The sequence below is a fragment of the Paenarthrobacter sp. YJN-D genome, assembly GCF_015040335.1.
GTDB lineage: Bacteria > Actinomycetota > Actinomycetes > Actinomycetales > Micrococcaceae > Arthrobacter > Arthrobacter nicotinovorans.
Genome location: NZ_CP053549.1, coordinates 2,228,178 through 2,689,550, shown reverse-complemented (window position 1 = coordinate 2,689,550; position 461,373 = coordinate 2,228,178). Strand labels below are relative to the sequence as shown.

The 461,373-nt window shown below is 63.8% G+C and carries 393 protein-coding genes, 7 tRNA genes, 3 pseudogenes and 1 riboswitch (2 of these 404 running past the window's edge); of the genes and pseudogenes, 174 read left to right on the top strand and 229 right to left on the bottom strand.

Going from position 1 to position 461,373, the window contains the following annotated elements; genetic code table 11:
• From atpB to HMI60_RS12450, 11 genes are all read left to right on the top strand, one after another.
• Positions 1 to 669, top strand: partial view of a F0F1 ATP synthase subunit A gene (gene atpB / locus HMI60_RS12500; RefSeq protein WP_026266929.1) — the 3' portion only. It extends 132 nt beyond the left edge of the window; the window shows 669 of its 801 coding nt (coding positions 133–801); the start codon falls outside the window, past its left edge; it ends in the stop codon at positions 667 to 669.
• An 80-nt stretch (positions 670 to 749) separates the two neighbouring features.
• A complete protein-coding gene (atpE, locus tag HMI60_RS12495; RefSeq protein WP_018776345.1) occupies positions 750 to 953 on the top strand; it encodes an ATP synthase F0 subunit C in 204 nt (67 codons plus the stop codon).
• A gap of 55 nt (positions 954 to 1,008) precedes the next feature.
• Entirely contained in the window at positions 1,009 to 1,563 is a 555-nt protein-coding gene (locus HMI60_RS12490) for a F0F1 ATP synthase subunit B (protein WP_018776344.1), read from the top strand.
• Positions 1,563 to 2,390, top strand: a complete 828-nt coding sequence (locus tag HMI60_RS12485) for a F0F1 ATP synthase subunit delta (protein WP_018776343.1) — start codon at positions 1,563 to 1,565, stop codon at positions 2,388 to 2,390. The genes HMI60_RS12490 and HMI60_RS12485 overlap by 1 nt, the downstream gene beginning before the upstream one ends.
• An 85-nt stretch (positions 2,391 to 2,475) precedes the next feature.
• Positions 2,476 to 4,113: a F0F1 ATP synthase subunit alpha gene (atpA, locus tag HMI60_RS12480; RefSeq protein ID WP_011775259.1), complete on the top strand. Its 1,638-nt coding sequence runs from the start codon at positions 2,476 to 2,478 to the stop codon at positions 4,111 to 4,113.
• A gap of 76 nt (positions 4,114 to 4,189) precedes the next feature.
• Positions 4,190 to 5,080, top strand: a complete 891-nt coding sequence (locus HMI60_RS12475) for a F0F1 ATP synthase subunit gamma (protein WP_018776342.1) — start codon at positions 4,190 to 4,192, stop codon at positions 5,078 to 5,080.
• An 83-nt stretch (positions 5,081 to 5,163) separates the two neighbouring features.
• Positions 5,164 to 6,615 carry a F0F1 ATP synthase subunit beta gene (gene atpD / locus HMI60_RS12470; protein ID WP_014922173.1) on the top strand — a complete coding sequence of 484 codons (1,452 nt, stop codon included), beginning with the start codon at positions 5,164 to 5,166 and terminating at the stop codon, positions 6,613 to 6,615.
• Position 6,616: 1 nt separating this feature from the next.
• Positions 6,617 to 6,901 (top strand): F0F1 ATP synthase subunit epsilon, encoded by a 285-nt coding sequence (locus tag HMI60_RS12465; RefSeq protein WP_018776341.1) that lies wholly within the window; start codon positions 6,617 to 6,619, stop codon positions 6,899 to 6,901.
• A gap of 10 nt (positions 6,902 to 6,911) precedes the next feature.
• A complete protein-coding gene (locus tag HMI60_RS12460) occupies positions 6,912 to 7,343 on the top strand; it encodes a DUF2550 domain-containing protein (RefSeq protein WP_018776340.1) in 432 nt (143 codons plus the stop codon).
• A 5-nt stretch (positions 7,344 to 7,348) separates the two neighbouring features.
• Positions 7,349 to 8,647: an alpha/beta hydrolase family protein gene (locus HMI60_RS12455; protein WP_193589743.1), complete on the top strand. Its 1,299-nt coding sequence runs from the start codon at positions 7,349 to 7,351 to the stop codon at positions 8,645 to 8,647.
• Positions 8,629 to 11,145 (top strand): DUF2156 domain-containing protein, encoded by a 2,517-nt coding sequence (locus HMI60_RS12450; protein ID WP_039242040.1) that lies wholly within the window; start codon positions 8,629 to 8,631, stop codon positions 11,143 to 11,145. Before HMI60_RS12455 ends, HMI60_RS12450 begins: the two co-directional genes overlap by 19 nt.
• A gap of 197 nt (positions 11,146 to 11,342) precedes the next feature.
• On the opposite strand, the gene HMI60_RS12445 is transcribed toward HMI60_RS12450, so the two are convergent.
• From HMI60_RS12445 to nucS, 3 genes are all read right to left on the bottom strand, one after another.
• Positions 11,343 to 11,546: a cold-shock protein gene (locus HMI60_RS12445; protein ID WP_018776337.1), complete on the bottom strand. Its 204-nt coding sequence runs from the start codon at positions 11,544 to 11,546 to the stop codon at positions 11,343 to 11,345.
• Between the two features lie 274 nt (positions 11,547 to 11,820).
• The gene (locus tag HMI60_RS12440; RefSeq protein ID WP_018776336.1) at positions 11,821 to 13,068 is read right to left on the bottom strand and encodes an N-acetylglucosamine-6-phosphate deacetylase; all 1,248 of its coding nucleotides are present in this window, start codon (positions 13,066 to 13,068) and stop codon (positions 11,821 to 11,823) included.
• A 44-nt stretch (positions 13,069 to 13,112) separates the two neighbouring features.
• Complete coding sequence (nucS, locus tag HMI60_RS12435; protein ID WP_018776335.1) at positions 13,113 to 13,808, bottom strand: endonuclease NucS; 696 nt, start codon at positions 13,806 to 13,808, stop codon at positions 13,113 to 13,115.
• A gap of 49 nt (positions 13,809 to 13,857) precedes the next feature.
• Here nucS and HMI60_RS12430 point away from each other — a divergent pair, with 49 nt between their 5' ends.
• Together HMI60_RS12430 and HMI60_RS12425 are read left to right on the top strand one after the other, a co-directional pair.
• The gene (locus tag HMI60_RS12430; RefSeq protein ID WP_018776334.1) at positions 13,858 to 14,202 is read left to right on the top strand and encodes a hypothetical protein; all 345 of its coding nucleotides are present in this window, start codon (positions 13,858 to 13,860) and stop codon (positions 14,200 to 14,202) included.
• A gap of 19 nt (positions 14,203 to 14,221) precedes the next feature.
• The gene (locus tag HMI60_RS12425; protein ID WP_039242038.1) at positions 14,222 to 15,016 is read left to right on the top strand and encodes an alpha/beta hydrolase; all 795 of its coding nucleotides are present in this window, start codon (positions 14,222 to 14,224) and stop codon (positions 15,014 to 15,016) included.
• A gap of 107 nt (positions 15,017 to 15,123) precedes the next feature.
• Here the strand turns inward: HMI60_RS12425 and HMI60_RS12420 are convergent, their stop codons facing one another.
• On the bottom strand, positions 15,124 to 16,416 hold the full coding sequence (locus HMI60_RS12420) for an AI-2E family transporter (RefSeq protein WP_026266926.1): 1,293 nt from the start codon (positions 16,414 to 16,416) through the stop codon (positions 15,124 to 15,126).
• Between the two features lie 202 nt (positions 16,417 to 16,618).
• Between HMI60_RS12420 and HMI60_RS12415 the strand changes: the two genes are divergently transcribed.
• The 8 genes from HMI60_RS12415 (at position 16,619) to HMI60_RS12380 (ending at position 26,085) form a co-directional block, all read left to right on the top strand.
• Positions 16,619 to 18,376 carry a hypothetical protein gene (locus tag HMI60_RS12415; protein WP_193589742.1) on the top strand — a complete coding sequence of 586 codons (1,758 nt, stop codon included), beginning with the start codon at positions 16,619 to 16,621 and terminating at the stop codon, positions 18,374 to 18,376.
• 37 nt (positions 18,377 to 18,413) lie between these two features.
• Complete coding sequence (locus tag HMI60_RS12410) at positions 18,414 to 19,391, top strand: tetratricopeptide repeat protein (RefSeq protein ID WP_193589741.1); 978 nt, start codon at positions 18,414 to 18,416, stop codon at positions 19,389 to 19,391.
• Positions 19,391 to 20,491 (top strand): NADH:flavin oxidoreductase/NADH oxidase, encoded by a 1,101-nt coding sequence (locus tag HMI60_RS12405; RefSeq protein WP_193589740.1) that lies wholly within the window; start codon positions 19,391 to 19,393, stop codon positions 20,489 to 20,491. The genes HMI60_RS12410 and HMI60_RS12405 overlap by 1 nt, the downstream gene beginning before the upstream one ends.
• A 40-nt stretch (positions 20,492 to 20,531) precedes the next feature.
• Positions 20,532 to 21,422 carry an ABC transporter ATP-binding protein gene (locus HMI60_RS12400; protein WP_110503957.1) on the top strand — a complete coding sequence of 297 codons (891 nt, stop codon included), beginning with the start codon at positions 20,532 to 20,534 and terminating at the stop codon, positions 21,420 to 21,422.
• The gene (locus HMI60_RS12395) at positions 21,404 to 22,975 is read left to right on the top strand and encodes a transporter (RefSeq protein WP_193589739.1); all 1,572 of its coding nucleotides are present in this window, start codon (positions 21,404 to 21,406) and stop codon (positions 22,973 to 22,975) included. Before HMI60_RS12400 ends, HMI60_RS12395 begins: the two co-directional genes overlap by 19 nt.
• Positions 22,976 to 23,067: 92 nt before the next feature.
• Positions 23,068 to 23,850 carry a glucosamine-6-phosphate deaminase gene (gene nagB / locus HMI60_RS12390; RefSeq protein WP_026266923.1) on the top strand — a complete coding sequence of 261 codons (783 nt, stop codon included), beginning with the start codon at positions 23,068 to 23,070 and terminating at the stop codon, positions 23,848 to 23,850.
• Positions 23,851 to 23,858: 8 nt separating this feature from the next.
• Complete coding sequence (locus HMI60_RS12385) at positions 23,859 to 24,197, top strand: DUF3039 domain-containing protein (protein ID WP_018776325.1); 339 nt, start codon at positions 23,859 to 23,861, stop codon at positions 24,195 to 24,197.
• Between the two features lie 112 nt (positions 24,198 to 24,309).
• Positions 24,310 to 26,085 carry a DEAD/DEAH box helicase gene (locus tag HMI60_RS12380; RefSeq protein WP_018776324.1) on the top strand — a complete coding sequence of 592 codons (1,776 nt, stop codon included), beginning with the start codon at positions 24,310 to 24,312 and terminating at the stop codon, positions 26,083 to 26,085.
• Positions 26,086 to 26,188: 103 nt separating this feature from the next.
• Here HMI60_RS12380 and HMI60_RS12375 read toward each other — a convergent pair whose 3' ends face one another.
• Together HMI60_RS12375 and HMI60_RS12370 are read right to left on the bottom strand one after the other, a co-directional pair.
• Positions 26,189 to 26,815, bottom strand: a complete 627-nt coding sequence (locus HMI60_RS12375) for an isochorismatase family protein (protein ID WP_018776323.1) — start codon at positions 26,813 to 26,815, stop codon at positions 26,189 to 26,191.
• A complete protein-coding gene (locus tag HMI60_RS12370; RefSeq protein WP_193589738.1) occupies positions 26,815 to 28,143 on the bottom strand; it encodes a nicotinate phosphoribosyltransferase in 1,329 nt (442 codons plus the stop codon). The genes HMI60_RS12375 and HMI60_RS12370 overlap by 1 nt, the downstream gene beginning before the upstream one ends.
• Positions 28,144 to 28,180: 37 nt before the next feature.
• Here HMI60_RS12370 and clpS point away from each other — a divergent pair, with 37 nt between their 5' ends.
• The 6 genes from clpS to rdgB all read left to right on the top strand — a co-directional run bounded on the left by clpS (position 28,181) and on the right by rdgB (position 32,530).
• A complete protein-coding gene (gene clpS, locus HMI60_RS12365; RefSeq protein WP_018776321.1) occupies positions 28,181 to 28,543 on the top strand; it encodes an ATP-dependent Clp protease adapter ClpS in 363 nt (120 codons plus the stop codon).
• Positions 28,536 to 29,102, top strand: a complete 567-nt coding sequence (locus HMI60_RS12360; protein ID WP_055972139.1) for a DUF2017 domain-containing protein — start codon at positions 28,536 to 28,538, stop codon at positions 29,100 to 29,102. The genes clpS and HMI60_RS12360 overlap by 8 nt, the downstream gene beginning before the upstream one ends.
• 103 nt (positions 29,103 to 29,205) lie before the next feature.
• Positions 29,206 to 30,225, top strand: a complete 1,020-nt coding sequence (gene murI / locus HMI60_RS12355; RefSeq protein ID WP_370584010.1) for a glutamate racemase — start codon at positions 29,206 to 29,208, stop codon at positions 30,223 to 30,225.
• Positions 30,222 to 31,019: an MBL fold metallo-hydrolase gene (locus tag HMI60_RS12350; RefSeq protein ID WP_039242026.1), complete on the top strand. Its 798-nt coding sequence runs from the start codon at positions 30,222 to 30,224 to the stop codon at positions 31,017 to 31,019. Before murI ends, HMI60_RS12350 begins: the two co-directional genes overlap by 4 nt.
• An 84-nt stretch (positions 31,020 to 31,103) precedes the next feature.
• The gene (gene rph, locus HMI60_RS12345) at positions 31,104 to 31,862 is read left to right on the top strand and encodes a ribonuclease PH (RefSeq protein WP_018776317.1); all 759 of its coding nucleotides are present in this window, start codon (positions 31,104 to 31,106) and stop codon (positions 31,860 to 31,862) included.
• Positions 31,859 to 32,530: an RdgB/HAM1 family non-canonical purine NTP pyrophosphatase gene (rdgB, locus tag HMI60_RS12340; protein WP_193589737.1), complete on the top strand. Its 672-nt coding sequence runs from the start codon at positions 31,859 to 31,861 to the stop codon at positions 32,528 to 32,530. Before rph ends, rdgB begins: the two co-directional genes overlap by 4 nt.
• A 100-nt stretch (positions 32,531 to 32,630) precedes the next feature.
• Here the strand turns inward: rdgB and HMI60_RS12335 are convergent, their stop codons facing one another.
• On the bottom strand, positions 32,631 to 33,395 hold the full coding sequence (locus HMI60_RS12335; RefSeq protein ID WP_018776315.1) for a DedA family protein: 765 nt from the start codon (positions 33,393 to 33,395) through the stop codon (positions 32,631 to 32,633).
• Positions 33,396 to 33,524: 129 nt separating this feature from the next.
• Between HMI60_RS12335 and HMI60_RS12330 the strand changes: the two genes are divergently transcribed.
• The 5 genes from HMI60_RS12330 (at position 33,525) to HMI60_RS12310 (ending at position 37,273) form a co-directional block, all read left to right on the top strand.
• Complete coding sequence (locus tag HMI60_RS12330) at positions 33,525 to 33,926, top strand: GntR family transcriptional regulator (RefSeq protein ID WP_179128283.1); 402 nt, start codon at positions 33,525 to 33,527, stop codon at positions 33,924 to 33,926.
• Positions 33,923 to 34,855, top strand: coding sequence for an ABC transporter ATP-binding protein (locus HMI60_RS12325; protein WP_055972142.1), 933 nt, complete (start codon positions 33,923 to 33,925; stop codon positions 34,853 to 34,855). Before HMI60_RS12330 ends, HMI60_RS12325 begins: the two co-directional genes overlap by 4 nt.
• Positions 34,852 to 35,538, top strand: a complete 687-nt coding sequence (locus HMI60_RS12320) for a hypothetical protein (protein WP_193589736.1) — start codon at positions 34,852 to 34,854, stop codon at positions 35,536 to 35,538. The genes HMI60_RS12325 and HMI60_RS12320 overlap by 4 nt, the downstream gene beginning before the upstream one ends.
• Before the next feature lie 108 nt (positions 35,539 to 35,646).
• The gene (locus HMI60_RS12315) at positions 35,647 to 36,657 is read left to right on the top strand and encodes an exonuclease domain-containing protein (protein WP_193589735.1); all 1,011 of its coding nucleotides are present in this window, start codon (positions 35,647 to 35,649) and stop codon (positions 36,655 to 36,657) included.
• A 67-nt stretch (positions 36,658 to 36,724) separates the two neighbouring features.
• On the top strand, positions 36,725 to 37,273 hold the full coding sequence (locus HMI60_RS12310; protein ID WP_193589734.1) for a DUF4395 domain-containing protein: 549 nt from the start codon (positions 36,725 to 36,727) through the stop codon (positions 37,271 to 37,273).
• Between the two features lie 6 nt (positions 37,274 to 37,279).
• Here the strand turns inward: HMI60_RS12310 and HMI60_RS12305 are convergent, their stop codons facing one another.
• Positions 37,280 to 38,350: an ADP-ribosylglycohydrolase family protein gene (locus tag HMI60_RS12305; protein WP_193589733.1), complete on the bottom strand. Its 1,071-nt coding sequence runs from the start codon at positions 38,348 to 38,350 to the stop codon at positions 37,280 to 37,282.
• 135 nt (positions 38,351 to 38,485) lie between these two features.
• Here HMI60_RS12305 and HMI60_RS12300 point away from each other — a divergent pair, with 135 nt between their 5' ends.
• From HMI60_RS12300 to HMI60_RS12275, 6 genes are all read left to right on the top strand, one after another.
• Positions 38,486 to 38,788: a YidH family protein gene (locus HMI60_RS12300; protein WP_018776308.1), complete on the top strand. Its 303-nt coding sequence runs from the start codon at positions 38,486 to 38,488 to the stop codon at positions 38,786 to 38,788.
• 13 nt (positions 38,789 to 38,801) lie between these two features.
• On the top strand, positions 38,802 to 39,164 hold the full coding sequence (locus HMI60_RS12295) for a DUF202 domain-containing protein (protein ID WP_018776307.1): 363 nt from the start codon (positions 38,802 to 38,804) through the stop codon (positions 39,162 to 39,164).
• Between the two features lie 170 nt (positions 39,165 to 39,334).
• The gene (locus tag HMI60_RS12290; RefSeq protein ID WP_193589732.1) at positions 39,335 to 40,246 is read left to right on the top strand and encodes an MIP/aquaporin family protein; all 912 of its coding nucleotides are present in this window, start codon (positions 39,335 to 39,337) and stop codon (positions 40,244 to 40,246) included.
• A gap of 71 nt (positions 40,247 to 40,317) precedes the next feature.
• Positions 40,318 to 41,493 carry an exonuclease SbcCD subunit D gene (locus tag HMI60_RS12285; protein ID WP_193589731.1) on the top strand — a complete coding sequence of 392 codons (1,176 nt, stop codon included), beginning with the start codon at positions 40,318 to 40,320 and terminating at the stop codon, positions 41,491 to 41,493.
• Positions 41,490 to 44,531, top strand: a complete 3,042-nt coding sequence (locus HMI60_RS12280; RefSeq protein WP_193589730.1) for an AAA family ATPase — start codon at positions 41,490 to 41,492, stop codon at positions 44,529 to 44,531. The genes HMI60_RS12285 and HMI60_RS12280 overlap by 4 nt, the downstream gene beginning before the upstream one ends.
• Positions 44,532 to 44,617: 86 nt before the next feature.
• Positions 44,618 to 45,979 (top strand): MFS transporter, encoded by a 1,362-nt coding sequence (locus tag HMI60_RS12275; protein ID WP_110503964.1) that lies wholly within the window; start codon positions 44,618 to 44,620, stop codon positions 45,977 to 45,979.
• On the opposite strand, the gene HMI60_RS12270 is transcribed toward HMI60_RS12275, so the two are convergent.
• Complete coding sequence (locus HMI60_RS12270) at positions 45,970 to 46,581, bottom strand: TetR/AcrR family transcriptional regulator (protein ID WP_018776302.1); 612 nt, start codon at positions 46,579 to 46,581, stop codon at positions 45,970 to 45,972. The two genes, HMI60_RS12275 and HMI60_RS12270, sit on opposite strands and share 10 nt — an antisense overlap.
• 233 nt (positions 46,582 to 46,814) lie before the next feature.
• Here HMI60_RS12270 and HMI60_RS12265 point away from each other — a divergent pair, with 233 nt between their 5' ends.
• The 6 genes from HMI60_RS12265 to HMI60_RS12240 are packed head-to-tail and all read left to right on the top strand — an operon-like array spanning position 46,815 to position 53,590.
• Complete coding sequence (locus tag HMI60_RS12265; protein ID WP_055972153.1) at positions 46,815 to 48,518, top strand: amidohydrolase; 1,704 nt, start codon at positions 46,815 to 46,817, stop codon at positions 48,516 to 48,518.
• 47 nt (positions 48,519 to 48,565) lie between these two features.
• Entirely contained in the window at positions 48,566 to 49,558 is a 993-nt protein-coding gene (locus HMI60_RS12260; RefSeq protein ID WP_055972156.1) for an ABC transporter substrate-binding protein, read from the top strand.
• A gap of 27 nt (positions 49,559 to 49,585) precedes the next feature.
• Positions 49,586 to 50,362 (top strand): ABC transporter permease, encoded by a 777-nt coding sequence (locus tag HMI60_RS12255; protein WP_064721752.1) that lies wholly within the window; start codon positions 49,586 to 49,588, stop codon positions 50,360 to 50,362.
• Positions 50,359 to 51,135 carry an ABC transporter permease gene (locus tag HMI60_RS12250; RefSeq protein WP_189075135.1) on the top strand — a complete coding sequence of 259 codons (777 nt, stop codon included), beginning with the start codon at positions 50,359 to 50,361 and terminating at the stop codon, positions 51,133 to 51,135. The genes HMI60_RS12255 and HMI60_RS12250 overlap by 4 nt, the downstream gene beginning before the upstream one ends.
• Positions 51,132 to 51,986 carry an ABC transporter ATP-binding protein gene (locus HMI60_RS12245; RefSeq protein ID WP_193589729.1) on the top strand — a complete coding sequence of 285 codons (855 nt, stop codon included), beginning with the start codon at positions 51,132 to 51,134 and terminating at the stop codon, positions 51,984 to 51,986. The genes HMI60_RS12250 and HMI60_RS12245 overlap by 4 nt, the downstream gene beginning before the upstream one ends.
• Positions 51,983 to 53,590, top strand: a complete 1,608-nt coding sequence (locus HMI60_RS12240) for a sulfatase (protein ID WP_193589728.1) — start codon at positions 51,983 to 51,985, stop codon at positions 53,588 to 53,590. Before HMI60_RS12245 ends, HMI60_RS12240 begins: the two co-directional genes overlap by 4 nt.
• Positions 53,591 to 53,647: 57 nt before the next feature.
• Here the strand turns inward: HMI60_RS12240 and HMI60_RS12235 are convergent, their stop codons facing one another.
• A complete protein-coding gene (locus HMI60_RS12235) occupies positions 53,648 to 54,607 on the bottom strand; it encodes a helix-turn-helix domain-containing protein (RefSeq protein WP_018776295.1) in 960 nt (319 codons plus the stop codon).
• A gap of 234 nt (positions 54,608 to 54,841) precedes the next feature.
• On the opposite strand from HMI60_RS12235, the gene HMI60_RS12230 reads away from it, so the two are divergent.
• Complete coding sequence (locus HMI60_RS12230; protein ID WP_064721756.1) at positions 54,842 to 56,317, top strand: APC family permease; 1,476 nt, start codon at positions 54,842 to 54,844, stop codon at positions 56,315 to 56,317.
• Positions 56,318 to 56,439: 122 nt separating this feature from the next.
• Here the strand turns inward: HMI60_RS12230 and HMI60_RS12225 are convergent, their stop codons facing one another.
• The gene (locus tag HMI60_RS12225) at positions 56,440 to 57,189 is read right to left on the bottom strand and encodes a MoaF C-terminal domain-containing protein (protein WP_227453524.1); all 750 of its coding nucleotides are present in this window, start codon (positions 57,187 to 57,189) and stop codon (positions 56,440 to 56,442) included.
• A 122-nt stretch (positions 57,190 to 57,311) separates the two neighbouring features.
• Positions 57,312 to 58,058, bottom strand: a complete 747-nt coding sequence (locus tag HMI60_RS12220; protein WP_035733076.1) for an IclR family transcriptional regulator — start codon at positions 58,056 to 58,058, stop codon at positions 57,312 to 57,314.
• Positions 58,059 to 58,184: 126 nt separating this feature from the next.
• On the opposite strand from HMI60_RS12220, the gene HMI60_RS12215 reads away from it, so the two are divergent.
• Positions 58,185 to 59,519: an MFS transporter gene (locus tag HMI60_RS12215; protein ID WP_018776291.1), complete on the top strand. Its 1,335-nt coding sequence runs from the start codon at positions 58,185 to 58,187 to the stop codon at positions 59,517 to 59,519.
• 94 nt (positions 59,520 to 59,613) lie between these two features.
• Here the strand turns inward: HMI60_RS12215 and HMI60_RS12210 are convergent, their stop codons facing one another.
• The gene (locus HMI60_RS12210) at positions 59,614 to 60,297 is read right to left on the bottom strand and encodes a phosphoribosyltransferase (protein WP_039241998.1); all 684 of its coding nucleotides are present in this window, start codon (positions 60,295 to 60,297) and stop codon (positions 59,614 to 59,616) included.
• A gap of 71 nt (positions 60,298 to 60,368) precedes the next feature.
• Here HMI60_RS12210 and HMI60_RS12205 point away from each other — a divergent pair, with 71 nt between their 5' ends.
• On the top strand, positions 60,369 to 60,782 hold the full coding sequence (locus tag HMI60_RS12205; protein ID WP_018776289.1) for a MarR family transcriptional regulator: 414 nt from the start codon (positions 60,369 to 60,371) through the stop codon (positions 60,780 to 60,782).
• A 24-nt stretch (positions 60,783 to 60,806) separates the two neighbouring features.
• Here the strand turns inward: HMI60_RS12205 and HMI60_RS12200 are convergent, their stop codons facing one another.
• The 5 genes from HMI60_RS12200 to HMI60_RS12180 form a co-directional block, all read right to left on the bottom strand.
• The gene (locus HMI60_RS12200; protein WP_018776288.1) at positions 60,807 to 61,637 is read right to left on the bottom strand and encodes an alpha/beta fold hydrolase; all 831 of its coding nucleotides are present in this window, start codon (positions 61,635 to 61,637) and stop codon (positions 60,807 to 60,809) included.
• A gap of 1 nt (position 61,638) precedes the next feature.
• Positions 61,639 to 61,968 carry a biotin/lipoyl-containing protein gene (locus HMI60_RS12195; protein WP_018776287.1) on the bottom strand — a complete coding sequence of 110 codons (330 nt, stop codon included), beginning with the start codon at positions 61,966 to 61,968 and terminating at the stop codon, positions 61,639 to 61,641.
• On the bottom strand, positions 61,961 to 63,040 hold the full coding sequence (locus HMI60_RS12190) for an alpha-ketoacid dehydrogenase subunit beta (RefSeq protein ID WP_193589727.1): 1,080 nt from the start codon (positions 63,038 to 63,040) through the stop codon (positions 61,961 to 61,963). Before HMI60_RS12190 ends, HMI60_RS12195 begins: the two co-directional genes overlap by 8 nt.
• Positions 63,033 to 64,082 (bottom strand): thiamine pyrophosphate-dependent enzyme, encoded by a 1,050-nt coding sequence (locus HMI60_RS12185; RefSeq protein ID WP_079580513.1) that lies wholly within the window; start codon positions 64,080 to 64,082, stop codon positions 63,033 to 63,035. Before HMI60_RS12185 ends, HMI60_RS12190 begins: the two co-directional genes overlap by 8 nt.
• A gap of 138 nt (positions 64,083 to 64,220) precedes the next feature.
• Positions 64,221 to 65,606 carry an amino acid permease gene (locus HMI60_RS12180; RefSeq protein WP_193589726.1) on the bottom strand — a complete coding sequence of 462 codons (1,386 nt, stop codon included), beginning with the start codon at positions 65,604 to 65,606 and terminating at the stop codon, positions 64,221 to 64,223.
• A gap of 176 nt (positions 65,607 to 65,782) precedes the next feature.
• Here HMI60_RS12180 and HMI60_RS12175 point away from each other — a divergent pair, with 176 nt between their 5' ends.
• The 6 genes from HMI60_RS12175 (at position 65,783) to HMI60_RS12150 (ending at position 72,209) form a co-directional block, all read left to right on the top strand.
• Positions 65,783 to 66,256, top strand: coding sequence for an Lrp/AsnC family transcriptional regulator (locus tag HMI60_RS12175; RefSeq protein ID WP_018776283.1), 474 nt, complete (start codon positions 65,783 to 65,785; stop codon positions 66,254 to 66,256).
• 103 nt (positions 66,257 to 66,359) lie between these two features.
• The gene (locus tag HMI60_RS12170; RefSeq protein WP_018776282.1) at positions 66,360 to 67,079 is read left to right on the top strand and encodes an NUDIX domain-containing protein; all 720 of its coding nucleotides are present in this window, start codon (positions 66,360 to 66,362) and stop codon (positions 67,077 to 67,079) included.
• Positions 67,076 to 68,383 carry a quinolinate synthase NadA gene (nadA, locus tag HMI60_RS12165; RefSeq protein ID WP_018776281.1) on the top strand — a complete coding sequence of 436 codons (1,308 nt, stop codon included), beginning with the start codon at positions 67,076 to 67,078 and terminating at the stop codon, positions 68,381 to 68,383. The genes HMI60_RS12170 and nadA overlap by 4 nt, the downstream gene beginning before the upstream one ends.
• A gap of 39 nt (positions 68,384 to 68,422) precedes the next feature.
• Positions 68,423 to 70,156, top strand: a complete 1,734-nt coding sequence (locus HMI60_RS12160) for an L-aspartate oxidase (RefSeq protein ID WP_193589725.1) — start codon at positions 68,423 to 68,425, stop codon at positions 70,154 to 70,156.
• On the top strand, positions 70,149 to 71,027 hold the full coding sequence (gene nadC, locus HMI60_RS12155) for a carboxylating nicotinate-nucleotide diphosphorylase (RefSeq protein ID WP_079580509.1): 879 nt from the start codon (positions 70,149 to 70,151) through the stop codon (positions 71,025 to 71,027). The genes HMI60_RS12160 and nadC overlap by 8 nt, the downstream gene beginning before the upstream one ends.
• A 15-nt stretch (positions 71,028 to 71,042) precedes the next feature.
• Positions 71,043 to 72,209 (top strand): cysteine desulfurase family protein, encoded by a 1,167-nt coding sequence (locus HMI60_RS12150; protein ID WP_193589724.1) that lies wholly within the window; start codon positions 71,043 to 71,045, stop codon positions 72,207 to 72,209.
• A gap of 84 nt (positions 72,210 to 72,293) precedes the next feature.
• Here the strand turns inward: HMI60_RS12150 and HMI60_RS12145 are convergent, their stop codons facing one another.
• Both HMI60_RS12145 and HMI60_RS12140 read right to left on the bottom strand, forming a co-directional pair.
• Positions 72,294 to 72,779 carry a GtrA family protein gene (locus HMI60_RS12145; protein ID WP_026266912.1) on the bottom strand — a complete coding sequence of 162 codons (486 nt, stop codon included), beginning with the start codon at positions 72,777 to 72,779 and terminating at the stop codon, positions 72,294 to 72,296.
• An 18-nt stretch (positions 72,780 to 72,797) separates the two neighbouring features.
• Positions 72,798 to 73,646 (bottom strand): fumarylacetoacetate hydrolase family protein, encoded by an 849-nt coding sequence (locus HMI60_RS12140; protein ID WP_193589723.1) that lies wholly within the window; start codon positions 73,644 to 73,646, stop codon positions 72,798 to 72,800.
• Between the two features lie 112 nt (positions 73,647 to 73,758).
• On the opposite strand from HMI60_RS12140, the gene HMI60_RS12135 reads away from it, so the two are divergent.
• A complete protein-coding gene (locus HMI60_RS12135; RefSeq protein ID WP_193589722.1) occupies positions 73,759 to 74,952 on the top strand; it encodes an SLC13 family permease in 1,194 nt (397 codons plus the stop codon).
• Here the strand turns inward: HMI60_RS12135 and HMI60_RS12130 are convergent.
• On the bottom strand, positions 74,949 to 75,617 hold the full coding sequence (locus HMI60_RS12130; RefSeq protein ID WP_193589721.1) for a DUF1684 domain-containing protein: 669 nt from the start codon (positions 75,615 to 75,617) through the stop codon (positions 74,949 to 74,951). The two genes, HMI60_RS12135 and HMI60_RS12130, sit on opposite strands and share 4 nt — an antisense overlap.
• A 54-nt stretch (positions 75,618 to 75,671) precedes the next feature.
• On the opposite strand from HMI60_RS12130, the gene HMI60_RS12125 reads away from it, so the two are divergent.
• Positions 75,672 to 76,538: a hypothetical protein gene (locus HMI60_RS12125; RefSeq protein ID WP_193589720.1), complete on the top strand. Its 867-nt coding sequence runs from the start codon at positions 75,672 to 75,674 to the stop codon at positions 76,536 to 76,538.
• Between the two features lie 70 nt (positions 76,539 to 76,608).
• Positions 76,609 to 77,415, top strand: a complete 807-nt coding sequence (locus tag HMI60_RS12120; protein ID WP_055972202.1) for a transglutaminase family protein — start codon at positions 76,609 to 76,611, stop codon at positions 77,413 to 77,415.
• Here HMI60_RS12120 and HMI60_RS12115 read toward each other — a convergent pair.
• The 7 genes from HMI60_RS12115 to bcp all read right to left on the bottom strand — a co-directional run bounded on the left by HMI60_RS12115 (position 77,412) and on the right by bcp (position 86,522).
• Positions 77,412 to 77,873 carry a MarR family winged helix-turn-helix transcriptional regulator gene (locus HMI60_RS12115; protein WP_018776271.1) on the bottom strand — a complete coding sequence of 154 codons (462 nt, stop codon included), beginning with the start codon at positions 77,871 to 77,873 and terminating at the stop codon, positions 77,412 to 77,414. The genes HMI60_RS12120 and HMI60_RS12115 overlap by 4 nt on opposite strands.
• Positions 77,873 to 78,997, bottom strand: a complete 1,125-nt coding sequence (locus tag HMI60_RS12110; RefSeq protein ID WP_018776270.1) for an LLM class flavin-dependent oxidoreductase — start codon at positions 78,995 to 78,997, stop codon at positions 77,873 to 77,875. Before HMI60_RS12110 ends, HMI60_RS12115 begins: the two co-directional genes overlap by 1 nt.
• 139 nt (positions 78,998 to 79,136) lie before the next feature.
• Positions 79,137 to 82,385 carry an efflux RND transporter permease subunit gene (locus tag HMI60_RS12105; protein ID WP_193589719.1) on the bottom strand — a complete coding sequence of 1,083 codons (3,249 nt, stop codon included), beginning with the start codon at positions 82,383 to 82,385 and terminating at the stop codon, positions 79,137 to 79,139.
• 68 nt (positions 82,386 to 82,453) lie between these two features.
• Positions 82,454 to 83,959 (bottom strand): malate:quinone oxidoreductase, encoded by a 1,506-nt coding sequence (locus HMI60_RS12100; protein ID WP_018776268.1) that lies wholly within the window; start codon positions 83,957 to 83,959, stop codon positions 82,454 to 82,456.
• A gap of 79 nt (positions 83,960 to 84,038) precedes the next feature.
• A complete protein-coding gene (locus tag HMI60_RS12095) occupies positions 84,039 to 85,715 on the bottom strand; it encodes an ABC transporter substrate-binding protein (RefSeq protein ID WP_370584007.1) in 1,677 nt (558 codons plus the stop codon).
• 191 nt (positions 85,716 to 85,906) lie between these two features.
• Positions 85,907 to 85,988: transfer RNA gene (locus tag HMI60_RS12090), tRNA-Leu, on the bottom strand.
• Between the two features lie 60 nt (positions 85,989 to 86,048).
• Positions 86,049 to 86,522, bottom strand: coding sequence for a thioredoxin-dependent thiol peroxidase (gene bcp / locus HMI60_RS12085; protein WP_110503980.1), 474 nt, complete (start codon positions 86,520 to 86,522; stop codon positions 86,049 to 86,051).
• An 85-nt stretch (positions 86,523 to 86,607) separates the two neighbouring features.
• Here bcp and HMI60_RS12080 point away from each other — a divergent pair, with 85 nt between their 5' ends.
• Positions 86,608 to 87,075: a MarR family winged helix-turn-helix transcriptional regulator gene (locus HMI60_RS12080; RefSeq protein ID WP_026266909.1), complete on the top strand. Its 468-nt coding sequence runs from the start codon at positions 86,608 to 86,610 to the stop codon at positions 87,073 to 87,075.
• Between the two features lie 95 nt (positions 87,076 to 87,170).
• On the opposite strand, the gene HMI60_RS12075 is transcribed toward HMI60_RS12080, so the two are convergent.
• The 4 genes from HMI60_RS12075 to HMI60_RS12060 form a co-directional block, all read right to left on the bottom strand.
• Positions 87,171 to 87,246: transfer RNA gene (locus HMI60_RS12075), tRNA-Lys, on the bottom strand.
• A gap of 182 nt (positions 87,247 to 87,428) precedes the next feature.
• Positions 87,429 to 87,504: transfer RNA gene (locus HMI60_RS12070), tRNA-Lys, on the bottom strand.
• 117 nt (positions 87,505 to 87,621) lie between these two features.
• Positions 87,622 to 88,764: a sorbosone dehydrogenase family protein gene (locus HMI60_RS12065; protein ID WP_193591172.1), complete on the bottom strand. Its 1,143-nt coding sequence runs from the start codon at positions 88,762 to 88,764 to the stop codon at positions 87,622 to 87,624.
• Positions 88,765 to 88,807: 43 nt separating this feature from the next.
• Positions 88,808 to 89,815 carry a hypothetical protein gene (locus tag HMI60_RS12060; protein WP_227453523.1) on the bottom strand — a complete coding sequence of 336 codons (1,008 nt, stop codon included), beginning with the start codon at positions 89,813 to 89,815 and terminating at the stop codon, positions 88,808 to 88,810.
• A 175-nt stretch (positions 89,816 to 89,990) separates the two neighbouring features.
• Here HMI60_RS12060 and HMI60_RS12055 point away from each other — a divergent pair, with 175 nt between their 5' ends.
• The 9 genes from HMI60_RS12055 to metG all read left to right on the top strand — a co-directional run bounded on the left by HMI60_RS12055 (position 89,991) and on the right by metG (position 103,841).
• Positions 89,991 to 90,911 carry a LysR family transcriptional regulator gene (locus HMI60_RS12055; protein WP_018776262.1) on the top strand — a complete coding sequence of 307 codons (921 nt, stop codon included), beginning with the start codon at positions 89,991 to 89,993 and terminating at the stop codon, positions 90,909 to 90,911.
• A 110-nt stretch (positions 90,912 to 91,021) separates the two neighbouring features.
• Positions 91,022 to 92,740, top strand: a complete 1,719-nt coding sequence (ilvD, locus tag HMI60_RS12050) for a dihydroxy-acid dehydratase (RefSeq protein WP_018776261.1) — start codon at positions 91,022 to 91,024, stop codon at positions 92,738 to 92,740.
• Positions 92,741 to 93,027: 287 nt separating this feature from the next.
• Positions 93,028 to 94,932, top strand: a complete 1,905-nt coding sequence (locus HMI60_RS12045; RefSeq protein ID WP_018776260.1) for an acetolactate synthase large subunit — start codon at positions 93,028 to 93,030, stop codon at positions 94,930 to 94,932.
• A 2-nt stretch (positions 94,933 to 94,934) separates the two neighbouring features.
• Positions 94,935 to 95,447 carry an acetolactate synthase small subunit gene (ilvN, locus tag HMI60_RS12040; RefSeq protein ID WP_011775174.1) on the top strand — a complete coding sequence of 171 codons (513 nt, stop codon included), beginning with the start codon at positions 94,935 to 94,937 and terminating at the stop codon, positions 95,445 to 95,447.
• A 113-nt stretch (positions 95,448 to 95,560) separates the two neighbouring features.
• A complete protein-coding gene (gene ilvC / locus HMI60_RS12035; RefSeq protein WP_018776259.1) occupies positions 95,561 to 96,586 on the top strand; it encodes a ketol-acid reductoisomerase in 1,026 nt (341 codons plus the stop codon).
• A 291-nt stretch (positions 96,587 to 96,877) separates the two neighbouring features.
• The gene (serA, locus tag HMI60_RS12030) at positions 96,878 to 98,473 is read left to right on the top strand and encodes a phosphoglycerate dehydrogenase (protein WP_018776258.1); all 1,596 of its coding nucleotides are present in this window, start codon (positions 96,878 to 96,880) and stop codon (positions 98,471 to 98,473) included.
• Between the two features lie 211 nt (positions 98,474 to 98,684).
• Entirely contained in the window at positions 98,685 to 101,495 is a 2,811-nt protein-coding gene (locus HMI60_RS12025) for an FtsX-like permease family protein (RefSeq protein WP_193589718.1), read from the top strand.
• Positions 101,492 to 102,247 carry an ABC transporter ATP-binding protein gene (locus HMI60_RS12020; protein WP_018776256.1) on the top strand — a complete coding sequence of 252 codons (756 nt, stop codon included), beginning with the start codon at positions 101,492 to 101,494 and terminating at the stop codon, positions 102,245 to 102,247. Before HMI60_RS12025 ends, HMI60_RS12020 begins: the two co-directional genes overlap by 4 nt.
• Before the next feature lie 34 nt (positions 102,248 to 102,281).
• Complete coding sequence (gene metG, locus HMI60_RS12015) at positions 102,282 to 103,841, top strand: methionine--tRNA ligase (RefSeq protein ID WP_055972232.1); 1,560 nt, start codon at positions 102,282 to 102,284, stop codon at positions 103,839 to 103,841.
• 110 nt (positions 103,842 to 103,951) lie between these two features.
• Here the strand turns inward: metG and HMI60_RS12010 are convergent, their stop codons facing one another.
• From HMI60_RS12010 to HMI60_RS11995, 4 genes are all read right to left on the bottom strand, one after another.
• Entirely contained in the window at positions 103,952 to 106,420 is a 2,469-nt protein-coding gene (locus HMI60_RS12010) for an ABC transporter permease (protein ID WP_193589717.1), read from the bottom strand.
• A gap of 3 nt (positions 106,421 to 106,423) precedes the next feature.
• Positions 106,424 to 107,218, bottom strand: a complete 795-nt coding sequence (locus HMI60_RS12005) for an ABC transporter ATP-binding protein (RefSeq protein ID WP_110503983.1) — start codon at positions 107,216 to 107,218, stop codon at positions 106,424 to 106,426.
• A gap of 86 nt (positions 107,219 to 107,304) precedes the next feature.
• Complete coding sequence (locus HMI60_RS12000) at positions 107,305 to 108,018, bottom strand: response regulator transcription factor (RefSeq protein ID WP_193589716.1); 714 nt, start codon at positions 108,016 to 108,018, stop codon at positions 107,305 to 107,307.
• Between the two features lie 3 nt (positions 108,019 to 108,021).
• Positions 108,022 to 109,206 (bottom strand): sensor histidine kinase, encoded by a 1,185-nt coding sequence (locus HMI60_RS11995; protein WP_018776251.1) that lies wholly within the window; start codon positions 109,204 to 109,206, stop codon positions 108,022 to 108,024.
• Positions 109,207 to 109,330: 124 nt separating this feature from the next.
• On the opposite strand from HMI60_RS11995, the gene HMI60_RS11990 reads away from it, so the two are divergent.
• Complete coding sequence (locus HMI60_RS11990) at positions 109,331 to 110,383, top strand: 3-isopropylmalate dehydrogenase (protein ID WP_193589715.1); 1,053 nt, start codon at positions 109,331 to 109,333, stop codon at positions 110,381 to 110,383.
• A gap of 118 nt (positions 110,384 to 110,501) precedes the next feature.
• Entirely contained in the window at positions 110,502 to 111,614 is a 1,113-nt protein-coding gene (locus HMI60_RS11985; protein ID WP_018776249.1) for a branched-chain amino acid aminotransferase, read from the top strand.
• 1,598 nt (positions 111,615 to 113,212) lie between these two features.
• On the opposite strand, the gene tyrS is transcribed toward HMI60_RS11985, so the two are convergent.
• The 3 genes from tyrS to HMI60_RS11970 all read right to left on the bottom strand — a co-directional run bounded on the left by tyrS (position 113,213) and on the right by HMI60_RS11970 (position 117,568).
• Positions 113,213 to 114,523 (bottom strand): tyrosine--tRNA ligase, encoded by a 1,311-nt coding sequence (tyrS, locus tag HMI60_RS11980; protein ID WP_189075773.1) that lies wholly within the window; start codon positions 114,521 to 114,523, stop codon positions 113,213 to 113,215.
• 37 nt (positions 114,524 to 114,560) lie between these two features.
• Positions 114,561 to 116,789, bottom strand: a complete 2,229-nt coding sequence (locus HMI60_RS11975; RefSeq protein ID WP_193589714.1) for an ATP-binding domain-containing protein — start codon at positions 116,787 to 116,789, stop codon at positions 114,561 to 114,563.
• Positions 116,790 to 116,911: 122 nt separating this feature from the next.
• Positions 116,912 to 117,568 (bottom strand): DNA-3-methyladenine glycosylase, encoded by a 657-nt coding sequence (locus tag HMI60_RS11970; protein WP_193591170.1) that lies wholly within the window; start codon positions 117,566 to 117,568, stop codon positions 116,912 to 116,914.
• Between the two features lie 95 nt (positions 117,569 to 117,663).
• Between HMI60_RS11970 and HMI60_RS11965 the strand changes: the two genes are divergently transcribed.
• Positions 117,664 to 119,190, top strand: a complete 1,527-nt coding sequence (locus HMI60_RS11965; RefSeq protein ID WP_193589713.1) for a DNA-3-methyladenine glycosylase 2 family protein — start codon at positions 117,664 to 117,666, stop codon at positions 119,188 to 119,190.
• 114 nt (positions 119,191 to 119,304) lie between these two features.
• On the opposite strand, the gene HMI60_RS11960 is transcribed toward HMI60_RS11965, so the two are convergent.
• The 9 genes from HMI60_RS11960 to argC form a co-directional block, all read right to left on the bottom strand.
• Positions 119,305 to 120,042: a maleylpyruvate isomerase family mycothiol-dependent enzyme gene (locus HMI60_RS11960; RefSeq protein WP_039240664.1), complete on the bottom strand. Its 738-nt coding sequence runs from the start codon at positions 120,040 to 120,042 to the stop codon at positions 119,305 to 119,307.
• Positions 120,043 to 120,119: 77 nt separating this feature from the next.
• Complete coding sequence (gene argH / locus HMI60_RS11955) at positions 120,120 to 121,598, bottom strand: argininosuccinate lyase (protein ID WP_039240662.1); 1,479 nt, start codon at positions 121,596 to 121,598, stop codon at positions 120,120 to 120,122.
• Positions 121,595 to 122,800, bottom strand: a complete 1,206-nt coding sequence (locus HMI60_RS11950) for an argininosuccinate synthase (RefSeq protein WP_193589712.1) — start codon at positions 122,798 to 122,800, stop codon at positions 121,595 to 121,597. Before HMI60_RS11950 ends, argH begins: the two co-directional genes overlap by 4 nt.
• Before the next feature lie 71 nt (positions 122,801 to 122,871).
• Positions 122,872 to 123,408, bottom strand: coding sequence for an arginine repressor (locus HMI60_RS11945; protein ID WP_039240660.1), 537 nt, complete (start codon positions 123,406 to 123,408; stop codon positions 122,872 to 122,874).
• On the bottom strand, positions 123,408 to 124,427 hold the full coding sequence (argF, locus tag HMI60_RS11940) for an ornithine carbamoyltransferase (RefSeq protein ID WP_193589711.1): 1,020 nt from the start codon (positions 124,425 to 124,427) through the stop codon (positions 123,408 to 123,410). Before argF ends, HMI60_RS11945 begins: the two co-directional genes overlap by 1 nt.
• Entirely contained in the window at positions 124,424 to 125,758 is a 1,335-nt protein-coding gene (locus HMI60_RS11935; protein WP_193589710.1) for an acetylornithine transaminase, read from the bottom strand. Before HMI60_RS11935 ends, argF begins: the two co-directional genes overlap by 4 nt.
• Complete coding sequence (gene argB / locus HMI60_RS11930; RefSeq protein ID WP_370584005.1) at positions 125,755 to 126,711, bottom strand: acetylglutamate kinase; 957 nt, start codon at positions 126,709 to 126,711, stop codon at positions 125,755 to 125,757. Before argB ends, HMI60_RS11935 begins: the two co-directional genes overlap by 4 nt.
• 11 nt (positions 126,712 to 126,722) lie before the next feature.
• Positions 126,723 to 127,889, bottom strand: a complete 1,167-nt coding sequence (gene argJ, locus HMI60_RS11925; RefSeq protein ID WP_039240658.1) for a bifunctional glutamate N-acetyltransferase/amino-acid acetyltransferase ArgJ — start codon at positions 127,887 to 127,889, stop codon at positions 126,723 to 126,725.
• Entirely contained in the window at positions 127,886 to 128,929 is a 1,044-nt protein-coding gene (gene argC, locus HMI60_RS11920; RefSeq protein WP_193589708.1) for an N-acetyl-gamma-glutamyl-phosphate reductase, read from the bottom strand. Before argC ends, argJ begins: the two co-directional genes overlap by 4 nt.
• Before the next feature lie 168 nt (positions 128,930 to 129,097).
• Here argC and HMI60_RS11915 point away from each other — a divergent pair, with 168 nt between their 5' ends.
• The 4 genes from HMI60_RS11915 to HMI60_RS11900 all read left to right on the top strand — a co-directional run bounded on the left by HMI60_RS11915 (position 129,098) and on the right by HMI60_RS11900 (position 136,717).
• The gene (locus HMI60_RS11915; RefSeq protein WP_018779111.1) at positions 129,098 to 130,186 is read left to right on the top strand and encodes an acyl-CoA desaturase; all 1,089 of its coding nucleotides are present in this window, start codon (positions 129,098 to 129,100) and stop codon (positions 130,184 to 130,186) included.
• An 85-nt stretch (positions 130,187 to 130,271) separates the two neighbouring features.
• The gene (locus HMI60_RS11910) at positions 130,272 to 131,237 is read left to right on the top strand and encodes a quinone oxidoreductase (protein WP_018779110.1); all 966 of its coding nucleotides are present in this window, start codon (positions 130,272 to 130,274) and stop codon (positions 131,235 to 131,237) included.
• A gap of 174 nt (positions 131,238 to 131,411) precedes the next feature.
• Positions 131,412 to 135,368: a Pls/PosA family non-ribosomal peptide synthetase gene (locus tag HMI60_RS11905; RefSeq protein ID WP_193589707.1), complete on the top strand. Its 3,957-nt coding sequence runs from the start codon at positions 131,412 to 131,414 to the stop codon at positions 135,366 to 135,368.
• 11 nt (positions 135,369 to 135,379) lie between these two features.
• Positions 135,380 to 136,717, top strand: a complete 1,338-nt coding sequence (locus tag HMI60_RS11900) for a M1 family metallopeptidase (protein WP_193589706.1) — start codon at positions 135,380 to 135,382, stop codon at positions 136,715 to 136,717.
• Here HMI60_RS11900 and HMI60_RS11895 read toward each other — a convergent pair.
• The 5 genes from HMI60_RS11895 to HMI60_RS11875 all read right to left on the bottom strand — a co-directional run bounded on the left by HMI60_RS11895 (position 136,714) and on the right by HMI60_RS11875 (position 143,272).
• The gene (locus HMI60_RS11895) at positions 136,714 to 137,349 is read right to left on the bottom strand and encodes a 4'-phosphopantetheinyl transferase superfamily protein (RefSeq protein WP_193589705.1); all 636 of its coding nucleotides are present in this window, start codon (positions 137,347 to 137,349) and stop codon (positions 136,714 to 136,716) included. The genes HMI60_RS11900 and HMI60_RS11895 overlap by 4 nt on opposite strands.
• A gap of 130 nt (positions 137,350 to 137,479) precedes the next feature.
• Positions 137,480 to 138,346 carry a serine protease gene (locus HMI60_RS11890; RefSeq protein ID WP_039240648.1) on the bottom strand — a complete coding sequence of 289 codons (867 nt, stop codon included), beginning with the start codon at positions 138,344 to 138,346 and terminating at the stop codon, positions 137,480 to 137,482.
• 176 nt (positions 138,347 to 138,522) lie between these two features.
• A complete protein-coding gene (pheT, locus tag HMI60_RS11885) occupies positions 138,523 to 141,066 on the bottom strand; it encodes a phenylalanine--tRNA ligase subunit beta (protein ID WP_193589704.1) in 2,544 nt (847 codons plus the stop codon).
• A gap of 2 nt (positions 141,067 to 141,068) precedes the next feature.
• The gene (pheS, locus tag HMI60_RS11880) at positions 141,069 to 142,130 is read right to left on the bottom strand and encodes a phenylalanine--tRNA ligase subunit alpha (protein ID WP_193589703.1); all 1,062 of its coding nucleotides are present in this window, start codon (positions 142,128 to 142,130) and stop codon (positions 141,069 to 141,071) included.
• A gap of 197 nt (positions 142,131 to 142,327) precedes the next feature.
• Positions 142,328 to 143,272, bottom strand: coding sequence for a hypothetical protein (locus tag HMI60_RS11875; RefSeq protein WP_227453522.1), 945 nt, complete (start codon positions 143,270 to 143,272; stop codon positions 142,328 to 142,330).
• A gap of 97 nt (positions 143,273 to 143,369) precedes the next feature.
• Between HMI60_RS11875 and HMI60_RS11870 the strand changes: the two genes are divergently transcribed.
• Together HMI60_RS11870 and HMI60_RS11865 are read left to right on the top strand one after the other, a co-directional pair.
• Complete coding sequence (locus HMI60_RS11870; protein WP_193589701.1) at positions 143,370 to 143,816, top strand: hypothetical protein; 447 nt, start codon at positions 143,370 to 143,372, stop codon at positions 143,814 to 143,816.
• 2 nt (positions 143,817 to 143,818) lie between these two features.
• A complete protein-coding gene (locus HMI60_RS11865; RefSeq protein WP_039240640.1) occupies positions 143,819 to 144,448 on the top strand; it encodes an SIMPL domain-containing protein in 630 nt (209 codons plus the stop codon).
• Between the two features lie 13 nt (positions 144,449 to 144,461).
• Here HMI60_RS11865 and pcp read toward each other — a convergent pair whose 3' ends face one another.
• Positions 144,462 to 145,103 (bottom strand): pyroglutamyl-peptidase I, encoded by a 642-nt coding sequence (pcp, locus tag HMI60_RS11860; protein ID WP_193589700.1) that lies wholly within the window; start codon positions 145,101 to 145,103, stop codon positions 144,462 to 144,464.
• Between the two features lie 90 nt (positions 145,104 to 145,193).
• Here pcp and HMI60_RS11855 point away from each other — a divergent pair, with 90 nt between their 5' ends.
• Complete coding sequence (locus tag HMI60_RS11855) at positions 145,194 to 146,288, top strand: Rv2578c family radical SAM protein (RefSeq protein WP_018779099.1); 1,095 nt, start codon at positions 145,194 to 145,196, stop codon at positions 146,286 to 146,288.
• Here HMI60_RS11855 and HMI60_RS11850 read toward each other — a convergent pair.
• On the bottom strand, positions 146,285 to 146,737 hold the full coding sequence (locus HMI60_RS11850; protein ID WP_193589699.1) for a (deoxy)nucleoside triphosphate pyrophosphohydrolase: 453 nt from the start codon (positions 146,735 to 146,737) through the stop codon (positions 146,285 to 146,287). The two genes, HMI60_RS11855 and HMI60_RS11850, sit on opposite strands and share 4 nt — an antisense overlap.
• A 211-nt stretch (positions 146,738 to 146,948) precedes the next feature.
• On the opposite strand from HMI60_RS11850, the gene HMI60_RS11845 reads away from it, so the two are divergent.
• Positions 146,949 to 148,157: an MFS transporter gene (locus HMI60_RS11845; RefSeq protein ID WP_079582219.1), complete on the top strand. Its 1,209-nt coding sequence runs from the start codon at positions 146,949 to 146,951 to the stop codon at positions 148,155 to 148,157.
• Positions 148,158 to 148,263: 106 nt separating this feature from the next.
• Here HMI60_RS11845 and HMI60_RS11840 read toward each other — a convergent pair whose 3' ends face one another.
• The 5 genes from HMI60_RS11840 to infC form a co-directional block, all read right to left on the bottom strand.
• A complete protein-coding gene (locus HMI60_RS11840; RefSeq protein WP_039240632.1) occupies positions 148,264 to 149,187 on the bottom strand; it encodes a cation diffusion facilitator family transporter in 924 nt (307 codons plus the stop codon).
• Between the two features lie 100 nt (positions 149,188 to 149,287).
• Complete coding sequence (locus HMI60_RS11835; RefSeq protein ID WP_018779095.1) at positions 149,288 to 150,199, bottom strand: RNA methyltransferase; 912 nt, start codon at positions 150,197 to 150,199, stop codon at positions 149,288 to 149,290.
• A 26-nt stretch (positions 150,200 to 150,225) separates the two neighbouring features.
• Positions 150,226 to 150,891, bottom strand: a complete 666-nt coding sequence (rplT, locus tag HMI60_RS11830; protein ID WP_018779094.1) for a 50S ribosomal protein L20 — start codon at positions 150,889 to 150,891, stop codon at positions 150,226 to 150,228.
• A 119-nt stretch (positions 150,892 to 151,010) separates the two neighbouring features.
• Positions 151,011 to 151,205, bottom strand: coding sequence for a 50S ribosomal protein L35 (rpmI, locus tag HMI60_RS11825; protein WP_011774324.1), 195 nt, complete (start codon positions 151,203 to 151,205; stop codon positions 151,011 to 151,013).
• Between the two features lie 117 nt (positions 151,206 to 151,322).
• A complete protein-coding gene (gene infC / locus HMI60_RS11820; RefSeq protein ID WP_370584002.1) occupies positions 151,323 to 152,309 on the bottom strand; it encodes a translation initiation factor IF-3 in 987 nt (328 codons plus the stop codon).
• Between the two features lie 423 nt (positions 152,310 to 152,732).
• Here infC and HMI60_RS11815 point away from each other — a divergent pair, with 423 nt between their 5' ends.
• Positions 152,733 to 153,128, top strand: coding sequence for a DUF1844 domain-containing protein (locus HMI60_RS11815; protein ID WP_026267346.1), 396 nt, complete (start codon positions 152,733 to 152,735; stop codon positions 153,126 to 153,128).
• Between the two features lie 79 nt (positions 153,129 to 153,207).
• On the opposite strand, the gene HMI60_RS11810 is transcribed toward HMI60_RS11815, so the two are convergent.
• The 8 genes from HMI60_RS11810 to HMI60_RS11775 form a co-directional block, all read right to left on the bottom strand.
• Positions 153,208 to 154,512: an MFS transporter gene (locus HMI60_RS11810; RefSeq protein ID WP_039240625.1), complete on the bottom strand. Its 1,305-nt coding sequence runs from the start codon at positions 154,510 to 154,512 to the stop codon at positions 153,208 to 153,210.
• 49 nt (positions 154,513 to 154,561) lie between these two features.
• A complete protein-coding gene (locus tag HMI60_RS11805) occupies positions 154,562 to 155,473 on the bottom strand; it encodes an SseB family protein (RefSeq protein WP_079582221.1) in 912 nt (303 codons plus the stop codon).
• Positions 155,473 to 156,216, bottom strand: coding sequence for a bifunctional 1-(5-phosphoribosyl)-5-((5-phosphoribosylamino)methylideneamino)imidazole-4-carboxamide isomerase/phosphoribosylanthranilate isomerase PriA (gene priA / locus HMI60_RS11800; protein WP_039240621.1), 744 nt, complete (start codon positions 156,214 to 156,216; stop codon positions 155,473 to 155,475). The genes HMI60_RS11805 and priA overlap by 1 nt, the downstream gene beginning before the upstream one ends.
• 44 nt (positions 156,217 to 156,260) lie before the next feature.
• Entirely contained in the window at positions 156,261 to 156,419 is a 159-nt protein-coding gene (locus tag HMI60_RS11795) for a hypothetical protein (protein ID WP_018779088.1), read from the bottom strand.
• Positions 156,420 to 157,163, bottom strand: a complete 744-nt coding sequence (gene hisH / locus HMI60_RS11790) for an imidazole glycerol phosphate synthase subunit HisH (RefSeq protein WP_018779087.1) — start codon at positions 157,161 to 157,163, stop codon at positions 156,420 to 156,422. It lies immediately after the preceding gene.
• On the bottom strand, positions 157,160 to 157,786 hold the full coding sequence (gene hisB, locus HMI60_RS11785) for an imidazoleglycerol-phosphate dehydratase HisB (protein ID WP_018779086.1): 627 nt from the start codon (positions 157,784 to 157,786) through the stop codon (positions 157,160 to 157,162). Before hisB ends, hisH begins: the two co-directional genes overlap by 4 nt.
• Positions 157,787 to 157,831: 45 nt before the next feature.
• Complete coding sequence (locus tag HMI60_RS11780) at positions 157,832 to 158,950, bottom strand: histidinol-phosphate transaminase (protein WP_079582222.1); 1,119 nt, start codon at positions 158,948 to 158,950, stop codon at positions 157,832 to 157,834.
• Between the two features lie 79 nt (positions 158,951 to 159,029).
• Positions 159,030 to 159,389 (bottom strand): LysM peptidoglycan-binding domain-containing protein, encoded by a 360-nt coding sequence (locus HMI60_RS11775; RefSeq protein ID WP_039240619.1) that lies wholly within the window; start codon positions 159,387 to 159,389, stop codon positions 159,030 to 159,032.
• A gap of 347 nt (positions 159,390 to 159,736) precedes the next feature.
• Between HMI60_RS11775 and lexA the strand changes: the two genes are divergently transcribed.
• Positions 159,737 to 160,480: a transcriptional repressor LexA gene (lexA, locus tag HMI60_RS11770; protein WP_018779083.1), complete on the top strand. Its 744-nt coding sequence runs from the start codon at positions 159,737 to 159,739 to the stop codon at positions 160,478 to 160,480.
• A 39-nt stretch (positions 160,481 to 160,519) separates the two neighbouring features.
• On the opposite strand, the gene HMI60_RS11765 is transcribed toward lexA, so the two are convergent.
• Both HMI60_RS11765 and hflX read right to left on the bottom strand, forming a co-directional pair.
• On the bottom strand, positions 160,520 to 162,580 hold the full coding sequence (locus tag HMI60_RS11765; protein ID WP_018779082.1) for an ATP-dependent DNA helicase: 2,061 nt from the start codon (positions 162,578 to 162,580) through the stop codon (positions 160,520 to 160,522).
• Positions 162,573 to 164,135 (bottom strand): GTPase HflX, encoded by a 1,563-nt coding sequence (hflX, locus tag HMI60_RS11760; protein ID WP_018779081.1) that lies wholly within the window; start codon positions 164,133 to 164,135, stop codon positions 162,573 to 162,575. Before hflX ends, HMI60_RS11765 begins: the two co-directional genes overlap by 8 nt.
• 526 nt (positions 164,136 to 164,661) lie before the next feature.
• Here hflX and HMI60_RS11755 point away from each other — a divergent pair.
• Positions 164,662 to 165,276, top strand: a complete 615-nt coding sequence (locus tag HMI60_RS11755; protein ID WP_018779080.1) for a class I SAM-dependent methyltransferase — start codon at positions 164,662 to 164,664, stop codon at positions 165,274 to 165,276.
• Here HMI60_RS11755 and dapF read toward each other — a convergent pair.
• From dapF to HMI60_RS11725, 6 genes are all read right to left on the bottom strand, one after another.
• Positions 165,257 to 166,225 (bottom strand): diaminopimelate epimerase, encoded by a 969-nt coding sequence (gene dapF, locus HMI60_RS11750; RefSeq protein WP_018779079.1) that lies wholly within the window; start codon positions 166,223 to 166,225, stop codon positions 165,257 to 165,259. The genes HMI60_RS11755 and dapF overlap by 20 nt on opposite strands.
• Positions 166,226 to 166,273: 48 nt before the next feature.
• Positions 166,274 to 167,191, bottom strand: coding sequence for a tRNA (adenosine(37)-N6)-dimethylallyltransferase MiaA (miaA, locus tag HMI60_RS11745; protein WP_079582225.1), 918 nt, complete (start codon positions 167,189 to 167,191; stop codon positions 166,274 to 166,276).
• Positions 167,192 to 167,207: 16 nt separating this feature from the next.
• Complete coding sequence (gene miaB, locus HMI60_RS11740) at positions 167,208 to 168,737, bottom strand: tRNA (N6-isopentenyl adenosine(37)-C2)-methylthiotransferase MiaB (protein ID WP_079582226.1); 1,530 nt, start codon at positions 168,735 to 168,737, stop codon at positions 167,208 to 167,210.
• The gene (locus tag HMI60_RS11735) at positions 168,737 to 169,279 is read right to left on the bottom strand and encodes a regulatory protein RecX (protein ID WP_018779076.1); all 543 of its coding nucleotides are present in this window, start codon (positions 169,277 to 169,279) and stop codon (positions 168,737 to 168,739) included. Before HMI60_RS11735 ends, miaB begins: the two co-directional genes overlap by 1 nt.
• Complete coding sequence (gene recA / locus HMI60_RS11730; protein ID WP_018779075.1) at positions 169,269 to 170,309, bottom strand: recombinase RecA; 1,041 nt, start codon at positions 170,307 to 170,309, stop codon at positions 169,269 to 169,271. Before recA ends, HMI60_RS11735 begins: the two co-directional genes overlap by 11 nt.
• 257 nt (positions 170,310 to 170,566) lie before the next feature.
• Positions 170,567 to 170,764, bottom strand: coding sequence for a DUF3046 domain-containing protein (locus HMI60_RS11725; protein WP_018779074.1), 198 nt, complete (start codon positions 170,762 to 170,764; stop codon positions 170,567 to 170,569).
• Between the two features lie 68 nt (positions 170,765 to 170,832).
• Between HMI60_RS11725 and HMI60_RS11720 the strand changes: the two genes are divergently transcribed.
• Entirely contained in the window at positions 170,833 to 171,381 is a 549-nt protein-coding gene (locus tag HMI60_RS11720) for a MarR family winged helix-turn-helix transcriptional regulator (protein ID WP_051088528.1), read from the top strand.
• Between the two features lie 75 nt (positions 171,382 to 171,456).
• Here the strand turns inward: HMI60_RS11720 and HMI60_RS11715 are convergent, their stop codons facing one another.
• From HMI60_RS11715 to HMI60_RS11685, 7 genes are all read right to left on the bottom strand, one after another.
• Positions 171,457 to 171,891 (bottom strand): helix-turn-helix domain-containing protein, encoded by a 435-nt coding sequence (locus HMI60_RS11715; RefSeq protein WP_018779072.1) that lies wholly within the window; start codon positions 171,889 to 171,891, stop codon positions 171,457 to 171,459.
• Positions 171,892 to 172,028: 137 nt separating this feature from the next.
• Positions 172,029 to 172,532 carry a CinA family protein gene (locus HMI60_RS11710; RefSeq protein ID WP_110505787.1) on the bottom strand — a complete coding sequence of 168 codons (504 nt, stop codon included), beginning with the start codon at positions 172,530 to 172,532 and terminating at the stop codon, positions 172,029 to 172,031.
• The gene (gene pgsA, locus HMI60_RS11705) at positions 172,529 to 173,131 is read right to left on the bottom strand and encodes a CDP-diacylglycerol--glycerol-3-phosphate 3-phosphatidyltransferase (protein WP_039240608.1); all 603 of its coding nucleotides are present in this window, start codon (positions 173,129 to 173,131) and stop codon (positions 172,529 to 172,531) included. The genes HMI60_RS11710 and pgsA overlap by 4 nt, the downstream gene beginning before the upstream one ends.
• A 39-nt stretch (positions 173,132 to 173,170) precedes the next feature.
• Positions 173,171 to 176,035: a DNA translocase FtsK gene (locus HMI60_RS11700; RefSeq protein ID WP_193589698.1), complete on the bottom strand. Its 2,865-nt coding sequence runs from the start codon at positions 176,033 to 176,035 to the stop codon at positions 173,171 to 173,173.
• 75 nt (positions 176,036 to 176,110) lie between these two features.
• A complete protein-coding gene (locus HMI60_RS11695; protein WP_018779068.1) occupies positions 176,111 to 177,802 on the bottom strand; it encodes a ribonuclease J in 1,692 nt (563 codons plus the stop codon).
• Positions 177,803 to 177,808: 6 nt separating this feature from the next.
• On the bottom strand, positions 177,809 to 178,741 hold the full coding sequence (gene dapA, locus HMI60_RS11690; protein ID WP_018779067.1) for a 4-hydroxy-tetrahydrodipicolinate synthase: 933 nt from the start codon (positions 178,739 to 178,741) through the stop codon (positions 177,809 to 177,811).
• Positions 178,742 to 178,820: 79 nt separating this feature from the next.
• Complete coding sequence (locus HMI60_RS11685; RefSeq protein WP_026267342.1) at positions 178,821 to 179,156, bottom strand: hypothetical protein; 336 nt, start codon at positions 179,154 to 179,156, stop codon at positions 178,821 to 178,823.
• Between the two features lie 107 nt (positions 179,157 to 179,263).
• Here HMI60_RS11685 and HMI60_RS11680 point away from each other — a divergent pair, with 107 nt between their 5' ends.
• Positions 179,264 to 180,499, top strand: a complete 1,236-nt coding sequence (locus tag HMI60_RS11680) for a heparan-alpha-glucosaminide N-acetyltransferase domain-containing protein (RefSeq protein WP_026267341.1) — start codon at positions 179,264 to 179,266, stop codon at positions 180,497 to 180,499.
• On the opposite strand, the gene HMI60_RS11675 is transcribed toward HMI60_RS11680, so the two are convergent.
• Genes HMI60_RS11675 through HMI60_RS11635 form a run of 9 tightly spaced genes read right to left on the bottom strand, consistent with a single transcriptional unit; the run spans position 180,475 to position 188,092 of the window.
• Entirely contained in the window at positions 180,475 to 180,963 is a 489-nt protein-coding gene (locus HMI60_RS11675; RefSeq protein ID WP_193589697.1) for a hypothetical protein, read from the bottom strand. The genes HMI60_RS11680 and HMI60_RS11675 overlap by 25 nt on opposite strands.
• A gap of 3 nt (positions 180,964 to 180,966) precedes the next feature.
• A complete protein-coding gene (gene dapB, locus HMI60_RS11670; protein WP_018779063.1) occupies positions 180,967 to 181,725 on the bottom strand; it encodes a 4-hydroxy-tetrahydrodipicolinate reductase in 759 nt (252 codons plus the stop codon).
• A 51-nt stretch (positions 181,726 to 181,776) separates the two neighbouring features.
• A complete protein-coding gene (locus HMI60_RS11665; RefSeq protein ID WP_018779062.1) occupies positions 181,777 to 182,232 on the bottom strand; it encodes a molybdenum cofactor biosynthesis protein MoaE in 456 nt (151 codons plus the stop codon).
• On the bottom strand, positions 182,222 to 182,725 hold the full coding sequence (locus HMI60_RS11660; RefSeq protein ID WP_018779061.1) for a MogA/MoaB family molybdenum cofactor biosynthesis protein: 504 nt from the start codon (positions 182,723 to 182,725) through the stop codon (positions 182,222 to 182,224). The genes HMI60_RS11665 and HMI60_RS11660 overlap by 11 nt, the downstream gene beginning before the upstream one ends.
• Complete coding sequence (gene moaC, locus HMI60_RS11655; RefSeq protein WP_018779060.1) at positions 182,722 to 183,258, bottom strand: cyclic pyranopterin monophosphate synthase MoaC; 537 nt, start codon at positions 183,256 to 183,258, stop codon at positions 182,722 to 182,724. Before moaC ends, HMI60_RS11660 begins: the two co-directional genes overlap by 4 nt.
• Positions 183,246 to 184,469, bottom strand: a complete 1,224-nt coding sequence (gene glp, locus HMI60_RS11650) for a gephyrin-like molybdotransferase Glp (protein WP_193591169.1) — start codon at positions 184,467 to 184,469, stop codon at positions 183,246 to 183,248. The genes moaC and glp overlap by 13 nt, the downstream gene beginning before the upstream one ends.
• A gap of 56 nt (positions 184,470 to 184,525) precedes the next feature.
• Positions 184,526 to 186,115: a molybdopterin-dependent oxidoreductase gene (locus tag HMI60_RS11645; protein ID WP_193589696.1), complete on the bottom strand. Its 1,590-nt coding sequence runs from the start codon at positions 186,113 to 186,115 to the stop codon at positions 184,526 to 184,528.
• Positions 186,112 to 187,356 carry a sensor histidine kinase KdpD gene (locus tag HMI60_RS11640; protein WP_039240595.1) on the bottom strand — a complete coding sequence of 415 codons (1,245 nt, stop codon included), beginning with the start codon at positions 187,354 to 187,356 and terminating at the stop codon, positions 186,112 to 186,114. Before HMI60_RS11640 ends, HMI60_RS11645 begins: the two co-directional genes overlap by 4 nt.
• Positions 187,346 to 188,092 carry a response regulator transcription factor gene (locus tag HMI60_RS11635; RefSeq protein ID WP_193589695.1) on the bottom strand — a complete coding sequence of 249 codons (747 nt, stop codon included), beginning with the start codon at positions 188,090 to 188,092 and terminating at the stop codon, positions 187,346 to 187,348. Before HMI60_RS11635 ends, HMI60_RS11640 begins: the two co-directional genes overlap by 11 nt.
• Before the next feature lie 133 nt (positions 188,093 to 188,225).
• On the opposite strand from HMI60_RS11635, the gene moaA reads away from it, so the two are divergent.
• Both moaA and HMI60_RS11625 read left to right on the top strand, forming a co-directional pair.
• On the top strand, positions 188,226 to 189,365 hold the full coding sequence (moaA, locus tag HMI60_RS11630; protein ID WP_370584000.1) for a GTP 3',8-cyclase MoaA: 1,140 nt from the start codon (positions 188,226 to 188,228) through the stop codon (positions 189,363 to 189,365).
• Positions 189,366 to 189,369: 4 nt separating this feature from the next.
• Positions 189,370 to 189,636: a MoaD/ThiS family protein gene (locus HMI60_RS11625; protein WP_018779054.1), complete on the top strand. Its 267-nt coding sequence runs from the start codon at positions 189,370 to 189,372 to the stop codon at positions 189,634 to 189,636.
• Here the strand turns inward: HMI60_RS11625 and HMI60_RS11620 are convergent.
• From HMI60_RS11620 to truB, 8 genes are all read right to left on the bottom strand, one after another.
• Positions 189,633 to 190,109, bottom strand: a complete 477-nt coding sequence (locus tag HMI60_RS11620; protein ID WP_039240591.1) for a DUF1579 family protein — start codon at positions 190,107 to 190,109, stop codon at positions 189,633 to 189,635. The two genes, HMI60_RS11625 and HMI60_RS11620, sit on opposite strands and share 4 nt — an antisense overlap.
• A gap of 101 nt (positions 190,110 to 190,210) precedes the next feature.
• Complete coding sequence (locus tag HMI60_RS11615) at positions 190,211 to 191,554, bottom strand: pitrilysin family protein (RefSeq protein ID WP_018779052.1); 1,344 nt, start codon at positions 191,552 to 191,554, stop codon at positions 190,211 to 190,213.
• Positions 191,555 to 191,635: 81 nt separating this feature from the next.
• Positions 191,636 to 193,888: a polyribonucleotide nucleotidyltransferase gene (locus HMI60_RS11610; protein ID WP_018779051.1), complete on the bottom strand. Its 2,253-nt coding sequence runs from the start codon at positions 193,886 to 193,888 to the stop codon at positions 191,636 to 191,638.
• A gap of 241 nt (positions 193,889 to 194,129) precedes the next feature.
• Positions 194,130 to 194,399 carry a 30S ribosomal protein S15 gene (gene rpsO / locus HMI60_RS11605; protein WP_039240590.1) on the bottom strand — a complete coding sequence of 90 codons (270 nt, stop codon included), beginning with the start codon at positions 194,397 to 194,399 and terminating at the stop codon, positions 194,130 to 194,132.
• 159 nt (positions 194,400 to 194,558) lie between these two features.
• Positions 194,559 to 195,542 carry a bifunctional riboflavin kinase/FAD synthetase gene (locus HMI60_RS11600; RefSeq protein WP_018779049.1) on the bottom strand — a complete coding sequence of 328 codons (984 nt, stop codon included), beginning with the start codon at positions 195,540 to 195,542 and terminating at the stop codon, positions 194,559 to 194,561.
• An 88-nt stretch (positions 195,543 to 195,630) separates the two neighbouring features.
• Entirely contained in the window at positions 195,631 to 196,065 is a 435-nt protein-coding gene (locus HMI60_RS11595) for a hypothetical protein (RefSeq protein WP_018779048.1), read from the bottom strand.
• A gap of 20 nt (positions 196,066 to 196,085) precedes the next feature.
• Positions 196,086 to 196,439: a hypothetical protein gene (locus tag HMI60_RS11590; protein ID WP_018779047.1), complete on the bottom strand. Its 354-nt coding sequence runs from the start codon at positions 196,437 to 196,439 to the stop codon at positions 196,086 to 196,088.
• Positions 196,440 to 196,441: 2 nt separating this feature from the next.
• Positions 196,442 to 197,383 (bottom strand): tRNA pseudouridine(55) synthase TruB, encoded by a 942-nt coding sequence (gene truB, locus HMI60_RS11585; RefSeq protein ID WP_020608543.1) that lies wholly within the window; start codon positions 197,381 to 197,383, stop codon positions 196,442 to 196,444.
• Positions 197,384 to 197,417: 34 nt separating this feature from the next.
• On the opposite strand from truB, the gene HMI60_RS11580 reads away from it, so the two are divergent.
• A complete protein-coding gene (locus HMI60_RS11580) occupies positions 197,418 to 198,572 on the top strand; it encodes a pyridoxal phosphate-dependent aminotransferase (protein WP_193589694.1) in 1,155 nt (384 codons plus the stop codon).
• A gap of 12 nt (positions 198,573 to 198,584) precedes the next feature.
• On the opposite strand, the gene HMI60_RS11575 is transcribed toward HMI60_RS11580, so the two are convergent.
• The 6 genes from HMI60_RS11575 to rimP all read right to left on the bottom strand — a co-directional run bounded on the left by HMI60_RS11575 (position 198,585) and on the right by rimP (position 204,869).
• Positions 198,585 to 199,067, bottom strand: coding sequence for a nucleoside deaminase (locus HMI60_RS11575; protein ID WP_193589693.1), 483 nt, complete (start codon positions 199,065 to 199,067; stop codon positions 198,585 to 198,587).
• An 83-nt stretch (positions 199,068 to 199,150) separates the two neighbouring features.
• The gene (gene rbfA / locus HMI60_RS11570; protein WP_193589692.1) at positions 199,151 to 199,654 is read right to left on the bottom strand and encodes a 30S ribosome-binding factor RbfA; all 504 of its coding nucleotides are present in this window, start codon (positions 199,652 to 199,654) and stop codon (positions 199,151 to 199,153) included.
• Between the two features lie 78 nt (positions 199,655 to 199,732).
• Positions 199,733 to 202,588, bottom strand: coding sequence for a translation initiation factor IF-2 (gene infB / locus HMI60_RS11565; protein ID WP_018779042.1), 2,856 nt, complete (start codon positions 202,586 to 202,588; stop codon positions 199,733 to 199,735).
• 152 nt (positions 202,589 to 202,740) lie between these two features.
• A complete protein-coding gene (locus HMI60_RS11560; protein WP_039240583.1) occupies positions 202,741 to 203,082 on the bottom strand; it encodes a YlxR family protein in 342 nt (113 codons plus the stop codon).
• Between the two features lie 195 nt (positions 203,083 to 203,277).
• Positions 203,278 to 204,258, bottom strand: a complete 981-nt coding sequence (gene nusA / locus HMI60_RS11555) for a transcription termination factor NusA (RefSeq protein ID WP_055977942.1) — start codon at positions 204,256 to 204,258, stop codon at positions 203,278 to 203,280.
• The gene (gene rimP / locus HMI60_RS11550; RefSeq protein ID WP_018779039.1) at positions 204,258 to 204,869 is read right to left on the bottom strand and encodes a ribosome maturation factor RimP; all 612 of its coding nucleotides are present in this window, start codon (positions 204,867 to 204,869) and stop codon (positions 204,258 to 204,260) included. The genes nusA and rimP overlap by 1 nt, the downstream gene beginning before the upstream one ends.
• 105 nt (positions 204,870 to 204,974) lie before the next feature.
• On the opposite strand from rimP, the gene HMI60_RS11545 reads away from it, so the two are divergent.
• From HMI60_RS11545 to HMI60_RS11535, 3 genes are all read left to right on the top strand, one after another.
• Positions 204,975 to 206,099, top strand: a complete 1,125-nt coding sequence (locus HMI60_RS11545; protein WP_227453520.1) for a DUF4439 domain-containing protein — start codon at positions 204,975 to 204,977, stop codon at positions 206,097 to 206,099.
• A 78-nt stretch (positions 206,100 to 206,177) separates the two neighbouring features.
• Positions 206,178 to 206,906 carry a VIT family protein gene (locus HMI60_RS11540; protein ID WP_193589690.1) on the top strand — a complete coding sequence of 243 codons (729 nt, stop codon included), beginning with the start codon at positions 206,178 to 206,180 and terminating at the stop codon, positions 206,904 to 206,906.
• 49 nt (positions 206,907 to 206,955) lie between these two features.
• Positions 206,956 to 207,963, top strand: coding sequence for an aminoglycoside phosphotransferase family protein (locus tag HMI60_RS11535; RefSeq protein ID WP_189076079.1), 1,008 nt, complete (start codon positions 206,956 to 206,958; stop codon positions 207,961 to 207,963).
• A gap of 43 nt (positions 207,964 to 208,006) precedes the next feature.
• Here the strand turns inward: HMI60_RS11535 and HMI60_RS11530 are convergent, their stop codons facing one another.
• The 3 genes from HMI60_RS11530 to HMI60_RS11520 form a co-directional block, all read right to left on the bottom strand.
• Complete coding sequence (locus HMI60_RS11530; RefSeq protein ID WP_018779035.1) at positions 208,007 to 208,801, bottom strand: TSUP family transporter; 795 nt, start codon at positions 208,799 to 208,801, stop codon at positions 208,007 to 208,009.
• A complete protein-coding gene (locus HMI60_RS11525) occupies positions 208,798 to 210,609 on the bottom strand; it encodes a proline--tRNA ligase (protein ID WP_055977951.1) in 1,812 nt (603 codons plus the stop codon). Before HMI60_RS11525 ends, HMI60_RS11530 begins: the two co-directional genes overlap by 4 nt.
• A gap of 217 nt (positions 210,610 to 210,826) precedes the next feature.
• Positions 210,827 to 211,051, bottom strand: coding sequence for a hypothetical protein (locus HMI60_RS11520; RefSeq protein WP_018779033.1), 225 nt, complete (start codon positions 211,049 to 211,051; stop codon positions 210,827 to 210,829).
• Positions 211,052 to 211,239: 188 nt separating this feature from the next.
• Between HMI60_RS11520 and HMI60_RS11515 the strand changes: the two genes are divergently transcribed.
• From HMI60_RS11515 to HMI60_RS11505, 3 genes are read left to right on the top strand one after another with little or no spacing between them, the layout of a single operon-like run.
• Positions 211,240 to 212,016: an ABC transporter ATP-binding protein gene (locus HMI60_RS11515; protein WP_193589689.1), complete on the top strand. Its 777-nt coding sequence runs from the start codon at positions 211,240 to 211,242 to the stop codon at positions 212,014 to 212,016.
• 8 nt (positions 212,017 to 212,024) lie between these two features.
• A complete protein-coding gene (locus HMI60_RS11510; protein ID WP_018779031.1) occupies positions 212,025 to 212,768 on the top strand; it encodes an ABC transporter permease in 744 nt (247 codons plus the stop codon).
• Positions 212,765 to 213,376: a TetR/AcrR family transcriptional regulator gene (locus HMI60_RS11505; RefSeq protein ID WP_039240581.1), complete on the top strand. Its 612-nt coding sequence runs from the start codon at positions 212,765 to 212,767 to the stop codon at positions 213,374 to 213,376. The genes HMI60_RS11510 and HMI60_RS11505 overlap by 4 nt, the downstream gene beginning before the upstream one ends.
• 60 nt (positions 213,377 to 213,436) lie before the next feature.
• Here HMI60_RS11505 and HMI60_RS11500 read toward each other — a convergent pair whose 3' ends face one another.
• The 6 genes from HMI60_RS11500 to dxr all read right to left on the bottom strand — a co-directional run bounded on the left by HMI60_RS11500 (position 213,437) and on the right by dxr (position 219,197).
• The gene (locus tag HMI60_RS11500; protein ID WP_018779028.1) at positions 213,437 to 214,174 is read right to left on the bottom strand and encodes a hypothetical protein; all 738 of its coding nucleotides are present in this window, start codon (positions 214,172 to 214,174) and stop codon (positions 213,437 to 213,439) included.
• Between the two features lie 75 nt (positions 214,175 to 214,249).
• Complete coding sequence (locus tag HMI60_RS11495) at positions 214,250 to 215,128, bottom strand: GNAT family N-acetyltransferase (protein WP_064723203.1); 879 nt, start codon at positions 215,126 to 215,128, stop codon at positions 214,250 to 214,252.
• Positions 215,091 to 216,257, bottom strand: coding sequence for a flavodoxin-dependent (E)-4-hydroxy-3-methylbut-2-enyl-diphosphate synthase (ispG, locus tag HMI60_RS11490; RefSeq protein WP_018779026.1), 1,167 nt, complete (start codon positions 216,255 to 216,257; stop codon positions 215,091 to 215,093). The genes HMI60_RS11495 and ispG overlap by 38 nt, the downstream gene beginning before the upstream one ends.
• Before the next feature lie 47 nt (positions 216,258 to 216,304).
• Positions 216,305 to 216,598: a YciI family protein gene (locus HMI60_RS11485; protein WP_018779025.1), complete on the bottom strand. Its 294-nt coding sequence runs from the start codon at positions 216,596 to 216,598 to the stop codon at positions 216,305 to 216,307.
• 43 nt (positions 216,599 to 216,641) lie between these two features.
• The gene (locus HMI60_RS11480; protein ID WP_039240578.1) at positions 216,642 to 217,973 is read right to left on the bottom strand and encodes an RIP metalloprotease; all 1,332 of its coding nucleotides are present in this window, start codon (positions 217,971 to 217,973) and stop codon (positions 216,642 to 216,644) included.
• A gap of 36 nt (positions 217,974 to 218,009) precedes the next feature.
• On the bottom strand, positions 218,010 to 219,197 hold the full coding sequence (gene dxr / locus HMI60_RS11475) for a 1-deoxy-D-xylulose-5-phosphate reductoisomerase (protein ID WP_039240576.1): 1,188 nt from the start codon (positions 219,195 to 219,197) through the stop codon (positions 218,010 to 218,012).
• Between the two features lie 101 nt (positions 219,198 to 219,298).
• On the opposite strand from dxr, the gene HMI60_RS11470 reads away from it, so the two are divergent.
• Positions 219,299 to 220,735: a lipase maturation factor family protein gene (locus HMI60_RS11470; protein ID WP_193589688.1), complete on the top strand. Its 1,437-nt coding sequence runs from the start codon at positions 219,299 to 219,301 to the stop codon at positions 220,733 to 220,735.
• Between the two features lie 9 nt (positions 220,736 to 220,744).
• Here the strand turns inward: HMI60_RS11470 and HMI60_RS11465 are convergent, their stop codons facing one another.
• Positions 220,745 to 221,815: a LacI family DNA-binding transcriptional regulator gene (locus HMI60_RS11465; RefSeq protein WP_193589687.1), complete on the bottom strand. Its 1,071-nt coding sequence runs from the start codon at positions 221,813 to 221,815 to the stop codon at positions 220,745 to 220,747.
• Between the two features lie 247 nt (positions 221,816 to 222,062).
• On the opposite strand from HMI60_RS11465, the gene HMI60_RS11460 reads away from it, so the two are divergent.
• The 7 genes from HMI60_RS11460 to HMI60_RS11430 are packed head-to-tail and all read left to right on the top strand — an operon-like array spanning position 222,063 to position 229,277.
• A complete protein-coding gene (locus tag HMI60_RS11460) occupies positions 222,063 to 223,388 on the top strand; it encodes an extracellular solute-binding protein (RefSeq protein WP_193589686.1) in 1,326 nt (441 codons plus the stop codon).
• Entirely contained in the window at positions 223,385 to 224,314 is a 930-nt protein-coding gene (locus HMI60_RS11455) for a carbohydrate ABC transporter permease (protein WP_064723189.1), read from the top strand. The genes HMI60_RS11460 and HMI60_RS11455 overlap by 4 nt, the downstream gene beginning before the upstream one ends.
• A 1-nt stretch (position 224,315) precedes the next feature.
• Positions 224,316 to 225,221, top strand: a complete 906-nt coding sequence (locus tag HMI60_RS11450; RefSeq protein WP_018779018.1) for a carbohydrate ABC transporter permease — start codon at positions 224,316 to 224,318, stop codon at positions 225,219 to 225,221.
• 13 nt (positions 225,222 to 225,234) lie between these two features.
• Positions 225,235 to 226,422, top strand: coding sequence for a Gfo/Idh/MocA family protein (locus tag HMI60_RS11445; protein ID WP_026267330.1), 1,188 nt, complete (start codon positions 225,235 to 225,237; stop codon positions 226,420 to 226,422).
• On the top strand, positions 226,419 to 227,423 hold the full coding sequence (locus tag HMI60_RS11440; RefSeq protein WP_193589685.1) for a sugar phosphate isomerase/epimerase: 1,005 nt from the start codon (positions 226,419 to 226,421) through the stop codon (positions 227,421 to 227,423). Before HMI60_RS11445 ends, HMI60_RS11440 begins: the two co-directional genes overlap by 4 nt.
• A 46-nt stretch (positions 227,424 to 227,469) precedes the next feature.
• Entirely contained in the window at positions 227,470 to 228,171 is a 702-nt protein-coding gene (locus HMI60_RS11435; protein WP_018779015.1) for a ThuA domain-containing protein, read from the top strand.
• A complete protein-coding gene (locus HMI60_RS11430; protein ID WP_055977972.1) occupies positions 228,156 to 229,277 on the top strand; it encodes a Gfo/Idh/MocA family protein in 1,122 nt (373 codons plus the stop codon). The genes HMI60_RS11435 and HMI60_RS11430 overlap by 16 nt, the downstream gene beginning before the upstream one ends.
• 86 nt (positions 229,278 to 229,363) lie before the next feature.
• On the opposite strand, the gene HMI60_RS11425 is transcribed toward HMI60_RS11430, so the two are convergent.
• Genes HMI60_RS11425 through HMI60_RS11395 form a run of 7 tightly spaced genes read right to left on the bottom strand, consistent with a single transcriptional unit; the run spans position 229,364 to position 237,278 of the window.
• Positions 229,364 to 230,191: a CoA ester lyase gene (locus HMI60_RS11425; protein WP_193589684.1), complete on the bottom strand. Its 828-nt coding sequence runs from the start codon at positions 230,189 to 230,191 to the stop codon at positions 229,364 to 229,366.
• Between the two features lie 39 nt (positions 230,192 to 230,230).
• Positions 230,231 to 230,725: a MaoC family dehydratase gene (locus tag HMI60_RS11420; RefSeq protein ID WP_018779012.1), complete on the bottom strand. Its 495-nt coding sequence runs from the start codon at positions 230,723 to 230,725 to the stop codon at positions 230,231 to 230,233.
• The gene (locus tag HMI60_RS11415) at positions 230,722 to 231,474 is read right to left on the bottom strand and encodes a CoA transferase subunit B (protein ID WP_193591167.1); all 753 of its coding nucleotides are present in this window, start codon (positions 231,472 to 231,474) and stop codon (positions 230,722 to 230,724) included. Before HMI60_RS11415 ends, HMI60_RS11420 begins: the two co-directional genes overlap by 4 nt.
• The gene (locus HMI60_RS11410) at positions 231,474 to 232,256 is read right to left on the bottom strand and encodes a CoA transferase subunit A (RefSeq protein ID WP_018779010.1); all 783 of its coding nucleotides are present in this window, start codon (positions 232,254 to 232,256) and stop codon (positions 231,474 to 231,476) included. Before HMI60_RS11410 ends, HMI60_RS11415 begins: the two co-directional genes overlap by 1 nt.
• A 38-nt stretch (positions 232,257 to 232,294) precedes the next feature.
• A complete protein-coding gene (locus HMI60_RS11405; RefSeq protein ID WP_193589683.1) occupies positions 232,295 to 233,458 on the bottom strand; it encodes an acyl-CoA dehydrogenase family protein in 1,164 nt (387 codons plus the stop codon).
• A complete protein-coding gene (locus HMI60_RS11400) occupies positions 233,455 to 235,665 on the bottom strand; it encodes a biotin carboxylase N-terminal domain-containing protein (protein ID WP_193589682.1) in 2,211 nt (736 codons plus the stop codon). The genes HMI60_RS11405 and HMI60_RS11400 overlap by 4 nt, the downstream gene beginning before the upstream one ends.
• Before the next feature lie 2 nt (positions 235,666 to 235,667).
• Positions 235,668 to 237,278, bottom strand: coding sequence for a carboxyl transferase domain-containing protein (locus tag HMI60_RS11395; protein WP_110505772.1), 1,611 nt, complete (start codon positions 237,276 to 237,278; stop codon positions 235,668 to 235,670).
• Positions 237,279 to 237,418: 140 nt separating this feature from the next.
• On the opposite strand from HMI60_RS11395, the gene HMI60_RS11390 reads away from it, so the two are divergent.
• The 3 genes from HMI60_RS11390 (at position 237,419) to HMI60_RS11380 (ending at position 241,144) form a co-directional block, all read left to right on the top strand.
• A complete protein-coding gene (locus tag HMI60_RS11390) occupies positions 237,419 to 238,051 on the top strand; it encodes a TetR/AcrR family transcriptional regulator (protein ID WP_110505771.1) in 633 nt (210 codons plus the stop codon).
• 78 nt (positions 238,052 to 238,129) lie between these two features.
• Positions 238,130 to 239,932: an HNH endonuclease signature motif containing protein gene (locus HMI60_RS11385; protein WP_193589681.1), complete on the top strand. Its 1,803-nt coding sequence runs from the start codon at positions 238,130 to 238,132 to the stop codon at positions 239,930 to 239,932.
• A gap of 339 nt (positions 239,933 to 240,271) precedes the next feature.
• A complete protein-coding gene (locus HMI60_RS11380) occupies positions 240,272 to 241,144 on the top strand; it encodes an NAD(P)-dependent oxidoreductase (RefSeq protein WP_018777504.1) in 873 nt (290 codons plus the stop codon).
• 111 nt (positions 241,145 to 241,255) lie between these two features.
• Here HMI60_RS11380 and HMI60_RS11375 read toward each other — a convergent pair whose 3' ends face one another.
• The 3 genes from HMI60_RS11375 to pdhA are packed head-to-tail and all read right to left on the bottom strand — an operon-like array spanning position 241,256 to position 244,835.
• Positions 241,256 to 242,659 (bottom strand): dihydrolipoamide acetyltransferase family protein, encoded by a 1,404-nt coding sequence (locus HMI60_RS11375; RefSeq protein ID WP_193589680.1) that lies wholly within the window; start codon positions 242,657 to 242,659, stop codon positions 241,256 to 241,258.
• Positions 242,656 to 243,666 carry an alpha-ketoacid dehydrogenase subunit beta gene (locus HMI60_RS11370; RefSeq protein WP_079581014.1) on the bottom strand — a complete coding sequence of 337 codons (1,011 nt, stop codon included), beginning with the start codon at positions 243,664 to 243,666 and terminating at the stop codon, positions 242,656 to 242,658. Before HMI60_RS11370 ends, HMI60_RS11375 begins: the two co-directional genes overlap by 4 nt.
• On the bottom strand, positions 243,666 to 244,835 hold the full coding sequence (pdhA, locus tag HMI60_RS11365; protein WP_193589679.1) for a pyruvate dehydrogenase (acetyl-transferring) E1 component subunit alpha: 1,170 nt from the start codon (positions 244,833 to 244,835) through the stop codon (positions 243,666 to 243,668). The genes HMI60_RS11370 and pdhA overlap by 1 nt, the downstream gene beginning before the upstream one ends.
• Positions 244,836 to 245,030: 195 nt before the next feature.
• Here pdhA and HMI60_RS11360 point away from each other — a divergent pair, with 195 nt between their 5' ends.
• The 5 genes from HMI60_RS11360 (at position 245,031) to HMI60_RS11340 (ending at position 248,628) form a co-directional block, all read left to right on the top strand.
• Entirely contained in the window at positions 245,031 to 245,501 is a 471-nt protein-coding gene (locus tag HMI60_RS11360) for an Lrp/AsnC family transcriptional regulator (protein ID WP_018777500.1), read from the top strand.
• 146 nt (positions 245,502 to 245,647) lie between these two features.
• Entirely contained in the window at positions 245,648 to 246,355 is a 708-nt protein-coding gene (locus HMI60_RS11355; protein ID WP_227453518.1) for a hypothetical protein, read from the top strand.
• A 129-nt stretch (positions 246,356 to 246,484) separates the two neighbouring features.
• Positions 246,485 to 246,892 carry a DUF4383 domain-containing protein gene (locus tag HMI60_RS11350; protein ID WP_018777498.1) on the top strand — a complete coding sequence of 136 codons (408 nt, stop codon included), beginning with the start codon at positions 246,485 to 246,487 and terminating at the stop codon, positions 246,890 to 246,892.
• Between the two features lie 34 nt (positions 246,893 to 246,926).
• Positions 246,927 to 247,532, top strand: a complete 606-nt coding sequence (locus tag HMI60_RS11345; RefSeq protein ID WP_039240485.1) for a hypothetical protein — start codon at positions 246,927 to 246,929, stop codon at positions 247,530 to 247,532.
• 76 nt (positions 247,533 to 247,608) lie between these two features.
• Complete coding sequence (locus HMI60_RS11340; protein ID WP_193589678.1) at positions 247,609 to 248,628, top strand: PHP domain-containing protein; 1,020 nt, start codon at positions 247,609 to 247,611, stop codon at positions 248,626 to 248,628.
• A 58-nt stretch (positions 248,629 to 248,686) separates the two neighbouring features.
• Here the strand turns inward: HMI60_RS11340 and HMI60_RS11335 are convergent, their stop codons facing one another.
• Both HMI60_RS11335 and HMI60_RS11330 read right to left on the bottom strand, forming a co-directional pair.
• Positions 248,687 to 250,306, bottom strand: a complete 1,620-nt coding sequence (locus HMI60_RS11335) for a cation acetate symporter (protein ID WP_018777495.1) — start codon at positions 250,304 to 250,306, stop codon at positions 248,687 to 248,689.
• Positions 250,303 to 250,683, bottom strand: a complete 381-nt coding sequence (locus tag HMI60_RS11330) for a DUF485 domain-containing protein (RefSeq protein ID WP_055975136.1) — start codon at positions 250,681 to 250,683, stop codon at positions 250,303 to 250,305. The genes HMI60_RS11335 and HMI60_RS11330 overlap by 4 nt, the downstream gene beginning before the upstream one ends.
• Positions 250,684 to 250,884: 201 nt before the next feature.
• Between HMI60_RS11330 and HMI60_RS11325 the strand changes: the two genes are divergently transcribed.
• From HMI60_RS11325 to HMI60_RS11305, 5 genes are read left to right on the top strand one after another with little or no spacing between them, the layout of a single operon-like run.
• Entirely contained in the window at positions 250,885 to 252,075 is a 1,191-nt protein-coding gene (locus tag HMI60_RS11325) for a sensor histidine kinase (protein WP_193589677.1), read from the top strand.
• Between the two features lie 21 nt (positions 252,076 to 252,096).
• Positions 252,097 to 252,816 (top strand): LytTR family DNA-binding domain-containing protein, encoded by a 720-nt coding sequence (locus HMI60_RS11320; protein ID WP_193589676.1) that lies wholly within the window; start codon positions 252,097 to 252,099, stop codon positions 252,814 to 252,816.
• A complete protein-coding gene (locus HMI60_RS11315) occupies positions 252,813 to 253,175 on the top strand; it encodes a hypothetical protein (protein WP_193589675.1) in 363 nt (120 codons plus the stop codon). Before HMI60_RS11320 ends, HMI60_RS11315 begins: the two co-directional genes overlap by 4 nt.
• Complete coding sequence (locus HMI60_RS11310; protein WP_018777490.1) at positions 253,172 to 254,638, top strand: cation acetate symporter; 1,467 nt, start codon at positions 253,172 to 253,174, stop codon at positions 254,636 to 254,638. Before HMI60_RS11315 ends, HMI60_RS11310 begins: the two co-directional genes overlap by 4 nt.
• Before the next feature lie 41 nt (positions 254,639 to 254,679).
• The gene (locus tag HMI60_RS11305; protein ID WP_193589674.1) at positions 254,680 to 255,384 is read left to right on the top strand and encodes a hypothetical protein; all 705 of its coding nucleotides are present in this window, start codon (positions 254,680 to 254,682) and stop codon (positions 255,382 to 255,384) included.
• A gap of 3 nt (positions 255,385 to 255,387) precedes the next feature.
• On the opposite strand, the gene HMI60_RS11300 is transcribed toward HMI60_RS11305, so the two are convergent.
• The 6 genes from HMI60_RS11300 to rpsB all read right to left on the bottom strand — a co-directional run bounded on the left by HMI60_RS11300 (position 255,388) and on the right by rpsB (position 260,273).
• Positions 255,388 to 255,972 (bottom strand): DivIVA domain-containing protein, encoded by a 585-nt coding sequence (locus HMI60_RS11300; RefSeq protein ID WP_193589673.1) that lies wholly within the window; start codon positions 255,970 to 255,972, stop codon positions 255,388 to 255,390.
• A 20-nt stretch (positions 255,973 to 255,992) separates the two neighbouring features.
• Complete coding sequence (locus tag HMI60_RS11295) at positions 255,993 to 256,928, bottom strand: phosphatidate cytidylyltransferase (RefSeq protein WP_079581017.1); 936 nt, start codon at positions 256,926 to 256,928, stop codon at positions 255,993 to 255,995.
• Positions 256,928 to 257,485, bottom strand: a complete 558-nt coding sequence (gene frr / locus HMI60_RS11290; protein ID WP_018777486.1) for a ribosome recycling factor — start codon at positions 257,483 to 257,485, stop codon at positions 256,928 to 256,930. Before frr ends, HMI60_RS11295 begins: the two co-directional genes overlap by 1 nt.
• A 101-nt stretch (positions 257,486 to 257,586) precedes the next feature.
• Entirely contained in the window at positions 257,587 to 258,324 is a 738-nt protein-coding gene (pyrH, locus tag HMI60_RS11285; RefSeq protein WP_018777485.1) for a UMP kinase, read from the bottom strand.
• A gap of 121 nt (positions 258,325 to 258,445) precedes the next feature.
• Positions 258,446 to 259,282: a translation elongation factor Ts gene (gene tsf, locus HMI60_RS11280; protein WP_018777484.1), complete on the bottom strand. Its 837-nt coding sequence runs from the start codon at positions 259,280 to 259,282 to the stop codon at positions 258,446 to 258,448.
• A 121-nt stretch (positions 259,283 to 259,403) separates the two neighbouring features.
• Positions 259,404 to 260,273 (bottom strand): 30S ribosomal protein S2, encoded by an 870-nt coding sequence (gene rpsB / locus HMI60_RS11275; RefSeq protein ID WP_193589672.1) that lies wholly within the window; start codon positions 260,271 to 260,273, stop codon positions 259,404 to 259,406.
• A gap of 407 nt (positions 260,274 to 260,680) precedes the next feature.
• Here rpsB and HMI60_RS11270 point away from each other — a divergent pair, with 407 nt between their 5' ends.
• Positions 260,681 to 261,187, top strand: a complete 507-nt coding sequence (locus tag HMI60_RS11270) for a M23 family metallopeptidase (RefSeq protein WP_193589671.1) — start codon at positions 260,681 to 260,683, stop codon at positions 261,185 to 261,187.
• A gap of 26 nt (positions 261,188 to 261,213) precedes the next feature.
• On the opposite strand, the gene HMI60_RS11265 is transcribed toward HMI60_RS11270, so the two are convergent.
• The 6 genes from HMI60_RS11265 to HMI60_RS11240 all read right to left on the bottom strand — a co-directional run bounded on the left by HMI60_RS11265 (position 261,214) and on the right by HMI60_RS11240 (position 266,516).
• Entirely contained in the window at positions 261,214 to 262,404 is a 1,191-nt protein-coding gene (locus tag HMI60_RS11265) for an acyl-CoA dehydrogenase family protein (protein ID WP_055975119.1), read from the bottom strand.
• A 229-nt stretch (positions 262,405 to 262,633) separates the two neighbouring features.
• Positions 262,634 to 262,707 (bottom strand) — tRNA-Ile (locus HMI60_RS11260).
• An 83-nt stretch (positions 262,708 to 262,790) separates the two neighbouring features.
• Positions 262,791 to 263,987, bottom strand: a complete 1,197-nt coding sequence (locus tag HMI60_RS11255) for a glycosyltransferase (protein ID WP_018777480.1) — start codon at positions 263,985 to 263,987, stop codon at positions 262,791 to 262,793.
• A gap of 107 nt (positions 263,988 to 264,094) precedes the next feature.
• Positions 264,095 to 265,000: a DMT family transporter gene (locus tag HMI60_RS11250; protein ID WP_055975115.1), complete on the bottom strand. Its 906-nt coding sequence runs from the start codon at positions 264,998 to 265,000 to the stop codon at positions 264,095 to 264,097.
• The gene (locus tag HMI60_RS11245) at positions 265,000 to 265,623 is read right to left on the bottom strand and encodes a CDP-alcohol phosphatidyltransferase family protein (protein ID WP_193589670.1); all 624 of its coding nucleotides are present in this window, start codon (positions 265,621 to 265,623) and stop codon (positions 265,000 to 265,002) included. The genes HMI60_RS11250 and HMI60_RS11245 overlap by 1 nt, the downstream gene beginning before the upstream one ends.
• A gap of 44 nt (positions 265,624 to 265,667) precedes the next feature.
• Positions 265,668 to 266,516 carry a phage holin family protein gene (locus HMI60_RS11240; RefSeq protein WP_055975109.1) on the bottom strand — a complete coding sequence of 283 codons (849 nt, stop codon included), beginning with the start codon at positions 266,514 to 266,516 and terminating at the stop codon, positions 265,668 to 265,670.
• Between the two features lie 171 nt (positions 266,517 to 266,687).
• On the opposite strand from HMI60_RS11240, the gene HMI60_RS11235 reads away from it, so the two are divergent.
• From HMI60_RS11235 to HMI60_RS11215, 5 genes are all read left to right on the top strand, one after another.
• On the top strand, positions 266,688 to 267,917 hold the full coding sequence (locus HMI60_RS11235; RefSeq protein ID WP_055975106.1) for a multidrug effflux MFS transporter: 1,230 nt from the start codon (positions 266,688 to 266,690) through the stop codon (positions 267,915 to 267,917).
• Between the two features lie 34 nt (positions 267,918 to 267,951).
• Positions 267,952 to 268,131, top strand: coding sequence for a glycine zipper domain-containing protein (locus HMI60_RS11230; protein ID WP_018777475.1), 180 nt, complete (start codon positions 267,952 to 267,954; stop codon positions 268,129 to 268,131).
• A 138-nt stretch (positions 268,132 to 268,269) separates the two neighbouring features.
• On the top strand, positions 268,270 to 270,768 hold the full coding sequence (locus HMI60_RS11225) for a bifunctional lysylphosphatidylglycerol flippase/synthetase MprF (RefSeq protein WP_193589669.1): 2,499 nt from the start codon (positions 268,270 to 268,272) through the stop codon (positions 270,766 to 270,768).
• Between the two features lie 22 nt (positions 270,769 to 270,790).
• The gene (locus tag HMI60_RS11220) at positions 270,791 to 272,074 is read left to right on the top strand and encodes an esterase family protein (RefSeq protein ID WP_193589668.1); all 1,284 of its coding nucleotides are present in this window, start codon (positions 270,791 to 270,793) and stop codon (positions 272,072 to 272,074) included.
• A gap of 41 nt (positions 272,075 to 272,115) precedes the next feature.
• The gene (locus tag HMI60_RS11215) at positions 272,116 to 272,523 is read left to right on the top strand and encodes a hypothetical protein (protein ID WP_039240465.1); all 408 of its coding nucleotides are present in this window, start codon (positions 272,116 to 272,118) and stop codon (positions 272,521 to 272,523) included.
• A 46-nt stretch (positions 272,524 to 272,569) separates the two neighbouring features.
• On the opposite strand, the gene HMI60_RS11210 is transcribed toward HMI60_RS11215, so the two are convergent.
• From HMI60_RS11210 to HMI60_RS11145, 14 genes are all read right to left on the bottom strand, one after another.
• Positions 272,570 to 272,642: transfer RNA gene (locus tag HMI60_RS11210), tRNA-Asn, on the bottom strand.
• Positions 272,643 to 272,757: 115 nt separating this feature from the next.
• Positions 272,758 to 272,830, bottom strand: a tRNA-Asn gene (locus tag HMI60_RS11205).
• 53 nt (positions 272,831 to 272,883) lie between these two features.
• Positions 272,884 to 274,767 carry a DNA primase gene (gene dnaG, locus HMI60_RS11200; protein ID WP_018777471.1) on the bottom strand — a complete coding sequence of 628 codons (1,884 nt, stop codon included), beginning with the start codon at positions 274,765 to 274,767 and terminating at the stop codon, positions 272,884 to 272,886.
• Between the two features lie 49 nt (positions 274,768 to 274,816).
• On the bottom strand, positions 274,817 to 276,133 hold the full coding sequence (locus tag HMI60_RS11195) for a deoxyguanosinetriphosphate triphosphohydrolase (protein ID WP_018777470.1): 1,317 nt from the start codon (positions 276,131 to 276,133) through the stop codon (positions 274,817 to 274,819).
• Positions 276,134 to 276,197: 64 nt separating this feature from the next.
• Entirely contained in the window at positions 276,198 to 277,379 is a 1,182-nt protein-coding gene (dusB, locus tag HMI60_RS11190) for a tRNA dihydrouridine synthase DusB (RefSeq protein ID WP_018777469.1), read from the bottom strand.
• Positions 277,380 to 277,422: 43 nt separating this feature from the next.
• A complete protein-coding gene (locus tag HMI60_RS11185; RefSeq protein ID WP_055975094.1) occupies positions 277,423 to 278,034 on the bottom strand; it encodes a response regulator in 612 nt (203 codons plus the stop codon).
• Complete coding sequence (locus HMI60_RS11180; protein WP_193589667.1) at positions 278,031 to 279,140, bottom strand: sensor histidine kinase; 1,110 nt, start codon at positions 279,138 to 279,140, stop codon at positions 278,031 to 278,033. Before HMI60_RS11180 ends, HMI60_RS11185 begins: the two co-directional genes overlap by 4 nt.
• Positions 279,141 to 279,169: 29 nt before the next feature.
• Positions 279,170 to 279,946: an ABC transporter permease gene (locus HMI60_RS11175; RefSeq protein ID WP_197493536.1), complete on the bottom strand. Its 777-nt coding sequence runs from the start codon at positions 279,944 to 279,946 to the stop codon at positions 279,170 to 279,172.
• Positions 279,943 to 280,935, bottom strand: coding sequence for an ABC transporter ATP-binding protein (locus tag HMI60_RS11170; protein ID WP_193589666.1), 993 nt, complete (start codon positions 280,933 to 280,935; stop codon positions 279,943 to 279,945). Before HMI60_RS11170 ends, HMI60_RS11175 begins: the two co-directional genes overlap by 4 nt.
• A 100-nt stretch (positions 280,936 to 281,035) precedes the next feature.
• Positions 281,036 to 282,508: a YibE/F family protein gene (locus tag HMI60_RS11165; protein WP_193589665.1), complete on the bottom strand. Its 1,473-nt coding sequence runs from the start codon at positions 282,506 to 282,508 to the stop codon at positions 281,036 to 281,038.
• Between the two features lie 54 nt (positions 282,509 to 282,562).
• Complete coding sequence (locus tag HMI60_RS11160; RefSeq protein ID WP_079581025.1) at positions 282,563 to 283,936, bottom strand: FAD-binding oxidoreductase; 1,374 nt, start codon at positions 283,934 to 283,936, stop codon at positions 282,563 to 282,565.
• 229 nt (positions 283,937 to 284,165) lie between these two features.
• On the bottom strand, positions 284,166 to 285,128 hold the full coding sequence (locus HMI60_RS11155) for a hypothetical protein (RefSeq protein ID WP_039240451.1): 963 nt from the start codon (positions 285,126 to 285,128) through the stop codon (positions 284,166 to 284,168).
• A gap of 2 nt (positions 285,129 to 285,130) precedes the next feature.
• A complete protein-coding gene (locus HMI60_RS11150) occupies positions 285,131 to 286,516 on the bottom strand; it encodes a glycine--tRNA ligase (protein WP_018777456.1) in 1,386 nt (461 codons plus the stop codon).
• 112 nt (positions 286,517 to 286,628) lie between these two features.
• Entirely contained in the window at positions 286,629 to 287,624 is a 996-nt protein-coding gene (locus tag HMI60_RS11145) for a DMT family transporter (RefSeq protein WP_193589664.1), read from the bottom strand.
• Between the two features lie 32 nt (positions 287,625 to 287,656).
• Between HMI60_RS11145 and HMI60_RS11140 the strand changes: the two genes are divergently transcribed.
• Complete coding sequence (locus HMI60_RS11140; protein WP_018777454.1) at positions 287,657 to 287,884, top strand: RNA-binding S4 domain-containing protein; 228 nt, start codon at positions 287,657 to 287,659, stop codon at positions 287,882 to 287,884.
• A gap of 11 nt (positions 287,885 to 287,895) precedes the next feature.
• On the opposite strand, the gene HMI60_RS11135 is transcribed toward HMI60_RS11140, so the two are convergent.
• Positions 287,896 to 288,546, bottom strand: coding sequence for an alpha/beta hydrolase (locus HMI60_RS11135; protein ID WP_018777453.1), 651 nt, complete (start codon positions 288,544 to 288,546; stop codon positions 287,896 to 287,898).
• A 70-nt stretch (positions 288,547 to 288,616) separates the two neighbouring features.
• Here HMI60_RS11135 and HMI60_RS11130 point away from each other — a divergent pair, with 70 nt between their 5' ends.
• The 3 genes from HMI60_RS11130 (at position 288,617) to HMI60_RS11120 (ending at position 291,136) form a co-directional block, all read left to right on the top strand.
• Complete coding sequence (locus HMI60_RS11130; RefSeq protein WP_051088483.1) at positions 288,617 to 289,459, top strand: SGNH/GDSL hydrolase family protein; 843 nt, start codon at positions 288,617 to 288,619, stop codon at positions 289,457 to 289,459.
• Between the two features lie 126 nt (positions 289,460 to 289,585).
• On the top strand, positions 289,586 to 290,641 hold the full coding sequence (locus HMI60_RS11125; protein ID WP_082924592.1) for a winged helix DNA-binding domain-containing protein: 1,056 nt from the start codon (positions 289,586 to 289,588) through the stop codon (positions 290,639 to 290,641).
• 45 nt (positions 290,642 to 290,686) lie between these two features.
• Positions 290,687 to 291,136, top strand: coding sequence for a hypothetical protein (locus HMI60_RS11120; RefSeq protein ID WP_193589663.1), 450 nt, complete (start codon positions 290,687 to 290,689; stop codon positions 291,134 to 291,136).
• Between the two features lie 43 nt (positions 291,137 to 291,179).
• On the opposite strand, the gene HMI60_RS11115 is transcribed toward HMI60_RS11120, so the two are convergent.
• Both HMI60_RS11115 and HMI60_RS11110 read right to left on the bottom strand, forming a co-directional pair.
• Entirely contained in the window at positions 291,180 to 292,301 is a 1,122-nt protein-coding gene (locus HMI60_RS11115; protein WP_039240446.1) for a homoserine O-acetyltransferase, read from the bottom strand.
• Between the two features lie 14 nt (positions 292,302 to 292,315).
• Positions 292,316 to 292,433, bottom strand: a riboswitch (SAM riboswitch).
• A 184-nt stretch (positions 292,434 to 292,617) separates the two neighbouring features.
• Positions 292,618 to 293,955: pseudogene (locus tag HMI60_RS11110) on the bottom strand (bifunctional o-acetylhomoserine/o-acetylserine sulfhydrylase); the annotation flags it as partial.
• A gap of 194 nt (positions 293,956 to 294,149) precedes the next feature.
• Between HMI60_RS11110 and HMI60_RS11105 the strand changes: the two are divergent.
• Positions 294,150 to 294,788 (top strand): VOC family protein, encoded by a 639-nt coding sequence (locus HMI60_RS11105; RefSeq protein WP_018777448.1) that lies wholly within the window; start codon positions 294,150 to 294,152, stop codon positions 294,786 to 294,788.
• 141 nt (positions 294,789 to 294,929) lie between these two features.
• Here the strand turns inward: HMI60_RS11105 and HMI60_RS11100 are convergent, their stop codons facing one another.
• Positions 294,930 to 295,700, bottom strand: a complete 771-nt coding sequence (locus tag HMI60_RS11100; RefSeq protein ID WP_018777447.1) for a CPBP family intramembrane glutamic endopeptidase — start codon at positions 295,698 to 295,700, stop codon at positions 294,930 to 294,932.
• Between the two features lie 86 nt (positions 295,701 to 295,786).
• On the opposite strand from HMI60_RS11100, the gene HMI60_RS11095 reads away from it, so the two are divergent.
• Positions 295,787 to 296,443, top strand: coding sequence for a histidine phosphatase family protein (locus tag HMI60_RS11095; protein WP_227453517.1), 657 nt, complete (start codon positions 295,787 to 295,789; stop codon positions 296,441 to 296,443).
• A 9-nt stretch (positions 296,444 to 296,452) separates the two neighbouring features.
• On the opposite strand, the gene HMI60_RS11090 is transcribed toward HMI60_RS11095, so the two are convergent.
• The 5 genes from HMI60_RS11090 to HMI60_RS11070 are packed head-to-tail and all read right to left on the bottom strand — an operon-like array spanning position 296,453 to position 300,931.
• A complete protein-coding gene (locus tag HMI60_RS11090; RefSeq protein WP_055975068.1) occupies positions 296,453 to 297,244 on the bottom strand; it encodes a DeoR/GlpR family DNA-binding transcription regulator in 792 nt (263 codons plus the stop codon).
• 23 nt (positions 297,245 to 297,267) lie between these two features.
• Positions 297,268 to 298,122: a class II fructose-bisphosphate aldolase gene (locus HMI60_RS11085; RefSeq protein ID WP_079581028.1), complete on the bottom strand. Its 855-nt coding sequence runs from the start codon at positions 298,120 to 298,122 to the stop codon at positions 297,268 to 297,270.
• On the bottom strand, positions 298,104 to 299,072 hold the full coding sequence (locus HMI60_RS11080) for a 1-phosphofructokinase family hexose kinase (protein ID WP_018777443.1): 969 nt from the start codon (positions 299,070 to 299,072) through the stop codon (positions 298,104 to 298,106). Before HMI60_RS11080 ends, HMI60_RS11085 begins: the two co-directional genes overlap by 19 nt.
• Complete coding sequence (locus HMI60_RS11075; protein WP_193589662.1) at positions 299,069 to 300,004, bottom strand: ROK family protein; 936 nt, start codon at positions 300,002 to 300,004, stop codon at positions 299,069 to 299,071. The genes HMI60_RS11080 and HMI60_RS11075 overlap by 4 nt, the downstream gene beginning before the upstream one ends.
• Positions 300,005 to 300,013: 9 nt before the next feature.
• Positions 300,014 to 300,931 (bottom strand): SIS domain-containing protein, encoded by a 918-nt coding sequence (locus HMI60_RS11070; protein WP_018777441.1) that lies wholly within the window; start codon positions 300,929 to 300,931, stop codon positions 300,014 to 300,016.
• 274 nt (positions 300,932 to 301,205) lie between these two features.
• Between HMI60_RS11070 and HMI60_RS11065 the strand changes: the two genes are divergently transcribed.
• A complete protein-coding gene (locus tag HMI60_RS11065) occupies positions 301,206 to 305,597 on the top strand; it encodes an endo-alpha-N-acetylgalactosaminidase family protein (protein WP_193589661.1) in 4,392 nt (1,463 codons plus the stop codon).
• A gap of 113 nt (positions 305,598 to 305,710) precedes the next feature.
• Here the strand turns inward: HMI60_RS11065 and hutI are convergent, their stop codons facing one another.
• From hutI to tdh, 4 genes are all read right to left on the bottom strand, one after another.
• On the bottom strand, positions 305,711 to 306,949 hold the full coding sequence (gene hutI / locus HMI60_RS11060; protein ID WP_193589660.1) for an imidazolonepropionase: 1,239 nt from the start codon (positions 306,947 to 306,949) through the stop codon (positions 305,711 to 305,713).
• 11 nt (positions 306,950 to 306,960) lie between these two features.
• Positions 306,961 to 308,058, bottom strand: coding sequence for an FAD-binding oxidoreductase (locus HMI60_RS11055; protein ID WP_193589659.1), 1,098 nt, complete (start codon positions 308,056 to 308,058; stop codon positions 306,961 to 306,963).
• A 557-nt stretch (positions 308,059 to 308,615) separates the two neighbouring features.
• Positions 308,616 to 309,809 carry a glycine C-acetyltransferase gene (locus HMI60_RS11050; protein WP_055975054.1) on the bottom strand — a complete coding sequence of 398 codons (1,194 nt, stop codon included), beginning with the start codon at positions 309,807 to 309,809 and terminating at the stop codon, positions 308,616 to 308,618.
• Between the two features lie 63 nt (positions 309,810 to 309,872).
• Positions 309,873 to 310,919, bottom strand: coding sequence for an L-threonine 3-dehydrogenase (tdh, locus tag HMI60_RS11045; RefSeq protein WP_193589658.1), 1,047 nt, complete (start codon positions 310,917 to 310,919; stop codon positions 309,873 to 309,875).
• A 107-nt stretch (positions 310,920 to 311,026) separates the two neighbouring features.
• On the opposite strand from tdh, the gene HMI60_RS11040 reads away from it, so the two are divergent.
• On the top strand, positions 311,027 to 311,944 hold the full coding sequence (locus HMI60_RS11040) for a LysR family transcriptional regulator (protein ID WP_018777435.1): 918 nt from the start codon (positions 311,027 to 311,029) through the stop codon (positions 311,942 to 311,944).
• Position 311,945: 1 nt separating this feature from the next.
• Here HMI60_RS11040 and HMI60_RS11035 read toward each other — a convergent pair whose 3' ends face one another.
• The 5 genes from HMI60_RS11035 to HMI60_RS11015 form a co-directional block, all read right to left on the bottom strand.
• A complete protein-coding gene (locus tag HMI60_RS11035) occupies positions 311,946 to 313,139 on the bottom strand; it encodes a Gfo/Idh/MocA family protein (RefSeq protein WP_193589657.1) in 1,194 nt (397 codons plus the stop codon).
• Between the two features lie 17 nt (positions 313,140 to 313,156).
• Positions 313,157 to 314,200 carry a LacI family DNA-binding transcriptional regulator gene (locus HMI60_RS11030; protein WP_189075840.1) on the bottom strand — a complete coding sequence of 348 codons (1,044 nt, stop codon included), beginning with the start codon at positions 314,198 to 314,200 and terminating at the stop codon, positions 313,157 to 313,159.
• A gap of 68 nt (positions 314,201 to 314,268) precedes the next feature.
• Positions 314,269 to 315,927 carry a hypothetical protein gene (locus HMI60_RS11025; RefSeq protein WP_055975045.1) on the bottom strand — a complete coding sequence of 553 codons (1,659 nt, stop codon included), beginning with the start codon at positions 315,925 to 315,927 and terminating at the stop codon, positions 314,269 to 314,271.
• Positions 315,928 to 315,996: 69 nt separating this feature from the next.
• Positions 315,997 to 316,920 carry a carbohydrate ABC transporter permease gene (locus tag HMI60_RS11020; RefSeq protein ID WP_018777431.1) on the bottom strand — a complete coding sequence of 308 codons (924 nt, stop codon included), beginning with the start codon at positions 316,918 to 316,920 and terminating at the stop codon, positions 315,997 to 315,999.
• Positions 316,921 to 316,962: 42 nt separating this feature from the next.
• On the bottom strand, positions 316,963 to 317,997 hold the full coding sequence (locus HMI60_RS11015; protein ID WP_039240427.1) for a sugar ABC transporter permease: 1,035 nt from the start codon (positions 317,995 to 317,997) through the stop codon (positions 316,963 to 316,965).
• A gap of 235 nt (positions 317,998 to 318,232) precedes the next feature.
• On the opposite strand from HMI60_RS11015, the gene HMI60_RS11010 reads away from it, so the two are divergent.
• A complete protein-coding gene (locus tag HMI60_RS11010; RefSeq protein WP_193589656.1) occupies positions 318,233 to 319,258 on the top strand; it encodes a formylglycine-generating enzyme family protein in 1,026 nt (341 codons plus the stop codon).
• Here the strand turns inward: HMI60_RS11010 and HMI60_RS11005 are convergent.
• The 5 genes from HMI60_RS11005 to HMI60_RS10985 form a co-directional block, all read right to left on the bottom strand.
• A complete protein-coding gene (locus HMI60_RS11005; RefSeq protein WP_193589655.1) occupies positions 319,239 to 319,883 on the bottom strand; it encodes a DUF5666 domain-containing protein in 645 nt (214 codons plus the stop codon). The genes HMI60_RS11010 and HMI60_RS11005 overlap by 20 nt on opposite strands.
• A gap of 74 nt (positions 319,884 to 319,957) precedes the next feature.
• The gene (gatB, locus tag HMI60_RS11000; protein ID WP_018777427.1) at positions 319,958 to 321,466 is read right to left on the bottom strand and encodes an Asp-tRNA(Asn)/Glu-tRNA(Gln) amidotransferase subunit GatB; all 1,509 of its coding nucleotides are present in this window, start codon (positions 321,464 to 321,466) and stop codon (positions 319,958 to 319,960) included.
• On the bottom strand, positions 321,466 to 323,034 hold the full coding sequence (gatA, locus tag HMI60_RS10995; RefSeq protein WP_110504519.1) for an Asp-tRNA(Asn)/Glu-tRNA(Gln) amidotransferase subunit GatA: 1,569 nt from the start codon (positions 323,032 to 323,034) through the stop codon (positions 321,466 to 321,468). The genes gatB and gatA overlap by 1 nt, the downstream gene beginning before the upstream one ends.
• Positions 323,035 to 323,039: 5 nt before the next feature.
• Positions 323,040 to 323,336: an Asp-tRNA(Asn)/Glu-tRNA(Gln) amidotransferase subunit GatC gene (gene gatC, locus HMI60_RS10990; RefSeq protein WP_018777425.1), complete on the bottom strand. Its 297-nt coding sequence runs from the start codon at positions 323,334 to 323,336 to the stop codon at positions 323,040 to 323,042.
• 61 nt (positions 323,337 to 323,397) lie between these two features.
• Complete coding sequence (locus tag HMI60_RS10985) at positions 323,398 to 324,276, bottom strand: cytochrome c oxidase assembly protein (RefSeq protein ID WP_079581036.1); 879 nt, start codon at positions 324,274 to 324,276, stop codon at positions 323,398 to 323,400.
• 105 nt (positions 324,277 to 324,381) lie between these two features.
• Here HMI60_RS10985 and HMI60_RS10980 point away from each other — a divergent pair, with 105 nt between their 5' ends.
• A complete protein-coding gene (locus HMI60_RS10980) occupies positions 324,382 to 325,896 on the top strand; it encodes an LCP family protein (RefSeq protein ID WP_193589654.1) in 1,515 nt (504 codons plus the stop codon).
• A gap of 66 nt (positions 325,897 to 325,962) precedes the next feature.
• Here the strand turns inward: HMI60_RS10980 and HMI60_RS10975 are convergent, their stop codons facing one another.
• On the bottom strand, positions 325,963 to 327,462 hold the full coding sequence (locus HMI60_RS10975; RefSeq protein ID WP_193589653.1) for a CitMHS family transporter: 1,500 nt from the start codon (positions 327,460 to 327,462) through the stop codon (positions 325,963 to 325,965).
• 198 nt (positions 327,463 to 327,660) lie between these two features.
• Between HMI60_RS10975 and HMI60_RS10970 the strand changes: the two genes are divergently transcribed.
• Together HMI60_RS10970 and HMI60_RS10965 are read left to right on the top strand one after the other, a co-directional pair.
• A complete protein-coding gene (locus tag HMI60_RS10970) occupies positions 327,661 to 329,361 on the top strand; it encodes an ATP-binding protein (RefSeq protein WP_193589652.1) in 1,701 nt (566 codons plus the stop codon).
• The gene (locus tag HMI60_RS10965; protein ID WP_193589651.1) at positions 329,354 to 330,013 is read left to right on the top strand and encodes a response regulator; all 660 of its coding nucleotides are present in this window, start codon (positions 329,354 to 329,356) and stop codon (positions 330,011 to 330,013) included. Before HMI60_RS10970 ends, HMI60_RS10965 begins: the two co-directional genes overlap by 8 nt.
• Positions 330,014 to 330,046: 33 nt before the next feature.
• On the opposite strand, the gene HMI60_RS10960 is transcribed toward HMI60_RS10965, so the two are convergent.
• Positions 330,047 to 330,439 (bottom strand): RidA family protein, encoded by a 393-nt coding sequence (locus HMI60_RS10960; RefSeq protein WP_018777419.1) that lies wholly within the window; start codon positions 330,437 to 330,439, stop codon positions 330,047 to 330,049.
• A 55-nt stretch (positions 330,440 to 330,494) separates the two neighbouring features.
• Entirely contained in the window at positions 330,495 to 331,007 is a 513-nt protein-coding gene (locus HMI60_RS10955) for a GNAT family N-acetyltransferase (RefSeq protein WP_018777418.1), read from the bottom strand.
• Positions 331,008 to 331,304: 297 nt separating this feature from the next.
• Here HMI60_RS10955 and HMI60_RS10950 point away from each other — a divergent pair, with 297 nt between their 5' ends.
• Positions 331,305 to 332,672 (top strand): LLM class flavin-dependent oxidoreductase, encoded by a 1,368-nt coding sequence (locus tag HMI60_RS10950; protein ID WP_193589650.1) that lies wholly within the window; start codon positions 331,305 to 331,307, stop codon positions 332,670 to 332,672.
• Positions 332,673 to 332,708: 36 nt separating this feature from the next.
• On the opposite strand, the gene HMI60_RS10945 is transcribed toward HMI60_RS10950, so the two are convergent.
• The 18 genes from HMI60_RS10945 to HMI60_RS10860 all read right to left on the bottom strand — a co-directional run bounded on the left by HMI60_RS10945 (position 332,709) and on the right by HMI60_RS10860 (position 369,756).
• The gene (locus tag HMI60_RS10945) at positions 332,709 to 333,917 is read right to left on the bottom strand and encodes an AAA family ATPase (RefSeq protein WP_193589649.1); all 1,209 of its coding nucleotides are present in this window, start codon (positions 333,915 to 333,917) and stop codon (positions 332,709 to 332,711) included.
• A 61-nt stretch (positions 333,918 to 333,978) separates the two neighbouring features.
• The gene (locus HMI60_RS10940) at positions 333,979 to 334,803 is read right to left on the bottom strand and encodes an inositol monophosphatase family protein (protein WP_193589648.1); all 825 of its coding nucleotides are present in this window, start codon (positions 334,801 to 334,803) and stop codon (positions 333,979 to 333,981) included.
• On the bottom strand, positions 334,800 to 337,094 hold the full coding sequence (ligA, locus tag HMI60_RS10935; RefSeq protein ID WP_193589647.1) for an NAD-dependent DNA ligase LigA: 2,295 nt from the start codon (positions 337,092 to 337,094) through the stop codon (positions 334,800 to 334,802). Before ligA ends, HMI60_RS10940 begins: the two co-directional genes overlap by 4 nt.
• Positions 337,095 to 337,140: 46 nt before the next feature.
• Positions 337,141 to 341,589: an FtsK/SpoIIIE domain-containing protein gene (locus tag HMI60_RS10930; RefSeq protein WP_193589646.1), complete on the bottom strand. Its 4,449-nt coding sequence runs from the start codon at positions 341,587 to 341,589 to the stop codon at positions 337,141 to 337,143.
• On the bottom strand, positions 341,586 to 342,290 hold the full coding sequence (locus HMI60_RS10925) for a hypothetical protein (protein ID WP_018777412.1): 705 nt from the start codon (positions 342,288 to 342,290) through the stop codon (positions 341,586 to 341,588). The genes HMI60_RS10930 and HMI60_RS10925 overlap by 4 nt, the downstream gene beginning before the upstream one ends.
• A gap of 45 nt (positions 342,291 to 342,335) precedes the next feature.
• Positions 342,336 to 344,069, bottom strand: a complete 1,734-nt coding sequence (locus HMI60_RS10920) for a serine/threonine-protein kinase (RefSeq protein ID WP_018777411.1) — start codon at positions 344,067 to 344,069, stop codon at positions 342,336 to 342,338.
• The gene (locus HMI60_RS10915; RefSeq protein ID WP_193589645.1) at positions 344,066 to 345,973 is read right to left on the bottom strand and encodes an FHA domain-containing protein; all 1,908 of its coding nucleotides are present in this window, start codon (positions 345,971 to 345,973) and stop codon (positions 344,066 to 344,068) included. Before HMI60_RS10915 ends, HMI60_RS10920 begins: the two co-directional genes overlap by 4 nt.
• A complete protein-coding gene (locus HMI60_RS10910; RefSeq protein WP_055975011.1) occupies positions 345,960 to 346,877 on the bottom strand; it encodes a PP2C family serine/threonine-protein phosphatase in 918 nt (305 codons plus the stop codon). Before HMI60_RS10910 ends, HMI60_RS10915 begins: the two co-directional genes overlap by 14 nt.
• Positions 346,874 to 348,430 (bottom strand): RDD family protein, encoded by a 1,557-nt coding sequence (locus HMI60_RS10905; protein ID WP_193589644.1) that lies wholly within the window; start codon positions 348,428 to 348,430, stop codon positions 346,874 to 346,876. Before HMI60_RS10905 ends, HMI60_RS10910 begins: the two co-directional genes overlap by 4 nt.
• Entirely contained in the window at positions 348,420 to 350,918 is a 2,499-nt protein-coding gene (locus HMI60_RS10900) for a transglutaminase family protein (protein WP_039240413.1), read from the bottom strand. The genes HMI60_RS10905 and HMI60_RS10900 overlap by 11 nt, the downstream gene beginning before the upstream one ends.
• Positions 350,915 to 352,318, bottom strand: a complete 1,404-nt coding sequence (locus tag HMI60_RS10895) for a DUF58 domain-containing protein (RefSeq protein WP_110504501.1) — start codon at positions 352,316 to 352,318, stop codon at positions 350,915 to 350,917. The genes HMI60_RS10900 and HMI60_RS10895 overlap by 4 nt, the downstream gene beginning before the upstream one ends.
• Positions 352,319 to 352,363: 45 nt before the next feature.
• Positions 352,364 to 353,335 carry a MoxR family ATPase gene (locus HMI60_RS10890; RefSeq protein WP_018777405.1) on the bottom strand — a complete coding sequence of 324 codons (972 nt, stop codon included), beginning with the start codon at positions 353,333 to 353,335 and terminating at the stop codon, positions 352,364 to 352,366.
• A 70-nt stretch (positions 353,336 to 353,405) separates the two neighbouring features.
• Positions 353,406 to 359,501, bottom strand: coding sequence for an Ig-like domain-containing protein (locus tag HMI60_RS10885; RefSeq protein WP_193589643.1), 6,096 nt, complete (start codon positions 359,499 to 359,501; stop codon positions 353,406 to 353,408).
• Between the two features lie 250 nt (positions 359,502 to 359,751).
• Positions 359,752 to 365,886, bottom strand: coding sequence for an Ig-like domain-containing protein (locus tag HMI60_RS10880; RefSeq protein WP_193589642.1), 6,135 nt, complete (start codon positions 365,884 to 365,886; stop codon positions 359,752 to 359,754).
• Positions 365,887 to 366,075: 189 nt separating this feature from the next.
• A complete protein-coding gene (locus HMI60_RS10875; protein ID WP_189075854.1) occupies positions 366,076 to 367,311 on the bottom strand; it encodes an adenylate/guanylate cyclase domain-containing protein in 1,236 nt (411 codons plus the stop codon).
• Position 367,312: 1 nt separating this feature from the next.
• Positions 367,313 to 367,894 (bottom strand): PH domain-containing protein, encoded by a 582-nt coding sequence (locus tag HMI60_RS10870; RefSeq protein WP_193589641.1) that lies wholly within the window; start codon positions 367,892 to 367,894, stop codon positions 367,313 to 367,315.
• Positions 367,887 to 368,810 (bottom strand): biotin--[acetyl-CoA-carboxylase] ligase, encoded by a 924-nt coding sequence (locus HMI60_RS10865; RefSeq protein WP_079581046.1) that lies wholly within the window; start codon positions 368,808 to 368,810, stop codon positions 367,887 to 367,889. Before HMI60_RS10865 ends, HMI60_RS10870 begins: the two co-directional genes overlap by 8 nt.
• Positions 368,811 to 368,877: 67 nt before the next feature.
• A complete protein-coding gene (locus HMI60_RS10860; RefSeq protein ID WP_193589640.1) occupies positions 368,878 to 369,756 on the bottom strand; it encodes an NAD(P)-dependent oxidoreductase in 879 nt (292 codons plus the stop codon).
• A gap of 216 nt (positions 369,757 to 369,972) precedes the next feature.
• On the opposite strand from HMI60_RS10860, the gene HMI60_RS10855 reads away from it, so the two are divergent.
• From HMI60_RS10855 to HMI60_RS10815, 9 genes are all read left to right on the top strand, one after another.
• Positions 369,973 to 371,556, top strand: coding sequence for an acyl-CoA carboxylase subunit beta (locus HMI60_RS10855; RefSeq protein WP_079581048.1), 1,584 nt, complete (start codon positions 369,973 to 369,975; stop codon positions 371,554 to 371,556).
• Positions 371,553 to 371,810, top strand: a complete 258-nt coding sequence (locus tag HMI60_RS10850) for an acyl-CoA carboxylase subunit epsilon (RefSeq protein WP_018777397.1) — start codon at positions 371,553 to 371,555, stop codon at positions 371,808 to 371,810. Before HMI60_RS10855 ends, HMI60_RS10850 begins: the two co-directional genes overlap by 4 nt.
• A 65-nt stretch (positions 371,811 to 371,875) precedes the next feature.
• On the top strand, positions 371,876 to 373,558 hold the full coding sequence (locus HMI60_RS10845) for a DUF885 domain-containing protein (protein ID WP_193589639.1): 1,683 nt from the start codon (positions 371,876 to 371,878) through the stop codon (positions 373,556 to 373,558).
• Between the two features lie 128 nt (positions 373,559 to 373,686).
• A complete protein-coding gene (locus HMI60_RS10840) occupies positions 373,687 to 375,120 on the top strand; it encodes a dicarboxylate/amino acid:cation symporter (protein ID WP_018777395.1) in 1,434 nt (477 codons plus the stop codon).
• A 104-nt stretch (positions 375,121 to 375,224) separates the two neighbouring features.
• A complete protein-coding gene (locus tag HMI60_RS10835) occupies positions 375,225 to 375,668 on the top strand; it encodes a YbjQ family protein (protein ID WP_064721867.1) in 444 nt (147 codons plus the stop codon).
• Between the two features lie 104 nt (positions 375,669 to 375,772).
• On the top strand, positions 375,773 to 376,492 hold the full coding sequence (locus tag HMI60_RS10830; protein ID WP_039240398.1) for a TetR family transcriptional regulator: 720 nt from the start codon (positions 375,773 to 375,775) through the stop codon (positions 376,490 to 376,492).
• Position 376,493: 1 nt separating this feature from the next.
• On the top strand, positions 376,494 to 379,019 hold the full coding sequence (locus HMI60_RS10825; RefSeq protein ID WP_193589638.1) for an MMPL family transporter: 2,526 nt from the start codon (positions 376,494 to 376,496) through the stop codon (positions 379,017 to 379,019).
• A 150-nt stretch (positions 379,020 to 379,169) separates the two neighbouring features.
• Positions 379,170 to 379,829, top strand: coding sequence for a nucleoside triphosphate pyrophosphatase (locus HMI60_RS10820; protein ID WP_026267118.1), 660 nt, complete (start codon positions 379,170 to 379,172; stop codon positions 379,827 to 379,829).
• A gap of 117 nt (positions 379,830 to 379,946) precedes the next feature.
• The gene (locus tag HMI60_RS10815; protein ID WP_018777390.1) at positions 379,947 to 381,761 is read left to right on the top strand and encodes a biotin carboxylase N-terminal domain-containing protein; all 1,815 of its coding nucleotides are present in this window, start codon (positions 379,947 to 379,949) and stop codon (positions 381,759 to 381,761) included.
• An 81-nt stretch (positions 381,762 to 381,842) separates the two neighbouring features.
• Here HMI60_RS10815 and HMI60_RS10810 read toward each other — a convergent pair whose 3' ends face one another.
• A complete protein-coding gene (locus HMI60_RS10810; protein ID WP_193589637.1) occupies positions 381,843 to 383,252 on the bottom strand; it encodes an MFS transporter in 1,410 nt (469 codons plus the stop codon).
• A 295-nt stretch (positions 383,253 to 383,547) separates the two neighbouring features.
• Between HMI60_RS10810 and HMI60_RS10805 the strand changes: the two genes are divergently transcribed.
• The 4 genes from HMI60_RS10805 (at position 383,548) to HMI60_RS10790 (ending at position 389,565) form a co-directional block, all read left to right on the top strand.
• Positions 383,548 to 384,960, top strand: a complete 1,413-nt coding sequence (locus tag HMI60_RS10805) for an MFS transporter (protein WP_055974983.1) — start codon at positions 383,548 to 383,550, stop codon at positions 384,958 to 384,960.
• Positions 384,961 to 387,165, top strand: a complete 2,205-nt coding sequence (locus HMI60_RS10800; RefSeq protein ID WP_193589636.1) for a molybdopterin oxidoreductase family protein — start codon at positions 384,961 to 384,963, stop codon at positions 387,163 to 387,165.
• Complete coding sequence (locus tag HMI60_RS10795; protein WP_193589635.1) at positions 387,162 to 388,724, top strand: FAD-dependent oxidoreductase; 1,563 nt, start codon at positions 387,162 to 387,164, stop codon at positions 388,722 to 388,724. Before HMI60_RS10800 ends, HMI60_RS10795 begins: the two co-directional genes overlap by 4 nt.
• A gap of 91 nt (positions 388,725 to 388,815) precedes the next feature.
• Positions 388,816 to 389,565 carry an MBL fold metallo-hydrolase gene (locus HMI60_RS10790; RefSeq protein WP_193589634.1) on the top strand — a complete coding sequence of 250 codons (750 nt, stop codon included), beginning with the start codon at positions 388,816 to 388,818 and terminating at the stop codon, positions 389,563 to 389,565.
• Between the two features lie 94 nt (positions 389,566 to 389,659).
• Here the strand turns inward: HMI60_RS10790 and HMI60_RS10785 are convergent, their stop codons facing one another.
• Complete coding sequence (locus HMI60_RS10785; protein ID WP_026267116.1) at positions 389,660 to 391,069, bottom strand: NAD(P)H-quinone dehydrogenase; 1,410 nt, start codon at positions 391,067 to 391,069, stop codon at positions 389,660 to 389,662.
• 116 nt (positions 391,070 to 391,185) lie between these two features.
• Here HMI60_RS10785 and HMI60_RS10780 point away from each other — a divergent pair, with 116 nt between their 5' ends.
• From HMI60_RS10780 to HMI60_RS10765, 4 genes are all read left to right on the top strand, one after another.
• Entirely contained in the window at positions 391,186 to 391,986 is an 801-nt protein-coding gene (locus HMI60_RS10780) for a purine-nucleoside phosphorylase (RefSeq protein WP_193589633.1), read from the top strand.
• A gap of 467 nt (positions 391,987 to 392,453) precedes the next feature.
• Positions 392,454 to 394,055 carry a glycoside hydrolase family 68 protein gene (locus tag HMI60_RS10775; RefSeq protein WP_064721873.1) on the top strand — a complete coding sequence of 534 codons (1,602 nt, stop codon included), beginning with the start codon at positions 392,454 to 392,456 and terminating at the stop codon, positions 394,053 to 394,055.
• 93 nt (positions 394,056 to 394,148) lie between these two features.
• Positions 394,149 to 395,771, top strand: a complete 1,623-nt coding sequence (locus tag HMI60_RS10770; protein ID WP_193589632.1) for a glycoside hydrolase family 32 protein — start codon at positions 394,149 to 394,151, stop codon at positions 395,769 to 395,771.
• Between the two features lie 101 nt (positions 395,772 to 395,872).
• Positions 395,873 to 397,618 carry a phospho-sugar mutase gene (locus HMI60_RS10765; RefSeq protein WP_193589631.1) on the top strand — a complete coding sequence of 582 codons (1,746 nt, stop codon included), beginning with the start codon at positions 395,873 to 395,875 and terminating at the stop codon, positions 397,616 to 397,618.
• 4 nt (positions 397,619 to 397,622) lie between these two features.
• On the opposite strand, the gene nirD is transcribed toward HMI60_RS10765, so the two are convergent.
• Positions 397,623 to 398,003 (bottom strand): nitrite reductase small subunit NirD, encoded by a 381-nt coding sequence (gene nirD, locus HMI60_RS10760; RefSeq protein WP_018777379.1) that lies wholly within the window; start codon positions 398,001 to 398,003, stop codon positions 397,623 to 397,625.
• Positions 398,004 to 398,284: 281 nt separating this feature from the next.
• Between nirD and nirB the strand changes: the two genes are divergently transcribed.
• The 3 genes from nirB to HMI60_RS10745 are packed head-to-tail and all read left to right on the top strand — an operon-like array spanning position 398,285 to position 403,114.
• The gene (nirB, locus tag HMI60_RS10755; protein ID WP_055974963.1) at positions 398,285 to 400,897 is read left to right on the top strand and encodes a nitrite reductase large subunit NirB; all 2,613 of its coding nucleotides are present in this window, start codon (positions 398,285 to 398,287) and stop codon (positions 400,895 to 400,897) included.
• A gap of 12 nt (positions 400,898 to 400,909) precedes the next feature.
• Entirely contained in the window at positions 400,910 to 401,944 is a 1,035-nt protein-coding gene (gene cobA, locus HMI60_RS10750; protein WP_039240383.1) for a uroporphyrinogen-III C-methyltransferase, read from the top strand.
• 12 nt (positions 401,945 to 401,956) lie between these two features.
• On the top strand, positions 401,957 to 403,114 hold the full coding sequence (locus HMI60_RS10745) for a uroporphyrinogen-III synthase (RefSeq protein ID WP_055974960.1): 1,158 nt from the start codon (positions 401,957 to 401,959) through the stop codon (positions 403,112 to 403,114).
• Positions 403,115 to 403,127: 13 nt separating this feature from the next.
• On the opposite strand, the pseudogene HMI60_RS10740 reads toward HMI60_RS10745, so the two are convergent.
• Positions 403,128 to 404,141, bottom strand: a pseudogene (locus HMI60_RS10740) (DUF4113 domain-containing protein); the annotation flags it as partial.
• A 381-nt stretch (positions 404,142 to 404,522) separates the two neighbouring features.
• Between HMI60_RS10740 and HMI60_RS10735 the strand changes: the two are divergent.
• A complete protein-coding gene (locus tag HMI60_RS10735; RefSeq protein WP_193589630.1) occupies positions 404,523 to 405,125 on the top strand; it encodes a GNAT family N-acetyltransferase in 603 nt (200 codons plus the stop codon).
• 57 nt (positions 405,126 to 405,182) lie between these two features.
• Complete coding sequence (locus HMI60_RS10730; RefSeq protein WP_193589629.1) at positions 405,183 to 405,662, top strand: N-acetyltransferase; 480 nt, start codon at positions 405,183 to 405,185, stop codon at positions 405,660 to 405,662.
• A gap of 145 nt (positions 405,663 to 405,807) precedes the next feature.
• Here HMI60_RS10730 and HMI60_RS10725 read toward each other — a convergent pair whose 3' ends face one another.
• The 6 genes and pseudogenes from HMI60_RS10725 to HMI60_RS10700 form a co-directional block, all read right to left on the bottom strand.
• Positions 405,808 to 407,079, bottom strand: coding sequence for a hypothetical protein (locus tag HMI60_RS10725; RefSeq protein ID WP_193589628.1), 1,272 nt, complete (start codon positions 407,077 to 407,079; stop codon positions 405,808 to 405,810).
• A 664-nt stretch (positions 407,080 to 407,743) separates the two neighbouring features.
• Positions 407,744 to 408,085, bottom strand: a complete 342-nt coding sequence (locus tag HMI60_RS10720; protein WP_193589627.1) for a helix-turn-helix transcriptional regulator — start codon at positions 408,083 to 408,085, stop codon at positions 407,744 to 407,746.
• A complete protein-coding gene (locus HMI60_RS10715; RefSeq protein ID WP_193589626.1) occupies positions 408,075 to 409,127 on the bottom strand; it encodes a tyrosine-type recombinase/integrase in 1,053 nt (350 codons plus the stop codon). Before HMI60_RS10715 ends, HMI60_RS10720 begins: the two co-directional genes overlap by 11 nt.
• Before the next feature lie 222 nt (positions 409,128 to 409,349).
• Positions 409,350 to 409,637: pseudogene (locus HMI60_RS10710) on the bottom strand (DNA polymerase V subunit UmuC); the annotation flags it as partial.
• A 158-nt stretch (positions 409,638 to 409,795) separates the two neighbouring features.
• Positions 409,796 to 410,515: a hypothetical protein gene (locus tag HMI60_RS10705; RefSeq protein ID WP_193589625.1), complete on the bottom strand. Its 720-nt coding sequence runs from the start codon at positions 410,513 to 410,515 to the stop codon at positions 409,796 to 409,798.
• A gap of 150 nt (positions 410,516 to 410,665) precedes the next feature.
• On the bottom strand, positions 410,666 to 412,132 hold the full coding sequence (locus HMI60_RS10700; protein ID WP_018777373.1) for a sugar porter family MFS transporter: 1,467 nt from the start codon (positions 412,130 to 412,132) through the stop codon (positions 410,666 to 410,668).
• A 137-nt stretch (positions 412,133 to 412,269) separates the two neighbouring features.
• Here HMI60_RS10700 and HMI60_RS10695 point away from each other — a divergent pair, with 137 nt between their 5' ends.
• Positions 412,270 to 413,286, top strand: a complete 1,017-nt coding sequence (locus HMI60_RS10695; RefSeq protein WP_193589624.1) for a LacI family DNA-binding transcriptional regulator — start codon at positions 412,270 to 412,272, stop codon at positions 413,284 to 413,286.
• On the opposite strand, the gene HMI60_RS10690 is transcribed toward HMI60_RS10695, so the two are convergent.
• A complete protein-coding gene (locus HMI60_RS10690; RefSeq protein ID WP_193589623.1) occupies positions 413,277 to 413,708 on the bottom strand; it encodes a LexA family transcriptional regulator in 432 nt (143 codons plus the stop codon). The genes HMI60_RS10695 and HMI60_RS10690 overlap by 10 nt on opposite strands.
• A gap of 87 nt (positions 413,709 to 413,795) precedes the next feature.
• Between HMI60_RS10690 and HMI60_RS10685 the strand changes: the two genes are divergently transcribed.
• Positions 413,796 to 414,236, top strand: coding sequence for a hypothetical protein (locus tag HMI60_RS10685; protein WP_039240372.1), 441 nt, complete (start codon positions 413,796 to 413,798; stop codon positions 414,234 to 414,236).
• A gap of 17 nt (positions 414,237 to 414,253) precedes the next feature.
• Here the strand turns inward: HMI60_RS10685 and HMI60_RS10680 are convergent, their stop codons facing one another.
• A complete protein-coding gene (locus tag HMI60_RS10680) occupies positions 414,254 to 414,847 on the bottom strand; it encodes a dihydrofolate reductase family protein (RefSeq protein ID WP_039240371.1) in 594 nt (197 codons plus the stop codon).
• 48 nt (positions 414,848 to 414,895) lie between these two features.
• Entirely contained in the window at positions 414,896 to 415,672 is a 777-nt protein-coding gene (locus HMI60_RS10675; protein WP_018777368.1) for an SDR family oxidoreductase, read from the bottom strand.
• An 85-nt stretch (positions 415,673 to 415,757) separates the two neighbouring features.
• Here HMI60_RS10675 and HMI60_RS10670 point away from each other — a divergent pair, with 85 nt between their 5' ends.
• From HMI60_RS10670 to HMI60_RS10630, 9 genes are all read left to right on the top strand, one after another.
• Positions 415,758 to 416,189, top strand: coding sequence for a hypothetical protein (locus HMI60_RS10670; protein WP_039240369.1), 432 nt, complete (start codon positions 415,758 to 415,760; stop codon positions 416,187 to 416,189).
• A 151-nt stretch (positions 416,190 to 416,340) separates the two neighbouring features.
• Entirely contained in the window at positions 416,341 to 419,016 is a 2,676-nt protein-coding gene (locus tag HMI60_RS10665) for a GMC oxidoreductase (protein ID WP_227453516.1), read from the top strand.
• Positions 419,013 to 420,956 (top strand): hypothetical protein, encoded by a 1,944-nt coding sequence (locus HMI60_RS10660; protein WP_193589622.1) that lies wholly within the window; start codon positions 419,013 to 419,015, stop codon positions 420,954 to 420,956. Before HMI60_RS10665 ends, HMI60_RS10660 begins: the two co-directional genes overlap by 4 nt.
• Positions 420,953 to 422,008, top strand: coding sequence for an alpha/beta fold hydrolase (locus HMI60_RS10655; RefSeq protein WP_193589621.1), 1,056 nt, complete (start codon positions 420,953 to 420,955; stop codon positions 422,006 to 422,008). The genes HMI60_RS10660 and HMI60_RS10655 overlap by 4 nt, the downstream gene beginning before the upstream one ends.
• On the top strand, positions 422,005 to 422,982 hold the full coding sequence (locus HMI60_RS10650) for an acetoacetate decarboxylase family protein (RefSeq protein ID WP_110504449.1): 978 nt from the start codon (positions 422,005 to 422,007) through the stop codon (positions 422,980 to 422,982). The genes HMI60_RS10655 and HMI60_RS10650 overlap by 4 nt, the downstream gene beginning before the upstream one ends.
• A complete protein-coding gene (locus HMI60_RS10645; RefSeq protein ID WP_018777362.1) occupies positions 422,979 to 423,461 on the top strand; it encodes a hypothetical protein in 483 nt (160 codons plus the stop codon). The genes HMI60_RS10650 and HMI60_RS10645 overlap by 4 nt, the downstream gene beginning before the upstream one ends.
• Positions 423,458 to 423,871 carry a hypothetical protein gene (locus HMI60_RS10640; protein WP_064721884.1) on the top strand — a complete coding sequence of 138 codons (414 nt, stop codon included), beginning with the start codon at positions 423,458 to 423,460 and terminating at the stop codon, positions 423,869 to 423,871. Before HMI60_RS10645 ends, HMI60_RS10640 begins: the two co-directional genes overlap by 4 nt.
• Positions 423,868 to 425,211, top strand: a complete 1,344-nt coding sequence (locus tag HMI60_RS10635; protein WP_193589620.1) for a patatin-like phospholipase family protein — start codon at positions 423,868 to 423,870, stop codon at positions 425,209 to 425,211. Before HMI60_RS10640 ends, HMI60_RS10635 begins: the two co-directional genes overlap by 4 nt.
• A 160-nt stretch (positions 425,212 to 425,371) precedes the next feature.
• Positions 425,372 to 426,244 carry an FAD-dependent oxidoreductase gene (locus HMI60_RS10630; protein ID WP_193589619.1) on the top strand — a complete coding sequence of 291 codons (873 nt, stop codon included), beginning with the start codon at positions 425,372 to 425,374 and terminating at the stop codon, positions 426,242 to 426,244.
• A gap of 144 nt (positions 426,245 to 426,388) precedes the next feature.
• Here the strand turns inward: HMI60_RS10630 and HMI60_RS10625 are convergent, their stop codons facing one another.
• Positions 426,389 to 427,942 carry an HNH endonuclease gene (locus HMI60_RS10625; RefSeq protein WP_193589618.1) on the bottom strand — a complete coding sequence of 518 codons (1,554 nt, stop codon included), beginning with the start codon at positions 427,940 to 427,942 and terminating at the stop codon, positions 426,389 to 426,391.
• 216 nt (positions 427,943 to 428,158) lie between these two features.
• Between HMI60_RS10625 and deoC the strand changes: the two genes are divergently transcribed.
• Positions 428,159 to 428,851, top strand: a complete 693-nt coding sequence (gene deoC, locus HMI60_RS10620; RefSeq protein ID WP_193589617.1) for a deoxyribose-phosphate aldolase — start codon at positions 428,159 to 428,161, stop codon at positions 428,849 to 428,851.
• 53 nt (positions 428,852 to 428,904) lie between these two features.
• Entirely contained in the window at positions 428,905 to 429,132 is a 228-nt protein-coding gene (locus tag HMI60_RS10615; protein WP_018777356.1) for a hypothetical protein, read from the top strand.
• 79 nt (positions 429,133 to 429,211) lie between these two features.
• Here the strand turns inward: HMI60_RS10615 and HMI60_RS10610 are convergent, their stop codons facing one another.
• Both HMI60_RS10610 and mfd read right to left on the bottom strand, forming a co-directional pair.
• Positions 429,212 to 430,006 (bottom strand): metal-dependent hydrolase, encoded by a 795-nt coding sequence (locus HMI60_RS10610; protein WP_079581068.1) that lies wholly within the window; start codon positions 430,004 to 430,006, stop codon positions 429,212 to 429,214.
• 4 nt (positions 430,007 to 430,010) lie between these two features.
• Positions 430,011 to 433,643, bottom strand: a complete 3,633-nt coding sequence (gene mfd, locus HMI60_RS10605; RefSeq protein WP_018777354.1) for a transcription-repair coupling factor — start codon at positions 433,641 to 433,643, stop codon at positions 430,011 to 430,013.
• Between the two features lie 109 nt (positions 433,644 to 433,752).
• On the opposite strand from mfd, the gene HMI60_RS10600 reads away from it, so the two are divergent.
• The 4 genes from HMI60_RS10600 (at position 433,753) to nhaA (ending at position 437,526) form a co-directional block, all read left to right on the top strand.
• The gene (locus tag HMI60_RS10600) at positions 433,753 to 435,282 is read left to right on the top strand and encodes an SDR family oxidoreductase (protein ID WP_018777353.1); all 1,530 of its coding nucleotides are present in this window, start codon (positions 433,753 to 433,755) and stop codon (positions 435,280 to 435,282) included.
• A 47-nt stretch (positions 435,283 to 435,329) separates the two neighbouring features.
• Positions 435,330 to 435,827, top strand: a complete 498-nt coding sequence (locus tag HMI60_RS10595; RefSeq protein ID WP_018777352.1) for a DUF2505 domain-containing protein — start codon at positions 435,330 to 435,332, stop codon at positions 435,825 to 435,827.
• Position 435,828: 1 nt separating this feature from the next.
• A complete protein-coding gene (locus HMI60_RS10590; protein WP_018777351.1) occupies positions 435,829 to 436,050 on the top strand; it encodes an SCO4848 family membrane protein in 222 nt (73 codons plus the stop codon).
• A gap of 162 nt (positions 436,051 to 436,212) precedes the next feature.
• Positions 436,213 to 437,526 carry a Na+/H+ antiporter NhaA gene (gene nhaA / locus HMI60_RS10585; protein ID WP_193589616.1) on the top strand — a complete coding sequence of 438 codons (1,314 nt, stop codon included), beginning with the start codon at positions 436,213 to 436,215 and terminating at the stop codon, positions 437,524 to 437,526.
• An 18-nt stretch (positions 437,527 to 437,544) separates the two neighbouring features.
• Here the strand turns inward: nhaA and sufU are convergent, their stop codons facing one another.
• From sufU to HMI60_RS10535, 10 genes are all read right to left on the bottom strand, one after another.
• On the bottom strand, positions 437,545 to 437,997 hold the full coding sequence (sufU, locus tag HMI60_RS10580; RefSeq protein ID WP_055974938.1) for a Fe-S cluster assembly sulfur transfer protein SufU: 453 nt from the start codon (positions 437,995 to 437,997) through the stop codon (positions 437,545 to 437,547).
• Positions 437,998 to 438,033: 36 nt separating this feature from the next.
• Entirely contained in the window at positions 438,034 to 439,359 is a 1,326-nt protein-coding gene (locus HMI60_RS10575) for a SufS family cysteine desulfurase (protein ID WP_193589615.1), read from the bottom strand.
• 79 nt (positions 439,360 to 439,438) lie between these two features.
• Positions 439,439 to 441,922 carry an ATP-binding protein gene (locus tag HMI60_RS10570; RefSeq protein ID WP_193589614.1) on the bottom strand — a complete coding sequence of 828 codons (2,484 nt, stop codon included), beginning with the start codon at positions 441,920 to 441,922 and terminating at the stop codon, positions 439,439 to 439,441.
• A gap of 468 nt (positions 441,923 to 442,390) precedes the next feature.
• The gene (locus HMI60_RS10565; RefSeq protein WP_193589613.1) at positions 442,391 to 445,048 is read right to left on the bottom strand and encodes an AAA family ATPase; all 2,658 of its coding nucleotides are present in this window, start codon (positions 445,046 to 445,048) and stop codon (positions 442,391 to 442,393) included.
• Between the two features lie 41 nt (positions 445,049 to 445,089).
• Positions 445,090 to 447,822, bottom strand: coding sequence for a LuxR C-terminal-related transcriptional regulator (locus HMI60_RS10560; RefSeq protein ID WP_227453515.1), 2,733 nt, complete (start codon positions 447,820 to 447,822; stop codon positions 445,090 to 445,092).
• A gap of 142 nt (positions 447,823 to 447,964) precedes the next feature.
• The gene (gene pth, locus HMI60_RS10555; protein WP_193589612.1) at positions 447,965 to 448,549 is read right to left on the bottom strand and encodes an aminoacyl-tRNA hydrolase; all 585 of its coding nucleotides are present in this window, start codon (positions 448,547 to 448,549) and stop codon (positions 447,965 to 447,967) included.
• Positions 448,550 to 448,672: 123 nt separating this feature from the next.
• Positions 448,673 to 449,248, bottom strand: coding sequence for a 50S ribosomal protein L25/general stress protein Ctc (locus tag HMI60_RS10550; protein ID WP_018777343.1), 576 nt, complete (start codon positions 449,246 to 449,248; stop codon positions 448,673 to 448,675).
• A 321-nt stretch (positions 449,249 to 449,569) separates the two neighbouring features.
• A complete protein-coding gene (locus tag HMI60_RS10545; RefSeq protein WP_011774071.1) occupies positions 449,570 to 450,550 on the bottom strand; it encodes a ribose-phosphate diphosphokinase in 981 nt (326 codons plus the stop codon).
• Entirely contained in the window at positions 450,547 to 452,043 is a 1,497-nt protein-coding gene (gene glmU / locus HMI60_RS10540) for a bifunctional UDP-N-acetylglucosamine diphosphorylase/glucosamine-1-phosphate N-acetyltransferase GlmU (RefSeq protein WP_193589611.1), read from the bottom strand. The genes HMI60_RS10545 and glmU overlap by 4 nt, the downstream gene beginning before the upstream one ends.
• Before the next feature lie 123 nt (positions 452,044 to 452,166).
• A tRNA-Gln gene (locus HMI60_RS10535) sits at positions 452,167 to 452,238 on the bottom strand.
• A gap of 276 nt (positions 452,239 to 452,514) precedes the next feature.
• Between HMI60_RS10535 and HMI60_RS10530 the strand changes: the two genes are divergently transcribed.
• Together HMI60_RS10530 and HMI60_RS10525 are read left to right on the top strand one after the other, a co-directional pair.
• Positions 452,515 to 453,114 carry a TetR/AcrR family transcriptional regulator gene (locus HMI60_RS10530; protein ID WP_026267111.1) on the top strand — a complete coding sequence of 200 codons (600 nt, stop codon included), beginning with the start codon at positions 452,515 to 452,517 and terminating at the stop codon, positions 453,112 to 453,114.
• A gap of 188 nt (positions 453,115 to 453,302) precedes the next feature.
• Positions 453,303 to 453,704 carry a VOC family protein gene (locus HMI60_RS10525; protein WP_039240347.1) on the top strand — a complete coding sequence of 134 codons (402 nt, stop codon included), beginning with the start codon at positions 453,303 to 453,305 and terminating at the stop codon, positions 453,702 to 453,704.
• 148 nt (positions 453,705 to 453,852) lie between these two features.
• Here the strand turns inward: HMI60_RS10525 and HMI60_RS10520 are convergent, their stop codons facing one another.
• From HMI60_RS10520 to HMI60_RS10500, 5 genes are all read right to left on the bottom strand, one after another.
• On the bottom strand, positions 453,853 to 455,685 hold the full coding sequence (locus HMI60_RS10520) for an ABC-F family ATP-binding cassette domain-containing protein (protein ID WP_193589610.1): 1,833 nt from the start codon (positions 455,683 to 455,685) through the stop codon (positions 453,853 to 453,855).
• A 38-nt stretch (positions 455,686 to 455,723) separates the two neighbouring features.
• Positions 455,724 to 456,716, bottom strand: coding sequence for a 4-(cytidine 5'-diphospho)-2-C-methyl-D-erythritol kinase (locus HMI60_RS10515; protein ID WP_018777338.1), 993 nt, complete (start codon positions 456,714 to 456,716; stop codon positions 455,724 to 455,726).
• Positions 456,713 to 457,594 carry a 16S rRNA (adenine(1518)-N(6)/adenine(1519)-N(6))-dimethyltransferase RsmA gene (rsmA, locus tag HMI60_RS10510; protein WP_193589609.1) on the bottom strand — a complete coding sequence of 294 codons (882 nt, stop codon included), beginning with the start codon at positions 457,592 to 457,594 and terminating at the stop codon, positions 456,713 to 456,715. Before rsmA ends, HMI60_RS10515 begins: the two co-directional genes overlap by 4 nt.
• A gap of 26 nt (positions 457,595 to 457,620) precedes the next feature.
• Complete coding sequence (locus HMI60_RS10505; RefSeq protein ID WP_193589608.1) at positions 457,621 to 458,784, bottom strand: resuscitation-promoting factor; 1,164 nt, start codon at positions 458,782 to 458,784, stop codon at positions 457,621 to 457,623.
• A 292-nt stretch (positions 458,785 to 459,076) separates the two neighbouring features.
• Entirely contained in the window at positions 459,077 to 459,973 is an 897-nt protein-coding gene (locus HMI60_RS10500) for a TatD family hydrolase (protein WP_055974914.1), read from the bottom strand.
• 163 nt (positions 459,974 to 460,136) lie between these two features.
• Here HMI60_RS10500 and HMI60_RS10495 point away from each other — a divergent pair, with 163 nt between their 5' ends.
• Positions 460,137 to 461,225: a MoxR family ATPase gene (locus tag HMI60_RS10495; protein ID WP_193591164.1), complete on the top strand. Its 1,089-nt coding sequence runs from the start codon at positions 460,137 to 460,139 to the stop codon at positions 461,223 to 461,225.
• Positions 461,226 to 461,237: 12 nt separating this feature from the next.
• Positions 461,238 to 461,373 carry the beginning of a DUF58 domain-containing protein gene (locus HMI60_RS10490; protein ID WP_193589607.1) on the top strand. It continues 1,358 nt past the right edge of the window, so 136 of the gene's 1,494 nt are visible here — the first part of the coding sequence; its start codon is at positions 461,238 to 461,240; its stop codon lies beyond the right edge, outside the window.

Genomic DNA, 461,373 nt, shown 5'->3' with positions numbered 1-461,373 from the left:
CTTTCGGTCGTCATCATTGCTACCTTCTTTGTGATAGCTGCACGTAAGCAGCAGCTGGTTCCTGGCAAGCTGCAGTTCGCAGGCGAGATGGCCTACGGCTTCGTGAGGAACAGCATCGCCAAGGACATCATCGGTGGCAGGGACTTCATGAAGTACGTCCCGCTGCTGTTCAGTTTGTTCTTCTTCATCCTGGTGAACAACATTTACGGAGCAATTCCGTACATTCAGCTTCCTACCTTCTCTCACGTAGGCGGTACCTATGTGATGGCAGCCATCGTCTACATCACGTGGATTGCCATTGGCATCAAGAAGAACGGTCTGCGCTACTTCAAGTTGGCCACGGTTCCTTCTGGAGTTCCGGCATACATCCTGCCGCTGATCATTCCGATCGAGATCATCTCCAACTTCCTCGTCCGCCCCGTTACGCACAGCCTTCGTCTGTTCGCAACCATGCTGGCAGGACACCTGATCGTCATGATCGCTGGCGCGGGTATCGAATTCCTGATCTCCCAGGAGAACATCCTGCTCCAGGGCACATCGGTGTTGATCCTTGTCGGCGCGATTGCCATGTACATGCTGGAGGCGCTGATTATGGTGCTGCAGGCATACGTTTTTACGCTGTTGACGGCTATCTACATTGAAGGCGCGCTTCACGCCGATAGCCACTAGGCACCCTCAACTTCCCCCGCAGCGGGGATGAAGCAACCCAAACAACCTGCCACAGAGCTGGCATCTTGAAAGGAAGAAAAATGGAAGGCACTCTCAACCTCGTAGGTTACGGTCTGTCCGCAATCGGCGGTGGTATCGGTGTTGGCCTCGTGTTCGCCGCATACATCAACGGTGTTGCACGCCAGCCGGAAGCTCAGCGCGTCCTGCAGCCCATCGCGTTCTTGGGCCTCGCCCTGACTGAAGCCCTCGCCATTCTCGGCCTGGTCTTCGCGCTCGTTCTCTAGCCAGACTTCATAACGAGCGAACATCCAGAACCGAGTAGAAAACGACGGGTGAAATATGAATCAGCTGATCATCTCAGCCGCCACAGAGGGCGAAGAGGTCAGCCCCCTCACTCCCAACCTTTGGGAAATGGGCGTTGTCCTAATCAGCTTTGCCGTTCTCATGTTCATCGTGGTCAAGTTTGTTGTCCCGATGTTCGAGAAGACGTTCGCAGAGCGGGCGGAAGCCATCGAAGGCGGTATCGCCAAGGCTGAGAAGGCCCAGGCTGAGGCATCTGCTGCACTTGAAGAATACAAGCAGCAGCTCACCGACGCCCGGGCCGAGGCCAACCGCATCCGCGAAGAAGCACGCGCCGAAGGCGCCCAGATCCTCGCGGACCTGAAGGCCAAGGCTGCAGCGGAGTCTGCACGCATCACCGAGCAGGCACACGCCGCCATCGAATCGGAGCGCCAGGCAGCTGTTGTCTCGCTTCGTTCCGAGGTCGGCACCCTGGCCACCACCCTGGCCGGCCGCATCGTTGGTGAAGCACTCACCGACGACGAGCGCGCCGCCCGCGTCGTGGACCGCTTCCTGGCAGATCTGGAGACCCAGAGCGCAGGTGCAGCTAAATAATGGCAGGTATATCGAGCGAATCGCTGACCACAGCGCTGGCGCAGTTGGAAGCCAAGCTTCCCTTCGCTTCGCTGCAGTTGGCTAAGGACCTCTTCGGAATCCTGGGAACGGTGGACAGCTCGGCTGGCTTGCGCCGCGCCCTGACTGACCCGTCCCGTTCAGGAGACGAAAAGTCGGCGCTGGTCAAGCAGCTGGTTGGCGGAAAAGTCTCCGCTGATGCTGCTGAGATTGCAGGTGGATTGGCCGGCTCACGCTGGGCATCGGCCCGCGATATCGGCGATGCACTCGAGACGCTTGCCGCCACGGTGGTCATTGCCGTAGCTGAAAACAAGTCGGCCGTTTCTGCCTCCGGTATCACGGGGCTGGAAGAGCTGGAAAACGATCTGTTTGCCTTCAACCAGGCCGTCGCCTCCAGCCACGAAGTACAACGTGCTCTGTCTGAGCCGCAGGCATCGCCCGCGGCGAAGATTGCATTGGCCGAGAAGCTTGTTCCTGGCAGCAGCGAGGAAGCCAAGGTTCTCATCAGCCAGGCAGTTACGCAGCCGCGCGGTGTCAAGCCGAGCAAGCTCGTCGAGTCATTCGCCAAGCTTGCAGCCAAGCGTCAGCAGCGCTGGATTGCAACTGTCAGCGTTACCCGTCCGTTGACGGAAACGCAGGCCAGCCGTCTGCAGACCGGACTTGACGCCCTGTACAGCCGCGAACTGAAGGTCAACGTAAATGTTGACCCCGCACTGATCGGTGGAATCCGTGTCCAGGTAGGTGACGAAGTGCTCGACGCTTCGGTAGTTGCCCGCCTCAGCGAACTCCGCCGTCAGCTCGCTGGCTAGCGAAGACAAAGCACAACTTAACTGATATAAAACCCGGTCATCGTGAGCAACGATGATCACGAAAACAGGAGAGCAGGGACTGCAGATGGCCGAATTGACCATCAACGCCGACGACGTCCGTAATGCGTTGAACGAGTTCGCGGCGTCCTACGAACCCGGTAACGCAGAGCGCGTAGAGGTTGGTCGTGTGACCACCGCAAGTGACGGCATCGCCCGTGTTGAGGGTCTTCCCTCGGTCATGGCGAACGAGCTGCTTCGCTTCGAAGATGGCACGCTGGGCCTGGCCCAGAACCTTGACGTCCGCGAGATCGGTGTCATTATCCTCGGTGACTTCACCGGTATTGAAGAAGGCCAGGAAGTTCACCGCACCGGTGAAATCCTGTCCGTTCCGGTTGGCGATGCCTTCCTGGGTCGCGTTGTCGACCCCTTGGGCCAGCCGATCGACGACCTCGGCGAGATCAAGGCCGAGGCCACCCGTGCACTGGAACTCCAGGCTCCGGGCGTCACCGAACGCAAGTCGGTTCACGAACCGATGCAGACCGGCCTCAAGGCTATCGACGCCATGATCCCGATCGGCCGTGGCCAGCGTCAGCTGATCATCGGTGACCGCCAGACCGGTAAGACGGCCATCGCCGTCGACACCATCATCAACCAGAAGGCCAACTGGGCTTCCGGAGATGTCACCAAGCAGGTTCGCTGTGTCTACGTCGGTGTTGGCCAGAAGGCTTCCACCATCGCAGCCGTCCGCCAGACCCTCGAGGACCACGGCGCGCTGGAGTACACCACCATCGTGGCGTCCCCGGCGTCCGACCCTGCTGGCTTCAAGTACCTGGCGCCGTATGCAGGTTCGGCCATCGGCCAGCACTGGATGTACGGCGGCAAGCACGTTCTGGTGATCTTCGATGACCTGTCCAAGCAGGCCGAAGCCTACCGCGCCGTGTCCCTTCTGCTGCGTCGTCCGCCGGGACGCGAAGCATACCCGGGTGACGTTTTCTACTTGCACTCCCGTCTGCTGGAGCGTTGTGCCAAGCTCTCCGACGAGCTCGGTGCAGGTTCGATGACCGGTCTTCCGATCGTCGAGACCAAGGCAAACGACGTCTCCGCTTACATCCCGACCAACGTGATCTCCATTACCGATGGTCAGATCTTCCTCCAGTCGGACCTCTTCAACGCCAACCAGCGCCCCGCTGTTGACGTTGGTGTGTCCGTCTCCCGCGTTGGTGGCGCTGCACAGGTCAAGTCCATGAAGAAGGTCTCCGGTACCTTGAAGCTGGACCTGGCCCAGTACCGCGACATGCAGGCATTCGCCATGTTCGCCTCGGACCTGGATGCTGCTTCCCGTCAGCAGCTGACCCGTGGTGCACGCCTCATGGAACTGCTGAAGCAGGGCCAGTACTCGCCGTTCCCTGTCGAGAATCAGGTTGTTTCCATCTGGGCCGGCACCAACGGCTACTTGGACGACGTTCCGGTTGAGGACATCAGCCGCTTCGAGTCCGAGTTCCTGGAGCACCTCACGCACAAGTCCTCCATCCTGACCACGCTGGCCCAGACCAACGTCCTGGATGACGACACCGCTGCAGCTTTGAAGGAAGCCATTGTGTCCTTCAAGAAGGGCTTCTTCGGCGAAGGCGACAACCACTTGGTTGGCGCTGGCCACGAAGAGCACGCAGCGATCTCCGGCGGCGACGTCGACCAGGAAAAGATCGTCAAGCAGAAGCGCTAGTTTCGATAACCTGCTCTGCCGGGGTCCGAAAGGGCCCCGGCAGGGCAGCACATCGGGAACTTAGGAAAGGATAAGTATGGGAGCCCAGATTCGGGTCTACCGTCAGAAGATCAGCTCGACGACGTCGATGCGCAAGATCTTCAAGGCGATGGAACTGATCGCTACCTCGCGCATCGGTAAGGCCCGCGCCCGCGTAGCAGCTTCACTGCCTTACGCGAACGCGATTACCCGCGCCGTTTCTGCTGTCGCAACTCAGAGCGAAATCGACCACCCGCTGACCACCGAACCGGAGCAGATCCGCCGCGCCGCAGTCCTGATCGTTACATCGGACCGTGGCCTTGCAGGATCCTACTCGGCGAGCGTGCTCAAGCAGGCTGAAGGTCTCTTCGAGCTTCTTCACGCAGAAGGCAAGGAAGTCAAGGCGTACTTGGTTGGCCGCAAGGCTCAGGCGTACTTCGATTTCCGCAATCGGTCCTACGCCCGCGTATGGACCGGTGGCACGGACGCACCGGAATTCGAAACCGCGCAGGAAGTCGGAGCTGCACTTCTCGAAGACTTCTCCACTGATTTCGAAGAGGGTGGCGTGGATGAAATCCACGTTGTCTACACCCGCTTCAAGTCCATGGTGACGCAGGAACCGACGGTTATCCGTCTGCTTCCGCTGGAGGTCGTCGAAGAGGAAGCAACCTCGGAGTCCGAGCTGTTGCCGTTGTACGAGTTTGAACCGGAAACAGAGCAGGTGCTTGACGCACTGCTTCCGCGTTACATCGAGTCCCGCATCTTCGCAGCCATGCTGCAGGCAGCAGCTTCCGAGCTCGCAGCCCGCCAGCGTGCAATGAAGTCGGCCGGTGACAACGCGACGGATCTGATCAAGAAGTACACGCGCCTTCGCAACACGGCCCGCCAGGCCGAGATTACGCAGGAGCTTTCCGAAATCGTGGCCGGCGCCGACGCTCTCGCGTCCTAGCCTGCAACGGATTCGGCTCGAAGCCGCACCTGCAACAAACAGATAAACTTAACCCACGCCATCTACTGAGTGAAGTGAGAGAGATGACTGCCACTGCTACCGAACACGTAGCAACGGCCGGTGCCACCGGCCGCATTGCCCGTGTTATTGGTCCGGTTGTCGACGTCGAATTCCCGGCTGACGCAATCCCCTCGATTTACAACGCTCTGACCACCGAGATTACTCTCAACGGTCAGACCAAGACCATCACGTTCGAGACTTCCCAGCACCTGGGTGACAACCTCGTCCGCGCCATCTCCCTGCAGGCTACCGACGGACTCGTCCGCGGCACCACCGTCCAGGACTCCGGCGCTCCGATCTCCGTGCCCGTTGGCGACGGCGTCAAGGGCCACATCTTCAACGTACTCGGCAAGCCGCTGGACGTTGAAGAGTCCGAGATCAAGGCCGACGCTTACTGGCCGATCCACCGCAAGGCTCCGAGCTTTGCTTCCCTCGAGGGCTCCACGGAGATGCTCGAGACCGGCATCAAGGTCATCGACCTTCTCACCCCGTACATCAAGGGTGGAAAGATCGGCCTCTTCGGCGGCGCCGGCGTGGGCAAGACCGTTCTGATCCAGGAAATGATCACCCGTGTTGCCCGCAACTTCGGTGGTACTTCCGTATTCGCCGGTGTCGGCGAGCGTACCCGTGAAGGTAACGACCTCTGGGTTGAAATGGAAGAGGCCGGCGTCCTCAAGGACACCGCCCTTGTCTTCGGCCAGATGGATGAGCCGCCGGGAACGCGTCTGCGCGTGGCCCTGTCCGCGCTCACAATGGCGGAATACTTCCGCGATGTCCAGAACCAGGACGTGCTGCTCTTCATCGACAACATCTTCCGCTTCACGCAGGCAGGTTCGGAAGTTTCCACGCTGCTCGGCCGTATGCCGTCCGCCGTGGGCTACCAGCCGAACCTTGCTGATGAGATGGGTCTGCTCCAGGAGCGCATCACCTCCACCAAGGGTCACTCCATCACGTCGATGCAGGCCATCTACGTGCCGGCTGATGACTACACCGACCCGGCTCCGGCCACGACCTTCGCACACCTCGACGCGACCACGGAACTTTCCCGTGAAATCGCCTCCCGTGGTCTGTACCCGGCCGTTGACCCGCTGACGTCGACCTCCCGTATCCTGGATCCCCAGTACATCGGCAAGGACCACTACAACACGGCTGTCCGTGTTAAGCAGATCCTGCAGAAGAACAAGGAACTCCAGGACATCATCGCCATCCTCGGTGTTGACGAACTGTCGGAAGAGGACAAGATCGTCGTGTCGCGTGCACGCCGTATCCAGCAGTTCCTCTCCCAGAACACCTACACCGCCAAGCAGTTCACCGGCGTCGAAGGCTCCACCGTGTCCATCAAGGACACCGTCGAAGGCTTCACCGCCATCTGCGACGGCGAGCTGGACCACATCGCAGAGCAGGCGTTCTTCAACGTCGGCGGCCTGGATGACGTCGAGCGCAACTGGGCCAAGATCCAGGAACAGACCAAGTAGTATGGCTGAGCTCGAGGTTGAGATTGTCGCGGCGGACCACTTCGTGTGGTCCGGAGCGGCCAAGATGGTGAAGGCCCGCACCAGCGATGGTGAAATCGGAATCCTGCCGGGCCACTCGCCCCTTTTGGCCATCATGGCCGAGGGCGAGCTGGCAATCCAGCCGGTTTCCGGTGACCGGATCGCTGTAGTTGTTGACGGTGGGTTCTTCTCCGTGGACAACGATCGCGTGGTCATTGTTGCTGACAACGCCAAACTGGGCGAAGCGGCTACAGCGGGGATCCGATAGCACGACCTTGATGGACGATTCCCTCATTCCGTTCATCGCCTTGGCAACAGCGTTCACGTTGCTGATCATTTCACTGTGCCTTTTGGGGGTGCGCCGCTTCAATCTGCGGCGCGCCCTCGGCACGATCGACGCCTCCATTTGCACGGCTGGAAACAGCTGGCAGATGGGGGTTTGTCGTTATCAGGACAATGATCTCGAGTGGTTCCGCCTGATGTCGCTGAGTGTGGTGCCCAAACATAAGTTCAAACGCAGTTCACTGGAGCTCCTCGGGCGCCGCCAACCGACTGAGGACGAGCTCGTCAAAGTCCAGCCCGGGGTCGTAGTGGTTGAACTGCAGTACGAAGGCAAGAAGTTCATGCTTGCGATGAACTTCGATGCCTATGCCGGGCTGTCCTCCTGGCTGGAGGCCGGGCCGGTTATCGGCGTCGGAACCTGGCGTTAGGCGTTATGGACTTCCTGTTGGACGTCAGCCTCGTCAGTGGCCCGTTTCTGTGGTTCAGCATCGTTTGCGGCGTGGCAGGGGCAGCCTACCTGCTGTGGCGGCGGAAGCGGTCCTGGTTTTTGCTTGTTCCCGCCTCCCTGTTGGCTTCCATCGGCCTGGTGACTTTGGTCCACTGGATCCTCGTGGACGTGCTGGCCGCGTTTTCAGAGAACCTCCCGTTCGAGACGGTGGCCTGGTCCGTCCCGGCAGTTGCGGCCGTCCTGCTCTGTGCCGCACGTTTTCCGCGTAATTCCTGGAAGGGTCGCGGGTTCAGTACCCTGGCGATGCTTGGGGTCATCTTGCTCAGCGCTGTCCAAGTCAATCTGTATTTCGGGTTGAACAATACGGTGGCCGACCTCCTGGGCACCGCTGTTGCACGCATCCAACCGCTGGAGCAGAGCCTCAAGCGTTCTCCCGGTTCCACGCCCGGTCCCTTGGCTTCGGCATGGAAGGCACCTGAGTCCATGCCGTCCAACGGCATTCTGCGTAAGGCCGCGATTCCCGGATCTGTGTCGGGCTTCAGTGCCCGCGAAGCGTATATCTACTTTCCGCCGGCATATCAGACCACCCCACGGCCTGTCCTTCCCGTCCTGGTCCTTTTTTCCGGTCAACCCGGTGGCCCTGCGGACTGGTTGACGGGCGGTCAGCTGCGGGCACAAATGGACCGGTTCGCTGAAGCCCATCAGGGCATTTCACCGGTAACCGTGGTGGTGGATCCCAACGGGTCCGGCAGCGCCAACACCATGTGCATGGACAGCCGGATAGCCCCTGCAGACACATACCTTTCGAAGGACGTTCCAGCCTGGATTTCCGAGAACCTTGACGTTTCCACGGACCACAAGCAGTGGGCTGTGGGCGGATTCTCCTTCGGCGGGACGTGTGCGCTGCAAATGGGCACGGCACACCCGGACATTTTTCCATCGGTACTGGCTTTCTCGGCGGAGCGTGAGCCTGCCCTCGCCAAGGACCGCAACAAGACCATTGCGGACTCGTTCGACGGCGACGTCGCGGCTTTTGAATCCCGGACGCCTTTGGCGTTGATGGGGGAGCGCACCTTTGCCGGCAGCGGTGTGTACTTCGCCGCCGGCGCAACGGACAACGAGTTCACCAATTACATGCACGAACTGGCCCAAAGTGCCGCAAGCGCCGGTTTCCAAACCGAAGAGCACACCATCCGGAACGCTGGTCATTCCTGGGACGCCGTAGTGCGCGGAATGCCGGGTGGCCTGGACTTCCTCGCCACGCGTTGGGGGCTGCGCAAGTGAGCCTTGCTGTCAGAGGGGTCATCTTGCCTGCATTGCGGCAGGCCGCGCAGCACGTCCGGCGCACCCCTTTCACCGTCGGCGTCCTGGCGCTGTTTGTGGCGCTATCCATCATCTCCGGCAGCTTCGTCACGGGGCCTCCGGACACCTGGCTGCGGGTGGCAGGCGTCAGCCTGGCTGGTCTCAAATCGGGTGAGTGGTGGTCGATTTGGACCTCGCTCTTCTTCACGACCAACCCCTTGGCTTACGTCACTGCTGTCCTGATGATCGTCTTCCTTCTAGGGCTTGCCGAACGGCGCTTCGGCTCGTTCAAGACCGCGGCTGTATTTTTCGGCAGCCAGTTTGCCAGTGTGTCGGCATTTCTGTTGGTCACGCAGGTCGCGCAAGCCTTCGACGACGATTGGCTGGCCCGGATGGCCGAAACCCGGCTGATCGGACCCTATGCAGCAGTCCTGTCCACGTGTTTGGCGGCCAGCGCGCTCCTTCCCATGCTGTGGCAACGACGCCTGCGGACAGTGGTGCTGTCAATTTCCTTGCTCCTTGTGTTGTACGTGGGCCACGCGGAAACGGTGGTGGGCTTCCTCGGAGCCTTGATCGGTTTGGCGGCGGGCTGGTGGACCCAAAGCAGCCAGGGGCATCTCCACCTGCACAGGTCCACAGGCAGGGAAGTCCGGAACCTGCTGTCCCTGACGATGGCAATTTTTGCGGTGGGTCCTATCGTGACCGCGGCTGCGAAAAGCCCTTCGGGTCCGTTGGCCTTGCTCCGGGATGTCATCCTCAATCCGATACCTACACTGGGCCAGCTTGAGAGCAACTGCGGGGGCAGCATCGATGTCTCCTGTTTGGAGCTGGGACGCCAAGGCTACACAGGTCCCTTCGGACTGGCGTTGGCCGTGGTGCCTGTGGTGCTCCTGCTGATCTGCGCTGACGGGATGAGGCGCGGACGCCGTCTCGCGCTGGGCATCGCGGTAGGCGTGCAGGTGCTCGTGGTTGTGCTTTCGGCCATCTACCTGGGACTTTTTGCCACCATCCCAAGGCCACAGGGCCGTCCGCATTCAGGGATGATGAGCTCGGCCGTAGTGCACCTCATCCCGCTGGTGCTGGTGCCCCTGATTCTCGCTGTGCTGTTGTTCGCCTATCGGGGACACTTCCGTGTTGTCTCCGCGCACCGTCTCCGGCGCAGGGTGTTCTGGTCTGTTGGCCTGACCGGCGCCGGGCTTGGTCTCGCCTATTGCATCGTGTGGTTTTCCTCCGGGGGCATGTCACGGGACGGTGGCCTCCTCGGCTTGGCTTCGGAGCTTGCCAGGCAATATCTTCCTGTTCCGCTTCCGGGGGCTTACCGGAAGGTCTTCGCCGAGCGTGACGTGCTGGAAGTGTTCCTGTTCTCCTATTCCGGCACTGTCTTCTGGCTGGTCGCGCTGGTTGGGGTATGGGTCCTTTTCATCCGAGGGAACCATACGGGAGGCCGTGACCACGAGGCGCGTTGGCAGGCCCGTCACCTAGTGAAGTCCGGGGGCGACTCATTGTCGTGGATGGCGCTGTGGGAGCCGAACAAGTACTGGTTCGCACCGGACGGGACCGGGGGAGTGGCCTACCAGCAACACGGGCACGTGGCCCTGACGATGGCCGGTCCTTTCGGGCCGGCCGGGAAGCATGTGGAAACAGCCGGCGGCTTCCTGGAGTACTGCTCGCAGCATGCTCTGATCCCCTGCCTTTATTCCTGCACCGATGAGCTGTGGCCCATGCTGGAGGCACGGGGCTTCCGCCGGGTGGCGGTCGCCCAGGAAACCCGGTTGCGGATCAGGGGCCTGGAATTCCGCGGCAAGGAATGGCAGAACGTCCGGACCTCCCTGAACCGAGCGGCGAAGTTGGGCATTTCGGCACGCTGGAGCAGGTTCTCTGAGCTGCCCAATGGCATACGCACGCAGATCAGTGAGGTGTCCGAGGAATGGGCGGCCCAAAAGAAGATCCCGGAAATGGGCTTCACATTGGGAGGCCTGGATGAGCTCGAGGACGATGAGGTCCTCTGCGGCGTAGCGGTGGATGACGCCGGCCATGTCCATGGCGTAACCAGTTGGCTGCCGGTTTTCGAAGACGGGAAGATCGTCAGCTGGACTCTGGACTTCATGCGACGGCGCGGCGATGCCTTCCCCGGGGTGATGGAATTCCTCATCGCCTCGGCTGTCCTCCACTTGCGCGATTCAGTGGAAGTCATCTCCCTGTCGGGCTCGCCGCTTGCCCGGGAAAAGGGTGAGATCGAACAGCAGGCCAAAGGCCTGGCGGGTCTGCTGGATGTCGTGGGTCAGGCATTGGAGCCCGTTTATGGGTTTCGGTCCCTTGCGTCCTTTAAGTCACGATTCCAACCTGAGTACCGGACGCTGTACATGTATTACCAGGACCCGCTGCACCTGCCGGCAATGGGACGGGCACTCAGCCGGGCATACCTTCCCGGGCTGTCGGTTCGACATTCCGCCAGGCTGCTCCGGACATTGGTTGGTTGAATTGTCAATCCTTTTATCGTTGCCCTTTCTTCGCTTTCTTCACGTTTAGTAACAGTCACTGTCGTAATGGGACCCCGCGGCGGGCTATTGAACTGCCTTATGCCGTTGAACCCGGATTTAAACAGGTTGGCCCCGGCTCGAAAGCCAGGGCCAACCTGTTTGTCGTTTCTGCGGGAAGCAGAAATCAACGGTTAAGACTAGACGACGGTAACGCCGGTGGCCTGGGGGCCCTTGGCGCCCTGGCCGATCTCGAACTGAACGCGCTGGTTCTCATCGAGGGTCTTGAAACCACCGGTCTGGATCTCGGAGTAGTGAACGAAAACGTCCCCATCCGAGTCGTCCGGGGTGATGAAGCCGAAGCCCTTTTCAGCGTTGAACCACTTTACGGTTCCCAGTGCCATGTATATCTCCTCATTATGGAACTTCAGTCCGATACACTTCGTACCGGCCTTGTTACTCCGCGAGAAGACCTGAATTCCTCCCAGGCGGACCTGGTCGGATTCGCAGGAGCTTCACGCTCGCAACTCGTCTTGCGAGCATGAAAACCACCTACACAAAGACTGCTACAACACTTTCATGTGCTCTGCCGGAGGTCAACGGTCTTTAGGCGTATTTGAGAAAAATTTAGGTAAAAAGAAGGTAACGCATGGTTGCCTGCAATTACCCCTGACTTCTCTAAGACAACCATTGCCCGTTGCGCATCACACGGGTCAGTTCAAGGTCCTCATTGGTGACAACAACATCGGCACGCAGTCCGCGCCGCAGCCCGCCAATTTCATCCGAAAGGCCCAGGACCGCGGCCGGCACTGCGGTGGCGGAACAGACGACATCAGGAAGGGCGACGCCGGCGGCCACCGTTTTGCGGACAACGTCCAGGAGCGTAGCGGTGCCCCCCGCGATCGAACCGGTGGCATCGAGCGTGGCTACGCCGCTGCTGACCGTGACCGGGGACGGGCCAAGCATGTAGCTGCCGTCGGAAAGGCCGGCCGCCGCCATGGAGTCGGTCACCAGGACAACGTTGGCCGCACCGACCAGCTGGAAGACGGTGGCCACCATGCTGGGGGCCAGATGCGTCCCATCGGCGATCAGTTCGACCACGGCTTTGCCCTCCTGCGCCATGCGAAGGCACGCAGCCACGGGTCCTGGCGCGCGGTGATGCATCGGAGGCATCCCATTGAAAAGGTGGGTGACGGTCGGGAGTGAACTCACGCCGTCGAAACCTGCCGACTCAAGCCCTTCGCGGGCGGCGGCCAACGACGCCGTGGCGGTGGCGTCGTCACAGTCCGTGTGCCCCAAGGAAGGCGTCACGCCATGGGAAGTCATGAGGTCCACCAGTGCGGCCGCGCCGGGGAGTTCCGGGGCGTATGTCATGGTGGCGAGCTTGCCGGCCGCAGCGGCCACCAACTCATCCATGAGTTCCAGGTCGGGCTCGAGCAGGTAGTCCGGGTTCTGGGCTCCGCAGCGAGCGTGGGAGAGGAACGGACCCTCGAGATGGATTCCGGCGACCAACCCTTCCTCTGCGAGCTTCACGAAAAGCTCGATGCCACGCAGGAGGTCCTCCCGTGGAGCGGTGACCATGCTGGCAAGGAACGTGGTGGTTCCCGAACGGTGCAGGAACTCGATTGCCTTGCGGGCCGCAACTTCCTCGCCGCTCGGAAAGTCGCCGCCGTTGCCGCCGTGGCAGTGGACGTCAACCAGTCCGGGGATGAGGTAGCTGCCGCTGGGAACTCCCAGGCGTATGGCCCCTTCGAAACCTTCGAAGGCTTCCTGGTCAAAGGCATCAGCAGGGCCGGCGTAGGCAATCCGGTCCCCGTCGATGGCCAGCAGGCCGTCTTCCACCACCTCGCCGTCGCTGACCAGCGTTCCTTTGATGATCTGGTGGCTTGGCGCGGACGATGTGGCAAAACGGGGTGCGGCAGTCATGTTCCGATTCTAGTGGCCCGGGGCACACTCAGCCCGAGGCGTCCTCAGAAGAGGCGGGACTCGCTGTCATCCACACCGCGCATGGCGTCATAATCGAGCGTCACGCAATCGATGCCGCGGTCATTGGCGAGGACTTTCGCCTGCGGCTTGATCTGCTGGGCGGCGAAAATGCCACGGACCGGTGCCAGCAAAGGATCCCGGTTGAGCAATTCCAGGTACCGGGTGAGCTGCTCAACGCCGTCGATGTCGCCGCGGCGTTTGAGTTCGACGGCGACTGTGGCGCCGGAGGCGTCGCGGGCAAGGATGTCCACGGGGCCGATCGCCGTGAAGTATTCGCGGCGGATCAGCGAGTAACCGGCACCGAGGGTCTCGATCTGTTCGGCCAGGAGGCGCTGCAGGTCCGCTTCGACTCCATCCTTGATCAGTCCCGGGTCGGTGCCTAGGTCATGAGAGGTGTCGTGGAGTTGTTCGTAGATATTGATGATGAGGCGGTCATCGGTCTTGGCTGACTGCACCGTCCATTGCTCCACTACTCCCTCTTCCACCTCGGTTTCCTCGGGGGTAGTCACCCGCAGTGTGGCAGGCGGGCTCATCCAGTTCAGCGGCTTGTAGGAGCCGCCGTCGGAGTGCACCAGCACCGAGCCGTCCGCCTTGACCAGCAACAGCCGGGTGGCGAGGGGGAGGTGGGCCTTCAGGCGGCCAACGTAATCAACAGAACAACGGGCTATGACGAGTCGCACCCGCCCCACATTACCGCGTATGCCCGGTTGCCTGGGGCAGAATGGAGGTATGCCCCGCTCCAACCGTCCCCGCCGCAACGCGTCCGGCCCACGTCCCGGCAGCGGTGGAGGCAAATGGGCGGAACCGGTGCCGGAGCTCGATCTTGAGCGGGCCAGAGCGGGGATCGCCCGGCGCGAAAGTGCTCCGGATGGTGACTGGATGGTGCGGACCATGACGGCCAGGAAGGCGGAAAAGCAGTACATCTGCCCGGGTTGTTCAACGGCGATCCTGCCGGGAATCGCCCACCTGGTGGTGTGGTCCGACAACCACCTCTTCGGCCAGGCCGCGGGGTTGGCTGAGCGCCGCCACTGGCACACCAATTGCTGGACTACCCGGACGTACCGCTACCGCTGATGCGCTTAGGCTTGGATGCATGACTTTCGATCCCGCCTCGTTCGTTTTCACCCCACAGGACGCGCCATCGGAGATCCGTGCTTCAACGGTTCTTCCCGCCAAACGCGAGAATGTGGCATTCACCACCGAGGACGGCAAGGTCCTGCTGGGCGAGCTCGCCCTGCCGGAATCAGGGGAGATCACGGCCACGCTGATAACGCTGCATCCGTTGCCGACGCACGGTGGCTTCATGGATTCCCACGTCTACCGCAAGGCTTCCTACAGGCTTCCTGCCTTGGCCGGCGTCGCGGTGCTTCGCTTCAACACCCGTGGCACATCATCTCCGCGCGGGACAAGTGAGGGACAGTTCGAAGAAGGCGTAGGTGAGCGGTACGACGTCGAGGCGGCCGTGCGTTTCGCCGTTGAACGCGGCCTGCCGAACCGCTGGCTGGTGGGGTGGTCTTTCGGGACGGAACTGGCGCTGATGTATGGAGCGGTAGAGCCGGTGGCAAGCCGGATCGAAGGCGCGGTCCTGTTGTCCCCGCCGCTGCATCGGGCCACGGATGTGCACCTCAAGGAATGGGCGGAGTCCGGCAAGCCGCTGACGGTCCTGGTGCCTGAGCATGATGACTACCTGCAGCCGGAAGAGGCTGCCGGCCGGTTCAGCCTGGTGCCGCAGGCCCGGGTTGTTGGCGTCGACGGAGCCAAGCACCTTTGGGTGGGCGAAAAGTACGCGGCGCGCGTCCTTGATGAGATCGTCGACGACGTCACGCCGGCGGGTGCCGGCGCACAGGGACTGCCGCGTGAGTGGGCGGGGTCGGTGGCCAATGCCTGATCCGGTGGCGAGTGCCTGATCCGGCTGGTTCGTGGCGAACATCCCGGACATGAAGAGGCCCCTGAACCAAACGGTTCAGGGGCTTCTTCATGGGCACATCAGGACCGTCAGTGCCGGTCCTGGCGGACAATGAAGACTTCCTTGATGAGCAGCATGATGGCGGCCGCGGTGGGAATGGCAATCAGTGCGCCCAGGACGCCCAGCAAACTGCCGCCGGCAATAACGGAGATGACGGCCACCGCGCCCGGCACTGCGACTGCGCGCTGCATGATGCGCGGCGAGATGAAGTAGGCCTCGAACTGGAGGTAGGCGAAATAGGCGATCGCGTAGACAACGGCCGTCTGCCACCCTGCGGTGAGGGCCACGAGGATTACAACGACGGCGGCGATCATGCCGCCCACGAGCGGGATAAAGGCGAGCAACGCCACGACGAATGCCAGCAGGACGCTGAAGGGAATCCCCAGGATGGTCATCACGATGAAGGCGAAGATGGCGTTCAAGAGGGCGACGCAAGCCTGGCCGATCACGTAGTTGCCCACGGAATCCGTGATGGCTTCGGACAACGCTTCCACGCGTGGGCGGCGGGAACGGGGTGCCAGCCGGTAAGCCCACTTCTTCATGGAGGGCAGGGCTGCCAGGAAGTACAGGCTCAGGACCAGGACAATGAGGGAACCGAAGAGGCCGTTGGCCACGGTTGAACCGAAACCAACAACACCGCCAAAGATGCCGCCCATGGCTTCGGGGTCCTTGACGAACTTGTCCAGTTCGGTGGTGATCCGGTCGCGAACGCCGAACTGGCTGTCCACGTTGCGGAAGAAGTCCGAGTCGAGGAAGCCGCGGATCCAATCCGGGGCCTGCCGCACGATTTCGGACACCTGCTCAACGATGGTGGGAATCAGGGTCGCAAAGAAACCGGCAACAGCAAGTACCAGGGCGGAGACAGAGATGAGGATGCCTGCCGGGCGCGGTACTTTGTGGGACTCCAGCCAGCGCACCACGGGGTCAAGGCCCAACGCAATGAAGAGGGCGGCCACGATCCACAGGATCAGCTGGGTGGTGTTGCTTGCGATATAGAACACCGCAAGGGCGACTCCCACGCCAGCCGTTCCCATGAAACCGACGTAAAGAGGGTGCTGCGACGACATCCGGGGGCCGGGCGCGCCAAAGCCGTGATCGTCTTCCGGGCGGAAGCCGTCCTGATCGCCCGTTCCGTCGTCTTCCGGCGGCATCTCGAAGCGGACACGGGTGCGCGCGCCGGGGATGGGCTGCCTGAGCCTGCGGCTGATGGCGGCGAGCCGCCCGGTCCGGACGGGAACCGAGGCTGACGGCGCGTCCGATGACGCGTTCACCGCGGCTGACCCGGGCTCATCGTCGGGACGGGACTCCATGTGGTCTTTCACGCGCTTGTACAGCCTTTTCGTTGGTGGTACAGGGTCAATTCAGGCAGTTATGGGCCCGGATATCATGATCATCGCCACACTATCAGGACCGCGGAATCGGGCCACAGCGGCGCCACGGCAGGCTTTTTCCGGTGTCGCCGGGATCACCCCGATCTGACTCCTTGATAACAAAACGGTTACCCTTGAAGTTCAACGACCGCTGATGATAGGTGATCCTGTGCGTTTGAAGACTGCAGCCTTGCTGGTGCTGCTGGGCCTGCTGACGATGTTGGCCGGCATTGGCCAGCTGACTTTCTGGGCCCCCGCTGAGACGGTGACGGCTTCGGTTCCCAGCGATACCAAAGCTGCCCCGCTGACCGTGATCGATCAAAAACTCATTGACCTGCATGAGGGGCCGGTGAAGATCAAGATCCAGGGTGAAGGCAACTACATGATTGCCACTGGCCGCCCCGACGACGTCAACGCCTGGGTAGGTAAGACCGCCCACACCACGCTGACCGGCGTCTCGGCAGACCAGAAGTCACTCGAAGCGACATCCGCCGATGGTGAGGCCACTGCGCCGTCCCCGGCAGGTTCCGATCTCTGGGTCAGCACTGAAGACGCGAGCGGCGATTACGAATACACGTGGAACCCGCCCGCTGACGGCGAGTGGTCCTTGCTGGTGGCTGCCGACGGAACCAAGCCTGCCCCGTCTGCCATCTCCATGACCTTCCCGAACAAGGAAACCACCCCCTGGGCTGTGCCCCTGATTGTTCTGGGCATCATCATCATCCTGGTTGGCGCGGCGCTGCCGTTCATTGCCAAGGCTCTGGGCAGTCGTCGTAAAGACGGCGAAGGAGACGGGCCGCAGGGTGGCGAAGCAACCACCACCCTGCCCGTACAGTCGCCCACCGGCGATGAGGCCCGCCGTCGTACTGGTGGAGTCGAAGGTCCGGCGTTGCGCGTCACTGCCGTCGCAGCCGCCTTGGCCGCCGTCATGGTCGGCGGGTCCGCTATGGCCGCCCAAGCCACCACCTCACCGAATGCCACCTCCACCGCGTCGGCTTCCTCACCAGCTGAGGGCGACGGCGGAACACCGGTGATGCTCGAATCGCAGCTCCAGCGCATCCTGGAGCAGGTAGCCAGCACTGTGGACGCAGCCGATGCCGCGAAGGATGCTGCCAAGCTGGCCCCGCGCGTCGACAAAATGGAACTCCAGATCCGCACCCAGAACTACAAGATCCGGTCCACCGTTTCGGCGTATGAACCGCGCATGCCTGTCCGGGCCACCAAGCTCGAGAGCAGCGTCATCAGCACCAAGAAGGACTGGCCCAGGACCGTATATGCCCTGACCCAGGGTGAAGGAAACGTCGTTCCGCAGGTCCTCACGCTCGTTCAGCTTTCTCCGCGTGAGAACTACAAGCTGTGGGGCACCGCGCCACTCCAGCCGGGCACCAACTTCCCGTCCTTCCCGGTGGCCCGCAAGGGCACTACGCCAGTGCCTGCCAGCGACAGCACCGGCCTGGCCTACAGCGGCAACCAGGCGTTGGAAATCCTGAGTGAGATGCTGACGAACCCGGATTCGCCAAACCGGAGCAAGCTCGCCGATGGCCAGTCGTCCCCGTATATCGCCGGGGCCCTTGCCTACCAGGCGGACACCGTGAAGAACGGCACCAGCGCCAACTTCAAGTTCACCCACACTCCGGTGCCAAACCAGACTGTGGTGCTGAAGACCGCTGACGGGGGAGCATTGGTAGTGGGACGCCTGGACTTCGCGTTCGAGGGAACTCCCAAGGCGGCGGGCGACAAGCTCCTGCTTGAGGACGACTCCGCCGTATTCGCCGGTGGCAAGGAAACCACCACCGGCATGGTCCTGAACTTCGCCGAGTCCGTGGCGGTGTACATCCCGCCTGCGGGATCATCCGATCCCATGAAGCTCGTGGCCGCTACCCGCGGTCTGGTTGGAGCCAGCTTCAAGTAGCCCGACCAGCAGGTAGGCAGCGGCTAGAGTGGACGGTATGAGTTCGCCCGGATACCGACCCACTCCAGCCGCTGCCAGCCAGCTCAACCTGCGCGGCGCCGTCGACCTCTCGTCGTTGCGCCGCCCGACCCCGCCACAGGGGCCTCCTGCCCCCGCGGACGGGGAGACACCCCAAGGGGGTGAGGCCGGCAAAGCCCCGCTCCGTGTGGACGCAACAGAAACAAACTTCCAGGACCTGGTGCAGTTGTCCGCCCAGATTCCCGTACTGTTCCTTCTCTGGTCCCGGTACGCCCCCGAATCGCCCGCTGTCCTGGACACTGCCCAGCAGGTCGTTGAAAGCTATGGCGGACGGCTGGTGCTTGCCGCCGCTGACGTAGATGCCTTCCCTCAACTGGCCCAGGCCTTCCAGGTAGAAGCCGTCCCGACCGCCGTCGCCGTGATCAAAGGCCAGCCTGTTCCGTTGTTCCAAGGCCCGGCGGATGACGCGCAAATCCGGAACCTCGTCGATGAACTGCTCAAGGTGGCGGCCGCGAATGGTGTCACCGGAAGCATCGGCGACGCCGAGCAGGCTGACGATGCCGAACCCGCACCCCTCCCGCCGCTGCACCAGGCCGCCGTCGATGCCATCGAAGCCGGTGACTACGACGCCGCTGTAGCGGCCTACAAGCAGGCGCTCCTTGAACAGCCGGCTGATGCTGAGGCAAAAGCGGGCCTGGCACAGGTTGAGTTGATGGCAAGGCTGGAGAAACTCACCGCCCCCGAGGCAGAAGCCCTCCGCGACCGTGCCGCCCAGGAGCCCGATGATGTCGAGGCGCAACTGGGCGTCGCTGACCTTGACATCTCAGGTGGCCACATCGAGGACGGCTTCAACCGGATCATCAGCTTCATCGGCAGGAACTTCGGTCCCGAGCGGGAGACTGCCCGTCTGCGGCTCTTGGAGCTCTTCGAGGTTGTGGGAATCAAGGACGACCGCGTGGCCAAGGCCCGGCAGGGATTGGCGAGGGTCCTCTTCTAGTGGGATCGGCGCTCTTTTCTCCGCTCACCTTGCGTTCGCTGACCATCCCGCACCGGGGTTGGGTCTCGCCGATGTGCCAGTACAGTTGCCATCCGGAGACTGGTGAGGGGGTTCCGAACGACTGGCACCTGATGCACTTGGGTTCCTTCGCCGCCGGAGGCGCTGCGCTGATCATGAGTGAGGCGGCGGCTGTCAACCCGGTGGGCAGGATCAGCCCGTTGGATGCCGGCCTCTATTCGGATGAACAGGCTGCCGCTTGGGAACGGATCGTGCAGTTCGTGCACAGGCACGGCGCCGTGGACTGCAGGATCGGTGCCCAGCTGGCGCACGCAGGGCGGAAGGCCTCCACTTACTGGCCGTTCGCGGAACGTTCGGGTTCGGTCCCGGCGGACGACGGCGGCTGGTCGACAGTCGGTCCAACGAGCCAGGCCTATGACGGCTATGCGGCGCCGGCGGCCATGAGCGAAGAGGACATCCAGGGTGTCGTGTCCGACTTTGCCGCAGCGGCCGCCCGGGCTGTGGCCGTTGGCTTCGACACTGTCGAAATCCACGGCGCCCATGGGTATCTTCTGCATCAGTTCCAGAGCCCGCTCATCAACACCCGTACGGACCGCTGGGGTGGAAACGAGGAGGGCCGGAACCGGCTCATGCTCACAGTGGTGGAGGCTGTCCGGGAAGTCATCCCCGATTCGATGCCTCTTCTCCTGCGCATCTCGGCCTCCGACTGGGCCGACGGCGGCGTGGAGGTGGGAGACTCGACCAGGCTGGCACGCGCTGCGGCAGAACGGGGCGTTGACCTGGTGGATGTCTCCAGCGGAGGGGCGGTTGCGCATCAGAAGATCCGCGCGGTACCCGGCTACCAGGCCGGGTTCGCCGAGCAGGTAAAGCGCGACGCCGGTGTGCCCACCGCCGCGGTGGGGCTGCTGACAAGTCCAACCCAAGTGGAGGACATCGTGGCCAACGGCAGGGCTGATGCCGTATTCATGGCGCGTGCGGCGCTCCGCGATCCGCATTGGTGGCTCCGGGCTGCCTACGGGCTTGGCTACGATCTGCCCTGGGTTCCGCAGTACCAGCGGGCCGTGCCCCGCCACGGCTTCTAGAACCCCGGCGCGCCTCTGCCCACGAGGTTAGGCTGGTCACATGACGGAACCACGCCATGAATCCATGCCCATATCCACGCCCGCCCAGGCATCCGAGTCCCCGCCCGCGGCTTCCACGCCCGACGCCGCTGCAACAACGCGGCCGGCACAACCGCCGCAGACACCAGGTGAACCGCCCTTGGCTGCCCTGTCCATCAGGGGGCTGGCCAAGAGATTCGGCGAGAAGATCGCCGTCGACGGAGTCAGTCTGGAAGTACCCGCGGGCTCGTTCTACGGAATGGTCGGACCCAATGGGGCCGGCAAGACCACCACGCTGTCCATGGCCACAGGCTTGCTGCGTCCTGACTTCGGCACCGCATTGGTCCACGGAGTCGATGTCTGGGCCCAACCACTGGCCGCCAAGAAGCTCATGGGCGTGCTGCCCGACGGCGTGCGCCTGTTCGACCGCCTGACCGGCGAACAATTGGTCACGTATTCCGGCCTCCTGCGGGGCATGGATCGTGACGTAGTGGGCACGAGGGTTTCGGAGCTGTTGGCGGCCCTTGACCTCGAAGCCGATGCCGGCTCCCTTGTGGTCGACTACTCGGCCGGCATGACCAAGAAGATTGCCTTGGCATCGGCGCTGATCCATGCGCCGCGGCTCCTGGTGCTGGACGAGCCGTTCGAGTCGGTGGATCCGGTGTCGGCGGCCAACATCCGGGGCATCCTGGAAAGCTATGTAGCGTCCGGGGGCACTGTCATCGTCTCGAGCCACGTGATGGATCTCGTGCAGCGCATGTGCAGCCACGTCGCGGTAGTTGCCGGTGGCCGGGTCCTGGCCGCAGGCTCTGTTGATGAGGTCCGCAACGGTTCAACCCTGGAGGAACGCTTCGTCCAGTTGGTCGGCGGCGGACACCGGACGGAGGGGCTGGAATGGTTGCGCACCTTCTAAGCCTGAAGTGGCGCCTGCTTCTTAACGGGTTCAAGCGGAGCCCATGGCAGTTGGTCGGTATGGCGTTGGGATTGCTCTACGCCTTGGGAATGCTGGTCCTCCTTGTTGGAGGCCTTATAGCGCTGCGGTGGGCCGATCCGGAGATCGCCCAAACCGTGGTGGTATTGGGTGGAGTGGCCACTGTCCTGGGCTGGGCGATCATCCCTCTGGTAGCGTCCGCAGCCGACATGACACTGGATCCCGCACGGTTCACCACGTTCGCGATCCCGTCCCGGCAGCTCCTGACCGGTTTGGCTCTTGCCGGATTCATTGGCATCCCCGGCCTGGCAACGTTGATTGCGGCCCTGGGAACGGTAGGGACCTGGTGGCGGAGCGCTCCGTCTGTGGTGGGCGCCTTGCTGGGTGCCGTCCTGGGAGCGCTGACCTGCATCGTGTTGTCAAAGGTGGTGACTACGGCTACCGCCGGCCTTTCGGCCTCACGGCGGTTCAAGGACATCAGCAGCATCATCGTTTTCATCCCCCTGGTCCTGCTGGGACCCATCATGATGGGAATCGTAGAGGGTGTCCGCAACACTTCGGATTACCTTCCCGGGCTCGCCCGTACCCTGTCGTGGACACCCCTCGGTGCAGCGTGGTCGCTCGGCGGGGACCTCGAAGCAGGGGAGTGGGCAGCCGCCGGACTGAAGGTTTTGATTGCGCTGGCCACCATCGGCGCACTGCTGCTGTGCTGGCACTTGCTTCTTCGGCGCGCGCTGGTGACTCCCACCTACTCGGGAGGCTCAGCCCGGAAGGGCGGGAAGCTTGGTCTCTTCGGCACGCTTCCCGGCACTCCGACGGGGGCGGTCATGGCGCGTGCCTTGGTCTATTGGATGAAGGATCCGAGGTATGCGGCATCGTTGGTCATCGTTCCGCTGTTCCCCGTCCTCTTCTTCTTCGGCAGTTCGCAGAGCGGCAGCTACGGGTTGTTCATGATTCTTGGACCGTTGACGGCTTTTACCATGGCCTGGTCCATCTGTGCAGATGTTTCCTACGACAACACCGCTTTCGCGTTGCACCTGGCCGCGGGTGTCCGGGGAATCGATGACCGGTTGGGCCGCGCCTTGGGATGCCTGGTCATCTCACTTCCCGTGGTGCTGGTCTTTACCGTGGGACCGTTGTTCCTCACCGGGGACTGGCAGTGGCTGCCCAACCTTTTGGGATTGTCGCTCGGAACGCTGCTCACGGGGCTGGGACTCTCCTCGGTGATCTCGGCCCGGTATAACATTGCCGTACCCTTGCCTGGCGACAGCCCATTCAAGAAGCCTCCAGGAAACGTTGCCCAGACATTGCTTGTCCAGGGAGCCGGGATGGCAGTCCTGGCTCTGCTCCTCATTCCGGAACTCGCCTTGGTGGCCGTCCAGGCCTTCAGCGGCGGTCCTGAAGCAGGTTGGATCAATCTCGCGGTTGGTCCTTTGCTGGGCCTGGCTCTTTTCGTGGTGGGCGTTCGCCTCGGGGGGAAGTGGCTCGACGCGCGCGGACCGGAGATGTTTGCCGAGCTCAGCGTTAACCGCTGATTCCGTAATAACCGTGATTGCCGTGGCCTATAGATGGGACATGGGATAACCTCTGTGACAGAAGATGATCCTCAGAAAGAAAGGCCATGACGATGGAAGTTGTCATTCTCCCGGGCACCAAGCAGATCGGTGCGCTTGCTGCCGATGCCATCGAGGCATTGGTGCGGCGAAAGCCGAATGCCGTGCTGGGGCTTGCCACGGGATCATCTCCTTTGCCCATCTATGACGAATTGGCCAGCCGCTACGAAGCCGGGGGCCTGGACTTCAGCCAGGCCCACGGCTTCGCCCTGGACGAATATGTTGGCCTTGAGGCCGGACATCCTGAGTCTTACCGGGAGGTAATCCGGCGTGAATTTACCAACAGGGTGAACATCAAACCGGAGAACGTCCACGGCCCCGATGGTGCCGCCGAAGACCTTGAAGCAGCATGCCAGGACTACGAGGACGCCATTAAGGCCGTTGGAGGCGTGGATCTCCAGATCCTGGGCGTGGGCACTGACGGGCATATCGGGTTCAATGAGCCTGGCTCATCCCTTGCCTCGAGGACACGGATCAAAACCCTGATTGAGCAGACGCGCAAAGACAACGCCCGCTTCTTCGACAGCATCGACGACGTCCCGCACCACGTGGTGACCCAGGGTCTGGGGACCATTATGGACGCCAAGCACGTGGTCCTGGTGGCCACGGGCGCCCAAAAAGCCCAGGCGGTCCGGGATTTCGTGGAAGGCCCGGTGGCTGCGATTTGCGCGGCATCGATCCTGCAGATGCATCCCCACGCCACCATCCTGGTGGATGAAGCGGCAGCTTCATCACTGAAACTGGCTGATTACTACCGGCACACCTACGACAACAAGCCGGAGTGGCAGGGCCTGTAGACGGTAAGATGTTTGGCATGACTACGCTTCCTCCGGATCCATTCGAAAACGACCCCATGCGCGAGCTTTCCGGAGCCGGAACGTCCACTTCCACCATTGAGCGTGAAGAAACACGCCAGGAAGTGGAGCCCGGCGACCGCGAGCGGTTCTCCCACTACGTCCGCAAGGAAAAGATCATGGAGTCGGCCCTGACCGGCGAGCCCGTGATTGCCTTGTGCGGCAAAGTCTGGACGCCGGGCCGCGATCCGCAGAAGTTCCCGGTCTGCCCGGAGTGCAAGGAGATTTACGAAGGCCTCCGTCCCGGCAATGACGGTGGAAACAACGGCGGCCCGGGCAACTCCAAGTAGTGGGTGGGAAGAAAACACAGTCCCCTTCTGAACGTCACCGCTTTCCGGTCCGCTTTTGCGTGCCCGAAAAGCCTGAGGCAACCGCAACTGCCGTGAGGCCGGGGGAGTCAGCATGACAGAAACACTTTTTGGTGGTCCTTCACTGCCTCCCGCGTATCCGGAGCGCGCAGCTTGGGGAACGGCTCCCAAGCTGCGCGCCTGGCAGCAGGAGGCACTTGACCTGTACATGACCCGCAACCCGAAGGACTTCCTGGCCGTGGCGACGCCCGGTGCAGGTAAGACCACCTTCGCCCTGCGGATTGCGACCACGCTGCTGGACAGCGGCGTGGTTAACCGCATCACCATCGTGGCGCCAACGGACCACCTCAAGAGGCAGTGGGCCGATGCTGCCGCCAAGGTGGGTATCGCCATCGATCCCAACTTCAAGAACTCCGACGGCCAGCACGGCAGGGGGTTCGTGGGCGTTGCCGTCACTTACGCACAGGTGGCCAGCAAACCAATGCTGCACCGTGCCAAGACTGAAGCCGCACGCACCCTGGTGATCCTTGATGAGATCCACCACGGTGGTGAAGCCCTGTCGTGGGGCGATGGCCTCCGTGAGGCTTTCGATCCCGCCGCCCGGCGCCTGTCCTTGACGGGTACGCCTTTCCGTTCCGACACCTCACCCATTCCTTTCGTCGAATACGCCGAGGACCGGGACGGGATCCGCAGATCCAAGGCCGATTACACGTACGGCTATGGCAACGCACTGCGGGACCACGTCGTGCGCCCCGTCCTGTTCATGGCCTACTCCGGCCAGATGCGGTGGCGAACCAGTGCCGGGGACGAAATGGCGGCTTCCTTGGGCGAGGCAGCAGTCACCAAGGACATCACCTCACAGGCTTGGCGCACAGCTCTGAATCCCACCGGGGAATGGATTCCCGCCGTCCTGGCAGCTGCGGACAAGCGCCTCAGCGAAGTCCGTCGAACAGTGCCTGACGCCGGTGGCCTGGTGATAGCCACGGACCACGATGACGCCCGCGCCTACGCCGGCCAGTTGAAGAAAATCACCGGCCAATCGCCCACAGTGATTCTCTCGGACGACTCCAAGGCATCGAGCAAGATCGAGGAGTTCTCCGCAGGGGACAAGCGCTGGATGGTCGCCGTGCGCATGGTGTCCGAAGGTGTTGACGTACCCCGCCTCTCCGTGGGCGTCTACGCCACCTCTACCTCGACCCCCTTGTTCTTTGCCCAGGCTGTCGGACGTTTTGTCCGTGCGCGCAAAAGGGGCGAAACGGCGTCGGTCTTCCTGCCGTCGGTACCGCCCTTGATGATTCTCGCCAACACCATGGAGGCCGAGCGCGACCATGCGCTGGACCGCCCTGAAAAGGACGAGGACGGACTTTTCAGTCCCGAAGAAAACCTGATGGCCGAGGCCAACCGCGAAGACAAAGCTTCCGACGAGCTCACCAAGGGCAAATTTGAGGCGTTGGACTCCCAAGCGTCCTTCGACCGTGTCCTGTTCGATGGTGGCGAGTTCGGTACCGGGGCGGACATCGGCTCCGACGAGGAACTGGACTTCCTCGGCATCCCAGGACTCCTTGATGCCGAGCAGGTGGGAACGTTGCTCCGGCAGCGCCAGCACGAGCAGCAGTCGCGCAAGAAGCGGCAGTCGCCACTGGCTGCTGCGGCTTCGCCGGCGATTCCGGACCACCGGATGCTCATGGACCTGCGCAATGAGCTGGCCAAGAACGTTGCCGCGTGGGCTGCCCGGACAGGGACGCCGCACGGGGTGGTCCACACCAAGCTGCGCGAGGTTTGCGGCGGTCCGGCTGTTGCCCAGGCCAACGAGGAGCAACTGCAGGCACGGCTTCGGAAGCTTCAGGACTGGTTCATTGGCCGGAAGTAACCAGTAACACGCCCACATGACAAAAGGGCGCCGCTACCAGCGGCGCCCTTTCGTCATCTCCGCGTGACTTCAGGGAACGGGGCCCTGGGGCAGATGCGATGGGTCAACTGTGATCGACGTCGACGCCGGCAGCTTCCATCTCGTCGAAGGTGTCACTGAGGTCCCCGGCGATTCCCGCGGTGAGGCCGGCGATAACAGTGGTGTTGTATCCGGCCTGGACAGCATCCAAAGCTGTGGCTTTGACGCAATAGTCGGTAGCCAGGCCAACAATCACCACGTCTTCAACGTCATGGCTCTGGAGCCAGTCATCGAGCCCGATCGCGTCCTCGTCGAGTACTTCCTCGACCGCTGCTCCCGCCTTCAGGTCCCCGGTAGGAACATCGTCTTCCGGGGCCAGGACGCCTTCGAAGCCCGAGTAAGCGGCTGTGTACTGTCCTTTGCGGAAGTACGCCTGGATGTACTCAGGGTCAAGGTCCTCATGGAGCTCGGCGCCCTTGCTTCGGGCCCGGCAGTGCGGCGGCCACGAGTCCACCATGTCGGGATCGTCCGAGAAATGGTCGCCCGGTTCGATGTGCCAGTCCTGCGTGGCGACGATGTGATCGAAGTGCTGCTGGTTGGCGTCCACATACTCCGTAATCGCGGCAGCGACATCCGCGCCGCCTTCGACCGCCAAAGTGCCACCCTCACAGAAGTCGTTCTGGACATCAACGATGATCAAGGCCCGGGACATCAGTTCTCCTCGTACATGGTGGGAATGGCGGCTTCGCCACGCTGCAGGCGGTTCACTACGGGTGGCAGTTCGGCCATGGTTGCCGCATGGCGCTCCTTGGCGCGGACAACACCTTCCGGCCCGGTCCATCCCGGCAGGACCTCGCCGTTCTTGACGAACTGATGAAGCAGCGGACGGTCGTTGCCGTCATCTTCCGGGCGGTGGCCGATGCCCACGACTTCGGCGGTGGCCCTTCCGCGCTCGTTGAGCTTGCGGAGGGCGTACTTGCGGCCACCGACGCTTGCCTTGTTCTTGGCAGCCTTGGCCACGGAGATGAACTCACCGGCGTCGTTGGTGCGGCTGACCAGCTTGTAGACCATGCTCGCCGTCGGAGCGCCTGAACCGGTGACCAGCGACGTCCCCACGCCATAGGAGTCCACTGGGGCAGATTGCAGCGCCGCGATGGCGAACTCGTCCAGGTCCGAGGTCACCACGATGCGCGTGTTGACGTTGCCGAGGTCATCGAGCAGTTGCCGGACCCATTGCGCCTGGGCAACGAGGTCGCCGGAGTCCAGACGTACTGCGCCGAGTTTGTCACCGGCGAGCTCGACGGCGGTCCGAACCGCAGTTTCGACGTCGTAGGTATCGACCAACAGGGAAGTCCCCGGACCGAAGGTGGCAATCTGGGCTTCGAAGGCCTCGCGCTCGGTGTCATGAAGAAGCGTGAAGGAGTGGGCTGCGGTACCAACGGTTTTGATGCCGTAGCGCCGGCCGGCTTCAAGGTTGGAGGTACTGGCGAAGCCGGCAATGACAGCGGCGCGTGCTGCCGCCGTCGCCGATTCCTCCTGTGTGCGCCGGGAGCCCATCTCGATACAGGGGCGGGTTCCGGCCGCCGAGGTCATCCGTGACGCGGCCGAGGCTATGGCGCTGTCGTGATTAAGGACCGAAAGGACGAACGTCTCAAGGATGCAGGCCTCGGCGAAAGTCGATTCGACGATGAGGATGGGGGAGTTGGGGAAATAGGCATCCCCTTCGGCGTATCCCCAGATGTCGCCGCTGAACTTGTAGTCGGCAAGGTAATCCAGGGTCTCCCTGTTTACTACCTTGTTCTGCTCCAGGAATGCGAGTTCAGCATCGCCGAACCTGAAGTCCGCAATGCCTTCCAGCAAGCGTCCCGTGCCACCCACCACGCCGTAGCGGCGGCCATCCGGCAACCGTCGGGCGAAGGCTTCAAACACAGAACGGCGATGCGCGGCACCTGAGTGCAGGGCGGCCTGCAGCATCGTCAGTTCGTAGTGGTCTGTGTACAAGGATGTTGCGGGGTGGTCCCACGACGCGGCTCTACTCACGAATTCACTCTAGTGCGAGCCGCCATAGAATGGACAGATGAGCCCTAGCGTTGCGTTTGGCACGGACATCGATGAGCGGACGGAAGCTGCAGAGCAAACGTCCACTGATGTCCTGACAGCCCCTGATGTCCCCTGGAACCTGGTGATCTGGAACGATCCCGTCAACCTGATGAGCTACGTGAGCTATGTTTTCCAGAGCTACTTCGGCTACTCCGAGTCGAAAGCACACAAGTTGATGATGGAGGTCCACAAGAAGGGCCGCTCCATCGTTGCGTTCGGAAGCAAGGAACAAGTGGAGCAGCATGCGGTGGCCATGCACGGTTTTGGCCTGTGGGCCACCGTGGAGAAGGCTGCCAGTGGCAATGAAACACCCGGAAAGGGCGGCCGCCAGCGTGGCTAAGGCATTCAAATACGGTCTTAAAGGCATCACCGGGTTCCTTGAACCGGCTGAACGTGATCTCCTCCGCGGATTGCTGGACGACGTCATCTCCATGCTGGACCCGGAAGTCCGGGAGAACGAAGACCCGCTGGCTGCCCTGATTGGCCTGGACATGGACGTTAAGCAGCCAACGGACAGGGCCCTGCTGCGGCTCCTGCCCAACGTTATGAAGGACGACGACGGCGGCTCGCTTGAGTTCCGGCAACTCACCGAACGCTCAGTCCGGGAAAACAAAATCGGCGCCCTGCGGGCAACGGCCATGGGTTTGGACAAGGAAGACCTGGTCCTGACGCCCGAGGAGGCTGCCCGGTGGTCAATGGCTCTCAACGACGTCAGGCTTGTTCTGGCCGAACGTCTGGACATCCGCGATGAGGCGGACGCCGAGCACATCCACACCATGCAGGACTGGAGCCAGGCTGAAGATGTGGAGAGCTACTTGGCCCTGGTCTACAACTTCACCACGTGGCTGCAGGAGTCCTTGGTGCAGGCCATGATCTCTGCCAGGCAGGCAAAATCCTGATCCCGGGGGCCTGGCGCCACCCACGCCTTGTGACACATAAGACACGAGGCGGAGGACACACCTGATGGCCGCACTCCACGGGAAGCCTTATTCTCGAATAATCATGACTTCAGCATCGGGTTCACAAAGCGGCGCTACGGGCAGTAGCGCCCCCGTCAGCACAGGGGAAATCGTGGGAACGCGCCCGATCGGTATTTTTGATTCCGGCGTGGGCGGATTGACGGTGGCACGATCCATCATCGACCAGCTGCCCAACGAATCCATACTCTACGTTGGCGATACTGCCAACGGACCGTACGGTCCGCTCCCGATTGCAGAGGTCCGCGCCAATGCCCTTGGCGTGATGGACGAACTCGTGGACTCCGGAGTGAAGCTCCTGACCATTGCCTGCAACTCGGCATCGGCGGCTGTGCTTCGCGATGCGCGGGAAAGATACACGGCCCGGTACGGTATCCCGGTGATTGAAGTGATTCAACCGGCTGTCCGCCGTGCGGTTTCAGCCACCCGGTCCGGAAAGATCGGCGTCATCGGAACATCTGCCACGGTGGGTTCGCGAGCATATGAGGACACCTTTGCCGCTGCTCCGGACCTCACCATCACCTCCGTGGCCTGCCCGGCCTTTGTGAGTTTCGTGGAGGCTGGCGTCACCACCGGACCTGAGCTCCTGGCGGCCGCCAACGAGTATCTCGCCCCGCTCAAGGATGCCGGCGTGGACACCGTCGTCCTCGGATGCACGCACTATCCCTTGCTGACCGGGGTCATCTCGTTCGTCATGGGTGAGGACGTCACGCTGGTTTCCAGTGCGGAAGAAACCGCCAAGGACGTCTACCGGGCCCTGGCCACCCACGGTATCCAGCGCACCGGGTCGAGTGCGCCGAGCCACGAGTTCATCGCCACCGGGGACGCTGCGCAGTTTGAGATACTGGCGCGCCGTTTCCTGGGACCCGAAGTCCTCTCCGTGAAGCATGTCGACCACGTGGCAGCGCAGTATCCCACCGGCAGCCTCGCCCGGATCACCCCCGAGATGCTGGAAGCAGCCAAGTCCGGTGCCGGCCTTGGGCGCCGCTCGTATTTCGTGAACCCCGGAGCGAGCGCGGACGCAGCCATGGGGCGTGGCCTGTGAAGCTGACCATTGTCGGGTGCACCGGATCCTTCCCCGGACCGGGATCGCCGGCGTCGTGCTACCTCGTCACCGCCCATGACGGCGAACGCGAGTGGAAAATCGTCATGGACCTTGGCAGCGGTGCCCTGGGTGCCATCCAGCGCTACACGGACCTTGAAGACATCGACGCGATCTTCCTCACGCACCTGCATCCTGACCACTGCATGGACCTGTGCGGCCTCCACGTCGCGGTGCGCTGGAAGCCGGGCGGCTGGGGACGGGACCGCCTTCCCGTGTGGGGCCCGGCTGCCACTGCCGACCGGATGGCTACGGCCTACGGTTTGGAGCTGGACCCGGGGATGCATGAGGAATTCGATTTCACCAACTGGACCGAGCTCAAGCCCGTTACTGTTGGTCCCTTCACCGTGACGCCGTTCGCCGTGAACCACCCGGTGGAGGAGGCCTACGCCTTGCGTGTCACGGCCACCGAACCGGGCAAGGACGGTGTCCCCGTGACCAAGATCCTGACGTATTCGGGCGACACCGATTCCTGTCAGGGACTTGAAGACGCCGCCAAGGGGTCGGACCTCTTCCTGTGCGAGGCGGCCTTTGAAGAGGGGCGGGACGACGACATCAAGGACGTCCACCTCACCGGCAAGCGTGCGGGCGAGGCTGCGACGAATGCAGGAGCCAAACGCCTTCTCCTCACTCACATCCCCGTGTGGACGTCGCAAACCAAAGTGTTGTCCGAGGCCAAGCCAGTGTTCGCCGGGGACGTCGCCGTCGCCGTCGCCGGAGTCCACTACACGATCTAGCAGCCACTACACGATCCGGCAGCCACTACACGATCCGGCAAGGCCCGGCGGTGGCAGTACCGTCATCGTCGCTAAGCTTGGAGCATGACTTCTGAAGCTACAGCCACACCCGTCGTCCGTGCCGATGGCCGGACCCCTGACCAACTGCGACCCATCAGTATCACCCGCGGCTGGTCCAAGCAGGCTGAGGGCTCTGCCCTGATCGAGTTCGGCAACACCCGGGTTCTGTGCACCGCTTCCCTGACCGAGGGCGTGCCACGCTGGCTCAAGGGCGAAGGCCGCGGCTGGGTGACGGCCGAATACGCCATGCTTCCCCGTGCCACGAACACCCGTTCGGACCGTGAGTCCGTCAAGGGCAAGATCGGCGGCCGCACCCACGAAATCTCCCGCCTGATCGGCCGCTCCCTGCGCTCCATCATCGATACCAAGGCACTCGGCGAGAACACGATCGTCCTTGACTGCGACGTCCTGCAGGCCGACGGCGGTACCCGCACCGCTGCCATCACCGGCGCCTACGTGGCGCTCGCCGAGGCCATCCGCTTTGCCCGGGAGAACAAGCTCATCTCCCGCAATGCCGAGCCCCTTGTGGACACCATTGCGGCGGTTTCCGTTGGCATCATCGACGGCGTCCCCATGCTGGACCTTCCCTACGTGGAAGACGTCCGCGCGGAGACCGACATGAACGTCGTGGTCACAGGCTCGGGCAAATTCGTCGAGGTCCAAGGCACCGCGGAAGGTGCTCCGTTCGACCGCGACGAACTCAATGCCCTTCTCGACCTTGCTCTGCTGGGCACAACCCAGCTCGCCGCCATCCAGCGCGAGACGCTGGCGGAAGCTCCGTGAGCGCCGCCTCGGCGGCCGGCGGTCCCCGTCTCGTTCTCGCCACCCACAACAAGGGCAAGCTGAAGGAACTCCGCGAACTGCTGCGGGGCCAAGTGCCGGGCCTCGACGTCGATACCCAAGTGGTGGATGCCGCCGCAGCGGGTGCCCCCGACGTGGCAGAAACCGGCGTCACCTTTGCCGAGAATTCGCTGCTCAAGGCCCGTGCCGTGGCCGAAGCGACCGGCTTGGTTGCCATCGCCGACGACTCCGGGCTGGCAGTGGATGTCCTGGGCGGCGCACCCGGGATCTTTTCTGCCCGCTGGTCGGGCCGGCACGGCGACGACACCGGCAACCTGAACCTGCTGTTGGCACAACTGTCCGATGTTCCGGATCAATTCCGTGGGGCAGCGTTCGTGTGTGCCGCGGCCCTGGCTGTCCCGGGGACGGATGGCATCGCCCACGAGACCGTGGAGTACGGCCAGCTGGAGGGGACGCTTCTTCGTGAGCCCCGCGGTGAAGGGGGCTTCGGTTACGATCCTGTGCTGCAACCTGCCGGCATGGACCGCAGCTGCGCCGAGCTGAGTTCCGAGGAAAAGAACGCCATCAGCCATCGTGGCCAAGCGTTCCGGGCTTTGCTGCCTGCGGTCATCGCTGCTCTTTCCGGGACCGGGACGCCGACGCAGCAGTAACGTCATCGGCTGACTGTGCAGCCGTCAAAGAAGAGGCACCCCGCGTTCGCGGGGTGCCTCTTCTTTGCTGTGAAGCTTTTGCTGTGGCGCTGCGGGAGCCTTAGTGCTCGCCGTGCTTCCCACCGTCATGTTCTTCGATGAATTCCTCCACCGGGTCCGTCCCTTCGGCTGCGGCTTTACGCTTCGCCACAAAGCCGCGGGTGACCTCGATGATGACCGGGATGACGGAGATCAGCACGATGACAATGAAGATGATGTCCAGGTTCTTGCTGACCCAGGGGATACGATCGCCCAGAACGTAGCCCAGGAACGTGACGCCGCCGCCCCACAGCACTGCGCCGATGACGTTGAAGATGAAGAACTTGCGCTTGTCCATCTGGGCAACGCCCACAATGACGGGGACGAACGTGCGGATGATGGGGACGAACCGCGCCAGGATCAACGCTTTCCCGCCGTGCTTCTCGAAGAAGGCGTGGGCGCTCTCAACGTTCTCTTTCTTGAAGAGCTTTGAGTCCGGACGGTTGAAAATCGCTGGACCGGCCTTGGAACCGATGAGGTAGCCCGTCTGGTTGCCGATGATCGCGGAGACGATGATCAGGCCGGCCAGGGCCCAGATGTTGAACTTGATGGTATCCGTGGCAACCAGTAGGCCCGCGGTAAACAGCATTGAGTCGCCGGGAAGGAAGAAGCCCACCAGCAGGCCCGTCTCCGCAAAGACGATGCCGCACACGAGGAGTACAACCCACGGTGCCAGGGCAGGATCGGCCAGGAAGATCTGGGGGTTGAGCCAGTCGGGCAGGAACGAAGCCATGGAGGGCTGCACCGGTCCTGCACCCCCGAAAGTGGATACGGCAAGGTCGCTCATCGCAGAAAAGATCACCCAACAAGCCTACTGGACGGCCGTCGTCGTCTTTTTCGGCGAAAGTCTTGACTCAATCTTCGGCGGTTGTATGGTTAGTTACATGAGTAATGAACCAATGAGGCGGTGTTGCTCATGATCGATGACAGCAAACCGATCTTCATGCAGATCGCCGAACTCATCGAGAACGGAATCGTGGACGGCAGCCTGGCGGAGGAATCCCAAGTGCCTTCCACCAATGAGTTCGCAGCTTTCCACCGTATTAATCCGGCAACGGCAGCCAAGGGCGTCAACGTGCTGGTGGATTCAGGAATTCTCTACAAACGCAGGGGGATAGGGATGTTCGTGGCGACAGGGGCGCGCGCCAACGTGATAGCGCGGCGCACCGAGGAATTCTTCGAACAATACGTCAAGCCGCTGGCACTGGAAGCCCGAAAGCTGGGGATCTCGAAGGAGCAGCTGAACACCATGATTGAACGCAGTTCCGGACTCGCACCTGACTCCGGAACGGACAAGGAAAGGAGCGCGGCCCTGTGAGCGATACCGTCGTCGAGGCCCGTAACCTGTTCAAGAAATACAAGGATCTCAACGCGCTGGACAACGTCAACCTGAGCCTCCCGGCCAACCGCATCTACGGCTTGCTCGGACGTAATGGCGCCGGCAAGACCACCTTGATGTCCGTCCTTACGGCCCAGGCCTTCGCGAGTTCGGGCGAAGCCCTCGTCTTCGGCTCCGGCGCTTACGAGGACGACTCTGTGCTGTCCCGTATCTGTTTCATCCGAGAGTCCCAAAAATACCCGGATGACTTCCAGCCCAGGCACGCCTTCCGCTCCGCCGCGCTGTTCTACAGGAACTGGGACCAGAAGTTCGCGGACCGGCTGGCTGAGGACTTCCAGCTCCCCGTCAAGAGACGAATCAAAAAGCTCTCCCGCGGCCAGCTGTCCGCCGTAGGAGTCATCATCGGCCTTGCCTCACGCGCAGAACTGACGTTCTTCGACGAGCCGTACTTGGGACTCGACGCCGTAGCCCGGCAATTGTTCTATGACCGGTTGGTGGAGGACTACGCGGAACATCCGCGAACCATCATCCTGTCCTCCCACCTGATCGATGAGGTAGCCAACCTTCTGGAACACGTAGTTGTTATCGATCGGGGCCGGATCATCATGAACGCGGACGCGGAGGACATCCGTGGTTCCGCCGTGACTGTTTCCGGTTCCGCGGACAAGGTGGACTCTTTCCTCTCCGGCCGGAAGATCCTTCATCGCGAAACCCTCGGTTCCCTGGCCTCGGTGACTGTGGACGAGACGCTCAACAGCCGCGAACGCGCGGAAGCGCAGGAGCTGGGGCTTGAACTCTCGCCCGTATCCCTGCAGCAGTTGGTGGTTCGCAAAACCATGGCCGGAGCCGGCACCAAGGGACAGGGTGCCCAGGAGTTCGCAGACGACGCGTTGGAGGCAAAGCGATGAGCAGAACACTAGCGGTTGCCCGGATGCAACTGATCAACAAGTGGACCTACATTGGATGGCCGCTGACCATCCTGGCCGCTTCGTTCCTGATGTCGCTGGCCATCTTTGCGCTTATTCCCGTCAACGAGGGCAAATACGGCGGTGGAAGCCAAGCCCCCTTGTGGTACTTCCTGGTGCTCGGAATCCAGAGCATGACCTTGGTGTTCCCGTTCTCCCAGGGACTGAGCATCAGTCGTCGGGCTTTCTACCTGGGTACTGTGGGGCTCTTCTCGCTCATCGCTCTTGGCATGACAGGCCTTTATCTCCTGGGTGGTGCCATTGAAGGGACAACGAACGGTTGGGGTGTCTATGGCTACTTCTTCAAGATTCCGTGGGTCACGGACGGGCCTTGGTACTCAACAGCGGCCTTCTTCTTCGTGGTGATGATGTTCATGTTCATCATCGGGTTCTGGTTCGCCACCATCTTCAAGCGCTGGGGGACAACCGGAACTCTGGTATCAACGCTGGGAACGGCGGTGGCCCTCATCGGCCTGGCTGCGCTGGCAACCCTGCTGGGATGGTGGGGCGCAGTGGGAAGCTGGACGGCCCAGCAGACCCCACTGAGCGTCAGCGGGTGGATGGCATTGTTGTGCGTGGCACTCGCAGCCGGCTCCTACGCCACTCTTCGCCGGGCCACACCTTAGGCAACACGGTAAGCAACACGATGTAGCGTTCCCCACATTAGCGGTGCAAGTGGCCGCCCCGCCGTCGAAATCGGCAGGGGCGGCCTTTTCCGGCTGTAATCTTGTCCAGTGGCATTGGACTTTACGGCGATCGACTTTGAAACAGCCAACGGCTTCAGGGGGTCGCCCTGTTCAGTGGGTCTCAGCAAGGTCCGCAACGGGGTTGTTGTGGAGGAAGCCTCCTGGCTGATGCGTCCCCCGGAGAACCACGATCATTTTGAGTTCCACAACACCCGCATCCACGGCATCCGTGCCGAGGACGTAGCGGGCCAGCCCAGGTTCGGTGAGCTGTTCCCCGAAATCGGCGCGTTCATCGGCGGCGACATCCTGGCCGCACACAACGCCGCCTTCGACCTTGGAGTCATCAGGTCCGGGTTGGAAGTCTCCGGTCTCGCCGGGCCGGCCTACGACTACGTCTGCACCGTGATGCTTTCGCGCCGGTGCTATTCACTCGTTTCGAACTCCCTGCCGTATGCGGCCGAAGAAGCCGGCGTACCACTCGTGAACCATCACGACGCCGCAGAGGATGCCCGCGCATGCGCCGGGATCCTGGTGGACATCGCACGGCGCAACGATGCCAACAGCATCGCCGAGCTCTACCTTTCCCTGGGACTCAGCCTGCCAAGCCAGCCCGCTTTCGACCCCGCCTTCGGCTTGTCCAAGGCGACGATGTCCGCGTTGGCCGCCAGGACCGGCAGCTCCTTCGAGCGAACACTGGACCGCACTCCGGGCATCGCCGGCGGCTGGTCTGCCTGGCCGGAGGAAGGACCCAATCCTCTGCCCAACCCCGCGGCAGAGCCCGGCCACCCCCTGTTCGGGCAAACAGTGGTCTTCACCGGAGACCTCGCGATCACCCGGCCGGAAGCCAAATCGCGGGCCGCGGAGATGGGCGCCCGGCCCGAAAGCCGCGTCACCGCCCGGACCACCATTCTCATTGTCGGCGACGGTTTCGTGGCCGGAGACCTTCGTGCCGGACGGCTCACGGGCAAAGCCAAACGGGTCCTGGAACTCCACGCCAAGGGCCAACAAATCGAGGTCGTCTCGGAGGGCGAGTTCCTGCAGATGGTCGGCGGCGCATAAGGCCCCCGCGGGTCATAGTGCGCAACAATGCTTCCTGTCCGGGGAGCGGGACTCCTAGCCTTGGCTAATGAGCAAGCCAAGCGTTCCCCTGGCCCCGGCGCGGCAAACTGCCAACGCGCCGGCGGGCGGGGTTGATTGGCGGAGAGTCTTCGCTTTCCCCAACCCGGTCAACGAATACGCCGCCCGGATAACTGCCGGCCTGGTGGTGATCCTTGCCGTTACGACGCTGCTGACCAGCTGGGGTGGGGGACTGGTAGCACTGGCGACCGGCTTCTGGCTGCGGGTCCTGTTTGGTCCCCGGATTTCCCCGTTGGCACTGCTGTCCGTCAAAGTCCTGGCGCCCAGGATCGGGCGTGCCAAGCTGGTGCCCGGTCCTCCCAAGCGCTTCGCCCAAGGCATCGGGGCAGCTTTGACGAGTGCCGCCGTCGTGTTGTTCTTCACCGGCTTCCGGCCGGCGGCATGGGTGCTGCTCGCGTTGTTGATCGTGGCAGCCTCACTGGAATCGCTGGCCGGCTTTTGCCTCGGTTGCGCCATCTTTGGCTTCCTCCAGCGCCGGAGCGTTGTCCCCGCCGACGTGTGCGAGGCGTGCGCCGACATCTCCGTTCGCAGATCGTAGGGTCCCTCAGCCGGTGGTCACGGCAAGCAGCCTGTCCGCCATGCCGCGAATGACCTCGGGGGCTTCCAGCGCTTCCAGCCAGTCCGCGGGAAGGCATTCTTCACCATAAAAGGCGCCCAGGATGTTTCCTGCGATGGAGCCTGTGGAGTCGCTGTCGCCGCTGTGGTTGACGGCAACCGCCACCGCATTGCGGAAGTGCTCGGCGGGGTCCCCGCCGCTGGTAGCCAGAACGGCGTAAAGCCCGACGGCGAGTGCCTCCTCGGCAACCCACCCCTCACCGAGCGCTGCGGTCAGCTCTTCCGGGCTCAATACTGTGTTCCGGGCGGATAACTGCAACGCGGCTTCAAGGCTCTCGGAGAGCTCCGGGGCCTTGGTGGGGACGTTGTTCACATATGCGAGGGCTTCCTTGGCTGCGTTCCGGACATCGCTGCCGGCAACAATGTGATGGATCAGCAGGCTGAAGGCGGCCGCGCTTAGCCGTGCTGAAGGGTGTCCGTGGGTCAACGAGGCTGCGTCGGAACTGAGTTTGTAGACGGCGTCCCGGGAGATGTGGGGGATCAGGCCGAACGGCGCCGAACGCATTACGGTGCCGCATCCTTTGGACTCAGGATTCACCGGCCGCGCCACCGTTCCCATCTCGCCCGAGGCCAGGCCACTGAGGCAGGCGTTGCCCGGAGCCCGCCGGTGCCGGAGCACAGCCTGGGCATCGATCCACCGGGGCTGCGGGACGGGCGCTGACGAGGAAACCGCAACGTCCTGCGTCGCAAGCCAGCGCAGGTAGGCAAGCCACAGGCAGGCGATCTCGTCTGCCGCCACTCCATCGTTCGCCCATTCGAGCGCCTCCACCAGGCCATCCACCGTGTACAGCGTCATCTGGGTGTCGTCCGAAAAGTGGCTGCCGCCGTCGAGCTGTTCAAACGAGGTCAGTCCCGCGGAGCCGTAGCGTGCCCGAATCGCCGCGATGGAGTCAAACTCGACGGCGTATCCCAGGGAATCGCCCAGGGCCCCGCCCAAAAGGGAGCCGTAGACACGGGACTTGAAGGACGGCGCGGCGGGGGAAGTAGCTTCAACACTCATGCCAGTAACTTACCGTGCCCGTGAGGCCCCGCTGATATGGTGGGGAAGCTGTCCGGCACTGCGAAAACTTGGAGAGATAACGTGCGTGAACCTGCTTGGCGACGAACAGGTAAAACACCTGACTACAGGTTTTCGATGGCGAATGAGCGTACTTTCCTGGCCTGGATCCGCACTTCGCTGGCTCTGCTTGCCGGCGCTGTGGCCGTAGATCAGTTGGCGCCGAATATCGCGCCGACGCCCGTCCGGCTGGTTTTGTGCGTCCTGCTGGCCCTCGTAGGGGCCGGCCTGGCGGCACTGTCCTACCGCCGGTGGGGCCAGATGGAAGCGGCGATGCGGCAGGACCAGGCACTGCCTTTCTCACGGGTGATGTTATTCATGACCATAGTGGTAGCCGTGGCAGCGTTCGCCTTCGCGGTGCTGATCCTGGTGGCCCGATGAGCAGGAAGACCCAGTGACCGGCACCGTTCCGGAAAGTACCCGGGATCCCGGCCTGCAGCCCGAGCGGACCACCCTTGCCTGGCGCAGGACGCTGATCTCCCTGGTGGTGGTGGACCTGTTCATTTGGCGGAGTTGGCTGACATCAGAGCCTTCCTCCGGCACCATCGTTACCGGCCTGCCTGGACTGGACTACCAAGGGATCTGTGCGCTGGCCGCCGCGGCGGCCACCGTTGTCCTCGCTTCCGTGGTGTGGGTGCGCTCACGGCAACTCCAGGCCGGCTTCCAGGCAGCCCCCACGCGGTTGATCCTGGCCAGCACCCTGGCCGTGATGGGCCTGGGCGCCGCCGCGATCGCGGCCATTTCCTTGGGCGGATAAGCTCAAGGGGCAGCTTTCATCGCCTCCAGCGTTAACCCAGCAACCGTCCAGATTCGGGTGGCAAGATACTCGAGGGCTCCTGGCGCGTTGAAAGGCGTGCCCTAGTGTTGCCCGCTGTGCTTCGGCACCAGCGCACCAACTTTCACACCGACCGTAAGGACCCGTTCCACATGACCTCTTCTGTGCAGGCCGCTACCGATCCCCAACCGGGACTCCTGGCCAGGCTGTCGGCTGAAGCCCTGGGATCGTTGTTCATTGTGCTCGTTGCAGTGGGTGTGTCGATACTCTCGAGCCCTGCAGCGGCGCCTTTGCCCTCAGCCTTGGCCGCCGGGCTGACCGTGACTGTGTGCATGTTGGCTTTCGGGCACGTTTCGGGTGGACACTTCAATCCCGCGATCACCTTGGGCAACCTCATTGCCGGACGCATCCGGGCGCTCGCCGCCGTCGCGTATGTCGCAGCACAGCTCATCGGAAGCGTGGTTGGTGCAGCACTTGTCTACGTTGTGGTGACTACCGTGCCCGTTCTCGCGGATGTGCGGGCCGCTTTTGGTTCCACAGCAGCCGGCTTCGGGGAGCACGCTCCCGCCCAAACCCAGCTGGCGGGCGTGCTGCTGGTGGAAGTTATCGGTTCTGCTTTGCTTGTTGCCGTCTTCCTCGGAGCGGCGGCCGGACGCCGTGCCCTTCCTTCCTTGGCACCGTTCGCAGTGGGCCTGGCGACGGCCGTATTGCTGCAATTCGGCCAGGTTCTTGGCAACCTCCCTTTCAACCCCGCACGCGCAAGCGCGCAAGCTTTCTTCAGCCCCTCCTGGGCCATTGAAGGACTGTGGCTTTTCTGGGTGGCACCTCTGATGGGCGCAGCACTTGCCGGACTCGCTTTCCGCGGTTTCCAGGGGTTGTCCGGGCCTGCCCGCGCCACTGCCGAACACCAGGGTGGGACAGACGCCATCAACGACCACTTCGACGCTGGAAACGGGATCGCTGAGGAGGCTGCGGACACCCGGGCCGAAACGACTCCGGAGCCGCTCCCTGCGAAGCCGGCGAACGATGACGCACGCGACTTTTTCGACGGCAAGAAAGGCTAGCAACCGGCCAGGATCGACGCCGGGCGGCTTGTCTGCGCTTTATTGTCGGTGACCCCGGTTAGCTTGGAATTATGCGGTTACTCCATACTTCGGATTGGCATCTGGGCCGGTCGTTCCACGGCGTTGGCATGCTTGAGGCCCAACGCGGCTTCGTGGACCAGCTGGTGACGTTCGTGGACGCCAACTCGGTGGACGTCGTGCTCATTGCAGGGGACGTTTATGATCGCGCCCTGCCGGGCCTGGACGTCGTCACACTGCTGGATGATGCTTTGGTGCGGCTCACCCGGGCCGGGGCCAGCGTTGTGCTCACCAGCGGCAATCACGATTCCGCCATCAGACTGGGTTTCGCTTCCCGGTTGCTGGAACGAGGGGGAGTGCACTTGCGCACGCGGGTGGAGGACCTGGACAGCCCCATTGTTTTCCCTTTTGGAGGCGAACGGGACGCCCCGGGCCAAGTGGCGGTCTACGGAATTCCCTTCCTTGAACCCCGCCTTGTGGCCGAGCGGCTGGGCGTGGACTCTGCCAACCACTTTGACGTCACACAGCAGGCAGTAGGGCTTATCAAGAAGGACGTTGAACGTCGCCGCGAATCCGGACCTGTCTACCCGGTGGTCCTGGCACACACATTTGCCAGCGGAGGCATCACGTCCGAAAGCGAGAGGGACCTCAGTATCGGGGGACTGGGAGCGGTGCCCTTGGACCTCTTCGAAGGATTCACTTACACGGCACTGGGGCACCTCCACGGACGGCAGCAATTGGCCGGCAATGTCCGCTACTCGGGTTCGCCGCTGGCGTACTCATTCTCCGAAGCCAAGCACAGCAAAGGTGCCTGGTTGGTGGACATCAACCCGTCAGGGGACATCGACGTCCAGGAAGTAGTGTGGGAAGCCCCCAAGACCCTGGCCGTACTGCGCGGGACTTTGGATGAGCTCCTGGAGTCCGGGGAGTATGCCTGGGCCGAAGAGGCCTACTGCCAGATCACCATTACTGACGCGCAGCGGCCAACCCAGGCCATGGAAAAACTGAGAGTCCGCTTTCCGGGCACGTTGGTCCTTTCCTTTGATCCCGAAGGCGCCGGGACCCGGACCACGACGAGCTACAGTGACCGACTCGCCAAGGCCCAGGACGATCTCGGAGTCTGCTGCGGCTTTCTGGAGCATGTCCGGGACCGCGGAGCCGGCGAGGCCGAAGAAGCTGCGCTCCGGGAAGCACTCGAAGCCGTCCGCTTGGAAGAGGCGGAACTGTGAGAATCCATCGCCTGGAAATAGAAGCCTTCGGCCCTTTTGCCACTGCCCAACACATCGACTTCGATCACTTGGGAGCGCAAGGACTCTTCCTCCTCAACGGTGCCACCGGGGCAGGCAAGACCAGCATCCTTGATGCCATCTGCTTTGCCTTGTACGGAGCCGTGCCCGGCGCACGCCAGGAAGGAAAACGCCTCCGCAGCGATCACGCGGCACCTTCAGCCGAACCACGCGTCGTCTGCGAATTCTCGGCACGCGGACGGCGCTTCGAAGTGACGCGCTCGCCCGCCTGGGAACGCCCCAGCGCACGGGGCAGGAACGGGTTCACCACGCAGCAGGCGAAGACCCTCCTTCGGGAACGGATCGCCGGGAGTTGGGAGGAGAAATCCTCAAGGAACGACGAAGTCGGTGCCGAGCTCGCGGACATTTTGGGGATGGACAGGGAACAGTTCACCCGCGTGGTGATGCTTCCCCAGGGTGATTTTGCGGCGTTCCTCAGGTCCAAGGCCAACGACCGCCTGGAGCTCCTGCAGAAACTCTTCGGTACGCAACGCTTTGAAGCCGTCGAACGCCGGATCGCACGGCAGGCGGCGGAAGCCGCACGGGCCGTGCAGGAAAATGCCTTGGAACTCAAGCTGTTGCTGGACCGGGCTGCAGCGGAGCGCCAGCAACTGGGACTCGACCAAGCCGCGACGGAAACTGCCGGGACTACAGTTGCTAATCCTGATGCCGGCGGAACAGCCGGGCAGGAACCGGAGGCCTGGCTGGCAGAGGTGGCAGCGGAGGTGAGTGCTGAATGGACGCGGAGGACAGACGAAGCAGACCAGGCAGAGTCGCTGTCCTCGCGCCTTGCCGAACAGTTCCGGCAAGCCCAGGAAAAGTCATTGCGGCATGCCCGGCTCGGAGCCGCAACGCAGAGGCGCGTCCTTCTTGAACTGGCCGCGCCGCGGGCACTGGAGAACAGGGACAAGCTCGCGAGGCACCGCCGGGCTTCCGTTCTGAGCGGCCAGCTTGACGCCGTTGACTCCTCCGCCCGCAAGTATCGCGCTGCCGTCGCAAAGGTTGAGCAGCTACGGGAACGGCTCGAAGCTGCAGGGCTGGAGGCAACAAACTCCAGCGCATCCCTTGAACGCCTCAAGGCCACCTATGCGGTTCTGGAAGCCCGCCTCCCTGACGAAACGCGACTGGAGGACATCGCCGGCCGGCTTGCCGCCAAGCGTCGCGAACAGGCAGACCATGAAGCAGCAGTCGACCGGGCCGTGGACGAACTGGAACGGCTGCGTGAAGAAGCGACAGCTGTGAGCGGCCTGATTGAACCACTGGAACCGGCGGCTGATGGACTCGCGGAGCTTGAGCGCGAAACAGCCAATGCTGCTGAGCTGGTGGAAATTGTGTCCCGCCATGCCGAGGCAGCCAACGAGTTGGCAGAGATCTCCGAGAAGCACCTTCGAGCCCGTGCCACGGCCCAGGATCACCGCCAGGAATGGCTTGACGTTCGCGAGCTCCGCCTGGCCAATGCGGCAGGGGAGCTGGCTGCCGCGTTGGAGAGCGGTCAGCCATGCGCTGTGTGCGGGAGCGAGGACCACCCGCATCCCGCAGCTGCGGTACGGTCGGCCCTGTCCCTGGCCCAGGAAGAGGAACACGCCAGGGAGCGGTTCGAGGCCAGCGAAAAAGCCCAGGGTGTCCTTGTCGAGCAAGTCTCCGCAGCCGCCCAGGTCCTTGCCGGACTGGCGGCCCAAGGCGGCACCGTGGATGCGGAGGAGGCACAGGCGCGTCTCCTGGCTGCCCGGACCTCGACTTCGGCGGCGACAAAGGCATCCCGGACCCTTGACCAGCTTCGGAGCAAGCAGGAGGGCATTACCAGGAAACTGGCTCAAGTGCAGGAGCAGCACGCAGAGGACGCCGGTGCAGCCTCCCGGGCGTCCTCGGCCGTCCTTCACCTGCAGGAACAGCACGACACTTTGAAGGCCGACCTCGCCGGTTTACGGGAAGATTTCCCGAGTCTTCGTGAACGGTTGGAAGCCCTGTCCGCCGAGCGCACGCTCCTTCAGTCGGCAGCTGATGCCGACCGGGAACTCCAGCAGGCAGGACAGGCCCAGGCCGACGCCGCCGTATCGCTCCAAAATGCCTTGCCGGACTCAGGGTTCGCCTCGGCAGAGGAAGCGCGTGGCGAACTGCTTCCGCCGGCCGATGTGGTCGGTCTGGAGAAAGACGTGGCTGATTTCGACACTGAAGCGGCCCGCCTGGACGAGTTGTTTGCCAGCGAGGACTTGGTTCTGGCGGCCAAGGAAGTCCGGATCGGCGAGCTTCCCTTGCCTGAGGCTGAACTCGCCGAGGTCAAGCTCCACGCCGCCGACGCGGCTGATCGGGCAAGGGCGGCAGCATTGTCGGCAGCCCTTGCCGCGAAATCGGTGGAGGCCATTGAACGGATCCGGGTCGAGTACAACACCTTGGCCGAGGCCGGCAGGGAACCCCGCAACCAGGCCCGCATCCTGGCTGAACTGGCCGACACTGTCCGGGGTGCCGGGGACAACAACTACCGTATGAGCCTGAACGCCTACGTCCTGGCGGCACGCCTTGAGCAAGTGGCACTCGCGGCCTCTGAAAGGCTCGTTGCCATGAGCGACGGCCGGTACACGCTGCAGCACACCGACGCCCGCGCGGCCCGGAACCAGAAATCCGGCCTCGGCCTTGAAGTGGTGGACGAATGGACCGGCCAGCGGCGCGACACCTCCACGCTGTCCGGCGGGGAATCCTTCATGGCCTCGCTTGCCCTGGCCCTCGGCCTGGCTGACGTGGTCCAGCAGGAGGCGGGCGGCGTGGACATCGAGACACTGTTTGTCGATGAAGGCTTCGGCAGCCTGGACGAACAAGCGCTGGAGCAAGTGATGGACGCTTTGGAAGGATTGCGCGACGGCGGCAGGGTAGTGGGCCTGGTCAGTCACGTTGCCGAAATGAAGCAACGCATCACCAACCAGCTCCAGGTGGTCAAGGGACGGCACGGCTCCAGCGTGCGGATTGCCGAAGCTGTTCCGGTCTGACAGGTATCCGATAGACTTAACCCGTTACACCGGGTCGCGCGCATCGGGAGGAGGGACGATGCGCAACCTTTAGCGAACCCGGATTAATGGAAAAAACTTCTGTGGCCTCCCAGCCCTTGTCTTCGACACCCGCGCGGACCTCGCGTCTGCCTGGCCGTTTCGCACGGCTTCCGGAACTTGCCGGACCTGGTTTCCTGCCGCTGGGCCTCTTCGCCCGGCTTCCCCTCGCCATGTTGACCGTTGGCACCCTGACCTTGGTGACCTCAGTCAGCCACTCGTATGCAATCGGCGGCATGGCTGCGGGAGCGGTCGGCATCGGCTCCGCCCTGGGCGCACCTGTCCTGGGCTCCCTGGCTGATCGTGCGGGGCAACGCATCGTCCTGCTCGTCGCCGCGGTCATCAATACCCTGGCTGTTGCCGGGCTTTTGGCCGCAGCCTATATCACTCCCGGCTACGGGGAGGTAGCCGATGCTGCGGGCGTCCTGATCGCGGCCTTCCTTGCCGGTGCGAGTTGCCCCCAGGTAGGCCCCATGGCCCGCGTGCGCTGGATGGCCCTGACCACCCGCAATCTTTCTCCCGGCGCAACCGGTGGGAAAAGAAGCGTGGCCGCCAGCCGGGCTGATCTTGACACGGCCCTATCTTACGAAGGCACCGCTGACGAGGTCACGTTCGTGCTCGGCCCGGCGCTGGTGGGTGTGCTGGCCAGCATGGTAGCCCCATGGCTGCCGCTCGCGCTTGCCGCCGTCATGACCATCACCCTGGTCCCTGCTTTCGCCGTCCACCCCAGCCAGCAGGCCGTGGTGCCGGCTCCGCGCAAGGTGAAGGCCGGCGTCGAGGGTTCAGGCGAAGAGGGCACTCAGGCGGCCGCGCCGCGACGCAAGCGGTGGGCCGGGGCGGTAGTGGCGGTGCCGGTGGTGGCGATGGTGTGCATGGGCACTTTCTTCGGTGCGACGCAGAACGCGTTGAGCGCCTTTTCAGCGCAATACGCCACTGCAGAGATTGCGGGCCTGTTGTACGCGGTGATGGGTCTGAGCTCGGCGGTTGCCGCGTTGTCTGTCGCGTTCTGGCCGCAGCGCTTCAGCTTGGCTTCGCGGTGGGTTGTGGCTGCCTTGGCGATGTCCGCTTTGTCCTTGCTGCTGCTTCTTCCTGCGGGTATCTGGCCCATGGTTTTCGTACTGCTGGTGCTCGGCATTCCGGTGGGTCCGGTCATGGTCACGGTCTTCAGCATCGGCGGCGTCGTTGCCCCGTCCGGCCGAATGGCGACTGTCATGACTGCCCTGGCCAGCGGGATTGTGGCCGGTACTGCGCTTGGCTCCTACCTGGCCGGACAGCTGGCCGAAACGCAGGGCCCGGGCGCGGCTTTCGTGGTTTCCATGGCCGCCGCCGCGGGCCTCCTGCTGCTGGGTGTTGTGACGTCCTTGGTGATGAAGCGCCAGCCTCAGGCGTAGTCGAGCGCACCGGACAGGGACCGGGCCATGAGCTCCACCAAACGCTTGGACCGCTCCTCGTCGGGGTCTGCCAGGTGCTGCATGCTGATGCCGTCGATCCCCGAGATGAACAAGCGGGTGATGTCCTCCAGATTGGCGGGGACGGGCTCGCCGGCGGCTTCAGCGGCTCCGCGGAACAACTCCAGCGTTGAGCCCACCCACCCGTCGTACATGGAGCGGTTCATGAGCAATGCCTGTGGCTGGTCGTCGGCTTCCACCCGGAAGCGTCGGAGCAGCAGTTCGAACGTGGTGACTTGTTCGTGGGGGTTTTCCAGCATGCGGCTCCAGATGCGCCGGGCGTGGGCGCCCACCATGTGGCGCAGGCCCATGCCGGGGTCGGGGACGGGGTCCAGTGCCTTGGCGTAGTCCCTGCTGAGGAAGTTATAGACCTCTTCGAGGAGTTCGTCCTTGCTGCGGAAACAGTAGTGCAATGCCGCGAGGGGGGCGTCGGCCTCGCTGGCGATGCGACGTGTCGTAGCCGATGCCAACCCATCCTGTGCGATCACCCTGGCTGCCGCCTCGACGAACTGCAGGCGCCTTTCTTCGGCGGGAACCCTTGCCATCCGTTACCTTCCTCATGCTTCTTTCCACCCGTGATCGGATCCACCAACCCAGCGGTCTCATCGATCGTAGGCGCTCTCCGCCGTGACGGCCTCGTGGCCGTGCCGTGGCGGCGGAAAAGTCCTCTGTAAGAAATTTTACGTCAAAACCTAGTCAAGTGACCCAGTCAAGCGACATACTTCTTTCAGGAACGTTGTCTGCATCACATCCGGATGCGGTGACCTGAGGAGAATCGATGCAGGATTTCGCTGATCTGGTGATCACGAATGCCTCTGTCCACACCATGGACCCGGCGCAACCACACCGCATGACTGATGCCATCGCCGTCAAGGACGGCTGCGTCGCAGGGCTCGGCCAAAACGATGTGAGCCGGCTGATTGGCCCGGAAACGCGGGTTGTTGACGCCGCAGGAGGGGCTGTTATTCCCGGCATCAATGATGCCCATTTGCACTTCGTCTCGGCGGCGATGGCCGCCTTCGGCTATGTGCGGCTGGACCCGGACATCGCCCCGGACTGGGCAGCCGTCGTCGATGTGCTGACGGCAGCACCGGTGGGCCCCGATGGCTGGATCCGCGCCCACGGCTGGGACGAGTCGATACTTGGACCGGCCAAGGGCCTGTTGGATTGCCGCCCTGACGCGCCCCTCGTGGCGTTCGACGCCACCGGCCACCAGCTCCTGGCCAACCGGGAAGCGCTCAAGCGTGCCCGCATCAGCGCCACGACCCCTGATATCCACGGCGGCGTGATCGTCAGGGGAGGGGACGGTGCCCCTTCCGGCCTGTTCCAGGACGGTGCCATGGAACTCATCTCCCGTGCCATGCCACCCGTTCCGGCCGCAACGCTCCGCCCGGCGCTGCTTCGCTTCCAGGAGTATCTGCACTCGCTGGGCATCACCTCCCTCACGGAGCCTGGATTGGGGCCGGCCAGCGCCGGGCTCATGGACGGAGCAGGTTCGACGGCGGCGCTCGGGTTGCTGGGCGACCTCGCCTTGTCAGGCGAACTGACGCTGCGGATCAATGTCCTCATGCTCTTCGCCGGAACCGGGGGAGCCAATGCCCGGGCCGTTGAGGAAGGCCTGCGAAGCGGGCTGGCAGAAAGCTGCAGGAACCGCGGCATCGATCCGGAGCAATTGAGGATAGCGGGCGTCAAAGTCTTCGCGGACGGGATCCCACGCAGCGGCACCGCCTGGATGAGCGAGCCCTATGGCACGGCCTGTACGCACGGCAGCCTGGTGATCCAGGGTGCCAGCGATGGCGAACGGGTGGCTGAACTCAACCGGATTCTGCAACTCATCAACGATGCCGGACTGCAGGCCGGTGTCCACGCCACGGGAGATGCGGCCACCGCCGCAGCTGTGCAGGCGATCATCGAAGCCACTTCTCCCGGCGGGAGTCCCGCGTCCGCCGGGAATCACCACAACCGCCACTACATCATCCACGGAGCCTTCAGCGACACAACCACCCTGCAGACCATGGCTTCCCGGGGCATCGGATACAGCACCAACCCCCTGATCCGCCAGGAAGCCGGGGACATCATGCGCCAGGTCCTCGGCGAGGACCGCTTCTCCCGCCACCAGCCCCTGCGTTCAGCAGTGGAGGCGGGCGTACGTTTCAATATTGCTTCCGACGCACCTGTGACCAGTCCGGATTGGCGGCGCACAGTGGTGGCCGCCGTCCGGCGTGCCACCCGCTCCACCCCTGGTGCACCGGGTGACCCCGAGCGGATCACCGGTCAGCAAGCGCTGGCTGCCATGACCCTCGAGGCTGCCTGGCAGGATCACGCGGAGCACTCCAAGGGCTCCCTGCTACCCGGCAGGACAGCAGATCTGTGCCTGTTATCCACCCCGTGGCCGGCCGATGAGGAGATCGAGAAACTCCTCGACACAGACATCCGGCTCACTATCAGCGGTGGCCGTGAAGTCCACCCGTCCACCAGCTAGAACCATTTTCTTCCGTTCCAAACCATTCGTCATTCAAGGAGCAACACATGCGACGCATTATTCCTTTGGCCATGGCCGCTGCACTGTCCATGGCACTTGCAGCCTGTGGCGGCGGCTCCGGCCCGGCTGCCGTCCCGGCCGCCGATGGGACCACCACCCTTAAAGTGGGAACCATCGGCATAGGGTCCGACGCCGGCATCCGCCTCGCGGCCGACAAGGGCTACTTCAAGGAACAGGGCCTCAACGTCGAGATCTCTGTCATCGCCAACCCTCCCGCGGGAATTGCAGCCGCCCAGAGCGGTCAGATCGACCTCAGCTATACGCCTTCCATTCCGCTCCTGAATGCCTTGAGCCAGAACGTGCCGCTCAAGATCGTTGCCGCAGCTGACGGATACAAGGACGGGGCAGGAAAATCCAGCGACCTCAACCGCGTGGACGATACCGGCCTCCTCGTCCGGAAGGATTCTTCCATCACTCGCCCGAAGGACCTCGAGGGAAAGAACGTCAGCGTTCCGGCAAGGAAAGCGCAGCTGGAGGTGACGGTCAGCAAACTGGTCAAGGATGACGGGGGAGATCCCGCCAAAGTGAACTGGATGGTCCTGGACCCGTCATCGGCTTTGCAGTCGTTGAATTCCGGACGCGTGGACGCGGCGTCCCTGGTCGCTCCGTTTACCTCCAAAGCGGTGTCAGAGGGGAACCGCCTGCTGGCGTCCCCCGGGGTCGAGTTCTTTGAGCAGGGAGCAATTGGCCTGTGGGTCTCCGGGGCTAACACGGTGAAGTCCAAGGAAAAGGCCTTGGCAGGGTTCAAAGCCGCCATCTACAAGGCGAACGCTTACGCCAACGGCCACATCGATGAAGCGCAGCAGCTCAGTGCGGAGATCACCAAGACCCCGCTTGACGTGGTCAAGTCCGGGGCCGTCAACTACTGGCCCGATGAGGTCCGTGTGGAAGACATTGAGCGGGCCAACAACAATCTCGCCGACCTCGGCTTCCTGAATGCGCCGGTGAAACTGCCGGCCGACCTCATCTTCGGCAAGTAGGCAGGAGAACGCCATGGGAGATTCATCATGAAAGCGTCCGTACGCCCCTACGCCTTCAGCATCGTGGGCGTCGCGGGGGCCCTGGTCATCTGGCAGCTTCTCGCAGAGGCCAAGGTTGCAGGAACTGCCCTGCCGCCGGCCACGACAGTGTTCGCGACCCTTGCGACCATCCTGGGAACAGGAACGTTCTGGTCCTCACTGGGGGCCACGATCGGCATCGCATTGCTCGCTCTGGCGCTGTCTGCCGTGGCCGGCGTAGCCATAGGGCTGCTCGTCGGCAGTTTCGAGTCCGTCAAGTACGCCACCTTGGCCGTCTTGGAGTTCCTCAAGCCGGTCCCGCCGATCGTCATCCTGCCCCTTGCCGTGCTGGTCCTCGGCCCAACAGCAGAGATGTCGCTGTTCCTCGTAGTATTCGGTTGTTTGCTTCCCATCGTCATGCAGACCGTGGATGGCGTTCAGGGCACCGACCCCGTGGCACGCGACACCGCCCGTTCCTATGGCATGGGAGAGGGCGAAATCCTGGCCCGTGTGGTGCTTCCCAGCGCCATGCCTTACATAGGAACAGCGATGCGCGTGGCAGCTCCCGCAGCCTTGGTAGTTACCGTGGTGGCCGGACTCCTCGGCGGCGGCCCGGGCCTCGGCCAAAACATCTACCAGGCCCAGGCCGCGGGTGACTACGCCGGACTCTATGGTTTGGTGATTGTCCTCGGAGTCCTGGGCCTCCTGTTCCAAGGTGCCACGCGCCTGGCTGAGCGCCGGGTCCTGCACTGGCACGAGTCCTACCGGGAAGTGGTGCCGCGATGAGAATCACAATGCGTAACTGGGTGATCGGCGTCGCCGCCCCTGTGCTTCTGTTGGTGGCGTGGTGGTTCCTTTCCGCGGACTCCACAGATCCTTTCTTCCCCCCGCTGCAAACCATCCTTGTCCGCTTCCAGGAATTGTGGCTCTTTGAACACTTCCAGTCCGACGTCCTGCTCAGCCTGGGAAACCTGTTTATCGGTTTCGTCATCGCTGCTGCGGCCGGGATCGCACTGGGGTTCATCACGGCTCTGGTTGCTCCTGTCCGGTGGATGCTTGACCCGTTGATCCACTTCCTCCGCGGAATACCCCCGGTAGCGCTGGTGCCGATCTTCATCTCGCTCATAGGCTTCGGCACCCAGATGCGCGTCACCAGCATCGCCCTGGCGGCGCTGTTTCCCACCATGATTGCCACGGTGGACGGCATCCGCAGCGTCAGCAACGACCTCTTGGACGTCTCCAGGGTCTACCGCCTGACCCGCAAGGAACGTGTGCTGAAAGTGCTCTTGCCGGCGGCGACCCCGCAGATCTTCTCCGGGCTGCAGGTGAGCCTGCAGGTGGCGTTCATCGTGATGATCGCCAGCGAGATGCTGGGCAGTTCCCAAGGGATCGGAGCCATGACTTTGCTGGCCCAACAGAGTTTCATGACGGCGGACATGTGGGCGGGAATCCTGCTCCTTGGCGTCATCGGCTTCCTGGTCAACATCCTGTTCAGCCTCCTTCGTCGCAGGGTCCTGTCCTGGTACATCGGATCCCGCCGCCTGGCGCGTGCATCATGAGCAACCGTCCGGCCCCGACTCTTCCCACCCAAAACAGAAAGTCCACCATGGCACAGCAACCAGAAACACGAGTAAGCGCCGCCACGCCCCGGTTGGACGTGGCGCACCTCGCCAAGACCTATGGCAGCGGAGGAAAAGCACGCACGGTCATCGAAGACCTGACCTTCACGGTGGATGCCGGCGAGGTTGTCTGCATCGTGGGTCCATCCGGCGTCGGCAAGACGACCCTCCTCAAATGCCTGGCCGGACTCCAGCCGGCGACCAGCGGAAGGGCCGCCATCGATGGGCGGACCATCAGCGGCCCGCCTCCGGAAATGGCCTTGGTCTTCCAGGACTACAACCGGTCGCTGATGCCATGGCTCACGGTCAGGAAGAACCTGGTCCTTCCCCTGCGGCATCTCAAGCTGTCCGCAGCGGAACTGAAGGAGCGCTGCGACAGTGCGCTCGCCGCCGTCGGCCTCTCCCACGCCGACAACCAGTATCCCTGGCAGCTGTCCGGCGGCATGCAGCAACGCGTCGCGATCGCCCGGGCGTTGGCCTACCGGCCCGAGATTCTGATCATGGACGAACCTTTCGCGTCAGTGGATGCGCAGACGCGGTTCGACCTGGAGGACCTGTGCCTGAAGATCCGGCGGGATTTCAACATGACCATCCTGGTGGTAACGCACGACATCGACGAAGCGGTCTACCTTGCGGACCGGGTGGTGGTCCTGGGGTCACGGCCCGCGCGCGTGCTCAAGGTGGTGGACGTGGACCTGCCCGCTCCCCGCGACCAGATCACCACGCGCTCGCTGCCGGAATTCGCCCGGCAGCGCACAGAGGTGCTCTCACTCATCAAGAGGCCTGCATGACGGGGCAAAGCGCCAGCGGCAACCGCCGGCCCAACGTCCTGTTCATCATCGCCGACCAGCTCCGGGCAGACCACCTGGGCTTCGGCGGCAACGGCACTGTCAAGACCCCACACCTGGATGCGCTCGCGGCCAGGAGCATCGTCTTCGGGAATGCGACAGTGGCCAATCCTACGTGCATGCCCAACCGTGCCAGCCTGATGACCGGGCGGTGGCCGTCGGCGCATGGAACCCGGTGCAACGGCATCACGTTGGATCCCCTGACGCAGACGGTTCCGGGATCCTTGGCTGCCGGCGGCTACCGCACGGTGGGAGTGGGAAAACTGCACCACCAGAACATGGGCTGGGAATTTGAACCCCACCAGGCCGAGGAAATCCGGGCCACCGACCCCATGCTTTTGGACGCGGCGGCCGGGGACGCCCGCCGTCATGCTTTCCCTGCCGGGTGGGACCTGTGGGAAAACCGCGAAGCGCACGATGAGCGGTTCATTGCGCTGCCGTCGGACTACTACGGCTACCAGCACGTAGACCTGGTCATTGGACACGGCGACCGGCCTGGTGGCCACTACGTGCATTGGGCCAGGGAACGGGGCGTCGACCCGGAGACTTTGGGTGGTCCCGGCAACTCGTCCAACAGATATGGCGGGTGGGACCAGGTGTACCAAACGGCCATTCCAGCGGAGGTGCACCCCACCAGCTACGTGAGCGAGAAAGCGATAGAGCACCTGAAGGATGCCGCGGGCCAGGATCAGCCGTTCTTCATGTTCGTGTCCTTTCCCGACCCCCACCACCCGTTCTCCCCGCCGGCCGGCTACTCCGGGCTCTATGATCCGGCGGCCATGCCACTGCCGCTCGGCTTTGACCAGGACCACGAAGCATCGCCGGCGCACGTGCGGGACATGATTGAACACCGAGGAGAGCCGAATCCGGACCCCACCATGACGTGGGCCGCAACGGAGGAGCAGTACAGGAACGCGGCAGCCGCCCAGTACGGCCTGATCACCATGATGGACGAGCACATTGGCCGGATACTCGATGAGCTGGACAGGCAGGGGCTGGCGGAGGACACCATCGTGGTGTTCACCAGCGACCACGGTGACCTGTTCGGCGACCACGGCCTGATGCTTAAGCACTTTGTCCACTACCGCGCCGTCACGAATGTCCCGTTGGTGCTGCACATCCCCGGAAGGCCGCCGGGCCGGACGGAAGCGCTGGTTTCCAGCGCGGATGTGGCACCCACGCTGCTGGAGCTCACTGGATCCCGGGGTTACCGCGGAATCCAGGGACGCTCGCTGGTGCCTTTGTTGGAAGGGGCTACTGAGCAGCACCGGGACGCGCTGTTGGTGGAGGAGGAGCAGCCGTTCGGTTTGCCGGGTTTGCCGGGACCGGTCCGCATGCGGACGGTCATCACGCCTGAGGGGAGGTTGACCAGGTACTTCGGCACTGACCTTGCCGAACTGTACGATCACCGCACCGATCCCGGTGAGTTGACCAACCGCGCCGGCGATCCCGCTTTCGCTGAGTTGGAGGACCGCCTGCTGCGAACCATGCTGGAGGAGATGGCCGCTTTGACGGATGAAGGGACAGCCCCGACGGCGGCAGCGTAGTCAACTGCCCGAAACACCGGCCCGACGGCGTCCCCCGGGTTCCGGTGCAGGGAACCGTTAGTGGCTGTTGCGGTAGCCAGTGGGGGAGTTCCCGAAAGCTGCCCGGAAGATCCGGCTGAAGTGGGCGGCGTCGGTGAACCCCCAGCGGGCCGCAATGGCGGTAACGGGCCGTTCGGCCAGCACCGGATCCCGCAGGTCACGCCGGCATCTCTCCAGCCGCCGTTGCCGGATGGAGGCAGCCACCGTGGTTCCGATTTCCTGGAAAAGATCGTGGAGGTGCCGGGTGGAGATGTAGTGGGCCGCCGCTATGGTTCCGGGGGAGAGCCCGGGATCTCCGAGGTTGGCTTCAATGTAGTCGTGGATACGCCCCAGGAGCAGCAGGTGCGGGTCCCGGCCGGTTTCGATCAGTTGATCGAGTTCGCCGTTGAACAAGGTGGTCACCAGATCCAGTGCGTTGTGGACCAGCCGGAGCCCGTTGGTGCCGGAGAGGGCATCGAGGTTGTCGGCCAGTTTCACCAGGAACGGGCTGATGAGTTCACCCAGGCCTTCGTCGCCGGGTATCCGCAACGCAGTGACGTGGCCCATGGCCTCGGCCGGCAAGTCCAGCAGGACATGCGGAAACATGAGCACCAAAGTGCGGAAGTCGTCGTCGAACGTTAGCTGATAGGGGCGGGAGGTGTCGTAGATGGAGAGGTCCCCCGGGCGCAAGACGGCTTCGCGATCGTCCTGAACCAGGCGACCCGATCCACTGAGCTGGATGCTGAGCTTGAAGAAGCGGCCCGTGGACTTGGCAATCAGCTCCGGGGTGCGCAGTACGGTGTGGGGTCCGGCGGTGATTTCCACCACCGAGATCTGTCCCAGGACGCGGGCGCGCATGGTTCCGTGGAATGTCGAATTGCGTGGCCCCTGGGCCAGCAGGGGTACGAAGGAAGCGGAGATTGCCCTGCTCCACTCCTGGAACGACTCCGCCACGATGGTTTCCACGGTTGCGGGGCCCGTATCAGCCGCGACGGTCATCAAGTTCCCTTTCAATGGCCCGTGGTGCCGCTGCCAGGAGGCAAGAACGCCGGTGGCGCGGATGTGAGCTTGCCCACGATTCTACACCGGCGCCCGGGCGCGAACGTGCTTGCGTGCAGCGACAAGCTCCTTGCCGTGTGAGACAAGTCACGCACCCGCCGTGCGGTGGAAGATTGCGGAATGACAGACATCGTGCCGCGCACATCTCCCGCGGCGCCGAGGCAGGAGCACACTATGAGCGTGGATAACCCCGTTATGGGCACGACCGCCCGAACGGTCGAAAGCAAGAGACGGCTTGGCGTACCGGCAGTGACCTTCATGATTATCGCGGCCTCTGCGCCGTTGACCGTCCTCGCAGGCGGAGTGACCACGACTTTCGCTGTGACCGGCGTGACGGGTGTTCCATTGTCCTTCCTGGTCCTGGGCGGAATCCTGGCGCTCTTCGCGGTGGGCTATGCGGCCATGAGCCGCTATGTCACCAACGCGGGCGCCTTCTACGCCTACATAGCACAAGGCATTTCGCGGCCTGCGGGCGTGGGCGCGTCACTGGTTGCCCTCATGGCCTACAACCTGATGCAGGTAGGCATCTACGGACTGTTCGGCTTCACGGTTTCTTCGCTGCTGTCCGCGCGACTGGGCATCAGTGTCCCATGGTGGATTCCGGTTCTGGTCTGCATCGCCATCGTCGGCTGGCTGGGTGTCAACAGGGTTGACCTCTCCGCCAAGGTACTCGGCGTCCTGGTGGCCCTCGAATTCCTGGTGGTCATCGTTTACGACGTCATCAGCCTCGCCGTGGCCCCGGAAGGTGTCAGCGCTGCCACCTTCAGCCCGGAGACGCTGTTTGTGCCCGGGATCGGAGCCGTCCTGTCTTTCGGCATTGCGGCGTTCATGGGCTTCGAATCCGCCGCCATCTACGGTGAGGAGTCAAAGGATCCCCAGCGTACTGTTGCGAGGGCAACGTTCGCAGCTGTGGGAATCATCGCCGTCTTCTACGCGGTATCGGCCTGGGCCATGACCATGGGGGCCGGCCCCTCCGCCGTCATTGCGACGGCCACAGAGAATGGTCCGGACATGATCTTTGCGTTCCTGGGTGCCAACGGAGGCGTGCTGCTCAGCGACATCGCCCAGCTCCTCTTCGTCACCAGCCTCTTCGCAGCACTTGTCAGCTTCCACAACGCCGTAGCGCGGTACTTCTTCTCCCTCGGCCGCGAGCGCGTCCTGCCTTCGGCGCTGGCCAAGGTCCGGGCCGGCAGCGGGGCGCCGTACGCCGGTTCGCTGGCGCAGACGGTGATCGCCGTCGTCGTGACCCTGGCGTTCGCCATCGCAGGATCCGGTTCCGAACTCGGCGAACTGTACCCCGTGCTGACCATGTTCACGTGGCTGACCAACAGCGGGGCCATGGGGCTGGTGCTGCTGATGACCGTGGTGTCGGTTGCCGTGATCGGCTTCTTCCGCCGGCAGCAGCACGGCGCGAGCCTGTGGGTCAGGGTCGTTGCGCCGGCACTGGGCTTCGTATTGCTCGCAGTGGTTTTCGTGCTCATCCTGGCCAACTTCAACGTCTTGCTGGGACAGACGGAGTCGACGGCTGCCACGTTCGTCCTGCCGCTGTTGGTCCTGCTTCCAGGAGTCGTGGGCGTGGTGTGGGGCCTGCGCCTGCGGCGCTCGCAGCCTGCGCTGTACGCCCGGATCGGGCATGGCTCGGAGGACTGATCCTCTGAGGCCCGCAAAGGAAGCCCCGGCACGTTCTCCGTGCCGGGGCTTCCTTTGTTCCACCCTGCCGTACTAGCCCGCTATGGCCGGATTCAGTTCCGGGGTGTGGTGGGTGATGCTGATCAAGCGGCCGTGTGCGCCGAACGTGAAATGTACGGGTTCCGTGCCTTCCTCGTTCCAGCGAAGAGGCTGCCGTGGGAGCGGATGGCCCGGGGATCGCGGTGGTCGGCCACTGTGACCGAGCCGCACGGGATGACTTTCTCCCGCCAGGTGAAGACGAAGATTCCGGGGCGGACCTGGAGAACAGTGTTGGAGTCTGTGTCTGCCAATCCGCGCTCCGGACCGGCGAGGCATTGCCAGGTGTACCAGGTGGGGCTGAGGTAGATGTGTTCGTAGGCGTGTGATTCGCTGTAGACCCATTCGACGCGCCGGCCGATGAGTGCCGTGCTTTCCGAGATGGCCTCGCCCGTGGCGGAATAACCGTCCAGTGTTCCGGAGCGGAAGTCGTGGTGCACGGCGACACTGGAGGCGGTGGCCCTGCCGAGCGCGGCGCCGATGTAGAGCGCCCGGCCCCGCGCAAGATCAAGGACCAGGGATACGGCGAGTTCCGGTTCCAGGACGCTCTGCCATTGGCAGTAATACAGCTCCTCGGCTACAACGAAGGCTTCGTAGGCGGCTGTTCCTGCGTGGCCGGCGGCAGCCCATTGCACTTCTTCGTCGTCGAAGCTGAAGGTCATGGGTCCGCCGTCGCCGCGGACGGAAAATTGTTGCCCGGCCAGGTCCTGTACGGCGGGGGCCTTATTGGCGTCGAAGCCGGGGGCCAGTCCGTCCAGCGGCAGCCAGTTGGAGGTGTCAAGAAGATTCAGGCTCATGGATTCCTTCTCGTGCTCGAAAGAAGGAGCGGACGGCGTGTCCGGTCCTTCTTCGAGTATTCGGTGCCCTGGCCCTGGAGTCTTGTGCTGTGGGGCACGTCGCTTGACCTGGAAGGAAAGGTTCAGGCCAGTTGGCTTTCGATGCGTGCAGCACTGGCTGCCAAGGCCTTTCCAACGGCGTCGGCGTCCTGGTCCAGGCGGATATAGACGACGGCGATCGCCGCCGGCCGTCCGCCCGGAACCTTGATGGGGGCAGCAATGGAAGACAGTCCGGCAACGACTTCGTCGTGGCTGGTGGCGTAGCCGACGCGGCGGGCTTCGTGGGCCTCGGGCCGGTAGGGGTTGCCCGCGCCTACCTGCTGCCAGCGTTCCTCGGTCATGGTGGATTGGATGGCAATACCGGGGGCACCTGTGCTGACGGGATGACGGCTGCCCGGGTGCTGGGCGAGCGCCGCGCCTGTGTGCCGTGGTTCGACGGTGACAAGGGTGACACATTCCTGGTGGTCCCAAACGGCGATGAAGGCCGTCATATGGAGGGTGTTTGCCAGTTGTGTGAGTTCGGGGAGGGCAGCGGTTTGCAGGTTCCGTGAGACGCCGCTGGCCAGGACCGAAAGGCCGGGGCCAGGCTGGACGCGTCCGGAGTCGTCGCGAACCAGCAGGGAATGGTCTTCCAGGGTCCTGAGTATCCGGTAGGCCACGGAGCGGTGCACGCCCAGTGCTTCTGTGAGTTCTCCAATGGTGAGCGGCCGATCGGCGGCGGCGAGGATCTCCAGTGCCCTGATTCCACGGGAGAGCGTTTGCGACGGCGGGACCTGTGTCCCGGCTTCCGGCTGGCCCTTGACGCCGCTGCTTGGATTCATGCGAACCATCCTATGTTGGCGGCGCGGCGTGGGGGCTGTGCTTTGGGTCACAGGCTGTAGTATTGTTTCCTAACTGACCGTTCTGTCGGTTAATGCACGTCTCGCATCGCTCTGTCACACATCCCTGGAGTTTCAATGACCGCAACTTCCACTGTCGACTCGCCGTCAGGCCCAAGCAGCAAGCGCGAAGAGCGCCGGGTCCTGGCCGGAACCCTGGTGGGCACCACCATCGAGTGGTACGACTTCTTCATCTTCGCCCAGCTCACTGCGACGCTGCTGGCGCCTTTGTTCCTCTCTCCCTTGGAGAAGTCCAACCCGGGAGTGGCCCAGCTTTTGTCCTTTGCCACCATCGGAATCAGCTTCCTGTTCCGTCCTCTCGGAGCCTTCGTCGCAGGGCACCTTGGCGACAAGATGGGTCGCAAGGCCGTACTCGTCATGACGCTGGTCATGATGGGAGCTGCCACCGCACTGATCGGTGTCCTGCCCACCTACGAAACGATCGGGCTTTGGGCACCTGTGCTGCTCATCTTCCTGCGGGTCGTCCAGGGCTTCTCCGCCGGCGGTGAATGGGGCGGTGCTGCCCTCATGGCCGTGGAGCACGCACCGATCAAGAAGCGTGGACTCTTTGGTGCCTACCCGCAGATCGGTGTGCCCATCGGAATGATCCTGGCTACCGGTTTGCTCTTCTTCCTGCAGTCAGGAATGTCCAAGGAGGCCTTCTCTGCCTGGGGCTGGCGCGTGCCCTTCCTGCTGTCCGTTGTTCTGATCGTGGTGGGTTACCTGATCCGCCGCGCGGTCGGCGAGAGCCCCGTCTTCAAGGAACTTGCCCAGCGAAAGGCTGAAAGCAAAGCTCCCCTGGGTGAACTCTTCCGCAGGAACAAGAAGGAAGTTGTCCTCGCTGCGCTGATCTTCATCGCCAACAACGCGGCAGGCTACCTGCTGATTGCGTTCTTCATCTCCTACGCCACCAAGGCCCTGAAGATGCCGCTGCCACAGGTTCTCCTGGCCACCACCATCGCTTCCTTCGGCTGGCTCATCTTCACCATGGTGGGCGGTTGGCTCTCGGACAAGATCGGCCGCGTGAAGACGTTCTTGATCGGCTATGGCCTGGTCTTTGCCTGGATGATTCCGATGTTCGCCCTCATCGACACCAAGGACATCCTGCTCTATGGGACTGCGCTGTTCGTACTGACGATCGGCCTGGGCCTGTCCTACGGTCCGATGTCGGCCATGTACGCAGAAATGTTCCCGGCCCAGGTGCGCTACTCGGGCATCTCCATCGGCTATGCCCTTGGTGCCATCCTCGGTGGAGCTTTCGCGCCGCTGATTGCCCAGGCGCTCCTGGATGCCACCAAGTGGTCCGGTTCGGTTGGCCTCTACATCATGGGCCTCTGCATCATCTCCGCCGTTGGCGTGATCCTCGCCAAGGAAACCCGGGGACGTCCGCTGGGGTACAGCGTCCACCACTGACATCGACACGACAAAAGCGGGTGCGGTCCACATGGACCGCACCCGCTTTTTGTCATTGCCGGGACCCTGTCTCCGCTACCGGGTCCGACGCCGGCTACGGACGCCCGGCGACGCCCGCGCCTTCCAGCTGGCGCACCACATCGGCGTCGGAAAGCTGTTCGAAGTGACCGTAGAAAGCGCCGACAGCATGGAATTTACCTGGCGTGTGCAGGGCAATGACAACATCGCAGACCCGGGCGAGCGATGCCGACGCTTCAAGCGATGCAACCGGGACGGCCACCACTACGGTGCCCGCTCCTGCCGACCGGACGGCTTCCACCGCGGCCCGCATGGTGGCGCCGGTGGCAAGTCCGTCGTCCACCAGGACAACGGTCTTCCCGCGCAGGTCGCGGTCCGTGCCCGGGTATTCCTTGGCCCGGCGCAGCAGCTCCGAACGTTCCCGGGCTTCGACGCTATCCAAGGCCGACTGGGAGATGCCGCGGGCAAGAATGAGATCCCTCAAGGGTTTGTTGACGATCCGGAGCACCTCGCCCTGTGACAACGCCAAAGCCCCGAACGCAGTTTCGTCCCGGCCGGGAATTCCCAGTTTTCGCACCAGAAGGGCGCCAAAGGGCAGGTAGAGTTCCCCAGCTGCTGCAGCGGCTACCGGAATACCACCCCGGGCGAGCCCGAGGATGATGGTGTCCGGTCGCTCCCTCAGCTGCGGGAGTCCTTCAGCCAGGCGTCGACCGGCTTCCGCGCGGTCCTTGAAACGCATGCCCATCTGCTCCACTTCCACGTCATTTGTTGCCCTTCCAAGCCTACCGTCCACACCTTGCCCGGCGCGGCCTCCACTGAAAGCATGGGCTTGTGAACAAGCCCATCGGATATTGGATCAAAAGGCTGGACGCTGCGCTGGAAGTCCAGTTGGACCGCACCTTGGCGCGGATCAAGCTCACGCGCCGCCAGTGGCAGACTCTTGCCACCCTGGCCGAGCACTCCATGCTTCCGGACCAGCTTGAGGAGGCACTGCAGCCACTGTGGGGCGGTGACATCCGGTTGCGCGAGCGGGAACTGGCAGCCTTGGTGGGCCGGGGAATGATCACGATGATCGATGACCGTTTGGCGCTGAGCGAGCGGGGACGGGAGAAGTACCACGAGGCGCAGCAGCTGGTGGAAGATGCGCGTCAGGATCTTTCGATGGGCATCGGCATCGATGAATACGCCATGGCATTGAGCGTCCTGGAGCGCATGAGCCTCAACGCGGAACGGCTGGCCCGCTAGACCAGCCGTACCGCGTCGGGAGGTTTAGACGCCCAGGAATTCGACGGCAGCGTCCTTGAAGGCCCGGCTTGTGATCACATTGGTGTGCGTGCGCCCGGGAATGACCAAGGTCTCCACCATGCCGCCATGCTTGCCCGCAATGGAGGCAAGCTCCGGCATGGTCGCAGCCCTTTCGTCCTTCTCGCCGGCCACCAGCAGCAGTGGCATGTGCGGGGCCGCCTCGGCAGGATCGAAAGGTTCGCCCTTGATGGCCTCGATGAGCGACAACATGGCAAACAAATTGTTGCTGGGCAGCATCTGGGCCATCTTCAAGAGCCCCGCGGTGGACTGGTCCTCTATGGGCGTGCCGTCAGCGAGGTGCTTTTGAGCAGCCACAAGGTCGAACGCTGCCAGCGGATCTGCTGAGCTTGGGCCGCCCAGGACGATCCTATGGACCAGATCGGGCTGCGTGGCACCAAACTCCCACGCCAGCCGTGATCCGAGCGAATAACCAATGACATCAAGTCCCGTGGAAGGGTCGCCGTCGCGCAAGGGGCGTGCACCGGCGTCGGTCACTATCTGCAGGAGATCCGCACGGATCCGGCTGGGGGTGTAGGAGTCCAGGTCCTCGGGGGAGTGGCTTCGGCCATGGCCGGGCAGGTCCACGGTGATGACCCGGCGCCCGGCGTCCTGGAGCGTGGTGATCCAGCCGCTGTCGGCCCAGTTCAGTTTGCTGGAGGAAGAGAAGCCATGGATCAGCAGGACGGGGCGCAGCCCGGCGTCGGAAGCCGGCTCATGAACCTCGACGAACAGCCCAGGGTCGGTACCTTCCACTGTGTGCCGCTGCTGTTCCACGGTGTGCCTGCCAGTCATCATGTCAGTCCTCATCGAGTACGGCGCTCAGGCGGACCCTGCGCTTGGGTGCTTCGTCCTTCGGAACAGTGCCCACGATTCCGGCGGTGTCGTCCGGAACCTCGAACACAATCAGCGGTGCGCCAACGTTGATGGTCTCACCGGGCGCCCCGTGAATACGCACCACTTTACCCGCCTGGGGGCTGGGTAATTCGAGCGCGGACTTGCTGGTTTCGAGTTCCACGATCGGCTGGTTGCGTTCCACTTGCTGGCCGGGTTCCACCAGCCAGTCGAGCACGGTTGCCTCGATGAGGCCCTCGCCGAGGTCCGGAAGCGGGAAGGAAATTTCAGCCACGGCGGTACTCCAGTACGCGTTGGATCCCAAAGAGGATGCGGTCGATGTTGGGGATGTATTCGTCCTCCAGGTCGCCGGAGGGGTACGGGACGTCGAAGCCGGTCACACGCTCCACCGGTGCCTTCAGCGTTGCGAAACAACTTTGCGTAATGAGTTGGGCGACTTCGGCGCCGAGGCCCGAGGTCAGCGGCGCTTCATGGACGACGACGGCGCGCCGCGTCTTCCCGACGGACCTCGCCAAGGCTTCGGCATCAATGGGCTTGAGCCAGCGCAGGTCAAGGACTTCAATGTCTATGCCGTCCTCGGCCGCGAGCTCGGCCACCTGGAGGCACCGGGCTACCATGGCACCCCACGCCACCAATGTGAGGTGGCGGCCTTCCCTGGCCACGCGGGCGCCGGTGAGGCTGCCGCCGTCGGGTGAGCTGCCGTCGTGCGCTGATGTGGCAGGGACGGCGGCAGTGGAGGTGACATCCACCGGGCCCTTCTGCCAGTAGCGGGACTTCGGCTCCATGAAGATGACCGGGTCCGGCCGCGTGGCAGCGTACTTGAGCAGATGGTAGGCGTCGTGCGGGTTTGAAGGGGAAACCACCTTGAGTCCCGGTACGTGCGCGAACAATGCCTCGAGGCTTTCGCCGTGGTGCTCGGGTGCGCGGATACCGCCGAAGCTGGGCACGCGCAGGGTGATGGGCATGGGCAACGTGCCGCGACTGCGGTAGTTCATCCGGGCGATCTGGCAGACGATCTGGTTGATGGCCGGATAGGCGAAGCCATCGAACTGGACCTCGGGAATCGGGTGGAAACCGGCCATGGCCAGGCCCACGGACATGCCTAGGATGCCGGACTCGGCCAAGGGCGTGTCGAACACGCGGTCCTCGCCGTGCTTGGCTTGGAGGCCGTCGGTGATGCGGAACACGCCACCGAGCCGGCCGCAGTCTTCGCCGAAGATGACAGCTTTGGGGTTTTCGGCCAGGACCTCATCGAGTGCGCGGTTGAGCGCCTGCTGCATGGACAGTTGTTCAATGCCGGCCGTTTCAGCGGCGGCGGAGGGCATTTCGGTGATCGTCTCAGACATGTTCTGACTCCTCGCGCCACGCGCTGGCTTGGGATTGAAGGGCCGGAGTTGGCTCCTGGAAGACGAGGCTGAACATTTCAGCGCCCGGGCGGGGACCCAGGTCCTGGATTCCGGTCCGGATGGCTTCTGCTTCTTCCTCTGCCCTGCGTTGGGCGTCGGCAAAGAAGGCTTCGTCTGCAACGCCGTCGGCCAGCAACCTTTGCTTGAACCGCTCCAGCGGGTCCTCTCCGGCATCGAGTCGCTCTTCTTCCAGGGTCCGGTAACGGCCGGGATCGTCGGCGGTGGAGTGCGGCCCGCGGCGATAGGTCATGGCTTCGATCACCACGGGTCCGTTGCCGCGGCGGCAGTGGGCGAAGGCGGAGCGGGTGGCTTCGAAGACGGCGACGACGTCGTTGCCATCGACCTGCAGTGCAGGTATGCCGTATCCGGCCGCCCTTGCTGCGACGGATCCGCCGGCCACCTGGCGTTCGGTGGGCACGGAGATTGCCCAGCCGTTGTTCTGGATGAAGAACACCACAGGTGCCTTCATGACAGCGGCGAAGTTCATGGCTTCGTGGACGTCGCCCTGGGATGAGGCGCCATCGCCGAAGTACGTCATGGCTACCCCGGTTTCGCCGTCAGCGGCGGCAAGGGTCTGGCCGTGGGCCCATCCAACGGCATGCAGGACCGAGCCCGCCACCACGGCCTGGATAGGTGCGAACCTGGATTCCAGGGGGTTGTACATTCCGCCGTGCCACGTGGCCTTGTGGGTGGACATGTAACCCACCATGTCCAGGCCCATGGCCCGGGCCACGCCCATCTCCCGGTAGGTGGGGAAGACGAAGTCCCGGTTCAGGTCCACAGCGTAACCGCTGCCCACCTGGGCTGCTTCCTGCCCAAGCTCAGGCGCGTACCCGGGGATGATGCCCTGGCGTTGCCAGGCTACGGCTGAAGTGTCCAGGTGGCGGACCGCTGCCATCAGCGTGTACAGCTCGCGGAGTTGATGGTTGGATAGCGGGGCGGCGTCGTCATCGACGGCCGCAAGCGCTGGTTGAGTCGTCATGGTTGTGACCCTAGTCACCGCATAAGCTCTTTCGCAATAAGCTCAGTGGTGACACAACACTTTGTACAAGTTGAATAAGCAAAGAAGCCCTGCGCAGTACAAACTGCACAGGGCTTCCGGAATCTTGCTAGCAGTAGATTACCTAGCCTGGTGGTCCGGCTTTCCTGCTTTTGCCTTGGCGTTGAGGAAGCAGCCGGCGGCAATGACCAGGATGAGGATGACGGTGCCGACCAGCTGGCCCGCGCTCTCAGGGTTGGCGAAACCCACCACGAAGATCAAGCCCAGCAGGACCAGGCCCAGGATGGTGAGGTAGGGGAAGCCCTTCATGCGAAGGGGCAATTCTGCGCCTTCGCGGTCTGCCCGGCGCCGCAGGATGAATTGGGACACCAGCGCGGTACCCCAGACAACCAGGCAGGTGGACCCTACGAGGTTCAGCAGGGCAGGCAGGATCTTTTCCGGAAAGAGCAGCTCCAGGATGGTGGCAATGAAGCCGAAGGCTACCGAGATTCCGACGGCGGCCACGGGCACCTTGGCGGTGCTCAGCTTCGACAGGAGGCGGGGCGCTTCGCCACGCTCGGACAAGGAGAAGATCATCCTGGATGCGCCGTAAAGGTTGGCGTTCAAGGCGGAGAGCAGCGCTACCACGGCAACCAGGGTGATGGCCGATCCCGCACCGGGAATTCCTGCGATGTCGAGTACTCCGGCGAAGGGGGACTTCAGGCCCTCCGAGCCCACAGGAAGAATGGCGGCAATGACGAAAACGGAGCCGATGTAGAAGACCAGGATGCGCCAGACCACCGTGCGGATGGCCTTGCCGACGCTGTGGGCGGGATTTTCTGTTTCAGCCGCGGCGACGCTGACGATCTCGGTGCCACCGAAGGCGAAGATCACCACGAACAAGGCCGCGGCGATGCCGCCGATGCCGTTCGGCGCAAAGTCGCCGAAGGCGGAGAGCCCTGGTGAGGTGGCGTTGGGCAGCCAGCCGAACAGCAGCGCGGCGCCGATGAGCAGGAAGATCACGATGGCCGCCACCTTCAGGATGGCGAACCAGAATTCGAACTCCCCGAAGTTCCGGACGCCCACCAGGTTGATGCCCGTGAACACCACCATGAACACCAGTGCCAGGACCCAGACCGGGATCACCGGCCAGACCGAGAAGAGCAGTCCGGCGGCACCCAGTGCTTCTGCCGCGATCACCACCACCAGCTGCAGCCACCACAGCCAGCCGATGGTTCCGCCGGCGGTCTTGCCCATGGCTTTTTCGGCGTAAACGGAGAAGGCGCCGCTGTTGGGGTTCGCCGCCGCCATCTCACCCAGGGCCCACATGACGAGGATGATCAGTGTTCCCGCTACGAGGTAGGAGATGAGGACGGCCGGGCCGGCGGCCTGCACGCCGGCGCCGGAGCCCAGGAAGAGGCCTGCGCCGATCGCGCTGCCCAAGCCCATCATGGTGAGCTGGCGGGGCTTGAGTGAATGGCCGAGGCCGGATGTTGGGGCAGGAGCCGCGATGGACTTCGTTGTCATACGTGTCTACCTTCTATGGATTTCATACGGGGTGTGGCGTGCCGGCCTCTTGGGCCGGGCAGGCGCGGCGTCGACGACGCAGCAAGAGCCGTGGAATAATTCTCGCAGTTTGTAAGATACATCACTTTTTGCTTAGGCGATGTGATGAGTAGAGAACCCCGGGGACAGGAACTTTGATGCTGGTCGATGCGCTTGATGCAAGAATTGTACGTTTCTTCACTGATTCACCGCGATCTTCCGTGCTGGAGGCCTCGCGGGTACTGAAGGTTGCCCGGGCGACGGTGCAGTCCCGGATTGACCGGATGATTGAAAACGGGGTCATTGGTTCCTGGGTCCCGCAGCCCGATCCTGCCAACTTCGGCTTCCCGGTGGTGGCGTTCTGTTCGGTCACCATCACCCAGGAGATCGGCCACGACGCCATCATTGAGAGCCTCAGCGCCATTCCCGAGATCATTGAGGTCCACACGGTTACGGGGAACTCCGACCTGATGGTGCGGATCGCCGCCCGGTCCAATCCGGACATGCAGCGCGTGCTCGATGCCATGATTGCCACCAAATCCGTGGTCCGCTGCTCCTCCGTGATAGTGCTCAACAGCCATATCCAAGGCCGCACCTTGCCGCTGATGGAGGCGGCGGCGAAGGCAGTGTGACGTAAAGCATTTTGCGGACCGGGCGCAGAGTCGTACCATTAGTTCTAGTCAACATGACTTTAACTAAAGCTCCGGTTCCTGGACCGGACGGCGACGAAGCGAGGTGAACGCCGTGAACCCCAGCTCAGCAAACGTCGCCGAGAGGCGGCTCGCACCGCCGTCGTTGGCTATTTCCACGGTGATTTTCGCCCTCCGTCCCAGCGAAACATCCGGCCGTCCTACGCTGTGGCTGCCGTTGGTCCGCAGGATCCGAGAGCCCTACAAGGACATGTGGGCACTCCCGGGCGGTCCCCTTGCCCATGACGAATCGCTGCAGGACGCGGCCTCACGGAACCTTCGCGAGACCACCGGCCTGACGCCGCATTACCTCGAGCAGCTCTATGCCTTCGGGGGACTTCACCGCTCGCCCACGCAACGTGTGGTGTCGATCGTCTACTGGGCATTGGTGCAACCCACCGAGGCTGCGCTGGCGGACGAATCCGAGAACGTCCGGTGGTTCCGCGCAGACCGGCTGGGCGAACTCGCCTTCGATCACAACGCAATCGTGGACTACGCGCTGTGGCGGCTGCGCAACAAGATGGCCTACGGGTCCATTGCCTACCACCTGCTGGGGGAGTACTTCACCCTGGCCCAGGTCCGCGAAGTCTACGAGGCCGTGCTGGACCGGCAACTCGATCCCGCGAACTTCCGCAGACACATCAAGGCCACGCCGGAAATCGAAGAAACCGGTGAATACCTCCAAGGCGGAAAACACCGCCCACCACGCCTCTACCGCTTCACCGGCACGCCCGGCCTCGGGCCAGATAACAGGAGTACACCATGAGCAGCGTCAACACTGCCGTCCAGCTGATCACCCGCGAAGAAGCCGAAAAGGGCCTCTCCCGCGCAGGGTCCACGTGCAGCCCGGCCCTGGCCAGGGGTCCCTGGGAATACGACCTTGCCGAAGCCCTCTCCGGCGAGCCCGCCTACGGCCCGGGCGCCTCCAGCAGCGACGTCGCACCCAAGGCGACGCCGCGACAAGGCCAGCTTCCGGAAGAGTACAAGAAGGCCACAGATGCCGAACTGGATGCCCGCATCCGCGCCGCCAAAGCGGCGCTCGGGGACCGGGCCGTCATCCTGGGGCACTTCTACCAGCGTGACGAAGTCATCCAGTACGCGGATTTTGTGGGCGACTCCTTCCAGCTGGCCAACGCGGCCCTCACCAAGCCCGACGCCGAGGCGATCATCTTCTGCGGCGTGCACTTCATGGCCGAAACCGCCGACATCCTTTCCACCCCCGAGCAAGCGGTGATCCTGCCCAATCTCGCTGCGGGCTGCTCCATGGCTGACATGGCGGACGAAGACTCCGTTGAGGAATGCTGGGAACAGCTCGAAGAGATTTTCGGCACCGGGGTGGACGAACAGGGCAGGGTTCCCGTCATCCCCGTTACCTACATGAACTCCTCAGCAGCGCTGAAGGCCTTCTGTGGTCGCAACGGCGGCATCGTCTGCACCTCCTCCAATGCCAAGGTGGTCCTGGAATGGGCCTTCGAGCGTGGCCAGCGTGTCCTGTTCTTCCCGGATCAGCACCTGGGCCGCAACACCGCCAAGGCACTGGGCGTCCCGCTGGAACAGATGCCGATGTGGAATCCACGCAAGGAACTGGGCGGCAATGACGAGCAGACGCTCCTGGACTCCCGGGTGATTCTCTGGCATGGCTTCTGCTCGGTGCACAAGCGCTTCAACGTGGGCCAGATTGAAAAAGCCCGCCAGGACTTCCCGGGCGTCAACGTCATCGTGCACCCCGAATGCCCCATGGAAGTTGTTGACGCCGCCGATTCTGCCGGTTCCACCGACTTCATCAAGAAGGCGATTGCCGCCGCCACCGAACCCACTACGTTCGCCATCGGTACAGAGATCAACATGGTGAACCGCTTGGCTGCGGAAAACCCGCAGCACACCATCTTCTGCCTGGACCCCGTGATCTGCCCGTGCTCCACCATGTACCGCATCCACCCCGGCTACCTGGCCTGGGTGCTTGAGGAACTTGTCGAGGGCCGCATCGTCAACCGCATCACTGTGGACGACGCCGTACAGGATAACGCGAAGATTGCCCTGGAACGCATGCTGGCCGCGAAGCCCGCATAGCCGACCCGGCACATCAGACCTAGCCGAATCGAGCCCCACATGACTACAGAGAGCCTGGCTGGAAAGACCGCACATGGGCGGTTGATCGTCGTCGGAAGCGGCATCGCCGGCCTGTACTCTGCCTTGCTTGCCGCAGAGGCCGGTGCGGAAGTGGTGCTGCTGACCAAAGGCGCGCTCGCGGACAGCAACACCTACTATGCGCAGGGAGGGATCTCTGCCGTGCTGGAGGAACCCGCTCCCGGTGACACCGTAGCTGCCCACATCGCCGACACCTTGCGGGCCGGCGCCGGTCATTGCAACGAAGAAGCCGTTCGGGTGCTTTGCACCGAAGCGCGGCGGGACATCGCAGGGCTCGGGCGGTTCGGTGTGCGGTTCGATCTTGACGACGACGGCGACCCTGCACTTGGACTCGAGGCAGCGCATTCGGCGCCACGGATCCTCCACGCGGGCGGCGACGCCACCGGTGCAGGAGTAGCCTCGGCCCTGATCAGGACCGTCCTGGACTTTCAGGCACAGGGCAGGATCCAGGTGATCGGGCATGCCCAGGTCACGGACCTGATCCACCAAGCAGGCCAGGTGGCAGGCGTCAACTTCCTCCACGAGGGACGTGGGCAGAGCCTCCGTGGCGACGCCGTTCTTCTTGCCACGGGAGGTGCCGGGCAGCTGTTCGCCCAAACCACCAACCCCTCCGTGGCCACAGCCGACGGCCTGGCACTCGCGTGGCGGGCAGGAGCTGCACTGGCTGACCTCGAGTTCTTCCAGTTCCACCCCACCTGCATGGTGCCCGGTGGAGCCCCCCAAGAAGCAGACGGCGATGCACACCCCCTGCTGATTTCCGAGGCAGTCCGCGGCGAAGGCGCCATTCTTCTTGACGCCAACGGCTATCGCTTCATGCCGGACTACCATTCGGACGCGGAGCTGGCGCCGCGCGATGTGGTCTCGCGCAGCATCGCCCTGCACCTTGACACGTTGGGCGACCCCAATGGGCACGTGTTCCTCGACGCCACCGTCATTGACGAGTCGCGCGGTGCAGGGTTCCTGGAAAAGCGCTTCCCAACCCTGAGTCGGCACACCCGCCAGGCCGGCCTCGACTGGACCAAGGACCTGGTTCCCGTGGCACCGGCGGCGCACTACTGGATGGGTGGGGTGGTAACGGACCTCCACGGCCGGACTTCGGTTCCCGGGCTGCTGGCTGCCGGTGAAGTCGCGTGCACCGGTGTGCAGGGGGCAAACCGGCTGGCCAGTAACTCCCTGCTTGAAGGACTGGTGTTCGGGCGCAGGGCTGTTGAAGGGTTCCTTGGGTCGAACGGTGAGTCGTCTGACGGAGCCCCTCTGCGTGCCGACTCGGCCGCGGGCGGCCTCGCTTTTATGCACGCTGCCGGGACCCCGGCAGGCGACAATCGCAGCGGAACCTTCAGCGAAACCGCCGCGCCAGCGGGAGCCAGCGGGTTCTCGCGGCAGGCCCTTCGGCGGCTGATGACCGCCAAGGCTGGCGTGCTCCGGAGCGGGGAGTTGTTGGCTGAGGCCGCAGAGGTCTTGGGGGAATGGGAAGAGGCTGCCGGTCCCTTGAGCGTTCCGGAGTCCCTGGATGTCCGCGTACACGAGGACGCTAACCTTCTGCTGGCCGCCCAGTTGCTCGTGAGGGCTGCCCGGGAACGGCGGGAGTCACTGGGGGCGCATTACCGCAGCGACAGCGTGAAGGCACCAGCCGCCGTCGACGATTTTGACAAGCGTTACACCATGAGCCGGAAAGTGAGCCTCGTCCATGACTAACCTGACCCTCCCCGCAGCCCCCGTGCGGGATATTTTGGAACGGGCCTTCGCGGAGGATGCGCCCAGCGGGGACATCACGTCCCAGCTGCTCATTCCGGCTGAGGCGCAGGCCGTGGCGGTCCTCAACGCCAGGGTCCCCGGCGTGTTCAGCGGCGGAACCGTGTTCCGCGACGCCATGAAGACAGTTGATCCGGCCACCGAAGTGGAGTTGCTCCTCGCCGATGGTGAAGCTTTCGACGCCGGAACCCACCTTGCACGCGTCAGCGGCAGTGCGCGCTCGGTCCTGCTGGCCGAGCGGGTGGGCCTGAACCTGGTGCAGCGCATGAGCGCGATCGCCACCAAAACCGCAGAGTTCGTCCGGCTGGTGGAAGGGACACGGGCCCGGATCACCGATACCCGCAAGACCACCCCCGGGCTGCGGGTGCTGGAGCGCTACGCCGTCCGCTGCGGCGGGGGAGCGAACCACCGTTACAGCCTCTCCGACGCCGTGCTCGCCAAGGACAACCACCTCGCCGTCATGACCGGCGGCGACGCCGGCAAACTGACTGAGCTGCTGATCGCTGCCAAAGCCCAGCTTGGCCACACCACCCACTTCGAAGTCGAAGTGGACAGCGCAGAGCAGATCGAACCAGTGCTGGCAGCGGGCGTGGACACCATCATGCTGGACAATTTCTCCCTGGAGGAGCTGCGTGCCGGCGTCAAGCAGGTTGATGGCCGGGCCATCGTGGAAGCCAGCGGCAACGTAAACCTGGACACCGTCACCGGCATCGCCGCAGCAGGAGTGGATGTCATCTCCATCGGCGGCCTGACCCACAGCGTGAACGCCCTGGACCTTGGCCTCGACATCGAACTCACCACGGGCCGGAACTGAAAGCCGGCTCCGGTCATGATCTTCCTCGACGCCGCTGCCACCACGCCGGTCCGTCGCGAAGTGCTGGAGGCCATGTGGCCCTATCTCAGCGGCGAGTTCGGCAATCCCTCAAGCCACCACACGCTTGGTGAATCGGCAGCGGCGGCGCTCGCGGCGGCACGGTCCGGCGTCGCGAAAGTGTTCAACTGCCGCCCCGGCGAGGTCACGTTCACCTCGGGTGGCACCGAAGCGGACAACCTTGCCGTCAAAGGCATCGCATTGGCGCGGCGGGAGGCTGACCCTGCATTGAAGCGGGTGGTGATCAGCGCCGTCGAACACCCGGCGGTGGAGGAATCGGCGCGCTACCTGGAACGGGTCCACGGTTTTGTGGTGGATGTCGTGCCGGTAGACTGCGACGGTGTTGTCACTGTGGACGCGCTGCGCAGCGTCCTTCAGCCGGGGACCGCCCTGGTGAGCATCATGTACGCGAACAATGAAATCGGAACCGTGCAACCTATCGCCGACCTGGCAGAGGTTGCCCACGATGCCGGTGTTCCCTTCCACACGGACGCCGTACAGGCTGCGGGGTGGTGTCCGCTGGATGTGAAGGAGCTCGGCGTTGATGCCATGAGCATTTCAGCGCACAAATTGGGGGCGCCGAAGGGTTCCGGAGCCTTGTTCGTCAAAGGCCGGCTGCGCCTGGAACCCCTCATGCACGGAGGCGGGCAGGAGCGGGGCAAACGTTCGGGAACGGAAAACGTGGCCGGAGCCGTCGCTTTGTCCACGGCCCTGGCGCTCTCCCATGCCGATCAGCGGGAACAGGCGGACCGCGTTGCGCTCTTGCGTGAGACCTTCATTCAGCGGGTTTTGGACACCGTTCCTGACGCCATGCTGACAGGACATCGGAGCCGGCGCTTGCCGTCGGTCGCGTCCTTCTGCTTCCCGGGAACCAGCGGCGAATCGGTCCTGCTGGAACTCGAACGCCTGGGAGTCGTGTGCTCCAGCGGTTCGGCGTGTGCTGCTGGATCAGATGCGCCGTCGCCGGTTTTGGTGGCCTTGGGCATCGCTCCGGAAACCGCCCAGACGGCGGTTCGCTTCAGCTTCACTTCCGCCATCACCGGCAAAGAACTGGAGACGGCCGCCGGGGCGGTGGAAACCGCCGTCGCGCGTGTCAGGAACCTCGCGGCCCCGCAAGCCGGCTGACACCGTGCGCTGCGCCGGGTGCTCGGCGCCGGGTGCTCGGCGCCGGGTGCTCGGTGCCGGACGCGCCGTGTTGGAGGTGCCGTGTTAGACGTGCCGCGCCCGGCGGAAAATCCAGTGACGCAGCAAGGTGAAACGGACGGCGGTGGCCACGAACCCGGACAAGGTAGTGGTCCAGAGTTCCTCGGCGACGCTGGCTTCCGGCTTGAAAAGATGCAGGACACCCAAGCTGCCACCTGTGATCAGCAACGCGATGCCTATCACGAGCACGCCGCTTAGGTGGTCCCGCGCACGCTTTTTACTGCCAGTGATCTTGAACGTCAGGCGGCGGTTGAGCGCCGTATTCATGAGTGAGGTCAGGATCAACGCCACGGCATTGGCCAGTTGCGGGTCGATGAGTGGACGCAGCAACGCGTAGATGGCCAGCGAGCTTCCCGTGCAGATAATCCCGACGCCGGTGAAGCGCAGCAGCTGCCTCACGACGGGGTATCTCAGTACGCCGCGATGCCTTTTCCGGGGTGGTTTGTGAGGGGGAGACGGCAGTAGCCCTGTGGCGTCCGCAGCTGTCTCCATGGGGTTAAGCCTGACACACTATGCCGGCAGTTCCTCCCAGGAGGCGCCCGCCACGGGGTTGCTGAGCTCTCCGATTCCTTCGATGCTGCACACCACGGTGTCGCCGGGGTGGATGCGCGCGCTCTCGGCCGGGAAGCCGGTGAGGACCAGATCGCCGGGCTGGAGAGTCATGAACGAGGTGAGGTAGACGAGGATCTCCTCGACGTTCCAGCCAAGATCGGCGGTGCTGGCCGGCTTCAAGGCGGTTCCGTTGTGAATGATCCCGATGCCCAGGCGCGGGTAGTCTACCGTGGTCACTATCCACGGGCCGGCCGGGGTGAAAGTGTCCTGGCTCTTGGCGCTGATCCACAGTTCATCGCTCTTTTGCAGGTCCCGGGCTGAAACATCGTTGCCGATGGTGAAGCCCAAAACTGCGGACCGGGCGGTTTCCAGGGTCAGGTTCCGCGCCGCGCGGCCGACCACAATGGTCAGCTCCGCTTCGGGATCCACATGGCCGACGGATGTGCTGAGCTGGATGGCTTCGCCCGGGCCAATCACGCTCGAGGCCGCCTTGTGGAAGGCCTGGGGAGGCAGGTCGCGGCCGGGTTGTCCGGTGTTGTGGGCCATGCCGAAGACGTTGACCGGAACGGACGGAGCAAGGAACGTGAAGGCGTCTTCAGTGACTTCCGAACCCTTTTCCCACCCCCCGCGCGAAGGGCTGGGCGCATTGGCCCGGGATGACGGAAACGGGGAGTCGATGACGGACCATATTTTCCCCTCCGCGGACGCGAAATCCGGGGCGTCGTTTGCTACAAAGAAGTGCTCGTCCGGTGAAGCCGGATCGAGGGGGCGGACGCGGGCGATTCGACGCGCGGGGGCTGAAGTCATGATGACATCCTACGTCCTCCGTCGGTGATGCCGCACTTGAGGCGCCCGACGCCGTCGTAATCTGCCGTGCCGTGGAGGGAACCCCACAGGCGCGGGGCTTAGAATCCCTCTCATGCGTCTGGCGATTATCGGGTTGATTCTGCTTGTAGCGGGCGGGGTAACCGTGGCCACGGGGGTCCTGCCGTGGCACGAGGTAGCGGTCCTCGTGGACCGGGTAGCTCCGATCCTGGCATTTGTCGTCGCCATGACCGTGGTAACCGAACTCGTCAGTGAAGCCGGCACCTTCCAATGGGTCGCCCGGCATTTGCGCAGATGGGGGAGGGGACGCAGCGTCCTGCTGTGGTTGCTGCTGGCGCTGTTCGCCACCTTGAGCACAATCTTCCTGTCCCTGGATACGACGGCGGTCCTCCTCACTCCCGTCGTGGTCACCGTAGCCCGGCAGGCAGGACTGCCTGTCCTGCCTTTCGCGCTGACAACTGTGTGGCTGGCCAACACAGCCAGCCTGCTGCTGCCCATCTCGAACCTCACCAACCTCCTGGCGCAGCACAACCTGGGTGGGATCACCCCGGCCCAATTCGCCCAGCTCATGTGGGCGCCCTCGCTTGCCGCCATCCTGGTGCCACTGGCCTTCATCGCCCTCGTTTTCCGGCGCGAACTGCGCAAGAGCTACGGCCTGGATGAATCCCGCCCGACGGTCGCTTCCACGGCCAAGGCCCCCGACCGCCTTCTGCTGGTGGGCAGCGCGGTGGTCCTGGTGCTGCTGCTGCCGGCCCTGGTGTCAGGAGCTGCCATCTGGATTCCGGCATCCCTCGCAGCGGCGGTCCTGGCAGTCCTGTTCGTTTTTCGGCGGCCCGCGGTCCTGAAGATCACGCTGATTCCCTGGTCGCTGCTCCTGTTCACCTGTGGCCTGTTCCTGGTTGTCGAGGCCACCCAGTACCTGGGCGCATCAGCAATACTCGGTGAAGTGGCGGGCCAGGGCAGTGGCTTCATCGAACTCCTACGGCTCGCCATGACCGGTGCCCTCGGCTCAAACGTCGTCAACAACCTGCCTGCTTACCTTCTGGCCGAACCGCTGGCGGGAACCCCGGAACGGATGGCGGCGTTGCTGGTGGGCGTCAACGCAGGTCCGTTGATTGCCCCCTGGGCGTCCTTGGCAACACTGCTGTGGCACGACAGGCTGATGCGGATGAACGTACACGTGAAATGGCAGGGCTACGCGGTGATGGGCCTGCTGGTGGCACCGCTGACCATAGTCGCCGCCATTGCGGCGCTCGCAGCCTTTGGACCAGGTGGGTTGTTCGGCTAGCCTGCGTACAGTTCGCCGACCGGCACCTCCGCAGGCAACCTGTTGGCCGGGCCTGCGAGCGGGCACGCCCAGGCCTCGTTGTAGGCGCATGAGGGGTTGTAGGCGAAGTTGAAATCGAGGGTGAACTCCTGCCCGGCGCCCGTTCCCCTTGTCCCGTGGAATGAACCTTTGATGGTGTCCAGAAGGTACCTGCCGGCACCGTAGCTGCCACCCTGTCTGCCGGCGGTCGCATCACGGAACGGAACGAAGATCCCGCCACCGTAGCTCCGGAGCCGCCAAACAGCCAAGGAACCAAGTCCGGGCAGTTCAAACGTGCCGATCCGGGTGAAAGGCACCACTCCGTCAGTCCCGGTCTCGACATTCATTTCCTGTCCCTGGCCTTCCGGCTGGAGCACGGCATGGAACCGGTAGGCGGGGTCGTACCCGGCGGTCTGCAATCCGGAAAACGATGCCTTCATCTCCGGCGTGAGGGCAGAGGCAGGATGCGTGGCAAACATCAGGTCCCGCTCCTGGCGCCAGTACACGTGTGCATCGAAGGGATTGGTCGCTGCGAGTTGCCGGACCTTGTCATAGAGGGCGAAGGTCTTCAGACGCCAGTCAGCTATGTCTACTGCGGACATCGTGGGGATAGTGTCCTCGGATTCATCGTGCTGAGTAGGGGCCATACCCTCAGCCTAGACCTGTGCGTGTCGCGGCACCCCCGCCGCTAGGCTGTGCTCATGACTGGCACGAGGAATCCGGGCGGCATTCCGCTCAAACTAGCCGCCGTGGCGCTTGCGGGTTCCATGGTGGTGGGCACAGCGGCATGCTCATCCGAAAACAAGGGCCCACAGGTCACCTCTACGGCGACATCGCGGCCCAACAGTTCCGAATCGGGGACCGGGGCGCCTGAAGGCTCGACGACGCCCCCCACCACTGAGGCCAGCCAAGCGACATCTCCGGCCGGCTCGAGCGGAACGGACGCTCCTTCCGGGTCACCGACCGCGGGTCCGGATCCGGCTCCCACGGCCCTGTCCTGGAAAACCTATACGGATGCCGCCAAGAGCGTCAGTTTCGAGCTTCCGAAGGACTGGATCGCGCAATCCGCAGAACCTGCCGCCGGCTCGTTGGCTGGCGCCGTCAAGGTGGAAGTCAAAGATGGCGCAGGGAAATACATAGCCACCCTCCAAACAGGGTTGCCTCCGTCCGCTCCGGCTGCCTGCCCTGCGGGGCAGGGGAAGCCCTACGTGGTGATCAGCAGCACGCCCGTTGACGTACCGCACTCCGACGGGCCGGACACCATTGATCCGCGGATGGTCTTCCGCGTCATCCAGGGGTATAGGTTCTTCGGTTCCTATGGGATTACCAACATGGTGGCCGGCGTTGACGGCCAGGCGTGCGAGCTCGTCAACCGCGTACAGGGACCGGCAGGAAAAGGCGACTTCTCGTTCGGGGATGTCCTTACCCTGCATGCCTTCGCTGCCGAGGAAAAAGTGGCGCCCGTGAAGTCTTTCGATACGCTGGACCTGGCCGCTAAATACGTGGCCCACGATTCTGAATTCGCCAACGTCCAGCGGATGCTACTGTCTCTGAAGGTCAATCCGTAGTCCTGGGGTTGGCTGATCCACACACTCGGCGGCGTTGGGGGCCGCGCGCCGCAACCCAGTCCGGAGATCAATGGAACGCAACGTTGCTGCCACGCTCGTTTTCAAGACCGCGGCCAACACCAAAGTGGCCATGGCCATTGCCGTGGCCAACAACCCAGGCTATGACCTGGTGACCGAGAACCTGTCGGTCACTGTTGCGGGCGAGGAACTTCCTGTAGCCGAACTCAGCGACCACCATGGTGGACGGTTCCACTATCTTGAGTTCGCCGAGCCCAGCGAAGTAACGGTGGACTACCGGGCAAGTGTCCACGGCTATGCCGTTCCCGATACGTCCACTCCCATGGAGCTCATCCGGTATGTCAGGCCAAGCCGTTACGCGGAGTCGGACAGGCTGCTGCCCACCTCCTATGCCGAGTTCGGCGGCCTGCAGGGTGCCGAACTGCTCCACGCAGTTCGTGACTGGGTCCACGGAGAGCTCCGCTACGTCAGTGGCTCGTCGCGGGGGACGGATGGAGCCGTGGAAACCCTGCTGCACCGCAAGGGTGTGTGCAGGGACTTTGCCCACCTCGCCATTGCCTTGTTGCGCTCCAAGGATGTGCCTGCGCGCCTTGCTGCCGTCTACGCCCCCGGCCTGAGCCCCATGGATTTCCATGCGGTGGCCGAAGCCTATGTTGACGGGTCCTGGCGGATCATTGATCCCACTGGCCTGGCGCCGCGTGAATCCATGCTCCGCATCACCGCCGGGCGTGACTCCTCGGACACTGCATTTCTTTCCACGGTGGGTGGAAGTCTCTCGCTGAAGACCCTGAAGGTCAGCGCTTCCATCAACGGAGAGCTCCCGGTGGAGAACCACCGGGAGCTCGTCAGCCTGCGCTAGTGTCCGGCCACTGAGGCTCGGAGCTTCTCGGTCAACCGCAAGAGTTCGCGCTGTTCATCGGCCGTGAGAGCGGGCGCCACCAGGGTTGCGATGTCGCGCACGTGTTCGCGCCCGATGGTTTTTTGAAGTTCCCGTCCCGCCTCGGTGAGGGCCAGCAGGACCCCGCGGCCGTCGTCGGGGGCGGTGGTCCGCTCCACGAGTCCGCGCTTCTCCAAGCGGTCCACCAAGCGGCTCAAGCTGGACTGGCTCAGCAGCACTTTGTCGTTGATCTCGTTCAGGCGCAGTTGGCCTGACGGGCAGCGCGAGAGCGTGAACAGGACGTCGTATTCCTTCACGGGCAGGGTCTTGAAGGCAGGTCCGGACTGCAGCTTCCGCATCACCGCCACCTGGGAGCGGAACAAGGACTCCCAGGTTTCGGCGGCGAGGCGGACGGCAGAGGACCCCGAGGGGGCGGGCATCAGGCGTCCTGGCCCGCTGCGCCGGCGGTAGCCGATTCGGTGACCTTGGCTTCCAGGGCGGCTGCCACGCGGGAGGCGTGGGTGGGCGCATCCGGCACGTGTGCGGGCTTCATGGCGGCGTACTCCTTGCGCAGGACCGGCAGGACTTCCTCACCAAAGAGGTCCAGTTGCTCCAAGACGGTCTTCAGTGGAAGGCCGGCGTGGTCGATCAGGAACAACTGGCGCTGGTAGTCGCCGAAGGCTTCACGGAAGGTCAGGGTCTTCTCGATGACTTCCTGCGGGCTGCCGACGGTCAGGGGCGTTTGCGACGTGAAGTCCTCCAGCGACGGGCCGTGTCCGTAAACCGGGGCGTTGTCGAAGTACGGACGGAATTCCTTGACGGCGTCCTGGGAGTTCTTCCTCATGAAGAACTGGCCGCCGAGGCCAACGATCGCCTGGTCTGCCTTGCCGTGGCCGTAGTGCTCGTAGCGCTCACGGTACAGGCCGATCAACTGCTGGTAGTGCTCCTTCGGCCAGAAGATGTTGTTGGCGAAGAAGCCATCGCCGTAGTAAGCAGCAACCTCCGCGATCTGGGGAGTTCGGATGGAGCCGTGCCAGACGAAGGGAGCGACGTCGTCGAGCGGCCGCGGCGTCGAAGTGAAGTTCTGCAGCGGGGTACGGAACTTGCCGGACCAGTTGACAGTGTCCTCATCCCAGAGCTTGCGGAGCAGGCTGTAGTTCTCGATCGCGAGTTCGATGCCGTCCTGGATGTTCTTGCCGAACCAGGGGTACACGGGCGCCGTATTGCCGCGACCGAGCACCAGGTCCACGCGCCCATCGGAGAGGTGCTGGAGCATGGCGAAGTCTTCTGCGATCTTCACGGGGTCGTTGGTGGTGATCAGTGTGGTCGCAGTGGACAGCGTGATGCGCTCTGTCTGGGCAGCGATGTAAGCCAAGGTGGTGGTGGGGGAGGAGGAGAAGAACGGGCGGTTGTGGTGCTCGCCCAGGGCGTAGACATCCATGCCGATTTCTTCGACCTTCTTGGCGATGGCAACGGACGCCTTGATGCGCTCGTTTTCGGTGGGCGTGCGGCCCGTTGTGGGGTCAGTCGTGATGTCGCTGACGCTGAATACGCCGATCTGCATGATGTGCCTTTCTCCCTGCCCGTGGTCCCGGGCTCTGTAAACAGTGTACCTCAAACTAGATGCATTTGCATGTATCAGTGCCTGTAACAGGACAGGGCCGGGAATTGTTCCCGGCCCTGCTTAGGTGATTGTTGAGGAGCTACTCCCCGGGATTGTGGGCCGCGCGGCGGCCCTTGACCCGGGGGATCATGCCCGTGGTCCAGTCCTGGAACTCGTCTGCACCACTGCCGCCCTGGCCGTTGCTTCCCTGGCTGTTGTTTCCGGGTGCTGGAGTTGGCTTCTCCTGCAGCTCACGCAGCAATTGCTTCTTCTCCCTGCGTCCTTCCACCAGTTTGTACAGGACAGGGACCAGCACCAGGGTCAGGGCCGTTGAAGAGACAAGACCGCCAATGACGACGATGGCCAAAGGTTGCGAGATAAAGCCTCCACCGCCTGTCAGGCCCAGCGCCATCGGAGTCAAAGCGAAAACAGTTGCCAGCGCCGTCATCAGGATGGGGCGGAGACGTTGCCGGGCACCATGGGTGATGGCGTCAGCGACGGTCATGCCGGGGCGGCCGTCATGCGGTTTCCGGTATTGATTGATGAGGTCGATCAGGACAATCGCGTTGGTCACCACGATGCCCACCAACATCAGCATGCCGATCAGTGACGGCAGGCCCAACGGCACACCTGTCAGCAACAGGAGGCCGATGGCGCCTGTGGCCGCGAACGGCACGGAGACCAGCAGGATCAGGGGCTGGATGAGTGACTTGAATGCCGCCACCATGATCACGTAGACAATGGCAATCGCCGCCAGAAGCGCCAGGCCCAGTTGGCGGAAAGACTCCGCCTGCTGGGTGGTGGCGCCGCCGATGGTGGCGGTGACTCCGGCGGGCAGATCTACCTTGGCGAGCCGCTCCTGCACGGCGGTGCTGACGCTGCCGAGGTTGGATCCCGACGGCGTGACGGTCACCCGCGCGGTCCGCTGGCCGTTGCTGCTGGTGATGGATACCGGCGTGTCCACTTGTTCGACGGCGGCGATGGTCTCGAGCGCGACGCCTCCGCGGGCCGTGGGGAGCTGGAGCGCCCGAACGGCGGCAAGGCTGGTGAACCGGGTCCCTTGGCCGATCTGGACCGGGTAGTCATCCGTGTCGATCCGGACTGTGCCGGCAGGGATGGGGCTGACCGTGGAGGCGAGGAACGCACCCACTTGTTCCTCGGTCAAACCCGCAGCTACTGCCTTGGCACGGTCAACCCGGACCTGGACCACGGACTGGGTGGATGCCAGGTTGGTTGAGACTTCCGTGCTGCCGGGAACACCCTCCATGGCCTTGACCATGGCATCACTGGCCGTCTTCAGGTCAGCGGAGTTGGCAGCCTTGATGGTGATATCCACTGTGGAGGACGTCCCGAAGCCGCCTTGCTGGGAGCCAACGGTGATCTTGCCTGCCGCCCCGGCCAGCTTGTTCCGGACTTCCTCCTGGAGCTTGCCCTGGTTGACTTTCTCGTCCGTGACGATCGTGAACGTCGAGTTCGATGAACCCGTCGATGTCAGGGCAGCGAAGCCGGTCTGGGCGTTGCCGGAGGTTACCTGCACATCCTTGATGCCCTCGATGCCCTTGAGGGCATCCTCAACCTTCGTGGCCTCTTCGCTGGTTGCCTGCAGGCTGGTGCCGGCCGGCAGGACCTGCCGGACCGTCATGCTGTTCTCCCCGGAGCGGCCCAGCAGGTCCGTGGCCAGCAACGGTGACACGGCAATGGTCGCCACCAGGATCAGGGCTGCGGCGGACAAGGTCATGACGGGGTGCTTCTGGGTCTTTGTCAGGATCGGAAGGTAGCCGCGCTGGAGCCGGCTCCGCTGCTCGGCTTCACGTGCTTTCTCCGCCGTTTCCTTACCGGAGCCTTCCGTATCGGAGTTAGCGGCCTCGGCGACCTTCCTGGGCGACGACAGGAACCAGTAAGCCAGTACGGGGACGATGGTCAGGGAAACCAGGAGCGAGGACAACAAAGCTATGGTCACGGTCAGCGCGAAGGGGCGGAATAACTCACCGGCGAGATCGCCCACGAACGCAATCGGAAGGAACACTGCAACCGTCGTCAGCGTCGACGCCGTAATGGCCCCCGCCACCTCGCGGATCGATGTCAGGATGGCCGTGAGCTTGTGTTCGCCGTAGCTCAAGTGCCGTTTGATGTTCTCGATCACCACGATTGAGTCATCCACCACACGCCCGATGGCAATGGTGAGGGCGCCCAGCGTGAGGATGTTCAGTGAGTACCCGGTGGCAGAGATGCCAATGAAAGTTATCAGCAGGGACAGCGGAATGGACACTGCCGTGACCAAGGTCGAGCGGACGGACATCAGGAACACCAGGATGACCGCCACGGCAAAGCCAAGGCCCAGGAGCCCTTCAGTGGTGAGGTCCTTGATGGATTTCTCAATGAACGGGGCCTGGTCAAAAACAGGAGTGAAGGTGGCGTTGTTCCCCAGTTCCTCTTCCATCGTCCCGATGGCGTCACGGACAGCATGGGAGATCGCCACAGTATCGCCCTCGGGCTTCTTCGTGACGGACAGGGCCAACGTCGGCTTGCCGTTGGTTCGCGTAATTGATGTGGCGGCGTCGTCTTCGATGCTGACGTCTGCTACGGCACCGATGGTGGTGGCTTTGCTGGTTCCTGCCAGCGGAAGTCCCTTGATAACGTCCAGGGAGTCCACAGGACTGCCGAGTTGGAGGGAGAGCGTTTTGCCCTGGTCCTCGATGGTGCCGACGGGAACCAGGGTCCCGTTGTTCTTCAGCGCGCTGCTGATGGATTGGACCGAGGCTCCCGTTGAGGCGAGATCGGCCTGGCGGGGCTGGATCAGGATGTGCTGGCTGGCGCCGCCAGTCACGTCGGCGCCCCGGACGCCGTCGATCTTCTGGAGGCGGGGCACGCTGAGCCTGAGCAGGTCCGCGTTGAGTTCACTCAGCGGTTTGTCGGACGAAACGGCCAGGTAGACGATCGGGAAGTCGCTGATGTTGCCCGCGATGGACTGGGGCTCCACGTTGGCGGGCAGCACTCGCTTGGCGTTGGAAATGGCCCGGTCGATCTGGTTGCGTGCGCGATCGAGATTAGAGCCATAGGTGAACACCATGGTGATCTGCGAGACGCCGTTGCGTGAGGTGGACGAGGTTGATTCAAGCCCTTCGACGCTGTTCAGCGCAGTTTCAAGGGGCTGGCTCAGCTGCTTGTCCACCACCTCCGGCGAAGCGCCTGGCATGGAGGTGACAACTGTAATCTGAGGGAACTCGATGGACGGGATGAGTTCCTGCTTCAGCGACCCCATGGTGATCACGCCGAACACCGCCGCAAAGACGGTGATCAGCGCGATCAGGGCCCGGTTGCCCAGGGAAAGCTTGGCCAGGCGGAACATTGCATCGACTCCTGTGGTCTACGAAACGATTCGTCTGACGGGAACCGGCCGCAGCCCCGGGGTGTGGCCTAGCCCTGGACGGCGTTGGCCACTTCCAATTGCAGGGACCTGGCTGTGCTGGCCTCCAGTTCGGCGGCAAGGTCCGGGTTCTCATTGAGCTTGACGCCGTAGCCCGGCATCATGTCCTTGAGCTTGGACTGCCATCCCTTGAAGTTCTTGGGGAAGGACTTCTGCAGCAGTTCGATCATGATCGGCACAGCCGTGGACGCTCCAGGCGATGCACCGAGGAGGGCGCCGATGGAGCCGTCGCGGGAGGCGATGACCTCGGTGCCGAACTGCAGGACACCACCCTTCTGGGGATGCTTCTTGATGATCTGTACACGCTGGCCGGCAGTGATCAGTTCCCAGTTGCTGCCGACGGCCTCGGGGTAGTACTCGCGCAGCGATTCCACCTTGGCTTCGTGCCGCTTGGCAACCTCCTTGATGAGGTAGGCCGTGAGATCCATGTTGTCCTTGGCCACTGCCAGCATGGGGATGATGTTCCCCGGGCGGATGGACAGGGGAAGGTCAAGGTAGCTGGAAGTCTTCAGGAAGTTGGTGGAGAAGCCGGCGTAAGGACCGAACAGGAGGGAACGCTTTCCGTCAACAAAGCGGGTGTCCAGGTGGGGTACGGACATCGGGGGAGCGCCGACCGAGGCCTGGCCGTAGACCTTGGCGCTGTGCTGGGAGGTGATGGCATCATCGGTGCAGCGGAAGAACTGTCCCGATACGGGGAATCCGCCGTAGCCCTTGCTTTCCGGGATGCCCGAGGCCTGCAGCAGGTGGAGCGCACCGCCGCCGGCGCCAACGAAGACAAAGTTGGCGTGGATACGGCCGTGCTCGCCGGACTTGGCATGCTTGATGGACAGATCCCAGCCGCCGCCTGCTGCGCGGTTGATGTTGGTGACGTCGTGGCCGTAGTTGACCTCGGCGCCGCTGCCCTGAAGGTAACCGGTCAGCTCGCGGGTCAGGGCGCCGAAATCGACGTCGGTGCCTTCCGCTGCGCGGGTGGCGGCGACACGCTGCTTGCGGTCACGGCCCTTGACGATCAGGGGTGCCCACTTGGCGATTTGGTCCTGGTCCTCGGTGTACTCCATGCTGCGGAACAGCGTGTTGGGCTTGAGGGCCTCGTAGCGGGTCTTGAGGAATTTCGCGTGGTCCTCGCCAATGACGAAGCTCATGTGCGGAACGGTGTTGATGAAGCCCTTGGGCGATCCGATCACCTTGCTGTCCACCAAGTGGGACCAGAACTGGCGTGAGAGCTGGAACTGCTCGTTGATGTGGAGGGCCTTGGAAGGATCCACGGAACCGTCCTTGGCTGCGGGTGAGTAGTTAAGCTCACACAGGGCAGCGTGTCCGGTGCCGGCGTTGTTCCACGGTCCAGAGCTCTCGAGCCCCGCTTCGTCGAGTCGTTCGAACAGGGAGATGGTCCAGGTGGGTTCAAGTTGCTTGATGAACGCACCGAGGGTGGCACTCATGATTCCGCCGCCAATAAGGACGACGTCGGCATGTTGAGTCTTGGAAATGAAGGTCACGATCAATCTCCGTTAGCGGCGGCACTGGCTGTCACAGAATATCCCCGTGCAGACCCAATACTGAAATTGTGGGGAATCGTCAAGGCTTTAAGCGGACGTTCGTGAAAACTTCGTTGAGGACCGGTGAAGCGGGGTAGCTTTCCACCTTGTTGGACAACGCCAGGGCCGAGATGGGGAAGGCGATCGGGACTGCCGGCACGGACGCGGCAATCTCGGCATTGATGGCCTGGTACTGGGCATTGCGGTCATCGCCCTCAGGCATGGCGCGTGCCCTTTCGATTTTGTGGAAGACCTCCGAGTCCGTGTAGCCGAACTCCGCGCGGCTTTCTCCGAAGAGGGGCCCCAGGAAGTTGTCGGCATCGGCGTACGAGCCGTTCCATCCGAGCAGGTGCAGCCCACGGTCCCCGGCGGACTGGACCTTTTGGAGGTAGCCGTTTTCCCAGTCAATGGGAACCGGTTTGATGTTGAGGCCAACGGCAACCAGCTGGCGGCTTATTTCGGCGTAGATCTTCTCGGGAGTGGGCATGTAGGCCCGCGTGGCATTCAACGGATAGTAGAACTTCAGTTCCTCACCCTTGTAGCCGGCCTTCTCGAGAAGCTGTTTGGCCTTCTCGGGGTTGTATCCCAGCGACGGGGCGTTGTTGTTGAAGCCGCTGAGCTTTGGCGGCACGAACTGGGACGCCTGAGCAGTGTTGTCGATGAAGAACTTGCGGATCAGGGATTCTTTGTCCACGGCCATTTCAATGGCTTGGCGGACCTCCAGCTTGTCCAGGGGTGCCACTGCCTGGTTGATGCCCAGGTACATCACGGAGAACGGGTCCCGTTGGATGATCTGGACACCCTTCTTGACGAGTTGGTCGAAGGTTGCCGGCGTCACGAGGTCGTAGGCGTCGATTTTGCCATCCAGAAGAGCCTGCTGCCGTGTCTCGGCGCGGTCGTAAGGGATGAAATTGATGGTGGCTATTTGGCCCCTGTTGCCCCAATAGCCTTTGTAGCTTTGGAGGGTGATCTTGTTTTCGTCCCAGGTTCCAAATTGGTAGGGACCGGTCCCCACGGGGTGGCTCGCGTAGGCAGAAACTGCCTGGCCGTTCCGGGTCTGGTCAAGAACGTTGGCGCGCTGCGCTTCAAGGGCGGCGGGGGAAGAAATGGCGAAGGCCGGAAGCGTCAGTGCCTGCAGGAACCCGGTGAAGGGCCTGGTCAGGTTGATTTGGACGTCGGTGGGTGAGACCACCTTGCAGTCCTTGAAGATGGAGAAGACGGGCTCGTCCGAATAGGCCTTGAAAACGCCCTGGAATGAGATTCCCGGTGCCTGCTTCCGGAGATCGGCAGGGAAGCTGAACCAGCGGCTGAAGTTGGCACACACTGCGGTTGCGTCGAAAGGTGTTCCGTCGTGGAAGGTGACTTTGGAGCGGAGGGTGAAGTCGTAGGTCAGACCGTTGTTGCTGTCTTTCCACTCCGTGGCCAGCAGGGGAGTGGTGTCTCCGGTTGATCCGTCAACACCAACCAGTCCCTCAAGGACCTGGCGCGTTACACGGTAGGACTCGGAATCGGCCGTCATGGCAGGGTCAAGGCCCAAGGGCATCGACGCCGTGCCGAAATTGAAGGTGGCCGTCGGCTCGGCCGGGGCTGAGCTTCCGGTAGACGACGACGGCGCGGGGCCAGGCGTTCCTGTACATGCCGCCAGCCCCAGTACTGCAAAAACAGAGCCCACCTTGAGCAACTGCACGGTCAGGCTCCGCATTTTGCTGCTTGCCACTCTTGTCCCCTCAAGCCGGTTGAAATGCCACGGCCGGCTTAGGCCAGACCACATTCCAGTCTAGTTGAACGTCCCGAACGCACTTCCCAGCGCTTATTCAGGTAGCTGTCCCCGCTGCTTGAGGAAAAACCCCCGGCTCTGCAACCGGGGGTGCTCCGTGTGCCCATGGCCACGGTCCTTCTTGACTCTTGTGCGCAAGGGGGGACTTGAACCCCCACGCCCGAAGGCACAGGAACCTAAATCCTGCGTGTCTGCCAATTTCACCACTCGCGCCGGCCGGCATTCAGGCCCCCTTGGGGCGCCCGATGCCATATACGGCCTCCAGTGTACCCGTTACCCGTCCAGCTTGAGGTCCCGGCGCAGCTTGGCTACGTGGCCCGTGGCGCGGACGTTGTACTGGGCCAGGGAAACCTTGCCATCGGGGTCAACCACGATGGTGGAGCGGATCAGCCCCTGGTAGGTCCTGCCGTAGTTTTTCTTTTCGCCCCATGCCCCGTAGGCGTCGGCGACGGTGTGCTCCTGGTCGGACAGCAGCGGGAAGGTGAGTTGCTCTTCCGCCGCAAATTTGGCGATGGCGTCCACGGAATCGGGGGAGACTCCAACAACTTCGTAGCCGGCCGCTTGCAGGGAGCCCAGAGTGTCTCTGAAGTCACAAGCCTCTTTGGTGCACCCGGGAGTTGAGGCGGCCGGGTAGAAGTAGACGATGGTTTTTCGGCCCCGGAAGTCGGACAAACTGATGTTTTCGCCCGAGGTGTCCTGCAGGGTGAAGTCCGGTGCAACGTCGCCGGGGATAAGTCGTTCAGCCAAAATATGCTCCTTGCTTTTGGTCGCGATTTCCCAGTTTAGACCGCAGAAGCCACGTCCCCGGCTCTTGCGCGCATATACTGTCGGCATGCCAGATATGGAGAGATGGCCCACTACCCGACTGCTTTCGACAGCTGCCCGCCTGGTGGAAATCTCGTGGAACGAAAAATTGAAGTCCATCGGCCTTACCCACGCCGGGGTCATTGCCATGCAAGTACTTGCAGCCAAGGGTGCAATTACCCAGGCGGCTTTGGCTGAAGTTGCGAGGGTTAAAGCCCAGACCATGGGGACCACCCTTGCCAGGCTTGAGCTGCACGGGCACGTTACACGCCAACGCAGCGACTCGGACCGCAGAAGCCACGTGGTCACCTTGACGGAGGCCGGTAGCGCAGCCCTTGCGGAAGCTGTGAAGCTGGAGCAGGAAGTGTTGTCGCCTGTCGCTGTGGATACTGCGAGGCTGCGTGAGGAACTCCGGATTGTTGTCCGGGGGCTTGCGGGCTTGCCCGCTCCCGAGCAGGAATCCCAGGAAGTCGAAAGCGACGTGCCGCAGGCCTGATTCAAAACCGGCAAGGGGCTTTCCCTGCCGGCAATTCCTGCCAGTCAAAAAAGTAAAGGCTCCGGATCGTGTGAACGATCCGGAGCCTTTTGTCTTGGTGCACCCCCCGGGACTCGAACCCGGAACCCATTGATTAAGAGTCAATTGCTCTGCCAGTTGAGCTAGAGGTGCAGCTATTGTTTCGGTCTTGGAGGGAATTCGCATTCCTTGCGGACCTCCGCAACGACAAATAACTCTACACCACAATTCGCGGATTCAAAACCACGCTCGAAGTGAAGCTGCGCACGGCGCGGGATGGCATTCCTGAGGAAAAACAAAAGACCCTGGAGTGAATTCACTCCAGGGTCTTTCAGTGGTGCACCCCCCGGGACTCGAACCCGGAACCCATTGATTAAGAGTCAATTGCTCTGCCAGTTGAGCTAGAGGTGCAGCTGTTGATTTCGATCATCCGTGGGGCGTTTCCTTCCCCGGCGATCTCCGCAACGACAAGTAACTCTACACGACTTGGTCCGAAGTGCGAAATCGAGCCGGGGCACTTGCCGCGCATCATGGTTGGCTCCGCAAAATCAGCGCGAAGTCAGGGTTTTTGTTGTTGCTGAGCACCCATAGATCGCCGTTCGGTGCGCGGGCAACGTCACGCAAGCGGCCGTACCCGCCTGTGAAATAAGCCACAGGGGTTCCTGCTGTTGGGCCATCGAGGGGAACGGCCCAGAGCCGCTGGCCGCGAAGGGCGCCGGTGTAAGCCACGCCGTTGATGATTTCCAGCCCGCTCGGCGACGCCTCGGACGTCGAGGGCCAGACGACCTTCGCGTCGGTCAGACCGCTTCGGCCCGGCGCCCCCGTCACCAGAGGCCAGCCGTAATTGCCGCCGGGGAGGATGAGATTCAGTTCGTCGTCCACGTCAGGGCCGAACTCGCTTGCCCACAGCCTACCTTCGGCATCCCAGGCCAGGCCTTGGACGTTCCGGTGCCCATAGCTGTACACAGGATTGTCACCGAAAGGATTACCCGGCGCGGGGCGCCCCTCCGGGGTCAGGCGGAGGATCTTGCCACCCAGGGCATCCGTGTCCTGCGGTTGCTCCCTCCGCTGGGAGTCCCCGGTGCCGACATAGAGCATTCCGTCCGGACCGAAACGAATACGTCCTCCGTTGTGGGTCGACGCCTTCGGGATTCCAGGGAAGATGACCTCCGGTGTGCCGAGCCCCGAGGGCCCGTCGGCATCCTCCTTGAGTTGCATCCGGACAATCCGGTTGTCAGTTGCCGACGTCAGATAGGCATAGAGCCACCGGTCGGAGGCAAAAGACGGCGACACGGCAAGTCCCAGCAATCCGCCTTCGCCGCCGGGAACGACGCCGGGTACCTCGGCTATCGGGGTCGCGCGGCCGTCTCTGATCCCCACGAGCCGCGCCGAATCCCGTTCGGACACTACGGCGGTGCCGTCCGGCAGGAAGACGACGGACCATGGCAGATGGAGCCCGACGTCGAGCTTTTGCAGGACCTCAGGCGCCGGCGGTGCGGCCTGCCCCGTCCGGCTCGATCCGGAGCCGGCCGGATTCGGGGTGGCCGCGGTGCCGGGCGAGGAGGTGCCGCCGGTGCAGGCTGAAAGTGCCGCTGCCAACACAAGTGCATGGCCGGCCGCCACAAGCCGTTGTCCTCCCGTGAAGCCTTTTCCTGCACCTTGGTGTCCCATGCCTGTGTGCTGCTCCTGACGCGACGGATTCCGGATGGCCGGATCAGTGCCTGCTGCGCCGGGGCGGACGGAATCCGGCTGCCTCAGCATGGGCTGCGGATTCGAACCAGACGTCCGCTTCGACGTCGTTGTAGTCGGCGGCGTCCTCATCGTGATACGTCATGGTCGCCGCCATTGCCTTGACAGGATGGCCTTCGCGCTGCGTGCTGGACGAGCCGGTTCCGTAGGGCTCCTCCGCGGCAAGGTGCCCGGACGGGCCGGTTTCCTCGATCGCAGAGCCTTCAGTCGTGGCTTCTTCGGCTGTGGTGTCTTCAACGGTGTCTTCGCCGGCTGCGGTCTCGGCACCGGGGAGTGTGGGGGAGTGCGGAGCAGTGTACTCCTGGTGATGGACCGGTGCGCCTGCAGCGTCAGTCCACGATGATTCCCACTCGGCTTTGTCGGCTGCGTCATCGGCCCTGGCGACGTCGTCAGCGGTGACCTCGACGGCGGGCGCCTCCTGCCAGTCGTCAACGTCGCCGGCGTCGGCAGTGTGCAACCTGGCGTCGGTATCCACTACCGGTTCGTCCACCACCGGCTCTTCGACAACCGGGGCTGCAATGACCGGTTCCTCGACCGTCAGGCCGGGTGTTGCGGCCTTCTGCACGTCGGTTTGCATGTCGGTTTGCCCGTCGGCGGATTCATCGGAGGCCCCGGGGCGAACGCCGGCCTCACCAACGGCAGGTTCACTTGTCTCGCCGTGGGGTTCAACTGCTGTTTCGTCGGGGCGTGGTTCTTCTGCGCGTTCTTCTTCTGCGCGTTCTTCTTCCCGGAGCGGCTCGTCAGCGGTTGGTCCGCTACCCTCGGCAGCTGCTTTGCCAAGGTTGGTTACGCCGGCCAGTCCGGCGACTCCCGCAGTCACCGCACCCGGATCCGGTACGGTTCCGGTATTGGTGGACTCCATTGCTGCGGGAGCCGGGCTAGCGGTGGTATTCGAGGTTTTGTTGCGGCTCATGAGCCACCAAAGAATCGCGACGACCAAAACAATGACAATGACCCAAATTAACCAATCCATGGCGGGTGCCCTTCTGCTCACAGGGGTGCAGTACGTGGTATTTCAGACGTTACGTGCCTGCTATTGGGCTGTCCAGCTTTTGGTCGGCCGGTCCCCGGAATTGATCAGATTACTGAGGAAGGTCGGGCGGCAAATTCTTTGGAAGGAATTCCTGCCCGTCGCCTAGTCTGGCTGCATGGACTTCAAAAGGCTGCAGATTCTGCGGGAGCTGGCTGATCGCCAAAGCGTGGGCGCCACCGCAGATGCCATGAATGTCACTGCTTCCGCCGTTTCCCAGCAGTTGAAGACCCTGCAGGCCGAATTGGGCGTGACCCTGGTGGAAAAGGCCGGCAGGGGAGTGCAGCTGACTGAGGCCGGACACGCCATGGCTGCTGCAGCCGCCGAAATAGCTACAGCCATGGCCCGCGCTGAGTCCACCGTCGACAGCTACCGGAAAGGCTGGCAGACCAATGTTTCAGCGGCATTCTTTCCAAGTGCGGCGGAAATGCTGCTGCCGGGAATGCTGCATCGTGTAGCCGCTGTGGAGGGACTGGGCTTCGATGCCCATTTCGAGGATCCGGGAACGGCACATTTTGCTCCTTTGGTGGCCGACTATGACATTGTGCTGGCGCACAGCGTGGATGGGCCCGAGGTCTTTGCCCGGCCGGGACTAGCGGTAGTCCCGCTGCTGGAGGAAGCACTCGACGTTGCCATGCCTGCCGGGCACCCGCTGGCGTCCAAAGCGCGGTTGACTCCGGAGGACGTGGTGGACCACCCCTGGATCGGCGTTCCTGAGGGATTCCCCTTTGACGCGGTCCTTCGGCAAATCGAAGTCCATGCAGGCAAGCACGCCACGCGCGGCCAGCGTTATCCGGACCTGAGGGTCCTTGAAGCGCTGGTGGGAGCAGGCCACGGAATCTGCCTCCTTCCCCGTTATACGGCCCGCGCCAGTGCACGGAGGGGATTGGTCCTCCGTCCGCTCACGGGAGTAAAGGCGAGCAGAAGCATCGTCGCCCTGTCACGGCAGGAAGTGGCCGCACGGGCCACGATTGCAGGCGTGCTGGAGATGCTCCAGGCTGAGGCTGCCGGGATCGCCCGCCAGTCGGGCGACACCTGAGCCGCCGGCGCAACTCCACATGTGCCGGGTTTCCGCAATAATTGCCGGTTCGGGCTTAACCCGGCGGGGAAGAAGCGCTGGCGCCACCAGGTGCACATAGACTTTGGACCATGACCGACACCAACATTGCTACAGACAACACGCCGGACATCAAACCCCGCAGCCGGGTCGTCACCGATGGCATTCATGCCGCTCCCGCCCGTGGCATGTTCCGCGCCGTCGGCATGGGCGATGACGACTTTGCCAAACCCCAGATTGGTGTCGCCAGCTCGTGGAACGAAATTACCCCCTGCAACCTCTCCCTTAACCGGCTCGCGCAGGGCGCCAAGGAAGGCGTCCATGCCGGCGGTGGCTTCCCGATGCAGTTCGGCACGATCTCCGTATCGGACGGCATTTCCATGGGCCATGAAGGCATGCACTTCTCGCTCGTCTCCCGCGAAGTCATTGCCGACTCCGTGGAGACCGTGATGCAGGCCGAGCGCATTGATGGTTCGGTCTTGCTGGCCGGTTGCGACAAGTCCCTCCCGGGGATGCTCATGGCGGCCGCCCGCCTGGACCTCGCTTCGGTGTTCCTCTACGCCGGTTCGATCATGCCGGGCTGGGTCAAGCTCGAAGACGGTTCGGAGAAGGAAGTCACCCTCATCGACGCTTTCGAAGCGGTGGGTGCCTGCGCCGCCGGGAAGATGAGTATGGAGGACCTCACCCGCATCGAAAAGGCCATCTGTCCCGGCGAGGGCGCCTGTGGCGGCATGTACACGGCCAACACCATGGCGTGCATCGGCGAAGCCCTTGGCATGTCCCTCCCGGGCTCGGCGGCACCGCCGTCGGCAGACCGCCGTCGTGATGACTTTGCGCGCAAGTCCGGCGAAGCGGTGGTCAACCTGCTGCGCCTGGGCATCACCGCGCGCGACATCATGACCAAGAAGGCCTTCGAAAATGCCATCGCCGTGACCATGGCGTTCGGCGGTTCCACCAACGCCGTGCTGCACTTGCTGGCGATCGCCCGTGAGGCAGAGGTCGAACTGACCCTGGATGACTTCAACCGCATCGGGGACAAGATTCCGCACCTCGGCGACTTGAAGCCCTTTGGGCGTTACGTCATGACCGACGTCGACAAGATCGGCGGCGTGCCGGTCATCATGAAGGCGCTGCTCGACGCCGGCCTGCTGCACGGCGACTGCCTCACCGTCACCGGCAAGACCCTCGCCGAGAACCTCGCCTCCATCAATCCGCCGGATCTGGATGGCAAGATCCTCCGCGCGCTGGACAACCCGATCCACAAGACCGGCGGCATCACCATCCTCCACGGATCCATGGCGCCGGAGGGCGCTGTGGTCAAGAGCGCCGGCTTCGATGCCGACGTCTTCGAGGGAACCGCCCGTGTGTTCGAGCGCGAGCAGGGCGCCCTGACGGCCTTGGATAATGGCGAGATCCACAAGGGCGACGTTGTGGTCATTCGCTACGAGGGCCCCAAGGGCGGCCCTGGCATGCGCGAAATGCTTGCCATTACCGGCGCCATCAAGGGCGCGGGGTTGGGCAAGGACGTGCTGCTGCTGACTGATGGCCGCTTCTCGGGCGGCACCACCGGCTTGTGCATCGGCCACGTTGCGCCGGAAGCCGTCGACGGCGGTCCGATCGCCTTTGTGCAGGACGGCGACCGCATCCGTGTCGACATCGCTGCCCGTTCGTTCGACCTCCTGGTTGATGACGCGGAGCTCGAAGCCCGCAAGGAGGGCTGGCAGCCGCTGCCCGCCAAGTTCACCAAGGGTGTGCTGGCAAAGTACGCAAAACTGGTCCACAGTGCTTCCACGGGAGCTTACTGCGGATAATTTCCTGTCTTGGACTCCGCTCCGGCAATGGGGCGGAGTCCGGCAGGCGGACATCGCTGTCCAAATAGTGAGATACGATAGTGGTCAATTGACACGTATCTCACTTTGAGGGAACACTGAACGCATGATCACATTCGTTACCGTCGGCGTCGTCGTCCTTACCAAGCGCGTGGCTTAGCCCGACTGGTAACGAACCGTCACGCGCAAACCCCTCGAAGAGCCGCAAGGCTGAGGGGTTTTTTTATTCCCAAGACCCACCCATTGAAGATCCACTAAGGAAGAGTCCGATGAGCAAAGGATCGCCGATCAGCCCCTCGCTGATGGCTGCAAAGTCCGCTGGAGCCCACAAAGCTCCGGAAAAGGTCGACCGATCGGCGGAGTCCGTCGTCGTCGATTCTGCTGCACCTCTCTCTCCTGTACTTGGGCCGAACACCGTTGTACCCCCGACGGTGATGACCGGCTCGCAAGCAATTGTCCGTTCGCTCGAAGAACTCGGCGTGGACGATATTTTTGGTTTGCCCGGTGGCGCGATCCTGCCCACCTATGACCCCTTGATGGCCTCCAGCATGAATCACATCCTGGTCCGTCACGAACAGGGAGCCGGCCACGCCGCGCAAGGCTACGCCATGGTTACCGGACGGGTTGGCGTTTGCATCGCCACCTCGGGACCCGGTGCCACCAACCTCGTTACCGCCATCATGGATGCCCACATGGACTCCGTGCCGATGGTGGCCATCACCGGCCAGGTTGCCAGCGGAGTCATCGGCACCGATGCCTTCCAGGAAGCGGACATCGTGGGAATCACGATGCCCATCACCAAGCACTCATTCCTGGTGACCGACCCCAACGACATTCCGCACGTCATGGCCGAAGCTTTCCACCTGGCATCCACCGGCCGGCCCGGTCCGGTCCTGGTGGACATCGCCAAGGATGCCCAGGTCGGCCAGATGACGTTCTCGTGGCCACCGAAAGTGGATCTGCCCGGGTACCGTCCCGTGGTCCGCGGGCACAACAAGCAGGTCCGCGAAGCGGCCAAGCTGATCGCAGCATCCAGCAAGCCTGTTCTCTACGTGGGCGGCGGCGTGGTCAAGGGCCACGCATCTGCAGAACTGATGGAACTCGCTCTGGCTACCGGCGCTCCCGTGGTCACCACCCTCATGGCCCGCGGAGCGTTCCCGGACTCCCACCCGCAACACGTCGGCATGCCCGGCATGCACGGTTCGGTCTCCGCGGTAACCGCCCTCCAGCAGGCAGATCTGCTGATCACCCTGGGTGCCCGCTTCGATGACCGCGTGACAGGTGTCCTGAAGACCTTCGCGCCCTTTGCAAAGGTCATTCACGCCGACATCGACCCCGCGGAAATCTCCAAGAACCGTACGGCCGATGTCCCGATCGTAGGTTCGGTCAAGGAAATCATTCCGGAACTCACGGAGGCCGTGAAGACCCAGTTCGAGCAGAGCGGTGCTCCGGACCTCGACGCATGGTGGGCCTTCCTGGGCAACCTGCGCGAGACCTACCCGCTGGGTTGGACGGAGCCCGAAGACGGACTGTCCGCCCCGCAGCGCGTCATCAAGCGCATTGGTGAACTCACGGGTCCGGAAGGCATTTACGTTGCAGGCGTTGGCCAGCACCAGATGTGGGCCGCCCAGTTCATCAAGTACGAGCGCCCGCATGCCTGGCTGAACTCCGGTGGTGCCGGCACCATGGGCTACTCGGTTCCCGCGGCGATGGGTGCCAAGGTCGGCGAGCCGGACCGCGTGGTCTGGGCCATTGATGGAGACGGCTGCTTCCAGATGACCAACCAGGAACTGGCTACCTGCGCCATCAACAACATCCCCATCAAGGTGGCCATCATCAACAACTCCTCGCTGGGTATGGTCCGCCAATGGCAGACCCTGTTCTACGAGGGCCGCTACTCGAACACCGATTTGAACACCGGCCACGACACCGTCCGGATTCCGGACTTCGTCAAGCTGGCGGATGCCTATGGCTGTGCAGCCTTGCGTTGTGAGCGTGACGAGGACATCGACGCCACCATCCAGAAGGCGCTTGAGATCAATGACCGCCCGGTGGTCATCGACTTCGTTGTGAGCCCCAACTCGATGGTGTGGCCGATGGTGCCTTCGGGCGTCAGCAATGACCAGATCCAGGTTGCCCGCAACATGACCCCGGAATGGGAAGAGGAGGACTAGACATGAGCCGTCACACATTGTCCGTTCTGGTCGAAGACAAGCCCGGCGTGCTGACCCGCGTGGCCAGCCTCTTCGCCCGGCGCGCGTTCAACATCAATTCACTTGCTGTGGGCCCCACCGAGGTTCCCGGGATGTCCCGCATGACGGTCGTCGTCGATGCCGACGGCGATCTCATCGAGCAAGTCACCAAGCAGCTCAACAAACTGGTCAACGTGATCAAGATTGTGGAGCTGACTTCCGAATCTTCCGTACAGCGTGACCACATCCTGGTCAAGGTACGTGCGGATGCCGCGACACGTCTGCAGGTTACCCAGGCTGCAGACCTGTTCCGTGCCGCTGTCGTCGACGTGTCCACAGACTCGTTGGTGATCGAGGCAACCGGTACCCCCGAGAAGCTCGCAGCGCTTTTGTCAGTGCTCGAGCCGTTCGGCATCCGTGAAATCGTGCAGTCCGGCACCTTGGCCGTTGGACGGGGATCCCGCTCCATGAGTGACAGGGCGCTACGCTCCGCGTAAAACCAGGCGCGATGGGTCAGCGGATTTCGTTGGCCCGTCCCGCCGAGCGTTGCGTCCAGAACCGCAGCACCACATCAATATCTACGAAAAACCACTCAAGAGGAGTTACGCAAGTGACTGAAATGTTCTACGACGACGACGCAGACCTGTCGATCATCCAGGGCCGCAAGGTAGCCATCGTTGGCTACGGCTCCCAGGGCCACGCCCACGCACTGAACCTGCGCGATTCCGGCGTCGAGGTTGTCATTGCACTCAAGGACGGCTCGAAGTCGACCGCCAAGGCCGAAGACGCAGGTTTCACGGTCAAGAACGTAGCCGACGCCGCCGAATGGGCCGACGTCATCATGATCCTGGCGCCGGACCAGCACCAGCGCGCAATCTACAACGACTCCATCAAGGACAAGCTGACCGAGGGCAAGGCACTTGCGTTCGCCCACGGCTTCAACATCCGCTTCGGCTACATCGAAGCACCGGCCGGCGTTGACGTCATCCTGATCGCCCCGAAGGCACCGGGGCACACTGTGCGCCGCGAATTCGAAGCCGGCCGTGGCATCCCGGACATCATCGCCGTCGAGCAGGACGCTTCCGGTTCCGCTTGGGACCTGGCCAAGTCCTACGCCAAGGCAATCGGCGGCACCCGCGCAGGCGTCATCAAGACCACCTTCACCGAAGAGACCGAAACCGATCTCTTCGGCGAGCAGGCTGTTCTCTGCGGTGGCGTTTCCCAGCTCGTCCAGTACGGCTTCGAAACCCTCACCGAAGCCGGCTACCAGCCGCAGATCGCCTACTTCGAGGTTCTCCACGAGCTCAAGCTCATTGTTGACCTCATGTGGGAGGGCGGCATCGCCAAGCAGCGTTGGAGCGTTTCCGACACCGCCGAGTACGGTGACTACGTCTCCGGTCCCCGCGTCATCACCCCCGAGGTGAAGGAAAACATGAAGGCTGTCCTCGCGGACATCCAGAACGGTGCTTTCGCAAAGCGCTTCATCGACGACCAGGACAACGGCGCAACCGAGTTCAAGGAACTCCGCGCCAAGGCCGAGAAGCACCCGATCGAAGAAGTTGGTCGCGAGCTGCGTTCACTGTTCTCCTGGCAGCAGCAGGACGCCGACTACGTCGAAGGTTCCGCAGCCCGCTGATTGCCCCTCGTGGCAGCAGCACTGCACCAGCATTAAGCAGCGACGCCCGTCCGGCGAGTTTCAGCCGGGCGGGCGCCGCCGTTTCCAGCACCGTTTCTCCACCGAATTGCACTCCCGGTGGTGCTGTGAACTTCTTCACATCGCTTCCGGTCCGGCCGTAACATCCCTCGCCGGCACCGGAAACACGGCCCGGATTCGATATTCTGGGCTGGTCCCGGCGCCGTGCCCCGGGCCACGCATCCGCTCCTTGTCCAGTTCTGTCCCAAGTTGTCCAAAGTAAGGTGCCACCCCGTGTCAGCCAGCAAACCCGTAGTCCTCCTCGCTGAGGAACTTTCGCCCGCAACAGTCGAGGCATTGGGCCCGGATTTTGAAATCCGCCAGACCGACGGTGCCGACCGTTCCCAGCTGCTGTCTGCCATCGCCGACGTCGATGCCATCCTGGTCCGCTCTGCCACCCAGGTGGACGCCGAGGCAATTGCCGCGGCGAAGAACCTCAAGGTCATCGCCCGTGCAGGAGTAGGACTGGACAACGTGGACATCAAGTCCGCGACGCAGGCCGGCGTCATGGTGGTCAATGCGCCGACGTCCAACATCGTCTCGGCCGCGGAGCTCACCGTGGGTCACATCCTCAGCCTTGCCCGCCACATTCCGCAGGCCAGCGCGGCGCTGAAGAACGGCGAATGGAAGCGTTCCAAGTACACCGGCATCGAACTCTTCGAGAAGAAGATCGGCATCATCGGCCTGGGCCGCATCGGCGCCTTGGTGGCAGCACGGCTCCAGGGCTTCGAAACCGAAATCCTTGCCTATGACCCCTACATCACCTCTGCCCGGGCGGCGCAGTTGGGCGTCAAGCTGGTCACGCTGGATGAACTTCTGGAGAACGCTGACTTCATCACCATCCACATGCCCAAGACACCGGAAACGGTAGGCATGCTCGGCGCCGACGCCTTCCGCAAGATGAAGGAATCCGCTTATGTCATCAACGTTGCCCGCGGCGGCCTGATTGACGAAGAAGCGCTTTACATCGCATTGAAGGAAGGCCAGATCGCAGGCGCCGGCGTGGACGTTTTCGTCAAGGAGCCCAGCACCGACCTGCCGTTCTTCGAACTCGACAACGTCGTAGTCACCCCGCACCTCGGCGCATCCACCGACGAAGCCCAGGAGAAGGCCGGCGTTTCAGTCGCCAAGTCTGTCCGCCTGGCCCTCGCCGGTGAGCTCGTGCCGGATGCCGTGAATGTTGCCGGTGGCGTTATTGCCTCCGATGTCCGTCCGGGCATCCCGCTGATCGAAAAGCTGGGCCGGATCTTCACTGCGCTCACCCACGCTTCGCTGACGCAGATCGACGTCGAAGTTGCCGGTGAGATCGCTGCCCTGGACGTCAAGGTTCTTGAGCTGGCAGCCCTGAAGGGTGTGTTCGCCGATGTTGTCACGGAGCAGGTTTCCTACGTCAACGCACCGGTCATCGCCGAGCAGCGCGGCATCAACACCCGGCTCATCACCACGCCGGAGGCTGAGGACTACCGCAACGTCCTGACCATCCGCGGTGCCCTCAGTGACGGTTCGCAGATCTCGGTGGCCGGCACCCTGACCGGTCCCAAGCAGGTCGAGAAGCTGGTAGGTGTCAACGGCTACGACGTCGAAATCCCCATCAGCGAGCACCTCGTGGTGGTGGCCTATGCCGACCGCCCCGGTGTCATCGGCACCATCGGCCACATCCTCGGCATGAACAACATCAACATCGGTGGCATGCAGGTTGCCCGCCAGACTGAAGGCGGCCAGGTTCTGGCCCTCCTGACCATCGACAGTTCAGTTCCGCAGCAGGTGCTCGAAGCCATCAAGGCCGGCATTGGCGCAGACATGGTACGCGAAGTGGACCTGGAGGACTAGGACTGATCCACATCAGCTGAAGTCCGCGTGCCGGCGACACACCTTTGGCACGCAGAAGTGGCCGGTCTGCTTACAATGGCTGGGTCCGGGATTCGGACCCGGCAGCAGGCCGGCCACAACTTTCAGCACACCCAGCCCGGTATTCCGCTGTGTTTTTTCAGGATTACCGGACAATGTGTGCGCGCCCGCAATCAAGGTCTCAGGGAGCCCAATGAACGCCGTCCAAAGGTTCATCAGAAGCCGTGTGCTGCTGCTGACCGCGGCCATTTTGATCGTCGCAATGTGCTTGTCCGTCCTCGTTCAGAGCCAGTCGCAGGCGGCTCTGAACCGGACAGTGGACGAGAACTCGCGGGGACTCTACGACATCCTGGTCCAGGCCAAGCCTGACCAGTCACAAAAGGACGACGGTGGTTCCCTGATCCAGCCGGAAATCGCCAACGGCCAGGGCGGAATCAGCTTCGACCAGTTGGAGAAAATCCGGGGCATGGGCCAGACCGCCGTGGCAGCCCCCATCAGCCTTGTCTCGCGGGTGTCCCAGAACCTTGAAGCTCCGCGCCTGAACGCGATGGACTACCTGGGGTACAACGCAGGACTCGCCGGAGCCGTGACGGCAGGGGACCCCTCTGCCATGGATGCCAGCAAGTGGCCCGCCGCGGAGTCCGTGTTTTCTGATTCTCCCAAGAAGTACCGCTTGACCGCGTCCGCCACGAGCTCTGACGGCGTCAAGGAGCAAACACTCTTCAAGACCAGCGCCGAGGGCACCTTGGGCAAGGGCCGCCTGGTGCAGGAGCAGGCAGCAGGCGGAAGCAACGTCCGGATCGCCGGCCCCGATGGCGAGACCGGCATCAAGTTCCCGGCACCCGCACTCGGCTCCGAGCACAACCTCTTCAATCTCTCGGTAGCGCTTCCCATGGCGCCCGAGGTGACCGAGTCCGTCGTCGCCGTCGATCCCGCCTCTGAAAGGGCACTGCTGGGTTCCGCAGGCGACTTCCTGGCACCGCTGGAGAAGGCACCGCCTGCAGACGCACGCGACGCCGGCGCCATCGGCCGCCACTTCGAAAGCCTTTTCACCACGGGCCTCACCATGGACCAGTTGGAAGAAGGACCCGACTTCCTCGGCGTGAAGCTCAAGTACTGGGCGCCGCTCATGACGCAGTACCAGCAGGCAAAGCGTGACGGACTCCTGACCGCTGATTCGAAGGCCATTCCGTTGATCGTGCGGACGGGCACGTCCCTGGACCTGAAGTACTCGGTGAAGATCGAGGAACTGGACGCCAGCGGGAAAGTGGTCAAGGACGTAGGAACTGTCACCGAGTCCTTGGACAAGGACTACCTGCCCTTCGTTTCGAAGTCCCCGTTCGCCCTCGAATGGCCCGGTTCCACTGACCACAGCCAGTTGCTGGGCAGCACCGCTGCCTTCAGCCAGGGACTCTACAACCCCGCTACCTGGAGCACTGCTTTCGCTGCCGCCCCGCAGTACAAGGACGGCGACGAAGCTGCCAATGGTGCCTCCGACAAGAGCGCGACGCCGGGGGACTGGGTAACCGTCAACCGCCTGCCCGAGAAGTCCTCCTTCGGCGCTGCCGTGGACCAGACCCAGCGTAAGCCCGTGGACGAGCGCTCTTACCGGGAAGACCTTGAGACAGGCAAGAAGCCTGCGGCACCCCTGCCCATGGTCTACGGCACCTTTGACCCCGCCGCGGTCCAGGCTGCGGCCGGCGATGTCAACAAGCTCCCCTTGGGCGGATACGACCCCACGCCCATGAGCCTGACCAAGGACGCAGAAGGCAAAGACGTCGAGGGCAAGGAACTCAAGCCCTCACTCAGCGCGACGGGCCTCGTCAGCCAGTCCGCGGGCGCCATCACCGATTACTACGGTCTTGCGGCTGCCCGCGGTTACGACTCCAACGCCAACGTCATTGACGCAGTGCGGGTCCGTGCATCCGCCACCGGCAACTGGAAGACCGCCCAGCCCGAGGTCGAGAAGCTGGCAGCACAAATCCGTGAACTCGGTCTGGAAGCCACCGTCGTGGCCGGCTCCGCCCGCGAAGACGCCAACATCTTCGTGCCCGGATACAGCAAGGACGACGCCGGCAAGGAGTCTCCGCTGGGCACCGTCCAGCAGTCATGGGTCCGGCAGAATGCGGCTGACGCCGTCTCCGGCTCCCTGACCGGAACCAACATCACGCTGCTGTTCCTGACGTTGCTCGGTGCCACGCTCCTCACAGGAGCGTCCACTGTCAGCTATATCCGCCAGCGCAGAAGCGAGGCAGGCATCCTGCGCGCCATGGGCTGGACCCAGAAGCGCATCCGCTCCTGGGTGCTGGAAGAGTTCGCTGTAGGCGCTGCGGCACTGGCTGCTGCAGGCGTCATCCTCAGTCTCCTGAGCTGGAACATTGCCACCGTCATTGTGTCGGTGACCATGCTGGTCATCTACAGTGCCGCTGCCCTCCTCGCAGCTCAGCAGCTGCGTCACCGTGTGGTGATAGACCAGGAACCCCAGCACGACGAGCGACTCGTCACCGTTGACTCACCCCTGACGTTCGCCAACAGGCAGCTGACCACAAACCGGTTCAACTCCATCTCCCTCGCTGTCGCCGTGGGCGTGTTTGGCGCCGCAGTGGGTGCACTGATCGCGCTGCTGATCGACATCCCCCGCGCGGCAGGTGCCAGCGCCCTCAGTGGCCTGGCCGCGGCCAGTATCGCTTTGCCAAGCGTGATCCTCGCTGTCTTCGGAGTCGTGGTCGGTCTCTTGCTGACCTTGGTCACCGGCAGGTTCGAGCTCCATGCCAAGCGGGAATACCTTGGTACCTTGCGGGCCATGGGCTGGAACCCGGACATGCTGGGCCAGGTCCGGTTCTTCGAAAACGCACTTGTCGGCACAGTGGCACTTCCCTTGGGTGTCCTCGGTGCCCTGGGGCTTGGCTTGCTCCTGGCCCCCTACGCAGCCCTGTGGGCCGGGCTCGCCGGTCTGCTGGCCGTAATTTGCTGGATTCCCATTGCAACGAAAGTAGTCAAATGACTGACAACCTCAACCCCGAGCTGACGGCCACCCCGGAATCCACGGAAGAGTCGCTGCAGACCAGGGCCAACACCATCGTGAGGGCCGCCGACCACGCAACCCCGCTGGAGCTGAGCAGGGTCACCATCCACTACGGCGGTGACAAGGGCGGTGCTGAGGAAGTCGACGTCGTCGACGACTTCAACCTGACCCTCCACGCCGGCGAGATGCACTGTGTCGCGGGACGAAGCGGCTCCGGTAAAACCAGTATCCTCACGGTCAGCGCCGGACTGACGCTGCCGACGTCGGGCAAGGTCTTCTGGGAGGGCCAGCCGCTGGACGCCATGGGCGACGACGAAATCGCGGACCGCCGCCGTGCACTGATCGGCTACGTGGACCAGGGCGGTGCCCTGATCGATGGCATGAGCGCCTTGGAGAACGTGTTGCTGCCCGCTGTCCCGGATGGCGAAGTCGAACAGCGCACTGAGATGGCGAAGGACCTCCTGGACCTCGTGGGCCTTGGTCGCCGAATGCGCCACCGCCCGGCCCAGCTCTCCGGCGGTGAGCGCCAGCGCGTGGCGATTGCCCGGGCCCTGATCCTTGGCACCCGCGTTCTGGTGGTCGACGAACCGACGGCAAGCCTTGACCGTGCCGCCGCCAACCGCATCATTGGCATCCTGAAGGACACCACCAGCGACGGCATCGCGGTGCTGGTTGCATCGCACGACCACGAGCTGGTTCGTCTCAGCGATACGCTGACCGAACTTAACTAAGCTATTTCATCCGAAAAAAAGGTAACTTCTTAGAGTGACGTCTCCAGAGAAATCCCCGTTCTACATCACCACCGCAATCAGCTACCCCAATGGCGTGCCGCACATCGGCCACGCCTATGAGGTCATTGCGACCGATGCCATGGCGCGCTTCAAGCGCCTTGACGGCCATGAGGTTTTCTTCATGACCGGAACGGACGAGCACGGCCTCAAGATGCAGCAGTCCGCGGAGAAGGAAGGCCTCACGGCCAAGCAGCTCGCGGACCGCAACTCTGCCGCCTTCAAGCAGATGAGCCTGGACCTGGGCATCTCGTACGACCGTTTCATCCGCACCACGGACGCGGACCACTACACGGCCTCGCAGGCCATCTGGAAGAAGATGGAAGCCAACGGCGACATCTACCTTTCCAAGTACGAAGGCTGGTACTCGGTCCGCGACGAAGCGTATTACGTTGAGGACGACACCGTGGTGAAGGAGGACGGTCTCCGCTATTCCAAGGAAACCGACACCCTGGTTACCTGGACTGCCGAGGAAAGCTACTTCTTCCGGCTTTCCAACTACCAGGAAAAGCTCCTGGAGCTGTACGAAGCCCGCCCTGAATTCGGTGCTCCACAGTCACGTTTCAACGAGGTGATCAGCTTCGTAAAGCGTGGCCTCGAGGACCTGTCCATCAGCCGCACAACCTTTGACTGGGGCGTTCCGGTCCCGGGTGACGAAAAGCACGTCATGTACGTGTGGGTCGACGCCCTGACCAACTACCTTACCGGCGTGGGTTACCCCGACGTGGAGTCCGAGTCCTTCAGGAAGTTCTGGCCGGCCGATGTACACGTGATCGGCAAGGACATTTCGCGCTTCCACGCTATCTACTGGCCTGCGTTCCTGATGAGCGCCGGACTGGAACTGCCCGAGCGCGTCATGATCCACGGCTTCCTCACCAACAACGGTGTGAAGATGTCCAAGTCCCTCGGCAATGTTGTTGCTCCCCAGGACTTCGTGGCGCAGTACGGCCTGGACCAGTGCCGGTACTTCTTCCTCCGTGAGGTTCCGTTCGGCGCTGACGGCAACTACAACCACGAGGCCATCGTCGGCCGCATGAACGCGGACCTCGCCAACAACTTCGGCAACCTTGCCCAGCGTTCCTTGTCCATGGTGGCGAAGAACTGCGACGGCAAGGTTCCGCAGCCCGGTGCGTTCACGTCCGAGGACGAAGCGCTCCTGGAGCAGGCCGGTGCGTTGCTGGAGACTGCCCGGAGTGCCTTCGAAAAGCAGGAGTTCAGCCGGGCGCTCGAAGCCATCTGGACTGTTTTGGGCGATACAAACGCCTACTTCGCCGAACAGGCTCCGTGGGTACTGCGCAAGACGGACATCGAGCGCATGAACACGGTCCTGTACGTCACGTTGGAGGTCGTCCGGATCGTGGCGATCCTCGCCCAACCGGTCATGCCGACGTCGTCCGCGAAGCTCCTTGACGTCCTCGGCCAGCCCGAAGGCGAGGCACGCCTCTTTGCCGCCATCGCGACGCCGCTGGCGGCGGGCACCGAGCTGCCTGCGCCTGCGCCGGTGTTCCCGCGTTACGAGGAGCCGGCCGAGGCATAAACCCTCGATCAGCTACCAGCCTTATATAAGAAACGCTCCCGCACTTTCTCCCGGTACAACCGGGGAAAGTGCGGGAGCGTTTCCCGTTCACGTGCAATGAGCCGGAGCGACTACGCCGTGGCCAGTCCTTCGACCGGCGACAGCCGGGCCGCCCGGCGGGCAGGTATCACTGACGCCAGGAGACCGGCCACCACCGCGACAGCGAAGACCGCCGCCAACTGAAGCCATGGCACCGTCGGTATCACGGTGGCCACGCCGCCCAGGGTGGCCTGCGCGCCAAGCCAGCCGTACACGATCCCCATACCCGCACCCATGATGGCGGCGACGCCGGCGACGAGCACTGCCTCGATCGCCAACATCCCGCGCAGCTGGCCCGTCGTCAGGCCCAGGGCACGCAGCAGCGAGTTCTCCCGGGTCCGTTCCAGGACTGAGAGGGACAAGGTGTTGGCGACACCGATCAAGGCGATCACCACCGCAACCCCGAGGAGCCCTGTCACCACCAGGAGAAGGACATCGATGATGCTGTTGAAGGTGACCCGCTCGATCGCGGCACCACTGACGGTCCGTTCATGGACACCCAGTGCCGTAGCTATCTCCTTCTGCAGGGCCTGGACCCGGTCCCCGGATACGGAATCGTCCAGTTTCACCCACACCATGCCCGGTGCCCCGGCCAGGGGACCGGAGACGACGCTGGAGGACTCCACGAACGCCGGGACGTGGCGGGTACGCAGGACCTTGGCGTCGAGGGTGACCTGGCCGCCCGCCGTCGACAACGTAGCTGGTCCTTCCGGCGAGTCTTCCGGCAGGTAGACAGTGCCGGGGCTTGGCTTCAGATGGTTGTCCCGCAGGACAGAAGCGGCATCGGCTGCGGACAGGCCGTAAACGGTGGTTCCGCCGGAGGCGTCGTCCTGGATGGCGCCTACCGGCTGAAGCAGGACCGCAGAGCTGACGCCATCGAGTCCCTTGATCCGGGAGACAGCCTGTGCGGGGTCGCCGGAACCGCTGCCTTCCGTTGCCGTCTGCGCGGAAAGATCCACCGGATAGTTCTCCGCCAAGGTGTCGTTGAACGCCTGGCGGGACGTTGCTGCGCCGGTCATCATGAGGGAGACCAGCGTGACGCCGATCAACAGCGCCGCCGCCGTTGCCGAGGTACGTGCCGGGTTGCGGGTGGCATTCACCGCCGCGAGCTTGCCTGGAACACCAGCCGGTGCCGCCAGACGGCCGGCAAGGGCAACCACCGTGGGTATGAACAGCGTGGAGCACAGCAGGATGCCCACAAAGGACGCGGCGCCGCCCAGCAAGGCCACGCCAAGCACCACATTGATGCTGCCGTACACCAGCAGCGCAGCTCCACCAAGCAAAGCTGCCAGGCCCACGAAAAGCCTGACCTTGCCGCGACGGTTCCGGACGGAGGCGTCATCGGCCGGCCGCAGCGCTGCAAGAGGGGCGACGGCGGTGGCCGCCTTCGCCGGGACCAGCGCCGCCACCACGGTCAGCAGCGTTCCGGCCACCAAACCGGCAATGATGGCCGACGGCGGCACGGCCAACGTGGCGAATGCCTGCTCAGGCTGGGACCTGGCCCAGGCAATCAGGGCGGTCATCAGGCCAGTCGCAGCGAGGACGCCCAGCACCGAGGAGATGAAGCCGACAACAAGGGCTTCAAGCATCACCGAGCCACGGATCTGTCCCCGACCGGCGCCGAGGCAACGCAGGAGCGCGAGCTCCCTGGTCCGCTGGGCCACCAGCACGGAGAACGTATTCGCCACCACCAACGTAGAGACCAGGATGGCAATGCCGGCGAAGGCAAGGAGGACGATCGTCAGCTGGTCCTGACCAGCGCTCAGCATCGCCACCGTCGAGGTCACCTTCTCCTGCGCGGTCTCAAGCACCGGCTCCACCGCTCCTGCGGCTTCCATCCGGTGGGCGATGTACTCCTTGGCCGACGAAACATCCTCACCGGGTTTGAGGGCGAACTGCAGCCCGGAGAAACCAGCGCCCGCGTCCTGCACCGCATTAAGGACGGACTCGGAGGCAACAAGCTGCGCCGCTGAAGAGGAGAAGGGGTCGTTGGTGGCCTGGAGCAGGCCTGAAATGGTGACCTTCGCATTCTTGACCGGACCACCGCCCTGCAACACCAGCGTGCTGCCAACCGCCAGGCCAAGGTGCCCGGCGGTCTTGACGTCGATCGCTGCCTCCAAGGCGTTGGCGGGCATGGACCCGGAACTGATCACAGCACCTTCCAGGGACGCTGGTGCCAGGTTCCGCAGGCGCCCGTACTGTTCGCCGCCGCCGGCCTGGAACGTCACGTAGGTGGACCGCTCGGCGTAACTCGCCTCCACGGCCGGGGCGGACGCCGCAGCATCCACGGCAGCCTGGGTGAAGGGCTCGCCGTTCTTGGACGTGGCAACGAGATCTGCGTTGCGGTAAGCCTCCCCGATGCTTGCGCCCAGGGAGGCATTGGTACTGGCGCCGACCATGAGTGTTGAGGACAGGAACATCACGGACAACATGACGGCAAGTCCGATGGCAATGAACCGCCGGAAATGCGTCGTCAACTGCGAAAGGGCAACACGCAACATGCCTCAGGCCCCCAGCTTGCCGAGGGCCGTCAGGACGGAGTCCGCCGTGGGCTGGTGGATCTCGCCCACCAGGCCGCCGTCGCTCATCAACACCACCCGGTCCGCGTAGCTGGCCGCCACAGGATCATGGGTGACCATGATGATGGTCTGGCCCATCTCCTGGCTGCTCCGGCGCAGCAGGGCAAGGACCTCGCCGCCCGCCTTGGAGTCTAGGTTGCCGGTAGGCTCGTCGCCGAACACGACGTCGGGCCGCGTCAGCAGTGCCCGGGCTACTGCCACACGCTGCTGCTGGCCGCCGGACAGCTCATGGGGACGGTGCTTCAACCTGTCCTTCAACCCAAGGGTGCCAACAACGGTTTCCAGCCACCCGGCGTCGGCCGTTGTACCTGCCAAGGCGAGCGGAAGCGTGATGTTCTGCTCGGCCGTCAAGGTGGGCACCAGATTGAAGGCCTGGAAAACGAAACCGATCCGCTCGCGGCGAAGCGCCGTGAGCTGCCGGTCATTGAGTCCGGTGAGCTCTGTTCCGCCCAGGACGATGCTGCCGGAATCGGCTGTATCGAGCCCCGCCAGGCAGTGCATAAGCGTTGATTTGCCGGAGCCCGACGGGCCCATGATGGCCGTGAACTTCCCGGCGTCGAAGCTCACCGAGACTTCGTTCAAGGCCGTCACGCTGGTATCGGCGCGGCCGTAGCTCTTGGTCAGCTTGAAAGCCTCGACGGCGGGACGCGCCTGGGCGGCGTCCGATCCTTCGGGGCGACCGGTTCCGTGGGGATGGGGGAGGGGCGTGAAAGTCGTCATGGTTCCACGCTATGGTCCGGCCCCTGCCTGCGGGATCGGGCTGTGGGCCCATTACCGCCGGGCAGTGCTCATACCGTGGTCTGAGCCTAGGTCCCCGGAGACACAACCCCGGTCTCGTAGGCGATGACCACTACCTGCACCCGGTCCCGGGCTCCCAGCTTGGCCAGGATGTGCCCCACATGGGTCTTCACCGTAGCTTCCGAAAGGAACAGCCCAGCTGCGATCTCGGGATTGGATTGTCCCTGCGCAATGAGCTGGAACACCTCGCGCTCGCGGTTCGTGAGGGACTCGACGGCGGCCGCGTGCTCGCTCTGCTCGGGCGTCTGGGTCCTGAGCAGGGGTGCCACGTGGTCCAGCAAGCGGCGGGTGGTGGAGGGCGCGATGACCGCGTCCCCCCGGTACACGGTGCGGATGGCTTCGAGGAGTTCTTCCGGCGGCGCATCCTTCAGGAGGAACCCGCTGGCGCCGGCCTGGATGGCGGCCAGCGCATATTCATCGAGGTCGAAGGTTGTGAGGACGACGATCTTGACCTCCGCGCGTTGCGAACCCCGGGGTTGCGATGCTGCCTGCTCCAGGATGCGGCGGGTGGCTTCAATGCCGTCCATCCCGGGCATGCGGACATCCATAAGGACCACGTCCGCGGCGGTGGCGCTGAGCGCTTGAAGGGCCTCGATGCCGTTGCCTGCTTCGGCGACCACGTCGAGGTCCGGCTGCGAATTGATGAGCATGCCAAGGCCCGAACGGACCAGTTGCTGGTCATCGACGAGTGCGACCCGGATGGGTGCGAGGAGTTCAGGCATTGCTCAGGCCTCCGAGTAGGGAATGAATGCGGACACACGAAAACCGCCGCCTTGTACGGGGCCGGCCGTCAATGAACCATCGTAGAGCGAGACCCGCTCTCCCATTCCGCGCAGCCCGTTTCCGCCGCCTGCCGCCGGCGGATCGGCAGCGGCGCCCCGGCCGTCGTCGACGATGTCCAGTTGGAGGCCGCGGCCTTGCCAGGTCAGCGTCACATTCGCGGTGGCCTTGGGGCCGGCGTGCTTCATGACGTTCGTGAGGGATTCCTGGATGATGCGGTAGGCGGTGAGTTCGGCTCCGGCAGGAAGGGACCTCCGCGGGGTGCCCACCTGCTCGAAGCCCACCTGGAGGGAAGCCGCCCGGAAGCCCAGGAGCAGTTCGTCCAGATCCGAGAGCCGGGGTTGCGGGCGTGTGGGGGAGTCCTCGTCCGAGCGCAGGATGCCCAGGAGCCTCCGCATTTCGCCCAGCGAGTCCCGTCCCGTGGCGGCGATGGTGGCCAGTGCCTCGGTGGCAAGTTCCGGCTTCGCTGCGGCGGCGTACCGTGCCCCGTCCGCCTGCGTGATGATCACGGACAGCGAGTGCGCCACGATGTCGTGCATCTCCCGGGCAATGTGGGAGCGTTCGTCGGCGGCGGCCAGTTTCCGCTCCTGCAACTGCTCTACTTCCATTCGGCGGGTGCGGTCCTCGAGGGCTTGCAGCTGGAGCCTGCGGACCCGGGTGAGGTCACCGAGGGTCCAGCTCACGAGGACAAGCATCCAGATCAGCACGGTGTACAGGGCACCGATGGTGAGGCCCATGATGCCCGACTCCACACCCGTGGAGTATTCCCGCGATGTGAGCATCACGCCGCCGACCAGGCCGGCCACCAGCACGGTGCGGCTCGCCCAAGCCGGACCGTACGCTGCGGTCGCGTAGATGACCAACGGGACCGCTATCTGGCCGGCCACCGGCTCGGCGCCCACCGCCCACTGGATGAGGCACACCAGAATGACGACGCCGGCCGCAACCGCCGGGCGGGTGCGTCGCCAGGCGAGGGGCAACAGCAGGCTGCAGGAGAGCAGGAACAGCCAGGGGCGGTCAGCAAGGAGGTACACGGGTCCAAAGAGCAGGATCAGGATGCACGTTGCTGTCAGATCAACTGCAAAACGGTTGATGCGGAACCATTCGTATACTGCGTGCCTTCTATCCACGGTAAGACTCTATGTGCTGGGCCGGGGCTGGGCATCATGCCAGGGTCTGAGCCCGTTCACTGCCGAATGTTCGAGGAGTGAGACGATTTTGACCAGCATGTGGATTGCTTGGCTAGATAGACGTATGAGTGCATCGTCCATCAACCTCGCTGTCATCCCCGGCGACGGCATTGGCCCTGAGGTCATCGCCGAAGCCGTCAAGGTTCTCGAAAAAGCCGTAGCCGCCGAAGGCGTGGTTCTTGAGCAGACCCACTACAAGCTCGGTGCCCAGCACTGGCTTGAGACGGGCGAGACCCTGCCTGACGAGGTTCTTGAAGATCTCCGCACGCGTGATGCCATCCTCTTCGGTGCCGTGGGCGCAGCGCCCGGCGATACCCGAATTCCCTCCGGAATCATCGAACGCGAAATGCTCCTGAAGTTGCGCTTCAGCCTTGACCACTTTGTGAACCTGCGTCCGTCGCGGCTCTACGGAACGGTCGGCAGCCCCTTGGCGAACCCCGGGACGATTGATTTCATCGTCGTCCGTGAAGGAACCGAAGGGCCCTACGTGGGCAACGGCGGGACTTTGCGCGGGGGCACTCCCCACGAAGTTGCCACAGAGGTTTCCCTCAACACCGCCCATGGTGTGGAGCGCGTAGTCCGCGATGCCTTCCGCCGGGCCAGCGAGCGTCCGCGCAAGCACGTTACGCTCGTCCACAAGCACAACGTCCTGGTCTTCGCCGGGCACCTGTGGAAGCGGACCGTCGAGGCCGTGGCACAGGAATTCCCCGACGTCACCCACGATTACCTGCACATCGACGCGGCCACCATTTTCATGGTGACTGAACCTTCGCGCTTCGATGTGATCGTCACCGACAACCTCTTCGGCGACATCCTCACCGACCTCGCTGCTGCCGTCACCGGCGGTATCGGCCTGGCGGCATCGGGGAACATCAACATGGACCGCACGGCGCCGTCCATGTTCGAACCCGTACATGGCTCAGCTCCGGACATCGCCGGCCAGCAGAAAGCCGATCCAACCGCGGCCATCCTCTCCGCAGTGCTCCTTCTGGACCACCTTGGCTACACCACGGCGGCCCGCAAGATCGAAGCGGCAGTTATTGCCGACGTCGAGAACCGCGATGGAAAGCCGCGCAGCACAGCTGCCATTGGCGACGCCATTGCGGCCGCACTTTAGGCCCATTACTCAGGCGTAAGCTTGTCTTGAATTATTTATCTGCTTCCCTGGTCCATCGCTGAACCACACCCTTTGGGGGCCCGGTTCGCCATGCCAGGTAGCTGACTGTGGAGGAAACATGACTCAGACTGCCCATGGCGTCGAATTCAGCCAGCAGCTCTCGGAAAACCCGAAGTCTGCTGAGGAGCGTGCAGCCATCCTGGCGAACCCGGGATTTGGCGACTACTTCACCGACCACACCGCCGTCGTCGACTACAAAGTTGACGCCGATGGCAATGGCGGTTGGCAGAATGCCCGGATCGAGCCCTACGGCCCCATCTCCCTGGACCCCTCGGCTGCTGTCCTGCACTACGGCCAGGAAATCTTTGAGGGCCTGAAGGCCTACCGCCACGCCGATGGTTCCGTATGGACCTTCCGGCCCGAAGCCAACGCGGCACGACTGAACAAGTCCGCCCGCCGCCTGGCTCTTCCCGAGCTGCCTGAAGAGTACTTCCTGGGTGCCATCCGCGAACTCGTACAGGCGGACCAGCAGTGGGTTCCGTCCGGAGACGGCGAAGCACTCTACCTGCGTCCGTTCATGATCGCCACCGAGGCCTTCCTCGGCGTCAGGGCTGCACGCGAGGTGTCCTTCCGCGTCATCGCATCTCCCGCCGGCAACTACTTCGGCGGCGAGCTCAAGCCGGTCTCCATCTGGATCTCCCGCGAGTACGCCCGCGCCGGCCGCGGTGGAACCGGTGCCGCCAAGTGCGGTGGCAACTACGCCGCGTCCCTGATCGCACAGCAGGAAGCCGAAGCGAACGGCTGCAAGCAGGTCCTGTTCCTGGACCACTTCAATGACGACGCCGTGGAAGAACTCGGCGGCATGAACGTATTCTTCGTCATGAAGGACGGTTCACTGGTGACTCCCGCGCTGAGCGGCACCATCCTCGAGGGCGTCACGCGCATGTCCGTCATCCAGGTCGCCCGGGACATGGGCCGCGAGGTCACCGAGCGGAAGATCACCCTGGACGAGTGGCGCGATGGAGTAGCATCCGGCGAGATCACCGAAGTTTTTGCCTGCGGTACAGCCGCGGTGATCACTCCGATCGGTGTCCTCAAGGATGCGACCGAGTCCATCGGCGCCGAGGACGCAAAGGCCGGGGAAACCACCATGGCCATTCGCGGGAAGCTCCTCGGAATCCAGACCGGAACTGTAGAGGACACGCACGGCTGGCTGACCCGGCTGGTCTGATCCTCAGGATTTCCCGGGACAACTGAAACGCACGACGGCGGTCCTGCCCTTGGTTTACAAGCGGCAGGGCCGCCGTTCTGCTTCCCGGACGCCTGCTCACATCCCGCGTGTTTCCTTCCGACGCTTCCTCACGTTCCGCGTGTTTGAGCTGGTCGCTTCCTCACATCCCGCGTGCTTCCTTCCGACGCTTGCTCACGTTCCGCGTGTTTGAGCTGGTCGCTTCTTCACGTTCCGCGTGTTTGAGCTGGTCGCTTCTTCACGTTCCGCGTGTTTGAGCTGGTCGCTTCTTCACGTTCCGCGTGTTTGAGCTGGTCGCTTCTTCACGTTCCGCGTGTTTGAGCTGGTCGCTTCTTCACGTTCCGCGTGTTTGAGCTGGTCGCTTCTTCACGTTCCGCGTGTTTGAGCTGGTCGCTTCTTCACGTTCCGCGTGTTTGAGCTGGTCGCTTCTTCACGTTCCGCGTGTTTGAGCTGGTCGCTTCCTCACGTTCCGCGTGTTTGAGCTGGTCGCTTCTTCACGTTCCGCGTGTTTGAGCTGGTCGCTTCTTCACGTTCCGCGTGTTTGAGCTGGTCGCTTCTTCACGTTCCGCGTGTTTGAGCTGGTCGCTTCTTCACGTTCCGCGTGTTTGAGCTGGTCGCTTCTTCACGTTCCGCGTGTTTGAGCTGGTCGCTTCTTCACGTTCCGCGTGTTTGAGCTGGTCGCTTCTTCACGTTCCGCGTGTTTGAGCTGGTCGCTTCTTCACGTTCCGCGTGTTTGAGCTGGTCGCTTCTTCACGTTCCGCGTGTTTGAGCTGGTCGCTTCTTCACGTTCCGCGTGTTTGAGCTGGTCGCTTCTTCACGTTCCGCGTGTTTGAGCTGGTCGCTTCTTCACGTTCCGCGTGTTTGAGCTGGTCGCTTCCTCACGTTCCGCGTGTTTGAGCTGGTCGCTTCTTCACGTTCCGCGTGTTTGAGCTGGTCGCTTCTTCACGTTCCGCGTGTTTGAGCTGGTCGCTTCCTCACGTTCCGCGTGTTTGAGCTGGTCGCTTCTTCACGTTCCGCGTGTTTGAGCTGGTCGCTTCTTCACGTTCCGCGTGTTTGAGCTGGTCGCTTCCTCACGTTCCGCGTGTTTGAGCTGGTCGCTTCTTCACGTTCCGCGTGTTTGAGCTGGTCGCTTCTTCACGTTCCGCGCCACCGTGAACCCCATCACAACCCACCCACCCCCCCCGGACACCCACGCACCCACCCCAACAACCGCCGTCGAACCTCATCCCAGCGGACCGCGACCAAGCGACCGGCCCAAACCCGCGGAACGTGAGCAAGCGTCGGCCTGAAACCCGCGGAACGTGAGCAAGCGACCGGCGCAAACCCTCCGGACGTGAGCGAGCGTCGGCCTGAAACCCTAGGGATGTGAGCGAGCGTCGGAAAGAGGGGGCGGTTATCCGGCAGCGCGCGTCTAAGGGAGGAACGACCGAGCGCGCAGAGGATGACCGCCCCCTCCGCGCCGGCCACCTCTCCGCGACAAGCCCACCGGCCTGAGGAACTGAACAACCCGCGCTTAAACACAAAAAGGGCCGGCAACCATAACGGTCGCCGGCCCTTTCAGAGCTGGGTTGCCAAGGAACCTAGGCCGAGACCTCGATCGTGGCCAGGTTCTTCTTGCCCCGGCGGAGCAGCAAGTAACGGCCGTGAAGGAGTTCGTCCCGGGCAATGACGGCGTCGGGATCGGACACCTTGGTGTTGTTCACGTACGCACCACCTTCGCCAACTGTCCGACGGGCAGCCGACTTGCTCTCGGAAAGTCCGGACGCAACCAGGAGATCGATGATGCCGAGGCCGTCAGCGTTGATCGTCGCTGACGGAAGTTCCGCAGTGGCCGCCTCCAGGGTGCGCTCGTCCAGAACCGTGAGGTCGCCGTTCCCGAAAAGGGCAGCGGAGGCAGCGATGACCTTCTCCGTGGCGTCGACTCCGTGGACCAACGACGTCACTTCGTAGGCAAGCTTCTTCTGGCCTTCGCGGGCAAACGGGCGTTCCGCCACGGCCTCGCCCAACGCTTCGATCTCGGCACGCGAGAGGAAGGTGAACACCTTAAGGCGATCCACGACATCAGCATCCGCCGTGTTCAGCCAGAACTGGTAGAAGGTGTACGGGCTGCACATGTCCGGGTCAAGCCAGACAGCATTGCCTTCGCTCTTGCCGAACTTGGTGCCGTCGGAGTTGGTGATCAACGGCGTACCCAGGGCGTGCACGCTCTTGCCCTCCACCTTGCGGATGAGCTCGGTTCCGCTGGTGAGGTTGCCCCACTGGTCCGAACCGCCGGTCTGCAGGACGCAGTTGTAGTCGCGGAAGAGCTGGAGGTAGTCCATGCCCTGCAGGATCTGGTAGCTGAACTCGGTGTAGCTGATGCCCTCGTCGGAATTCAGGCGCGAGGCAACAGCGTCCTTGCGGAGCATGGTGCCCACGCGGAAGTGCTTGCCGATTTCCCGGAGGAAGTCGATGGCACTCAGGGGCGCAGTCCAGTCAAGGTTGTTGACCATGCGGGCAGCGTTGTCACCCTCAAAGCTGAGGAAGCGGCGAACCTGGCCCTGCAGGTAACCCACCCACTCGGCCACGGTGTCCTTGGTGTTCAAGGTGCGCTCCGCCGTCGGACGCGGGTCGCCGATCAGGCCGGTGGAACCGCCCACCAAACCGAGGGGTTTGTGGCCGGCCAACTGCAGGCGACGCATCAGCAGCAACTGCACCAAGTTGCCCAAGTGCAGTGACGGCGCCGTGGGATCGAAGCCACAGTAATACGTGATCGGGTCCCCGGCGAGCAGTTTTTCCAGTTCCGTTTCATCAGTGGAAACGTGGACCAGGCCGCGCCAAGTAAGTTCCTGCCAGATGTTGGCAAAGGCGGGATCGTTGTGCTGGGACTCGAGGTTGTTTACGTGTGACACGAGATCTAAGTTAGCAGGGTTGCGGGGACGGTTTTGCCTAGCGCTCGATACCGGCAGGCACCGGCGCGGCCGCGATGAGGCGCAGACGCTGCGTGGCCCGGGTCATGGCAACGTAGAGGTCGCCTACCTTGCCGTGCTCGTGGTTGAGCATCGCGGCCGGCTCAAGGACCACCACGCCGTCGAATTCCAGCCCCTTCGCTTCCTTGGGGCTGATGACCACGATGTCCTGCTCGTAGCTGCCTGCCCCGGCACCGATACGGCGTCCGTAGACCTCTTTCAAGGCCGCGGTTGCCTGCGGCAGCAAGGGTCCGTCGGCAATGACGGCCAGCAGGCCGCCGTCGATCGCTTCAACTTCCTCCGGCAGGACGTCCACCAGGCGCTGCACAATACCGTCCGGCGCCACGCGGTCAACGATGGGTGACCACTTGCCCTCACGCACCGCCTTCGGGGCTGAGACCACCAGCCCGGCCCGGTTGGCCATGCGGACGGCAGCTTCTGCGATCTGTGACGGCGTGCGGTAGTTGACCGTCAATTCCTCCAGCGTCCAGCGGTCACCGAACGACGGCGCCAATGCGCTCTGCCACGAATTGGCACCGGCTGCGGCACTCGTCTGGGCGATGTCGCCCACGATGGTGAAGGACTTCAACGGGCAGCGGCGCACCAACAGGCGCCACTGCATGGGTGAGAGCTCCTGGGCCTCGTCAACAACGATGTGGCCGAAGGCCCACGACCTGTCGCTCGTGGCGCGCTCGGCAGCGGTCAACCGGCCTTCGCGCTCCTGGTTTTGCTCCGCCAGCTCTTCGGCCGTGACCAGGACGTCGACACCCATGGCTTCCATGTTGGCCAGGGTCTGCTTGGCATTGGCAAGGTCACGAGCGCGGTCAGCTTCCTGCTGGGCCAATCCCCTGCCGGCTGCCGGATCCAGCTCGCCCAGAAGTTCGGCGGCCTCATCCAGGAGCGGAACGTCTGCTTCGGTCCACGGCGCGTCGACAGGCCGCTGGAGCAAGGAACGCTGTTCGGGCGTCAGGTGCGGCGTGCACGCTTCGAGGATGGCGGGCTTGCTGAAGAGTTCCGAGATGAGCTTCTCCGGCGTCATCGGCATCCAGCACAAGTTCAACGCGATCCGGACGTCCCTGGCAGAGCGAACGTCCTCGGCAAGGTAGGCGCGATCGGCGTTGTTGCCGATGTTCGATTCCTCGACGAGGTCCGTCAGCTGCTCGGTGAGCTCGCGCAGGAGAATCTTGACGAACGTCAGGCGTGCCTCGTTGTGGGGCTTGCCGGTGGCGCGAGCCTTTTCGCGGGCACGGCGCACTTGGCGCACAGTGAGCGTCAGCTTCCGTGAATCGACTTCCAGGATGCGGTCCTCGGCAGGTGTCCGTTGCCGGTTCGCCACAGCGTTGGCCACCACCTTGGCCATGTCGAGCTTGCCCTTGAGGGCAGCGACGTCGGCGTTTTCCTCGGGGATGGCGTTGATGCCGGGCATCAGGCGGCCGAGGCTGGCCATGACCACCCCTGTTTCACCGAGGGACGGGAGCACGCGTTCGATGTAGTGCATGAACGACGACGACGGTCCCACCAGCAGGACGCCGGCGCTCTTGAGCCGGTCGCGGTGCGTGTAGAGCAGGTAGGCCGCGCGGTGCAGGGCAACAGCGGTCTTACCCGTACCGGGACCACCTTGAACAACAAGCGCCCCTGAAATGGAGGAACGGATGATCCTGTCCTGTTCGGACTGGATGGTGCCCACGATGTCCGACATCCGGCCCGTACGCTTCGAATTCAGCGCGGCCAGCAGCGCGCCTTCGCCTTGGAGGGAGTCGTTGTCGGCCAGCATCCCCGCGTCCAGGACGTCATCTTCGATCGCCTTGACGTCGCGTCCCTGAAGGATCAGGTGACGACGGCGGCGCACACCTTGGCGGTCGAACGCGGTCGCCTGATAGAAGTGGCCGGCTTCGGGCGCACGCCAGTCGACCATGAGCCGCTGGAGGTCGGCCGTGGACAGGCCGATGCGACCGATGTACTGCGCCTCTCCGGAATCCAGGTCGAGGCGGCCGAAGACCAAGCGGTCGTCGACGGCGTCGAGCTGGGCAAGGCGGTCCTCGTACAGGGCAGCGAACGCGTCACGCTCTGAGACGTTCTGCATGGTTCCCACCGCGCCTGCCTTGCGCACCTGCGCCAGCTGGGCGCGCTTTTCAGCGCGCAGCTCATCGAGCCGGGCGTAAAGCCCGGCAACGTATTCCTGCTCGTGGACCAAATCAGCGTCGTGCATCGAACCGTAACCCCTATCGCAAAAGACAGACCTACCATTCTACAGCGATTTTGGTAAACGCGTGGGGTACAAGTCATACCTCGGACTGCGTCACAGGAAAGTCGTACTGCCGGAGGGGAAAGTTACCCGGATGCAGGCCTTTTTCTGGGCCGCGCCGCCTTGTACCTGGACACAGTCGGGTCATCCTCAATCCAAAAACGCCACGGGTACTCGGTGGTGCCGCCCGGTCCCGCCACTCCAACGCGGGGACCGCTGGCCACTGCCGCCGCCGGAACCGCAGGCAACCACAAGCTGAAGGGTTCCGCGAGCGCGTCACGGCCGGTGTCCGACGTCGTCAGTCCCAGTGCGGAGGCGAGCCTGGCTGGTCCGCTGGCCAGGTCCTTATGTGCTTTCGAGGCCGGTCTTCGGACGGCGGCGAGGCCTTCGCCGTCGACGATTTCTCCCGCCCGCAGGAGCAAAGCCGAGGGTGAACCGTCGGGTCCGCAAACGATGTTGGCGCAATAGTGCATGCCATAGGTGAAGTAGATGTAGAGAAATCCCGGCGGTCCAAACATGGGCGCGTTCCGGGCCGTGGGGCCGCCGAAGGTGTGCGAACCGGGGTCGGGGTGTTCGGAATCCTTGGGACCCATATAGGCCTCGACTTCCGTCAGGCGGACGGAAACCGGGCCCGCTTCCGAGTTGTGGGTCAGTACAGCGCCAAGGATCAGCGGGGCGATCACACGGGGGTCGCCCTCAAGGAAGCTACGCACTTCCGCCGGGTCGCTGACACCATTCTCCATGGACGAACTCATGACCAGACCCTAGCAACAACCCCCGTAACGGACATGTCCGATTTCCGCTAGCACCGACCCGGGGCGGCTGGCAGGATGAAGCCATGGACTTCTGGCAGCGCTACCGGGCAATCGACGCCCGCGACACCCGGTTCGACGGTCAATTCTTCACAGCCGTCAGGTCCACCGGCATCTATTGCAGGCCATCCTGTCCCGCCCGGACACCCAAGGCCGAGAACGTCACGTTCTATGAAACATCGGCGGCAGCGCACGAGGCCGGCTACCGGGCCTGCAAGCGATGCCTGCCCGAAGCGGTTCCCGGGACGCCCGCGTGGAACCTCCGTTCCGATATCGCCGGCCGCGCCATGCGATTGATCAACGACGGTGTCATAACCCGCGAAGGCGTCGATGGCCTGGCGCACCGTTTGGGGTACTCAGCCCGCCATCTCAACCGCATCCTCAGCCATGAACTGGGCGCGAGCCCGCTCTCCCTTGCACGGGCAAGCAGAGCGCAGACGGCCAGGACCCTGTTGGTCTCTACGGACATGCTTCTGGCAGATGTCGCATTCGCTTCCGGGTTCAACAGCGTGCGCCAATTCAACGACACCATCGGTGAAGTGTTCGCCATGACCCCGACGGCGTTACGCGCCACCGGGGCGAAGACCGGCCTGCGCCGTGGTTCCGGGGTTTCGGAGGCCACGCCCTCGGCGCTGACACTGAACCTGCCCTATAGGGAACCGTTCGACCCCGGAATCTTCGACTTCCTGGCAGTACGCGCAGTTCCCGGCATCGAGTCTGCGGACACCTCGGCGGACGGAACCCGGAGCTACGCACGCACCCTGCGCCTGCCTCGAGGCAACGCATCCTTCTCTGTCTCCTTCAACCCCGAATCCCGTGGAAAGCCCCTGCAACTGACGGTCAACGCCCTGGATCTCCACGACCTCCCGGCACTGTTGAGCCGGGTCCGGAGACTGTTCGACCTCGACGCCGATCCGCAGGCGATCGATGACGCCCTTGCCATAGACCCCCGTCTGTCCGGCAGAATCCCGGCCATTCCCGGTATCCGGGTTCCCGGCGCGGTGGATCCCCAGGAACTGCTGATCCGGGCGATGATCGGTCAACAGATCACCGTCGCCGCCGCCCGCACGGCCCTCACACAGTTGTCGGACGCCGGCTCCCCCGCCGGTGTGGGCGGACCGGGTTTGGATCGACTGTTTCCGACGGCGGCAGAACTCGCCGAGCACGGCCGGGCCCTGCTCCGGGGACCCCGGCGTCGCATCGACTCCATCGTGTCAGCTGCGGAGGCCATGGCTACCGGGACACTTGATTTCGACTACGGCGACGACGTCGAAAGCCTTGGACGCAAGCTGCTCCCCTTGCCCGGGGTGGGGCCGTGGACCGTGGGATACGTCGCGATGCGCGTGCTCGGCGCTCCGGACATTCTGCTGGCCAACGATGCTGCGGTCCGGAACGGCTTGAAGGTCCTTCCGTCAGGGGCGGGACTCAGTGCCGACTTCCGGGAAGTCAGCCCTTGGCGCTCCTACGCCACCATGCATTTGTGGCGTGCGGCGGCAAAGCCCGTTGCGGTCCATCCCTCCCGCACGGCAGCCGTCGTCGGCACCCACGCCTAGTGCCGGCGTCGCGCTGTTGAGTCGACTGGGCGTGAGCAAGCGTCCGGACCAAACACGCGGAACGTGAGCAAGCGACCGCACCAAACACACGGAACGTGAGGAAGCGTCGGTGGACTAACGGGCAGCGGGTTGGGCGGCCGGCCAGGGCAGAAGTTCGGGCAGTTCGACGCCGTCGGCGGCCGCAGTTGCCCGGAGGCTGCCGAGGCTCGGTTCGCGACCCGCCAACCACGCTGCGATGTCCGTCAGCATGCCGGTGATCGCAATCGACGTGCCACCGCTGCCGATGCTCAGCTGCGGAAGGCCGGTAGGCTGCAGGACCAGCTTGTATTTCCCGGGCACGCGCGCGGCCAGGAAACCCACGAGGTGTTCGCAGAACGGGCGGCTCCAGGTCTCCGGTCCGAATCCCAGACGCAGGTCCGCGGCATGGATGGTGAGTTCGCGCCACAGCGCCAGGCCGCCGTCGAGGACTGTTCCGTCCCGATAGGCAATCCGGGCTTGCCAGTCGTCAGGACCCAAGGCGTCGAATGCGGCGAGGGCGGAATCCAGCGCAGCGGTGACGGACTCCGTGTGCTGCGCAAGGCTGTGACCGGCGGCCAGTTCAATCGCTTTCGTGCGTCCTTCCATGCCGCCGTCGTACAGTTCGATGGTTTCTCCACGGCGTGCATATTCGAGCTGGCGTGCCATCGCGTCGGCAATGCCCCTGATATGGGCAAGGACGTGTCCACGGGTCCAACCGGGAAGTTCCGAGGGTTCGGCTACGGACGCGTCGTCCATTTTGGCAAGGAGTCGGGTGACGGTGCCGGCGGCTTTGTGAAGCTCTGCGGGCAGCGTCTCTGGGGTGATCCGGGTCATATCGCCATGCTAACGCAGAGTTAAACGAAGAGCGGGACGGCGCCTTCAGGCACCGTCCCGCTCCCGGCGGACGAGGGTTACAACGCGTAGGAGCGCGCTGCGTCCAGTTCAGCTTCCAAAGCAGCCAGTTGGCGTTCGACGGCGGCCGGTGCGGTTCCGCCTTGCGAGTTGCGGCTGTTGAGGGAACCTTCGGTGCTCAGCACAGAGCGGACCTCGGGCGTCAGGTGCTCCGAAATCGCTGCGTACTCTTCGTCCGTGAGATCCCACAGTTCCACGCCCCGGCCTTCGGCCTGCTTCACCGCTGCCCCGGAGAGCTCGTGTGCCTCGCGGAACGGAACGCCCTGGCGGACCAGCCATTCGGCGATATCGGTCGCCAGCGCAAAGCCCTGGGGTGCCAGTGATTCCATCCGCTCGGTGTTGAACGTGAGCGTGGCGATCATGCCGGACACGGCCGGGAGCAAGAGCTCCAGGGTGTCTGCGGCGTCGAAGACCGGCTCCTTGTCTTCCTGCAGATCGCGGTTGTACGCGAGCGGCAGGCCTTTGAGCGTCGCGAGGAGGCCGGTCAGGTTGCCGATGAGGCGTCCCGCCTTGCCGCGCGCGAGCTCGGCAACATCCGGGTTCTTCTTCTGCGGCATGATCGAGGACCCCGTGGAGTACGAGTCATGCAGCGTGACGAAGGAGAACTCCTTGGTGGCCCAGAAAATGACTTCCTCGGAAATCCGGGACAGGTCAACGCCAATCATGGAGCAAACCCAGGCGAACTCGGCAAAGACATCACGTGAAGCCGTGCCGTCGATCGAGTTGTGCACGGCCGAGAAGAAACCGAGGTCCGCGGCAACAGCTTCAGGATCCAGCCCAAGGGACGAACCAGCCAAGGCACCGGAACCATACGGCGAAACACCGGCGCGCTTGTCCCAGTCCTGGAGCCGCTGCACATCGCGCAGCAAAGCCCAGGCATGGGCCAGCAGGTGGTGGCTCAGGAGAACCGGCTGGGCATGCTGCAAGTGGGTACGGCCAGGCATGGCGACACCATGGTGTGCCTTTGCCTGCTCAACGAGGGCATCGATGGTGGCAAGGACACCCTGGGCGATGATCCGGGCGTGGTCCCGCAGGAACATGCGGCCAAGGGTGGCCACTTGGTCGTTGCGTGAACGGCCGGCGCGGAGCTTGCCGCCCAACTGGGTCCCGGCACGCTCAATCAGTCCGCGTTCCAGTGACCCGTGCACGTCCTCGTCGCTCTCGGCCGGGAGATAGGCGCCGCTCGCGACGTCTTCGTCCAACTGCGTGAGGGCTGCGAGCATGCCTTCGAGCTCGGCGTCGTCCAAAAGTCCGGCCTTGGCCAGCACGCGGGCGTGGGCCTTGGAACCGGCGATGTCGTAACGGGCAAGCCGCCAATCAAAGTGGGTGGACTTGCTCAGTGCGGCCAGCGCATCCGCGGGGCCGCCGGCGAACCGGCCGCCCCACAGTGCACCTTCATTTGTCCCTGAACGCTCCCCTACCTCGCTACGCTCGGCCGCCGGGGACCCCTGCGTCCCGGGGCCCTGCTGCGGCGTCACTCGCCTGCGACGCGGAGGTCGCGGCCGGAGGCTACCTTCGAGGACATGCCCCACAGCTCGATGAAGCCGCGTGCCATGGACTGGTCGAAGGTGTCGCCGGTGTCGTAGGTGGCGAGGTCGAAGTCGTAAAGCGAGGTCTCGGAGCGACGTCCGTTGACGACTGCCTGGCCGCCGTGCAGGACCATGCGGATGTCACCGGAGACGTACTTCTGGGTGTCCTCGATGAAGGCGTCCAGGGAGCGCTTGAGCGGGGAGAACCACTGTCCGTCGTACACGAGTTCTGCCCAGCGCTGGCCAACGGTGGCCTTGAAGCGGGCCTGCTCGCGCTCGATGGTGATGTCCTCGAGGTGCTTGTGCGCGGTGATCAGCGCCATGGCGCCCGGGGCTTCGTAGATTTCGCGGGACTTGATGCCCACAAGGCGGTCCTCGACGACGTCGATGCGGCCAACGCCCTGCGCGCCCGCACGGCGGTTGAGTTCCTGGATGGCCTGCAGCGGGGTGACCTTGACGCCGTCGATGGCTACCGGCACGCCGGCCTGGAAGGAAATGATGACCTCGTCCGGTGCCGGCGGGAATTCCGGGGTGGCGGTGTAGTCGTAGATGTCCTTGGTGGGAGCGTTCCAGATGTCCTCAAGGTAACCGGTTTCGACGGCGCGTCCCCAGACGTTCTGGTCGATCGAGTACGGGTTCTTCTTGGTGGTCTCGATCGGCAGGCCCTTTTCCTCAGCGAAGGCGATGGCCTTGTCGCGGGTCAGTGCGAGGTCGCGGACGGGTGCGATGCACTTCAGGTCCGGGCCGAGGGTCTGGATGCCGACTTCGAAGCGGACCTGGTCGTTGCCCTTGCCGGTGCAGCCGTGGGCAACGGTGGTGGCGCCGAATTCGCGGGCAGCCTTCACCAGGTGCTTCACGATGACCGGACGGGAGATCGCCGAAACCAGCGGGTAGTGGCCCTGGTAGAGCGCGTTGGCCTTCAGCGTCGGCATGGCGTACTCGTTGGCGAACTCGTCGCGGGCGTCCGCGACGTAGGCCTCGACGGCGCCGCAGCCGAGGGCGCGCTGGCGGATGGTCTCCAGGGACTCGCCACCCTGTCCGACGTCAACGGCCACGGCGATGACCTCGGCACCGGTGGCTTCACCGATCCAGCCGATGGCTACGGACGTATCAAGGCCACCGGAGTAGGCCAGAACAATGCGCTCAGTCACGAGAGTGCTCCTTTGTTGTTGCTTGGTTCATTCGAATCAAATGCTGTGTGAATCAGTGCTGTGTAAAGCAGTTAGTTGCCGGGGCCGGCTTCCTCGGCCATCCGCAGGAATCTGGCCGCTAGCTCTGCCCCGCCATCGGGATCCCGTGCGACCAGCAGCAAAGTATCGTCGCCTGCGATCGTACCCAATACCGACGGCATCACGGAGTGGTCAACGGCCAGTGCCAGGAAGTTCGCTGCCCCCGGCGGGGTGCGGAGCACCACGATGTTGCCCGATGCCTCGGCGGTTACCAGGAGTTCGCCGCAGAGCCGGGTCAGCCGCGCGTCGAGAATTTCCTGGGTGACCCCGCTCTTGGCGTTGCGGTCGCCGCCCTCCCCCGGCACGGCGTAGACCAATGCTCCATCCTTGCCGCGGACGCGCACCGCGCCCAGTTCCACGAGGTCGCGGGACAGTGTGGCCTGGGTGACCTGCACGCCGTCGTCCGCGAGCAGGGCTGCAAGCTCTGCTTGGGAACGCACGGACTCACCCGTCAGGATCGCAGTGATGCGGGCCTGTCGGGCGGTCTTGGTGGCCGGGCTTGCGCCCGGCACGGACGGGTTGGCGGACACTAGAACGTGCTCTCCCCAGTGCTCTCCAGGGCAGAGGTGCCTTCGACGGGAGAGAGGCCCTCAACGAACGCAAGCCCGGAGCGGTGCATCAGCCAGGCCATGAGGGCCTTCTGGGCGTGGAGCCGGTTCTCTGCCTCATCCCAGACGATGGACTGCGGTCCGTCAATGACGCCGGCCGAAATCTCGTAACCGCGGTATGCCGGGAGGCAGTGGAGGACGACGGCGTCCGGCGCGGCCTGCGCCATGGCAGCCTCGTCCACGGAGTAGTCGCGGAACAGTTGCAGGCGTGCTTCCTTCTCCGCTTCCTGGCCCATGGACACCCAGGTGTCCGTTGCCACGACATCTGCACCTTTGAGGGCTTCGGCGGCATCGCTGGTGATCAGGACGGAACCACCGGTTTCAGCGGCGCGCTCTTCCGCGGCCGCGACGATTTCCGGTGCCGGGAGGTAGCCTTCGGGACCGGAGATGCGGACGTGCATTCCCGCGGTAACTCCCGCCAGGAGGTAGGAGTTGGCCATGTTGTTCGCAGCATCACCCAAGTAGGCCATGGTCAATCCTGCGAGCTCCCCCTTGTGTTCCTTGACGGCCAGGAGGTCGGCAAGGAGCTGGCACGGGTGGTAGTCGTCGCACAGGGCGTTGATGACGGGGACCTTGGAGTTTTCCGCCATGGCCACCAGGCCCGAGTGGGCTCCGGTGCGCCACACAATGGTGGAGACCATGCGCTCCAGGACCTTCGCGGTGTCCTCCACGGATTCCTTGTGACCGATCTGCGCTTCACCGGGATTGATGATCAAGGCGTTGCCACCCATGTCGGCGATGCCCGTGGCGAAGGAGACACGTGTCCGGGTGGACGTCTTGTCGAAGATCACCGCGACCGTCTTCCGGCCGTTGCCTTCCCCGGCGAAGGGCTGCACGCTGTACGGCGCGGCCTTCATCCGGGCTGCGAGTTCCAGAACCTCGGCCTGCTCAGCCGGGCTCAGGTCGGTGTCTTTGAGGAAGTGACGGGTGGAAATGCTCACTTGTTGTCCTTGGAATTCGTGGCCTTGGCCGTGGAGATCAATGCCGGCAGGGCGGTCAGGAACCGGTCTGCCTGTTCGATGGTCAGGATCAGCGGGGGCGCCAGGCGGATGGTCCGCGGGCCGGGGCTGTTGATAATGAATCCGGCATCCAGGGCCGCTGTCACCATGGCCGGTGCTACGTCGGCGTCCACGTCAAAGCCGATGAGAAGGCCTTCTCCGCGGACTTCGGTCACAGCCTCATGTGCGGCGAGGCCGTCGCGCAGGTGCGCTCCAACAGCGAGCACATTCTGCAGGACACCCTGGCTTTCGATCGCGTGAAGCGTGGCAAGCGCGGCGGCGGTGGCCACGGGGTTTCCGCCGAAAGTGGTGCCGTGCTGCCCGGCGGTGAGCAGAGCCGACGTCGTACTGCCGAACGTGACCAGAGCTCCTACGGGGAAGCCGCCACCGAGTCCCTTGGCGAGGGTCACGGCGTCGGGCACGATGCCCGCGTCTTCGCTTGCCAACCATTTGCCGGTGCGGCCGATGCCTGTTTGGACTTCGTCCAGGATCAGCAGCGCGCCCGCGGCGCTGGTGGCCTCGCGGGCAGCCCGCAGGTATTCGGTACTGAGGGGCCGGACGCCCGCTTCGCCCTGGATCGGTTCCAGGAATACGGCCGCGGTGGAATCGTCGACGGCGGCGCGCAAGGCGTCGATGTCGTTGAACGGGATGTGGACCACGCCACCGGGCAGTGGCTCGAAAGGCGCACGGTAGGCCTCTTTGGCAGTGAGCGCCAAAGCACCCATGGTGCGGCCGTGGAAGGCGCCTGCAAGGGCAATGATCTTGGTGCGCTTGCCGTCGGCGTTGTTCCGCCGCGCGAGCTTGAAGGCCGCCTCGTTCGCTTCCGTGCCGGAGTTCGCGAAGAACACCTTGGACCCGGCCGGTGCCTTGCTCAGGGACAGCAGCTTCTCGGCAAGGGCAATCTGGGTGGGGCTGGTGAAGAAGTTGGAAACATGGCCCAGCGTGGCCAACTGGCTGGAAATCACCGAGGTGACGAACGGGTGGGCGTGGCCCAGCGCGTTCACGGCGATACCGCCCAGGAGGTCCAGGTATTCCTTGCCGTCGGCGTCCCACACAAGGCAGCCGGCGCCACGGACAAGAACCCGCTGCGGGGTCCCGAAGACACCCATGAGCGACGACGAGTAACGGGCAAGCCAGTCCGCGCCATTACTCACTCCAGTAATGACGGAAGCTTTGGCGTCCGATCCGGCGATGGACCCCCGGGTGTGGTCGGGCACCGCGAAGCGGGCGGGGGGTCCATCGCCGGTCGGGCTGAGGCCAACAGTTTCGCTCATGCGTTCACTTCCTCGTCGGGTACTACCTGGGTGCCGATGCCCGCCGTCGTAAAGGTTTCCAGCAGCATCGAGTGCGGCAGGCGGCCGTCGACGATGTGTGCGCGTTCCACGCCTTTGTCGATGGCCTTCAGGCACGCGGCCATCTTCGGGATCATTCCGGACTCGAGGCGGGGCAGCATTTCACGGAGTTCGGAGGCCGTCAGGGAGGAGATCAGCGAGGACTTGTCCGGCCAGTTGGCGTAGAGGCCTTCGACGTCGGTGAGGATGACCAGCTTGGTGGCGCCCAAGGCTGACGCTACCGCGGCTGCGGCGGTGTCCGCGTTGACGTTGAGGACCTGGCCTGTGGTCTGGAAACCGTTGCCTTCCTCAGTGATCTCGGGGGCGACCGTAGAAATCACGGGGATGCGGCCCGCGTCGAGGATGTCCTTGATACCGGCGGGGTCCACGCCGACGACTTCGCCCACCAGGCCGAGGTCGACTTCCTCGCCGTCCACCACGGTGCCGGTCCGGACGGCGCGCAGCAGTCCACCGTCTTCGCCGGACATGCCCACCGCGTACGGGCCGTGGGAGTTGATGAGGCCAACGAGTTCGCGTCCTACCTGGCCCGTGAGGACCATGCGGACAACGTCCATGGCTTCGGGGGTGGTGACGCGCAGGCCGCCTTTGAACTCGGACTCGATGCCGAGCCGGCCCAGCATGGAGTTGATCTGGGGACCTCCGCCGTGGACCACCACCGGGTGGATACCTACGTGGTGGAGGAACACGATGTCCTCGGCGAAGGCACGCCGAAGGTCATCGTTGACCATGGCGTTTCCGCCGTACTTGATCACCATGGTGGTGCCGGCGAAACGCTGGATCCAAGGCAGTGCCTCGATCAGCGTGCCAGCCTTGTCCTGTGCTGATTCGGCCGAGACGTAGCCCGGTGCAGTCTTCTCGCGGGTGTGCGCAGTCATCGTCATTCCGCTCAGCTCGAGTAGGCGCTGTTCTCGTGCACGTAGTCGTGCGTGAGGTCATTGGTCCAAATAGTCGCTTCGGCGTCGCCGGCCTGGAGATCAATTTCCACGAGCACTTCGCGCGGTTCGAGGTCCACCAGGTTCCGGTCATCACCGATCGCACCGTTGCGGCAGATCTGGATGCCGTTCATGGCGACGTTGAGCTGGTCCGCTTCGAACACAGCGTCGGTGGTTCCTACGGCGGACAGCACGCGTCCCCAGTTGGGGTCTTTGCCGAAGATGGCCGCTTTGAAGAGGTTGGAGCGGGCCACGGAGCGGCTGACGGTTTCAGCGTCACGTTCGCTGGCGGCATTGAAGGTGCGGATGGCGATGTCGTGGCTGGCACCTTCGGCGTCGCCGATCAGCTTGCGGGCAAGCTCAGCGCAGACGGCGGTTACCGCTTCGCTGAGTTGCTCTGCCGACGGCAGGGCCTCGGAAGCACCTGAAGCGAGCAGCACCACGGTGTCGTTCGTGGACATGCAGCCATCCGAGTCTGCACGGTCGAACGTGACGCGCGTGGCGTCCCGGAGCACTACGTCGAGCTCGTTCGCAGGTACTTCAGCGTCGGTGGTAAGGACCACCAGCATGGTGGCCAGGCCTGGAGCCAGCATCCCCGCACCCTTGGCGATACCGCCGACGGTGAACGGCTTGCCTTCCGCATCCTTACCCGCGAAGACAGCTTCCTTGGAGACGCTGTCCGTGGTCATGATGGCGGTTGCCGCGGCTGCGCCACCGTCCTCTGAGAGCTCCTTGGCGGCGGCTTCGACACCCGGGATGATTTTGTCCATGGGCAGCTGCTCGCCGATCAGCCCGGTGGAGCACACCACGACGTCGGAAGCTGAGATTCCCAGCACCGCCGCCACTTTCTCAGCGGTTGCGTGGGTGTTCTGGAAGCCCTGCGGACCGGTGCAGGCGTTGGCGCCACCGGAGTTCAGCACTACGGCGTCCACGCGGCCATCGCTGACAACTTGGCGGGACCAGTGAACAGGGGCAGCTGCCACCCGGTTGGAGGTGAAAACCGCGGCGGCCGCCTTGGACGGACCATCGTTGACGACGAGTGCCAGATCCGGCTTGCCTGAGGCCTTGATGCCGGCTGTGATGCCGGCGGCCCGGAATCCCTTGGGTGCGGTAATGGTCACGGTGCAACTCCCTGCAGGTTCAGGCCGGCTGTTTCGTCCAGGCCGAGGGCAATGTTCATGGACTGCACGGCTCCGCCGGCTGTCCCCTTGGTGAGGTTGTCGATGGCGCAGGTGACGATGACACGGCCGGTGTGCTGGTCGAACGCCAGCTGCATGACGGCATGGTTGGAACCCTGCACCGACTTGGTGGTTGGCCACTGGCCCTCGGGCAGCAGGTGCACGAACGGTTCGTCGTCGTAGGCATCCGCCCACGCCTGGCGAAGCTCGGCTTCAGCGACACTGCGACCATCCTGCAGCCGCACTTTCGCTGTAGCAGTGGTGAGGATGCCGCGGCTCATCGGAGCGAGCGTAGGGGTGAACGACACTGTCACGGATTCCCCTGCCGCATTGGACAGTCCCTGTTCGATCTCAGGCGTGTGGCGATGACCGCCACCCACGCCGTAGGGGCTCATGGAACCCATGACCTCCGAGCCGATCAGGTTGACCTTGGCCGCTTTGCCGGCACCTGAGGTGCCTGAGGCGGAAACAATCACGACGTCGTCCGGCTGGAGGAGATTGTTGGCGAACCCTGGCGTCAAGGCCAGCAGGGCCGACGTCGGATAGCAGCCAGGCACGGCGATCCTGGTTGCGCCCTTGAGAACCTCGCGCTGGCCCGGCAGTTCGGGCAGGCCGTACGGCCACGTGCCCGCATGTTCGGAGCCGTAAAACTTCTCCCACGCTGAGGCGTCCTGCAAGCGGTGGTCCGCGCCGGCGTCGATGACTACAGTACCTTCCGGCAACTGTGCCGCGATCCCGGCAGAGGTGCCATGCGGCAGGGCCAGGAACACAACGTCATGGCCGGAGAGGTTCTCCACCGTGGTGTCTTCCAGTATCCGGCTGGCCAAACCGTGGAGATGTGGCTGCAACTCCCCTAGTCTGGAACCGGCGTTGCTGTGTGCGGTAATGGCACCGATGGTGACGTTCGGATGGCCCGCAAGCAAGCGCAGCACTTCTCCCCCGGCGTAGCCGCTGGCACCGGAGACGGCAACAGAAATAGTCATAACTCCACTATACAGCAAGAATATTCATGCTGTCCGATATTTATGCATGCCCGATGTGAGCTGTCACATTTGTTAGGACATTGCGCGTATGCTTAGTGGAGGGTGATCCAGACCGTGCAGTCCGAACGTCGGCTGCAGCGTTGCCCGTTAGCGATACGGGGCACATATATGGCACCCACGTCCACCGCTGAGCGCCCCAAAGCACGCGCAATTCAGCCAAATCCCGTCGTTCAGAGCTACTCAGAGCTCCTCAAGACCGTCAAGTCCGCAGGGCTCCTTGAGCGCCGCAGCGGCTTCTACATCTGGGTTTTCGTAGCCCTGATACTGCTCATGGCCGGCACCTGGCTCGGCTTCGCCCTCTTGGGCGAGTCCTGGTACCAACTCCTCATCGCCGCCGCAGTCGGTATTCTCTGCACGCAGCTCAGCTTCCTGGCCCATGAGGCCGGACACAAGCAGATCTTCGCTTCACGCCGCGCCAACGATTGGTCAGCCCGCCTCCTGGCCACAGGCATTGCCGGCATCAGCTACTCCTGGTGGGAACAGAAACACGGCGCCCACCACAACCACCCCAACGTCATTTCCAAGGACCCCGACATCCGGAACAACGCCTTGGTCTTCTACGAGGATGCAGCGGCAGAACGCAAGGGCCGCCTGGCGTTCCTCACCAAGAAGCAGGGGTGGTTCTTCTTCCCCCTCCTGACGCTGCTTGGCCTGAGCCTTCAGTTCGACTCGCTTCGTTTCGTGCTCGGCAAGCAGAACGTACGTCACCGCTGGGTAGAGGCACCCATCCTGCTGGCAAGGCTCACGGCCCTTCCCGTACTGGCTTTCACCTTCCTGCCCATCGGGATGGCTTTTGCCTTCCTCGGTGTCCAGATCATGGTCTACGGCTTCTACATGGGAGCTTCGTTTGCGCCGAACCACAAGGGCATGCCCGTCCTCCCCAAGGACAGCCGCGTGGACTTCCTCAACCGTCAGATCCTGACCTCGCGCAACATCTCCGGCGGCATCTTCATGGACTTCCTCCTCGGCGGACTCAACCGTCAGGTGGAGCACCACTTGTTCCCTGACATGGCCCGCCCCCACTTGTACAAGGCCACAAAGATCGTCCGCGAATTCTGCGCCAAGCATTCGATCTCCTACACCGAAACCACGCTGATGCAGTCCTACGGCATCGTGGTCCGGTACCTGAACGAAGTCGGCCTGGCAGCGGGCCGCGGATTCGATTGCCCCGTGGCATCGACGCACGGACGCTTCTAGGCGTTCGACACGGGAGGCCCCAACCTCCCTAGGATGGGTTCTGAAACCGGGCACCGGAAGGTCCGCCCCGGAGTAAGGAGCCACCATGACGCACGCAATCGTTGCACAGCAGCCCGGAGGACCGGAGGTCCTCGAGTTCGCTTCCGTCGAAGTACCGGCACCGGGCCCCGGGCAGCTGCTGATCAAAGTCGCAGCTGCCGGGGTCAACTTCATCGAGACCTACCAGCGCAATGGCACCTACAAGGTGGACTACCCCTTCACCCCCGGCGCCGAAGCAGCCGGCGTCGTGGAGGCGGTAGGCGAGGGCGTTGAAGAGTTTGCCATCGGCGACCGCATTGCCACGGCCGAAGGAACCAGGACCTACGCGGAGTACGCCCTGGTGGACGCCGCCAGGGCGCTCCCGGTTCCTGCCGGCGTCGATGACCACACCGCCGCCGCCCTGCCGCTGCAGGGAATAACGGCCCACTACCTGATGAACTCCTCTTTCCGGGTTGAGCCCGGCCACACGGTGCTTCTGCACGCCGGAGCCGGCGGAGTAGGCCTGCTGTTGACCCAACTGCTGAAGGCCCGCGGGGCCCGGGTCATCACCACCGTGTCCTCCGACGAGAAGGCCGATCTGTCCACTCTCGCCGGGGCTGATGACGTCCTGCGCTATGAGGGCTTCGCCGACAAGGTCCGTGAACTCACCGACGGCGAGGGCGTCAACGTCGTCTACGACGGCGTTGGCAAGGACACCTTCGATGACTCTCTGAGAAGCCTGCGGATCCGTGGGGCCATGGTGCTGTTCGGCGCAGCCTCGGGACCGGTCCCGCCGTTTGATCCACAGCGGTTGAACGCGGCAGGCTCGTTAACACTCACCAGGCCCACCATGGCGCACTTTGTACAGAATGCCCAGGAACGCCGGTGGCGCTCGGCCGAAATTTTCGACGCCGCAGCCAACGGCACCCTTGCTGTCAGGGTCGGCGCCACGTACCCCCTGGCCGAAGCGGCCCAGGCCCACAGGGACCTGGAGGGACGCCGGACCACCGGCAAGGTCCTGCTGGTCCCGTAACGACCGGCTTGTCCTGTGACGACCGGCTTGTCCTGTGACGACTGGCTTTGCCCGTAGGGGCAGCGCCCGGCCCCAAACTCCCGGTGACGTTCAGGCGAACATCGCAGCAACGGACTGTGACGGGCAAGAAGCCACCGACATCTTTTGTTCACCTTCCTGCGAAAAGCTGACCCCGTGAGCACAGAACATTCCGTGGGGGCCGGGCAGACGCCTGCCCTGACCACGTACCGCCCCCAGCTGCCGGGCGGCACCGCAGCACCTGCCGAACGTACCCTCGTGGACATCCTGGAGGCCACCGCGGCTTCCTTTCCGGAGTCCTCAGCGCTGGACGACGGCCACAAGTCACTTAGCTACACCGAACTTCTCGCCGCCGTCAGCTCTTTTGCCCGGACCCTGAACGCAGCGGGTCTGGGCCCTGGTGCGAAAATCGGTGTCCGTATCCCTTCCGGAACCAATGAGCTCTACGTGGCTATCCTCGGCATCCTGATGGCCGGGGCCGCCTACGTGCCCGTCGACGCCGACGATCCCGAGGAACGGGCACGCTTGGTGTTCGGGGAGGCCAAAGTGGCGGCAGTCATCGGTGCGGGGCTGGACGTCCGGCTTTCCGATGCTTCGCGCGAACCTCTCTCCGGTCCGGCGAGACCTGGGCTGGACGATGATTCGTGGATCATTTTCACTTCGGGCTCCACCGGCACTCCCAAGGGTGTAGCCGTCAAGCACCGTTCGTCCGCCGCCTTCGTGGACGCCGAAGCCAGGCTCTTCCTCCAGGCCGAACCCATCGGCCCCCAGGACCGGGTGCTTGCCGGCCTCTCGGTGGCCTTCGACGCCTCGTGCGAAGAGATGTGGCTGGCCTGGCGCCATGGAGCGTGTCTGGTGCCTGCGCCCCGCGCTCTGGTTCGCACCGGAATGGACCTCGGTCCCTGGCTGATCAACCACGGCATCACCGTGGTGTCCACAGTGCCGACGCTCGCCGCCCTGTGGCCGGCCGAGGCACTGGAAAACGTGCGTCTTCTCATTTTCGGTGGCGAAGCCTGCCCTCCGGAGCTCGCCGAGCGGCTCGCTGTGGACGGTCGCGAAGTCTGGAACACCTACGGCCCCACGGAAGCCACCGTCGTTGCGTGTGCCGCTCCCTTGGGCGGACCCGGCCCCGTGCGGATCGGGCTTCCGCTGGACGGGTGGGACCTCGCCGTCGTCGATTCCAGTGGCGTTCCGGTCGCCGAAGGTGACATCGGCGAACTCATCATCGGCGGCGTCGGCCTTGCGCGCTACCTCGATCCCGCCAAGGACGCCGAGAAGTACGCACCCATGCCCACGCTGGGCTGGGACCGGGCCTACCGCTCGGGTGACTTGGTGCGGTTCGAAGCCGAGGGCCTGATCTTCATGGGCCGGGCCGATGAACAGGTCAAACTCGGCGGGCGCAGGATTGAACTGGGCGAGGTGGATGCAGCGTTGCAGTCCTTGCCCGGCGTCGCCGGTGCGGCTGCTGCCGTGCAGACGACAGCGGCCGGCAACCAGATCCTGGTGGGCTATCTGGCTCCCGTTGACGGATACGAGCTGAGCATGGACGAAGCCCGCAGGTTGCTTGGCGAAAGCCTCCCGGCTGCGTTGGTCCCCCTGCTGACCGTGGTGGATTCGTTGCCCACCAAGACCAGCGGCAAGGTGGATCGCCATGCGCTCCCCTGGCCCCTGGCCGGCGCCGGCGCTACGGAGGCGAGCAACGCCCCGTTGAACCTGCCCGATGACGCCCGCTGGGTGGTGGAGCAATGGGAAGCGGTCCTCGGCAGTCCCGTGAGTTCGCTCGACGCCGATTTCTTCGCCTACGGTGGCGGGTCTCTGGCAGCGGCCCAGCTCGTCTCCGCCCTTCGCGTCAGGTACCCCACCATTACCGTCGCCGATATTTACGCGACACCGCGCGTCGGCGCACTGATCGACGCCGCCCGCCAGTCACTTCCCGACGGCGGCGCCCCGGGTCCCGCTGCCGAGCGAACCGTCCGCCCCACCGCCTTGAAGTCGCAGATCTTCCAAGTCCTGATGGGCGTTCCGTTGCACATCCTGGTGGGAATGCGTTGGCTGACCTATCTCATGGCTGCCAACAAGTTGCTGGCTGACTTCGCCGGTTTTTCTGCCGCTCCGGTCGTTTCCTGGTGGTGGATCGGCTTGTCCTGGCTGATCTTCGTCAGCCCACTGGGACGCATGGCCATCTCCGTGGTGGCGGCACGATTGCTGCTGGGAAGGGTCGAGCCCGGTACCTACCCCAGGTCCGGCAAGACCCACTTGCGGCTGTGGCTGGCCGAACAGATCCAGGACCTGTCCGGCGCCATCGGGCTGGCCAGCGCCCCATTCGTTCCCTACTATGCGCGTGCCCTCGGGGCCAAAATCGGCCGGGACGTGCACCTTCACTCGCTTCCGCCCGTCACTGGCCTCCTGTCACTGGGCAGCGGAGTCAATATTGAGCCCGAGGTGGACCTGTCCGGCTGGTGGGTGGATGGCGATTCGGTCCACATTGGCCAGGTCCATGTTGGAGCGGGCGCCGTTGTGGGTTCCCGCAGCACGCTCATGCCTGGAGCCAGCATCGGCGCCGGGGCCCACGTAGAGCCTGGCTCCGCAGTTTTCGGCAAGGTCAAGGCCGGCCACCTGGTGGCGGGCTCACCGGCGGAACGGCGCGGCAAGGCCAAACACGATTGGCCCGAAGCGATGATCCGTCGTTCGGCGGTCGACCGGCTGTGGCTCCTTGCTTTTGCTGGCGCGTCGGCCCTGCTCGCCCTGATCCCCTACATCTCTGCCTTCGCCGGTGCCATGGTCATCCTCGCCTTCATCCAAGGACACGATTCCTTGGAAACCGCGCTCCCCGGGATCGCCCTCTCCGCACCGTTGGCAGCGCTGGTGTGGTTCCTCGGCAACCTCCTTCTGATTCTTTTGATGGCCAGGCTCCTGGGTGTGGGACTCAAAGAGGGGCATTACCGCGTCCGCAGCCGCATCGGCTGGCAGGTGTGGGCAACTGAACGCCTCCTGGACATGGCACGGGACCTTCTCTTCCCCATCTACGCCAGCCTGTTCACACCTGTCTGGTTGCGCTTGCTGGGAGCCAAAGTGGGCAAGAACGTGGAAGCCTCGACGGTGCTGCTGGTCCCCAGGATGACCACCATCGGCGACGGCGCGTTCCTCGCCGACGACACCATGGTGGCTTCCTACGAACTCGGTGGGGGCTGGATGAAGATTGCCCCGGCCAAGATCGGGAAACGCTCCTTCCTCGGCAACTCGGGCATGACTGCTGCCGGACGCAATGTGCCCAAGAATTCCCTCGTCGCGGTATTGTCAGCCACCCCGGCCAAAGCGAAGTCTGGAACATCGTGGCTGGGCAGCCCGCCTGTAAGGTTGCGCCGCACCGCCGTCGACGCTGACCAGAGCCGCACCTTCAAGCCGCCGTTCAAACTCAAGCTGGCACGGGCGTTGTGGGAACTGTGCCGGCTGGTGCCCGTCATCCTCACTGTTTCCATCGCCGTGGCCGTCATGGTGTTCCTGGACTGGATCGCGCGCGGATGGGGCTACTGGATTGCTGCCCTGCTGTGCGGCATCGTGATGCTGGCCGCTGGAGCGGTGGCAGCGCTCAGCTCCATTGTTGCCAAATGGGTTCTGGTGGGAACCATCCGGGCCGGCGAACACCCCCTGTGGAGTTCGTTCATTTGGCGCAACGAGGTGGTGGACACCTTCATCGAAATGGTCAGCGCGCCGTGGTTTGCCAGGTCGGCGGCGGGCACTCCGGCCCTGGTGTGGTGGCTCCGCGGCCTCGGCGCAAAGATTGGCCGCGGCACGTGGTGCGAAAGCTATTGGCTGCCCGAAGCCGACCTCGTAACCTTGGGCGAGAACTCCACCGTCAACCGGGGTTGCGTCGTCCAAACGCACCTGTTCCATGATCGCGTCATGAGCCTGGACACCGTGACACTGGGCAACGGGGCCACGATGGGGCCGCACGGCGTCATCCTCCCCGCGGCCAGTATCGGTGACGGCGGGACTGTTGGTCCGGCGTCGTTGGTCATGCGCGGCGAAACCGTCCCCGCAGGGACGTACTGGATGGGTAACCCGGTGAGCCCGTGGGTGGGTCCGTCAGCACAAGCTCCCCGTCTCAAGTAGATTGGGAGCTAATGACCGCACCCATCAGCACCCCCAGTCCCGACCCCTACACCCTGGACCACGGAAGCACCCGCTACCGGGTGGACCGATACGAGCTGGAGCTCGATGTCAGGCTGGGCAGCAACAAGCTGATGGGCAGAGCGGTCCTGAAGTGCACAGCTTTGGAAGCAAGCACGCAGATTGTCCTGGACCTGGTGGGCTTGCGGGCGTCGAAGGTGCATATGGACGGCAAGAAGGTGCAGAAATTCAGCCACCGTGCCGAGCACCTGGTCCTCAATCCGGCCTCGGCCCTCAAAACCGGGCAGCAGTTTTCCCTGGAGATCCGCTATGACGGCAATCCGCAACCACGGCGCGGGTTGTGGGGCGACGTGGGTTGGGAAGAACTGAACGACGGCGTACTGGTGGCCGGCCAGCCCAACGGCGCGGCCTCATGGTTCCCCTGCAATGACCACCCCCGATACAAGTCCAGCTTCCTGATTTCCGTGACCACTGACGAGAACTACCGCCCGGTGTGCAACGGCAGGCTCGTGTCCCATTCCCGCAAATCCAGCCGGGAAACGTGGGTCTACGAGCAGGTTGAGCCGATGGCGACCTACCTGGCCACCGTTCAAATAGGCCGTTACGCCAAAGTCCCGCTGCAGTTGGACGCCGCACACCACCGGGTCCCCCAGTACGTTGCCGTGACTCCTGAAATGACCGGGGACGCCCTTCAGGGCCTGCGTCGCCAACCGGACATGATGCGGACATTCGAGGACTGCTTCGGCCCGTACCCGTTCGCGGACTACACCTCGGTGGTCACTGAAGACGAGCTGGAAATTCCGTTGGAAGCCCAGACGGTCTCCATTTTCGGCCGAAACCACATGAAGGATGCCTGGGATTCCCAGCGGCTGATCGCCCACGAGCTCTCCCACCAATGGTTTGGGAATTCGCTGACGGTCAGCAATTGGAAGGACATTTGGCTTCATGAGGGATTTGCCTGCTACGCCGAATGGTTGTGGTCCGAGGAATCCGGCACCATGACTGTTGCGGCGCGGGCATCGGCTGCATGGAAGAGGCTCGACGCCGGGCCCCAGGACCTGCTGGTGGGCGACCCCGGCCCGGAGCTGATGTTCGATGACCGTGTCTACAAGCGCGGGGCGCTGGCCGTCCACGCTCTGCGGATGGCTGCCGGGGATGAAGCGTTCTTTGGCTTCCTGCAGGAGTGGACCGCCGCGAACCGGCACGGGTCAGTATCCACGGAATCGTTCATTGCAGCTGCAGACGCCTTCATTCCGGGGATCGGTGCTGCTGGAATTCTCCGGCCCTGGCTGTACGAAGCCGCGCTTCCGCCGCTGCCTGCAGCACGTTAGCCCAGGGCCAGGGCGGCCACCAGTCCGTCAGGTAGTTGCATGTGGGTGATGTCGTGCAGACCGGGCAGGCCCAGCACATCCAGTTCCGCAGGGTTATGCCTCAGGCCCTCGCCTGTCATCTTCAGCCAGGCTTCCTTGCGTGCCCAGAGCCGGGCCCGCAGCGTGGCTTGGTCCTGTTCCGGGAAGGACACCAGGAAACGCTTCTCGCTTTCAGTCAGGGCCACGTCATCGAATCCGTCGAAGCCAACCCCCTCTATCGCTTCCAGATCCACTCCCAGCCGGGAGCCATCTGTTGGATGCACGACGCCGGCCAGCAGCACCCAGCCCGACGCCCGGGATGCGCTCAGCAGCAGAGGCGCCGGACCGCCGTCGAGAAGGAAGCCGGGGCGACCGTGATCCTGGCCGGGACCGCATTGCGGGCAATGATAATCAGGCCCGAGGTGTACGGGATCGACGTCGAGAAGCGAGGCGGCGAAATTCAGCAGGGCCAGCCGGCCAGCGACGAATTCTTCACGGTCCTTGGGGTTGGCTAAATGGAGCGCACGTTGCTGGGCGGGTTTGCCGAGTCGTGTGAAGCGCTCGGCAGCTGGAACTTCGTCGAGCCTGCGCAACTCAAGTACAGGCTCGTCCATCACGACCCCCTTTCGCGGCTTTGTCCCCAGCAAACTGTAGCGTGGTGGTGATGTTCACCGGGCAAACAACAGTGTTCCCCGCAGCCAGGATTGCTGCCGGGAACACTGTTACTGAGTTAACCCACCGGCGCTACTTCACCGAGTTCAGGTAGCTCGCCAGGGTGGGCGTGATGCGCGTGCCTGAGTTCGAGCTGCCTCCGTTGGTGTGGATGGCCACGATGGTGTTGGAGCTGTTGTAGACGGGTGCGCCACTCTGGCCGCCGTAGGTGTCCATCTTGTAAAAGACCTTCTCGGCCTGGGTGCTGTCAATGGAACCGGTCATGGACCACATGGTGCCGAAGGCCTTGTCACCGGGATAGCCCCGGACCGTCGCGGTGGTTCCGTTCAGGCTGGTGGTCGTTCCGGTGTAGTTCAGCCAGCCGGTGGTGTTGCCGATGGTGCAGTCGAGCTTGATGACTCCCCAGTCGGCATTCGTGTTGGCCGAATCAATCCAGCGCTGATCCGTCAGGAGCTGGGTAGCCCCACAGGTACCGTAAGGATCAGTTGATCCGTTCCGGCCGGGAGCCACTTTCACACCCCAGGAGTAATCCGCTGTGGAACCCGTGCCACCTTCGTGCACGCAGTGGCCCGCGGTCAGCACGGTGTCATCCGAAATGAGGGCGCCGGAGCAGATGTAGCCTCCGTTGAATTCGATCTGCACGATCGAGCGGTTGGGCGCGGCCGTGGTGTTCGTGATCCGTACCCTGCCATCAGCGCCGATGACTGAGTCCGTGGAAGCGCCGCCACCCTTGGAGGGCATCGCCAGAGTGTACTTGTCGGCCAGCGGAGATGCCGCGGACCCTGACGTCTGCGTCTTGTCCACCGTGTGCGACACAGGCTGCACCCCGGAAATGGCGGCCTGCGGCGTCGGCTCTGACGCTACCGCAGCTCCACCAAGCGAGGACGTCAAAGCCACAACTGCAGCCCCGACAAGCACAGCAATGTTCTGCTTCTTCATGGGTACCTTTCAAAGGACGGCTCCCGTGGAACCGTTCGAGGGATGTGATACACATGCTTCACATGTGTATGACAAAACTGTCATACACATGTGAACAGCCTGTCAAGATGTTGGGAGTTGAATCTCGTTAAAAAGAAAACCCCGGGACAGCAGTCCCGGGGTTTTCTTGAGTCGAGCTAGCGCTGGACAGCTCCAAAGCGGTCGGCGGCTACGGCCACGGCAGCAGCGCGGGCCTCCGAAGCCTCATCCGCCGTCAGGGTGCGGTCGTTTGCGCGGAACCGCAGGCCGAAGGCGAGCGACTTCTTACCGTCATCGATGCCCGGGCCCACGTAGACGTCGAACAACGAGACGTCCTCAAGGAGCTCACCTGCACCCTCACGGAGTGCGGACAGGACCTGATCGGCCGGCACGTCCAGGGGAACTACCAGGGCAACGTCCTGCGTCGCCACCGGGAACCCGGAGATGTGCTTGGCGACAATCACGTCGGCGGCAGCTTCGAACAAGGCATCGACATCCACCTCAACCGCTACTGAACGCGCAGGCATGTCGTGCGCAGCAAGGAGCTTGGGGTGGAGTTCCCCTGCGTATCCAACCACGTCGCCGTTGCGCAGTGCGAGCTGCGCCGCGCGCCCGGGATGGAATGCCTGGTGGCTGCCTTGGCTGACAACCAGTTCAACGCCCAAAACGTCAGCGATCAGCCGGGCCACGTCCAGGGCGTCGGCCCAGTCCCAGGCACGCGGCTTGTGTGTAGCGGCAGCCGGAGAATCATGACCGGTCAGGACCGCGGCGATGTGCAGCGGCTGGTCGGGGACGCCGTCGTACAGTGCATCCAGCACCTCATCGGAAGGCTTGACACCCAACGGCGGGATGGACTCCGTTCCGAGCTTGTCACCCGGCAGGAAGACCGAGCCGGCCTCGTAGAGTGCAAGATCGCGGAAACCGCGCGAGTGGTTGCGGCGTGCCACCTCAATCAGGCCCGGCAGGATGGACGTGCGGAGGTACCCCTGTTCCTCGCTGATCGGGTTGGCGAGCTTCAACGCCGGACGGGCAGCGCCTTCCTCGGCCACTCCGAAGGTGTCGTTGGCTGCCTTCGTGACGAAGGGGTAGGACAGCACCTCTGTCAGCCCGGCATCGGCCAGGGCCTGCACGACGCGGCGCTTTTGCTGCTGCGTGCGGCTCAATCCGCGTCCCGGAGGAGCCACCGGCAAGGTAGCCGGGATGTTGTCGTAGCCCACAAGACGGGCGATTTCCTCGGAGAGGTCGTCCTTGGTTTCGAGGTCGTTGCGCCAGCTTGGTGCAGTCACGCGGTAACCGGAAGAGGTCTTCTCCACCACGGCCCCCAGGTCCTCAAGGGAGGTGGTGATCTGATCTTCGGTGAAGTCGATGCCGATGCGCGCGGAGGCATAACCGGCAGGCAGCTCAATCACGACGGCGTCAGGCGCCGTTCCGACGTCGGTACCGGTCTCGTCCGCGGTACCTCCGGCGAGTTCCACCAGGAGGTCCACCACGCGCTGGGCGGCGACGTTGGCGACGTGCCAGTCCACACCGCGTTCGAAGCGCTTGGACGCCTCGGACGGCAGCTTGTGACGGCGGCGTGAGCGGGCAATGGATACTTCGTCGAAGTGCGCGGCTTCCACAAGGATATTCGTGGTGGAATCGGAAACCTCGGTGTAGGCGCCACCCATCACGCCTGCGATGCCGATCGCACCCGAATCATCCGTGATCAGCAGGTCCTCGGCGTCGAGTGTGCGCTCCTTGTCATCGAGCGTGGTGATCTTCTCCCCCGCGACCGCGCGGCGGACAACGATATCGCCCGAAAGCTTGTCGAGGTCGTAGCAGTGGTTCGGCTGGCCGAGCTCCAACATGACGTAGTTGGAAATATCCACGGGCAACGAGATGGAACGTACGCCGGCCAGGCGGAGGCGTGAGGACATCCACGGCGGGGTGGGGCGGGAGGCATCCACGCCCCGGACCGTGCGCGCAACGAAACGATCGCAGCCCGGCTTGCCGTAAATGGGAGCATCGTCGTTGAGCTTGACTCCGTAGCCACCCTGCAGGGAAGCAGGCGCGTTGACCCTGGACGCCGGATCCACGAACGAAGTTCCCGTGGCGTGGGCGTACTCGCGGGCAACCCCACGGATGGAGAATGCGTAGCCGCGGTCCGGAGTGACATTGATTTCGGCTGCCTGGTCGTACAGACCCAGCAGCTCCATGGCGTCAGTGCCGATCTCGGGGTCGAGGCCGATGCGGGAGAGGACCAAAATGCCATCGTGGTCATCGCCGATGCCCAGCTCTCGCACGGATGCGATCATGCCGGCAGACAGGTGGCCATAGGTCTTGCGGGCCGAGATCTGGAAGTTTCCGGGCAGTACGGCTCCGGGCAAGGTAACAACAACCTTGTCGCCCTCAACAAAGTTGTGGGCGCCGCAGATGATGCCCTGCACGCCGGAGGGGTCGATTCCCTTGCCGGTGAGGGTCTGTTCCTGGCCCTCTGGGACAACCCGGACCTGGCACCAGTTGATGGTCTTGCCGTTGGTCTGCGGTTCCTTGACCAGGCTCAGCACCTGCCCAACAACCACAGGGCCCTTCAGCTCATCGGTGGGACGGTGGACATCTTCTTCTTCAAAGCCGACCTTGACCAGGTCAGCCATGACATCTTCGGCCGTAGCTTCGGCCGGAACCTGCGCGAACTCACGCAACCAGGAAAGTGGGATACGCACTGTTAGATCTCCATCCCGAAGTGCTCGCTAAAACGTACATCGCCTTCGATCATGTCGCGCATGTCGCCGACCTCGTTGCGGAACATGAGCGTGCGCTCAATGCCCATACCGAAAGCAAAACCTGAATAGATGTCCGGATCGATCCCGGCAGCCCGCAGGACATTGGCGTTGACCATGCCGCAGCCGCCCCACTCGATCCAGCGTGGGCCGCCCTTGGCGCCCGGGTGCCAGATGTCGAGTTCTGCCGACGGCTCGGTGAACGGGAAGTAGTTTGGGCGCAGACGGATGGAGGCTTCGTCGCCGAACATCTGGCGTGCGAAATGCTCCAGCGTGCCGCGCAGGTCAGCCATGCTGAGGTTCTTGTCGATTGCGAGACCCTCGAACTGGTGGAACACCGGTGTGTGCGTCGCGTCGAGCTCGTCGGTCCGGAACACTTTGCCCGGGCACAGGACATAGATAGGCACTTCGCGCTCCAGCATGGAACGAACCTGTACCGGTGAAGTGTGCGTGCGCATGAGCAGGTGCGCCTCGGGAGGCTCCACGAAGAACGTGTCCTGCATTTCGCGTGCCGGGTGGTCCGGCTTGAAGTTCAGGGCATCGAAGTTGAACCACTCGGACTCCACCTCGGGTCCTTCGGCGATCTCCCAACCCATGCCAACGAAGATGTCCGACACCCTGTCCTGCAAGGTGGACAGCGGGTGGCGGGCACCGGCGCGGCGACGGCGCGGGGCCGCTGTAACATCGACCGTTTCCTCGAGCAGGATGCGGGCATCATTCTCAGCTTCCAGAACCTGGGTCCTTGCCGCGAGCGCTTGATTGACCCGGCCACGCGAGGAGCCCATGAGCTTGCCCGCAGCTGCCTTGTGTTCCTTGGCCAAGCCACCGATTTCGCGGTTGGCAAGACTCAGGGGCGACTTCTCGCCGGTGTGGGCGAGGCGGACAGCCTTGAGTTCATCAAGGGAAGACGCGGCCGCAATAGCGGCGATGGCGTCCTCGACGGCGGCGTTGATGGCGGCTTCATCCAGCGGATTCGGGATGGCGGCGCCTGGCAAAGTGTCAGTCATCTACTGTTCTTAGCTACGAGTTGGGAGCGGCCGGCAATGCAGGCCTGCAAAACAAAGGGGTAGTGCTCGCCGCGGACGGCGGGCACTACCCCTCAGTCTAGTTGAAGCGCACATGCGGGATTTAACCCGCCCGCGCGCATCCCGCTATGTGAAACAGCCGCCCCTTTTCATCACGACGGCGGTACGCAGCCGGGCGCTTAGGCGCCCGAAGCCGGTGGTGCGGCCGGCGGCGGAGGTACCTGGCCGTCGTCGTGACCATTCCCGTGCTGCGGCGTGGACTGCGCGCCGGGCGTGTAGCCCTGACCGGCCCAGTCCTGCTGTGGCGACTGGGCCGGCTGGCCAGGCTGACCAGGCTGCGGCGCAGGGTACCCGGGCTGTCCCGATGGTGACTGCGGTGCGGGGTAACCGGGCTGCCCCGGGCCGTTCACGTCCTGGCCGTACACTGGGGCGCCTGCGAGCGCCGGCGACTGCCGGGCTGACTTCCTGCGCAACAGCACGAACAGCAGCACCAGCGCCGCAGCAACCACCAGCAGGGCCACGAGGGTCCAGATGATCCACCCCGGGATGCCGGCATTGGCCTCGGCCTTTACCTGAACAGCCGTCTCCTTGATGGACAGCATGTCGAATGTTGCCGTGTTGCCATCAACGACTGCACCGTTGGCTTCAACGATCTTCCCGGGGAAGGTGAACTTGACGGACGCTTCGTCGAACATCGACTTTGCCATGGCGGATGCCTGGGGATCGCTGCTGTCAGCTCCCGTAACACTTCCCATGGACATGACGTAGAAGTCTCCATCCTTTTTCAGATCAAAAGGGTTCTCGGAGCTGGACGATTCGGCCAGCTTGGCCGGGTCAAGGTTCACCGCCGTGATCCGTTTGCCCTTGTACTTGTCGTCTTCGTAGTCCACCACGGTGGCACCCTCAGGAATGTCCATCTCCTGGCTGCCGCCGCCATTGGACTTCATGAAGTCGTCGAAGGACTTGTCCCCCAGAACCGACTTTTGGATCGCGTATACAACCTCGTAGTCGACGCTTTTCTCGTTATTGACCTTGACTGACATGTTGAGCTTGACGCATCCGGTCAAGGCCACCATGACGGCAATCAGCACACCGAGCACGCCTATGGCGCGTTTTACGTTCATGTTTCTTTCCCCATTCATCCCCTGCACGAGTGAGTGCTCGAACAGCGTATCCCTGCCGTCCGTGCCCTGCCACACGCCGCGGGTCTAGCATGGCTTCATGACTCCCGCGCAACGCCTCCGGCAGATCGCCAACGTCCTGAACCTGTCCACTCCGCTCGGACTGGCGGTGGCCGTCACGTCACGGTCGAAGTTGTCGCGCGGGCCGCGCGGCCTGCTGATTGCGTCCGGTTACCAGTGGAAGCTCCCCCTTGCCGGGGCCTTTACGGTCGGCAACGTGGTTGTGTACCGGGCTCCGTACGGTGTTGCCGGAACCAACCCTGTGCTGCTGGGCCACGAGGAACGGCACAGCACGCAGTATGCGTATTGCCTCGGGCTTCCGTTCCTGGTCCTTTACGGGGCTGCGGCCTGCTGGTCGATGGTCCGGACCGGTAATCCGGGACTGGGTAACTGGTTCGAGCGCCAGGCCGGGCTGGAAGCAGGCGGCTACATCGAACCCACCAACCGCCGGCAGGACCATCCTGCCCATGATCGAATCGAGGCTTAGCCATGGAGCGAACCATCACCGTGACGGGTACAGGGAGCGCAACGGCTGCTCCGGACCTGGTGACGCTGACTTTGGGCGTGGAGACGCGACGGGAAACCGCGGCGAAAGCATACGACGACGCCGGCACGTCAGCGGCCGCCGTCGCGGCAAGCTTGCGCGCAGCGGGTATCGGGGACGGGGACCTGCGGACGAGCGGGCTGAACCTGCGGGCCGATGTGATGTGGGTTGAAGGTCAAGGCCAGAAGGTGTCGGCTTACGTAGCGTCCACGACACTGCACGTCGGTATCCGGTCGCATGGGGACGCACCGGCAGCAATTGCTGCAGCCGTCGCGGCCGGCGGCGATGACATCCGCATCAACGGCCTGGAGCAAGGACTGGCCGACCCCTCCCGCGCCACGGCACAAGCCCAGGAAGCCGCCTGGCAGGATGCCTTGGCCCGGGCCGAACAGTACGCGGCGCTGGCCTCCGCCCGGCTGGGATCCGTGGTGTCCATCTCCCAGCAACCGGTACACAGCGGCCCGGTTCCCATGGGTGGAATGGTCCGGGCGTCCTACGTCGCAGAGACACTGCCGGTGGAGGCCGGTGAATCTGTCATCTCCGCCAGCGTCACGGTGGAATGGGAACTTATCTAGTGGATGGCCCTCGCTAGTGGATTGCCCCGGCGGGCAGTTTGGTATCCACCGGGGTGTTGAGCGCAGTGCGGACAACTACGGCAATCCCCTCGGCCGTCAGATACAGCGGCATTGATGGAGCTGCCCCCTCCGGCGTGACCTGTTCCGGAAGATAGGGAACGTGAACGAAACCGCCCCGAACGCCCGGCCGGGACGCCAGTGCATTCATCAAGCCGTAAAACACGTGGTTGCACACGTAGGTACCGGCTGTCTGGGAGATTTCACCTTTGATCCCCGCGATCTGCAGATTCCTGAGCGCGGCCTTGATCGGCAGGCTGGAGAAGTATGCTGCAGGTCCTCCGGGGATCACTTCTTCATCAATGGGGCGCTGGCCCTTGTTGTCCGGGATCCGGGCATCATCGCAGTTGATGGCGACGCGTTCCAGCGATACCCGGTCCCGGCCACCGGCCAAGCCCACGCAGACCACCACCTCCGGAGTGAGACGCGAAATGGCCTGGTGGAGGACCTCCAGTGACTCTCCGAAAACGCAGGGCAATTCGATGGCCTCCACGGCGAACCCCTCTGCCTGGAGGCTCTCCCTGGCGAGCTGGACGGCAAGCCAGGAGGGATTGACCGTATCCCGGCCGAACGGTTCGAAACCCGTGAGCAGAATCATGGGCCTACCATAGCAACGAGGGGCCCGGCCGTGGGATACGAATATTCGGAGGCCTTGACATTGGTTCGAACATACATTCGAATGGAGTCCATGAGATGGGACGCACAAGCACTTTCACCGACGCGTGAACCGGCACCAGATGCGGATGGCAGCATCGTTCCACGCCCTGCCCCGGCGATGGATGCCTTGCTGCCCTTGGCCGGGCTTGTGCGTTCCGTCTCTACGCCCGAATTCTCCGGGGTCACCTTTCATGAGGTCACCGCAAAGTCAGTGCTCAACAAGGTGCCCACCGGTTCGAACATGCCGTTCGAATGGACGGTCAACCCCTACCGCGGGTGCAGCCATGCCTGTGTCTATTGCTTCGCACGCAAAAGCCACACGTATCTGGAATTCGATGCGGGCCGGGACTTCGACTCCCAGGTTGTCGTCAAGATCAATGCTGCCGAGGTGCTCCGCAAAGAACTCGCCAAGCCGTCCTGGGGACACCATCAGGTTGCCCTGGGCACCAACACGGACCCGTATCAGAGGGCGGAGGGCCGCTACGCCCTGATGCCCGGGATCATCCGGGCCCTTGCGGATTCGGGCACGCCGTTCTCCATCTTGACCAAAGGCACACTCTTGGCGCGGGACATCCCCTTGCTCAAGCATGCTGCCACCCAGGTTCCCGTGGATCTGGGCATTTCCCTGGCCATGACCAACGAGGACCTCGCCGCACTCATCGAGCCCGGCACTCCCTCCCCCAGGGCCCGCTTGAAACTTATTGCCCGGCTCCGCGACGCCGGCTTGGGATGCGGTGTCATGGCGATGCCCATCCTGCCGTGGCTCACGGACTCCGACGAAGCCTTGGACTCCCTGTTCGCCGGACTGGCCCAGGCCGGCGCCACAGGAGTATCGGCAGGAGCCCTCTACCTCAAACCCGGCACACGCGAGTGGTACATGGACTGGCTTGCCGCCCAGCACCCCGGATTAGTGGGCAAGTACCGGCGCCTCTACGGCAACGGCTGGTACGCCTCCAAGGAATACCGCACATGGTTGACCGGCAGAATCACTCACTTCAAGGCGAAATACGGCTTCACGGGAAGCTCCGGATTCAGCCATCGGAACGCCCGGCATTCATCTGCCGCCACTGACGCCCAAACGGCGGGCATTGCCGTTCCCCTTCCGGGCCAACAGACTCTATTCTAGACCGGCCGGACGCCTTCGGCGGGCATCGAGACCCGTTGCAGGAGCGCACGGACAATCGGAAGATCCGCAGGTATCCACGCCAGGCCAAGCGCTTCCTCAGGGTCGGCAAGCGAAACCCACTGAAGCTGGTCATGGTCTTCAAGTGGTAGCGGGTCCCCAGCGGTCACCTCGGCAAACCACACTCGCATGGACGCCCGTTCATTGAGGGTCCACCCGTCCGGCTTGCCCGATTCCAGCTCCCGGCCGAGCTTGACCTGGATCCCCAACTCTTCAGCGAGTTCGCGGTGGAGGGCCGCTTCCGGGGCTTCACCGGATTCAACCTTGCCACCCGGGAACTCCCACATACCGGCAAATTGAGGCGGGGCGGTGCGACGTGCAACCAGCAAACGGCCGGGGGCCTCCAAAGAGTCGACGACGGCGGCACCCACGACGTTTATCAATGCAGTCACCGCAACAGTCTAGGGCCCGACCGTACAAGAGGCCGCACGATTCAGAGGCCGCACGATTCAGAGGCCGCACGATTCAGGGGCCGGCAGGTCCACGGACCGCGCACATGGGCGTAGTCACATAAGTAAAGCCCTACCCCGGCGGCGAACTAGACTTGTTATCGGATTTTCTTCCATTCTTCCCAGCTCGCAAGACGCCCCCAGAAGCAGGTCTATGTCTATCACCACGTCCCAGCCCGTCGTCGCCAAAAAATCCCGACGCCACCTTGGCCTGGCCATCCTGGCTCTGGCCATGGGCGGATTTGCCATCGGAACCACCGAGTTCGCCATGATGGGCCTGCTGAAGGAAGTCGAAGAGGGACTCGGCATCAGCACCCCCGAAGCGGGAAACCTCATCTCGGCGTATGCCCTGGGTGTCGTGATCGGCGCACCCGTCTTTGCCGCCTTGGGGGCCAAACTACCCAGGAAGAACCTGGCCCTGGGCCTCATGCTGTTCCTGGCACTGGCGAATCTCACGTCTTTCATCGCCCCCGATTACGGCTTGATGCTGTTGTCGCGGTTTGCCTCCGGGCTCCCCCACGGGGCCTTCTTCGGGGTGGCGGCTGTCATCGCAGCCGGCCTCGTTGCACCAACCAAACGCGGCTGGGCCATTTCAATGGTGATGGCCGGACTCACGGTCTCCAATGTCATTGGTGTTCCGCTGGCCACCTGGGCGGGACAAACCTTCGGGTGGCGGCTCCTGTTTGTCATAGTGGGCGCCATCGGTCTGCTTACTGTTGCCATGGTGTGGAAGTTCGTCCCCTTCGAAGCCGCGCATCCGGATGCCAGCATCCGTCGGGAACTTGGGGCGCTCAAAAGGCTCCAAGTATGGCTGGCGTTGCTCATCGGGATCATCGGCTTCGGAGGATTCTTCGCCGTTTACACCTACATCGCCCACACGATGACATCTGTGGCCGGCATCCCGGAGAACCTCATTCCGGCCGTTGTTGCCCTCTATGGGCTCGGCATGGTGGTTGGCAACATCATCGGTGGGCGGCTGGCGGACAAGTCCGTCATGGGCACCATTTATTGGGTCATGCCGGGGATTGCCGCCGCCTTGGTGGTCTACGCCATTGCCGCCCATTGGGCGTGGTCCGCGTTCGTCATGGCTTTCGTCGTCGGCGGCATCGGTTCCATGCTGACACCTGCTTTGCAGACCAGGCTTCTCGACGCAGCACCAGGGGCGGCCTCGCTGGCATCCTCGCTGAACCACTCAGCCCTGAACATTGCCAACGCCTTGGGTGCTTTCCTCGGCGGCACAGTCATCGCGTGGGGTTGGGGCTACGTAGCCCCGGCCCTGGTGGGAGCAGTCCTGGCCATCCTCGGACTGGTCGTAGCCGTCATCAGCGGTGCACTTGAACGCAGGAAAGCGCTGGCTGCCTGACCCAAGGGAAGAATGGCTGGTGGGAAACGATCTGTCCCAAAAAAGAATGGCTCCGCAAATGCGGAGCCATTCTTTTTAGTCGCCTCTACGGGACTGACGGTCAGGACTAGGCCTGGGCCTGGACCCGTTCGATGTCGGGTTCAAGGTAAATGACCCGGGCGATGGGAACCGCCGCACGGATCCGCTGCTCGGCGTCGTCAATTCCCTGGGCGATCTGCTCGCCCGTCTCGGACGCTCCCATGGAAATCTTGGCGGCGACCAGCAGTTCTTCGGGTCCGAGGTGCATGGTCTTGAGGTGGATGATGCGGGTCCCGTCAGCCTGCAGGGCGTCGGCAATACGCTGGACGTCCTCCTTGGTGGCAGACTCGCCCAGCAGCAGGGACTTGGTTTCCATCGCCAGGACCACGGCAATTGCGACCAGGAGCAGGCCGATCATCGCGGTTCCGAGGGCATCCCAGACGCCATTACCGGTGACCAGCGTCATGCTGACACCAAAGAGCGCGAAGACCAGGCCAAGCAGGGCACCGAAGTCTTCCAAGAGAATGACCGGCAACTCGGGCTGCTTGGCATTGCGGACAAACTTGACCCAGCTCTGCTTGCCGCGGATGTGGTTCGATTCGATGATCGCCGTGCGGAAGGAGAAGCTTTCGGCAATGATCGCTCCCACCAGCACCGCCAAGGGAACCCACCAGAAGCCGCCTTCGATGCCGTGCGGGTGCTGGAACTTCTCCCAGGCCTCGTAAAGGGCAAACAGGCCACCGACGCTGAACAGGACAATGGACACGATGAAGGCGTAGATGTAGCGTTCGCGGCCATAGCCGAACGGATGTTCCGGACTGGCGGCGCGTTTGGACCGCTTCCCGCCCACCAGCAGCAGGATCTGGTTGCCGGAGTCGGCAACTGAGTGGATTGCCTCGGCGAGCATGGACGATGACGCTGTCAGGAAAAATGCAATGAACTTCAGAACAGCAATCGTTAGATTTGCGGCGAGAGCCGCAACAATCGCTTTGGTACCGCCACCAGCAGCCACGAAAGCTTCACCTCTTCGGGTTTGGGAAAGAATGGAAAGGGCCAAGAAGAGTCGTCATCGTCTGATCTTGCAAGCAATACCGTACCCGGCGGCGCGTTGTTTACGCATTCCCCACTCGGGCGCCCTGCTGCGAACGTGCGCTGGCGTAAAGACACACAGTGGCGGCGGTACCCAAGTTCAGGCTCTCGGCCGCCCCGTATACGGGCACGGCAACACGGTGATCGGCCAGTGCAAGTTCGTCCTCCGACAAGCCTTGGGCTTCGTTGCCGAAGAGCCACGCTGTAGGCGACTCCAGGGCATAGTCCGAGGCCACGGAACCGTTGCCGAGCCTTCGTGCAGCGTTCTCATCCTGAAGCTTGTCCAGATTGAGGGTTCCATAGCCATCAGCGGCCAGGATGCCTATTCCCCGCTCCCGGCACCGCGCAACCAGTTCCTCGACGTCCGCCCCCAGGACCACCGGGAGGTGGAACAGGGAGCCTGCGGTGGACCGCACCGCTTTAGGGTTATAGATGTCTACGCTGGAGCCGGTGAGAACCACGGCGTCTGCTCCAGCGGCATCGGCGGCGCGGAGCACGGTTCCGGCGTTGCCGGGGTCACGCACCTGGCACATGACAGCAAGAAGCTGCGGACCGGCGTCGAGCACCGAGTCCAGGCTGACGTCCACGAAACTGCAGACCGCTACGATCCCTTGCGGGTTAACGGTGTCAGCCATGGCGGCTAGTACTTCATCGCTCGCCAGCCGCAGCAGCGTCCCCCGCGCCAGGTCGGCAAGCTCGGGGAGGCGATCAAGGCACGCTTCGCTGGCGAAAACTTCATGTACGACGGCGGATCCGCCCGCCGTTGTCCGGTCGCGGTGCAGGGTCAATGCCTCGCGCACCGCCTGCGGCCCCTCAGCAAGGAACCGCCCGCGCTTTAAACGCGCCGGGCGCCCGGCAAGCTTTGCGACATCCCTCACCCGATCTGCTCGGGGGTTGGTCATCGGAAAGTCTTGCGGGCGCCCGGTTTCGTTCATATAAAGAACTTTAGTGGCAGTTGCGACTAGTTCTTGATCTGCTGGCGGGCTTCGCCGCCGGCCGGCTCGAAACCGGCTGCCTTCGCAGCTTCAACGGTGGAGAACCAGTATTCAGCAGCGGTGGTGTTGTACCAGGTGGAACCCGGAACGTGGTACTTCTTGGATTCGGCGTTGCCCTTGATGGCGTAGCCTTCCGGAGCCTCGTCACCGTCGGCGGCAACTGCGCCATCGATGGCCGGCTTCTCGGAAACGACAGCCTTTACGGCAGGAGCCGTAGCGACAGCCGGAGCAACCTTGGCCTTCGGAGCAGCCTTGGCAGCCGGAGCAGAGGTGTCAGCCGGCAGGGCAGCCTTGGCAACGTTCACCAGAGCGGCGAAAGCGTTGGCGTCGGAAACAGCCAGCTCGGCGAGCATGCGGCGGTCAACCTCGACCTCAGCGGCCTTGAGGCCCTGGATCAGACGGTTGTAGGTGAGGCCGTTGGCGCGGGATGCAGCGTTGATGCGCTGGATCCAGAGGCGACGGAAGTCGCCCTTCTTCTTACGGCGGTCACCGTAGCTGTACACAAACGAGTGCAGCAGCTGCTCTTTGGCCTTGCGGTACAGGCGCGAACGCTGACCGCGGTAACCCTTGGCGCGTTCGAGGACAACCCGGCGCTTCTTGTGGGCGTTTACCGCCCGCTTCACACGTGCCACGTGCGTACTCCTTCAGAAATCTTTATCCCAAGCTGCTACTGCCGGAAACCCGGCCGGCCTGAGAAGGCTTTTGGTGTAGTCGGTCCCTGCCGGATGGCAGTAACCAAAGAACTTGGAACTTAGACGCCGAGCATCTTCTTGATGACCTTGGCATCGCCCTTGAAGACGAGCTTGTCGCCGGCGAGGCGACGGGTCAGCCTGGAGGACTTGTGCTCCAGGTAGTGACGGCGGTTGGCCTGCTGACGCTTCAGCTTGCCGGTACCGGTCAGCTTGAAGCGCTTCTTAGCACCGCTGTGGGTCTTCATCTTCGGCATGGGAACCGATCTCCTTACGTATCCACGGACAAGTCCGCGATTCTATCGCGCAGCCGGCCACCAGGGCCGACGTGCTGGTTGCTTGCCGGTGGAGGCCAGGGCCTCCGCGGCGTTGAACTAATTGGTCTTACGTGTTGCTGGCTTCGGCGTGGCTTTGGGGGCCGCGGGCCGGGCAGCCGGCTTGGGAGCTGCCGGCTTGGCGACAGGCTTCGGGGCCGAAGGAACCGCTGGCTTGGGCGCCGCAGCCGGAACAACAGGCTTCGGAGCTGCCTCCACCGGAGCTGCTTTGGGAGCCGGAGCCGCCTTAGGTGCCGGAGCCGCCTTGGGAGCCGGAGCTTCCTCAGCAACGGGTGCTTCCTCTGCTGCTTCAGGTGCCTCTTCGGCAACCGGAGCTTCAGCTGCAGCTTCCTCGACAACCGGTGCTTCTTCAGCTGCGGGCGCCTCGGTTGCTGCGGGAGCTTCCTGCGTGCTTTCCTCTTCGGAAACCTTGAAGCCTTCGGGCAGAAGATCGGCGAGGCTCTGCGTCAGCGGCGCCTGCTCCCCCGTGGTGTCAACGCGTCCTGCGGCCTTGGCCTCATTCTGGGCCTTGGCTTCTGCACGCTGGCTGGCACGACGGGCTTCAGCCTTCGCTTCGGCCTTGTTCTTCAGCGGTCCGATCACCATGACCATATTGCGGCCATCGATGCGGGGGCTGGACTCGATGACGCCAACCTCGGCTACATCCTCCGCGAAACGCTGAAGCAAGCGGATGCCCATTTCAGGCCGCTGCTGCTCACGACCACGGAACTGGATCATGGCCTTGACCTTGTCACCGGCTCCGAGGAAGCGCAGAGCGTGCCCGCGCTTGGTTTCGTAGTCGTGCTTGTCGATCTTGAGGCGGAAGCGGATTTCCTTTAGAACCGTATTGGTTTGGTTCTTGCGGGCTTCGCGGGCCTTGACGGCGGCTTCGTACTTGTACTTGCCGAAGTCCATCAACTTGCAAACAGGAGGCTTAGCCTGCGGCGCAACTTCAACGAGATCGAGATCGGATTCGGCAGCAAGACGCAGTGCGTCCTCGATGCGGACAATTCCTACCTGTTCGCCGGCAGGGCCGACCAGCCGCACCTCGGGGACGCGGATACGCTCATTGATTCTTGGCTCGCTAATGTTAAAGCTCCTGTGGTTGTGGTGGTGTCACCGGCAAATAGAGAAGGCCCCCAATTGCTGGCGCAATCGAAGGCCTCGAAGATCGGATCCACTTCCCCTATGGAAAGCGCGCACTTCCGGGATCAACCCTGAAATGTCCGACCAGGTACCCGGCAACCTCTTGTCCCATCAAGGGGATCCTGTCCCCGAAGGGAAACGGCTGACGCGGGTGGGAGAGAACTCCGCTTGCAAACTGAAAGTCAATTCTACAGAAACAACCCGCCAAGCGCACATTGCGAACGGCGGGACGTTGACTGCGATGGTTCACTGTCGATGCCCACAGTACTGTAGATGTCCACGGTGAATAACGACTTCCAGTCGGTCTGTGACAAGCTTACCAGTATGAGCACTGAAGACAGCAATTCCCGCAATTCCTTCGGCGGAGACGCCCCCGCCGCCGACGCCGGAGTCTCCCAGCAGATCCGTGACATCGCAGAGGTCCCGGCAGTGGAAGTCATCACCACCGGCGCCGTGCACCTCATGAGTGCGGCAGCGGTCAAGGTTGGGCTTGCCGACGACCCCAACGCCGAGGATCTCAAAGACCTGGACGAAGCCCGCAAGCTGATCACCGCACTCGCCGGCTTGGTCTCCGCAGCCGCACCCGAAATCGGCTCCCAGCACGCAGGCCCGTTGCGCGACGGCCTGCGCTCCCTGCAACTCGCGTTCCGCGAGGCATCCATCATTCCGGATGCCCCCGGCAAGGGCCCGGGCGAAAAGTTCACCGGACCGGTGAACTGACGCCAACTGCCTGAATAATCATCGACGGCGGGCCGACCATCAGTGGTCGACCCGCCGTCGTCGGCTGGTGCCGGTTGACTCAGACCCGGGCAGCCCGTCGTCGGATGGACATGAGCACCAGGCCGGTGGCGCACAGCACGACGCCGGCGATACCAACAGCAGCGAAGCCGCCTGACGGACCCACGGTGTCGATGAAGACCCCTGCCAGGGGCGCCCCCAGAGCAACACCGGCGGTCAGCGCAGAGCCGTACCAGCCCATTGCTTCGCCCCGGCGATCCTCCTCCACAAGGTCCGCAACCTTCTCGGAGGAAGCCGACAGCACCGGTGCGCACAACAAGCCCGGCAGGAGTGAGAGGAACGCCAGGGTCCAGGTGTCCTGGGCAAATCCCATCGGAATGGTCAGTGCGGCCATGCCCAGCAAAAGGAGCATGGGTGAGATGGACCGCTTCATCGAACCGTAGATGAGACCGCCGACTACCGACGCGGCGCACCAGAAGAAGAAGACAATACCGATCTCGTTTTGGTGGCCGCCACGTTCCAGCAGCCCCACGATGCTGACATCCGAGCCGCTGAGCACCATGCCCGAACCAGCGGCTACTGCGAAGAGCGCAGCAACAGAAACGGTGAACCAGGTGAAATTCCTGGCCACTCGGCTCCGGAGCCCGGCCGTGCGCGAGGTTGCAGACGCCATTTCCGAGGCCGCTTCCTGGACATGCGCAGGAGCCGAAGCCACCATGGCCGCCTCCGCTGCCGCAAGATCGGCCGACTCCCGATCGGCGGATTCCTCCGGTGTGCAGGCTGCTTCGCTTCTGGTGGGCGGGTTGAACCACATCAGGAAAAGTCCAGCCACAGATACCGAGATACCAACGGCGGTCAGGCCAAGAGCCGAGTAGCCGCTGGTCGCCACCACAGCTCCGACGGCCGGACCGATCATGAAAACAAGCTCGGTGGCTATGGAATCCAAGGCAAAGGCCGAACGCCGCTGCTCACCGTCCACCATGACGCCCAACGATTGGCGGACGACACTGAAGATCGGCAGAGTGAACAGGCCTCCGATGAACACCAGAGGTAACAGCCATTGGTACGACACGTGCGGGACGATCGACCAGATGACGGTTTCGGAGACAACTGACGGGATCAGAGCTTTACGCAGCCCCACCATGTCAACCCTGCGGCCACGCCACGGTGCGCCCAGGGCAATGCCGATGGTCATGACCGCCGCTGCAGCACCCGCAGCGGCATATCCCTGGCCAAGCGTCAGGACAATGTGCAAGGTAAGGAGCACTCCCGCGGCCGAATGCGGGATACGCGCAACCATCCCGACAACCAGCAGCCGCCGGACAGGGCGTATGGACAGCATCTCTTTGTAGAGAGCGAAGTTCACTGGCTCAATCCTCATTTCCCCGGGCAGTCCCGGGGAACCGGACCTGCCATTAGTGCGGCGCGCGCTCCTGTGCTGCACGCTGCAGTTTTACTTCCATGGAATCAACACCCTCGGCAAAGGAATCCATCCGTGCCCACGCATCGTTCAGTTGCGCGACAAGCGCCTGCACGGCCCCGGCGTCCAAACCGTCCTCGAGGAAAAGCACCACACGCAGTTCCGGGCCCGGACCGCCTCCGAGGACCTGGCGGCCGTCCGCCGTGAGGGACGCAACGCCACCGCCGGGGTGCGTCTCAAGGCGGCGGACCGCAGTGAAGGCTGAAATCGTCGAAACGAGAGCAGTCTCCAGTTGATCATCAAGGTATGACGGCGTCCAGTCCTTCTGCTGCGCGAGCGCCCACATGGCGGGTCGCCGCACGACGAAGGCGAACTGGGAGCCAGGGTCCAAAACCAGGAGTTGGGCACCTTCCGACACCGCCGAGAGTGCTGCGCGTGCTGCGTAAACAGCGACCGGCCGCGCCTGGGGGTGCCACGCTTCCAAGGCTGCCGCCGAGGTGAACACCGGCATTGCCGTGCGGCCGTCGGGGGCCTTCAGTGTGACCAATGCCATATCGGCCTGCTTATCTGCATGCAGGCCGTCGACGCCTTCGGCTTCCTCGGCCAATTGGGCAACCACCGGGACAAAGACACGTGCCGTGGCCAGGGAGGCCACGACCTCCGCCTCGCCACCGGTGCCGTCGATCAGCGCCGCAATAGCCGCAAGGTAACCGGCGTCTGCGGTTCCATCATCGTCTTCGAAGTTGTGGATTTTGGCGTCGTCGCCAGTGAGGCTTCTACCTGCCCAGGGTTGGCCCGCAGAGTCCGCGGCTCCCCCGGCGCCTGCCAAGGCCGCCGCGATGTGACCGGGCAGGTCGCGCTTCTCCCGCTGGTTAAGCTCCGGCTCGTGGGCTGAGTGGCGGCCCATCAGCGGCGGCCGGCCACGTCCAGGGCTTCGGGCAGGGTGAAGGCACCGGCATACAGAGCCTTGCCCACAATCGCACCCTCGACACCCAGCGGCACGAGTTCACGCAGCACGCGAAGATCTTCCAAGCTGGAGATACCGCCGGAAGCCACTACGGGCTTGCCGGTCTTCTCCACCATCTGACGCAGCAGATCCACGTTGGGGCCCTGCAGCGTTCCGTCCTTGGTAACGTCCGTGACTACGTAGCGGGCGCACCCGGCGTCCTCGAGGCGGGCCAGAACCTCCCAAAGGTCCCCGCCTTCCTTGGTCCATCCGCGTCCGGCCAGCGTAGTACCGCGGACATCAAGCCCGACGGCGATCTTGTCACCGAAGCGTTCGATCGCCCGGCGCGTCCACTCCGGGTTTTCCAGCGCTGCCGTCCCAAGGTTTACCCGGGCAACGCCCAAACCGAGGGCCCGTTCGAGTGATTCGTCGTCCCGCAGGCCGCCCGAAAGCTCCACCTTGACGTCGAGCTGAGACACGACCTCGCTGATGAGAGCGGCGTTGTCGCCACGGCCAAAGGCGGCGTCGAGGTCAACCATATGGACCCATTCCGCACCGTCGTTCTGCCAGTTCAAGGCTGCCTCCAAGGGCGTCCCATAGCTGGTTTCAGAACCCGCCTCTCCTTGCAGGAGGCGCACCGCCTGGCCATCGACGATATCGACGGCCGGCAGGAGTTCCAGTACGGACTGGGAGGAGGTGGTCATGAGTGTCCTTGGAGTTGAGGGAGCGCCGGCTTGGGACCAGCGGTTCAGTTACCGGGAAGTGTCAGGAGGTACGCAGCCAGCAGGGACATCCCGGCCAACACGTAGAAAGAAATAGAGACCCAGCGGGGCTTCTTTTGCTGGTGGAAGGAAATCCCACCGCCCACCAGGAGGCCGGCCAGGCCCATGAGGATCACAGACCACATCTAGGCAGCACCGTTTCCGGAAGCTTCCGGTGCGGGCTTCCGAAGGCCATCCACCCAGTTGCGCAGGAGGCGGGCCCCGGCGTCGCCCGACTTCTCGGGGTGGAACTGGGTGGCGCACAGCGGGCCGTTTTCCACGGCAGCGATGAAACGTGCGCCGTGCTCGGACCACGTGACCATGGGGGGCGCCATGCGGGGCTGCACGACGTCGAAGTTCCACTCCTGCACACCGTAGGAGTGAACGAAGTAGAAACGCTCCTGCTCCACACCGGCGAACAGCTTGGAACCCTCAGGTACGTCCACCGTGTTCCATCCCATGTGCGGCACAACGGGAGCAGGAAGGAGTTCGACTTTGCCGGGCCATTCGGCCATGCCTTCGGACTCGGTACCGTGCTCGACGCCGGCCTCGAAAAGAACCTGGAGGCCCACGCAGATAGCCAGCACCGGACGTCCACCGGCAACCCGGCGTCCAATCATGCGGATGGCGTCTACGGCTTTGAGTTCTTTCATCACGGTCTCATAGGCGCCAACACCGGGGACAACCAGGCCGTCGGCGTTGAGGACGTCCTCAGGCTTGGCGCTGAGCACCACGTGGGCACCCGCCCGCTCAAGCGCGCGGACGGCGGACCGGACGTTGCCGGATCCGTAGTCCAGAACCGTAACGGTCGGCTTGCCCTCCGGCGACTCAGGCCTAACGGATGCAGTGGCGTCAGCCACTGCGCCGTTCTTCAGGACCTGGCTACTCACAGTGCCCCCTTGGTGGAGGGAATGCCCTCAACACGCGGATCGGACTCTACGGCGGCACGCAGTGCGCGGGCGAAAGCCTTGAACTGGGCCTCCACAATGTGGTGCGGATCCCGGCCAGCAAGAACGTTCATGTGCAGGCAAATTCCGGCGTGCAACGTGATTGCCTCGAAAACATGGCGGGTCAACGAGCCGGTGAAGTGGCCACCGATCAGGTGGTACTCCTGTCCCGCAGGTTCACCACCGTGCACAAGGTACGGACGTCCGGAAACATCAACGACTGCATGGGCGAGGGCTTCGTCCAGAGGCACCGTGGCTTCGCCAAAACGACGAATACCAGCTTTGTCGCCCAAGGCCGTCCGGAGCACCTCACCGAACGTGATGGCGACGTCTTCCACCGTATGGTGGGCATCGATGTGCGTGTCACCTGTGGCTTTGACCGTCATGTCAATCAGGGAGTGCTTGCACAGTGCGGTCAGCATGTGGTCGTAGAACGGTACTGAGGTGCTGATGTCCGAAATTCCGGAACCGTCCAGGTTGATCTCCACCAATACGGAAGATTCGCTGGTGGTGCGCTCCATGCGCGCAGTGCGGGCAGCGGACGGCGTGGCGCCGGTTTCGCTCATTGGGACGTCCTTATGCAGGGAGGGAGGTTGGGTCTATTGACAAGTTTAGGCGCGCTGTGACGCTGCGCGTTCCAGGAGTGCTTCCAGGGCATCAAGGAATGCGGTGGTTTCCGGTTCGGTCCCGGCGGTAACCCGCAAGTGACCCGGAATGCCGACATCACGTATGAGCACGCCTGCGTCGAGCAGCCCTTGCCAGATCTCGTGCGGGTTCTCGAGTCCACCGAAGAAGACGTAGTTCGAGTCCGACGCCGCGGGCTTGAGTCCCATGCGGAGAAGTTCGGTAACGATCCGATCGCGCTGGACCTTGATGTCCTCAACGTCGGCCATCAGGGCCTCGCGGTGAGTCAATGCTGCGAGGGCGGTGGCCTGCGTGATGGCAGACAAGTGGTACGGCAGGCGGACCAACCTGATGGCGTCCGTAACTTCAGGGGCCGCCGCCATGTAGCCGAGCCGGGCACCTGCCAGGGCAAATGCCTTGCTCATGGTGCGCGAAACGATCAGGCGCTCACGGCCGGGCAGGAGCGTCAACGCGCTCGGAGTGTTGTCGTGGGCGAACTCGTGGTAGGCCTCGTCCACGATCACGATGGCCTGGCTTGCTTCACCGGCTTCATACACGGCCTCCACCACATCCAGGCCCAGGCCCGTCCCTGTGGGGTTGTTCGGTGAGCACAGGAAAACGATGTTGGCTCCGGTTTCGCGCACCTGCGCAGCCGCCGACCGGGCATCCAGCCCGTAGTCATCGGCGCGGACTCCCCGGATGTATTCGGTATCCGTTCCGCTGGCCAGCAACGGGTACATGGAATACGTGGGCGGGAAGCCAAGGGCCTTGCGTCCCGGGCCGCCAAACGCCTGCAGGATCTGTTGCAGGACCTCGTTGGACCCGTTGGCGGCCCAGATGTTGTCTGCTGAAAGGCCGTGGCCAAGATACTCGGCGAGGGCCTCACGAAGATCGGTGAACTCGCGGTCAGGATAGCGGTTCAGTCCTGTGGCGGCTGCTGCCACGGCCTCAGTAATCGCCGCCTGAACATCGGCGGGGACGCCATGGGTGTTTTCGTTAACGTTGAGCAAAACGGGGACATCAAGCTGCGGTGCGCCGTAGGGGCTCAGTCCACGCAGGTTGGTCCGGAGGGGTAGTCGGTCAAGTCGCTCAAGCTGCTCACTCACTGGAACAGTTTAAGGGGCTGGCGGGACTGCGGAGTAACCATGACGTCGCGGCGCGGGATCCGGCCACCGGCTAACAGCCTTAGTGGGCCGGGACGAACAGCTGCTGCCCCGGAAGGATGCGCCCGCCGCGGAGGTCGTTCAACTGGATGATTTCAGCAATGACATCACGCGGGTCCCGCTCCGGAGCCGCCGCGCCGGCAATGCCCCACAGGGACTGACCGGGCTGGACTGTCACAGAGACTGCAACCGGCGGCTGCAGCTCGGCCTGGGAATCGGAAGCCTTGGCAGGGGAAGTGATGAACCCGGCAAGGCTGAGCAGAACAGCCGCCAGCAGCATGGCCGGGATGAAGAAGAACACCACCCGGCCACGGCGGGTCAGGCGCAGGCGGGCGGGGGCCTGCGTGGTGCGGAAATCAGCGAACGAAGTTATTGCGGACATGAGCTGAGCCCTTCTGAGCTATTGCCTTGCTCCGGAGCTTCCGGAGCAAGGCTGCCAATTCTTTGTGTGCTCCTCCCGACTGCGGCCGGTATTCGAACAGTTCGTTCGAACATCCAGTTTCAGCGCGAGGTTTATAGAACACATGTTCGAACCTTGCTATGACATTTTTAGCACTTATCAACGAACGGTGTCGAGACTCGCTAGAACAAATGTTTGATAAACGCCTGTGCCTGCCCTACGTTTGAGTGAAGGAACAGCACTGTTTCAGTGGAACAGGAGGGTCTGACATTTTTTCAGTCCCTGCATCCCCGGTTCGTTTCGGGGCGGAACGAAAGGCATTGGCGAACATGGCAGCGAAAGCCACAGGCGGCGGGGTACCCCTGCGGAGCCAACAGCCTCCCAAGACTCCCAAGAGCCTGACCGTGCGCCAGAAAAAGATCCTGGAAACCATCCAGCGGTCAGTCAACGACAACGGCTATCCGCCCAGCATGCGCGAAATCGGGGACACCGTTGGACTGGCCAGCCTTTCCAGCGTTACCCACCAGTTGTCCCAGCTGGAAAAACTCGGCTACCTTCGCCGGGACCCCAAGCGTCCCCGCGCAATGGAAGTACTGATGCCCTTGACCCTGGACGGCGGCCCCATCCCGGGCGTGGAGGCACCGGCAACGCTTCGGAGCACCGGCGGCCTGGCTGTGACAGAACTCACCAGCGCAAGCGACACCGCCATGGTTCCGCTGGTTGGCCGCATCGCGGCAGGCGGACCCATCCTGGCCGACCAGACAGTTGAGGACGTGCTCCCCCTGCCCCGGCAACTGGTGGGACACGGTGAGCTCTTCATGTTGAAAGTCGCTGGCGACTCCATGATTGATGCCGCGATCTGCGACGGCGACTGGGTCGTTGTCCGCCGCCAGAACGACGCCATCAACGGCGACATCGTGGCCGCTTTGCTGGACGACGAAGCCACTGTAAAGACGTTCCGACAGCGCGATGGCCATACCTGGCTGCTGCCCCAAAACACCCAGTACGAACCCATTCTCGGCGACCAGGCAACCATCATGGGCAAGGTCGTTTCGGTACTGAGGTCCCTCTAGCTTTTTCCGACCCGTAAGGGGCCCGGAGCTGACTGTCCTCTACGCCTTCTTGGCGGATCCCAAGCGCTCCAGGACACCACGAACCACGGTGCGGTCAGTGGTCGCCCAGAACGGCGGCAGGGCGGCCCGCAGGAACCCGCCGTAACGTTCCGTCGAGAGGCGTGAATCAAGGACTGCCACTACGCCCTTGTCACCGGTGGAACGGATCAGGCGCCCTGCACCCTGCGCGAGCCGGATGGCTGCGTGGGTGGCGGAAACAGCCATGAACCCGTTCCCTCCGGACTGTGCCACGGCACGGGAACGGGCGGTCATCAGGGGATCGTCAGGACGCGGGAAGGGAATCCGGTCAATAACCACCAGACGGCATGAGCCGCCGGGTACGTCCACCCCTTGCCACAGCGACATGGTTCCGAAGAGGCAAGTATCCGGCTCGTCGGCAAATTGCTTCACCAACGCAGCCATGGTCGATTCGCCTTGACAGAGGATATCCACGTCCAGGCGCAGCCGCATGGCGTCCGCAGCTTCCTCGGCGGCCCGCCGTGAGGAGAAGAGACACAGTGCTCCCCCGCCGGATGCCCGGATGAGGTCTTCCAATTCGTCCAAGGCCTCCGGTGACGTGCCCCGACCGGGTTTCGGAAGGTGCTTCGCCACGTACAGCACCCCCTGTTTGGGGTAATCAAAAGGAGATCCGACGTCGATTCCTGTCCAGCTGGGCGCGCCGTCGCCAATCAGGCCGAGGCCTCCGGCCGCGGGTTCAAAAGCCGAGCCGATGGCCAGCGTGGCCGAGGTCAGCACCACCGTGTGTCCGGCGAACAATCCCTCGCGCAACCTGCCTGCCACGCTCAGCGGCGCGATGTTGATGAGCGCAGGCGCGGTCTCGTCAGGTTGGGAGTATCCCTGCTGGGGATCAAAAGTGCTGTTACGGGAGAACCACACTACTTCGCGGTTCTCCTTGGCAGCGAGCATCCGTTCGCACAGCTCAAGGATGAGCATCAGCCGCGAACGTGCCAGCTGCCGTCCGCCGTCCGCGGCACTGGAGGAATCCGTCTTCGAATCGGACAGGGCCGCCCGTGTGGCGTCGCGCAGCTGGTCCAGGCAATCGAGTTGTTCGTCGTTGAGTCCGCTGGGAAGGAGCCCGTTGGGTACTCCCGCAATAGCCATGTCCAGCCTATCCGCGGCCGCATTCAGGGCGTCAACGGTGATGGCTGTGTGCTTGCGGGCGCTTGATGCCGCGGCGTGCACCATGGCTACAGAGAGTTGCCCTGACACTGCCCCTGTGACCCGGTCCTGAAGCTCGTGGGCCTCGTCCACCACCACGACGTCGTACTCGGGCAGCACCGCCAAGCCTTCGAACGCGCTGACGGCCAACATGGCGTGGTTGGTGACCACGACGTCGGCTTCGGCTGCCCGGGCGCGTGCCAGCTCGCTGAAGCACTCCTCGGCAACCGGACATTTCTGGGCCCCAAGGCACTCCATGGACGTCACGGAGACCTGCCGCCAGGCACGGTCCGTGACCCCTGGCATGAGCTCGTCCCGGTCGCCGGTGGCCGTCGTTTCGGCCCACTCCCGGAGCCGGACAACCTCCTTGCCCAGCTGGGACGACGGGCCACCGACCGACGCCGCGAAGTGCGGCACGCTCGTGTCCTCACCGAGGGAGAAAAGTTGTCCTTCGGAGGGCTCCTCACTCGGGAAGCCGCCCTCGAGCTTTTGCAGGCAGACGTAGTTTGCCCTGCCCTTCACGAGCGCGACATTGACCGGACGGTCCAGGGCAGGATTGATGGTCTCCAGCAAACGCGGAAGATCCCTGCCTACGATCTGGGTCTGCAAAGCCAAGGTGGCGGTGGACACGAGCGTCGGTTTATCGCTGTCCATGGAATGGGCGATCAACGGAATCAGGTACGCCAATGACTTACCCGTACCGGTTCCCGCTTGGACCAGCAGATGTTCCCCGGTCTCAATGGCCCGGGTGACGTGCTTGGCCATTTCGTGCTGGCCGGCACGGCTTTGGCCGCCCATTCCGGCGACAGCCCGGTCCAACAATTCCAGGGTGGTCTTCTCTCCCACCGACTCGACGGCGTCCGCCGCCACCTTCTCAACCATTACTGACGAATGACTCCAGCTCAGCTGCCAGACCTTCACGGACCATCGCCACCACGCGCGTCCCGCTTTCCTCGTGTTCCAGGCTGAGGATCTCGGAATCGGAATTGTGCAGCTTGTTGATCATGTCGCCGCGGTCGTACGGGATGAGCACTTCAAGCCGCACCCCGGGGCGCGGTATGGACCGGCTGATGTCCTCCAGCAGTTCGGCGATTCCCTGTCCTGTGCGGGTGGAAACCACTGCGTGCCGGGGTTCCTTCTGCTTGAGGCGCTCCACCACGAAAGGATCGGCCACATCAACCTTGTTCAGGACGATGATCTCGGGAACCTTGCGGGCGTCGACCTCGGTGAAGACAGTGCGCACTGCTGCGATCTGACCTTCGGGGTCAGGGTGGGATGCATCCACGACATGGAGGATGAGGTCCGCATCGGCCACTTCCTCGAGCGTTGAGCGGAAGGCCTCAACGAGCTGGGTCGGCAATGAGCGCACGAATCCCACGGTGTCGGCCAGTGTGTAGCCGATGCCGTCAGGAGTCTGCGCTTTGCGGACCGTGGGATCCAGAGTGGCGAACAGTGCGTTCTCCACAAGGACACCTGCGTCGGTGAGGCGGTTCAACAACGACGACTTACCGGCGTTGGTGTACCCGGCAATCGCGACGGACGGAACAGCATTACGACGGCGGTTGGCACGTTTGGTCTCACGGGCCGGCTTCATCGCGGCGATTTCCCGGCGCAGTTTGGCCATGCGTGTGCGGATTCGGCGGCGGTCGAGTTCGATCTTGGTTTCACCGGGACCGCGCGAGCCCATGCCTGCCCCGGCCCCGCCCACCTGGCCGCCGGCCTGCCGGGACATGGAGTCACCCCAACCACGCAGGCGTGGAAGCAGGTATTCCAGCTGCGCGAGCTCCACCTGGGCCTTGCCTTCGCGGCTCTTGGCGTGCTGGGCGAAGATATCCAGGATCAGCGTGGTCCGGTCAACGACCTTGACCTTCACGATGTCCTCAAGACCGCGTCGCTGTGACGGTGCCAGTTCAGTGTCCACCACGACAGTGTCCGCGCCTGTGGCAGCGACAATGTCCTTGAGTTCCTGTGCCTTGCCGGATCCAAGGAACGTTCCCGGGTCCGGCTTGGAGCGGCGTTGGACCAGGCCATCAAGTACTTCAGAACCTGCGGTCTCGGCAAGGGCCGCCAGTTCGCGCAGCGAGTTCTCGGCGTCGGCCAGGGTACCTTCTGTCCACAGACCAGCCAGCACAACGCGTTCAAGGCGCAGCTGCCGGTATTCGACCTCTGTGACGTCTTCGAGTTCAGTCGACAACCCCGCGGTGCGGCGCAAGGCGCGACGCTCGGCCAGGTCTTCCTGGTCGCCGTCGTAGATACTGTGCTCTTGGTCCAGGGTCGAGATGGCCTGCGCCTTGCCGAACACACCACTGGTGTCGTTGTCTTCGGATGCCTGTGCGGGGGCATCCTTGGAAAGAATCCGGTCGATGACGGCCTGGATTTGTTCAGGACTCATGTCCTGGGCGTCGGAATCGGATCCGGAGTGCTTCTGGGTGGTCATGGTCTCCTTAGACTGTTCGGCAATTCCAGAATAGTGCTGTTTGTCGCTCGATGGGGCGCTCTTCGCGCTGGGCTGACGGGCTTGGGCCAAAGTGGCCTCCTGTGTGCTGAACGCCACTGGCCTGTCGGGGACGTGGCGTCGGTGATCTGACGGGTGGATCCGCAGGGAGGTCCTGGCCTGCTTGAAGTCGTTATGCTGCCCACCAGGGTTCGCACGACGGCCCGGTTCCGGGAATACCATCATGTGAAGGCATGGGTGGGGCTTTGATCTTCTGAGCGTCCGGCGCCACGAGGAAGTGGCGCCAACATGTGCCGTGGGACCTGCCGGGCGGAAAGGTCATGGGCCGGGCATGGTGCCAAGCCGGACCTGCGTCGCGGGCGGTGCCGGGGAACGCCTGGAAAGCAGGCGTGGTTCGGCCGATTACTCAAAGATCAAGAACATGACCTCAACACTATCAGCCGTGTCAAACGAACCTGGGACCATGGCGGTTTCCCAAGGCGCCAATAGCCAACTAATCTGGCAAATTATGGAGTCTGCACACTATTTCACCGCCCAGCCGGCTGGGCCGTTCACCCGTAAGCCACTCACAGTTGAACTCGCTGGAGCTACGCGCCACCTGCAGACGTCATCCGGCATCTTCAGCCCCGACGGCGTGGACAAGGGAACGGCAATTCTCCTGTCAGAGGTTCCACCGCCCGCTCCCCAAGGCAATCTGCTGGACATCGGCTGCGGCTGGGGTCCGATAGCCCTCACCCTTGCTTTGATGGCCCCGCACGCCCGCGTGTACGCCGTCGACGTCAACGAACGCTGCGTGACCCTGACCAACGAGAACGCAGCGGCCCTGGGCCTGGACAACGTGACCGCCAGCCTCCCGCATGAGGTGGACCCCGCCGTCGAGTTCGACACCATCTGGTCCAATCCGCCCATCCGGATCGGCAAGGATGAACTCCACTCGTTGTTGCTGACCTGGTTGCCGCGGCTGGCGCCGGGAGGAAACGCATGGCTGGTGGTTCAGAAGAACCTGGGTTCGGATTCCTTGCAGCGGTGGCTGGCTTCTGAACTGGATGCGTCTTTCAGCGTTTCCCGCGAAAGCACATCGAAGTCCTTCAGGATCATTCGGGTCAGGAAAGCGTCCCGCTAGCCACTATGACGGCGGGGCCGCTCAGTTCAACGTGCTCACGGCCACCGGCGCCGGGGAAGAACTTAACACCGACGACGCCGCCGGGAACCTTGACGTGCCAGTCGTTGGGCGCCGTACTGCCGGCCCAGTGACGGATTGCAACCGCTGCTGCGCAGGCTCCCGTACCGCAGGACTGGGTCTCCCCCACTCCCCGCTCGTGCACGCGCATGGTGATGGTTCCGACGCCGTCTTCGACCAACGGTTCGGCCGGAACAACGAATTCAACATTGGTGCCGTTGACCGGCTTGGGATCAACAACCGGAGCCTTGAACAGCTGGGTGGCTGAAAGCTCGCTGAGTTCGGCCAAGGCAACGACTGTGTGCGGGTTGCCCATACTGACCGAAAGGCCGGGGCGTGCCACTTCCAGGCCGTCCGCGCTGACCAGGGCATCCATGGCCTTGCTGGTTGCCTCGTCCGGGAAAATGAACTCCCAAGGGCCCATGTCCACCGCGTAGCCGTTCACGGTACGGACTACTTTCTTGACTCCGCCACGCGTGCCGATGGTGAGGGTTTCGCCGGGACCAAGGTCCACCAATCCCTGCTCATTGAGGAAGTGAACGAAGACGCGCACGCCGTTGCCGCACATTTCGGACAGCGAACCGTCGCCGTTGCGGTAGTCCATGAACCACTCCGCAGCAGGGTCCACTTCCAGGAGTGCCCGCCCTTCCGGGAGGAACCTTGAGGGAACTGCACGGATAAGTCCGTCGCCACCGATGCCCGTGTGGCGATCGCACAAGTGTGCCACCTGTTCGGGAGTGATCTCGTGGGCGTCGCCGGGATCGGCGATCAGGACGAAATCGTTGCCTGTCCCGTGCCCTTTTGAGAACGCCAATCCGGCAAGGCTCGATGTGGGTTCGGCAGCCCCGGCAGCCGAGGGCTGGCGGGTGGGAACTGAGGCGGTTTCATCCATGGAACCAAGGCTACCTTCCACGTGTGTTCGGCCAGAAATCACCCAAGGTTACCCCTGGGCGAGGATTGCCGACACGGCCCGGGATGTCAGCCCGGGGTCCTTCCAGTCCAACCATGAGATCCGTGGGTCTGCCCGGAACCAGGTGAGCTGGCGGCGCGCGAACTGCCTTGTGGCGACGATGGTCTCCTCGGCCGCGGCCGGCACGTCCATCTCACCGTCCAGGACTTTGAGGAACTGGGCGTACCCCAGAGCCCTTGATGCTGTTTTGCCCTGGCGCAATCCCAAGGTGTCGAGTCGCGCGACCTCGTTCTCCAGGCCGGTCTCGACCATGCGGTGCACTCGGCGGGCAAGCCGCTCCCTGAGTTCTTCGCGGTCAACGGAAAGGCCGATCTGAACAGCGGGTTGATAGTACTCCCTCTGGGGCATGAAGGAACTGAAGGCCCGACCTGTCAGTCCGTGCACCTCCAAAGCACGAATTACCCTTCGGGCGTCGCCAAGACGGGCTGCCGAGACCGGGTCCACTTCCTCCAGGCGGGCCCTGAGCGGAGCCAGTCCTTTGGCTTCGTATTCGTCCTCGAGGCTTCGGCGCAGAGCGGGATCCGTTCCCGGAAACTCCAGGATGTCCAGGGCCGCGCGCACGTACAGTCCGGATCCGCCCACCAGAATGGCGTGCTTCCCCCTGGAGTGGATGTCCGCGATGACTGCGCGGCATTCGCTTTGGAAGTCCGCCACGCTTGCCTCTTGCGTGACATCCATGATGTCCAGGAGATGATGCGGAACGCCTTTCCGCTCTTCCATGCTGATCTTGGCTGTGCCGATGTCCATGCCCCGGTAGAACTGCAGCGCGTCAGCATTGATGACTTCTCCACCGAGCGCCAGGGCGATGTTGACGCCCAGATCCGACTTGCCCGAACCTGTGGGCCCGACCACGGCGATGACAGGCCGGGCCTGCTGGGAATCCGACATGGAATGGACGACGCGGCTACGCGCGGCGGATCGGCAATGCGGGCATGCCCAAGGACACCCCGGTCTTGCCGCCGGATGTGCCTGGTGCGGGAACACCGCAGGAGTCGGCCTGCGAACGGTCCCAGGCATCTCCGGCCCTGGAACGCCGCAGGACGTAGTCACTGGTTGTCGCGGGGTCGGCTACCAAGTGGAAAGCGGCTGCTTCCGTAATGGTCACCGTCACGAAGTCCCCGGGACGGGGGGTTTCGGCACCGTCAGGGACGGAAAAGTGCACAAGCCGCTGGTCCTTGGACCGCCCGGAAAGCCGATGGGTCTCCTCGGCCTTCCTGCCTGCCTGGGCTGTCACCAGGACCTCGACCTGCCGGCCAAGCTGCGCGGCGTTTTCCTCGGCGGCGATACGGTCCTGCAGGGCAGTGAGCCGTTCGAAGCGCTCCTGGACCACCGCTTTAGGCAGCTGATCAGGCAAGTCCGCTGCCGGTGTTCCCGGACGCTTGGAGTACTGGAACGTGAAGGCCGAGGAGAACCGCGACTTCTCCACGACGTCCAAGGTCGCTTGGAAATCCTCTTCGGTTTCACCCGGGAATCCAACAATGATGTCAGTGGTGATGGCAGCGTGCGGAATCCGCTCACGCACTTTGTCCAGGATGCCCAGGAAGCGGCTGGAGCGGTAGGAACGACGCATGTCCTTGAGGACTTTGTCCGATCCCGACTGCAGTGGCATATGAAGCTGCGGCATCACATTGGGGGTTTCAGCCATGGCATCGATGACGTCATCGGTGAAGGCCGCGGGGTGGGGGCTGGTAAACCGCACGCGTTCGAGACCCTCGATGTCACCGCAGGCACGGAGGAGCTTGGAGAAAGCCAGGCGATCGCCGAATTCCACCCCGTACGAGTTCACGTTCTGGCCCAGCAACGTCACTTCGACAACGCCGTCATCGACGAGGGCCTGGATTTCCGCGAGGATCTCGCCTGGACGGCGGTCCTTTTCCTTGCCGCGCAGCGAGGGAACGATGCAAAACGTGCAGGTGTTGTTGCAACCGACTGAAATGGAAACCCACCCCGAGTACACAGACTCACGCTTGGTAGGAAGCGTGGACGGGAAGACGTCCAGGGATTCCAGGATTTCGAGTTGGGCCTCGTTGTTGTGCCGGGCCCGCTTGAGGAGGGCCGGCAGGGCGCCCACATTGTGGGTGCCGAAGACAGCATCCACCCACGGCGCTTTCCGGACAATGGTCTCGCGGTCCTTCTGCGCCAGGCACCCGCCAACGGCAATCTGCATGCCGGGATGGGATTCCTTGACCTGCCGCAATTGCCCAAGGTTTCCGTAGAGCTTGTTATCCGCATTCTCCCGCACAGCGCACGTGTTGAAGACAACGACATCGGCAACGTCGCCCTCTGCAGGAACGTAGCCGGCGTCCTCTAGCAGGCCCGCCATGCGCTCGGAATCATGGACGTTCATCTGGCAACCGAAAGTACGGACCTGATACGTCCGGGGCTCAGTCGAAGCAGCGGTGGCAGGTGTTGGGGAGGGAATGGTCAAACTCACTACTCAAGGGTACCGGCTTCTGCCAGCACCTCACCGACGATCCTGAAGGCCAACGATGGAGCGTAGCCCTTGCGCGCCAACATGGAGGCCAACCTACGCGTGTACTTGTCCCGCTCGGCACGGTCCGAGAGGTTCATGCCCGGCCGAAGCTTACGCTGCACCAGATCCCTCGCGGCTGACTCTTCATCCTGGTCACTGAGTTGCGACAGTGCTTCCTCGGCGGCCTCGAGGACGATGCCCTTATCAGCCAGTTCGCGACGAAGTGCACCTTTGGCCAGTTTCTTGCTTTGTGAACGGCTCCGCACCCACATCCGGGCGAATTCAGCGTCATCAATCAGCTGAACTTCCTCGAAGCGGTCCAGTACCGCCTCGGCAACGTCCTTGGGAACATTGCGTTCCGCCAGTTTGCGGGACAACTGCAGGCGGCTCCGTGGCGCCATCGTCAACTGTCGCAGGACGATGGCACGCGCCACGGACTCAGGGTCGGGCTCGGAGTCTGCAGCCAGGGCAGACTCCGGGTCCGGCCCGGTGCTAGCCGTCAACGGCCTTCAGCTTTGGGGAGTCTTCCTCCGGCTTGACGCCAACGCCAAGCTTTTCCTTGATCAGGCGCTCCAGTTCCTGCGCCAACTCGGGGTTGTCCCGCAGGAACCGCCGCGAGTTTTCCATGCCCTGGCCGAGCTGGTCGCCGTCGTAGGTAAACCACGAACCGGACTTCTTGATGATGCCGTGCTCAACGCCCATGTCGATGATGCCACCCTCGCGGGAGATGCCCTGACCATAGATGATGTCGAACTCGGCGATCTTGAACGGCGGAGCCATCTTGTTCTTGACGATCTTGGCCTTGGTGCGGTTACCTACGGAATCCGCGCCCTCCTTCAGCGTCTGGATGCGACGAACGTCGATGCGGACCGAAGCGTAGAACTTAAGCGCCTTGCCACCGGTGGTGGTTTCCGGCGAGCCAAAGAAGACGCCGATCTTCTCACGCAGCTGGTTGATGAAGATGGCAGTGGTCTTGGTCTGGCTCAAACGACCAGTGATCTTACGCAGCGCCTGGCTCATAAGGCGCGCCTGGAGGCCAACGTGGGAGTCACCCATTTCGCCTTCGATTTCGGCACGGGGTACCAACGCGGCGACGGAGTCGATGACGATGATGTCCAGCGAACCGGAGCCCACCAGCATGTCCATGATTTCCAGGGCCTGCTCACCCGTATCCGGCTGGGAAACGAGGAGGGCGTCGGTGTCCACACCCAGCTTCGCGGCGTAGTCCGGGTCCAGCGCGTGCTCGGCGTCAATGAACGCGGCGATACCGCCGGCGCGCTGTGCGTTGGCTACGGCGTGCAGCGCCACGGTGGTCTTACCCGACGATTCAGGACCGTAGATTTCCACGACGCGGCCGCGGGGCAGGCCGCCGATGCCGAGGGCCACGTCCAGCGCAATGGAACCGGTGGGAATGACTTCGATGGGCGCACGGGTGTCATCACCCAAACGCATGATGGAGCCTTTGCCGAACTGCTTGTCGATCTGGGCAAGCGCTGCTTCGAGCGCCTTTTCACGATCCGGGGTTGCCGCCATGGTTCACACCTCTGATGCTTTCTCGCTGTGGAGTGGCCCGATAGGCCGCTTTCCTGTCATCCCAGACGCTATTACGGCGGCCTGACATTTTTAGGTGCCGACTCCGGCTATGTGGATAACCTGCTTGCCGAATGCTGTTGGAATGCGTCCTACGGGATCAATTTTCCTCTCACAGGAGCATATCCCCATCCGAACAGATATTCGAACAATGGTGCGGCGTGTCTCCCGGCGCCGAGGCGTTCCTGCCAGCGGCAGAGTCAGTTCGAGGCGGGCTTGATGTCCCTGCCGAGCCTGCGCTCGGGGGGTACGTCCTGGACCTCGCACACGGCCAGCCAGACCTCACGGGGATGGTATCCGGCCGCCAGGGCCTCCACGGCCGTCCGCCCGCCCACACCGGCGAGTACCAGCGAGTTGGCCAGGACACGGGAATAGCCGGCCCCGAATTCATCGTCCATCAATCGCCAAAAGTCACTTGCCCTCACGGATAGAGTCTCTCATGGCAGTGGACTCTAGAATGGTTGCCATGAGCAATCCTCTCCAGAGCGCGCCAGGTCCGGCCGTGCCAGGCGACGACGTCGACGACGCCCTCCAGCAGGTGGAACACCAGCTGAGCCTGCTCTGGCGCCGCGCCCGTTCGATCTCCCACCAACTGTCCCGCCAGGTCCATCCGGACATGGAACCGGCCGCCTACGGTTTGCTCACCGTCATCCGCAGGGAAGGCCCCATCCGCCTCACCGAGTTGGCCACTTGCATCGGCGTCGGCAAGCCATCGGTAAGCCGCCAGATCGCCTTCCTTGAGAGCATCGGCCTCGTCTACAAGGAAGCGGATCCGCAGGACGGGCGGGCACAATCCATCCGCCTGACCGAAAAGGGCGAAGAGAAGATGCACCTCGTCCAGGATGCCCGGCGCCAGGTCTTCAGGGAACGCCTCGGTGAGTGGCCCTTGGAAGATGTCCAGACCCTGGCCGACTACATGGGTCGCCTGAATGCCATCTACGGTGACGGCGCGCTCAGGGATCTGGGAACCAAGGAAGCAGGAGCCGATTCCGCGGACAACCCCCCGGGCGCGTGACGCGACGCCGCAGCGCTAAAGAAAGAAGGTCCCCAGCCTCAGGCTGGGGACCTTCTTCGTTACTTATGGAACCGTTTAGCGGGCTCCGGAGAGCATTCCCTGGGGGAAGTCGTCCGAGAGGCCCAGATCGCGGCCATAACGCTGTGAGAATTCCTGCGGGACGGTGTCCGGGACAGCAACACCTTCTGCGACGGCCACGCGGTCGCTGACTTCGCGAAGCATGTGGGACAAAGGAACGTCCAAGGCTGTGCAGATAGAGGACAGGAGCTCGGAAGAAGCCTCCTTCTGGCCCCGTTCCACTTCGCTCAAGTAGCCAAGTGAGACGCGGGCGCTGTGCGAAACCTCGCGAAGGGTACGGCCCTGACGCTGGCGGACATCGCGCAGTACATCACCGATCTCGTGGCGTAGTACAACCATTTTGCGCTCCTTCTGTTCGCTCTGTGCCTGATCAGCCAAGCCCACATCCTTCCAGCGGACAACGCCGTTTACGGATACGGGCTGCTTTACCATCTGTATCGCCATGCTCCCTCGTTGATCCGGTTCGCTGGCTGGCGGACCGGGTATGTTTTTACATCCTAGGCGCCCCGGCTCTTCCGAAGCGACACAATGACACAACTATTGGCAATGAGTTTTTGTTCCCGACTACTTTACGAACGGTAACCAAGGTCACCCAGCGCGGCAAGCAGGCGCGCCAGGGCGGCGTCGCAGGCCTGTTCGCGGATGGACTGACGGTCGCCGTCGAAGCTGTACTCGAACGACGCCACCCCCAGCGCAGACGCCACGCCAATGAACACGGTGCCGACATCTTTGCCGTCGTGCGGCTCCGGTCCGGCGACGCCGGTCGTCGAAATCCCGACGTCGGAAGCGCAAGCCCGGCGTGCGCCGTCGGCCATTGCCTCGGCGACACCGCCGTCAACGGAGCCGACCGATGCAAGAAGCTCCTCCGGCACGCCCAGGATGCCGGCCTTGACCGAGTTCTGGTAAGCGACCACACCGCCTTGCAGCATGGCCGAAGCGCCCGGAGTGTTGGCGAGCGTTGCGGCCACGAGACCTGCAGTCAAGGACTCAGCCGTAGCCACCGTGAGGCCACTGCGGACGGCGGCGCCCACCACCGTCGCCGCGGTTTCTGCCGCACCGCTCCCGGACTTCACGCGCGACGTCCCGCTGCGCGCAGCCGCATGGCCTGGATGACATATTCGACGCCGGTCCACAACGTAATGGCGAGGGCAACCATCATGACCAGGAAAGCGACGGCGCCCAGCCATGGGGCGATCGCCTGGAGGGGAAGGATGTACAGGAAGATCGCCACTGTTTGAACGACGGTCTTGAGCTTGCCGCCACGGGAAGCGGGCATGACCCCGTAGCGGATCACAACGAAGCGCAGTGCCGTAATGCCCCATTCACGGACCAGGATGAGGATGGTGACCCACCAGGGCAACTCCCCCAGGATGGACAGGAGCACCAACGCTGAGCCGATGAGCAGTTTGTCGGCAATGGGGTCCGCGATTTTGCCGAAGTTGGTAATAAGGCCGCGCGCCCGGGCGATGTCGCCGTCGAGCTTGTCGGTGTAGATCGCTACAGCGAAGGCAACCACCGCCGCCCAGCGCCAGATCCCGTACGCGCCGTTATCGGCCAGCAGGAACCAGACGAAGAACGGCACCAGGACGATGCGTAGCATCGTGAGGATGTTGGGCAGGTTCCAGATATCGGAACTGCTGGAGGTCGCGTTATCACCCTCGGCTGTAGTCACCCCTCTAGGCTACCGTCTTTGCGACGGCCGCTTTGGGGGCTAACGTCCTGTGAGCGACCAGGCGTCTTCGCCGCCCTCGTCGTCGTCATCCGGGCCGTCCGCGCCGTCATAGTACTCAACAGCCTGGGTCCGGTTGTCCAGGTCCGCCTGCACCAGGTCCTCTGCATAACCGCCGACGGCGATGTTCGAGTTCGCGTTGTCGCTCAGGGCGGCCGTGTGGGCATCAGGGGTGGCCGGTGACTCCTGGCCCTTCATCGCAGCAAGTACAGCGGCGAGGTCATCGGGCTTGACCAGGACATCGCGGGCCTTGGAACCTTCGGACGGGCCCACGACGCCGCGGGATTCCAAGAGGTCCATCAGTCGTCCGGCCTTGGCGAAGCCGACGCGCAGCTTGCGCTGCAGCATGGACGTCGAACCGAACTGCGTGGTGACCACCAGCTCCGTAGCCTGGAGCAGGACCTCGAGGTCGTCTCCGATGTCGTCGTCGATCTGCTTCTTGGGAGCCTCGGCTGCGACGTCGTCACGGTAGACGGCCTGCAACTGGCCCTTGACGTGCTCAACGACCTTGTGGATCTCGGACTCGGTCACCCAGGCACCCTGGACACGCATGGCCTTCGAAGCGCCCATGGGCAGGAACAGTGCGTCACCTTGGCCAATGAGCTTCTCGGCGCCTGGCTGGTCCAGGACCACGCGGGAATCCGTCACGGAGGAGGTGGCGAACGCCATGCGGGACGGCACGTTGGCCTTGATGAGGCCCGTGACGACGTCCACGGATGGACGCTGGGTGGCCAGCACCAGGTGGATACCGGCGGCACGGGCCAGCTGGGTGATACGGACAATCGAGTCTTCGACGTCACGCGGTGCCACCATCATGAGGTCCGCGAGTTCGTCCACGATGACCAGCAGGTAGGGGTAGGGCTTGATGACGCGCTTGGAATCGACCGGCGGCGTGACCTTGCCCGCACGGACGGCCTTGTTGAAGTCATCAATGTGCTTGTAGCCGTAGTTGGCGAGGTCGTCGTAGCGGGCGTCCATTTCCCGGACCACCCATTGGAGGGCCTCTGCGGCCTTCTTGGGGTTGGTGATGATTGGCGTGATGAGGTGCGGGACGCCCTCGTAGGCGGTGAGTTCCACACGCTTGGGGTCCACCATGACCATGCGGACTTCATCCGGCGTTGCGCGCATGAGGATGGAGGTGATCATGGAGTTCACGAAGCTCGACTTACCTGCACCGGTAGCACCGGCGACCAGGAGGTGGGGCATTTTGGCGAGGTTGGCCACGACGTAGCCGCCCTCAACGTCCTTGCCCACGCCCATGACCATCGGGTGGTCGGTACGGCGGGCATTCTGGCTCCGGAGGACATCACCCAGGGACACCGTCTCGCGGTCGGTGTTCGGGATCTCGATGCCGATCGCGGACTTGCCCGGGATGGGGCTCAGGATGCGGACATCACTGGAAGCCACGGCATAGGAGATGTTCTTGGACAGCGCCGTGACGCGTTCCACCTTGGTGCCGGGAGAGAGCTCAATCTCGTAGCGGGTCACGGTGGGACCACGGCTGAAGCCGGTCACCGCGGCGTCGACGTTGAACTGCGTGAGAGTGTCCGTCAGCGCGGCGACGACGGCGTCGTTGGCTTCCGTGCGCTCCTTCGGAATGGAGCCCGGCGTCAGGTAGTCGGAGGCAGGCAGTGTATACGTGACGTCACCGGCCAGTGACAACTGCTCCGTACGCTGCGGAATCGGCGTGGGCGGAGGCGGAGGTGTTGCGGGCCGCGCCGGCACCTGGGCCGCCACGGGAGCCGTCATTTCCGGGGTCAGGACGGGAATGGCTTCCGTGGGGTTGTCGATCCCGGGGTTTGCGCCCGCGAGGCCTTGGGCGGCCTTGATCTTCTCCACGGCAATTTCCGCTTGCGTGGGGCGCCGGACACCCGGCGGTACACGCGGTGCGGATGCGGCGGGGGTTTCATCGTCGTCGACTATTGCGTGCTCGAAGGCTTCGTCACCGACGTAACCTTCCAGGCCGGCGTCGGGTTCTTCATCCTTGCCGAAGAGGCGCATGCGCTTCTTCTTCTTCGGCGGCGCGGACGAGGAGCCGTTGCCGTAGAGGTAGCTTCGGTCGTGGTCGTCCTTGCCGGAGTCGTCCATGAGGTCAACGCCCATGAGGTGTTCGTACGCACCCCGGATCCGGGCGGGAATGGCACCGAAGGGGGTTGCCGTAACGATCAGCAAGGAAACAAAGGCCAGGAGACTGTAGATAATGACCGGAACAGCGACATGGATGGCGGCAAGTGGAGCCGCGGCGAGGAAGCCCAGCATGCCGCCCGCACGGCGCAGGCCGTCGAAGCCATCGGCGACGGTGGGCTGGCCCCCAATGACCTGGGCAAGTCCGGAGCCGGCCAGCGTCATGATCATGAATCCGATGCCCACGCGGTTGTTTCCGCGGCCATCCTGGGGCTTGCGGAACAAGCGGAAAGCGCAGACGAAGAGCATGAAAGGCAGGATCAGGGACATCCAGCCGAAGGTCCCGTTGACCACGCTGTACACGATGTCCGGGAGCCACCCGGTGAGGCCCCACCAGGCAAAAGTAGCGATCGCGATGCCCAGCACAAGGTTGAACAGCGCTGCCCCGTCCCGGCGGTCCGCGGGGTCGAGGTCGCTGACATCGTGGCCGATCCGGCGCACGCCGGCACCCACCACGTGCCCGATGCCCTGCCAGGCACCGGACAGCATGCGAAGCGGAAGCGGAGCCTGGGGCTCGACGGCGGCTGCTTGCTTGGTGCGGGCAGTGCTTCCCCGCCCGCTTTTGCTGGCGGAGCTGGTTTTGGATGCGGCTCCGCCCCGGCCTGTGCCGCCGGATTTATTGCTGGAGCTGCCTCGTGGCGCGGAGGTAGTACGGGTCGCCATACGTGCCACGGTACCGCAAGGGGGTCTGAAATCCGCGGATTTCAGACCCCCTTGGGTATTCATGTTGCTGGCGGACTAGGCCTCCAGGACCACCGGGATGATCATTGGACGGCGGCGAAGCTTGCGGTTGACCCACGTGCCGATGATCCTGCGAACCACCTGTTGCAACTGGTGGTTCGTGTGGTCTGTGTGATTCAGCACAGCCTCTTCGAGTGCGGCGTTGATCTTCGGGATGATCTCGTCGAAGACCGAGTCGTCTTCAGCGACGCCACGGGCGTGGATCTCCGGTCCGGACACGATTTTGCCGGTGGTGCGGCTGATGACCGTGATGACGGAAATGAAGCCTTCGTCGCCGAGGACGCGGCGGTCCTTCAGGTCTGCGTCAGTGATTTCGCCAACGCTCGAACCATCCACGTAGACGAAGCCCACCTCCACTTGGCCCACAATGTTCGCCACGTGGTCCTTGAGGTCGATCACGGTGCCGTTATCGCTGAGGATGATGCCATCCGACGGCACGCCTGATTCCAGGGCAATGTTCCCGTTGGCGATCAGGTGGCGCGTTTCACCGTGCACCGGCATGGCGTTGAGCGGCTCAAGGATGTTGTAGCAATAGAGCAACTCCCCCGCCGCCGCGTGACCGGAGACGTGGACCTTGGCCGTGCCCTTGTGGATGACGTCGGCTCCAAGCTTGAGGAGACCGTTGATGATGCGGAATACGGCGTTCTCGTTGCCGGGGATGAGGCTGGACGCCAGGATGACGGTATCGCCCTTGCCGACAATCACCCGGTGGTCGCCGTTGGCCATGCGCGAAAGGGCTGCCATCGGCTCACCCTGGGACCCCGTGGACATGAGGACCACGCGATCGTCCGGCATGTTGTCGATGTTCTTGATGTCCACCAGGATGCCGTCAGGAACCTCCAGGTAACCAAGCTTGGCGGCGATGGCCATGTTCCGCACCATGGAGCGGCCCACGAAGGCGACCTTGCGTCCGTGCTTTGCTGCTGCATCGAGTACCTGCTGGACACGGTGCACATGGGAGGAGAAGGAAGCCACAATGATGCGCTTCTTTGCCTGCCCGAAGAGTCGGTCCAGTGTTGGCCCGATTTCCTTCTCTGCCGTGGTGAAGCCAGGCACGTCGGCGTTGGTGGAGTCGGCCATGAAGAGGTCGACTCCTTCCTCACCGAGGCGGGCAAAGTGCCGGAGGTCCGTGATGCGGCCATCCAACGGCAACTGGTCCATCTTGAAGTCACCGGTATGGAGGACGTTGCCCCCTTCGGTACGGATAAAGACGGCCAAGGCATCCGGAATGGAGTGGTTGACGGCAACGAATTCACACTCGAAGGGACCGAACTGCTCAACCTGGCCCTCCGTGACGGTGAGCGTGTAAGGCTTGATCCGGTGCTCCTGCAGCTTCGCTTCCACCAGCGCAAGGGTGAGCTGGGAACCGATCAGCGGAATGTCGGCCTTGAGGCGCAGCAGGTAGGGAACCGCGCCAATGTGGTCCTCGTGGCCGTGGGTGAGGACAACCCCGACCACGTCCTCCAGCCGGTTCTCGATGTAGGAGAAATCGGGCAGGATCAGATCAACGCCGGGCTGCGTCTCCTCGGGGAAAAGTACCCCGCAGTCGACTATGAGCAGCTTGCCGTCGATCTCGAAGACCGCCATGTTGCGGCCGATCTCTCCCAGTCCACCGAGCGGAACGATCCGCAGCGTGCCTTTCGGCAGTTTCGGCGGCGTAACCAGTCCGGGAAGGGCGGTTTGGGTCATATTGTGCTACTTTCCGGCGGAACCATCCTGGACGGTGAAGTCCATTCCGGCTTCCGCCAAATCCCCGCGGATGATTTCGATCTCGGCCGCGTCCGGCTCCACGAGGGGCAAACGGACAACCGAGTTGGGCAGGACTCCCTGCCACTTGAGAATCTGCTTGGCGGCTACTGCGCCTTGGACCCGGGTCATGGTTCCACGAACCACCGGCTCCAGTTCAAAGTTGATGGACCGCGCCGTAGCGAGGTCGTTGTTGTTGACGGCGTCGATCAGCTCGCGGAAGCGGCGCGTAGCCACGTGGGTGGTGACGCCCACCAGTCCGACGGCGCCGAGGGCCATCCACTGGAGGGTCAGGCCGTCATCGCCGGAGTAGAAAAGAAGGTCGGTCTCAGCCATGACGCGGGTAGCGGCAGCGAAATCAGCCTTCGCATCCTTGACGGCCACAATGTTCTGGTGCTTGGCCAGTTCGATCATGGTCTCCGGCGCAATGGCGATGGAGGACCGTCCGGGAATGTCATAGAGCATCACCGGCAAGTCGGTAGCCGAGGCAATGGTCTCGAAGTGGGCGCGCACACCAGCCTGGCTTGGCTTGTTGTAGTAAGGGGTCACGATCAGGAGACCATCGACGCCCAACTCGGCAGCGCGCTGCGAAAGGTGCACCGAGTGGGCAGTGTCGTTGGTGCCCGTGCCCGCGATAATGGCAGCCTTGCCACCGACGGCTTCCTTGACAGCCCGGAACATGCCCAGGTTTTCGTCGTCCGTGAGGGTGGACGTCTCTCCGGTGGTGCCTGTAACCACCAGTCCATCGCAGCCATCCTGGACCAGCTTTTCTGCCAGTGCCGCGGCTTGGTCGTAGTCCACCTTGCCGTCGTCGGTGAACGGGGTGACCATGGCGGTCAGCAGGGTACCAAGGGCGGGAATGGGCGCGCGAACGTCAGACATAGGAAAAACGTTACCCTGTCACGGCCTCGTTACAAGAATGGGTATCGCGTGACGGTCCTCATGCGCGTTGCCGCGAAGGCTATGCGACCCCGGGTGTGCGGGCACGCTGACCCGAGCAGTACTGCCCTACGGCCCGCTCTTTGAGTTGTTCTGCCCAGGCGACCAAACGCTGCGAGGCCCGCACGTACTCGAACAGTTCCAGGGGCGTCAGCGATTCCACATCCGTTTCAAACAAGCGGCGGGCCAGTTCAGCACCCGGAGCCTGCTCCGCGAGCACCGTACCCTCGCGGCGCCATTGCGTGTCTTCGGGAGGTTCGCCGGCCACGAGCTGCCGGAAAAGGAAGTCGACAACTCCCGGACTCATCGCTTTCATGGGGCCGCCCATGCCGTCCGGCCGCTCTGGAACTTCATTCATGCCGCCATATTATTCGAACATATATTCGAACACAAGGGCGCGGGCCGGGAACGTCCCGGCAGCCGTCACTCGCCGGTCGCGGGACCCGGCTGTGAGACGATCGCTGCATGACTTCGCAAGAGACGGCGCCTCCGCGAAAAACACGGGGTCAACGCGCGGCTCCCACCCGGTTGACCGGCATCGACGCAGCCAGGGGGGCTGCCCTCCTTGGCATGATGGCCACGCACCTGATGCCGACATTCGGCCCGGCACCCCAATGGGAGCCAACAATGGTGGGCTTGGTGTTCTCGGGGCGGTCCGCTGCGCTGTTCGCGGTACTGGCCGGAATCGGCCTTGCACTGTCCACCGGAAAGCAGGATCCCCGCAGCGGAAAGGAGCTTTGGTCCGCGAGGGCCGGCGTGGCAATGCGCGCGGTGGTGATCGCCGTCGTCGGACTTGCGTTGGGAGGGCTGGACGTCAACGTCGCGGTGATCCTGGTCCACTACGCGATGCTGTTCCTGTGCATCCTGCCGTTCCTCGGCTTGCGGCTCAAAGCCCTTTGCTTCTGGGCGGCTGGGTGGATCCTTGTTTCACCCGTTCTCGCGTTCCTGGTCCGCCCCGTGCTGCTTGACGGGAACCCGCCGCTGCAACTGGGGCACAACCCCGGCTGGGAAGATCTGGAAACCCCCGGCCGTCTGCTCGCCGATCTGTTCTTCACCGGGTACTACCCGGTGTTCCAGTGGATCTCCTACCTTCTTGTCGGCCTGGTCATCGGGCGGCTGGCACTAACGACGGCGGCCGTCCAGCTGATGCTGCTGACATCCGGACTCGTCGTGGCCGGCACGGCGAAGATATGCGGCGTGCTGGCCATGGAGGTATGGGGCGGCCGGGCAGCCCTGTCGGCGCTTCCCGGCACCAGGGGCTATCCCCTGGAGAGCATGCTCCAGGTCAATCTCACCGGGCTCCAGCAAGTGGACTCGTGGTGGTGGTTGGCTACGGCCTCACCGCATGCGGGCACCACGCTGGACTTGTTGCACACCAGTGGCGTTGCCGCCGGCGTCGTTGGGATTTTCCTGATGCTTGGCAGGCTCGCCGAACGCATCAAGGTCAATTTCCTGCTGGTGCTCAGCGGACCAGGCGCCATGACCTTGAGCCTGTATTCAGCGCACGTATGGCTCGTCTCGGGCTTCACCAACCAACCGCTTCCCGCCGGGTGGACCGCCGAAGGCATGTACTGGACGCAGGCGCTCGGAGCCATCGGCATCGGCGTGTGTTTCGCCTTGCTCCGGCGGCGTGGACCGCTTGAATGGGCTGCCCACATGGCATCGAGGCTGGGCAGCTACCGTCCGGCCGCGGTGGGCTGAGAGCGGAACAGCTTCACGGCGTCGCGCATGGATGCGCGCGCACGTTTGCGGTCACCGGAAGCGTCGTAGGCACAGCTCAGCCTGAACCAGGAACGCCAATCCTCCGGCGCAGCCTCGGCCTCGACACGGTATTTCTCAAATTCGGCGTCGGCAGCGGCGCGAACGATCCGTCCGCCCGGGGTCCGGGGCAGGGTGTCCTCCGGCAGTCCACCCTCGGCTTCGAGCACCTTGGCCATCTGCTCTGTCCGGGCGCCAAAAAGCAGCTCGCGGATCATGGCCCAGGCGCCAATGACCGGAAGCACCAGGTAAGCCGCTCCGATGCCCTTGGCCACCAGGTTGGGATCACCGAGAAGCAGGAAGGACCGCTGAACCGAGACCACCAGGTACAACACCAAAAGCAAGGTGATGGCACCTACCCAGATTTTGGTGCGGTTCTTCTTCAGGGCTGCCAGGAAATTTCCCACGTCCTAGAGCCCCAGGTCCAAGTAGCCGTCCAAGCCGACCGTCAGGCCGGGATTGGCTGCCACTTTCCGCAGCCCCAGCAAGACTCCGGGCATGAAGGACGCCCGGTCGAAGGAGTCATGGCGCAGCGTCAACTGTTCGCCGGGTCCGCCGAAGAGTACTTCCTGGTGGGCCACCAGGCCGCGGAGCCGGACACTGTGCACACGGATTCCGTCCACGTCACAGCCCCGGGCACCGTCCAGCGAGGTTTCAGTGGCGTCCGGGCTCGCCGGCACTCCTGCCTCCTGCCGGGCTTCGGCGATGAGCTGGGCTGTGCGTACCGCTGTACCCGAGGGGGCATCCACCTTGTCGGGGTGGTGCAGTTCGATGACTTCCACGGATTCAAAGTACTGGGAAGCCTTGGCCGCGAAAGCGGACGCCAGCACTGAGCCCAGGGCAAAATTCGGGGCAATCAGGACACCTGTGTCCGGCTTCTGCTCCAGCAGCGCCCGCAGGGATTCCAGTCTGTCCGCATTCCAACCGGTGGTACCCACAACAGCGTGGATTCCGTGCTCAACTGCGAACCGGACGTTGGTTTCGGTGATATCCGGAACGGTGAGGTCAACAACGTACTGTGCACCGGCGTCGAGCAGTTTCTCCAGCGAATCACCACGGCCGAGCGCTGCCACGAGCGTCATGTCCCCTGCTGCTTCAATGGCCTTGACGGCTTCGATTCCCATGCGCCCATTGGCGCCCAGCACAGCAACAGCAAGTTGTTCGGTCATGCCTTTAACCCTACCGCCGGGCAGGACCCGGGAAGGAACCGTGACAGCTTCCTACTCCCCCGCACCCACCCATTCAACGGTGCCGTCGGAGAAGAACTGTTCCTTCCAGATGGGGACCTGCTCCTTGACCCGGTCCACGAGTTCCGAGCAAACAGCGAACGCCTGTCCACGGTGGGCAGCTGCAACCGCACATACCAGCGCGGGATCACCGATCTCCAGCGTGCCTATCCTGTGGGCAGCCCAGATACGGACCGGCTGGTCAGCCTCGCCCGAGTGCTCTGCGACGAGCCGGGCCACGACCTCGGACATGACCTGATGCGCTGTGGGATGGGCGCTGTAGCTCAACCGGTCCACTGCCTTGCCGCCGTCGTGGTTGCGCACAACGCCGCTGAAGCTGACGACCGCGCCGGCAGTGTCCGATTCCACTGCACTGATGGCCTGGTCCACCGAGATCGGCTCGGAACTGAGGACAGCGCTGACAACTTCGAAGTCTGTTTCAGTGCCCATGGCTTCCTTCCAATTGCTCGCAGAGATGCCCGATCACAGGGTCAAGGACGGCCAGTCCGTCCATGACTCCCTTGGGAGATCCCGGCAGGTTGATGATGAATGTCTTTCCCGCAACGCCCGCGTGGCCACGGCTCAGCATCGCCATGGGGGTCTTGGCGGCGCCTGCGCGGCGGAGGCCCTCCATGATGCCGGGTATCTCCCGGTCCAGCAGTGGAAGCGTCATTTCCGGTGTGTGGTCGTCCGGGCTGAGGCCCGTACCCCCGCTGGTGATGATGACGGCCGGTTCCTGGGTCAGCAATGCCCTCAGGGCGGCACCCACGGCTTCACCGTCCGGGACCACCATGGTGGGGAAGGTGTCGAAGCCGTGCTCTTTGAGCCAGTCGAGAATGATAGGACCTGTCTCATCGGCGTAGATCCCGGCGGCGGCCCGGGTGGAGGCAATCACGACGCCGGCCTTCCGGGGGCCGTGTGCGTTCGGCTCGCATGCGCTCATGCCCTTGCCTCCGGCCTGGAGTCCCCGGAGACGTCCCAGCTTCCGCTCTTGCCACCGCTCTTGGACAGCACCCGGATGTCGTCCAGGACGGCATGTTTGTCCACGGCCTTGATCATGTCGTAGACACTCAGGGCAGCAACGGAGGCCGCAGTCAACGCTTCCATTTCGACGCCGGTCACGCCCCGGGTCTTGACCGTGGCAAGGATCCCCACGGAATCCGTACCCAGCTCAAAGTCCACCGTGACCTTGGAAATGGGCAAAGGATGGCACAGCGGGATCAGTTCAGGTGTTTTCTTTGCAGCCATGATGCCGGCAACGCGTGCAACTGCGAGCGCATCGCCCTTGGGCAGTTCGCCGGCACCCAGCAGGGCCAGGACTTCGGAGGTGGAGCGGACCGTGGCCGTAGCGGTGGCTTCGCGGGTGGTGACGGCTTTTTCGGAGACATCCACCATCTGGGCGGTGCCGTCCTGCCTCAGGTGGGTCAGGCCTGTGGGGCCTGCCGGGGATTCGGGAGTGTGGTTCACAACATCCATACTTCCACTTCGTCTCCTTCGGCGAGTTCCGTGACGTCCTCGGGGATCTGCACCATGGCGTTGGCACGCGCCAGGGCATGGACCAGATGGGAGCCGGCACCACCTTCCATGCGGACAACGCCATCCACGACGGTTCCACGGCGCACCTGATGCTTGCCCTGCGGGGAGGTAAGGCCTCCGGCCAGGCGTGCCCTCAGCACGGGCCTGGGCGAGGGGGCGCCGGCAACCTGCGAAAGGGCGGGGCGGAGGAACATTTCGAAGGAGACCAGGCAACTGACGGGATTGCCCGGGAAGCCGATGAAAGGGGTTCCTTCGAAAGTGCCCAGTCCCTGTGGTCCGCCAGGTTGCATGGCGACGTGGAGGAATTCCACCGACTGCCCGGTCATGGCCAGGCGTACGACTTCGTAAGCCCCCTTGCTCACTCCCCCCGTGGAAACGATCATGTCCACCGGTTTGTCCGGGTCCGCGAGGTGCTGCCTAAGGACTGCGAGCAGGCCCTCGGGCTGGTCGTCCGAGATACCGGTGCGGACTACGTCGAGGCCGGCTTGCCGCATGGAGGCTTCCAGGAGTGTTCCATTGGAGTCGTAGATCTTCCCGGCTGTCAGTTCGGTTCCCGGTTCCAGGACCTCATCGCCCGTCGTGATCAGGAGGACACGCCAGGGCTGCCGGATCTCCACTTCGACAAGGCCGAGCGCTGCCAGCAGCCCCAGCTGGCTTGGGCCCAGCAGCGTGCCGGCGGCAAGCGCCAAGGCTCCCTTGCCGATGTCGCTGCCGCTATCACGCACGTATGTCCCGGGCTCGACCGTTGGCAGCTCCACCTCCGCGTCGACGTCCGTGGGCGCCGGAAAAGTGCCGGGCGTCGCCTTCTCAATAGGTACGACGGCGTCCGCTCCCTCCGGCATCATGGCTCCGGTCATGATCGGAGCGGCATGGCCCGGCTTCAGGGCTTCCGGCGCGGCACCCGCCGGAACGGGCGCCGCTACGGGGAGCTTCGCACCGCCGTCGGGGATGTCTGCTGAACGGACGGCAAAGCCGTCCATTTGGGAGTTGGCGAAGGGCGGGAGGGACAAAGGTGCGTGGAGGTCGACGGCGAGCACCCTTCCGAGTGCGTCCATCAACGGAAGCCGGTGCGTGCCTTTCCTTGCGGCGGCTGTTGTCAGCAATTCCGCGATTGCCTGGCGGTGGGCTGCAACGGATCTGGGCACGGATATCCTCCTGGGGGCACATTGGCTTCCGGCTACGATCCGGACGTTCCCAGCGTAGATCCTCAGGCCACTTTCACGGTGATGGTGTGATAACCCGTGGCGCCGTCGGGGGCCACTGGGGCTTTGTCTTCGGTTTGCGGTTGGCCGCTTGTGTCAGTGGCCCGGACCTGGACTTCGTAGTCGCCAGGTTGGAGGTCAATGCCGATCTGCCACTGGTACCAGGTGTCGGTGGAGATGGCGCCGGCGAGTTGTGCGCTCTGCCAGGCGCCGCGGTTGACCCGCAGTTCGACGCGTTCAATGCCACGATGTTGGGCCCAGGCAACGCCGCCGAATTGGACCTTTCCAGGCTGGACCGTCCGTCCGCTGCGTGGGACGTCAATGCGCGATTGCGTTTTGATGGGTCCGTGGTCGCTCCACCCCCGGGGTGTCCAGTACGCGGTATCGTCCGCGAAACGGGTGACTTTGAGTTCGGTCAACCATTTTGTGGCTGAGACGAACCCGTAAAGTCCAGGCACAATCATCCGGACCGGGAACCCGTGTTCCAAAGGCAACGGTTCCCCGTTCATTCCCACGGCCAGCAAGGCGTCACGGTCGTCGGTGAGCGCCTCCAGAGGCGTGCTGGCGGTCCAGCCGTCGTTGCTGGTGGACAGCACCATGTCCGCCCCGGCTTTCGGGCCGGCCATGGCCAGCAGTTCGCGCACCGGCCACCCCAGCCACAGCGCGTTGCCGATGAGGTCGCCACCAACGTTGTTGGAAACGCAGGCGATGGTGATGTGGCGTTCAGTCATGGGTTTGGCCAAGAGGTCGGCAAAGTCCAGTTCGATGTCGCGTTCGACCATTCCGGTGACTTTCAGCTTCCACGACGGAGGATCGATGGCCGGGACAGTCAGGGCCGTGTCGATCCTGTAGAAGTCCGCGTTCGGCGTCACCAGCGGGCTGATGCCCGGCACGCTCAAGGACGCGCCAGCGGGAATGGTTTGCGGCGGCGTTGCGGGCGCCGGCAGTGCCAGTGAGCTTCTGAACCCGGCAGCCACAGCGGTGGCCCGGGTGAGGATGGCGGTGACGGTCCCTCCGACCGCCGCTGCCAGGGCAGTTCCGGACAGGGCGTTGAGGAAGCTCCTCCTGGCAAGGGGCGCCCGCCCGGCACCGTCCCCGTCCGCGGCGCTCCCGCGCGGAATCCAGGCATCCAGCCTCCGAACGAGCATCCGCAGGAGCAGCATGGTGACAACTGCGGCCACGATCGGTGCCAGCGCTGCCTGCGGGCCGGCTTGGGCACGGGTGACGACAGCGGTAAGTCCCGCCACGCCCGCCAGGCCGGCAAGTGCCAGGCCCAGTCCGGGCCGCCGGCGTTCCAGGATGCCGGCGAGCGCGGCCAGGAATCCTGCGACCACCACGATGGAGGCAACCAGGACGACTTTGTCGGCCGTTCCGAAAAGTTGCACGGCCAGATCCTTCACCCCGGGCGGGACGGCGTCTATCACTGCGCCGCCGAGGGCCGTCACCGGAGAAACCAGCGGGCTGAGGAATCCTGCCGTCAGCTCTCCCGCGGCAATCCCGGCGGCTCCGGCAGCGAGTCCGGCGGCAGGTGCCCACAACCGGGCTCCGCCGGCGGGACGTCCGGTTTTCGTTTGCTTGACTGCCGGCGCGCTCATGATGTGCCTCCAGGGCCCTCGTTTGTTTCAGTGGTTTCCAGCGGCCCGGGCTTTGGCGAAGCCGGAGCGGGCGATGGCTCCGGAAGCGAACCGGCCGGAAGTTTCAGGGCGAAGCGGCAGCCGCCGTCGACGTTGCGGACCGTCACTGATCCCCCGTGCGCCTTGACGATGCCCGCCACCATGCTGAGCCCGATGCCGGCACCGCTGTAACTTCCCTGCAGGGACCCCTGGGTGCCCCGGGCGGGGTCTTTCTGCCAGCCCGTTTCGAACAGGTGCGGAAGGTCCTCCTCCGGGATGCCACCGCAGTGGTCCTGGACGGCAATGACAGCGTTTCCGTTGTCCCGCCCGACACTGACATGGACGTCGGTCTCCGGCCGGCTGTAAATGATCGCATTGAGGAGGATGTTCCTCACGGCCCTGGCCAGGCTGGGTCCGTCCGCCACGGCCATGCACTCACGGTCACCACCGCCGTCGAGCCTGATGCCCCGTTTCGCTGCCAACGGAGCCAGGTCCGAGAGGGCATCGCTGACGAGGTCGTACAGGTCCAGCGCTTCAGCGCGCAGATGCAACGTCCCGGCCTGGATCTTGGAAAGCTCCAGGAGGTCGTTGACCATGGCAGTCATCTGCTCGGTCTGCCCGATGATCTTCCGGTAATAGCCCTGCACATCCGAGGCCATGCCGTCTTCGAGGGCTTCCGTCATGGCACGCATGCTGGCAAGGGGCGTTCGAAGATCATGGGAAATCCAGGACACCAGTTCGCGCCGTGCCGTCTCGATGGCGGCTTCCCGTTCCCGGGATTCGGCGAGGCTCCGGCTGCTGGCTTCCAGTTCCTGTTCAAGCGCAGCGAGCTCCGATGTCATGGCAGGGGCCGCCCTCCTGCCCTCAGGCCCGGAGGTCTCCAGCGTTTCGCCACGGCCTATCCTGCGGGCGGCCTCCACCAGCCGGGCAGCATTCCTGGACACCCCCGCGCCGAGCACCAAAGACAGCGCTATAGCCACGGCCGATGCCATCGCCAGGATGTACCACATCACTTCGAGGTCCCTGGCGGAGATGAACATTGCGTTGAAGGCGCTGACCATCCCGGCCACCAGCACAGCCACGGTGGCTACCACCACCAAGCAGATCCGGACCAGTACCGAGGCCCGCCGAAGCAACCTCAACAGGAGCAGCGTTGCCGAGCCGATCAGGACTGCCCAGAAGAGCACCCACGCAAGGATGGTCCAGAGCTCGCTACCCTCCATGGACGGCTTCCGCCTTTCCCTCCGTGGGAACGTCAAAGCGGTAGCCGATGCCCCACACGGTCTTGAGGAGTTCCGGCTTGGTGGGATTTGCTTCGATCTTCTCGCGCAGCCGCCGGACGTGGACCGTCACCGTGGAAAGGTCTCCGAAGTCCCATCCCCACACGGCTTTGATGAGTTCTTCACGGCTGAACACCTGGTTGGGCCTGCGCATCAGGAAGGCCAGGAGGTCGAATTCACGGGCCGTCAAAGCCAGCGGTGAACCAAGCATGGTGACAGTCCGGGACGCAGGGTCAAGCTCCAGGCCTGCCGATTGGACCGCTGGTTCCGGCGTATGGTCCTTGATGCTGCGCCGCAGTAACGACTTGACGCGCAGTACCAGTTCCCGGGGAGAAAACGGCTTGGTGACGTAATCGTCAGCTCCCATCTCCAATCCCAGGATCCGGTCGTCTTCGGTTCCCAAGGCCGTGACCATGATGACCGGCACGCTCATGGTTTGGCGTAACCGCCGGCATACTTCAACCCCGTCCAGTCCCGGCAGCATACGGTCCAGGATGACCAGGTCCGGTGTGCGGGCCGTGGCCACTTCCAAGGCCGTGAAGCCATCGCCCGCAGTGTCCACTTGGAAGCCCGCCCTCACCAGGTAGTCGCGGACGACAGCGGCAATGGTCTCTTCGTCTTCGACCAGGAGGATGCGCCGGTTTCCGAGCTCCGCTGACGATGCCGTATTTGTGGTCACGCTCTCAGCATAAGTTTGCTGCGGGTGCCCGGCACCCGATTCCGCCCTTCCCGGGCGAACCGTACGGATTCCGTAAGAACTGAAGGCTGTAACGGGTATCACTGATCAGGGTGCGGTGGCGTAGCCTGAATTTATGAGTGTTCAGTTGGGCATGCCGATGCCCCCTTCCAGCAGTGCCGCAGGCAGCACGGAAAGCGGTGGGCAAACACCGCCGCCCCGCCCTGCCGGAACGCCTGCCGGTTTGTGGGATCAGTACGGTCGTCGGGCCACTGACATGCGTCTTTCCCTGACCGACAAATGCAATCTGCGGTGCACGTACTGCATGCCTGCCGAGGGCCTCGACTGGCTTTCCAAGCAAGCTGTCATGACCCGGGATGAGATCGTCAGGATAGTCCGCATCGGCGTCACCGCCCTGGGCGTGCGGGAACTTCGCCTCACCGGCGGCGAACCCCTGGTCCGCGCCGACCTCACAGACATTATTTCCGGCATCCGCAGCGAACATCCGGATCTTCCCATTTCCATGACCACCAACGGTGTGGGGTTGGACAAGAAAGCTGCTGCCCTGAAGGCTGCCGGCCTGAACCGGATCAACGTCTCCCTCGATTCCCTGCATGAGGAGACATTCACCAAACTCACCCGTCGTCCGTTCCTGGACAGGGTCCTGGCCGGCGTGGACGCTGCGTGGGCGGCCGGCCTGGGTCCGGTCAAGCTCAACGCCGTGCTCATGCGTGGCATCAACGACGCCGAGTCCCCGGACCTCCTTGCCTGGGCATTGGGCCGCGGCTACGAACTCCGCTTCATCGAGCAGATGCCACTCGACGCCGACCACGGCTGGACCCGACGCAACATGATCACGGCCGCGGAGATCCGGGAGCTCCTGTCCCGGGACTTCGTGCTGTCCAGCGATCCCCGTGAAAGGGACGGCGCACCAGCAGAGCGGTTTGAAGTACGACGCCGGGACACGGCTTCGGGGGATGCCTCCGGTCCCGTGCTGGGCACCGTTGGCATCATCGCCTCCGTCACCGAGCCGTTCTGCTCGGACTGCCGCCGCACGCGCATCACCGCAGAGGGCAAGATCATGAGCTGCCTGTTCTCCCGTGAAGAGTTCGACCTCCTGGGGCTGCTTCGCAGCGGGGCTACGGATACCGAGCTCGCCGGCCGTTGGCAGGACGCCATGTGGATCAAGCCCAAGGCCCATGGCATGGACCACACCGGTCTCGGCGCAGCGGACTTCGTCCAGCCGGACCGCAGCATGAGCGCAATCGGAGGCTGAAAACTTGTTGGTCCGTTACTTCGCTGCCGCGCGTGCGGCAGCCGGCGTCGAAGAAGAACTCCACGCCCTCCCGGAAGGCACGAGTCTGGAGGGGCTCCTGGAAGCCGCCCTCGCCGTCGAACGTCCGGCGCCTCCGGAAGGTACGCCGACGCTGGCGAGGATAGTGGCACGCAGCAGTTTCCTCCGCAACGAAGTGGCCGTCCGTGACCACTCCGTGCCGCTGGGCACGGAAGACGTCATTGACGTGCTTCCGCCTTTCGCCGGAGGCTAAGCTCCCGGTTCAGGGCTCTTCCGGAACACGCTCTTCAACAGTGGGCTGAAACCGCTGTGTCCTTCCAGCCGCAAGTCAGCGGTGTGCACCAGGACGCCGTCTTCAACGCGGAAGGTGTGCCTGGCCACGCCGTCGGCCGTGCGCCTGTCCAGGGTCAGGACTCCCCCGCTCCAGGTTCCCCTCACGGGAGCGGCCGGGCCCTTGCCCATGCTGTCCACGTAGTACCACAGGGTGTCTCCGTGGTCGCGGTCGACCGTGAACATGCCATGCCCTTCGAAATGGGTGCCGTCGGGCTCACGGTGCCTGTAGCTCTGGACCACTGCGTGGCCGCCGGCGGCCTTGGTGAACACCACTTCGGCCTCAGCCGTCCGTGCAGTCCCCCAGGGTGAAGAGGCAATCTCCGTAATGCCCCGCCAATGACCGATGAAATCCCGCAGAATATCCGCGGCATGAGCGGTTGCGGGCAGGTCCATCTCGTCTCCAAAGTCCACGGGGGCAGCATCACCTTGTGTGATCATGCTGCCCTGCCGATGCCGGCTGCGTCCAGAGACTTCGGACCCGGATAGGGTCCGCGTCAGAGACCGAAGGTTTCCGATTCCTCGAAGGGGCCAACCACGGTGATGGTGCGGGGAGCCCCGGCCAGTTCGCGGGCAAGGTCGCGGACCTCTTCCACGGTGACTGCCTGAATGCGGGCCAATGTCTCGTCGATGTCCTGGAATTCGCCGGACACCAGCTCTGCCCGGCCCAACCGGGACATCCTGGAGCCTGTATCCTCAAGCGCCAGAACAATCCCGCCGCTGAGCTGGCCCACAGCCTTCCGAAGTTCGTCCTCCGTGATGCCATCCTCAGCCAGCTTGTCCAGCTCCACACCCAGCAGTTCCACCACCTGGCGGACCTTGGAGGGCGTGCAACCGGCATACATCCCGAAGTACCCGGCGTCGGCGTAGGCGGCAGTGAACGAGTACGTCGAGTAGACCAAGCCGCGCTTTTCGCGGATCTCCTGGAACAATCGTGAGGACATGCCTCCGCCGAGGACGGCGTTGAGAACACTCATGACAAAGCGCCGGTCATCGGTGGCGACGATCGTGGGGCAGCCCATGATGATGTTTGCCTGTTCCACGGGGCGCTTGACCACGTGCAGCCCTGACGTCCCTGTGATGACTGCCCTGCCGGTCCCCCGCCGGTTCACCGGAGCAGAGTCGGAATCAAGCTTCCACCCGGCGGCGGTGAGGGCGTCGAGGACCAGCCCGCAGACGACGTCGTGGTCCAGTCCCCCTGCAGCGGTGATGACCAGTTCTTCGGGCCGGTAGTAGCGCTGGTAGTGTTCCCACACGGAATCGCGGGCCACGGCTTTGATGGCTTCGGGCGTTCCGCCGATGGGGCGCGCCAACGGGTGGTCACCCAGGACAGCGGCCACAAACTTCTCATGCGCCACATCCGTCGGGTCATCGCTGTCCATGGCGATTTCCTCGAGGATAACGTCGCGTTCCTGTTCCAGCTCCGCAGGGTCCAGGACCGCTCCGGTGATCATGTCCGCGATGACATCAATGGCCATGGGCAGATCGGTGTCCAGTACCCGGGCAAAGTAGCAGGTGCTTTCCTTTGCCGTTGCAGCATTGGACTCGCCGCCTACTTCATCAAACGCTGAGGCAATTTCCAAGGCAGTGCGGCGTTTGGTGCCCTTGAAAAGCAGGTGCTCAAGGAAGTGTGTTGATCCGTGCTGGCCTTCTGCCTCATCACGGGAACCGACTGCCACCCAGAATCCAATAGTGGCCGATCGCTGGCCCGGCATCGCCTCGGTCAGGACGCGGACGCCCCCAGGAAGAACAGAACGCCGGACAACGGAACCGCCCTCGGCACCATGGATCAATTCGCCGCCAGGAAGTGTTTGCTCCAACGGCAAGGGTACGACAGTCATTAAAGCCTTTCAGGTTAAGGCCGGAAGGGCCGGTGGCGCTTTTTCAAGCCCACCGGCCCCGCCGGGTGTACTGCTTACAGACTACTCTGCGGAAGCTTCTGCGGCCTCGGCCGGAGCTTCCTCTGCGCTTGCGCCTTCTTCATCGGCAACAACCGGCGAGAGGGAGAGCTTTCCGCGGTCGTCGATCTTGGTGATCTCGACCTGGACCTTCTGGCCCACGGAAACGACGTCATCGACGTTGTCCACACGCTTGCCGTTGGCCAGCTTGCGGAGCTCGGAGATGTGCAGCAGGCCGTCCTTGCCCGGGGTAAGGGAAACGAAGGCGCCGAAGGTGGTGGTCTTGACGACCGTACCCAGGTAGCGCTCACCGATTTCCGGTACCTGCGGGTTGGCGATGGCGTTGATGGCCGAACGTGCTGCATCTGCAGACGGACCGTTCGTAGCGCCGATGTAGACCGTGCCGTCATCTTCGATGGAGATGTCCGCGCCCGTGTCTTCCTGGATCTGGTTGATCATCTTGCCCTTGGGGCCGATGACCTCGCCGATCTTGTCCACGGGGATCTTCACGGCAATGACGCGCGGTGCGAACTCGGAGAGCTCGTCCGGGGTGTCGATCGCGGCGTTGATGACCTCGAGGATGTGGAGGCGGGCTTCGCGGGCCTGCTTCAGTGCTGCTGCGAGCACGGAGGCGGGGATGCCGTCCAGCTTGGTGTCCAGCTGGATGGCCGTGACGAACTCGGACGTACCGGCGACCTTGAAGTCCATGTCGCCGAAGGCGTCTTCGGCTCCAAGGATGTCGGTCAGGGCTGCGTAGCGGGTCTGGCCGTCGACCTGGTCGGAAACCAGGCCCATGGCGATACCGGCGACGGCTGCCTTCAGCGGAACACCGGCGTTGAGCATGGAAAGCGTCGAAGCGCAGACCGAACCCATGGAGGTTGAACCGTTGGACCCGAGTGCTTCGGATACCTGGCGGATGGCGTACGGGAATTCTTCACGGCTGGGCAGAACCGGAACCAGGGCGCGCTCGGCGAGGGCACCGTGGCCGATTTCGCGGCGCTTGGGGGAACCAACGCGGCCGGTCTCGCCGGTGGAGTACGGCGGGAAGTTGTAGTTGTGCATGTAGCGCTTGCGCGTTACCGGCGACAACGAGTCGATCTGCTGTTCCATCTTGAGCATGTTCAGCGTGGTGACACCCATGATCTGGGTCTCGCCGCGTTCGAAGATGGCAGAGCCGTGAACGCGGGGCAGAACCTCGACCTCGGCGGTCAGCTGGCGGATGTCCGTCAGGCCACGGCCATCGATACGGACCTGGTCCTTGAGGATGCGCTGGCGCACGACGTGCTTGGTGACCGAGCGGAATGCTGCGGACAGTTCCTTCTCACGGCCTTCGAAGTCACCGGCAAGGGCGCCAAGGACTTCGTCCTTGAGCTCGTCGGAAGCGTTGTCGCGCTCCTGCTTGTCGGCGATCTGGAAGACGGCAGCCAGCTTGTCAGCGGCAGCGGCTTCAACAGCGGCGTAAACGTCGTCCTGGTAATCAAGGAAGACCGGGAACTCGACCGTGGGCTTGGCAGCGCGGGCTGCCAGGTCGGCCTGTGCTTCGCAGAGTGCCTTGATGAACGGCTTGGCAGCCTCGAGGCCCTCGGAAACGACCTCTTCGGTGGGAGCGGTTGCGCCCTGTTCCTTGATGAGGTTCCAGGAGTTGTCCGTGGCTTCGGCTTCAACCATCATGATGGCGACGTCGTCACCGGCAATACGGCCGGCGACAACCATGTTGAAGACAGCGTTTTCGAGCTGGGAGTGCTTCGGGAAAGCAACCCACTGCGAACCCTGCTCGTCGGCGATGAGGGCAACACGGACGCCGCCGATCGGGCCGGAGAACGGGAGGCCGGAAAGCTGGGTGGACATCGAGGACGCGTTGATGGCGACGACGTCGTACAGCTCATCGGGGTTGATCGCCAGGACGGTGACGACGATCTGGACCTCGTTGCGCAGGCCCTTGACGAACGCCGGGCGAAGCGGGCGGTCCATCAGGCGGCAAGCAAGGATGGCTTCCGTGGAGGGGCGGCCTTCGCGGCGGAAGAACGAACCCGGGATGCGGCCGGCAGCGTACATACGCTCTTCGACATCCACGGTCAGCGGGAAGAAGTCGAAACCTTCACGCGGCTGCTTGCCTGCGGTGGTTGCGGAGAGAAGTGCGGTGTCTTCGTCGATGTAGACCATCGAGGCGCCGGCTGCTTGCTTGGCAAGGCGGCCTGTTTCAAAGCGAATGACGCGCTTGCCAAAACGGCCGTTGTCGATGATGGCTTCGGAGAACTGGATTTCGGGACCCTCCATAGAGAGTCACCTCCGTTTCTGTTAGCGGAAGTCCACCGCATCAACCCAGGCCTCTTCTTTTTTCCTGGCCTGTACGACACCCGGTCATCGATCGAGATCCACGGGCGCCATCATCACAGATGGCCCTCCCGGGAATCACTACCGAGGACCGCGAATGCGCGATGCGGTTGATTCCTGTTTTTAGTTGTTGGTGAAGAAGGCGGCCCGTCCTGCAGAGGCGCGGGCCGCCCCTAAAGGCAGACTAGCGGCGCAGGCCGAGACGCTCGATGAGCGAACGGTAGCGGGCAATGTCAGTGTTCTTCAGGTAGGAAAGCATGCGCTTACGACGACCAACCATGGCCAGCAGACCGCGCTGGGTGTGGAAGTCGTGCTTGTGCTCCTTCATGTGCTCAGTCAGATCCTTGATCCGCTGGGTCAGGACTGCAACCTGGACCTCGGGCGAACCGGTGTCGCCTTCAGAGGTTGCGTATTCCTTGATGATGGACTGCTTTACAGCGGCTTCAAGTGCCACGTGAACTCCTAGAGTTGTGCCGTGCTTCCCGATGCAGCGCCTCGCTGACGGGTTGCCTTGCATGCGTTGCCGCACACAAAAACAGGTCCAGCTGCCACGGACTGCGGCCGGATCCACTCATCAGTTTACCGGCAGGTCAGCAGTGTTGTCGAAACACCCTTAGCTGGGGGCGAGCAACTCGCGCGCCTGGGCAACGTCAAGGCACATCTGTTCCACCAGGGCTTCGGGTCCGCGGTAGGCAACCATCCCCCGCAAGCGCCGCGTGAATTCGACCGCCACGGTCTGGCCGTAAAGGTCGAAGTCCTCCACATTTTCCTCCGGGCGGTCGATGACGTGCGCTTCGACCTGACGGCTGACGCCATCAAAGGTGGGGTTGGAACCGACGGAAATGGCGGCAGGCCAACGCGTCCCCGACTGGTCGATCAGCCACCCCGCGTAGATGCCGTCGGCGGGGATGTAGCCGGTTGAATCGGGGGAAAGATTTGCTGTGGGGAATCCGAGATCGCGGCCGCGGGCAGCGCCGTGGACAACTTCCCCGCGCATCCGGTGGGGCCTGCCCAGCACGGCGGCGGCAGTGACCACATCGCCTTCGGACAAGGCCTCCCGCACCCAGGTGGAGGAACAGCGGCGGTCCGCGTCGCCGTCGTGATGCAGCGGAAAACCGCCTGCGCCGTATTCGTTGACCACCTGCACGCCGAAGCCCAGCTGTTCGCCCAATTCCTGCATGGTCACGACGTCACCGACGTTCCCGGCACCGAACCGCAGATCGTGGCCGACAACAACGTGCGCCGCATGGAGTCCGTCGATCAGGACATCACGAACAAATTCGATGGGTGACATCGCAGCAAGGTCCAGGGTGTACTTCATGACCAGGACGGCATCGACACCGGTATCGCCCAGCGCTTCCAGTTTGTCCTGGAGGCCCATGATCAGTTCAGGCGCTGCATCCGGCCGGTGTACCTGTGCAGGATGGGGATCGAAGGTCACGGCGACGGAGGGAATGCTGTACCGCTTTGCGGTGTCCGTCAGTTGCGAGAGGACATGCTGGTGGCCCCGATGTACCCCGTCAAAATTTCCGATGGTGACAACGGTAGGTCCGAAGTCCTTGGGGACCTCGGTGGGATCGTTCCAGATGTGGACCATCAACCTCGCCTTTTACTGCAGATGTTCGTTCCGCCCGACAACCTCCCGGCGCCGGAACATTCTAAGGTTACCCGCATGGGCCGGCGGCTCAGGACGGACGGCGCTTGTTGAGCCAAAGGAGCCCAAGGATCGGCAGCAGCAGGGGCACGAAGCCATATCCCCGGCCAAACAGTGACCATACGGTGTCATGCGGGAAAGCCACAGGATCGAAGAGGCTGATCGCCCCAACCACCAGCACGCCAACGAGTTCCGTGAGCACGGCCGCCAGTGACACCTTGAACCAGGTGCGGCCTGGCTTGGCCAGTGAAACCGTCGCCACGATATAGACGACGGCGGCGAACGCCGAAAGGATGTGCGCCAACGGAGCTTCTGCGAACTTGGTGGCGATCTGGTAGCCGGCGCGGGCTGTGGCAGACAGGGCGAACACCGCGTACACCGCGATCAGCAGTCGCCCCGGACCTGTGTTCCGGGTGTCTTTTTGCTTCGGCTGCTGGCCGGTGGAGTTGGTCTCGGTTCCAGTCACTTTGTGTTCTTCCTTCAAGGTCAGTACCAGATCTGGTTCATGCGGGCACCCATGACAAGTACCGTCACACCTACGGCTGCGAGGACGAAATTGCTCCAGCGGGTTCGTTCAAGGATTGCCCAGTAAACGGCGCCCAGCGGGATGATCAGCGCGGTGATGAGGTAACCCCAGAACTCCCACGGCTCCCCGGCAATCTGTTCACCCATGGCGACGCGGACGATCGAGCCCACCAGGTACACCAGCAGCACCACTTCGACGGCCAGCACGGAGTAGATCGTGGGATCGTTCGGGGCTTTCTTCATCAAGCCGGCCACCAGGCACATGATGGTGGAGACCAAACCGACGATCAGGAGTGCGTAAAAGTATCCGTCCATGCCTACTGCGCCTGCCCCGCTCCCGCGCCTGTTCCCGCGCCTGTTCCCGGGGCAAAGACCAGGACCGGCTTGGCGAAAGTTCCGGTATCGGCGAGCAAAGCGACCAACTCTCCCGACGGCGCGAACGCTGCGGCGGGCTTCTCGGCCGTGGCAGCATCCGGGGTGCCTGCACCCGGGCCGGCAGCAATGCGGCGGCCGAATGAGATCTCCGTGGTTTCGTCGTCGCTCAGTTCCCGGTTGGGCATGAGGGCACGTGCGGCCAGTGACATGTCGAGGACCTCGAGTTCTTCCGCCAGCTCCTCCAGCGTCCTGGCCTGCTCGATCGAGTACGGTCCCACCTGGGTACGACGCAGGGCCGTGAGGTGTCCGCCGACGCCCAGGGCGTTGCCGAGGTCGCGGGCCAAGGCCCTGATGTACGTGCCGGAAGAACATTCCACGGTGACGTCGACGTCGACTACCCTGCCGCCGTCGACCCTGGTGACCGCGTGGATGTCGAAGCGGTGGATGGTAACCGGGCGGGCAGCGAGTTTGACCTCTTCCCCCGAGCGGACCCGGGCGTAAGAGCGCTCACCGTTCACTTTGATGGCGCTGACGCTGCTGGGCACCTGCTGGATGGGGCCCGTCAGGGCCGCTACTCCGGCTGCAATGGCGTCGTCGGTGACGGCAGCAGCGCTGCGGGCCTCGGTGACGTCACCCTCGGCGTCATCGGTAATGGTGGTTTCACCGAGCCTGATGGTGGCTGTGTAGGTTTTGGACGTGCCCACGATGTAGGTCAGGAGCCGGGTGGCTTTGTTGATGCCAAGCACCAGTACCCCCGTGGCCATGGGATCTAGCGTCCCGGCATGCCCCACTTTCCGGGTGCCGGCCAGCCGCCGCATCCGGCCAACCACATCATGGCTGGTCCATCCCTGCGGTTTGTCAACGATTACCAGTCCAGAAAGCACGCTTACCAGTATATGGGTGGCTAGGATGGCTCCCATGCCTGAGCTTGCCGCGCACGTCCGCGACGTCCCCGTGAACCAGATCCGTGAAATCACAGAAGCCGCCTGGGCCACCCCCGGAGCGATCGTCCTCAGCATTGGCGAGCCGGGCTTTGCCCTGCCGCGCCACGTCCTGGATGCCGGCATTGCGTGCCTGGACAGGGATGAGACCAACTACACACCCAATGCCGGCTTCCCGGCCCTCCGTGAAGCCTTCGCTGCCCGGTTCGGAGCCCAGCAAGGCGTGAACATCGGCGCGGAACGGGTTTATGTTGTGGATGGCGCCCAGCAGGGACTGCATTTCGCCATGAGCCTCCTCCTCTCCCCCGGCGACGAAATCCTCATCCCCAACCCCGGGTACCCCACCTTTGCCATGACAAGCCGCCTCCTGCATGCCGTCCCGGTTCAGTACCCCCTGTATCCGCACAACGACTTCCAGCCGCACATCGAGGACATCGAGGCGCTGGTTACCCCGCGGACCAGGGTGCTGATGCTGAACTCGCCATCCAATCCGCTTGGCGCCGTCATCAGTGAGGAAACAACCCGCGAACTGGTGGCGTTGGCAGTCAAGCACGATCTCTGGATCATCTCTGATGAATGCTACGAAGCCTTCACCTTCGACGTCCCGCATGTCAGTCCGGCCCGCTTCGACAGCGCCGTTCCCGGGGAAGCCCGGGTCTTCACGTCCCTGACGCTTTCGAAGACGTACGGCTTGACCGGGCTCCGGATCGGGGCGCTGGTCTGCCCGCCGGGTCTGGAGCAGAAGATGAACAACGTCATGGAATCGATCGTGTCGTGCGTTGCGTCGCCGTCGCAGTACGCAGCCCTGGCTGCCTTGACGGGCCCGCAGGACTACGTTGCCACCGCCCGCGAGCACTACCGAAGCAACCGCGACGCGGCCTCGGCCGTGCTCGGGTCGAAGAACATTCCGTTCCTTGGCGCGCAAGGCGCCTTCTACTTATGGGCTGACGTTTCGCACGTCAGCGACGGGGATGTCCGAACCTGGGTGCGCAAATTCCTTGCGGACTCCGGCGTGTCGTTCGCCCCCGGGACGGCGTTTGGATCCATCGGCGAGGGATGGATACGGATTGCGCTCTGCGGCGGCCAGGAAGCACTGCTCGACGGCGTCAATCGCCTTCCAGCCCGGGCCTAGTACCGGCGCGTCCTAGTAAGAGGTGCGCCGCACGTGGTTCCGCCAGGCGTCGAAGGGTTGCTCGGACGCGAGGAGGACGGCTTGTTCGACGGGGAGAAGTTCGGGCCGTGAGCCGCTGAAATACTCATAGAACACAGCATCGTCAAAACCGGCACGCGCGGCTCCATGCCTGTCAGCGGCGAAGTAGACCTGCCCTATCCTGGCCCAGAGCGTAGCCGACAGGCAGAGCGGACACGGCTCGCAGCTGGCGTAGAGAACCGACCCTGAAAGATCGAACTTCCCGATAGCTGCTGCGGCCCGGCGGATCGCCACTACTTCCGCATGGGCCGTGGGATCGTGGTCCCTCGTGACACGGTTGACTCCTTCATGGGCCTCCCCGTCCGGGGTGACCACGACGGCGCCGAACGGTCCGCCGCCGTCGGCAACGTTCTGTACGGCCAGCTGTATGGCCCGGTTCAGGTATTCATCACGCTGGTGAGCACTGTGCGCCGACATGCTCTGATCCTAACGAGTTTGAGTACAGCTCATGCCCCTAAAACGCAGTCTTAGGGGCATGAGATGTACAAAAACTTGAGGTACTAGCGGTTGGCGTCTTCGTCGAGCTCGTTCTCGCCGGAGAGGTCGGTGTTCTCTTCGTCGAAGTCGTCCTCGTCGATATCCTCCGGGGCGTCGCCCTTGTACGGGTCTGCTTCGCCGGCGTGCTTGGCGCTGGCAGCCAATGCGGCTACCTCGGCGTCGCGTCGCTTGGCTTCACGCAGCAGTTCCTCGAGGTTCGAGGCGTTGACCGGGATCTGGTCCGCCACGAATTCGAGGGTCGGAGTGAGCCTCACTGTGATATTGCGGCCAACTTCCTGGCGCAGCACACCCTTTGCCTTCTCCAAAGCACGCGCGGCATCAGCGTGCGCGACTTCATCGCCAAAGACGGTGTAGTAGATGGTGGCGTGCTGAAGGTCGTTGGTGACGCGGGCGTCGGTGACCGTGATGGACTCGACGCGCGGATCCTTGACCCGGCGCCCGAGGGCCTCGGCGACGACCACCTTGATCCGCTGTGCCAGCTTGGCAGCGCGTGCGGGATCAGCCATGACTTCCTCCTGGAAAGTAGAAACGGGGAACGGAACGGGTCCGCCGGGGCTACCCGACGGACCCGTTCCATGCGGAACCTAGACGCGCGGCTTCTCGCGCATTTCGAAGGTCTCGATGATGTCGCCTTCGCTGATGTCATTGAAGGAACCAAGACCGATACCACACTCGAAGTCCGTACGGACTTCAGTGGCGTCATCCTTGAAGCGCTTGAGCGTCTCAACGGTGAGGTTGTCACCGATGATCTTGCCGTCGCGGGTGACACGGGCCTTCGAGTTACGGCGGATGATGCCCGAGCGGACGATCGAACCTGCGATGTTGCCGAACTTGGAAGAACGGAAGACTTCGCGGACCTCGGCAGTACCGAGCTGGACTTCTTCGTACTCCGGCTTGAGCATGCCCTTGAGAGCCATCTCAATGTCATCGATTGCTGCGTAGATGACGGAGTAGAAGCGCATGTCCACGCCTTCACGGTCAGCCAGTTCAGCCACACGCTCGGCGGGCTTGACGTTGAAGCCGATGATGATGGCGTTGTCCACTGTTGCCAGGTTGACGTCGTTCTGCGTGATGGCACCCACACCGCGGTGGATGACACGGAGCTGAACGTCGTCGTCTCCAACGTCGATCTTGAGCAAGGCGTCCTCGAGGGCTTCCACGGCACCGGATACGTCACCCTTGAGGATGAGGTTGAGGGTGTCGATCTTGCCTTCGGCAACGGCCTGGTCGAAGTCTTCCAGGCTGATGCGCTTGCGACGCTTGGCCAGGGCCGCGTTGCGGTCGGCAGCTTCACGCTTCTCAGCGATCTGGCGGGCCGTACGCTCGTCAGGGGTCACCAGGAAGGTGTCACCTGCACGCGGCACGTTGGACAGACCCAGGACCTGGACGGGGCGGGACGGCAGTGCGACATCGAGTGCCTCACCGTTCTCGTCGAACATGGCACGGACACGGCCGTGGGCCGTACCGGCAACGATCGTGTCGCCGACAGCCAAGGTGCCGGACTGGACCAGGACGGTAGCAACAGCACCGCGGCCCTTGTCCAGGTTCGCTTCGATGGCAATGCCTCGAGCGTCCTTGTCCGGGTTGGCACGCAGGTCCAGGGCGGCATCGGCCGTCAGCAGGACTGCGTCGATCAGTTCGTCGATGTTGAGGTTCTGGCGTGCGGAGACCTCAACGAACATGGTGTCGCCACCGTATTCTTCGGGAACCAGGCCGTACTCGGTCAGCTGGCCCTTGACCTTGTCAGGGTTGGCGCCTTCCTTGTCGATCTTGTTCACTGCGACGACGATCGGCACGTTTGCTGCCTGTGCGTGGTTGAGCGCTTCCACCGTCTGCGGCATAACGCCGTCGTCGGCTGCGACAACCAGGATCGCGATGTCGGTGACCTTGGCACCACGGGCACGCATGGCCGTGAAGGCCTCGTGACCGGGGGTGTCAATGAAGGTGATGTCGCGGGCAGTGCCCTCGTGGACGTGGCTGATCTGGTAGGCACCGATGTGCTGGGTGATGCCGCCATGCTCGCCGGCCACAACGTTGGAGTTGCGGATGGCGTCCAACAGACGGGTCTTACCGTGGTCAACGTGACCCATGACCGTGACAACCGGTGCGCGGGGCTCAAGGACGTCGTCGCCTTCGGCGTCGAGTTCGTCCTGGATGTTGATGTCGAACTGGTCCAGAAGCTCACGCTCTTCGTCTTCCGGCGAAACAACCTGGAGCTTGTAGCCAAGTTCGGCGCCAAGCAAGCCAAAGGTGTCCTCGTCGAGGGACTGCGTAGCCGTAGCCATCTCACCAAGGTGGAACAGCACGGTTACCAGCGATGCGGGGTTCGCGTCGATCTTCTCGGCGAAGTCCGTGATGGACGAACCACGACGCAGGCGGATGATGGTCTCGCCGTCACCGCGGGGTACTGATACGCCGCCCAGCGACGGAGCACTCATCTGCTCCAGTTCCTGGCGCTTTGCACGCTTCGACTTGCGCTGCTTGCCACGACCGGCGCCGCCCTTGCCGAAGGCACCCTGGGTGCCACCGCGACCGCGGCCACCCTTGCCGAAGCCACCGCCGGCGGGAGCTCCGCCGCCAGTGCCCGAACCTGGAGCGCCACCGGGACGACCCGGTCCGCCACCCGGACGACCAGCGCCACCGGGACGGCCTGCGCCACCCGGAGCCGGACGCTCAGTGCGGTTGGGCATCATGCCCGGAGTCGGACGGTTTCCGCCACCGGGGCCGCCGGCAGGACGCGGAGCGCCCGGACGGGGTGCGCCTGGACGCGGAGCACCCGGACGGGGGCCACCGGTACCTGCTGCGGGACGGGGACCGCCTGCACCGGCTGCGGGACGCGGGCCACCGGGGCGTTCGCCGTCATTGCGGCGTTCACCGCGGGGCATGCCCTGCGACGGTGCGAACGGGTTGTTGCCCGGACGCGGCGGACGATCGCCATCGCCACCACGGCCGCGGGGCATGCCCTGCGACGTGGCAAACGGGTTGTTGCCGGGACGGGGACCGCCCGGACGGGGAGCCTGGCCGCCTTGGCGTGCCGGAGCCGGAGTCTCTGCCTTGGGAGCAGGACGGGCACCGGGCTTGGCCGAAACCGGGGTGGATGCGGCGGGAGCAGCGGGGGCTGCCGGAGCCGCGGGAGCCGGAGCTGCCGGAGCGGGAGCTGCGGGTGCCGGGGCCGGAGCCTTCGGCGCTGCAGGGCCCGGAGCCGGGGCAGCCGGACGGGATGCTGCTGCTGGACGGGTTGCCGCCGGAGCGGCAGCGGGAGCGGCGGACTTTGCAGCGCCGGCACCCGGATAGGCGTCGCGAAGCTTCTTCACGACGGGGGCCTCAATGGTGGAAGAGGCGGAGCGAACGAATTCGCCCAATTCCTGCAGTTTGGTTACTGCATCTTTGGAAGTAATACCGAGCTCTTTGGCGAGCTCATGTACGCGGACCTTGGCCACATTTCTCCTGTCTCGGTCCGCACCGAGCCAGGCACGAACCGTCTACTTCTTACTGCGGGCCTTCGCCGCTTGCGCGATTGAAAGGCCCATTGCAGAGCGCAACAAAGTTGTCATCGTTACGCACTCATCGCTGGGAACTCATCGGGTTTCCATCAGTTTTCTGACCCGCTTTCAGGTTTGGACGGTTTTCCTGCGGCTGCCGGGGCCTCCACAAGTGGCGTACCCGGCATCAGGTAGCGTTCGACGGCGTCCGTTTCGGTAGCGCCCGCAAGGGCCCTTCCGAAAGCGCGACGCTTGATCGCCAATGCCAGGCACTTTTCGTTGGGGTGCAGCCACGCACCCCTGCCGGCCATCCGGCGTCGAACATCGACGAGGACAGCGGATGAACCGCTGCCTTGGGCGACCAGCCGGACAAGCTCGGACCGGGAGCCTTGCTTCCGGCATCCGATGCACGTGCGAACAGGCCCCTGGCCGTGTTCAAGCAGTTCAGCCACGACGTGTCCAACCTGCCTTACGTTACTGGCGCCGGCGGCCCCGGTCCTGCAGATGCAGCTGAGGCACGCCAAAGCGCGCGGATACCGGACGTAAGCCCGGTTCCATCTAGTCTAGCCCCCCGGCCCCTGACTCCTGAAACCAGGAGCGCCGGGAGGGCGGCGCGAAACCGGCGGCCGATGGCGTCGGTTCTGCCGCTATTCGGATTTCGCCGGGGCTGCGTCCGAAACGATATCGATCCGCCATCCAGTCAGCTTGGCTGCGAGCCGGGCGTTCTGGCCTTCTTTGCCGATCGCCAGCGAAAGCTGGTAGTCCGGCACGACCACGCGGGCCGACCGGGTCGCCTCGTCGGTGATTGTGACCGAATTCACCCTCGACGGCGACAGCGAGTTCGCGATGAACGTTGCCGGGTCGTCGCTGAAGTCCACGATGTCGATCTTTTCGTCGTTCAGCTCAGTCATGACCGCGCGGACGCGGGAGCCCATTTCACCGATGCATGCACCCTTGGCGTTGACGCCCGGGATGTTCGCTTTCACTGCGATCTTGGTGCGGTGGCCGGCTTCACGGGCCAGCGCCACGATCTCAACGGAGTGGTCCGCGATCTCCGGAACTTCCATTTCGAAGAGCTTGCGGACCAGGCCGGGATGCGACCGGGAAAGGGTGATGGAGGGACCCTTGGCGCCGCGGTGGACGTCCACGACGAAGGCACGCAGGCGGCTTCCGTGCAGGTACTTTTCACCGGGAACTTGTTCGGGCGGGGGAAGCAGGGCTTCCACGGTTCCGAGGTTGACCTGGATCATGTGGGGGTTGTTGCCCTGCTGGATCATTCCGGCAACGAGCTCACCCTCACGGCCCTTGAATTCGCCCAGCACGTTGTCGTCCTCAACGTCACGGAGGCGCTGGAGGATGATCTGGCGCGCAGTGCTTGCTGCGATGCGTCCGAAGCCGGCCGGGGTGTCTTCGAACTCGCCGATGGGCTCGCCGTCGTCGTCAATCTCGGTGGCCCAGATGGTCACGTGTCCGCTCTTGCGGTCCAGCTCGGCACGGGCCTTCTCAAAGGCGCCGGGGGTCTTGTGGTACGCCACCAACAAGGCTTGCTCGATGGTCGGAATCAGGAGATCCAGCGGGATTTCACGCTCACGCTCCAGGAGTCTCAGTGCGCTCATGTCAATATCCATTAGGCCTCCTCGGAAGGTCCGTTGTGCTCGTCTTCCAGCGCAGCCTCGTGGAGGTGGCTGAATTCAATCTCGACTTTTCCATGGCGGATCCTGTCGAAAGGAATAGTGATGGGGTCGCCCTGCTTGGGCTTCATGCCCTTCTTGACTTCGTGCTCGGGGATGATCGTCACGTCGTTGTCACCGACGGAGGTGATGCGTCCCAGCAGGTTGTCTCCTTGGATGACGTTGACCCGCACCATTCGGCCACGGGCGCGGTGCCAGTGGCGGGGTTCGGTCAGGGGGCGTCCCACTCCCGGCGAGGAAACCTCGAGGTCGTAGGGACGTCCGTCATCATGGGGATCGTTGTCCAGAATATCCGACAGGCCCCGGGAAACCTCCGCAATGGCGTCAAGGCTGACACCGCCGGTTTCTTCCTGGGGAAGGTCCACGACGACGTGGACGGTGCGGTGTTTTCCGGCAACGTGGATGGAAACATCCTCGAGGTAGAGCCTGCTGGCGAGGACAGCCGGTTCGAGCAGCGCCTTGAGCCTGCTCTCTTCCGGGTTGTGGATGGTGGCCGTTGAGTTCGATTCAGAACGGTCTGTTGAAGTCGTGGCTTCCGAGTCACTCACGTTGCCCGCCGCCTCCCGATAGATGTTGTTGTGACTACTAGCCTAACGATTATCCTGGGAACATGGTGCACGGAGTTGCCTGCCCGCGTGACACCATGGTGTGTTGTGAACGGGCAAACAAGCGAAAAACGACGAGCACCAGCATGGGGCAGGGTTCTGCTGGTTGCCGTGGTGGCTTTGCTGGTGGCTGGCACCGGGATGGTGCTGATTCCGCGCGATTCCGGGACTCCTCCGCCCGTTTCGTTCTCCGAAGCTGCCCGCACTGATGCCGCGAAAGAGGCCGCGGCTTTGCTCGAAGCAGCCCAAGCCCTCGCGGAAGCCGAGGGGAAGGACGCCAAAAACCCGGGCCTTGGCGGTCTTGTGACATTGCTGACAACCCACGCGCGGGCACTGATGGTTCCGGAAGATGCTACCGGCGCAGCTGCCACCCATCCCACTCTCCAGGCCACACCAGCTACGAAAACCGCATCAGCCGCACCGGCAACACGCGCTTCCCTGGTTGAAGAGCTCGCTCTGAGCGGCCGGAAACGCCTGGCGGCTGCACGGGAAGCCGACGGCGGGATTGCCCGCCTGCTGGCCTCCGTCGGCACCGCCCAACTGCTCCACGCTGAGACACTTGCTGCCCAGTGGCAATTACCGTTGCCCGTGGAGCCGCCGGCGGACAGCAAGACACTGCTTGCTTCGACGGTTCCGGCGGCGACGCCAACCGCGGCATCCTGTCCCTCAGTCAGCCCCACACCGGAGCCCTCGTCGGCAACTACCGATGCTGCGCTTGCTGCGGCAGTCCGTTCACAACAAGAAGCGGTGTACGCCTACCAGGTCGCCCTGAAAAGGCTGGAGAACAGTGCCGGCACCGCTGCGGCAAGGGGTTTGGAAGTGCACGTCCTTTTGCTTCGGCAGGCAGAAGCGCTGACCCGTGCCAATTGCGGGGACGTCCCAGCCACAACGGCCGGCTATCAGCTTCCGGAGCTGTTTGCGCAGGATCCCGCTACGGCCCTCGCCGCCTTGGAAACGTCGTCCTTGCCGGGCTTCGGGGACTTGGTGGCCTTGTCCACTGGTGAGACCCGCGGGTGGGCCGTGGACGGCCTTCTGGCGGCGGCCCGCAGGAGCGTCGCCTGGGGTGCCTCCCTTCCCGCACTGCCTGGACTCAAGCTCGACGCCGATACCTTGCCTTCCCTGCCCACTCCAGGCGCTGTTTCCTCCCGCGCCCAGGCATCCACCGGCGGATAAGCGACCGCACGGGCGCGGGGTGGATAGGCGAGCCTAGCCATGCTGGCCAACGTCGTCGCCGGGTGCTTGGCTAGGAACATGGCTTCAACGGAAACTGCCACCACCCATGAGAATGAACCGCACCGGGACGATCTGGCCCACCGGCTGAACTGGTTGCGGGCCGGGGTGCTGGGCGCCAATGACGGAATCGTGTCGGTCGCCGCGATCGTGGTGGGCGTGGCGGGTGCCACCACCAACACAGGCAGCATCCTGGCTGCCGGAACAGCGGGTTTGGTGGGTGGTGCAATCTCCATGGCCCTGGGCGAGTACGTTTCCGTCAGCAGCCAGAGCGACACCCAAAAGGCCCTGATCGAGAAGGAACGCCGGGAACTCGCCGAGCAACCCGAAGAGGAACTTAACGAGCTCGCCGCGATCTACGAGTCCAAGGGGCTGAGCGCCAAGACGGCCAGGACTGTCGCCGAAGAACTGACCGAGCACGATGCTTTGGCTGCCCATCTGTCCGCCGAGCTGAACATTCACGAAGACGACATCGTGAGCCCCTGGAATGCCGCTTTGGCCTCCGCTGTGGCGTTCACCTTGGGGGCAGTGCTCCCGATGCTGGCAATCCTCCTTCCGCCCGCGGAGATGCGCGTACCGCTGACGTTCGTTGCGGTGCTTGTGGCCTTGGCCATCACAGGAGCAATTGGGGCCTGGATCGGCGGGGCTTCCCGTGTCCGGGCTGCGGTCCGCGTAGTGCTGGGTGGAGCGCTCGCGCTGGCCGCTACGTTCTCCATCGGAACGCTCTTGGGCGCCAGCGGCGTTTTCTAGGGGCCGTCCATTCCCGCAGAGTTAGGCTGTTCGCGTGACCCTTCACGCGATGATTCCTATTCCGGGCGCCCTGCACGCCCGGTATAACCGTGACTCAGCGGGCCGGGACTGGCTGGCCAGCCTGCCGGGTCTCATCTCCGGTGCCCTGGATCGCTGGGAACTCTCTGTGGACCTGGCGCCCGCCGCCGAGCCATGGAACGGCCACGGCGCGTTGGTGGTGCCCGTCCGCCGGCATGGTGCCGCGCCGGCCGCCCTGAAGATTGCCTTCCCGCACGACGAAGCACGGGCAGAACGGCACGCGCTGGCACTCTGGGAAGGGCGTGGGGCCGTCCGGCTCCTGGCTTCCGACGCCGCCAGCTGCTCCATGCTGTTGGAGCGGCTGGACGCCATCCATGGGCTTCAGGACGTGCCGATGGACCAGGCCGTGGACTCGTGGGGCCGCATCGTGCGGGAACTCTCCATACAGCCGGGCGAGGGACGTGAATGGCAGGCCTTCGACCATATCGCCGCGACCGCGGAGCGTTGGAGCGACGAGCTCCCCGCAGAGTGGGAACGCCTCGACCGCCCCTTCCCCCGGTGGCTGCTGGAGGCGGCCCTCGAGGTGTGCCAAACCCGCGGAGCCGTAGGCCGCCGTTCAGGTAAAGACGTGCTGGTCCACACGGATCTGCACTTCATGAACATCCTCGCCACCACCACAGACCAGCAGGCGCGTGGAAGCTACCTCGCCATTGATCCCCAACCTCAGATCGGCGAGGCCGAATTTGCCGTAGCACCGATCCTCTGGAACCGCCTTTCGGACCTTTCGTGGGCAGATCCTGAGGCAGCCCTTCGCGAGCGATGCCATGACTTCAGCCTCGCAGCCGGTCTCGACCCCGGGATTGCGGAGCAGTGGAGCATCGCCCGCGAAGTGGAAAACGCTTTGTCGTACGCAGCCAAACCCGGACACGGCGGTGACCTGGCACGGTCCCTCTGGGTGGCAAGCACCATGGCGGGCCGGACCCTGGACAACCTTCCCCGGGCACACGATCTTCCGGATCCGGGAGAACTCGAAAGCTGAGGAGAACAGCCCGGAGTGTGGGGCCGGACTGCGCCGCGGTTCCTTAGGCGAAGTTCTCGTTCCAGACGTCCGCGCCAAGTTTGACGATCAACGCGGCGACCACCACCAGGAAGACGAGGCGTACGAACTTGCTCCCCCTGGCCACGGCTGTCCTGGCACCCAGATAGCCTCCGGCCATGTTGGCGAGGCCCAGGACCAGGCCTACGCCCCAGAGGAGCGAGCCGTGCGGCAGGAAGAAGATCAGCGCCCCTGCGTTGGTTGCCATATTCACGATCTTCGCCTTGGCGCTCGCTTCAAGGAAGGCGTAACCCATGGCCGAAACCAGGGCAATGACCAGGAACGAGCCCGTTCCCGGGCCGATCAGGCCGTCATAAAAACCAATGACGCCGCCGATCAGGCAGGCCACGACATAGTGTTTGTGGCCATCGTGGCGCAGTGCCGTCAGCTCACCTGCACTGGGACGCATCGCGGTGAAAATTGCGACGGCAACCAGCGCCAGCACGATGATCGGTTTGAAGACGCTTGCCGGCAAGGACGCGGCCAGGATGGCGCCGCCGAAGCTTCCGGCCAAAGCAATCACAGCCATGGGAATCGCGGTCTTGAGGTCCGGACCAACACGGCGGTAGTACGTCACCGCGCTGGTGGTGGTCCCGAAGATGGACCCCATTTTGTTGGTCGCCAGCGCCTGGACAGGGCTGATGCCCGGTACCAGCAGAAGGGCGGGGAGCTGGATCAGTCCCCCGCCACCAACGACTGCATCGATCCAACCGGCTGCGAATCCAGCCACCACGATCAGGATGATAGTGGTGAGCTGGATCGATTCGAAGCCGGAAATCACCGGGAGCGTACGGCGTTGACCACGTAATCCACGGCCTTGTCCACCGGGATGTTCTCGGCGTCACCGCTGCGGCGGTCCTTGATTTCCACGACGCCGTCCACGAGTCCACGGCCAACGGCCAGGATGGTGGGAACGCCTACGAGTTCGGCATCGCCGAACTTCACGCCTGGCGAAACCTTGGGACGGTCGTCGAAGATGACCTCCAGGCCTGCGGCCTCGAGTTCAATGGAGAGCTTCTCGGCAGCATCAAAGATGTCGTCGCCGCGGCCAACGGCCACCACGTGGACGTCTGCCGGAGCAACCGAGCGCGGCCACACGATGCCGCGCTCGTCATGGTTGGCTTCAGCCAGGGCCGCCACGGCACGGGTAACACCAACGCCATAGGAACCCATCGTGACCACCACCTGTTTGCCGTTCTGGTCCAGGACCTTCAGGTCGAGGGCTTCGGCATATTTGCGGCCAAGCTGGAAGATGTGGCCCATCTCGATGCCACGAGCGGTTTCCAAGGGTCCCGAGCCATCCGGCGCAGGATCGCCCGCGCGCACTTCGGTGCTTTCGATGACGCCGTCCCAGGTGAAGTCGCGGCCGGCCACCAGGCCGAAGACGTGCTTGCCTTCAGCGTTGGCGCCGGTGACCCAGCGGGTGCCGGAAACCACGCGGGGATCCACGAGGAACAACACCTTGGAGGACCCCTCAAGACCCAGCACAGGCTGGTCCAGCGACAAGCCAGGGCCGATGTAGCCCTTGACCAGCCATGGGAGTTTCTTGAGGTCCTCTTCGTTGGCGGCCTCGAGGCCGATCTCACCGGCGATCGGCAGGTGGGAACCGATGTTGGCTTCCACGCGCTTGAGGTCCACGGCCCGGTCGCCCGGTACGCCGATGACGACGATCTGGCGCTCACCGGTGGGCAGCGTCACGGCAAGGACCACGTTCTTGAGGGTATCGGCGGCAGTCCATGCGCCGCCGTCGGCCTCGTTGCGCGGAGCCAGCTGGTTGGCTGCCGCGACCAGGGTATCGATGGTCGGCGTGTTCGGCGTATCAAGGACTTCGGCTGCCGGAGCGTTCGTGAAGTCGATGTCCGCCGGAACAACCGTGGTGACGGCTTCCACGTTGGCGTAGTATCCACCGGCCGAGCGAACGAAGGTGTCCTCGCCGATCTCGGTGGGGAACAGGAATTCCTCGCTCTTGGAACCACCCATGGCACCGGCGGTGGCGGCAACCGGAATGACTTCCAGGCCCAAGCGCTCGAAGATCTTCAGGTACGCAGCACGGTGGGCGGCGTAACTGGCGTCCAAACCGGCGTCGTCAACGTCAAAGGAGTAGGAATCCTTCATGATGAATTCCCGGCCGCGGAGGAGCCCGGCGCGGGGACGTGCTTCATCACGGTACTTGTTCTGGATCTGGTAGAGGCTCAGCGGCAGGTCCTTGTACGAGGAGTACAGATCCTTCACCAGCAGCGTGAACATTTCTTCGTGCGTGGGGGCAAGGAGGTAGTCGGCGCCCTTACGGTCTTGGAGACGGAACAGGCCTTCGCCGTACTCGGTCCAGCGGTTGGTGGCCTCGTAGGGTTCGCGCGGGAGCAACGCCGGGAAGTGGACTTCCTGGGCTCCGATGGCGGACATTTCCTGGCGGATGATTTCCTCAACCTTGCGCAGGACGCTCAGGCCCAGCGGGAGCCAGGTGTAGATCCCGGGAGCCGCACGGCGGATATAGCCGGCGCGGACCAGAAGCTTGTGACTGGCGACCTCGGCGTCGACGGGATCTTCACGCAGGGTGCGCAGGAATAACTGGGAAAGGCGAAGGACCACGGGTACGTATCCGTTTCTTTGGCAGATGTGGCAAAACAACTGCGTACTAATCTACCGGCTGACGGCCTCGCGCCTTGAACGGACGGCCTTAGGAGCCTCATTGCCCCGCACACGGAAGAGCCACGCCGTCGCGAGCGGAAGCCCCTGGCCGCTGTGGGCTGGTCATCCTGCGATGGCGTGGCTCAACGGCCGGCCGGCCGCGGGCTTTATCCGTGGACTACTTGGTCTTGCCCTCCAGGGCGACGAGTACGCCTGCGACTGCGAAGAACTTATTGCTGCCGAGCTCGCGGATGGTGTCGATGCCCAGGGAATCCTTCAAGGCCTTTGCCGTGGCATCCGTAACACCTGCCAACGCGGCCGGAGATGCATCCAGAATTTCCTTCAGGGTCTTGTCCTCGTACGCCTTGTCAAGTGCCTTGGAAAGATCAACGCCAACTGCCATTGTCACGATTCCCCTCAATAATCACCCGCGCCCCAACGACACGGTTAGGGATGAACCTATGTGATTGACGACACGTTTTCAAGGATTTTTGTACTTTCGATGGAGAAGAAAGTCCTTGACCACTCATCAGCGGCAGTTCTACCGTTATTTCATCACTTGATGAATTTTCGGATGCTCGTGAGGCCATCATGTCGCGCACTCCCCAACCTGCCGCTCCCTCCGCTGCTGCCGTTGCCATCGCAGCAACGGATCTCCATGTTTCCTTGGGCCGCAAGAGAGTCCTCCGCGGCCTCGATTTCACAGTAGCGCCGGGGCAGGTAGCAGGACTGCTTGGCCCCTCGGGAAGCGGCAAGACCACGCTCATGCGCGCCATCGTCGGAGTCCAGCGGATCACCCGCGGATCCATCACCGTGCTGGGACAGGCCGCCGGCAGTGCCCCGCTCAGGCACGACGTCGGATATGTCACCCAGGGCGCCAGCGTCTATGGAGACCTCAGCGTCGAAGCGAACGTCCGCTATTTTGGCGCCATGCACAGCGCGACGGCGGCAGACGCCGCCGAGGCGATTGCCGCCGTCGGGCTTCGGGATCTTGCCCGGCAAAAGGCGGCCGATCTTTCAGGTGGACAGTTCAGCCGGGTGTCGTTGGCCTGCGCACTGGTGGCCCACCCGAGAGTCCTCGTCCTGGACGAGCCCACGGTGGGGTTGGATCCCGTTCTTCGGGCCGAACTGTGGGAGCGGTTCGCCGCCATGGCCGCAGCCGGCACAACCCTGCTGGTCTCCAGCCACGTCATGGAGGAAGCGTCCCATTGCTCCACCTTGCTGTTGCTCAGGCAAGGACTCCTGCTCGCCCAGCTCACGCCGGCCGAACTTGCCGAACGCGGCCAGAGCGTGGACCTCGAGCGGGCGTTCCTGACCATCATCCGGGCTGCGGACCGCGGCCGGCACGAAAACCAGGTGGCATCATGAACCTCCGGATGACGCTGGCTACGACCACCCGGGTCCTGGGCCAGCTGCGTCACGACCACCGAAGCGTGGCAATGATCCTCGTTGTTCCCGCCCTCCTGCTGACGGCCGTCTACTTCCTCTATGAGAACGAAACCCTGCCGCCCGGGGTACCGCGCACGTTCGATCGTGTGGGCCTGATGATGCTGGCGATCTTTCCCTTCGTTGTGATGTTCCTGGTGACGTCCATCACCATGCTGCGGGAACGCACGTCCGGGACCTTGGAGCGGTTGCTCACCACGCCCATCCACAAAGCCGATCTGTTGTTCGGATACGCCTTGGCCTTCTCCATCATGGCGGCCCTGCAATCCCTGGTGGCCACAGCGGTGGCGTACTGGATCTTTGACTTGGACATCAAGGGAAGCCCTGGCCTGGTGGTGCTGATCGCCGTCATCAACGCGGTATTGGGTGTCGCCCTGGGCCTGTTGTGTTCGGCGTTCGCGCGGACGGAGTTCCAAGCCGTGCAGTTTATGCCGGTAGTGGTTGTTCCGCAGATCCTGCTGTGCGGACTCTTTGTTGCGCGGGAGCACATGAATGAGGTCCTGGACGGCATCTCGGGCGTCCTGCCGCTGACTTTCTCGGTGGACGCCCTGAAGGAGATCGCAGGCAATTCCGAGGCGACGTCGGCGATGTGGCAGGACGCCTCGGTGATGGCTGCGATCGTGGTAGGCGTATTGGTCCTGGCATCGCTGACCCTGCGGCGACAAACGCGATGAGCCTCCCGCAGCTACGACGCGGCCGACGCAGTCAGGAAGATCACTCCAGGGAAGCCATACTGGCTGCCGCCCGGGGGCTTTTCGCGGAGCAGGGGTTCGATGGAACAAGCCTGCGCCAGGTAGCCCGCGAATCCGGCGTGGATCCGGCCATGGTGCACCACTTCTTCAAGGGCAAAGACGAGCTGTTCGCAGCAAGCGTCGAATTGCCGGCCGATCCCGCGGCGGTCCTGTCCGACGTCGAAAACGCAGACCCCCAGGTGAGGGCTGAAGTCATTGTCCGCACCGTCCTGGAGCTCTGGGAAGGCCCGGCACAGCACGCCATGGTGGCCTTCGCCCGTGGAACCATCGGCTCCAAGGCCAAGACGGCACTCATGAAGGAAGTGGTCAGCAGGGCGGTCCTGCCACGGATCATGGGGGGCTTGCCGGGCTCCGCCGCCGAAGTGCGGCTGCGCGGAAACCTGGTGGCTACCCAAGTGGTGGGCCTCATGCTGGCGCGATACGTGATCCGGCTACAGCCCCTGGCGTCCGCCCCACGCGAGGAAGTGGTCCGCTTGGTTGCCCCGAACATCCAGCACTACCTCACAGGCAACCTGGACTCCCCCGAGTAGCTGGCAGTTGTGGTTGTTCCCAGCGCTGGGAACAACCACAACTGCGAGTCAGTTGGGCTGCTACTTGATCAGTGCCGCAGCTTGGTTGACGAGATCCACCGCCCGGGCAATCGCCTCTTCCTCGGTCTTGCCTCCGTAAGCCAAACCGGTGATCACGATGCCATCTTTTGCGCCCCGGACCATGATCATGGATTGCTTTCGCCCGTCGGCGAAGACAGAGTCGGTCCGCATCGCCATGGAGAGCGGAGTGGACACGATCGCCTCGACCTTTCGAGCCTTAAGGGTCACTGTCGTTTCCCCCATCTTCATAGTCATCCCGGAACAATCGCTGATTTGATCCTGCTTTGCGAAGTCCGCCTTGATAAGTTCCTCGTCGACCCCGGAAGACAATGTGACGCCGGTGGAAGAGCCAGTGGAGGTATCGAGGCTTGTCCCTACAACACCTTTCACATTTTCAGTGGGGAGCAGGCTTGCCAGCATCAGTTCCTTGCACTCAGCCGGCTCGATGACAGCGCCTTCAAACATCGCCCGGCTCTGCTGTTCCACTCCACTCGCATCGGCCATGGACATAACGGACAATTTCAGCCCGTTGATGTCGCGCAACTGCAACGCAATAGCCGTGAGCTCCTCTGCGGTGTACCGCTTAGCCGCGGTGGGGGTCGGCGTGGGTGTCGCCGCCACCGTTTCGCTTGCAGGAGCCGAGGCGGCCTCAGTTGACGCAGCCGGCCCGACACAAGCCGTGAGCCCCATAACCAGCAGTGCAGCGGCTCCAATTCCGCGCAGCGCATTCTTATTCATTTGTTCCCCAGGGAAGGTTGAGTGATGTGGTGGCGTGCGCCAACCGAGACAAGACTACAAGTCGCGGCCAGCGACCTAAAACAGGACCGTCGCGAAGGTGCCAACCTGCTCAAATCCCACGCGCTCGTAGGTGGCCCGGGCTTTGGTGTTGTAGTCGTTGACGTACAGGCTCGTCACCGGAGCGAACGTCCTCGAGAGGTTGACGACGGCGGCCATGTACCCGGCGCTCTGGCCACGGCCACGCAGTTCCGGATTCATCCACACGCCCTGCACCTGGGTGACATCCCGTGTGACGGCACCCAGCTCGGCCTTGAAGACCACCGTGCCGCTTGTATCGATGTGAACCAGGGAATGGCCCTGCCGAATAAGGCCGGCCACCCTCTTGCTGTAGAACTCCTGGCCTCCCAAGAAGGGAGAGTAGCCCACTTCTTCCTCAAACATGGCAGCACAGGCGGGAAGGATGCGGTCGAAATCCACCATTGAGCCAAAGGTGAGGGCCGGATTGGCACCGATGGCCGGGCCGCCGGAGATGCTGAGAAGTGGCTGCTCGGCGCGGACCTCATGGGCCACATGGCCCAACTGCTCGAACCGGGCATAAAGCGCAAGCACAGTCTCGGCCGGTCCGAAGATGGAAGCGTACCGGCGTCCGGTCTGGTGGGCGGCGTTGGCCACGTAGCCGGCCAGCCCGGGCTCCAGCTGCACGGGAACCAGATTGGCGCCGGCCCAGCAGGCACCCAGGAGCGTGTCGCCGTCGAAAACTCCGAAAACGCTGGCCCCGCCGCTGGTAGGCGCCGCCGTGCCGGTACTTTCCAGATGGGCAAGGATGAAGACGTTGGCTACGGCGTCTTCGTTTGCGAGCGCGCGAAGAGCCAGGGTGTCGGCACCGCCGAGCACCCTGACCCCCAAGCCGTTCTCGTTACGAGACGCTAACCACGGGGCTACCCTTGACAGCATCTTCGCCATCGGCCTCCCCCATCTCTTCAGCGATACGCATGGCCTCTTCGATCAGTGTCTCAACAATTTCGCTCTCGGGCACAGTCTTAATGACTTCGCCCTTCACGAAAATCTGGCCCTTGCCGTTTCCGGAGGCCACACCGAGGTCTGCTTCGCGTGCTTCACCGGGTCCGTTGACTACACAGCCCATCACCGCAACGCGCAACGGAATCTCCATGCCTTCCAGGCCGGCAGTTACCTGCTCGGCGAGGGTGTAGACATCCACCTGGGCGCGGCCACAGGACGGGCAGGAGACGATCTCGAGCTTGCGTGGGCGGAGGTTGAGGGACTGGAGGATCTGGTTGCCAACCTTGATTTCCTCCACCGGTGGGGCGGACAGGGAAACGCGGATGGTGTCGCCGATGCCGCGGGACAGGAGCGCACCGAAGGCCGTGGCAGACTTGATGGTTCCTTGGAAAGCCGGTCCGGCCTCCGTCACACCGAGGTGGAGGGGCCAGTCGCCCTTCTCTGCCAGCATCTCGTAGGCGGCCACCATGATCACGGGGTCGTTGTGCTTCACGGAGATCTTGAAGTCGTGGAATCCGTGTTCTTCGAACAGCGAGGCCTCCCACACAGCGGATTCAACCAGCGCCTCGGGCGTTGCCTTGCCGTACTTCTTCAGGATGCCGGGCTCCAGGGAACCCGCGTTGACGCCGATGCGGATGGACGTGCCGTGGTCCCGGGCCGCTGCCGCGATTTCCTTGACCTGGTCATCGAACTTGCGGATGTTGCCCGGGTTCACGCGGACGGCGGCACAACCTGCTTCGATGGCGGCGAAGACGTACTTGGGCTGGAAGTGGATGTCGGCGATCACCGGAATCTGCGACTTCCGGGCGATGATCGGCAAGGCTTCGGCATCATCAGCGGAGGGGCAGGCAACGCGCACAATGTCGCAGCCTGATGCAGTCAGTTCCGCGATCTGCTGGAGGGTGGCGTTGATGTCCGTGGTTGGCGTAGTGGTCATGGACTGAACACTGATCGGCGAATCAGAGCCAACGCCAACGGAACCAACCTTGATTTGTCGCGTCTTGCGGCGCGGGGCAAGAACGGGTGGTGGGGCTGCTGGCATTCCCAGGCTGACCGAGGTCACGTGGACTCCTTGGGTTGGGGTGATCGTTGAGGTGGAGGACGCCGCGGCTAGGAAGCGTGGGCTGCCAGGACGCCGATGATGGGGGCCCATTCGGTGGTGCGGATGCCGGCGATAACCCCGGCTTCAGCAAATGGATCCTGCTTGAGGAGGTTATTGAGTTCGGCTTCTTCCGCGGCCTTGAAGATCAGCAAAGCGCCGGCACCGTCACCATAGGGGCCGCTGGCAAGCAGCTTGTCGTCCTCAGCCAGTCCGGCGAGCCACGCACGGTGTGCTGGCCGGGCTTCGTCGCGGAGGGCGTCGGAATCGGCGACGTATACGTACTCAACAGCGAAAACAGTCATGGAGCTAGCCTATCCCCACAGTCCGGTCGTCAATGTTCATGGGTCAGCCGAAAATGTTGACGGGCTTGACGATGTCCGCGTAAATCAGCAGGACGCTCATGCACAGCAGCAACGCCGCCACGACGTAGGTCACCGGCAGGAGCTTCGCGATGTCGAAGGCGCCCGGGTCCGGCTTGCCACGCAACTTGGCCAACCGCCGTCGTGCTCCTTCGTACAGGGCACCGGCCACATGGCCGCCGTCGAGCGGCAGGAGCGGGATGAGGTTGAAGATGGCCAGGGCGAAGTTGAGCCCCGCCAGCAGTCCGATCAGGGTCCCTATCCGGGCCTGCAGGGGTACCTGTTCCATGGCTGCCACCTCGCCGGCCACGCGGCCGACACCCACCACGCTGATGGGGCCGTTGGGGTCCCTGGGCTCCTCGCTGAAGGCCGCTTTGGCGACGCCGACCACCCTGGCGGGCAGGTTGAAGATCACACCGGAAATTTGCTTGATGTTCTCTCCCGCCATGGGAAGGACAGCCGACGCCGGTTGGGGAACCAAGGCGCTTTGCGCACCGATGCCAAGGAAGCCGACTTCCTGGTATTTGAGGACGCCGTTGGCGTCCTGCTCGGGGCGGCCGTCCGCCCCGATGACCGGGCGCGAGGAAAGAACGGGCGTCACGGTGGTCTCCACGCTTGCACCATTGCGTTCCACCGTGATGGGTACTTCCTTGCCCGCGGAGGACCTGATCCAACTGGTCAGTTCATCCCAGCTGGTGACGGCCTTGCCGTCGAAGGAGGTGACCTTGTCATTGGGCTGAAGCCCTGCGGCAGCTGCCGGGGTGAGCTTGCAGTCGGCTGAATCAGGGTCCACGGTTTCGCCTGCCGCCACCTGGCATTTGGAGACATCGGAGATCGTGGTTGTTGCCTGGGCAACGCCGAATCCCATGAGCAGCACGGCCAGCAGGACCAAGCCAATCACCATGTTCATGGCCGGTCCGCCGAGCATGATGATGATTTTCTTCCAGACCGGAAGCTTGTAGAAGACACGTCCTTCGTCGCCGGGCCCTACTTCTTCATGGGCGACCGAGCGGGCTTCGGTGGCGAGGGTCTGGAACATGCCGGTGCTTGAAGGGCGGACTCCGCCGTCCTCCTTGTTGGGCGGATACATGCCGATCATCGAGACGTAGCCGCCCAGGGGCAGGGCCTTGAAGCCGTACTCCGTTTCGCCCTTTTTCCTGGACCACAGCGTCGGCCCGAAGCCGATCATGTACTTGGTGACGCGCACCTTGAAGAGTTTCGCCGGCACCAGGTGGCCCACCTCGTGCAGCGCGATGGAGACAGCGACGCCGATCGCGACGAAGATAACTCCAAGAATGAAGAGAAGGACGGGACTCATGCCGGTGGGACTGCTTCCGTAAAGGTATGGGGGGGGTTACTGGGCGCTGCGTGAAGCTAAACGATCGTGGGTTCGGGCTCGTGCCCACTTCTCAGCATCCAGCACGGACTCCACCGTTAGCTCAGAGGATCCTGAGTGTTCGCTGAGGACGGACTCCACCGTGTCAACGATGTCCGTGAAGCGGATCCGGCCGGAATGGAAGGCCTCAACGGCTTCCTCGTTGGCCGCGTTGAACACCGCCGGGAAGGTACTCCCCTGCTTGGCTGCGTCCTTGGCGAGGTCGACGGCCGGGAACGCCACGGCATCGAGCGGTTCGAACGTCCAGCTCGTGGCCTGCGTCCAATCGCAGGCCTGCGCGGCCCGGGGCACCCTGTCGGGCCAACCCAGTCCGAGGGCAATGGGAAGCCTCATGTCCGGAGGCGACGCCTGGGCAATGATGGAACCGTCCACGAACTGAACCATGGAATGGACCACGGATTGGGGATGGACCACCACCTCGATCCGATCCAGGGGGACGTCGAACAGCAAGTGCGCTTCGATCACTTCCAGGCCCTTGTTTACCAGGCTGGCCGAGTTGGTCGTCACCATGAGGCCCATGTCCCAGGTGGGGTGGGCCAGCGCTTCCTGCGGAGTGACGTGGTGGAGTTCCTCACGGGTGCGGCCGCGGAACGGCCCACCGGAAGCGGTCAGGATCAGTTTCTCCACTTCCTGCTCGGTGCCGGACCGGAGACACTGTGCAATGGCGGAGTGTTCGGAGTCGACGGGAACAATCTGGCCCGGGCGTGCGGCGGCTTTGACCAGGGCACCGCCGACGATCAGCGACTCCTTGTTGGCCAGGGCCAGCGTAGCTCCCGTGCCCAGCGCAGCGAGTGTGGGGGCCAAGCCAATGGAACCAGTGATGCCGTTAAGGACAACATCGCAGTCGATGGCGGCAATCTCCGTTGAGGCATCGGGGCCGACGAAGATCTGCGGAGCGAAGTCCGGCACGCCCGCTTCCGCGGCCGCAGCGGCAATGAACTGCTGCAGGGTGGCAGGATCGCCCTGGGCAATGCCCACCGCTTGCGCCCGGGTGTGAACGGCCTGCTGGGCGATGAGTTCTAGGTTTCCTCCGCCGGCGCTCAGTGCCACCACCTCGAAACGGTGCGGGGCGGCGTCGACGACGTCGATCGCCTGCGTGCCGATGGAACCAGTGGACCCGAGGATGACGATCTTGCGCGGCTGCATTCCTTAAGTATCCCAGCCGGCACGAGGGCCTGCGAACGGGACGGGAACCCCTGCGGCCCTGCACTGCTTGACCGCCGGGCTCCCCTGCGTACCGTGGGATTGTGGAATGGCTGTCCTGGTTTGATGCGTGGGACCATGAATTCGCCCGGCAGGTGTTGCAGCGCGGCACCGCGGCACTCTACGCGGTTGCGTTCCTTTCGACACTGAACCAGTTCCCTGCCCTTTTGGGCGAACGGGGACTGCTACCGGTACCGGCATTCCTGGACCTTGCACGCCGCTTGGCCAGGCCGACTCTTTTTCGCTGGCACTACTCGGATGCGCTGCTCCGGGCCGTGTGCCGGGTGGGGATCACAGTGGCGGCCTTACTGCTGATCGGCCTCCCGCAGGCCGGTCCTCCCTGGCTGCCCATGGTGGCTTTCCTTGCCCTGTGGTTCCTGTACATGTCGATCGTCAACGTGGGCCAGACGTTCTATGGGTTTGGATGGGAGATCCTCCTCCTCGAGATGGGATTCACGGTGGCGTTTCTTGGTTCGGACCAGACGCCCCCACCCACCACCATCCTCATCCTGATCACGTGGCTGGTATTCCGGCTGGAGTTCGGTGCCGGGATGATCAAGATCCGCGGCGGACGCGAGTGGCGCGACATGACAGCGATGTTCTACCACCACGAAACACAGCCAATGCCCGGCCCGCTCAGCCGGCAGGCCCACCTCCTCCCCCGCCCGCTGCACAAGGTCGAGGTAGCGGGAAACCATTTTGCGCAGCTGGTGGTGCCGTTCTTCCTTTTCGCACCGCAGCCGGTCGCCAGCGCCGCCGCGGGCGTCATCATCGTCACCCAGCTGTGGCTGGTGGCTTCAGGGAACTTCGCGTGGCTGAATTGGGCAGCGATCATCCTGACCTTCGGAGCGGTGGGCGACTCCGCGGTCCATGCCGTCTTCCCGTTCATCCCGCTTGAGTGGCACTCAGGCGCCGAAACCCCGGCGTGGTGGCTCGCCGTCGTCGTTATGGTCAGTGTCCTGCTGCTGGTCCTGAGCTACCGTCCGCTCCTGAACCTGTTTTCGCGTCAGCAGCTCATGAATGCCAGCTTCAACCGATGGCGCCTGGTCAATGCCTATGGGGCGTTCGGGACGGTCACCAAACAGCGGATCGAAATCGTCGTGGAGGGCACCCTGGACGAGGAACCTGATGCGCCCGATGACCGCTGGCTGGAATACGGCTTCAAGGGAAAGCCCGGCGACATCCGGCGCCTCCCGCGCCAATGGGCGCCCTATCACCTCAGGCTGGACTGGCTGATGTGGTTCCTGCCGCTGCGAACCGTCCACGAGGAATGGTTTTATGCCTTCCTTAAGAAACTCCTGGAGGCGGACCAAGCGACGCTTGGGCTGCTTCGCCAAGACCCGTTCGAAGGCGAACGCCCCCGCTGGGTGCGTGCGCGCAGCTTCCTTTACCGCTTTGCCAGCCGCGAGGAGTACCGCGAAACCGGCGATCGTTGGGTTCGGTTGCTGCTGTACGAAGCCATTCCGCCGCTCCGGCTCTGACTGCCGGCGTCAATCCGCCTGGCGTCGGAGACCTGCCGGGCTCTGCTGCGTACGCGGCGGGGCGGTGGACTCACGCACCACCAGGTGGGTGGCAAGTTCGACGCGCCGGGAGTCGATTTCCTCTCCGCTCCGTTGGCGGAGAATGAAGCTCAACGCTGAACGGCCCATTTCCAGCAGGGGTTGCGATACCGAAGTCAGCGGCGGCAGGGACTCTTCAGCCTGCGTCGTGCCATCGAATCCCACCAGGCTCATGTCGTCCGGAATGCGAATGTTCTGCCTCCTGGCTTCTGCCAGGACGCCAAGGGCGATGCTGTCGCTGGCGGCGAAGACCGCCGTGGGGGGATCGTCCAGGGCCAGGAGCGACTTCATCGCCGCCACCCCGGTTGACGAACGGAACGGACCTGCCGAGACATACTCCTCCACCACCGGCACGCCGGCGGCCATCAGCGCGGCCATGTAACCATGCAAACGGGCCTGGCTGCATTCGGCGGCCGCCGGACCTCCAATGTACGCAATGCGACGGTGCCCCAGTTCCAACAGGTGGGTAGCCGCCGCCTTTCCCCCTGCCCAGTTGCTTGCTCCGACGCTGTAGACGTCTCCCGGTGGCGGGTTGAGCGGATCCACCACGACCACCGGAATGCGGCGTCGCTGGAAGGCCTTAAGCTGCCCTGGCCCGAAGGCCGAGGTGACGACGATCATGCCGCTGCGGCCCTCATCGAGCAGGCGTTGGGCACGTTCCTCCGGGTCCACGGGCGAGGCGGACTGCCTGCTGGTGACGGAGAGGATCACTTCCATCTGCGAGGCCGCGGCATGCTCCATTATTCCGTTGAGCACCTCCACGGAGTACGCAGAGTTCAGCGAATCGAAGACCACCTCAACGGCTTGCTGCGCGGGAGGACTCTTGCGCTGGAGCGGGGAACGGTAACCCGTTCTGTGCAAGGCAGCGAGGACACGGTTACGGGTCTCCTCGGCCACGTCCTGCCTGCCGTTAACCACCTTGGACACGGTTGGCGCGGAGACGCCAACTTCCTTGGCAACGGCAGCCAAGGTCAATTTGGGCGGACGCACTTCTCGAACCATGTTCCCCAACTTTCGAAATCTTTCGACGTGTTTTCAGTATCGGCGATAAATCTGACGCGTGCAATTCACCGGATTTATGACCGTAGATCTTTACCAGGAGACCCTTGACGGACTGTGACGCAGGCTTTAGTTTAGACCGTGACCTAAATCATGGCATCGAAATTTTTCGATAAATTTCGGGCCAGGCACTCTGTTCGGCAGTAAGCACCAAGGCTTGCTCAGTGATGCGACTACCCCTGGAGAAGCAATGAAGCAGTTCCAATCATCCCGGCGTTCCTTCCTGGCCCTCGCGGCCGTGACTCCCTTCGCCGCCATGGCCACAAGCGCCTGCGGCACGTCCGGTCCAGGCGGTGCGAGCGGAGGAGGAGCCAGCATGTGGTTCCTTACAGGTGAGCCCAACCAAACCACCATGCAGAAGGCCGTGGATGCATTCGGATCGGCCAATCCCGATAACAAGATCGCCGTCACGTACTTCCAGAACGACGCGTACAAGACCAAGATCAAGACGGCCATCGGGGCCGGCCAGGCCCCCACGATCATCTACGGCTGGGGTGGCGGTGGCCTGAAAACGTACGCCGACGCGGGACAGGTTGAAGACCTCACCAGCTGGTTCGATTCCAACCCGGACCTCAAGGACAAGTTCTTCCCCTCCTCCTTCGGAGCAGCAACGGTTGACGGCAAGATCTACGCCCTTCCCAACCAGTACGTGGCCCCGATCGTCCTTTTCTACAACAAGGACCTGTTCGACAAAGCCGGAGTCCAGCCGCCGAAAACCTGGGAAGACCTTATGTCCCTGGTCAAGACCTTCAACGACATGGGCGTAGCCCCGTTGTCCCTGGGCGGACAATCCCGCTGGACCTCCATGATGTGGCTGGAATACTTGCTGGACCGCATCGGCGGCCCCGAGGTCTTCAAGGCTATTTTCGATGGCAAGCCCAACGCCTGGATGGACCCGGCCGTCATCGAAACCGGCACCAAGATCCAGGAACTGGTCTCCGCCGATGGCTTCATCAAGGGTTTCTCCTCCATCACGGCGGATTCAAAGGCAGACCAGGCCCTCCTGTTCACCGGCAAGGCAGCGATGATGCTGCAGGGCTCCTGGACCTACGGCGCCATGAAGAAGGACGGCCAGAACTTCGTCCAGAACGGAAAGCTCGGTTTCGTAAACTTCCCGACCATTGCCGGCGGCAAGGGAGACCCGAAGAACGGCGTGGGCAACCCGGCCCAGTACATGTCGATCTCGGCCAAGGCCACGGACAAGGAAAAGGAATCGGCCAAGAAATTCTTCAAGGACGGCATCATGACAGATACGGTCATCGACGCCTACATCAACTCCGGCTCGGTTCCGATCGTCAAGGGCATTGAAGACAAGCTTGCCTCGTCCCCGGACAAGGACTTCCTGAACTTCGTCTACGCCCTGGGCAAGGACGCCCCCAACTTCCAGCAGTCCTGGGACCAGGCCCTGAGCCCCACCGCTGCCGAAGCCCTGCTGAACAACATTGACCAGCTCTTCCTCAAGTCGATCACCCCGCAGCAGTTCGCTGAGAACATGAATGCCACCCTGGGCAAATGAGCTCCATAACCTCTAACAGGGCTGCCTCTGGTACACAAAAGACCCAAGGAAGCGTGCAGCAAAGATCCGCGCTTCCCTGGCTGACGATTCCGGCCTTGTTCTTCTTTGTCGTCTTCGCCGTTGTACCGCTTCTCGGGGTACTGATCCTGAGTTTCACCAACTGGGACGGCATCGGCGCCATTGGAGCAGCCGGAATGGAGAACTGGACGTCGGTCTTGTCCGACCCCGAGCTCTACAACTCCCTTGGCCTGACCTTCATGATCATGATTGTGTCCTGGCTCGTCCAGACGCCCATCAGTCTGTTGCTGGGGGTCTTTACCGCGGGGACGCAGCGATACAGGGCAGCTCTGGCCGTGTTGTACTTCCTGCCCCTGCTGCTTTCCTCGGCTGCGGTCGCCATCGCCTACAAGGCGTTGCTGGACCCGAACTTCGGCCTGGCCATGGGCCTGGGACTTCCGTTCCTTGCCCAGGACTGGTTGGGAGTGCCCCAGCTGGCCCTCGGACTGATCATCTTCGTGATCGCCTGGCAATTCGTGCCGTTCCACACCCTGATTTACCAAGGTGGCGTGCGGCAGATCCCCAAGTCGCTCTATGAAGCGGCCCAGATCGACGGCGCAGGAACCATCAAGCAGTTCTTCCACATCACCCTGCCTCAGCTGAAGTACACCATCATCACGTCCTCAACCCTGATGGTTGTTGGGTCGCTGACGTATTTCGACCTCATCTTCGTCCTCACAGGTGGCGGACCGGGTAACACCACCCGCATCCTGGCCCTCGACATGTACTTGCGCGGCTTCCGGGCCAACCTCATGGGACCTGCAAGCGTCATCGCCGTCATCCTTGTCGTCATTGGCCTGGCGCTGGCCCTATTCCTCCAACGCCTGGGCGGCAAGGACCAACAGGGCAGCCAACTGGAAGGTATGTAACGTGAGTACTGTCCTCAAGAGCGACTCAAAACCCGGAACACCCGCCTCTGCGGCATCGTCGATCAAAGCCAAGCAAAGCCTTGGCACACGGATCAGGCGGCTCAACATCCCCGGCGGCCTCGGCGGCTGGATCTGGCTGGCCGTCATCATCATTCCGGTCTACTACATCGTCATCACCAGCCTGAAGACCTCCGAAGGCTATTTCGGACAAAATCCGATGGCGCTGCCGACAGCCCCGACCCTGGAGAACTACCAGCTGGTTCTTGAAGCCAACTTCGCCACTTACTTCATGAACAGCGTCATCGTCACACTGGGATCGGTTATCCCCACGGTCCTGATCGCCTTCATGGCGGCCTTCGCGATCGTGCGCGGCAAGGGCAGGTACTTGAAGTTCGTCAACGGTGTCTTCCTGATGGGACTGGCAATTCCCCTTCAGGCCACCATCATCCCGATCTACCTGATGATCATCCGACTGAATCTCTATGACAGCCTGTTGGCCATCATGCTTCCGTCCATTGCGTTCGCCATACCGCTGACGGTATTGATCCTGTCCAACTTCATCCGCGACGTTCCGAACGAGCTCTTCGAATCCATGCGCCTGGACGGGTGCAGCGAGTGGCAGACCATGTGGCGTTTGGCTCTTCCATTGACCAAGCCCGCCATCGTCACCGTGGCTATCTACAACGGCCTGCATGTCTGGAACGGCTTCCTGCTCCCGCTCGTGCTCACCCAGAGTCCCGGACTGCGCGTCCTGCCCTTGGGTCTGTGGTCCTTCCAGGGTGAGTTCAGCGTCAACATCCCTGCCGTTCTCGCCTCGGTCGTGCTGAGCACGCTGCCCATCCTGGTGATCTATGTCCTTGGACGCCGCCAATTGGTCAGCGGCCTGACCGCAGGCTTCAGCAAATAGAAAGGACTCCCCTGTGACACAAGCAAAACCACTGCGTGTAGGAATGGTGGGCTACGCCTTCATGGGCGCCGCGCACTCCCACGCCTGGCGTACCGCACCGCGGTTCTTTGACCTGCCACGGACACCGGAACTTACGGCCGTGGCAGGCAGGAATCCTGACGGTGTCAAGGCTGCGGCAGCCAAATACGGCTGGGCATCCACCGAAACCGACTGGCGGCGGTTGATCGAACGGGACGACATCGACCTGATCGACATCTGCACCCCGGGCAACACCCATGCCGAGATCGCCATTGCCGCGCTCGAGGCCGGCAAGCATGTCCTGTGCGAAAAGCCCTTGGCCAACTCCGTGGAGGAAGCCGAAAAGATGACAGTCGTCGCGCAGGCAGCAGCCGAGCGCGGAGTCCTGTCCATGTGCGGCTTCAGCTACCGCCGCACGCCTGCTTTGGCACTGGCAAAGAGAATGGTTGAAGAAGGCCGGCTCGGCGAAATCCGCCATGTCCGCGCCCAGTACCTCCAGGACTGGCTCAGCGATGCGGACGCTCCCCTGACGTGGCGGCTGGACAAATCCAAGTCCGGTTCCGGTTCCCTGGGCGACATCGGAGCCCACAGCATCGACGCCGCGCAATGGATCACCGGCCTCAATATCACCGGAGTCTCTGCGCTGCTGGAAACCTTCGTCAAGGAACGCCCGGTGGGCGGCGATTTCGTGGGGTTGGGCGGCCACGGCGGTTCAGATGGACCACGTGGCCCGGTAACCGTTGATGATGCGGCCCTGTTCACTGCGCGGTTCGAGTCAGGACCCATCGGCATCTTCGAAGCCACCCGCTTTGCCCTGGGACGCAAGAATGCCATGCGCCTGGAGCTCAACGGCACCAAGGGTTCCCTGGCTTTCGATTTCGAGGACATGAACTCACTGCAGTTCTATGAAGCGGCGCTGGAACCGGACGCGGGCTTCCGGAAGATCATGGTCACCGAACCATCCCATCCCTACACCGCCAACTGGTGGCCCACCGGACATGGTTTGGGCTATGAGCACGGATTTACCCATCAGGTTGTGGACCTCGTGAACGCGATCGACGCAGGCGAGCAGCCCTCGCCGTCGTTCGCTGATGCCTTGCAGGTGCAAAAGGTACTGGCCGCAGTCGAGACCAGCGCGGACAACGCAAGCCGCTGGCAGAACGTCGACAAGGAAGCATCATGACCCGACCAATCACCCTCTTCACCGGCCAGTGGGCTGATCTGCCGTTCGAGGAAGTGGCACGGCTTGCAGGCGAGTGGGGCTTTGACGGCTTGGAAATCGCCTGCTGGGGCGATCATCTGGATCCCCTGCAAGTGGTTGAGGACGACGCTTATCTTCAGGGAAAGCTCGACATCCTGGAAAAGCACAACCTGACTGTCCATGCCATTGCCAACCACCTCACCGGACAAGCCGTCTGCGATGACCCCATCGATGAGCGGCACCGTGACATCCTCGCCCCGGCGGTATGGGGCGATGGTGACCCTGAAGGCGTACGCCAACGCGCGGCTGAAGCCATGAAAACCACGGCCCGCGCCGCCGCGAGGCTGGGCGTCAAGACGGTCACCGGTTTCACTGGCTCGTCCATCTGGAAGTGCGTAGCCATGTTCCCACCGGCTTCGGATGCCATGATTGAGCGCGGCTACCAGGACTTCGCCGATCGGTGGAATCCCATCCTGGACGTCTTTGACGAAGTGGGTGTCCGCTTCGCCCTGGAAGTCCACCCATCGGAAATCGCCTACGACTACTGGACAGCCAAGCGCACCCTGGAAGCCATCGGGCCGCGGGAGAGCTTTGGCTTGAACTTCGACCCGTCCCACTTCATCTGGCAGGACCTGGACCCGGTGATGTTCCTGCAGGACTTTGCCGACAAGATCTTCCATGTCCACGTCAAGGAATCCGTCCGGCAACTCAATGGACGAAACGGCCGTCTTGGTTCCCACCTGCCCTGGGCGGATCCCCGCCGCGGGTGGGACTTCGTCACGGCCGGTCACGGCGACGTGAATTGGGAGCCGATCTTCCGCACCTTGAACGCTGTTGGTTATGAAGGACCAACCAGCATCGAATGGGAGGACGCCGGCATGGACCGGTTGGTGGGCGCTCCCCAGGCGCTCAAGATGGTCCGCGAACTCGCTGCCATCAGTCCTCCGGCCGCTGCCTTTGATGCGGCCTTCGCAACACGCTGAATCCCTACCCTGACTCCAACGAACACGCCCCGATACGAAGGAAACCATGACAAGCAATAACAAGACCGCGTTGGTGGTCCGCGGCGGCTGGGATGGACACCAGCCAATCGAGGCCACGGAGCTTTTCCTCCCCTACTTGCGGGACAACGGCTACGACGTCCGCGTCGAAGAGTCACCCAAGATATATGCCGACGCTGAATATATGGCCGGTGTGGACCTGATCGTCCAATGCATGACCATGTCCACCATCGAGAAGGACGAGTTCCAAGGGCTGCGGACCGCCGTCGAAAACGGCACGGGACTGGCCGGCTGGCACGGCGGAATCGCCGATTCCTACCGCAACAACTCCGATTACCTCCATCTCATCGGTGGCCAGTTCGCCTGCCACCCGGGTAAGCACTCGGACGAACAGACCGGGGAGCAATCGGACAATTATGTTCCCTACACGGTGAACATGCTGCCCGCCGCAGCCGAACACCCCATTACCCAGGGAATTGGCGATTTTGACCTCGTCACGGAGCAGTACTGGGTTTTGAGCGACGACTACGTTGATGTCCTGGCCACCACCACCCAAAAAGTACGTGAGTGGGATCCTTGGAACCGCGAAGTTACCTCGCCGGCCATCTGGACACGCCAGTGGGGCAAGGGCAAAATCTTCGTCTGCACCCCCGGCCACAGGGTGGAAATCCTGCAGGACAGCAACGTCCGCACCATCATCGAAAGGGGCATGCTGTGGGCATCCCGCTGAACCCCGCCAAGCCGCTCAACGTCGGCATCATCGGCTGCGGCGCCATCATTGCCCAGTACCTGGCAAACTTCCGCCGGCTGGATTCGGTGAATCTGGTGGCCGTGGCAGACCTTGATCCCGCAAGGGCGCAGGCTGTGGCCGACTCCTACGAGGGCGTCAGGGCGCTGAGTGTGGACGGGCTTTTGGCAGCGGATGATGTCGAGCTGGTGCTGAACCTGACCATCCCGGCTGCTCACGCGGAGATCGCACTCAAGGCAATCGCCGCCGGCAAATCGGTGTACGGCGAAAAGCCCCTCGCAGCCACAACTACTGAGGCCAAGGAGGTACTTGAGGCTGCGTCCGCCGCGGGTGTCTTGGTTGGCTGTGCACCGGACACCGTCCTGGGTACCGGTATTCAAACAGCCCGCAAGGCGATCGACGACGGACTGATCGGTGCACCGGTTTCCGCCACAGCCACGATGGCAACTCCCGGACACGAACGCTGGCACCCGAACCCCGACTTCTACTACCAGCCCGGTGGTGGGCCCCTGCTGGACATGGGGCCGTACTACGTATCCGCATTGGTCACGTTGCTGGGGCCCGTGGTGTCGGTGGTGGGGGCGGCCAGCCATACCCGAAACGAACGCACCATCGGCTCAGGTCCGCGGGAAGGGCAGAAGGTCCCGGTGGACATCGAGTCCCATGTCACCGGAGTACTGGTCCACGCTTCCGGGGCCCTGTCCACGCTCTTCATGAGCTTCGACGCCGTGAAGACCAAGAGTCCCAACATCGAAATCCACGGCGAAAAGGGGTCGCTGGTCGTCCCGGATCCCAACCATTTCGACGGGGATGTGCAGCTCTTCGCCCTTGGCGCCGAGGACTGGGAAACCCTCCCGGTTTCTGCGGGCTACAAGGACTCGGGCCGCGGCTTCGGCATCGCAGACCTCGCCGCGACACCCGCCGGTGAGGAACCGCGGGCCGGTGGCCAGTTGGCCTTCCATGCACTGGACGTCATGGAATCGGTCCTCGCCTCGGCCAAGAGCGGGAAGGCCGAAGTCATCAAGAGCACGGTTGCCAGGCCCGCTGCCGTCGAACTCACTGAACTCGCGACGGCGGTCCACGCCTAAGGCGTCATAGCGGACGCACACGAATTCGGCCCTTGTTCGCCCAGCAAACCGGTCTACGGTGGCTGCGCAACAAGGGCCGGTTCTGTTTAACGCCTGGCCCGGCGCAGCGTCGCTTCCGCATGCTTGAGAATGGGTCCGTCGATCATCTTGCCCTTGAACTGGAACACACCTGAGCCTGCGGCGGCCGCTGCTTCGAGGAGTTCTTCGGCTTGGGCAACAGCTTCGGGGGCAGGCGCATAAGCCTCCCGGACCACGGCCACCTGGTTGGGGTGGATGCACGCCTTCGCCCCGAATCCGCTGGCCACCGCGTCTGCGGACTCGGTCAGCAGGCCCGCCAAGTCCGGGATGTTCACGTACACGGAGTCGATTGCTTCCTTGCCGGCGGCTTTGGCTGCGAGAAGCACAGTGGAGCGCGCGTGCAGTGCGACAGCGCGGTAGCCGCCGTCGTCGTTCCTGCTGGAGAGTCCGCCCAAGGAAGCCAGGAGGTCCTCCGCACCCCACATCATGGCAACGGTGTTGGGCTCAGCCGCGATGGCGGAAGCATTAACGATGCCTGATGCGGTTTCACACAGTGCGATGACGCTGTAGCCGGCCAGCGCCCGCAGCTGTTGTCCGCTTTCTGCTTTGGCCAGCATGACCGTCCGGTACGGCGTTTGTTCCAAGGCCTGGAGATCGAGTTCGAAGTCACGGGTTCCCACGGGATTCACACGCACTATGGTCCGTTGGGGGTCCAGTTCCCCGGCACCCAGCTGCTTCAAAACAGCATCACGGGCCCCGGGCTTGTCCGCGGGAGCCACGGCATCCTCGAAGTCCAGGATGACCGCGTCCGCGCGGTCCGCGGCCTTGCCGAAACGCTCCGGCCGGTCGGCGGGGCAGAAGAGGAGGGCCGGGCCCATGGTGAAGGGAGAGTGCATGGATTTCCTTGCTGCTGGGCGTGCTGATGGCTGCGCGTACTAATGGTCGGCGAGGTTCGCGGCGTGCGCTTCCTTGGTCCACATCAGGCAGGTGCGGGTGGCCAGGGCTACCACGGTACCGTCCTGGTTGCGGCCCGTGTGCTGCATGGTCACCACGCCTTGTCCGGGCCGGGACGAAGACAGACGCTTTCCCGTGATCACCGTTTCCGTGTACAGCGTATCCCCGTGATACAGCGGGTGCGGGAACGTGACATCCGTCAGCCCCAACTGGGCAATGATGGTCCCCTGCGTCAGCTGTGTCACCGACTGCCCCACCATGGTGGACAGCGTGAACATGGAATTCATGAGGCGCTGACCGAACGGCTGTCCGGAACTCCACGCAGCATCCAGATGGAGCGCCTGGGTGTTCATGGTCAAAGTGGTGAAGAGAACGTTGTCCGTCTCCGTGACGGTGCGGCCGGGCTTGTGGGCGTAGATCACGCCTTCTTCGAGTTCGTCGAAGTAGAGTCCGCGTTGTTCCACGACCCGCGTCATACAGTGAGCTCCTGGTCCTCTTCGAACAGCTCGGCGCCTGTGGCCGCCAGGACGTCGTCTAGGGTGACGTTCGGGGCGAGCTCGCGCAACACCAACCGCGGATCACCTTCGTCCTTGACGACGTCGATCACCGCCAGGTCCGTGATGATCCTGTCCACACAGCCCTTGCCGGTGAGGGGAAGCGTGCAGCTCGGGACAATCTTTGGCTGGCCGTTGCGGTCGACGTGCTCCATCATGACGATGACCTTCTTGGCACCGAACACCAGGTCCATGGCGCCGCCCATGCCTTTGACCATCTTGCCGGGGATCATCCAGTTGGCAAGATCGCCGTTGGCAGCGACCTCCATCGCTCCCAGGACCGCCACGTCCACGTGTCCGCCGCGGATCATGCCGAACGAGGACGCCGAGTCGAAGAACGCAGCACCCGGGTTGGTTGTCACGGTCTCCTTGCCGGCATTGATGAGGTCGGGATCGACCCTGTCCTCGGTAGGGTACGGGCCAACTCCGAGGATGCCGTTCTCGGAGTGGAGGATGACCTCCACTCCGTCCGGGATGTAGTTGGGGATCAGGGTGGGCATCCCGATTCCCAGGTTCACGTACTGTCCGTTGACCAGTTCCTTGGCCACGCGGGCGGCCAGTTCGTTGCGGGTCCAGCCTTTTGCTTCGTGGTGTTCGACGTCGGCCCGCCGGTACTCGTGCCGTACTGCTTCGGGACGTGGCGGTAAGTCCTGATAAGTGTTGTCGGCCATCATGAAGCTCCTGTCTGTCCGTTTGTTGCGGAGATCAACGCGACGGTGCGCTTTTCGATCCGTTTCTCCGCAGCTCCTGCTACGACGACCCGCTGAACGAAGATACCCGGCGTGTGAATGTGCTCCGGATCCAACTCCCCCGGTTCCACGAGTTCCTCGACCTCGGCAATCGTCACCCGGGCCGCCATGGCACAGAGAGGGTTGAAGTTCATGGCCGTCGCATGGAAAACAAGGTTGCCGTGGCGGTCCCCCTTCCAGGCATGGACCAGCCCGAAGTCCGGGGTCAAAGACTCTTCCAGGACGTAGTCGCCATCCTTGAAAGCCCGCACCTCCTTCGGCGCCGAAGCAATCGCAACGTTGCCTTCGGCGTCGTACTTTTGCGGGAGGCCGCCTTCGGACACCTGGGTTCCCACGCCGGCCTTGGTATAAAAGGCCGGGATGCCTGCGCCGCCGGCGCGTAGCTTCTCCGCCAAGGTGCCCTGCGGGGTGAGGACAACTTCAAGCTCCCCCGCCAGATACTGCCGGGCAAACTCCTTGTTCTCGCCCACGTACGAACTGATGGTGCGGCGGATGCGGCCGTCCTTGAGGAGGATTCCCAGGCCCCAATCGTCCACGCCGCAGTTGTTGCTGACAGTTTCCAGGTCCGTGGTTCCCTGCTGATGAAGGGCTTCAATCAGGGAAACGGGGATACCGCATAAGCCAAAGCCCCCTACCGCGAGCGAGGCTCCGTCCGGGATGTCCTTCACCGCTTCGGCGGCGCTGGCAACAACCTTGTCAATCATCCTTGATCCTTCCCTGCCACTGCCGACCCAACGTACGGTTACAGACCCAGCTCGCGGGCGATGAGCATCAACTGGACTTCGGTGGTGCCTTCGCCGACCTCAAGGATCTTGGAGTCGCGGTAATGGCGTGCCACCGTGAATTCGTTGATGAAGCCATAGCCGCCGAACACCTGGGTGGCGTCCCGCGCGTTGTCCATGGCTGCCTCGCCTGCGACCATCTTAGCTATGGCTGCTTCGGTCTTGAACGGCTTGCCCGCCAGCATCCTCGCGGCTGCGTCGTAGTAGGCAAGGCGGGCTGTGTGGGCCCTGGCCTGCATGCGGGCGATCTTGAACTGGATGGCCTGGTACTTGCCGATGTTCTGTCCGAACGCGCTGCGCTCCTTGGCGTACTTCACGGACAGGTCCACGCAACCTTGGGCCGCACCCGTGGCCAGGGCAGCGATGGCGATCCGGCCCTCGTCCAGGATGGAGAGGAAGTTGGCATAACCGCGGCCGCGATCGCCCAACAGATTGGCTTCGGGAACCCGGACGTTGTCCAGGGTCAGCGGGTGGGTGTCCGACGCGTTCCACCCCACCTTGTTATAGGGCTTTTCTGCGGTAAACCCCGGCGTGTCCGTCGGCACCAGAATGGTGGAGATCTCCTTCTTGGTGCTGCCGTCGGCGTTCTCTTTCCGGCCTGTCACTGCTGTGACGGTGACCAGGGTAGTGATGTCCGTGCCGGAGTTGGTAATGAACTCCTTGTTGCCGTTGATGACCCACTCGCCGTTTTCCAGGTGGGCGTTGGTCTTGGTGCCGCCGGCGTCGGATCCGGCTTCACGCTCGGTCAACCCGAAACCGGCCAAGGACCGGCCGGATGCCAGCTGCGGCAGCCACTCCTGCTTCTGTTCTTCGGTGCCGAAGCGGTAAACCGGCATGGCCCCCAGCGATACTCCGGCTTCCAAGGTGATGGCCACGGACTGGTCTACGCGCCCCAACTGTTCCAACGCCAAGGCGAGCGCGAAGTAGTCTCCGCCCATCCCGCCGAATTCCTCGGGGAACGGCAGGCCGAACAGGCCCATCTCCCCCATCTGCTTGACCACTTCGTAAGGGAAACTGTGCTCTTCGTCGTGCTTGGCGGAGACAGGGGCTACTACCTCGTCGGCGAACTCCCTGACGGAATCGCTGAGGTCCTGGTATTCCTCTGTCAGTTCAAACGTGCTCATGGCTGGACTTCCTTGTCTGGGTTCTGGCTCTTGTCTGGGTTCCGGCCGTTGTTGGTGTCGCGGCCCGCGTTGGCCGTGTCTTCTGCGGCGGCCGCTGCATGGATGGTGGCGAGCACCTGGTCGGCTTTGACCAGATCGCCGGGTTTGCTGGTGAGGTGGACGGTTCCGGCGACGGACGCCACAAGTTGGTGCTCCATCTTCATGGCTTCAACAGCCAGGAGGACCTGTCCTTCCTCGACCACGTCACCGTTGGCCACGGACACGGAAACCACCGTCCCCGGCATGGGCGAGCGCACTTCCGGATCGGCTGCTCCTTCGACGCGCTGGATCCCCGCGAGCATCCGTTGCAGGCGCCCGGCCCGGTCAAGGACCTCAAGCCGGCAGGACCAGCCATCGTTGCCCACGAAGATCTCCCGTGCTGCGTCCGCCGTGGCCACCGCATAGGTGACCTGACCGCCGTCGAACTCCAGGGTTATCCCGGTCCCGCTGCGGTCGGCCACCCGCACGCCCACCGGTTCGCCGTCGTCGACCCTTGCCGTCACGGTGCCGGCTTTTTCAGTGACGGCGACCGTAGCCATGGCGGCGCCTGGGACGCCAAAGGTCGCGGTCCAGGCACCGGGAGCCCCGACCCTCCAAGCGTCGGCGCTCTTCCACGCATCTCCTGCGAGCGCCGGGGCCGGGCGTTCAAGCCACAGCGTGAGGGCGGCCGCGATCAGTTCCTTGGGGCCTGCGTGCCGGAACTCCATGGACGGCAGCTTGCGTTCAATCAACCCGGTGTCGAGGTGCCCGGCACGGACATCGGCGTCGTTGATCAGGAGTCGAAGGTACTCGACGTTCGTGTCCACGCCCAGCAAGGTGTAACGGCCCAGCGCAGCATCCAGCGTGTCCAGTGCGGCGGCCCTGTCCGCTCCCCACGCGATAACTTTGGCGAGCATGGGATCGTAGTCACCCGTGATCTGCAGCCCGTCCCGCATGGCGGAGTCGATCCGCACATTGGCATGGGCCTGCTGCTGACCGGACACGGCGGCGTCCGCCGCGCCATGCTCAGCGAGTGCCACGATGCGCCCCATCGACGGCATGAAGTTCCGCTCGGGCACCTCCGCGTACACCCGCGCCTCCACGGCATGGCCTTGCAGTACGACGTCGGACTGCGCCACGGTGAGCACCTCACCGGCGGCGATCCTCACCTGCCATTCAACGAGGTCGATTCCCGTGACCAGCTCAGTGACGGGATGCTCCACCTGCAGCCGGGTGTTCATCTCCATGAAGAAGAACTCATCCGGATGTTCGTCGGACACCAGGAACTCGACGGTTCCGGCGCCGCTGTAATTGACCGAACGCGCTGCGTTGCAGGCCGCCTCGCCGATCCGCGCCCTGTGGGCAGCGCCGTCCGCCAGTGATTCGAAAAGCGCGGAGGGAGCTTCTTCGATGACCTTTTGGTGCCGTCGTTGCAGGGAACATTCGCGCTCGCCGAGGTGGATGACGTTTCCGTGGTTGTCGGCCAGGACCTGCACTTCGATGTGCCGGGGAGCCCGGATGAGCCGTTCCAGGAAGAGAGTGTCGTCACCGAAAGCGGACGCTGCGACGCGCCTCGCCGTCAGAAGCGTGGAGGCCAGGTCCTCGGCCCGTTCCACCACGTGCATACCCTTGCCACCGCCGCCTGCCGATGGCTTGATCAGGAGCGGGAAGCCGACTTCGGTGGCTGCTTCAATGAGATCCTGGTCAGTGAGTCCGGGCTTGGCGATGCCGGGAACGCAGGGAACGTCGTAGGCCATTACGTGGTTCTTGGACCGGATCTTGTCTCCCATCACTTCGATGGCACCGATACCGGGTCCGATGAACGTGATGCCGGCAGCGTCCAACGCTTTGGCGAACGCAACGTTCTCGGACAGGAAGCCGTAGCCCGGATGAACGGCCTCCGCTCCGCTGCGGCGGCACGCGTCGATGATGGCGTCGATCTTCAAGTAGCTGTCCGCAGGTGACGTTCCGCCAATGGCGACGGCCGTATCCGCCAGGCTGACGTGTTTGGCGTCCTTGTCCACTTCCGAATAGACGGCGACTGAGCGGATGCCCATGTCCCTTAGGGTTCGGATGACACGGCAGGCGATCTCACCTCGGTTGGCAACGAGGACGGCAGAAAAGGTCTGCGCTGAGACTGTGGGTTCTGTGGCTGTTGTTGGTTCTGTAGCTGTTGTTGGCAGGGTCATGGTCACATCCTGAAGAGGCCGAAAGAGGTCTCCGGCAGTGGCGGGCGGGAAACGACGTCGAGGGCCATGCCCAGAACCCGCCGCGTGTCAGCGGGGTCGATAATGCCGTCATCCCACAGCCGGGCGGTGGAGTAGTAGGGGCTGCCCTGGTCCTCGTACTGCTGCTTGATGGGGGCCTTGAAGGCTTCCTCGTCCTCGACGGACCATTCCTGGCCGGCGGCCTCGTATTGGTCCCTTTTGACTGTTGCCAGGACGCTGGAGGCCTGGTTTCCGCCCATGACGGAGATGCGGGCAGCGGGCCACATCCAGAGGAAACGCGGCGAATAAGCCCGGCCGCACATGGAGTAGTTTCCCGCGCCGAAGGAGCCGCCGATCACCACGGTCAGTTTCGGCACCCGGGCCGTCGCCACTGCCGTGACCATCTTGGCGCCGTTCTTGGCGATGCCGCCCTGTTCGTAGTCCTTTCCCACCATGAACCCGGAGAGATTCTGGAGGAAGACCAAGGGAATGCCCCGCTGATCGCACAGCTCAATGAAGTGGGCACCCTTCAACGACGACTCGCTGAAAAGGACTCCGTTGTTGGCCACGATCCCCACGGGGTGGCCATGCAGGTGCGCGAAACCGGTCACCAGGGTGGTGCCATAGTTCTTTTTGAACTCATGGAATTCGGAACCGTCCACGAGGCGTGCGATGACTTCCCGGACGTCATATTGGGCGTTGACGTCTGTGGGAACCACACCGTAGATCTCCGAGGGGTCGACGACGGGCGGCAGGACGACGTCGAGCACGTCCCAGGCCGGCTGCGCCGGCTTCGGCAACGTCGCTATGATGTCCCGGACGATTTCCAGCGCATGCTGGTCGTTCTCGGCCAGGTGATCGGTGACCCCGGAGATCCTTGAGTGGACGTCGCCACCGCCCAGTTCCTCCGCGGTGACGATCTCGCCGATGGCTGCTTTGACCAGCGGAGGCCCGCCCAAAAAGATGGTGCCTTGGTTGCGGACGATGACTGTTTCGTCGCTCATTGCCGGGACGTAGGCACCGCCGGCAGTGCAGGAGCCCATCACGGAGGCGATCTGTGGGATCTTGGCCGCAGACATCCTGGCCTGGTTGTAGAAGATCCGGCCAAAGTGTTCCTTGTCCGGAAAGACCTCGTCCTGCTTGGGCAGGAACGCTCCCCCGGAATCCACCAAGTAGATGCACGGAAGCTTGTTCTCCAGGGCAATCTCTTGGGCCCTGAGGTGCTTCTTCACGGTCATCGGGTAGTACGTACCGCCCTTGACCGTCGCATCATTGGAGATCACCAGGACGTGCCGGCCATGGACCAAGCCGATGCCGGCGATCACCCCGGCGCCGGGTGAATCGTCGTTGTACATGCCATTGGCGGCGAGAGGCGCGATCTCAAGGAACGGGCTGCCCTCATCCAACAGGAAATCAATGCGCTCCCTCGGCAGGAGCTTTCCCCGGGCAACGTGCCGCTCCCGGGATTTGGCCGGTCCACCCAGTGCTGCCGCGGCGAGGCGCTCCTTCAGTTCCTCCACCAAGGCACGCTGCGCCTCCTGGTTGGCCTCGAAGGTGCCGGCGGCAGCTCCCGTCAGGCTGGCAATTGTCTCCATCGACCCCTGTTCCATTCCCGGCCCACGGCCATTTCGGTTAGTGCCATGTAACTGAAATTTAGGTTAGTCTTTATTAACTGACATGTCCAGCACAGCGGGGCTCCTGCCGCCTGCGTTGGGACGGGCACGAGGAGGACACCATGACAGCAAGCCCGGAAGCACACGCCGAAGGCTCCCGTGCCGCCACAACCCAGCGGAGCCAAGCCAAAGAGCTCCGCCGGTTGGCACTGCTGTCAGCCGCAGCCGGACTCTTCGCGGACAACGGATTCAGCCGCGTATCCCTGGAAGACCTGGGAGCCGCGGCCGGTGTAAGCGGACCGGCGGTGTACCGGCACTTTCCGGGAAAACAGGCGGTTCTGGGTGAACTGCTCCTCAGTGTCAGCCGCGACCTCCTGGAGGGCGGCCGTCGCGTTGTTGCGGAAGCCGGCAGCCCAGGGGACGCCCTGAAAGCCCTGGTGAAATTCCAGGTGGACTTCGCCCTGAGCAATCCGGATGTCATCCGGGTACAGGACCGTGATTTCGCCAGCCTCACTGAGGCAGACCAGGCCGAGGTCCGCTCCCTGCAACGCAGTTATGTAGAGACCTGGGTGGATGTTCTGGCCCGGATTCATGCCGACGCGGACATCGCAGGCCTGCGCGTCCGGGCACACGCAGCCTTCGGGTTGATCAACTCCACCCCGCATTCGGTCCGGCATCACGGCCGCAGGATCGCAGTGAAATCAGCCAGGCCCATACTGGAGCAGATGGCCTTGGCGGCGCTGACATCTGCCTGAGTGTGCAGTTTCCGGAACGCGGAGCAGCCGACAGGGTGAAGCACTAATAATGTCAGACCCTGGTGAAAAGCTTTATGCATGGGAGCTTTGGGGCAACTGACAGCAGCGCGGGTGGCGTCGTCACCTGCTGTCGCTGCCCTGACCGCGAGCTGCTCACGGCAATCCCCAGGCAATCTCCAGTGGATCAAGGGTTCGACGGCGGTAGCCACCGCTATCGGCCACTTCCACGGCGTTGGACTACTCAGCCGCGAGGGCACCACCTCCAGGGGTTCCGACGGCGGGAAACCTGCTCCGCCTGCGGGGCCGGATCTCGCGGCACTTCTTGAGGACGGACAGGCTCTTCTGGACACCGCACGGTTGTCGTTTGCCGAGCAGGCACCCTTGTTCAATCTAGTCCGGGCTGCTGACCTTGCCGGCAGGATCGAGGACCTCTCGCGGTCGATCGAGTACCTCCAGGTCGTTGCGGCGCAGGCTGTGGAGCGGACCCGGACGGAGGCGCAGCGTGCGGCGCCGGCACCGCAGCCCGGACAGTCCCCGGCGTCCGGCGCCCAGGAATGGCGGACGGGGTGGACCGGGCCAGCCGGTGAGCCAGAAGGTGGCGTCGGCGGTGGATCCGGTGGTGGTACGGGTGAAGCAGCCTCCGGAAGCGCCGTCAAAGCGGATGGTGCTGGTGGTGGTGGCAGTGTTTTGGATGATGGGTACCGGAACGCGGCGGAGTTCCTGAGGGCCCGGTTGAGGATCGGGATCGGCGAAGCACGGCGCAGGCTCGCCCTCGCGAACGAGGTCCTGCCCGGGGCCGGAATAACCGGCCAGGAAATCCCGGCCCGTCGTCAAAGACTCGCCGAGGGCCTCCACACCGGACAGGTCCCGTCCCGGTCCGCGACGATCATCAGCACCGCCCTGGACAAAGCCCAACACTTCACCGACCCGGACACCCTCACCGGCATGGAACACGCCCTCACCACCACCGCCACACAATCCGACCCCGACTTCGTCACCACAATGGCCAACCGCTGGATCGACCACATCGACCACAACGGCCCCGAACCCACCGAAGAAGCCCTCCGCCACGTCCAAGGCGCGTTCCTCCGACGCCGACGCCGCCACGGACTCCACCACCTGGAAATCTTCGCCACCACCGAACAATACGAAACCCTCACCACCGCCATGAACGCCGCCACCAACCCACGACTCACCAACACCACAAACTCCCAAACCGGCACCACCGGCCCTCAGCTGGACCGGCGCTCCCGCGCCCAGAAACTCCTCGACGGCCTCATCGGAGCCTGCGCCGTGGCCATGACCACCGGGAAACTGCCCAGCAACGGCGGACTCCGACCCCAACTCACCGTCACCATCGACCACCACGACCTCTTCCAACAACTCACCCACACCACCACGAGCGCCACAGAAGAAACCAACACCACGAGTCAGCCGCGCCTCCGGAACACTGTCAGTACCGGCACCGCGACCTTCACCGGCCCGATCCACCCCAACACCATCCGCAAAATCGCCTGCGACGCCGACATCCTGCCCGTCCTGCTCGGCACCGACTCCCAAATACTCGACATCGGCCGCACCACCCGGATCTTCCCACCCCACATCCGCAAAGCCATCACCGCCCGCGGCGGCGGCTGCGCGTTCCCCGACTGCACCCTCCCCGCACCCTGGTGCGAAGCCCACCACATCACCTACTGGTCACAAGGCGGCACCACAGGAACAAACAACGCCACCCTGCCCTGCTCCCACCACCACCTCATCCACAAAGAACACTGGCGCATCACCATCCAAAACGGCGTCCCCTGGTTCATCCCCCCACCCCACATCGACCCCCACCAAACACCACGACGCAACCACCACCACACACCACCCAAAACATGACACCGGGCGGGAAAAACGTGACCCCAGGGCGGGAAAACCAATACGCATCCCAATGCCCGCGCGCCTAAGGCAGGCCCAAGACGCAGCTAAACAGGAACCCGAACGGGCGCCGGACATGCCCCCCGGACATGCACTGCTCCCAACGCGCTGGCCACGACAGCTGCCGTCGTTCGCACGCCTGCACTGCCACGCGCGTGGGTCGCTCCGGTATTCCTAGGACTCACAGAGCCTGCCTTAGGGGCTGCGCACGGCACGCGTGCGGCCTAGGCTGGAAAACCGAACCCCGCTGGAAAGCACACTGCAGCAGGGCAAGGTCCAGTCACTATCAAGGAGCACACCATGAGGATTGCCGTCACCGGCGGAAGCGGGAAACTGGGCAGGAGCGTGGTGCGTCGCCTCACGCAGGATGGCCACCAGGTTCTCAATATGGACCGGGCCGGCACACGCGGACGAGGCTACGTCAGTGTGGACCTTCGGAACTACGGACAGGTCCTGGACGTCATCCTGGGCCTGGATGACCAACATGACGGCCTCGATGCAATAGTTCACCTGGCCGCCATTCCGGCGCCGGGCCTCGCGCCCGACGCTGCGATCTTCGAAAACAACATGGTCTCCACCTACAACGTTTTCCAGGCAGCACGGCGTGCCGGCATTAAAAAGGTGGTCTATGCCTCCAGCGAGACCGTCCTTGGCCTCCCCTTCGACATCGACCCTCCCTACATTCCGGTCGATGAGGAGTACCCCGCCCGGCCGGAAAGCACGTACTCACTGGTGAAGCACCTCGAGGAGCAGATGGCCATCCAGCTCACGCGGTGGGATCCCGACCTGAGCATCACGGCGCTTCGTTTCTCCAATGTCATGGACCCCGAGGACTACGATGCCTTCCCGTCCTTCGACGCCGACGCCACACTGCGCAAATGGAACCTTTGGGGCTACATCGATGCCCGGGACGGGGCCCTGGCCGTCGTGCGTGCGCTGGAACACGGGGAACCGGGATTCGAGACGTTCATCATCGCCGCGGCCGATACCGTGATGAGCCGCAGCAGCGCTGAGTTGGCAGCGGAAGTCTTCCCCGGCGTCGAGGTTCTCAAGGAGCTGGGCGAGCACGAAACCATGCTGTCGATCGACAAGGCGCGCAAACTGTTGGGCTTCGAACCTGAGCACAGCTGGCGCAACGTCCACTCCAACCGCACCACTCCCACCGAGGACTAACGCTCAGCACGGACGCGGCACCATTGTGCCCCGACGCGCGACGGCCCATCCCCTGGCTGCAGTTTCCTGCATGCACTCGTAAGGGGATGGGCCGCCGCAGCTTGGGACGCGTCAGATCATGGTCATGACCATGGCGGGGTCGGACAGGATGGCGCCCAGGTCAGCCAGGAACCGCGAGCCTTGTTCCCCGTCCACCAGACGGTGGTCGAAGGACAGGCTAAGGGACATGACCTGGCGCACTGCCAGTTCATCGTTCACCACCCATGGCGCCTTCCTGACAGCACCAAGGGCCACAATCCCGGCCTCGCCCGGATTGAGGATCGGCGTGCCCGCGTCGATCCCGAACACGCCGATGTTCGTGATCGAGATCGTGCCACCGGAGAGATCGGACGGAGACGTCTTGCCTGCCCGCGCCGTGTCGGTGAGCTGGGTCAACGCAGTGGAGAGCTCGCGCAGCGACAGTTGGTCAGCGTCCTTGATGTTCGGGACGGTCAGGCCCCGCGGCGTCGCGGCCGCGATACCCAGGTTCACATAGTTGAACTGGACAATCTCCTGGTTTGCCTCATCCCAGCGGGAGTTCAGCGAGGGATTGTTCCGCAGGGCCACCAGGACCGCCTTGGCTGCGATGGTCAGCGGCGTCAGTTTGAAGCCTTCGAAGGTCCTGTTGCCCTTGAGCCTGGCCAGCAATTCCATGGTCGCGGTGACATCCACTGTCAGGAATTCCGTGACATGCGGTGCCGTAAAGGCGCTCTGCACCATGGCAGCGGCGGTGAACTTCCGGACTCCCTTGATGGGCGTGCGGGTTTCCCGCTCGCCCTGCCCTGCAGCAACCGGCGCCACGGCAAGCTCATCCGCTGTGCCGGAAAAGTTCTGGACATCCTCGCGGGTAATAAGTCCGCCCGGGCCGGTTCCTGGCACCAGTTCCAGGTCGATCCCGAGGTCGCGGGCCAACTTGCGCACCGGAGGCGTGGACCTCGGACGCTCCCCCGAGACCTCCGCCTGCGGCTCGGCGACCGGTTCCGGGATCGCCGGAACTTCCGCCTGCACCGTAGCCTGCTCTGCTGCGGGCGCCTGAACGCGGGCACGTCGCGTTGGACGTCCGGAGTGTTCGACGACGGCACCGTAACCCACCAGGTTCGGCTCACGTTTCGCGGGGGTCCCCACCGCTTCAACACCGCTGGCGGCAGGCGCACCATGCGCAGAGGCCCCGACGGCGGACCCGGCACCAGCGGTCGGCGAGCCAGCCCCGTTGGAGGACCCGGCGTCGTCGACTTCGAAAGAGACGATCGGCTTCCCGACCTCCACGACCGTTCCGGGCTGCTCGTGGAGCGCGGCCACCGTGCCTGCAAACGGTGACGGCAACTCCACCACGGCTTTGGCGGTTTCGACCTCGGCGATGACCTGGTTCAACGTGACAGTGTCGCCCACTGCCACCTTCCAACTCAGGATTTCCGATTCCGTCAGCCCCTCACCCAAATCCGGGAGCCTGAATTCCTTGATCATGGTGGCGGTCATCCTTCCAGTCCACTCAGGGAGTTGGGGCGGCCGAGGGCGCGATCCACGCCGTCGAGGATCCTGTCCAGATCCGGCAAGTGGTGCATTTCAAGCTTGGAGTAGGGATACGGCACGTCAAAGCCGGTAATCCGGACTGGCGCGGACTCCAGGTAGTTGAAGCAGCGTTCCGTAATGCTCGCCGCGATCTCCGCGCCAACGCCACCGGATTGTCCTGCTTCGTGGGTGATCACGAGTCGTCCCGTCTTGCGGACGGAGGCTTCCACTACCGGGTAATCCACTGGGGCCAATGACCGGAGATCGATCACTTCAACCGATATGCCGTCGTCAGCGGCAGCCAAGGCGGCATCCTTCGCTGTTTTGACCAGCGGACCGTACGCAATCAGGGTGACGTCGGAGCCGGCGTTGACGACAGCAGCCTTATCCAGGGGCAATGCCGTGGCGAGGTCGAGCGACTCATCCACATCACCCTTGTCGTGGTAGCGCCTCTTGGGCTCAAAGTAGAGGACGGGGTCGTCCGATGCGATGGCCTGCTGGATCATCGTGTAGGCATCCTGGGGGTTGGAAACGGCCACGACGCGCAAACCCGAAGTGTGGGTGAAGTAGGCTTCCGGCGATTCGGAGTGGTGTTCCGGCGATCCGATCCCGCCGCCAAAGGGCACCCGGATAGTGATGGGCATCTTGACGCGCCCCTGGGTGCGGTAATGCATCTTGGCTACCTGGCTGACGATCTGGTCGAACGCAGGGTAGATGAAACCGTCGAACTGGATCTCGCACACAGGGCGGTAACCGCGGTAGGCCAACCCCACTGCGGTGCCAATGATCCCGGACTCGGCCAGGGGAGAATCAATAACGCGGTGCTTTCCAAAGTCTTTCTGCAGCCCGTCGGTGACACGGAAAACGCCACCAAGGGAGCCAATGTCCTCACCCATGAGGACCACTTTGGGATCATTTTCGAGCGATTTCCGGAGGCCGGCGTTGATTGCCCGGGCAAAAGTGAGCTTGGACATCAGAGTGCACCTTCCTCGACGGGCTGGTTGAAACTGTTCAGGTAGCGGGAGTAGTGGTCCTTCTGGCGCTCGATCCAGGAATTCGGAGTGCTGTAGACGTGGTTGAACACGTCCAATGGCTGCGGGTCGGGCATGCCAATGCAGCTCGAACGGAGATCGGCTGCAACGGCATCGGCCTTGGATTTGACGCGGGCTTCCACATCCTCCGTGAGCAGGCCCTTGGCCTCCAGGAGCTTCCGGAGCCTAAGAATCGGGTCCTTGGCAGCCCAATCCTCCAGCTCAATCGGATCACGGTAGCGGGTGGGGTCATCAGCGGTAGTGTGCGGACCCATTCGGTAGGTGACGGCTTCAATGAAGGTTGGTCCCCCACCCTTGCGCGCCCGGTCAAGCGCCACACGAGTGGCCGCCATGACAGCCAGGACATCGTTGCCGTCCACGCGCATGCTGGGAATACCAAAGCCAGTGGGCCTGTCGGCCAACTGAACGTGCGACTGGATGCGCACGGGCTCCGAAATTGCCCAGTGGTTGTTCTGGCAGAAGAACACCACAGGAGCTTGGTAGCTGGCTGCGAACACCATGGCCTCGTTGACATCGCCTTCGCTCGTGGCGCCGTCGCCGAAGTACGCGAGGACTGCCATGTTGGCTCCGTCCAGCTGCACACCCATGGCGTAGCCCGTAGCGTGCAGGCTCTGGGAACCAATGATGATCTGGGGAGTCGCCAGGTTGATGCGCTGCGGGTCCCAACCGTACGAAGCGTTACCACGCCACACTCGCGCGATCTCGGAAAGATGGGCACCCCGGACGTAGGCCACTCCGCTTTCCCGATAGCTCGGGAAGACGAAGTCGTCGTCGCGCAGAGAACGGCTTGAACCGATCTGTGCCGCTTCCTGGCCAAGGAGCGGCGGCCACAAGGCCAGTTCACCCTGGCGTTGGAGTGCCGTGGCTTCTGCGTCGATACGGCGGATGACGGTCATGTCCTCGTAGAGCGAGCACAATTGTTCGTCGCCGACATCCTTAACCCATAGATCAAACTCGGGATGGCTGATGCGCTCGCCGTCCGGAGACACCAACTGGAGCAAATCGCCGCCAGTCCGCAAGGAGATATGTGCACTTTGTTCCGGGCCCGGAGCATCATGTCGCACTCCCTTGCCCGCCTGATCCGTCAACACAGGTGATCGCAACCTTCCGGCTCGTTTTCGTCGGCGCTCGCAGGACTTGTGATCCTGCCGCACGCCGGCCCTCCGGCACCTTCGCCGGAGTTAATTGTGACCCTACTCACAGAACGCATCGGGTACAACTACCCGGGATGAAGTTGAGCATTATGCACTATTCGGAGTATCGGGGGCGTGCTAATCTTGCGCATTATGCAACCCTTGGATGGCACCGACACCCGCCTTCTTTCCGCCATGGCGAAGGATCCCCGTGGCACTGTGGTTGCCCTTGCGCAGAAGCTCGGCCTCTCCCGCAACACGGTGCAGGCCCGCATGGCGCAGCTCGAAAAGAAACACGCCTTTCTGTCGTTCGAACGACGGATCAACCCTGTGGCCCTCGGCTACCCCCTGACGGCCTTCATCACCGTCCACGTGCAGCAGCAGAAGCTCGCTTCCCTGGCGCGGGACCTGGCCGACATCCCGGAAATCCTCGAAGGCTTTGGCCTCACCGGCTCCGCTGACCTGTTGTTGCGTGTCGTTGCGCTGGATGCGGAAGACCTCTACCGCATCAATGGAAAGATCCTCGGTTGCGACGGAGTGGACAGGACGGACACCGCGCTGGCCATGCGTGAGATGATCCCGTACCGCGTGCAGCCGCTCCTGGGACGTCGTTCCGGGGCTTGAACCGCCACTTCACCTGCGGTGTTCCGTCGCGCCTCTTGCCCGCGGAAGCGGAAATGCGCTTTGATTCAAGAGGACGCACCGGGGGCCGCCCAGAGGTTCCCGGCCAGGTGGTGGCGCTGCCGAAGGCTGCCGAAAGGGGCACTACCGTGAGCAACCCGCAAGAACCCAGCCAGAACCAGCCCGGGTACAACCCGCCACCGGTTCCCCCGGGGCCCGGCTACCCGCCGCAGACCGGAGCGTCGCCGCAGTGGCAACAGCCGCCGTCGTCCGATCCCCAAAGCGGGAACCCGCAATACGCGGCTCCCGGCCAACAGAACCCCTATCCCCAGGGACAAACCCCACCAGGGCAGTATCAACCAGGCCAATATCAGCCGGGCCAATACCCGCCCGGGCAGTACCAACCAGGCCAGTACGGCCAGCAACCTCCCAAGAAGAACCGAAAAGTTCTGTGGATCGTCCTCGGCATCGTGGCGGGCGTCATCGTGCTGGCGGTAGTCGGCGTCCTTATCCTGGTCAACGTGGTGGGCAATGCCACCTCCAAGGCCCGGTCGCTGGCGGACGAATTCACCAACCTTGTGGTCTCCGGCCAGACCGAACAGGCCTACGACAACTACCTCAGCCAGCCCCTCAAGGACGAACTGGACAAGCAGTCCTTCGTGGACGGCATCGCCAGCCTGGAACTGGACAGCTCGTGCAAGCCGAACTACAACTCCGTAAGCGTTGACTCAAACAACGGGAACAACAAGGCCAACCTCGCAGGCAAACTGCAATGTGACGGCAAGACGATCGACCTCCAGTACGTTTTCGAGGGCACCAACGACCTCAAAATGAGCAGCATCCGCCTCCGCCCCTAGCCGGCAAGAAATAAATCCGCCCATCCACCCATCCACGCAAACGCATGATCCGAATCACTGCTTGAGAGTCCCGACCGGGACTCAGCAGGTCGGCCGGGAATCCCGGCCATCACCGGAAGGCTCGGACCAATGCGTACTTCGCCCAATCGCTTGATCGCCACCATCTTCGGAGCCGTCTACCTCTTGGTAGGCGTGCTCGGATTCTTCGTCACCTCGGGAATCGGCTTCTTCGCCACCGAGGGCGCCAATTTGATCATCTTCGCCGTGAACCCGCTTCACAACATCATCCACTTGGCCATTGGCGCAGCCCTCCTCATCGCCGGCATGAACAGCGTCACGCTGTCCAAGTCCATCAACACCGCAGTCGGCGGCGTCTACCTGCTGGTCGGCATCGTGGGCCTCTTCCTGGTGGGCAGCTCACTGAACATCATCGCCCTGAACGGCGCGGACAACGTCCTGCACCTCGCCAGCGCCGTGGTACTGCTGGGCGTTGCATTGTCCCAGGACAAGGCCACCGTAGCTTCCGCCCGCGCCTGATCATCGACTCCAAAGGACGAGGACGGTAACAGCCATGCACCGCGTGAACCACCCCACCCTGAGGGCAGCTGTAGTGCTGTACGTATACTTCGCTGCGATGGCAGCCGGGATGGTTGAACTGTCCCTGGCCGCCGGGTACCTCGCTGGAACTGGATCCGCCGCCCTGGGCATGGTTGTTGCCGGCGGTGCAGCCCTCGCGGCGGGCCTGGCCTTCATGGCCTGGTCGCTGTGGGGCCTGCACCGCAATTCCCTCGTCCTGGCCCGTTTCGCGCTCCCGGCCCTCGCCACGGCAGCGGTCGCGCACGTAGCGGCCATGGCTGCAGGGATCACCTCCCAGCGCTCCCTCGACGTCAGCCACTTTGCCGCCTTCGGCCTGACCCTCATGGCACTTGCCGGGGCAGGCTGGCTCAGGCGGCAGCACAAGACCAACGACGGCGGCGCCCACGGCCAGCCAAGGACCGGGCGGCTTCTGGCAGCCGCGTTCGGAGCCGCCGTCGTTGTTGCCTCAGTAGCAACACCCGGACTGGCCGCGTCGATGGCCGGCCAGTACGCCGTTCCGCACGGGGAACACGGCCAGGCACCCGTCGGAGAAAACGGCCAGGGCACCAATCCCGCCCTGGATCCGGGCCACCACCACTAGGTGGCGGTCACGGACCGGCGCACCATCAAACCGTGCCCACTGTTGATGGTGCGCCTGGTTCGTGGATCATGGAGCCATGGATCCCATTGAGGCGCTCGACGAAATTTCTTTCTGGCTGGAACGCAGCCAAGCACCAACCTTCAAGGTCCAGGCTTTCCGGAAGGCGGCCGACGCCGCACGGAAACTCTCAACAGATGAACTGGCCCGACTCGTCGCCAGCGGCAGGATTACCAGCCTCAAAGGCGTAGGCAGCCGCAGCGCCGAAGTCATCACCCAGGCACTGGAGGACCGCGTCCCCGACTACCTGGCCGACCTCCGCGGGAAGGGCACCGAAGCCCTTGCCTCCGGCGGAGACACACTCAGGGCCGCGTTGCGCGGCGACCTGCACAGTCACAGCAATTGGTCCGACGGCGGCTCGCCCATCGAAGCCATGGTGGCTGCGGCCCGCACGCTCGGACGCGAATACCTGGCCCTGACCGACCACTCCCCCAACCTCACCATCGCCAACGGCCTCAGCGTCGAACGGCTCGAAAAACAGCTGGACGTGGTGGAAGGGATCAATTCTTCCCAGGACGACTTCCGCTTGCTCAAGGGCATCGAGGTGGACATCCTGGAGGACGGCACACTGGACCAGACCACTGCAATGCTGGACAAGCTCGACGTCGTGGTTGCCAGTGTCCACTCCAAGCTCCGAGCCGACAAGAAGACCATGACCGAACGGATGCTTGGCGGTATCAGCGACCCCCACACCAACGTTTTGGGTCATTGCACCGGTCGGCTGGTCCAGGGATCACGCGGGACCCGGCCCCAATCGGAATTCGACGCCCCCAAGGTTTTCAAGGAATGCGCCGAGTGGGGCGTCGCCGTCGAAATCAACTCGCGGCCCGAGCGCCAGGACCCACCGGATGACCTCGTCAAGATGGCCCTCGACGCCGGGTGCTTGTTCAGCATCGACAGCGATGCCCATGCTCCCGGCCAGCTCGACTTCCTGCAGTATGGTGCCGAGCGCGCGGAAGCCCTGGGGGTGCCGATGGAACGCATCGTGACCACCTGGCCGCTGGCCCAATTGAAAGAGTGGCTCAGCCTGAAGAAATGACGCACGCAAAAGGCTCCCCCGGAAAACGCTGTTTCCGGGGGAGCCTTTTGTTCCGGTCTTAGTGGTTCACCGCCTTTTCGGCGCCGATGCCGGTCAGCGAACGTACTTCCATTTCAGCTTGCTTGGCCGGGTCCTCGCGCCGCTTGTCCAGGACAGTTCCGAGCCAGCCCAGGAAGAAGGCCAACGGGATGGACACGATGCCCGGGTTGCTCAGCGGGAAAATGGCGAAGTTGGCGCCGGGGATCATGGACGTCTTGGCGCCGGAGACCACGGGCGAGAAAGTGATCAGCAGGATGGCTGCGGCGAGGCCGCCATACATGCTCCAGACTGCGCCCTGGGTGGTGAACTTCTTCCAGAAGAGGGAGTACACGATGGTGGGCAGGTTTGCTGATGCCGCAACAGCGAAGGCGAGCGCCACCAGGAAGGCCACGTTCTGGCCGTTGGCGAAGATGCCTCCCAGGATGGCGAGGACGCCGATCACCACCACTGTACGCCGGGCGACCTTGACTTCCGTGGTGGCGTCCGCCTTGCCCTTGGAGATGACGTTTGCGTAGATGTCGTGGGCGAAGGATGCTGCCGCAGTAATGGTCAGTCCGGCCACCACCGCAAGGATGGTTGCGAAGGCTACGGCCGAGATGAATCCAAGCAGCAGCGGGCCACCCAGGTGGAACGCCAGGAGCGGGGCGGCCGAGTTCACGCCGCCGGGTGCGGACTTGATGGTTTCTGCACCCACCAGGGCTGCTGCGCCGTAGCCCAGCACCAAAGTAAACAAGTAGAACAGGCCGATCAGCCAGATGGCCCACACCACTGATTTGCGGGCTTCCTTGGCCGTCGGGACGGTGTAGAAGCGCATCAGGACGTGCGGCAGGGCGGCTGTTCCAAGGACCAATGCCAGGCCAAGGGACATGAAGTCGAGCTTGGACGTCTCGGTCTTGCCATACTGCAGGCCCGGGTTGAGGATGTTCGGGTTGTTGGCCGCTTCCGCTGCCGATCCCAGCAGGTTGGAGAGGTTGAAACCGTAGATCGCGAGGACCATGGCCGTCATGACGGCGGCACCGGCGATGAGCAGGATGGCTTTGATGATCTGCACCCAGGTGGTGCCCTTCATGCCGCCGATAAGCACGTACATGATCATCAAGGCCCCGACGACGATAATCACCAGGGCTTGTCCGCCCCAGTCACTGATACCCAGCAGGAGCGAGATCAGGCTGCCCGCACCGGCCATCTGGGCGAGGAGGTAGAAGAAGCAGACGGCGAGGGTGGACAGTGCCGCCGCGATGCGCACGGGGCGTTGCCTCAACCGGAAGGACAGGACATCGGCCATGGTGAACTTGCCGGTATTCCGGAGCAGTTCGGCCACCAGCAGCAGGGCCACCAGCCAGGCGACGAGGAAGCCGATGGAGTAGAGGAAACCGTCATAGCCGTTGATGGCGATGGCGCCCGTGATGCCAAGGAACGAGGCCGCAGAAAGGTAGTCCCCGGCGATGGCGGTACCGTTCTGGGAGCCGGTGAAGGAACGTCCGGCTGCGTAGTAGTCGGCAGCTGTCTTGTTGTTGCGGCTTGCCCTGAAGACAATCACCATGGTGACGGCGACGAAAAGGGCGAAAATGCCCATGTTCAGGAGCGTGGTGTCTTTTAGGGCAGCGACCTCTACTGCCGGGACCATGGTGGCGTTCATTTGGCTCCTCCGTGGATGACGTTGCCGTCCTTATCGAATTGGTGCCCCTCGATCTCATTGCGGATTTCGGCCGCGATGGGGTCCAGCTTCCTGTTGGAGTAGCTCACGTACCAGGCCGTGATGCCGAAAGTGGTGACGAACTGGAGCAGGCCAAGAATCAGGCCGACGTTGATGTTGCCCCAGACTTTGGTGGACATGAAGGCGACGGCATAGTCGGCCAAAAGAACGTACGCGAAATACCACAGCAGGAAGATCACTGCCATGGGAAAGACAAAGCTGCGGTGCCGCTTGCGCAGCGTCTTGAACCGTTCCGTCTGCTGGACTTCCTGGAAGTCCACGGACGCCGTTGCGTCCTGGGGTTGGGCCTCATTACCCATGGTTCCTCCTGGTTGTGATGAGTCCACGTCAGCGCGCGCGGCTGATGTGACTGCAATCACTATCGAATGCGCTCCGGCTTCCCATCCATAGATACGCCGGTCGGCGTCGCCCAGCGGCTGTACCGCTGCGCCAAACGGTGGGTTGCAGCAGGCCACAGGCGATAACGGGGTTCGGGGAACACATCGGACTACGCTGGCCTTATGCCCGATTCCCCGCTCTTCACCGCAGCCGCCATCGCCGTGATCGTGCTGGCGGTCGCCGTCGTCGTGGGCGTTGGCCTGAAGGTGATCCGCTCCTTCCGGGACCTCGGCACGGACGCCGAACGCGCCACGTACAACACGCTGCACGCAGCATCGCGGGCCGGCCAGCATCTGCGCGCGGGCCTCCAGCCTGCGGGAGCTGCCAAAGCCAGCAGGCAGCTGCGCGTCCTGCTGGGCTGCGACGCCTTCGCCATGACAGACACCGCCTCTGTACTTGCGTGGGACGGGGCGGCGGAGGAACTCCGGCCAGCACTGATGGGGCTCGCAGCCGAAGTTCTTGCGACCGGGCGGACTGCCGTGGTTCCCCACGCAGGCCATTCCACGGACAAAGCCGGGCCTGATTTCAGTGCTGTCATCGCCCCGATCAGGGCAGGATCCAGGGTTGTCGGTTCGGTTGCGGCGTTGGCTCCCGCCGCCGGAGCAGGTCTGGTGCGGGCGACCAGTGAGGTTGCTGACTGGATTGCGGCACAACTGGAGCTGGCGGAGCTGGAGGCCTCAAGGACCCTGCTGATGGAAGCGGAAGTGCGGGCCCTGCGCGCGCAGATCAGCCCGCACTTCATCTACAACTCGTTGAACGCCATTGCGTCCTTTATCAACACGGACCCGGCCAGGGCCAGGGAACTCGTCGTGGAATTCGCCGACTTCACCAGGTACTCCTTCCGCAGGCACGGCGACTTCACCACGGTGGCGGAGGAGCTGCGGTGCATCGACCGTTACCTCCTGCTGGAGCGGGCACGCTTCGGTGAGCGCGTCCAAGTCAGCCTGCGTATTGCACCCGAAGTGCTGAGCACCGTCATTCCGTTCCTCAGCCTCCAACCGTTGGTGGAAAACGCGGTCAGGCACGGTTTGGAAGCGAAGGAAGGTCCGGGGCACATCACCATCTGCGCCAATGATTCAGGGGCGTTCGCCGAAGTCACCATCGAAGACGACGGCGTGGGCATGGATCCGGAGCACCTGCGGTCAGTCCTCGCCGGACATACGGATAGCGACCATGTGGGGCTCCGCAATGTCGATGCCCGGCTGCGTCAGGTCTACGGAGATGAGCACGGCCTGGTGATCGATACGGCCCCCGGCGAAGGCACCCTGATCACGCTGCGGGTCCCGAAGTCGCAACCCGGCCACGACGCCTGAGGCGGCGGTTAGTCTTTAATCATGATCAACGTGCTCGTCGCCGATGACGAACTGCCCGCGGTGGAAGAACTTGCCTTCCTCCTCGGACGGGATGCGCGGATTGGCGCCATCCATCGCGCGTCCTCCGGGACCGAGGCGCTCCGCAAGCTGGAAACTGAATCCGTCGATGCCGTCTTCCTGGACATCCATATGCCCGCCCTGTCAGGCCTGGACATTGCCCGCGCCATTTCCCGCAGCAGCAGCCCGCCCGCCGTCGTCTTCGTCACCGCCGACGAAGACTGCGCACTGGAGGCCTTCGACCTCGCCGCCGTCGACTATCTGCTCAAGCCGCTCCGGGCGGAACGGCTGGCCCGTTCGGTGGACCGGATCAGTGAACTCATCAAGGACGGTACTCCTGCCCCGGAAATGATTACCGTTGACCTCGGCAGCACCACCCGGATGATCCGCCGGGACGATGTCACGTACGTGCAAGCACAAGGCGACTACGCAAGGCTGCACACCGCCGAGGCCAGCTACCTCATCCGGGTTCCCCTCACCGACCTCGAGCAGAAATGGGCGGACGCCGGGTTCATCAGGATTCACCGCTCCTACCTGATCGCGCTGCAGCACGTGCAACACCTCAAGCTTTCCACTACCGGACCGAGCGTCGCTGTCTCGGGTGCTGAGCTGCCCATCAGCAGGCGGCACCTGCCCTCGGTCAGGGACAAGCTGCAGTCCACCCGCATCCGGCCACAGGCATGACGCGCGTCCGCGTTACCGCTCCACGCCAGTCGGCCGCGCCGGCCACCGGCCGGGTGCCGCACCCACATGAGGCCGCAGAAGACTCGGACGCCGGCCGGATCTTTGTCCGTTCCCTCATCCGCTCCCAGCTTCGCCTGGCGTTGGTGGTGGCGTGCGGATTCCTGATCATCCTCGCTGTACTTGCAACGATCCTGGTCTACGGTCCCGGCGTAGCGGAGACGCGCGTTGTGGGAATCCGCTTGGACTGGCTGGCGCTTGGGGTGGGCATCTATCCGGTAATCGGCCTGAGCGCCTGGCTTTACAACCGGGCAGCAGCACGCAACGAGGCCCGCTACCGGGACCTGGTGGAGGACAAGTGAACCCAGCCGTTGGCTTGTTCGCGTTCCTCGCCGTTTCCCTCGCCACGGCGGTCATCGGCTTTTACGGGTTGCGCGTCTCCCGGACCACCAGCGACTTCTACGTGGCCTCACGCACCGTCCCTCCGTGGTGGAACGCCTCCGCGATTGGCGGCGAGTATCTTTCGGCCGCGAGTTTCCTGGGGGTAGCGGGGCTGATCCTGCTCTCCGGCACCGACGCTCTCTGGTTCCCCGTTGGCTACACGGCCGGTTACCTGATGCTCCTGCTCTTCGTGGCAGCACCGCTGCGCCGCTCCGGCGCGTACACCATCCCCGATTTCACCGAGGCCCGCCTGGACTCCCCCTTGGTCCGCCGCGTCACGAGCCTGGTGGTGGTGGCCGTGGGCTGGCTCTACATCGTTCCGCAACTGCACGGCGCCGCGCTCACCATCCGGATAACCACCGGCCTGCCGTCGTGGGTAGGCTCGACGGCGGTGGTGGCGGTTGTGTGCCTCACGGTGGTGGCAGGTGGCATGAGGTCCATTACGTTTGTCCAGGCTTTCCAGTACTGGCTGAAACTGACTGCCCTTGCCGTGCCTGTGGTCTTCATCCTGTTGGTGCTGGTTGGCAACGGAACTCCACCGCAGGCGCCCTTGCCGGTCAATCCCACCGGCCAGGCCGCTGCGGGTGCCTACCAACACATCTCGCTGCTGGTGGCCTTGCTGTTCGGAACCCTTGGCCTGCCGCATGTGCTGGTGCGGTTTTACACCAACCCTGACGGCCAATCTGCGCGCCGGACCACGCTGATCGTCCTGGGCCTACTCTCCGTGTTCTACCTCTTCCCCACTCTCTCCGGCGCCTTGGGACGGATGTTCGCCCCCGAGCTCGCACACTCCGGACAAGCGGACGCCCTGATCCTCCTCCTCCCGGGCAAGCTGATCGGCGGGGTGCCAGGTGACCTGTTGTCAGCGCTCGTGGTGGCAGGCGCCTTCGCTGCCTTCCTGTCCACGACATCCGGCCTGGTGGTGTCGCTGTCCGGTGTCATCAGCCAGGACCTGTTCGGGGGAAGTGTGAGGGGGTTCCGCCTCGCGGCGGTGATGGCCGCCGTCGTGCCTTTGGGTTTTGCTTTCATGACGGACACCCTGGCCCTGGCCGGCAGCGTCGGCCTGGTCTTCGCGTTCACCGCTTCCACCATCTGTCCTGTCCTGCTGCTGGGCATTTGGTGGCGCGGCCTGACGGACTTTGGTGCGATCGCAGGGATGGTCACAGGCGCAGTGCTGTGTGGGGGTGCCATGGTGGCGGGCACCCTGACTGGGACAGGGAACGCTCCCGCTTGGCTGGCCCAGCCCGCGGCGTGGAGTGTGCCTTCAGCCTTCGCCGTCACGGTAATCGTGTCCATCGTGACGCGGAACCGCGTTCCCGCCTCAGTCAACCGGGTGATGTCACGGCTGCATGTACCTGAGCGGCCGGTAGCTACCGAACGCTGAAAGCTGTTGTCCGCGCAACTGCCCGGGAGGACAATGTCGCCATGTCCGAGGAACCACAAACTGCCGGCCACGGGCAACCAGCGGCCGGTCCCGCGGAGTTGACGCCCAGCGTCCGCGCGCAACTGCTGGCCACCGAGCATTGGAGCCTGCTGGCGTCACGTAGCACCACACAAGGGGAAGTCCTCACCCGGATCAGCATGTTCCTGACGTTCACCTCGGCTAGCCTGCTCAGCGTGGCACTGGTGGGCCAGGCAACCCAATTCTCCGGCGCCTTCCGGGACTTTGCCCTGACCGTTCTGGGCATTGACCTGGTGGTGGGCCTGTTGACGCATCTCCGCGTCATGAGCGTCGGCATGGAGGACCTCATGTACGTCATTGCCATGAACCGGCTCCGTGCCGCCTACGTGGACCTGGACCCGGGAATGGCTCCGTACCTGATGGCCGGGTACCACGACGACGAAGAAGGCTCGAAGCACACGTACTACTTCCTGGGCGGCAGGAAGGACTTCAGCCAGGTGGCAGGCAGCAGCATGGTTTTCATGGGCTTCGCCAACTCTGCCCTGATCGCCCTGCTGCTCGGATCAGCCCTGTTGGCAGCCGGCCTGCCTGTTGTGCTTGCCGTGGCCATCGCAGTTGTTGTGGCCTTGGCGTTCTTCGCCACATCCTTGGTACGGGGCAGGCGCCACTACATGGACGTATGGAAGAACAATCCGCCGCTCTCCCCCACGCCTCACCAGCCCGGGTAGGCGTCAGTCAATGGCCGCCATCAGCTCCACGACTCGGGCGAGGAAGGCATCAACCTGCGCTTCTTCGTAGCCCTCATCGCCCTTGGCTGCACGGAACACGGCCCGTCGAACGGTGTCTACGCTCAAGGGCTGATCGTTTTCCAGGTAGCCGATCAACTCAACGCACAGGGCATCGACATCCTGGATGTTGTAACTGCGCGTCCGCTTGCGTGCCGGGCGGCGGAAACGCTCACCGTCGGGCCTGTGCAGCCTGCCGCGAAGTATCCCGGAAAGCTTCCCGATCTGGCGCAACCAGGCTTCCTCGCCTTGTTGGCTGATCAGTTCGTCCCGCTCACGGCGTGCGAACGCGTCCTCAAGGCGGTCCAGGGCCGCGTCCACGCTGTGGGCGTCGTAGCCACCCTTGACGGGGTCGAAAGCCACCTCACGGACATCCACGCTGGCAACCTGGTCAGCGGCGCCAACAGGGTTCTCAAACGACGTCCGTGCGCGCTGGAGAAACTCGTCTACCTGCTTGGCGTTATAACCATATTTGCTGCGTTCCACGCGGTCGAACGTCGCGGGGATCTGGCGTCGAATATCCAAGGCCACTATTTTTCCTTCATCGGTTGTCAGACGCCGCTCAGCAGCGCGAACAAAACATAGGCCACAGGGGCCGCGAACACGATCGAGTCCAGACGGTCCATCACACCACCATGGCCCGGCAAGATACTGCTCATGTCCTTGACGCCGAGTTCCCTCTTGACCATGGACTCGGCAAGGTCGCCAGCGGTTGCTGCGGCAACCATTCCAACGGCCAGGACAAGGCCGACCCACCAAGGCCGGTCCAGCAGGAAGATGCAGGCCAGGACACCGATCACCATGGCACCACCCACAGATCCCGCGAACCCCTCCCAGGACTTCTTGGGACTGATCTTCGGAGCCATCGGGTGCTTGCCGAACGAAGCTCCCACGATGTAGCCGAAAGTGTCATTCGATACCACCAGCAGCAGCATGGAGGCGATCTGCCATGCCCCGTCCGGGATGCCATGCGGCCAGAAGCCCACGGGGGTGGCTCCGCCGGTGGCGTGAAGCGGCAGCGCAGCGAAACTGATCAGGAACGGTATCCACGCCAAAGTGAAGACACCCGCGAAGACGCTGCGCGGCGCCCCGGCTGCGCTTTCGATGGAGCGCCAGAGCAGTACGGCCACCGAGCTGGCTGTCATGGTGAAGAGCAGGCCTTCGAGACCACCAAAGTAGGCCGAAACCGGCATCACCAGGCTGCCGACCATCACTGGAACGATCGGCATCCTGGTGCCTTGGGCTTCGAGGGCACGGAAAACTTCCCAAACACCAAGGACCGCGAAGGCCGTGGTGAGCAGGACGAACCCCAACGGGAGGAACAGCAGCCCGCCCAGGACGGCCAGCAGCATGGCAAGGCCGACGCCGATGGCCGCGGGCAGGTTGCGGCCTGCCTTGGGTGTGGGGTTCGCCCGCACACGCCGTGCGCGCTTGGGGGTATCGCGTGTCGGGACCCGTTCAGCGGGCGCCGGCTCAGCCTGGCTCATCAGACCTCGAGCAGCTCGGCTTCCTTGCGCTTGAGCAGCTCGTCGATGCTGTCGACGTGCTGCTTGGTCAGGGCATCGAGCTCCTTCTCAGCGCGCGAGCCCTCATCTTCACCGGCTTCGCCGTCCTTGACGAGCTTGTCCAGGGTGTCCTTTGCCTTGCGGCGGATGCTTCGGATGGAGACCTTGGCGTCCTCACCCTTGCCCTTGACGATCTTCACGTATTCCTTGCGGCGCTCTTTGGTGAGCTCCGGGATGGTGACGCGGATGACGTTACCGTCGTTGGACGGGTTGGCCCCGACTTCGGAGTCACTCAGGGCCTTTTCGATGTCGCGCAGCGCGGTCTTGTCATAAGGCGTGATCAGGATGGTACGGGCATCGGGCACACCGAAGGACGCCAGCTGCTGGAGCGGGGTGGGTGTGCCGTAGTACTCAACGATGACCTTGTTGTAGAGACCGGGGTTGGCCCGGCCCGTACGGATCGTGGCGAAATCGTCCTTGGCTACTTCCACGGCTTTGTCCATCTTCTCGCCGGCTTCGAGTAAGGTCTCTTCGATCACGGGTTTCTCCTCAGAAATAGTTGCTGCCCAGCTGCAGGCGGCAATGCACAGTAAAGATCCGCCACCAGGGGCGGACGGTCCTAGAAATATCCTAGCCCTTGCTAGGGAGTTACCAGGGTTCCCAGCGTTTCGCCGAGGATCGCCCGGGTGACATTGCCTTCGCCCTCCATGCCGAAGACCACCATGGAGAGGTTGTTGTCCTTGCACATGGTCATGGCGGTCTGGTCCATGACGCGGATGTCGCGGCGCAGGGCGTCGTCGTAGCTGAGGACATCGAGCTTCTCGGCGGTGGGGTCCTTCTTCGGGTCGGCCGTGTAAACGCCGTCCACGCCGCTCTTGGCCATCAGGACAACATCTGCGTGCACTTCCAGCGCACGCTGCGCAGCCACCGTGTCGGTGGAGAAATACGGCAAGCCGGCGCCTGCACCGAAAATGACTACCCGGCCTTTTTCCATGTGGCGGATGGCGCGGCGGGGAATGTAGGCCTCGGCCACCTGGCCCATCGTGATGGCGCTCTGGACACGGGTCTCCACTCCGGCCTGCTCCAGGAAGTCCTGCAGCGCGAGGCAGTTCATGACGGTGCCCAGCATGCCCATGTAGTCGGCGCGGGAGCGATCCATGCCGCTTTGGGACAGTTCAGCGCCCCGGAAGAAGTTGCCGCCGCCAACAACGATTGCAACTTCCACATCCGCAACACCTGCTGCGATCTGCTTGGCAATGGCCCTGACGGTCTCGGGATCGACGCCGAGCTTGCCTCCGCCGATGACTTCGCCGGAAAGTTTCAGAAGTACACGTCGGCGGGTCTTCTCGGGCTGGATTGCAGTGTTGACGGTTTCCATGGTGCCTTCCCGTTGGTGGACTCTGGCTAGATTATCGTGCTGGGGGTCCGCGCAGGTACTACCCGGACGCGTGCATGAAAAAGGGGCGGCCACCGAAGTGACCACCCCTTTTCATGAATTACTAGTTTCCGACGCGGAAACGGGTTACTGCGGTTGCCTTGACGCCGGCTTCTTCGAGGACCTGTGCAACAGTCTTCTTGGAATCCTTGGCGAATGCCTGGTCAACCAGAACTTCACCCTTGTAGAAGCCCGTAACGCGGCCTTCGACGATCTTCGGGAGAGCAGCTTCGGGCTTGCCTTCAGCCTTCGCGGTCTCTTCGGCGATACGGCGCTCGGACTCGACCAGTTCGGCCGGGACGTCTTCGCGGGTCAGGTAGTTCGGTGCCATTGCTGCAACGTGGACAGCGATGTCGTGTGCGGCGGTGGCAGCGGCTTCGCCTTCACCGTCAACAGCGAACAGGACGCCGACCTGGGCCGGGAGGTCCTTGGACGTCTTGTGCAGGTAGGCGTCAACCGTGGTGCCCTCAACGCGGGAGATGCGACGGACAACAACCTTTTCGCCGAGGACAGCGCCCTCTTCGACGACGACCTCGGACAACGGCTTGCCGTCGACTTCGGTTGCCAGCAGGGTTTCGAGGTCGGCTGCGCCGGACTCGACTGCAACGTTGAGGACCTTGTCGGCCAGCTGGATGAACTTGTCAGCCTTGGCAACGAAGTCGGTCTCGCAGTTGACTTCGATCATTACGCCAACGCCGCCGTTGACCTTGGCAGCAACCAGGCCCTCAGCCGTGGAACGGCCTTCGCGCTTGGTGGCACCCTTGAGGCCCTTGATGCGGATGATCTCGATGGCCTTCTCAGCGTCACCGTTGGCCTCGTCAAGAGCCTTCTTGACGTCCATCATGCCGGCGCCGGTGCGCTCGCGCAGGGCCTTGATGTCAGCAGCAGTGTAGTTCGCCATGTGAACCCCTCTGTCTAGAAATTTGTGTGTTTACGGACTGACAGGACGGCAGCCCACCGTGTGAGCCGCCATCCTGTCAGTTGCCCCCGACGCTGTCTCCAGCATCAGGGAAGGTCCAGATTTACTTGGCTTCGGCTTCGCCGGTTGCAGCTTCAGTTGCTTCCGGAGCTTCGCCTGCGGGAGCTTCTGCGGCCGGAGCCTCAGCTGCTGCTGCTTCTTCAGCCTTGCTGCCTTCGAGGAGCTCGCGCTCCCACTCGGCCAGCGGCTCTTCCGGAGCTTCGGTGGTACCGGTTGCGCGCTGGTTGCGGGCGATGAGGCCCTCAGCTACGGCGTCGGCAACAACGCGGGTGAGCAGGTTGACGGAGCGGATGGCGTCGTCGTTGCCCGGGATCGGGAAGTCGACTTCATCGGGATCGCAGTTGGTGTCCAGGATGGCAACAACCGGGATGTTCAGCTTCTTGGCTTCGTCAACAGCAAGGTGTTCCTTCTTGGTGTCAACAACCCACAGAACCGAGGGAGCCTTGGTCAGGTTGCGGATACCGCCGAGGTTGGACTCGAGCTTGGTGAGTTCACGCTTGAGGAGCAGGAGCTCCTTCTTGGTGTAAGCGGAGCCGGCGACGTCGTCGAAGTTGATCTCTTCGAGTTCCTTCATGCGCTGGATACGCTTGGCGACGGTCTGGAAGTTGGTGAGCATACCGCCCAACCAACGCTGGTTGACGTACGGCTGGCCAACACGGGTAGCCTGCTCGGCAATTGCTTCCTGAGCCTGCTTCTTGGTGCCGACGAACAGGACGGTGCCGCCGTGGGCGACAGTAGCCTTGACGAACTCGTAGGCGCGGTCGATGTAGGACAGCGACTGCTGAAGGTCGATGATGTAGATGCCGTTGCGTTCCGTGAAGATGAAGCGCTTCATCTTCGGGTTCCAACGACGGGTCTGGTGTCCAAAGTGGACGCCGCTGTCAAGCAGCTGGCGCATGGTTACGACGGGCATGCCGACGCTCCTTCCGGCAGGTCATTCATGAGAGAGCCCATGGGGCTGCTCTTACCCTGCCAATAGTTGACGGTTGTTTAGCCTCTGCCCGGACGGGCGCGGCTCCTGGCATCCATTGCGCTTCTCATCCGGCATGGAACCAAAGGCTCCTCCGGACCGCAAGAGGCACAATCCTCCGCAGCATGAAACCATGGGCTTCGCTGGAGGAGGGCTGGATACGCGTAGTCAGCCTGGCACCCCCACACATCTGAATGAGACATGTTCCTGAACAAGCTTGAGGGCACAGCAAACTGCTCCACCAAGTGTACTACAGCCATACCGCCCAACGGACCGCCCATCACCGGCAGTTGTCCACATACCGGCTCCCCGCGGTAGCCCCGGGATCACGCAAAGGGAAGGCTGGATCCATGTCCTTCCTGAAGCTGGCAGCCACCTTGATCCTTACCCTCAACATCACTCTCAGCATCCCGTCCGGGGCGGACGGCGCCCCGGACGCTCCCCAGGGAAGATGGAGCTGGCCGCTGTCCCCCAAGCCGTCCGTCCTGCGGACGTTTGATCCTCCGGACAAGCCGTGGCTGAGCGGACACCGCGGCGTGGATTTAGGCCCAAGGCCCGACGGCGGACAGGTCACCGCGCCGTCCGATGGCGTGGTGGCCTTCGCCGGCGTCGTGGTTGACCGCCCGGTCCTCACCATCGATCACGGCGACGGACTCAGGAGCAGTTTCGAACCCGTGGCCAGCAGCCTTAAGCAGGGCGACCGCGTGGCCAAAGGGCAAACGGTCGGCACCCTGCAGTCGGGACACTGCGGAAGCACCACGTGCCTGCATTGGGGTGTTCGGCGCGGCGAGGAGTACCTCAATCCACTGGGCTTTGTGTCCGACCTGCGCCCATCAGTGTTGCTGCCGCTGGAGTGAGCCCCGCCGCGCCGTCCGCGGAGGTTCTAGACGATGGCAGAAACGCCCGTGATGGCCCGACCGGTCACCAGAGTGTTGATTTCGTGGGTGCCCTCGTAGGAGTAGATCGCCTCGGCATCGGAGAAGATCTTGGCCATGCCGTAGTCCGTCACGATGCCATTGCCGCCGAGGATACTGCGCCCCAGGGCGACACTTTCGCGCATGCGTGCAGTGGTGAAAGCCTTGGCCAGGGCGGACTGTTCGTCTTTGGCAACGCCCGCGTCCTCAAGCTGTGCAAGCCTGACCATCATGCCCATTGAGGCGACTGTGTTGCCCAGGATCTGCACCAACTGGTTCTGGACCAGCTGGAAGGCTGCCAACGGGCGCCCGAACTGCTGGCGCTCCACGGCGTAGTTGCGGGCAACGTCGAAGGCGGCCATCTGAAGGCCGACGGCCTGCCACGCCACAGCCAGGCGCGTGACCTTCAGGACCTTGTTGGTATCCCGGAAGCTGTTGCCGTTGGCCAGCTTGAAGAAGTCCGGCACCACCACGTTATCCAGGGTGATGTCCGCGTTCTGGACCGTGCGGAGGGAAATCTTGTTCTCGATCTTGCTGGCGGAATAGCCCGGCAGGGTGGTGTCCACCAGGAATGCTTTCACCTGGTTGTCGGCCACGTCCTTGGCATAGATGACCACCCAGTCCGAGAAGGTGGCATTGCCGATCCAGCGCTTTGCACCGTTGAGAATCCACGTGTCGCCTTCACGACGTGCCGTCGTGCGGGTTCCGCCTGCAACATCGGAACCACCCAGCGGCTCGGTCAGCCCGAAAGCGCCGATCTTCTTCAGGGAGTAGATGTCCGGCAGCCACGCATCCTTTTGCTCCTGGGAGGCGAGGGCTTCAATGGAGCCCGTGAAGAGGCCGTCATGGACACCCATGAACGTGGCAATGGAAGCATCCGCTCGGGTCACTTCGGCATGGAGCATGCCGGCAAAGAGATTGGAGTATCCCTGGCGCCGAACCGGGCTTACGAGGTCCAGCTCGCCAAGCTTGGGAATGAGGTCCATGGGGAATTCGCCGCGGTTCCAGCAGTCCACTGCGATCGGAGTGACCTCGCGGGCAAGGAACTCCCGCACTTCGGCCAGACGGTCCTGCTCCTTGCCTGTCAGCAACTGCTCGAAGGCATAGAAGTCACCATCGGCGTAAGGAAGTGTGGTGGCGTCGAATGCGGTGTTGGACATGTTCGCTCCTTCAAGGGTGGTCACCTGCGACCACGTCAAGGTCCCGGAAGGACTGCGCTGTGACCCGGGAGTCGGCAGGGCAGCCAAGTTACCGGCGGGTAATAAGTTACTGATCAGTAACTTACCGCATGACGCCACCTCCTGCAACGATGCATGGTGCTGCTTGCCCAGGGTCGGCACACAAAAAATCCCCCTTGCCGACTTTGAGTCGGCAAGGGGGATTTTCCGGTAGGGCTACTCGGACTTGAACCGAGGACCTTAGGATTATGAGTCCCGCGCTCTAACCAGCTGAGCTATAGCCCCGTGATGCCCGAACAGCCGCCGTCCAGCAGCCGTTCCGGGCAAAGCACTCTAGCAATACTAATAGCTAACGGGGAGTGCTTTGGTCACACCACCATGTCCTCATAGGACGCGCCCCGGTAAAGGTCCTCAAAGGTCTGCAGAGTGCCGTTAAGGCTGTGCGGCTCCACCATTTCGCGGCTCACCTTGCCCATGGCTTCCAGCTCGTCCTCGGGAAGCTGAACCAGTTTGGTGATTTTCGCGGCGAGTTCAGAGCTGTCGTTGGGGGTGAAGAGGTAGCCGTTTTCTCCGTCGCGGACCAGGTGCGGCAGCGCCATGGCATCGGCAAGCAGGACAGGGGTGGAAGCGGACATGGCTTCCAGCGTCACCAGGGACTGCAGTTCGGCCGTGCCGGGCATGCAGAAGATGTCAGCCTTGATGTAGGCCTCACGCAGGTCCTCGTCGCTCGCGAGCCCGAGGAATTTGACCCGGTCTCCCAGGCCAAGCCGGGCCACTTGGGCTTCCAAGGCCGGACGGACTTCTCCGCCGCCGACGATCTCAAGGTTGACGTTCAACTCCCGGGGAGTCTTGGCCACGGCGTCGATCAGCACATCGATGTGCTTCTCCTCCGCGAGGCGCCCAACGAAAAGCACGGTGGGATGGCTGTGCGGTTCAATGACTTCACCGGGGTGAAGCTCATACGCCGAAGAATCGATGCCGTTGGACAGTGGCAGGACTTTGCGCAGGAAGGCGTGCTGGTGCATCGCCTTGGCGGCCAGAGGCGTAGGGGTGGTGACAACGTCAGCCTGTCCCATGACCTTGCCCATGTCCTTCCAGGAAATGCGGCCCACGATGTCCTTGAACCACTGCGGGAACGGCAGGAACGGGTTCAGGTTCTCCGGCATGAAGTGGTTGGTGGCAATGATCCTGATGCCGCGTTTGACGGCCTCATAAAGGACGTGTTCGCCAATCATGTAGTGGCTTTGGATGTGCACGACATCGGGCTGCACCTTGTCGAACAGGAGGCTGATTTCCTTCTTGATTTCCCATGGGAAGCAGATGCGGAAGTACTCATGGGTGAAAACGCCATGGGAGCGCAGCCGGTGCACGGTGGCCTCGTCGCGGAATTCCGTGTAGCTCTTGCCCGAATCCGGACGGCAGGCCAACACGTGAACGTTGTGTCCGCGTGCCGTCATCCCCTTGGCCAGGCGGTAGCCGAACTGGGCAGCACCGTTGACATGCGGCGGGTAGGTGTCCGCGGCAATCAGGATGGTGAGGGGCTTGTTGGTGTCGGGAATGGTCACGTGGAGAACTCCTGATGGTCACGGTGCGGACAGCACTGCTTGTGGCAATGCTGCGGTGTCGCCGGGTTGCCGCCCGCAAAAGCGGTGGCGCAAGGTAAAGATCTGCCCTAGGCCTTCCGGCTGGCAGCCGCCTTCGCGTCCTTTTTGCGCTTGGTGACTTCCGGATGGTGCCTGCTTAGGGCAATAACCCCCACGATAGCAAGCGTAGCGGCCGCTGCCATGGCGATCGCCATCACGGCGTGGACATCGGGACGAAGCTCACCAAGGATGACGATGCCGATCGCAATGCCCACCATCGGGTCAATCACAGTCAATCCCGCGATCACGAGGTCCGGCGGTCCACCAGAGTACGCACTCTGGACAAACCATGAACCCAGGCCACCTGCAGCAACGATGGCTATCAGCGTGTACCACTGGACGTTGAGCAGGAAGAGTCCGTTGGGATCGAGCAAGTGCTTGCCGATAATCCGGGTCAGTACGGCCACGAAACCGAACAGGACGCCTGCGCCCAGGATGTAAATGAAGGCGCTCATCCGGTGTTTGAACAAGACGGCCAGGGTGCCGAAAATACCGACGGCCAGGGCAAGGAGCAGCACGATCGTCAGCTCATCGTCATTGCTGACGTGGTGGTTTTCCTGTGTGACGAACACGGCCAGCAATACAAACAGCGCGGAACCGGTGACACAGGCGCTGATCGCTACAACTGTTGCCCGGTTGATGCTCAGTCCTTGGTCTTTGGCATTGACCACCGTGGTGATGACCAGCGCAATGGCGCCGATCGGTTGCACCACCGTCAAGGGCGCAGACACCAATGCAATGGCGTTCATCACCATGCCCAAGGCAAGGAACAGCAGGCCCAGCATCCAGCGCGGATTCCGCAGGAGCCGCAGGAAGCCATTGGAGCTCAGCGCCAGGCCACCCGTATCGGCTTTCACCGCGCTCCCCTGCCGCTGGGCGCCGATGGCGAGGAAGAAGGCCCCAAGTACCGCCAGGCAAACCGCCAGCCAGACCATCAGCCGAGTCCGCCGTCGTCGGTTTTCAATTCTTTTCCTTTTCGCAGGATGGCCCAGAAGTAGTTGTATGCCGCAATCCAGTGGCCCACCAGGCCCAGGCCCAGGAACGTCCACGCCGCCACGAAATACACGTCAGTCAAGGGTATGGGCAGTTTGGACAGGACGAGCAATGGCGTGCCCACCAGCAGCAGGGCGGTGCGGATTTTCCCGACGATGCTCACGGGAAGATCCGGGTGGCTCCGGAAATAGTTCAACGATGCGATCGCCAGGATCGCGTCAGGGACCAGAAGCGCCGCCAGATACCACCACTGCACGACGCCGGCAATCGCCAAAGTGAAAGCCACGGCCAGGAGGGCGGCCCGGTCGGCCATCGGATCCAGGATCCTGCCCAACTTGGAGGTCTGGTCGAACCGCCTGGCGATGTAGCCGTCCACCCAGTCCGTGCTGCCCATGACGACGAGCACCAGGACCGCGAACCCGTACTCCTGTTCGGAGAGCACGAGCCAGACAAAGAGAGGCACGCCCATGAAACGCAGGACGGTGAGGATATTGGGGACAGTGAAGATGAGGTCATGGTCGACCTGCGGACGATCCGGGTGCGAACCAGCACCGATCAGCCTCATGTGTCCCCCTTCCTCGTGTTCAGTATCCGGTGCTCAGAAACCTGCTATTTCTTCAGCAGCTTCCTCAGCGCAACCACGAAGACCACCGCGGCGGTGGCGAAAGCTGCAAGGTCTTTCCAGTGCGCGGCCATCCGCTCGCTGACGCTTTGGGGAACGGAATCGCCGAGGTCGGCAAACTTTGCGGCAGCGAATTCCTTGCCCTCCTGGAACCTGACGTTGGCGCTCTCGAGCAAGGCCTGGCCCTGCTTTTTGACGTCCAGCTGTTCACCCAGCTCATCGCGGACACCCGTCAGGTGTTCGCGGCGCCTCTTCAGGCGGGAGCGAAGCTCGGCTTCCGTGGGGGCCTTGACGGCATCGGCTTCCTTGGCCGCTTCCTTTGCTGCCTTTTCGGCCTTGGCCTTCTCAGCTGCGGCTTCCTTTTCGGCTTTGGCGGCCTTGGCGGCAGGCGAGTTCGGGTCGAGGATCGACTCGTCGAACGCTGAGCCTTCCTTGGCGATCCCGAGGTCATGCTTGATGCCCCGGATGGTGTCCTCGGGGACCAACGGCATGGCCTTCTTGAACTTGGCGATGCCGATCAGCGATGCGATGGCGACAACCACAAGGAAAAACGCTGAGACGAGCAGAGCCGCGAGCCAGCCGGGCATGATGGTGGCCAGGCCCAGAATGGCTGCCACCACCAGTGCAATGACCAGCAGCGCCATGAAGACGAGGGCAACACCGAAAAAGGCGCCGGCCACGCCAAGCTGTGTGGCCTTGCGTTTGAGTTCCACCTTGGCAAGGGCGATCTCATCATTGATTTGCCGTGGGGCCAAGCGTGCAACGAGCTTGAGGGTCTTCGGCAAAGTACGAATGGCTGGTCCTTGACTGGTCCGGCCGGTGTGACGTCCACTCATGGGTTCCGCCTAACTGCTTCCTCTTGGCATCGTGTCGGGCGAACGCAGCGGAAAACTCCGCCGCGGACACCTGTCCTCAAAGCTATCATTCAGGTTCCTGCTGAACTTTCGGGGCCACGCTCCGGCGCGCCCGTCATAGCAGCAATAAATATGATCCGGGCCATAGGATAGATGATCGTGACCCCTCCCATTGCCCCGGGCGATTCCCTGAGCCGACGCGAAAAGCTTGTCTACATTCTCCTCCTGGGCGCCTTGACGGCCTTGGGTCCCTTCACCATCGATCTCTACCTCCCCGCGTTCCCGGCCCTGGAATCAAGTTTCAACGTCTCGGAAGCGGCAATCCAGCTCACCCTGACCGGAACAACCGTCGGCTTCGGCCTTGGCCAGTTGGTGGTGGGACCGTTCAGCGACAAGGTAGGCCGCAGGCTGCCGCTGATCCTGGCCACAGCCGTGCATATTGGCTCTTCCCTGGGCGCTGCGCTGGCAACCGACATCGGCATGCTTTCCGTTTTCCGTGTCCTCATGGGAATCGGGGCGGCCGGAGGTGGCGTGGTGGCCATGGCAATGGTCAGGGACCTTTTCCACGGCTACTCCATGGTGCGGATGTTCTCCCGCATGTCACTGGTCAACGGGCTCGCGCCCATCCTGGCTCCGGTGATCGGGTCACAACTGCTCCTTGTCTTTCCCTGGCCCGGGATTTTCTACTTCCTGGCGTGCTACGGCCTGCTGGTCATCATCGCCTCCATCTTCTTTATCCGGGAGACCTTGCCTGCCGAACAGCGCGGCAAGTCCACCGTGACGGTCGGACAGCGCTACAAGAAGGTACTTACGGACCGGATTTTCGTGGGCATGGTGCTGGTGGGCAGCCTCAACTTCGGCGGCCTGTTCGCCTATTTGTCCGCGTCCACCTTCCTCTTCCAGAAGGTCTACGGCTTCTCCCCCCAGGAATACGGCATCCTGTTCGGCATCAATTCATTGGGCATCGTGGCCGGTGTCCAGATCAGTTCCCGCTTGATCCGGCGCGTAGCCCCGCAGTGGATTGTGGCCGGAGCAACGCTGTTCATGTTGTGCATGTCCCTTGTGATCATCGTGCTTGATCTGTTCCACGTGGGGCTGTGGGGCACCTTGATTCCCCTGTGGTTCTACATCTGCGCCACCGGGTTCATGTTTCCGTGCGTCCAGGTGTTGTCCCTGGCCAACCACGGCGCACAAGCCGGCACGGCGGCCTCCCTCCTTGGCGCTTCACAGTTCATGATGGCGGGCATCGTTCCTCCGGTGGTCGGCTGGCTGGGGGTCACCTCCGCCGTCCCCATGGGAGCTGTGATGGCCGTCTGCATCACGGGTTCCATGACCGCACTTTGGTTGGTTGTGCGGCCACGGACCGTGCCCTCCATCCACTAGCTGCCATCCATCAACCGCACCGTAGGCTGTCACTATGACGAACAAACCGCACCGTAATGGCAGGGGCCTCTTTCTCGGTGCGATGCTGGGCGCGGTGGCCGGGGCACTCATCGGCCGCGCTGCAGGAAGCGCGGTTTTCGGCGCGTTGCTCGGGGCCGTGATCGGCGCCGCGGTTCTGTACCGGGTCAATCCTGGACCTTGGAACCGTGACTAGGCAGGAACCGTGACTAAGCGGCGTCACTTGCCGACCCTCCGGCGTCGAACGTTTCAAAGCCTCCCCTAAAGCCCTGCCGCAGGGCAGAATGGTGGCCAGCCGGTGTTACCGGTGCCTAACCGGTGAAGGGGACATCACATGAGCACGGCGGTCGGATTTCGTGGCACCCTACGGGGCCTGGCAACCGTGCGGAGTTTGCCGCTGACGCTTGCCTTGGTGGTGGTCCTCTGGGTTTTGGCACTGGCGACGGGAAGCGTCCTTAACGGTCCTCCCGAAGCACTTCTGGAGCAGGTGGGGCTTGGCTTGGCCGTGGAACCCGGGCCGTGGTGGTCGGTCTTCACGTCAACGTTCTTCGGTTCCTCGCTTCTCGACTACCTGGCGTGCACCGCAGCGATCCTGCTGGGGGTCGGTATTGCCGAAAGGGTCATGGGCCCGTGGCTGGCCCTGGCTGCCTTCATCGCCGGCTCCGCCCTCAGCGCACTGGTGCTGGTCGCGCTGGTGGCTTTCGGTACCGACAACAGCGACCAATGGCTGAGCTTCCTCGGCGGGGAGTACGCGGTGGGCGCTTACGGCGGAGCCGCGGCTGCCCTGGGATTTTCGACGGCGGCACTTGACTCGCTGTGGCGGCGCCGCCTCCGGACGTGGTTGCTCGCTGCAGCACTGATGTTCGCCCTCTTCGTTGGAGTGGCCCAAACTTTGCAGGCTCTCGCCGGCGCAGTGATCGGAATCGTTGCCGGCTGGGCCGCACACTCCGTGGTCCTTCACAAGAGCGGCGGATCGTTCAATGCCTCCAGCCTCCGTGAGACGCGTTTCCTGGTCGGCACGGTGGTTGGCGTCTTCGCCCTGGGGCCCCTGTTGACCCAACTGACGGGTACCTGGGAGGTGGGCCCGCTCTCGGTGGTCTCCGAGGTCATGCTCCAGGCAAGCCCCGACGTCGATGAGGTTCAGGAGGCCTGCAGGAACGAAGCGAACTGCGTGGCCCTGCAAAACATCGTTGGTGTCCGGAGCTTTGGTGCGGCCATCCTGACGGTGATCCCTGTCCTGCTCTTGCTGGTCTGCGCCGAAGGCCTGCGACGCGGTCGCCGCCTGGCTTATCGGCTGACACTGATCATCCAGGTGTATCTGGCTGCGGTGACCGTCCTGGCGATTGTCCAATACATCAGCGACCCGGATGTCACCATGGGCGACGACGATTTCGGCTACCTCCTCCTGTACGTGGTCCCCGCGCTCCTGGCGCCAATCATCATCGTGGCACTGCTGCTGGCAAACCGGCACAGGTTCAGGGTGGAGTCCAGCGACGCCGGATACCGCGCCCTCGGCCGGGCTGCCTTGATCCTGGCCGTGACTTCAGTGGCCCTCTACGTGGCGTTCTGGTTCCTGGAGGGCAACCCGGGCCAGTCAACCCTGTGGGACCTCGCCGGACAGCTGACGCACATCCTGGTGCCCTTCCCGGTCCCGTTCGTTGTGGCGCTGCCCCAGGGACTGCTGAGCACTGTGCTGTACGGCCTGGGAGGAGACGTCATCTGGCTTCTCATCCTGGTCCTGGTCCTCAACAACTTCCGCCGCTTCAGGATGATCGCCACCGACCCTGCTGCCGATCTCGGCCACACCCGCGAGCTGCTGCACCAGGGCGGTGGCACCTTGTCCTGGATGGCATTGTGGGACAACAACCAGTACTGGTTCACTCCGGACAGGAAGGCCGGCGTCGCCTACCAGGTCCACAACGGGGTGGCGTTGACCGTTGCCGGTCCCTACGGCGATGCCGGCCACCATGACGAGGCAGCGCGTGGTTTTGTGGCGCACTGTTCCGCATTGGGATTGGTCCCGTGTTTCTATTCCGCCGACTCCGGGCTGGATGGCCCGCTGCTCCCCTACGGCTTCAGGAAACTGGAGGTCGCGGAGGAAACACTTCTCAACGTCCAGGCAATGACGTTCAAGGGCAAAGAGTGGCAGAACGTCCGCACTGCGCTGAACCGCGCTGACAAGCTGTCCATCAAGGACCTCTGGTACCACTACGGCAGCATGCCGCCGGGCATCAGGGCCCAACTGGCTGAGATTTCCGAGGAGTGGGTGGCTGACAAGGCCCTACCCGAGATGGGATTCACCTTGGGCGGCTTGAACGAACTCAAGGATCCCGAAGTTCTCTGCTGCGTGGCGGTGGACGACGACGGCCTGGTCCACGGGGTGACCAGCTGGCTTCCCGTTTTCAGCAACGGTGCGATCTCAGGCTGGACCCTCGACTTCATGAGGCGCCGCACGACAGGATTCAAGGGCGTCATGGAGTTCCTGATCGCCTCAGCCGTGACGTACTTCAAGGAGCAAGTTCCGCAGATCTCCCTCTCAGGCTCTCCATTGGCCAATGCGGGGACCGGAGGCGCGGAAGGTGACCGAAGCACCCTGGACCGCGTCCTGGCCCTGTTGGGAAATGCCCTGGAGCCGATGTACGGCTTCAAATCATTGGCTGCCTTCAAGTCAAGGTTCCAACCCGAGCACCGGACCTTGTACATGTACTACCAGGACCCCCTGGCCTTGCCATCGATCGGACTGGCGGTCGGCTCGGCCTACCTGCCCGGGCTCTCGCCCGCACAAAGCGCCGGTTTGTTGAGGCAGATGGTGGCCCGGGAGCCTGCCGCATGACCGGTCATCCGGCGGCGCGTCCATGAACGATGTCCTGAAACTCGAAATCAGCAGCCCGGTAGTCCTGACGATCGCCGGGATCATCGCCGTCGGGTTCTTCCTGGTGCTCTTCCTCCGGCCGTCTGCCCGCTGGGTCCTCACGGCGATGAGCGCCATTGTGGTGGCAGGGCTGGTGGGGTGGTTCACCGTGTGGATCGTGGAGGACGTGCTGGACGTCTTTCACGTGGGACTGACTCCGCGGGTATGGTTCTGGTCGATCAGCTGCTTCGCCGCTTTGGGGTTGGTCGCGGTGAGTTTTCTCCACAGCGCGCGCTGGCGGAAAGTGGTGGCCATCATCTCGGTCCCCGTCTTCGTCACTGTCTCCGCCCTGCAAATCAACGCCGAGTTCGGACTGAACAACACCCTGGGTTCGGCCCTGGGGATCTCAACCGAGGACGTCATTGAACTGAACAAGCCGGACCCGGATGCGTCCATTCCGGCCGGACCCTTGTGGCAGCACTGGACTCCGCCCGCCAACATGCCCTCGAAAGGCAAGGTGGGGACCCAAGTCATCCCGGCCACGGTGTCGGGTTTCGACGCGCGCCCGGCCGGTATCTACCTTCCACCGGCTGCCCTGACTGCCAATCCACCGAGGCTTCCCCTGTTCGTCCTCATGATGGGCCAGCCGGGCCTCCCCGATCCGCAGTACGTCTCCGCCGCCCTCGACGAGTTCGCTGCAAAAAACAATGGACTGGCCCCCATTGCGATCGTCGCCGACCAGATCGGCCCGGACCAGGATGACACCCTGTGCCTGGACACCCCTAAGTACGGAAACGTCGAGAAGTACATCAACCAGGACGTGGTGAACTGGGCCAGGGACAACTTGAGCATCCTTCCGGACAGGGACCACTGGACCATCGCCGGTTATTCCAACGGCGGCCAATGCGCCATCTCCTTCGCCGTCAAGTACCCCGGAATGTGGGGCAACGTGGTGGACATCTCAGGCGAGGAGTTCCCCGGCGCAGAGGACCCCGCGGAGAACCTGGCCGGGATCTTTGGCGGTAACCAGGCCGCCTATGATGCCCAAAAGCCCATCAACATCATGAAGGGCAAACAGTTCCCCGACACCACTGCCGTGTTCACTGCCGGCTCGGACGACCCCACCTACGTGGCCGCCGCGAAAGCCGTGTCCGCGGCGGCGCAAGCGTCCGGAATGAAAGTGACGTACTACGAGGTACCCAACGGCGGACACGTGGGCCTGGCATTGAACGCAGGCCTGGAGAAGGGCTTCGAAGTGCTGTACCCGCGCCTGGGCCTGTCCCGCTAGAAGCTCTTTTCGCGGCCACCCACCGGCGATAAAGTTGAGATGTGCCACATTGGCAAGAGCTGAACCCGTTACCGGCACCGTGGCAGCGCAAGGATGACCGCATCCTCCCGCTGTGGTGGGAGCGCCTGTGCTCGGTGACCAGTCCGCCGTCGGCCGCTTTGTACGCGGGTGGACTCTTCACGGACGACCGGCGACGGCCCATAGCCCAGTGGTACAACCCCGAAACGGATGCCGCACTGTTGGTCGCTCCGGAGACCTCGCCGGAGTGGCCGGTCCAAAGGTTCGGGATTTTCTATGCCCCTCCGGGCGGCGGTTTCACGAGAGTCTACTCGGCGCCGCATGAGTGGCATCCGCGTGAGCCCAGGACCCCTCCCACCGAGCAGGACTCGTTCATGGCGGCTGTGGCGGAAGCCGCGCGCTTCCTCCAGGTGGAGATGGATTTCGTTTAAAAAGCAGACCCCGCACCAGCCATAAGGCGGGTACGGGGTCCTTGTGCTCCTCCGACTGGACTTGAACCAGTAACCCTTCGATTAACAGTCGAATGCTCTGCCAATTGAGCTACGGAGGAATGAAGCGGTTATGACTTTAGCAAAGGTTTTACCGGATGTGAAATCGGTCGGCGGTACCCCCTGGGGGTATAAAAATACCCCCGCTCCGGCGAACCGGAACGGGGGTATTGTGCGCTCCTCCGACTGGACTTGAACCAGTAACCCTTCGATTAACAGTCGAATGCTCTGCCAATTGAGCTACGGAGGAATGAAGCGGTTACTAGCTTAACAGGGGGCTGCCGGAAAACGAAATCGAGGATCTCAGCCGTCCGAGCGCAGCGCCCGGCGTTCCATTTCGAGTTGCATCAACTCACGGTTCAGCCGCTGGAATTCCTCAGGCTGGGAGGCAGCGTCGAGCCGTTGGAGCTGCCCCATCTTGTCGGCCTTGATGCGGGTGATCTGAAGCTCGAAGAGTCGGGCCAGGATATCCCGGCAATACCGTTGCATCGCTTCCGGGGTGCTGGCGGGCAGTGGTGTCACAGCAAGTTCGGACACCAGATTGCGCAGGGGTTCGGGTACTTCCTGCCGGATCTGCTCCACCCATGACACCGGGTCTGCCGTATGGCCGAGCCCAGTGGCGCGGATCGCCGCATGGACGGCAGCATAGGCCGGCGTGGCGAACATCGTAGCCGCAAAGCGGTCCCACGCCACTCCACCGAGCACTGCGGGATCCTGAAGCACCACCTCGAGTGCTTGGCGTTCCATCCCCGCTACGGGGTCGCGGGGGTTGGGACGGTTGAACACCGGACCGCCCGACGGCGGTGCTGCCGCGGCCGCTGCTTGCTCGCCGCTGCCTGCAGGATTGCTGCCGCTTGTCCCCCGTTTAGCAGCCGCGCCAACGTATCGGCTGACTTCCTCGATGGGCATGCCCAGCCAGCCGGCAAGGTTCCGCGTGTACTCGGGCCTTGTGGCTGAGTCCCTGATCTGCGCCACCACCGGAGAAGCCTCACGGAGCGCTGCTACGCGGCCCTCCACGGTGTCCAGGTTGTGCCGCCGCAAGGTGGCCCTGATGGCGAATTCGAAGAGCGGTTTCCGGGTGCCGATGAGCTCGCGCACCGCGGCATCACCTTTGAGCTGGCGAAGGTCACAGGGATCGGCACCGGAAGGCTCGACAGCCACGTAGGTCTGGGCCGTGAACCGCTGGTCCTCCTCGAACGCCCTGAGAGCGGCCTTCTGGCCGGCAGCATCACCGTCGAAGGTGAAAATGACCTCTCCCCCGCTGCCGTCGTCGGAAAGCAGCCGCCGGGCCACCTTGATGTGTTCGGTACCGAAGGCTGTACCGCAGGTGGCTACCGCCGTCGTGACCCCTGCAAGGTGGCAGGCCATCACGTCCGTGTACCCCTCCACCACTACCAGCTGGCGCTCCTTGGCGATGTTCCGTTTGGCGAGGTCGATGCCGTAGAGGACCTGGGATTTCTTGTAGAGCGTGGTCTCCGGGGTGTTCAGGTATTTGGGGCCTTGGTCGTCTTCGTAGAGCTTGCGCGCGCCAAAACCGATGGTGTCCCCCGCGATGTCCCGGATGGGCCAGATCAGCCGGCCGCGGAAACGGTCGTAGATGCCGCGATTGCCTTCTGAAAACATTCCAGTGAGCTTCAACTCAGCATCCGTGAAGCCGCGTCCGCGCAGGTGCTTCAACAACGCGTCCCAGCCTTGTGGCGCGTATCCCACTCCGAAGTGTTCGGCGGCAGCACGGTCGAACCCGCGGCCATCCAGGAAGTTACGGCCTTCCGCCGCTCCGGGGGTCAGAAGCTGTGCGCGGAAGAACTCATCGGCGATCTTGTGGGCGTCCAGCAGGCGCTGGCGCTTGCCCACTTCCTCGCGGCTGGGACCCGTCCCGCCGTCTTCGTACCGCAGCTCGTAACCGATCCTGGCCGCGAGCTTTTCCACGGCTTCGTGGAAGGAACTGTGATCCATCTTCTGGACGAAGGAAATGGCGTCGCCATCCTCGCCGCAACCGAAGCAGTGGTACCTGCCCACCTGCGGGCGGACGGTGAAGGAGGGAGAACGTTCGTCGTGGAAGGGGCACAGGCCTTTGAAACTGCCCAGTCCGGCACCTTTGAGTGTGACGTATCCGTCAACGACTTCCTTGATGTCCGTGCGCTGGCGTACTTCGTCGATATCTTCACGTTTGATCAGGCCAGCCACGTGTCCATCCTAGTCGCATCGACCAAACCGCCCGGCTCCCGGGCGCGCCTCACCAAAGCGACGGGAGGCTGCCCACCAGACGCTCGTACATGGCCAGGGCAGAGACATCCGTCAAGGACGCCACCTGGTCGATGACGACGCGCAGGCGGGCACCGTCGTCGACGGCGTCCCTCCAGTCAGCGGCGAACATCGGCTCCAGGTGGCGGTCGCCTGTGGCGTTCAAGACGCCCACGAGCGCGTGCAGCACTTCGCGTTGGCGTTCGTAGACAGGCTGCCGGTGGTCCGTGGAGATGACGAAGGTGGTGGCCAATCCCTTGAGCACCGCGATCTCCGTCACGGTCTCCTCGGGGACCATGAGCTCGGCGTCATAACGGGTGAGGTTGGCCGGTCCGAAATGCGCCCGCGTTGTTTCCATGGCACTCTGGCAGAACCTGCCGATCAACTGGCTGGTCATGTCCTTCAGCGCCGCCATCGACTTGCGGCTGCCGTCAGCTTCCCGGACCCAGACCTTGGTGGCCTCGAGCCGGGCCAGGGCAGCATCAATTTCGGCGGGGTCGTTGTGCGGGAGGTACCACTGCTTGGTGTAGCCCACCACCCGCGCCCGGTGGTCAGGGTTCTCCATCCACTTCAGCTGGAAGTGGCCGGCAACGATCGCATCTTCCACGTCGTGCACCGAGTACGAGATGTCATCGGCCAGGTCCATCACCTGCGCCTCGATGCAGGAGCGGTTGCCGGGCGCGCCCTCGCGCAGCCACTCAAATACGGGAAGGTCGTCTTCGTACGCGCCGAACTTGCTGGTGCGGTGGCCATGGATCACGGGGGCGTCGACGGCGGACCACGGGTATTTGGAGGCGGCGTCCAGGCTCGCGCGGGTCAGGTTGAGCCCTGCCGGCCTGCCGTCCGCAGCGAGCACCTTGGGTTCGAGGCGGGTCAGCAACCGAAGCGTCTGGGCGTTGCCTTCGAAACCGCCGATCGTGTGAGCCACTTCGTTCAATGCGGATTCGCCGTTGTGGCCGAAGGGAGGGTGGCCAAGATCGTGGCTCAGGCAAGCGGTGTCCACGACATCGGGATCGCAACCCAGCGAACGGCCCAGTTCGCGGCCTACCTGCGCGACCTCCAGGCTGTGCGTGAGCCGGGTGCGGACAAAGTCATCGGTATCCGGGGCCACGACCTGTGTTTTGGCGCCCAGGCGTCGCAGCGCGGAGGAATGCAGGACCCTGGCGCGGTCCCGTTCAAAGTCGGAGCGGTAGTTGCTCTTGCGCGGCTCTTCAACCCACCGGGCAGAGTCTGCCTCGGCGTATCCGGGGATGGCCAGCACAAAATCGTGGCTTGCTGCATCGTGGCCAAGCATTGCTTCGGTTCCCATGGGTATCTGCCTCCTTCAAGCGCCGGGGTGTGGAGCTTCTTGAGCCAGTCTTACACGTGTGAGGCTAACCGCCCGAAACGTCCAGCTCCGCTGCGGAGATATCCGCGCTCTGTTCAGCGTTCAGCTGACGGCTGTCCAGCCAGTCCTTGGGCAGCGCCGGCTTTTTCGGGGATCCGGCACGCCCCCGGGGGCCTTCGGAATCGACGCCCGGATAAGGAAGATCCATGTCCAGTTCGTCGAGCAATTCCCGCAGGACCTCCAGGGTGGGCACTGTGGCAAGTTTCGCCCGCAGCTCCCCGCCCACCACGTAGCCCTTGAAGTACCAGGCCATGTGCTTGCGGATCTCGCGGAGAGCCTTGTATTCGTCGTTCCCGAAGGTCTCCACCATCAGTTCCGCGTGACGGTAGACGCCCTCGGCAACCTCGCGCAGCCCGGGCCGGTGCCGCTGGTCGCTGCCTTCGAAAGCAGCCTGGAGATCGCCGAACAGCCAGGGACGGCCCTGGCACCCACGGCCCACGACAACACCGTCGACGCCGGTTTCGCGCACCATCCGGACAGCGTCTTCAGCGGACCAGATATCGCCGTTGCCGAGCACCGGGATGTCCGGCAGGGCTTCGCGGAGGCGGGCGATCGCGGACCAGTCGGCCTGGCCGGAATAGAACTGTGCAGCCGTCCGGCCATGGAGCGCCACTGCGGCGACTCCGGAGTCACGGGCGATGCGTCCTGCCTCCAGGTAGGTCAGGTGGTCATCGTCGATGCCTTTGCGCATCTTGATGGTCAGCGGGATTCCGCCCTTGGAGGCTTCCTTGACCGCGGTCTGCACGATCGAGGTGAAGAGGTCGATCTTCCACGGCAGCGCGGACCCTCCCCCGCGGCGGGTGACCTTGGGGACGGGGCAGCCGAAGTTGAGGTCGATGTGGTCGGCGCGGTCCTCGTCCACGAGCATCCGCACCGCTGCGCCTACGGTTACGGGGTCCACGCCATAGAGCTGGACGGATCGGACTTTTTCGTCCTCGTCATGGGAGATGATGCGCAGCGATTCCGGCGTCCGCTCCACCAAGGCACGCGAGGTCACCATCTCGGCCACGTACAAGCCGCCACCGTATTCACGGCAGAGCCTGCGGAAGGCGGAGTTGGTGATTCCGGCCATCGGCGCAAGGATTACCGGGGTGTCCACGGTAATCCCGCCGAGCTTCAGGGGCGGGAGCTCAAGCTTTGGTGCGGGAGGCGTTGCTACTACAGTCACCTATCCATTGTTGCAAAGCAGGGCAAATCGGGGGCGCAGGCCCTCACAGAAGCCACCCGTTCTCATGTGCCAGGCGCACGGCTTCCGCCCGCGTCCGGCCGCCGGTCTTGGCCATCGCCGCTGAGAGATAGTTCCGTACCGTGCCCTCCGAGAGCATCGCCGCTTTGGCAATGTCCGCCACCGTACCGCCGTCGGATGCAGCCTTCAGCACCTCGACCTCCCGCTCGGTCAGCGGACTGTCACCGGAGGTCAGAGACTCCGCGGCGAGCATCGGGTCCACCACGCGGAGCCCGCTGTGCACGCGACGCACGGCTTCGGCCAGCTGCCGCGCAGGCGTGTCTTTGACCACGAACCCGGAGGCTCCGGCCTGCATGGCCCTCCTGAGATAACCCGGCCTGCCGAACGTCGTGACCATCAGGACGCGGCATGTCGGCACCGCACGGCGGACTGCCGCGGCAGCGCTGATGCCATCCAGGCCGGGCATCTCGACGTCGAGCATCGCCACGTCGGCGGCATGCTCCAGCACGGCCGACACAACGCCTGCGCCGTCCGCCAGCTCCGCCACCACCTCGATGTCCTCTTCAAGCCCCAGAAGGGCGGCAAGGGCACCGCGCACCAGCGCCTGGTCGTCCGCGATCACCAACCGGATGGTCATACGTCAACAGCCAATCTGAACCCTCCCAGGTCGCTCGCACCTATGTTTACTGTGCCACCGGCACTGGCCACTCTCTCCCGAAGCCCCGCCAGCCCGTTGCCGCCCGCTGCCGGACCCGGCCCCACGCCGTCGTCCTCCACCAGAACCGTCGACGCCGTCAACCGGACCCGGCAACGTCCGGCACCGGAATGCCGCACAACGTTCGTCACGCCCTCGCGCAGTACCCAGCCGAACAGCTCACGGTGCTTGGCGGGCACCTGCTCCACAGTCCCCGGAAGATCAGCGTCGATACCCGCCGATTCCAGCGCCGTCCGGGCCGCCGCGAGTTCTGCCAGAACATTGACCCCGCGGTAGCCGGCAACGGTGGCCCGGACATCTGCGAGCGCACCACGCGCCAGCTCCTGGACTTCCACGATTTCCGCTGAGGCTTTGTCCTTGGCCGGTCCGCCGGGTGCCTGCTCCAACATCCGGGCAGCCAGCTCGGCTTTGACCGCTATGACAGTGAGGGAATGCCCCAGGATGTCGTGCATGTCCCTGGCCACACGGCTGCGTTCGGCGGCGACAGCGGCATCCGCCAGTTCAGTCTGGGCGGTCCGGAGTTCAACGGTCTGGCGGATCAGGCGCGCAAACGAGGACATCATGAATCCCAGGGACAGGATGAGGGCCGGTTGGAAGAAAGCCTGTCCAGGGTTGCCGCCGGCGAGTTCCGACGCAAGCGAAATTCCCGAAAGTGCCATGATCACAGCGAAGTCGACGCGCGGCGGAAGTGTGGTCATTCCAATGGCGCACGCCAGGAAAGGCCACGTCCACAGCGCTTCCCTGCCCACCAGGAGGATCACCAGGCCGTTGAGTGCCAGCAGGATCGCGAGGCACAGCAGGCCGGTCCGGCTGTCCCGTACCCGGCTGAACATCGGCAAGAAGGCATAGGCGGCGAAGAAGGCCACCAACGACGCCGAGGCCAGTACCTTCCAGTCTGCCGGTTCGTCCACGGACCACACGAGGTTCCAGGTGGGCCACGCCCAGAGGACAATGGAAAAGCCGGCGCCGATGAACCATTTGCGGGGTCCGGGACCGCGGAAGGCATCCCCCAGGGACTGGCTGCTCATGGATCCCACCTTAGCCACGCCGGGGCAACTCAGACGCGGCTGGTGTCGCGGCGGAAGGCCATGGCGGCGCCGCCGACGAAGATGGCGAGCCAGACCAGGACGTTGAGAATCCACAAGACGTCGAACTCACCGGTGATGGGGCTGCGCGCCAGTTGACCGATCCCGTAGGCGGGCGTGAATTTGGCGATGGTCCCGAAGGTATCGCCCATGATTTCGATCGGCATGAAAAGGCCTCCCAGCATGGCAAGGATCGCCAGGGCCGGTCCAAGGATCTGCATGACGTTCTGGCTGGGCATGAGGTACCCCACGAAAAGTCCCAGGGCGGCGAACACCAGGGAACCCAACCAGGCCACCAGCCCGGCGGTCAGCCACGTCTGCGCGTCCATGGTCACTCCGGCGATGGCGCCGATCACGAACTGGGCGATCACAGCCACCAGCGAGAGGGTTAGCGCCGCAGCTGCCTTGATGGCGATATACGCCCCGGGCAGCAGGGGCGTGAGACGCAGTTGCCGGCTCCATCCCTGGGCACGTTCGACCGCCACCTGGCTGCCGGCTCCCGTGGCGGCCGTCATGGCTGCGTACACGGTCAGGCTGATCAGGATGTACTGGCCGTAACTGTGGCCGTTGGGCAATTGCTGGTCTTTGTTCGACAGCCCGAAAATGAAGAAGAAGATCGCGGGCATGAGCACGGTGAAGACGATGGTCCGGCGGTTCCGGAGCATCCGCTTGATTTCGATCCACAGGAACGTCGTGTTGACACCGCCGGCGGAGGGCTTGCGGTCCTGCATTGCTATCGACTGGCTCATGCCCGCTCCCCTTCCAAAGCAGTGGGGGCTGAGGTATACGTGGGGGCTGAGGTATACGTGGGGGCTGTTGGATCCGTGGGGGTTGTGGCCGTCCCGGCTTCGTCCGCGGTGAGGGTCACAAAGGCCTCCTCAAGGTTGTTCGCAACCACTTCAAGATCGTGGGCTCCTGTTTTGGTGAGCAGGAACCGGACTACGGAATCCGAGTCAGAGGTGCGGACGGTGACGCGGCCGCCGTCGAACTCCACATGGTCTGCCGGCGGCAATCCTGCCAGCAGCGCGCGGTCACCGGCCGGCAGCGAAGCCCGTACTGTCCTCCCGGACGCCAGGTTCTTGATCTGCGCTGCCGTGCCGTCAGCAACCACTGTCCCTTGGCGGACCAGCACAATCCTGTCTGCGTAGGCGTCGGCCTCCTCGAGGTAGTGGGTGGCGAAGATGACGGTGCGACCCCTCGACGCGTCGTCGCGGATGGCGGACCAGAAGTCCCGGCGCCCCGCAACGTCCATGCCCGTGGTTGGCTCATCCAGGATCAGCAGGCCGGGGTCCGAGACCAAAGCCATGGCGAAGCGAAGACGTTGCTGTTGGCCGCCGGAGCACTTTTCAACCCGGCGGTCGGCGATGTCCAGGATTCCCGCGCGGGTCAGGACTTCATCCACGGGCCGTGCCGAATCAAACATCGCGGCCGTGAGCTGCACGGTTTCCCGGACGCTGACGTCGTGCAGCAAACCCCCGGTCTGCATGACGGCGGCCACCTGTCCGCGGGAAATGGCTCCCCTGGGACTATGGCCGAAAATGGACACCTCGCCGGCATCCGGGGTGCTCAGGCCCAGGATCATGTCGATGGTGGTGGTCTTTCCCGCACCATTGGGGCCCAGGAAAGCCACGACCTCCCCCTGTTGAACCGTCAGGTCCAGGCCGCGCACCGCCTGCACTTTTCCGAAGCTCTTATGAAGTCCGGCGGCGCGAACCGCAGGAACACCCGGTGTTGTCATTGCTCTCCCTGGAATAGGTCTGGTGTACCCATTCAAGCCGGAGGAGCATCCACACACCCGTAGCGGGTGTCACCTGTTCGGGATGACAAATGTCATCGGGCTAGTCGCTGCCCCGGCGTTCGGCTTCGCGCTGCGCCCGGCGACTCCCGGGCCGCACCGGCCCGTCCCCGGCACCCGGGCGGGTACCGGCGTCGTTCCTTTCGTCCTTCTCGGAACCGGCCACGACGGCGGCAGCGGCCAGCGCGCCGGTGTCGTCAAGGTCGTCCGGACTGACGGCGGTCCCCGCGGCGGCAAGGCGCTTCATCCCGGTGGCCTTGACCACCAGTACGGCGATGAGGGTAGTGACCGGGATGGCAAGGACGAGGCCGATGGAGCCCACCAGGGTCCGGATGACTTCTTCCGACAGTTCGGCGCTGGTCAGGGCCTCGGCCAAGGGGCGGTCGTACAGCATCACAATGATCAGAATGGGAAGGGCGGCACCCGCATACGCAAAGGCGATGGTGTAGACCGTGGAAGCAATGTGGTCCCGGCCAATCCGCATCGCAGAGGAAAACAGCTTGCGGGCGCTGGTGTTCGGCGCCAGCTCATAGAGTTCCCAAACGGCCGAGGACTGGGTGATGGTGACGTCGTTGAGGACACCGAGGCCGGAAATAATCAAACCGCACAGGATGATCCCGGAGATCGATATCTGCGGTGACATGTTCACCAACGTTGAAGCGTCGTGGTTTCCTACGCCCGCCAGGTTTGCTGCATCCGTGGCCCAGGCGGCCAGCAGGGCGGTGATTCCCAGGCCGAAGATGGTGCCCAGCAACGCTGTGGACGTTCTCGCCGAGAACCCGTGGGCAAAGTAGAGAACCCCGATCATGATCACCGTGGACCCCACGAGCGCCAGCAGGAGCGGTGGCTTGCCCTCCACCAGACCGGGCAGGATGAAGCTGACCAGGACGAAGTAGGCCCCCACCAGGCCCAGCAGGGCACGGAAGCCGCGCCAACGGGCAACAGCGATCACCACCACCGCGTACAGCACCGCCAGGGCGGCTATGGGGATGTTGCGGACAAAATCAACGAAGACGTACGCCGGGGCGCCGTTGCCTGCACTGCTTCCTTGGACGCCGGAAAGGTTCAGGTAGCGGATGGAGTCGCCGACATCCACCCCGTGGGACATCGCAACATCAGGGTTGATGACCACCTTGACCGCCTCGCCGCCCTTGTCCGGAACGGTGAAAGCGAACGTGCACTGGGACCCGCCGGTTTGGTTGGACTGGCTGTTGCCGGGCTGGCTGCTGTTCGGTTGGCTGCTGTTCGTTTGACCCGTCTGCGAGCAGCTCTCCACCACCACGCTCTGGATTTTGCCGGTATCGAAAGTGACCCCCGGGGCAGCCTGGTAGGGACTGGAAAAGTTGATTCCCTCCCGGCTGCCCGACGGCCACATAAGCAACATCGCCACGAGAGTGAGCACACCCAACGGCACCAGGACGGCCGCCAGCAGCCAGTTGGCCCGTTTACGGGAAGCGATCGCCTGCGGAGTTGGTTCCGAACCCTCGGAATGACCGTGGGAGTGACTGTGACCCATCAGCTGCAAAACCTCATGGGTTAACCCTACGTGGGACGGCAGCGGACTCCCGACTCAGGCCGGCGCAATGTTCTGGTTGACGCGGAAGAGGTTGCCGGGATCGTATTTGGACTTAATGGCCACCAGCCGGTCCCAGTTGGGCCCATAGTTGGACCTCACGCGGGACTGGTCCTCCGAGTCCATGAAATTGATGTATCCGCCGGCTTCCGAATACGGAGCGAGCGCGTCTGCGTACGCGCGTGCCCAGGCAATGTTTGCTTCGTTGTCCGCAGGATCCGCCCACTGCGTGGCGATGACCGGCGCAAACTTCATGTCGCGGTGGACAAAAGCCGTGTCCTGCGCCCCTACCCGGGATACTGCCCCGTCGATCGGATAGACGTGGACGGCCGTATTGACGCTGGTGACAGTTGCCCCGAACCGGGCGTGCGCCTCAATGGCACCGTCGTTGAGGTCACGCAGGAAATTGGCTTTCCAGTAGCCCTGCATACCTTTCTGGTTGAGTCCGTCGAACGCCACGTTCAAGGCTGGATAGGGCATGGGACCCACCATCGAGCCTGCCACCGGGGCAGCCTCCAGGAACGGCTGCCAGCGTGCCTCGCCTTCCGTCGGGTTGCCGGTCCACATACCCACCACCACACACACGGACTTGCCATGCCACTCCTCGGGCAGGAAGGGGACGGGTGGCCCCTGGTGGAATCCCAGGAAAGCTCCGAACTCTTCCGGCGCGGAAGCGATGTAGTCACGGTAGAACCTCGCCACTGCGGGGATATTCTCCGCGCCGTAGATGATGATGCCGGCGTGGACCATATCCACGTGATGGAGCTGGAACTCCAGGGACGTGACCACTCCGAAGTTTCCTCCGCCGCCGCGGATCGCCCAGAACAGGTCCTCGTTGCGTTCTTCGCTGACAGTCAGGAAGTTGCCGTCCGCCGTCACGATGTCGGCCGAAACCAGGTTGTCGCAGGACAAGCCGTATTTCCTGGCGAGATAGCCGATACCCCCACCCAAGGTCAGTCCCGCGACCCCCGTGGATCCCACGATCCCGCCGGTAGTTGCCAGCCCGAACGCGTGGGTCGCGTGGTTGAAGTCGGCCCACGTGGTTCCCGCTTCGGCCCGGGCCCTGGAATTTTCAGGGTCCACCCGCACTCCCGTGCGGTTCACGAAGTCCAGGACCAACGCGTCGTCCCATGTCCCGAATCCGGGAGCGCTGTGGCCGCCTCCCCTGATTGCCAGTGGCATGGAGTTTTCCCGGGCGAAGTTCACACCGGCAATGACATCGGAGACCTGCGCTACTCGGATCACGCCGGCGGGGCGTTTGTCCACCATCGCGTTGAAGACGGCGCGTGCTGCGTCATAGTCAGGATCTTCGGGAGTGACAAGTTGCCCGCGCAGCTGTTCCCGCAGCCCGTCAAGGGCTATTTGGCTCATTTTGATTTACCACCGATACAGACGAGAGACCGATCTGTTCCACGCGCCGCATCCCTCCAGCGGTGGCGGCGCGGGGGCTTACTCCGATAGGCCTACTCTTGCCCGGGGGCGGCGTCAATCATCTTTATTACAGGGCCGGATTACAGGGCCGGGTTACCGCTTAAGCACAGGATCCTGCCGTCCGCACCGAAACGGGCGAAGGCAGGATCCAGACGTGCAGAAACGGTGGTCAGTCGCTCACGATCAACGTGTCCGCACCGCGTACGTGTGCTTTACCGGACTCCAGCAACGGCTCAAGGACGGACCGCAGAGCCACCATGGACTCATCCACCTCCAGCAGCACCGGGTGCTGGTAGGCAATGAGCGCCAGCAGGTCCCGGACGGCAAACGCAGCGTCCTCGGCCGACAGGCTGGGATCGTGCCCAAGGAAGACGTCCGACGGTTCGTCGGTGCCGCCCTGCGCATAGCTGATGGCAAAAGCCTGGATCTTTCCCTTGCGGCTCGCCGGAACACCATCGCCGAAGGCGCTGGCTTTGGGTGCCCGCAGCACAATGGCACCATGGGCGCCGGTGAGATCGTGCAGGAAAAGTCGCTGGACAGTGGCGATGCTGAGCTCCCCCGGGCTGTCCCAGTGGTGGACGTGGGAGTAGTACTTACCAACAACGTCGCTGAGCTCAACCGAGCCGGTCGCAAGATCCTCCACCCGCTCCGATGCTGCTTCCTCGGAACCGTCCCCGAAACGCGGCAGCGTCAGAGGCTCAGGATCCACCACCACCAGCTGGGAGCGCTGGATCGGTGCCAGCCCGGCGGCAGCGGCGAACGCCGCACCTGCAGTGTCCGGTTCAACTTTGCTGCGGAGCTTGGAAACGCCCGACGGCGAGTTCCCGGCTTCGCGGCGAAGCATCGTCAGGAGGGTGGCCCCAACGCCGCTGCGGCGGTGGTCCTTGGCAACCTCGATGTAGGCCCAGAGCCGTTCCGGGTGCAGCGAGGCCTCGTGGACCACGCCGGCGGCAACGGGAATCCGTACGCCGTCGACTACGTCCTCGGCCACGATGCACCGGCGCCACGGTTGGTTGCTCGATGGTGCAAGGGCAGCACGGAACTGTTCTGCCGGGAGGGTCTCAGGACCACCCCAGATTTCCAGAAGGGCGAGGTCGTCGCCTTCCTTCCATTCGCGGTATTCCAAGGCCATGGCTAAGCGCCGATCAAACGCGCGGCCAGGTAGCCCTCAACCTTGTCCAGGGAAACGCGTTCCTGGCTCATGGTGTCGCGCTCACGGATGGTCACGGCTTGGTCTTCGAGGGTGTCAAAGTCCACGGTGATGCAGAACGGCGTACCGATTTCGTCCTGGCGACGGTAGCGACGGCCGATGGCACCGGCGTCGTCGAAGTCGATGTTCCAGTTCTTGCGCAGCTGGGCGCCCAGCGCCTTGGCCTTCGGGGACAGGTCCTCGTTGCGGCTCAGCGGCAGGACGGCAGCCTTGACCGGTGCAAGGCGCGGATCCAGCTTCAGTACCGTGCGGACGTCGACGCCGCCCTTGGCGTTGGGTGCCTCGTCCTCGGTGTAGGCGTCGATCAGGAACGCCATGAAGGAGCGGGTCAGGCCGGCGGCGGGCTCGATGACGTACGGCGTGTAGCGCTCGTTGGTGGCCTGGTTGAAGTAGCTCAGGTCCGTGCCGGAGGCCTTGGCGTGGGTGGAGAGGTCGAAGTCCGTGCGGTTGGCGATGCCCTCGAGCTCGCCCCACTCGGAACCCTGGAAGCCGAAGCGGTACTCGATGTCCGTGGTGCCCTTCGAGTAGTGGCTGAGCTTCTCCAAGGGGTGCTCAAAGAAGCGCAGGTTCTCTTCGCGGATACCCAGGCCCGTGTACCAGGACATGCGTTCCTTCATCCAGTACTGGTGCCACTCTTCATCCGTGCCGGGCTCGACGAAGAACTCCATCTCCATCTGCTCGAACTCGCGGGTGCGGAAAATGAAGTTGCCCGGCGTGATTTCGTTGCGGAAGGACTTGCCGATCTGGCCGATGCCGAACGGCGGCTTCTTGCGCGAGGTGGTGAGCACGTTGTTGAAGTTCACAAAGATTCCCTGTGCCGTTTCCGGGCGCAGGTAGTGCATGCCTTCGTCGCTGGCCACGGGGCCAAGGAAGGTCTTCAGGAGGCCGGAGAATTCCTGGGGTTCGGTCCACTGACCACGCGTACCGCAGTTGGCGCAGACGATGTCCGCCAGGCCGTTCTCTGCCGGGCGGCCCTTCTTTTCCTCATACTCTTCTTCGAGGTGGTCCGCGCGGTAGCGCTTGTGGCAGGAGAGGCACTCAACCAGGGGATCGGAAAAGACCTCCACGTGGCCGGACGCTTCCCATACCTGGCGGGGCAGGATAACGGAAGAATCCAGGCCCACTACGTCCTCGCGGCCGCGGACCATGCTCTGCCACCACTGGCGCTTGATGTTTTCCTTCAGCTCTGCGCCGAGGGGGCCGTAATCCCAGGCAGAACGGGAGCCACCATAGATTTCACCGGCCTGGAAGACAAAGCCCCTCCGCTTGGAGAGGGAAATGACCTGGTCAAGGACGGATTTTGCTGCCATGGGTGACTCCATTTGTTCTACAGGGCCGCTGGGTGCGGTCCGCGGTGGTTTGACCCCGGATTCCGGACGAGGTTGTCCGGCGGGGTTTGGGGGAAATTTACTGACTCCTACCCTACCGGCCTTTCGCCGCACCTCTCCGTGCGAAAGCTCCCTTGGGCCAGGGCAAGGTGGCGACGATGATCGCGGCGAGGGTGAGGACCGTACCCAGCACCGTGGGCAAGGCGACCACCGCACCGGGACTGGGGATCACGACGTCGAGCACCAGAGACCCGACCAACTGCCCGGCAATCATGCCCAGGCCGGTGATCAGCACGCCCAGGCTGCGGACCAGCAGGGCCGCCAGCCCGATAAAGACGCAACCCATGGGGCCACCGAGGTAGTACCACCACTCAGCCGGAAGCGGATTACCCGGTCCCGCGATGGCGAGCTTGATGAGCCACGCTGTCCAGAGAACCGCTGAACCTGCCACGAAGTTGACCAGGGTCGCCGCCACGGGCGTGCCGTAATGAACCGTGGCGGTGCCGTTCATGGCTTGCTGGAAGCTCATCAGGAAGCCTGCAGCCAAGGGAAGAAGGACTGGCAGCACCAGCGAGGCGAGGTCGGCGTCTCCGCCGAAGCGTGGCGAGACAGCCCAAGCGACGGCGGCGACGGTCAGGACGCTGCCGAGGACCCGCACCCCTGTGATGGCGCGGCGCCCTCCCGGCCCGATGCCCATGCGGTCAACGAGCAAACCGCTCAGCGTCTGCCCTGTCACGGCTGCCACGGTGAACAGCGCGACTCCGAGCAGTGCCACCGTGAAAGACTGCGCGAAGACGAACAATGCACCGATCGCACCGGCCATGACGTAGAAGCGGGGAAAGCTGCGGTTCCGCACGGCGGGGATGATTCGTTGGAGACCAGCTCTTCCTTTGGGCGTCGCCAAGGATATCGCGCTGATCAGCAGCAGGCCTGTGGTGAAGCTCACCACAGCTGCGGCGATGCCGTCGTCGAGTTTGGCGCCGAGCGCCCCGTTGATCCTTCCCTGCAGCGGAATGACCAGGCCCGTTGCTACTGCAATGGGCAGGCCAACGGCCAACGGAAGGGCTGAACGGGGAGAAGGCTGCGGCACCGTCTCAACACTACTTCAGGCATCATTGCTGTATGAGCAACCCCGAAATTGAAGAGATCCCCATCCGTGACGACATGATCCGCCTTGGCCAACTGCTCAAGCTCGCCAGCTTGGTGGAGGACGGCGTAGAGGCCACGGAGCTCATCAAGAACGGCCTGGTGAAGGTCAACGGCGAGATCGATGAACGGCGCGGCCGCCAACTCCACGCCGGTGACACCGTGACCGTCAACGGTCAGACAGTGCGGATCACCACCGCCTGAAACAACGCCCCTTAGGGGGCGAGGACCTTGTGGGTGAGGAACTCCCCTACGTGCCCGATTTCCTGCTGGTTGATGCCGTGCCACATGCCCGTGTAGAGGACCTTGGTAAGGTCCACGTGCTTGCGGACCCAGCCCATGGTGTATTCGATCTTGTCCGGCGTAATGACAGGATCCTGCTGGTCACGGCCCCAGAACATCGGCACCGATCCGTCCAGCTCGTCGTCCTTGAACGCGGCGTCGCCACCGGCGTCGATCACGAAGCCTGAAAGCCCGACGACGGCCGCGAAGTCCGCGGGACGGTACCGGAGCATGGTGGTCGCCATGGCCATGCCCATGGAGAAGCCAAGAAGCGTAACCGAGGAATGGTTGGCCTTTACCGTGTCCAGCCATTCCAGGGCGTATTCGGCGGCAAGCTTCACGGCGTCCAGGGAGTAGTCGATGGACGCAGTGAGCGGGAACCACGTAAAACCCGGGCCCATGGGCATCGGTGCACGCAGCGATGCCACGACGAACCCCTCGGGGAGCAGCCCGGCCAGGCTGAAGAGATCGTCCTCGTTGGATCCGTAGCCGTGCAGCAGGACCAGGAGGGGCTTGCCGGCGCGTTCGGCTTCGTCGTGGGACCAGAGGACAACAGGTGCTGGAAAAGCGGGGGCTTCAGTCATGCCTCCATTCTTGCAGTTACCCGTAAGTAACAACCTACGGTGGCGTAGGTCGGCCCTCTGGGGGCAGGATATGAGCGTGAGTGAGAACAATCATTTAGTGAAACCGGGCGAACCCGCCCAAAAGCACCCGTGGAGCCGTTACGTGGCGTTGGGTGATTCGTTCACGGAAGGCATCGGCGATCCCGAACCTGCCAATCCCGGCGGTTACCGCGGCTGGGCGGACCGTGTCGCCGAAGAGCTGGGACGCGGACACGAGGACTTCGCCTACGCCAACCTCGCCATCCGGGGCCGGTTGCTGCAGCAGATCGTCGACGAGCAAGTCGGCCCATGTCTGGAACTGCAACCGGACCTCGTCTCCATTTCCGCCGGAGGAAACGACCTCATCCGACCCGGCGGTGATCCCGACCTTCTGGCCGAGAAACTCGACGCCGCCGTCGGCGAACTGGGCTCGGGTGGCGCCACGGTGATCCTCTTCAACGGTCCGGATACTGCGTCCTCGGTCCTTGGCCGCATCCGGGGCAAAGTTGCCATCTACAACGAGAACCTGCGAACGGTCGCAGCCCGCCATGACGCCATCATTGCCGACATGTGGTCCTTGCGGCAGCTCGCTGACACCCAGATGTGGGATGCCGACCGCCTGCATTTCTCCCCCCTGGGCCACCACACCATCGCCATGATGGTCCTGGAGGCATTGAACGTCCAGCACACCCTGGAGCCGCTGGTACCCAAGGCCCTTCCTCCCCGGACATGGCGGGAAGCCCGCTCATCGGACCTGGTCTGGGCACGGGAGTACTTCGTGCCTTGGGTTATCCGGAGGCTCCGTCACCAATCGTCCGGCGACGGCATCACGCCAAAGCGTCCGACGCCGGGACCGGTCTTTGGTGCCGCCGGTACCGTGATGCCGCGGAGCTAGCCGGGAGCGATGGGCCGGTGAACCAGCATGGCGAGTGATGACTCTCCCCGTACAGCGGGGGTCCGGCAGTTGCGTCTCCGACGGCAACAGTTACGTCCTCCCCTGGGTGCAGCTCCAGGGGATGTGGTGCGCAATCTCCTGGCCGTCCAGTCGCAGGAATTCGCCTATGCCCGTTGGACCGTGGCGCAGCGGACGCCCTCGAGCACTGCAGCTGCAGTAGAACAGGCCGTTGCCGACGGAACCATCCTGCGGACGCACATCCTGCGCCCCACATGGCATTTTGTGCACAGGGATGACCTTGGCTGGTTGATGGCGTTGTCCGCTGACCGGCTGCATCAAGGCAACAAGGGCATGTACAAGCGGACCGGGGTGGACGGGGAAACTGCCGCACACAGTGGGAGGATTCTTGCAGCAGCCGTGGCGGATGGTGCCCACAAGACCCGCGAGGAGTTGGCTGATGTTCTGGGCCAAGCCGGCTTTCCCGGCAAGGGGCTGGGTTTCATCTACCACCTCATGCACGCCGAAATCAGCGGCATTCTGGTGAGCGGCGCTCCGGTTCGTTCGGCTGGAGGAGCCCTGAAGCAGACCTACGCTTTGTTCTCCGAACGCGTCACCGCTCCGTTTTCCAGGCCACTCAGCGGAGCGGACCGGGAACACGCCCTGGGGCAGATGGCCCTGCGGTATTTCAGCAGTCGCGGACCGGCTACCGTGAAGGACTGTTCCGCATGGTCCGGGCTGACCATGAAAGACGTCACGTTGGGACTCAACGTCGCCGCGGAATTATCACCGGGAACGTTGGCCCGGGTCTCCTTCGATGACCTGGACTTTTACGTCGCCTCGGCTGACGCAGAAGCCCTGGAGGCTCCTGCCGGTCCAGCGGCCGGTTCCGTGCTCCCCCGCGTCGACCTCATCCAATGCTTCGACGAATACGTGATGGGGTACTCGCAATCCCGCCACTACCTGGGCGGTACCGCACCGTACTTGCCTGAGGACAACGGCCCCATGCATGTAGTCCTCGTGGACGGCAGGCTGGCCGGATGGTGGCGGCACAGCTTCGCAGGGGGCATGTGCGGGCTCGAGGTCCGGATGGACAAGCCGGCAACCAAGGAAGAGCAGATGGCCCTGGAAGCCGAAGCGGAACGCTACGGGATTTTCCTGGGCATGGAGGCCAAGCTGCTGTGATGGGCACAGGGCTAAGCTGGGGTTAAGACCTAGGAGGCCTGCACTGTGAACAATCTGATCTTCTGGATCATCGTCTGCTCGTGGCTGATTCCCATGGGAATCCGCATGTACAACCGGTCCAAGGCCCGCCGCCTGCAGAACGGGAATTTTCGTGGTCAGGATTATCCTCAACAGGGTTTCCCACCACAAAATTACCCGCCGCAGGACTACCCGCAACAGAATTACCCGGGCTACCCGTCAGGGCCGGCAGTCATCCGCCCTGCAGACGAGGCTCCGCAGGTCGCGCCGCCGTCGAACGCCTCCTACCCAAGCGGTTCCTACCCAAGCGATTCCTACCGGGCCGGACAGCCCGCTCCCGCGCCGTTTCCCATTGCCGGTTCCGAGCCCCAGGGCTACCGCGCCCGAAAGCTGGCTGAACTGGATGCGAAGTTCACCAATGGCCAGATCGCCATGGAGGACTACATGAAGCAGCGCGGGGAGATCATGAACGGCTAGGCACGTCCACAAACAGGCAACTCTACGAACAGGCTCCTCACGGTCAGGCGAAGAACGCCCCGCGAAGCTGCTCCGACAATTGGCCGATTTCCGTGAGGAAGCCATCGTGGCCGATCGGCGCCTGGATGGTGTGGACCGGAACATTCCCCGGCAGTGCTGCCGCCAGCTCCTTGGACTGGGCCGGGAAGTACAGCCTGTCCGTGTCCACAGCAGCAACAAAGAACTCGGCGGTGGCACGAGAAAGTGCTTCCTGCAGTGTGCCCCGTCCCCGCCTGATGTCGTGAGACATCAACGCTTCGGTGATGGCGATATAGCTGTTGGCATCGAACCGCCGCACAAGCTTTGTCCCCTGGTGGTCCAAGTAGCTTTCCACCTGGTAGCGACCACGCTCCCCCAGGACTGCTGCGGAGAGCGGCGTTTCCTGATGTTGGGCTTCCCTGCCGAAGCGGAGATCCAGTTCCAGGGCGGAACGGTACGTGATGTGCGCAATCCGGCGGGCCAGGGCAAGTCCGTGTTCCGGGGCCGGACCGCCGTAGTAGTCCCCATTGTTGAAGTGCGGGTCCTGCCGGATGGCCAGGGTTTGGGCCTGCGCAAAGGCAATCTGCTCGGCGGTGCTGTAGGCTCCCACCGAAATGACGGCGCAGCGGTTGACCCTCTCCGGAAACGTGACAGCCCATTCGAGGGCCCTGGCCCCACCCATCGAGCCGCCCAGGACCGCGTGCCAGGATTCAATCCCCAAGAGATCCGCCAAACGGGCCTCAGCAACCGTGCTGTCGCGAAGAGTAACCAGGGGGAACCGCGAACCCCACGGCTTGCCGTCCGGCGCATCGGAGGACGGGCCGGTGCTGCCATAGCAGCCACCCACGATATTGATGGAGACAACGAAGAACCTGTTGGTGTCGATGGTGGCGCCCGGACCCACCAACTGCTCCCACCACCCTTCCTCGTCCGTGGCTCCGCGGGCAACGTGGGTGCTGCCCGTCAGCGCATGCTGGATGAGCACGGCATTGGACGCGTCGGCGTTGAGTCGTCCCCAGGTTTCGTACGCCAACACGACGTTGGGGAGGTGACCGCCGGCTTCGAGCGCCAGCGGCCCTATGCCCGCGTACTTGACGGTTCCGTCTTCTTCTCCGGATTTGGGAAGTGCTGTAGCAGTGATGGTCATTCCTTTGACACCTAACTTCGCGCTTGCCCGTCGCCTTGCGTGCGAACAGGCCAGGTCTTCACCCGGGGCACCCCACCGCGGAAGGAGGGTTGCCGGCCAGCAAGCCGGGGCTATCTGCTGGCACTCATGACCTAATACGTAGAGTCTAGGAAAGACACCACCGTTATGGCGAAGAATGTGACACCAGTGTGACGTTCAAGGGCAGCTTCATTCACGAAAGAGCACTCCGGGGTGCCGTCCGGCGAATAATCGTCGATGTGGACGGCGCCCCGGGTCCGTCAGCCAGGTGCGTCAGCTGCAGACGTGGAGGGCAGGCTCAGGCGCCCTTGGCCGCGCGGAAGCCGGCTTCGAGGTCGGCAATGATGTCATCGATGTGCTCAATGCCCACGGACAAGCGGACCAGGCCCGGGTTGACGCCGGCGGCTACCTGCTGCTCGACCGTCAGCTGGCTGTGCGTGGTCGACGCCGGGTGGATGACCAGGGAGCGGACGTCACCGATGTTGGCGACGTGGGAGTGCAGCTCCAGACCGTCCACGAAGCGCTTGCCGGCCTCTACGCCACCCTTGATGTTGAAGGCCACGATGGCTCCCGTGCCCTGGGGTCCGTACTTGCGGCCCCGCTCGTACCAGGGGCTGGACGGCAGGCCCGCATAGGCGACCGATTCGACGTCGTCATGCGCTTCCAGCCACTCGGCCACCTTGGTGGCGTTGGCGACGTGGCGCTCCACCCGCAGGCTCAAGGTTTCCAGGCCCTGCGCGATGAGGAACGCGTTGAACGGCGACACGGCCGAGCCGAGGTCGCGAAGGAGCTGGACACGGGCCTTCAGGATGTAGGAAAGGTTGGCTCCGAGCGCTCCGTCCTTGCCCAGGTCGCGGGCGTAAACCAAGCCGTTGTAACTGGGGTCCGGGGTGTTGAAGCCGGGGAACCGCTCCGGGTCTTTGCCGAAGTCGAAGTTGCCCGAGTCCACGATCACGCCTGCGATCGCCGAACCGTGTCCGCCGAGGTACTTGGTTGCGGAGTGGACCACAATGTCCGCGCCCCACTCGATGGGCCGGATGAGGAACGGCGTGGAGAGGGTGTTGTCGACGATGAGAGGCACGCCTGCCTCGTGCGCGACACCGGCGACGCCTTCGATATCCAGCACGTCCTGGCGTGGGTTCGAGACGACTTCACCAAAGAACAGCTTGGTGTTCGCCTGGACGGCCGCACGCCACTGCTCGAGGTTGTCCGGGTCCTCGACGAAAGTCACGGAGATGCCGAACTTCTTCAGCGTGTGGGCCAGCAGGTTGTACGTGCCGCCGTAGAGGCTGGGGCTCGCGACGACGTGGTCGCCGGCCTCGGCGATGTTCAGGATGGCAAAGGTCTCGGCTGCCTGGCCCGAACTGAGCAGCAGTGCACCCAGACCGCCTTCGAGGCTCGCGACGCGCTGTTCCACGGCGTCCTGCGTGGGGTTGCCGATCCGGGTGTAGATCGGAGCCAGTTCGGCCAGGGCAAAGCGGTTGGCCGCGCTTTCAGCACTCGGGAAAACGAACGACGTTGTCTGGTAGATCGGCAACGAACGCGCGCCCGTGGCGGCATCCGGCTCTTGGCCTGCGTGGATCTGGCGGGTTTCGAAAGACCATCCTTGGGACATGGAGTTCTCCTGTTCGTGGCGCGTGTGGTCGGCGGAATAGCTGTGGGAAGGAAGCTGCGGCCAGTCTAGGAAGTGTCCGGGTCCTTGGACAGCTTTGTGACGCCAGCAGAATATATGGGCTCTTTTGCGACCTTCCATGACGCCCGTCGCGAGATCCCACCTTAGTTAGGGTTGGCTTAGCTGAGACACCGATCACAAAGTGCCAAGATGAAGCCATGCGCATGGATCACGTCTCTTACGCCTGTGAACGAGATGGCCTCTTGGCCACTACCGAACGAATTTCCGCGGCTCTGGGAGTGGACGCAGTCCGGGGCGGAGTGCACCCGCGCTTCGGCACCCGGAACATGATCATTCCCCTTGCGGATAACAAGTACCTGGAAGTCGTGGAGGTCCTGGACCACCCTGCTTCCGACAAAGCACCCTTCGGCCAAGCTGTCCGTGCACGCTCAGCCGCCGGCGGCGGTTGGATGGGCTGGTGCGTGGCAGTTGACGACCTCGCCCCGTTTGAGGAACGCCTCGGCCGCGCAGCAGTCCCGGGCAACCGCAAGTTCCCTGACGGCCGCGAACTGGTGTGGCAGCAGATCGGCATCCTCGGCTTGATCGCCGATCCCCAGGTGCCGTACCTGCTCAAGTGGGAGGGCGACCCCTCACTTCACCCGTCCAAGGTGTACGAGAGCGATGTGAAGATGTCCAGCCTCACGATCGCGGGTTCCGCCGAACGCGTGACCGAATGGCTGGGCGAGCCAGTGGAGAAGCCTCTCGAGGACGTCGCGGTCCAGTGGATAGCACCACGCGGCACGCCGGGCATCATGGCCGTCACTTTCGAAACCGCCTCCGGAGCCGTCACCATCTGACCGTTCCCCTGATCCGGGCTGGTCCCGGCCCTGGACACCGCTGTCCAGAGAATGCTTCGGCCGCCATCAGCGGGTGCCAATGACGTCACCCACCGATGGCGGCCGGATACTTTTAACGGCTGCAACGGCTGCAACGGCTGCTCAGCCCAGGCCCACCGCTTTGCCGAACAGGCTGAATCCAACGAATGCCACAATGTCCAGCAGGGCATGGGCAACCACCAAGGGCATCACCCTCTTGGTCTTGGTGTAGATCCACCCAAAGACCAGGCCCATCACCACATTGCCGATGAACGGGCCAAAGCCCTGGTAGAGGTGGTAACTCCCGCGAAGGAGGGCGCTGACGACGATGCCCGCCGGAACGCTCCAGCCGAACTTGCCGAAGCGGTCCAGGAGATACCCCACCACAATCACTTCTTCCACTATGGCGTGTCGCACGGCGGAGAGAATCAGCACGGGAACCGTCCACCAGTAGGCATCCAGGCCGCTGGGCACAATGGCAGTGGTGATTCCCAATGCCCGGCCGGCCGCGTAGAGGCCAAGGGACGGTATGCCGATAAGCGCCGCGAGGCCCAGGCCCTGAAGCAGATCCTTGCCGGGGCGGGCCAGGTTGAAGCCGAGCCGGGCGAACGCCGAACCTTCACCGTCCCTTGTGGCCTGGACGTGCGTGGACAGGAAGTAGAACACCAGCGCCACGGGCACCAGGGCGAACAGGATATCCAGAAGCTGGTACGTGAGATCGAAATATTCGCGGGTGCTCTGGGACCTGTTCAGCGTGGACGTTGCATCAGCCAGCGGCGCCCGCGTCATCTTGTCGAGCAGTTGCACCACGGAGTAGACAGCCGACTGGCCCAGGGAAAGGCCCAGGACAATGAGCACTTCGGCGCGCAGCCGGCGACGGGAAGCAAGGAACATGTACCTATCTTGCCCGCAGTTCCTGCCTCTTTGCCGGGAACCGCCGCCCTATGCTTGGTGGGATGGGTGCCCCAGAGAGAATATTCATGATCCGGCACGGACAGTCCGCCGCGAACGCCGACACGTCCATCTACAACCGCGTGCCGGATTATCGGATTCCGCTGACGGACCAGGGCGTCGAGGAGGCGCGGTTGGCCGGCGAGGACCTGCGGCGCAAACTCGACGGGCAGCAGGTCTGCGTCTATGTTTCCCCCTATTTGCGCGCCTACCAGACGCTGGAAGCCCTCAACTTGGGGTCCCTGATTGAGCGTGTCATCGAGGAGCCGCGGCTCCGTGAGCAGGACTGGGCCAATTTCCAGATCGCCGGGGACATTGAGGACCAGAAGGAACTCAGGAACCTCTACGGCCACTTCTTCTACCGCTTCCGCGAAGGCGAATCAGGCTCGGACGTCTACGACCGGGTGTCTTCCTTCATGGAGACGCTTTACCGGCACTGGCAGAAGCCCACGTACGCACCGAACACCCTGTTGGTGACGCACGGGCTGACGATGCGGCTGTTCTGCATGCGATGGTTCCACTGGACGGTGGAGTACTTTGAGTCGCTCAACAATCCGGGCAACGCTGAGCTGCGCACGCTGGTCAAGAACGACGACGACCAGTACAGCCTGGATCTGCCGTTCAGCCAGTGGGTGCCCAGGGATGTGGACGATTCGGTGCTCCACGCCCCGCGGATGCGGTTCTAGGGGTCCCCGTCAGCTTGCCGGTGCGACGATGACTTCCGTGCCGTTGGCTTCGAACGCCGCTTTGTCGTCGGGGCTGATGCCGGAATCGGTGATGAGGTGCCTGAAGTCGTAGCCGGCCATGGCGGCGAAAGAGCGCCGGCGCACCTTCGAGGAATCGGCCACCACATAGGATTCCGTGGCTCGGCGTGCCATCACGGTGTTCACCATGGCTTCGCCCTCATCAGTGATGGTGGGGCCGAGGTCCGGGTCCACGCCGTTGACGCCAATGAAAGCGATGTCCAAGGCGACCTTTTGCATGATCACGTCTGTGTACGGTCCCACCAGCTCATAGGACCGCGGGTTCAGGATGCCGCCGGTGACCATGATCTTGATGTTGGGGCGCACCGCCAGTTGGGAGGCGATGTTGATTGCATTGGTCACCACGGTAAGAGTGGGCCTGTTCGACGGTGCGTTGAGGTCTTCGCGGGTGGACAGGAGCTGGGCCAGGGCGGTGTTGGTGGTTCCGCCGCTCAGCCCTATGACCGCTCCGGGACGAATCAGCGCGGAGGCCGCGAGCGCAATTTCCTGCTTGGCCTCGGCGTGGTCGTCACGGTTGTATCGTCCGGGAAGGTCGTATGCCACCGATCCCGTCGTGGCGCCTCCCCTGGTGCGGCTCAGCAGCCGCTGCTTGGCGAGGCTGTCCAGATCCCTGCGGGCCGTGGCAGGTGACACGCCTAGACGCGTCACGATGTCCTCGACTTCCACGTGGCCGGATTCGGCCAGGAGATCGAGGATGGCGGTCAGCCGATCGGTGCGGGTCATGACAAGCCTTTCGCGGTTTCCGGCTATTTCGCTTTGGCGAACAGCGTCAGCATACGTGCCGACTCCAGCACCAGGGCCTCCCGGCCGGCCTTGATGTACTTCCGGGAATCCACCACTGCGGGGTTGGCAGCGAGGTACTCACGGACGGCGCGGGTGAAGAACCCGTTCAAATGTGTGGATACGTTGATCTTAGTCATACCAGCGCCGATAGCGGATACGAGCATCTCATCTGTGACACCGGATGAGCCATGAAGAACCAGTGGTTTTCCAACGGCGGACTTCAGGCGGGTGATCAGGTGCAGGTCCAGCGCTGCGCTGCGTTCCGTCATGGCGTGGGACGAACCGACGGCCACAGCGAGTGCGTCCACTTCCGTGGCCTCAACGAAATCCCGGGCCTCGGACGGGTCGGTCCTGACACCCGGTGCATGGGCTCCGTCCTTGCCTCCAACTTTTCCGAGCTCGGCCTCAACGTACACACCGCGCTCGTGCGCGTATTTGGCGACGCGGCGCGTGACCTCAACGTTCCACTCATAAGGCAAGTGGGCGCCGTCGTACATCACGGAACCGAACCCGAGGTCGACGGCGGCGAGCGCCAGGTCTTCGGACTCGGCGTGGTCGAGGTGGAGGGCCACCGGCACGGAGGCCGAACGCGCGATCGCAAGCGCTGCGGACGCGATGGGTTCCAGGCCGCCGTGGTACTTGGCGCAGTTCTCGGAGATTTGGAGAATCAGCGGAACCCCGGCGGCCTCGGCACCTCCCACCAGGCCCTCCGCAGTTTCAATGTGGATGACATTGAACGCGCCTTGGCCGGTGCCGGCGGCAGCTGCCTTGTCCATCAGTTCCCGCGTGTTGACCAGGGTCACCGGGTCTCCTTCCATGTCACGATCAGTTGGTCCTGCAGTTCCTGGTACCGCGGCGAGATCTCGCCTGCTGCCGGCATGAGCACGGCTGCTGCGGACCAGGCGGTGGCACGGCGAAGAATCTCGCGCGGCTCGGTGATGCCTTCGGCGAGCGCGACGGCGGCAGCCGCCACACCGGCGTCGCCCGCCCCTGTGGGGTTGCCGCTGAGCGACTCAGGCAAGCGCGCACTCCAATAACCGCCGGGGGCGGCGTGGTCGAAGGCGAGCATGCCGTCCGCTCCGGCGCTCACCAGCACAGTGCGGGCGCCCATGTCGATCAAAGAGAGGGCCGCTGCCTGCAGGCTGGACTCCCCCGTGGCTTCGGCGAGTTCATGGTGGTTCGGCTTGAGGATGTCCGCGCCGGCCTTGGCTGCGGCGATGATCCCGGGACCGGAGGTATCGATGATGGCGGGAATGCCGGCGTCGTGAGCCAGACGGACCAGCTCCGGGTAGAAGTCAGCGGGAGCGCCGGGAGGCAGGCTGCCGGAACCGACCAGCACGGAGGCGGGGAGATTGCGGTTTCCGGTGACGGCTTCAGCGACGGCGGTTCGCAACGACCGCCACTCATCGGGAAGCAGCGCCTGGCCTTCCTCGTTGAAGATGGACGTTTCGCCGCCCACGGTGTCCACCAGGGCAATGCTGCGGCGCGTCTCCGCAGCGACCCCCACCAGGATGTGCGGCACGCCGCTGGTCCAAAGTTCGGCGGCCAGGGTCTGGCCGGCGGCACCGCCTGTGGGCGCTATGGCCAGCACCGGGTATCCGAGTTGGTGCGTCACACGGGCAACGTTGATGCCTTTGCCCCCGGCACGGCTGATGGGAGTGGGGACGCGGTGGCTGGCGCCTTCAGTGATGCCGTGGACGGTGTACGTCATGTCGATGGCAGGGTTCGGCGTGACTGTGATGATGCGGTTCACGTTGGCTCGCTTCATTGTCCGGCTCCCAGCAGCTTGCGTGCGTTGTGGGCGGCACCGAGCAGGCCTGCGTCCTGACCCAGCTGGGCACGGATCAGATGGGGGCGGCGTTGGAAATCCAGGGTCTGGTCAACCCGGGCGCGCAGGGGCTGCAGGAGGTCCTCACCGGCCTCGGCGAGGCCTCCACCGATCACCACCGCTTCGGTGCCGATGATGTTGACGCATTGGCAGATGGTGAAGGCGAGCGCGTCCATCGCCTCTGCCCATACGCGTTCCGCCAGGGCGTCGCCGGACTTTGCCCTGAGCAGCACGCTGCGGGCGCCGTTGACCTTGTTTCCAGATTTCAGGTGGTAGCGCTTTGCGATGGCCCCGGCTGAACCGACGGCTTCCAGGATGGTGGCTGCGGTGCCGCCGGGACCGGCGTCGGGATCCGGAACCTGCGCGTGGCCGAGTTCGCCGGCGAAACCCCCGGCAGTAACGGCTTTGCCTCCGGAGAAGACTGCGGCCGCGATGCCGGTGCCCACCACCATGACCACAACGTCGCTGAACTCCCTGGAGCCTCCCAGCGCGTGCTCAACGGCAGCGGCGGAGCGGACGTCGTGGTCGAAGGCCACCGGAATCCCGAGACGCCTTTCGGCTTCGGCCGTGAAGGGAAAGTTCCGCCATCCGAGGTTGGCCGAGTAAACGCCCACCCCTGCCACCGAGTCGACAATGCCGGGGACGATGATTCCGGCGGCTTTGGCAGGGGTGCCCGGGAACTCGGCAGCCAGCTCGGCGGCGAGCTCTGCCAGCCGCTCAACGACGGCTTCGCCAGGACGTGCCGGGTCCAGTGGCGTGGGGACGCGGCGCATACCCAGCACCACGCCCTTGACATCCACCAAACCAGCTTTGATGTCGGTCCCGCCAACATCGAATGACAGCACCGGTGATTCTGCGGCTCCGAGAACCATGACGTGTACCTAGGCGGAGGCGTCGAGAATGACCGAGCGGGTCAGGTTGCGCGGCAGGTCCGGGTTCAAGCCACGGACCCGTGCACGCTCGAGGGTGACCTTATGGACCCGGGCGAGCTCGGCCAGGGGGTGCTTGTCCGTGTGGAGGTAGAGGGCGCCGGTGGCGGCCATGTCCTGGTCCAGTCCTTCGGGCTGGGTGCCAAACAACCAGGTAACCCGGCCGGGAGCGGCGATGGAGATCGGACCGTGGCGGTATTCCATGGCCGGGTAGGACTCGGTCCAGCCTTGGACGGCTTCGCGCATCTTGAGGCCGGCCTCGTGGGCCAGCCCTACCGTCCATCCCGTGCCGAGGAAAGTGAATTGCTCGGCGTCCAGGAGTTCCTGCGGGACCGGAGCGGACACGGCGTCGCGGGCATCGGCGATGGCCTGCTGCACGTCGATGTCGAGGCTGGTCAGCATGTACACCAGCGCGGTGGTGGCGAAACGGGTCTGCACCACGGAGCGCTCGTCGGCATACTGGAGGCCGATCACGGTGTCGGCCAGTTCGATGATGGGCGAGGTGGTGTCTCCGATGATCGCGACGGTGGGGACGATGCCCTTCAGCGCGGCGAGGATCTCCAGCACTTCGGTGGTGGTGCCGGAGCGCGTGATGGCCACGACGGCGTCGTACTGACGGTCCGCACTGTTGCTGTTAAGGAAAGCCTCGGAGGCCGCAAAGGCGTCCGTGACCCCTTTGCCTGCGGATTCGCGGGCAGCTGCGTAGCTTTGGGCCATGAACCATGACGTGCCGCAGCCAATGACGGCGATGCGTTTTCCATCTGCGGGAAGCAGGTCTTCGCTGCGGGCCTGCTCAACGGCGCGCTGCCATACGACAGGCTGGGAAACCAGCTCTTCCTCCATGAAGGCACCCAGTATGTTCTCGCTCATCGTGTGTTTCGCTCCCGCTCAAGTAATGACGTTTTTTGATCTATAGAAACACTAAACGATCATTTTCGATCTCACAAGGATCATCTACTGGAGAAGACTGCTCATTTGCCGCTCATGACGGAAGAGGTCCCACCCACGCCGCAATCATGTTCTTGCGTGTGCTTTTAAGTTAACTACCTGTTAACTCTTGTCATGTTCTTGTTCGTGCAGCAGGCTTGGATGAGTCCGCAAGAAAGTGATTATTACTCACTCGGAATAATCAATAAGGAGCATCATGCCCCGCTTATCATCCCCAAGACGCCTCGCCTCGTTGAGTTTGGCCTGTGTCGTCGCCTCATCATCGCTGGGCTTGATAGCCATCCAGCCCGCCACCGCAAGCCCCCTGGTCCTGCCCGCCGAGCTCGTCGGCGCCGCCGAAGCCGCCACCATCACCTCCGGCAGCCTCGCCGTGGACATCGCCACCACCTTCCCCCAAGTCCTCGGCTACACCGACACCGCCACCAAGGCCCGCCTCGACGGCACCCCGGCCCGGTTGAACACCATCACCCTCAACGGAGTGGAGTTCAATGTCAGCGGAACGTCCACGGCCTCCGGAAAGGATGCCCGGGATTACGTCCTCACCGTGCCCGACTTCGGCAACACCGTGATCAAGGCGCGGCTCTCCGTCAAGAAGAATGTGGTGTCCTTCAACGTCACGGAAATCAAGGACTCCGCGGACCACCTCGTGAAGACCCTTCAACTCCCCCGGCTGAACCTGGTCACTGTAGGTTCCACCCAGGCCGGGGCCCAGATCTCCACAGCCAATCTGTCCGTCGACCGAAGCGTCAGCGGAGACGAATTCACGCCCGTTACTGCAGCTACGCCCCTGGATACTGCACCCAAAAGCTCCGCGTACGCGCTGGCCAACACCGCCGCACTGGGTGCCGCCGTCGAATCAAACGCCCTCTACGACACTTCCTCCGGCCCGGGAGCGAAAGACAAGGGACGCTTCTGGCGCCAGGCCGTCAGCGACGGCGCCGGCGGGGTGGCCATGGGCATCGCCAGCGGCCAGTGGCTGTACCGTGCCGATGGTTCCACCACTACGGAGGAACTTCCCTGGACCCGGGTTGCCATCACCACCGATGCGAATGCCGATGGCGGCGTGGATTGGCAGGATGCGGCCATCGCCATGAGATCCATCCAGGTGTCCGCCAACAAGGGCGAACAGACCCCGGACAACGTGGTCACCCATATCCCCTTCAACTTCGCCTCACAAGCAACCCACCCGTTCCTCCGCACTCTGGACGATGTCAAACGCATCTCCCTGGCAACGGACGGACTGGGCCAGGTGGCCATGCTCAAGGGCTACACCAGCGAAGGCCACGACTCGGCCAACACCGACTACGGAAACAACTTCAACACCCGTGCAGGCGGCCTGGAGGACCTCAACACTTTGGTGAAGGAGGGCAAAGACTGGAACGCCAGCTTCGGCGTCCACATCAACGCCACAGAGATCTACCCCGAAGCGAAGTCCTTCAGCGAAGACCTGTTGCGCGCCGACAAGGGACTCGGCTGGAACTGGCTGGACCAGTCGTACTACATCAACCAGCGCCAGGACATCAACTCCGGCAAGCTCGCCCAGCGCATCAAAGAACTCCGCGAAGCCACGGACAAAAACCTGGACTTCGTGTACGTGGACGTCTACTACGAGTTCGGCTGGCTTGCCGAGAAGCTGCAGCAGGAACTGGTCAAGAACGGCTTCCGTGTCGGCTCGGAGTGGGCCGACCATCTGTCCCGCAACAACACGTGGTCCCACTGGGCCAACGATGAGAAGTACGGTGGCTCCACCAACAAAGGCGTCAACTCCCAGATCCTGCGCTTCATCAACAACACCCAATCAGACGTGTGGAACCCGGACCCCAAGCTCGGCGTGAGCCACATCGTGGAGTTTGAAGGCTGGACCGGGCAGAACGACTTCAACGCCTTCAGTGAGAACGTCTGGACAGCCAACCTCCCGGCGAAGTTCCTGCAGCACCACCAGATCACCAAATGGACACCAGACCGGATCGACCTCGCCGATGCCGTGGCCGTCACCGGAAACACCGCGGAAGAACGCAACATCACCGTCGCCGGAACCTCCGTGCTGCAAGGCGGAAGCTACCTGCTGCCGTGGTCCTCCAAGGAAAACGGCAAGGCCGACAAGCTCTACCACTACAACCCCGCCGGTGGCGCCAGCACCTGGACGCTCACCGAGGAATTCGCCAAGTCAACATCGCTGGAAATGTTCAAGCTGACCGATAACGGACGCGTGAAGTTCGCTGATGTACCGGTAGTCAACGGCCAGGTCACCGTCACCGCTGACCCGAAGCAGCCCTACGTTCTCACGAGCAAGAACAACGCGCTCCCCAAGAAGGCGGACTTCGGCGAAGGCACAGCCTTCAACGATCCCGGTTTCAACGGCGCCGACCTCTCCCCCTGGAACCCCACGGGCAACGTCACCCAGGTGCGCGACGACAAGGGCCGCCGCTTCGCCGAAATGGGGGCAACGCCGTCGTCGATCAGCCAGGACGTCAAGCTGGACGCCGGAACCCAATCCGTCAGCGCCTGGGTTGAAATCCAACCCGGCAAGGTCCGGCCCACCACCCTCTCTGTCGAGATCAACGGCAAGACCGAAAGCACCACCATCGATTCATCCAACGCGGAAAACTACGTGGCCGGCGACGAGAAGCACGGGACCTCGTTCCAGCGCGTGCGGGTACTGGTGGACGTGCCGCGGAACAACACAAAGGCCACTGTTTCCGTCAAAGCCGCCGACGGCGACGCTACAGTCCGCGTCGACGACTTCAGGGCGGTGAAGACCGCCCGGGTTGCCACCACCGGCGTGCTCAGCGAAGACTTCGAGAACGTGGACCAAGGCTGGGGACCCTTCGTGAAGGGCAACGCCGGCGGCTCAACGGACCCCCGGACTCACATCACCGAGCGCAACGAGCCGTTCACCCAGAAGGGCTGGGACACCAATGTGATCGACGAAGTCCTGGACGGCACATGGTCCCTGATCGCGCACGACGAAAACACCGCCCCTGACGGCGGACCGGGCATGGTGTACCGCACCACCGAGGCGGGCGTTCCGTTCCAGGCCGGCCGCAAGTACAAGGTGTCCTTCGACTACCAGAACTCCAAGGCCGGGCAATACGCCTGGGTTTCCGGCTACGACTCGCAGGCGGGCCCCGCAGTGACGGGCAGCCAGGCCATCGACGCGAAAACCACCACCACGCGGTTCGAGCAGATCCTCGACACCGGCTTCTGCGGTGACTACTTCGTGGGCTTGCAGCGTACCGGCAGCGCCAACGGATCGGACTTCACGCTGGACAACTTCCTGGTGGAGGACCTCGGTGCCTCGGAAGCCGTCCCGGCGTGTGCGCAACTCACCGCCGGGCTTCAAGGCGACGTGGTCCAGCAGGGCAAGGCACAGGACTTCGTCACCACGTTTATCTCCGACGAACCGGCAGCCATCAGCGGCCTCGCCGTTGCGCTTGAGCTCCCCGAGGGATGGACCGCGACACCGTCCACGCCGGCCACGGCAGCAACCCTGCCCGCCGGTGGCACCCTCACCACCACCTGGAAGATCACGGCACCCGCGTCCGCGGACGGCGACTACCCCATCACGGCCAAGGCCAGTTACACCGCCGCAGCATCGGGCAACAACCCGGCAGGCGGCCGGACCATCAGCACCACCACCATTGTCCGGACACTGCCCAAACCGCCGCAGGCCACAGTGTTCGCCAGCGACCACCCATGGGTCAGCGCCACCAACGGCTGGGGCCCAGTTGAAAAGGACCAGTCCAACGGCGGAACCGGGGCCGGCGACGGCACCCCGCTAACGCTGAACGGCACCGTCTACGCGAAGGGTCTCGGCGCACACGCAAACGGCAACATCCGCTACTACCTTGGCGGCTACTGCACCGCCTTTACCGCAACAGTAGGCATTGATGACGCCCAGCCGACGCGGGGCAGCGTGAAGTTCTCCGTGGTGGCTGACGGGACAACCAAGGTAACAACCCCCGTCCTGGGAGCCACCAGCGCTCCCCTGCCGCTCACCGTTGATGTCACCGGCGCCCAGTACGTGGAACTCGTGGCTGACGACGCCGGCGACTCCAACGGCAACGACCACGCCGACTGGGCCGACGCTAGGTTCACGTGCTCGTCCACGTCCCAGGAACCGCCCGCACCCGTCCTGCACGGCACCGTGTTCGCCTCCGACTTGCCCTGGATCGGCAGCATCAACGGTTGGGGTCCAGCGGAAAGGGACCGGGCCAACGGTGAGCAGAACGCCGGTGACGGACCCGCATTGCGGCTTGACGGCGTCGTCTACCCCAAGGGAATCGGCGTCCACGCCGACTCGAAGATCAGCATCGCCACCGAAGCAAAGTGCACCGCCTTCACCGCCGTGGCGGGAGTGGACGACGCGAAGCTGAACAAGGGCCTGCACGGCTCGGTGGTCTTCATCGTGAAGGGAGACGGACGGGAACTGCTGCGGACTCCCGTTCTCAGCGCCGACTCTGCAGCACTTCCCCTCAACGTGGACATCACGGGAGTCCAGAACGTCGAGCTGATCGCCGACAGGAACGGTGACGACGCCGGCGACGACTGGGGTGATTGGGCGGACGCGAAGTTCAGCTGCGCATAGTCCCTTCGCGCAACAGTCTTTCCACGCACCAGTAAAGAAGGGCGGTGTTCCTACCGGAACACCGCCCTTCTTTGCTGTTATCCCTTTGCCGTCATCTCTTTGCTGTGGCGCCTTTACTGTTGTCCTGGAACGCGCACGCCCGCCCGCCACACCGAGTGCGTCAACGGAACTCCGGGACGGTACGCCAGGTGGGTCGCCGACGGTGCCTTCAGCATGTGCAGGTCAGCCCGGTGGCCGACGGCGAGCGAACCCACCGCCCGTTCGCCGTCGACGTCGTTCCCGGACTCCCGGCCCAACGCCAAGGCGCCGCCGTACGTCGCCGCGCGGACGGCCTCGTGGACGCTCAAGTGCATCTGGAGAACCGCTGTGGTGACGCAGAAAGCCATGGACGTGGTGTACGACGTTCCAGGGTTGCAGTTGGCCGCAAGCGCGATCTGCACGCCGGCGTCGATCAATTCACGCCCAGGCGCCAAAGGCTGGCGGGTGGAGAGATCGCAAGCCGGAAGGCAGGTGGCAACCGTGCCCCGTGCTCCCTGGCCTGTAGCGGCGTCCCAGCCGGTCCAGGTTTCCGCGAGGGCTGCGATGTCCTTGTCCGAAAGATAGTTCACGTGGTCCACACTCGCAGCCGCGAACTCCACGGCCAGCGCCACACCCGGCCCCTCGCCGAGCTGGTTGCCGTGGACCCGCAGGCCGAGACCTGCGTTGCGGGCCGCCGTCAGGACGCGACGGGACTGGTCTTCGGTGAAAGCGCCGCGCTCGCAGAAGACGTCTGCCCAGCGGACGTGCGGGAGGACGGCGTCGAGCATGGCACCGCAGACCAGGTCCGTGTACTCCTCAGGGTCCGAACCGGCGGGGACCAGGTGCGCGCCGAGGTACGTGACCTCGTCGACCTCGGCCGCGGCGATCCTGGCGCTGCGGGCTTCGTTGTCCACGTCCAGCCCGTAGCCCGTCTTGCTCTCCAAGTAGGTGGTCCCCTGGGAGACCGCCTCTTTGACCCGGTCCCGCACGAGGCGGCTGAGTTCGTCGTCGCTGACGCTGCGCGTAGCTCCCGTGGTCACGGCGATGCCGCCCGCGCTGTAGCTCTGCCCGGCCATGCGGGCCTCGAACTCGGCGGTGCGGTCCCCCGCGAAGACAAGATGGGAATGCGAATCGACCCAGCCAGGCAGGACGGCGCGGCCTTCGGCGTCGACTTTTTCATCGGCGGCCGGAGCGTCCTGGCGGGACCCGATCCAGGAAATCCGTTCGCCTTCAAAGACGATGGCCGCATCCGTGAGGACCCGGTGCTCCAGGTCCTGGGTCATCAGCTCGCCGATGTTGGTAATGAGTGTGCTGGCTGGTGTGGTTCCGCTCATATGCCTATTGTTCAGCGCCGGATGGACCAACGGGTGGCCGCGAGTTGCTCCGCTGTCCGGGATTCCGGACTCTCCGCCTCGACGGTGCCAAGGATGAGGGCCGCAGCCAATTCAGCGATGGCAGAGGACGTCTGGAAACCGTAGCCGCCCTGTCCGGCCAGCCAGAAGAAGCCGGGTGCTTCGGCGTCGAATCCCACCGCCGGGATGCCGTCGGCGGCCTCGGTCCGCAGGCCGGTCCAAGCGCGGTCCACGGACTGGATGCCCAACGTTGTCACGCTGTTGAGCCTGGAGATGAGGCTTTCAACGTCCCCGGGCTGTGGTTTCGCGTCTTCCGGACCGCTGGGAACGTGCTCTGACGGCGAGATCAACACTTGCTTGCCTTCAGGCCGGAAGTAGAAGGAATCATCCGCCGCGCACACCATGGGCGTTTCCGGCGTCAGCGGATTCCGGACGTTCACGATTGCGGCGGTCCGCCGGAACGGCTGAAGCCCCAGCTTCTCCACGCCGCTGATGACTGCCAGCTCATCTGCCCAGGCACCGGCCGCATTCACCACGACGCCGGACTGGAACCCTTCGGTGCCGGCGCCCACCTGCCAGCCACTCCCCAAGCGCTGGGCCGAATGGACCTTGGCACCGGTGATGATGTCCACGCCTGCGGCCTCTGCGGTGCGCCGGTGTTCGTCGAGCAGCAGTGGAGCATTACATCCGAACGAGCCGTTGTCGAGTCCTGCGGCAGTGAAGGAATCCGGGGCGAGGACAGGGCACAGGTCCATTGCCTCAGCGTGGGTGATCCGGTGCATGTTGCCACTGGCCTCGGCACTCACCGTCTCCTCATCCCCCACCAGCATGAAGCCTCGCGGAGTGAGGATCGGCTCCGTTGCCCGGGTGTCGCGGGCGGCCAGCAATTCCAAGGTCCGGAGAGTCAGCTCCTGCACCACCGGCGGCCCGTAGCTGGGGATCAGTTGACGGGCCGAGCGTGAAGAAGTGTGGAAGGCCAGCGATTGCTCAGCTTCCACCAGAGCTACTGTGCATTTGCCCGCCAATGCCGCCGCCAAGGACAGCCCGGCGATACCGCCGCCAACGATTACCACGTCATAATTCGAAGCCATGGATCCATCCTGTCAGAAGCCCGCCGAACCGCCAGCGATCCTCGCTCACATCCCTCGGGCTTCCCGGGATCGCTCGCTCACTTTCTTGGGAAAAGCGATGGAGGGACGCCTTGAAACCCGAGGGATGTGAGGAAGCGACGGCAGGAAACCCGAGGGGTGTGAGCAAGCGACGGAATTAAGCACGCGGGATGTGAGGAAGCGTTTGGAGGGGTGACCGCGGTGCGACGGTTGACGACGGCCCGAACGCACGCACCGCCGTCGACGTCGCCTGTCCGGGCAGCACCAACTACCAACGCTTACTCACGAAACAGGCCTTTAAACCCCAACGCTCACTCACATAACAGCCCCTTAAACCCCAACGCTCACTCACTTGTTAGAAGGAAGTGAATGAGCGTCGGAACCAAGCACGCGGGACGTGAGCGAGCGTCGGGATCAAGCACGCGGGACGTGAGTGAGCGTCGGAACCAAGCACGCGGGACGTGAGTGAGCGTCGCGGGCAAGCACGCGGGACGTGAAGAAGCGTCGCGGGCAAGCACGCGGGATGTGAGCGAGCGTTGTTAGGCGACGGCGGCGCGGCTCTTGACGAACGCTTGGACGCACGCTTCGACGTCGTCAGCACTGTGCGCGGCCGAAAGCTGCACCCGGATCCGTGCCACGCCCTTCGGCACTACGGGGAAGCTGAAGGCGGTGACGAAGACACCATTGTTGAGCATCTCGTCAGCGATCTTCGCGGCCACCACGGCATCGCCAAACATGACGGGGATGATGGCGTGTTCGCCGTCGAGGAGTTCGAAACCTTCCTCGCTCATGCGGCGGCGGAACAGCGCGGCGTTCTCGAAGAGGCGGGTGCGCAATTCTCCGGATTCCTGGACGAGCTCGATCGCCTTGATGGTGGCCGCAACAATGGCCGGGGCGAGGGAGTTGGAGAACAGGTAAGGGCGGGCTTTCTGGCGCAGCATGGCGACAATTTCGCCGCGGCCGGAAACGTATCCGCCCGAAGCCCCGCCGAGGGCCTTGCCGAAGGTTCCCGTGTAGATGTCGACGCGCTCGGAGACTCCGGCGTGCTCCGGCGTGCCGGCGCCGGTGGGGCCCATGAAACCGACGGCGTGGGAGTCGTCAACCATGACCAGGGCGTCGTGCTTCTCGGCGAGATCGCAGATGGCTTCCAGCGGAGCGAGGTACCCGTCCATGGAAAACACGCCATCGGTGACGATGATCTTGCGGCGTGAGCCCTCGGCTTCGACCAGCTTGGCTTCAAGGTCTGCCATGTCCTGGTTGGCGTAGCGGAACCGCTTGGCCTTGCTCAGGCGGATGCCGTCAATGATGGACGCATGGTTCAGCGAGTCCGAGATGATGGCATCCTCGGGGCCGAACAGGGACTCAAAGACACCGCCGTTGGCGTCGAAGCAGCTGGAGAACAGGATTGTGTCCTCCGTGCCGAGGAATTTCGATACACGTGCCTCAAGTTCCAGGTGGAGGTCCTGGGTGCCGCAGATGAACCGAACGGAAGCCATGCCGAAGCCACGCTCGTCCATGGCGGACTTGGCGGCGGCGATGATGTCCGGGTGGTCGGCCAGGCCCAGGTAGTTGTTGGCGCAGAAGTTCAGGACCTTGTTGGCCGGCTGGCCGAGCTGGCCGGCGGCGATGTGGCTTGCCTGCGGGGAATCGATGTGGCGTTCGGTCTTGAAGAGGCCGGCGGTGCGGATCTCGTCGAGTTCGCCCTGCAGCTGGTCTTTGATGGCTGAATACATGGGTGCTCCTAAGTCTTTGGCGGTCCGGGTTGCAGTTCGGTCCGGGTGGCGGTTCGGTCCGGTTTACAGTTCGGTCCAGTCAAGGACCACTTTGCCGCCGGTGCCGTTGCGGGCGATTTCGAAGCCCTTTTCCCAGTCGGCTGCGGACAGCTTGTCGGTGACGACGGCGGAGATGCTGCGGTGCAGCACGGGGTTGGACGAGAGCATGGCGCTCATGGCGTACCAGGTCTCGAACATCTCGCGACCGTAAATTCCCTTGAGCGTCAGCATGTGGGTGACAACCTTGCCCCAGTCGATGTCGATGGACTGGCTGGGAAGGCCGAGCATGGCGATGCGTCCGCCGTGGTTCATGTTGTCGATCATCTCAGGCAGTGCCGTGGGGTGTCCCGACATTTCAAGACCGATATCAAAGCCTTCGCGCATGCCCAGTTCCTGCTGTGCCTCGCGGACGCGCATCTTGGAAACGTCGACGGCGAGGTCCACGCCCATCTGCCGCGCGAGTTCCAGGCGCGGTGCGGAGACGTCGGTGATGGCGATCTTGCGTGCACCGGCGTGCCGGGCCACAGCGATGGCCATCAGCCCGATCGGGCCGGCGCCGGTGATGAGCACGTCTTCGCCGACCAGCGGGAAGCTCAAGGCGGTGTGGACGGCATTGCCGAAGGGGTCGAAGATGGCGCCGAGCTCAGGGGTGACGGATTCGTCATGGTGGACCCAGACGTTCGTCTCCGGGATCACGACGTATTCGGCGAACGCGCCATCGCGCTGCACGCCCACGGAGACCGTGTGGATGCACATCTGGCGGCGTCCGGCGCGGCAGTTGCGGCAGATTCCGCATACTACGTGCCCTTCGCCGGAGACGCGGTCGCCGACCTTGACGTCGCGGACGTCCTCGCCGACTTCAACCACTTCACCGTAGAACTCGTGGCCTGCGATCAAGGGGGTTTCGATGATGCTCTGCGCCCAGGCGTCCCAGCTCTGGATGTGGAGGTCCGTGCCGCAGATTCCGGTGGTCATCACGCGGATCTTGACGTCGCTTGCGCCCGCTTCAGGTTCCGGACGGTCGACGAGATCGAAACCGGCGTGGGGTCCGGATTTGTAGAGAGCCTTCATGGGATTCCTCACTGCTGGGGCTGCTTCACTGCTGCTGAGTCCATTGAAGCCCCGGCAACGATTTAGCACAACTAGATTCTTCTCAATCAACGATTTAGGATTTGCTAATGGAAATTCATCAGCTGCAGATGCTCCGCGAACTCGGCGACCTGGGCAGCGTCAAGGCGGTAGCAGAGACACTCATGGTCACTCCTTCGGCCGTGTCGCAACAGCTCGCCCTGCTCCAAAGGTCCGTGGACGTGCCGTTGACACGGAAGGAGGGCCGCGCCCTGGTCCTGACCGACGCGGGCCGCGTGCTCGCCGAGGCGGGCGCCGCCGTCGTAAATGCCATGGCAGACGCGCGGGCAGCGATCGGCGCGTATCACGATGCTCCCGACGCGCCGGTCAGCGTGAGCGCCTTCCACAGCGCAGGGCAGGCGCTGTTCGCGCCGCTGGCAGCGCTGTTGGCGTCCGACGGCGGGAACTCGCCTCGCCTGCGCCTCGCCGACGAGGACGTGGCGCAGGAGGATTTCCCGGGGTTGGCAGCACGGTACGACCTGGTTTTGGCGCATCGCATGGACAACAGCCCGCAATGGCCGGAGGACAAAGTCGCGGTGATCCCACTGGCCGACGAGCCGCTGGACATCGCGCTTCCGGCGGATCACCCACTCGCATCCCGCCGCGAACTGGAGCCTTCCGACGTCGTGGATGAACCCTGGGTGACCAGCCGCGACGGTTACTCCCCCGCAGACGTGCTCGCCGCCGTCGTTGCCGTGAGCGGGAGGCCTGCGGAGGTCCTGCACCGCATCAACGACTACTCAACCGTGGCCGCGCTCGTCTCGGCCGGCGGCGCGATCGGGCTGCTCCCGCGCTTCACGGCCCGGCGTGTCCTGGACGCCGGCGTGGTGCTGCGCCCGTTGTCCGGCGTGAACTCGGTGCGCAAAATCGACATCCTGGCCCGTCCGGAGACGCTTAAACGGAAATCGGTCATGACGGTTTGCGAGTCACTTCAAACCGTCATGACCGGGCTTTCCTCACCCCGCTAGGTCAGTCGCGGACCAAAGCGGGCTGGCCGGCGTCGAAGTAGGCCACCAGCTCGGCCGGGAGTTCCGGCACCTCTCGCGCTGAGCCGTCGCCCCGCAGCGATTCTGCCGCGAGGATGCCTGCAACCACCGCCTGCCGTGCAGCAATGGGGCTGGTTTGCGTCTGCCCGCCCTCCGACGCGAAGCGGAGGAACTCCTTGATCAGGCGCGGGTCGGCGCCGCCGTGGCCGCCCTCGCCGTCCTGGATGGTGATGACCTCATCCGGTGCCGCATATCCCGACGTCCGGGAACTCCACACATTGATGGTTTCTCCCGGTCCATCGCCCAGGTTCTCGATCCGGCCCTTGGTTCCGATGATCGTGTAATTGCGCCAGTAATCCGGGGTGAAGTGGCACTGCTGGTAGGAGGCCAGCACACCGTTGTCCAGGACCATGTTCATCATGGAAATGTCCTCGACGTCGATCACTTCCGCCAGATCCTTCTGCTCCGTCGGCGGCCAGTTGTCCAGGGAGAACCAGTCCCCCATGCGTTTGCCGGTGTTGTCGGCACGGTTGGCGACATCACCATAGACAGCCAGATCTCCGACGGCGGCAACCCGCTTGGTGTAGCCACCGGCGAGCCAGTGGATGACGTCGATGTCGTGGGCGCCCTTTTGAAGCAGGAGGGACGTGACGTTGGCGCGCTGGGCGTGCCAGTCCTTGAAGTAGTAGTCCCCGCCGTGGCCGACGAAGTGGCGGCACCAGACCGCTTTGACGTCCCCGATCCTGCCTTCCTCGATGAGTTGGCGCATCTGTACTACCACCGGCATGTGGCGCATGTTGTGGCCGACGTACAGGCGTGTGCCGGTTTCGAAAGCCGTGCTGAGGATCAGGTCCGCGGCCTCAACCGTGATGTCGAGCGGCTTTTCGCAGAAGGTGGGGATGCCCGCCTTGAGCGTCCGGACCGCGACGGCGGCGTGCTGGCTATCGGGGGTCAGGACCAGTACGGCGTCCAGGCCGCTGGCCAGCAGTTCATCGAGGTCGGCAGTCATGCGGGCTGTGGGAATGCGCTGGGCAGCATCGGCCCTGCCGCGTTCACTGAGGTCGCAGATGATGGTGACCTCGGAGCCGTTGCCGGGTTTGTGGGCGTGCTTCCACAACCCCGAACGCAGGCCGAATCCTACGATTCCGACCTTCAAATCCTTATCCATGGTGTGCATTTTCCTTCTGCTGTTTCTTAGTAAAGTCTGGTGGCGGTGCTGCGGTGGGGCGCCGATTCGCGGACGAACAGATGCCAGGGGAAGTCGAGGACGGCGGGCTCGTCGTGTTCGCCGTGGCTGGCAGCACGCTTCAAGAGCCGCCGGGCGAGCTTGTCGAAGAAGTCCACGGGACCAACGGTGCTGAGCGAGGGCGACATCCGCTCACCCTCCACTGTGTTGCCGACACCGATGATGTCCACATCCACGCCGACCCCGAGCCCCAGGCGCTGTGCTGCATTGATGGCACTGACCGCCGCGTAGTCCGTGGTGGCGTAGATGGCGGTGGGACGGTCCGGCAGGCTGAGGAGCCGGGTGGCAGCGGCATAGGCACTGGCTGTGGTCCCATCGAAGAGCCCCACATAGTCCTGCCGCTCCGGGATGCCGGCCGAGGCCAAGGCTTCCGAGTAGGCCCGGTACCGCGATCCGCCGGAGGTGCCCGCCGCCATTGCCGGAGTCAGGCAAGCGATCTGCCGGTGGCCGTGGAGCAGGTGCTCCACGGCCATCCGGCAGCCGGGGCCGGCAATGGAACGGATGACATCGAAGCCGTCCGCTTCCAGAACCTCGTCGAAAACCACCAGGGTGGTCCCGCGTTCCGCGAGTTTGCGCAGGTCATCGCGCTGGTTCTCGCGGACAGCATCGACGAACACCGCGTCTGCGTTGTGCGTGCCGAGTACTTTGACCCAGTCAGCATCGCCGAGGATCATCGGCGTGATTCCCAGCGGGACCGCGGCCTTCTGCACGGCTTCGATGACGGACAACGACCAAGGATCGGAGAGCATGGTCAGCGACAGGATCACGGTGTTCGTGCGGCCCGTCCGGATGGCCCGGGCCGCCTGGTTGGGGCGGTAGCCGAGCCGCTCGGCAGCAGCCTTGACCTTTTCCGCCGTCGGATCCGAAACGCCTGGTCCGCCGTCACCGCGCCGCCCTGACAACACATAGGACACCGTGGCGGTGGAGACGCCGGCCAGTTCGGCCACCATTCGAATGGTGGGCCTTACTCCGGTGCTGCTCGCTTTTGCCATGGTTCCCCCTGATTGTTCGCTGATCTCTGGTCACGCCATTCTGTGTCGAGGCTAGCTCCTGAACCGGCCTAGCTTCGGAAGACTGGCGCGTTGGGGTCCAACGCGGCCTGGTACTCATCGCGCATCTTGTCCCCGCCTTCGCTCTTCCAGCGCTTGACCGCGTCCTTGAGCTCGTCGATCTTCGCCCGGCCTGTGATGATGTCCACCACTTTGTCGCGCAGCTGCTTGGTGATCTTGGCACCCACCTTGGCGTTGGTGTCCGAGTAGGAACCGTTGGTGGGGTTGCGCCAGGCGAACTCGAGGAGTTTCTCCTCCTGCTGGCTGACGTAGCGGGTGTCGTCGTCGAATCCGGGGTTGAAGATGACGTTTTCCGGGCTGGACATGATGTTCAACGCCGACACCAGGCCGGGTGCGTTGGTGGTCCCTGTTTCCGTGCGGACCGGGTTGCCGGCGGCATCGATGGTGTAGTCCTGGCCGAGCTCGCCGAAGTTCTTCTGCATGTACTCGACGGTGCCGAAGGGTGCGGAGAGGTAGTTGATGAGTGCCAGCAGTTCGCGGATCCTGCCTTCGTCGGCCTTCTTGAACGGGGTGAATCCAACCGTGCCGTAGCCCATGTCATAGACAGGCTTGACCTTGCCGTCGGCGCTGAAGGGGATCAGGATGTCGAACTGTACGTCCTTGTTCAGCGCACGGTAGCTGCGGATGTCGTGTGGACCCACGACAACCTGCGCCGCCACGCTGCCGTTGGCCACGCGGGAACGGATGTCAGTGGCCTTGGAGTCCGGGTAGAAGACTCCTGCTGCGAACATTTTGGCGGTGAACTCGACGCCGGCCAGGTATTCGTCGGTCTCGTACAGGTGCGTCAGGGTACGGTCCTTGTTGACGGCCCAGCTGTTCGGGGCGCCGAACCACTCAGTCACCATGTGCAGGGCGTTGATGTAGGCCGGTTCCAGGGCGTATTGCTGGTCCCCCGGTCGCGTCAATTCCTTGGCTTTGTCCAGGAATTCATCGGCGTTGGCCGCTTCAAAGCCGCCCACTTTCGACCAGACATCGTGGTTGCCTACGTATACCTGTCCGAACGGGGTGCTCGGGATGGGCGCTCCCCAGATCTTGCCGTTCACGACGGCGGTCTTCCAGGAATCGGGCTTCAGCGCGGCCAGGTTGGGGTACTCAAGGACTGCGTCGCCGGAGAGGTACGGCGTCAGGTCCTGGAACTTGGCTTCAAGCATGGGACCGACGTTGGGAATGCCCTGGTTCGGCGGAACCCACATCATGTCCGGGAGATCGTTGCTGGCTAGGACGGTAGCGAACTTCGCAGGGTAGCCGTCTCCGATGTCTTCGGCGATCTGCAGTTCCAGGTCCCCGCCGAGCTTGGTGTTGAGCCGCTGCCAGAAAGGATTGTCCTTCAGGCCGGGGCTCATGGTGTCGAAGGTTTCGGTCAAGCCGGTGACCTTGCCCTTGAGCGGCGGCGTCTTCACGGACTGCACGGCTGTGGGCAGCTTAAAGTAACCGGACTGCAGGCCCTTGGCGTTGCCGGCGATGTCCGGGGTGACGCCGGTGAATTCCTTGTAGGTGGGCAACTTGACCGAAGCGGAGGCAGCGGCGCCTCCGTTGCCGCCGGCTCCGCCGCCACCGCAGGCGGACAATCCTGCTGCGGTCACGGCCAGGCCCGCTAGGCCAAGGAAACCGCGGCGGCTGAATCCAGCCTGTGAGGAAGTGCTCGTCATGGCATAACCCTTTCTGGTTATTTGCTTCATGGTGTGGGTTTCAGTTCTTTCGGGCGCCGCGGGTGCGGGTTAGCCCTTGACGGCGCCGGTGATGACGCCCTTGGCAAAGTGCTTTTGGAGGAACGGGTAGACCATCAGGATGGGAACCAGGGCTACGACCACCACTGCCATTTGGATGGACTGCGGCGGAGGGGTTGTAGTGATGCCGAGCTGGTCGGCCGCCCCGCTCCCCTGGACCACGAAGTTGCGGAGCAACAGTTGGATTGGCCATTTGCTGTGGTCGTTGATGTAGAGGAGGGCGTTGAAGAATGAGTTCCAGAAGCCCACCGCGTAGAAGAGGCCGACGACGGCGATCACGGCTTTGGAGAGCGGCATCACGATGCGCCACAGTATTTGCCAGTCGTTGGCGCCGTCGATCCTGGCACTTTCGATCAGTTCGCCCGGAATGTTCATGAAGAACGAGCGCATCACCACAAAGTTGAAGGCTCCAAAGATGCCCGGAAGGATCAGCGACCACAGGGAGTCCAGCAGGCCGAGTTGACGGATCATCAGGAACGACGGGATCAGTCCCGGTGCGAAGAGCAGCGTGAAGAGCACTGCCAGGATGACGGGCCTGCCGAAGAGGACCGAACGGCTGGTGGCATAGGCCATGGTGATGGTCACGAACAGCGCCAGAATGGTGCCGACCGCGGTGATCAGCACGCTGACCCCAAGGGATTGCAGGACCATGGGGCCCTTGAAGATGGTGGCGTAGGCCTCCAGCGTGGGGCGTTCAGGCCACAAGACGAAGCCTCCTGCCTTGACCAACTGCTCCGTATCGGCCAGGGACGTTGAGACCACCAGCAGGATGGGAGTGAGGATGGACAAGCTGAACACGACCAGGACCACTGCCTTGACCGTTTGGTACAGCGCAGATGGCTTTTCTTTCCACACCGGGCGCTTGGGGTTGTACGTCAGTTCCCGGGGTTTCTTGCTAAACAATGGTGTTGCCATGAAATTCTCCTTGTGCGGCAGCCCCGCGGGCTGGCATGACTTTCAGCGCGCTTGTTTTGCGAAGATTCCGTCTTCGCCAAAGCGGTGGGCAAGTTTGTTGGCTCCGTAGATCAGCAGGGCACTGACAACGCCCTTGGCCAAGCCGGCAGCAGCACCCGAGCTCCACCCGCCACCCACTACGCCGGTGTAGTAGGTGAAGGTGTCCAGGACCTCGGCCGCGCCGGCTCCGACGGCGTCCCGTTGCAGGATGAACTGCTCGAATCCGACCGAGAGGATGTCGCCGATGCGCAGGATGAGGAGCAGCACGATCACGGGGCGCAGGCCGGGGAGGGTAATGTGCCACATCCTCCGCCACCTGCCGGCACCGTCGGCGGCGGCGGCTTCATACAGCGAGGCATCGATGCTGGCCAGGGCTGCGAGGAAGATGATCATTGCCCAGCCGGCGTCCTTCCAGATCATCTGGACCACGACCATCACGGGGAAGGTCTCCGGGTTGGTCATGAAGGGAATGGGCTCCATGCCCCAGTCACGGAGCAGGTTGTTGACGAAGCCGGCCCCGCCCAGCATCTGCTGGAAGAACGCGATAACCAGTACCCAGGACAGGAAGTGCGGGAGGTACGCGATGCTTTGGAAAACCTTCCGGACCCGCGTGCTGACGAGCGAATCCACAATCAGGGCCAGTACCAGCGGCACCGGGAAGAGGAAGACCAACTGCCAGGCCGCCAGGTACAGGGTGTTCCAGAAGGCGTGGATGAAATCGGGGTTGCCGAACAGGTCCACGAAGTTCTGCCAGCCCACCCAGAGGCTGTCCCCGATGCCGAGGTATGGCTGGTAGTCCTGGAAGGCGATGACGTTGCCAAGGATGGGGATGTAGAAGAAGAGCAGAAGGAAGAGCACTCCCGGGACCATCATGAGCAGCATCTGTTTGTCCCGCCTCAGCCGGGACCGGAAGCTCTGCTGCGGGACCTTGTTCCTTTTCCGCTTCTTCGCACCGGCTCCGGCGGTCTTTCCACCTGCCCGGGCGGGGACTCGGCGAGCTTCGGGCAATGCCGGAGCCTGTTTCGTCGTCGAGTTCATGCTGTCTCCTCAAGTGTTGAGCGAAAGCCATCAATGTGATTCAAGCCACGCTCGTTAACCGTTTAACAAACCATAAGTGACGCCTGTCTCTTTTTGCAAGATCATGATCGAAACAGCTCGCAGAAATCAGCTTTCATCATTTTCGACGGCAGGTAGGTGCCAGTAGGATGTGTTGAGCGGGGCGCGCGGCGGGAAGCCCGCGCCGCGTGGAACAAAGCCGCGTGGAACAAAGGAGATGGGTGTGGCAGATTGTTGTGCCCCGGGCCCGGGTGCCAGGGATCATTCGACGCCCAAGCTGTCTTTGCCCCTGTCCCAGGCGAGTGGCGCCACCGGCGCGGACACCGGCGTCGCGATATCCGGGCATGGGAAGCCTTCCACCCCCGCGGCCACGGGCGGCGACGTCCAGATTTTGGCGGGGACTTTCGCCATGGGCGACCCGTTCGGAGAAGGCTATGAGGCCGACGGCGAGTCCCCGGTGCACCAGGTTCGGCTGCCTGCTTTCAGGATCAGCGCCACAACCGTCACCAACCAGGAATTCGCGGCATTCATCGATGCCACCGGATACCGCACCGAGTCGGAGATCTTCGGGACATCGGCCGTGTTCCACCTGGCTGTCAAAGCGGACAGGAAGGACATACTCAACAGCGTCGGAAACGTCCCGTGGTGGCTGAATGTCCGCGGCGCCGACTGGGCCCACCCTGCCGGTCCGCTTTCCCACTGGAGCGAAGCCGCGGACCATCCGGTGACCCATGTGTCACACAACGATGCCCTTGCCTACTGCGGATGGGCCGGCCGCCGGTTGCCCACCGAAGCCGAATGGGAGTACGCGGCCCGCGGAGGACTGTCCGGGCAGCGCTACCCCTGGGGCAACGAACTGCACAGTGACGCGCCGGGACAGGCGGCCCACCATTGCAACATCTGGCAAGGCGACTTCCCGGCCCGCAACGACCTCGACGACGGCTATCTCACCACAGCCCCCGCGCGGTCCTTTGCCCCCAACGGCTACGGTCTCTACCAAACCAGCGGGAACGTGTGGGAATGGTGCAGCGACTGGTTCCTGCCCAAGTACTACAAAACGTGCCTGGCACAAGGAACGGTGGAGAACCCGCAAGGGCCTACCATCGGCCGGGGCAAGGTGATGCGGGGCGGCTCGTACCTCTGCCACGACTCCTATTGCAACCGCTACCGCCTGGCCGCACGAAGCTCAAACACACCGGACTCGGCCAGCGCGAACCTCGGCTTCAGGACCGTAGCTCTGTAGCCTGCCTGGGTCCGTGCCCGCGGTGCCCGCCCATGAGACCGTGCCCACCCATGAGGCCGTGCCCACCCTTGATGCCGGCCGGCAGCTCACCGGCGACGATCTTTGTTGCGGTCACGGTGCCGCCGTCCTTGATGCCGCTGATGTGGACCTTGTCACCGGCTTTCAGCTCGGCAGCCGTCACCGACGGCAATGCAGGCTTGCTCTTGCCGTTGCCATTGCCGTTGCCATTGCCGTTGCGGAGCTGCGACACGTCAGCGGGAATCTTGGCGATCCTTGTGTCGGTGTTGATCGCATACCCCTGGGTGAAGCCGTCTTCGCTCTTCACCGTGATGTCGGAGCCACTCACCGAATCAATGGTTCCGGCCTGGGTGAGGACGGTCCGGTAGCTCCCGTCCGGCTGCTTGACGACGTGTTCGCCATGAATGGCCTGGCCCCGGGCCGCCTGGGATGGGGCCGCCTGGGATGGCTTGGCGGAAGCAGAGGAACTTGGCGTGGCTGAAGGTCCCTGCGTCCCTGAAGGGCCCTGAGTGCCGGCCCACACGGCAGCGCCTCCGGCGCAGGTCAAGGTGACAGCGATTCCGCCGGCAAGAATGGCCTTCCGAAGGCCCGGTTTGAGAGTGGCCATGCATCCATTGTGCGCCCAAAACAAAGCAGGCCGCAGCATCAACTGCGGCCTGCTTTGTAGGGAAATACAGGCGTCTAGCCCTCGACGCCGAGCTTCTCCAGGATGAGCTCGCGGACACGGCCTGCGTCTGCCTGGCCACGGGTGGCCTTCATGACGCCGCCAACAATCGCGCCGATGGCCTGGATCTTGCCACCACGGATCTTCTCCGCGACGTCAGGCTGTGCCGCCAGGGCGGCGTCGATGGCTTCCAGGAGGGGACCGTCGTCGGACACGACCGCCAGGCCGCGCTTTTCAACGATCTCCGCCGGAGTTCCTTCGCCGGCGAGGACGCCGTCCAGGACCTGCGTGGCCATCTTGTTGTTGATCTTGCCGCCCTCGACGAGCTTGTTCAGCTCGACGATGACCTGCGGCGTGACGCCGAGCTCGGAAGGATCGACGTCGGCCACCTTGGCGCGGCCGACGATCTCACCCATCCACCACTTGCGGGCAACATCGGCAGATGCGCCGGCGGCAATGGTTTCCTCGATCGAGTCCATGACCCCGGCGTTCACGACATCGCGGAACTCCAGATCCGAGTAGCCCCAGGCTTCCTTGAGGCGCTTGCGACGCTCAGCAGGCGGCTCGGGAAGGGTGGCGCGCAATTCCTCAACCCACTCGCGGGAAGCGACGACGGGAACCAGGTCCGGCTCCGGGAAGTAGCGGTAATCGTCAGCGTCGGACTTGGGCCGGCCCGACGTCGTCGAACGCGTGTCCTCGTGCCAGTGGCGCGTCTCCTGGATGACCGGTTCACCGGACTCAAGGACCGCGGCGTGGCGCTGGATTTCATAACGCACGGCGTGCTCGACGGCGCGCAGGGAGTTGACATTCTTGGTTTCCGAACGGATGCCGAAGCGTTCACGGCCATGCGGCCGCAAGGAGACGTTGGCATCGCAACGGACGTTGCCGCGCTCCATCTTGGCATCGGAGACGCCGAGGTTCTTCACGATCTCGCGGACGGCCGCGACGTAAGCCTTGGCCAGTTCAGGGGCGCGGCTGCCGGCACCCTCGATCGGCTTGGTGACAATTTCCACCAGCGGCACACCGGAGCGGTTGTAGTCCACCAGGGAGTAATCGGCGCCCTGGATACGGCCCGCAGCGCCACCCATGTGGGTCAGCTTGCCGGCGTCCTCTTCCATGTGGGCCCGTTCGATCTCCACGCGGAAGACCGTGCCGTCCTCCAGCTCGATGTCGAGGTAACCGTCATAGGCGATCGGCTCATCGTACTGCGAGGTCTGGAAGTTCTTGGGGGTGTCCGGGTAGAAGTAGTTCTTCCGGGCGAAGCGGCAGGACTCGGCGATTTTGCAGTTCAGGGCAAGGCCGATTTTGATGGAGGACTCCACGGCGGCCTTGTTGACCACCGGAAGAACGCCGGGCATGCCGAGGTCAACTTCGTTGACGTTGGTGTTCGGCTCGTCACCGAAGACGTTGGGTGCCGAGGAGAACATCTTGGTCTTGGTGTTGAGTTCCACGTGGACCTCGAACCCCAGGACGGGATCGTACTTCTCCATGGCTTCTTCGAAGCTCAGGGTTGCGTCGACGGACATTAGTTGGAACCTCCGGCGGTGTTGGACGTTGCGCCAAGGGCAGCACTTTTCAGCTCCGGCGCCTGCGCCAGAATCGGGCCGCCCCACTTCTCTTCAAGGATGGACTCGAGGACCGCACCCACGCGGTACAGACGGGCATCTTCGCGGGCCGGAGCCAGCAGCTGGATGCCGACGGGCAAGCCGTCCTCATCAGCCAGGCCACCCGGCAGGGACAGGCCGGGGATACCGGCGAGGTTCGCTGGAATCGTGGCGACGTCGTTCAGGTACATGGCCAAGGGATCATCAAGCTTCTCCCCCAGCTTGAACGCCGTGGTGGGCGCCGTCGGGGAGATCAGGACATCGGCCTGGGCAAAAGCGGCGTCGAAGTCACGCTGGATCAGGGTGCGGACCTTCTGCGCGGAACCGTAGTAGGCGTCGTAGTAACCGGCGCTCAGCGCATAGGTTCCCAGGATGATGCGGCGCTTGACCTCATCGCCGAAGCCGGCAGCCCTGGTGGCACCCATCACGCGTTCGATGGTCATCGGACCGTCCTTGGGCAGGACTCGCAAGCCGAAGCGGACGCCGTCGAACTTGGCCAGGTTGCTGGAGACCTCGGACGGCATGATCAGGTAGTAGGCACCCAGGGCGTACTTCAGGTTGGGGCAGGAAACCTCGACGATTTCCGCACCGGCGTCCTTGAGGATCTGGAGCGACTCGTTGAAACGGTTCTCGACGCCGGCCTGGTAGCCCTCGCCGTGCAGCTCTTTGACGATGCCAATCCTCATCCCGGCGACGTTGCCCGCGCGGGCGGCGGCAACCAGGTTGTTGAACGGATCGGTCAGGGACGTGGAGTCGAAGGGGTCGTGACCGCCAATGACTTCCTGGAGCAGGGCCGAGTCAAGCACGGTACGGGACACCGGGCCGATCTGGTCCAGCGAGGACGCCATGGCGATGGCACCGTAGCGGGAAACAGCGCCGTAGGTGGGCTTGACGCCGACGGTTCCAGTGACGGCACCGGGCTGGCGGATGGAACCTCCGGTGTCCGTGCCGAGCGCCAGGGGCGCTTCGAAAGCGGCGACGGCGGCCGCGGAGCCACCGCCCGAACCGCCGGGGATGCGGTCCAGGTCCCACGGGTTGCGGGTGGGTCCGAACGCAGAGTGCTCCGTGGAGGAACCCATGGCGAACTCATCCAGGTTGGTCTTGCCCAGGATGGGCATCCTGGCCGCGCGAAGCTTCTTCACCACAGTGGCGTCATACGGGCTGTGCCAGCCCTCAAGGATCTTCGAACCAGCGGTGGTCGGCTGGCCAATGGTGACAATGAGGTCCTTGACCGCGATCGGCACGCCGGCAAGGGCGTGCAGTTCCTCGGCAGCGGCACCGCCGGCAGCGCGGGCAGCGTCGACGTCGGCGGCAACGGCCAAAGCCTCTTCGCTGTTAACGTGCAGGAACGCATTAACCTGACCGTCGACGTCGGCAATGCGGTCGAGGTGCGCCTGCGTCACCTCGACGGCGGAAACTTCGCGGGCGGCCAGCTTCGCTGCGAGGTCGGCAGCGGAGTGGCGGATGAGTTCGTTCTTCAGCTCAGTCATAGTGATTAGTCCTCATCCAGGATTGCCGGGACCTTGAAACGGTTCTCGAAAGCATCCGGAGCGCCGGACAGCGCCTGTTCGGCCGTGAATGTGTGACCCACGACGTCCTCACGGAACACGTTGGTCAACGGAATCGGGTGCGATGTCGCCGGAACATCGTCCCCGGCAGCCTCGCTCACGCTCTTCACCGAATCCACGATGACAGCAAGCTCAACAGCCATCCTGTCCAGTTCTTCGGCACTCATTTCAATGTGAGCCAGACGCGCAAGATGCGCGACGTCGTCACGGTTGATCGCAGCCATGGATCTCCCCTGCAAAGTTCAAATGGTTTTCCGAACCAGTCTACTTGGCTGTGCACCGGCTTCAGCGCCGGTTCAGGTGCTGCGCGTTCAGCTCCTCCAGTTGCGCGTCCGTCAGTTCATCGAAACCGCGCGCCTCACGTTTGTCGCTCCTGGAGAAACGGATGAACATGAGGATGATAAGTGGCAGGTCGACGATTTCGCAGATGAACCACAGGACATCCCCCGCCAGTTGCTGGTCGCGTAGCGGGTCCGGGAACCACCCCGCCATGGCCTGGGTTGTCATGACATGGTCCAGGACCTGGCCGTTGAGACGCAGCAGGATACCCGGCACGGCATCGGCCAGGAGCTCAATGAAAACGAACACGAACTCCAGGGTGATGTACGCGCTGGAGCGCTGGAAATCCGCTTCTTCGATGATGGGCAAGGCCATCAGGAGGCCCAGCAAGGGAATGCAGACGGTCAGCAGGGTTTCGGCCAACGGATCGGCACGCAGCGCATGGAAGGCCGGTGTCAGGAAGGTGGAGAAAAGCGCCAATCCGATCAGCGGGGCGGCCAGCGAGTTGCTGAAGAAGCGCACAACGCGGTGGGCCAGCACTGCGTTCAGCACCGCTGTGCCGGTGTCTGGCAGTGCCGCACGGGCCAGCGTGATCGGCCGGCCCAGCCCCAGCAACAGTGGGACGACAAAAAGGAGCAAGGAGACTTTGAGGGTAAATGCCCAGCGAAGATCGGCACTGTAGACCCCGGTGAATCCGCAGCAAAGGACAGCCATGGATCCCAGGCCGGGACCGTAGAACGCAGCCGCCCGCCAGAGGGGCCATCTATGGCCGTTCCTGGTGGCGGCCCTGATCCCCAGGCCGTAGAGCACGCCAAACGTGCTGATCATTGCGACGGCTGCCCAGTCGATTCGCCAGGCACTGCCAAGGAGTTCAAGTGGCGGCACCAGCCCATGATATTCCCACCGCCTGAGCAGTTGGCCGATGGGGGAAATTCCCAGAATGGCTCAGTAATATGAGCCGCTTCTGACCCCCAAGGAAAGGCCGGCCCTGTGCAAGGTCGTCACGAAAGTCCCGACCCCAACCGCTCCGACCCAGCTCTTGCTGCCTACCCCGGGCAGGGAAACCTGGTTGACGGCAGCCTCGGTTCGCCCACCCGTAAACGTCGCCGCTGGCTGCGGCTCGGCGTCCTGGTGATAGCCGCAGTCCTCCTCGGTGTGCTGTGCTTCGGCGGCTATTGGTTGTGGCGGTTGCAGTCCAACATCTCCACGAGTGCGCTGGGAGCCGGAGGCGCCCGCACCGAGGGCCCGGTTGATGACCGCAAGGACCGGCTCCAGATCCTGGTCCTGGGCAGCGACACCCGCAGCGGCAAGAACAGCCAGTACGGTACGGCGGACCAGTCTTCGGGCTACGGTCAATCGGACGTCATGATGCTGGTGGATATTTCGGCAGACAACAACAACGTCAATGTCATCAGCTTTCCCCGCGACCTCATGGTGGATGTTCCTGAATGCCAGGACCAGGCCACCAAGCAGCAGCATGCTGCCCGTGAGGACGCGATGATCAACAGCGCCATGGCCGAAGCCGGCATTGGCTGCGCCGTGGATACCGTCAACAAACTAACGGGCCTGGAAATCGACCACTTCATGATGGCGGACTTCAATGCCGTCAAGGAACTCTCCACCAAGGTGGGAGGCGTGGATGTATGCGTCAACTCGGATGTCTACGATCCCGATTCCGGCCTCCGGCTTCCCAAGGGAACCTCCCAGGTGGAAGGCGACCAGGCCTTGGCGTTCCTGCGCACCCGGCATGCTTTCGCCGACGGCGGGGACTTGGGCCGCATCCAGGCCCAGCAGGCCTTCCTTGGCTCGCTGGTGCGCAAGCTCAAATCCGAAGGCACACTGACCAACCCGCAAAAAGTGCTGGATATCGCTGACACGATGACCAGCAACCTCACAGTGGACACCGGTTTGTCCTCCGTTCCGGCACTGCTGACCATCGCGGACCGGCTCAAGAACATCGACCCCGCAAAGGTCAACTTCATCACCGTACCTACTGTCCCCGCGCCGTCCGACCCCAACCGGCTGGCCTTGGCGGAGCCGGCGGCGTCGCAACTTTTCTCCGCCCTCCGGCAGAGCGCCGACCTCAGCCAGGGTGCGGCCCCTACGGCTGAGCCTTCCAGCCCGCCCGCCAAACCTTCCTTCGACAAAGCACTCCAGCCGGTTTCCGTCGCCAACGGCACTTCCGTGACGGGCCGGAGCAATGCCATCGCCGCGACGCTGGCCGCCGCCGGCTACACCAAGACAACCCGGATGCAGGCCCAGCCACAAACCCAAACGATGATTTACTACCAGGCCGGTTTCGACGACGTCGCAACCGACATCGCCGCCATGTTCGGACTTCCGGCTACCAGCGTCCAGCAGGCCGCCGGCATTGAGGGCGTCCAGCTCTACGCAGGCGAGGACTTTGCCTCGGGCGACAAGCCGGTCCCGGCCCCGGCGGAGGGAAGCATTCCGAGCCAAACGGCAAATGACCAGACCTGCCAGGCAACAAACCCGGCAGGCTGATCATTTACAGCGGCGTATTCGGCGGTGCCGCAGCTTGTAGTCGAAGCTCGCGGCGCCTGCGGGCGGTCAGCCGATGCCGATCGCTCCGGTCAGGACACCTACGGCCAGCATGACGATCGAGATGACAGCGGTGCGCCAGAGCACCTTCTTGTGGTGGTCGCCCAGGTCGACCTTGGCCAGTGATACCAGCAGGAGGATGGCCGGAACCAGGGGGCTCTGCAGGTGGAACGGCTGGCCCGTGATGGAAGCACGCGCCATGTCGGCGGCGCCCACTCCGTAGTGGGCTGCGGTTTCGCTCAGGACCGGCAGGACTCCGAAGTAGAAGGCGTCGTTGCTCATGAAGAAGGTCATCGGGATGCTCAGCAGGCCGGTGATGACTGCCATGAACGGGCCCATGTCCGCGGGGATGATCTGGACCAGCCATTCGGACATTGCCTTGACCATGCCCGTGCCGTTCAGCACGCCGGTCAGGACAGCGGCTGCCATGACCATGCTGACCACGGCGACGATTGACGGCGCGTGCGCAATCAGCTGCGCTCCCTGGTCCTTGACCTTGGGGAAGTTCACCAGCAGGGCGATGGCTGAGCCGACCATGAAGACGAAGGGCAGCGGAACGATGTTGGCAACCAGGGTCACCATGACGGCAACCGTGAGGCCCAGGTTGAACCAGAACAGCTTGGGACGCAGCGTGGTGCGGTTGGGGTCCAGGGCCGTGTCGGCCATGGCGGTGTCGTGGTCGTCCACCAGGGTTTCGGGACGTTCAAGAACGGCGACGCCGGAACCTCCGCCGGTGCCCGGCTTGCCTGAGGTGCGGCCGAACCCGAAGCGGCCCTTGACCGAACCCGATCCGGAGCCCGTGCCGGAAGCTGCGGCGAGTGCGCCACCGCGTGAAGTGCCGCCGTCGAACGCTTCGGACGGATCAGCGACGTCGCCCCAGATTTCGGGAGCAGTGGTGCGGAGGCGGTTGCGTTCCTGCAGACCGAGCAGCCAGGAGAAGACCAGCACGACGATCAGGCCGACGATCAGGGACGGGACCATGGGGACGAAGACGTCGTTGACGTCGAGCTTCAGGGCTGTGGCAGCCCGTGCGGTGGGGCCGCCCCAAGGCAGGATGTTCATGGTGCCGTTGGCCAGGCCTGCCACACAGGTCAGGACCACGGGGCTCATCTTGAGGCGCAGGTACACGGGGAGCATGGCGGCGGTAGTAAGGATGAAGGTGGTGGAGCCGTCCCCATCGAGGGACACTGCGGCGGCCAGGATGGCGGTGCCGAGGACAACCTTGGCGGGGTCGTTGCCCAGCTTGCGGAGGATGAACTTCACCAGGGGGTCAAAGAGTCCGACGTCGATCATGAGGCCGAAGTAGATGATGGCGAACATCAGCAGCGCCGCCGTGGACGTCATGGACTTCATGGAATCCATGACCATGGGACCGATACCGAGGCCTGCCCCGGCGAAAAGGCCGAAGACGGTGGGGACGATGATCAGCGCCAGGACGGGCGTCAATTTTTTGGTCATGATCAGGACCATGAATACCGCAATCATTGCGAATCCAAGCAAAACCAGCACGGCCGGCTCCTTACTACTGTGAATGGCGCCACGTCGGTGTGATGCGCACTACAGACATTAGGGTGGCGTCCGTCACTGACAGGGGTTTCCGGGAATTGTTGGGAATACTGCTCGTTGCGAACGTTTTGCGCATTATGCTCAATGCTTCAATGGATCTGGAGGAAAGGAGTGACGGTGCCCCGCGACAACAGAACCAGCATGCGCTTTTCCACCCAGACCCTCCTCCTCCAGCTCGGGGTGGTACTGCTGGTAGTCCTGCTCAGCGGCATCGTCCACGCTTGGCTGGTGTATGAACGGATCGGTGACGAAGCAGAAAACCAGGCCCTGACCCTGGCAAGGACAGTTGCCGCCGATCCCGACATCCGCGCGGACGTCCAGACCATCAGCAAAGAAGAGGGCACCCCGCCGCCCGACGTCCTCGCCGCCGGCCCCCTCCAGAACGCGGCGGAAGCAGCCAGGGTCCGGACCGGCGCGCTGTTCGTCGTCATCACGGACGAAACCGGGCTGCGGCTCGCGCACCCGGACACCGCACGCCTCGGTGAACGGGTCAGCACCGATCCCTCAGTGGCCCTCGCCGGCGAAGAAATCACCACACGCAATACCGGCACACTGGGGCCTTCCGCCGGTGCCAAAGTGCCCGTCTACTCCCCCGACGCCCCGGGCACAATCGTGGGCGAAGTCAGCGTGGGATACTCCGTGGAATCCCTGACAAAGAGCCTGGTGCGGGACATCGCGCCCATCGCCCTCACCGCCGGCGGCGCCCTGCTCGCCGGTGTCCTTGCCTCGTTCCTGCTCCGCCGCCGGCTCCAGCGGCTCACTCTCGGCTTGGAACCTGAAGAGATCAGCACCCTGGTCCATGACCAGGTTGCTGTGCTCCAGGGCGTGGATGATGGCGTGATCGGCATCGCGGCCGACGGCCGGATCTCGGTGTTCAATGCAGCCGCTGCCAGGCTCCTGGACATCCCTGATGCGACCGGCCAGCACTGGACCTCGGCCAACGTCCCGGAACAACTCAAGCAGCTCACGCGGCCGGCAGCGCGGGACGCCGAAGCCGTTGAAATCGTGGCCGGCGAACGGGTCCTCGTGGCAAGCGCACGCAAGGCGTGGCACCGGAAGGAAGACCTCGGCTGGGTGGTCATGCTGCGCGACCGCACCGAATTGCAGCAGCTGACCCGGCAGCTGGATGCTGTGGGCACCATGTCCGCCGCGCTCCGTGCCCAGCGCCACGAATTCGCCAACCAGCTGCACACCATCGCCGGATTCATGAGCATCGGCCAGTACGACTCCGCCAAGGAGTACCTGGCCAGGATCTCAGCCACCGGTCCGTTGAAATTCCCGGTGGAGCAAGCCGAACTGTTGCAGGATCCCTACCTCCAGGCCTTCGTCGGCGCCAAGGGCGTGGAAGCTTCCGAACGCGGCGTCGCCCTGCGGATCGGCCCTGAAACCCTGGTGCGCGGGCACGTGGCCGACCCCCAGGACGTCACCACCGTGCTCGGCAACCTGATCGACAACGCAGTGAGCGCCGCCGTCGCCGGGTCTGCCGCGGAGCGCTGGGTGGACATAGAACTGCTGGACGAGCAAAGCCCCGGCGGCGGCGCGCTGCACATCGTGGTGGCGGACTCCGGCGACGGCTTGGGTGGCCTGGAACCCGAAGAGGTTTTCGCGGAGGGCTTCACGACGGCGGAGCAACCGTCACGTCCGGGGGCCGGACAGGGTTTGGGGCTTGCGCTGGTACGGCAGCTGGCGCGTCGGCGCGGCGGCGATGTCCGCGTCCTGGAACCGGGAACCGCAGGAGGGCCCGGTGCAGTGTTCATGGCCACCATCCCCGGAGTGATGGACGGCGCCGGATCCGGAACCACCGGATCCGTCTCAACGATGAGGGAGGACAACGGTGGCTGAGGACCTGAGGGTGCTGATCGTGGATGACGACTTCCACGTGGCACGGCTCCACGCTGCATACGTGGATTCAGTGGCGGGTTTCATGGCCCTGGCTCCGGCCGGATCTGTATCCCAGGCACTCCAGGCGATCCACAGCCTGCGGCCGGACCTAGTGCTGCTGGATGTCTACCTGCCCGACGGATCCGGGCTGGATCTCCTGGGCCAACTGGACGTGGACGCCGTGATGCTCACCGCCGCTTCTGATGCCCAGTCCATCAAAGTGGCCTTCCGCAGGGGCGCTTTGGGGTACCTGCTCAAGCCATTTACTGCAGAGTCCTTATCGCAGCAGCTCAGGTCCTATGCCCGCTATCGCCGGATCCTGGGACAGCAGACCGCCATCGACCAGACCACCATTGAGCGGGCCAAGCGTTCCCTGATTCCCGGCGACGTCGCTCCTGCTGCTAAACCGCGGTCCGCCACCGAGGCTGCAGTCCTGGAATCCCTGCTCCCCGACGAACAGTATTCCGCCGCGGAGGTCGCGGAACGGGTTGGCGTTTCCCGGGCCACAGCGCAAAGGTACCTGTCCTCGCTCGCGGACGACGGCGCCGTCGAGATCCAACTGCGCTACGGAACCACCGGCCGCCCGGAACACCGCTACGGCATTCCGGGCTGACCCGGCAGCCCACAAAACCGGTTTGCCGCGCTGCTACGCGGACTTCTGAGCCACCAGCTCGATCTCCACGAGCATTTCCGGATCCAGGAACGGCAGTACGTGGACCAGTGAGAGCGTCGGGCGGATCTCGCCGAAGACCTCGCCGTGCGCGCGGCCGGCATCTTCCCACTTGCTGATGTCCGTCAGGTACAGCTTGGACTGCACCACGTCTTCGTAGGAGAAACCGGCGTCTTCCAGGACCGTCCCCAGCTTTTCGAGGATGTACTTGGTCTGGGAGTAGAAGCCGTCGCCCACAATCGCCGGTTTGCCGTCCACGGTCCCGCTGGCAGCCGTCGCCGAAATGAAGAGGGTGTTGTCCACCTGGACTGCGCGGGAGTAGCCAAGGGTCTGCTCCCAGACCGAACCCGTACCGAATGTCTTGCGCATGCCGCGCCTTCCTGTCGTTGCGCCCGGCCCGGTGACCGGCGCTTCGAAGGAAACTTTATGACTGCCCGAGCTCGAGCCTGTAAACGAACAGTTTTATGTCGGTGCCGGGCACGAACCAGTCGCGATGCGGTGCGCGGCCAAAGCCGGTGCGGGCGTACAACGCGTTGGCGCTTTCCCAGGTGGCGCCCGTGGTCAAGGACACGGCGTTGATACCGTCCATGGCTTTGGCTTGGTCGACGACGGCCTGTACCAAGGCGCGCCCCGCGCCGGAGCGCTGGACAGCCGGATCCACCACAAGGGTGCGCAGTTCCAACTCGTCCTCAAGGCCGATGTCCGAGAAGCCCCCACCGGCCGGAGCAGCCGTGACGGAGCCGATGACCTCGCCGTTGCGCTCAGCCACCAGGATATCTGCGTGCTCTGCGCGGCCGGCCACGTCCTGAAGCTTCTGCAGGTACGGGTGGTCGGCATCGCCGTAGTACCCCGCGGTGACGTAGGAGTCCTGCGTAATCCGGGCAACGGCGTCGTAGTCTTCGGGCAGGGCGGGACGGACGGTAATCGGCGAAAGCACCTACCAATGGTAGTCGCGCCCCACCCATCCAGGTCACCAAAGGCGGCTTTCCGTGATGGAACTATCACCTCTGGTCACAGCACGACGCCGGATGGCCGGCTTGCGCAGCCGTGTGGCGGAACCGCCCGCAGCGCCTTTCTGTTGCCTCCCGTGGCGTTCAATGCCGTTCCGTTGCGCCCGGTGAACCCCGGTTTCGCGCTGTTGCGGGCACATGTCGGGCTGCTGGCGGTGCTCTTCGCGGACGTGCTTATGTTGCCACACACCCGCCCCCACACCGTCCTGAACCGAGGAGAAACCATGACCCCGCCAGACCGCCAACTGCACCTCAACGCCTTCCTCATGAGCACCGGACACCATGAGGCCTCATGGCGCCTTCCGGAAAGCGACCCCTTTGCCTCGACCAAAATAGAGCACTACCAGCACCTTGCCCGTACCGCGGAACGGGGGAAGCTGGACTCCATCTTCTTCGCCGACTCGCCCGTCCTCTTCGGCGAGGTAGGCCGGCGGCCGGCCGGAAAACTCGAACCGACAGTGCTCCTGACAGCCATCGCCACGGCCACGGAAAAGATCGGCCTCATCGCTACAGCCTCCACCACCTACAACGACCCCTTTAACCTCGCACGCCGTTTCGCCTCCGTGGACTGGGTCAGCGGCGGACGCGCAGGGTGGAACGTGGTGACCACGGCCGGCCCTGACGCGGCACGGAACTTCGGAGTGGACGACCAGCCCGCACACGCAGTCCGCTACGAACGGGCAGCCGAGTTCATCGAAGTGGCGCAAAAGCTCTGGGACAGCTGGGACGACGACGCCATTCTTGCCGACAAGGCCGACGGAGTGTGGGGCGACGATAAGAAGATCCGCGTCATTGACCACGAAGGCAAGCACTTCCGGGTCCGTGGACCCCTTAACGTCCCCCGGTCACCGCAGGGGCACCCACTGATTGTCCAGGCAGGATCCTCCGAAAACGGAAAGAACCTGGCGGCGCAGTATGCCGAAGCCGTCTTCACAGCACATCAGACGCTGGCAGATGCCCAGGACTTCTACTCGGACTTGAAGGCACGCACCGCGGCTGCGGGACGCGATCCGGAGGGGATCAAGATCCTGCCCGGCATCGTCCCGGTGATCGGTTCCACCGAAGCCGAGGCCCTCAAGCTGGAGCGGGAGCTTGATCACCTGATCAAGCCCGAGTACGCGCGCGAGCAGCTTGCCCGGACACTGCGGCTTTCACCCGAGGACCTTCCCTTGGACCGGCCACTGCCGGCCGACCTGCCGTCGGAGGACGACATCGAAGGAGCCAAGAGCCGGTACACACTGATCGTCGAACTGGCCCGCCGGGAGCAACTGACCGTCAGGCAGTTGATTGCCCGGCTCGGTGGCGGCCGGGGCCACAGGACGTTCACCGGCACGCCGGAACAGGTTGCGGATGCCATCCAGGAGTGGTTCCATGCCGGCGCGGCTGACGGTTTCAACATCATGCCTCCGGTCCTGCCTTCCGGCCTGGAAGTTTTTGTTGACCAGGTGGTCCCGATCCTGCAGGAGCGCGGTCTGTTCCGCACCGAGTACACGGCCTCCACGCTGCGCGGACATTACGGTCTGGAACGGCCCGTCAACCGCTACGCCGGAACGGCAGCGCAGGAGCTGACCTCCATCGGTTCGGCCTTCTAGTCCAGTCCATCTAGTCCAGTCCATCCGCTGCGGTGATCACCGCTTTGGCCAGCTCCACGATGGGCCCTCAAGCGCGCCGAGGCCCTTGATCCTGGTCTCGCCCTTGTCCTTGTAGAGATCGTGCTCGTGTGCCGACCCGCTGGCCCGGAGTGCCGTGAGCAGGGCTTCGGAGTGCGTCACCACGATCACCTGGCTGTAGGCGCTGGCCTGGACAATCAGTCCGGCCAGCGCCGGCATCAGGTCAACGTGGAGACTGGTCTCCGGTTCATTGAGCACCATGAGTTCCGGAGGCCGGGGAGTCAGCAAAGCGGCAGTGAGCAGAAGGAAACGCAGGGTTCCGTCGGAGAGCTCCGCGGCTTTCATGGGCCGGAGCATTCCGGGCTGTTTCAGCTCCACACTGAACCTGCCGTCATTGACCGCAATCTCCAGCCGGCTTCCGGGAAAGGCATGGTGCACGGCGGCGTCCAGTTTCTGCTCGAAACCCACCTCGCGGAGGGTCTGGAGCGCGGCCGCGAGGTCCCTGCCGCTGGGATGCAGCACAGGGGTGCGGGTCCCGATCTGGGCTTGTCGGGCCGGTGCGTCCGTGTCGGTCCGGAAATGATCATAGAAGCGCCATGAACGGACCGAGTCCCGTACCCGCAGTACCTCCGGTGCCCGGTCCTGGTCCGACACTTCCGTGAGCATGCTTTGGAAGGTATCCAGGCGGCGCGACAGCTCGGTCCATTGGCCCTCGGCGTCACGGAGCCTGGCCAGGCTTCCTTTACGGTCCACCAACAAGGAGCCAGGTCTGGCGACCGGCCCTGAGAATATCTGCTCCCGCTTGATTTCGGGATCGAGTCCGAACGCCGAAGGCCTCGGGCGGCCGGTTTCCTGGTCAAATCCGACGCCGCCGGGCACCGGCATGCCAAGATCCACCAGATAGCCGAATTCGTCCCCGGAATAGCCCAGTTTCAGGTTCACGGACTCCCGGCGGACAGTGCCTTGGACGGGAACTTCACCCCGGCGCATGGCGTCGCTGATGTTCTCCGGCCCTGCCCAGAGCGTCGATGACAAACCGCCGTCCCTGGCCAGGGAGCCCACCACGTTTCCGGAGTCTCCCCCGGCGCATTCGGCCAACAACCGCAGGGCCCGGTACAGCGACGACTTGCCGCTGCCGTTGGCCCCGGTCACGACATCCAGGCCGTGAAGCTCGATGGCCAGATCCCGGATGGAGCGGTAGTTGGCGATGGCGAGTGTCTTGATCACGGGACGGTTTTCCTCCGGGGAAGTCGGATCACAGGGAAACCCGGGTCACAGCGAAATCCCGTCACAAGGGGAATTTGCCGGAAAGTTCCAAGGCACCGGCACACATCCACGCCGCCAGGCGATCCTCCGTGCTGGGCCCTCCATCCAGCGGACTCCTCAGTCTGGGCCGGCGAACCCAGCACCCCGCTTCTTCTGCGATCAACGCACCCGCAGCAAAGTCGTGTTCGTTCAAGCCACGCTCACCGTAGGCATCGAAGGTCCCGTCTGCCACCAGGCAAAGATCCAACGCCGCGGAGCCCAAGCGGCGCACATCCGCGAACCCCTCCATGAGCTCAGCCAGACCTGCCGACTGATCGGCCCTGGTCAGGGGATCGTAGCTGAAACCGGTGGCCAGGATCAGCCCTGTCCGGCCCGGCACGGGCCCCGACAAGGAGATGGTTTGCCCTCCGGTTTCCAGTTGCGCTCCCTGGCCCCGGGCTGCTGAGTACACGCGTCCCAAGGCAGGTGCGTGAACGACGCCGGCCAGCCATACGCCGTCGGAATCCGCCACGGCAACCGAGGTGGCGTAGTAGACAATGTTCCGGATGAAGTTGGTGGTCCCGTCCAGCGGGTCGATGGACCATCGGTAGCGGGAAGGCTCCGCGGGACGCGTGGTTCCGTGCTCCTCCCCCGTGATGGTGTCATCCGGCCGTTCGGACAGGATCGCCTCGCGGACCGCATTCTCCGCCGCCACGTCGAAGGCGGTGACCCAGTCGCCGGCCTCGCCCTTGTTGGTGGTTTCCAGGCCGTGGCCTGCCGTACCGCTGACCGAGCGCCCGGCCAGCACGGCAGCCCCTGCGGCTGCGGCGCGCCTGGCAACGGCCAGTAACTCTGTGGTGTCCGTCATTCTGTTTCAGCCTCCGCCGCTGTGGCTTCAGGGTCTGCTTCGGCTTCGGGCTCTGCTTCGGTCTTGGCCGGTCCGTTGGCCAGCAGCTCACGGAATCCGTCCTCATCCAACACCGGAATACCCAGTTGCTCGGCCTTGTCCAGTTTGGTGCCGGCACTCTCGCCGGCCACCAGGTAGCTGGTGTTCTTGGAAACGGATCCGGAGGCCTTGCCGCCGCGGATAATGATGGCTTCCTTGGCCTCATCCCGGCTGAAATTGGGCAGGGTTCCGGTGACGACGACAGTGAGTCCCTCAAGGGTCCGCGGCATTGAGGTATCCCGCTCGTCCTCCATCCGCACTCCGGCTGCAGCCCAGCTGTCCACGATGTCGTTGTGCCAGTCCACAGCGAACCATTCCTTCAGTGCCGCCGCGATGGTAGGGCCTACGCCGTCAACATGGGCAATCTGCTCCTCAGTGGCGCTGCGGATGGCGTCCATGCTGCCAAAGGCGGTGGCCAGGGCCCGGGATGCCGTAGGACCTACGTGCCTGATGGACAGAGCCACCAGCACGCGCCACAGTGGCTGCTTCTTGGCCTTCTCCAGCTCAACGAAGAGCTTCTCCGTGGTGGCTGTGGGCTTCGACGGCGACTTGGCTGTTCCCTTGGTGTAGAAGTACGGAACGAGCTCGTATTCACCGGTTCCCACACCCTTGGAACGCTTTTCACGACGGATCTTCACGTCCGCCAGGGCTTCACGGGTCAGGCTGAACAAGCCGGCCTCGCTCGTCAGGGGCGGGGTCTCGGGCTCTGCCGGCTGGGTGAGTGCGATGGCGGCTTCCCAGCCCAGGGCTTCGATGTCGAAAGCACCGCGGCCGGCCAGGTGGAACACGCGCTCACGGAGTTGGGAAGGGCAGGACTTGGCGTTGGGGCAACGGATGTCCACGTCGCTTTCCTTCGCCGGTGCCAACGGAGTGCCACAGGACGGGCACTCGGTGGGCATCACGAATTCGCGCACCGGAGGATCCTGCTTGTCGCGCAGTGCCAGCACGGGCCCCACGATTTCCGGAATGACATCGCCGGCTTTGCGGAGGATCACGATGTCGCCGATCATGACGCCCTTGGCTTTGACCACATCCTGGTTGTGCAGGGTGGCCATCCCCACCGTGGAGCCGGCCACTTTCACGGGTTCCATCAATCCGAAAGGAGTCACGCGTCCTGTGCGCCCAACGTTGACCGCGATGTCCAGGAGCTTGGTGTGCACTTCCTCCGGCGGGTACTTGTACGCTGCGGCCCATCTGGGGACTCGGGAGGTGTACCCGAGGGCGCGCTGGGTGGCGAAGTCGTCGATCTTGACCACAATGCCGTCGATCTCATGCTGAAGGTCGTGACGGTGCGTTCCGTAATGGGCGATGAACTCCAGCACTTCCTCAAAGGAGCCGAGCACTTTGAGGTAGGGGCTGACCGGGAGACCCCACTGCTCCAGCAGCTTGTAGGTCCCGGACTGGCTCTTCGCTTCCAGACCTTCGCGCGCACCGATGCCGTGCACGTACATGCTCAGGGGTCGCTTGGCTGTCTCGGCCGGGTCCTTCTGGCGCAATGAACCGGCCGCGGCGTTGCGCGGATTGGCGAGGGGCGCCTTGCCCGCGGCCACGAGTGTCTCGTTGAACTCCACGAACGCTTTGGAGGGAATGAACACCTCCCCACGGATTTCCACTTCCGAGGGGAATCCGGAGCCACTGAGTTCCCGCGGGATCTCCTTGATGGTGAGCACGTTATGGGTGATGTCTTCACCGGTGGTGCCATCGCCACGTGTAGCGGCACGGACCAGTTTGCCGTCCCGGTACAGCAGGTTCACGGCGAGCCCGTCGATCTTCAACTCCGTCAGCCACGCAATGGGTGGAACGCTTTCCCCGAGTTTCGCCACGGAAGCCTCGGCCTTCCGGACCCAGGCCTCAAGTTCTTCCAAGGAGAAGACGTCATCCAAGCTGTACATGCGCTGCAGGTGTTCCACGGCAGCGAACGCCGAGGAGACTTCCCCGCCCACTTCCTGGGTGGGGGAATCATTGGTGACGAGTTCCGGGTGGACAGCTTCGAGTTCCTCGAGGCGACGGTAGAGTTCGTCGAACTCCGCATCGGAAACCGTGGGCGAGTCCTCCTGGTAATACGCATACCGGTACTTGCGGACGAGGTCTGCCAATTGCTCATGCTCGTCCCGCAAGGACTCCGCGGGCGGTGTTCCCTCCCCCTCCACGGCAACAGCCGGGGAGTGGTCACCTGTGGTTTCTACCGGATTCGCAGTTTCTGGTGTGCTCACAGGTCTATCTTGCCGCAAGCCACCGACATTCAAGCCCAACGGCCTCCTAGCTGCGGTTTTCCGGTGGCATGGCAATCTGCAGCTTGCGGACCTTTCCTCGACCCACGATGTACCCGCGGCCCGGGATGAAATCCTTGCTGATGCGGCCCAGGGAAGTGTTCAGGAGCGTGTCCCCTTCCACGTCCCCCGGGTTGAGCAGGAGGCCCCGGCGTCCGGACTTGAATGGCTGCGCCAAAGACCAGGCCTGGGACCAGGTGGATGTTTCGGACTCGCCAACCACCCATTGGTCTGCCTTGATGGCAGCGGTGACCAGCCGGCCAACCCCGGATTCGGCCAATGTGTCCGTGAACTCGGTCAGGCCCTCAATGAAGATGGCCATGCTGCCCGGGTTGTCGGAAGCCTTGTCAACGAGGTCGTCGATGACGTCGGAGACCTCATCGGCTCCTACCAGCGACCGGCTCCAGATGTTCAACGATGCCACCGCCGAGCGGCGCGAGCCGATGTAGATAAGGTCGGTGCGTGGGTTGGAGCGCCGCAGGGCGTAGGCCAACGTGACCAGCGCGACCGTCCGGCCCGAGCCGGGAGGGCCTGCCAGCAGGAGCGAGCCCTTGGCGGCGATGGCCGCTGAACCCAGCGTTTCGTCGTCGACACCAATAACGGGGTTGTCCGGAGCGCCAATGGGCAGGATATCCAGATCCACAAGCTCCGGTAGGCGCTGGATCTGGGGTGCCTGCTCGAGGCCCTGGCGAACCATTGCCTGGCTCAGTTTGGACACTTCACGGGCCTGCAGAGCCAGGTTCGAGTTGCCGCCCAACACGGCGAGCTGGACTTCGAGGCCGTCCAGCAGTCCGCGGCCCGGAGGTGAGGCAGCGTTCAGGACATCCTTGGGGACGTCCAAGGTCATGTAGTCGTCTTCAGAACTGAGCCGCAGCACCAGTCGCTTCTGGATGGAGGCAAGCAACGACGCCGGAACGGAATTGGTGCGGTCACCGCTGACGACGAGGTGGATGCCCAGGGGACGGCCATCGGTTGCCAGGGTCAGGAAGATATCCCACAGCGCGGAGAGGTTGCTGTACTCATAGCTTTCCCGGAAAGAGGACATACCGTCCACCAGGATGAAGATGCGCTTCTCCTCCGGCCGGTTCGCCAGTTGGCGGTATTCAACAATGGTGGAGGCCCTGACTTCGGCGAACCTCGCTGCCCGGTCGTCGGCTACTTCCTTGAGCCACCGCAAAAGGCGCCCTACACGCTCGACGTCGTCACCATTGATGATCTCGCCAACGTGGGGAAGGCCGTCGAGCATTTTCAGGCCCGAGGAGCCACAGTCGATCCCATAGACGTGTACCGGTCCGCCACGGGGAGTTACCGCTGCCGCAATCGCGATACCCCGCAACGCTGCCGACTTGCCGGATCCACCCGTACCGTAGACGGCCATGTTGCCGTCCTTGTCCGGTTCGTAGAACACGGTGGGCTGGTCCTGGTGCGCGGGGTCATCGGCAACGCCCAACAGGAGCCGCTCATCGGTGCGCGGATTGGGGAGCTTGGAGAAATCGTAGGTTGTCGCGAGCTCGTTGAGCCACGGTTTCCGTGGCGGGGCAATGGACAGGACATCGGCTGCCCGGATGATGTTTCCCGTCATCCGCGCGATGTCGTTCGGGCCGGCGGGTTCTTCTTCCACCTGGGCTTCCAGCGGCGGCTCCCACACAGGTCCGGACCCGAAGGCCATCTCCACGATGTCGATCCTGGGACGCTGCGGTTTCTCGGTGGTCCAGCCACCGGCATATCCGGTCTGGAACCCCTGAATGCGCCCCGGTCCCGTCTTCGCGGCACCACGGCCGGGAATGGACGGATCAAAGTACGCGGCCGTGGGGACGCCCAGAATGTCCACGGCGTCCACTTCGTCAGCCATGCGCAGCGCGACACGGAGGTTGGTGTTGGCACGCAGGTTGTCCTTGATGACACCGGCGGGGCGCTGCGTAGCAAGGATGAGGTGCAGGCCCAGGGACCGTCCACGGGCTGCCACATCCACCACCCCGTCAACGAACTCGGGAACTTCGGTGGCGAGGGCCGCGAACTCATCGACAATGATGATCAGGTAGGGCGGAGCCTCGGGATCGGCCTCGCGCTGCAGCGCCAGCAGGTCCTTGGCCTTCTTGCGGTTCAGGAGACGTTCCCGGTAATGCAGCTCGGCCCGCAAGGAAGTCAGTGCCCGGCGAACCAGGTGCGGGGACAAGTCCGTTACCAGGCCCACCGTGTGGGGCAAGTGCAGGCAGTCGGCGAAAGCCGCACCGCCCTTGTAGTCGACGAAGAGGAAGCTGACGCGGTCCGGGCTGTACGCGGCCGCCATGCCCATGACCCATGACTGCAGGAACTCGGACTTGCCGGCACCGGTGGTTCCACCCACCAGCGCGTGCGGGCCCTCGTTCTTCAGGTCCAGGTAGAACGGTTCCACGCCCTTGGATCCCACGAGGGCACGGAGGCTTCCGTTGTCCTTGCGGTTGGGAACGGCCGTGGCGTGTACTGAGTTGTTTTCCTGCCACCGCTCGGCGACGGCCTGCGGGTTGTCCATCAGCTCCTTGCCGATCAACGTGGCGTAGGAGACTGCACGCGGGAGGTCGGAGTCGTCCTCAAGCGGGTTGCCGACGTCCACCAGCGGCGACATCATGCGCGCCAGTTGCGTGGCGAGATCGGCGTCGAGGCTTTCACAGCTCACCGGGTAGGTGTGCCGGCCCAGGCGGACCTGGCCCGTAGTGGTGCCGTGGTCGCCGTCGACGGACAGGAAGTCGCGGCACGCGGCCGGAAGGGACTGCACATTTGCCGCCACCCACATGACGTGCACACCGTAGTCCGGACCCCGTTCAACCAGCCTGGTCAGGCGGCCGCGGTCCACGGGAGCGTCATCCTCCACGATCACCAGCACGGCGGGCACTACGGGAGACGGGATTTCCTGATTCTCGTCCTTGAGGCCCGGACGCGGCTGGGGGCCCGGTTCCTTGGACAGGGACTCGCGCTCTTCCACGAGGTTTTCCAGGCGGGACAACAGGGCAGCGCCCGCGCCAGGGCCGGCCGCAAGGTGGTCACCCGAAAGGGGGCTGTGGCCTGAACCGACATGCGGGAGCCATTGCAACCAATCCCAGCGCTCACGCGAACGCGGCGACGTCAAAGCGGTCAGGACCACCTCGGCAGGCGAATGGAGGGCCACCAACTGGAGCACCATACCCCGGGCTACGTCATCAACCACACTGCGGTCCCCCGCAACGCCGAAGGAACCGGAAGTGCGCAGCTGTGACACGATCGGCACGCCCTCGATGACGCGCACCTGCTGCAGGCATTCCTGGATTTCGCGCATGTACTGCGGCTCTGTCTCGTTGGCGGCAGGCTCATCGAAGGGAATGCGCGAAGGCGCGGAGCCCAAACCGAAACGGACGCCCAGGAAGTGCTGGTGCTCGGGACGGTTGGTCCACAGCAAGGGCCCGAGCTTGTAGATCGCGTCCACGGCATCGCTCACCGAGGGCGCTTCCTGGAGCCGGACGGCGCGCTCAATGTTCTGTTGCTTGTCGATGTCCTCGCGGAATGCCAGCATGGCGGCCTTGAACTGCTTGTGGCCTTCCTTCGCCTGGCGCTTGCCCTGCATCTTGTGATCCACGTAGTGGCCCACAATGAACAGCGGCATCATCGCCATGAAGAGCACGGATAGGAGGTTCTGGGTTACCGCGAAGAGCACGCCGCCCATCAGCAGCGGAGCAACCAGCATGATGTACGGGAACGGCTGGTGTTCCGGGCGTTTGGGACCAGCTGGTGGAACCCGCTTGGGCGATTCAAACCGAGGCAGCACCCGCGGCGAGCGATTGAAATCCACCAGTGGCGACGACGGGCCGCCACCGTGGTTCCGGGAGAGGGAGACGACGCCCACCGTAGTGTCGCCCAGCGTCACGGTGTCCGATGATGCGAGCGTGGCCCGCGTTACCGGCAGGCCGTCCATGAGGAGACCGTTGGCGGAGTTCGTGTCCACGATCTCCACCGTCTCCCCCACGGTGATGCGCGCATGGCGCTTGGAGGTGAGCGGGTCGGAGAGCCGGATGTCGGCGTCCCGGTCCCGGCCGATGTAGCTGGTGCCGAACGGCAGCGAAAATTCGCGTCCGACGTCGGGCCCTGACATGACACGCAACGTCGCCGCGGCTGGGCCCCTGTTGGTGCCGTGGCCGTTGGAGGCGAATTCCTCACTGACGTGCGCCAGCGAAACCTTGGAACCCGGGCGAAGGCCCGATTCCAGGAGGTTCTCCGTGGGCCTGAGGACATGACCGGACAAGCCACCGCCGACGAACGCTTCGTCCACGCTGATAGACAGGTTCGACGGCGGTTCGGTGCCCTTGCGTGCGGGGTCGGCAGCCCACAGCTCGGTGGCGATGTCGGCCACGGTGGCGCGGCCGTCCACGGTTACGGCGAGGTCCTTTGCTTCCGCAGGGTCACGCCGCAATGTCAGGCGGAACTTCATCCTTCGTCGACCTCACTCATTTTCTCAAGAAGATGCAGGTCAGCCGGCGTCACCAGGTGGGACGTCACGGCATGCTCCACCAGGCGCGCCCGGCGGTTGGTGGCCAATTTTCCGGCTCCGCCGCGAAGACCCACGACGCCAACGCGGTCGAGCTTGTCGCACACATTGTCCAGCTTGCGGTTGAAACGGGTCAGGGCCCACCCCAGGCGTTTGGCGGCCTCAGCAGAAGACGGTATGGCGCTGAAACCGGTACCCTCCCGGCGAAGCATCGGCTCGGCGAGGGCCACGATGAGTGCTTTTTGTGAATCGGTGAAGACCACGGGGCCAATGGTGGTGTCCCCGGCTTGGTCTTCCTCGCGTGCCTCGTGCCGGAAAGACGGCGTCTTCAGGTGCACCGCAAACTCGTAGGTGGTGGGGCCCGCGGTGAAAATGACGTTGGTGTGGCTGAACACCAACGGGATCCTGGCACCCGGTGCCAGCCATGCCTGCATGCCTCCGGAGCCATCCGCGATCGTGGCCGACAGCATGCTGCCAACGTTGCTCAGCCACCAGATTCCGTCGTAACGGGCAATCTGCAGGAAGCGGCGATGCAGGTACGGGTTGTCGTCTACTTCCAGGTCACCTTCGCGGCCGATGTCAAAGACGTCCTCGTCGGATGGTTCGTACCATTCCCCACAGAAATCTATTGCTAGATCCCCCATGATCTGTGCCTCCTTGCTGGACAACGTGTTTCTGTCATGAGCCGTCTATTTCTCCACACAGGCAATGGACTCAGGGCCGCCCGGCGATGCCGAACCATCCGCCCGGACCATGATGACCTGGATGCAGAGGGGCCGCTCGGCGTGGCCCGTGATGATGGCGTAAAGTTCGGACGTCGATTCGTAGGTGCCCTCGGACTTCGCGGATTTGAGTCGCCACTTGAAAGTGTCCGTCACCTTCCAGTCAGGGCTGTCCCAGCGAAAAACCACCAAGGGCGTCGTTGAGGTGCCCCCGCTTTGGATCTCGTAAGTGATGTCCGTAACCTCGGGAACCCCACCATCGCCTATCGGGTCCGCCGGCGGCTTGCTGGCCGCCTCTGTGGGTGCCACCTTCGGCTGCGCCTGGGCGCCCAGCACCACTCCGACCACGATCGCCACAACCAGCACCGCCGCGCCCGTTGCAGCAAGCCACAAGTTTCGTTTGCTGTGGTCCGCAGCCGGCGCTTCATTGCCGGTGTCCTGGGATGCCTGCGACGCGGAGCGACTGACAGTATCGTCAACGATGTCCTGCCTGCCCGAGGGTTGCCAGCCGCGAAGGACGGTGGACTCCGAAGAATCGGGCTCGTCCAAGACCGGCTGGGCCGTGTGGAATCGCGGCGGCGCTGTCTGTTGGGCAGCAGCTGCTGCCTGCTGGGCAGAGCCTTGGGACAGGGTCGGCCGTGCTGCCGGTTGCGGGGCTGTTTGCGGCGGGTTGTTCCCGGGAACAGTCGAAGGAAAAGTTCGGGCAGGGAAGGTCGGTGCAGAGCCTGTCGTGGCTGTGCCCGACGCGTCCGGGTCGATCGACGCGATGCTCCGGACCCGGGTTTCCTCGAAGTTGTCATCCGGGTGCTGCTCATCGCCGTGACCTGGTTCTTCGAGCACTTCGAAGGGCGTCACGGACAGGTTCAGCTCGGTCTGGATCCGCTGCAACGCCAAAGCGAAGGCGTGCGCTGAGGAGTAGCGGGAGCCTGGGGACTTCGCCATGGCGGTGGCCAGCACCAATTCCAACGATTCCGGAACGTCGGCGCGGCCCAGCCTGGGAAGGGGCGCGTTGGTGATGCGCGAGATCAGTTCCCGCTGCGAGTTGTCCTGTCCCGGAAGCACGAAGGGTGACCGGCCCGCCAGCAACGTGTAGAGCGTGGCCCCCAGGGCCCAGATGTCCACGGGAACGCCCTCCACGGCACCACCACGGAACTGCTCGGGCGGCGACCATGGAATGGACATGCCGGCGTCGTCCTCGGCATCGGCACCGATGGTGCCTGAGATGCCGAAGTCCGTGAGGGCCGGACGGTTGTAGTCGGTGACCAGGATGTTGGCCGGCTTGATGTCACGGTGCACGATTCCGGCCCTGTGGGCGGTCTCGACGGCGGACGCAACCTGGATGCCGACGGCAAGGACCTCGTCCACGCTGAAGCGCTGCCGCCGGTAGCGCACGTCAAGGCTGGGCCGGGAGCAGTACTCCATGGCCAGATACGAGTGGCCGCTCTCGGTGATCTCCGCTTCGAAAATCGTCACGATGTAGGGGTGCGAGGACAGCTGCGCCATCAGGTTCGCCTCGGACTCGAAGCGGCGGCGTGCCCCTTCCGTCTTGAGGTCTGACAGCAGCACCTTGACCGCTACCTTACGGCGCGGCCTGTCCTGCTCGTAAAGGTAAACATCGGAAAAGCCACCGGAGCCAAGCAAGCTGATGTACTTGAACCCCGGGATAGGCGGAGGCGGCGCGGGGGGCCTCTTGGAACTCAAAGAATCTCCTCGAAACGCAATGAAATGTCGTCGCCGAGTTCGGCGATATCGCCATCCAGCAGGATGGCCATCTCGTTTTGGGCAAGCCGTCGGGGCGCTTGGCCCTCGCGGATAAGCACGGTGCCGTTGGTCGCCTTCAGGTCGCACAGCATCACGTGCCAGCCTTCAAGGCGGACCTCGACGTGGGATCGCGAAATGTCCCCGCCGGGGCTCTCCACCTGGACCAGCCGTGGCATGGTGCCGCCCTGGACGCGCGAAACCGAGGGTTGGCGGCCGATGATGAGCGACTGATCGAGGTCGATCAGTTCCCCGGTGGAAAGCCGCATGCGTCCCAGACGGGGCCGCGGGACATGGACAGCATCCCCGGAGACGGGAACTCCGCACACCGAGCACAGCGGATAGGTGGGCGGGTTGGCATGTCCCTGGGAGCAGACCCTGGCCAGCACACTGGGACCGTTGACGGCCGGCGTCGCACCGGACGCGGCGGCAGCTTCCCCGTCATCGGCCGCGGGCAGGCTGCTCTTCATGATTGTCTGACCGTCGTGGTCCGAGTCCTCGTCCACCGGGCCGCTGGTAGGCGCGGGTGTCCAGGCTGCAGGCACCTGTGGGGCGGGAGCAGCCACCGGCGCCGAAGTAGCGCTGCGCAGCCACGGCACCGAATCAATCAGTCCACCGGCCGGCGCCGCGCCGGCGGACTGACCGGCCACCGGCGCAGTTGCCTGCACGGGTGGGATAACCAACGGTTGGGGTGAAAGCGGTTCAGGTGAAAGCGGTTCCGGGCCAGCCAGGTCCGGGACGGTTCCTTCCGGCTCCGACGGCGGTTGCGGAGCCGACGGCGGTTGCGGGCCAAGTGCCTGGCCCGCAGGAGTGTCGTGGTCATCAGAGTCGCTCTGCAGACGGACTGCGGCGTCTTCGATGGTGCGCATCACAGTCTTGTCCCACAAATGGTCATAGTTCGTGGTGTTCTCCAGCGAGGGACCCACGGGATCAGTCGTGCTGGTGTGGACCGGGACTTCCGAATCGTCCACGGCACCGTCTTCGCCGGACCGGTCCGGAGCGGGGAGCTCCTCATCGCCGGAACGGACTTCAGCTTCTTTGGCTTCAGCAGCAATGTACCCCGCAGGCTCTTCCTGTCCAGCGGGCTCCCCCACTTCAGGCTCCCCCACTGCGAGCCCGGCCTGCTCCGTGTCTTCCTGTCCGCTGTCCCCGTCCTCGACGGCCTTCGTTTCAGGTGCGGCCGGGACAGGGCCCTCGATGGCGTGGGCTTGGCCTGGTGCAATCGTCAGCCCGAGGTCGGCTTCCTGGTAGCCGACCATGGTTTCGTCGGAAACAGACGCGACGTGCGCGTTCGGCATCACGTGGGTTTCGGGCGCTGTGTCTTGTTCCGGCGCTATGTCGCTTTCCGGCACGGGATCCGCCGCTGAAGGGGCCGAACCGGCGGCTTCCAGGGAAGCCAACAGCACCACGCCGTCCTTGACGGGGAGGGAATCCAAAAGCGGCCGGTCCATCCCGGCGGCAGCCGGCGCACCGATGTAGACGTTGAAGGAGGACGCACCGACAATGCGGCGCTCCGTCCAGGTGGTGACGTCACGGCCTGTGAGATGTTCCTGGCGCCCGTCCAGATGCACTGCCAATTCGAGGTCGCCACGGAGGAACACCCGCAGCGCGTCCTTGGAATCAATGATGCCGAACGGCGGGATACGGCTAAGCGAGACACCAAAAGCCCCGGTGACTTCGTTCAGTACTTCATGGGCCTCGGGTGAGGATTCCAGCAGCTCCCAGACAGTGTCGATCAAGGCATGGGGTGTTTCCGGCCCAAGAAGGACAACGGTTCCATTGCGAACAACACCAAACCAGTCACCCTGCTGGTACCGCGTGTGGGAGAGGAGATTACTGCTTGCCATCGCTGCCTTCCTCTTGGTCGTTTTGGCCGGTGCCGTTTACCCAGGCCTTGGGAAGGGTGTCCTCCTCCACCTCGGACCCGACTTCCGGGCGGGGCGCCGTAATGGCGATACCGGCGTCGTTCAGGACGTTCTTGGCATCAACCACAATCACGGTGACGTTGTCCCGACCACCGCTCCGCAGCGCTGCCTGGATAAGTGCGTCCACCGCGTCCTGCGGGTGGGCGACCGTGCTGAGAATACGGAACATGTGGTCATCGCTGAGTTCGCCGTTGAGTCCGTCCGAGCAGACCATGATCCGGTCGCCCTCCTGGATGGGCAGCAACCAGAAGTCGGCCTCCGTCTCATCGCCGGTTCCCAGCGCGCGCGTCACAACGTGCCGGCGGGGATGAACGGCCGCCTGCTCCGAGGTGATATCCCCCGAGTCCACAAGCTCCTGGACTTCCGAGTGGTCCACGCTGATCTGGGCGAATTCGCCCTGGCTGAGCCTGTAGGTCCGGGAATCACCGATATTCATGACCAGCCAGTACGGAAGACCCATCTGCTCCACCACAACCACACCCGAAAGCGTGGTGCCGGCGCGGGCACCCGTTGCGTCGCGGATGGCGGCGTCGGCCTTCAACAGGCAAGCCTGGAGATCCGCCGCTGACGCCGTGCGGACCCCGGAAGCCAACTCGGGAGCGCTGCCCAGGGTGCGCACGCACATGCCGCTGGCTATCTCGCCTGCCTCGTGCCCGCCCATGCCATCGGCGACGGCGAAGACCGGGTCCGCGGCGATGAACGAATCCTCATTCAGCTCGCGACGAAGTCCGCGGTCGGTTCCGTATCCGTAGCTGAGACGGAATGAGGTACCGCCTGCGGCTGGGCCGGCGTCGGCGTTTGCGGGAGTGGCCGGCTGTGAATTCATGCTTGTCCTAGGTGGAAGGAGCGGTCCCCGAAGTGGACTGTGGAACCGGGGCGGACGAAGACAGCTTCGCCCGGTTGGAGCCTGGTTTGGATGCCGTCGGGGGTGGTGACGGCACTGCCGTTGGTTGAATTGCGGTCCGTTACCCACACGCCGTCGCCGTCCACCCGGAGATGAAGATGGGTTTTGGAGATGGACCTGCCGGGATCGGACACCGGCAGGAGCTGCTCAACGTTTTCCCCGGGCTGGGCAGCGGGATTGCGGCCCAGCAGGACAGTTCCGCCGAGCTGGACATCCTGGCCGTCATCCACCCGTATCCGCAGGACTGCCTGGGCGCGGGCTGTGCCGGGACGCATCTGGGTGCGTTCGACGTCGTCGTCGGGGTGGGCGGCCGCAGCCGGCTGCGGAACGACCGGAGCCGCATGGGACGCGGCGGCCTGCTGCGGGGCAAGCTGCACCTGTGGCGTGACAGGAACCTGGCGAGGCGGGGTCGGTGGACGCCACTGGTTGGGATCATGCAAGGGCTGCACGGCCGGTGCAACGGACGACGCCGGAGCGGCCTGGGCGGTCGGGGTCACCGGCGCGGTCGCCTGGGTTGGGTGAGCCTGCGCCGGGGCCGGGGCCCGCCCGGACGGCACGGGGGAAGCAACCGGTTGGACCGGGGGAAGGTCCATGGGAGCGAAGCTGTAGGGACCTTGGATGCCGCCCGAGATTACCGGATTCCGGCCGGCGTTGACATCGAACACCAAGGACTTTGCCGCTTTGTCATGCCAGCCGCGCAACTTGCCGTTTTTGTCCCAGGCGTTGGAGACCACCACCAGGATGGCCCATACAACACCGAGCACCATCAGCGGGAGCGCGATCCACGCGACAAGCCCCAGCAGGCCGAGGGCCGACAGGATGACTGCAGCCAAGGACCCCACAACGAGAAGGCCGCCAGTCACGATGCCGCGAACGAAAACCGCCCCAGCACCCGGTGCGTAGCCGTCCGCGTCGGCGCTGCGGATGCCCATGAGCTGGTTGCCGATGGTGTTGCCCGACTTTGCCTCCACCCCCAGCAGAACGAACGTGTAGATCACGGTGACTGCGAGGCCGATGCTGCCAAGAAGAACCAGCAGGCCGGTGTCGTAGACAATAAAGCCATTCCGGCGCGTCTGTGTGATGCCGGCGATGCCGATGGCAAATGTCGTGGCCAGGACGGCGACGGGACCCAGCCAGTCCAAGGCTGCCGCGCCCATCCGTTTCCCGGCGGAAGCGGGTACGAGGTCGAGCTTGGTGGTCATGGTGGTCCCTCCCCCTGGCCCCTGCAGTCTGTCCGGTTCGGCACTTGTCCCCGGAAGCACCGGCGATACTGGCGCCGACACTACGGAGATACTACCGGGATCGGCCACGCCCTGCCGGGCGGCGGACTCCAGGGCCGCCCTTTGGGCATGGTTGATGTTGCCTTCTTTACGGGCGCCCCGGTTGTTCAGCGGCGATCCGCATTGGTTGCAGAACGCCGCCCCCGGACGGACAGCGTGACGGCAGGCCGGGCACAGTTCAACGTCACTGCTCATCCGTGGTGTCCTTCGTGAATGGCAGTTTCAAACGCCGCCCGCCGGGATTGGAAGGGTCTTGTTTCCGACGGCGGAGGGCCGCCCTGCCGTCGGACAACAACGAGCGCGGAGAGAACCGTGCCTGCTGCCGCTTCCAGAATCCGACGCTTCCAGTGATATCGGTCAGGGACGAGTCGACGATCTCCCAGTACTCCTTGACCTCCGACTCGCTCGGCTGGCCGGCACCGAACACCGCGGCGTCGGCGCGGTGCGCAAGCACGGTAGTGGTGTTGCCGGCTGTGGGGAAAGCGTCCGCAATCACCGAGGCAGACTCGCGCCTGGTGGACTTGGTGTCGATCGATGCACCCATGTCGGTGACAAGGCTCAATACCTCGCTCCATCCTGCGCCAACCCGCTGGGCCGGGTGGCCATCACGGAAACGTGCCTTTCGGCGTCGAGACTTCAACAGGAGGATCAACAGCAGCGGGATAGCCAGGATCCCCAAAGGAATCAGGGCAACACCGATCGCAGCCAGCAGTGGTCCCCAGAACAACCAGGGGTTGTTCTTCTTCTCGTCCGCGTCCAGGGCGTCGGGAGTGGAGTCCGGCGGCAGGTCCGCGGGCTCCTGCGGCGGCGGTGGCGGCTGCAGTACCTGGGGCTTCGGCTTTGACTTGTTCTGCGGATCCGGCGGGATGGGCACGTTGTCTTTGGGCGGTGTGGGATCGAAGGAGACCCAGCCAACGCGGTCAAAGGCCACCTCTACCCAGGCGTGGACATCCTTGCCCGTGATCTTGACATCGCCGGCGCCGTTTTCGGGGCTCTTGGGATCCGGGTAGAAACCCATTACAACGCGCGAAGGAATGCCCAAATGGCGGAGCATGAGGGACATGGATACTGCGTACTGCTCGTCATCGCCCAGCATCTGCTTGGCGGAGAGCATGTTGCGGATGCGGGCCGCGCTGTGGCCCGGAAGGCTGGGCAGCTGCCCCTCTGCCACCAGGCCGTTGCTGAAGGCACCACTCTTCTGGAAGTGGGCCTCGATCTGCCGGACACGGTCGATCGCGGTGGGTGCATCCGCGGACAGTTCGTTGGCCTGCGAGGCAACGATCGGGGGAACTTCCTCAGCGTCGGGCAACGTGAGCTTCGCAAAGTCGTACTGGGTGAGCTGTCCATGCTCCAAAGTGCCGGGATCGGAAACCTGGACAGTGTAGTTCTCGCCCTTGCCCAGTCCCTTGGTGGTCACCGCAGTATCAGTGCCTGCATTGAAGTAGAGCCCCGATGCCGCGCCGGAGGTGTCCGCGAAGCTCATCCCGGTGGTGTGGCGGCCGCCCGGGACAAAGTAACCCTGGTAGTCCTCCACCGTGATGTCCAGAGTGTAGTTGGTGCCTTCCACCGGGCTCCCGGAATCAGCCAGCGTGTTCAACGACTTGGCGTCGCCAACTTTGCTGAAGTTCCCGGAACTGTTCGGATCCATGGTGTAGTTCAGGCCGTTGAACGCATCCAGCGCTGCCAGCCGTACACGGGCGTCCTTGGGCAAGCCCTTGACCGTGAAGAGCGTGGTGTCCTTTTCGTCCTTGACGAAGCTCCGGAAGCTCGCCAGTGGAGTGATGTAATCACGGGGGTCGAACGGCGGGACGATCGTGTTCCGCAGCACCTTGCGGTCGTCGCTGGCGGTCACCAGGGGTGATGCGATAGCCGTTACGCCCACGGCCACGGCGATGACCGCGGCTGCAGTCCCCAGGCGGCGGAGCTGGCCGCGGCGGGCCGCACCGGCGTCGGAATCCGGCCTGTTGGCTGAGACGGTCCGGGTACTGCGCTGGCGGAGGACATCGCGGCGGAACGTCGCCCAGACGATCGAAACAATGGTCAAGGACACGCCGCGCTCCACGTTCAGGAAGCCCGAGCTGGTGCTGAAGGCGATGCCCGTGACGAACAGGACCAGAACCGGCAGCAACGGCCAGTAGGGGCTTTTCAGCCGCCAGGTCAGCAGCCCTGCCGCCAAGGCCATGAGCAGCGAGCTCAGGAACGGCACGATCAACGTGCCGTTGGCTGTTCCGACCGGAACGCCGACCGTGAGCATGTCCTTCCACGAGAACACAATGCCCAACAGGAGCGTTCGCAGGGAATCGAAGCTTGGCAGGAATCCGAGAACCGCGGAATCCGGCACGGCAAGCGCCGAACCGAACACCATGTAGGCGCCAAAGGCCAAAGCTGTTGTGATGAGGAGACCGAGCCGGAGATGGGCATTCAGGACGGCAACGCCGAGCCCGAGGATCACCCCGCCCAAACCAGCGACGAGGAAGCGTGCGTCCCCACCGAAGCTCAGCGTGAAGCCAAGAACGCCGAGGAACAGCAGCACTGTCAGGGCGCCGCAGTCCACGAAGAAGTGCCACAATGGCCGGTCGTCGGCAAAGACAGATCCGCCTGCGGCTCGTGCCTTGGCCCGGGCACCGGACTTAGCCTGCTTTTCCGCACGCGGACGGACGCGGAGGTTGGGCGCGGTGCTCATGCTGCCGCCTTTCGAAGGACAATGGCGAGATCGTCCAGGTCGCCCACAGTGAGGACCGTCAAGTCCGCGATGTTGGCCCTCGACGGCGCGGCGCCGGGTTGGACGCGGACGGCAAGGCTGCGGACTCCCGGTGGGACGGACGCTGAGGCCGAACGCAATTGCGTGGCCGTGACATGGCTGCCGACCACGAAGAACACCACGGAAGCATTCGGGACGGTATCGGAGAGGGTCCGGGCAAGATCGACGGCGGTCTTCCGCATGGGTGCACCGACAATCCTGGTCATGTCGTCCAGGAGGTTGCGGCCGGTTTCGCAGCGGAGCGGCCCCTTCTGGGTCAGGACGTCCAGGTCCCGCTGTTCACTGATGGCTTGGCGGCCGATGGAGGCCGCCACCGAAATGGCCATTTCGAATTCCGCTTCGGTGTCGTACTCGTCGGTGTTGATGGACAGGGAAATGGCCAGGTGTGCCCGGCGCGTCTCCTCGAACTGGCGGACCATGAGTTTGTTGGTGCGGGCCGTGGTCTTCCAGTGGATGTGTCTCCGGTCATCGCCCGGCACATAGTCGCGCAGGGCATGGAAGGAGACGTCGGCGCTGGAAAGTTCCGTGGTGGGCATGCCTTCGAGGTCGCGGATGAACCCGGCGGCGGAACCCCCGAGCGCCACGGTCCTCGGGTGCACGAACAGATCAACCGGTTCGGTCCAGAGCACGCGGCGGCGCAGCAGGTGGAGAGGGTCGGCGCGAACGGAGCGCACCGGTCCGACCACGATCACCGCACGGCGGGCTGTGGGAATGGTGAAGAGATCCTCGTGGACCTGGGCCGGCTTCATCCGCGGCAGGTGGAAGACGGCCGTGTTGGCTCCCACGGGAAGTTCCAGCGCGGCAGGCAGCAACGGGCGTGTGGAGACATTGGAAACGGCAATGCTTCCCACGGCGTCGTCACCCACCGCGACACGGGTGCGGGCAAGGTCCAGAACCACGCCGTACGCCGAGCGGCCCACAATGAAGCCAACGGCCAGCACGAAGAGCAGGAAGGCCACCAAGGCCGCGGACTTGGCTTCCTGCCAGCCCCAGGACTGGCCTGCCCACCAGAGCCCGATCGCCGCTGCGAGCACCACCCAGCCGAGCAGGCTGACAACGGAGAGTGCCGGCCAGACAAAGCGCAGCCATAGGGAACGGACTTTCTCCCAGGCCGGCGCGAGGAACTCCCCTGCCGTGCCAGCAGCCTCGGCCCACACAGCGGCGGGGTGCAGTTTCCTGGTTTTTCCGGACGTGCTTCGGCTGCCAGGGCGGTTGCCCGCTTCTTTGCCGGAGCCACGCAGGGAGCGCATCGTGCCGCCAACTGCTGACGTGGCGCGCTTAAGCGAATCAGCAGCCCTGGTCAGGGGTTTGCTGGAGGACATGTAGGGGCCTTTGTTCGAACGGTGCGAGAAGGGAACTGCGCTGGCTTAGGCGGTGGCGCGTTGCTGCGGGGCGGCCACTTCGGCCAGGACGCGCGTGAGCACGACGTCCGGCGTGGCGCCAGAGAACTCTGCCTCAGGATCCATCACCAAACGGTGCGTCCACACCACTGGAGCGAGCTCCTTGATGTCGTCCGGAAGCACAAAGTTCCGGCCCTGTCCCGCTGCCCACACCTTGGCCGCACGGACCATGGCCAAGGCTCCACGCACCGAAACGCCGAGGCGGGTTTCGGAGGCGTTACGGGTCTCCTCGCACAGCCGGGAAATGTACTCAAGCACTGCGGTATCCACGTGCGTGGTAGCGGCGAGATCCGCCATGTCGGCCACGGCCTGCGTCGTGATCAACGGCGTCAGATCCTTCGACCGGTCCTTCAGGTTGGCCCCGCCCAGCAGCCGGACGGTGGAGGCGTGGTCCGGGTAGCCAATGGAGGTCTTGATAAGGAAGCGGTCCAGCTGGGCTTCCGGAAGCCGGTAGGTACCAGCTTGCTCGATGGGGTTCTGGGTGGCCAGGACCATGAACGGGCGGCCTGCCTCGTAGGTGGTGCCATCCACGGTCACCCGGGACTCCTCCATGACTTCCAGCAGCGCAGACTGCGTCTTCGGGGAAGCACGGTTGATTTCGTCGGCAAGAACGATGTTGTTGAAGACCGGTCCCTTGTGGAACTCGAACTTCTGCGTCTTCTGGTCGTAGATGGTCACACCCGTGACATCCGAGGGCAGGAGGTCGGGGGTGAACTGGATGCGGTTGTGTGAACCCTGCACCGTGGCAGCCAAAGCACGGGCCAGGGAGGTCTTGCCCGTGCCGGGTGCATCTTCAAAGAGGACATGCCCCTCAGCCAGCATCGCAGTGAACGTCAGCCGGATGACGTGTTCCTTGCCCAGGACGGCTTGGCCCACGTTGGCAACGAGCTTCTCGAACGTTTCTGCAAACCACGCGGCCTGCTCGTTTGTCATGGTCATCGGTTGATCCTGTTCCTTGTGTTGGGGTGTTGGGATGAAGTTGTTGTTGGTGCCGGCCGGCCGGACGTGGCTAGCAACCGCCGGGCTTGGTTCCGCGCAGATCCACGGTGGTGGACTTCACGAACCAGCCGGGGTGGCTGCCCTGGGTGACGCGGTACCAGGGAGTGCCGTTGTTGTAGATGTCCTTGGTGCAGTTGACGTTCAACCACCCTTCGGAGTTGGAGACCCAGCCAACGCCGCAGCTCGGGCCGCTCGGGTTGTAGGTATCGGCCTGTCCGGGCTTACCGGGGCACGTGTTGTTGTGGGCCCTGATCTCGCCTGCCGGAGGCTGCGGGGGCGGCGGCGCATCGCCACTGCGCGAGGTGTCGCTGCCAACCCGTCCTGCCTGCCCGCCGCTGACGGCGCGGACCTGCAACGTGTGCGTTTCGCTGAATCCGACAGTCTTGGAGAAGCTCCGCTGGGACGTATCCTGCCAGGCACCGCCGTCGAGGCTGTACTGGTAGCCGGTAACCGGCCGGCCGTTGCCATTGGGGGCGTTCCAGGTCCAGGACACTGTCTTGTCCCCCACGCCGCTGCTCTTGCTGCCGGTAACGGTCGGAGCGTAGGCAAGGCCGTAAGGATTCACAGTGTTCGACGCCGGGCTGCGATCACCGGGCGTCGGGTTACGGGTCGAGATCGCCCAAACCACCACGGCGGTGTCTGTACCGTTGGGTGCTGCCACCACGCCGCCGCCGGCGGGAATGGCACCGCTGCCGCCGCCTGAGGTCAGCGCATATCGGTAACTGATCTCGTTGGCGTTGGCACCGTTGCGTTCGGACGCGGAGAGCGGGTTGAACGCGACGCGGATCTTGCCGCCGTCGGCGTTGGTTTCCACCAGGGCCGCCGACGGCGCGCCCACCATTCCGGGCTTGCCTGCAGCACGGATGGCATTGGACTGCTGGCTCACGCCACTGACGCCTGCCTTGTTCGTGGCCGAGACAGTGAACGAATAGTCGGCTTCGGAGTTGTCAACGGTCACGTTCTGGGACGTCGCTGCTACAGCCTGCGAACCCACGACGGCGCCACCACGGTACGTGGTCAAGGTGTAGCTGGACACGGCGTCGCCGTTGTTGTTCGGCGCCGCCCAGCTGACCTGCAACTGGCTCTGGCTGCCGACCGATCCTGCGCCGGCCACCGACGGAGCGGCAGGTGTCGCGGGGACACCTGCCGGGGTCTCCGCAGCAGAGTAGGTACTCCACTCGGAAGGCTCCTTGGCGTCGTTGCGGGCCAGGACCCGGACCTTGTAGGCCACGCCGTTGGTCAGGCCCGTCCAGACGTGGCTGTTGCCCGTCAGGTTCTGGATCTGGGGATTCTGTCCTGCCGGGGCCGGGGAAATCTCAAGGTCGTACGACTTGATGGGCGAACCCTTGCTGCCGGGGGGAACCCATGCAACCGACAATTGCTTGTCGCCGAACTTCAGCGTTGGAGCAACCGGCGTGTCCGGTTTCACGTCCGGCCGGACCTCGGCCGAGACCGGGGATCGTTCGGATTCGTTGATGGCGTTCGTGGCAGTGACCGCAAAGTGGTATTTCACGTTGTTGGTCAGGCCGGTCAAGGTGCACGTGTTGGCCGGGCAATCCTGTTTGAAGCCGTTCTCGCCATAGACCGTGTATTTGGTGATGGGTGAGCCGCGGTCTGCAGGGGCGTTCCACGTGAGCAACGCTGTCTGGTCACCGACGCTTTGAGCCAAGGGTGTGGTGGGCGCCGCTGGTTTGTCCTTGACGGTCAAGCGGATACGCGCTGTGGCGTAGCGGGAAATTTCGCCCGTCTTGTCCTGCACCGTGTAGGCAACCACCATGGTCCCTGTGAAGCCGCCGGCAGGCGTCACGGTCACACTGTCGCCGCTGGCCTCGGCAGTTCCCTGCCCCGTCTCCGTGACCGCCGAGACTATCTTCAGCGGGGTGTCCGGGAACGGATTCGAATCATTGGCCAGCACGTTCACGGTGACAGGCTTCCCGGACTGTGCATCCGGTTCAGCGTCATCGTTGGCAACAGGCTTGGGACGGTTGGACGCCGAGAGCGCGAGCTTGTAGGTAGCAACAGCTTCCAGGCCACGGGGGTCCTTGGCCTTCACCTGGACAGTGCCGGACTGCCCGATCTGCACGGAGTCATCCGCGGAGACCTTCAGGGTTTTGCCGTCCACCGACACCTTGAAGCCACTCGTGGCAGAACCAGTGAGCTCGTACTTCATGTTCTGGACATCGTCGGAGTCAGGATCCGATGTTAGCTTCCCAAGATCCAGGCTTGCGGAATCACCCTTGGGAACTTCCACATCGCTGCCCAGGAGGACAGGCGGGTTGTTCTTGTTGGGATCAGGCAGGACCTTGGTGCGGATGCTCAGGGTGGACTTCAAGCCATTGGGGTCGTCCGGCCCGGTTCCGTCTGTAACTTCGAAGCTGATGGAGCCAGGACCCACGTATTCGGCTCCAGCAGTGTATTTCAGGCCGGTACCACCGTTGGCCACGGGATCAGCGCCGTCGGCGCCGATGAGCTTGATGCGGTCAGTCTGCGTCAGCCGTGGCGAGCGGCCCTCACGGACCTTCACCCATTCGGCCAGGTCAACGGTCACCGACTGGCCCGAAACGAGTTCAATGACCTCGTCCTTGGCGAGCGTCGGAACCTGCTGGCCGATGCCGGGAACCCAGATGATGGCCGTGGATTTCTGTCCGTCCACGTCCTCCACGGTGTAGGGCACCAACTGCGGCTGCTCGGTGAGTTCGACGATCACATTGCCCTCGGGACCCGGGCGCGCGGTTGTCACGTCGGTGCTGATCTTCAGGTTCTCCCCCACGCCGTCGGGGTCTTCGTCGTTCTTCAGGACCGGAACATCCACGGCGGTCTTGCCCAGTGTCTGTGCAGACGTCACCCGGTCATCGCGGGCGATCGGTGCCTGGAGCGGGATGTCGTTCTTCACCACCACGCGGATGCTGGCTTGTCCCACTGCGTCACGGTCATCGGCCACGGAGTAGCGGACGTTGACGGTGCCTTCAGCGGCGGGCGCGGTAACCAGTATGCGGCCGCTGGTCTTGCTGACATGGGCGTCGAGGCCCGCATCGGCTTCAATGCTGTCCGTGAGGATACGGATGATGTCACCGTCGGGATCGGTGTCGTTGGCAGTGGCATCAACGGCGATCTGCCGACCGGGGCGAACCTTGACCTCGTCATCGACGGGAGCCGGTTTCTGGTTGTTCTCCCCCCGGGGCGCGACGCCGACCGTGACAGTTCCGGTGTTGACCGCACCCTGCCGGTCAATCACTTTGTACCGGAACGTGTCCGTTCCTGCACCGTCACCAGCGGCGACGAAATCGATGAAGCTGCTTCCCGCCGTCGCGGTTCCCATGGTGGGTGTGCTGTCGATGCCGGTGAGCTGCACCGAGTCGCCGTCGGGATCGATGCCGTCCAGCGGGACCGGGATCCGGACGCTGCCTCCGGCCACGACGCGAGCGGTCAGGTTCTGCGGCTGCGGCCGCGAGTTCTGGGTGCCTTCCAGGGGAAGGATGTGGATGGTTACCGCGGCAGCACTCTTCTGGCCCTGCGGGTCCACTGCGTTATAGATGGCGCGCACCGTTTTCGGCGTGGGTCCGGCGATGAAGCGCAGGGTCTTCTCGGAAATGAAGGCCTTGCCGTCTTCTTCGGGAATGCCCTGGGCCAGGACGGGGTCCACGGAGAGCTCTTCGCCCTGCGGGTGCGTGTCGTTGTCCAGGACTGGAATGGTGACGACGTCGTTCACCCGCACGTTCACTTCGTCCGGTTTCGGTTGGGGAGCTTCGACGACGGCCGGAGCCGGCACCGGGACGACGCCCACCGTTCCGGTCGCTGAGGTGCGTCCGTTGGACATGGTGTAGCTGAAGACGAAGGGGTCCTTGGCACCGAGGACATCGGTGACACGCAGGACACTGTGGTCAATGACGCTGACCGAGGCGGACGAGCCGTCTGGGACCGTCACTGACTGCAGGACCAGTACTCCCCCGGAAGGATCGGAGTCGTTGGCCAAGGGGTCCACCAGGACGCTGCCTCCAACGGGAAGCAAGGCAACGTCATGGACGGCAACGGGAGCTCCTGCGTCCTTGCCGGACTCGACATCGACGCGGATGAGGCCCTGGCTGCTCTGCGGCCCGTTGCTGGCGATGTAAGTCAGGTAGATCGGACCCGGCGTGGTGCTCCGGAAGGTGAAAGTGCCGCCGTCGGTCACCGGTCCCAGCTCAGCGGGTCCGGCAGCCTCAACGTGGGCAACGCGCAAAGCGCCGCCGTTGGGATCGACGTCGTTCTTCAACGGCGCAATGACCAGGTCTTGCCCCACAACGGCTGTCACGTGGTCGGCGTTGACCACGGGTGCCAGCGCGCCCGGGGGCTGTACGTTGACGACGATACGGCCCGTGGTGGTGGCCCTGCCATCCCACACGGTGATGGTGACGTTCTTCTTGCCCGGTGCTGCGCCGGAATCCTGGTAGGTGAGCAGGCCATCGCGGCGAACCTTCACCTGGTCCTGGTCGTTGTCCGTCTTGGCATCGAGCAGGACGAGGTCGTCACCGTCGGGATCCATCCAATCGGTGAGGATGTTCTGGCTGACGGACTTTCCCTGCTCCACGAGCATGGTGGTGGGCTCGCCCCGCTTGAAGAAGGGAGGCTTGTTCTCTTCGGGAGCCACCACATGGAGGGTGACCTTGCCACCGGCCGACAAACTCCGTCCGTCTGCGGCGCTGTAGTCGAAGACTTCCGTTCCCGGTTTGGCCTCCGCGGGAACTTTGATCTGGAAAGCGGAGCCCCCGTAGATGTTTTCCAGCGTCCCCATCTTGGGGCCGTTGGGACCCACCGAAGCGGTGAGGACGTCGCCGTCGGGGTCTGAATCGTTGTCCAGCACGCTCAAAATGGAGGTCCGGCCCGGCCTGACGCCGAATTCGTCCGGCTTGGTCTCCGGCGGTCGGTTTGGCTTGGTGCGGTCCGGGAGGACGTTGATGGTGTTGTTGTCCGCGGACTCCTGGTCCTGGTCATCGGACTGGTTCTTGGGCGGGACAACGTCGTCCCAGTTGTTGACCAGCTGCATGTTCTGGTTGACCAGCCATACGCTGCCGGAGTTCACGTCGTTAAGCACCACGAGGTCGCGGTTAACGCGGAACACATAGCTCGGGGAAGCGCTGGCTTTGGGGACGTCGTTCTTCTTGTCGTCGGCGTCGTTCTCGCAGTCGCGGACGTACTTGTTGGCGCCGGACCAGGCGGCGTGGACGCACTTGCTGACCTGGACCGGGGCAGCCGGAACTCCCTCGCCGTCGGCGTTGACTGTTGCGGCCGTGGATCCGTCCAGGGGCTGCTTCAGGAGGGCTTTGCGGGTCGCGATGGCGACGTAGCTGCTCTCCCCGCTGGTCTGCTGGAGTTTGGCTTCGCGGGCATCCTGGAGTTGGAGCTTGCGGCCACCGGGAAGGAAAAGGTTTCCGGAGGCGGCATCGAGGACAACAGGTTTGTCTCCCACCACCGAGATTTGAAGATCGCCTGCGCCCTTGAGCTCGTCCACCTTGGTGACTTCGGAGTTGGTCCGCTGGCCGTCCGCGTCCACGGTGATGGCCGTGATCTCGCCCTTGCCTGGGTCGGCGGTGTAGATGCGGTTATCCGCGCCGACTGCGGAGACGATGCCTTGATCGCCGGTCAGGACGGGTTCGGTGCCTTCCTCGTCGAAGCCGTTGACCGTGGACGGAGAAAGTGCCCACACCTTGCCACGGGCAGGATCGGTCACGGACAGGACCGTGGAACCATAGCTGACTTGCGACGACGACGGCAGCTGCTTATCGCCGCCAAGCTTCAGGTTGGCGGCGGACACCTGGTTGATGGTGGAACCGGATTCGTCATCGACGAAGACGTTGCCGTCGTGCTGCAGGACGTCGAACGTGGTGGTGGCAGGCGTTACGGCACCATCGAGGACGCGGGACGGGTAGTTCAGCCGCCCCACAGCGTTCTTGGTTTTGCTCACAACCCACACGCCGCCGTCGTTCAAGTCCACCTCGGTGGTCTTGAAGCCCGGGTACAGAACAGCACCCGCGACCAGCAAAGCCCCTGCTGCAGTGGCAGCGGTGCCCGCTATGAATTTCTTGTTTTGACGCTTTTTCAGCCCCAGCTTGCCGAAGAAAGTTGTCACAGCCCCAGAATTCCCTTTGTTTGCAGCCGCCCCCCAGTGGCTTCCAAGCCATCCGGCAGGTGCCGGCAGCCGTACAATCCGCAGTACCCCCGAACGGCGGCGGAATTTTCAGTCCCTAAGACTATCCCACGCGCCCCACGGCCAGCCAAGGAAACCCGAGACCGGGCTATCCATTGGCTTTGACAGCGTACTGTCTTGGAGCCGTGAAGCGCGATGGGGACAACTGCCCCGCGCCGCGGTGCTGATGGCCTCAACATTGCGGTATCTGGTGGGGTCCGGGATCGCCCAGGGTGGTGTTGCCCTGCGCAATGAAGCGTCCGGCATTGGGACCGCTGGTCAGCCGGTACCACGCCGCGTAGTTCAGGTACGGGGTGCTGCGGTTGATGTAGCAATTGACCGTAAAGGAACCGTTTGACTCGTACTGCCACGGGGTGCCGTAGACCACGCCGTCACAGCGGTGGCCCGGCGTGTTCGGGTCCCAGGACGTCTGTCCCGATGCCGCCGTGTCCGTACAGGTACGGAAACTGCCGGCCGGCAGCGTAGCGTCCCACGACGTCTTCTGCGGACCGCTCTGGGCACTGGCCGAAGCCACGGCTCCACCTTGGCCCACCGAGTTGAAGGTCTGGACCTCAATGGTCCGGGTCTGGTTGTAGCCGCCCGTGTTCACAACCCGGCTGCCGGAGGCGGATTCGTTGATCCACCCGGTGTCCGTTCCCCCGCCGGTGATCCTGATCTTGGTCGCGGCGACGTCGTTGCTGCCCGTGGAAGGCGAGGACCAGTTAAGGGTCAGCGTGGTTTGGTTCTGGCCACCGTTGGCACCGGAGGCCGAGGGGGTGCCAGGCGAACCATACGGTGTGGTGGTGGCGGGTGCACTGGGATTGGAGCTTGGGGCCACCGTGGACACGGCATTGACCGTGATGGTGGTGGCCTGCCCATTGGTGAAGCCGCTCACCGTCTGCCCTGGGCTGATAGGACCCGACTGTCCGGTACTGGCGACGTAGCGGTAGCTCACTTCGCTTTGGCTGGACCCATTGCGTTGACTTTGGTCGAGAACGGTGAAGTTGATGGTCACCGCACGACCTGCTCCCCCGGTGTTGGCCGGGGTTGCCGACACGTTGTTGACGGTGCCGAGCATGCCCGTGGCACGCCGGGGAGCGGAAGGCGCACTAACGCTTCCCTTTCCGGCCTTGTTCTCCGCTTGAACAGTGAATGTGTAGCCCTTTTCGTCGTTCTGTGCGGTGAAGACTGCGGAGCGGACGTTGCCTGGGATCGTTTGCGTCTGGGGCACCCCATTGCCACCACTCATGGTGACGTAGTACGCCTTGATGGGATCACCATTGACATCCGGTTCAGTCCAATCGGCGCGGATCTGGTTTTGGGCTCCCACGGACTGCACCACAGCGGTAGTGGGAGCCGCCGGTGCCCCCGGGAGGCCTGCGGGGTTGTCCTCAACGGAATACATGCCCCAATCGGAGGGCCCGAGCTCATTGACCGCTTGGGCACGCACCTTGTACTTCACACCGTTGGTCAGTCCCGGCCAGGTGTATGTGAGTCCGGTGACCTCGTTCTTCACGGCAATGCCGTTGGCCGGAGGCGGTGAAATTTCCAGGTTGTAGTGCTTCACCGGCGACCCCTCCGTCTTGGCAGGGGTCCAGGTGATTGCCATGTTCTTGTCCCCGGCCTTGACCGTGGGGGCATCCGGCGGCGAGGGCTTCTCGTCGGGCCGGATTTCGTTGGACGCCGTGGATGCCGGCGAGTCGCCTACCTCGTTCGTGGCGTAAACGGTGAACACGTACTTCACGTTATTGGTCAGTCCGGACAGCGTGCAGGTGGTGGTCGGGCATACCTGCTCAAAACCTGCCGCCTTCACGGTGTACTTGGTGATGGCTGCGCCATTGTCCGACGGCGGCGTCCACTTGAGGACGGCAGTCCGGCTCCTGACGTCGGTCGCTACGGGGGCGGACGGAGCATCGGGCTTGTCCCGCACTGTGATGCGGACACGGCCGGTTGCTTGCCTGGAAGGGTCCTTGGTCTTGTCCAGCACCGTGTACCGGACCACCATGACACCCTTGAAACCATCGGCCGGGGTGACGGTGATCGACTCTCCTGACACCGTCGGCTGGCCGGCGGCGGACCCGGTCTCCACTGCCGCGTTTTCGATGGTCAATGGTGCGTCGTTGAAAGGATTGAAGTCGTTGGCGAGGACGTTCACTGTTTCCGAACGGCCCGCGTTGGCCTTCTCAACGGCGTCGTCGTTGGCAACCGGCCGCGGCCGGTTAGACGAGACGACGGTGGCGGTGACAGTTGCGCGCACCGCGTCGGAGCGGCCATCGGTGACCTTGAGCGGGAACGAGCCTACGGCCCCTGGATTGAGCGAGAGGTCCGGGGTGATCTTAAGGACGGTACCTTCCACTTTGGCCTGGAAACCTGCCGCTTGCTGGCCGTCGAGCTCGAACTTCAGGTTGCCTTGGTCTCTTTCGTCGACGTCCTTGGCCAGGTTGGCCAGTTCAACGTCCGTAGTCTCACCCTTGGGAGCTTCCACGGATGCTCCGCTAAAGGTCGGCGGGTGGTTGGCGTTGGGGTCCGGAATGACCTTGGTAAGGATGGTCAACGTGGACTTCAACCCTTGGGAGTCGTCCGGGCCGGAGCCGTCAGTGACCTCGAAGGTGATGGATCCGGGGCCAACGTAGTCGGCTTGGGCTGCGTACCGCAGCGCGTTTCCATCACCGGAGATGACGTTTGAGGGGTCCCCGCCTTGAACGCGGATCTTGTCCGCCACGGTGATGCGGGCTTGGCGGCCTTCCCGGACGCGGACATATTCCTGCAGCGCCAGCGTGACGTCCTTGCCGGACATCACTTCCACAGGTTCTGTTTTTGCCAGGGTCGGGTACTGGAGGCCCTGGCCTGGAATCCACATCACGGCGGTGGCTGACTGACCGTCCATGTCCGTGACGGTGTACGGGATCAGTTGCTCTTGCGGGACGAGGGTCACTACCACGTTGCCGGCGGTACCTACCCGTGCGTTTGGATTTCCATCCGGCAGTGAAATGGTGAGGTCCTCGGCGACGCCGTCGGGGTCGGAGTCGTTCTTCAATACCGGAACGTCGACGGCGGTCTTGCCCAACGTCTCAGCCAGTGTGACGCGGTCGTCCACAGCCACAGGAACGTGGAGGGCCGCCGTTGGACTTGTCTGGACCCTGACCACAGCGCTGGCTTCGGCCTTTTTGTCGTCCTGGATCCGGTAACTGATGCTCTCGGTTCCGGCAACGCCGGGTGCCGTCAGCAGGATCTTGCCGGAGGCAGCTTCCACCTGGAGATCAGGATTGGCTTCGAACGAATTGACCAGGCCGATGGGGTCGCCATCCGGATCGGAATCGTTCTTGAGGGCATCCACCGCAATGCGGCGCCCCGGCCGGACATCAATGGCGTCATCGACGGCGATCGGCTTTTGGTTGTTGGCCTCTGCCGGAGCGATCCCCACAATGACGGTGCCTGTGTTTTCGGCGCCGATGCGGTCCCGCACGCGGTAGCTGAAGGTATCCGTCCCGGCAGACTTGCCGCCGGCGGTGAACTCCATGTAGCCGTCCCGCACCACAGCGGTGCCCATCGCGGGTGCTTTGTCCACGCCGATGAGCTGGACGGAGTCGCCGTCGGCGTCAATGCCGTCCAGCGGGACCGGGATCTTGACGGTCATCCCGGCGACGACCCGTGCGGTCAGGTTCCGGGGCTCAGGGCGGGTGTTGGTGGCGTCATCCCTGGCGCGGATGCGTATGGTCACCTGCTGCGAATCGGTCTGCCCCGAGGAGTTGCTGACCTTGTAGATCGCATACACAGTCTTGGGGACGTCGCCCGCAATGAAGCGCAGGTAATTGCCCGCGATGAACATCCGTCCGTCGGCCGCGTCCGGCTGCTGCGCCAGGACTGGATCGAGGGTCAGCTCACCGCCGTTGGGGTCGGAATCGTTCTCCAGGACGGGGATCGTGACCACATCGCCAACCCGTACTGAAACTTCGTCGGGCTTCGCCTGCGGTGCCTGCAGCTTGCTGGGGGCGGGGACCACCTGGACCGAGATGTCTCCGGTGGCGGAGGCCTTGCCATTCGAAATCGTGTACTTGAGGGAAAGTTGCCCCGTGGCATGGATATCGGTGATCTTGACCACCGAGTGGTCCAGTACCGCCACCGTGACAGGCAGGCCGTCCGCGGCCGTCACGGACTGGACAACCAGCACGCCGCCGGCCGGGTCCGAGTCGTTGCCAAGCACGTCCACCACTGTGCTGCCGCCGCTGGGAAGAAGGGCGATATCGCGCACCGCCACGGGCGCGCCGTCGTTGCTGCCGGACACGACGTCGACGCGCACCAGCTGCTGCGCGCTGGCAGGTCCGTTGGTGACCATGTAGGTGACGTAGTGCGGACCGACACTCGTGGAGTTGAACGAGAAGGTCTGCTGGTCCGGACCTATCACGGCCGTCGCCTGGTCATCCGCCTGCGCCTGAGCCAGGCGGAGCGTGCCTCCCTGTGGATCGGAGTCGTTCTTGAGGGGTGCAATAACCGTGTCCTGGCCGGCGACGGCCACCACGTGGTCGGCGTTGGCAATGGGTGGCAGGGCTCCCGGCGCACGGACATCCACGCTGATCCGCCCCTCGGAGCTCAACGTGCCATCGGAGACCGTCACGGAAATCGTCTTCTTCCCCGGACCGGCCCCCGAGTCCTGGAACGTCAAAAGCCCGTCGGGCCTGATCCGCACCTGGTCCGCGGGATCGCTGCTGCTGGCCGCCACGGCGAACAGGTCATCGCCGTCGGGGTCGATCCAGTCACTGAGGATGTACTGGTTGGCGATCTTTCCGGCCTGCACCACCAAGGCGTTGTTCCGGTTGGGCTTCTGCTGCGGTGCGGCGTTCTCACCGGGGGGAACGATCCTCAGATCCACAGTGGTCGAGGCAGTCCCTCCTCGGCCGTCATCCACGGAGTACTTGAACGATTCGCTCCCGGACTGATCGGCAGGAACCGTGATCTGGAATCCCGTGCCGCCGTAGACGGGGGCCAACGCCCCCGATTTGAGCACCTGGTCGGCCGAGACGGTCAGGACATCGCCGTCGGAGTCGGCGTCGTTGTCAAGCACGGGCAGGAGCGTTGTCTTACCCGCCCGCACGCCAAAAGCGTCCGGCTTCGCGACAGGTGGAGTGTTCGGTTTGCTGCGGTCCGGAAGGACTGTCTGCTGGACTTCGTCCGCGGAGTCCTTGTCGGCGTCGTCAGATGTTTGCTGGGGTGGGATGACGTCGTCCCAGTTGTTGACCAGCTGCATGTTCTGGTTGACCATCCAGACGTTGCCGGAGTTGACGTCGTTCAGTACCACGAGGTCCCGGTTGACCCTGAAAACGTACGACGGCGACGCACTCGCCTTGGGGACGTCGGCGCGGCGGTTGTCAGCCTCGTTCGTGCACTCGCGCAGGTACTTGTTGGCCCCGGACCAGGCCGCGTAGGTGCAGGAGCCCAGATGGACAGGCGCTGCGGGCACGCCTTCGCCGTCAGCTCGGATGGTTTTGGCTGTGCTGCCGTCCAGGGGCTGCAGCAACAGTGCCTTCTTGGTGGCGATGGCCACGAAGTCCGCGGCAGTCCCGCTCTGTTGGAGCTTGGCGTCGCGGGCGTCGTCCAAGTGGACGGTGGCTCCGCCCGGCAGGACGATGTTTCCTGTGGCCTCGTTGAGGACCACAGCCTTGTCCCCCACCGCGGTCAGCTGGAGGTCGCCGGCGCCCTTCAGCGCATCATCCTTGCGAACCTGGGAATCCACCGACTGGCCGTTGGCATCGACTTTGGTGGCCGTCAGGCTGCCGGTCTCCGGATCCACGGTGTGGATGGTGTCATCGGTGCCAACGACGGACACGATGCCGGTGGACTGTTCCAGGACGGGCTCGGCCTCGTCACTGAATCCGCCGACCGAACCGGCTGTGAGCGCCCAGACTTTGCCCTTGGAGGGATCGGTGACGGCCAGGACCTTGTTGCCGAAGCTTACAGCTGCCGACCCCGGGAGCTTTTGGTCTCCGCCCAGGCGCATGTTGGCGGCGCTGACGGGATTGATGGTGGCGCCGTCGGCATCATCAATGAACACGTCACTGGCCTGCTGAAGGATGTCGAAGTCCTTGCTGGCCGGAGTGACGGCACCATCCAGGGACTTGGACGGATAGTTGAGCCGGCCGGCGGCATTCTTGGACTTGCTGACTACCCAGACACCGCCGTCGTTCAGGTCCACTTCAGTGGTCTTGAACCCGGGGTAGAGAATGGCACCCGTCACGAGCACTGCTGCGGCGGCTGTGAAGGCGGTAGCCGTGATAACCCTCCGCCGCCGGATCTTGCCACGACGATTCCCGGACCCATTGGTCAGAGTCATCCAAATTCCCCACTTTTAGGCAGCCAGCACCGAACCCCGGGCCATCACAACACAAACAAGCTAAGAGTACCGGGTTAATCCATCGATTAGCCAAGAGTGCGCAACATGGGCTGCCAGGAACGCAACAGTCCGTGGGGCCCGCCCATCGATCGGCGGGGAACGTCGGGCATTGCCCGGGAACGAACAGTCCTAGTCGAGAACCAGGCCCTTGCCACGGCCGCGGGCCAGCATGACCGGATGGATCTCGCCAAAGCCACGGACGTTCTCCGACTTCTGGGGCACCAGCACGAAGCGGTCGTCCTGGCCGAGGGCAGCTGCGGTCATGGCGTCCACCAGCACCGTCCCGGGCTGGGCGAGCGTCGTGAGGCGCGCGGCCAGGTTCACGGTGGGACCATAAATGTCGCCGAGCCGCGAAAGAATGCGTCCCCACACCATGGAAACCCGGCATTGGGGCAGGATCTCGTCCTCGGTAAAGGCCTGCGCCAAAGCAAGCGAGATCTCGGCCCCGGCGGCCGGCGTCTCGGCAATGTACAGCACTTCGTCGCCGACAGTCTTGACCAGTCGACCACCGCCAACGGAGATGATTTCGGCGCATTTGTTCTCGAAACGCTGCACCAACTGGGCCAGCGTCTTCTCGTTCATCCTCCGGGAAAGGCTGGTGTAGGAGACGAGGTCCGCAAAGCCCACTGCGCGTGCCAAGGGCAACGGGGAATCGTCCTCGTCCCCTTCGCGGCCTTCCTCGCTGGCCTGCAAACCGGCTTCGGCCCGGACAGCGAGCCGTTGGACGCCGGCGTTGAGCTGGCGTCGGTACGAATAGACGAGGATCTCTTCCAGGGAATCCACCAGCGACGGCAAGCGACCCACCAGTTGCTTCCGCGCCACGGCATCCGGAATGCCCTGTTCGGACACCATGTCCTCGACCAACGCTTCGATCTGCCAGACCACCATGCGGTCCGTCATCTGGCCGATGGAGCGGGTCACGGAGATCGCGGCTTCTTCGGTCAGAATGCCGGCGCGCACCAGGTCCAGGATGCTGGACAGTGCGGCCTGGTCGCGCTCGGTGAACGCCACGTCCTCGTCATTGAAGTTCGGGAAACCCAGCGCGCGCCACACCTTACGGGCAGACAAAATGGAAACGCCGGCACCAGCGGCCACTTCACGACGACGCAGCTTCCGTTCGCCGCCAAGAAGCTTTGCCTCCAGGGCCTTGATCGCCAGCCGCTCTGCCGACATCACGCCAGTGGGCGGGCCTGTAGGAACGGAGGCCTGGGATGGCCCGGCGGCTGTGTCGTCGTCTGTGTCGTCGTCGTCCGTGCCGTCGTCGTCCGTGTCGTCTTCTTCCGTGTCGTCGTCCACTGAAGGTTCGGGTACGGCGTCGAACTCCTGGTCCAGGTCCTCGCCGGACTGCTGATCCTCAACGCTCATCTCATCCACCTTCTCTCAATTCCCACGGCAATTCTTCATAGTCCCCCAGCAGTTCACCCTCAAAAACCTCACCTTGCGGGAGTTCGTCCAACGCGTCAAGGATGAAGCCCCTGAATTTCCCCACCTCCGGGACATCTGCCAGCAGCGCTGTTCCGGAGTGCCCGGTATCCAAGGATATATTCCCTGAGTGCAATGTCCGTTGGAGCAGGCTCTGATGGATTTCCACATGGCGGATGGCCGCCAGGGAAATCTGCCAGTCGTTGCGCCTGAACATTCCGTATCTGGCAAGTATGCGTCGACTGGTGAGGGTGTATCTGATGGATCGCCATTTCAGTACCCGCTTGATGCTGTAGGCCAGCAGGAACCACCCCGCCAGCACCACGCACGCACCCACGAGCCACGGTGTCCACTCCGTTGATATGAAGGGCACCAGCCGCTGGGCGTTGCCCTTGATAACCCAGGCACAGGCATAGGCAGCGACGGCAGGAACCACAATGAAGGCCAGCACTGGAAAGAAGAGCGAGCGGGCCTGTTGACGCGTGATGGTGATGACCTGCTCCCCCGGAAGCAACTCTTTACGCATAACCGCTTTCTGTGGCGCGGAGGTGCACCACATCGCCGGCAGTTATGACGTGTTCCCGGCCACCGTGGTCCACCACCAGCAACGAACCATGCTCATCCAGGCGGGACGCGTGGCCGACCAGCTCGAGGTCGCCCGGCAGATGCGCGCGCACCTCCCGGCCCAAGGTGACCATGGCCGATTCGACCCGCTTATGCAAGGACGCTCCCCCGGCCAAACCGGCCGAAGGGTCACCCTCGGAGTTGCAGAAGCTGCGGTAGAGCCGGGCGAAACGCGACAGGTAGCTTTTCAGCAGCGTGGTGCGGTCCGTCGTCGTGGCTCCTTCCACGGCGAGCGATGTCGCAGTCGGTACGGGGAGCTCGTCCTCGGCGAGAGAGACATTCAGTCCCACCCCGAGGATCACCGCTGGGACAGATCCGTCCCCGAGAGGCGTCATCTGGGCAAGGATGCCGGCGATCTTCCGCCCGTTAACAAGGACATCATTCGGCCATTTGATGTCGGCCGGCAGCCCGGCCGTTTCCTGCAGGGCTTCGCGCAGGGCAACGGCTGCGAGAAGTGACAGCCACGAGTAGCTTTGGGTCGGAACGGGCATTCCTTGGGACGTCACGGGCCGCAGCACGATCGAAACTGAGACCGCAGAGCGCTCCGGGGCTTCCCAGTGCCGGTCCAGGCGTCCGCGTGCGGCCGTCTGGTGTTCGGCCGTCAGCACCGCGAGATCGGCCCACTCGCCCGGCTCTACCGTCACGGCCCGAACCAGGTCCGCGTTCGTGGACCCTGTGGAGTCGACAATCTTCAGTTGCGAGATGCCGGCGGAGGACAGGAAGTCCGGATCCAGCAGCGCCGCGCGGTCCAGTGCGGGCCGCTCCATGCCGCTGGGCGGGTCAACTGCTTCGCTGCTGTCTGGCTGTTCGGCATCCATAGCTGAATCCTATCCAGTTGTGCCGTCCAGGAATGCCGGCGGCCCTGAAAAGAACCCGTGAAAACGCTTAGAGGAAGATGTCAGGCACCAGGCGGTCTTCCGGCGCACCGAGGCTGTAGGGGGAAAAGTCGGAGACGCCGGCCGCTCGCAGGACCTGCTCATCCGTATAGAAGTTGCCTGTGGCTCCGGACCCCGTCAGCACTGCATGCGCTGCGTCGGCCATGATTTCGGGGCCACGGGCTGCCTGCACCATTTGACGCCCACCGGGCATGTTGCGGATCGCGGCGGTGTCGATCAGGGTGCATGGCCACAACGAGTTGACCGATACGCCGTCGTCCTTCAATTCTTCCGCGAGGCCCAGGGTCGTCAGGCTCATCCCGTACTTGGCCATGGTGTAGGCCAGGTGCATCCCCGCCCACTTCGGGTCGAGGTTCAGTGGCGGGGACAACGTGAGGATGTGGCCGTGACTGGATTCCCGTAGGGCAGGCAGCGCCAGCTTGGACAACAGGAATGTTCCACGGACGTTGATGTCCTGCATGAGGTCGTACCGCTTCATGTCGACAGCGTCGGTGCGGGACAGGTCGATGGCCGAGGCGTTGTTGACCACGACGTCGATGCCTCCGAAACGCTCGACGGCGGCTGTGACTGCCGCGGCGACGTCGTCGTCATTGCGGACGTCCCCCACCAGCGGCAGGGCCTGGCCGCCGGCAGCGACCAACTGCTCCGCAGCCGTAAAGACCGTACCCTCCAGTTTCGGGTGGGGATCGCCGGTCTTGGCCATCAGGACGATGTTTGCGCCGTCGCGGGCCGCGCGGGTGGCGATGGCCAGCCCGATGCCACGGCTTCCGCCTGACATCAGGATGGTCCGGTCCTTGAGCGAACCCGTGGCGACGTAGGGGCTGCCACTCGGGGAAAGTGTGCTGGAAGCGTCGTTGCTTGAAGTCATGGGGACACTCTAACCCAACTATGTTACCGACGGGTAACATAGTGAAGGATTTGGCTACGACGCGGAAAATTGTAGGGTTTCTACAGCGGTTCGCGGCAAAGGCGTCACTAGACTGGCCTGCGGGGCCTGTTCTTTGTACGGAAGCTACTTAAGTGAGCTTCCGTCCGCACCCAGGACTGCGCCAGCGAATATCAGCTACAGAGCCGGAGACACTTGATGAGCCACGATCTGACAACGACAGCGGGAAAGATTGCCGACTTCCGCGACCGCCAGGCACGGGCAGAGCAGCCTTCCGGCCCGGAAGCGGTTGAGAAGCAGCACGCACGCGGCAAGAACACCGCCCGTGAGCGCATCGACCTCCTGGTTGACCCGGATTCCTTCGTTGAGTTCGACGCCCTTGCGGTCCACCGTTCCACAGCCTTCGGCATGGAAAAGAAGAAGCCGCTCGGGGATGGCGTGGTCTCCGGTTACGGAACCGTAGATGGCCGCCTGGTGGCCATCTACAGCCAGGACTTCAGCGTCTACGGCGGCTCGCTGAGCCAGGTCAACGGCGAGAAAATCGTCAAGGTCCAGGAATTCGCCCTCCGCAACGGCTGCCCGGTTGTCGGCATCAACGACGGCGGCGGCGCGCGCATCCAGGAAGGCGTGGCCTCACTGGCCATGTTCGCGGACATCTTCCGCAACAACGTCCATGCCTCCGGCGTGGTCCCCCAGATCTCCCTCATCATGGGCCCTTGCGCCGGCGGCGCAGCCTACTCCCCCGCCCTGACCGACTACGTGGTGATGGTGGACAAGACCTCGCACATGTTCATCACCGGCCCCGACGTCATCAAGACCGTCACCGGTGAAGACGTGGACATGGAAACCCTGGGTGGCGCACGGCAGCACAACGCCACCACCGGTACCTCCACCTACCTGGCATCGGACGAGGCCGACGCGATCGAATTCGTGCGCGAACTCCTGGACTTCCTTCCGTCCAACAACCTCTCCGAGGCCCCGGTTGTTGAGCACGACCAGGAACTGGAACTCAACGACGACGACCTCGCCCTGGACTCGCTGATTCCGGACTCCGCCAACCAGCCCTACGACATGCGCAAGGTCATTGAGCAGATCGTGGACGATGCCCACTTCCTGGAGATGCAGTCGCTCTACGCGCCCAACGTGATCATTGGCTACGGCCGCGTCGAGGGACACACCGTGGGCATCGTCGCCAACCAGCCGATGCAGTTCGCCGGCACGCTGGACATCTCGGCCTCGGAAAAGGCGGCACGGTTCGTCCGCCATTGCGACGCCTTCAACGTCCCCATCATCACGCTGGTTGACGTCCCCGGCTTCCTGCCCGGCAAGGACCAGGAATTCCAGGGCATCATCCGCCGCGGCGCCAAGCTCCTCTACGCCTTCGCCGAAGCCACGGTCCCCAAGCTCACCGTTATCACCCGCAAGGCCTACGGTGGCGCCTACATCGTGATGGGTTCCAAGAAGCTCGGAGCCGACCTCAACCTTGCCTGGCCCACGGCACAGATCGGCGTCATGGGCGCCCAGGGTGCTGTCAACATCCTCTACCGCCGCGATCTCGCTGCCGTCGCCGAGGCCGGTGGAGACGTAGAGGCCAAGCGCGCCGAGATCATCCAGGGCTACGAGGAAGAACTCCTCAATCCCTACCAGGCTGCACAGCTGGGCTACGTTGACGCAGTGATCGCCCCCTCGGACACCCGCCTGCAGATCATCCGCGGCCTGCGGGCCCTCCGCGACAAGCGCGCCAGCCTGCCCACCAAGAAGCACGGAAACATCCCGCTGTGACCGCACCCAAGCACCGCGCCGATTCCGCGCCGGACCAGTTGCCCGCCGAAGCAGCCGCCGAGCCCCTGTTCTCAGTGGTCAAGGGCGAACCGACGGCCGAGGAACTCGCGGCGATTGCCGCCGTCGTGGTTTCCCTCAACGCTCCGCAGGAAGCGGCTCCAACCAAGCCGAACGTCCGGCACTGGGTCCGTCGCCAACAACTGCGCCTGGACCCCAGCCCGGGTCCCGGCGCGTGGCGGCGCAGCCGGGGGTAGTTTTCCTACCGGCCAAGAGTTCAACAACCCTTTCACGTAGACGCGGACGCGGTTAGGCTCTGTGGGTGACTACTGCAAACACCCCCGTACGCCCAAAGTCCGCCATTGATGCCGTCGCTGACGCGTACACAGAAAAGCTGATCGAACTCAATCCCGGTTTCGCCACCACGCTGGGCTTGCCAGGGCACGAAACGGAGTACCAGGACTACTCGCCTGCCGGGGCCGCAGCCCATGCGGAGGCCACAAGGTTGGCCTTGGACGCCCTGGCAGGCCTTGAGCCTTCCGATGATGTGGACGCCGTCACCCTCGACGCCATGCGCGAGCGGCTGGGTCTGGACCTTGAGATCCACGAGTCCGGCTGGGATGCCGCGGACCTGAACAACATCGCCTCTCCCGCCCAGGACATCCGCGCCGTTTTCGACCTCATGCCCACGGACACCGTGGAGCAGTGGGAACACATTGCCGGCCGCGCGGCCAACGTTCCCGGGGCCATCGAGGGCTACATTTCGTCCCTGCGCGCGGCCAAGGTAGACGGCAAGGTGGCCGCAGCCCGCCAGGTCCGGATTGTCATCGAGCAGACCGGCCGGTACGCCGCCGGGGACGGATTCTTCGCCAAGATGGCTGCCAACGCGGCCATTGATGGCTCGCCGCTGCCCGCCGGGGTCCAGGACAAGCTCGACGCCGGCACCGCCGCGGCACGCGCTGCCTACAGCTCTTTGGGTGCTTTCCTGCGGGACGAACTGCTCCCCGCAGCCCCGGAAAAGGACGCAGTGGGACGCGAACGCTACGCCCTCGCATCCCGGTCCTTCATCGGCGCCGAAGTGGATCTCGAAGAAACCTACGCGTGGGGTGTCCAGGAGCTTGAGAGGCTCATCGGCGAGCAGGAGAAGGTAGCCGGACAGATCAAGCCCGGCGCGTCGATCGAGGAAGCCAAGAACATCCTCAACAACGATCCTGCCCGCCAGATCAAGGGCACCGACGCTCTCAAGGCCTGGATGCAGGAGCTCTCCGATCGCGCCGTCTCGGAACTCGCCGACGTCCATTTCGACATCCCCGACGTCATGAAGACGCTTGAGTGCATGATCGCCCCTACCGATGAAGGCGGCATCTACTACACCGGCCCGTCCGATGATTTCTCCCGGCCCGGCCGCATGTGGTGGTCCGTACCGGCCGGCGAAGACACTTTCACTACCTGGTCCGAAACCACCACGGTGTTCCACGAGGGCGTCCCCGGCCACCACCTCCAGGTAGCGACGGCAACGTACCGGCGCGAACTCCTGAACAACTGGCGCCGCAACGTGTGCTGGGTCTCCGGGCACGGCGAGGGCTGGGCACTCTACGCCGAGCAGCTCATGCTCGAACTGGGCTACCTCAAAGACCCGGGCGACCACATGGGCATGCTCGATGGCCAGCGCATGCGTGCAGCCCGCGTGGTGTTCGACATCGGCGTCCACCTGGAACTGCCCGTCCCCGAACGCTGGGGCACCGGTGCCTGGACCCCGGAAAAGGGCTTCGACTTCCTCAAGGCCAACCTCGATATCAGCGAAGGCCAACTCCAGTTCGAATTCGCGCGCTACCTCGGCTGGCCCGGACAGGCTCCGTCATACAAGGTGGGGCAGCGCCTCTGGGAACAGATCCGCGCTGAACTCGAGACGCAGGAGGATTTTGACCTGAAATCGTTCCACAGCAAAGCATTGAACATCGGCTCGGTGGGGCTGGACGTCCTGCGCCGGGCATTGCTGGGTTAGCCAAAACCCGCCCGGGACGGGCGTCCGACGAGACGCACGCCACGTCCCGGGCGGGAATAACTTTCACGCACGTAACATTTCTCAACGTCCGTTCGCTATGTTATTTGAGGTGCACCTACCGTGTTCCGGTGAGCACCTCAACCAACACCTCCCCTTCAGCTGGAAAATCCGGCTTCCGGCTCCCCAAGTGGGCCGGATCCTTCGGCGTCCAGATCATCGCAGCCCTCATCATCGGCCTCGTTCTCGGCCTGATCGCCAAGTACACGGGCAGCACCAAGACAGCCCCCAACGGTCTCGGCGCAACCCTCCAGACGATCGGCTCCAGCTACGTCTCGTTGCTGCAGACCGCCGTAGTTCCCTTGATTTTCACCGCCGTGGTGAGCTCCATCGCGAACCTGCGCCAGGTCTCCAACGCCGCGCGCCTCGCATGGAACACGCTGCTGTGGTTCGCCATCACCTCGCTGGTTTCGGTGCTCATCGGCATCGGCCTGGGCGTGCTCCTGCAGCCCGGCGCCGCCACGGGCATCACCCAGAAAGCCGAATACGCCGGCAAGACCGGTGACTGGTGGGCCTTCCTGATCGGCCTGTTCCCGAAGAACTTCCTGGGCCTTGGTGCGAGCTCCACCGTCACGGAAAGCGCCAACGCAGCCACCACGGTGAGCACTTCCGTCAGCTTCAACGTCCTCCAGATCCTGGTGGTCGCGATCGCCGTCGGCATCGCAGCCCTCAAGGTGGGCAAGCAGGCTGAGGCCTTCCTGACCTTCAACGCCTCCGCACTGGCCGTCATCCAGAAAGTCCTGTGGTGGATCATCCGCATCGCCCCGCTGGGCACCATCGGCCTGATCGGCAACGCCGTTGCAATCTACGGCTGGGACACCATCGGCTCGCTGGGCAAGTTCACCGCCGCCATCTACATCGGCCTGGCCCTGGTGCTGTTCGTCCTTTACCCCATCCTGGTACGGGCTCACGGACTCTCCATCAAGCAGTACTTCTCCGGCGTCTGGCCGGCAGTGCAACTGGCGTTCGTCTCCCGCTCCTCCATCGGCACGCTGCCGCTCACGCAGCGCGTCACTGAACGGAACCTGGGCGTGCCCTCCGGTTACGCTTCCTTCGCAGTGCCCCTGGGCGCCACCACCAAGATGGACGGTTGCGCTGCCATCTACCCGGCCGTTGCCGCAATCTTCGTAGCGCAGTTCTTCGGCATCAACCTGGACTTCACCCAGTACCTGCTCATCGTGCTGGTCTCCGTCCTCGGTTCCGCCGCTACGGCAGGTACCACCGGCGCCGTCGTCATGCTGACGCTGACCCTGTCCACGCTGGGACTGCCGCTGGCCGGCGTCGGCCTCCTGTTGGCCATCGACCCCATCCTGGACATGGGCCGCACGGCCGTCAACGTGGCAGGCCAGGCCTTGATCCCTGCCATCGTGGCCAAGCGCCAGGGCATCCTGGACGAGTCGCTGTACAACGCGCCGCGCAACGGTGCCGCCTTCGCCGATGAGTACGCGGCAGACAAGGCAGCAGCTGAAGCCGACGAGCGTGAACTGGCCGGTTCCAAGGCCTAACGCCTGCCGTCCTCAGCGCCAGTACGGACTGACGGAAATCCCCCGGGGAGATCTCCCCGGGGGATTTCCCCGTTAAAGGACGGAAAGCTGGATAGGCTCTGACCATGTTGATCGTCACCTCCAATGAAATCCCGGGCCACCGGATCGACGCCGTTTTCGGCGAAGTCATGGGCCTCACCGTCCGCTCGCGGGACATCGGTTCCCAGATGCTTGCCGGTTTCCGTTCCCTCGGCGGCGGCGAGCTGCCCGAAATGACCAAGGCACTCTACGAAAGCCGCCAGGAAGTCATGGCGCGCATGGTCAACGAGGCACAGCAGCGCGGCGCCAACGCCATCGTTGCCATGCGCTTTGACACCTCCGAAATGGGCACCAACTGGACCGAAGTCTGCGCCTACGGCACGGCCGTCTACGTCCTGCCCCTGGGCGAGGGCGAGCCCGGCGCCACGGGACAGTCGGTTTACCTGACAAAGACGGCCTCCCAGCAGCAGCCCGCTCCCGCGGCTCCGCCTCAGCAGCCGACTCCGCCAGCCCCGCCTCAGCAGTTCTGATCTGAAGCTCCGATAGTCCCGCCCTCGTTCGAACGAGGGCGGGACTTTCCACATTCACCATCCTCAAATTGCGCAGAGTGCAAACTTGCACTTAGTGTAATTACGTGACCCAAAGCAACACCCACGATCCCGCCGCGGATTCCCCTGCCCTTTCCGGCGCCGGCACCCCATCACGGCGCGAGCTGAACAAAGCGGCCACCCGTAGCTCCATCGCGGCCGCAGCCCTGGACCTTCTGCGCAGCCAAGGGTCCGGCAACTTCACCGTCGAAGACATCGCTGCCGCCGCAGGTGTATCGCGGCGCACATTCTTCAACTACTTCCCCACCCTCGAAGCCGCCCTCGCCTCCGTGGCGGACGGCTTCATGGACCACGCATTGGAGCAGTTCCGGCTGCGCCCGGCCGACGAGTCCATCCTCGAATCAGCACAGGCCGCACTGATGGCCCTCGCTGACCCGATGTCCGTTGCCCCCATGGCCGAGTTGTTCAGCCTCACCCAGGACAACCGTTCGCTGGCCCGCTCCGAGCTTGAAGCCTGGGACCACTGCACGGAGCAGATCATCGACGCCGCCCGCACCAGATTGGGTTCCGGCGTCAGCGAGCTGTACCTCCACGCACTGGCGGGCTCGGTCATCTCCTGCGGCAAAGCCGCCATGAATGTCTGGTTCGCCGAACGCGGACCGGACCTCTCCTCCGAATCACTGGCGACCCTGCGCCAGCACCTCATCGATGCGATGGGCCTCCTCGGCGCCGGCTTCGCGCCGCCGTCGGGCGCCTCCCGCCATCCCGTCCCCACCTCCGCCGCAACCACCACAGATCGGTTCTGACATGGCTTCGTTCCTCTACCGTCTCGGCAAGTTTTCATACCGCCGCCGCTGGCTGGTCATCTCGATATGGCTGGCCGTCCTGGTGGCAGTGGGCGGCTCGGCCGCAGCCTTCCACGGCACCATGTCCAACAACTTCACCATCCCGGGCACCGAAACCCAACGGATGGCCGACAAGCTCAAAGAAGCACTGCCTGACGCTTCCGGCGGGTCAGCCTCCGTGGTCTTCGACGCCGGGGATGCCGGATTCGACCAGGCCAAGAAGGACGCAGTGTCCGCAGCCCTTGAGAAGCTCAAGAGCCTGCCGGACGTCCAGGGAACGGTCAACCCCTTCACCACGCAGGAGCAGCTGGACAAGGCACCCGGCGACATCGCCGCCGGTGAAGCCAAAGCCGCCGAAGGCAAGGCCCAGCTGGACGCGGGCCGCGCGCAGCTGACCGCAGGCGAAGCACAGCTTGCCGGTGTGGAGCAGCAGCTTGCAGCATCCGGCCTTACGCCCGCCCAGATCGAAGCGCAACTGGCTCCGCAGCGCGCTGAACTTGCCGCAACCAAGGAAAAGCTCGACGCCGGGGCGAAGGAAGCTGCCGACGGCGCCGCGGCTTTGGCGCTCGGCAAACGGCAGGCTGAAGCCTCCGAGGGGCTGCGTTTCGTCTCCAACGACAACAAGGCCGCCGTCGCTCAGGTCCAGTTCAAGACCTCCATCAATGCCGTCGATCCCGCTGTTCGCGAAGAAGTCCAGGAGATCGTGCACGGCGTCTCCTCGGCAGGCGTCACAGCCTACGCCAGCAAGGAGATCACCGAGGACGTCTCGGAAATCTTCGGCATCGCTGAAATCGTCGGCGTTGCGGTTGCGGCCCTTGTCCTGATCCTCATGCTGGGCACCCTTATCGCCGCCGGCCTGCCATTGCTCATGGCCCTGATTGGCGTGGCAGTGGGTGTGGGTGGAACGTTCGCGCTCACCGGCGTCATCGACATGAGCTCCATCTCCCCCATGCTCGCGCTGATGCTCGGCCTCGCAGTGGGCATCGACTACTCCCTCTTCATCGTCAACCGTCACCGCACCCAACTCCTCGCCGGCATGGACGGAGAAGAATCGGCCGCACTGGCTACCGGCACATCCGGCAACGCGGTGCTCTTCGCGGGCCTTACCGTGATCATCGCCTTGGCGGCCCTCGTGGTTCCGGGCCTGCCGTTCCTTGCTGTCATGGGTGTTGCCGCCGCAGCGACAGTTGCTGTCGCCGTCGTCGTGGCTTTGACCCTGACCCCCGCCGTCCTCGGCCTGATTGGCCGCAGGCTCATCTCCAAGCGCGCCTGGGCCAAGGCCGCCAAGCACAACGCCGAACCCGGCCACGAAGCTGCCGACCGCGAACTCGAAGAGAAGCGGAGCAGCGGCGGTTGGGGCGGCCTTGTGACGCGCCACCCATGGGTTTCCCTGATCGCAAGCGTCGTGCTGTTGGGCGCTTTGGCGCTGCCGGCTTCGCAGCTCCGCCTGGCCCTGCCCGACGGCGGATCGGAACCTGTCGATTCGCAGGCATACAAGGCCTACGACCTCACCCGCAGCAGCTTCGGCGAAGGCATGACCGGCCCGATCATCGTGGTGGGCGAATTCCCCGAGGGATTGAACGACAACGACGCCAAGAACAAGCAGTACGACGTCGCCGACCAGCTCCGGAGCGTCGACAACGTGGTTGCGGCCGTTCCGGTTGCGCTGAGCGACGACCACCGCACCGCAGTCTTCCAGGTCATCCCCAAGGAAGGCCCGGCCAGCGCCGGGACCGTCCAGGTTGTCTCTGATCTGCGGGCCAAGGGCACGGCCATCCACGACGACCTTGGCGTGACCATCGGCCTGACAGGCCAGACGGCAGGCAACATCGACGTCTCCGCCAAGCTCGGCGCGGCCCTGCCGCCGTACCTCGCGATCGTGGTGGGACTCTCCCTGATCCTGCTGCTCCTGGTGTTCCGCTCCATCGTGGTGCCGCTGCTGGCCACGGGTGGATTCCTGCTCTCCCTCGCCGCCGCCTTCGGCGCAGTGGTCGCCGTTTACCAGTGGGGCTGGCTGGGAGGAATCTTCGACGTCGCCAATCCGGGTGCCGTCCTGAGCTTCCTGCCCATCATCCTGATCGGCGTGCTGTTCGGCCTGGCCATGGACTACCAGGTGTTCATTACGTCCGGCATGCGGGAGTCCTTCATGCACGGTGAGTCAGCCAAGCACGCCGTCCGCTCCGGCTTCAGCCACGCCGCCGCAGTGGTGACCGCGGCCGCCATCATCATGGTCAGTGTGTTCTCCGGCTTCATCTTCAGCCACTTGACCATGGTCCGGCCGCTCGGCTTCGCGATGGCATTTGGCGTGCTGATCGATGCGTTCGTTGTGCGCATGACAATCGTCCCGGCCATCATGTACCTGCTCGGCGAAAAGGCCTGGTGGCTCCCCAAGTGGCTTGGCCGGATCCTGCCGGACGTTGATGTTGAGGGCGCAAAGCTGAACCGCAGCGACCGCTCAAAGGACGGCGCCGAGGAACTGGTGCACTAACCCTTCCTCACATCACCACTGATAACCACGGACGCTCCCTCACTTGCTTCTCGCCAGTGAGGGAGCGTCCGGTATTTAAGGCCGGGATGTGAGGGAGGGTCCACGGGAAGCACACGGGATGTGAGGGAGGATCATATTAGGCTGGGGAGCGTGACCCGATTGATCCTTGCCTCCCAGTCCCCCGCCCGCACCAAACTCCTAGCCGAGGCTGGGATCAGGCACGAGGTCCTGGTTTCGGACGTGGACGAGGACGCAGTACAGGCAAAGTACGGCGTGACCGACGCCCACGACACCGCGCTCCTGCTGGCCAGGGCCAAGGCGGAGGCCGTCGCTGCCCTGCCTGAGGCCGAAGGTGCCCTGGTGATCGGCTGCGACTCCGTGTTCGAGTTCGACGGCGAGTCCCACGGCAAGCCCTACACAGCGGAGGTTGCCCGCGAGCGGATGCTGCGCATGAGCGGCTCACAAGGCGTGCTGCACACCGGACACTGGCTGGTTGATTGCCGGGACACTGCCGCCAACGTGGAAAACGATGAACCCGCCGAAGGCACGGGCGCTACTGTGGGAGCTGTGTCGAGCGCCGAGGTGCACTTCGCATCGATGAGCGAGAACGAGATCAATGCCTACATCGCCACCGGTGAACCGCTCCACTGCGCTGGCTCGTTCACCATCGACGGATTGGGCGGGGCCTTCATCCGCAAGGTGGACGGGGACCCGCACGCCGTCGTCGGTCTTTCCATCTCCACCCTCCGCGACTTGCTGGTGCATGCCAAGGTGGGCATCACCGAACTGTGGGGCGCGGACAGCCAGTAGGGCAATTTGTAGCAACCCTACAAAGGAACATCGCCTCACACACGGAATCCCCCATCAATATGGGCGGAACCCTCACAATCGCGCTAGGCTCCCTGAAGGACAGAAGGAGTCAACAACTTGTCAGCTAACCCGGCGCAGCCCATTTCCAGCCCTCTTACCAAGGTCTTGATTGCCAACCGCGGCGAAATCGCGGTCCGCATCATCCGAGCCGCCCGGGACGAAGGCATTGCCTCCGTAGCCGTCTACGCAGACCCGGACCGCGACGCCCTCCACGTCCGCCTCGCCGACGAAGCGTACGCCCTGGGTGGGAACACGGCCGCTGAGTCGTATCTGGTGATGGACAAGATCATCGACGTCGCCAAGCAGTCGGGCGCGGATGCCATCCACCCCGGCTACGGCTTCCTGGCCGAGAACGCCGAGTTCGCCGCCAAAGTCATCGACGCCGGCATCAACTGGATCGGCCCGTCACCTGAGGCCATTTCGGCTTTGGGCGACAAGGTCCAGGCCCGCCACATTGCCGAAAAGGTGGGCGCACCCTTGGTCCCCGGCACGGCTGATCCCGTGGAATCCGCGGACGAAATCCTCAAATTTGCCGAAGAATTCGGCCTTCCGGTTGCCATCAAGGCTGCGTTTGGCGGCGGCGGGCGCGGCATCAAAGTTGCGCGCACCATGGAAGAAATTCCGGAGCTTTACGAATCCGCCGTCCGCGAAGCCACTGCAGCCTTCGGCCGTGGCGAATGCTTCATCGAGCGGTTCCTGGATGCCCCCCGCCACGTCGAAACCCAGTGCCTGGCCGACGCCTACGGCAACGTGGTGGTGGTCTCCACCCGCGACTGCTCGTTGCAGCGCCGCAACCAGAAGCTCGTGGAAGAAGCCCCTGCCCCGTACCTGAGCGAAGAGCAGAACAAGCGCCTCTACGAATCCTCCAAGGCCATCCTCAAGGAAGCCAACTACCTGGGTGCCGGAACCTGTGAGTTCCTGGTGGGCCAGGACGGCACCATTTCCTTCCTCGAGGTCAACACGCGCCTCCAGGTGGAGCACTGTGTTTCCGAAGAGGTCACCGGCATTGACCTTGTCCGCGAACAGTTCCGCATTGCCCGCGGCGAGGCACTTGGCTACGAGGACCCCGAGGTCCGCGGCCACTCCTTCGAGTTCCGCATCACCGGCGAAGACCCGGGCCGGAACTTCATGCCCGCACCCGGTACGGTCACCACCCTGAAGAACCCCACGGGCCCGGGTGTCCGCGTGGATTCCGGCATCGAGCAGGGCGACGTCATCAGCGGCAACTTCGACTCCATGCTGTCCAAGCTGGTCGTCACCGGCGCTTCCCGCGAGCAAGCACTCCAGCGTTCACGCCGCGCACTGGAAGAAATGGTGGTGGAGGGTATCCCCACCGTCATCCCGTTCGACCTCGCAGTGGTCACCGACCCTGCTTTCGCTCCCACGGAGGGCCCCTTCTCGGTCCACACCCGCTGGATCGAAACCGAGTTCGTCAACAGCATCCCGGCCTGGTCTGCTGCGGGCGCAGACGCCGGAACGCCCGACGCCGGTGAGCGCCAGCGCGTCGTCGTCGAGGTTGGCGGCAAGCGCCTTGAAGTGGTTCTGCCGTCCGGCCTGGGTGCCGGCGTCGCCACCGCCTCTGCCGGGACGGGCACTAAGTCCGGCAAGTCCAAGAAGCGTTCCCGCTCGGCAGGTGCTGCGGCTGCCGCTGCCGGCGGCGATGCACTGACCTCGCCCATGCAGGGCACCATCGTCAAGGTGGCGGCCTCCGAAGGTGACGTGGTGGCCGAGGGCGATCTGATCGTGGTTCTCGAAGCCATGAAGATGGAACAGCCCCTCACCGCCCACAAGTCGGGCACCGTCCGGGGCCTGTCTGCCAGCGCCGGGGAAACCGTGGCCGCCGGTGCGGTCATCGCGACCATCGAGGACTAGGAACCGACGCTTAACGACGCCGGCCCCGCACCTTTCGGTGCGGGGCCGGCGTCGTTATTGGGCAGCTTGTTCTTAAGGTTCTTAGGCGACGTTGTTCTCGTAGTCCATGTCCTTGGTCTCCCGGGTGAGGAGCAAGGCAATGAAGGTGACCACGGCAGCGGCGGCCATGTAGACGCCCACCAACCAAGTGCTGCCGTTTGCCGCCGACCACAGGGCGATGGCCACGAAGGACGCAGGGGCCGCTCCGATCATGGACGACAGGTTGTAGGTGACAGCCGAGCCGGTGTAACGCACGTTCGCCGGGAAGAGCTCCGGCAGGATCGCCGCCATCGGGCCGAACGTCAGGCCCATGAGGGTGAAGCCCACGATCAGGCCCACCATGGCTGCGGCCTGGCCGGGTCCAAACATGGTGAACCAGAGGGCACCGAAAACGAAGATTCCGGCCGTGACGCCCAGCAGGAACTTCCGGCGGCCCCACTTCTCGGCCAGCGGGCCCGAAACCACAGTGAAGATGCCGAAGAAGACGACGCCGATGATCAGCATCCAGAGGAAGTCGGAGCGGGTGATGCCCAGCCCGGGGACGAACGCGGCGACCTGCTCGGCCGTCATCGGCTTGCCGGCCTTTTCGGCTGCGGCCTGGGCGCCGGCCAACGTTGGCTTGGTGCCGTAGGACAGCGTGAACGTGGTCATGATGTAGAAGAGCACGTACGTGGCGAACATGATGAACGTACCAGCGAGGACCGGGCGCCAGTGGCTCTTGAGCGTTGCAGCGAGGGGCAGCTTCTGGACCTTCTCCTGCTCGATGACCTTGGTGAAGGACACGCTCTCCACCAGCTTCAGGCGGACGTAGAGACCGACGATGACCAGCACGGCGCTGAGGATGAACGGCACGCGCCAACCCCAGGCAAGGAACTCATCAGCACTGAGCGCCACGTTCATCCAGATGAAGATCACGTTGGCGATGATGAAACCGATCGGCGCACCCAGCTGCGGGAACGTACCGTAAATTGCGCGCTTGCCTTCAGGCGCGTTCTCCGTTGCGAGCAAGGCAGCACCGGACCACTCGCCACCCAGGGCGAGGCCTTGGAAGAAGCGAAGCACGACCAGCATGATCGGCGCGAGGATGGCCCAACCCGGCATGGAGGCGGTGGGCAGGAGGCCGATGAGGAAGGTTGCAATACCCATGGTCAGCAGTGAGGCAACCAGGGTGCCCTTGCGGCCGATCTTGTCACCAAAGTGTCCGAAGACCACTGCGCCGATGGGACGCGCGAAGAAGGCTACACCGAAGATGGCGAAGGCGCTGAGCAGCGCGTTGATGTCGGTGGCGTCCGGGAAGAAGAGCTTGGGGAAGACGAGTACCGACGCGGTGGCATAGGCGTAGAAGTCGTAGAACTCGATCGTCGTGCCGATCAGGCTCGCGAAGATCACCTTGCCCCGCGAGTTCACTGGTTTAGTGGACTCGCCTTCCTTGGATGGTGCGGTGGAAGACATGTAGTTGCAGCTTTCGTTCATACCGGCCGATGCCCCTCGGAGCTTGCCCGGCGAAGGATTATTTGAGAGTTCAATAATAGTTCCCGCTGTCCATTGACTGGACAACCAAGTCCAGTATGCGGACGAACGAGAAAGTCCCACCATGTGGTCTGCGCCACATTACCTCACCGCCGTCTCACGCGCTGGTGACCCCGCCGATAGGGAAATGTCACAGGGCGTTTACAAACAGCGACCGTCCGTGAAATGCGCCAAACCTACCTTGGAAGAACAACGTCCCCCACCAAGGAGGCACTCCGTGACTGTTGATAGCACCGCAGATGCACTGGCCCCCATCCAGTCCACCACTGCTGCCACCCCCGCCCTTGAGCACCGCCCCGGCCGCTGGATTGCCAACTGGGATGCCGAGGACAAGGGCCAGTGGGAAGCCGAAGGCCGGTCCATCGCCAAGCGGAATCTGTACTGGTCCATCTTTGCCGAATTCCTCGGCTTCGTCGTCTGGCAGCTGTGGTCCATCGTGGTGGTCCAGCTCCCCGCGGCAGGCTTCACCTTCGATTCCAACCAGATCTTCTGGCTCATCTCCATCCCCAGCCTCGTGGGCGCCACACTCCGCATTCCCTACACCTTCATGGTTCCGAAGTTCGGTGGCCGGAACTGGACCATCGTCTCGGCCCTCCTGCTCCTGATCCCCACCACCGGGCTGGCGATCTGCGTGTCGAATCCGCAGACTCCGTTCGGTGTCATGCTCCTCATCGCCGCCCTCGCAGGCTTCGGTGGAGGCAACTTCGCCAGCTCGATGGCGAACATCACCTTCTTCTACCCGGCGCGCGAAAAGGGTTGGGCGCTGGGCCTGAACGCCGCCGGCGGCAACCTCGGTGCCGCCGTCGCCCAGCTTGTTGTTCCCATCGCCATCACCCTGCTGGCCGCCGGAACCGTCAACCTGCCCATGGCGGGCATCATCTGGATACCGCTGATCATCATCGCCGCCTTCGGCGCGTACAAATACATGAACAACCTCACCAGCGCCAAAGGTGATGTGGCCGGCTCACTGGCCGCCCTCAAGGAACCTCACCTATGGATCATGGCGTTCCTGTACATCGGAACTTTTGGCTCGTTCATCGGCTTCGCGGGCGTCTTCCCCAAACTGATCAAGGACTACTTCCCGGACTTCTCCTCGATCCACGTTGGCGCCGTGGCCTTGTCCCTGGCTTTCCTCGGCCCGCTGGTCGGTTCCCTGGCCCGACCCTACGGCGGACGCATGGCCGACCGCATGGGCGGGGCACGCATGACCATCGCCTCGTTCGCTTCCATGGCCGTCATCACGTTGACCATGATCTGGACGCTGCCGCTGAAGAACTTCTGGCTCTTCCTCAGCCTGTTCCTGCTGCTCTTCCTGGCCAGCGGCTTCGGAAACGGCGCGACGTACCGCATGATCCCGGTCATCTTCGCAACGTCCAGCCGCGCTGCCCGCTCCGGCGCCAGCAGCGCCGCCACAGCACGCCTCGCAGCATCGTCACTCGGCCTGATCTCGGCGATCGGCGCCTATGGCGGCTTCGTCATCCCGCAGGTGCTCAACGCATCCAACACAGCCAGCGGCTCCTACACCCCGGCCTTCTACGGCTTTGTCGGAGCCTACGTCCTGATGCTCACCGTCTGCTGGGTCTGCTACATCCGCCCCGCCCGGAAGCGCAACACGATCGGACACATCTAGATGCCCAACGGCGCCGATACCCACTGCCCCTACTGCGCGCTCCAGTGCGCCATGACGCTGACCCCGGCTGCACCCGCAGTCCAAGGCACAGCGGCAGCGCCCGCCGCAGAACCGGCCACCCCCGCCGTCCCGCTCGAGGTTTCAGGGCGCGACTTCCCCACAAACCGGGGCGGGCTGTGCCGCAAAGGCTGGACATCGGCGTCGTTGTTGCGCCATAGCGGCCGGGTCACGGAGCCGCTGCTCAAAGGATCCGACGGCGTCCACCAGCCCATCTCCTGGGACCAGGCCCTCATGCTGATCGCCGCAGCCGTCAAAGACACCCAGCAGCAATACGGGAACGACGCTGTTGGGGTCTTCGGCGGCGGCGGCCTCACTAACGAGAAGGCGTACCTGCTGGGTAAATTCGCCCGCCTGGCACTGCGCACGTCCCGCATCGACTACAACGGCCGGTTCTGCATGTCCTCGGCCGCGGCCGCCGGCAACCGGGCGTTCGGAGTGGACCGCGGGCTCCCCTTCCCCGTGACCGACCTCGATTCGGCCTCGGTCATCCTTATGCTCGGATCCAACGTCGCCGAGACCATGCCGCCGTTCGTCCAACACCTCCAGGGCGCCCGCGACGCCGGCGGGTTGATCGTGGTGGACCCCCGCCGCTCGGCTACCGCCGCGTTCACGTCCGACGGCGGCGGCCTCCACCTGCAGCCGACGCCCGGCACCGATTTGGCACTGCTGTTGGGCATCTCGCACGTGGTGGTCCACGAAGGGCTCGTGGACGCTGAATACATCGCCGAACGCACCAGTGGATATTCAGCCCTGGTGCGCAGCCTCAACGCGTTCTGGCCGGAGCGGGTCCAGTCCATCACCGGCGTCCCTGCCAACCTCATCCGCGAAACTGCCCGGCGCCTGGCCCAGGGTGCCCGCGCGGGCGGCAGCTACATCCTTAGCGGCCGTGGCGTGGAGCAGCACGTGGACGGCACCGATACCGCCACCGCAGCCATTAATCTAAGCCTCCTCCTCGGGCTGCCCGGCTCGGCCCGCAGCGGCTACGGCACCCTCACCGGCCAGGGCAACGGACAAGGCGGCCGGGAACACGGACAGAAAGCCGACCAGCTGCCCGGCTACCGCAAGATCACCGACCCCGCCGCGCGTGCCCATGTGGCCAGCGTCTGGGGCGTTGACGAGTCGCTGATCCCCGGACCCGGCCTGCCCGCCGTCGAACTGCTCAAGTCGCTGGGACAGCCCGACGGCGTCCGCTGCCTTTTCGTGCACGGCGCCAACGTGGTGGTTTCCGCACCGGACACCAACGCCGTGACACAGGGCTTGCGCAGCCTGGATTTCCTGGTGGTGTGCGACTTCTTCATGTCCGAGACGGCCGCCGAAGCGGACCTGGTCCTGCCTGTCACGCAGTGGGCCGAGGAAGAAGGAACCCTGACCAACCTGGAGGGCCGGGTGATCCGCCGTCGCAAGGCACTCACTCCTCCCCCGGGCGTGCGCAGCGAGTTGTGGCTTATGGCCCGGCTCGCCGAGATGCTCGAAGCCCCTTCTACGTTCAGTGATGACCCTGAGACCGTTTTCGAAGAGCTGCGCCTGGCTTCGGCCGGCGGCCTGGCGGACTACTCGGGCATCGACTACGCCATGCTGGACCGTGGCGAGGCAGCCTATTGGCCATATCCAGCCGGCAGCACCGGCACTCCGAGGCTCTTCGGTGACGGCTTTGCCCACGCTGATGGCCGGGCCGTGATGGTTCCCGTGACGCCGTCGAAACGGGCTGCGCGTTCATTTGCGGACGACTCCCTGGCGCTCGCTACGGGTCGCCTCCTGGAGCACTACCAGTCCGGCGCCCAGACCCGCCGGGTTGCCGAGCTGCTGGCGGCGCAACCCCAGGCACGGCTCCTCATCCATCCCGGAACCGCGGCAGCACGCGGGATTTCCGACGGCGATTACGCCACAGTGACCAATGAGCGGGGAGAAGTCCTGTGCCGGGCCGAGCTGAGCACCTCGGTCCGCCCCGACACCGTCTTCCTGCCCTTCCACTTCCCCGGCCAGGAAAATGCCAACCGCCTGACGGAGTCGGCCACAGATCCCATCTCCGGCATGCCGGAGTTCAAGACCAGCAGGGTGTGGGTCCGGCGCGCGGTCTCTTCACCAACCCTGGATGGCGTTCCTGCCGGAGCGGGAATTCCACTGCACATCAAGGAGGCTTCATGAGCGAGCGCATTGTCGTCGTAGGATTCGGGCCAGTGGCTGCCCGGCTCGTCGAGGAGCTTCTCCCCGCTGTCCGGACCGGTCTCGTGCAGTTGCTGGTGGTCGGTCAGGAAAGCGACGCTGCGTACAACCGCGTGATGGTGGCAGAACTGGGTGTCGGGCGGACAAGCGCCGAAGCACTGGCCATGGCTGATGTTCCCGGGCTGGAGGCCGACGGCGTGCAGCTCCGCCTGGGCGTCAAGGTCAAGAGGATCGACCGTGCCCGGCAGCACGTGGTCCTCGCCGACGGCACCACGGAGCACTATGACCGCCTGGTGTTCGCTACCGGGTCACGACCCGTCATTCCCAACCTCACGGGGCTCAACCCGGATCCTTCCGGTCCCGTCCTTCCTCCCGGCGTCATCACGCTTCGCGATCTTCAGGACGCCGCTGTGCTTCGCGCGGCGGTTAAGCAGCAGAAGCGGGTTGTCGTCCTGGGCGGAGGCGTCCTCGGCCTGGAAACAGCACTGGCAGCCTCGGAGGAGGGCGCCAAGGCCACCGTGGTCCACAACGGCCCCTTCCCCTTGGCCCGCAGCATCGACCGAGGCAGCGGCTCCGTCCTTAGCAACAGCCTGCGTGCAAGTGGCGTCCGGATGGCCGGCAATGCCCGCTCCACCGGGGTAGAGACTGCAGGTCCTGGTGGCTCATTCTCGGCCCTGCTGCTCGATGACGGATCCGCGATTGACGGCGATCTGCTGGTGTTGTCCTGTGGTGTCCGCCCTCGCCTTGAACTGGCGGAGGGCTGCGGGCTTCCCGTGGCGTCCGGCATCCTGGTGGACCACCACCTCCGGACCCATCACGAGCCTCACATGTTCGCGATCGGTGACTGCGCCGAAGTCCATTGCGCCGATCCTTCCTGCAAGGAGTGCCGGACCGCGGGCGGCCCTTCAGGACTGGTGGGGCCGGGCTGGCGACAGGCGGAATGGCTGGCGGAGTACCTGTTGGTCCTGGCCCGCGATGGCCAGTCGGCCGCGGACTCCCTGGAACCCCTGCCCTCGGAAAAGCCCGGCGTTGTGATCCTGAAGGCCCGCGGCATCAACCTGGCCATGGCAGGCGACAACCAAGCCGATCCCTGGGACGAAGAAGTCCTCGAAGCCGGTGCTGCGGCTGGACGTGCACGGCGCCAGATCTCTCAATGGGCCGATCCCGAGCACGGCCGCTACGTCAAGATGACCACGCGCGGCGGAGTGCTGGAGGGCCTGGTGGCTGTGGGAATGCCCCGCACCGCCGCTGAACTGGTGATGCTCTTCGAACGCTCCTCGGAGCTGCCCGCGGACCGCTCCCTGCTGCTCCGGCTGGACGGGCCGGACCAACTCGACGCCGGCGCCTCCAGCAACGATCCCCAGCGGACCGTGTGCCGTTGTGCTGGCGTGAATGCGGCCAGCATTGAGGATTCCGTGCTGGCTGGCTGCGGCACCGTAGGCGAGGTCTCCAAGGCCACCCGCGCAGGGACCGGCTGCGGAGGATGCCATGAGGACATCAAGGGGATCATCGAAAAGCACTTCCAGGCCGCAACTGCCTGAATCCGCCATTTCGGGGCCGCGCTGCTCACAGTGCCGCGCCTTCGGCATTGTGCGCAGTGAGGCATCGAAACAGACGGTCTAAACTTCCGGAGTGAACATCTCCGAACCCGCGCCCGGCGTCCACTTCGTCGAAGGACCCGCATCCAACTGGCTCATCGTCCGTAGTGCCCTGGCCCCAGCGGGCGACTCCGGCTTCATCCTGATCGACGGCGGCTACCCCGCCGACCGCGACCTGGTGCTGCAGTCTGTCCGCGAACTCGGACTGGACCCTGCCGATGCCAAAGCCATGCTCATCACCCATGGACACGTGGACCACACGGGATCGGCCGCCTACTTCTCAAGGACCTTCGGCACAGCCATCCTGTGCTCCCCCGAAGAACTTGCCCACGTCCAAGGCAAGGAGAAGCACCAGGTCACCCTCGGCCAGGTCCTGGCCCGGGTGTGGCGTCCGAAGGTGTTCCGCTGGATGCTCCACGTCATCAAGGCAAAGGCCCTGCAGGCAGAGCCGGCCACGCATGCAGAAGCCTGGACCCAGGACAGGCTCGCCGGCCTTCCGGGCAAACCCACGCCGATTGCAGTGCCGGGCCACACTCCGGGCAACGTAGCGATCCTGCTGCCGGATGCCGGAGCGATTGCCGTAGGAGACACATTTGTCAGCGGGCATCCGATCAGCAGCAGGCAAGGCCCGCAGATGCTGCACAGGATGTTCCACCACGATCCTGCGGCCGCCCTCGAAGCAACCCGCCGGCTGGAGGAAGTCCAGGCACGCGTGATCCTCCCGGGGCACGGACCCGCGCTGCACCTGCCCATGGCCGAAGCGGTGAACCAGCTGCACTCCTAGGAACGCAAAACCCGTTTCGATGGCTCGCTGCGGATCATGCCGCTCGTACGGCATGGCCCGCAGCGAAGCCCCGAAACGGGCGTCTGCGCTGGAACTACATGTGCACGTGAAGGCGGCGTGCAGCTTCCGAGATGGATCCTGTCAGCGACGGGTACACGGTGAAAGCGCTCGCGACGTCGTCAACGTGCAGTTTCTGGGTCACGGCCACGGAGATCGGGAAGATCAGTTCCGAAGCGTTCGGCCCCACCACCACGCCACCAATGACGGTGCCGGATCCCTTGCGGGCGATGATCTTGACGAAGCCGTCCTTGGTGTTGCGCATCTTGGCACGGGCGTTGCTGAGCAGGGACAGCATCACGACATCGCCCTGGTACTTACCGGATGCGAGGTCGGCCTCCGAAACGCCCACGGAGGCGATCTCCGGGGACGTGAAGATGTTGGACGCCACCTGGTTGAGCTTGAGCGGCTTCACGCCGTCGCCCATGAAGTGTGCAATCGCGATGCGGCCCTGCATGGCAGCAACGGAAGCCAACGCGAAAACACCCGTGCAGTCGCCGGCAGCGTAGATGTTGGGGGCCGTGGTGCGGGAAACGCCGTCAACCTTGATGTGCCCGGATTCGGTCAGCGTCACGCCGGCTTCCTCGAGTCCGACGCCGGCCGTGTTCGGGATGGATCCGACACATACCAGGCAGTGTGAGCCCGTGACGACGGAACCGTCACCCAAGGTGACCTTCACGCCGTCGTCCGTCCGCTCTACCGCGTTGGCCCGCGACTTGGACAAAACGCGCACGCCGCGGCGCTCGAAGACGCCTTCCAGCAGTTTGGCGGCGTCGGTGTCCTCGCCGGGGAGGACCTGGTCGCGGCTGGAGATGAGGGTGACCTTGGAGCCCAGGCCGTTGTAGGCGGAGGCGAATTCTGCGCCGGTCACACCCGAACCCACCACGATCAGTTCCTCGGGCAGTTCGTCCAGGTTGTAGATCTGGGCCCAGTTGAGGATGCGCTCGCCGTCGGGCTTTGCAGTGGGAAGTTCGCGCGGGTGGGCGCCGACGGCCAGGAGGATGGCGTCGGCGTCGATGGTCCGGGTTCCTTCGAGGGTCAGGACCTCAATGGTGTTGTTGTCCAGCAGCCGGCCGGAGCCAATGACGATTTCCACGCCCAGGCGCTCGAGGCCGGCGCGGATGTCGTTGGACTGGCCGTGGGCGAGGTTCAGGACGCGGTCGTTGATGTGCTTGAGGTCGGCGCGGGGCTTGGAGGCCGTGCCGTCGCCGTCGAACTTGACTCCCAGCTCGTCCGCCTCACCCACGCGGGTCATGAGGTCGGCGGTGGCGATCAGGGTCTTGGAAGGCACGACGTCGGTCAGCACGGCGGATCCGCCGAGACCGGCACGCTCAATGATGGTGACGTGGGCGCCGAGCGAGGCGGCTACCATGGCAGCTTCATATCCGCCGGGACCACCTCCCAGGATCGCGATACGGGGGGCACTGAAGTCAACTTGGGTGGTCACAATCCTCAATTCTCGCTCATTGCCTCCGTGGCTGCCAGTCAGCCCACCCTCACCTCCGCCCCTACCTGATTCAGCTGGCGGCAAGGTAGCTTGTACCAGTGAGTAACACTGAGCTGATGAACACAGACCCTTTCGAAGCCGCACAGGCCGCCGCAGACTTCATAGCCGCGGAGACCGGCGTCGAGTCCCACGACGTAGCGCTGGTGCTCGGATCCGGCTGGGCCGAAGCCGCCGATCTGATCGGCGAAACGACGGCCACACTGAACGCCTCGGAGGTCCCGGGCTTCCACAAACCAGCCGTGGTGGGGCACGTCGGCACCATCCGCTCCGTCCTCACCAAGGAGGGCCAGCGAGCTTTGGTCCTTGGCGCCAGGACGCACTACTACGAAGGCCGCGGCGTCCGCTCTGTCGTGCACGGCGTACGCACTGCGGCAGCCGCCGGATGCAAGACGCTGGTACTGACCAACGGCTGCGGCGGACTCAACGAGGATTGGACCCCGGGCACTCCGGTACTCATCAGCGACCACATCAACCTCACAGCAACATCGCCGCTGGAGGGCGCCACGTTCGTGGACCTCACGGACCTCTACTCCTCGCGCATCCGTACGCTGGCCCGTGAGGTTGATTCCTCCCTGCAGGAGGGCGTGTACGCGCAGTTCACCGGTCCGCACTACGAGACACCCGCCGAGGTGCAGTACGCCAAGCGGATCGGAGCGGACCTGGTAGGAATGTCCACCGCGCTGGAGGCAATTGCCGGCCGGCACGCGGGCATGGAAGTCTTCGGTATCTCCTTGGTTACCAACCTCGCTGCAGGCATCAGCCCGGTTCCCCTCAGCCACGCCGAGGTACTGGAAGCGGGACAGGCGGCCGGAAAGCGTATCTCCAAGCTCCTGGCGGAAATCATCGCCAAGCTCTGATCCACCAGCAACAATGCGCGGCCACCGCCTGGGTGCCCGCGCATTGTTGTTTAACCGTCAATGGAGTGTGCACGCTAACAGGCACGGCCGAAAGTAAACGCACAGTAAATTCCCAGATTAAATAAGATTTATTGCGCAACATTTGATTCCTGACGCTGGCCTGTGGCACGCGCGCCCGTTGGCAATGTAAGCGCTTGCGCATCTACCGGCGGGTAGCCCGGACGACCCACGAAACACCCTTTGATTTGCGGCCTAACACGTGTCTAGCGTGGAGTGTGCTCCGGTAAGTCGACGTGCCGGAGCCATGTGCGGCGAGCGCCGTGACGGGCTCACCGCCACCTCGAAACGATGGCGTCCCTCGAAGACGCCACCAGCGGATCGAGGGACGCCGGAGTAGAGATCCCCAACCGGGGAACAGGGCATGCGCCCCACTCCACGAAGTCCAACACTCCGCGAGAAGAGCAAGCATGAACACGCACTCAACCCCTCAACGGCCGCGGCGCCGTCTGCGACGGGCAGTAGCCGTCGCAGCAGCAGCCAGCGTGGCGGGCAGCATCCTGCTGGTCACGCCGGCGGCACAGGCAAACCTGCCGGCCGATCCGCCGTCGAGCACCATGCCGGCGCCCACGCCCGGCTTCCCGCTGCCGAGCCAGCACACCCAGCAGGCCTATGACCCGGCCGCGGACTTCACGTCCAAATGGACGCGCGCCGACGCCAAACAGATCATGGCCCAGAGCAACACCAATGTGACACCCGGCCAGAACTCCATGAGCCCCAACGTCACCATGCCGGAAATCCCCAAGGACTTCCCCGCCATGAACGACGACGTCTGGGTTTGGGACACCTGGTCATTGACTGACGAGAACGCCAACCAGATCAGCTACAAGGGCTGGGATGTCATCTTCGCCCTGGTTGCCGACCGGCACGCCGGCTACGGCTTCGACCAACGCCACTGGAACGCCCGGATCGGCTACTTCTTCCGGAAGACCAACGCCGATCCCGCCAAGGACAAGTGGAACTACGGCGGACACCTGTTCCTGGACAACACCTCCATCGGCAACACCGAATGGTCCGGTTCCACCCGCCTTATGCAGGGCAACAAGATCAATGTGTTCTACACGGCCACCACGTTCTACGACGTCGCCGAACGGAACGCAGGCGGTGGCGGGATCGCTCCCGACGCTGTGATCGCCAAAGCCCTGGGCAACATCCACGCCACCAAGAACGGCGTGACCTTCGATGGCTTCCAGCACACCAAGCTGCTGGAACCGGACGGAAAGCTCTACCAGAACAAGGCCCAGAACCCGGGCTTCGCGTTCCGTGATCCGTACACCTTCAGCGACCCTGCGCACCCGGGCAAAACCTACATGGTGTTCGAAGGCAACACCGGTGGCACCCGCGGCTCCTACAAGTGCAAGCAGGAAGACCTGGGCTACCGGCCCGGCGATCCCCACGCCGAGACCGTCGACCAGGTCAACAGCACCACCGGTGCCTGGTACCAGACCGCCAACGTGGGCCTGGCAGTAGCGGACAACAAGGACCTCACAAAGTGGACCTTCCTGCCCCCGATCCTGTCAGCGAACTGCGTCAACGACCAGACTGAGCGTCCGCAGATCTTCATCCAGAACGAGAACGGCAAGAACAAGTACTACCTGTTCACCATCAGCCACCAGTTCACCTATGCCGACGGCATGCGTGGCCCCGACGGTGTCTACGGCTTCGTAGGCGACGGCGTCCGCTCCGACTACCAGCCGGTGAACAACAGCGGGCTGGCCCTGGGCTCGCCCACGGACCTGAACATGCCGGCCAACGCACCGGAGGGTCCCGACCCCCGCCAGAACGGGCGGCAGTTCCAGGCCTACTCGCACTACGTGCAGCCCGGCGGCCTCGTCCAGTCGTTCATCGACAACGTCGACGGCGTCCGCGGCGGCTCCCTGTCACCCACCGTGAAGATGAACTTCAAGGGCGGCGTGACCCAGGTTGACCGCAGCTTCGGCCAGAACGGCCTCGGTCCGTTCGGCTACCTGCCCACCAACGTCCGCGTTGGCGGTGAAGGCCTCTACAAGTAGGCCGGCACACCCCGGCCGTCAGGCCACGGCAGGGGTGCCGGTTCCAGAAGAGCCGGCACCCCTGCCACCCCCAACCCTTCAGGATTTCTCCCCATGACTTACCCCAACCCCCTCCTGTCCCGCCGCCGGATGCTGGCCGCAAGTGCCGCCGTCGTGGTCTCTTTCGCTGCGGCCTCCTGCACAGCCGGCCCGACGCCGTCCCCCACCCCGGCGGGCCGGACGCCTACGCCTTCAGACCCGTGGCGTCCCGTGGCGCACCTGACAGCCGAAAAGAACTGGCTCAACGACCCCAACGGACTGGTCTACCACGACGGCACCTACCACGCGTTCTACCAGTACAACCCGCATGCGAACTCGTGGGGCAACATGTCCTGGGGCCACTCCACCAGCACCGACCTGGTGCACTGGGAGCAGCAGCCTGTGGCCATGGAGGCGAGCGGCGAGGAAGAGATCTTCTCCGGCTGCATGGTGATGGACACCAAGAACGCCTCGGGCCTCGGTTCGGCGGAAAACCCGCCCATGATTGCCCTTTACACCAGCGCTTACGGCAAGAACGGCGCGCTCCCCCAAGGCGCCCAGGCCCAGTCCGTCGCCTACAGCCTTGACGGCGGCACCAAGTGGCAGAAGTACCAGGGCAATCCAGTCCTCAACCTCGCGCCTACCAACAACAACTTCCGAGACCCCAAGGTCTTCTGGTACGAGCCGGGCCAGTACTGGGTGATGACCACGGTGGTGGCAGACGCCCAGGTGGTCAAGCTCTTCAAGTCCACCGACCTGCTCCACTGGGACTACCTCAGCGATTTCTCCGGGGCGGGTGCGCAAGGAGGACTCTGGGAAGTGCCCGAGCTTGTCAGGATGAACGTGGAAGGCTCAACCGCCAAGAAGTGGGTCATGCTGCTGAGCATCAACCCCGGCGGCATCGCTGGAGGTTCGGGCATGCAGTACTTCGTGGGCGAATTCGACGGCACACACTTCGCAGCAGAGAACGCGGCAGCCCCGGACGCACCCCTCAGCGACTCACAATGGCTCGACCACGGCGCGGACTACTACGCGGCGAACTCCATTACCGGCGCGCCAGGCGAAAAGCCCGTGCTGCTGGGCTGGATGGGCAACTGGGACTACGCCCAGCACGTTCCCACGACACCCTGGCGGGGTTCCATGGCGATTCCCCGGGAGCTGACGCTGGTCCGGGGCGTGCACCGTTACGAGCTGCGCTCGGCCATCGCCACCGCAGCCAGGGAGGCCCTGGAACGCCGCAGCGGTGAGGTCAGAAGGAAAAACCTCACCATCGGCTCCTCAGTCCAGGACCTGGGAGCGGACTTCACGGGACGCAGCCAGCTGATCGAACTGGACCTGGACCTTGGATCGTCCAAGGAGGCCGGGGTCATCCTGCGCCAATCCTCCGACGGCACCTCCGGCTTGCGCGTCTCCTACACCAAGGAAACCCGGACCCTGAAGGTCGACCGTTCGCAGGCGGGAACCACCAACTTCTCAGAGAAATTCAGCCCGTACCACCAAGTCCCGCTTCCTTCTGCCGGGAGCGACGGGAAAGTCCGGCTCACCATCCTCCTCGATGCCTCGTCCGTGGAAGTCTTCGCCCACGATGGCGTGGCCGTCATATCGGACACGTTCTTCCCGGATTGGGACGCTACGGGAGCATCAGTGTTCAGCGTGGACGGCGAATCCACCATCTCGGTGCAATCCCGTCCCCTCTAAAAGCAACGCGGGGTCGGATATGGCCCATTACGACCCTGTTTATGGGCCATATCCGACCCCGCGTTGCCCTTGCTGTGCGCAATGAGGATAGTTTTGACCCTATGACATCCAGCGATGCCGCATTTGAACAGCTGATCACCGACGCCCGCCACTGGGCTTCCCAAGACCCGGACCCGACGACGACGGCGGCGCTCCTGGAGCTCGCCGACCTCGCCGGCGCGGGCGATGCGGGAGCTGCACAGGAACTGGGCGACAGCTTCAACGGCACCCTCCAGTTCGGCACGGCAGGCCTCCGCGCAGCCCTCGGTCCAGGTCCGAACCGCATGAACCGCGTGGTCGTCCGCCGGGCAGCAGCGGGCCTGGCGGCCTTCCTCACCGAAACCGTCGCCGCGGCGGCCCCGGGAACCCGGCCACGCGCCGTCGTCGGTTTCGACGCCCGCCACAACTCGGACATCTTCGCGGAAGAAACGGCCGCCATATTCACTGCTGCGGGAATCGAAACGTTCCTCATGCCGGCCGCGCTTCCGACGCCGTTGCTCGCCTACGCGGTCAGGAACCTCGACTGCGACGGCGGCGTGATGGTCACTGCCAGCCACAACCCGCCGCAGGACAACGGCTACAAGGTCTACTTGGGCCGCCATGCGGTGTCCGAGAGCGGCCGGGGTGCCCAGATCGTCGCACCGTACGACGCCAAAATCGCGGCAAAGATCGAGGCCGTCGGTGCCTTGGAGTCCATCGAGTTGGCCGATTCCGGCTGGTCAGTACTGCCGACGTCTATCACCTCGGACTACGAATCCGCAATGGCCGGGCTGGTCGACCGTGAACACTTCCCGGCGCGGGAGCTGAAGATTGTCCTGACTCCGATGCACGGGGTGGGCGGCGGGACGGCCGTCTCCGTCCTGAATGCGGCAGGGTTCAGCGACGTCACCCTGGTGGCCGAGCAGGCCGAGCCGGACCCCGACTTCCCCACCGTCGCTTTTCCGAACCCGGAAGAACCCGGGGCGTTGGACCTGGCACTCGCTGCGGCGGCTGCTGCCGGCGCGGACATCGTGCTGGCCAATGATCCCGACGCCGACCGCGCCGCCGTCGCTGCCTTGGACCCCGCGACCAATGCCTGGCGCATGCTGCGTGGCGATGAAGTCGGAGCCCTCCTGGGAGCGCACATTGTGGCGCGTTTGGCCGCTGCCGCACCCGACGAGCCGCATGCCGGCGTATTCGCCAACTCGATCGTTTCTTCACGGCTGCTCTCGCGGATTGCAGCCGCCGCAGGCTACGCCCACGAAGAAACACTCACGGGTTTCAAGTGGATTTCCCGTGTGCCGGGCCTCACCTACGGTTACGAGGAAGCCCTGGGCTACTGTGTGGCACCGGAGCTGGTCAGGGACAAGGACGGCATTTCAGCCGCTGTGCTGATCGCCGAGCTGGCGGCAGCCGCCAAAGATGAAGGCAGGACGATCTTCGACACCCTGGACGACCTGTACCTCGTGCACGGCCTTCACGCGAGCGATCAATTGAGCATCCGGGTTGCTGACCTGGGTCTTCTCGACGCCATGATGAACCGGCTCCGGGTCAACCCGCCGGAAGCGTTCGGAGGGTCCACGGTGGAGGTTTCCGTTGACCTGGCCGAAGGCAGCGACAACCTTCCTCCGACGGATGGGCTGCTGTACATCACTCGCGACCAGAGCCGTGTCATTATCCGGCCCAGCGGCACCGAACCGAAGCTCAAGTGCTACCTCGAAGTGATCCGCCCCGTGGAATCCGCGGCGGAACTCGCGGAAGCACGCCAAGCCGCGCGGACCTCCCTGGACGATGTCCTCAGGGATGTCCGCGAAGCACTGGGACAGTAACTTCCTAGAGCCCGACCTCAACGAAGCCGTCCACCAAGCGTGTAGCGAAGGCGTCAAGGCGGAGCTCGGGATTGGTGAAGCACTCACCCGTTTCAAGGTCGTAAACCTCTTTGTGAAGCGGCGAGGCGATGGTGGGCCGGCTTCCGCGGGACCCGATGATGCCGCGCGCCATGACGTTGGCGAGTGTCGCCGGGTCCTGCTGGGCTACGGCGAAGACTTCCGAAGGCCCGGTGCGGAACAGGGCAACCTGCCGGCCTTCGATCAGTGCTGCTTCTCCCCAGGCGGGCTCAAGTTCGTCCAGCGGGCACACACGGTGCCAGGTGGCGGCTGCGGCCGGGCCTCCGGCACTGTCAAGAGTCTCGGCACGGTCCAGAATTACGGTCATTTCAGCCCCTCTCACTGTGTCCGGGTGCTGGCATATTCGGTCATCACTCCCCGGACCGGGCCACGCTTGCGGCCACTCCTCCACGCTAGGACCGGGGTGTTTCAGCCGGGGTGCTCGTTTGTGTCCGGCGGGTAAAAGACACCTCACACGAGCTGAAACGCGTTCGTGATGCAGAAGTTAAGACCACGAAACAAAAGGGAAACTGAAGCGAAACTGCCCGTCCCTAGGCTGGGATCACAAGTTGCGGAGATCCGTCTGCAACATCTGCGAAAGGCCCACCAGTGACCGGACACACTTCAAGCACAGTGACTCCACGCCGCGTCGTCGTTATCGGCGGCGGACCTGCTGCCCACCGTTTCACCGACGCCATGGTCAATCGCGGTCTTGAAGGCTGGCAGCTCACGGTACTGACCGAGGAGGCACACCTCCCCTACGACCGCGTGGCATTGAGCAAGGCCCTCACCGAAACCGACGTCGACCTCACCTTGGGCGACGCCTCCATGTGGGACCACCAGGCGGTGGAGTTGAAGACCGGCGAGCGCGCGGTCAGGATTGATCCCGTTGCCCGGAACGTGGTGACCGCGGCGGGCAACGTTTACGGATATGACCATTTGGTGGTCGCTACGGGTTCCGATGCCGCCCGGCTCCCCATTCCCGGGTCCGAGCACACCCACGTTTACCGCACGCTTGAGGACGTTTGGTCCATCAACAAGGCCATCGAGGAATTGACCGCGAAACTCGGCCGGAAGGTCAACGCGGTAACCATCGGCGGCGGCCTCCTGGGACTCGAATCGGCTGCCGGCACGGAGCAACTCGGGGCGACGCCTGTGGTCATCAACGGCTCGCCGTGGCTGATGAACACTCAATTGGACGAAGGCGCCGGCCAGGCTTTGGGCCGCTTGATCGCGGCCAAGGGGTTCGAAGTGCACGGCGGTGTCTTCCCCTCCGAAGTGAAAACGGACGACGACGGCCAGGTCACCGGAGTCCTGATGGCTGACGGACGCACCATCGACGCCGACCTCGTGATTGTGGCCATCGGTGTCAGGCCCCGCGACGAACTGTTCCGCGCAGCCGAAGGCGAAGAGCAGCTCTTCAGCCTGGGCCAGCGCGGCGGCGTGGTCATCAACGATTTCTGCGCCACCGAAGTGGAGGGCATCTGGGCCATCGGCGAAGTGGCCAACTTCGAGGGCATGTGCCTGGGCCTCGTGGCTCCCGCCAACACCATGGCCGAGATCGTGGCGGACCGGCTGCACGGCGGTGAGGCGACATTCCCCGGTTTTGACACTGCCACCAAGCTGAAGTTGTCCGGTGTGGACGTTGCCAGCTTCGGTGATGCCTTCGCCAGGACCGAACACGCACTTGAAATCGTCTACGCCGACCCCGCCCGCGGCGTTTACCAGAAGATCGTTACTACCGACGACGCAAAGACCCTCCTGGGCGGCATCTTCGTGGGCGACGCTTCGCCCTACATGAGCCTTCGCCCGCTCCTGGGCCGCGAGCTGTCCGCCGAACCGGGCGCCTACCTGAGCGCCGCCGGTGGTGGCGAGGCTCCGGAGACCGAACTTCCCGATGACGCGATCCTGTGCTCATGCAACAACGTGGCCGCCGGAACCATCCGTGACACCATCAACGGCTGCGGCGCCTGTGAAGGCAACGCCCCGGTGCAGGAACTCAGCGAACTCAAGGGCTGCACCCGTGCCGGAACCCAGTGCGGTTCCTGCGTTCCGATGCTGAAGAAGCTCCTGGAAGGCGAACTCACCAAGTCCGGCATCGAGGTCTCCAAGGCCCTCTGCGAGCACATCAGCCTTTCCCGTCAGGAACTCTTCGATGCCATCCGTGTCCTGGAGCTCACGTCCTTCGAAGACATCATGGCCAAGTACGGCACTGGTGCCGGTTGCGACATCTGCAAGCCGACCATCGCTTCCATCCTGGCCAGCCAGCACTCCGCCTACGTCCTGGACGCCGGGCGTGGTTCCCTGCAGGACACCAACGACCGCGCCCTTGCGAACATGCAGAAGGACGGCACCTACTCCGTGGTTCCCCGCATCGCCGGCGGCGAGATTACGCCCAAGGGGCTAGGTGTCATCGCTGCGGTGGCTGAGAAGTACAACCTGTACACCAAGATCACCGGCGGCCAGCGCATCGATATGTTCGGTGCCCGCCTTGAGCAACTGCCGGATATCTGGAAGGAACTGGTGGACGCCGGCTTCGAGTCCGGCCAGGCTTACGGCAAGAGCCTGCGCACGGTGAAGTCCTGTGTTGGATCCACGTGGTGCCGCTTCGGCGTCCAGGATTCCGTGGCCATGGCCATCGCACTGGAACTGCGCTACCGGGGCCTGCGCAGCCCGCACAAGCTCAAGATGGGTGTTTCCGGTTGCGCCCGCGAGTGCGCCGAAGCCCGGGGCAAGGACGTCGGCGTGATCGCCACCGCGGACGGCTGGAACCTTTACGTTGGCGGCAACGGTGGTGCCACTCCGGCGCACGCCAAACTGCTTGCCAAGGACCTGGACGACGAAACGCTGCTGAAGTACATCGACCGTTACCTGATGTACTACATCCGGACGGCCGACCGCCTGCAGCGCACTGCCCGCTGGCAGGAAGAACTCGACGGCGACATCAAGCACGTCGAGGACGTGGTGGTCCACGACTCCTTGGGCATTGCCGCTGAGCTCGAGGCCGCCATGGCCAAGCACATCGACACCTACGAGGACGAGTGGGCCGAGACGTTGAAGGATCCGGAGCGCCTCCGCCGTTTCCGTTCCTTCGTCAACGCCCCCAACCAAAAGGACGAGTCCATCTCCTTCGTTCCGGAGCGCGGCCAGATCCGCCCTGCCACGAACGAAGAAAAGGGCGGCGTGCTCATCGCCTCCACCATCCCGGTCCGCAGCGAATAACAAGGGGTCACCATGCAGCTCACCATTGACCTGACCGACCGTGATGTCCTGGTCACAGGATCCGACAGAACCGCCCGCCAGGCCGTCCGCCGCTATCGGAGCGCCGGAGCCAACGTCTACCGGCTGAGCACGCCCGACGGTGCACCGGCCGACGGCCAACTCCCCGAGCGTCCGTTCCTGGTGGCGGTAGTGGACGACGGCGACGACGGCTGGGGTGCGCTGGTGGACCGGTGCCGTGAGGCCGGCATCCCTGTTGCGTTCGAGCCGCAGCCGGGCGCCGAAGGCCACGTGACATTGGTGGGCGGAGGTCCCGGAAGCCTTGAGCTGCTTACCGTGGGCGCTGTCGATGCTTTGCGGGATGCCGACGTCGTCTTCTTCGACCGTCTGGCCCCCTACCAGGAGCTGGCGGGCCTGACCTCCGCGGACCTCGTGGATGTGGGGAAGCAGCCCGGCCTGCACAAGGTGACGCAGCGCGACATTGAGAAGCTCATGGTGGAAGCGGCGCTGCTGGGCAAGAACGTGGTCAGGCTCAAGGGCGGTGACCCCTACGTCTTCGGTCGGGGCGGGGAAGAGGTAGCCGCTTGTGTTGCGGCCGGTGTTCCCGTCCGGGTGATTTCCGGTGTCACCAGCGCCATCTCCGTGCCTGCTGCCGCGGGCATTCCGGTGACGCACCGCGAAGTGAGCCACATGTTCACGGTAGTGTCAGGGCACGCGCCCCTGACGGAAAAGGAGCACACCCACCTCGCCGGACTCGGCGGGACGATCATCGTCCTCATGGGCATCGGTACTCTCCCCCAGTTGGCCGCCGGACTGCGTCGGGCAGGGATGGATCGTGAAATGCCGATGGCTGTGGTGGAACGTGGGTATCGGCCGGGCCAACGCACCACAATTGCCGACCTCGGTAGTATCGAAACAGCAGCGACCGGCTGCAGCAACCCTGCCGTGCTGGTGATCGGCGAGGTGGTCCGGGTGGCCGAGGCCAACCGGAACCACGCCGAAGCATCCGCTGAACTGAGCCGACTCGCGGCTTCGCTTCTTGAAGCCTGAAGGTAAGAACACATGACTGTTGCACGTGCCATCGAAAGCCTGGACCCCAATGCCGCTCCGGACACTTCCGAGGCGCCCGAGGCGCCCTTGGACGGATTCCGCATCGGCGTCACCTCGCACCGCCGTTCCCGTGACCTCATCGAGGCCCTGGAGAGGCGCGGCGCCAGTGTCCTGCACGCCCCTGCCCTGAAGATCGCCCCGGTCCAAGAGGACATGATCCTCGTAGAGGACACCCGGACCATCATCGAAGCGAAGCCGGATATTTGCATCGCCACCACCGCCTACGGCATGCGCCGCTGGTGCGAGGCGGCCGATTCTTTTGGCATCGGCGAGCAGCTCCTGGAGACCTTGTCCGCCTGCCGCATGTTCGTCAGGGGACCCAAGGCCCGCGGTGCAGTCCGCGCGGCCGGGCTTGCCGACGTCGGAATCAGCAGCGACGAAACCACCGCCACCTTGGTGGACATGCTGCTGGTGGAGGGAGTTCGCGGCAAGACCGTGGCTGTGCAGTTGCACGGGTACACGGACGTTCGCCAGCTCGAGCGGCTCCGCATGTCCGGCGCGACCGTGCTGACGGTAACTCCCTACCGCTGGGTGAAGCCCGATGGTGAAGACAAGTTGCCGCGCCTGATCGAGGCCGTGGTCAATGGGAACCTGGACGTCCTGACCTTCACCAGCGCCCCGGCAGTGGATGCCATGTGGAGCACGGCGCATGAGATGGGCCTCTACCGGCAGCTCATTGAAGCGCTCAAGGGCCCGGTGACGGTGGCCGCGGTCGGGCCGGTGACTGCCCAGCCCCTGGTCGACGCCGGGCTGACGCCCCTGATCCCCGACCGTTACCGCATGGGTGCGCTTATTCGGCTTGTGACCGAGCACTTGTCCTTGAACCATGTCCGCCGCCTGGAGACGAAGAGTGCCACCATCGAGCTGCGCGGACGGTGCCTGCGGATCAACGGCGAAGTGGTGGAGCTGGCCCCCGCTCCCCTCCTGCTGTTGCGGGCGTTGCTCGGCGCCGGCGGCGCGGTCTTGTCGCGTGAGGCGCTCTCTGACCTGTTGGATCTGCGCGGTTCCGTGCACGCCTTGGACATGACGGTCAGCCGGCTTCGGTCCGCGCTCCCGGACGGAAAGCTTGTGGAAACAGTGGTCAAACGCGGATACCGGCTGCGGGCCTAGGGTTGCGGCCCTGCTACGCCGCTTTCACCAAGGGCAGTTCATCCCAGTTGGTGGTGTAGCGGGGGCTGAGCATATCCCTCTTCATTGACCAGTCCGGGCCGCCCTTGATGCCGGCATGCCCCAATCCGATGGAGCCGCGGCCATAGCGTTTGCTGACCTCCTCCAGCAAGCTTCCGATACCCCGTTCCTCGTGGCGGTTCTCGAAGATCTCCAAGGGCTTCTGGTTGCCGCTGGGACGGAGGTCGGTGACCATGATTCCGGCCTTGGCGTACCTGACGCCCTCCTGGATTTTGGGGACCAGGGCGTGCGCAGCCTTGGTGAGCAGCACGGGATCGGCGGTGGGCATGGGCAGCTTGACGTTCACAGCAGGAAACGATTTGTCGTTCGGGTTGTACACCGACGTTGCTGCGAACGCCGTCAGCAGCTTGGCTTGGAGGTCGTGCTTGGCCAGCCTGGCGCTGGCCATCTGCCCGTAGACGCTGAGCACCTGCCGCAGCTGGGCCGCCGTCGTAATCGGCGTCGAGAACGAACGCGAGAAGATCAGCTGGTCCCGTCCGATCCTTTCCTCTTCCATGGGGATGCACGGCGTTCCCTGCAGTTCCAGGACGGTGCGCATCATGACGATGGAGAACTTGTCCCGGAGGGCCACGGGATCTGCCCGAACCAGGTCCAGGATTGAAAAGATGCCCATCGCGTTCAGCCGCTTGGTGAGCCTGGTAGCCACGCCCCAGATCTCGATGACGGACAGCCGGGCCATGAGCGCTTCGCGCCGGGCTTCAGGAACCGAATCCCAACGGCACACGCCGTTGAAAGCCGGATTGTGTTTGGCCCATTTGTTGGCCAGCTTGGCAAGCGTTTTGGTGCGGGCGATTCCGACGCACACCGGAACTCCAACGTTCCTGCGGCAAGCATCCTTGATGGTTCGCCCCAGCTGCAGCAACTCCTCCGGCCGGCCCTTGACGCCCAGGAACGCTTCGTCGATCGAATAGACCTCTTGCCACGCCGAGTAGCGCCGCAATAGCTCTACTGGTAGGGGCGCGTACTCGAAAGTCCACTATTCGTCTCAAAAGTGGCTGCGTGCGGTGGCAGGGTGCTAGTGGCGGGGCCAGCCCCGAAAGGATGCCTCGAACTCTGGCGTTCCTGGGTATTGAAGAGTCTGCCTTAAAGGGCCCTTTCGTGGCACCGGCTAACGGATAGGGACGGGACCTGAGTAGAGGCCAACACTCGACCTCGTGAAGGTCGCACCTTTCACCCGGTTGGGGACCGGCTTTCGGGACGACTCTAGGGCTCCCGCCTTACGAACGATGCAATTGAACCCCAGCCCGGTTCTGGGAAGGAGAAGGGCGCCAGCTTTCGGATACGACGACCAAGCTAGAGTGCTCATTCCCAACCTGACATGATGAGAAGCATGGCTGCTTCCCGTCCTGATCCTCAGGCTTCTCTTGAAGGTACCGTTGTACTTCTTCGTGCGCTAACCGAGAAGGACCTACCGGCCCTATTTACGGCTATTGGAAGACCCGAGATCTTCGCTGGCGGCTGGGGTGGAGGTATGGGGGCTTATCGAGAGGACTTCGAGCAGTGGTCGGAGTTCCTGAGGCAATGGCTGCCCTGGCAACAAAGCAACGTGTACGCCGTGTGCCTTCGTTCAGAGGACAACAGGGTTATTGGCACCACCACGCTCGGCGATTTCGACTTGGTAAATGAGTCTGCGCACGTCGGGTGGACCGCGTATTCCCCGGATGTTTGGGGAAGCGGGGTGAATGCTGACGCCAAGCGGCTCCTGCTAAGTACGGCCTTTACCCATGGCTTCGAGCGGATCCGCTTACAGGCCGACGTACTAAATGTTCGGTCAAGGGCGGCCATTGAGCGGATCGGCGCGCAGCAAGAGGGCGTGCTCAGACATGTACAACGGCGGGCAGATGGCAGCTGGCGCGACACAGCCATCTATTCCGTTCTGCGCGAGGAATGGCCATACGTGCGCAGTGTTATTGATCAGCGTTTGGTGACGTAGCTTGAGGAGCCCGAACGGTGAGGAGAAGCCGCGGAAGGTTCGTGACACGATCGTCGTATGACTTCATTGCCACTGCCAGTTGTACGCGAGGAGCGAGGAAACGCAGCCGCGAGAGATGCTGCAGGGATCTGGGCTCGTGCTACTGCGCGCCGCGACCGACTCCCCTCGGTCCCGATGCTCGAGGACAAGCTGCCCGGTATTGAATCAGCTCTTGCCTGCGATGGGGCGTTGCTTTTGATCGCTCGCGTCGAGGGAGAAGCAAGGGCGTTTGCGGTAGTCATTCCCCGCGTCGATGTTCTGGAAGTGCTCTACTTGGCGGTTGATCCGACGGCCTGGGGCACTGGCCTCGCCCGCGAGGTCCTCGACCACCTCCGCCATCACTCAGCAAAGGAAAAGACTCCGATGGAACTTTGGGTTATCGCGGACAACAGCAGAGCGATAGCTTCCTACGAAAGTGCTGGATGGACCCGAACGACCGAAGTTAAGGTTCGTAACTCGTCAGGCCAGCCGGAACGCCGCTACATCTTGACTCATTGAAGGTTCCAGAAGGGACAGAAGGAACATCAGATCCAACCTGCCTTAGCGCGTCGTCTGATGTCCCTATGGCCCTGACGGCTTCCTCATCATTCCAAGAATGGCGGTCCCGGTTCTGCGCCTGGCTGAGTCGTTTAGCGGGCAGTTTTCAGCGGAGTGCGGGGTAGGAGGCCCAGTCTCCTCCGGCGAGGCGCCACCACGCGGTCGCTGAGGTTGTGCTGATTCCGAGGAGGTCCGAGAGGACTCTGGGGTGCATCTGTTGCGCGAGTTCAAGGAGTGCGGTGACTCGGGCGCTGCCGGTTTGCATGCCGTGACGGTTGAGCCGTTTTCCGAGGGCGCCGGCCGTGAGGGGCGCGCCAGGGTTCCGTCCGGCGAAGAGCCAGCGGTCTGATCGGGGCTGGCTCAGATTGAGGAGGTCCGTGAGGGCTTCGCCTAGCGCACGGGGCAGCTCGATCGGTTCCTTCCCGAGGGTCAGGGTCACTCGATCTTGGAGGAAGTCTACTTGGGCGCGTTCTATGGCCACGATTCTCGTTAGGTGCATGCCGTAGAGCAGGACGAGCAGGGCCGCGACCCTATCAACGGGTGATATGTGGGTGTCTTTGAGGAACAGGCGGGCCATTTTCCAGCGGTGGTCGGAGTCGAATCCGTTCCCGGCGAGTTGATTCTTGCGGTGTTCAACTCTGAGGCGGCTCATGCGATTCTGGCGCAACCAGCGCGTGAAGGGCGCCAGTGCGTCTTGTTGACTCGGGGAGCCCGTGAGGAAGGCGTCGAGTTCGCGTTGCGGATAGGTCGTGAGCGCGTGGCCTTGGACGTGGATGTGTCGGAGAAGCTTGGCGCAGTACCTCAAGGCTGCACGTTGTTTCTGGTAGCGAGCTTTGGCGGTGCCGCGTGGTGTGGTGTGGGTTGTGGAGTTCAGTCCCCACGCATTGTATTGGCGCAGGAGGAGCCGGTCCTCTGGTGCTTCAAGAGAGGCGAGCCAGAGGCGAAGCCAGTGCTCGAAGCGGGCGTGTTGGACGTGCAGGTCAGGCAGGGTGCCGGATTGAACGAGCAGGGGGAGTAGGAACGAGGCTGATTGCGCGGAACCTGCCCGCTCGATGATCGCTGCGGGTTCCAGTGGCAGTGTCCCGCCGGCAAGGTCGCGGAGCGTGGCGGCGGCGCTGCTGTTGTCTACCCAGCGGCTCAGTGACTCTGCTCGCGGGTGGTGGGAGATCAGGTAGTCGGCCAACGCCTGCATCTCGTCCCGGATCTCGCCCGTTTCGTCGGAGAGAAGCCGCCGGACGACGAGGGGTCGGCGGCATTGTGCGCACAGGTGATGTTTGCGTGATTCCTGGACCGAGCCGCAGCCGGGGCAAGCCATGGTGACTGGGGCGCCTGCGCATTCAGCACAGACGAGTTGTTGGTGCAGGAGATTTGTCAGCATCCGCCGCTGGCCGCATTCGGGGCATGGGTGTGGGTTCCGCATGCCGTAGTAGCAGCGGGCGCATACGCATTTTCCTTCAAGGTGTGTGGCGACCCGGCCGCTTCTATGGCAGAGGGAGCATGTCTTTTCCGGGGCTGTGTAGCAGTTGAGGCACACCAACTCCGGTCGCCGGACGACGATGGTCGCGGACTTACCGCAACGTGAGCAGGTGTCGAACGACCGGGGGTCTGCCCGCCAGCACGCCCTGCAGAAACGCTCTCCACCGATATTGCGCTGAACTGGCTGGGTCCGCCCACAGCTGGCGCAGGGCGCCGACAAGTTGATTCGGGCGCAGCGTGAGCAATGCCGTCCTCCGCCGGGCGCCTTGTGGGGCAGCCGAAGGTGCCGGCCGCACCCTTCGCAGGTCGGAAGAACGATGCCGCGGGCGCCGGCGGCAACGAGCGCATGACACAGTTCCTGGACGGTGATCGGGACGTTCTTGTGCTCGCCTTGCAAGACCCCTGGCTGCTTGATCAGCGCAAGCTGGAGTAGACGCTGCGTTCGCTCGACGGGAGCGACCTCGATTACGACTGTCGTGATGTCTGGGGCTGGGAGTTCAAGGTTCGTGTCCTGGATGAGCGAAACGATCTCCGATAAGTGCTGCCCGGTACTCTGGTCGGCCACTTCAAGCTTGCTCGGGTCCGGGACGCCGGATGGTTGCCCGGAGCGGACGGAGATCACCGATCGAACCGCGTGTCTGTTCGCCGACGGCGACGGGCCGGGTTTCTGCCGTGCCGCGCTTCACCGATACGAGGTCATCCAGGGAACATTCCAGTGCGTCGCACAGAGCCGAGAGAACATCCAGCCGCACTCGCTGCGGCGTCTGGGCAACCAGCCGGTACACCTGCTCCCTGGACAGGTCGATGCCCCGCTCCGCGAGCAGGGGGCCGAGCTTGGAAGTCTGGAAGATTCCCCGGGAAGCCATTACCGATCGGAGATTCCAGGTCGTCTCCAGCTCAATCGTCACGGTCGTCTCCTTCTACGAGGTTCTTCAGTGCCTTCGCGAGCACCCGATTCTTGAAATCAGAACTGACAGAAGCGTAAATCGACGTTGATGACGCCTGCGCATGCCCGACCTGTTCCTGCACAAAGCGCTCGGCATAACCAAACTCGATCAGGTGAGTGACGTACGAGTGCCGAAGACTGTGCAGCGTGAGGGCCTTCGACAACCCCGCCTCATCCCGCAACGCCGCAAAACGCCGGTCCAGGAAACCCGCCGTCACGCGCGTGCGCCGCTCAGTGACCCAGATTGCCTCAAGCTCGCCCGGCGCGAATCTCTGCCGGGCGTCTTCAACCCACTGTTGCATTCCTTGTATCCACCAGTCGAACTCAGGAACCAGTAGGACCGTTCGTCGCCGCGGAGCGCTGCCCCTGGAAGCCTTCGCCCACCGGACATGAATTGCACCGAACCGCCCCCAACCCGGCACCGCGGAGCTGTGGTGGAGGTCGGTCAGGTCGAGCTTCACCGCTTCCGTGCGACGCAGACCGAAGGCATACACCGTCTTCAGCAACTGCGCGTCGCGCAGCGCCCCCAGAGCCCCTTTCCGACGCGACCTCACCAGCGCCTCAACGCGCGCATCAGCCGTATCGAACAACACCTGGACTTCTTCGTAGGAGAGCGGCCGCCGAGCGGCGTCGCCTTCGAACTCGAAGCGGTGCGCGACCGTGTTCCACGGCAGGCACACCTGTGATGGCACCTCACCGAACTGCGCTTCGCAGATTTCCATCCAGTCGTAGTGCGGATTCGTGATGTACTCGCAGAAGACCCGAATGGCGCCGTGATAGTGCCGAATGGTTGACAGGGCCCTCTTGTCACCGCCGATCGTATCGGTGAACTCATCAAGGTCGCTGACTCTCCACTGCCACGGAGGCTTGTCGGAGAACTCACGGAACCGCGTAGCTATCGCGAGTCGTGCCCGAATCGTTGCTGCTCTCAGGCCCCGGCTTTGCTGCTGGTTCCGCCATCCGTCGATCATCGCCTCGAACACCGTCTGTTCGGGCTTCATCATCGAGACGTTCGAGGCCGAAGATAGCAGCCTTAAGGCGGGGGCGGCGTTCTCATTATGTTGCATTAGATACAACAAAGTACGGACAGATGCATCATCAGGTCAAACTGGACCGCTTGGGCCGCGGAATTTCCTTGCTACCTTCGATTGCAGTACCTCGCATCACCGCAATTAGTGTGCAGTTGCAACCGTAGACAGTTGCATTTGCTGCAACAGTGCAGGGTTCATGACACGCGAGCTGATGTCTCCGTATAGTTCGTAGTTGCTGGACAGCGCAATGAGCCCCCATTCCTTGGCCCGTGGAGCCAGCTTGAACCATGGGTCGCCCAGCCCGATGCCAAGCTGCTTCGCCTCCGGCGACCTCGTCACGGCGCAACCGTCATTGTTGGAGAGCACGATCAGGGGTTTGCCCTCCAACGCGGGATTGAAGGCCCGTTCTGCTGAGGCATAGAAACAATTGATGTCCACGTGGGCGATCTCCTGCATCGTGTGCATAACGGCCGGCCTGGACATGCTCCTCCTCGATTGGTCACTAACATGCGCGACCTCGGAAAATAGGAGGACACGCCGCTGATTCGAATATATGTTCGAATAAGTCAACTGTACCGCCACCCACCGACAACGAAACTTCCCTTGACCAATTGAGCCCGCTGCAGGAGGAATGGGCACGGCTAATCACCCATGCGCGGCACCACGATGCCATCGGCTCCGCAGTGGAGCACAAGGTTGCTACTTCCGCCCGTCAGCGTGCAGTCATTGGGGTCGAAGACCTCTGTGGCGGACAGCCACGGGACAGTTCGTTGCCAGAGTCCCCACGATTTTTGTGAGTAAACGGAATAGGTTTGCGGGTCGAAACCTGATTGTTCGACGACGACACTGTCTCCGCTGCTTGCCGTCACCTGGGCGTATGTTGCCGCCATGGCGGCCAGCCCCATGCCGGCAGCATAAATAGACCACGGCAAAGCCGCCGTGGCACTGGCCAGAACCGCCAGAACCGCCAGAACGGCAGTCAGCCGACGGATCCGGCCGCGTGGAATCCGCGCGACCAGCGCCGGTACCAGCAGAACCAGCGCTGCCAAGGCGGCAGCCCCGCTCAGAAGGTGACCACACAGAATGAGCGCCCACCCCGGCATGACGAAGTAGACCAGAACCTCAGGCCATGAATCACTGACCCACGCTGCGGAAGCTTGGGCTGCTACTCCCAGCAGCACCGAGACGAGGGCCAACACGATGCCCCACTTGAGGCGCCGCCGCGCTGCGGTAGATCGCGCCGAATCCGTTTCCGCGGAAACCTCCGCCCCCATCCGTGAAGCGCCCAACCGGGTCTCCGTTACATCATCGCCCGGCAACCGTTTCTGCACACCGCCATCCAACCACGCTTTTGACGTCATCGTGGGGCTTTGGCCAGCGGAGCCAACGAGGAGCCGGGGCTGTTTGCGCAGGCCTTATTGCGAACGTTACGAAACATCCCGCCTTCCGGACTGCGGAAAAGTCCGAAGAGCGGGATGTTTCGCGCTATGAGATTCACACCATGAGCCCGGCTACGGGCGGGCTGCGGCGTCCTTCTTGTGCACCAGATAGATGGCCCCGGTAGTGACGTCCTCTTCAAGCGCTTCCAGGGTGCGCCCACGGGTCTCAGGGACCTGGGTGTAGATGAAGATGAGGGCCGCGATGCCCACGCCGCCGAACAGGAAAAAGGTTCCGGTGATCCCGACGCCGGCCACCAGGGTCGGGAAGAACAGGCCCAGCAGCGCGTTGGCGATCCACAGGCAGAATACCGACAGGCCGATGGCGAAACCACGGACGTGAAGCGGGAAGATCTCCGACAGCATGACCCAGACGGCGATATTCAGGAACGTCTGCATCGAGCCGACGAACGCCACCACCAGGAACAGGATCACGAATGGACGGGCCTCGTTTCCTACGGGAAGGAGGACGGAGGCGATGCCGATCAGGAAGTGGCATGCCGTGGTCAAGGTGAAGCCCAGGAGCAGGGTGGTGCGGCGGTTGACGCGCTGCATCAACGTCAGGGCAATGACGCCCCCGACCACCGCGATCACGCCGGGAGCGATGTTGGCGATCAGGGCTGCGTTGGAGTCGAATCCAGCCTCGACCAGCACCGACTGACCGTAGTACATGATCGAGTTGATGCCGGTCAGCTGCTGGGCCACACCCAAGCCGATGCCGACCAGGATGATGCGAAGGATCCACTTGTCTTTGAGCGCGCCCCACGACGTCGCCTTCGACGCCCGCTCTTCGTCGGCGAGGTGCTTGACGTCGGCCATTTCGGCCTCGGCGCGTTCCACTGACCGGATGGTCTTGAGGACAACGAGGGCTTCTTCCCAACGGCCCTTGGATATCAGCCAGCGCGGCGATTCGGGCATCCGGAGCATGCCGAAGAACAACGCGATGGCAGGCAGTGCGGCAACGGCGAGCATGAGGCGCCATACTCCCCCGAACTCTCCCCAGACGTTACCGATGATGGCATTGACGACAAACGCCGCCAGCTGGCCGATAACGATCATGAGCTCATTCCGGCCGGCCAGCGAGCCCCGGATCTCGTAGGGCGCCAGTTCGGCAAGGAAGACAGGCACCACGGTGGACGCTCCGCCGACGGCAAGTCCAAGAACAACGCGTCCGAGCACCATCACTTCAAAGTTGGGCGCGAAGACGCAGGCGATGGTGCCGGCCAGGAACAGCACCGCGAGCAGGAGGATGGACTTGCGGCGGCCCCACGAATCGGACAGGCGGCCACCTCCCACGGCTCCGGCTGCCGCACCGAACAACAGGGAGCTGGTCACGATCCCTTCCGTCAGGGGCGTCAGGCCGAGATCGGCCGTCATGGGCCTCAGGGCACCGTTGATGACACCAGTGTCATAGCCGAACAGCAGTCCGCCGAAGGTTGCAACCAGGGCTACGAGGCCAAGGCGCTTTCTGTGCGGGCCGTTGGTCAGCGGAGGAAGGGCGGCCGCTTGGGCGCCTTCCCGCTGCATTTGCGTTGCAGACATCAGGACTCCTTTGTCAGTGTGTTGCGGGTCATACTCATCCGCTCTGAGTACAGACTAACGCGCGAAAGGCTTAAATGTAAGGTCAAACTAACAAACACCCGAATTAACCCTTTCTGTGACGTGGGAAGATGGAGGACATGGCCCCCGACCGCCCACTCCGCCCAGCTACGCAAAGTGATGTCGCCCGGGAAGTAGGCGTTTCCCGAACATTGGTGTCTTTCGCCTTCCGGGGCGCTCCTGGAGTCAGCGCCGAAACCAAAGAAGCCATTTTCGAAGCCGCCCGGCGTCTCGGATACCGACCCAACGCCGTAGCCGCCGACCTGGCACGCAAGCACCGCTCCGCCGTCGGGCTTTACCTGATGGATATCCGCAACGAGGTCTATGCCGACATTCTCAGCGGCGTCCGCGTGGCCCTCCCGCAGGACGGCAACCGGCTCATCCTGAGCGTATCCCGCTCGGTTGATGGTGTTGACCGGGGCGCGCTGGAGTCGCTCATAGAGGCCCGGGCCGGGATCATCATCGCCGCCACGCTCTTGGATCCGGACGAACGCGTGCAGGAACTGGCGCAGATCGTGCCGCTGGTCAGCGTCACACGGCCGGTACCGGGCGTGGACAGCGTCTATTCGGATGACGTCGTCGGGGCCAGGGCCGCGACTGAACATCTCCTCACCCTCGGGCACCGGCGCATCGCCCACCTGGCGGGTCCCGTGTACGACGGACACACCATCCGCAGGCGGAGCTACCAACAAACCATGCGCGACGCCGGGCTGAAGCCCCAAACGCTGGCGGCCGAGGACTTCACGCAGGAAGCCGGGGAACGCGCCACCATGCTCCTCCTCAAACAACCCGAGCCCCCGACGGCGATTTTCACGCACAACGACCAGCTGGCCCTGGGCGCCCGCGAAGCCGCCTATTCCCTGGGTTTGTCCATCCCGCAGGACCTGTCGCTGGTGGGCTATGACAATTCGCGGATCGCCAAGCTTCACGGCATTGACCTCACGACAGTGGACCTCCATGCCGCAGTGTTGGGCCAAAGGGCGGGCGCGATAGCGCTGGAACGGCTCGGAAACCCGGAGGGCCCCATCGCCGACGAAAGGCTCACGCCTGAGCTGGTGGTCCGCAACTCAACAGCACCGCCGCCTCTTCAGACGTGATGCAGGCACGTGGTTGCGACGCCCCAAATAGTCAGCTCCGACAAGGCAGCCACCCTGATGTCCGGGAATGCAGGGTTGTCCGCCTGCAGCACCACGCCCGTCGGGGTGATGCGCAAGCGTTTGATGGTCAGCTCACCATCCAGGACAGCCACGACGACGGACCCATCCTTGGGTTCCAGCGCCCGGTTGACAATCAGCTCGTCTCCGTCGCTGATGCCGGCGCCCTCCATCGATTGGCCGGTCACCCGGACGACGAACGTGCTGGTGACGTCCTTGATCAGGTGCTCGTTCAGGTCGATGCGGCCATCGAAGTAGTCCTGCGCCGGCGAGGGATACCCCGCGGCCACTGACACGGGAGCCAACAGCACCGACATCAAGGACAAGCCCGCATCTATCACGCGGCGGCCGACTATCACGCCCACAACACACCTTTATTCGAATATATGTTCGATAACTGAGTGTACAGCGAACTGCGGACATTCACGTCGTGGATGAATTAGTCTAATGAAATGATTATTTGGCGTGGTTGGGGAATTTTGGTCCTCGTCGTGTTCGGTATTTGCGGTGGTTTGGCGGGCGGCTTGTCGCACGGCAATCCGATCGCAGTAGGTGTGGGCTTCCTGGCCGGTGCAGCCGGGATCTGGTATCTCGGAAACTGGTTCAACCGCACCAGGCCCACAGCGGGCTACGAGGCAGCGGTCAACGCCAGAAGCCAGGAATTGTCCAGAATGGTAGAGGTCGGCGCCTACCAGCACCCCGGCCTTCCCGCTCCTCAATCCTTCGAGGAGGCACGTGCCCTCGCGGATGAGCAACTGAAATACGAGGCCGAGTCCGCCCGGCGCGGGTACTTCAACCGGCACAGCCTCTTCTTCCTGCCCATGCAGTACTGGGCGTTTGTGGCGGCCTTCGCCGGCGTTGCGATGATCATCAGCGGCCTGGTCCGGGGCTGATCCAAGAAGGGACGGGTTCAGCCCACCTTGTACCGCAGATGCGAGACCAGGCTGGTACCACGGACCTCAAGGGGTTCAAGCTTCAGCTCGCCTACACCGTCCAGCAAACGCTCACCTGCGCCCAGGACGATCGGCGCGATATGGAGCCGCAACTCGTCAATGAGGCCAGCGGACAGGAATTGTCTGGCGGTTGAGGCTCCACCGGCGATGGCAACGTTCTTCCCGCCCGCAGCTTCCTTGGCGCGCGAGAGCACTGAGCCGATGTCGTCATTGACGAAATGGAAAGTGGTGCCGCCCTCCATCACCATGGGTTCGTGCGGGTGCGAGCTGAGAACGAACACCGGCGCGTGATACGGGGGTTCTTCGCCCCACCAGCCGCGCCACTGCTCCGGCCACAAGTGCTCGCCCGGTCCAGCGAACATGTTCCGGCCCATGATGTAGGCGCCGGCTTCGAGGATCCCGGCGACCTCGGCGGCGTTGGTATCCCGTTCCTTGAACTGCCAACGGTGCAGCTTCTCTCCCCCTTCGCCGAGCGGTTGTTCCATACTCTGGTTCGGTCCGGCAACAAAGCCGTCAAGGGACACGGTGAGGTCACACGTAACGAGGGTCATGCGCCCATCCTGCCATCGGGGCACCGGGGCCACCAGAGCACGCGGGTCTCAGGAGACGTTGAATCCGCCATTGCTGTGCAGGACCTGGCCGTTGATCCAGGAACCCGCGTCCGAGAACAGGAACCGCACCAGGTTCGCGGTGTCCGTGGGTGTACCCAGGCGTCCGGTCGGGGTCGCCCGGGTCGTCCAGCCGCGTACGTCGTCGTCCATCCAGCCGGTGTCAATCGGCCCGGGATTGATCACGTTGGCCCGCACCCCTTTGTCCCCGAGTTCGACGGCGGCCGCCGTTACTATCCGGTCCAGGGCACCCTTGCTCGCACCATATGGCAGGTTATGGACGGTGTGGTCGCTGGTCAACGCCACGATCCTGCCGGCCACTTCGCCGGGAGGTACGGCGGGCAGCTGCTCTGCAAACGCCTTGATGAGCAGCCATGGGGCCCTGGCATTGACGGCAAAATGGCGGTCCCAGCTTTCCACCGAAGTAGTGAGGATACTGCTGTCCACAGATTCGCAGTGCGAGACCACCAGCCCGGTCACGGGGCCCAGTTTCCGTCCCGCTGCAACGAGCGCCGCCGGTACACCAGGGTCGCTGAGGTCCCCGGATACGAGTTCGACGGCGACACCCTCCGCGCGGCACCCGGCGGCTATGGCGGCGGCATCGCCAGGTGACGATTCGAGGCCAAGCCGGTCGTCGTAGGGCTTCCAGTGGTTCAGGACAAGGGACCAGCCGTCGGCTGCCAGGCCCCTGGCCAGTGCTGCCCCGATGGAGCGGCGCCTGCCTACGCCTGTGACAACGGCAACCTTGGTTTCTTTTTCCAACGTCATCCCTTGACCCTATGCCGCGGCCCCGGCGGGTTCTACGCTGGACCTCTTAGCACCCACGAATCAGCACCGCGGAAAGAAGGCGGCCATGGCACGGAAACCAGGACCCACGCTTGAGCAACTGAACATCCTCGTGGGCTCGTGGGAGACCACCATCCCCAGTGCCGGAACACAGGGACGGACCACTTTTGAATGGCTGGAAGGTGGCGGCTTCCTCATCCAGCGTTCCACCGTGGCAAGGCCCGAATACCCCAACGCAGTCAGCGTCATCGGTGCAACGGGCTCGGACCGGGCATTCCAACAGCACTACTTCGACTCACGCGGCGTTGCCCGCATCTACGACATGACGCTCAGGGACAACGTCTGGACGCTTTTCAGGGACGGACCGGACTGGCCGCAGCGCTTTGTTGGCCACATCAGCCCGGACGGCAACACCATCACCGCCCGCCTGGAGCGCGGCACCTATCCGGGAGGCCCACTGGAGCACGACTTCGACATGGTTTACTCGCGGATTCATTGAACCCTGTGCACCAACAGCATTACTCCACCTCATTTACAGATCCCTTGCCCGGTGGGAACATAAGGCCCATAGTCCGCGGAGGCAACGCCCGGCCACGCCCGGCATCCTCTGCCGCTGCCATGTAGTCAGCTCTCCTCTGAGAGGAACGGCCATGGGTCGTCTGGGGACCGGGAACAGTGGGGATGCGGGTCCCGAACCCGCTGATGATCCCCGACGCCACAGCCTGGACCGCATCGAAAAGGTGGACGCGGTGGTTGTCGGATCGGGGTTCGGCGGCTCGGTGGCAGCCCTGCGGCTCGCCGAAGCCGGACAGTCCGTGGTGCTCATGGAACGCGGCAAACCGTACCCGCCCGGAAGTTTCGCCCGTACGCCGTCGGAGATGGGCAAGAACTTCTGGGACCCAGACCGTGGGCTGTACGGCCTCTTCGACGCCTGGACCTTCCGCGGGACAGAGGGGCTGGTATCCAGCGGACTCGGCGGCGGCTCCCTCATCTACGCCAACGTGCTCTTGCGCAAGGACGAGAAGTGGTTCGTCAACGAATCCCCCATCCCGGGCGGCGGCTACGAGAATTGGCCGTTTACCCGGGCCGACCTGGACCCCTACTACGACGCCGCCGAAGCCATGCTTCAACCCGTTCCCTACCCCTACCAGGACACCGCCAAGACCGTGGCCATGGAAAAGACGGCAGCGAACCTGGGACTTGCCATCACCCGGCCACCCATTGCGGTCACCTTCTCCGCTGAGCCAGGAGCGGCACCCCGGACCAACCAGGCGCTCCCGCTCCCCCACTACGGCAGCATCCACGGCCCCGATACGGTGCGGACCACCTGCACGCTCAGCGGCGAATGCGACATCGGCTGCAACGCCGGCGCCAAGAACACCCTCGACCACAACTACCTCTCGGCGGCTGCCTTCAAAGGCGCCGATATCCGTACCTTCCACGACGTCCGCGGCATCCGGCCCCTGGACCGGGACAGCGGCGGCTACGAACTCCGCTACGTCATCCACGAACCGTATCGTGGGGGCGGATTGCTCACCGAACGCATCATCCATTGCCGCCGGCTCATCCTGGGAGCGGGCACCTTCGGCACCAACTTCCTCCTGCTTCGCAACCACGGCTCCCTGCCCGCGCTCAGCGACGCCCTGGGCACCCGCTTCAGCGGCAACGGTGACCTCCTGACGTTCATCATGGATGCCAAGACACCCGCAACCAACGGCTCGCGGCCAGGAGTCAGGGCACTCTCCGGGAGCAAGGGGCCGGTGATCACCACGGCGGTCAGGGTCCCGGATGGGAACGACGACGGCGGCGACGGCCGCGGCTACTACGTGGAGGACGCTGGGTACCCGGCGTTCATGAACTGGCTCATCGAGACGGCCCAGCTGAAAACCGCTGTAAAACGCACGGCGAAGGTGGCGGGTCAGTTGTTCAAGGACCGACTGTTCGACGCCGGCCGCTCCAACGTCTCGGCAGACCTCGCCGCCGCCCTGGGAGACGGGCGCCTGTCATCCAGTTCCATCCCCTTGCTCGGCATGGGGCGCGACATACCCGACGGCGTCATGACACTGCGCGACGGACGCCTCGCCATCGCCTGGACCATGGCGACGTCCACCGCGTATTTCGACCGTGTCCGCCGAACGATGTCGGATATTGCCAAGGACCTCGACGGCAACTTCATCGACAACCCGCTCTGGTGGGCCAAACGCGTCATCACCGTCCACCCCATTGGCGGAGCCCCCGCCGGGCGGCACCCGGGTGAGGCAGTGTGCGACTCCTACGGTGAAGTTTTCGGCTACCCCGGGCTGTTCGTGGTGGATGGCGCCGCAATGCCCGGACCGGTAGGCGCCAACCCCTCGCTGACCATCGCCGCCTTCGCTGAGCGCACGTGCGCCCACATCGTCGAGACCAGTGACAAAGCCCGCCACAGGGGCATCAGCCCCAGCGATGCGGTGGCCGTTCAGCAGGAGGCGGCCGGCGCCGTCGTCGACGTCGGAAGTGTGGCTCCGCGCGCTTTGGCCCCCGACGCCACCAAGGGCAAGGCCGCGCTCCCGGAACGGCCTGCGAGCGCCGTCGCCCCGGGCACAGCGCAGCGTCCGGAGGGGCCCGGCACCCGTGGCCTGGCAATGCCCGGGAGCTCAAGGAAGGAAGCGACCTCCGTTCGGTTCACCGAGCAGATGCATGGGTGGTTCAGTCCAGGAGTCAGTGATCCGGAGAAGGGGCGCAGCCTGGGCAGGGACCGGTCCCGGCGGATCATGTTCGAGCTCACGATTACTGCCGAAGACATCGATCAGTTCGCTGCGGATCCTGAGCATCCGGCCAAGGCCGAAGGGTATGTGCTGGCTGATTATTTCGGCGGCCGGATGCCGGTGGAACGTGGATGGTTCAACCTGTTCGTCGCGGACACCTCCGACGACGGCGGGCCGGCCAGGCGCATGCTGTACAGGTTGTGGCTGCGCGACCCCGGCGGTACGCCGTTCACGTTCACGGGTCACAAGCTCATCCACAATGAAGCGGGATTCGATCTCTGGCCGGACACGACCACTCTCTACGCAACGATCGCCCGGGGCCATGTCCCGCCATCTGAAAGGGACGCGCCACCTGAGGTCCCTGCTGAACCTCCAAGGGTGCGGCAGGAGGGCACCGTGGGCGCCGGCATCCTCTACATCCGGCCTTTGGACTTCGCCCGGCAACTGACCACCTTCCGGGCCGAGGGCGCTGAGCCGGCCACTGGACTGCTGACGTTCGGGAAGCTGTTCGGGGGCGAACTCTGGCAGGTTTACGGGCGAACGCCCCGACGCATATCATTTCCATTCACGCCGAAGCAATGAAGATCCGGGAGCTCGCGCAACACCACGCCGTCCTGGGTTTCACTCCACGGACCGCGGTCCGCTGGCTCTCGCCCATGTCGCTGGCGCGTACCGCCCTGAAGGTCATGGCCGCCACCGTCTTCGCCGATTTTGGCGACAAACGAGAGTTGGAGGGCGGCTTCCCGGACGATCCGCTGAGCCTGGACAAGCTGCCCGACGCTGGCCAGCCTGCGCAACCGGTGGTCAGCGAGCGCGGCCTGCCGGATCCCGCTGGCCCGGATCCAGGCAGCCCGGATCGACCCGCCGAACTGTGGCTCGACTTCGCGGCGGACCTCGGCGACGGATTCGATGCCACGTACACGGTTGCCTCCCTGCTGGCCCAGGATGCCCTCAGCGTCGGGGGTCTGGTCCTCCCGAGGGGCCACGTCCTGGTCCTGGGCGGCGATGAGGTCTACCCCGTGGCGTCCCCGGCCGGATATAAGGACCGGATGGTCGGGCCGTACCGGATGGCGTTGCCACGAAACCAGGCGCCATCTCCCGGCATGCCACCAAACCGGGCGCCGATCATGCTGGCCCTCCCCGGAAACCACGATTGGTACGACGGCCTGACCTCCTTCATCCGGGTCTTCACGCGGCAACGAAGCATCGGCGGATGGCGGACCATCCAGACCCGCAGCTACTTCGGCCTGCGGCTCACCGGACAACCACCACGGCCCGGCCATCACGGCGTTCCGGGCTGGTGGCTGCTGGGCCTGGACAGCCAACTGGGCCAGTACATCGACGAACCACAACTGGAATACTTCTACCGCAGCGTCACGTCCCAGCTGCAGCCTGGAGACGCCATCATCCTCTGCGTAGCCGCCCCCTTCTGGGTCAAAGGAACCACTGAATTCCAGCAAGTGAGCTTCTTTGAGCAGGACTATCTGCGCCGCCGCTTCAATCCGGCCACGCAGCTGTTCGAGGACACAGGGGCCAACGTCCGGCTCTGGCTCACCGGGGACCTCCACCACTACTCCCGCTATGAACAGGACACTTCCGACGCCGATGCAGGGAAGACACAGCTCATCACGTGCGGGCTGGGTGGGGCGTACCTGTCGGACGCCCACTGGCTGCCGGACGAACTCCTCTTGCCTGCACACGCCGTCCCGGGAGACCCGTTCAGTGTGCCCGCCGCCGGGAGCCACCCGGCAGCGGGACGCCGTTTCACCAGAAGCTCCACCATCTATCCTGACCAGTCCGACTCACACCTCCTGGGACCACGCCTGGCCAACCCCTTGTCCCCTTCATGGCTACCGGTGCGCAACCCGGGCTTCGGATTGTCCATTGGCCTGCTCCATGTGGTTGCCGCTCTCACGGCATGGACGGTGTTCAGTGCTTTCCGCGGTGAATCGTTCGTGGACGGGCTCCACGGGCTCACGCGCGGAAACACCGTTCTCCTTCTTACCGTGCTGGTCCTTGTCGTCCCCGTGCTGCTGGGCGTGACCACCCTGGCGGCCCGGACCTTCCGTATCGCCAGTTCCGGCGTTGTCGTCTTCGCCCGGGGAGCGCTCTTCCAACTCGCGGCTCTCGCGGTGAGTGCCGGCGTCGTCATCCTTGTTCCGTGGCCCGGCAATTGGCCGGACGTGGTGGTGGTGCTCCTGGCGCTGGCATTGGTCCACGTTGGCGGGTGGGTGCTGGGCAGCGAAGCCTTCGCACTGTACATCCTGGCTACCCCAAGCGGGGAAGTGTCCACCTGGAAAATGTCAGGACAATCCATCGAGGACCACAAAGGCTTCCTCCGCCTCCACCTGGACGCGGACGGCTCATTGACCGTCTACCCCCTGGCCGTGGACACCATCTGCCGCGACTGGCAGCTGACCGGAAACGACGACGGCGCGCGGCTGCTTCCCGAGGCCGGCCTTCCTGCCGTCCGGCTGCTTGAACAGCCCATCACCATCGCACAGGAGGGACCCGCATCATGATCAACACCCGTGCCGGACACCGGACCGAGGTCATCCCGTTCCGTGCCCGGGACAACACTCCGCTCAGCCTGGTCCACGTGACTTCGCCGGCGGAAACCACCAAAGGGCCGGTGCTGCTGGTCCACGGATCCGGCGTCAGGGCAGAACTGTTCAGGCCACCGGTCAGGACCACCATTGTCGATGTACTCCTCGAGGACGGCTGGGACGTGTGGATGCTGAACTGGAGGGCCTCCATCGACCTCGACCCCCTGTCCTGGACGCTCGCCGACGCCGCCGTGTACGACCACCCTGCCGCCGTCGAACACGTCCTGAACGCGACCGGAGCCGAAACGATGAAGGCCGTCATCCACTGCCAAGGCTCGACGTCGTTCACCATGTCCGCCGTCGCCGGGCTGCTGCCCCAGGTGGACACGATCGTCTCCAACGCCGTCTCGCTCCACCCGGTAGTGCCACCTTTCTCCCGCCTCAAGATCGACTACCTCACGCCGGTGGTGAAAGTCTTCACCCCGTATCTCTCGCCCGCTTGGGGATACAAATCCCAGGGCTACTTCACCCGGGCCATCCGCGGCCTGGTCAAAGCCACCCATCACGAGTGCGACAACACCGTCTGCAAAATGGTCAGCTTTACCTACGGCAGCGGACGCCCGGCCCTCTGGTCCCACGAAAACCTCGACGACGCCACCCACCAGTGGCTCAGCGGCGAGTTCGCAGAGGTGCCCGTGACTTTCTTCGAAGAGATGGGCCGAAGCATCAAGGCCGGGCATATGGTGGCTGCCGGCGACCACGCCGAACTCCCCGACAACCTTGTGGCGGAAGCCCCGCAAACGGATGCCCGATTCGCCTTCATAGCCGGCCTGGACAACCGCTGCTTCCTTCCCGAAAGCCAGCAACGTACCTACAACTTCTTCCAGCACCACCGTCCCGGCAAAGATTCGCTCCATCTCATCCCCGGATATGGCCACCTTGATGTCTTCTTTGGCGACCATGCCTGGCGGGACACATTCCCCGTCATCCTCCAGGAGCTGAACGGAACCAAGGAGCCGAACACATGAAAACCCTCACCCAACTGGTCACTCCCCTGCTCAAGCTCATGCCCTCACCGGTTCCCCGCAGACAGGAACGCCTTCGCGGCCAGCATGCTTTCGCCGACGGAATCAAATATGTGATGCCGGTCAATTCCGATGACTCACCAGTGCTGATGGCAGCCTTTCCCATCAACAAACGCGCGGCCGCAGCGGTTCTCCCCGGGACTGAAATGCGCCCCTTCAGCCTGGGCGGCAAAGGGCTGCTGGTAGTCACAGTGGTCAATTACAAATCCACGGACATCGGCAAGTACATCGAATACTCCCTGGCCATTGCCATCACCCATGGCAGCCGGCCGGCGCCGCCCATCCTGCCGTTGCTGTTCCAGAGGACGTTCAAGCTGGGCCAGTTCGTGGTGGACCTGCCAGTCAGCACGGAAGTTTCGGTCAAGGGCGGCAAGGGAATCTGGGGCATGCCCAAGCACCAGGCCAACCTCGACTTCGTCGTCACAGACTCAACCGTCTCAGCGCTCTACGAGCAAGACGGGAAGCTGGGCTGTTACATCGAAATAGAGCGGCCCGCCGCTCCAAGTCCACTGGCGCTGCCCCTGAAACTCGCCGCATCCAACTACTGCGTCTTCCGGAACATGCTGTGGAAGTCCGATATCTACTTCGAAGCCATCGGAGACATCGCCCTGGGAGCACAAGCCAAGGCGCGCCTCATCCTCGGCGACGTTCCCGGCGTCGAACCCTTAAAGGAACTGCAAGTGGAGACCAAACCCGTCTTCACAGCCTGGCTGCCCCAGGCCCACGGCATCCTGGACGACCACTACGAAGCCTGGTTCCTCACCGCCCCCACCCCATTGGAAGCAGCGGCCCTTCAAGGGGGCGACATGCTGGACAGCGTCACGGACCTCGGCCAAAGCCAGGAATGGCTCGCGCCCCCGGACCGCAGCAGGGTACCGGGCGCCGTTTCCAACCCTCATGCCGGCGGCACACCGTGAACTGGCTCCTCCTGATCAACGCCCTCTACTTTCTCTTCGGCGCCACCATGTATGTCGGCACCATGTGGGTTCTCAAGTTCTTCCTCTACCCCACCTGGCACTCGCTGGCACGGGACAACGTGGACATGCATTTCGGCATCCCCACCCGCGCCGCCACGAAGTTCTTCACCGTCGTGGTGCCTGTCATGTTCATCTCCGGAGGCATCCTGGTGTGGTCCGAATGGGGAACCATCCGCGTCGTCTTCGCCATCATCTGCCTGGCAGGAATCATTGCACTGACAGTTGTCGGGCAAGGCCTCATCATCCCCATCAACGTGAGGATCCGCGGCGGCGACTTCGCAGATGACACCGAACTCCGGTCCCTGCTCAAACGGTGGATGATGCTCAACGACATCCGTTTCTACGTCTCCACCCTGACCTGGGCCTCGATGGTGTGGCTGCTCGTTGACCGTGGCCGGCTGCTGGAGTCCTTCACATGACTGATCCCCTCCGTGCCGTTCTCGCGGTCATTGCCGCCATCACCGTCCTCACCGGCGCCGCGCAATTGCCCTTCGGCGGTCCGATCCTTCAATTGCTGGGCTCCGAGGACACTGCAACGACCCGCCAACTGTTCGGGACAGTGGGCATGTTCATGGTGGTGGTGGGCGGGCTGCTCCTCCACACACTCCTCAGCGGCGCCCCCTCACCCGACGTAGTCCTTTGGTCAGGACTGCAGAAGGCCGGAGCCTTCAGCGCGGTGGGCATCGGGGTGCTGAACGGGGTATTTTCTCCCCTTGCACTCTGGGTTGCGTTCTTTGACCTCGCGACGGCGGGACTGCTGTTCGTCTACTGGCGCAGGATCCGCTTCGCTGCAGCCAGCCCTGGGCTGGCCGGAGGAAGAACACCGTGAAACGCTCCCTGGTCCTCGCCGGCGGAGGGATGCGGGTGGCGTGGCAGACAGGCGTGGTCAAGGCGCTCGCCGAGGAGGGTTTGGAATTCCAGCACATCGATGGCACCTCCGGCGGCATCCTCACGGCCGGAATGATGCTCTCCGGAATTCCCGCCGAGGAAATGTGCCGCCGCTGGTCCGGCGTGGACGTCAAAGACTTCAGCTCCGCCCTGCCCTTTGCTGATTACGTCAAAGGGCCGTGGTCCCTCCCCGCGCTGGGAGACGCCGACGGCATCCTGGGCAAGATCTTCCCGGCCCTCGGCATCAACGCAAAAAGCATCCGTGACCGCGCGGCCGGACCGGACGCTGTCGAAGGCTCCTTCAACGTAGTGGAGTTCACTTCGAAACAATGCCACGCCATCGATGCCGCTCACATTGACGCCGAACTGATGGCGGCCGGAATGTCGTTGCCCATCTTCCTCAAGCCGCTGCGCCGGGACGGGAAAATCTGGACGGACGCCGTGTGGGTCAGGGATGCCAACATTGGCGAAGCCTTACGGCGGGGGGCCGAGGAAATCTGGTTGATTTGGTGCATCGGCAACTCGCCGTACTGGGGGGACGGGCCGCTGGAACAGTACGTTCACATGATCGAGATGAGTGCCATGGGTGCCCTCCTGGCCGACTTCGAAGCTGCCGCCGCCGCGGGGCGCGAGTTTGTGCTGCATGTGATCCGGCCCGAGCACCCGTTGCCGCTGGATCCGGAATTTTACCTGGGCCGGATCGACGCCGACACACTGATCGGCATGGGGTACCGCGACGCCAGGGCATATATAGGGACGATGTCGCCGACCGGACTCGCCAAAGACCCCCTCTGCACGGCGATGACCGAGCCGTCGCCAGGAGTCCGTTTCATCGATGTCCTGCACGGCGAACTGGACGGTCAACCGCTGACATTCCGGGCCGCCGTCGTGACGCCCTCCGAGCCCGGAGAAGGACTGGCGCAGCTCAGCGGCCACCTGGACTACCCGCCGTGGGGGCGCGTCTTCCTTGCCGGCGGTCATGCGGAGACCGTGGGGGATGACGTGGCCTATCGCTTCCGTTTGCGGCTGAACGGTGGGTGGCGGGATGCGGCCGTCATCCGGACCCTGCACGACGACCCCGGAGCAGATGCGTGGTCAGACAGCCGGAACGCCCGGCTCCACCTGGGCGAACAGGTGGTGGATCTCACTATGAGCCTGATCGATGCGGCTGGCCTCCTGGCTTCTGTTGAACCCGTGGGCGTACATGGCCTGGCCGGGCGGGCACAAGCAATAGCCCGCTTCACAGCCAACGGATTCCGGGAGCTGTTGCGCCGATACTAACCGCGTCCCGGCTTCAATGTGATGCACGTTATTACCGGCGGGTAAACGGCACGCTACGAATGCGCCAAAGATGGCAACAGCGGTGAAACACCCGCGAAAAACCGGCATCCTACGCTGATGAACAACAGCACCAAACAGGTCATCAGCGAAAGGGCCCACCATGTCCTCTACTTCCCTTCACATCGTCATCGCCGGCGCAGGCCCGGCAGCCCAGGCACTGGTGCGGCGATTGGCTGGCAGGACCGACACCCGTCAGCGGCCCTTCGCCGGCACCATCACCGTGCTCAGCAACCGCGACGACTGCCCGGACGCCCTCCTCGAACTTGCCGAACTGCCCCAGGTTTCCGTGCGATTCGGCCAGGCCGCCAGTTTCATCGACGCTGAGGCCAAGGTAGTCACCACGGTGGACGGCATGGAGTTCGCTTACGACCAACTGGTCATCGCCACGGGTTCGGCCCCCCTCCTTCCCCCGGTAGACGGTGCCGAGGCGGTCCTGAGCTACTCCACCATCGACGATGCCGCCTCCATTGGCGAAGCCGTCAAGGACGTCACCCGTTCTGTCGGCCGCCGTCCGCTGGGAATACTCGTCGGCAACGGTCCAGCAGCGGGCCAGGCCGAAGCGGTTCTCCGGGCACGCGGCGTACGTCCCGTCCGAACCACTCTCCGCCCCACAGCTGTGGTTGCCTCCATTGCTGAATCGGCCATCCCCGGGCAAGCCCTGTCCCCCACGGGAATCGTCTTTGAGGACGGCAGCAGCATGAAGGGCGACCTCGTGGTCCTGGCCGAGGAACGCGCCGCACGCAATGGCCTCGCCGAAAGTGCCGGCCTCCGGATCGCGTCCGACGGCGGGATCGCCGTGGGGCGCGACCTCGCCACGTCCGTCCCTGGCATCTGGGCGATCGGTGATGCCGCTTCCTGCGACGGCCTTCGCTTGGGCCTGCTCCTGTCCGCAGAATCTTCCGCGATGCTCTGCGCTTCCGGCATGCTGCTGGGAGCCGTGAGCAGCGAACCCCAGCCAGCCATGGCTGCGTGATTCGCCGACTACGTAGCTCCCGCCGGGTGTCGGGAACCAGGGAAGAGCAGGTGACGATTTCCTACGCAAGCAGTCTTCAGGCGCGACGCGTGCGACTCACGGCCTTGACACCTGGGAAACTTCACTCACGGCCGCCAGCGATAACTAATCCCGGCCATCCTTGGTCGACCTGATTCTGTCCGAGCCCCCTGGCAGCGGTGGGGCTTTGGATTCGTAGTTGTGCCCGCTGGGTGTTCGGAGTTTGAGGGTGTGGCGGGTCCTCGTGCCGGGATCTGCCGGGGTGGGGTTACCGGGCCTGGTGTTTGCGGCCTCGGCTGTTATGGGCTGGGTGGTTCCGGCCTCCGTGGTTGCTGCGGTCCAGCCAGGATGTTCTTTGGTGTGGTTGCATGCTTCGCAGAGCCCGGCGCCGTTGTCCACAGTGGTAGGTCCGCCGTGCTGCCAGGGCACCACGTGATCGATGTGCCTGATGGGCGCGTCGCAGTAAGGGGTTCGGCAGGTGTAGTCACGGGTTTCGATGAAACGCCGAAGCCGCGGCGGGAACAGCCTGGATTTGGAGTCCGTGGTGAGAAGTTCCCCGGAGGTCGGGGCGGTGTAGAGCCGCCGAAGCCAGAGTCCGTACTCGGAATCCCGAACCGGCGCTAGGGTTTGGGAAAGCGTTCCTGCCCGACCCATGCCGCCGGTTCTGCGTCCTGAAATCCCGGCCTGTCCAGCGTCAGCGGTTGTGTTCCCCGCCGCCTCCGGGTTTGCAAGTTCGCGCGCCCATTGTGCCGGGACGACGCCATAGCCCTGCAACCGGGCGGGTTCACTGTCGCCTTGGAAAAGGGCCCGATCGGTCATGACGAGCTGGACTTCAACCCCGCTGATCCCGCCGGCCTTGCCCGTGAGACGTTCAACCAAGGTATCTGCCATGACCTGGCCCCGGCCCCGTTCCGCAGCCCCTGAGCCAGCACCCCCGCGGGCCCGGACCGAATCCGCGGCACGAGACAACGCCGCGTAAGCTGCAACCCCCTGGGCCGCCGGCAGCAGGGCAGTCAAAACCGTCATTGTCTCCGGCGCCGGTCGCAAAGTCACCGTCCGGTCCGCGGCTGCACGGGCCGCACGCTGGGCAACCGAGCGCGGATCACGCTGATACGCAGCAGCCCTGGCAGCCGCGATCACGCCCTTATCCCCCACGCCCTCAAAAGTCCCGGTATCCGCGGCCAATTCCGCATCTACCCCAGCCCGGTCCTCCACTGACAAGCACGCTGTTTCCTTCACCAACAACGTCGCCCGCCACTCATTCAACATCCCCGAGTCCAAAGCCGCCATCGTGCGCGGCATCTCGAACACCAGCGCCTTCGCCAGCCCCAGAAGCCGCGCTCCCCGGTTCGGGGATTCCCGCCGCGCCAACGCGATCTCGGCTCCCACATCATCGCCGCGTTCGGACACCGGCACCCCGGCAGCGGCCCGCTCAGCAGACCGGGCTGCCTCAAACGCCGCCGCAACCCTGGCCTGCAATCCGCAAATCGCCGACTTCATCTCCTCCAACACCCGCAACTGCCCAATCAAGTCACCACTTAGGGACCCAGGGCCCTCAACACCCGAACCGGGAACAGCCGGCCCGGGATCACTCTCAACCACCGACGCCCCAGCAGAACCAACCGGCCCCGCCGCCGACTGTTCTTCCACCGGCTCCCGCCCCTCCCGAATCCACTCCATACCGCAACCCTTCCAGCCACCACCAACAGCCAAAAGACACCGAGCCCCCTATGTGGAAAACCCCGCTCCAGCACCCGCGGAAATCCCCGCGCCCCACCCACCAGCGACCCCCACGGGGCCGCGGGGAGCCCCGCCGGATGTGGCAAGATGGTCCTTTGACGGGCAGTGACAACCCTGCGGCCACCGGGCCGGCCACGCCCTGCACGGAAGGATCCCATGAGCAACGAAGCCGTCGCCCCTGCAAACATCGCCTCCTACATCGACCACACGCTGTTGAAGCCCGAGGCCCGCGAGGCAGACATCCTCAAGGTGTGCGCGGAGGCCGTGGAGTACCGGTTCAAATCTGTCTGCGTGAACCCCGTGTGGGTCAAGACCGTCACCAAAGCGCTCAAGGGCTCAGGAGTCCTGACCTGTTCGGTGATCGGGTTCCCGCTGGGTGCCACGCCCACCGACGTCAAGGTGTTTGAGGCCCGAGGTGCCGTGCTCGATGGTGCCAACGAAATCGACATGGTGATCAACATGGCTTCGGCCCGCGCCAATGACAAGGGCGCGTTGGTGGACGACATCCGAGCTGTGGCCGAAACGGTCCACGCAGGCGAAGCCATCCTTAAGGTGATCATTGAAACATCCATGCTCAATGACGAGCAGAAGGTCATCGCATGCGAGGCAGCAGCGGAGGCAGGCGCGGACTTCGTCAAAACGTCCACGGGATTCAACGGCGGTGGTGCCACGGTTGAAGACGTTGCCCTGATGCGCAAGACCGTTGGGCCCGGCCTCGGCGTCAAGGCCTCCGGTGGCGTGCGCTCCCTGGCCGACGCACAGGCTATGATTGCTGCTGGTGCAACACGTATCGGAGCGAGTTCCGGAATTGCCATCGTCAAAGGTGAACAGGGTTCATCTGCCTACTAAGGCTTCCGCTACCGCCAGAGATTTTTGAGCCCTGCGGGGCCGAGGAGGAATGAATGTCCAAGAACACCACAAGTGCCCCCATTGAAAAAGAGAACAATCTCGGCACGAGCATTGTCTTGTTCCTGGTCATGATCGTGCTCTTCCTGGGCGCCATCTACTCGCTCTCCTTCCTGAGCCTGGACAACCCGTGGCCGATGGCCGTGTGCCTTGGCCTATTCGCCCTGGCTTTCTGGATTCCCCAGACCATTCTTGGCCGGTCGGACTCCGCCGGCGAAAGCTAAACCTCAAACAGCAACGCGGTGTGACTTACGGCCCATCCCGAAGGGGACCATGGGCCGTAAGTCACACCGCGTTTGGCTTTTAAAGCGCCAGCGCGGCAAGAAACGCGGGCCAGTGAAGCTTCGCCAGTGTCCAGGCAGCGGCCCCCATCCCCACCATGGCGTAGCCGCTCACAGGAATCAGCACCAACCATTCCCGCCGTGACCCCGCCCTGCCCAACAGCGGCAGGGAGAAAGCCCCGTTCGCCCTCCAGATTCCACTGACAACGGATTTCCGCAAAAATTTCGGTGGTTTGATGACAATCGGCCACAAGAGCGGCACCCCGCCAACGGTGATCATGTCCCCCACAATGTGGACCACCACGCCCGTCAGCATGGACAACGGGAGCCAACCCCATTGGGCCGGGGCGAACCAGGTCACCAGGCCGGCCATGAGCAGGGCGAACAGCCAGTTGGTGATCCACCCGGATTTGGGGAACAGGTTCAGCGCCTTGGCGGCCAGGTTGATCATGAACATGCACAAGAGTCCGGCACCCACCGACAGTTTTCCCACCGGCGTCACCATCTGGAATTGCGCCGCCATGGCGGCCAGCACCACGAAGGCCGAGGCGCCGAGAAGTGAGTGCGTCCCTTGCCGGTGCCCACCGCTGGCTTTCTCGATGCCCACGGCAATCACGTTGGACAGTGGCGGCAGCGAGTTGGCGATGGTGCTGTGCCGGTGGTCCCAGTCGCATACCAAGGCCGTTCCCGCCGTCGCCATGGCGCCAATCAGGATCCCAGTGGCATCCAGCGGGTACCAGCCGAGCGCGTAGGGGCCGGTTGAGGCAATAGCTATCCACGCCGCGGCTCCCGACGCGGCGTGGTGTCCTCCCATCATTCGCCTAGCCTGCCTTCACGGGGGCTTCGGCGAAGATGGCTTCAATGACGTTGTTGGCCCACTGCAGGATCTCGGCGTCCTGGAGGTCGCGTCCGCCGATCCGGGCGGTCTTGGGCTTGGGGATCAGCACGGCGTCGAGCGCAGGCTTGACCTGGGAGCCCGGGTACATCCGGTTCAGGCGCATGGTTTTGGATTCGGGCAGTTGCGCCGGCGAGAAGCGGATGAAGTTGCCTTGGAGCGCGACGTCGGACAGGCCGGCTTCGCGGGCACCCACCCGGAAGCGCGCCACGGCAATGAGGTTTTGGGCCGGCAGCGGCGGCTCACCGTAACGGTCCACGAGTTCGGCCAGGACTTCATCAATGGCCTCATACGTGATGGCGGCAGCGAGCTTCCGGTACGCCTCAAGACGCAGCCTCTCCCCGGGAACATAGTCATGGGGCAGGTGCGCGTTGACCGGCAGCTCGATCTTCATCTCGGCGGCCTTCTCTTCAGCCTCACCGCGGTACTCGGCCACGGCCTCGCCCACAAGCCGGATGTAGAGGTCGAAGCCGACACCTTGGATGTGGCCGGACTGTTCTCCGCCGAGCAGGTTGCCTGCACCGCGGATTTCCAGGTCCTTCATGGCCAGCTGCATGCCGGCGCCGAGCTCGTTGTGCGCCGCCACTGCCTTGAGCCGTTCCAGCGCCACCTCACCCAAGGGTTTCTCGGAAGGGTAGAGGAAGTAGGCGTAGGCGCGCTCACGCCCACGGCCTACGCGGCCTCGGAGCTGGTGCAGCTGCGAGAGGCCATACTTGTCGGCCCCGTCCACAATCAAGGTGTTGGCGTTGGAGATGTCCAGGCCGGTTTCGATGATGGTGGTGCACACCAGGACGTCGAAGCGTTTTTCCCAGAAGTCCACGATGATTTTTTCCAGGCGGCTCTCGGACATCTGGCCGTGGGCAACTTCCACCCGGGCTTCGGGAACCAGTTCACGGATCTGCGCGGCAATGCGTTCAATCGAGGACACCCGGTTGTGGACGAAGAACACCTGCCCTTCGCGCATGAGTTCACGGCGGATCGCGGCGGAGGTTTGCTTGTCGGTGTACGGACCTACATAGGTCAGCACCGGGTGGCGTTCCTCCGGCGGTGTGGCCAGTGTGGACGTTTCGCGGATTCCCGTCAGGGACATCTCCAGTGTTCGCGGAATGGGCGTGGCACTCATGGCAAGGACGTCCACGTTGGTGCGCATCTTCTTCAGCGCTTCCTTGTGTTCCACGCCGAAGCGCTGCTCTTCGTCCACGATCACCAGGCCGAGGTCCTTGAACTCGAAGTCCTTGGACAGCAGCCGGTGGGTACCGATCACGACGTCGACAGCGCCGCTCTTGACGCCCTCGGCCGTTTCCTTGGCTTCCTTGCTGGTCTGGAACCGGGACAGCGGCTTCACGCGCAGCGGGAAGCCGGAGAACCGTTCGGTGAAGGTTTCGTAGTGCTGCTGCGCCAACAGGGTGGTTGGCACGAGCACCGCCACCTGCTTGCCGTCCTGGACAGCCTTGAAGGCGGCGCGGACGGCGATTTCGGTCTTGCCGTAGCCGACGTCGCCCGATACCAACCTGTCCATGGGGATTTCCCGCTCCATGTCGGCTTTGACCTCGTTGATGGTGGTCAACTGGTCGGGTGTTTCCACGTAGGGGAACGCTTCTTCGAGCTCGCGCTGCCACGGTGTGTCCGGTGCAAAAGCGTGGCCGCGGGATGCCATGCGGGCAGAGTACAGCCGGATCAGTTCCCCGGCGATTTCCTTGACGGCCTTGCGTGCCCTGGACTTGGTGCTGGCCCAGTCCGCGCCGCCCATTTTGCTCAGCGCAGGCGTGTCCCCGCCCACGTAGCGGGTCACCTGGTCCAGCTGGTCCGTCGGTACGAACAGCCGGTCGCCAGGGGCACCGCGCTTGGACGGCGCGTACTCCAGCACCAGATACTCGCGCAGCCCGGCATCGGACGACGACGTCCCGGTCACCTTGCGCTGGATCAGCTCCACAAACCGGCCGATTCCGTGCTGTTCGTGGACCACGAAGTCCCCCGCGTGCAGCTGCAAAGGATCCACGGCGTTGCGCCGTTTGGACGGCATGCGCCGCATGTCTTTGGTGGAGCTCGCTGTCGCCCGTCCCAGCAGGTCGGCTTCGGTCAGCAGCCCCAGTTTGAGGCCGTCCAGGACAAAACCGCGTCCGACGGCGGCGGTGGTCACCTCGATGATGCCCGGTTGGGGTTCCTGATCCAGGGAGTCGACGCGGGAACAGGGAATCTCTGCGTCGTGGAACAGCTCAGCCAGGCGCTGCGCGGGACCCGGGCCGTCCGTAACCACTACGACGCGCCACTGCTCGCGGACACGGGAGCCGATGAACTCCAGCATCTCGGCCACATCGCCCTGGTAGCCACGCGGTTCGCGGGCACGCATGTTGAGGACATCGATGTCCAGGACCAGGTCCTCGTCAGAGGCGAGGGAGGTGATGGACCACCAGGACACGCCGTGTTCCAGCGCTGCCGAGCGGGTATCGGTCAGTGAGCGGAAACTGGCGGCGTGCAAGTCAGTGGAGGCCTGTGACGACAAATCAAGGGGCGCCGCACCGCCGTCGGACGCCGTGGACCAGGCCGCTTCCAGGAACTCTTCGTTGGTCGCCGCGAGGTCGTGCGCGCGCGTGCGCACCTTCTCGGGTTCGATCACAACGGACAGGGAGCCGGCCGGGAGCTGGTCCACGAACGGAACCATGGCATCCACCAGCACCGGGGCCAGGGATTCCATGCCTTCCACCGCAATGCCCCCTGCGATCTTCTCCAGCATGTCGGCCGCCGCGGGCATGTCGGCTTTCAGCTTCGCCGCACGGGACATTACCGAGGGTGTGATCAGGATTTCCCGGCACGGAGGGGCATGCAGTTCCGTGGGGTGGTGGATCCCGGGTGCACTCAAGGAACGCTGGTCGGCCACGGCGAACCAGCGCATCTGATCCACCTCGTCGCCGAAGAACTCCACCCGGATCGGGTGGTCCTCGGTGGGTGGGAAGACATCGAGGATTCCGCCACGGACGGCGAATTCGCCGCGGTGCGTCACCATGTCGACGCGCGCGTAGGCGGCGTCGGAGAGGGCCCGGACAACGTCGGTGAAGGAGCGTTCCTGGCCTACTTGCAGGGTGACCGGCACCAGGTCACCCAAGCCGGCCACGATCGGCTGGACCACAGCGCGGACCGGAGCCACCACCACACGCAACGGGGCCGCCGTCGAGGTTTCCGGATGGGTCAGGCGGCGCAGAACGGACAGGCGGCGTCCCACGGTGTCCGACCGCGGCGAAAGGCGCTCGTGCGGGAGGGTTTCCCAGCTGGGGAAGGTGGCCACAGAGTCCGCGGGGAGGTAGGAGCAGAGCGCCGCGGTGAGGTCTTCGGCTTCACGGCCGGTGGCGGTCACGGCCAGGACCACCGGGGCTGCCGCGTCATCGGCGCCGGTGTCCGCCAGGGCATCGGCCATTTCGGCGAGCAACACCGCACGCATCCCCGTGGGGGCGCTGATCTGGTAGTCGGCGTTCCGGTCGCTGAAGGACCGCTCCGCCTCGGTACGAATGCGCGCGAAAGTCTTGTCCTCCGCCAGTGCGCGGCGCAGACCGTTGAGGCTCATGGCAGAAACTCCTAGGGTGGGTCCAAGGGCAGGCAACACAAATGCCCGGAAATTCAGATGAATGCCGGGTCATTCCAGCCTACCTCCACCCCCAGCCACAGGAGTTCCTTTGCAGCCTTCGGAAGCTACGCATTCCAACACCACGCAGGACACCAGGACAGTGCTGGTGACCGGCGCCACCGGCTACATCGGCGGGCGGCTGGTCCCCCGCCTCCTCGAAGCCGGCCACAAGGTCAAAGTCCTGGTCCGCACGCCCCAAAAAATCGCAGACGTTCCGTGGCATGACGACGTCGACATTATTGAGAACAGCCTGTCCGACGCCGACGGCCTCTCCGAGGCGCTCAACGGGGTGGACGTCCTGTACTACCTGGTCCATTCCATGGCCTCGGGCAGCGGTTTCGAGGCCAAGGAAGAAGCCATGGCCCGCCTCGTCGCCGGGGCAGCTGCGGAGGCCGGAGTGGACAGGATCGTGTACCTCGGCGGACTGCACCCGGAGAACACGGAACTGTCCACACACATGCGTTCCCGCGAAACCGTGGGCAAAGTCTTCCTCGAATCACCCGTGGACTCGATCGTGTTCCAGGCGGGCGTGGTGATTGGCTCCGGCTCCGCATCCTTCGAAATGATCCGGCACCTGGCCGACACCCTCCCGGTCATGCCCGCGCCGAGCTGGGTCAACAACCGGATTGAGGCGATCGCGGTGCGCGACGTCCTGCACTATCTCGTGGCGGCGGCGGCCCTGCCGGACAAGCTGAACCGCTCGTTCGACATCGGCTCACGGGAGGTCCTGAAGTACAAGGAAATGATGAACGAGTACGCCGTGGAACGTGGCCTGCCTCGGCGGCTGGTCATCGCGCTTCCCGTTCCCGCGCCGAAACTCGCCGGACTGTGGGTCGCCTTGGTAACACCGATTCCGCTGTCCATGTCGCTGCCGCTGGTGCAGTCACTGCAGCACGACGCCGTATCGCGGGAGCACGACGTCGACCGTTACATCAAGCAGCCCGACGGCGGCCTGACCTCCTACCGGCGAGCCGTAGCCTTGGCGCTGGGCAAGGAACGGGACGGTCAGGTGGAGACCACCTGGGCCAACGCCGGTATCGACGCCGATCCCCTGCCCAGCGACCCCGATTGGGCCGGCTACAAAGTGTTCCTGGACGAGCGGACCTTCCATAGCGAAGCCAAGCCGGAGCATGTGTGGACCATCATCGAGGGCATCGGCGGCAAGAACGGCTGGTACTCGCTGCCTTTGGCGTGGCGGGTGCGCGGCTGGCTGGACAAGCTGCAGGGCGGCGCCGGGCTGCTGCGCGGCCGCAGGCACCCCAAGACGCTGAACACCGGCGAAGTGGTGGACTGGTGGCGGGTTGAAGCCATCGACCGCGGCCACCTGCTGCGGTTGCGCGCCGAAATGCGCGCCCCGGGTGGTGCCTGGCTTGAGTTGTCGGTGGAGCCCGACGGCGACGGGAGCCTCTATAAGCAGCGCGCGATTTTCTTCCCCCGCGGCTTGGCCGGACGGCTGTACTGGCTGGGCGTGTATCCGTTCCACGGCTTCATCTTCCCGTCCATGGCCCGCAACATTTCGGCAGCCGCGACCACCCTTCAGGAGGAATCGGGTTCAAGTGTGTCCACCCGGACCCCGTAGGATGTTGGGAGCTAAAAAGCTTCACCACCACCATCCACGGAGGACCCATGGCCCTGAGTGCATCCACCACCCTGCCCCACAGCGTTGACCGCGTAGCGGCCGTCTTTGTCGACGAGGATTTCCTGCGCCACACGAGCGAATACGTGGGCGGCTCGCTGGAATCGTTCACCGTTGACGGCGACACTGCCGGCGCTTTCACCACCACCACCGTCCGCACATTGCCCACCACCCGCCTGCCGGAGATCGCCCGCAAGTTCGTCGGCGAAACCTTGAAGGTCACCCAGACCGAGCAGTGGGAAGCCCCGGCTGCCGACGGCTCGCGCGCCAGCACCATCGCGCTGAAGATCGCCGGCGCACCGTTGGATGTCACCGCGGTCCAACGGCTCGTGGCCGAGGGCGGCAGCACCCGGATCGAACTCGAAGGCAATGTGACGTCCTCGGTTCCGTTCCTGGGTGGAAAGATCGCTGACGCTGCCGAGCCCATGGTGGGCAAGGCCTTGGGCATCCAGTCGCAGCAGGCCCAGGCCTGGCTCGAAAGCCACTAGCATGCAGATTCCCGCAATCCTTGCGGTGGTCCTGATTGTGGCCGGCGTGTGGTCGCTGGCTGTGTGGCCGCAGTTCCTCAAGCGCGTCATGAAGGATCCCCGGGCCCGCGACGCCGCAGGCAAGGCCACAAAGTTCCTGACGGTCCACGTCGTCCTGGTCACCATCTCCATGGTGCTGGGACTGGCGACGGCGGTCATCGGAATCGCGGGCCTCGTCGCCTGAGCCTCGTCCCACCCGACCGGGGACGGCAAACGCTCCACTGAGCCCTCAGTGGAGCTTTTGCCGTCCCCAGGTTGGGTAAGATGGACATTGGTGTGCCGGGAAGTCTGGTCGGCGTGTATTTGCTGTACCCGCCCTATGACCGCCCACTGTTAGGAGCCCTCAGTGGCCCAGCTGCCTCCCGTCCCGCCCAAAACCCCCTCCAGCAAAGTCTTCACCCGCTCCAGCTACCCGGAGTATCGCAGGATCCTCTCGATCCTGCGTACGGAAACCGTGGGCGGAGCACTTCTCCTGGCCGCAACAGTGATAGCCCTCATCTGGGCAAACTCCCCCGCAGTCGACGGCTACTTCGCACTCCGCGACGTCAAGATCGGCTACGAACCCTGGCACCTTGAGCTCAGTCTGGGCCACTGGGCCTCCGACGGACTGCTGGCGGTGTTCTTCTTCCTGGCGGGACTGGAGCTCAAACGCGAATTCGTGGCCGGGGAACTCCGCAAACCAGCCCGGGCTGTTGTTCCTGTGGCTGCAGCGATCGGCGGCGTCGCAGTCCCTGCGCTGATTTTTGTTCTCTTCAACCTCGGTTCCCCTGAAACCCTCAAGGGCTGGGCCATTCCCACGGCGACGGACATTGCCTTCGCACTGGCGGTCCTGGCTGTGATCAACACCCACCTGCCCGCCGCGCTCCGGACCTTCCTGCTGACGCTTGCCGTGGTGGACGACCTCATCGCCATCGGCATCATCGCCTTCTTCTACTCCACTGGGCTCCAGCCGCTCATGCTGCTGGCCGCGCTCGTCCCGTTGGCGCTCTTCACGTTCTTGGTACAGAAGCGGATCCGCAGCTGGTACCTCCTGGTGCCGCTGGCCCTGGCGACGTGGGGGTTCGTTCACGCATCCGGCATCCACGCCACCGTGGCAGGGGTGTTGCTGGGCTTCGCTGTCCCTGTGTTTGCCAGTGGGAAGAAGGGTGAGCCCGCCGAGGGCCTCGCCGAGCACTTTGAGCACCGCCTGCGCCCGTTCTCGGCAGGTTTTGCCGTTCCGGTGTTCGCGTTCTTCTCCGCCGGTGTGGCCCTGGGCGGGCTGGACGGCATGGGCGCGGCGTTGCGGGATCCCGTGGCGCTGGGCATCGTGGCCGCGTTGGTGCTGGGCAAGGCTGTGGGCGTCTTCGGCACGACGTTCCTGGTCACCAAGACCACGCGCGCCAGCCTGGATTCCGGCATCGCATGGATCGACCTTTTCGGGCTGGCGCTTCTGGCCGGTATCGGCTTCACCGTCTCGCTGCTCATAGGGGAGCTGAGCTTCGGTGCAGGTTCAGCCCACAACGACCACGCCAAGGTGGCCATCTTGGCGGGTTCCTTGATCTCGGCGCTGCTGGCCGCCGTCGTCCTTAAGGCCCGTAACCGGCGGTACCGGCAGGTGCAGGCGGACGAAGAACGGGACGACGACGGCGACGGCGTACCTGATGTCTTTGCCCGCAGCTGACGCGGAGGTGCCTCGGAGCTAGGCCGTTGCCTGGTTGAGGGCGTCCTCGGCAGCCACCCACGAGATCATGGCGCACTTGACCCTGGCTGCGTAGCGGGCTACTCCCTCGAACGCTGCGGCGTCGCCCAGGATCTCCGGGTCTGCCTGCACCTTCCCGCGGGAACGCAGGACCTCCCGGAAGTTGTCGATCACGGAATGCAGTTCCGCCACGGACATCCCCTCACCCATCTCGCTGAGCACGGAGGCCGAGGCCATGGAAATGGAACAGCCGGCACCGTCCCAACTGATCTGCTGGACTGTTCCGTCCGCGACGGCGAGCCGCAACGTCACTTCGTCCCCGCACACGGGGTTCAGCTGGTGCGACTGACCGGTGGAGGCACCCGCAGGGGCCAGTGTTTCGGCGAGCCCGCTGCCGTGCCGCTGCTTGGAATGGTCCAGGATGATCTGCTGGTAAAGCTGGTCAAGACTCATGGTGCTGATGCCCGTTTCTTTGCAAAGTCAGTGTGATCAGGCCTGGAAGTAGGCCCGCACGCCCGAGACGGCGTCTAGGAAAGCATCGACGTCGTCCGTGGTGTTGTAGAGGTAGGTGCTGGCCCGGGTTGTGGCCGTTAGGCCGAGGCGCCGGTGGAGCGGCTGGGCGCAGTGATGGCCGACGCGAACAGCGATGCCGCGGTCGTCGAGGAACTGCCCGACGTCGTGGGCGTGGACACCGGCGACGTCGAAGGCTGCCAAACCGATCCGCTCAGCGCCGGACGCAGGACCAACGACGCGGATACCCTCGATGCTCTCGAGTCCCTTGACCAGGCGCTGGCCCAGGGTGGCCTCCCAGGCGTGGATGCGGTCGATTCCCGTTTCGGAAAGGTAATTGACGGCTGTTGCCAACGCCACAGCCTGGGAGATGCGCTGCGTTCCGGCTTCGAACCGCTGCGGCGCGGGCAGGTATTCCGCACGTTCCATGGTGACTGTGGTGATCATGGAGCCACCCGTGAGGAAAGGCGGCAGCACGTCCAGGAGCTCCTGCTTTCCATACAGCACCCCGACTCCGGTGGGAGCCAGCATCTTGTGCCCGGAGAACACGGCGAAGTCGACGTCGAGCTTCTTCACGTCCACCGCCATGTGGGGAACCGACTGGCAAGCGTCCAGCACTACGAGCGCCCCGACACGGCCTGCCATGGCCACAAGATCGGCAACGGGATTGATGGTGCCCAGGACGTTCGAGGCATGGGTGAAAGCAAGGAGCCGGGTCCGGTTCCCGATGACCTCTCCGGCGGCATCAAGGCGAAGCGCGCCGTCGTCGGTAATGGGGATGTGCTTGAGCGTGGCACCGGTGCGGAAGGCGAGTTCCTGCCAGGGAATGAGATTGGCGTGGTGTTCCATCTCCGTGACCACGATTTCGTCGCCGGGACCGATGGCCAGTTCCTTCAAGGCGGAGCTGCCGCGGCCTTGGGCTGCCCACAGCGCCGCGTTGGACAGGGCATAGCTGATGAGGTTCAGACCCTCGGTGGCGTTGGAGGTCCATACGGTTTCCTCGTAGCGGGCACCGATGAAGTCCGCCACGGTCTGGCGTGCGTCTTCAAAGGCTTCGGTCGCTTCGACAGCCAGGTGGTGGGCGCCACGGTGTACGGCAGCATTGCGTTGCTCGTAGAACTCCTGCTCGGCTTCGATGACGCTGAGCGGATTCTGCGAGGTGGCACCGGAATCAAGGTAGATCAGCGGTTTACCGTTGACCAGTTGGTCCAGCACCGGGAAGTCGTTCCGGATCCGCAACACCTCCGCGTTGTCCATGGCATGCATGGACTGTTGCAGTGAGGCTGGAGTTGATACGGCAGTCAAGGGGCGCTCCTTGGGAATCCTTCAGGGACTCCTCATTATCCCACGTGGGCCCGGATCGGGCGGTGTGCCGTACAGCACGTCAGTTCCCGGCCCAACCCAGGGGTGGCACGGCCTCGCTCTCCGTGACACCGCGGAGCCGCTCAACGAGGACCGATACCCGCCGGGCCGCCGCAGTGCGGACCTTCGCCTGGTAACCGGCAGCCGCACGTGCGTAGCAAAGTGCTGCGTGGGCGAATTGCCGGTCTGCTGACAGTGAGCGGCCGGCCGCCTCCAGCGACTTGGGGTCGTCTTCCACCATGGCGGCCGCAAAAGTCCGCAACGCCGCACCACCGGTACCTTCGACGCCGGAAGCCGCGGCGGCCAGCCGCGGCAGGATGGCCGGATCCACGACGCCGGCACGGCCTGCGTTGAGCGCCAGGAGGGACAGCGCCTCAGCTTCCAACAAGACACTTCCCGAGGATTGGGCTTCGTCCGCGAGCGCCATCAGGTGGGTGAAGGTACCGGACGAAACGTCCCTGGCCGCGGCACAGTAGAGGGCACTCATCCGCGACAGGAGATCGTCAGGCGACCCCCCAGTCAACCCTGTTTCGGCTCCCGAGGTGCTTTGCGCGGCCAGTTCCAGTGCCTCACCAGGGTTTCCGCTGAGCGCCTCGCAGTAGGCCATCATGGCCGCAGCCAAGGATCGCACCGGCGGCAGCCCGGCGTCGGACAGTTCTGCCAGTACCGCCTCAAGCGTGACGCGCGCCGCACGAGGGAATCCCTGGCCGAGCTGGGCGTAGGCCCGTGCTGTTTCTGAACATGCGGCCAGGTGGCTGGGCACCCCGTAGGCGGAGTACTCCAAGAGCGGGACCATGGCACTCCACCCCAGATTGTGCCGCAGGCAGATCACGTGCCGAAGTGCCGCGCCCGCACGGAACGTCGCCATGGACGGATCACCACCGACGACTTTCATTGCCTCAGTGGTCTTTTCCAGGGCCTCGACGGCCGCACCGGACAGGAGCAAGCGTTCGGCCTCCCGCACCTTTCCTGCGATCCGCGCGGCGGGGTCGGCAACCGTGTCCCCTGCAGTCAGCCCGCCGTGCGCTGCGCCGAGCAGCTCCAGCGCCATGAGCCGCCCACCGGCGTCGGCCTTCACCTCCGCCGAGCTCGCCGCCGTAGCCAAGTGACGGAGGACAGGTGCGGCCTCAGCCAGTTGGCCTTCGGCAATCAATGCCCTCGCCCTGAGCATTCCTGCTTCGTCCAGGTGGCCCGGAGCCTTCACAGCCGAGGCAGCCTGGAGGGCAAGTTCGGCGGTTACGGGCCGGTCGGCGGCCGGCGCCGCCGCCAGCAGAAGCTCATCCGGCAGGCCCAGCCCGCAGTCCAGGGTCCAGGTCATCCACCGCAACATGCTCGGTGCCGTCTCCAGCGTGAGCCCGGGGTCCTCGATCCGTTGATGAAGGGCAAGGCTCCGTGACCTCGGAACTGCAAGCCGGAGGCCCTCCCCCCGCAACCACGAGCCCATCCGGACCATCGGAGACCTGCCGGGCAACAGCCTGATCTGGCCTTCGGACAGTAGGTTCTCTACGGCTTTGTGACCGCAATGGCGCTCCAAAACCTCGACGGCGACCGGCTCGGCCAACGCTGTCAGCTCCAGTGCCAGCCGCTCTTCAGGCAGCCGGGCAGCGTTTTCCGCCTGGACGCGATCCACGACGCCAGGCCACTGGCAATGCGCCCGGGTGTTGATCGTCCAATACCCTTCCCTCTGCACCAGGAGCCCGGCGCGGCGTGCGTCCTCCACGGCGAGGCACAGGATGCCCACGTTGAAGCCGGTGATGACTGCCAGAAGGCTGCTGGCCCGGCGTTGGACCTTTCCGCCGAGGAGAGAAACACACAGGGCGTGCGCCTCCGTGAAGGTGAAAGGCGGAAGAAGGTACTGCTCCATGAAGCCGTCTTCCCAGAGCTGATAGAGATCCTGCGGCAGCGGGCTCCGGCTGTCAGCCGTAGCAACGAGTTTGGCACCGAATCCAGGGATGAGCTGGAGCAGCACACCCAGGGAGGCAGGATCCACGTAGTGGATGTCGTCCACCAGCAGCACCAGCTGGGGACGGGCCTGCTGGTTCCGGCGTTTGTTGCCTCGCCGGGCGACGGGAGGCGAATACAGGTAGCTGGCCGGTCCGAGTGTGCTGGTCAGGGCGCGCAGGACATGGAGCCCCGGGAGCAAGCCCTCGCCGGTCCCCTCGGTGCCGGTCCCCTCGGTGCCGGTCCCCCCGGTGCTGGTCCCCAGGACACGCGCGGCGCCACCCAGGACGCCTGTAGAGGCACCCAGGACACCGTATTGGGTCGCCGTCAGGTCCAGGCTTCCGGCGAAGGTCCTGACATCCATGGTCCCGGGAAGTCCGGCTTTGAGGGAGAGCAACATGTGGCTCTTGCCCGAGCCCTTCTCCCCTGCCACCAGGATGCCGCTCTTGGAAGATGACCGTACGGCGGAAAAGACGAGTTCCAGCAATTGCGCCCTATCGGGCAGTGTCGGAGATCCCAGCCTGGCTGCGACGGTGTCTTCGTCCAGCCAAGGGTCCGGCAGCATGCACACTCCAATAGCAGCAGTCCCATGTCCGGGAAGTTTTGATGTCCGCGATTCGCGGGGTCCCTGGCTTAGAAGCCGGCGGCGGCTGGGGGGAGAGTCTCGGTCTCAGAAGACTCTGTCGCCGCCGGCTTCGTTCAGGGCCGGACCACCCTTCGGTGGCCGGGGCATCGGCTGAAGAGACCACCGATGCGGTTGATGCGACTTTCGGAATCCCGGTGATGCTTGGGGCTGAACCGTTCTTCCAAGATCAATACTGCCGGGGGCGCAAAAGCCAAACACCAGTAATCGGTACTCGATTACTGGGGGGCTTTTCAGGGCTGGATACTGTGTTGTACTCAGTACGGGGAAGGGGCACTACTTGGTTCCGACACGAAAAACCCGCGAATTACTCCATTGATTAGTTAAATAGGGCAGGATTCCGCGCCAGAGCGCTAAAGGGAGTTTTCGGGTACTCGATCGGGCTCCGCGTCAGTGACGGACAGCAGCGCCAAGATCTTCACGACGACGGATGCCCAGCTTCGCGTAGCTGCGGTACAAGTGGCCTTCCACGGTGCGAACCGAGACCATGAGTTTCTCGGCGATCTGGCGATCCGTGAGACCTGATACGGCCAGCGCCACAATGTCCTGCTCACGCCGGGTCAGGGGCACGGCGTGATCGGACTCGGTGTTGGGGTCATGGACCACGGAGTCGCCCAGGCTGGCCTGGTTGACGTCCCGCATGACGGCGGCCTGCCGCGCTTCCGGACGCTTGCCTTCGGCGTCGAAGGTTGCCGCCGCCTTGTCGAACGCTGCTGCAGCAGGCCCCGGCATCCCGGCCGCGGACAGCAGGTTTCCTGCGTTCACGAAGGCCTGGCCGCCACCCTTCAATTGGGCTGCGGCGAGCGATTGCCATCCGGCCGCCCAGGCGCCCGTCATCAGGGATGCGGTCTCCTCGATGGACTCCACTGCAGCGACGTCCCCGAGTTCAGTCCTCAGGATGAGGTTCTGCAGGTGCAGGCCCGGCAACGTGTGCAAACGGCCGGTCTCCGGCAGGTCCCGCAGTTTTGGAAGTCCGGATCCTTTGCTGAGGAGTTCTTGGCCGGCCAGCGTGAACAGCCCGGCAAGCGCCTCAACGTAGTTGCTCCCCCTGCCAGGGACCTGTTCGCTTACCAGTCGCTGTGCGAGCGCAGTGTTTCCGGTTTTGCCGGCCGCGTAGAACGCCAGGGCGTGCCCCAGGCTCCTGAGCAGTTGCGGGTCCTTCACCCGGAGGGCTTCGACTGCGGGGGTCAGGAGTTCCGTGGCCTGCTCCGTGCGTCCTTGCCGCAGCAGGGCCAACCCCTTGAGCGCCTGGATGTCTCCGCCGAAGGTGATGAGCCCCATGGCTGAGCTTGCCGCATACCGGTCCAGGGCAGCATCGGCTGCACCCCAGTCCCCCGATTCCAAGGCCGCCAACGCGTATCGGACCAGGACGAAGTCGCCGAAGTACAGCAGGTTGTCGCTGTGTTCATCCACGAGGACCATGGCTTCGCGTCCGGCGTCGAAGGCTTGCTCGGGCTGGCCCTCAACGGTGAGGAGCTCGCATTTCATGGCCAGGAGGAAAATCCGGTTCATCACGCTGTCGGGCTCGTCGGTCCGGAGTCCTTTGGCAAACAGCTCCAGCCCCTCGCGAAGTTCACCGTAACGGCCTTCGTGGGCCAGTGCGGCCAGTTCCAGGGCCGAGGCATGCCTGTTGACCTGCGCGGCCATGGGGTCCGACGACGCTGACCCGTCCGTCAGGGATTTGGCGGCGTTGCGGGCGTCCGCTGCGATGCTGGACGCCGAATCGCCTTTGGCCGAGCGGGCGGCAGCCCACAACAAGCCCGCGCCCGTCGGTCCCAGCGGATCGGCGTCCAGGAACCCGTTTCCCTCCTCCAGCAGACGCACGGCACTGCTGTAATCGCCGTCGTTATAGCTGACCATGGCCATCACAGCGCGAGCCCGCGGCCGCAGCGCCTCTGAGCGGACTCTGCTGGCGGCGGCAACCGCCAAAGGATTCTGCAGGAGTTTGGCCGCAAGGAAAGCTGCCTGCAGCAGCTGTTCATCGGCGACGTCGGCACCACAGTCAAGCGCCCAGCTCACCATGCGGAGCAGCCCCTCAGCCGTGGCCGGTTCCACCGCAAGATGCTGCACCATCCGCTGGCGGATCTGGAGGCTGCGGGCAGGCGAAACGATCTGGCGCAGGGCCTCGCTGTACATCGGATGCCACATCTTCAATGGGCTGCCGGGGCCGTTCGTGGGGATCACGAGCCTGTTGTCCATCAAAGCCCGAACAGTGTCCCTGCCGACCTCCGCGTCCAGCAAAGCGGCAGGGACGGGCTCGGACAAGGCAATGACGAACATCGCCTCCCGTTCGGCCTCACTGGTTCGCAGCACCCTGTTCCGGACAACCTCGGCCAGGTTTTCGCCACCGCCCGAGGGTTCCCGTGTCAGGAGCCAGACGCCGTTTCGCCGCACCAGGTTCCCGTCCGCCCTGGTGTCATCCAGGAGACAGCGCAACAGCAGCGGATTGCCCTCGGACAATCCATGCAGCACGTCCACCGCGCTTGCCATGACCGTCCCGCCCAAGGTCTTCTCCACAAGTTCCGTGGCTGTTTCCTTGTCCAGGGGATGAAGCTCCAACCGCTCGGCCAAACCGTCGTACCAAAGTTGGAGCAGTGCCGCCGGAAGGCCAGGCCTGGGCCTGCTGGTTGCAACCAGCCGGGCCCAGCCTGCAGTGACCAGTTCAGCCAGGATCTGCGTGCTGCCTTCGTCGAGCTCGTGGGCGTCGTCAACGATGAGCAGAAGGCGCGCACCTTCGCCGCCACGCCGCTTCTCGAACTGCGACCAGAATTCACGGAGGATGGCCACCGGCGATGTGGCCTGCTCCACGGGAAGGTCCAGCAAATAGGGCGCCAGGACACCATAGGGAACGGCGGACAGCGCAGGGCTGCCATGGACCCGCATCACCACCATTTCCGATGCCAGGCGGGCGGCTATCTCATCGGAAAGGGCGGTTTTACCGATGCCGGGATCTGCCACGACCAGAACGGCCCCGGCACCTTCCTGACGCAATATCTCCAGGGCCAGCTCCAATTCGGAGTCCCGGCCAACAAGGTGCTCAGCCAGCATGTGCAGCCCGTGCCGGAGTTGCGGATACTGCCCGCCCTACCTCACAGGAGCCCATTTAGCTCGCCCCGAGACGACACACCGAGCTTGGTGAATACCTGGTACAAATGGCCTTCTACTGTTCGCACAGACACCCCAATATCCATCGCGATTTCGCGGTTACTGACACCCTTTCCGGCGAGTTTAGCAATTTGGCGTTCCCGCTCGGTCAATACCGGCGCGTCGCTTCTTGGCTGGATGGGAAGAGCGGAGACGGAATGCTCCAGGCGTTCCAGCCTCAACTGGGCCGTCCGCGCTGTTGTCGTCTCGCCGGCATCGCGGGCGAAGTCCAATGCCATGGCCACGCACCGTGCTTCGACTACCAGCAAATCCAAGGAGGCGGCGGCGTCGGCGGCTGCCAACAGGGACCGTGAGCTCTTGCTCAACGAACCACGGGCAAGGTCGCCGGAGATTTTCGCGAGCGGCCCTTGGCGGCGGCCGGCAATGTCCTCAAGCAGCCTGTACTCCTCATCGGAGCCTTCCACCGTGGCGCCGAAAAGGCAGATGCCCGCCGTCGTGTACCGCTGTTGCCCGATGTCGTCGTGGACCCTGGCAAGAAGCCTTTCCTTGACGTCGGAGTCGCCCATCCACCTGCCCGCCATCTCGGCGCAAAACTCCGCCACGGACTCGGAGAAGTACATCCCCACGCCCCGGCAGGTCCTGTACAGATCCAGGTAGCGGCCTGCTTCGGCGGAATTGCCCAGTTGGGCGTAAGCGAACGCGGTGGCAGCGTAGGCCACCTTGTTCATGTTCATGGCGGGTCGGAGCTCGAGCTGGGCAACAGCGGAACGCAGCGGTTCGATCGCGCTGGCGGGCTTGCCGGCGTAGGCGAACGCCAAACCAACGCCCAGCTCAGTAAGTGCTCCGCGGTACTGGAGGCGGGACGGCCTTGACGGTGTGCGCCGCATCAGTTCGATGCATTTGCGCCACTGGCCGGACAGCAGGAGAACCAGGAAAGCGTGTTTGGCGAACGCCTCCTCCAGTTGGGCGGGCCTGTCCGTGTCCCCCAGATGCCGTGAAACACGTCGGGCGAGCTCCTGTGCTTCCAGCTCCCTTCCCAGAATGCACCGCGCTTCCATGAGGAAGAACGAGGACCTCAGCCAGTGCTCACGGTCCTCGCAGGGGTCCTTGGCCAGTTCCCGTTCCAGGTCCTCGATCATGGCCGCGTACTCGCCCATGAATGTCTTGTACTCGTAGCTGCACAGCTGCAGACGGTTACGGGCCTTTGACAGTTCTTCTGCCGGATAATCGGCGGACTTCGCCTCGAGCGTTTCGAAGGCATCTGCGATGACACTCGGAACCATCCCGGACCGGCCGTCAATACAGGTCATGGCCTGGCATTGTGCTGCCGTGACCTCGGCGAACTCCAACGGGTCCAGCCCGGCGAGGTGGGACTCGGAGATTTCATCCAACGCCTGGGCAGCGTGCAGCGGCAGGTCCAGCATCAGGTAGGCAGCGGCTTTGAGCCGCTGGCCACGGACCCATTCACTGTCCTTGGGGTCCAGGGATGCGATGCACTGGATGGCGAAGTTGGGGTCGTAATCGTTCAACGCGGCGCGGCCTGCCGCAAGGGCCAACGCCGGTGAAGGCTGCGGTTCGTCCTCGCAGGCATGCATCCATGCGGCATAGCTCAACAGGTCCTGTGGAGCCAGTCCGCTGAGCTCCGGCTCTTTGGGGCCGTACAGCATCGTCTTGAGTTCCTTGGTGCGGCGCGTGCTCAGCCAGCTACGCACTACCTCGCCCACGTAGGGATCCCGCAAGGAGACCCAGTGTTCACCATTCCTCTGGACGGTGAGCAGCCCGGATTCTTCCATCTCCACCAGGACCTGTGTCCCAAAGATGGCCGCAAGATCCACCAGAGTAGCGCGCTGCGCGCAAGCCAGGACTTCGACGACCGTCCTGCTGGCCTGCGGTTCGCGCGCCAATCTGGAACGGACGAAGTCCTCCACCACCGTGGCTCCCTCCAGTGTGATCCGGTCACGGAGGGTCCACACGGAGTCGTTGAGAACCAGGTTGCCCCTGTGGCGCTGATCCTCCAGGAGCGCATGCAGCAGCATGGGGTTGCCGCCCACGGCCGCGTGCAGCGACCCCGCCAGGGTTGTTGATACGTAGTGGCCCAAAACCGAACCAAGCACCTGCTTTGCCTGTTCTTCGCTGAGCGTGTTCAAGTGAACCTCGCCCAGTTCACCGTCCAGGACCATGCGGTGGAAATCCGCCGGAAGATCGCTGGCCCGCTGCACCGTGGCCACCACTTTGGCCGTGCCCGTGGCCATGAGGTTCAACAGCACGCCGGTACTCATCGGATCCATGCCGCCCGCGTTGTCAACGATGAAGACCGTTTCACGTCCGGCGGCTTCGGTCCTGATCAGGTTGGTGACCGCGTGCAGGATGCCTGTCGGGGAACCCACGGCTTCCGAGGGCAAACGGGCCAGCAGGAAACCCAGGCATCCATAGGGGGTTTGGCCGTTTGCAACGGTATTGCGGAGCTGCAGGCTGTGGACCTTGGGGCCGAGTGATGACACCACTGCCCTGGCCAGCCCCGATTTGCCGATCCCCCGTTCGCCGGTGAGGACCACTCCGAAGGTCAGGGGCGATTCAAGGTACTTGATGGCCTTGGACAGGTCGTGGCTGCGGGCCAGAAGCGACCAGGTCTGGCGATCGCTGGGTCCGCCCACAAGATCGGGAGCCGCAGCCCTCGCTGCGCCTCCACCGCTCCTGTTTAGCAACTCCGACGACATCCGCATCCTTAGCTAACACATTCGCGATAGTCCCCCACCGCTCATCTGCGTACCATGCACACTACCTTCGGGCGCCGACAGTTTGTAGGCCTTAAGGTCCTCCGGACCGTCAGTCTTTGATCAGGCTTTACTCAAGATTTGCTCAAGCTTTGGCCGGGTGGTGCTTCTGCTGGGCCGCCAACAGGCCCTGGCTGATAAGCAACTCCACAGCGTCAGCTGACTCGTCGAGGAGGAAGGGCAGCTCTTTCTTCTCCGCGGTGGCGAAATCCCGCAGCACGTAGTCGGCCGTATCCATCCGTCCAGGAGGCCTTCCAACGCCCACACGGACACGCAGATAGTCCTTTGTAGCCAGGGCCTTCGAAATGTCCCGGAGGCCGTTGTGGCCTCCCTCGCCGCCGCCAATTTTTAACTTGACTGTGTTAAAAGGGATGTCAATCTCATCATGGACAGCAATCACATGGTCCGGAGCGATGTCGAAAAACTTGCACAGCCCCGCCACGGGACCTCCGGAAACGTTCATGTAAGTCATCGGTTTGGCCAGCACCACGCGGGGACCGCCGATGCCCAGGCGTCCCTCCACTACCTGTGCGCGGGCCTTGTGGACCTTGAACTTTCCACCCATGCGGGAAGCCAGTTCGTCCAGCACCATCTGGCCAACATTGTGCCGGTTGTGGCTGTACTCACTGCCGGGGTTGCCGAGGCCGACGATCAGCCAGGTGTCAGTCATGGGTCTCATCCTAGGGAACGTAGTTGGGAGGAGCGGAGATGCGGAGGGCTGGAGCAAAGGAAAGTGGCCGGGACCCAAAGGGACCCGGCCACTGAACGGCGTCAGCCTCAAGCGGTCAAAAGACTACTCGGCAGCTGCTTCCGTGGTCTCTTCTTCTTCGGTGCTTGCCTCTTCAGCAACGCGGACCACCAGGGTGTCACCTTCGGTGAGGAGGGTGGAACCCTTCGGCAGTTCGAGGTCCGAAGCGTGGATGTTCTCGCCGGCCTTGCGGCCTTCGATGTTGACCTCGACGGCGGTGGGCACGTGGGTTGCCTCGGCTTCGAGGGAAACCGTGGTGGCTTCGAGGCTGGCAACAGCACCCGGAGCAACTTCACCGGAGACGTGGATGGCGATGTCGACGGTAACCTTCTCGCCGGCCTTCACGGTCTGGAGGTCAACGTGCTCGATGATCTGCTTTACGGGATCGCGCTGGATGTCCTTCACGAGCGTCAGGTGCTGCTCGCCGTCGACGTCGATTGCGAGGAGGGCGTTGGAAACGCGCACGGCCAGCGTGGTGGCGCGGCCCGGCAGGTTGATGTGGATCGGCTCTGCGCCGTGGCCGTAGATGACAGCCGGGATCTGGCCGGCCATGCGTGCACGACGGGCGAAACCCTTGCCGAATTCGGTGCGCAGTTCTGCGGTGAGCTTCTGCTCAGACATGTGTACTCCTTGATTACTGTGGCGCCCGGAAGGATCCGGGCTGGTATTTCAGCAAGGGCGGAGGTCTGGAGACCTTCTACGCCCGGCTGAAGCCGGCCGCGGAGCAGCCGTTCTGCCTGTGTCGAAGGAGATGCAGACCCAGTCGATAACGGAGACCCGCAATCTGGTCCACGAACTGCGGACCGGATGTGCTCTCCCTCGCCAAGGTATCCCCAAGAGTTTAGCAGCGGAACGTCCGCTTTCTGAAAACGGGCATGAAAAAACGGGCCACCCACTCGCCCGGAGGCGGCGGATGGCCCGTTCAGTCAGCTGGCTTCAGGCCTAAGCTTTGCCGTCGAACAGGCTGGTGACCGAACCGTCGTCGAACACTTCACGGATGGCGCGTGCAATCAAGGGTGCGATCGACAGAACCGTGAGCGACGGGAATCGCTTCTCAGCCGGGATGGGCAGGGTGTTGGTGACCACAACTTCGCGGGCGCCGGAGTCGGCCAGCCGCTGCGCTGCGGGATCGGAGAAAACGGCGTGGGTGCAGGCGATGATGACATCCTTGGCGCCGGCATTCTTCAGCACCTGGACAGCGCCCGAGATGGTTCCACCAGTGTCGATCATGTCGTCGATCAGGACACAGGTGCGGCCCTCGACCTGGCCCACAACGGTCTTGGAGACAGCCTGGTTGGGCACCGTGAGGTCGCGGCTCTTGTGAACGAACGCGAGCGGGGCGCCGCCCAGGCGTTCGGCCCACTGCTCGGCAACGCGGACACGTCCGGTGTCGGGGGAAACCACAGTGATGTTGTCGGCTTCAACCTTGGTCCGGATGTAGTCAGCCAGCAGCGGGATGGCCATCAAGTGGTCAACGGGGCCATCGAAGAAGCCCTGGATCTGCGAGGTGTGCAGGTCCACGGACATGATGCGGTCCGCGCCGGCCGTCTTGTACAGGTCCGCGACGAGGCGGGCCGAGATCGGCTCGCGGCCGCGGCCCTTCTTGTCCTGGCGGGAGTACGGGTAGAACGGCGAGACAACCGTGATCCTCTTGGCAGAGGCGCGCTTGAGGGAATCGATCATGATCAACTGCTCCATGAGCCAGTTGTTCAGCGGTGCCGGGTGCGCCTGGATGACGAAGGCATCGGTGCCTCGCACGCTCTCGGCCGAACGGACATAGATTTCACCGTTGGCGAAGTCGTAGGCGTCTATGGGCAGGAGCTCGGTCTCCAGCTCCTTCGCGATTTCCTGCGCCAGCTCCGGATGCGCCCTTCCGGCGGCGAGAATCAGTTTCTTCTCACCGTGTGCGGTAATTTCGCTCATGCCTGATTGCCTTCTTCTGTGGTTGCCGGGGATTGTGAGGGAATGGAGGAGGTCTTCTCTTGCGCGGCCTCGGCCAGCTTTGCGGAGCCGCTGCCGGGACGGTTCGCGATGACCCAGCCTTCAGCGTTGCGCTGGGCGGCCAGGCTGACGGCCAGGGCGCCTGCCGGCACGTCCTTGCGGATGACTGCCCCGGCACCGCTGTAGGCGCCGTCACCAACGGTGACAGGGGCGACGAAGACGGTGTTGGAACCGGTGCGGACGCCCGAGCCGATCACCGTGCGGTGCTTCTTCTCGCCGTCGTAGTTTGCGGTGATGTTGCCGCACCCGATGTTGGTGTCCTCACCGATTTCGGCGTCGCCTGCGTAGCCCAGGTGGGAAAGCTTGGAACCGCGGCCGATGGTCACGTTCTTGGTTTCGTAGAACGCGCCGATCTTGCCGGTCTCGCCCAGCACGGTGCCCGGGCGGAGGTATGTGAAAGGTCCCACGCTTGCCTTGGCGCCGATCGTGGAACCGGAACCGTGCGTTCGGGTCACCTTGGCACCCTCCCCCACGTTCACATCGGTGAGCGTCGTGTCAGGACCCACGACGGCGTCGCGCGCCACGGTGGTGGAACCGTGCAGTTGCGTGTTGGGCAGCAAACGGACGTCTTCGTCGAGGGTGACAGTGGAGTCGATCCACGTGGTATCGGGGTCCACCACGGTCACTCCGGCGCGCATCCAGGCTTCGATGATGCGGCGGTTGTGCTCGGCGCCGAGCGCCGAAAGCTGGATGCGGTCGTTGGCACCCTCCACCTGCCAACGGTCTTCGGTCACGACGGCGGCAACCCGGCCGCCGGCGTCGCGCGCCAAACCGAGGACATCGGTCAGGTACATCTCGCCTTGGGCGTTGTCAGTGGTCACCTTGGCCAAGGCAGTCCGGAGCACTGCAGCGTCGAAGGCGTAGATACCGGAGTTCACCTCGCGGATGCTGCGCTCAGCATCGCTGGCGTCCTTGTGTTCGCGGATGCCCGTAACGGTGCCGTCATCGGCGCGAAGAATGCGGCCGTAACCGGTGGCGTTATCCAGGACTGCAGTGAGAACGGTGACGGCGTTGGCTTCGGACTCGTGAGTGGTGACCAGTTCGGCCAGGAGCTCGCCGGTCAGGAGGGGAACATCGCCGTAAGTGACCACCACGGTGCCCGTGAGTTCGCCTTCGGTATCCAGGGCGTTCAGCGCGACTTCCACTGCACGGCCTGTGCCGGGAACCTCGTCCTGGTCAACAATGAGGGCCTCGGGGTCCAGTGCAGAGACGTGCTCGGCTACCCGGTCCCGCTCGTGCCGGACAACCAGAGCGAGCTTCAAAGGGTTAATGGCCCGGGCTGCGAGGAGGGCGTGGCCAACCATTGACCGGCCGCCGATTTCGTGGAGGATCTTGGGAGTGCGCGACTTCATGCGCGTTCCGGCGCCTGCGGCCAAGACGATCACCGCTGCGGGACCGTTGGTTTCGGGGCTCACGTACTGGCTCTCCTTGCTCGGTATGTCCCGGGTAACCCGGCTTCGGAATGCTGCCATCCAACAATGGACCCAGGCACCGTTAGAGCCGTCGCAGGTACAGAGAAGGAGCGCGTTTTCCGACCGTTCCGCCCATAGGATTCGAACCTATACTCCACGGCTCCAAAGGCCGGGGTGCTGCCGTTACACCAGAGCGGACCGTGCATGGTTCATCCTTAGGACCAGCGGCCCGTAAGGTCTCCCGGCTCACCGGGTTCCACACACAAGAAACTAGTTTGCCATGACCTTTGCATGCTTCGCGACTTGACCCCTCGGCAAACGCTTCGCGACGCACCATTGCACGGTGCGTTCACCCGCACCACCGGCCATCTGGGGCATGATGGTCACGTGAGCAAGCGCACTGATCTTTCCCGGCCTGTGGGCACCCCTGCCCCGCTCGACCAAGCGTCCGAAGGCCAGCCAGTGCGCGTCAGGATGACGGGCCAACAGCGCAAGTCGCAGTTGATCGGCATCGGCCGTGCGCTGTTTGCCAGCCGGGGCCTGGACGGCACCACCATCGAGGAAATTGCCGCTTCTGCCGGTGTTTCCAAGCCCGTGATCTATGAACATTTTGGCTCCAAGGAAGGGCTGTACCGGCAAGTCGTCGAGACCGAGTTCCGGATCCTCCTGGACTCCATCACCGAGGCCCTCAGCACCGAAGCCAAGCCCCGCGTGCTGGTTGAGCGGGCCGCTTTGGCTCTCCTCGGTTACATCGAGGACCGCACGGACGGCTTCCGGATCCTGATGCGCGACGCCCCGCCGTCGCAGCCCGAGGGAGCTTTCTCCACTCTGCTATCGCATGTCACCGCACGGGTGGAGCACCTGCTATCCGACGAGTTCGCCCGCCGCGGCTTCAGCGCAGCCGACGGAGCAATGTACGCCCAGATGCTGGTGGGAATGGTAGCGATGACCGGCCAGTGGTGGCTCGACAGCCGCGAGCCCGATAAACGCGCCGTTGCAGCCCACTTGGTGAACCTTGCCTGGAACGGGTTGACGGGGCTCCAGAAGGAACCCGGACTGCGCTCCGAGGACTGACCCTCCCTCACATCCCTCGGGCTTCACCCCATCCCTCCCTCACATCCCTCAAGCTTGAGCCAGACGCTCCCTCACATCCCTCAAGCTTCACCCCAACCCTCCCTCACACCCCACGCCCTTCAACCCATCCCTCCCTCACACCCCACGGGCTTGAACCTATCCCTCCGCGGCATGAGTAGGATGTGCGCATGACAGCACCCCAGCTCTATCTCAGCTTTCCCGGCACAGCACGCGAAGCTCTGGGTTTCTACGCAGGAGTGTTCGGTGGAGAACTTACTCTTCACTCCTATGAGGACTTTTCGCGCACCGACGGTCCCGCCGACGCCGTCGCCCACGGAGTCCTCACCGGCGTCGTTGCCCTATACGGAGCCGATGCAGCCGCGGACCAAATGCCTGTCCGGATCGAAGGCGCCATGCTCTCGCTGCTGGGCACGGCGGAGCCTCGGATCCTCCACGAGTGGTTCGACAAGCTCGCCGACGGCGGCCGCATCGTGGACCCCCTGGCCAAGAAACCGTGGGGAGCTTCCGATGGTCAAGTCATCGACCGTTATGGTTTGCACTGGCTGATTGGCTACGAACCCACGCCGTGATGTGAGCAAGCGCCACGCCCAAACCCCAGGAACGTGAGCAAGCGTCACGCTCAAACCCTAGGGATGTGAGGGAGCGTCGTGGCCAAGCGACGGCGGACCCCGCCGCCCGCAGCCGACGAGATTGCCGCCGGACGCACCAAGGCGCGGACTACTCGCCCAGGATCTCAGCGGCCTCGAGCCACTCCAGTTCCAGGCCCTCTTTTTCGTCGAGCAACTCACGGAGCTTGGTATTGAGTTCTCCCAGGGCGTCGAAGTCACCGGATTCGGACTTCGCCGCCATCTGGGCGTGGAGTTTCTCTTCCTGCTGCGCGATCTTGCCGAGCTGCCGGTCGATCCTGTTGAGGTCCTTGCGGGCTTCACGCTTCTCGGCTTCACTGGCACCGGACGGAGCGGCTGCGGGCGAAGAAGACCCGCTGGCAGAAGTCGGCGCACCGGATCCCCCACCAACAGCGCCCGACGCCAGGGCGGCTTCACGCAGTTCGAGGTACTGGTCCACCCCACCGGGCAGACCACGGAGTTTGCCGTCACCCAGCAATGCCATCTGGTTGTCGGTGACGCGTTCCAGGAGGTAGCGGTCGTGGCTGACGACCACCAAGGTGCCCGGCCAGCCATCAAGAACATCTTCGACGGCGGCAAGGGTGTCGGTATCGAGGTCGTTGGTGGGTTCGTCGAGCATGAGGACGTTGGGCTCCCCTACCAGCAGGCGCAGCAACTGGAGCCGCCGCCGTTCGCCACCGGAGAGGTCGCTCACGGGCGTCCACTGCTTCTCCTTCGTGAACCCCAACTGCTCGACCAACTGTCCGGCGGTAAACTCCTTGCCGCCAACACTGAATGACCGCTTTTCGCGTTCGATGACTTCGATCACACGCAAGTCCGACACGTCATCGAGCTCTTTGACGTCCTGGGTCAGCACTGCCGTCACTACGGTTTTGCCGCGTTTGACCTTGCCGGAAGTCGGCTGGATCTCGCCGTTGAGCAGTTTCAGGAGTGTGGACTTGCCGGCTCCGTTGACACCGACCAGGCCGAGCCGTTCGCCCGGCGCGAGCCGGAGGGTGATGTTGTCAAACAGTTTTTGACCGCTCTGGCCACCCTCGAAGTCCAGGGTGACGTTTTCAAGGTCCAGCACGTCCTTGCCCAAGCGGGCTGTTGCCATCTTGCTGAGCGCCACGGAGTCGCGGGGGTCCGGCACGTCGGCGATGAGGTCGTTGGCAGCTTCGATGCGGAACTTCGGTTTCGCCGTCCGGGCGGGCGCACCGCGGCGCAGCCAGGCAAGTTCCTTTTTGACGAGCTGCTGGCGTTTACCTTCGACGACGGCGGCCATGCGGTCGCGCTCGGCGCGCGCCAGAACGTAGGCGGCGTAACCGCCGTCGAACATGTCCACCATGGCGTCGTGGACTTCCCAGGTGTAGTTGCAGACTTCATCCAGGAACCAACGGTCGTGGGTTACCACCAGGAAGGCGCCCTGGTTGGTGCGCCACCGTGTCTTCAGGTGCCGGGCAAGCCAGGCGACCCCTTCGACGTCGAGGTGGTTGGTGGGTTCGTCCAGCATGATGACGTCATGGTCTTCAATGAGGAGCTTGGCCAGGGCCACACGGCGCTTCTGGCCACCGGAGAGGGCATGGACGTTAGCGTGCCAGTCGACGTCCCCCACCAGGCCGCCCATGACTTCGCGGATCTTGGCGTTGGCCGCCCATTCGTGATCTGCGCGGTCACCGACAATCGCAGCGCCTACCGTCAGGTCGCCGTCGAGCACGTCTCCCTGGTCCAGGTAGCCCACAGTGACGTCACCGCGCTTGGTGACGCGGCCGGAATCCGGGGTGGATCGCAGGGCCAGAAGCCGCATGAGCGTGGACTTGCCGTCGCCATTGCGGCCCACCATGCCGATCCGGTCGCCATCCTCCAAACCGAGGGTGACGCCGTCAAGGACAGTGCGGGTCGCGAACGAAACGGTGAGGTTTTCGCCGCCAAGCAGGTGGGCCAATGGGTACTACTTTCTACTGCCGGGAATGCGGAGAGGTACTAAAGGAGGGTATCGGAGATGATCCGGGCTCCGGGAACGGGGCCGTGGACGGCCACCGCGGTGTGCCCGCGGTGGGTCAGCTCCTCGGCGAGGACGCTGGCGGAGACGGAGTCCCGGGCCAACAAGGCGATGGTAGGGCCGGAACCGGAGACCATGCCGGCCAGGGCGCCGCGTGCTTCGCCCAAGCCGATGGTGTCGCGCAGTTGCGGCGCAAGGGTGATCGAAGCCCGCTGGAGATCGTTGATGAGGACGCGGCTCAGGGTTTCGGGATCCCCGTTGCGCAGGGCCTGCAAAATGGTGGGATCCACGGCAACCGGCTCGGGAATGTCCGCACCTTCGGAGTCACGCAAGCCATCCAGGGTACGGAACACGTCCGGGGTGGAGAGCCCGTAATCGGCGAAGACGAGCACCCAGTCCATTTGGGCCTTGGCCAGAGCCGGCGACAGTTTGTCGCCCACGCCGAGCCCGACGGCGGTGCCGCCAAGGAGCGAAAACGGCACGTCTGCGCCCAGTTCAGCCGCCAGATGCGCGAGTTCCTCGCGGGAAAGGCCGCTGTTCCATAGCGCATCGCAGGCCAGGAGCGTGGCCGCCGCGTCCGCGGAACCGCCGCCCATGCCGCCGGCGACCGGGACCCGTTTGGTGATCTCAAGGTGCACACCCGTGGGCTTTTCGGAGACCTCGGCCATTATTGCTGCAGCCTTGTAGGCGAGGTTTCGTTCGTCCAGGGGAATATCCACGCCGTCCAGGTCCAGCGTGCTGTCCGGACTGATGCTGACGGTGATTCCAGGGCCTTCGGTGCTGGTGGCCGCAACTTCTTCGTACAGGGATACGGCAAGGTAGACGCTCGCCACGGAGTGGTAGCCGTCTGGCCTGAGCGGACCAACGCTTAGGGAGACGTTGACCTTGCCGGGTGCCTTGACGCGGACTGTCCGGGCGTGGAAGCGGTCTCCCGCGAATGGGAGACCGCCCGGTCTGCTGGTTCCCGGATTCATGCGCCCACGGGGTGGCGGGCTTCGGCAATCCTGACATAGGCGGAGATATCCAGGACTTCGCCGCGTGCTGTGGGGTCGACGCCGGCCGCCACGAGGCAGCGTTCAGCCTCTGCGGCGCTTCCGGCCCACCCCGCCAAGGCGGCGCGCAGGGTCTTCCTGCGCTGGGCGAAGGCAGCGTCGATGACGGCGAAGACCTGCTCGCGGGTGGCGTGCGTAACGGGAGGTTCGTGCCGGGTGAAGGCGACCAGTCCGGAGTGGATTTTCGGTGCGGGCCAAAACACGTTCATCCCGATAACGCCGGCCTTGCGCATGTGCCCGTACCAGGCTGCCTTGACCGACGGAACGCCGTAGATCTTGGAGCCCGGGCTTGCAGCAAGGCGGTCGGCCACTTCGTCCTGCACCATGACCAGGCCATGTTGCAGGGTGGGGAAATGCTGGAGGAGGTGCAGGACCACGGGAACGGCCACGTTGTACGGGAGGTTGGCCACCAATGCCGTGGGGTTGACGGGCAGCTCCGTGACCTTCATGGCGTCGGAGAGCACCAGGTGGAAGTTGTCCTGGGCCTCCGGGCGCCATTCCCGCACCGTCTCGGGCAGTTTTCCTGCCAGGACGGGGTCGATCTCCACGGCCACGACATTCTTGGCCGCATCCAGGAGTCCGAGCGTCAGGGAACCCAGTCCGGGTCCCACTTCCAGTACGGTCTCGTCGGCATCGATAGCGGCCGCTGTCACGATCCTGCGGATGGTGTTTCCATCGATCACAAAGTTCTGCCCCAGTGTTTTCGTGGGGCGTACACCGATTTCCTCGGCGAGCCGCCGGATGTCGGTTGCGCCCATCAAAGGCGCGACGGCGGCGGGTTCGGAATTCGGTTCAGTCACCTAGGTATCGTATCGCCTGTCCGGGGTCAGGCTGCGTGCGCGCAGCCCCAGTCGCTGAGGCCGTTCTTGGCGTACAGGCGGTTGGCGATCTCGATCTGCTGGGCCTTGGTGGCGAGGTTTGCGGTCGGAGCGTAGGCGCCACCACCGTTGGCAAGCCAGGTGGGGCCGGAGAACTGGAGTCCACCGTAGTAGCCGTTACCGGTGTTGATGGCCCAGTTTCCACCGGACTCGCACTGGGCGATCCTGTCCCACATGGCCTCGTTCGGGGCACCGGTGGGACCGCTTGATACCGGGGCTGCTGCAGCAGCAGCGGCTGCGGGTGCTGCCACGGGGCGGGCCTTGGTGCCTACGCTGATCTTTTCTGCGACCGGCGGGGTGGACACGTTGCTGGAGACCAGGGTTCGCGACGCTTCGCGTCCATCCACGAGAACCAGCTTGAAGGTCTTGACCAGGGAACCGGCGACGCCTTCCTGGGTGACTTTTTCTTCACCCTTGAAGAGATCGGCGCTTTCGGTCTTGACGCTGTCGAACGGCACTTCTTCAGTGGCCTCGGCCGTCTTGCTGGTGTCCACGCGGGAAACCTTGATGACCATGTCCTGGATGACGGGGGCGTTGCCGGGCTGGGACAGGCGGTCGTTGGCGCCTACCGTGACACCGGCGTCCTTGAGGACGGTGGCAACGTCAGCAGCTGTGGTGGTGGTGCTGGTGCTCTTGCCGTCGGCAACCACGCTGATGGTCTTGGGGGTGGAAATGGAGACGAAGGAGCCCGTAACTTCCAGGGCAGCTTCCTTCGGCTGGGAAACCTGCGAGGAGCTGGCTACACCAAGTTCACTGACCAGTCCGGCGACGTCGGAGGCGGTGGTGTTGACCGTTTTGCGGGCGCCGTCCAGTTCAATGGAGACCGCCTTGGCCAGGTTGATGTTCACCACGGAGCCGTTATCGACACGCGCGTCCAGGGCCGGTGAAACGCGGTCTGCGTCCTTCAGCTCGACCTTGGCTGCCTTGACTACTTCGTCAACAGTGCCGCCAAAGGTCTGGATGGAGCTTACCTTTCCGTCAACGTTGAGGGTGACGGTCTTGTTGTTGCCGACGAAGGCGACCACACCGACCACCAGTGCTGCAACTACCAGCATCTGGGCACCTACTTTGAGGAAGCTGAACTTGCCATCCGTTGTGAAGAACTTGATCACGATTGCCCATAACTCTCAGACCATCCGGGCACGGGGAAAAGCACAGAAATAATGCCAGCCGCAAAACCGAGGGGCCAGGCAAAACTGCCTGGTCCCACTCTTGCTGCCGGCATCTGTGCCGCCAAAAAACATTCAACTGAACGGTCCGGAATCAACTGGACCAGTTGTCCGAAGGCCTTCCCCGACCCCGGCTACTTGTTTAACACAGTAACCGATCTGTTATAAACGATCCAAGACTTCTGCATACCGGGTATCCATCCCCGAACGCCGCTGCGCGCAAATCACTACTGGTTCAGGCCCAGGAACCGTAGGCTTCCAAGGTATTTTCGGCCAAGCGCGAACAGAGTTCGGCCAAGTCACTTTCTGTCACCTCGGCCATGGACCGGACGGTGTACGGGACCATGTAGCTCGCGTTCGGACGGCCGCGGTGCGGGTGGGGCGTCAGGAAGGGCGAGTCGGTTTCAACCAATATCCGGCTTGGCTCGGCGATGGCCAGCGCCGATCGCAGGTTTCCGGCATTCTTGAAGGTCATGGTGCCGGCGAAGGACATGTACCAACCGTTGTCATTGCAGATCCGTGCGAGTCCCTCGTCCCCCGAGAAGCAATGGAACACCACGCGTTCCGGCGCTCCTTCTTCCCGCAGTACCTGCACCACGTCGTCGTGCGCGTCGCGGTCATGGATCTGCAAGGTCAGTCCCAGTCGCTTGGCGATGTCGATGTGGCGACGGAAGGAATAGCGCTGGTGGGCCAGCCCCTCACCGTGGGTGCGGAAAAAGTCCAAACCGGTCTCGCCGATGGCCCGGACACGGGGATGTGCTGCCAGTTCCTCAATTTCCGCGAGCGCGGCATCCAATTCACCGCGGCCCGCATAAACGGGAGCATCGTTGGGGTGGATTGCCACTGCCCCCAGCAGCCGCGGATCAGCGTCCACGGCCTGCACAGTGAAGCGCGAAGACTCAAGGTCGCAGCCAACCTGCACAGCTCCCTGCACGCCAACTGCCTCTGCGGAGTCCATGGCATCCCGGACCGAAACCTCGATCAATCCGTGCCGGAAGTCCAGATGTGTGTGGTTGTCCATCACCGGTACGGGCAGGGGTTCGGGCGCGGGCGGGTATTCCCGGCGGGCGTCCGGCTTTTCGTCAGCGCCCGGTGACGCGCGGTAAGGGGCAGGAGCAAGGGAATTGCACATGCTCCCACCTTAATCGGACTGCGGTCCTCCTGCAGTCCGGATAAATTCCAGTTGGCACATAAATTCCGGGAGCACTATGTCAGGGACGGCCAAAGTCTGGGTAGTCTGGAACGGACAGGCGGCCAGCACCGGCGGTGCCGCGGCGAAGGCTGAAGGGCATTCCATGGAGTCAAAGCGACAAGCCACCGTTGAATCCTCGCCTCTTCAGGGCGAGGATTACAGTTCGCTGCCCCGTGATGGCGCAGGACTGAACGGGCACAGGCCCCAGGTCCTGGACCAGGACAGGTTCCATGATGCCAGCGAGCGCATCCTTGGATCCATTAACAAAGTCATCGACGGCAAGGCCGATGCCGCCAAGCTCGCGCTCACTGTCCTGCTCGCCCAAGGCCATCTGCTGCTGGAGGACGTACCCGGCGTCGGAAAGACCCTGCTGGCGAAGACGCTGGCCCGCACCGTGGACTGCACCGTCTCCCGTATCCAGTTCACCCCGGACCTGTTGCCCTCGGATGTGACCGGCGTTTCCATCTACAACCAGTCGTCACGGCAGTTCGAGTTCCGTCCCGGAGCGGTGTTCGCGAACATCGTGATCGGCGACGAAATCAACCGGGCATCGGCCAAAACCCAGTCTGCTCTGCTGGAATGCATGGAAGAGCACCAAGTCACTGTGGACGGCCATTCGTACCAGCTGGGTTTGCCGTTCATGGTGGTGGCAACCCAGAATCCGATCGAGATGGAGGGCACCTATCCGTTGCCCGAGGCCCAGCGCGACAGGTTCATGGCCAGAATCTCGATGGGGTATCCGGACAAGGACGCAGAAATCGAGATGCTGGAAACGCACCAGGCCACTTCTCCCCTGGCCAAAGTGACCCCGGTGGTCACGGCCAGCGACGTCGCGGCAATGATCGCCACAGTCCAACAGGTCCATGTCTCCACTGCGATCAAGGAATATACGGTGGCAATCGGCAGGGCCACCCGGGACAGTGCCCGCCTTCGCCTGGGTGCCAGTCCGCGGTCCCTGTTGCAGCTGCTGCGCACGGCGAAGGCCACAGCCGCTCTGGATGGCCGGGATTTCGTCCTTCCGGATGACGTGGTGGATGTCGCTGAATCAGTGCTCGCCCACCGGATCATCCTGGACCGCAAGGCGGCCAGTTCCGGTGATACGCCGCAGAGCGTCCTTCGTGGAATCCTGGGGTCGCTGCCGGTGGCCCAGGACCCGCCCGGTGCGTGGCGCAGGGACCGCCACGCCGTTTAGGAGGTACCCGCAATGGCACTCATGGACCGGCTTCCCAAACACCTGTTCACTTCCCGGGGCTGGGGTCTGCTGGCCGCGGGCGCAATCTCCCTTGGGGCCGCCTACGTGATGGGCCGGCGCGATCTTCTGACCCTTTCGGTACTTCTGC

What these genes read in the sequence shown, in the direction of transcription:
- atpE (WP_018776345.1), top strand. Translation starts at nt 750, where the DNA reads ATGGAAGGCACTCTCAACCTCGTAGGTTACGGTCTGTCCGCAATCGGC.
- HMI60_RS12490 (WP_018776344.1), top strand. Translation starts at nt 1,009, where the DNA reads ATGAATCAGCTGATCATCTCAGCCGCCACAGAGGGCGAAGAGGTCAGC.
- HMI60_RS12485 (WP_018776343.1), top strand. Translation starts at nt 1,563, where the DNA reads ATGGCAGGTATATCGAGCGAATCGCTGACCACAGCGCTGGCGCAGTTG.
- atpA (WP_011775259.1), top strand. Translation starts at nt 2,476, where the DNA reads ATGGCCGAATTGACCATCAACGCCGACGACGTCCGTAATGCGTTGAAC.
- HMI60_RS12475 (WP_018776342.1), top strand. Translation starts at nt 4,190, where the DNA reads ATGGGAGCCCAGATTCGGGTCTACCGTCAGAAGATCAGCTCGACGACG.
- atpD (WP_014922173.1), top strand. Translation starts at nt 5,164, where the DNA reads ATGACTGCCACTGCTACCGAACACGTAGCAACGGCCGGTGCCACCGGC.
- HMI60_RS12465 (WP_018776341.1), top strand. Translation starts at nt 6,617, where the DNA reads ATGGCTGAGCTCGAGGTTGAGATTGTCGCGGCGGACCACTTCGTGTGG.
- HMI60_RS12460 (WP_018776340.1), top strand. Translation starts at nt 6,912, where the DNA reads ATGGACGATTCCCTCATTCCGTTCATCGCCTTGGCAACAGCGTTCACG.
- HMI60_RS12455 (WP_193589743.1), top strand. Translation starts at nt 7,349, where the DNA reads ATGGACTTCCTGTTGGACGTCAGCCTCGTCAGTGGCCCGTTTCTGTGG.
- HMI60_RS12445 (WP_018776337.1), bottom strand. Translation starts at nt 11,546, where the DNA reads ATGGCACTGGGAACCGTAAAGTGGTTCAACGCTGAAAAGGGCTTCGGC.
- HMI60_RS12440 (WP_018776336.1), bottom strand. Translation starts at nt 13,068, where the DNA reads ATGACTGCCGCACCCCGTTTTGCCACATCGTCCGCGCCAAGCCACCAG.
- HMI60_RS12430 (WP_018776334.1), top strand. Translation starts at nt 13,858, where the DNA reads ATGCCCCGCTCCAACCGTCCCCGCCGCAACGCGTCCGGCCCACGTCCC.
- HMI60_RS12425 (WP_039242038.1), top strand. Translation starts at nt 14,222, where the DNA reads ATGACTTTCGATCCCGCCTCGTTCGTTTTCACCCCACAGGACGCGCCA.
- HMI60_RS12415 (WP_193589742.1), top strand. Translation starts at nt 16,619, where the DNA reads ATGATAGGTGATCCTGTGCGTTTGAAGACTGCAGCCTTGCTGGTGCTG.
- HMI60_RS12410 (WP_193589741.1), top strand. Translation starts at nt 18,414, where the DNA reads ATGAGTTCGCCCGGATACCGACCCACTCCAGCCGCTGCCAGCCAGCTC.
- HMI60_RS12400 (WP_110503957.1), top strand. Translation starts at nt 20,532, where the DNA reads ATGACGGAACCACGCCATGAATCCATGCCCATATCCACGCCCGCCCAG.
- HMI60_RS12395 (WP_193589739.1), top strand. Translation starts at nt 21,404, where the DNA reads ATGGTTGCGCACCTTCTAAGCCTGAAGTGGCGCCTGCTTCTTAACGGG.
- nagB (WP_026266923.1), top strand. Translation starts at nt 23,068, where the DNA reads ATGGAAGTTGTCATTCTCCCGGGCACCAAGCAGATCGGTGCGCTTGCT.
- HMI60_RS12385 (WP_018776325.1), top strand. Translation starts at nt 23,859, where the DNA reads ATGTTTGGCATGACTACGCTTCCTCCGGATCCATTCGAAAACGACCCC.
- HMI60_RS12380 (WP_018776324.1), top strand. Translation starts at nt 24,310, where the DNA reads ATGACAGAAACACTTTTTGGTGGTCCTTCACTGCCTCCCGCGTATCCG.
- HMI60_RS12375 (WP_018776323.1), bottom strand. Translation starts at nt 26,815, where the DNA reads ATGTCCCGGGCCTTGATCATCGTTGATGTCCAGAACGACTTCTGTGAG.
- clpS (WP_018776321.1), top strand. Translation starts at nt 28,181, where the DNA reads ATGAGCCCTAGCGTTGCGTTTGGCACGGACATCGATGAGCGGACGGAA.
- murI (WP_370584010.1), top strand. Translation starts at nt 29,206, where the DNA reads ATGACTTCAGCATCGGGTTCACAAAGCGGCGCTACGGGCAGTAGCGCC.
- rph (WP_018776317.1), top strand. Translation starts at nt 31,104, where the DNA reads ATGACTTCTGAAGCTACAGCCACACCCGTCGTCCGTGCCGATGGCCGG.
- HMI60_RS12335 (WP_018776315.1), bottom strand. Translation starts at nt 33,395, where the DNA reads ATGAGCGACCTTGCCGTATCCACTTTCGGGGGTGCAGGACCGGTGCAG.
- HMI60_RS12330 (WP_179128283.1), top strand. Translation starts at nt 33,525, where the DNA reads ATGATCGATGACAGCAAACCGATCTTCATGCAGATCGCCGAACTCATC.
- HMI60_RS12320 (WP_193589736.1), top strand. Translation starts at nt 34,852, where the DNA reads ATGAGCAGAACACTAGCGGTTGCCCGGATGCAACTGATCAACAAGTGG.
- HMI60_RS12310 (WP_193589734.1), top strand. Translation starts at nt 36,725, where the DNA reads ATGAGCAAGCCAAGCGTTCCCCTGGCCCCGGCGCGGCAAACTGCCAAC.
- HMI60_RS12305 (WP_193589733.1), bottom strand. Translation starts at nt 38,350, where the DNA reads ATGAGTGTTGAAGCTACTTCCCCCGCCGCGCCGTCCTTCAAGTCCCGT.
- HMI60_RS12300 (WP_018776308.1), top strand. Translation starts at nt 38,486, where the DNA reads ATGGCGAATGAGCGTACTTTCCTGGCCTGGATCCGCACTTCGCTGGCT.
- HMI60_RS12290 (WP_193589732.1), top strand. Translation starts at nt 39,335, where the DNA reads ATGACCTCTTCTGTGCAGGCCGCTACCGATCCCCAACCGGGACTCCTG.
- HMI60_RS12285 (WP_193589731.1), top strand. Translation starts at nt 40,318, where the DNA reads ATGCGGTTACTCCATACTTCGGATTGGCATCTGGGCCGGTCGTTCCAC.
- HMI60_RS12275 (WP_110503964.1), top strand. Translation starts at nt 44,618, where the DNA reads ATGGAAAAAACTTCTGTGGCCTCCCAGCCCTTGTCTTCGACACCCGCG.
- HMI60_RS12270 (WP_018776302.1), bottom strand. Translation starts at nt 46,581, where the DNA reads ATGGCAAGGGTTCCCGCCGAAGAAAGGCGCCTGCAGTTCGTCGAGGCG.
- HMI60_RS12265 (WP_055972153.1), top strand. Translation starts at nt 46,815, where the DNA reads ATGCAGGATTTCGCTGATCTGGTGATCACGAATGCCTCTGTCCACACC.
- HMI60_RS12260 (WP_055972156.1), top strand. Translation starts at nt 48,566, where the DNA reads ATGCGACGCATTATTCCTTTGGCCATGGCCGCTGCACTGTCCATGGCA.
- HMI60_RS12255 (WP_064721752.1), top strand. Translation starts at nt 49,586, where the DNA reads ATGAAAGCGTCCGTACGCCCCTACGCCTTCAGCATCGTGGGCGTCGCG.
- HMI60_RS12250 (WP_189075135.1), top strand. Translation starts at nt 50,359, where the DNA reads ATGAGAATCACAATGCGTAACTGGGTGATCGGCGTCGCCGCCCCTGTG.
- HMI60_RS12245 (WP_193589729.1), top strand. Translation starts at nt 51,132, where the DNA reads ATGAGCAACCGTCCGGCCCCGACTCTTCCCACCCAAAACAGAAAGTCC.
- HMI60_RS12240 (WP_193589728.1), top strand. Translation starts at nt 51,983, where the DNA reads ATGACGGGGCAAAGCGCCAGCGGCAACCGCCGGCCCAACGTCCTGTTC.
- HMI60_RS12235 (WP_018776295.1), bottom strand. Translation starts at nt 54,607, where the DNA reads ATGACCGTCGCGGCTGATACGGGCCCCGCAACCGTGGAAACCATCGTG.
- HMI60_RS12230 (WP_064721756.1), top strand. Translation starts at nt 54,842, where the DNA reads ATGAGCGTGGATAACCCCGTTATGGGCACGACCGCCCGAACGGTCGAA.
- HMI60_RS12225 (WP_227453524.1), bottom strand. Translation starts at nt 57,189, where the DNA reads ATGAGCCTGAATCTTCTTGACACCTCCAACTGGCTGCCGCTGGACGGA.
- HMI60_RS12220 (WP_035733076.1), bottom strand. Translation starts at nt 58,058, where the DNA reads ATGGTTCGCATGAATCCAAGCAGCGGCGTCAAGGGCCAGCCGGAAGCC.
- HMI60_RS12215 (WP_018776291.1), top strand. Translation starts at nt 58,185, where the DNA reads ATGACCGCAACTTCCACTGTCGACTCGCCGTCAGGCCCAAGCAGCAAG.
- HMI60_RS12200 (WP_018776288.1), bottom strand. Translation starts at nt 61,637, where the DNA reads ATGATGACTGGCAGGCACACCGTGGAACAGCAGCGGCACACAGTGGAA.
- HMI60_RS12190 (WP_193589727.1), bottom strand. Translation starts at nt 63,040, where the DNA reads ATGTCTGAGACGATCACCGAAATGCCCTCCGCCGCCGCTGAAACGGCC.
- HMI60_RS12185 (WP_079580513.1), bottom strand. Translation starts at nt 64,082, where the DNA reads ATGACGACTCAACCAGCGCTTGCGGCCGTCGATGACGACGCCGCCCCG.
- HMI60_RS12180 (WP_193589726.1), bottom strand. Translation starts at nt 65,606, where the DNA reads ATGACAACGAAGTCCATCGCGGCTCCTGCCCCAACATCCGGCCTCGGC.
- HMI60_RS12175 (WP_018776283.1), top strand. Translation starts at nt 65,783, where the DNA reads ATGCTGGTCGATGCGCTTGATGCAAGAATTGTACGTTTCTTCACTGAT.
- nadA (WP_018776281.1), top strand. Translation starts at nt 67,076, where the DNA reads ATGAGCAGCGTCAACACTGCCGTCCAGCTGATCACCCGCGAAGAAGCC.
- HMI60_RS12160 (WP_193589725.1), top strand. Translation starts at nt 68,423, where the DNA reads ATGACTACAGAGAGCCTGGCTGGAAAGACCGCACATGGGCGGTTGATC.
- nadC (WP_079580509.1), top strand. Translation starts at nt 70,149, where the DNA reads ATGACTAACCTGACCCTCCCCGCAGCCCCCGTGCGGGATATTTTGGAA.
- HMI60_RS12150 (WP_193589724.1), top strand. Translation starts at nt 71,043, where the DNA reads ATGATCTTCCTCGACGCCGCTGCCACCACGCCGGTCCGTCGCGAAGTG.
- HMI60_RS12145 (WP_026266912.1), bottom strand. Translation starts at nt 72,779, where the DNA reads ATGGAGACAGCTGCGGACGCCACAGGGCTACTGCCGTCTCCCCCTCAC.
- HMI60_RS12140 (WP_193589723.1), bottom strand. Translation starts at nt 73,646, where the DNA reads ATGACTTCAGCCCCCGCGCGTCGAATCGCCCGCGTCCGCCCCCTCGAT.
- HMI60_RS12135 (WP_193589722.1), top strand. Translation starts at nt 73,759, where the DNA reads ATGCGTCTGGCGATTATCGGGTTGATTCTGCTTGTAGCGGGCGGGGTA.
- HMI60_RS12130 (WP_193589721.1), bottom strand. Translation starts at nt 75,617, where the DNA reads ATGGCCCCTACTCAGCACGATGAATCCGAGGACACTATCCCCACGATG.
- HMI60_RS12125 (WP_193589720.1), top strand. Translation starts at nt 75,672, where the DNA reads ATGACTGGCACGAGGAATCCGGGCGGCATTCCGCTCAAACTAGCCGCC.
- HMI60_RS12120 (WP_055972202.1), top strand. Translation starts at nt 76,609, where the DNA reads ATGGAACGCAACGTTGCTGCCACGCTCGTTTTCAAGACCGCGGCCAAC.
- HMI60_RS12115 (WP_018776271.1), bottom strand. Translation starts at nt 77,873, where the DNA reads ATGCCCGCCCCCTCGGGGTCCTCTGCCGTCCGCCTCGCCGCCGAAACC.
- HMI60_RS12110 (WP_018776270.1), bottom strand. Translation starts at nt 78,997, where the DNA reads ATGCAGATCGGCGTATTCAGCGTCAGCGACATCACGACTGACCCCACA.
- HMI60_RS12105 (WP_193589719.1), bottom strand. Translation starts at nt 82,385, where the DNA reads ATGTTCCGCCTGGCCAAGCTTTCCCTGGGCAACCGGGCCCTGATCGCG.
- HMI60_RS12080 (WP_026266909.1), top strand. Translation starts at nt 86,608, where the DNA reads ATGCCAGATATGGAGAGATGGCCCACTACCCGACTGCTTTCGACAGCT.
- HMI60_RS12065 (WP_193591172.1), bottom strand. Translation starts at nt 88,764, where the DNA reads ATGGGACACCAAGGTGCAGGAAAAGGCTTCACGGGAGGACAACGGCTT.
- HMI60_RS12060 (WP_227453523.1), bottom strand. Translation starts at nt 89,815, where the DNA reads ATGGATTGGTTAATTTGGGTCATTGTCATTGTTTTGGTCGTCGCGATT.
- HMI60_RS12055 (WP_018776262.1), top strand. Translation starts at nt 89,991, where the DNA reads ATGGACTTCAAAAGGCTGCAGATTCTGCGGGAGCTGGCTGATCGCCAA.
- ilvD (WP_018776261.1), top strand. Translation starts at nt 91,022, where the DNA reads ATGACCGACACCAACATTGCTACAGACAACACGCCGGACATCAAACCC.
- HMI60_RS12045 (WP_018776260.1), top strand. Translation starts at nt 93,028, where the DNA reads ATGAGCAAAGGATCGCCGATCAGCCCCTCGCTGATGGCTGCAAAGTCC.
- ilvN (WP_011775174.1), top strand. Translation starts at nt 94,935, where the DNA reads ATGAGCCGTCACACATTGTCCGTTCTGGTCGAAGACAAGCCCGGCGTG.
- HMI60_RS12025 (WP_193589718.1), top strand. Translation starts at nt 98,685, where the DNA reads ATGAACGCCGTCCAAAGGTTCATCAGAAGCCGTGTGCTGCTGCTGACC.
- HMI60_RS12020 (WP_018776256.1), top strand. Translation starts at nt 101,492, where the DNA reads ATGACTGACAACCTCAACCCCGAGCTGACGGCCACCCCGGAATCCACG.
- HMI60_RS12010 (WP_193589717.1), bottom strand. Translation starts at nt 106,420, where the DNA reads ATGTTGCGTGTTGCCCTTTCGCAGTTGACGACGCATTTCCGGCGGTTC.
- HMI60_RS12005 (WP_110503983.1), bottom strand. Translation starts at nt 107,218, where the DNA reads ATGACGACTTTCACGCCCCTCCCCCATCCCCACGGAACCGGTCGCCCC.
- HMI60_RS12000 (WP_193589716.1), bottom strand. Translation starts at nt 108,018, where the DNA reads ATGCCTGAACTCCTCGCACCCATCCGGGTCGCACTCGTCGATGACCAG.
- HMI60_RS11990 (WP_193589715.1), top strand. Translation starts at nt 109,331, where the DNA reads ATGAGTGCATCGTCCATCAACCTCGCTGTCATCCCCGGCGACGGCATT.
- HMI60_RS11985 (WP_018776249.1), top strand. Translation starts at nt 110,502, where the DNA reads ATGACTCAGACTGCCCATGGCGTCGAATTCAGCCAGCAGCTCTCGGAA.
- HMI60_RS11975 (WP_193589714.1), bottom strand. Translation starts at nt 116,789, where the DNA reads ATGCACGACGCTGATTTGGTCCACGAGCAGGAATACGTTGCCGGGCTT.
- HMI60_RS11970 (WP_193591170.1), bottom strand. Translation starts at nt 117,568, where the DNA reads ATGGAGAATGGTGTCAGCGACCCGGCGGAAGTGCGTAGCTTCCTTGAG.
- HMI60_RS11965 (WP_193589713.1), top strand. Translation starts at nt 117,664, where the DNA reads ATGGACTTCTGGCAGCGCTACCGGGCAATCGACGCCCGCGACACCCGG.
- HMI60_RS11960 (WP_039240664.1), bottom strand. Translation starts at nt 120,042, where the DNA reads ATGACCCGGATCACCCCAGAGACGCTGCCCGCAGAGCTTCACAAAGCC.
- HMI60_RS11935 (WP_193589710.1), bottom strand. Translation starts at nt 125,758, where the DNA reads ATGAGCGAAACTGTTGGCCTCAGCCCGACCGGCGATGGACCCCCCGCC.
- argB (WP_370584005.1), bottom strand. Translation starts at nt 126,711, where the DNA reads ATGACTGCGCACACCCGCGAGAAGACTGCACCGGGCTACGTCTCGGCC.
- argC (WP_193589708.1), bottom strand. Translation starts at nt 128,929, where the DNA reads ATGACTATTTCTGTTGCCGTCTCCGGTGCCAGCGGCTACGCCGGGGGA.
- HMI60_RS11915 (WP_018779111.1), top strand. Translation starts at nt 129,098, where the DNA reads ATGGCACCCACGTCCACCGCTGAGCGCCCCAAAGCACGCGCAATTCAG.
- HMI60_RS11910 (WP_018779110.1), top strand. Translation starts at nt 130,272, where the DNA reads ATGACGCACGCAATCGTTGCACAGCAGCCCGGAGGACCGGAGGTCCTC.
- HMI60_RS11900 (WP_193589706.1), top strand. Translation starts at nt 135,380, where the DNA reads ATGACCGCACCCATCAGCACCCCCAGTCCCGACCCCTACACCCTGGAC.
- HMI60_RS11895 (WP_193589705.1), bottom strand. Translation starts at nt 137,349, where the DNA reads ATGGACGAGCCTGTACTTGAGTTGCGCAGGCTCGACGAAGTTCCAGCT.
- HMI60_RS11890 (WP_039240648.1), bottom strand. Translation starts at nt 138,346, where the DNA reads ATGAAGAAGCAGAACATTGCTGTGCTTGTCGGGGCTGCAGTTGTGGCT.
- pheS (WP_193589703.1), bottom strand. Translation starts at nt 142,130, where the DNA reads ATGACTGACACTTTGCCAGGCGCCGCCATCCCGAATCCGCTGGATGAA.
- HMI60_RS11875 (WP_227453522.1), bottom strand. Translation starts at nt 143,272, where the DNA reads ATGAACGTAAAACGCGCCATAGGCGTGCTCGGTGTGCTGATTGCCGTC.
- HMI60_RS11870 (WP_193589701.1), top strand. Translation starts at nt 143,370, where the DNA reads ATGACTCCCGCGCAACGCCTCCGGCAGATCGCCAACGTCCTGAACCTG.
- HMI60_RS11865 (WP_039240640.1), top strand. Translation starts at nt 143,819, where the DNA reads ATGGAGCGAACCATCACCGTGACGGGTACAGGGAGCGCAACGGCTGCT.
- pcp (WP_193589700.1), bottom strand. Translation starts at nt 145,103, where the DNA reads ATGATTCTGCTCACGGGTTTCGAACCGTTCGGCCGGGATACGGTCAAT.
- HMI60_RS11855 (WP_018779099.1), top strand. Translation starts at nt 145,194, where the DNA reads ATGAGATGGGACGCACAAGCACTTTCACCGACGCGTGAACCGGCACCA.
- HMI60_RS11845 (WP_079582219.1), top strand. Translation starts at nt 146,949, where the DNA reads ATGTCTATCACCACGTCCCAGCCCGTCGTCGCCAAAAAATCCCGACGC.
- HMI60_RS11835 (WP_018779095.1), bottom strand. Translation starts at nt 150,199, where the DNA reads ATGAACGAAACCGGGCGCCCGCAAGACTTTCCGATGACCAACCCCCGA.
- rpmI (WP_011774324.1), bottom strand. Translation starts at nt 151,205, where the DNA reads ATGCCGAAGATGAAGACCCACAGCGGTGCTAAGAAGCGCTTCAAGCTG.
- HMI60_RS11815 (WP_026267346.1), top strand. Translation starts at nt 152,733, where the DNA reads ATGAGCACTGAAGACAGCAATTCCCGCAATTCCTTCGGCGGAGACGCC.
- HMI60_RS11805 (WP_079582221.1), bottom strand. Translation starts at nt 155,473, where the DNA reads ATGGGCCGCCACTCAGCCCACGAGCCGGAGCTTAACCAGCGGGAGAAG.
- priA (WP_039240621.1), bottom strand. Translation starts at nt 156,216, where the DNA reads ATGACCACCTCCTCCCAGTCCGTACTGGAACTCCTGCCGGCCGTCGAT.
- HMI60_RS11795 (WP_018779088.1), bottom strand. Translation starts at nt 156,419, where the DNA reads ATGTGGTCTGTGATCCTCATGGGCCTGGCCGGCCTCCTGGTGGGCGGT.
- hisB (WP_018779086.1), bottom strand. Translation starts at nt 157,786, where the DNA reads ATGAGCGAAACCGGCGCCACGCCGTCCGCTGCCCGCACTGCGCGCATG.
- HMI60_RS11775 (WP_039240619.1), bottom strand. Translation starts at nt 159,389, where the DNA reads ATGTCCGCAATAACTTCGTTCGCTGATTTCCGCACCACGCAGGCCCCC.
- lexA (WP_018779083.1), top strand. Translation starts at nt 159,737, where the DNA reads ATGGCAGCGAAAGCCACAGGCGGCGGGGTACCCCTGCGGAGCCAACAG.
- HMI60_RS11765 (WP_018779082.1), bottom strand. Translation starts at nt 162,580, where the DNA reads ATGGTTGAGAAGGTGGCGGCGGACGCCGTCGAGTCGGTGGGAGAGAAG.
- hflX (WP_018779081.1), bottom strand. Translation starts at nt 164,135, where the DNA reads ATGACCACCCAGAAGCACTCCGGATCCGATTCCGACGCCCAGGACATG.
- HMI60_RS11755 (WP_018779080.1), top strand. Translation starts at nt 164,662, where the DNA reads ATGGAGTCTGCACACTATTTCACCGCCCAGCCGGCTGGGCCGTTCACC.
- dapF (WP_018779079.1), bottom strand. Translation starts at nt 166,225, where the DNA reads ATGGATGAAACCGCCTCAGTTCCCACCCGCCAGCCCTCGGCTGCCGGG.
- miaA (WP_079582225.1), bottom strand. Translation starts at nt 167,191, where the DNA reads ATGTCGGATTCCCAGCAGGCCCGGCCTGTCATCGCCGTGGTCGGGCCC.
- recA (WP_018779075.1), bottom strand. Translation starts at nt 170,309, where the DNA reads ATGGCGGCAACCCCGGATCGTGAAAAGGCGCTCGAAGCAGCGCTTGCC.
- HMI60_RS11725 (WP_018779074.1), bottom strand. Translation starts at nt 170,764, where the DNA reads ATGGACGATGAATTCGGGGCCGGCTATTCCCGTGTCCTGGCCAACTCG.
- HMI60_RS11720 (WP_051088528.1), top strand. Translation starts at nt 170,833, where the DNA reads ATGAGCAATCCTCTCCAGAGCGCGCCAGGTCCGGCCGTGCCAGGCGAC.
- HMI60_RS11715 (WP_018779072.1), bottom strand. Translation starts at nt 171,891, where the DNA reads ATGGTAAAGCAGCCCGTATCCGTAAACGGCGTTGTCCGCTGGAAGGAT.
- HMI60_RS11700 (WP_193589698.1), bottom strand. Translation starts at nt 176,035, where the DNA reads ATGGCGACCCGTACTACCTCCGCGCCACGAGGCAGCTCCAGCAATAAA.
- HMI60_RS11695 (WP_018779068.1), bottom strand. Translation starts at nt 177,802, where the DNA reads ATGACCCAAACCGCCCTTCCCGGACTGGTTACGCCGCCGAAACTGCCG.
- dapA (WP_018779067.1), bottom strand. Translation starts at nt 178,741, where the DNA reads ATGTCTGACGTTCGCGCGCCCATTCCCGCCCTTGGTACCCTGCTGACC.
- HMI60_RS11685 (WP_026267342.1), bottom strand. Translation starts at nt 179,156, where the DNA reads ATGAATGAAGTTCCAGAGCGGCCGGACGGCATGGGCGGCCCCATGAAA.
- HMI60_RS11680 (WP_026267341.1), top strand. Translation starts at nt 179,264, where the DNA reads ATGACTTCGCAAGAGACGGCGCCTCCGCGAAAAACACGGGGTCAACGC.
- dapB (WP_018779063.1), bottom strand. Translation starts at nt 181,725, where the DNA reads ATGACCGAACAACTTGCTGTTGCTGTGCTGGGCGCCAATGGGCGCATG.
- HMI60_RS11665 (WP_018779062.1), bottom strand. Translation starts at nt 182,232, where the DNA reads ATGGGCACTGAAACAGACTTCGAAGTTGTCAGCGCTGTCCTCAGTTCC.
- HMI60_RS11660 (WP_018779061.1), bottom strand. Translation starts at nt 182,725, where the DNA reads ATGAGCGCATGCGAGCCGAACGCACACGGCCCCCGGAAGGCCGGCGTC.
- moaC (WP_018779060.1), bottom strand. Translation starts at nt 183,258, where the DNA reads ATGGATGTTGTGAACCACACTCCCGAATCCCCGGCAGGCCCCACAGGC.
- HMI60_RS11645 (WP_193589696.1), bottom strand. Translation starts at nt 186,115, where the DNA reads ATGAGCGCGCCGGCAGTCAAGCAAACGAAAACCGGACGTCCCGCCGGC.
- HMI60_RS11640 (WP_039240595.1), bottom strand. Translation starts at nt 187,356, where the DNA reads ATGGAGGGTAGCGAGCTCTGGACCATCCTTGCGTGGGTGCTCTTCTGG.
- moaA (WP_370584000.1), top strand. Translation starts at nt 188,226, where the DNA reads ATGAGTGTTCAGTTGGGCATGCCGATGCCCCCTTCCAGCAGTGCCGCA.
- HMI60_RS11620 (WP_039240591.1), bottom strand. Translation starts at nt 190,109, where the DNA reads ATGGACCTGCCCGCAACCGCTCATGCCGCGGATATTCTGCGGGATTTC.
- HMI60_RS11615 (WP_018779052.1), bottom strand. Translation starts at nt 191,554, where the DNA reads ATGACTGTCGTACCCTTGCCGTTGGAGCAAACACTTCCTGGCGGCGAA.
- HMI60_RS11610 (WP_018779051.1), bottom strand. Translation starts at nt 193,888, where the DNA reads ATGGAGGGTCCCGAAATCCAGTTCTCCGAAGCCATCATCGACAACGGC.
- HMI60_RS11600 (WP_018779049.1), bottom strand. Translation starts at nt 195,542, where the DNA reads ATGGTCCACATCTGGAACGATCCCACCGAGGTCCCCAAGGACTTCGGA.
- HMI60_RS11590 (WP_018779047.1), bottom strand. Translation starts at nt 196,439, where the DNA reads ATGGACGGATACTTTTACGCACTCCTGATCGTCGGTTTGGTCTCCACC.
- HMI60_RS11580 (WP_193589694.1), top strand. Translation starts at nt 197,418, where the DNA reads ATGCCTGAGCTTGCCGCGCACGTCCGCGACGTCCCCGTGAACCAGATC.
- HMI60_RS11575 (WP_193589693.1), bottom strand. Translation starts at nt 199,067, where the DNA reads ATGTCGGCGCACAGTGCTCACCAGCGTGATGAATACCTGAACCGGGCC.
- rbfA (WP_193589692.1), bottom strand. Translation starts at nt 199,654, where the DNA reads ATGGCTGATCCCGCACGCGCTGCCAAGCTGGCACAGCGGATCAAGGTG.
- nusA (WP_055977942.1), bottom strand. Translation starts at nt 204,258, where the DNA reads ATGGATATTGACATGAGCGCACTGAGACTCCTGGAGCGTGAGCGTGAA.
- HMI60_RS11540 (WP_193589690.1), top strand. Translation starts at nt 206,178, where the DNA reads ATGGCTTCAACGGAAACTGCCACCACCCATGAGAATGAACCGCACCGG.
- HMI60_RS11535 (WP_189076079.1), top strand. Translation starts at nt 206,956, where the DNA reads ATGATTCCTATTCCGGGCGCCCTGCACGCCCGGTATAACCGTGACTCA.
- HMI60_RS11520 (WP_018779033.1), bottom strand. Translation starts at nt 211,051, where the DNA reads ATGGCAGTTGGCGTTGATCTTTCCAAGGCACTTGACAAGGCGTACGAG.
- HMI60_RS11515 (WP_193589689.1), top strand. Translation starts at nt 211,240, where the DNA reads ATGTCGCGCACTCCCCAACCTGCCGCTCCCTCCGCTGCTGCCGTTGCC.
- HMI60_RS11510 (WP_018779031.1), top strand. Translation starts at nt 212,025, where the DNA reads ATGACGCTGGCTACGACCACCCGGGTCCTGGGCCAGCTGCGTCACGAC.
- HMI60_RS11505 (WP_039240581.1), top strand. Translation starts at nt 212,765, where the DNA reads ATGAGCCTCCCGCAGCTACGACGCGGCCGACGCAGTCAGGAAGATCAC.
- HMI60_RS11500 (WP_018779028.1), bottom strand. Translation starts at nt 214,174, where the DNA reads ATGAATAAGAATGCGCTGCGCGGAATTGGAGCCGCTGCACTGCTGGTT.
- HMI60_RS11495 (WP_064723203.1), bottom strand. Translation starts at nt 215,128, where the DNA reads ATGCTGTCAAGGGTAGCCCCGTGGTTAGCGTCTCGTAACGAGAACGGC.
- HMI60_RS11485 (WP_018779025.1), bottom strand. Translation starts at nt 216,598, where the DNA reads ATGACTGTTTTCGCTGTTGAGTACGTATACGTCGCCGATTCCGACGCC.
- HMI60_RS11480 (WP_039240578.1), bottom strand. Translation starts at nt 217,973, where the DNA reads ATGAGTCCCGTCCTTCTCTTCATTCTTGGAGTTATCTTCGTCGCGATC.
- dxr (WP_039240576.1), bottom strand. Translation starts at nt 219,197, where the DNA reads ATGCAGCCGCGCAAGATCGTCATCCTCGGGTCCACTGGTTCCATCGGC.
- HMI60_RS11465 (WP_193589687.1), bottom strand. Translation starts at nt 221,815, where the DNA reads ATGGTTCGAGAAGTGCGTCCGCCCAAATTGACCTTGGCTGCCGTTGCC.
- HMI60_RS11460 (WP_193589686.1), top strand. Translation starts at nt 222,063, where the DNA reads ATGAAGCAGTTCCAATCATCCCGGCGTTCCTTCCTGGCCCTCGCGGCC.
- HMI60_RS11455 (WP_064723189.1), top strand. Translation starts at nt 223,385, where the DNA reads ATGAGCTCCATAACCTCTAACAGGGCTGCCTCTGGTACACAAAAGACC.
- HMI60_RS11440 (WP_193589685.1), top strand. Translation starts at nt 226,419, where the DNA reads ATGACCCGACCAATCACCCTCTTCACCGGCCAGTGGGCTGATCTGCCG.
- HMI60_RS11435 (WP_018779015.1), top strand. Translation starts at nt 227,470, where the DNA reads ATGACAAGCAATAACAAGACCGCGTTGGTGGTCCGCGGCGGCTGGGAT.
- HMI60_RS11425 (WP_193589684.1), bottom strand. Translation starts at nt 230,191, where the DNA reads ATGCACTCTCCCTTCACCATGGGCCCGGCCCTCCTCTTCTGCCCCGCC.
- HMI60_RS11420 (WP_018779012.1), bottom strand. Translation starts at nt 230,725, where the DNA reads ATGACGCGGGTCGTGGAACAACGCGGACTCTACTTCGACGAACTCGAA.
- HMI60_RS11415 (WP_193591167.1), bottom strand. Translation starts at nt 231,474, where the DNA reads ATGGCCGACAACACTTATCAGGACTTACCGCCACGTCCCGAAGCAGTA.
- HMI60_RS11410 (WP_018779010.1), bottom strand. Translation starts at nt 232,256, where the DNA reads ATGATTGACAAGGTTGTTGCCAGCGCCGCCGAAGCGGTGAAGGACATC.
- HMI60_RS11405 (WP_193589683.1), bottom strand. Translation starts at nt 233,458, where the DNA reads ATGAGCACGTTTGAACTGACAGAGGAATACCAGGACCTCAGCGATTCC.
- HMI60_RS11400 (WP_193589682.1), bottom strand. Translation starts at nt 235,665, where the DNA reads ATGACCCTGCCAACAACAGCTACAGAACCAACAACAGCCACAGAACCC.
- HMI60_RS11395 (WP_110505772.1), bottom strand. Translation starts at nt 237,278, where the DNA reads ATGGAGACAATTGCCAGCCTGACGGGAGCTGCCGCCGGCACCTTCGAG.
- HMI60_RS11390 (WP_110505771.1), top strand. Translation starts at nt 237,419, where the DNA reads ATGACAGCAAGCCCGGAAGCACACGCCGAAGGCTCCCGTGCCGCCACA.
- HMI60_RS11385 (WP_193589681.1), top strand. Translation starts at nt 238,130, where the DNA reads ATGGGAGCTTTGGGGCAACTGACAGCAGCGCGGGTGGCGTCGTCACCT.
- HMI60_RS11380 (WP_018777504.1), top strand. Translation starts at nt 240,272, where the DNA reads ATGAGGATTGCCGTCACCGGCGGAAGCGGGAAACTGGGCAGGAGCGTG.
- HMI60_RS11375 (WP_193589680.1), bottom strand. Translation starts at nt 242,659, where the DNA reads ATGACCGCCACCATGATCAAGGAATTCAGGCTCCCGGATTTGGGTGAG.
- HMI60_RS11370 (WP_079581014.1), bottom strand. Translation starts at nt 243,666, where the DNA reads ATGTCCAAGCTCACTTTTGCCCGGGCAATCAACGCCGGCCTCCGGAAA.
- HMI60_RS11360 (WP_018777500.1), top strand. Translation starts at nt 245,031, where the DNA reads ATGCAACCCTTGGATGGCACCGACACCCGCCTTCTTTCCGCCATGGCG.
- HMI60_RS11350 (WP_018777498.1), top strand. Translation starts at nt 246,485, where the DNA reads ATGCGTACTTCGCCCAATCGCTTGATCGCCACCATCTTCGGAGCCGTC.
- HMI60_RS11345 (WP_039240485.1), top strand. Translation starts at nt 246,927, where the DNA reads ATGCACCGCGTGAACCACCCCACCCTGAGGGCAGCTGTAGTGCTGTAC.
- HMI60_RS11340 (WP_193589678.1), top strand. Translation starts at nt 247,609, where the DNA reads ATGGATCCCATTGAGGCGCTCGACGAAATTTCTTTCTGGCTGGAACGC.
- HMI60_RS11335 (WP_018777495.1), bottom strand. Translation starts at nt 250,306, where the DNA reads ATGAACGCCACCATGGTCCCGGCAGTAGAGGTCGCTGCCCTAAAAGAC.
- HMI60_RS11330 (WP_055975136.1), bottom strand. Translation starts at nt 250,683, where the DNA reads ATGGGTAATGAGGCCCAACCCCAGGACGCAACGGCGTCCGTGGACTTC.
- HMI60_RS11325 (WP_193589677.1), top strand. Translation starts at nt 250,885, where the DNA reads ATGCCCGATTCCCCGCTCTTCACCGCAGCCGCCATCGCCGTGATCGTG.
- HMI60_RS11320 (WP_193589676.1), top strand. Translation starts at nt 252,097, where the DNA reads ATGATCAACGTGCTCGTCGCCGATGACGAACTGCCCGCGGTGGAAGAA.
- HMI60_RS11315 (WP_193589675.1), top strand. Translation starts at nt 252,813, where the DNA reads ATGACGCGCGTCCGCGTTACCGCTCCACGCCAGTCGGCCGCGCCGGCC.
- HMI60_RS11305 (WP_193589674.1), top strand. Translation starts at nt 254,680, where the DNA reads ATGTCCGAGGAACCACAAACTGCCGGCCACGGGCAACCAGCGGCCGGT.
- HMI60_RS11295 (WP_079581017.1), bottom strand. Translation starts at nt 256,928, where the DNA reads ATGAGCCAGGCTGAGCCGGCGCCCGCTGAACGGGTCCCGACACGCGAT.
- pyrH (WP_018777485.1), bottom strand. Translation starts at nt 258,324, where the DNA reads ATGGAAACCGTCAACACTGCAATCCAGCCCGAGAAGACCCGCCGACGT.
- tsf (WP_018777484.1), bottom strand. Translation starts at nt 259,282, where the DNA reads ATGGCGAACTACACTGCTGCTGACATCAAGGCCCTGCGCGAGCGCACC.
- rpsB (WP_193589672.1), bottom strand. Translation starts at nt 260,273, where the DNA reads ATGCCCGTCGTAACCATGCGCCAGCTGCTTGACAGCGGCGTCCACTTT.
- HMI60_RS11270 (WP_193589671.1), top strand. Translation starts at nt 260,681, where the DNA reads ATGTCCTTCCTGAAGCTGGCAGCCACCTTGATCCTTACCCTCAACATC.
- HMI60_RS11265 (WP_055975119.1), bottom strand. Translation starts at nt 262,404, where the DNA reads ATGTCCAACACCGCATTCGACGCCACCACACTTCCTTACGCCGATGGT.
- HMI60_RS11250 (WP_055975115.1), bottom strand. Translation starts at nt 265,000, where the DNA reads ATGGTCTGGCTGGCGGTTTGCCTGGCGGTACTTGGGGCCTTCTTCCTC.
- HMI60_RS11245 (WP_193589670.1), bottom strand. Translation starts at nt 265,623, where the DNA reads ATGAGGCTGATCGGTGCTGGTTCGCACCCGGATCGTCCGCAGGTCGAC.
- HMI60_RS11240 (WP_055975109.1), bottom strand. Translation starts at nt 266,516, where the DNA reads ATGAGTGGACGTCACACCGGCCGGACCAGTCAAGGACCAGCCATTCGT.
- HMI60_RS11235 (WP_055975106.1), top strand. Translation starts at nt 266,688, where the DNA reads ATGATCGTGACCCCTCCCATTGCCCCGGGCGATTCCCTGAGCCGACGC.
- HMI60_RS11230 (WP_018777475.1), top strand. Translation starts at nt 267,952, where the DNA reads ATGACGAACAAACCGCACCGTAATGGCAGGGGCCTCTTTCTCGGTGCG.
- HMI60_RS11225 (WP_193589669.1), top strand. Translation starts at nt 268,270, where the DNA reads ATGAGCACGGCGGTCGGATTTCGTGGCACCCTACGGGGCCTGGCAACC.
- HMI60_RS11220 (WP_193589668.1), top strand. Translation starts at nt 270,791, where the DNA reads ATGAACGATGTCCTGAAACTCGAAATCAGCAGCCCGGTAGTCCTGACG.
- HMI60_RS11195 (WP_018777470.1), bottom strand. Translation starts at nt 276,133, where the DNA reads ATGGGAACCGAAGCAATGCTTGGCCACGATGCAGCAAGCCACGATTTT.
- HMI60_RS11185 (WP_055975094.1), bottom strand. Translation starts at nt 278,034, where the DNA reads ATGACCATCCGGTTGGTGATCGCGGACGACCAGGCGCTGGTGCGCGGT.
- HMI60_RS11180 (WP_193589667.1), bottom strand. Translation starts at nt 279,140, where the DNA reads ATGAGCAGCCAGTCCCTGGGGGATGCCTTCCGCGGTCCCGGACCCCGC.
- HMI60_RS11175 (WP_197493536.1), bottom strand. Translation starts at nt 279,946, where the DNA reads ATGAGCCAGTCGATAGCAATGCAGGACCGCAAGCCCTCCGCCGGCGGT.
- HMI60_RS11170 (WP_193589666.1), bottom strand. Translation starts at nt 280,935, where the DNA reads ATGACAACACCGGGTGTTCCTGCGGTTCGCGCCGCCGGACTTCATAAG.
- HMI60_RS11165 (WP_193589665.1), bottom strand. Translation starts at nt 282,508, where the DNA reads ATGGGTCACAGTCACTCCCACGGTCATTCCGAGGGTTCGGAACCAACT.
- HMI60_RS11160 (WP_079581025.1), bottom strand. Translation starts at nt 283,936, where the DNA reads ATGAGCCAAATAGCCCTTGACGGGCTGCGGGAACAGCTGCGCGGGCAA.
- HMI60_RS11155 (WP_039240451.1), bottom strand. Translation starts at nt 285,128, where the DNA reads ATGGCCTTGGAATACCGCGAATGGAAGGAAGGCGACGACCTCGCCCTT.
- HMI60_RS11150 (WP_018777456.1), bottom strand. Translation starts at nt 286,516, where the DNA reads ATGGCAGCAAAATCCGTCCTTGACCAGGTCATTTCCCTCTCCAAGCGG.
- HMI60_RS11140 (WP_018777454.1), top strand. Translation starts at nt 287,657, where the DNA reads ATGAGCAACCCCGAAATTGAAGAGATCCCCATCCGTGACGACATGATC.
- HMI60_RS11135 (WP_018777453.1), bottom strand. Translation starts at nt 288,546, where the DNA reads ATGACTGAAGCCCCCGCTTTTCCAGCACCTGTTGTCCTCTGGTCCCAC.
- HMI60_RS11130 (WP_051088483.1), top strand. Translation starts at nt 288,617, where the DNA reads ATGAGCGTGAGTGAGAACAATCATTTAGTGAAACCGGGCGAACCCGCC.
- HMI60_RS11115 (WP_039240446.1), bottom strand. Translation starts at nt 292,301, where the DNA reads ATGACCATCACTGCTACAGCACTTCCCAAATCCGGAGAAGAAGACGGA.
- HMI60_RS11105 (WP_018777448.1), top strand. Translation starts at nt 294,150, where the DNA reads ATGCGCATGGATCACGTCTCTTACGCCTGTGAACGAGATGGCCTCTTG.
- HMI60_RS11100 (WP_018777447.1), bottom strand. Translation starts at nt 295,700, where the DNA reads ATGTTCCTTGCTTCCCGTCGCCGGCTGCGCGCCGAAGTGCTCATTGTC.
- HMI60_RS11095 (WP_227453517.1), top strand. Translation starts at nt 295,787, where the DNA reads ATGATCCGGCACGGACAGTCCGCCGCGAACGCCGACACGTCCATCTAC.
- HMI60_RS11090 (WP_055975068.1), bottom strand. Translation starts at nt 297,244, where the DNA reads ATGACCCGCACCGATCGGCTGACCGCCATCCTCGATCTCCTGGCCGAA.
- HMI60_RS11085 (WP_079581028.1), bottom strand. Translation starts at nt 298,122, where the DNA reads ATGGAAGGAGACCCGGTGACCCTGGTCAACACGCGGGAACTGATGGAC.
- HMI60_RS11080 (WP_018777443.1), bottom strand. Translation starts at nt 299,072, where the DNA reads ATGAAGCGAGCCAACGTGAACCGCATCATCACAGTCACGCCGAACCCT.
- HMI60_RS11075 (WP_193589662.1), bottom strand. Translation starts at nt 300,004, where the DNA reads ATGGTTCTCGGAGCCGCAGAATCACCGGTGCTGTCATTCGATGTTGGC.
- HMI60_RS11070 (WP_018777441.1), bottom strand. Translation starts at nt 300,931, where the DNA reads ATGAGCGAGAACATACTGGGTGCCTTCATGGAGGAAGAGCTGGTTTCC.
- HMI60_RS11065 (WP_193589661.1), top strand. Translation starts at nt 301,206, where the DNA reads ATGCCCCGCTTATCATCCCCAAGACGCCTCGCCTCGTTGAGTTTGGCC.
- hutI (WP_193589660.1), bottom strand. Translation starts at nt 306,949, where the DNA reads ATGAGCGGAACCACACCAGCCAGCACACTCATTACCAACATCGGCGAG.
- HMI60_RS11055 (WP_193589659.1), bottom strand. Translation starts at nt 308,058, where the DNA reads ATGGCTTCGAATTATGACGTGGTAATCGTTGGCGGCGGTATCGCCGGG.
- HMI60_RS11050 (WP_055975054.1), bottom strand. Translation starts at nt 309,809, where the DNA reads ATGTATTCAGCCATCAAAGACCAGCTGCAGGGCGAACTCGACGAGATC.
- tdh (WP_193589658.1), bottom strand. Translation starts at nt 310,919, where the DNA reads ATGAAGGCTCTCTACAAATCCGGACCCCACGCCGGTTTCGATCTCGTC.
- HMI60_RS11040 (WP_018777435.1), top strand. Translation starts at nt 311,027, where the DNA reads ATGGAAATTCATCAGCTGCAGATGCTCCGCGAACTCGGCGACCTGGGC.
- HMI60_RS11035 (WP_193589657.1), bottom strand. Translation starts at nt 313,139, where the DNA reads ATGCACACCATGGATAAGGATTTGAAGGTCGGAATCGTAGGATTCGGC.
- HMI60_RS11030 (WP_189075840.1), bottom strand. Translation starts at nt 314,200, where the DNA reads ATGGCAAAAGCGAGCAGCACCGGAGTAAGGCCCACCATTCGAATGGTG.
- HMI60_RS11025 (WP_055975045.1), bottom strand. Translation starts at nt 315,927, where the DNA reads ATGACGAGCACTTCCTCACAGGCTGGATTCAGCCGCCGCGGTTTCCTT.
- HMI60_RS11020 (WP_018777431.1), bottom strand. Translation starts at nt 316,920, where the DNA reads ATGGCAACACCATTGTTTAGCAAGAAACCCCGGGAACTGACGTACAAC.
- HMI60_RS11015 (WP_039240427.1), bottom strand. Translation starts at nt 317,997, where the DNA reads ATGAACTCGACGACGAAACAGGCTCCGGCATTGCCCGAAGCTCGCCGA.
- HMI60_RS11010 (WP_193589656.1), top strand. Translation starts at nt 318,233, where the DNA reads ATGGGTGTGGCAGATTGTTGTGCCCCGGGCCCGGGTGCCAGGGATCAT.
- HMI60_RS11005 (WP_193589655.1), bottom strand. Translation starts at nt 319,883, where the DNA reads ATGGCCACTCTCAAACCGGGCCTTCGGAAGGCCATTCTTGCCGGCGGA.
- gatB (WP_018777427.1), bottom strand. Translation starts at nt 321,466, where the DNA reads ATGTCCGTCGACGCAACCCTGAGCTTCGAAGAAGCCATGGAGAAGTAC.
- gatA (WP_110504519.1), bottom strand. Translation starts at nt 323,034, where the DNA reads ATGACTGAGCTGAAGAACGAACTCATCCGCCACTCCGCTGCCGACCTC.
- gatC (WP_018777425.1), bottom strand. Translation starts at nt 323,336, where the DNA reads ATGGCTGCGATCAACCGTGACGACGTCGCGCATCTTGCGCGTCTGGCT.
- HMI60_RS10970 (WP_193589652.1), top strand. Translation starts at nt 327,661, where the DNA reads ATGCGCTTTTCCACCCAGACCCTCCTCCTCCAGCTCGGGGTGGTACTG.
- HMI60_RS10960 (WP_018777419.1), bottom strand. Translation starts at nt 330,439, where the DNA reads ATGCGCAAGACATTCGGTACGGGTTCGGTCTGGGAGCAGACCCTTGGC.
- HMI60_RS10950 (WP_193589650.1), top strand. Translation starts at nt 331,305, where the DNA reads ATGACCCCGCCAGACCGCCAACTGCACCTCAACGCCTTCCTCATGAGC.
- HMI60_RS10940 (WP_193589648.1), bottom strand. Translation starts at nt 334,803, where the DNA reads ATGACGGACACCACAGAGTTACTGGCCGTTGCCAGGCGCGCCGCAGCC.
- HMI60_RS10930 (WP_193589646.1), bottom strand. Translation starts at nt 341,589, where the DNA reads ATGAAGTTCCGCCTGACATTGCGGCGTGACCCTGCGGAAGCAAAGGAC.
- HMI60_RS10925 (WP_018777412.1), bottom strand. Translation starts at nt 342,290, where the DNA reads ATGGGGGATCTAGCAATAGATTTCTGTGGGGAATGGTACGAACCATCC.
- HMI60_RS10915 (WP_193589645.1), bottom strand. Translation starts at nt 345,973, where the DNA reads ATGGCAAGCAGTAATCTCCTCTCCCACACGCGGTACCAGCAGGGTGAC.
- HMI60_RS10910 (WP_055975011.1), bottom strand. Translation starts at nt 346,877, where the DNA reads ATGAATTCACAGCCGGCCACTCCCGCAAACGCCGACGCCGGCCCAGCC.
- HMI60_RS10905 (WP_193589644.1), bottom strand. Translation starts at nt 348,430, where the DNA reads ATGAGCAGTGACGTTGAACTGTGCCCGGCCTGCCGTCACGCTGTCCGT.
- HMI60_RS10900 (WP_039240413.1), bottom strand. Translation starts at nt 350,918, where the DNA reads ATGAGCACCGCGCCCAACCTCCGCGTCCGTCCGCGTGCGGAAAAGCAG.
- HMI60_RS10895 (WP_110504501.1), bottom strand. Translation starts at nt 352,318, where the DNA reads ATGTCCTCCAGCAAACCCCTGACCAGGGCTGCTGATTCGCTTAAGCGC.
- HMI60_RS10890 (WP_018777405.1), bottom strand. Translation starts at nt 353,335, where the DNA reads ATGACCATGACAAACGAGCAGGCCGCGTGGTTTGCAGAAACGTTCGAG.
- HMI60_RS10880 (WP_193589642.1), bottom strand. Translation starts at nt 365,886, where the DNA reads ATGACTCTGACCAATGGGTCCGGGAATCGTCGTGGCAAGATCCGGCGG.
- HMI60_RS10875 (WP_189075854.1), bottom strand. Translation starts at nt 367,311, where the DNA reads ATGAGCGTTGAGGATCAGCAGTCCGGCGAGGACCTGGACCAGGAGTTC.
- HMI60_RS10870 (WP_193589641.1), bottom strand. Translation starts at nt 367,894, where the DNA reads ATGCGTAAAGAGTTGCTTCCGGGGGAGCAGGTCATCACCATCACGCGT.
- HMI60_RS10865 (WP_079581046.1), bottom strand. Translation starts at nt 368,810, where the DNA reads ATGGATGCCGAACAGCCAGACAGCAGCGAAGCAGTTGACCCGCCCAGC.
- HMI60_RS10860 (WP_193589640.1), bottom strand. Translation starts at nt 369,756, where the DNA reads ATGACTTCAAGCAACGACGCTTCCAGCACACTTTCCCCGAGTGGCAGC.
- HMI60_RS10855 (WP_079581048.1), top strand. Translation starts at nt 369,973, where the DNA reads ATGAGCCACGATCTGACAACGACAGCGGGAAAGATTGCCGACTTCCGC.
- HMI60_RS10835 (WP_064721867.1), top strand. Translation starts at nt 375,225, where the DNA reads ATGTTGATCGTCACCTCCAATGAAATCCCGGGCCACCGGATCGACGCC.
- HMI60_RS10825 (WP_193589638.1), top strand. Translation starts at nt 376,494, where the DNA reads ATGGCTTCGTTCCTCTACCGTCTCGGCAAGTTTTCATACCGCCGCCGC.
- HMI60_RS10810 (WP_193589637.1), bottom strand. Translation starts at nt 383,252, where the DNA reads ATGTCTTCCACCGCACCATCCAAGGAAGGCGAGTCCACTAAACCAGTG.
- HMI60_RS10800 (WP_193589636.1), top strand. Translation starts at nt 384,961, where the DNA reads ATGCCCAACGGCGCCGATACCCACTGCCCCTACTGCGCGCTCCAGTGC.
- HMI60_RS10795 (WP_193589635.1), top strand. Translation starts at nt 387,162, where the DNA reads ATGAGCGAGCGCATTGTCGTCGTAGGATTCGGGCCAGTGGCTGCCCGG.
- HMI60_RS10780 (WP_193589633.1), top strand. Translation starts at nt 391,186, where the DNA reads ATGAACACAGACCCTTTCGAAGCCGCACAGGCCGCCGCAGACTTCATA.
- HMI60_RS10775 (WP_064721873.1), top strand. Translation starts at nt 392,454, where the DNA reads ATGAACACGCACTCAACCCCTCAACGGCCGCGGCGCCGTCTGCGACGG.
- HMI60_RS10770 (WP_193589632.1), top strand. Translation starts at nt 394,149, where the DNA reads ATGACTTACCCCAACCCCCTCCTGTCCCGCCGCCGGATGCTGGCCGCA.
- HMI60_RS10765 (WP_193589631.1), top strand. Translation starts at nt 395,873, where the DNA reads ATGACATCCAGCGATGCCGCATTTGAACAGCTGATCACCGACGCCCGC.
- nirD (WP_018777379.1), bottom strand. Translation starts at nt 398,003, where the DNA reads ATGACCGTAATTCTGGACCGTGCCGAGACTCTTGACAGTGCCGGAGGC.
- cobA (WP_039240383.1), top strand. Translation starts at nt 400,910, where the DNA reads ATGCAGCTCACCATTGACCTGACCGACCGTGATGTCCTGGTCACAGGA.
- HMI60_RS10745 (WP_055974960.1), top strand. Translation starts at nt 401,957, where the DNA reads ATGACTGTTGCACGTGCCATCGAAAGCCTGGACCCCAATGCCGCTCCG.
- HMI60_RS10735 (WP_193589630.1), top strand. Translation starts at nt 404,523, where the DNA reads ATGGCTGCTTCCCGTCCTGATCCTCAGGCTTCTCTTGAAGGTACCGTT.
- HMI60_RS10730 (WP_193589629.1), top strand. Translation starts at nt 405,183, where the DNA reads ATGACTTCATTGCCACTGCCAGTTGTACGCGAGGAGCGAGGAAACGCA.
- HMI60_RS10725 (WP_193589628.1), bottom strand. Translation starts at nt 407,079, where the DNA reads ATGCTGACAAATCTCCTGCACCAACAACTCGTCTGTGCTGAATGCGCA.
- HMI60_RS10715 (WP_193589626.1), bottom strand. Translation starts at nt 409,127, where the DNA reads ATGATGAAGCCCGAACAGACGGTGTTCGAGGCGATGATCGACGGATGG.
- HMI60_RS10705 (WP_193589625.1), bottom strand. Translation starts at nt 410,515, where the DNA reads ATGACGTCAAAAGCGTGGTTGGATGGCGGTGTGCAGAAACGGTTGCCG.
- HMI60_RS10700 (WP_018777373.1), bottom strand. Translation starts at nt 412,132, where the DNA reads ATGTCTGCAACGCAAATGCAGCGGGAAGGCGCCCAAGCGGCCGCCCTT.
- HMI60_RS10695 (WP_193589624.1), top strand. Translation starts at nt 412,270, where the DNA reads ATGGCCCCCGACCGCCCACTCCGCCCAGCTACGCAAAGTGATGTCGCC.
- HMI60_RS10685 (WP_039240372.1), top strand. Translation starts at nt 413,796, where the DNA reads ATGATTATTTGGCGTGGTTGGGGAATTTTGGTCCTCGTCGTGTTCGGT.
- HMI60_RS10680 (WP_039240371.1), bottom strand. Translation starts at nt 414,847, where the DNA reads ATGACCCTCGTTACGTGTGACCTCACCGTGTCCCTTGACGGCTTTGTT.
- HMI60_RS10675 (WP_018777368.1), bottom strand. Translation starts at nt 415,672, where the DNA reads ATGACGTTGGAAAAAGAAACCAAGGTTGCCGTTGTCACAGGCGTAGGC.
- HMI60_RS10670 (WP_039240369.1), top strand. Translation starts at nt 415,758, where the DNA reads ATGGCACGGAAACCAGGACCCACGCTTGAGCAACTGAACATCCTCGTG.
- HMI60_RS10665 (WP_227453516.1), top strand. Translation starts at nt 416,341, where the DNA reads ATGGGTCGTCTGGGGACCGGGAACAGTGGGGATGCGGGTCCCGAACCC.
- HMI60_RS10660 (WP_193589622.1), top strand. Translation starts at nt 419,013, where the DNA reads ATGAAGATCCGGGAGCTCGCGCAACACCACGCCGTCCTGGGTTTCACT.
- HMI60_RS10655 (WP_193589621.1), top strand. Translation starts at nt 420,953, where the DNA reads ATGATCAACACCCGTGCCGGACACCGGACCGAGGTCATCCCGTTCCGT.
- HMI60_RS10650 (WP_110504449.1), top strand. Translation starts at nt 422,005, where the DNA reads ATGAAAACCCTCACCCAACTGGTCACTCCCCTGCTCAAGCTCATGCCC.
- HMI60_RS10640 (WP_064721884.1), top strand. Translation starts at nt 423,458, where the DNA reads ATGACTGATCCCCTCCGTGCCGTTCTCGCGGTCATTGCCGCCATCACC.
- HMI60_RS10630 (WP_193589619.1), top strand. Translation starts at nt 425,372, where the DNA reads ATGTCCTCTACTTCCCTTCACATCGTCATCGCCGGCGCAGGCCCGGCA.
- HMI60_RS10625 (WP_193589618.1), bottom strand. Translation starts at nt 427,942, where the DNA reads ATGGAGTGGATTCGGGAGGGGCGGGAGCCGGTGGAAGAACAGTCGGCG.
- deoC (WP_193589617.1), top strand. Translation starts at nt 428,159, where the DNA reads ATGAGCAACGAAGCCGTCGCCCCTGCAAACATCGCCTCCTACATCGAC.
- HMI60_RS10615 (WP_018777356.1), top strand. Translation starts at nt 428,905, where the DNA reads ATGTCCAAGAACACCACAAGTGCCCCCATTGAAAAAGAGAACAATCTC.
- HMI60_RS10610 (WP_079581068.1), bottom strand. Translation starts at nt 430,006, where the DNA reads ATGATGGGAGGACACCACGCCGCGTCGGGAGCCGCGGCGTGGATAGCT.
- mfd (WP_018777354.1), bottom strand. Translation starts at nt 433,643, where the DNA reads ATGAGCCTCAACGGTCTGCGCCGCGCACTGGCGGAGGACAAGACTTTC.
- HMI60_RS10595 (WP_018777352.1), top strand. Translation starts at nt 435,330, where the DNA reads ATGGCCCTGAGTGCATCCACCACCCTGCCCCACAGCGTTGACCGCGTA.
- HMI60_RS10590 (WP_018777351.1), top strand. Translation starts at nt 435,829, where the DNA reads ATGCAGATTCCCGCAATCCTTGCGGTGGTCCTGATTGTGGCCGGCGTG.
- sufU (WP_055974938.1), bottom strand. Translation starts at nt 437,997, where the DNA reads ATGAGTCTTGACCAGCTTTACCAGCAGATCATCCTGGACCATTCCAAG.
- HMI60_RS10570 (WP_193589614.1), bottom strand. Translation starts at nt 441,922, where the DNA reads ATGCTGCCGGACCCTTGGCTGGACGAAGACACCGTCGCAGCCAGGCTG.
- HMI60_RS10565 (WP_193589613.1), bottom strand. Translation starts at nt 445,048, where the DNA reads ATGCTGGCTGAGCACCTTGTTGGCCGGGACTCCGAATTGGAGCTGGCC.
- HMI60_RS10560 (WP_227453515.1), bottom strand. Translation starts at nt 447,822, where the DNA reads ATGTCGTCGGAGTTGCTAAACAGGAGCGGTGGAGGCGCAGCGAGGGCT.
- pth (WP_193589612.1), bottom strand. Translation starts at nt 448,549, where the DNA reads ATGACTGACACCTGGCTGATCGTCGGCCTCGGCAACCCCGGCAGTGAG.
- HMI60_RS10550 (WP_018777343.1), bottom strand. Translation starts at nt 449,248, where the DNA reads ATGTCTGAGCAGAAGCTCACCGCAGAACTGCGCACCGAATTCGGCAAG.
- HMI60_RS10545 (WP_011774071.1), bottom strand. Translation starts at nt 450,550, where the DNA reads ATGAGCGAAATTACCGCACACGGTGAGAAGAAACTGATTCTCGCCGCC.
- HMI60_RS10530 (WP_026267111.1), top strand. Translation starts at nt 452,515, where the DNA reads ATGACGGGCCAACAGCGCAAGTCGCAGTTGATCGGCATCGGCCGTGCG.
- HMI60_RS10525 (WP_039240347.1), top strand. Translation starts at nt 453,303, where the DNA reads ATGACAGCACCCCAGCTCTATCTCAGCTTTCCCGGCACAGCACGCGAA.
- HMI60_RS10515 (WP_018777338.1), bottom strand. Translation starts at nt 456,716, where the DNA reads ATGAATCCGGGAACCAGCAGACCGGGCGGTCTCCCATTCGCGGGAGAC.
- HMI60_RS10500 (WP_055974914.1), bottom strand. Translation starts at nt 459,973, where the DNA reads ATGTGCAATTCCCTTGCTCCTGCCCCTTACCGCGCGTCACCGGGCGCT.
- HMI60_RS10495 (WP_193591164.1), top strand. Translation starts at nt 460,137, where the DNA reads ATGGAGTCAAAGCGACAAGCCACCGTTGAATCCTCGCCTCTTCAGGGC.